At 67.2% G+C, this 446,888-nt stretch carries 430 protein-coding genes, 7 tRNA genes, 3 rRNA genes and 2 pseudogenes; 217 read left to right on the forward strand and 225 right to left on the reverse strand.

The window, feature by feature from the left end; all coding sequences use genetic code 11:
- Nucleotides 1-325: 325 nt before the first annotated feature.
- Nucleotides 326-889 carry a metal-dependent hydrolase gene (locus tag AC5FRV_RS06080; protein ID WP_493560210.1) on the reverse strand — a complete coding sequence of 188 codons (564 nt, stop codon included), beginning with the start codon at nt 887-889 and terminating at the stop codon, nt 326-328.
- A gap of 72 nt (nt 890-961) precedes the next feature.
- Nucleotides 962-1,867 carry a phosphatase PAP2 family protein gene (locus tag AC5FRV_RS06085; RefSeq protein WP_493560211.1) on the reverse strand — a complete coding sequence of 302 codons (906 nt, stop codon included), beginning with the start codon at nt 1,865-1,867 and terminating at the stop codon, nt 962-964.
- Nucleotides 1,868-1,982: 115 nt separating this feature from the next.
- Between AC5FRV_RS06085 and AC5FRV_RS06090 the strand changes: the two genes are divergently transcribed.
- Nucleotides 1,983-2,231 (forward strand): glutathione S-transferase N-terminal domain-containing protein, encoded by a 249-nt coding sequence (locus AC5FRV_RS06090; protein WP_493560212.1) that lies wholly within the window; start codon nt 1,983-1,985, stop codon nt 2,229-2,231.
- 172 nt (nt 2,232-2,403) lie between these two features.
- Here AC5FRV_RS06090 and AC5FRV_RS06095 read toward each other — a convergent pair whose 3' ends face one another.
- Nucleotides 2,404-3,375 (reverse strand): transcriptional regulator, encoded by a 972-nt coding sequence (locus AC5FRV_RS06095; RefSeq protein ID WP_493560213.1) that lies wholly within the window; start codon nt 3,373-3,375, stop codon nt 2,404-2,406.
- 910 nt (nt 3,376-4,285) lie between these two features.
- Here AC5FRV_RS06095 and AC5FRV_RS06100 point away from each other — a divergent pair.
- Nucleotides 4,286-5,551, forward strand: coding sequence for a TiaS agmantine-binding domain-containing protein (locus tag AC5FRV_RS06100; protein WP_493560214.1), 1,266 nt, complete (start codon nt 4,286-4,288; stop codon nt 5,549-5,551).
- A gap of 64 nt (nt 5,552-5,615) precedes the next feature.
- On the opposite strand, the gene AC5FRV_RS06105 is transcribed toward AC5FRV_RS06100, so the two are convergent.
- A complete protein-coding gene (locus tag AC5FRV_RS06105; protein WP_493560215.1) occupies nt 5,616-6,035 on the reverse strand; it encodes a VOC family protein in 420 nt (139 codons plus the stop codon).
- A gap of 161 nt (nt 6,036-6,196) precedes the next feature.
- Here AC5FRV_RS06105 and AC5FRV_RS06110 point away from each other — a divergent pair, with 161 nt between their 5' ends.
- A complete protein-coding gene (locus AC5FRV_RS06110) occupies nt 6,197-6,433 on the forward strand; it encodes a DUF7511 domain-containing protein (protein WP_493560216.1) in 237 nt (78 codons plus the stop codon).
- 32 nt (nt 6,434-6,465) lie between these two features.
- Here the strand turns inward: AC5FRV_RS06110 and AC5FRV_RS06115 are convergent, their stop codons facing one another.
- From AC5FRV_RS06115 to AC5FRV_RS06125, 3 genes are all read right to left on the reverse strand, one after another.
- Entirely contained in the window at nt 6,466-7,041 is a 576-nt protein-coding gene (locus tag AC5FRV_RS06115; protein WP_493560217.1) for a hypothetical protein, read from the reverse strand.
- Nucleotides 7,038-8,378: a divalent metal cation transporter gene (locus tag AC5FRV_RS06120; protein WP_493560218.1), complete on the reverse strand. Its 1,341-nt coding sequence runs from the start codon at nt 8,376-8,378 to the stop codon at nt 7,038-7,040. Before AC5FRV_RS06120 ends, AC5FRV_RS06115 begins: the two co-directional genes overlap by 4 nt.
- Nucleotides 8,379-8,605: 227 nt before the next feature.
- Complete coding sequence (locus AC5FRV_RS06125; protein ID WP_493560219.1) at nt 8,606-9,265, reverse strand: HAD family hydrolase; 660 nt, start codon at nt 9,263-9,265, stop codon at nt 8,606-8,608.
- Nucleotides 9,266-9,394: 129 nt separating this feature from the next.
- Here AC5FRV_RS06125 and AC5FRV_RS06130 point away from each other — a divergent pair, with 129 nt between their 5' ends.
- Nucleotides 9,395-10,318 carry a thiamine-phosphate synthase family protein gene (locus AC5FRV_RS06130; protein ID WP_493560220.1) on the forward strand — a complete coding sequence of 308 codons (924 nt, stop codon included), beginning with the start codon at nt 9,395-9,397 and terminating at the stop codon, nt 10,316-10,318.
- A gap of 9 nt (nt 10,319-10,327) precedes the next feature.
- On the opposite strand, the gene AC5FRV_RS06135 is transcribed toward AC5FRV_RS06130, so the two are convergent.
- Nucleotides 10,328-11,437 carry a pyridoxal-phosphate dependent enzyme gene (locus AC5FRV_RS06135; RefSeq protein WP_493560221.1) on the reverse strand — a complete coding sequence of 370 codons (1,110 nt, stop codon included), beginning with the start codon at nt 11,435-11,437 and terminating at the stop codon, nt 10,328-10,330.
- A gap of 85 nt (nt 11,438-11,522) precedes the next feature.
- The gene (locus AC5FRV_RS06140; RefSeq protein WP_493560222.1) at nt 11,523-11,759 is read right to left on the reverse strand and encodes a hypothetical protein; all 237 of its coding nucleotides are present in this window, start codon (nt 11,757-11,759) and stop codon (nt 11,523-11,525) included.
- 81 nt (nt 11,760-11,840) lie between these two features.
- Between AC5FRV_RS06140 and AC5FRV_RS06145 the strand changes: the two genes are divergently transcribed.
- A complete protein-coding gene (locus AC5FRV_RS06145) occupies nt 11,841-13,184 on the forward strand; it encodes a PKD domain-containing protein (protein ID WP_493560223.1) in 1,344 nt (447 codons plus the stop codon).
- A gap of 81 nt (nt 13,185-13,265) precedes the next feature.
- Here the strand turns inward: AC5FRV_RS06145 and AC5FRV_RS06150 are convergent, their stop codons facing one another.
- The 5 genes from AC5FRV_RS06150 to moaA all read right to left on the reverse strand — a co-directional run bounded on the left by AC5FRV_RS06150 (nt 13,266) and on the right by moaA (nt 20,643).
- Nucleotides 13,266-14,429 carry a patatin-like phospholipase family protein gene (locus tag AC5FRV_RS06150; protein ID WP_493560224.1) on the reverse strand — a complete coding sequence of 388 codons (1,164 nt, stop codon included), beginning with the start codon at nt 14,427-14,429 and terminating at the stop codon, nt 13,266-13,268.
- Between the two features lie 85 nt (nt 14,430-14,514).
- Nucleotides 14,515-15,615: a class I SAM-dependent methyltransferase gene (locus AC5FRV_RS06155; protein ID WP_493560225.1), complete on the reverse strand. Its 1,101-nt coding sequence runs from the start codon at nt 15,613-15,615 to the stop codon at nt 14,515-14,517.
- A gap of 87 nt (nt 15,616-15,702) precedes the next feature.
- The gene (locus AC5FRV_RS06160; protein WP_493560226.1) at nt 15,703-17,859 is read right to left on the reverse strand and encodes a hypothetical protein; all 2,157 of its coding nucleotides are present in this window, start codon (nt 17,857-17,859) and stop codon (nt 15,703-15,705) included.
- A gap of 91 nt (nt 17,860-17,950) precedes the next feature.
- Nucleotides 17,951-19,078: a 60S ribosomal export protein NMD3 gene (locus tag AC5FRV_RS06165; RefSeq protein WP_493560227.1), complete on the reverse strand. Its 1,128-nt coding sequence runs from the start codon at nt 19,076-19,078 to the stop codon at nt 17,951-17,953.
- 551 nt (nt 19,079-19,629) lie between these two features.
- A complete protein-coding gene (moaA, locus tag AC5FRV_RS06170; protein WP_493560228.1) occupies nt 19,630-20,643 on the reverse strand; it encodes a GTP 3',8-cyclase MoaA in 1,014 nt (337 codons plus the stop codon).
- A gap of 266 nt (nt 20,644-20,909) precedes the next feature.
- Here moaA and hemL point away from each other — a divergent pair, with 266 nt between their 5' ends.
- The gene (hemL, locus tag AC5FRV_RS06175) at nt 20,910-22,250 is read left to right on the forward strand and encodes a glutamate-1-semialdehyde 2,1-aminomutase (protein ID WP_493560229.1); all 1,341 of its coding nucleotides are present in this window, start codon (nt 20,910-20,912) and stop codon (nt 22,248-22,250) included.
- A gap of 4 nt (nt 22,251-22,254) precedes the next feature.
- Here hemL and AC5FRV_RS06180 read toward each other — a convergent pair whose 3' ends face one another.
- Entirely contained in the window at nt 22,255-23,280 is a 1,026-nt protein-coding gene (locus AC5FRV_RS06180) for a DUF4349 domain-containing protein (RefSeq protein WP_493560230.1), read from the reverse strand.
- Between the two features lie 169 nt (nt 23,281-23,449).
- Here AC5FRV_RS06180 and AC5FRV_RS06185 point away from each other — a divergent pair, with 169 nt between their 5' ends.
- The 5 genes from AC5FRV_RS06185 to AC5FRV_RS06205 all read left to right on the forward strand — a co-directional run bounded on the left by AC5FRV_RS06185 (nt 23,450) and on the right by AC5FRV_RS06205 (nt 27,336).
- On the forward strand, nt 23,450-23,827 hold the full coding sequence (locus AC5FRV_RS06185) for a hypothetical protein (RefSeq protein WP_493560231.1): 378 nt from the start codon (nt 23,450-23,452) through the stop codon (nt 23,825-23,827).
- Between the two features lie 62 nt (nt 23,828-23,889).
- Nucleotides 23,890-24,720, forward strand: coding sequence for an HVO_0234 family beta-propeller protein (locus tag AC5FRV_RS06190; protein WP_493560232.1), 831 nt, complete (start codon nt 23,890-23,892; stop codon nt 24,718-24,720).
- Between the two features lie 809 nt (nt 24,721-25,529).
- Nucleotides 25,530-26,381 (forward strand): ribose-phosphate diphosphokinase, encoded by an 852-nt coding sequence (locus tag AC5FRV_RS06195; RefSeq protein ID WP_493560233.1) that lies wholly within the window; start codon nt 25,530-25,532, stop codon nt 26,379-26,381.
- A 79-nt stretch (nt 26,382-26,460) separates the two neighbouring features.
- Entirely contained in the window at nt 26,461-26,760 is a 300-nt protein-coding gene (locus tag AC5FRV_RS06200; RefSeq protein ID WP_493560234.1) for a hypothetical protein, read from the forward strand.
- Nucleotides 26,761-26,925: 165 nt separating this feature from the next.
- Nucleotides 26,926-27,336: a hypothetical protein gene (locus AC5FRV_RS06205; protein WP_493560235.1), complete on the forward strand. Its 411-nt coding sequence runs from the start codon at nt 26,926-26,928 to the stop codon at nt 27,334-27,336.
- A gap of 15 nt (nt 27,337-27,351) precedes the next feature.
- On the opposite strand, the gene AC5FRV_RS06210 is transcribed toward AC5FRV_RS06205, so the two are convergent.
- The 5 genes from AC5FRV_RS06210 to AC5FRV_RS06230 form a co-directional block, all read right to left on the reverse strand.
- Nucleotides 27,352-28,620 carry an MFS transporter gene (locus AC5FRV_RS06210; protein ID WP_493560236.1) on the reverse strand — a complete coding sequence of 423 codons (1,269 nt, stop codon included), beginning with the start codon at nt 28,618-28,620 and terminating at the stop codon, nt 27,352-27,354.
- Between the two features lie 168 nt (nt 28,621-28,788).
- Nucleotides 28,789-32,031: an isoleucine--tRNA ligase gene (ileS, locus tag AC5FRV_RS06215; protein WP_493560237.1), complete on the reverse strand. Its 3,243-nt coding sequence runs from the start codon at nt 32,029-32,031 to the stop codon at nt 28,789-28,791.
- A 122-nt stretch (nt 32,032-32,153) separates the two neighbouring features.
- The gene (locus AC5FRV_RS06220; protein ID WP_493560238.1) at nt 32,154-33,374 is read right to left on the reverse strand and encodes a hypothetical protein; all 1,221 of its coding nucleotides are present in this window, start codon (nt 33,372-33,374) and stop codon (nt 32,154-32,156) included.
- Nucleotides 33,375-33,445: 71 nt separating this feature from the next.
- Nucleotides 33,446-33,751, reverse strand: coding sequence for a CGCGG family putative rSAM-modified RiPP protein (locus tag AC5FRV_RS06225; protein WP_493560867.1), 306 nt, complete (start codon nt 33,749-33,751; stop codon nt 33,446-33,448).
- 51 nt (nt 33,752-33,802) lie between these two features.
- Nucleotides 33,803-34,216, reverse strand: a complete 414-nt coding sequence (locus AC5FRV_RS06230; protein WP_493560239.1) for an SRPBCC family protein — start codon at nt 34,214-34,216, stop codon at nt 33,803-33,805.
- 111 nt (nt 34,217-34,327) lie between these two features.
- Between AC5FRV_RS06230 and AC5FRV_RS06235 the strand changes: the two genes are divergently transcribed.
- Complete coding sequence (locus AC5FRV_RS06235; protein WP_493560240.1) at nt 34,328-34,981, forward strand: helix-turn-helix domain-containing protein; 654 nt, start codon at nt 34,328-34,330, stop codon at nt 34,979-34,981.
- Here the strand turns inward: AC5FRV_RS06235 and AC5FRV_RS06240 are convergent.
- Together AC5FRV_RS06240 and cysK are read right to left on the reverse strand one after the other, a co-directional pair.
- Nucleotides 34,953-35,630, reverse strand: coding sequence for a helix-turn-helix domain-containing protein (locus tag AC5FRV_RS06240; protein ID WP_493560241.1), 678 nt, complete (start codon nt 35,628-35,630; stop codon nt 34,953-34,955). The genes AC5FRV_RS06235 and AC5FRV_RS06240 overlap by 29 nt on opposite strands.
- A gap of 85 nt (nt 35,631-35,715) precedes the next feature.
- Nucleotides 35,716-36,621 (reverse strand): cysteine synthase A, encoded by a 906-nt coding sequence (gene cysK / locus AC5FRV_RS06245; RefSeq protein WP_493560242.1) that lies wholly within the window; start codon nt 36,619-36,621, stop codon nt 35,716-35,718.
- A gap of 142 nt (nt 36,622-36,763) precedes the next feature.
- On the opposite strand from cysK, the gene AC5FRV_RS06250 reads away from it, so the two are divergent.
- Nucleotides 36,764-37,033, forward strand: a complete 270-nt coding sequence (locus AC5FRV_RS06250; RefSeq protein WP_493560243.1) for a DUF7553 family protein — start codon at nt 36,764-36,766, stop codon at nt 37,031-37,033.
- Nucleotides 37,034-37,110: 77 nt separating this feature from the next.
- Nucleotides 37,111-37,329 carry a DUF2249 domain-containing protein gene (locus AC5FRV_RS06255; protein ID WP_493560244.1) on the forward strand — a complete coding sequence of 73 codons (219 nt, stop codon included), beginning with the start codon at nt 37,111-37,113 and terminating at the stop codon, nt 37,327-37,329.
- Nucleotides 37,330-37,897: 568 nt separating this feature from the next.
- On the opposite strand, the gene AC5FRV_RS06260 is transcribed toward AC5FRV_RS06255, so the two are convergent.
- From AC5FRV_RS06260 to AC5FRV_RS06270, 3 genes are all read right to left on the reverse strand, one after another.
- Entirely contained in the window at nt 37,898-39,637 is a 1,740-nt protein-coding gene (locus AC5FRV_RS06260; RefSeq protein ID WP_493560245.1) for a cbb3-type cytochrome c oxidase subunit I, read from the reverse strand.
- A gap of 118 nt (nt 39,638-39,755) precedes the next feature.
- On the reverse strand, nt 39,756-40,325 hold the full coding sequence (locus AC5FRV_RS06265; RefSeq protein WP_493560246.1) for a DUF7998 family protein: 570 nt from the start codon (nt 40,323-40,325) through the stop codon (nt 39,756-39,758).
- A gap of 51 nt (nt 40,326-40,376) precedes the next feature.
- Nucleotides 40,377-40,943, reverse strand: a complete 567-nt coding sequence (locus tag AC5FRV_RS06270; protein ID WP_493560247.1) for a hypothetical protein — start codon at nt 40,941-40,943, stop codon at nt 40,377-40,379.
- Between the two features lie 184 nt (nt 40,944-41,127).
- Here AC5FRV_RS06270 and AC5FRV_RS06275 point away from each other — a divergent pair, with 184 nt between their 5' ends.
- The 5 genes from AC5FRV_RS06275 to AC5FRV_RS06295 all read left to right on the forward strand — a co-directional run bounded on the left by AC5FRV_RS06275 (nt 41,128) and on the right by AC5FRV_RS06295 (nt 43,016).
- On the forward strand, nt 41,128-41,463 hold the full coding sequence (locus AC5FRV_RS06275) for a winged helix-turn-helix domain-containing protein (protein WP_493560248.1): 336 nt from the start codon (nt 41,128-41,130) through the stop codon (nt 41,461-41,463).
- Nucleotides 41,464-41,472: 9 nt separating this feature from the next.
- Nucleotides 41,473-41,922 carry a type II toxin-antitoxin system VapC family toxin gene (locus AC5FRV_RS06280; protein WP_493560249.1) on the forward strand — a complete coding sequence of 150 codons (450 nt, stop codon included), beginning with the start codon at nt 41,473-41,475 and terminating at the stop codon, nt 41,920-41,922.
- A 106-nt stretch (nt 41,923-42,028) separates the two neighbouring features.
- Nucleotides 42,029-42,403, forward strand: a complete 375-nt coding sequence (locus tag AC5FRV_RS06285; RefSeq protein WP_493560250.1) for a cupin domain-containing protein — start codon at nt 42,029-42,031, stop codon at nt 42,401-42,403.
- Between the two features lie 78 nt (nt 42,404-42,481).
- Nucleotides 42,482-42,715, forward strand: coding sequence for a DUF2249 domain-containing protein (locus AC5FRV_RS06290; RefSeq protein ID WP_493560251.1), 234 nt, complete (start codon nt 42,482-42,484; stop codon nt 42,713-42,715).
- A 4-nt stretch (nt 42,716-42,719) separates the two neighbouring features.
- Complete coding sequence (locus AC5FRV_RS06295; protein ID WP_493560252.1) at nt 42,720-43,016, forward strand: cupin domain-containing protein; 297 nt, start codon at nt 42,720-42,722, stop codon at nt 43,014-43,016.
- A gap of 12 nt (nt 43,017-43,028) precedes the next feature.
- Here the strand turns inward: AC5FRV_RS06295 and AC5FRV_RS06300 are convergent, their stop codons facing one another.
- The gene (locus AC5FRV_RS06300; protein WP_493560253.1) at nt 43,029-43,316 is read right to left on the reverse strand and encodes a hypothetical protein; all 288 of its coding nucleotides are present in this window, start codon (nt 43,314-43,316) and stop codon (nt 43,029-43,031) included.
- Nucleotides 43,313-43,582, reverse strand: a complete 270-nt coding sequence (locus AC5FRV_RS06305) for a DUF2249 domain-containing protein (RefSeq protein WP_493560254.1) — start codon at nt 43,580-43,582, stop codon at nt 43,313-43,315. Before AC5FRV_RS06305 ends, AC5FRV_RS06300 begins: the two co-directional genes overlap by 4 nt.
- Before the next feature lie 88 nt (nt 43,583-43,670).
- Here AC5FRV_RS06305 and AC5FRV_RS06310 point away from each other — a divergent pair, with 88 nt between their 5' ends.
- On the forward strand, nt 43,671-44,966 hold the full coding sequence (locus tag AC5FRV_RS06310; protein WP_493560255.1) for a hypothetical protein: 1,296 nt from the start codon (nt 43,671-43,673) through the stop codon (nt 44,964-44,966).
- A gap of 20 nt (nt 44,967-44,986) precedes the next feature.
- Here the strand turns inward: AC5FRV_RS06310 and AC5FRV_RS06315 are convergent, their stop codons facing one another.
- The 3 genes from AC5FRV_RS06315 to AC5FRV_RS06325 all read right to left on the reverse strand — a co-directional run bounded on the left by AC5FRV_RS06315 (nt 44,987) and on the right by AC5FRV_RS06325 (nt 46,389).
- Nucleotides 44,987-45,286, reverse strand: a complete 300-nt coding sequence (locus AC5FRV_RS06315) for a DUF7521 family protein (RefSeq protein WP_493560256.1) — start codon at nt 45,284-45,286, stop codon at nt 44,987-44,989.
- A complete protein-coding gene (locus tag AC5FRV_RS06320; protein ID WP_493560257.1) occupies nt 45,283-45,660 on the reverse strand; it encodes a helix-turn-helix domain-containing protein in 378 nt (125 codons plus the stop codon). The genes AC5FRV_RS06315 and AC5FRV_RS06320 overlap by 4 nt, the downstream gene beginning before the upstream one ends.
- A 75-nt stretch (nt 45,661-45,735) precedes the next feature.
- Nucleotides 45,736-46,389 carry a halocyanin domain-containing protein gene (locus AC5FRV_RS06325; protein WP_493560258.1) on the reverse strand — a complete coding sequence of 218 codons (654 nt, stop codon included), beginning with the start codon at nt 46,387-46,389 and terminating at the stop codon, nt 45,736-45,738.
- A gap of 123 nt (nt 46,390-46,512) precedes the next feature.
- Here AC5FRV_RS06325 and AC5FRV_RS06330 point away from each other — a divergent pair, with 123 nt between their 5' ends.
- A complete protein-coding gene (locus AC5FRV_RS06330) occupies nt 46,513-47,670 on the forward strand; it encodes a multicopper oxidase domain-containing protein (RefSeq protein WP_493560259.1) in 1,158 nt (385 codons plus the stop codon).
- Nucleotides 47,671-47,808: 138 nt separating this feature from the next.
- Here the strand turns inward: AC5FRV_RS06330 and AC5FRV_RS06335 are convergent, their stop codons facing one another.
- Both AC5FRV_RS06335 and AC5FRV_RS06340 read right to left on the reverse strand, forming a co-directional pair.
- A complete protein-coding gene (locus tag AC5FRV_RS06335; protein ID WP_493560260.1) occupies nt 47,809-47,958 on the reverse strand; it encodes a DUF1059 domain-containing protein in 150 nt (49 codons plus the stop codon).
- 295 nt (nt 47,959-48,253) lie between these two features.
- Nucleotides 48,254-49,360, reverse strand: a complete 1,107-nt coding sequence (locus AC5FRV_RS06340) for a TIGR04053 family radical SAM/SPASM domain-containing protein (RefSeq protein ID WP_493560261.1) — start codon at nt 49,358-49,360, stop codon at nt 48,254-48,256.
- Between the two features lie 100 nt (nt 49,361-49,460).
- Between AC5FRV_RS06340 and AC5FRV_RS06345 the strand changes: the two genes are divergently transcribed.
- Nucleotides 49,461-49,739 carry an Htur_1727 family rSAM-partnered candidate RiPP gene (locus tag AC5FRV_RS06345; RefSeq protein ID WP_493560262.1) on the forward strand — a complete coding sequence of 93 codons (279 nt, stop codon included), beginning with the start codon at nt 49,461-49,463 and terminating at the stop codon, nt 49,737-49,739.
- Entirely contained in the window at nt 49,736-50,947 is a 1,212-nt protein-coding gene (locus AC5FRV_RS06350; protein ID WP_493560263.1) for a TIGR04347 family pseudo-SAM/SPASM protein, read from the forward strand. The genes AC5FRV_RS06345 and AC5FRV_RS06350 overlap by 4 nt, the downstream gene beginning before the upstream one ends.
- A gap of 169 nt (nt 50,948-51,116) precedes the next feature.
- Here AC5FRV_RS06350 and AC5FRV_RS06355 read toward each other — a convergent pair whose 3' ends face one another.
- The 6 genes from AC5FRV_RS06355 to nosZ all read right to left on the reverse strand — a co-directional run bounded on the left by AC5FRV_RS06355 (nt 51,117) and on the right by nosZ (nt 57,707).
- Nucleotides 51,117-51,662: a halocyanin domain-containing protein gene (locus AC5FRV_RS06355; RefSeq protein ID WP_493560264.1), complete on the reverse strand. Its 546-nt coding sequence runs from the start codon at nt 51,660-51,662 to the stop codon at nt 51,117-51,119.
- Nucleotides 51,663-51,854: 192 nt separating this feature from the next.
- A complete protein-coding gene (locus AC5FRV_RS06360; protein WP_493560265.1) occupies nt 51,855-52,802 on the reverse strand; it encodes an ABC transporter permease in 948 nt (315 codons plus the stop codon).
- Complete coding sequence (locus AC5FRV_RS06365) at nt 52,799-53,614, reverse strand: ABC transporter ATP-binding protein (RefSeq protein ID WP_493560266.1); 816 nt, start codon at nt 53,612-53,614, stop codon at nt 52,799-52,801. The genes AC5FRV_RS06360 and AC5FRV_RS06365 overlap by 4 nt, the downstream gene beginning before the upstream one ends.
- Nucleotides 53,595-54,989 (reverse strand): nitrous oxide reductase family maturation protein NosD, encoded by a 1,395-nt coding sequence (nosD, locus tag AC5FRV_RS06370; protein ID WP_493560267.1) that lies wholly within the window; start codon nt 54,987-54,989, stop codon nt 53,595-53,597. The genes AC5FRV_RS06365 and nosD overlap by 20 nt, the downstream gene beginning before the upstream one ends.
- Before the next feature lie 3 nt (nt 54,990-54,992).
- On the reverse strand, nt 54,993-55,715 hold the full coding sequence (locus AC5FRV_RS06375) for a hypothetical protein (protein WP_493560268.1): 723 nt from the start codon (nt 55,713-55,715) through the stop codon (nt 54,993-54,995).
- Between the two features lie 33 nt (nt 55,716-55,748).
- Nucleotides 55,749-57,707 (reverse strand): TAT-dependent nitrous-oxide reductase, encoded by a 1,959-nt coding sequence (nosZ, locus tag AC5FRV_RS06380; protein ID WP_493560269.1) that lies wholly within the window; start codon nt 57,705-57,707, stop codon nt 55,749-55,751.
- 332 nt (nt 57,708-58,039) lie between these two features.
- On the opposite strand from nosZ, the gene AC5FRV_RS06385 reads away from it, so the two are divergent.
- Together AC5FRV_RS06385 and AC5FRV_RS06390 are read left to right on the forward strand one after the other, a co-directional pair.
- Nucleotides 58,040-58,615: a DoxX family membrane protein gene (locus AC5FRV_RS06385; RefSeq protein WP_493560270.1), complete on the forward strand. Its 576-nt coding sequence runs from the start codon at nt 58,040-58,042 to the stop codon at nt 58,613-58,615.
- Between the two features lie 161 nt (nt 58,616-58,776).
- Nucleotides 58,777-59,457 (forward strand): annotated as a pseudogene (locus AC5FRV_RS06390) (uracil-DNA glycosylase).
- A gap of 24 nt (nt 59,458-59,481) precedes the next feature.
- Here AC5FRV_RS06390 and AC5FRV_RS06395 read toward each other — a convergent pair.
- Nucleotides 59,482-60,267 (reverse strand): HpcH/HpaI aldolase family protein, encoded by a 786-nt coding sequence (locus AC5FRV_RS06395; RefSeq protein WP_493560271.1) that lies wholly within the window; start codon nt 60,265-60,267, stop codon nt 59,482-59,484.
- Between the two features lie 163 nt (nt 60,268-60,430).
- On the opposite strand from AC5FRV_RS06395, the gene AC5FRV_RS06400 reads away from it, so the two are divergent.
- The 6 genes from AC5FRV_RS06400 (at nt 60,431) to AC5FRV_RS06425 (ending at nt 67,621) form a co-directional block, all read left to right on the forward strand.
- Nucleotides 60,431-61,018, forward strand: coding sequence for a uracil-DNA glycosylase (locus AC5FRV_RS06400; RefSeq protein ID WP_493560272.1), 588 nt, complete (start codon nt 60,431-60,433; stop codon nt 61,016-61,018).
- 75 nt (nt 61,019-61,093) lie between these two features.
- Nucleotides 61,094-61,741 carry an imidazole glycerol phosphate synthase subunit HisH gene (hisH, locus tag AC5FRV_RS06405; protein ID WP_493560273.1) on the forward strand — a complete coding sequence of 216 codons (648 nt, stop codon included), beginning with the start codon at nt 61,094-61,096 and terminating at the stop codon, nt 61,739-61,741.
- A 278-nt stretch (nt 61,742-62,019) separates the two neighbouring features.
- The gene (locus tag AC5FRV_RS06410) at nt 62,020-62,994 is read left to right on the forward strand and encodes a hypothetical protein (protein ID WP_493560274.1); all 975 of its coding nucleotides are present in this window, start codon (nt 62,020-62,022) and stop codon (nt 62,992-62,994) included.
- On the forward strand, nt 62,991-64,727 hold the full coding sequence (locus AC5FRV_RS06415) for a hypothetical protein (protein ID WP_493560275.1): 1,737 nt from the start codon (nt 62,991-62,993) through the stop codon (nt 64,725-64,727). The genes AC5FRV_RS06410 and AC5FRV_RS06415 overlap by 4 nt, the downstream gene beginning before the upstream one ends.
- 52 nt (nt 64,728-64,779) lie before the next feature.
- Nucleotides 64,780-65,844 carry an outer membrane protein assembly factor BamB family protein gene (locus AC5FRV_RS06420; protein ID WP_493560276.1) on the forward strand — a complete coding sequence of 355 codons (1,065 nt, stop codon included), beginning with the start codon at nt 64,780-64,782 and terminating at the stop codon, nt 65,842-65,844.
- A gap of 553 nt (nt 65,845-66,397) precedes the next feature.
- Complete coding sequence (locus tag AC5FRV_RS06425) at nt 66,398-67,621, forward strand: hypothetical protein (RefSeq protein WP_493560277.1); 1,224 nt, start codon at nt 66,398-66,400, stop codon at nt 67,619-67,621.
- Nucleotides 67,622-67,904: 283 nt separating this feature from the next.
- Here AC5FRV_RS06425 and AC5FRV_RS06430 read toward each other — a convergent pair whose 3' ends face one another.
- On the reverse strand, nt 67,905-69,590 hold the full coding sequence (locus AC5FRV_RS06430) for a histidine kinase N-terminal 7TM domain-containing protein (RefSeq protein ID WP_493560278.1): 1,686 nt from the start codon (nt 69,588-69,590) through the stop codon (nt 67,905-67,907).
- A gap of 146 nt (nt 69,591-69,736) precedes the next feature.
- Nucleotides 69,737-70,084, reverse strand: coding sequence for a hypothetical protein (locus tag AC5FRV_RS06435; RefSeq protein WP_493560279.1), 348 nt, complete (start codon nt 70,082-70,084; stop codon nt 69,737-69,739).
- A gap of 156 nt (nt 70,085-70,240) precedes the next feature.
- Here AC5FRV_RS06435 and AC5FRV_RS06440 point away from each other — a divergent pair, with 156 nt between their 5' ends.
- The 4 genes from AC5FRV_RS06440 (at nt 70,241) to AC5FRV_RS06455 (ending at nt 74,358) form a co-directional block, all read left to right on the forward strand.
- Nucleotides 70,241-70,555 (forward strand): DUF7968 family protein, encoded by a 315-nt coding sequence (locus AC5FRV_RS06440; RefSeq protein WP_493560280.1) that lies wholly within the window; start codon nt 70,241-70,243, stop codon nt 70,553-70,555.
- A gap of 222 nt (nt 70,556-70,777) precedes the next feature.
- Complete coding sequence (locus AC5FRV_RS06445; RefSeq protein ID WP_493560281.1) at nt 70,778-72,031, forward strand: RNA-guided endonuclease InsQ/TnpB family protein; 1,254 nt, start codon at nt 70,778-70,780, stop codon at nt 72,029-72,031.
- A 250-nt stretch (nt 72,032-72,281) separates the two neighbouring features.
- A complete protein-coding gene (locus AC5FRV_RS06450) occupies nt 72,282-73,139 on the forward strand; it encodes a ferritin-like domain-containing protein (RefSeq protein WP_493560282.1) in 858 nt (285 codons plus the stop codon).
- Between the two features lie 109 nt (nt 73,140-73,248).
- Nucleotides 73,249-74,358 (forward strand): tRNA (guanine(26)-N(2))-dimethyltransferase, encoded by a 1,110-nt coding sequence (locus AC5FRV_RS06455; RefSeq protein WP_493560283.1) that lies wholly within the window; start codon nt 73,249-73,251, stop codon nt 74,356-74,358.
- Here AC5FRV_RS06455 and AC5FRV_RS06460 read toward each other — a convergent pair.
- On the reverse strand, nt 74,355-74,762 hold the full coding sequence (locus tag AC5FRV_RS06460; protein ID WP_493560284.1) for a hypothetical protein: 408 nt from the start codon (nt 74,760-74,762) through the stop codon (nt 74,355-74,357). The genes AC5FRV_RS06455 and AC5FRV_RS06460 overlap by 4 nt on opposite strands.
- Nucleotides 74,763-74,920: 158 nt before the next feature.
- On the opposite strand from AC5FRV_RS06460, the gene AC5FRV_RS06465 reads away from it, so the two are divergent.
- The 3 genes from AC5FRV_RS06465 (at nt 74,921) to AC5FRV_RS06475 (ending at nt 77,843) form a co-directional block, all read left to right on the forward strand.
- Nucleotides 74,921-75,241 carry a DUF7344 domain-containing protein gene (locus AC5FRV_RS06465; RefSeq protein WP_493560285.1) on the forward strand — a complete coding sequence of 107 codons (321 nt, stop codon included), beginning with the start codon at nt 74,921-74,923 and terminating at the stop codon, nt 75,239-75,241.
- Nucleotides 75,242-75,642: 401 nt separating this feature from the next.
- On the forward strand, nt 75,643-76,476 hold the full coding sequence (locus AC5FRV_RS06470; RefSeq protein WP_493560286.1) for a TrmB family transcriptional regulator: 834 nt from the start codon (nt 75,643-75,645) through the stop codon (nt 76,474-76,476).
- 104 nt (nt 76,477-76,580) lie between these two features.
- Nucleotides 76,581-77,843 (forward strand): YihY/virulence factor BrkB family protein, encoded by a 1,263-nt coding sequence (locus AC5FRV_RS06475; RefSeq protein WP_493560287.1) that lies wholly within the window; start codon nt 76,581-76,583, stop codon nt 77,841-77,843.
- Nucleotides 77,844-78,005: 162 nt separating this feature from the next.
- Here the strand turns inward: AC5FRV_RS06475 and glnA are convergent, their stop codons facing one another.
- On the reverse strand, nt 78,006-79,355 hold the full coding sequence (gene glnA, locus AC5FRV_RS06480) for a type I glutamate--ammonia ligase (RefSeq protein WP_493560288.1): 1,350 nt from the start codon (nt 79,353-79,355) through the stop codon (nt 78,006-78,008).
- A gap of 126 nt (nt 79,356-79,481) precedes the next feature.
- Here glnA and lrp point away from each other — a divergent pair, with 126 nt between their 5' ends.
- The 3 genes from lrp (at nt 79,482) to AC5FRV_RS06495 (ending at nt 82,619) form a co-directional block, all read left to right on the forward strand.
- Nucleotides 79,482-79,943: an HTH-type transcriptional regulator Lrp gene (lrp, locus tag AC5FRV_RS06485; RefSeq protein WP_089812679.1), complete on the forward strand. Its 462-nt coding sequence runs from the start codon at nt 79,482-79,484 to the stop codon at nt 79,941-79,943.
- Between the two features lie 490 nt (nt 79,944-80,433).
- A complete protein-coding gene (locus AC5FRV_RS06490; RefSeq protein ID WP_493560289.1) occupies nt 80,434-81,087 on the forward strand; it encodes a TetR/AcrR family transcriptional regulator in 654 nt (217 codons plus the stop codon).
- Complete coding sequence (locus AC5FRV_RS06495; protein ID WP_493560290.1) at nt 81,084-82,619, forward strand: MATE family efflux transporter; 1,536 nt, start codon at nt 81,084-81,086, stop codon at nt 82,617-82,619. Before AC5FRV_RS06490 ends, AC5FRV_RS06495 begins: the two co-directional genes overlap by 4 nt.
- A gap of 51 nt (nt 82,620-82,670) precedes the next feature.
- Here AC5FRV_RS06495 and AC5FRV_RS06500 read toward each other — a convergent pair whose 3' ends face one another.
- The 3 genes from AC5FRV_RS06500 to AC5FRV_RS06510 form a co-directional block, all read right to left on the reverse strand.
- On the reverse strand, nt 82,671-83,468 hold the full coding sequence (locus tag AC5FRV_RS06500) for a hypothetical protein (protein WP_493560291.1): 798 nt from the start codon (nt 83,466-83,468) through the stop codon (nt 82,671-82,673).
- A gap of 29 nt (nt 83,469-83,497) precedes the next feature.
- Nucleotides 83,498-86,119 (reverse strand): alkaline phosphatase PhoX, encoded by a 2,622-nt coding sequence (locus AC5FRV_RS06505; RefSeq protein ID WP_493560292.1) that lies wholly within the window; start codon nt 86,117-86,119, stop codon nt 83,498-83,500.
- A gap of 240 nt (nt 86,120-86,359) precedes the next feature.
- Nucleotides 86,360-86,806, reverse strand: coding sequence for a hypothetical protein (locus tag AC5FRV_RS06510; RefSeq protein ID WP_493560293.1), 447 nt, complete (start codon nt 86,804-86,806; stop codon nt 86,360-86,362).
- A gap of 177 nt (nt 86,807-86,983) precedes the next feature.
- On the opposite strand from AC5FRV_RS06510, the gene AC5FRV_RS06515 reads away from it, so the two are divergent.
- The 3 genes from AC5FRV_RS06515 to AC5FRV_RS06525 all read left to right on the forward strand — a co-directional run bounded on the left by AC5FRV_RS06515 (nt 86,984) and on the right by AC5FRV_RS06525 (nt 90,549).
- The gene (locus AC5FRV_RS06515; protein WP_493560294.1) at nt 86,984-87,304 is read left to right on the forward strand and encodes a cupin domain-containing protein; all 321 of its coding nucleotides are present in this window, start codon (nt 86,984-86,986) and stop codon (nt 87,302-87,304) included.
- A gap of 109 nt (nt 87,305-87,413) precedes the next feature.
- Nucleotides 87,414-90,092, forward strand: a complete 2,679-nt coding sequence (locus AC5FRV_RS06520; protein WP_493560295.1) for a PAS domain S-box protein — start codon at nt 87,414-87,416, stop codon at nt 90,090-90,092.
- On the forward strand, nt 90,085-90,549 hold the full coding sequence (locus tag AC5FRV_RS06525; RefSeq protein ID WP_493560296.1) for a response regulator: 465 nt from the start codon (nt 90,085-90,087) through the stop codon (nt 90,547-90,549). Before AC5FRV_RS06520 ends, AC5FRV_RS06525 begins: the two co-directional genes overlap by 8 nt.
- 7 nt (nt 90,550-90,556) lie before the next feature.
- On the opposite strand, the gene AC5FRV_RS06530 is transcribed toward AC5FRV_RS06525, so the two are convergent.
- The 3 genes from AC5FRV_RS06530 to AC5FRV_RS06540 form a co-directional block, all read right to left on the reverse strand.
- On the reverse strand, nt 90,557-90,811 hold the full coding sequence (locus tag AC5FRV_RS06530) for a DUF2061 domain-containing protein (protein WP_493560297.1): 255 nt from the start codon (nt 90,809-90,811) through the stop codon (nt 90,557-90,559).
- A gap of 299 nt (nt 90,812-91,110) precedes the next feature.
- A complete protein-coding gene (gene thsA, locus AC5FRV_RS06535; RefSeq protein ID WP_493560868.1) occupies nt 91,111-92,787 on the reverse strand; it encodes a thermosome subunit alpha in 1,677 nt (558 codons plus the stop codon).
- Nucleotides 92,788-92,933: 146 nt separating this feature from the next.
- Nucleotides 92,934-94,034 (reverse strand): AAA family ATPase, encoded by a 1,101-nt coding sequence (locus tag AC5FRV_RS06540; RefSeq protein WP_493560298.1) that lies wholly within the window; start codon nt 94,032-94,034, stop codon nt 92,934-92,936.
- 192 nt (nt 94,035-94,226) lie between these two features.
- Between AC5FRV_RS06540 and AC5FRV_RS06545 the strand changes: the two genes are divergently transcribed.
- From AC5FRV_RS06545 to AC5FRV_RS06555, 3 genes are all read left to right on the forward strand, one after another.
- Complete coding sequence (locus tag AC5FRV_RS06545) at nt 94,227-94,388, forward strand: hypothetical protein (RefSeq protein WP_493560299.1); 162 nt, start codon at nt 94,227-94,229, stop codon at nt 94,386-94,388.
- A 593-nt stretch (nt 94,389-94,981) separates the two neighbouring features.
- Nucleotides 94,982-95,440, forward strand: a complete 459-nt coding sequence (locus AC5FRV_RS06550; RefSeq protein WP_493560300.1) for a hypothetical protein — start codon at nt 94,982-94,984, stop codon at nt 95,438-95,440.
- A gap of 12 nt (nt 95,441-95,452) precedes the next feature.
- Nucleotides 95,453-96,643 carry a tail fiber domain-containing protein gene (locus AC5FRV_RS06555; protein ID WP_493560301.1) on the forward strand — a complete coding sequence of 397 codons (1,191 nt, stop codon included), beginning with the start codon at nt 95,453-95,455 and terminating at the stop codon, nt 96,641-96,643.
- Between the two features lie 185 nt (nt 96,644-96,828).
- Here AC5FRV_RS06555 and AC5FRV_RS06560 read toward each other — a convergent pair whose 3' ends face one another.
- The 3 genes from AC5FRV_RS06560 to AC5FRV_RS06570 form a co-directional block, all read right to left on the reverse strand.
- On the reverse strand, nt 96,829-97,377 hold the full coding sequence (locus AC5FRV_RS06560; protein ID WP_493560302.1) for a KH domain-containing protein: 549 nt from the start codon (nt 97,375-97,377) through the stop codon (nt 96,829-96,831).
- Between the two features lie 136 nt (nt 97,378-97,513).
- Entirely contained in the window at nt 97,514-98,809 is a 1,296-nt protein-coding gene (locus tag AC5FRV_RS06565) for a sialidase family protein (protein ID WP_493560303.1), read from the reverse strand.
- Nucleotides 98,810-99,535: 726 nt separating this feature from the next.
- Complete coding sequence (locus AC5FRV_RS06570) at nt 99,536-100,315, reverse strand: IclR family transcriptional regulator (RefSeq protein WP_493560304.1); 780 nt, start codon at nt 100,313-100,315, stop codon at nt 99,536-99,538.
- A gap of 362 nt (nt 100,316-100,677) precedes the next feature.
- Between AC5FRV_RS06570 and AC5FRV_RS06575 the strand changes: the two genes are divergently transcribed.
- The 7 genes from AC5FRV_RS06575 (at nt 100,678) to AC5FRV_RS06605 (ending at nt 109,455) form a co-directional block, all read left to right on the forward strand.
- Nucleotides 100,678-102,582, forward strand: a complete 1,905-nt coding sequence (locus AC5FRV_RS06575) for a HAMP domain-containing protein (RefSeq protein ID WP_493560305.1) — start codon at nt 100,678-100,680, stop codon at nt 102,580-102,582.
- An 82-nt stretch (nt 102,583-102,664) separates the two neighbouring features.
- The gene (locus AC5FRV_RS06580; protein WP_493560306.1) at nt 102,665-103,813 is read left to right on the forward strand and encodes an ABC transporter ATP-binding protein; all 1,149 of its coding nucleotides are present in this window, start codon (nt 102,665-102,667) and stop codon (nt 103,811-103,813) included.
- Nucleotides 103,814-104,020: 207 nt separating this feature from the next.
- Nucleotides 104,021-105,394 carry an ABC transporter substrate-binding protein gene (locus tag AC5FRV_RS06585; RefSeq protein WP_493560307.1) on the forward strand — a complete coding sequence of 458 codons (1,374 nt, stop codon included), beginning with the start codon at nt 104,021-104,023 and terminating at the stop codon, nt 105,392-105,394.
- 32 nt (nt 105,395-105,426) lie between these two features.
- Complete coding sequence (locus AC5FRV_RS06590) at nt 105,427-106,389, forward strand: carbohydrate ABC transporter permease (RefSeq protein WP_493560308.1); 963 nt, start codon at nt 105,427-105,429, stop codon at nt 106,387-106,389.
- A 1-nt stretch (nt 106,390) separates the two neighbouring features.
- Nucleotides 106,391-107,326, forward strand: a complete 936-nt coding sequence (locus AC5FRV_RS06595) for a carbohydrate ABC transporter permease (RefSeq protein WP_493560309.1) — start codon at nt 106,391-106,393, stop codon at nt 107,324-107,326.
- Nucleotides 107,327-107,842: 516 nt separating this feature from the next.
- A complete protein-coding gene (locus AC5FRV_RS06600) occupies nt 107,843-108,259 on the forward strand; it encodes a hypothetical protein (protein ID WP_493560310.1) in 417 nt (138 codons plus the stop codon).
- An 89-nt stretch (nt 108,260-108,348) separates the two neighbouring features.
- Nucleotides 108,349-109,455, forward strand: a complete 1,107-nt coding sequence (locus AC5FRV_RS06605) for a cellulase-like family protein (protein WP_493560311.1) — start codon at nt 108,349-108,351, stop codon at nt 109,453-109,455.
- Nucleotides 109,456-109,478: 23 nt separating this feature from the next.
- On the opposite strand, the gene AC5FRV_RS06610 is transcribed toward AC5FRV_RS06605, so the two are convergent.
- From AC5FRV_RS06610 to eif1A, 5 genes are all read right to left on the reverse strand, one after another.
- Nucleotides 109,479-110,987, reverse strand: coding sequence for an HTTM domain-containing protein (locus AC5FRV_RS06610; protein ID WP_493560312.1), 1,509 nt, complete (start codon nt 110,985-110,987; stop codon nt 109,479-109,481).
- Nucleotides 110,988-111,057: 70 nt separating this feature from the next.
- The gene (locus AC5FRV_RS06615) at nt 111,058-112,278 is read right to left on the reverse strand and encodes a tryptophan--tRNA ligase (protein ID WP_493560313.1); all 1,221 of its coding nucleotides are present in this window, start codon (nt 112,276-112,278) and stop codon (nt 111,058-111,060) included.
- Nucleotides 112,279-112,575: 297 nt separating this feature from the next.
- A complete protein-coding gene (locus AC5FRV_RS06620) occupies nt 112,576-112,971 on the reverse strand; it encodes a hypothetical protein (protein WP_493560314.1) in 396 nt (131 codons plus the stop codon).
- Nucleotides 112,972-113,060: 89 nt separating this feature from the next.
- Entirely contained in the window at nt 113,061-114,011 is a 951-nt protein-coding gene (rio1, locus tag AC5FRV_RS06625) for a serine/threonine-protein kinase Rio1 (RefSeq protein ID WP_493560315.1), read from the reverse strand.
- Between the two features lie 41 nt (nt 114,012-114,052).
- Nucleotides 114,053-114,340, reverse strand: a complete 288-nt coding sequence (gene eif1A / locus AC5FRV_RS06630) for a translation initiation factor eIF-1A (protein ID WP_089818776.1) — start codon at nt 114,338-114,340, stop codon at nt 114,053-114,055.
- Nucleotides 114,341-114,805: 465 nt separating this feature from the next.
- On the opposite strand from eif1A, the gene AC5FRV_RS06635 reads away from it, so the two are divergent.
- The 4 genes from AC5FRV_RS06635 to AC5FRV_RS06650 all read left to right on the forward strand — a co-directional run bounded on the left by AC5FRV_RS06635 (nt 114,806) and on the right by AC5FRV_RS06650 (nt 120,151).
- Nucleotides 114,806-115,225: an SCP2 sterol-binding domain-containing protein gene (locus AC5FRV_RS06635; protein ID WP_493560316.1), complete on the forward strand. Its 420-nt coding sequence runs from the start codon at nt 114,806-114,808 to the stop codon at nt 115,223-115,225.
- Between the two features lie 75 nt (nt 115,226-115,300).
- A complete protein-coding gene (locus AC5FRV_RS06640; protein ID WP_493560317.1) occupies nt 115,301-115,516 on the forward strand; it encodes a DUF7470 family protein in 216 nt (71 codons plus the stop codon).
- A gap of 30 nt (nt 115,517-115,546) precedes the next feature.
- Nucleotides 115,547-116,335 (forward strand): helix-turn-helix transcriptional regulator, encoded by a 789-nt coding sequence (locus tag AC5FRV_RS06645; RefSeq protein ID WP_493560318.1) that lies wholly within the window; start codon nt 115,547-115,549, stop codon nt 116,333-116,335.
- Nucleotides 116,336-116,635: 300 nt separating this feature from the next.
- The gene (locus AC5FRV_RS06650) at nt 116,636-120,151 is read left to right on the forward strand and encodes a choice-of-anchor D domain-containing protein (protein WP_493560319.1); all 3,516 of its coding nucleotides are present in this window, start codon (nt 116,636-116,638) and stop codon (nt 120,149-120,151) included.
- A gap of 155 nt (nt 120,152-120,306) precedes the next feature.
- On the opposite strand, the gene AC5FRV_RS06655 is transcribed toward AC5FRV_RS06650, so the two are convergent.
- From AC5FRV_RS06655 to AC5FRV_RS06670, 4 genes are all read right to left on the reverse strand, one after another.
- Nucleotides 120,307-122,304 carry a DUF460 domain-containing protein gene (locus tag AC5FRV_RS06655; protein WP_493560320.1) on the reverse strand — a complete coding sequence of 666 codons (1,998 nt, stop codon included), beginning with the start codon at nt 122,302-122,304 and terminating at the stop codon, nt 120,307-120,309.
- Nucleotides 122,305-122,362: 58 nt separating this feature from the next.
- Nucleotides 122,363-122,827, reverse strand: coding sequence for a PIN domain-containing protein (locus AC5FRV_RS06660; protein ID WP_493560321.1), 465 nt, complete (start codon nt 122,825-122,827; stop codon nt 122,363-122,365).
- On the reverse strand, nt 122,824-123,024 hold the full coding sequence (locus tag AC5FRV_RS06665; RefSeq protein ID WP_493560322.1) for a hypothetical protein: 201 nt from the start codon (nt 123,022-123,024) through the stop codon (nt 122,824-122,826). The genes AC5FRV_RS06660 and AC5FRV_RS06665 overlap by 4 nt, the downstream gene beginning before the upstream one ends.
- Before the next feature lie 134 nt (nt 123,025-123,158).
- The gene (locus AC5FRV_RS06670) at nt 123,159-123,527 is read right to left on the reverse strand and encodes a VOC family protein (protein WP_493560323.1); all 369 of its coding nucleotides are present in this window, start codon (nt 123,525-123,527) and stop codon (nt 123,159-123,161) included.
- A gap of 132 nt (nt 123,528-123,659) precedes the next feature.
- Between AC5FRV_RS06670 and AC5FRV_RS06675 the strand changes: the two genes are divergently transcribed.
- The 3 genes from AC5FRV_RS06675 to AC5FRV_RS06685 all read left to right on the forward strand — a co-directional run bounded on the left by AC5FRV_RS06675 (nt 123,660) and on the right by AC5FRV_RS06685 (nt 125,469).
- Nucleotides 123,660-124,631 carry an aldo/keto reductase gene (locus tag AC5FRV_RS06675; RefSeq protein WP_493560324.1) on the forward strand — a complete coding sequence of 324 codons (972 nt, stop codon included), beginning with the start codon at nt 123,660-123,662 and terminating at the stop codon, nt 124,629-124,631.
- A gap of 122 nt (nt 124,632-124,753) precedes the next feature.
- The gene (locus AC5FRV_RS06680; protein WP_493560325.1) at nt 124,754-124,999 is read left to right on the forward strand and encodes a hypothetical protein; all 246 of its coding nucleotides are present in this window, start codon (nt 124,754-124,756) and stop codon (nt 124,997-124,999) included.
- Entirely contained in the window at nt 124,999-125,469 is a 471-nt protein-coding gene (locus tag AC5FRV_RS06685) for a type II toxin-antitoxin system VapC family toxin (protein WP_493560326.1), read from the forward strand. Before AC5FRV_RS06680 ends, AC5FRV_RS06685 begins: the two co-directional genes overlap by 1 nt.
- 31 nt (nt 125,470-125,500) lie before the next feature.
- On the opposite strand, the gene rnz is transcribed toward AC5FRV_RS06685, so the two are convergent.
- Nucleotides 125,501-126,427: a ribonuclease Z gene (rnz, locus tag AC5FRV_RS06690; protein WP_493560327.1), complete on the reverse strand. Its 927-nt coding sequence runs from the start codon at nt 126,425-126,427 to the stop codon at nt 125,501-125,503.
- Between the two features lie 393 nt (nt 126,428-126,820).
- Between rnz and AC5FRV_RS06695 the strand changes: the two genes are divergently transcribed.
- From AC5FRV_RS06695 to AC5FRV_RS06705, 3 genes are all read left to right on the forward strand, one after another.
- Entirely contained in the window at nt 126,821-130,528 is a 3,708-nt protein-coding gene (locus tag AC5FRV_RS06695) for a DUF7282 domain-containing protein (protein ID WP_493560328.1), read from the forward strand.
- A gap of 104 nt (nt 130,529-130,632) precedes the next feature.
- The gene (locus AC5FRV_RS06700; protein WP_493560329.1) at nt 130,633-131,289 is read left to right on the forward strand and encodes a potassium channel family protein; all 657 of its coding nucleotides are present in this window, start codon (nt 130,633-130,635) and stop codon (nt 131,287-131,289) included.
- 463 nt (nt 131,290-131,752) lie between these two features.
- The gene (locus tag AC5FRV_RS06705; protein WP_493560330.1) at nt 131,753-132,220 is read left to right on the forward strand and encodes a DUF7384 family protein; all 468 of its coding nucleotides are present in this window, start codon (nt 131,753-131,755) and stop codon (nt 132,218-132,220) included.
- Nucleotides 132,221-132,246: 26 nt separating this feature from the next.
- Here AC5FRV_RS06705 and AC5FRV_RS06710 read toward each other — a convergent pair whose 3' ends face one another.
- The 9 genes from AC5FRV_RS06710 to AC5FRV_RS06750 form a co-directional block, all read right to left on the reverse strand.
- Nucleotides 132,247-133,014, reverse strand: coding sequence for an SDR family NAD(P)-dependent oxidoreductase (locus AC5FRV_RS06710; protein WP_493560331.1), 768 nt, complete (start codon nt 133,012-133,014; stop codon nt 132,247-132,249).
- Between the two features lie 7 nt (nt 133,015-133,021).
- Nucleotides 133,022-133,663: a non-canonical purine NTP pyrophosphatase gene (locus tag AC5FRV_RS06715; protein ID WP_493560332.1), complete on the reverse strand. Its 642-nt coding sequence runs from the start codon at nt 133,661-133,663 to the stop codon at nt 133,022-133,024.
- Nucleotides 133,664-133,668: 5 nt separating this feature from the next.
- Nucleotides 133,669-134,691, reverse strand: coding sequence for an endonuclease NucS domain-containing protein (locus tag AC5FRV_RS06720; protein WP_493560333.1), 1,023 nt, complete (start codon nt 134,689-134,691; stop codon nt 133,669-133,671).
- Nucleotides 134,692-134,735: 44 nt separating this feature from the next.
- Complete coding sequence (locus AC5FRV_RS06725) at nt 134,736-135,008, reverse strand: DUF5808 domain-containing protein (RefSeq protein ID WP_493560334.1); 273 nt, start codon at nt 135,006-135,008, stop codon at nt 134,736-134,738.
- 62 nt (nt 135,009-135,070) lie between these two features.
- A complete protein-coding gene (locus tag AC5FRV_RS06730) occupies nt 135,071-135,532 on the reverse strand; it encodes a universal stress protein (RefSeq protein WP_493560335.1) in 462 nt (153 codons plus the stop codon).
- A 31-nt stretch (nt 135,533-135,563) separates the two neighbouring features.
- Nucleotides 135,564-137,231: a bifunctional N(6)-L-threonylcarbamoyladenine synthase/serine/threonine protein kinase gene (locus tag AC5FRV_RS06735; RefSeq protein WP_493560869.1), complete on the reverse strand. Its 1,668-nt coding sequence runs from the start codon at nt 137,229-137,231 to the stop codon at nt 135,564-135,566.
- Between the two features lie 134 nt (nt 137,232-137,365).
- Nucleotides 137,366-137,953 (reverse strand): twin-arginine translocase subunit TatC, encoded by a 588-nt coding sequence (locus AC5FRV_RS06740; protein ID WP_493560336.1) that lies wholly within the window; start codon nt 137,951-137,953, stop codon nt 137,366-137,368.
- Nucleotides 137,954-138,067: 114 nt separating this feature from the next.
- Complete coding sequence (locus AC5FRV_RS06745) at nt 138,068-138,202, reverse strand: 30S ribosomal protein S27ae (protein WP_089818809.1); 135 nt, start codon at nt 138,200-138,202, stop codon at nt 138,068-138,070.
- Nucleotides 138,203-138,206: 4 nt separating this feature from the next.
- Nucleotides 138,207-138,521: a 30S ribosomal protein S24e gene (locus tag AC5FRV_RS06750; protein WP_493560337.1), complete on the reverse strand. Its 315-nt coding sequence runs from the start codon at nt 138,519-138,521 to the stop codon at nt 138,207-138,209.
- Between the two features lie 268 nt (nt 138,522-138,789).
- On the opposite strand from AC5FRV_RS06750, the gene AC5FRV_RS06755 reads away from it, so the two are divergent.
- The 4 genes from AC5FRV_RS06755 to AC5FRV_RS06770 all read left to right on the forward strand — a co-directional run bounded on the left by AC5FRV_RS06755 (nt 138,790) and on the right by AC5FRV_RS06770 (nt 141,532).
- Nucleotides 138,790-139,185, forward strand: a complete 396-nt coding sequence (locus AC5FRV_RS06755; protein WP_493560338.1) for a hypothetical protein — start codon at nt 138,790-138,792, stop codon at nt 139,183-139,185.
- 178 nt (nt 139,186-139,363) lie between these two features.
- Nucleotides 139,364-140,788: a sensor histidine kinase gene (locus tag AC5FRV_RS06760; protein WP_493560339.1), complete on the forward strand. Its 1,425-nt coding sequence runs from the start codon at nt 139,364-139,366 to the stop codon at nt 140,786-140,788.
- A gap of 163 nt (nt 140,789-140,951) precedes the next feature.
- Nucleotides 140,952-141,248, forward strand: a complete 297-nt coding sequence (locus AC5FRV_RS06765) for a ribbon-helix-helix domain-containing protein (RefSeq protein WP_493560340.1) — start codon at nt 140,952-140,954, stop codon at nt 141,246-141,248.
- Nucleotides 141,245-141,532 (forward strand): type II toxin-antitoxin system RelE family toxin, encoded by a 288-nt coding sequence (locus AC5FRV_RS06770; protein WP_493560341.1) that lies wholly within the window; start codon nt 141,245-141,247, stop codon nt 141,530-141,532. Before AC5FRV_RS06765 ends, AC5FRV_RS06770 begins: the two co-directional genes overlap by 4 nt.
- A 42-nt stretch (nt 141,533-141,574) precedes the next feature.
- Here the strand turns inward: AC5FRV_RS06770 and AC5FRV_RS06775 are convergent, their stop codons facing one another.
- Entirely contained in the window at nt 141,575-142,597 is a 1,023-nt protein-coding gene (locus AC5FRV_RS06775) for an AAA family ATPase (protein ID WP_493560342.1), read from the reverse strand.
- A 761-nt stretch (nt 142,598-143,358) separates the two neighbouring features.
- On the reverse strand, nt 143,359-144,087 hold the full coding sequence (locus AC5FRV_RS06780; protein WP_493560343.1) for a sugar phosphate isomerase/epimerase family protein: 729 nt from the start codon (nt 144,085-144,087) through the stop codon (nt 143,359-143,361).
- A 128-nt stretch (nt 144,088-144,215) separates the two neighbouring features.
- Between AC5FRV_RS06780 and AC5FRV_RS06785 the strand changes: the two genes are divergently transcribed.
- From AC5FRV_RS06785 to AC5FRV_RS06800, 4 genes are all read left to right on the forward strand, one after another.
- Nucleotides 144,216-145,481 (forward strand): glucuronyl esterase domain-containing protein, encoded by a 1,266-nt coding sequence (locus AC5FRV_RS06785; RefSeq protein ID WP_493560344.1) that lies wholly within the window; start codon nt 144,216-144,218, stop codon nt 145,479-145,481.
- Nucleotides 145,482-145,555: 74 nt separating this feature from the next.
- Complete coding sequence (locus AC5FRV_RS06790; RefSeq protein ID WP_493560345.1) at nt 145,556-146,488, forward strand: MOSC domain-containing protein; 933 nt, start codon at nt 145,556-145,558, stop codon at nt 146,486-146,488.
- Between the two features lie 728 nt (nt 146,489-147,216).
- Nucleotides 147,217-148,029 (forward strand): aldo/keto reductase, encoded by an 813-nt coding sequence (locus AC5FRV_RS06795; RefSeq protein WP_493560346.1) that lies wholly within the window; start codon nt 147,217-147,219, stop codon nt 148,027-148,029.
- A 482-nt stretch (nt 148,030-148,511) separates the two neighbouring features.
- On the forward strand, nt 148,512-149,486 hold the full coding sequence (locus AC5FRV_RS06800; protein WP_493560347.1) for an NAD(P)-dependent alcohol dehydrogenase: 975 nt from the start codon (nt 148,512-148,514) through the stop codon (nt 149,484-149,486).
- A gap of 177 nt (nt 149,487-149,663) precedes the next feature.
- Here the strand turns inward: AC5FRV_RS06800 and AC5FRV_RS06805 are convergent, their stop codons facing one another.
- A complete protein-coding gene (locus tag AC5FRV_RS06805; RefSeq protein WP_493560348.1) occupies nt 149,664-151,079 on the reverse strand; it encodes an ATP-binding protein in 1,416 nt (471 codons plus the stop codon).
- Nucleotides 151,080-151,217: 138 nt separating this feature from the next.
- Here AC5FRV_RS06805 and AC5FRV_RS06810 point away from each other — a divergent pair, with 138 nt between their 5' ends.
- From AC5FRV_RS06810 to AC5FRV_RS06820, 3 genes are all read left to right on the forward strand, one after another.
- Entirely contained in the window at nt 151,218-152,357 is a 1,140-nt protein-coding gene (locus tag AC5FRV_RS06810; RefSeq protein WP_493560349.1) for a thiolase family protein, read from the forward strand.
- Between the two features lie 258 nt (nt 152,358-152,615).
- Nucleotides 152,616-153,083 (forward strand): response regulator, encoded by a 468-nt coding sequence (locus AC5FRV_RS06815; RefSeq protein WP_493560350.1) that lies wholly within the window; start codon nt 152,616-152,618, stop codon nt 153,081-153,083.
- Nucleotides 153,073-154,713, forward strand: coding sequence for a bacterio-opsin activator domain-containing protein (locus tag AC5FRV_RS06820; protein WP_493560351.1), 1,641 nt, complete (start codon nt 153,073-153,075; stop codon nt 154,711-154,713). The genes AC5FRV_RS06815 and AC5FRV_RS06820 overlap by 11 nt, the downstream gene beginning before the upstream one ends.
- A 639-nt stretch (nt 154,714-155,352) precedes the next feature.
- Here the strand turns inward: AC5FRV_RS06820 and AC5FRV_RS06825 are convergent.
- Both AC5FRV_RS06825 and AC5FRV_RS06830 read right to left on the reverse strand, forming a co-directional pair.
- The gene (locus tag AC5FRV_RS06825; RefSeq protein ID WP_493560352.1) at nt 155,353-155,868 is read right to left on the reverse strand and encodes a redoxin domain-containing protein; all 516 of its coding nucleotides are present in this window, start codon (nt 155,866-155,868) and stop codon (nt 155,353-155,355) included.
- Nucleotides 155,868-156,164, reverse strand: coding sequence for a glutathione S-transferase N-terminal domain-containing protein (locus AC5FRV_RS06830; protein ID WP_493560353.1), 297 nt, complete (start codon nt 156,162-156,164; stop codon nt 155,868-155,870). Before AC5FRV_RS06830 ends, AC5FRV_RS06825 begins: the two co-directional genes overlap by 1 nt.
- A gap of 95 nt (nt 156,165-156,259) precedes the next feature.
- Here AC5FRV_RS06830 and AC5FRV_RS06835 point away from each other — a divergent pair, with 95 nt between their 5' ends.
- The gene (locus AC5FRV_RS06835) at nt 156,260-157,654 is read left to right on the forward strand and encodes a hemolysin family protein (protein ID WP_493560354.1); all 1,395 of its coding nucleotides are present in this window, start codon (nt 156,260-156,262) and stop codon (nt 157,652-157,654) included.
- Nucleotides 157,655-157,678: 24 nt separating this feature from the next.
- On the opposite strand, the gene AC5FRV_RS06840 is transcribed toward AC5FRV_RS06835, so the two are convergent.
- From AC5FRV_RS06840 to AC5FRV_RS06860, 5 genes are all read right to left on the reverse strand, one after another.
- Nucleotides 157,679-157,957: a DUF8007 family protein gene (locus tag AC5FRV_RS06840; protein ID WP_493560355.1), complete on the reverse strand. Its 279-nt coding sequence runs from the start codon at nt 157,955-157,957 to the stop codon at nt 157,679-157,681.
- 91 nt (nt 157,958-158,048) lie between these two features.
- Nucleotides 158,049-160,133, reverse strand: coding sequence for a bacterio-opsin activator domain-containing protein (locus AC5FRV_RS06845; protein ID WP_493560356.1), 2,085 nt, complete (start codon nt 160,131-160,133; stop codon nt 158,049-158,051).
- Between the two features lie 93 nt (nt 160,134-160,226).
- A complete protein-coding gene (gene ddfA / locus AC5FRV_RS06850) occupies nt 160,227-160,496 on the reverse strand; it encodes a DdfA family disk-determining factor (RefSeq protein WP_493560357.1) in 270 nt (89 codons plus the stop codon).
- A gap of 236 nt (nt 160,497-160,732) precedes the next feature.
- Nucleotides 160,733-161,746 (reverse strand): hypothetical protein, encoded by a 1,014-nt coding sequence (locus AC5FRV_RS06855; RefSeq protein WP_493560358.1) that lies wholly within the window; start codon nt 161,744-161,746, stop codon nt 160,733-160,735.
- A gap of 84 nt (nt 161,747-161,830) precedes the next feature.
- Nucleotides 161,831-161,901, reverse strand: a tRNA-Gly gene (locus tag AC5FRV_RS06860).
- A gap of 118 nt (nt 161,902-162,019) precedes the next feature.
- Here AC5FRV_RS06860 and AC5FRV_RS06865 point away from each other — a divergent pair.
- On the forward strand, nt 162,020-162,853 hold the full coding sequence (locus AC5FRV_RS06865) for an NAD+ synthase (RefSeq protein ID WP_493560359.1): 834 nt from the start codon (nt 162,020-162,022) through the stop codon (nt 162,851-162,853).
- 612 nt (nt 162,854-163,465) lie between these two features.
- On the opposite strand, the gene AC5FRV_RS06870 is transcribed toward AC5FRV_RS06865, so the two are convergent.
- Nucleotides 163,466-164,173: a thioredoxin-like domain-containing protein gene (locus AC5FRV_RS06870; RefSeq protein WP_493560360.1), complete on the reverse strand. Its 708-nt coding sequence runs from the start codon at nt 164,171-164,173 to the stop codon at nt 163,466-163,468.
- 69 nt (nt 164,174-164,242) lie between these two features.
- A complete protein-coding gene (locus AC5FRV_RS06875; protein ID WP_493560361.1) occupies nt 164,243-164,929 on the reverse strand; it encodes an enoyl-CoA hydratase/isomerase family protein in 687 nt (228 codons plus the stop codon).
- 61 nt (nt 164,930-164,990) lie between these two features.
- On the opposite strand from AC5FRV_RS06875, the gene AC5FRV_RS06880 reads away from it, so the two are divergent.
- The 4 genes from AC5FRV_RS06880 to AC5FRV_RS06895 all read left to right on the forward strand — a co-directional run bounded on the left by AC5FRV_RS06880 (nt 164,991) and on the right by AC5FRV_RS06895 (nt 166,647).
- Nucleotides 164,991-165,695 carry a DUF7114 family protein gene (locus tag AC5FRV_RS06880; protein WP_493560362.1) on the forward strand — a complete coding sequence of 235 codons (705 nt, stop codon included), beginning with the start codon at nt 164,991-164,993 and terminating at the stop codon, nt 165,693-165,695.
- A 71-nt stretch (nt 165,696-165,766) separates the two neighbouring features.
- Nucleotides 165,767-165,838 (forward strand) — tRNA-Thr (locus tag AC5FRV_RS06885).
- Between the two features lie 250 nt (nt 165,839-166,088).
- Nucleotides 166,089-166,370 carry a ribbon-helix-helix domain-containing protein gene (locus AC5FRV_RS06890; protein ID WP_493560363.1) on the forward strand — a complete coding sequence of 94 codons (282 nt, stop codon included), beginning with the start codon at nt 166,089-166,091 and terminating at the stop codon, nt 166,368-166,370.
- Nucleotides 166,363-166,647 (forward strand): type II toxin-antitoxin system RelE family toxin, encoded by a 285-nt coding sequence (locus AC5FRV_RS06895; protein WP_493560364.1) that lies wholly within the window; start codon nt 166,363-166,365, stop codon nt 166,645-166,647. Before AC5FRV_RS06890 ends, AC5FRV_RS06895 begins: the two co-directional genes overlap by 8 nt.
- A 46-nt stretch (nt 166,648-166,693) precedes the next feature.
- Here the strand turns inward: AC5FRV_RS06895 and AC5FRV_RS06900 are convergent, their stop codons facing one another.
- Complete coding sequence (locus AC5FRV_RS06900; protein WP_493560365.1) at nt 166,694-167,008, reverse strand: amphi-Trp domain-containing protein; 315 nt, start codon at nt 167,006-167,008, stop codon at nt 166,694-166,696.
- 101 nt (nt 167,009-167,109) lie between these two features.
- Here AC5FRV_RS06900 and AC5FRV_RS06905 point away from each other — a divergent pair, with 101 nt between their 5' ends.
- From AC5FRV_RS06905 to AC5FRV_RS06930, 6 genes are all read left to right on the forward strand, one after another.
- Nucleotides 167,110-167,559, forward strand: a complete 450-nt coding sequence (locus tag AC5FRV_RS06905) for a DUF7992 family protein (protein ID WP_493560366.1) — start codon at nt 167,110-167,112, stop codon at nt 167,557-167,559.
- Nucleotides 167,560-167,658: 99 nt separating this feature from the next.
- A complete protein-coding gene (locus AC5FRV_RS06910; RefSeq protein ID WP_493560367.1) occupies nt 167,659-168,672 on the forward strand; it encodes an alkaline phosphatase family protein in 1,014 nt (337 codons plus the stop codon).
- A 192-nt stretch (nt 168,673-168,864) separates the two neighbouring features.
- The gene (locus AC5FRV_RS06915) at nt 168,865-169,779 is read left to right on the forward strand and encodes a hypothetical protein (RefSeq protein WP_493560368.1); all 915 of its coding nucleotides are present in this window, start codon (nt 168,865-168,867) and stop codon (nt 169,777-169,779) included.
- A 1-nt stretch (nt 169,780) separates the two neighbouring features.
- A complete protein-coding gene (locus AC5FRV_RS06920; protein ID WP_493560369.1) occupies nt 169,781-170,782 on the forward strand; it encodes a glycosyltransferase family 4 protein in 1,002 nt (333 codons plus the stop codon).
- Nucleotides 170,782-171,333: a class I SAM-dependent methyltransferase gene (locus AC5FRV_RS06925; RefSeq protein ID WP_493560370.1), complete on the forward strand. Its 552-nt coding sequence runs from the start codon at nt 170,782-170,784 to the stop codon at nt 171,331-171,333. Before AC5FRV_RS06920 ends, AC5FRV_RS06925 begins: the two co-directional genes overlap by 1 nt.
- Before the next feature lie 4 nt (nt 171,334-171,337).
- Entirely contained in the window at nt 171,338-172,876 is a 1,539-nt protein-coding gene (locus tag AC5FRV_RS06930) for a flippase (RefSeq protein WP_493560371.1), read from the forward strand.
- A 91-nt stretch (nt 172,877-172,967) separates the two neighbouring features.
- Here the strand turns inward: AC5FRV_RS06930 and AC5FRV_RS06935 are convergent, their stop codons facing one another.
- The 3 genes from AC5FRV_RS06935 to AC5FRV_RS06945 all read right to left on the reverse strand — a co-directional run bounded on the left by AC5FRV_RS06935 (nt 172,968) and on the right by AC5FRV_RS06945 (nt 176,021).
- Entirely contained in the window at nt 172,968-174,365 is a 1,398-nt protein-coding gene (locus AC5FRV_RS06935; RefSeq protein ID WP_493560372.1) for a sulfatase family protein, read from the reverse strand.
- A complete protein-coding gene (locus tag AC5FRV_RS06940; protein ID WP_493560373.1) occupies nt 174,358-175,440 on the reverse strand; it encodes a glycosyltransferase in 1,083 nt (360 codons plus the stop codon). The genes AC5FRV_RS06935 and AC5FRV_RS06940 overlap by 8 nt, the downstream gene beginning before the upstream one ends.
- 338 nt (nt 175,441-175,778) lie before the next feature.
- Nucleotides 175,779-176,021, reverse strand: a complete 243-nt coding sequence (locus tag AC5FRV_RS06945; protein ID WP_493560374.1) for a DUF6684 family protein — start codon at nt 176,019-176,021, stop codon at nt 175,779-175,781.
- Between the two features lie 136 nt (nt 176,022-176,157).
- On the opposite strand from AC5FRV_RS06945, the gene AC5FRV_RS06950 reads away from it, so the two are divergent.
- Nucleotides 176,158-176,871, forward strand: coding sequence for a CPBP family intramembrane glutamic endopeptidase (locus AC5FRV_RS06950; protein ID WP_493560375.1), 714 nt, complete (start codon nt 176,158-176,160; stop codon nt 176,869-176,871).
- Nucleotides 176,872-176,991: 120 nt separating this feature from the next.
- Here the strand turns inward: AC5FRV_RS06950 and AC5FRV_RS06955 are convergent, their stop codons facing one another.
- Nucleotides 176,992-177,681, reverse strand: a complete 690-nt coding sequence (locus tag AC5FRV_RS06955) for a YqjF family protein (protein ID WP_493560376.1) — start codon at nt 177,679-177,681, stop codon at nt 176,992-176,994.
- A gap of 153 nt (nt 177,682-177,834) precedes the next feature.
- Here AC5FRV_RS06955 and rmuC point away from each other — a divergent pair, with 153 nt between their 5' ends.
- Entirely contained in the window at nt 177,835-178,791 is a 957-nt protein-coding gene (rmuC, locus tag AC5FRV_RS06960; protein ID WP_493560377.1) for a DNA recombination protein RmuC, read from the forward strand.
- Here rmuC and AC5FRV_RS06965 read toward each other — a convergent pair.
- The 3 genes from AC5FRV_RS06965 to AC5FRV_RS06975 all read right to left on the reverse strand — a co-directional run bounded on the left by AC5FRV_RS06965 (nt 178,788) and on the right by AC5FRV_RS06975 (nt 181,630).
- Complete coding sequence (locus AC5FRV_RS06965; RefSeq protein WP_493560378.1) at nt 178,788-179,552, reverse strand: DUF7504 family protein; 765 nt, start codon at nt 179,550-179,552, stop codon at nt 178,788-178,790. The two genes, rmuC and AC5FRV_RS06965, sit on opposite strands and share 4 nt — an antisense overlap.
- The gene (locus tag AC5FRV_RS06970) at nt 179,549-180,487 is read right to left on the reverse strand and encodes a GAF domain-containing protein (RefSeq protein WP_493560379.1); all 939 of its coding nucleotides are present in this window, start codon (nt 180,485-180,487) and stop codon (nt 179,549-179,551) included. The genes AC5FRV_RS06965 and AC5FRV_RS06970 overlap by 4 nt, the downstream gene beginning before the upstream one ends.
- A 147-nt stretch (nt 180,488-180,634) precedes the next feature.
- Nucleotides 180,635-181,630: a DUF5784 family protein gene (locus AC5FRV_RS06975; protein WP_493560380.1), complete on the reverse strand. Its 996-nt coding sequence runs from the start codon at nt 181,628-181,630 to the stop codon at nt 180,635-180,637.
- Nucleotides 181,631-182,025: 395 nt separating this feature from the next.
- Between AC5FRV_RS06975 and AC5FRV_RS06980 the strand changes: the two genes are divergently transcribed.
- Nucleotides 182,026-182,199 (forward strand): DUF5786 family protein, encoded by a 174-nt coding sequence (locus AC5FRV_RS06980; RefSeq protein ID WP_493560381.1) that lies wholly within the window; start codon nt 182,026-182,028, stop codon nt 182,197-182,199.
- 23 nt (nt 182,200-182,222) lie between these two features.
- Here the strand turns inward: AC5FRV_RS06980 and AC5FRV_RS06985 are convergent, their stop codons facing one another.
- The 4 genes from AC5FRV_RS06985 to AC5FRV_RS07000 are packed head-to-tail and all read right to left on the reverse strand — an operon-like array spanning nt 182,223 to nt 186,324.
- The gene (locus AC5FRV_RS06985; protein ID WP_493560382.1) at nt 182,223-182,945 is read right to left on the reverse strand and encodes a DUF7530 family protein; all 723 of its coding nucleotides are present in this window, start codon (nt 182,943-182,945) and stop codon (nt 182,223-182,225) included.
- 48 nt (nt 182,946-182,993) lie between these two features.
- Nucleotides 182,994-183,926, reverse strand: a complete 933-nt coding sequence (locus AC5FRV_RS06990; RefSeq protein WP_493560383.1) for an NAD(P)H-binding protein — start codon at nt 183,924-183,926, stop codon at nt 182,994-182,996.
- 48 nt (nt 183,927-183,974) lie between these two features.
- Complete coding sequence (locus AC5FRV_RS06995; protein WP_493560384.1) at nt 183,975-184,859, reverse strand: YkgJ family cysteine cluster protein; 885 nt, start codon at nt 184,857-184,859, stop codon at nt 183,975-183,977.
- 43 nt (nt 184,860-184,902) lie between these two features.
- The gene (locus tag AC5FRV_RS07000; RefSeq protein WP_493560385.1) at nt 184,903-186,324 is read right to left on the reverse strand and encodes a sensor histidine kinase; all 1,422 of its coding nucleotides are present in this window, start codon (nt 186,322-186,324) and stop codon (nt 184,903-184,905) included.
- Nucleotides 186,325-186,448: 124 nt separating this feature from the next.
- Here AC5FRV_RS07000 and AC5FRV_RS07005 point away from each other — a divergent pair, with 124 nt between their 5' ends.
- Nucleotides 186,449-186,652: a DUF7561 family protein gene (locus AC5FRV_RS07005; protein WP_493560386.1), complete on the forward strand. Its 204-nt coding sequence runs from the start codon at nt 186,449-186,451 to the stop codon at nt 186,650-186,652.
- A gap of 36 nt (nt 186,653-186,688) precedes the next feature.
- On the opposite strand, the gene AC5FRV_RS07010 is transcribed toward AC5FRV_RS07005, so the two are convergent.
- Together AC5FRV_RS07010 and AC5FRV_RS07015 are read right to left on the reverse strand one after the other, a co-directional pair.
- Complete coding sequence (locus AC5FRV_RS07010; RefSeq protein WP_493560387.1) at nt 186,689-188,104, reverse strand: sensor histidine kinase; 1,416 nt, start codon at nt 188,102-188,104, stop codon at nt 186,689-186,691.
- 281 nt (nt 188,105-188,385) lie between these two features.
- Nucleotides 188,386-188,538, reverse strand: a complete 153-nt coding sequence (locus AC5FRV_RS07015; protein ID WP_493560388.1) for a hypothetical protein — start codon at nt 188,536-188,538, stop codon at nt 188,386-188,388.
- Between the two features lie 83 nt (nt 188,539-188,621).
- On the opposite strand from AC5FRV_RS07015, the gene AC5FRV_RS07020 reads away from it, so the two are divergent.
- The gene (locus tag AC5FRV_RS07020) at nt 188,622-190,409 is read left to right on the forward strand and encodes a helicase C-terminal domain-containing protein (RefSeq protein ID WP_493560389.1); all 1,788 of its coding nucleotides are present in this window, start codon (nt 188,622-188,624) and stop codon (nt 190,407-190,409) included.
- 48 nt (nt 190,410-190,457) lie between these two features.
- Here AC5FRV_RS07020 and AC5FRV_RS07025 read toward each other — a convergent pair whose 3' ends face one another.
- From AC5FRV_RS07025 to AC5FRV_RS07040, 4 genes are all read right to left on the reverse strand, one after another.
- A complete protein-coding gene (locus AC5FRV_RS07025; RefSeq protein WP_493560390.1) occupies nt 190,458-191,234 on the reverse strand; it encodes a hypothetical protein in 777 nt (258 codons plus the stop codon).
- Nucleotides 191,231-192,466: an outer membrane protein assembly factor BamB family protein gene (locus AC5FRV_RS07030; RefSeq protein WP_493560391.1), complete on the reverse strand. Its 1,236-nt coding sequence runs from the start codon at nt 192,464-192,466 to the stop codon at nt 191,231-191,233. Before AC5FRV_RS07030 ends, AC5FRV_RS07025 begins: the two co-directional genes overlap by 4 nt.
- A 128-nt stretch (nt 192,467-192,594) precedes the next feature.
- On the reverse strand, nt 192,595-193,527 hold the full coding sequence (locus AC5FRV_RS07035; RefSeq protein WP_493560392.1) for a hypothetical protein: 933 nt from the start codon (nt 193,525-193,527) through the stop codon (nt 192,595-192,597).
- Between the two features lie 108 nt (nt 193,528-193,635).
- Entirely contained in the window at nt 193,636-194,592 is a 957-nt protein-coding gene (locus AC5FRV_RS07040; protein WP_493560393.1) for a succinylglutamate desuccinylase/aspartoacylase family protein, read from the reverse strand.
- Nucleotides 194,593-195,396: 804 nt separating this feature from the next.
- On the opposite strand from AC5FRV_RS07040, the gene AC5FRV_RS07045 reads away from it, so the two are divergent.
- Together AC5FRV_RS07045 and AC5FRV_RS07050 are read left to right on the forward strand one after the other, a co-directional pair.
- The gene (locus AC5FRV_RS07045; protein ID WP_493560394.1) at nt 195,397-196,221 is read left to right on the forward strand and encodes an MBL fold metallo-hydrolase; all 825 of its coding nucleotides are present in this window, start codon (nt 195,397-195,399) and stop codon (nt 196,219-196,221) included.
- A 43-nt stretch (nt 196,222-196,264) separates the two neighbouring features.
- Nucleotides 196,265-196,507 (forward strand): hypothetical protein, encoded by a 243-nt coding sequence (locus AC5FRV_RS07050; protein WP_493560395.1) that lies wholly within the window; start codon nt 196,265-196,267, stop codon nt 196,505-196,507.
- A gap of 27 nt (nt 196,508-196,534) precedes the next feature.
- Here AC5FRV_RS07050 and AC5FRV_RS07055 read toward each other — a convergent pair whose 3' ends face one another.
- Nucleotides 196,535-197,500: a DUF5787 family protein gene (locus AC5FRV_RS07055; RefSeq protein WP_493560396.1), complete on the reverse strand. Its 966-nt coding sequence runs from the start codon at nt 197,498-197,500 to the stop codon at nt 196,535-196,537.
- A gap of 138 nt (nt 197,501-197,638) precedes the next feature.
- On the opposite strand from AC5FRV_RS07055, the gene AC5FRV_RS07060 reads away from it, so the two are divergent.
- From AC5FRV_RS07060 to AC5FRV_RS07090, 7 genes are all read left to right on the forward strand, one after another.
- On the forward strand, nt 197,639-198,061 hold the full coding sequence (locus tag AC5FRV_RS07060) for a response regulator (RefSeq protein ID WP_493560397.1): 423 nt from the start codon (nt 197,639-197,641) through the stop codon (nt 198,059-198,061).
- A gap of 91 nt (nt 198,062-198,152) precedes the next feature.
- Complete coding sequence (locus AC5FRV_RS07065; protein WP_493560398.1) at nt 198,153-199,385, forward strand: translation initiation factor IF-2 subunit gamma; 1,233 nt, start codon at nt 198,153-198,155, stop codon at nt 199,383-199,385.
- Nucleotides 199,382-199,756 carry a PIN domain-containing protein gene (locus AC5FRV_RS07070; RefSeq protein WP_493560399.1) on the forward strand — a complete coding sequence of 125 codons (375 nt, stop codon included), beginning with the start codon at nt 199,382-199,384 and terminating at the stop codon, nt 199,754-199,756. The genes AC5FRV_RS07065 and AC5FRV_RS07070 overlap by 4 nt, the downstream gene beginning before the upstream one ends.
- A gap of 3 nt (nt 199,757-199,759) precedes the next feature.
- Entirely contained in the window at nt 199,760-200,341 is a 582-nt protein-coding gene (locus AC5FRV_RS07075; protein ID WP_493560400.1) for a DNA-directed RNA polymerase, read from the forward strand.
- The gene (spt4, locus tag AC5FRV_RS07080) at nt 200,338-200,538 is read left to right on the forward strand and encodes a transcription elongation factor subunit Spt4 (protein ID WP_089818914.1); all 201 of its coding nucleotides are present in this window, start codon (nt 200,338-200,340) and stop codon (nt 200,536-200,538) included. The genes AC5FRV_RS07075 and spt4 overlap by 4 nt, the downstream gene beginning before the upstream one ends.
- 6 nt (nt 200,539-200,544) lie before the next feature.
- Entirely contained in the window at nt 200,545-201,081 is a 537-nt protein-coding gene (locus AC5FRV_RS07085; RefSeq protein ID WP_493560401.1) for a GTP-dependent dephospho-CoA kinase family protein, read from the forward strand.
- A gap of 65 nt (nt 201,082-201,146) precedes the next feature.
- On the forward strand, nt 201,147-201,731 hold the full coding sequence (locus AC5FRV_RS07090) for a hypothetical protein (protein WP_493560402.1): 585 nt from the start codon (nt 201,147-201,149) through the stop codon (nt 201,729-201,731).
- Nucleotides 201,732-201,751: 20 nt separating this feature from the next.
- Here AC5FRV_RS07090 and AC5FRV_RS07095 read toward each other — a convergent pair whose 3' ends face one another.
- Complete coding sequence (locus AC5FRV_RS07095; RefSeq protein WP_493560403.1) at nt 201,752-202,789, reverse strand: TIGR01177 family methyltransferase; 1,038 nt, start codon at nt 202,787-202,789, stop codon at nt 201,752-201,754.
- A gap of 609 nt (nt 202,790-203,398) precedes the next feature.
- Between AC5FRV_RS07095 and AC5FRV_RS07100 the strand changes: the two genes are divergently transcribed.
- A complete protein-coding gene (locus AC5FRV_RS07100; protein WP_089818919.1) occupies nt 203,399-203,959 on the forward strand; it encodes a TATA-box-binding protein in 561 nt (186 codons plus the stop codon).
- Between the two features lie 732 nt (nt 203,960-204,691).
- Nucleotides 204,692-205,111 carry a DUF7473 family protein gene (locus AC5FRV_RS07105; protein WP_493560404.1) on the forward strand — a complete coding sequence of 140 codons (420 nt, stop codon included), beginning with the start codon at nt 204,692-204,694 and terminating at the stop codon, nt 205,109-205,111.
- Between the two features lie 79 nt (nt 205,112-205,190).
- Here AC5FRV_RS07105 and hisG read toward each other — a convergent pair whose 3' ends face one another.
- The gene (gene hisG / locus AC5FRV_RS07110; RefSeq protein WP_493560405.1) at nt 205,191-206,039 is read right to left on the reverse strand and encodes an ATP phosphoribosyltransferase; all 849 of its coding nucleotides are present in this window, start codon (nt 206,037-206,039) and stop codon (nt 205,191-205,193) included.
- Between the two features lie 186 nt (nt 206,040-206,225).
- Between hisG and AC5FRV_RS07115 the strand changes: the two genes are divergently transcribed.
- From AC5FRV_RS07115 to AC5FRV_RS07125, 3 genes are all read left to right on the forward strand, one after another.
- Nucleotides 206,226-206,894, forward strand: coding sequence for a hypothetical protein (locus AC5FRV_RS07115; RefSeq protein ID WP_493560406.1), 669 nt, complete (start codon nt 206,226-206,228; stop codon nt 206,892-206,894).
- 186 nt (nt 206,895-207,080) lie between these two features.
- Nucleotides 207,081-208,478, forward strand: coding sequence for a M50 family metallopeptidase (locus AC5FRV_RS07120; protein ID WP_493560407.1), 1,398 nt, complete (start codon nt 207,081-207,083; stop codon nt 208,476-208,478).
- Nucleotides 208,479-208,598: 120 nt separating this feature from the next.
- On the forward strand, nt 208,599-209,900 hold the full coding sequence (locus AC5FRV_RS07125; RefSeq protein WP_493560408.1) for an amidohydrolase: 1,302 nt from the start codon (nt 208,599-208,601) through the stop codon (nt 209,898-209,900).
- 12 nt (nt 209,901-209,912) lie between these two features.
- Here AC5FRV_RS07125 and AC5FRV_RS07130 read toward each other — a convergent pair whose 3' ends face one another.
- The 3 genes from AC5FRV_RS07130 to AC5FRV_RS07140 form a co-directional block, all read right to left on the reverse strand.
- Complete coding sequence (locus AC5FRV_RS07130) at nt 209,913-210,248, reverse strand: DUF7344 domain-containing protein (protein WP_493560409.1); 336 nt, start codon at nt 210,246-210,248, stop codon at nt 209,913-209,915.
- A gap of 57 nt (nt 210,249-210,305) precedes the next feature.
- A complete protein-coding gene (locus tag AC5FRV_RS07135) occupies nt 210,306-210,983 on the reverse strand; it encodes a helix-turn-helix domain-containing protein (protein WP_493560410.1) in 678 nt (225 codons plus the stop codon).
- A gap of 171 nt (nt 210,984-211,154) precedes the next feature.
- Nucleotides 211,155-212,216 carry a zinc-dependent alcohol dehydrogenase family protein gene (locus AC5FRV_RS07140; RefSeq protein WP_493560411.1) on the reverse strand — a complete coding sequence of 354 codons (1,062 nt, stop codon included), beginning with the start codon at nt 212,214-212,216 and terminating at the stop codon, nt 211,155-211,157.
- 501 nt (nt 212,217-212,717) lie between these two features.
- On the opposite strand from AC5FRV_RS07140, the gene AC5FRV_RS07145 reads away from it, so the two are divergent.
- The 3 genes from AC5FRV_RS07145 to AC5FRV_RS07155 all read left to right on the forward strand — a co-directional run bounded on the left by AC5FRV_RS07145 (nt 212,718) and on the right by AC5FRV_RS07155 (nt 215,582).
- Complete coding sequence (locus tag AC5FRV_RS07145) at nt 212,718-213,479, forward strand: hypothetical protein (RefSeq protein ID WP_493560412.1); 762 nt, start codon at nt 212,718-212,720, stop codon at nt 213,477-213,479.
- Between the two features lie 177 nt (nt 213,480-213,656).
- Nucleotides 213,657-214,202, forward strand: coding sequence for a type IV pilin domain-containing protein (locus AC5FRV_RS07150; protein ID WP_493560413.1), 546 nt, complete (start codon nt 213,657-213,659; stop codon nt 214,200-214,202).
- A 102-nt stretch (nt 214,203-214,304) separates the two neighbouring features.
- Nucleotides 214,305-215,582 (forward strand): adenosylhomocysteinase, encoded by a 1,278-nt coding sequence (locus tag AC5FRV_RS07155; protein ID WP_493560414.1) that lies wholly within the window; start codon nt 214,305-214,307, stop codon nt 215,580-215,582.
- 182 nt (nt 215,583-215,764) lie between these two features.
- Here AC5FRV_RS07155 and AC5FRV_RS07160 read toward each other — a convergent pair whose 3' ends face one another.
- The gene (locus AC5FRV_RS07160; RefSeq protein WP_493560415.1) at nt 215,765-216,559 is read right to left on the reverse strand and encodes a DUF8127 domain-containing protein; all 795 of its coding nucleotides are present in this window, start codon (nt 216,557-216,559) and stop codon (nt 215,765-215,767) included.
- 59 nt (nt 216,560-216,618) lie between these two features.
- Between AC5FRV_RS07160 and AC5FRV_RS07165 the strand changes: the two genes are divergently transcribed.
- Both AC5FRV_RS07165 and AC5FRV_RS07170 read left to right on the forward strand, forming a co-directional pair.
- Nucleotides 216,619-217,806, forward strand: a complete 1,188-nt coding sequence (locus AC5FRV_RS07165) for an ABC transporter substrate-binding protein (protein ID WP_493560416.1) — start codon at nt 216,619-216,621, stop codon at nt 217,804-217,806.
- Between the two features lie 125 nt (nt 217,807-217,931).
- Nucleotides 217,932-218,741 (forward strand): class I SAM-dependent methyltransferase, encoded by an 810-nt coding sequence (locus AC5FRV_RS07170; RefSeq protein ID WP_493560417.1) that lies wholly within the window; start codon nt 217,932-217,934, stop codon nt 218,739-218,741.
- A gap of 191 nt (nt 218,742-218,932) precedes the next feature.
- Here AC5FRV_RS07170 and AC5FRV_RS07175 read toward each other — a convergent pair whose 3' ends face one another.
- The 3 genes from AC5FRV_RS07175 to AC5FRV_RS07185 form a co-directional block, all read right to left on the reverse strand.
- Nucleotides 218,933-219,730, reverse strand: coding sequence for a PAS domain-containing protein (locus AC5FRV_RS07175; protein ID WP_493560418.1), 798 nt, complete (start codon nt 219,728-219,730; stop codon nt 218,933-218,935).
- A gap of 73 nt (nt 219,731-219,803) precedes the next feature.
- Entirely contained in the window at nt 219,804-219,959 is a 156-nt protein-coding gene (locus tag AC5FRV_RS07180) for a hypothetical protein (protein WP_493560419.1), read from the reverse strand.
- Nucleotides 219,956-220,225, reverse strand: a complete 270-nt coding sequence (locus AC5FRV_RS07185) for a HalOD1 output domain-containing protein (protein WP_493560420.1) — start codon at nt 220,223-220,225, stop codon at nt 219,956-219,958. Before AC5FRV_RS07185 ends, AC5FRV_RS07180 begins: the two co-directional genes overlap by 4 nt.
- Nucleotides 220,226-220,461: 236 nt before the next feature.
- Here AC5FRV_RS07185 and AC5FRV_RS07190 point away from each other — a divergent pair, with 236 nt between their 5' ends.
- Nucleotides 220,462-226,344: a PAS domain S-box protein gene (locus AC5FRV_RS07190; protein WP_493560421.1), complete on the forward strand. Its 5,883-nt coding sequence runs from the start codon at nt 220,462-220,464 to the stop codon at nt 226,342-226,344.
- Nucleotides 226,345-226,405: 61 nt separating this feature from the next.
- Here the strand turns inward: AC5FRV_RS07190 and AC5FRV_RS07195 are convergent, their stop codons facing one another.
- The 4 genes from AC5FRV_RS07195 to AC5FRV_RS07210 form a co-directional block, all read right to left on the reverse strand.
- A complete protein-coding gene (locus tag AC5FRV_RS07195; protein WP_493560422.1) occupies nt 226,406-228,358 on the reverse strand; it encodes an ABC transporter ATP-binding protein in 1,953 nt (650 codons plus the stop codon).
- A complete protein-coding gene (locus AC5FRV_RS07200; protein ID WP_493560423.1) occupies nt 228,355-230,238 on the reverse strand; it encodes an ABC transporter ATP-binding protein in 1,884 nt (627 codons plus the stop codon). The genes AC5FRV_RS07195 and AC5FRV_RS07200 overlap by 4 nt, the downstream gene beginning before the upstream one ends.
- A gap of 202 nt (nt 230,239-230,440) precedes the next feature.
- Nucleotides 230,441-231,907: an MATE family efflux transporter gene (locus tag AC5FRV_RS07205; protein WP_493560424.1), complete on the reverse strand. Its 1,467-nt coding sequence runs from the start codon at nt 231,905-231,907 to the stop codon at nt 230,441-230,443.
- A complete protein-coding gene (locus AC5FRV_RS07210; RefSeq protein ID WP_493560425.1) occupies nt 231,904-232,512 on the reverse strand; it encodes a TetR/AcrR family transcriptional regulator in 609 nt (202 codons plus the stop codon). Before AC5FRV_RS07210 ends, AC5FRV_RS07205 begins: the two co-directional genes overlap by 4 nt.
- A 236-nt stretch (nt 232,513-232,748) precedes the next feature.
- Here AC5FRV_RS07210 and glmM point away from each other — a divergent pair, with 236 nt between their 5' ends.
- Nucleotides 232,749-234,107 (forward strand): phosphoglucosamine mutase, encoded by a 1,359-nt coding sequence (glmM, locus tag AC5FRV_RS07215; protein ID WP_493560426.1) that lies wholly within the window; start codon nt 232,749-232,751, stop codon nt 234,105-234,107.
- On the opposite strand, the gene AC5FRV_RS07220 is transcribed toward glmM, so the two are convergent.
- Nucleotides 234,104-234,457 (reverse strand): winged helix-turn-helix domain-containing protein, encoded by a 354-nt coding sequence (locus AC5FRV_RS07220; protein ID WP_493560427.1) that lies wholly within the window; start codon nt 234,455-234,457, stop codon nt 234,104-234,106. The two genes, glmM and AC5FRV_RS07220, sit on opposite strands and share 4 nt — an antisense overlap.
- 116 nt (nt 234,458-234,573) lie before the next feature.
- Here AC5FRV_RS07220 and AC5FRV_RS07225 point away from each other — a divergent pair, with 116 nt between their 5' ends.
- On the forward strand, nt 234,574-234,855 hold the full coding sequence (locus tag AC5FRV_RS07225) for a hypothetical protein (protein WP_493560428.1): 282 nt from the start codon (nt 234,574-234,576) through the stop codon (nt 234,853-234,855).
- A 12-nt stretch (nt 234,856-234,867) separates the two neighbouring features.
- Here AC5FRV_RS07225 and AC5FRV_RS07230 read toward each other — a convergent pair whose 3' ends face one another.
- The 9 genes from AC5FRV_RS07230 to AC5FRV_RS07270 form a co-directional block, all read right to left on the reverse strand.
- Nucleotides 234,868-235,977 (reverse strand): DUF7118 family protein, encoded by a 1,110-nt coding sequence (locus AC5FRV_RS07230; RefSeq protein ID WP_493560429.1) that lies wholly within the window; start codon nt 235,975-235,977, stop codon nt 234,868-234,870.
- A gap of 4 nt (nt 235,978-235,981) precedes the next feature.
- Nucleotides 235,982-236,365, reverse strand: a complete 384-nt coding sequence (hisI, locus tag AC5FRV_RS07235; protein WP_493560430.1) for a phosphoribosyl-AMP cyclohydrolase — start codon at nt 236,363-236,365, stop codon at nt 235,982-235,984.
- A 63-nt stretch (nt 236,366-236,428) separates the two neighbouring features.
- Nucleotides 236,429-237,427 carry an A24 family peptidase gene (locus AC5FRV_RS07240; RefSeq protein WP_493560431.1) on the reverse strand — a complete coding sequence of 333 codons (999 nt, stop codon included), beginning with the start codon at nt 237,425-237,427 and terminating at the stop codon, nt 236,429-236,431.
- Between the two features lie 273 nt (nt 237,428-237,700).
- On the reverse strand, nt 237,701-239,032 hold the full coding sequence (locus tag AC5FRV_RS07245; protein WP_493560432.1) for an MFS transporter: 1,332 nt from the start codon (nt 239,030-239,032) through the stop codon (nt 237,701-237,703).
- A 169-nt stretch (nt 239,033-239,201) separates the two neighbouring features.
- Nucleotides 239,202-239,591 (reverse strand): ferredoxin Fer, encoded by a 390-nt coding sequence (fer, locus tag AC5FRV_RS07250; RefSeq protein WP_493560433.1) that lies wholly within the window; start codon nt 239,589-239,591, stop codon nt 239,202-239,204.
- A gap of 178 nt (nt 239,592-239,769) precedes the next feature.
- Entirely contained in the window at nt 239,770-240,972 is a 1,203-nt protein-coding gene (locus AC5FRV_RS07255) for an inorganic phosphate transporter (RefSeq protein ID WP_493560434.1), read from the reverse strand.
- 131 nt (nt 240,973-241,103) lie between these two features.
- The gene (locus AC5FRV_RS07260) at nt 241,104-241,292 is read right to left on the reverse strand and encodes a hypothetical protein (RefSeq protein WP_493560435.1); all 189 of its coding nucleotides are present in this window, start codon (nt 241,290-241,292) and stop codon (nt 241,104-241,106) included.
- A gap of 238 nt (nt 241,293-241,530) precedes the next feature.
- Nucleotides 241,531-242,700, reverse strand: a complete 1,170-nt coding sequence (locus tag AC5FRV_RS07265; RefSeq protein ID WP_493560436.1) for an inorganic phosphate transporter — start codon at nt 242,698-242,700, stop codon at nt 241,531-241,533.
- Nucleotides 242,701-242,782: 82 nt separating this feature from the next.
- Nucleotides 242,783-243,499 (reverse strand): hypothetical protein, encoded by a 717-nt coding sequence (locus AC5FRV_RS07270; RefSeq protein ID WP_493560437.1) that lies wholly within the window; start codon nt 243,497-243,499, stop codon nt 242,783-242,785.
- A 496-nt stretch (nt 243,500-243,995) separates the two neighbouring features.
- On the opposite strand from AC5FRV_RS07270, the gene hisA reads away from it, so the two are divergent.
- Together hisA and AC5FRV_RS07280 are read left to right on the forward strand one after the other, a co-directional pair.
- A complete protein-coding gene (gene hisA, locus AC5FRV_RS07275; protein ID WP_493560438.1) occupies nt 243,996-244,715 on the forward strand; it encodes a 1-(5-phosphoribosyl)-5-[(5-phosphoribosylamino)methylideneamino]imidazole-4-carboxamide isomerase in 720 nt (239 codons plus the stop codon).
- A gap of 179 nt (nt 244,716-244,894) precedes the next feature.
- Nucleotides 244,895-246,094 (forward strand): MFS transporter, encoded by a 1,200-nt coding sequence (locus AC5FRV_RS07280; protein WP_493560439.1) that lies wholly within the window; start codon nt 244,895-244,897, stop codon nt 246,092-246,094.
- On the opposite strand, the gene AC5FRV_RS07285 is transcribed toward AC5FRV_RS07280, so the two are convergent.
- The gene (locus AC5FRV_RS07285; protein ID WP_493560440.1) at nt 246,095-246,259 is read right to left on the reverse strand and encodes a hypothetical protein; all 165 of its coding nucleotides are present in this window, start codon (nt 246,257-246,259) and stop codon (nt 246,095-246,097) included.
- A gap of 700 nt (nt 246,260-246,959) precedes the next feature.
- Between AC5FRV_RS07285 and hisB the strand changes: the two genes are divergently transcribed.
- A complete protein-coding gene (hisB, locus tag AC5FRV_RS07290) occupies nt 246,960-247,547 on the forward strand; it encodes an imidazoleglycerol-phosphate dehydratase HisB (protein ID WP_493560441.1) in 588 nt (195 codons plus the stop codon).
- Nucleotides 247,548-247,565: 18 nt separating this feature from the next.
- Nucleotides 247,566-248,099: a TrpY family transcription regulator gene (trpY, locus tag AC5FRV_RS07295; protein WP_493560442.1), complete on the forward strand. Its 534-nt coding sequence runs from the start codon at nt 247,566-247,568 to the stop codon at nt 248,097-248,099.
- A gap of 36 nt (nt 248,100-248,135) precedes the next feature.
- Here trpY and AC5FRV_RS07300 read toward each other — a convergent pair whose 3' ends face one another.
- Complete coding sequence (locus AC5FRV_RS07300) at nt 248,136-248,597, reverse strand: hypothetical protein (RefSeq protein WP_493560443.1); 462 nt, start codon at nt 248,595-248,597, stop codon at nt 248,136-248,138.
- 326 nt (nt 248,598-248,923) lie between these two features.
- On the opposite strand from AC5FRV_RS07300, the gene AC5FRV_RS07305 reads away from it, so the two are divergent.
- Nucleotides 248,924-249,529, forward strand: a complete 606-nt coding sequence (locus AC5FRV_RS07305; RefSeq protein WP_493560870.1) for an IMPACT family protein — start codon at nt 248,924-248,926, stop codon at nt 249,527-249,529.
- 228 nt (nt 249,530-249,757) lie between these two features.
- On the opposite strand, the gene upp is transcribed toward AC5FRV_RS07305, so the two are convergent.
- The 6 genes from upp to AC5FRV_RS07335 all read right to left on the reverse strand — a co-directional run bounded on the left by upp (nt 249,758) and on the right by AC5FRV_RS07335 (nt 256,276).
- Entirely contained in the window at nt 249,758-250,435 is a 678-nt protein-coding gene (gene upp / locus AC5FRV_RS07310) for a uracil phosphoribosyltransferase (protein ID WP_493560444.1), read from the reverse strand.
- Between the two features lie 154 nt (nt 250,436-250,589).
- Complete coding sequence (locus AC5FRV_RS07315; RefSeq protein WP_493560445.1) at nt 250,590-250,907, reverse strand: RPA12/RPB9/RPC11 RNA polymerase family protein; 318 nt, start codon at nt 250,905-250,907, stop codon at nt 250,590-250,592.
- A 128-nt stretch (nt 250,908-251,035) separates the two neighbouring features.
- The gene (locus tag AC5FRV_RS07320; protein ID WP_493560446.1) at nt 251,036-253,918 is read right to left on the reverse strand and encodes a TRAP transporter permease; all 2,883 of its coding nucleotides are present in this window, start codon (nt 253,916-253,918) and stop codon (nt 251,036-251,038) included.
- Complete coding sequence (locus tag AC5FRV_RS07325; RefSeq protein WP_493560447.1) at nt 253,915-254,451, reverse strand: DUF1850 domain-containing protein; 537 nt, start codon at nt 254,449-254,451, stop codon at nt 253,915-253,917. The genes AC5FRV_RS07320 and AC5FRV_RS07325 overlap by 4 nt, the downstream gene beginning before the upstream one ends.
- Nucleotides 254,452-254,461: 10 nt before the next feature.
- The gene (locus AC5FRV_RS07330) at nt 254,462-255,523 is read right to left on the reverse strand and encodes a TAXI family TRAP transporter solute-binding subunit (RefSeq protein ID WP_493560448.1); all 1,062 of its coding nucleotides are present in this window, start codon (nt 255,521-255,523) and stop codon (nt 254,462-254,464) included.
- A gap of 63 nt (nt 255,524-255,586) precedes the next feature.
- Nucleotides 255,587-256,276 (reverse strand): type 1 glutamine amidotransferase domain-containing protein, encoded by a 690-nt coding sequence (locus tag AC5FRV_RS07335; RefSeq protein WP_493560449.1) that lies wholly within the window; start codon nt 256,274-256,276, stop codon nt 255,587-255,589.
- Nucleotides 256,277-256,438: 162 nt separating this feature from the next.
- Here AC5FRV_RS07335 and AC5FRV_RS07340 point away from each other — a divergent pair, with 162 nt between their 5' ends.
- A complete protein-coding gene (locus AC5FRV_RS07340) occupies nt 256,439-257,167 on the forward strand; it encodes a DUF5828 family protein (RefSeq protein WP_089819006.1) in 729 nt (242 codons plus the stop codon).
- A gap of 203 nt (nt 257,168-257,370) precedes the next feature.
- Here the strand turns inward: AC5FRV_RS07340 and AC5FRV_RS07345 are convergent, their stop codons facing one another.
- Complete coding sequence (locus AC5FRV_RS07345) at nt 257,371-257,517, reverse strand: FmdB family zinc ribbon protein (RefSeq protein ID WP_493560450.1); 147 nt, start codon at nt 257,515-257,517, stop codon at nt 257,371-257,373.
- 159 nt (nt 257,518-257,676) lie between these two features.
- On the opposite strand from AC5FRV_RS07345, the gene AC5FRV_RS07350 reads away from it, so the two are divergent.
- A complete protein-coding gene (locus tag AC5FRV_RS07350) occupies nt 257,677-258,867 on the forward strand; it encodes an inorganic phosphate transporter (protein ID WP_493560451.1) in 1,191 nt (396 codons plus the stop codon).
- Here the strand turns inward: AC5FRV_RS07350 and AC5FRV_RS07355 are convergent.
- Together AC5FRV_RS07355 and AC5FRV_RS07360 are read right to left on the reverse strand one after the other, a co-directional pair.
- The gene (locus AC5FRV_RS07355; RefSeq protein WP_493560452.1) at nt 258,864-259,316 is read right to left on the reverse strand and encodes a hypothetical protein; all 453 of its coding nucleotides are present in this window, start codon (nt 259,314-259,316) and stop codon (nt 258,864-258,866) included. The two genes, AC5FRV_RS07350 and AC5FRV_RS07355, sit on opposite strands and share 4 nt — an antisense overlap.
- 83 nt (nt 259,317-259,399) lie before the next feature.
- Complete coding sequence (locus tag AC5FRV_RS07360; RefSeq protein WP_493560453.1) at nt 259,400-259,579, reverse strand: DUF8107 family protein; 180 nt, start codon at nt 259,577-259,579, stop codon at nt 259,400-259,402.
- A 199-nt stretch (nt 259,580-259,778) separates the two neighbouring features.
- Between AC5FRV_RS07360 and AC5FRV_RS07365 the strand changes: the two genes are divergently transcribed.
- From AC5FRV_RS07365 to AC5FRV_RS07375, 3 genes are all read left to right on the forward strand, one after another.
- Complete coding sequence (locus AC5FRV_RS07365) at nt 259,779-260,093, forward strand: DUF7990 family protein (RefSeq protein WP_493560454.1); 315 nt, start codon at nt 259,779-259,781, stop codon at nt 260,091-260,093.
- Nucleotides 260,093-261,061: an ArsA family ATPase gene (locus tag AC5FRV_RS07370; protein WP_493560455.1), complete on the forward strand. Its 969-nt coding sequence runs from the start codon at nt 260,093-260,095 to the stop codon at nt 261,059-261,061. Before AC5FRV_RS07365 ends, AC5FRV_RS07370 begins: the two co-directional genes overlap by 1 nt.
- 244 nt (nt 261,062-261,305) lie before the next feature.
- Nucleotides 261,306-263,171: a carbon starvation CstA family protein gene (locus AC5FRV_RS07375; protein ID WP_493560456.1), complete on the forward strand. Its 1,866-nt coding sequence runs from the start codon at nt 261,306-261,308 to the stop codon at nt 263,169-263,171.
- Here AC5FRV_RS07375 and AC5FRV_RS07380 read toward each other — a convergent pair.
- On the reverse strand, nt 263,168-263,833 hold the full coding sequence (locus AC5FRV_RS07380; protein ID WP_493560457.1) for a DUF8052 family protein: 666 nt from the start codon (nt 263,831-263,833) through the stop codon (nt 263,168-263,170). The two genes, AC5FRV_RS07375 and AC5FRV_RS07380, sit on opposite strands and share 4 nt — an antisense overlap.
- Before the next feature lie 126 nt (nt 263,834-263,959).
- Here AC5FRV_RS07380 and AC5FRV_RS07385 point away from each other — a divergent pair, with 126 nt between their 5' ends.
- Together AC5FRV_RS07385 and AC5FRV_RS07390 are read left to right on the forward strand one after the other, a co-directional pair.
- Nucleotides 263,960-264,217: a DUF7536 family protein gene (locus AC5FRV_RS07385; RefSeq protein WP_493560458.1), complete on the forward strand. Its 258-nt coding sequence runs from the start codon at nt 263,960-263,962 to the stop codon at nt 264,215-264,217.
- A gap of 271 nt (nt 264,218-264,488) precedes the next feature.
- Nucleotides 264,489-264,854, forward strand: a complete 366-nt coding sequence (locus AC5FRV_RS07390) for an SHOCT domain-containing protein (protein WP_493560459.1) — start codon at nt 264,489-264,491, stop codon at nt 264,852-264,854.
- Between the two features lie 194 nt (nt 264,855-265,048).
- On the opposite strand, the gene AC5FRV_RS07395 is transcribed toward AC5FRV_RS07390, so the two are convergent.
- Nucleotides 265,049-266,269 carry a potassium channel family protein gene (locus AC5FRV_RS07395; protein WP_493560460.1) on the reverse strand — a complete coding sequence of 407 codons (1,221 nt, stop codon included), beginning with the start codon at nt 266,267-266,269 and terminating at the stop codon, nt 265,049-265,051.
- Nucleotides 266,270-266,375: 106 nt separating this feature from the next.
- On the opposite strand from AC5FRV_RS07395, the gene AC5FRV_RS07400 reads away from it, so the two are divergent.
- The 13 genes from AC5FRV_RS07400 to AC5FRV_RS07460 all read left to right on the forward strand — a co-directional run bounded on the left by AC5FRV_RS07400 (nt 266,376) and on the right by AC5FRV_RS07460 (nt 275,953).
- A complete protein-coding gene (locus AC5FRV_RS07400) occupies nt 266,376-266,918 on the forward strand; it encodes a GNAT family N-acetyltransferase (protein ID WP_493560461.1) in 543 nt (180 codons plus the stop codon).
- A gap of 218 nt (nt 266,919-267,136) precedes the next feature.
- On the forward strand, nt 267,137-268,276 hold the full coding sequence (gene citZ, locus AC5FRV_RS07405) for a citrate synthase (RefSeq protein WP_493560462.1): 1,140 nt from the start codon (nt 267,137-267,139) through the stop codon (nt 268,274-268,276).
- Between the two features lie 12 nt (nt 268,277-268,288).
- Nucleotides 268,289-268,696, forward strand: coding sequence for a hypothetical protein (locus AC5FRV_RS07410; protein ID WP_493560463.1), 408 nt, complete (start codon nt 268,289-268,291; stop codon nt 268,694-268,696).
- 68 nt (nt 268,697-268,764) lie between these two features.
- The gene (locus AC5FRV_RS07415; protein WP_493560464.1) at nt 268,765-269,175 is read left to right on the forward strand and encodes a hypothetical protein; all 411 of its coding nucleotides are present in this window, start codon (nt 268,765-268,767) and stop codon (nt 269,173-269,175) included.
- A gap of 6 nt (nt 269,176-269,181) precedes the next feature.
- Nucleotides 269,182-269,565: a gamma-glutamylcyclotransferase family protein gene (locus tag AC5FRV_RS07420; protein ID WP_493560465.1), complete on the forward strand. Its 384-nt coding sequence runs from the start codon at nt 269,182-269,184 to the stop codon at nt 269,563-269,565.
- 376 nt (nt 269,566-269,941) lie between these two features.
- Complete coding sequence (gene ilvA / locus AC5FRV_RS07425; RefSeq protein ID WP_493560466.1) at nt 269,942-271,153, forward strand: threonine ammonia-lyase; 1,212 nt, start codon at nt 269,942-269,944, stop codon at nt 271,151-271,153.
- A gap of 72 nt (nt 271,154-271,225) precedes the next feature.
- Nucleotides 271,226-271,603 (forward strand): Rid family detoxifying hydrolase, encoded by a 378-nt coding sequence (locus tag AC5FRV_RS07430; RefSeq protein WP_493560467.1) that lies wholly within the window; start codon nt 271,226-271,228, stop codon nt 271,601-271,603.
- Between the two features lie 25 nt (nt 271,604-271,628).
- On the forward strand, nt 271,629-271,868 hold the full coding sequence (locus AC5FRV_RS07435; RefSeq protein WP_493560468.1) for a DUF7981 family protein: 240 nt from the start codon (nt 271,629-271,631) through the stop codon (nt 271,866-271,868).
- Nucleotides 271,869-271,896: 28 nt separating this feature from the next.
- Nucleotides 271,897-271,978: transfer RNA gene (locus AC5FRV_RS07440), tRNA-Ser, on the forward strand.
- Between the two features lie 534 nt (nt 271,979-272,512).
- Nucleotides 272,513-272,956: a thiol-disulfide oxidoreductase DCC family protein gene (locus AC5FRV_RS07445; RefSeq protein WP_493560871.1), complete on the forward strand. Its 444-nt coding sequence runs from the start codon at nt 272,513-272,515 to the stop codon at nt 272,954-272,956.
- 75 nt (nt 272,957-273,031) lie between these two features.
- Nucleotides 273,032-273,424 carry a DUF7383 domain-containing protein gene (locus tag AC5FRV_RS07450; RefSeq protein WP_493560469.1) on the forward strand — a complete coding sequence of 131 codons (393 nt, stop codon included), beginning with the start codon at nt 273,032-273,034 and terminating at the stop codon, nt 273,422-273,424.
- A 176-nt stretch (nt 273,425-273,600) separates the two neighbouring features.
- Nucleotides 273,601-275,283: a thermosome subunit beta gene (thsB, locus tag AC5FRV_RS07455; RefSeq protein ID WP_493560470.1), complete on the forward strand. Its 1,683-nt coding sequence runs from the start codon at nt 273,601-273,603 to the stop codon at nt 275,281-275,283.
- A gap of 217 nt (nt 275,284-275,500) precedes the next feature.
- Nucleotides 275,501-275,953: a ferritin-like domain-containing protein gene (locus AC5FRV_RS07460; RefSeq protein WP_493560471.1), complete on the forward strand. Its 453-nt coding sequence runs from the start codon at nt 275,501-275,503 to the stop codon at nt 275,951-275,953.
- A gap of 30 nt (nt 275,954-275,983) precedes the next feature.
- On the opposite strand, the gene AC5FRV_RS07465 is transcribed toward AC5FRV_RS07460, so the two are convergent.
- Entirely contained in the window at nt 275,984-276,871 is an 888-nt protein-coding gene (locus tag AC5FRV_RS07465) for an NAD-dependent epimerase/dehydratase family protein (protein WP_493560472.1), read from the reverse strand.
- 448 nt (nt 276,872-277,319) lie between these two features.
- On the opposite strand from AC5FRV_RS07465, the gene AC5FRV_RS07470 reads away from it, so the two are divergent.
- Nucleotides 277,320-278,573 (forward strand): adenosylhomocysteinase, encoded by a 1,254-nt coding sequence (locus tag AC5FRV_RS07470; protein WP_493560473.1) that lies wholly within the window; start codon nt 277,320-277,322, stop codon nt 278,571-278,573.
- Between the two features lie 31 nt (nt 278,574-278,604).
- Here the strand turns inward: AC5FRV_RS07470 and AC5FRV_RS07475 are convergent, their stop codons facing one another.
- The 6 genes from AC5FRV_RS07475 to AC5FRV_RS07500 all read right to left on the reverse strand — a co-directional run bounded on the left by AC5FRV_RS07475 (nt 278,605) and on the right by AC5FRV_RS07500 (nt 284,136).
- Complete coding sequence (locus tag AC5FRV_RS07475; protein WP_493560474.1) at nt 278,605-279,069, reverse strand: hypothetical protein; 465 nt, start codon at nt 279,067-279,069, stop codon at nt 278,605-278,607.
- A gap of 78 nt (nt 279,070-279,147) precedes the next feature.
- Entirely contained in the window at nt 279,148-279,954 is an 807-nt protein-coding gene (locus AC5FRV_RS07480; RefSeq protein ID WP_493560475.1) for an aldo/keto reductase, read from the reverse strand.
- Between the two features lie 62 nt (nt 279,955-280,016).
- Entirely contained in the window at nt 280,017-280,487 is a 471-nt protein-coding gene (locus AC5FRV_RS07485) for a nuclear transport factor 2 family protein (RefSeq protein ID WP_493560476.1), read from the reverse strand.
- A gap of 77 nt (nt 280,488-280,564) precedes the next feature.
- Nucleotides 280,565-281,353, reverse strand: coding sequence for an energy-coupling factor transporter transmembrane component T family protein (locus tag AC5FRV_RS07490; protein WP_493560477.1), 789 nt, complete (start codon nt 281,351-281,353; stop codon nt 280,565-280,567).
- Complete coding sequence (locus AC5FRV_RS07495; protein ID WP_493560478.1) at nt 281,350-283,239, reverse strand: ABC transporter ATP-binding protein; 1,890 nt, start codon at nt 283,237-283,239, stop codon at nt 281,350-281,352. Before AC5FRV_RS07495 ends, AC5FRV_RS07490 begins: the two co-directional genes overlap by 4 nt.
- Nucleotides 283,240-283,296: 57 nt before the next feature.
- A complete protein-coding gene (locus tag AC5FRV_RS07500) occupies nt 283,297-284,136 on the reverse strand; it encodes a QueT transporter family protein (protein ID WP_493560479.1) in 840 nt (279 codons plus the stop codon).
- Between the two features lie 172 nt (nt 284,137-284,308).
- On the opposite strand from AC5FRV_RS07500, the gene AC5FRV_RS07505 reads away from it, so the two are divergent.
- The gene (locus tag AC5FRV_RS07505) at nt 284,309-285,295 is read left to right on the forward strand and encodes an ornithine cyclodeaminase family protein (protein WP_493560480.1); all 987 of its coding nucleotides are present in this window, start codon (nt 284,309-284,311) and stop codon (nt 285,293-285,295) included.
- Between the two features lie 34 nt (nt 285,296-285,329).
- Here AC5FRV_RS07505 and AC5FRV_RS07510 read toward each other — a convergent pair whose 3' ends face one another.
- The 6 genes from AC5FRV_RS07510 to AC5FRV_RS07535 all read right to left on the reverse strand — a co-directional run bounded on the left by AC5FRV_RS07510 (nt 285,330) and on the right by AC5FRV_RS07535 (nt 291,949).
- Nucleotides 285,330-285,515: a DUF7535 family protein gene (locus AC5FRV_RS07510; protein WP_493560481.1), complete on the reverse strand. Its 186-nt coding sequence runs from the start codon at nt 285,513-285,515 to the stop codon at nt 285,330-285,332.
- A 797-nt stretch (nt 285,516-286,312) separates the two neighbouring features.
- Nucleotides 286,313-289,258: a leucine--tRNA ligase gene (leuS, locus tag AC5FRV_RS07515; protein WP_493560482.1), complete on the reverse strand. Its 2,946-nt coding sequence runs from the start codon at nt 289,256-289,258 to the stop codon at nt 286,313-286,315.
- Nucleotides 289,259-289,311: 53 nt separating this feature from the next.
- Complete coding sequence (locus AC5FRV_RS07520) at nt 289,312-289,671, reverse strand: DUF7344 domain-containing protein (protein ID WP_493560483.1); 360 nt, start codon at nt 289,669-289,671, stop codon at nt 289,312-289,314.
- A gap of 128 nt (nt 289,672-289,799) precedes the next feature.
- A complete protein-coding gene (locus tag AC5FRV_RS07525; protein ID WP_493560484.1) occupies nt 289,800-290,198 on the reverse strand; it encodes an Hsp20/alpha crystallin family protein in 399 nt (132 codons plus the stop codon).
- 123 nt (nt 290,199-290,321) lie between these two features.
- Nucleotides 290,322-291,140 (reverse strand): prephenate dehydratase, encoded by an 819-nt coding sequence (gene pheA / locus AC5FRV_RS07530; RefSeq protein WP_493560485.1) that lies wholly within the window; start codon nt 291,138-291,140, stop codon nt 290,322-290,324.
- 245 nt (nt 291,141-291,385) lie between these two features.
- Nucleotides 291,386-291,949, reverse strand: coding sequence for a hypothetical protein (locus tag AC5FRV_RS07535; RefSeq protein ID WP_493560486.1), 564 nt, complete (start codon nt 291,947-291,949; stop codon nt 291,386-291,388).
- Nucleotides 291,950-292,212: 263 nt separating this feature from the next.
- Between AC5FRV_RS07535 and AC5FRV_RS07540 the strand changes: the two are divergent.
- The 4 genes and pseudogenes from AC5FRV_RS07540 (at nt 292,213) to AC5FRV_RS07555 (ending at nt 297,648) form a co-directional block, all read left to right on the forward strand.
- A pseudogene (locus AC5FRV_RS07540) lies at nt 292,213-293,451 on the forward strand (RNA-guided endonuclease TnpB family protein).
- 379 nt (nt 293,452-293,830) lie between these two features.
- Nucleotides 293,831-295,540, forward strand: coding sequence for a sulfatase family protein (locus tag AC5FRV_RS07545; RefSeq protein ID WP_493560487.1), 1,710 nt, complete (start codon nt 293,831-293,833; stop codon nt 295,538-295,540).
- A 598-nt stretch (nt 295,541-296,138) separates the two neighbouring features.
- The gene (locus tag AC5FRV_RS07550; RefSeq protein WP_493560488.1) at nt 296,139-297,128 is read left to right on the forward strand and encodes a formylglycine-generating enzyme family protein; all 990 of its coding nucleotides are present in this window, start codon (nt 296,139-296,141) and stop codon (nt 297,126-297,128) included.
- Nucleotides 297,129-297,195: 67 nt separating this feature from the next.
- Nucleotides 297,196-297,648: an NUDIX domain-containing protein gene (locus AC5FRV_RS07555; protein ID WP_493560489.1), complete on the forward strand. Its 453-nt coding sequence runs from the start codon at nt 297,196-297,198 to the stop codon at nt 297,646-297,648.
- Nucleotides 297,649-297,675: 27 nt separating this feature from the next.
- Here AC5FRV_RS07555 and lpdA read toward each other — a convergent pair whose 3' ends face one another.
- From lpdA to AC5FRV_RS07640, 17 genes are all read right to left on the reverse strand, one after another.
- Nucleotides 297,676-299,106: a dihydrolipoyl dehydrogenase gene (gene lpdA / locus AC5FRV_RS07560; RefSeq protein WP_493560490.1), complete on the reverse strand. Its 1,431-nt coding sequence runs from the start codon at nt 299,104-299,106 to the stop codon at nt 297,676-297,678.
- A gap of 83 nt (nt 299,107-299,189) precedes the next feature.
- Nucleotides 299,190-299,489, reverse strand: coding sequence for a ribbon-helix-helix domain-containing protein (locus AC5FRV_RS07565; protein ID WP_493560491.1), 300 nt, complete (start codon nt 299,487-299,489; stop codon nt 299,190-299,192).
- 70 nt (nt 299,490-299,559) lie between these two features.
- The gene (locus AC5FRV_RS07570) at nt 299,560-300,846 is read right to left on the reverse strand and encodes a hypothetical protein (protein ID WP_493560492.1); all 1,287 of its coding nucleotides are present in this window, start codon (nt 300,844-300,846) and stop codon (nt 299,560-299,562) included.
- The gene (locus AC5FRV_RS07575) at nt 300,846-301,655 is read right to left on the reverse strand and encodes a hypothetical protein (protein ID WP_493560493.1); all 810 of its coding nucleotides are present in this window, start codon (nt 301,653-301,655) and stop codon (nt 300,846-300,848) included. Before AC5FRV_RS07575 ends, AC5FRV_RS07570 begins: the two co-directional genes overlap by 1 nt.
- Before the next feature lie 208 nt (nt 301,656-301,863).
- On the reverse strand, nt 301,864-303,576 hold the full coding sequence (locus AC5FRV_RS07580; RefSeq protein WP_493560494.1) for a hypothetical protein: 1,713 nt from the start codon (nt 303,574-303,576) through the stop codon (nt 301,864-301,866).
- A complete protein-coding gene (locus tag AC5FRV_RS07585) occupies nt 303,573-304,337 on the reverse strand; it encodes an ABC transporter ATP-binding protein (RefSeq protein WP_493560495.1) in 765 nt (254 codons plus the stop codon). Before AC5FRV_RS07585 ends, AC5FRV_RS07580 begins: the two co-directional genes overlap by 4 nt.
- 103 nt (nt 304,338-304,440) lie before the next feature.
- Complete coding sequence (locus AC5FRV_RS07590) at nt 304,441-306,990, reverse strand: beta-mannosidase (protein WP_493560496.1); 2,550 nt, start codon at nt 306,988-306,990, stop codon at nt 304,441-304,443.
- 66 nt (nt 306,991-307,056) lie between these two features.
- Nucleotides 307,057-308,925, reverse strand: coding sequence for a dihydrolipoamide acetyltransferase family protein (locus tag AC5FRV_RS07595; RefSeq protein WP_493560497.1), 1,869 nt, complete (start codon nt 308,923-308,925; stop codon nt 307,057-307,059).
- Nucleotides 308,926-309,711: 786 nt separating this feature from the next.
- Nucleotides 309,712-310,710, reverse strand: a complete 999-nt coding sequence (locus tag AC5FRV_RS07600) for an alpha-ketoacid dehydrogenase subunit beta (protein WP_493560498.1) — start codon at nt 310,708-310,710, stop codon at nt 309,712-309,714.
- 1 nt (nt 310,711) lies between these two features.
- Nucleotides 310,712-311,821, reverse strand: a complete 1,110-nt coding sequence (pdhA, locus tag AC5FRV_RS07605) for a pyruvate dehydrogenase (acetyl-transferring) E1 component subunit alpha (RefSeq protein WP_493560499.1) — start codon at nt 311,819-311,821, stop codon at nt 310,712-310,714.
- A gap of 208 nt (nt 311,822-312,029) precedes the next feature.
- Complete coding sequence (locus AC5FRV_RS07610) at nt 312,030-312,389, reverse strand: DUF7521 family protein (RefSeq protein WP_493560500.1); 360 nt, start codon at nt 312,387-312,389, stop codon at nt 312,030-312,032.
- 1 nt (nt 312,390) lies between these two features.
- Nucleotides 312,391-312,762 (reverse strand): helix-turn-helix domain-containing protein, encoded by a 372-nt coding sequence (locus AC5FRV_RS07615; RefSeq protein WP_493560501.1) that lies wholly within the window; start codon nt 312,760-312,762, stop codon nt 312,391-312,393.
- A gap of 104 nt (nt 312,763-312,866) precedes the next feature.
- Entirely contained in the window at nt 312,867-314,126 is a 1,260-nt protein-coding gene (locus AC5FRV_RS07620) for a hypothetical protein (protein WP_493560502.1), read from the reverse strand.
- A gap of 116 nt (nt 314,127-314,242) precedes the next feature.
- Nucleotides 314,243-315,172: a lipoyl synthase gene (gene lipA, locus AC5FRV_RS07625; protein WP_493560503.1), complete on the reverse strand. Its 930-nt coding sequence runs from the start codon at nt 315,170-315,172 to the stop codon at nt 314,243-314,245.
- 749 nt (nt 315,173-315,921) lie between these two features.
- Nucleotides 315,922-317,085 carry a right-handed parallel beta-helix repeat-containing protein gene (locus AC5FRV_RS07630; protein ID WP_493560504.1) on the reverse strand — a complete coding sequence of 388 codons (1,164 nt, stop codon included), beginning with the start codon at nt 317,083-317,085 and terminating at the stop codon, nt 315,922-315,924.
- Nucleotides 317,086-317,244: 159 nt separating this feature from the next.
- Entirely contained in the window at nt 317,245-317,415 is a 171-nt protein-coding gene (locus tag AC5FRV_RS07635; RefSeq protein WP_493560505.1) for a hypothetical protein, read from the reverse strand.
- A 198-nt stretch (nt 317,416-317,613) separates the two neighbouring features.
- Entirely contained in the window at nt 317,614-317,943 is a 330-nt protein-coding gene (locus tag AC5FRV_RS07640) for an ArsR/SmtB family transcription factor (protein ID WP_493560506.1), read from the reverse strand.
- A gap of 313 nt (nt 317,944-318,256) precedes the next feature.
- Between AC5FRV_RS07640 and AC5FRV_RS07645 the strand changes: the two genes are divergently transcribed.
- From AC5FRV_RS07645 to AC5FRV_RS07655, 3 genes are all read left to right on the forward strand, one after another.
- Complete coding sequence (locus AC5FRV_RS07645; RefSeq protein WP_493560507.1) at nt 318,257-319,654, forward strand: MATE family efflux transporter; 1,398 nt, start codon at nt 318,257-318,259, stop codon at nt 319,652-319,654.
- A 102-nt stretch (nt 319,655-319,756) separates the two neighbouring features.
- A complete protein-coding gene (locus AC5FRV_RS07650) occupies nt 319,757-322,135 on the forward strand; it encodes a DEAD/DEAH box helicase (RefSeq protein WP_493560508.1) in 2,379 nt (792 codons plus the stop codon).
- 64 nt (nt 322,136-322,199) lie between these two features.
- Entirely contained in the window at nt 322,200-322,631 is a 432-nt protein-coding gene (locus AC5FRV_RS07655) for a hypothetical protein (protein ID WP_493560509.1), read from the forward strand.
- A gap of 100 nt (nt 322,632-322,731) precedes the next feature.
- On the opposite strand, the gene AC5FRV_RS07660 is transcribed toward AC5FRV_RS07655, so the two are convergent.
- Nucleotides 322,732-325,941 (reverse strand): methyl-accepting chemotaxis protein, encoded by a 3,210-nt coding sequence (locus AC5FRV_RS07660; RefSeq protein ID WP_493560510.1) that lies wholly within the window; start codon nt 325,939-325,941, stop codon nt 322,732-322,734.
- 429 nt (nt 325,942-326,370) lie between these two features.
- Here AC5FRV_RS07660 and AC5FRV_RS07665 point away from each other — a divergent pair, with 429 nt between their 5' ends.
- From AC5FRV_RS07665 to AC5FRV_RS07680, 4 genes are all read left to right on the forward strand, one after another.
- Nucleotides 326,371-326,619, forward strand: a complete 249-nt coding sequence (locus tag AC5FRV_RS07665) for a DUF8028 family protein (RefSeq protein ID WP_493560511.1) — start codon at nt 326,371-326,373, stop codon at nt 326,617-326,619.
- A 199-nt stretch (nt 326,620-326,818) separates the two neighbouring features.
- Complete coding sequence (locus tag AC5FRV_RS07670) at nt 326,819-327,559, forward strand: PDDEXK family nuclease (RefSeq protein WP_493560512.1); 741 nt, start codon at nt 326,819-326,821, stop codon at nt 327,557-327,559.
- Nucleotides 327,560-327,597: 38 nt separating this feature from the next.
- Nucleotides 327,598-328,629: a tRNA-intron lyase gene (gene endA, locus AC5FRV_RS07675; protein WP_493560513.1), complete on the forward strand. Its 1,032-nt coding sequence runs from the start codon at nt 327,598-327,600 to the stop codon at nt 328,627-328,629.
- A gap of 54 nt (nt 328,630-328,683) precedes the next feature.
- On the forward strand, nt 328,684-330,285 hold the full coding sequence (locus AC5FRV_RS07680) for a tryptophan--tRNA ligase (protein WP_493560514.1): 1,602 nt from the start codon (nt 328,684-328,686) through the stop codon (nt 330,283-330,285).
- A gap of 31 nt (nt 330,286-330,316) precedes the next feature.
- On the opposite strand, the gene AC5FRV_RS07685 is transcribed toward AC5FRV_RS07680, so the two are convergent.
- Together AC5FRV_RS07685 and AC5FRV_RS07690 are read right to left on the reverse strand one after the other, a co-directional pair.
- Nucleotides 330,317-330,868 (reverse strand): hypothetical protein, encoded by a 552-nt coding sequence (locus tag AC5FRV_RS07685; protein WP_493560515.1) that lies wholly within the window; start codon nt 330,866-330,868, stop codon nt 330,317-330,319.
- A complete protein-coding gene (locus tag AC5FRV_RS07690; protein ID WP_493560516.1) occupies nt 330,865-331,455 on the reverse strand; it encodes a DUF7344 domain-containing protein in 591 nt (196 codons plus the stop codon). The genes AC5FRV_RS07685 and AC5FRV_RS07690 overlap by 4 nt, the downstream gene beginning before the upstream one ends.
- A 400-nt stretch (nt 331,456-331,855) precedes the next feature.
- Between AC5FRV_RS07690 and AC5FRV_RS07695 the strand changes: the two genes are divergently transcribed.
- From AC5FRV_RS07695 to pheT, 7 genes are all read left to right on the forward strand, one after another.
- Nucleotides 331,856-332,428 carry a DUF1102 domain-containing protein gene (locus tag AC5FRV_RS07695; RefSeq protein ID WP_493560517.1) on the forward strand — a complete coding sequence of 191 codons (573 nt, stop codon included), beginning with the start codon at nt 331,856-331,858 and terminating at the stop codon, nt 332,426-332,428.
- A 14-nt stretch (nt 332,429-332,442) separates the two neighbouring features.
- Nucleotides 332,443-332,988, forward strand: a complete 546-nt coding sequence (locus AC5FRV_RS07700) for a hypothetical protein (RefSeq protein ID WP_493560518.1) — start codon at nt 332,443-332,445, stop codon at nt 332,986-332,988.
- A gap of 2 nt (nt 332,989-332,990) precedes the next feature.
- Nucleotides 332,991-333,125: a hypothetical protein gene (locus tag AC5FRV_RS07705; protein ID WP_281244919.1), complete on the forward strand. Its 135-nt coding sequence runs from the start codon at nt 332,991-332,993 to the stop codon at nt 333,123-333,125.
- A gap of 87 nt (nt 333,126-333,212) precedes the next feature.
- Nucleotides 333,213-334,358 (forward strand): signal peptidase I, encoded by a 1,146-nt coding sequence (locus AC5FRV_RS07710; RefSeq protein ID WP_493560519.1) that lies wholly within the window; start codon nt 333,213-333,215, stop codon nt 334,356-334,358.
- The gene (locus AC5FRV_RS07715) at nt 334,355-336,070 is read left to right on the forward strand and encodes a DUF5305 domain-containing protein (RefSeq protein WP_493560520.1); all 1,716 of its coding nucleotides are present in this window, start codon (nt 334,355-334,357) and stop codon (nt 336,068-336,070) included. The genes AC5FRV_RS07710 and AC5FRV_RS07715 overlap by 4 nt, the downstream gene beginning before the upstream one ends.
- 384 nt (nt 336,071-336,454) lie before the next feature.
- Nucleotides 336,455-337,966, forward strand: a complete 1,512-nt coding sequence (gene pheS, locus AC5FRV_RS07720; protein WP_493560521.1) for a phenylalanine--tRNA ligase subunit alpha — start codon at nt 336,455-336,457, stop codon at nt 337,964-337,966.
- Complete coding sequence (pheT, locus tag AC5FRV_RS07725) at nt 337,966-339,705, forward strand: phenylalanine--tRNA ligase subunit beta (RefSeq protein ID WP_493560522.1); 1,740 nt, start codon at nt 337,966-337,968, stop codon at nt 339,703-339,705. Before pheS ends, pheT begins: the two co-directional genes overlap by 1 nt.
- A 698-nt stretch (nt 339,706-340,403) precedes the next feature.
- On the opposite strand, the gene AC5FRV_RS07730 is transcribed toward pheT, so the two are convergent.
- Nucleotides 340,404-341,489, reverse strand: coding sequence for a TrmB family transcriptional regulator (locus AC5FRV_RS07730; protein ID WP_493560523.1), 1,086 nt, complete (start codon nt 341,487-341,489; stop codon nt 340,404-340,406).
- Between the two features lie 304 nt (nt 341,490-341,793).
- On the opposite strand from AC5FRV_RS07730, the gene AC5FRV_RS07735 reads away from it, so the two are divergent.
- Nucleotides 341,794-344,670, forward strand: a complete 2,877-nt coding sequence (locus tag AC5FRV_RS07735) for a glycosyl hydrolase (RefSeq protein ID WP_493560524.1) — start codon at nt 341,794-341,796, stop codon at nt 344,668-344,670.
- Between the two features lie 113 nt (nt 344,671-344,783).
- On the forward strand, nt 344,784-344,975 hold the full coding sequence (locus AC5FRV_RS07740; RefSeq protein WP_493560525.1) for a hypothetical protein: 192 nt from the start codon (nt 344,784-344,786) through the stop codon (nt 344,973-344,975).
- Between the two features lie 9 nt (nt 344,976-344,984).
- Here the strand turns inward: AC5FRV_RS07740 and AC5FRV_RS07745 are convergent, their stop codons facing one another.
- From AC5FRV_RS07745 to AC5FRV_RS07755, 3 genes are all read right to left on the reverse strand, one after another.
- Nucleotides 344,985-345,479: an RDD family protein gene (locus tag AC5FRV_RS07745; RefSeq protein WP_493560526.1), complete on the reverse strand. Its 495-nt coding sequence runs from the start codon at nt 345,477-345,479 to the stop codon at nt 344,985-344,987.
- A 69-nt stretch (nt 345,480-345,548) separates the two neighbouring features.
- On the reverse strand, nt 345,549-346,601 hold the full coding sequence (locus AC5FRV_RS07750) for a quinone-dependent dihydroorotate dehydrogenase (protein ID WP_493560527.1): 1,053 nt from the start codon (nt 346,599-346,601) through the stop codon (nt 345,549-345,551).
- Nucleotides 346,602-346,658: 57 nt separating this feature from the next.
- On the reverse strand, nt 346,659-346,856 hold the full coding sequence (locus tag AC5FRV_RS07755) for a hypothetical protein (protein WP_089819168.1): 198 nt from the start codon (nt 346,854-346,856) through the stop codon (nt 346,659-346,661).
- Between the two features lie 237 nt (nt 346,857-347,093).
- On the opposite strand from AC5FRV_RS07755, the gene AC5FRV_RS07760 reads away from it, so the two are divergent.
- From AC5FRV_RS07760 to AC5FRV_RS07875, 24 genes are all read left to right on the forward strand, one after another.
- On the forward strand, nt 347,094-347,405 hold the full coding sequence (locus tag AC5FRV_RS07760; protein WP_089819170.1) for a non-histone chromosomal MC1 family protein: 312 nt from the start codon (nt 347,094-347,096) through the stop codon (nt 347,403-347,405).
- Nucleotides 347,406-348,197: 792 nt separating this feature from the next.
- A 16S ribosomal RNA gene (locus AC5FRV_RS07765) occupies nt 348,198-349,670 on the forward strand.
- Between the two features lie 110 nt (nt 349,671-349,780).
- Nucleotides 349,781-349,852: transfer RNA gene (locus AC5FRV_RS07770), tRNA-Ala, on the forward strand.
- A 207-nt stretch (nt 349,853-350,059) separates the two neighbouring features.
- Nucleotides 350,060-352,981, forward strand: a 23S ribosomal RNA gene (locus AC5FRV_RS07775).
- Between the two features lie 124 nt (nt 352,982-353,105).
- Nucleotides 353,106-353,227: ribosomal RNA gene (rrf, locus tag AC5FRV_RS07780) — 5S ribosomal RNA — on the forward strand.
- Together the 16S, 23S and 5S rRNA genes with 1 tRNA gene alongside form the textbook arrangement of a ribosomal RNA operon.
- 142 nt (nt 353,228-353,369) lie before the next feature.
- Nucleotides 353,370-353,627, forward strand: coding sequence for a DUF5789 family protein (locus AC5FRV_RS07785; RefSeq protein WP_493560528.1), 258 nt, complete (start codon nt 353,370-353,372; stop codon nt 353,625-353,627).
- Nucleotides 353,628-353,678: 51 nt separating this feature from the next.
- A tRNA-Cys gene (locus AC5FRV_RS07790) sits at nt 353,679-353,754 on the forward strand.
- Between the two features lie 1,856 nt (nt 353,755-355,610).
- A complete protein-coding gene (locus AC5FRV_RS07795; RefSeq protein ID WP_493560529.1) occupies nt 355,611-356,369 on the forward strand; it encodes an IclR family transcriptional regulator in 759 nt (252 codons plus the stop codon).
- Between the two features lie 187 nt (nt 356,370-356,556).
- A complete protein-coding gene (locus tag AC5FRV_RS07800) occupies nt 356,557-357,858 on the forward strand; it encodes an ABC transporter substrate-binding protein (RefSeq protein WP_493560530.1) in 1,302 nt (433 codons plus the stop codon).
- A gap of 112 nt (nt 357,859-357,970) precedes the next feature.
- On the forward strand, nt 357,971-358,891 hold the full coding sequence (locus tag AC5FRV_RS07805; protein WP_493560531.1) for a branched-chain amino acid ABC transporter permease: 921 nt from the start codon (nt 357,971-357,973) through the stop codon (nt 358,889-358,891).
- Nucleotides 358,888-360,003, forward strand: a complete 1,116-nt coding sequence (locus AC5FRV_RS07810; protein ID WP_493560532.1) for a branched-chain amino acid ABC transporter permease — start codon at nt 358,888-358,890, stop codon at nt 360,001-360,003. The genes AC5FRV_RS07805 and AC5FRV_RS07810 overlap by 4 nt, the downstream gene beginning before the upstream one ends.
- A complete protein-coding gene (locus tag AC5FRV_RS07815; RefSeq protein WP_493560533.1) occupies nt 360,000-360,791 on the forward strand; it encodes an ABC transporter ATP-binding protein in 792 nt (263 codons plus the stop codon). Before AC5FRV_RS07810 ends, AC5FRV_RS07815 begins: the two co-directional genes overlap by 4 nt.
- On the forward strand, nt 360,788-361,495 hold the full coding sequence (locus AC5FRV_RS07820; RefSeq protein WP_089819224.1) for an ABC transporter ATP-binding protein: 708 nt from the start codon (nt 360,788-360,790) through the stop codon (nt 361,493-361,495). Before AC5FRV_RS07815 ends, AC5FRV_RS07820 begins: the two co-directional genes overlap by 4 nt.
- Nucleotides 361,496-361,726: 231 nt before the next feature.
- Complete coding sequence (locus AC5FRV_RS07825; protein WP_493560534.1) at nt 361,727-363,673, forward strand: 3-hydroxyacyl-CoA dehydrogenase/enoyl-CoA hydratase family protein; 1,947 nt, start codon at nt 361,727-361,729, stop codon at nt 363,671-363,673.
- A gap of 108 nt (nt 363,674-363,781) precedes the next feature.
- A complete protein-coding gene (locus tag AC5FRV_RS07830) occupies nt 363,782-364,972 on the forward strand; it encodes a thiolase C-terminal domain-containing protein (protein ID WP_493560535.1) in 1,191 nt (396 codons plus the stop codon).
- On the forward strand, nt 364,969-365,439 hold the full coding sequence (locus AC5FRV_RS07835; protein ID WP_493560536.1) for a Zn-ribbon domain-containing OB-fold protein: 471 nt from the start codon (nt 364,969-364,971) through the stop codon (nt 365,437-365,439). Before AC5FRV_RS07830 ends, AC5FRV_RS07835 begins: the two co-directional genes overlap by 4 nt.
- Nucleotides 365,440-365,445: 6 nt before the next feature.
- Nucleotides 365,446-367,071, forward strand: a complete 1,626-nt coding sequence (locus AC5FRV_RS07840; RefSeq protein ID WP_493560537.1) for a long-chain fatty acid--CoA ligase — start codon at nt 365,446-365,448, stop codon at nt 367,069-367,071.
- 77 nt (nt 367,072-367,148) lie between these two features.
- The gene (locus tag AC5FRV_RS07845; protein WP_493560538.1) at nt 367,149-368,294 is read left to right on the forward strand and encodes an acyl-CoA dehydrogenase family protein; all 1,146 of its coding nucleotides are present in this window, start codon (nt 367,149-367,151) and stop codon (nt 368,292-368,294) included.
- A 161-nt stretch (nt 368,295-368,455) separates the two neighbouring features.
- Nucleotides 368,456-368,896 carry a MaoC family dehydratase gene (locus AC5FRV_RS07850; RefSeq protein WP_493560539.1) on the forward strand — a complete coding sequence of 147 codons (441 nt, stop codon included), beginning with the start codon at nt 368,456-368,458 and terminating at the stop codon, nt 368,894-368,896.
- Between the two features lie 154 nt (nt 368,897-369,050).
- Nucleotides 369,051-370,427, forward strand: coding sequence for a CoA-binding protein (locus AC5FRV_RS07855; protein WP_493560540.1), 1,377 nt, complete (start codon nt 369,051-369,053; stop codon nt 370,425-370,427).
- Nucleotides 370,420-371,118: an acetate--CoA ligase family protein gene (locus tag AC5FRV_RS07860; RefSeq protein ID WP_493560541.1), complete on the forward strand. Its 699-nt coding sequence runs from the start codon at nt 370,420-370,422 to the stop codon at nt 371,116-371,118. The genes AC5FRV_RS07855 and AC5FRV_RS07860 overlap by 8 nt, the downstream gene beginning before the upstream one ends.
- A gap of 2 nt (nt 371,119-371,120) precedes the next feature.
- Entirely contained in the window at nt 371,121-371,522 is a 402-nt protein-coding gene (locus AC5FRV_RS07865) for an acyl-CoA thioesterase (RefSeq protein WP_493560542.1), read from the forward strand.
- A gap of 188 nt (nt 371,523-371,710) precedes the next feature.
- On the forward strand, nt 371,711-371,887 hold the full coding sequence (locus tag AC5FRV_RS07870; protein WP_493560543.1) for a hypothetical protein: 177 nt from the start codon (nt 371,711-371,713) through the stop codon (nt 371,885-371,887).
- 111 nt (nt 371,888-371,998) lie between these two features.
- On the forward strand, nt 371,999-373,078 hold the full coding sequence (locus tag AC5FRV_RS07875) for a cupin domain-containing protein (protein WP_493560544.1): 1,080 nt from the start codon (nt 371,999-372,001) through the stop codon (nt 373,076-373,078).
- A 115-nt stretch (nt 373,079-373,193) separates the two neighbouring features.
- Here the strand turns inward: AC5FRV_RS07875 and AC5FRV_RS07880 are convergent, their stop codons facing one another.
- The 3 genes from AC5FRV_RS07880 to AC5FRV_RS07890 all read right to left on the reverse strand — a co-directional run bounded on the left by AC5FRV_RS07880 (nt 373,194) and on the right by AC5FRV_RS07890 (nt 378,796).
- Nucleotides 373,194-374,576 carry a methyl-accepting chemotaxis protein gene (locus AC5FRV_RS07880; protein ID WP_493560545.1) on the reverse strand — a complete coding sequence of 461 codons (1,383 nt, stop codon included), beginning with the start codon at nt 374,574-374,576 and terminating at the stop codon, nt 373,194-373,196.
- 134 nt (nt 374,577-374,710) lie between these two features.
- Nucleotides 374,711-375,589, reverse strand: a complete 879-nt coding sequence (locus tag AC5FRV_RS07885) for a fumarylacetoacetate hydrolase family protein (RefSeq protein WP_493560546.1) — start codon at nt 375,587-375,589, stop codon at nt 374,711-374,713.
- Between the two features lie 87 nt (nt 375,590-375,676).
- The gene (locus AC5FRV_RS07890; protein WP_493560547.1) at nt 375,677-378,796 is read right to left on the reverse strand and encodes an FAD-binding and (Fe-S)-binding domain-containing protein; all 3,120 of its coding nucleotides are present in this window, start codon (nt 378,794-378,796) and stop codon (nt 375,677-375,679) included.
- A gap of 229 nt (nt 378,797-379,025) precedes the next feature.
- Here AC5FRV_RS07890 and AC5FRV_RS07895 point away from each other — a divergent pair, with 229 nt between their 5' ends.
- Nucleotides 379,026-379,346, forward strand: a complete 321-nt coding sequence (locus tag AC5FRV_RS07895) for a hypothetical protein (RefSeq protein WP_493560548.1) — start codon at nt 379,026-379,028, stop codon at nt 379,344-379,346.
- Nucleotides 379,347-379,497: 151 nt separating this feature from the next.
- Here AC5FRV_RS07895 and AC5FRV_RS07900 read toward each other — a convergent pair whose 3' ends face one another.
- Both AC5FRV_RS07900 and AC5FRV_RS07905 read right to left on the reverse strand, forming a co-directional pair.
- The gene (locus AC5FRV_RS07900) at nt 379,498-380,727 is read right to left on the reverse strand and encodes an FAD-dependent monooxygenase (protein ID WP_493560549.1); all 1,230 of its coding nucleotides are present in this window, start codon (nt 380,725-380,727) and stop codon (nt 379,498-379,500) included.
- Between the two features lie 721 nt (nt 380,728-381,448).
- Nucleotides 381,449-381,697, reverse strand: a complete 249-nt coding sequence (locus tag AC5FRV_RS07905; RefSeq protein ID WP_493560550.1) for a hypothetical protein — start codon at nt 381,695-381,697, stop codon at nt 381,449-381,451.
- A 68-nt stretch (nt 381,698-381,765) separates the two neighbouring features.
- Here AC5FRV_RS07905 and AC5FRV_RS07910 point away from each other — a divergent pair.
- From AC5FRV_RS07910 to AC5FRV_RS07935, 6 genes are all read left to right on the forward strand, one after another.
- Nucleotides 381,766-381,841: transfer RNA gene (locus AC5FRV_RS07910), tRNA-Cys, on the forward strand.
- A gap of 471 nt (nt 381,842-382,312) precedes the next feature.
- On the forward strand, nt 382,313-382,546 hold the full coding sequence (locus tag AC5FRV_RS07915; protein ID WP_493560551.1) for a hypothetical protein: 234 nt from the start codon (nt 382,313-382,315) through the stop codon (nt 382,544-382,546).
- 132 nt (nt 382,547-382,678) lie between these two features.
- Nucleotides 382,679-383,716, forward strand: coding sequence for a Cdc6/Cdc18 family protein (locus AC5FRV_RS07920; RefSeq protein WP_493560552.1), 1,038 nt, complete (start codon nt 382,679-382,681; stop codon nt 383,714-383,716).
- Nucleotides 383,717-384,211: 495 nt separating this feature from the next.
- Nucleotides 384,212-384,802: a hypothetical protein gene (locus AC5FRV_RS07925; protein ID WP_493560553.1), complete on the forward strand. Its 591-nt coding sequence runs from the start codon at nt 384,212-384,214 to the stop codon at nt 384,800-384,802.
- Nucleotides 384,799-385,011 (forward strand): hypothetical protein, encoded by a 213-nt coding sequence (locus AC5FRV_RS07930; protein WP_493560554.1) that lies wholly within the window; start codon nt 384,799-384,801, stop codon nt 385,009-385,011. Before AC5FRV_RS07925 ends, AC5FRV_RS07930 begins: the two co-directional genes overlap by 4 nt.
- A gap of 73 nt (nt 385,012-385,084) precedes the next feature.
- Nucleotides 385,085-385,309, forward strand: coding sequence for a MarR family transcriptional regulator (locus tag AC5FRV_RS07935; protein ID WP_493560555.1), 225 nt, complete (start codon nt 385,085-385,087; stop codon nt 385,307-385,309).
- 74 nt (nt 385,310-385,383) lie between these two features.
- Here AC5FRV_RS07935 and AC5FRV_RS07940 read toward each other — a convergent pair whose 3' ends face one another.
- The 3 genes from AC5FRV_RS07940 to AC5FRV_RS07950 all read right to left on the reverse strand — a co-directional run bounded on the left by AC5FRV_RS07940 (nt 385,384) and on the right by AC5FRV_RS07950 (nt 388,523).
- Nucleotides 385,384-386,301, reverse strand: a complete 918-nt coding sequence (locus AC5FRV_RS07940) for a DUF7551 domain-containing protein (protein ID WP_493560556.1) — start codon at nt 386,299-386,301, stop codon at nt 385,384-385,386.
- 43 nt (nt 386,302-386,344) lie between these two features.
- Nucleotides 386,345-387,568: an ABC transporter substrate-binding protein gene (locus AC5FRV_RS07945; protein WP_493560557.1), complete on the reverse strand. Its 1,224-nt coding sequence runs from the start codon at nt 387,566-387,568 to the stop codon at nt 386,345-386,347.
- 67 nt (nt 387,569-387,635) lie between these two features.
- Complete coding sequence (locus tag AC5FRV_RS07950) at nt 387,636-388,523, reverse strand: FAD-dependent oxidoreductase (RefSeq protein WP_493560558.1); 888 nt, start codon at nt 388,521-388,523, stop codon at nt 387,636-387,638.
- Nucleotides 388,524-388,716: 193 nt separating this feature from the next.
- Between AC5FRV_RS07950 and AC5FRV_RS07955 the strand changes: the two genes are divergently transcribed.
- From AC5FRV_RS07955 to AC5FRV_RS07975, 5 genes are all read left to right on the forward strand, one after another.
- The gene (locus AC5FRV_RS07955) at nt 388,717-389,067 is read left to right on the forward strand and encodes a DUF7471 family protein (protein ID WP_493560559.1); all 351 of its coding nucleotides are present in this window, start codon (nt 388,717-388,719) and stop codon (nt 389,065-389,067) included.
- A complete protein-coding gene (locus tag AC5FRV_RS07960) occupies nt 389,060-389,575 on the forward strand; it encodes a winged helix-turn-helix transcriptional regulator (RefSeq protein ID WP_493560560.1) in 516 nt (171 codons plus the stop codon). Before AC5FRV_RS07955 ends, AC5FRV_RS07960 begins: the two co-directional genes overlap by 8 nt.
- A 102-nt stretch (nt 389,576-389,677) precedes the next feature.
- Nucleotides 389,678-390,952: a DUF7405 family protein gene (locus tag AC5FRV_RS07965; RefSeq protein ID WP_493560561.1), complete on the forward strand. Its 1,275-nt coding sequence runs from the start codon at nt 389,678-389,680 to the stop codon at nt 390,950-390,952.
- Nucleotides 390,953-391,041: 89 nt separating this feature from the next.
- Nucleotides 391,042-392,094, forward strand: coding sequence for a DUF7350 domain-containing protein (locus AC5FRV_RS07970; protein WP_493560562.1), 1,053 nt, complete (start codon nt 391,042-391,044; stop codon nt 392,092-392,094).
- A 118-nt stretch (nt 392,095-392,212) separates the two neighbouring features.
- Complete coding sequence (locus AC5FRV_RS07975; protein WP_493560563.1) at nt 392,213-393,088, forward strand: DUF8231 family protein; 876 nt, start codon at nt 392,213-392,215, stop codon at nt 393,086-393,088.
- A gap of 160 nt (nt 393,089-393,248) precedes the next feature.
- Here AC5FRV_RS07975 and AC5FRV_RS07980 read toward each other — a convergent pair whose 3' ends face one another.
- Entirely contained in the window at nt 393,249-393,470 is a 222-nt protein-coding gene (locus tag AC5FRV_RS07980) for a DUF8123 family protein (RefSeq protein ID WP_493560564.1), read from the reverse strand.
- Nucleotides 393,471-393,647: 177 nt separating this feature from the next.
- Here AC5FRV_RS07980 and AC5FRV_RS07985 point away from each other — a divergent pair, with 177 nt between their 5' ends.
- Together AC5FRV_RS07985 and AC5FRV_RS07990 are read left to right on the forward strand one after the other, a co-directional pair.
- Entirely contained in the window at nt 393,648-393,992 is a 345-nt protein-coding gene (locus tag AC5FRV_RS07985) for a DUF7344 domain-containing protein (RefSeq protein ID WP_493560565.1), read from the forward strand.
- A gap of 95 nt (nt 393,993-394,087) precedes the next feature.
- Nucleotides 394,088-394,846, forward strand: coding sequence for an MBL fold metallo-hydrolase (locus tag AC5FRV_RS07990; protein WP_493560566.1), 759 nt, complete (start codon nt 394,088-394,090; stop codon nt 394,844-394,846).
- Between the two features lie 347 nt (nt 394,847-395,193).
- On the opposite strand, the gene AC5FRV_RS07995 is transcribed toward AC5FRV_RS07990, so the two are convergent.
- The 3 genes from AC5FRV_RS07995 to AC5FRV_RS08005 all read right to left on the reverse strand — a co-directional run bounded on the left by AC5FRV_RS07995 (nt 395,194) and on the right by AC5FRV_RS08005 (nt 396,331).
- Nucleotides 395,194-395,305 (reverse strand) — tRNA-Lys (locus AC5FRV_RS07995).
- 52 nt (nt 395,306-395,357) lie between these two features.
- Nucleotides 395,358-396,035, reverse strand: coding sequence for a DUF7119 family protein (locus tag AC5FRV_RS08000; RefSeq protein WP_493560567.1), 678 nt, complete (start codon nt 396,033-396,035; stop codon nt 395,358-395,360).
- A gap of 116 nt (nt 396,036-396,151) precedes the next feature.
- On the reverse strand, nt 396,152-396,331 hold the full coding sequence (locus AC5FRV_RS08005; protein ID WP_493560568.1) for a DUF8595 family protein: 180 nt from the start codon (nt 396,329-396,331) through the stop codon (nt 396,152-396,154).
- A gap of 272 nt (nt 396,332-396,603) precedes the next feature.
- On the opposite strand from AC5FRV_RS08005, the gene AC5FRV_RS08010 reads away from it, so the two are divergent.
- A complete protein-coding gene (locus AC5FRV_RS08010) occupies nt 396,604-396,945 on the forward strand; it encodes a DUF8134 family protein (protein ID WP_493560569.1) in 342 nt (113 codons plus the stop codon).
- Nucleotides 396,946-397,032: 87 nt separating this feature from the next.
- Nucleotides 397,033-398,808 carry a nitrite/sulfite reductase gene (locus tag AC5FRV_RS08015; protein ID WP_493560570.1) on the forward strand — a complete coding sequence of 592 codons (1,776 nt, stop codon included), beginning with the start codon at nt 397,033-397,035 and terminating at the stop codon, nt 398,806-398,808.
- A gap of 723 nt (nt 398,809-399,531) precedes the next feature.
- On the opposite strand, the gene AC5FRV_RS08020 is transcribed toward AC5FRV_RS08015, so the two are convergent.
- Both AC5FRV_RS08020 and AC5FRV_RS08025 read right to left on the reverse strand, forming a co-directional pair.
- Nucleotides 399,532-399,804, reverse strand: a complete 273-nt coding sequence (locus tag AC5FRV_RS08020; RefSeq protein WP_493560571.1) for a hypothetical protein — start codon at nt 399,802-399,804, stop codon at nt 399,532-399,534.
- 162 nt (nt 399,805-399,966) lie between these two features.
- Entirely contained in the window at nt 399,967-400,218 is a 252-nt protein-coding gene (locus AC5FRV_RS08025; protein ID WP_493560572.1) for a hypothetical protein, read from the reverse strand.
- A 102-nt stretch (nt 400,219-400,320) separates the two neighbouring features.
- Here AC5FRV_RS08025 and AC5FRV_RS08030 point away from each other — a divergent pair, with 102 nt between their 5' ends.
- The gene (locus AC5FRV_RS08030) at nt 400,321-400,605 is read left to right on the forward strand and encodes a DUF6360 family protein (protein WP_493560573.1); all 285 of its coding nucleotides are present in this window, start codon (nt 400,321-400,323) and stop codon (nt 400,603-400,605) included.
- A 13-nt stretch (nt 400,606-400,618) separates the two neighbouring features.
- Here the strand turns inward: AC5FRV_RS08030 and AC5FRV_RS08035 are convergent, their stop codons facing one another.
- A complete protein-coding gene (locus AC5FRV_RS08035) occupies nt 400,619-401,056 on the reverse strand; it encodes a DUF6069 family protein (RefSeq protein WP_493560574.1) in 438 nt (145 codons plus the stop codon).
- A gap of 133 nt (nt 401,057-401,189) precedes the next feature.
- Here AC5FRV_RS08035 and AC5FRV_RS08040 point away from each other — a divergent pair, with 133 nt between their 5' ends.
- Entirely contained in the window at nt 401,190-401,669 is a 480-nt protein-coding gene (locus AC5FRV_RS08040; protein WP_493560575.1) for a hypothetical protein, read from the forward strand.
- A gap of 555 nt (nt 401,670-402,224) precedes the next feature.
- Here AC5FRV_RS08040 and AC5FRV_RS08045 read toward each other — a convergent pair.
- The 5 genes from AC5FRV_RS08045 to AC5FRV_RS08065 form a co-directional block, all read right to left on the reverse strand.
- Complete coding sequence (locus AC5FRV_RS08045) at nt 402,225-402,347, reverse strand: hypothetical protein (protein ID WP_493560576.1); 123 nt, start codon at nt 402,345-402,347, stop codon at nt 402,225-402,227.
- A gap of 84 nt (nt 402,348-402,431) precedes the next feature.
- Complete coding sequence (locus AC5FRV_RS08050; RefSeq protein ID WP_493560577.1) at nt 402,432-404,669, reverse strand: type B DNA-directed DNA polymerase; 2,238 nt, start codon at nt 404,667-404,669, stop codon at nt 402,432-402,434.
- Between the two features lie 2 nt (nt 404,670-404,671).
- The gene (locus AC5FRV_RS08055) at nt 404,672-404,977 is read right to left on the reverse strand and encodes a DUF8156 family protein (protein ID WP_493560578.1); all 306 of its coding nucleotides are present in this window, start codon (nt 404,975-404,977) and stop codon (nt 404,672-404,674) included.
- A 2-nt stretch (nt 404,978-404,979) separates the two neighbouring features.
- The gene (locus AC5FRV_RS08060; RefSeq protein ID WP_493560579.1) at nt 404,980-405,636 is read right to left on the reverse strand and encodes a hypothetical protein; all 657 of its coding nucleotides are present in this window, start codon (nt 405,634-405,636) and stop codon (nt 404,980-404,982) included.
- 218 nt (nt 405,637-405,854) lie between these two features.
- Nucleotides 405,855-406,979: an Ig-like domain-containing protein gene (locus AC5FRV_RS08065; protein WP_493560580.1), complete on the reverse strand. Its 1,125-nt coding sequence runs from the start codon at nt 406,977-406,979 to the stop codon at nt 405,855-405,857.
- A 167-nt stretch (nt 406,980-407,146) separates the two neighbouring features.
- On the opposite strand from AC5FRV_RS08065, the gene AC5FRV_RS08070 reads away from it, so the two are divergent.
- Genes AC5FRV_RS08070 through AC5FRV_RS08085 form a run of 4 tightly spaced genes read left to right on the forward strand, consistent with a single transcriptional unit; the run spans nt 407,147 to nt 409,289 of the window.
- Entirely contained in the window at nt 407,147-407,989 is an 843-nt protein-coding gene (locus tag AC5FRV_RS08070; RefSeq protein ID WP_493560581.1) for an aldo/keto reductase, read from the forward strand.
- A gap of 50 nt (nt 407,990-408,039) precedes the next feature.
- Nucleotides 408,040-408,555, forward strand: coding sequence for a hypothetical protein (locus AC5FRV_RS08075; protein ID WP_493560582.1), 516 nt, complete (start codon nt 408,040-408,042; stop codon nt 408,553-408,555).
- A gap of 59 nt (nt 408,556-408,614) precedes the next feature.
- On the forward strand, nt 408,615-409,070 hold the full coding sequence (locus AC5FRV_RS08080; RefSeq protein ID WP_493560583.1) for a VanZ family protein: 456 nt from the start codon (nt 408,615-408,617) through the stop codon (nt 409,068-409,070).
- Nucleotides 409,071-409,097: 27 nt separating this feature from the next.
- Nucleotides 409,098-409,289 (forward strand): hypothetical protein, encoded by a 192-nt coding sequence (locus AC5FRV_RS08085; RefSeq protein WP_089819312.1) that lies wholly within the window; start codon nt 409,098-409,100, stop codon nt 409,287-409,289.
- Nucleotides 409,290-409,320: 31 nt separating this feature from the next.
- Here the strand turns inward: AC5FRV_RS08085 and AC5FRV_RS08090 are convergent, their stop codons facing one another.
- Nucleotides 409,321-409,827, reverse strand: coding sequence for a hypothetical protein (locus tag AC5FRV_RS08090; protein WP_493560584.1), 507 nt, complete (start codon nt 409,825-409,827; stop codon nt 409,321-409,323).
- Between the two features lie 165 nt (nt 409,828-409,992).
- Here AC5FRV_RS08090 and AC5FRV_RS08095 point away from each other — a divergent pair, with 165 nt between their 5' ends.
- On the forward strand, nt 409,993-410,586 hold the full coding sequence (locus tag AC5FRV_RS08095) for a GNAT family N-acetyltransferase (protein WP_493560585.1): 594 nt from the start codon (nt 409,993-409,995) through the stop codon (nt 410,584-410,586).
- Between the two features lie 35 nt (nt 410,587-410,621).
- Here AC5FRV_RS08095 and AC5FRV_RS08100 read toward each other — a convergent pair whose 3' ends face one another.
- From AC5FRV_RS08100 to AC5FRV_RS08165, 14 genes are all read right to left on the reverse strand, one after another.
- Entirely contained in the window at nt 410,622-411,371 is a 750-nt protein-coding gene (locus AC5FRV_RS08100; RefSeq protein WP_493560586.1) for an MBL fold metallo-hydrolase, read from the reverse strand.
- 48 nt (nt 411,372-411,419) lie between these two features.
- On the reverse strand, nt 411,420-412,628 hold the full coding sequence (locus tag AC5FRV_RS08105) for an MFS transporter (protein ID WP_493560587.1): 1,209 nt from the start codon (nt 412,626-412,628) through the stop codon (nt 411,420-411,422).
- Nucleotides 412,629-412,928: 300 nt separating this feature from the next.
- The gene (locus AC5FRV_RS08110) at nt 412,929-413,786 is read right to left on the reverse strand and encodes a formyltransferase family protein (RefSeq protein WP_493560588.1); all 858 of its coding nucleotides are present in this window, start codon (nt 413,784-413,786) and stop codon (nt 412,929-412,931) included.
- 181 nt (nt 413,787-413,967) lie between these two features.
- Entirely contained in the window at nt 413,968-414,366 is a 399-nt protein-coding gene (locus tag AC5FRV_RS08115; RefSeq protein ID WP_493560589.1) for a rhodanese-like domain-containing protein, read from the reverse strand.
- Nucleotides 414,367-414,392: 26 nt separating this feature from the next.
- The gene (locus AC5FRV_RS08120) at nt 414,393-414,968 is read right to left on the reverse strand and encodes a hypothetical protein (protein WP_493560590.1); all 576 of its coding nucleotides are present in this window, start codon (nt 414,966-414,968) and stop codon (nt 414,393-414,395) included.
- A gap of 109 nt (nt 414,969-415,077) precedes the next feature.
- On the reverse strand, nt 415,078-415,440 hold the full coding sequence (locus AC5FRV_RS08125) for a DUF7344 domain-containing protein (RefSeq protein WP_493560591.1): 363 nt from the start codon (nt 415,438-415,440) through the stop codon (nt 415,078-415,080).
- A 103-nt stretch (nt 415,441-415,543) separates the two neighbouring features.
- The gene (locus AC5FRV_RS08130; RefSeq protein WP_493560592.1) at nt 415,544-416,152 is read right to left on the reverse strand and encodes an NUDIX hydrolase; all 609 of its coding nucleotides are present in this window, start codon (nt 416,150-416,152) and stop codon (nt 415,544-415,546) included.
- Nucleotides 416,149-416,694: an NUDIX hydrolase gene (locus tag AC5FRV_RS08135; protein WP_493560593.1), complete on the reverse strand. Its 546-nt coding sequence runs from the start codon at nt 416,692-416,694 to the stop codon at nt 416,149-416,151. The genes AC5FRV_RS08130 and AC5FRV_RS08135 overlap by 4 nt, the downstream gene beginning before the upstream one ends.
- A 4-nt stretch (nt 416,695-416,698) precedes the next feature.
- On the reverse strand, nt 416,699-417,157 hold the full coding sequence (locus AC5FRV_RS08140; RefSeq protein WP_493560594.1) for a hypothetical protein: 459 nt from the start codon (nt 417,155-417,157) through the stop codon (nt 416,699-416,701).
- Nucleotides 417,158-417,568 carry a DUF5809 family protein gene (locus AC5FRV_RS08145; protein ID WP_493560595.1) on the reverse strand — a complete coding sequence of 137 codons (411 nt, stop codon included), beginning with the start codon at nt 417,566-417,568 and terminating at the stop codon, nt 417,158-417,160. It lies immediately after the preceding gene.
- 24 nt (nt 417,569-417,592) lie between these two features.
- Entirely contained in the window at nt 417,593-418,105 is a 513-nt protein-coding gene (locus AC5FRV_RS08150; RefSeq protein WP_493560596.1) for a DUF5810 domain-containing protein, read from the reverse strand.
- A 713-nt stretch (nt 418,106-418,818) separates the two neighbouring features.
- Nucleotides 418,819-419,310, reverse strand: a complete 492-nt coding sequence (gene rimI, locus AC5FRV_RS08155) for a ribosomal protein S18-alanine N-acetyltransferase (RefSeq protein WP_493560597.1) — start codon at nt 419,308-419,310, stop codon at nt 418,819-418,821.
- Between the two features lie 247 nt (nt 419,311-419,557).
- The gene (locus AC5FRV_RS08160) at nt 419,558-420,289 is read right to left on the reverse strand and encodes a hypothetical protein (protein ID WP_493560872.1); all 732 of its coding nucleotides are present in this window, start codon (nt 420,287-420,289) and stop codon (nt 419,558-419,560) included.
- 400 nt (nt 420,290-420,689) lie between these two features.
- The gene (locus AC5FRV_RS08165) at nt 420,690-422,666 is read right to left on the reverse strand and encodes an aconitate hydratase (protein ID WP_493560598.1); all 1,977 of its coding nucleotides are present in this window, start codon (nt 422,664-422,666) and stop codon (nt 420,690-420,692) included.
- A gap of 243 nt (nt 422,667-422,909) precedes the next feature.
- On the opposite strand from AC5FRV_RS08165, the gene AC5FRV_RS08170 reads away from it, so the two are divergent.
- The 3 genes from AC5FRV_RS08170 (at nt 422,910) to AC5FRV_RS08180 (ending at nt 424,536) form a co-directional block, all read left to right on the forward strand.
- Nucleotides 422,910-423,377, forward strand: coding sequence for a deoxyuridine 5'-triphosphate nucleotidohydrolase (locus tag AC5FRV_RS08170; protein ID WP_493560599.1), 468 nt, complete (start codon nt 422,910-422,912; stop codon nt 423,375-423,377).
- 409 nt (nt 423,378-423,786) lie between these two features.
- Nucleotides 423,787-424,065 carry a HalOD1 output domain-containing protein gene (locus AC5FRV_RS08175; protein ID WP_493560600.1) on the forward strand — a complete coding sequence of 93 codons (279 nt, stop codon included), beginning with the start codon at nt 423,787-423,789 and terminating at the stop codon, nt 424,063-424,065.
- A gap of 78 nt (nt 424,066-424,143) precedes the next feature.
- On the forward strand, nt 424,144-424,536 hold the full coding sequence (locus AC5FRV_RS08180) for a methylglyoxal synthase (RefSeq protein WP_493560601.1): 393 nt from the start codon (nt 424,144-424,146) through the stop codon (nt 424,534-424,536).
- Between the two features lie 33 nt (nt 424,537-424,569).
- Here the strand turns inward: AC5FRV_RS08180 and AC5FRV_RS08185 are convergent, their stop codons facing one another.
- From AC5FRV_RS08185 to AC5FRV_RS08210, 6 genes are all read right to left on the reverse strand, one after another.
- Nucleotides 424,570-425,226, reverse strand: a complete 657-nt coding sequence (locus tag AC5FRV_RS08185) for a DUF502 domain-containing protein (protein ID WP_493560602.1) — start codon at nt 425,224-425,226, stop codon at nt 424,570-424,572.
- 69 nt (nt 425,227-425,295) lie between these two features.
- Nucleotides 425,296-425,637: a glutaredoxin family protein gene (locus AC5FRV_RS08190; RefSeq protein WP_493560603.1), complete on the reverse strand. Its 342-nt coding sequence runs from the start codon at nt 425,635-425,637 to the stop codon at nt 425,296-425,298.
- A gap of 247 nt (nt 425,638-425,884) precedes the next feature.
- On the reverse strand, nt 425,885-426,124 hold the full coding sequence (locus AC5FRV_RS08195; RefSeq protein WP_493560604.1) for a BolA/IbaG family iron-sulfur metabolism protein: 240 nt from the start codon (nt 426,122-426,124) through the stop codon (nt 425,885-425,887).
- A 212-nt stretch (nt 426,125-426,336) separates the two neighbouring features.
- Entirely contained in the window at nt 426,337-428,814 is a 2,478-nt protein-coding gene (locus tag AC5FRV_RS08200; RefSeq protein WP_493560605.1) for a PKD domain-containing protein, read from the reverse strand.
- 278 nt (nt 428,815-429,092) lie between these two features.
- Complete coding sequence (locus tag AC5FRV_RS08205; RefSeq protein ID WP_493560606.1) at nt 429,093-429,440, reverse strand: hypothetical protein; 348 nt, start codon at nt 429,438-429,440, stop codon at nt 429,093-429,095.
- A 639-nt stretch (nt 429,441-430,079) separates the two neighbouring features.
- Nucleotides 430,080-430,670: a 2Fe-2S iron-sulfur cluster-binding protein gene (locus AC5FRV_RS08210; RefSeq protein WP_493560607.1), complete on the reverse strand. Its 591-nt coding sequence runs from the start codon at nt 430,668-430,670 to the stop codon at nt 430,080-430,082.
- A 144-nt stretch (nt 430,671-430,814) separates the two neighbouring features.
- On the opposite strand from AC5FRV_RS08210, the gene AC5FRV_RS08215 reads away from it, so the two are divergent.
- On the forward strand, nt 430,815-431,696 hold the full coding sequence (locus AC5FRV_RS08215; RefSeq protein ID WP_493560608.1) for an EamA family transporter: 882 nt from the start codon (nt 430,815-430,817) through the stop codon (nt 431,694-431,696).
- Nucleotides 431,697-431,899: 203 nt separating this feature from the next.
- Here the strand turns inward: AC5FRV_RS08215 and AC5FRV_RS08220 are convergent, their stop codons facing one another.
- Together AC5FRV_RS08220 and AC5FRV_RS08225 are read right to left on the reverse strand one after the other, a co-directional pair.
- Nucleotides 431,900-432,811: an NADP-dependent phosphogluconate dehydrogenase gene (locus AC5FRV_RS08220; protein ID WP_493560609.1), complete on the reverse strand. Its 912-nt coding sequence runs from the start codon at nt 432,809-432,811 to the stop codon at nt 431,900-431,902.
- A gap of 73 nt (nt 432,812-432,884) precedes the next feature.
- Complete coding sequence (locus tag AC5FRV_RS08225; protein WP_493560610.1) at nt 432,885-434,744, reverse strand: RICIN domain-containing protein; 1,860 nt, start codon at nt 434,742-434,744, stop codon at nt 432,885-432,887.
- A 243-nt stretch (nt 434,745-434,987) separates the two neighbouring features.
- Between AC5FRV_RS08225 and AC5FRV_RS08230 the strand changes: the two genes are divergently transcribed.
- Both AC5FRV_RS08230 and AC5FRV_RS08235 read left to right on the forward strand, forming a co-directional pair.
- Nucleotides 434,988-435,278, forward strand: coding sequence for a hypothetical protein (locus AC5FRV_RS08230; RefSeq protein WP_493560611.1), 291 nt, complete (start codon nt 434,988-434,990; stop codon nt 435,276-435,278).
- A 206-nt stretch (nt 435,279-435,484) separates the two neighbouring features.
- Nucleotides 435,485-438,130, forward strand: a complete 2,646-nt coding sequence (locus AC5FRV_RS08235; RefSeq protein WP_493560612.1) for a valine--tRNA ligase — start codon at nt 435,485-435,487, stop codon at nt 438,128-438,130.
- A gap of 122 nt (nt 438,131-438,252) precedes the next feature.
- On the opposite strand, the gene AC5FRV_RS08240 is transcribed toward AC5FRV_RS08235, so the two are convergent.
- Both AC5FRV_RS08240 and AC5FRV_RS08245 read right to left on the reverse strand, forming a co-directional pair.
- Nucleotides 438,253-438,435, reverse strand: a complete 183-nt coding sequence (locus AC5FRV_RS08240; protein ID WP_493560613.1) for a DUF5786 family protein — start codon at nt 438,433-438,435, stop codon at nt 438,253-438,255.
- Nucleotides 438,436-438,530: 95 nt separating this feature from the next.
- A complete protein-coding gene (locus tag AC5FRV_RS08245; protein ID WP_493560614.1) occupies nt 438,531-439,382 on the reverse strand; it encodes a ZIP family metal transporter in 852 nt (283 codons plus the stop codon).
- A 151-nt stretch (nt 439,383-439,533) separates the two neighbouring features.
- Between AC5FRV_RS08245 and AC5FRV_RS08250 the strand changes: the two genes are divergently transcribed.
- Together AC5FRV_RS08250 and AC5FRV_RS08255 are read left to right on the forward strand one after the other, a co-directional pair.
- Nucleotides 439,534-440,826 (forward strand): aryl-sulfate sulfotransferase, encoded by a 1,293-nt coding sequence (locus tag AC5FRV_RS08250; protein ID WP_493560615.1) that lies wholly within the window; start codon nt 439,534-439,536, stop codon nt 440,824-440,826.
- A 99-nt stretch (nt 440,827-440,925) separates the two neighbouring features.
- Nucleotides 440,926-441,897 (forward strand): D-2-hydroxyacid dehydrogenase, encoded by a 972-nt coding sequence (locus tag AC5FRV_RS08255; RefSeq protein ID WP_493560616.1) that lies wholly within the window; start codon nt 440,926-440,928, stop codon nt 441,895-441,897.
- A 36-nt stretch (nt 441,898-441,933) separates the two neighbouring features.
- On the opposite strand, the gene AC5FRV_RS08260 is transcribed toward AC5FRV_RS08255, so the two are convergent.
- Together AC5FRV_RS08260 and AC5FRV_RS08265 are read right to left on the reverse strand one after the other, a co-directional pair.
- Nucleotides 441,934-442,950, reverse strand: a complete 1,017-nt coding sequence (locus tag AC5FRV_RS08260; protein ID WP_493560617.1) for an NADP-dependent oxidoreductase — start codon at nt 442,948-442,950, stop codon at nt 441,934-441,936.
- Between the two features lie 87 nt (nt 442,951-443,037).
- A complete protein-coding gene (locus AC5FRV_RS08265) occupies nt 443,038-444,177 on the reverse strand; it encodes a site-2 protease family protein (protein WP_493560618.1) in 1,140 nt (379 codons plus the stop codon).
- Between the two features lie 162 nt (nt 444,178-444,339).
- Here AC5FRV_RS08265 and AC5FRV_RS08270 point away from each other — a divergent pair, with 162 nt between their 5' ends.
- Nucleotides 444,340-444,786 (forward strand): universal stress protein, encoded by a 447-nt coding sequence (locus AC5FRV_RS08270; RefSeq protein WP_493560619.1) that lies wholly within the window; start codon nt 444,340-444,342, stop codon nt 444,784-444,786.
- 61 nt (nt 444,787-444,847) lie between these two features.
- On the opposite strand, the gene AC5FRV_RS08275 is transcribed toward AC5FRV_RS08270, so the two are convergent.
- The 3 genes from AC5FRV_RS08275 to AC5FRV_RS08285 form a co-directional block, all read right to left on the reverse strand.
- Complete coding sequence (locus AC5FRV_RS08275) at nt 444,848-445,117, reverse strand: hypothetical protein (RefSeq protein ID WP_493560620.1); 270 nt, start codon at nt 445,115-445,117, stop codon at nt 444,848-444,850.
- A gap of 82 nt (nt 445,118-445,199) precedes the next feature.
- On the reverse strand, nt 445,200-445,721 hold the full coding sequence (locus AC5FRV_RS08280; RefSeq protein WP_493560621.1) for a GNAT family N-acetyltransferase: 522 nt from the start codon (nt 445,719-445,721) through the stop codon (nt 445,200-445,202).
- Entirely contained in the window at nt 445,718-446,086 is a 369-nt protein-coding gene (locus tag AC5FRV_RS08285; RefSeq protein ID WP_493560622.1) for a universal stress protein, read from the reverse strand. Before AC5FRV_RS08285 ends, AC5FRV_RS08280 begins: the two co-directional genes overlap by 4 nt.
- Nucleotides 446,087-446,888: the final 802 nt, after the last annotated feature.

Here is a 446,888-nt window from a genome sequence, read left to right on the forward strand (position 1 = left end):
CGGAAGGACGCGTGATTCGCGCCGGACGGCGCGAATCCGGGGAGGTGTGGTGGTTCCAATCGCGAGCGGCTCCGTGCGCGAGCAGCGCGGACCCTGGAGGACTGAAAGGGCGAGGCGGGGTCGACGAAGTCCGACGAAGTAAGCACCGCAGCGAAGCGAGGAGCGCAACGAGTCGCACGAGTCGAGCGCGCCGAGGGCTTTCTGGGTGTTGGCGGCCCCGATTCCGACTCCAGAGAGCGCGCCGAGGGCTTTCGAGGCGTTAGATTTCGTACTCTCTGCTGCAACGCCGTAACCCGCTGATCGATAACTCCATAATCTGTACTGATCAGTCGGCCGTACCTACAGATTCACCCGACTCCGCTCGACCGTCAGTCCAGTACCACGCCAGCGCGTTGACGGAGATGCCCAGGACCAACAGCCCCCACGTCGCCCACCAGGACTGGTACCAGAGGACGTCCATCATGACGATGGGGCCCTTCACGAGGGGCCAGAGGGGTTCGATCCGCGTCGAGACGTCGGGCGCCGAGAGCATGTCGGCGAAGAGGTGCGCGACGCCCGGAATCCAGACGGTGAGAAAGCCGATCTGGAGGGCCTTCTCGCGCGCTCGCGCGGAGAACCAGCCCGTTCGGTCGCCGATGCGTCTGAAGACCACTCCGACGAGCGGGCCGATGACCGTTGCGAGTATCGTGACGACCAGCACGGTGTGCAGGACGCCGTGGTGGTGGATGCCCGCGACCCACGCCGAGAGCGGGAGGTCGACGTCCGGCAGCATGCCGAACCAGAACCCGGCGGCGACGACCAGCGCCGCCGTCTGCCGGTGGTCGACGAAGTACCAGACGGGTGCGAGCCAGAGCAACGCCATCCCGAGGTGGCCGACGACGTCTACCATCGGTTACGACGAGGGGCTTCACGCGGAAGACCTGTTCGCTCAGCCAACTGGTCTGCGCTCTTTCGAGCGCGGTCACGACCCGGCGAGTCGGTCACCCAGGGCCGGTGCGCCGACGGCGCCGCCGCCGGCGAGGACCGACCCGACGAACGCGACGACGAGTCCGGGAGTGAGCGCGTAGACGGCGCCGAAGAGCGCGGCAGCGACGACGAGCACGGCGAACCCGGCGGCAACCTCCTGCCTGCTCGACGGATGGGCCGGCGTCGCCTCGGCGACGGCACGCCACGCGACCCAGGCGCCGAGCGCGCCGCCGAGTGCCGTCACGCTGTCGAAGGAGAAACCAGTGAACAGCCCGAGTATCCCGGCCACGACGGCGAACAGCAGCACCCGGCCGGGGTCGGTCCCGCGGTCGGTGAGCCAGTAGAGCCCGCCGAGGGCGAGCAGGCCCAGCACGACGCCGACGACGACGTCGACGGCGTAGTGGACGCCGAGGACGAGTCGCGAGAGCGAGACGAGCGCGACGACCGCACCCGCGACCGTCAGCCTGGTCCGGCGCGCTCCCCGGTCGAGTACCAGTGCGACGCCGCCCCAGACCATCGTCGTGCCCAGCGCGTGCCCGCTCGGGAAGCCGGGGCCGTGCCCCGTCGCGATGTCGGCGAACACCGGTTCGAGCGCGGCCGGGATCCACCCAAGTGCGGGCGCTTCGCCGGCGCCGGGCGGCCGCGGGAGTCCGAATGCGTTCTTGAGCACGCCGATGAGGGCGACGTAGGCCAGCACGAGCCCGAACACGAACAGCCCGCGTCGGCGGTCGATACCCCAGCGGGGGAACTGCTCGCCGGCGACGTAGAGCGCGCTGCCGAGGGCGAAGAGGAACCAGACGTCGCCGAGTTGCGTAATCAGTGCGAAGAGGACGAGGACCGGCCACTCGGCGTAGCCGTGAAGCAACTCAGTGATGCCGACGCCGCGTCCGTTCAGCGCCACGTTGGAAGGTGGATGCCCCTCTCCGTGTTAAATCCCCGCGCTGTCTCGGTCGGTCCTGTGCGGCCCGCGCACCACACCGTGGGCCTGATAGGACTCGCTCCCCAACGTACCGCCGATGGCGAACCTCGAACTCTACGAACTCGACGGCTGCCCGTACTGTGCGAAAGTCGTGAACAAGCTGGAGGAACTCGACCTGGAGTACGACTCCCACAAGGTCCCCCGCTCGCACTCCGAGCGGACCGAGGTCGAGGCGGTGTCGGGCCAGACCGGCGTCCCCGTGCTTGTCGACCCCGAGAACGACGTCGAGGGGATGGCCGAGTCCGACGACATCGTGGCGTATCTGGAAGAAGAGTACGGGAGCTAGGCTGGTTCCGACTGGAGGGAGGAACCAGCTTACAGACGAGCGGGGAGGAACGACCCGCGAGGTCGGCGAGCGCTTCGCTCTTGCGAGATGCCGAACATCGGAGATTTTCGAGTAGCTCGGCAGACGAACGGAGTGGGTCTTCCGGCAACGCCGTGTGAGCGAAGCGACCCCCTCAGGCAGATTCCTCGGCAGGATCGCCCGAGCGGTCGCGGATGAGGTCGCGGAGTTCGTCGGCCTCCTCGATGCCCTCGATCTCCTCTTCTTCGATGAGGGCCGTCCCGTCGACGGATTCCCGGCTGGCGCGTTCGACGACGTACACCGACCGCGTCCGGGTGACGTGGCCCACCGAGGACATGATCCGGGCGCGCTTCTCGGCGGTCTTGGTGAGTTCGGAGTGGCCGGTGAGCATCTGCTCGCGGCGGCGCTCGTTCTCGCTGACGGTCTTGAACGGCGCCCGGTCCGTCGGGTGGACGTCGAAGCCGATGCGGGTGAAGACGGTGACGATGCCCTCGTCTTCGGGGGCGACGTCGGGGTCCGCCGGCGTCTCCTCCTCGTCGCGGATCTCCTCGGCGCCGTCGAGGACGCTCACCGGCGAGGTGAGCGGCGCCTCGAACAGGTCCTCGAGTTCGGCCGCCACCTCGACGGAGGCGTCCATCCCGTCCTCGTACTTCGAGACCGTCCGGCGCGAGACGCCCAGTTCCTTGGCCAGGCGGCCCAGCGACCACTCGCGGTCCTCGCGGGCGTCCGCGAGCACCTCGCTGTCGATGTTGACGTACAGGCCGCCCGGCGCGGCGTAGATGAGCGGCGGCACCTCCTCGACGAACAGCTCCATCGCCGTGTCCGGCGAGAGGACCGGCACGCCGTGGCGGAAGTAGGTCACGCCCGGCTTGAGGTCCTCGTCCCGGGTCCGCAGGCCGATGACCATGGGCGTCGCGTTGAGGTAAGTGCCCAGTCGACGCATCTCGGCGCCCGTGCTGGCGTCGAAGGCGTCGATGTTGGCCAGAATCTTCACGAGCAGGACGTCCTCGCCGCGGCGGGCGGCGACGTCGAAGCTCTTGGGGCGGATCGCACACCGGTCGCTCACGAGGAATCCGGCGTCCGTGAGCATCGCGGTGATGTTCTCCACCAGTGCTGACCGTGACATGCTGTGCCTCTAGAGAGTATAAGTAACTCGCCCCATATATGCGTTGCGCCGGTGATATAGGCGCTGTACTGCGGTTTTTCTGGCGGTCTACGATACGTTATTATACGTTGACGTGTTGTCCGAGGACTAGTTGAGGTAAGTGACACCGTGGAGCGGTCTGCTGTCGTCAGTTGTTCGATGTCGGCGGCTATACTGCAAACAGCGGAAAGCCCTCGGTTCACTCGCTGGGAGTCGATGATGATACCGCAAACTCGTCGAAAGCCCTCGGCGCGCTCGGGTCGCGCGCCTCGCTGTCGTTCGAGAGAGCGGAGCTCTCTCGTGATGACGAAAGGCGCGTAGCGCCTTTCGAACCACGCTCCTCGCCTCCGGCTCCGGTGCTTGCTTCGGCGTGCTTCCCCGACCCCGCCTCGCCCTTTCAGTCCGCCAGGGTCAGTTCAGCACCGCAGCCCTGCCCTTCCCCTGGTCGCACGGCCCTCACGTTCGTTCGGGCACGTGCTCCCGGCCGTGCGGTTGCGTTGAGCCGAGCACTGCGAGGCGATGCTCGTCAGAACTTCGTTCTGACGGCGGAGCGGACAGGATGCGTGATTCGCGCCGAACGGCGCGAATTCGGGGAGGAGTGGTGGAGTCACTCGCGAGCGCGGGCCGAGTCGAACGAGGCCGCGCGAGCTACGCAGTTTCCTGGTGGAATGAAAGGGCGAGGTGCGGTCCGGGAACCCGGGCGCAGTAAGCACCGAACGAAGTGAGGCGCGCAGCAAGCCCCGGGACCGGAGCGCGCCGAGGGCTTTCCGCTGTTTGTGGTTTCCTCCTCGACTACTAGCAGCCTGTTCAGAGAGATTACTGTACTATCAATCACTACAGCAAGCACTCCTAGACGAAACCCGGAAGGCACGCCACCGACAACCACTCGCCAGTGACGGTCATCGGGCTGGACGACACGGACTCCCGCGAGTCGGGGATGTGTACGACCTACGCCGCGGCCACGCTGGCCGACCGGATAGCGGCCGCTGGCGGTACGGTCGAGCGAACGCTCCTCGTCCGCCTCAACCCAGCCGTCGAACACAAGACGCGGGGGAACGCCGCGCTCGCGGTCCACTGCGACCTCGACGCCGCGACGGCACTGGGACTCGTCGAGGACGTCCTGGCGATGGCCGAGATCGACGACCCGAAGACCAATCCGGGGGCGGTCGTCGCCGACTGCGCTCCCGACGGGGTTCCCGAGGCGATCGCCACGCACGCTCGCCGAGCCGTCCGAGAACTCCTGTCAATCGACGACGCCCGCGAACTGATCGACGGAGCGGGCTTCGACGCGGTCGCCGAAGGGAACGGTCGGGGGCTCGTCGGGGCGCTGGCCGCGGTCGGCGCCTGGTGGGCGTTCGACGACTGGACCTGCGAGTGCATCTCCTACCGGGAGCGCGAGCGGTGGGGAACCGAACGGGACGTCGACGACGAGTCGCTGTTCGCGGCGGCCGACGAGCACTACCCGCAGGCCTGGGACACGGTCGACCGGGGCGAGGGGTACGCCGTGGCCGTCCCGCGGACGCCCTGTCCGATCCTCCACGGCATCCGCGGCGACGACCCGGCGGCGGTCCGGGCGGTCGCCGACGCGGTCGAGAGCGAACCGGTCGCGGGTCGCCACCTGTTCGTGACCAACCAGGGGACCGACGCCCACCTCCGGGACGAAACGCTTGCCAACGCGATGGAAGGCGGTGCTTACCGGGTCGAGGGAACGGTCTGCGAGCCGCCGGAGACTCGCGCTGGCGGCCACGTCTTCACGGCGATCCGGGACGGTAACGACACCATTGCCTGCGCGGCCTTCGAACCGACCAAGCGCTTCCGCGACCACGTCCGGGCGCTCCGCGTCGGCGACCGGATCACCGCCTGCGGCGAGGTGAGCGACGGGACCCTCAAACTGGAGAAGTTCGCCGTGCGCGACCTGGTGACAGTCGAGCGCGTCACGCCCACCTGCCCCGACTGCGGCCGGTCGATGAAGAGCGCGGGGCGCGACCAGGGGTATCGCTGCCGGGACTGCGGCACCTCGCGAGCCGAGAAGGCCGAGCGAGCGCTGGAGCGGGACCTCGAGGTCGGCTGGTACGAGGTGCCGCCGTGTGCGCGTCGGCACATTGCGAAACCACTGGTGCGTGGCGGGTTCGACGCGCCGACGCATCCCGAGCGGTGAGTAATTCGACTCCCTGCTTCTATTCCGACGGTGATCGACTGCCTAACATCGCGAACGGTTCCGTTTAGGGAGTTATTATCTCGATTAGGTTGTCCTCGGGGTCGCGAATGAACAGTATCCGGGCGCCCGTCGGCGTCGTCTGTGGCTCGCTGATCGACTCCACGTCGTCCGGAAGGTCGGCGTAGAAAGCGTCGACGTCGTCGACTTCGAAGCCGAGGTGTTTGGCGCCGCGCTGGTTGACGCTCTCGGCGGTACAGGGCTCGCCCGCGGGGTCGTACTCGATCAACTCGACGCGAACTCCCTGGGCGTCCAGATGGGCGAATTTTCCGGTCGCGTTCGGGACGCCGACGCCGGTTGCGAACGATTCTCCGGAGCTCTCGAACTCCGAGAGAACGTCGAAGCCAAGGACGTCGCGGTAGAATTCGACGGCCTGCTCCAGGTCTGAGACGGTCGTTCCGACGTGGTGTGCGGTGAGGTCGGTCACGCGTGGGAGGGCGGGGGCGAGGCGAAAAGCCGTGTCGGTCGTCGCCGGGAACCTTATCACTTCGATATGTCTGCGCGAATGGTCGCCTCAGTAACGATAACGCCGCGTGAACGGTGGTAGACGCCAGATAACAATGCCTCTGTAGTTGCAAGCTGCTGTCGATGAGCCACGAGCCGCCATCCGAATCACGCGACCCGCTCATGGAGAGCGGACCGACCTCACCGCTGCCCCAGGACGAGTTCCCCGAGTACCCGCTGTCGACCGTCGTCGAGCCGCGCGCCGACGGGTCACGTCGCTGCATCTTCTACCCGGAAGAGGAAGCGGACGAGGCCGCCGCCGAGACCTGCTGGCTCGCCGCCAACCACGACCTGGTCGTCTCTATCGCACAGTGGCGGTGAGGTCGCCTCGCCCGGTCTCTCTTCTCACTCGGTCACTCTCCCGCTGGTGAGCCACGGCTCAGCGAGACAGTCCGCGTCGCCCACTCCCGGAGCGTCGCGACCGTCGCCCGCTCGACGCGAGAGACCGGATGGTCGGCTCCCAGTTCGTCGCTCTCGAACGCGTTGAGCACCGAAACCGCTGCTCGGTCGCAGTAGTCGCGGACGCGATGGGACGCCCCGTCGTCGTGCTGGCGGGGGATCGTGGTGTCGTTGACGAAGACGGCCCGTGGCTCGGCCGGCGCCGCGTCGACGATCTGACCCGCTCGTTCCGCGTTCTCCTCGGCGAGCACGACGGCGTCCGACTGACTGTCGGCCGACGCGCGCGGCGCGTGCGCGTTCAGGCGGCCGACCCAGGCGTCGTCGGGAATCGTCGTGAAGCGGTCGAGCCGCCCGCCGAGGAGACGGCCGTCGCGTTCGAGTTCGGGCGCGAAGTCCAGGACGACCAGGCCATCGGTTCCCTCGCGTTCGATCCACGTCTCCAGGGCCCGTGCCGTGAGCCGCGTCTTCCCGGTGTTCGAGGGGCCGACGATCAGCGTCGACCCGGCCAGCGGGAAGGGGAGGTCACTCACGCCGTCGGCGACCCCGTTGGGAGTTCCTGTGTGACGTACTTCGCCAGGAGGCCGACGGTGGCCAGACCGAGCGCGAGCGCGAAGGCGAGCACGAACCCGGACAGGGGCGTGACGCCGCCCGCGACCTGCTCGCGGACGAAGTTGGCCGCCAGGGCACCGGCGACGGTCACCAGCGCCAGCCCGCCGACGTTGGCCAGCGTCGAGTTCGGGTCGTCGACGGCGTCGGAGTTCAGCAGGTAGAGGACGACGGCGATGGCGAACGGCGTCCCCACCGTCCCGAGCGCGAGCACGAGGACGAGCTGGCCGAGCACCTCGCCGCCGATGAACGCGCCCGGCGCGGACAGTAGTGCGACGACGACCAGCAGCGCGCGGTATCTGTTGTCGTCGACGGTGGTCCCCCAGCCGAACTTGTCGGCCAGCAGGAAGGGTGGGACGATGGTGTTGGCACCCAGCGTCGAGACGGCGGCGCCCCAGAGGCCGACGAGGAACAGGAGCTGTGCGTTGTCGCCGGCGACGGGGCCCAGTGCCTGTGCGGCGCCGACGGCGGTGAGGTCGCCGGAGGTGAGGACGCTCGCCGCCACGAGGAAGATGGCGAGGCTGTAGACGCCGAAGGCGACGAGCATCGACGCGCCGACGTCGAACGTCGCCAGGTCGTAGTCCTCCCGGGTCCAGCCGCGCGAGCGCATCGTGTAGGAGTGCATCGTGATCAGCGTGATGTGGACGGCGCCGCCGAGGATGCCGGCGGCGACGAGCGCGCCGCCCGGTGGCACGCTGGGAACCAGCCCGGCCGCCGCCGCGCCGGCGTCGATGGGCACCACGAACAGGCTGGCGACGAAGGCGACGACGACGCCCAGTACCAGTATCTTCGCCGCGACTTCGAGGAAGCGGTACCCCCGGCCGGCGAGGCCAGCGGCGAGCACGACGGCCCAGGCGACGCCCCAGATCCTTGCGTCGACGCCCGTCACCGTCGCCGACACCGTCGCGACGGTCTTCATGATCACGAGCTGTGCAACGCCCGAGGCCACCACGGCGTCGGCGACCAGCAGCCACGCCCACGTCTCGCCGAGGGTGTCCTCGACGACGCCGACGATGCCCCGCTCCGTCAGGAGGCCCAGCCGCATCGCGAGGTACTGTGCGAGCGCGCCCGCCCCGGCGGAGAGCACGACCACCCACAACATGCCGTAGCCGTACGCGCCGCCCGCCGTGATCAGACTCCCGATAGTCGCCGGGCCGGCGGCGACGGCCCCCGCCACCCAGGAGGGCCCCATCTCGCCGAGATACTCGGCGAGCGTCTCGCTGACGCCGGCCGACTCCTCCGTCGAAGTCACGTTACTCATCGGTGGTACCACTGGGGGGTATCGTTAAAAGCTGGCGATAGACGCCGCGCAGCGGCGGAACTTCGGTTTCGGCGACAGGTGTGCCTGCCGACCGCCGACCCTGGACGGTTCGATAAAGCACCCACTACTCGCCAGTTGGGGGTGTCCACTATGAGAAGCAGAACGACGGCAACGGCATCGCCGTCGCTCACTGCGGCCGACTGGTCGCGGAACCGTTCGATCGGTCCTCAGGCGCTACAGATCTGGTGCAGGTCGTCCAGGCAGTCGATGTCCCAGGTTGGCCAGACGTTGAGTTCCCAGTCCGTGCGGTGGGGCCGGCGGATGAACGCCGAGTCGATGCCGGCGTTCTCGGCGGCCCGGATGTCGGACTCGTTGTCGCCGACGAACAGCGCGGAGTCGGCGTCGAGGTCGGCCAGCGCCCGGTCGATGTAGTGGGAGTTGGGCTTCCGGCGGTCGAGGCTCTCGATGGTCGCCTCGCGGCCGTAGGCGGCGCCGAAGTGGTGCCCGACGTCGAAGTGGTCGAGCAGGAAGTCGACGGTGGCCTGCTGGTTCGAACTGACGATGCCCATCGCGGCGTCCAGATCCGCGAGCGTGTCGACGTCGTCGTAGAACGTCTTGCGGCCGGCGCGGGCCTCTTCCTGCTGGGCCCGGGACATGGTGTCGTCGCGTGCGCGCCAGAACGTGTCGGGGTGCAGATCGTACGTGGTACAGATGTCGTTGACCTGTCGGGGGGTCGCACCGATGGTCATGTCTTCGACGTGGTCGGGGTCCGGGTCGGTCACACCGAACTGTTCGAACGTGTCCTGGGTCGCCTCCCGCAGGACGTCGAAACTGGTTCGACCGACGAGGACACCGTCGTTGTCGAAGACGACGGTATCGTAAGTCACACTCGTACTGCGCAGTTCAGCGTAATAAGAGTTTCATTCAGTACAGTTCTACACGCCAACAGATCACACGGGTGGGTGCGCACGGTCGACCACTCACGATTTATACCGGCCCTCGCCCAACGTGGCCGCATGTCCCTGCGGCTGCCGAGCGAGATCGTCGTCGAGCAGGTGTTGCCCACCCTGCGCGTGCTGCTGGCCCGGGCACTCGCCGATCGGGACCTCACCCAGCAGGAGATCGCGGCCCACCTCGGCGTCACGCAGGCCGCCGTCTCGAAGTACGTCGGCGACGCGCCGCCGGTGGAGGACCGCATCGCCGACCACCCACGGACGACCGAGACCGTCGAGCGCGTCGCGGAGGGCCTCGCCAGCGGCGAGATGGACCCCTACGACGCGCTGGCCGAAGTGCTGGACCTCGTGCGGGCGTTCGAGGACCGCGGGCCGATCTGCGAGCTCCACGAGGAGGCGATGCCGGCGCTCCAGGGACTGGGTTGCGATCTCTGCGTGCGGGGCCAGGACCAGGCACTCAGCGCCGAGCGGGACGTGCTCGCGAGTGTTCGCAAGGGTGCCCGCGTCCTCGCGACGAGCCCGGGGATGGCCGCGTTCGTCCCCAACGTCGGGTCGAACGTCGGCGGTGCGCTCCCGGACGCCGCAGATCCCACCGACGTCGCCGCGATCCCGGGCCGGATCTACGCCATCGGCGGCCGCGTCGAGGTGCCCGCGAATCCCGAGTTCGGCGCCTCGAAACACGTCTCGACGCTGTTGCTGGCGGCGACCGCGGTCGATCCGGCGACCCGCGGCGCGGTCAACCTCGCGACCGACGACGCGCTGCTCGACGCGGCCCGCGACCGCGGGATCGATCCCCTGGCGTTCGACGCCGAGTACGAGAACCGCGGGGAACGACTCCGCGAACAGTTCGCGGCGCGCGGCGGGGAGGTACCACGCGTGCTCTATCACGAGGGCGCGTTCGGCATCGAACCGATCACCTTCGTCCTCGGCGAGACGGCAGAGGCGGCCGCGCGGCTGGCCGCGGAACTGGTCGAGCGCGCACGATAGCGTCGCTTTCTACCCCTTCAGGCCGCTCCCGGTGAGCGCGACGACGACGTCGTCCGCGTCGTCGAGAACGCCTTCCTCGCGGAACCGCGAGAGCGCTGCCGTCGCCGTGGCCGACGTCGCTTCGACGTGGAAGCCGGCTTCGGCCAGCCTGTCTCGTTCCGTTGCTGTCGCCGCGGCGCCGACGGCCACGACCGCGCCGTCGGTCGCGTCGATGGCCCGTCTGATCTGGCCGGCCCTGGCAGGTTCCCGTATCTGGATGCCGGCCGCTTCGTCGTTGGTCGGTTCCGCAGAGGCACCCATCACATCTGCCGTCTCGAACGGGGCGTAGCCAGTCGCTTGTGCGCCCAGCAGCCGCGGCACGTCGTCGGTCCAGCCGGCGCGTTCGAGCGCCCGGAAGCCGCGGTACGAGCCCAGGAAGAGCGTCCCGTGGCCCAGCGGCGTGACGACGGCGTCGGGAACCGCCCACTCGCGCTGGGCGGCCAGCTCCAGCGCCCACGTCGCGGTGCCCGCGAAGAACGCCGGGTTCCAGGCGTGGCTGGCGTACCAGGCACCGCCCTCGCTCGCCGGCAGACTGGATTCGACCGCCGCGACGCAGGCGTCGGTGACGTCCGTCCGGGATCCTTCGACCCGGACGACGTCGGCGCCGGTGCGTTCGAGCGCCCGGAGCTTTCCCGCTTTGGCGTCCGCCGGGACGTAGATCTCCGCGTCGATGCCGGCCCTCGCGGCGTAGGTGGCGATGGCGAGGCCGGCGTTCCCGGAGGAGTCCTCGACGACGCGGTCGACGCCCAGTGCGAGCGCCTGGGAGACAGTCGTCGCCGCGCCCCTGTCTTTGAAACTCCCCGTGGGGAACAGATATTCCAGTTTGAACTGGACGTCCCAGGAGGGGGCGTCGACCAGCGGCGTCCACCCCTCGCCCAGCGTGACGCGCCGCTCGACGGGGAGGAACGCGTCGAACGCCCAGAGGCCGCGGCCCCGGTCGAGTGCGAGCGGGTCCGGCGGTCCGGCGTCTGGAACCGGTGGCCCGGCGTAGTCGAGCGCGTGGCCACAGTCGCAACGCCAGGACTCGTCGGCCGGGTACTCGCTGCCGCAGGCTGCACAGCGGTAGGTAGCTTCGCTCACGGAGAAGACTCACCAGTCGGTTTCGACGCCGGGTCGGTCGTCCGGCGGGGCATCCAGTAGGGGATTCCACCGACGACGGCCACGGTCAGAACAGCGAGACGGCACCGGCGACGATGGAAGAACCGATCATCAGGAGGACGAAGATGATGGCGATGATCTGCTGCTTGTCCATGGCGGCGATTTGACGGCAACGACCGTATGTGTTACGACCGTCCCCTTCGTCGCGTGCGCGACTGTCGGTCGACGGCGTTCGTACTCTCGCTCCCCTATCACTCCGATACGACCGCCGCCTGTCCTCCGGCCAGACTGTTCCTGCAAGCATACTACTAGGATAAAACAAGTCAAAACAGTGCTAGATATTTATTACCAGGTGTTGTGAATGATTCGTTTCGGGTACGAACCCATGTACACACGACGCGAGCTACTTCGGTCCTCCGCAGCGGGGACCGTCATCGGCGCAGGCGTACTGGCGAGCAGTTCGAACGCGACGGCCGACGGGGCCTCGTTCGGCGACGGCGTCAACCTCCAGCCGTCGTACTTCTGCGACGGGGACCAGGATCTGGGCTGGGACCTGATGAACGACTACCCGGACATCGAGACGGTCCGGATCGAGATCGAGCCGTTCTCCTTCGGCGAGGTGGCCACGACGGTGGAGGACGCAAAGCGGTGGATCGACGAGGCCGGCGCGAACGGGAAGGAGATCATCGCGACCTACCACCACTATCCCGACAACGGGTCGGCCGAGGCCTCGGCGCTCCAGAACGCCGCGGAGTTCTGGGTCGACCACTACGAGACCCTCTCGGCCGACACGTCGTTCACGGTCAACATGATGAACGAGTGGGGGAACCACGACGTCACGGCCGACGAGTACGCGTCGGCGTACGACGACGCGATCAGTACGGTCCGGGACGGGACGAGCTACTCCGGTCCTATCGTCTGTGACGCGCCGGGCTGGGGCCAGGGCACCTACCGGCTGGCCGACGCCGTCGAAGGGATAGAGGACGACGACCTGATCCTCTCGGCGCACGTCTATCCCAGCGCGTGGAACGCGACGACTGGCCAGAACCTCGTCCCCTCCGACCTCGACGCGCTCGACGAGACGGGCTACCCCTGCATGATCGGCGAGTTCGGCAACTACGCCGACACCACGGGCGCGGACTGGTCGGCGATCATCGACTACGCGAAGCAACTCGGCTGGCCGGTGATCGGCTGGGCCTGGAACGGCGACGGCTCCGACGACCCGATGAACATGTCCGATCCCTACTGGGGCGACGACTGCTCGGCGGACACGTACACGACGAGCGACTACTTCGGCGTCGTCTACGACAAGCTCGGCGACGGCGGCGGCACCGGAACACCGGACACCGAGACACCAGACACGGACACGCCGGACACGGAGACGCCCGACACCGAGACACCAGAGACGGAGACGCCCGACACGGAAACACCCGGGACGGAGACGCCGCCCCAGACGGAGGTGCCACCGTCGGGTGACCTCGTCGCCGCTATCGACCCCGGTTCGACGTCCGGGTCGACCGGAGACCTGATGCAGTTCTGGATCACCGACGAGACGGGCAACAGCACGTGGATCACCGACCTCCAGTGGGAACTGGGCGACGGCTCGACCGACGCCGGCTGGTACGCCGATAACCGGTACAGTTCGGCGGGGACCTACACGGTCACGCTCACCGCCACCGACAACGAGGGGACCACGAGTACGGACTCCGTCGACGTGACCATCTCCTGACGCAGACGGGTGCCCACCGAGGCCAGCGGCGTCGCGTTCGGGGAGGACGGCGGTGTCGCAGGCCGTCGCCTTCGCGGACGCTCACTCGACGACGACGTACCGGTCGCCGGTCCTGTCCGCCAGGAACTCGGCGGCCTGGCGGTCGCCCAGCGCCCGGAGGTCGTCGAGAAAGCCCGGATCGCGGTCCAGTTTCGTCGACGTGCCGAGGGGGCCGGGGGTGTCGAGGCGGGTCTCGTCGAGGGCCACCTCTCTGACCGTCACCACCTTGTAGCGCTCGGTCGCCGCCTCGCTGAACGCCCCCGAGCGGAGCCACTCGTTGACCTGGTCGATGAAGTACAGCTCCTGGCGCAGCGAGAGACTCCCAGCGAGTTCGTTCCGGCGGTCCTCGACGTCTTCGAGTGTGTCGAGCGGGCCGTGGTGGCTGGTCGGGTTGATGCGGACGAGCCAGATCTCGTCGGGTTTCTCCCAGCCCCGCTCCGGCCACGTCAGCAGGTTGCGGACCGGCGGGTTCTGCGACAACAGCCCGTCCCAGTACCGGTGGACGGTGCCATCGGCCGCCGGAATCTCGACGGCGTCGAACACCGGCGGGACGGCGGCCGAGGCGACCACGGCGTCGATGGTCAGCGGCTTCGGCTCGGCGCCGAAGCGGGCGCGTCGTTCGTCGGCGTGTTCGTCGGGGGCGCCAGCCGAACTACCCGACGCGCCGCCGTCGGCCGCGGATCCTGGCCGGTCGGTGAACACAGAGAAGCTCCCGTCCGTCGCGTCGACGGCGCTGACGAGCAGTTTCGGCCGGTCCGTCCCGTCGGTCGCGGGCGGCGCGCCGACGAGGGCTTCCACCGACGCTGCGTCGACGCGCTGTTCGAGCTGAGCGCGCAGCCACCGCTGGCCCTGGGACGCGAGCGGGTTGGCCGACGGGCTCAGCTGCCAGACGGGGTAACCGTTGTTGCGCAGTTTCGTCGCGAACACGAAGGCGTCGTTGGCGACGCGCTCCGGAATGGACCGCGCGGCCATCTCTCCCCAGAACTCCCGGAGCAACTGCGTCGCCTTGCCCGCGTCACCGGTCCGGAGCCCGTACCACGCGAGGAAGGCGCACATCGCGCCGCCAGAGGTCCCCGTGAGGGCGACGACGTCGAACTCGTCGCCGTCTTGCGCGAGCAGTCGCTCCAGCACACCGGCTGTAAAGGCGGTGTGGCTGCCCCCGCCCTGGCACGCGATCGCTACCTTCGGCCGCGTTTTGGTAGTCACTGACACTCACCAGGCCGAGTAATGCCGTCGAGCGCTGAAAGCTGCTGTTCCCGGGTCCTCGCCAGTTGCTCACACGCCCTCGAACTCACTCGACGCGGCCGTCCACGACGACGTGGGCGACGCCCTCGCTGTAGCTCTTGACCTCCCGCGTATCGAGAATCTCCACCTCGCGGTCGGCAGCCGCCGCGGCGTCTCGCAGTCGCTCGATGGGGCGCTCGAACACCAGGTCGTTGGGCGTCGCCTCGTGGACGTGGATGGTGCCGCCGGGCGCGAGCGCGGTCAGCGCCGCGTCGAGGTACTCGTAGGATCCGTCTTCGGCGGGTGCCGTGGCGTCGTAGTAGCCCATGACGACGCGATCCGCGGGCGCCTCGGCCGCGAACTCCTCGCTCGCGCCGTCCGCCGCTCGCGCGTTCCGAGGCGTGAACGTCTCGCGGACTACGTCACGACAGTCCGCTCGATAGGGGTGGACCCGGTCGCCTACGCCGTTCAACCGGGCGTTCTCGATCAGGTAGCGAAAGGAATCGGGATTCCGCTCGACGGCGGTCACCTCGGCGCCGGCGCGGGCCATCGGGAGCGCGAAGTAGCCGATGCCGGCGAACATGTCCAGAACGCGCTCGCCCTCGCTTACCACCTCTCCCATCCGGGCTCGTTCGGCCTGGTTACCCGGCGAGAACATCACTGTCGCGAGATCGAGGGCGTACGCGGTGCCGTGTTCGTGGTGGACCGTCTCCGTGTCGCCGGTGCCGGCGATGACCGCTACGCTCGGTTCGCGGTGTTCCCCCGTGATCGCTCCCCGAGACAGGACGGTGTCGGCCTCGCCGTGGAGCGAGAGCAGCGCCTCGCCGACCTCTTCCGGGCGGGGCGCGTCGCCGAGTTCGACCAGGACGACCGACCCGACCACGGCCCAGGAGCCCGGCGCCCGGTCGAGTTCCTCGTCGGTCCACCCCATCTCCCGCAGGTGGTCTTCCAGGGTGCGCAGTCGCGGTTCGCCGACCTGGCGGACGATCTCCAGGTAGTCGACGCTCTCCGGGGGCTCGGTAACGGGGAGGGCGACGGTCTCGTCGGTCCACTCGCGGACGCGCCGGTCGTCGTCGTAGACGCCCTCCCGTTCGAGTGCGTCGATGACGCGCTGGGAGCGGGACTTGGGGACGACCGCTGCGAGGCGCTGGTCGGCGGAATCTGCCATCTGCCTGTTCGCAGGTCGTCGGGCGGTGAAACAGTTTCGAGTGGCGCCTCGTCCCGTGACCAGTACCCTGCTCGGCGACCCGACCCATCAGTCGACGATCGGTGTTTCGACCGCCCGCTGGGCGCGGTCGATCCCGTCGGTCGCGAAATAGCGGACCGCCCCCGCGGCGCTTTCGGTGTATCCGTGGTCGGCGCCGGGCGCGACCCGCTCCAGGATGCGACGGAGTCGGCCGGTGGCGCTCTGCAGTCGCTCGTTCGCGGTCGACGCGTCGCCGTCGGCCGCCGTCTCGGCGGCCCCCGCGGCGTCCTCGGCGGCGCCGTCGAAACCGGCAGCGACCTCCCGCCCGCCCTCGACCTCGCTGGTCACGGCGGCGGCGTCCGCGAGGACGGCCGAGAGGGTCCGCGCGAGCGACGCTTTCCCCGGCTCGACGTCGGGTATGGGTTCGCCCCGCAGCCGCGTGGGGTCGACCTGGACGGCACCGGTGACGCCGTCGTCGTCCGTTATCTCGACGGTGTAACGGCCGTCGCGGTGGACCGGCACCGCGAAGCGGCCGTCCTCGACCGGCCGTCCGGTGAACACCGGACCGGCGAACCGCTCCGTGATCCGGACCCTGCTGACGCCGGTCGCGTCTCGCCTGTCCGCCCGGAGGACGACCGCGTCCTCGTTCGCGACGAGCGTCACCCGGCCGTCGACGCCGGGACGGACGGTCCCGCCGTCGTGGTCGAAGCGCTCGGCGTAGGGGGCGATGCCCGGGCCGTTGACCACGAGTTCGTGGGACCCCGGTTCGACGTGGAGGAACCTGAACACGCCGTCAGCTGTCGGGAGCGCCGCGGGGTCGCTCCGGAGCAGACAGGCGACCTCGACCGCGGGCCGGAACCGCGAGACGTCGACGAACGGTTCGAGTGCGTTGCCGTCCGTTCCCGGGGCGGCGTCGACCTCGCCGCCGGGACCGCTTCCCAGGATCGAGACCCGGCCGACGACCCGGTCAGTCAGGCTCGGCGGCTCGGCGCCGTCGATAGCGCGGCGGTGGTTCGGGTCCGTGACGTCGGCCGTCGGGTCGGCGAAGCGCTCGTTCTCCCAGGGGATGCCGACCGACGTGATGTGGTCGGCGAACCGGTTCTCGACGAATCCCGGTATCGCGAACTCGAAACTCAGCTGCGGGCCGGCGAAGTCGTCGAACGCCTCGCGGACGGCGTCGATGGGGAGCAGTTCGTAGGTCACGTCGCCGTCTGTCGGACTGCCCGGCCCCGTGAACACCGTCCCGGGTTCGCGGACGGGGAGCTGCCCCGGCGGTCGCGCCAGGTCGCGCCAGGACCGGACCGTGACGTCCTCGTCGACGAAGTCCTCGGCGTCGACGTCCGACAGCGCCGGGTGGTCGGCGAGCGGGGCGCCGTCGAGTTCGGGCACGGCGAAGGGCACTCGAGCGCCCTCGTCGCGCGGCAGCCCGTAGGAGAAGGGCTGGCTGGACAGGCGATCGAGCGGTTTGACCGGGCCGTTCGAGACGTCGGGCGCGAAGTCGCTGAACGAGTACCGCTCGAAGCTCGCGACCCGCCCGTTGACGTCCGTCGCGCTGGAGTGCGAGCCGACCTCCGCGAGAACGGCGGGGCGCTCGTCCGGGCCGATGTCGGGGTCGAGGAACTCGTTGTTCGGGCACTTCCGCGCGTGGGCGCTCGCCACGAGTAACAGCGGGTCGCCGCTCTCGGTGTCCACGAACACCTGCAGCAGCTCCCAGTCGTGCCAGTGGAAGTTGACCGTGAACTGGTCGAACACCGAGTACATCCAGTACTGGACCGCGACGATCCGGTCGTCGACCGGCGCCACGTTGTAGAAGACGGCCGGGTTCGGGGGTTCGCCGGCCTCGTCGAACGCCCGGGTGTAGCCCGCGAGCGCGTCGAAGCCGTCGAGGACGCCGTCGGCGCTGTTCGGTCCGGCGTACGCCCTCGGATCAGTCGGAAACCACCGTTCCCGCCGGCCGAAGTAGACGTCGGGGGCGAACTGCGCGACGAGCGGCGGCACGGTCGCCGCCTCCGTCTCGGTCGCCGCCGCGGTTTCAGTCGGCCGCTCGGTGGGCTGCTCGCCTGGCGTCTCCGTCGACGCCGAGTCGTCGTCTCGACCGTCGGGCCGCGTCAGCCACCCGAGACCGAAGCCCCCGACACCGGCGAACGCCGCGACGAGGCCGTATCTGAGTGCCCGGCGACGACTCTCGTCATCCGGCGTTTCGGCCGCTGAATCGCTCGTTTTCATGACGTCGCTGAACGTCCGTCGCGGCGGGTCGCTATAACAGTTTCCGCCGGTCGAGCGTCTGGTTCCGCTCCTGGGCGCTCGGCTCCCGCGCTCACTCCGCGTCTTCGCCGGTCGACTCGGGCAGCACGTGCAACCCGGCCCGGCTCTTCAGCACCGGCACCTCGTCGGCGTCGGGGTTCACGTAGTCGGGCCGCGGGACGGTCTTGGACTCGTAGGTCTCGGGGTCGAGCACCTGCATCGCCCGCTCGTCCTCGACGGCGACGAGGACGGTCGATTCGGCGTCCTCGCGGGTGCCGAGCCGGCGGGCCTCGGGCTCGTCGCCGACCTCGAAGCTGGCCTCGTAGTGCTCGCCGGTCGAGATGCGGGTCCCCTTCAGGTTGCCCTGGTTCGAACTCACGAGCACCGGCCCGTCGCCGTCGTCGGGGTCGATGATCTCGCCGGGCCGGTACTTCGGCAGGCGGACGGCGTAGCTCACGCGGTACACCTCGTTGCCGTCCTCGTCCTCGGTGATCAGCCGCTCCGAGTCCGAGAAGCTGCCGCCGAGTTCGTCGACGATGCGTCGGGAGACCTTCATCCCGATCTTGTTGGTCGAGACCTTGATGTTCGGGCCCTCCGAGCCCTCGTTGATCTCCGTGACGAAAGCATCTCGGTCCCCCGTCGCCTCCATCTCGTCCACGACTTCGTGGGCGATCTCCTTGGCCCGGTCGACCTCCTCGCTGTCGGGCGTCCGGTCGACCGCGCGGACCTGGACGATAGAGGCGAAGGAGCCGCCGGCTATCTTCCCGCAGCGCGTACACGTCTGGCGGGCGATCTTGACGGGGACCTGGACCTGCTCGGTGACGGGCGTGTCGCGGATGACGCCCGAGAACTCCGCGTGCATCCGGATGTTGTTCTGGTCGAGCTGTTCGGGCGCGACCTGCCAGGCCACGCTCTCGGCGTCGACGTGGATGCCCAGCGCCTCGCTCACCTCCTCGATGGCCACGTCCGTGTAGTCCTCCGCCCCGACGTCGACCCACCGGTTCCCCCGGTGGACCGCGCCGCACTGCGCGCACACCCTGACCTCGATGGACTCCGGCGCGTCGACGAGGTCGAACTCGTCGAAGTAACAGGCGTCACAGAGCGGACTGGTCGAATGCTGTGGCTCCCCGGGTCTCGATTCCAGCGCCTCGTCCGGAATCTCGTCGCCACACCGCGGACAGAACGCGCCCGACCGACTCATTGGACGTGCATAGCTGCCAGGACCGTTTAAGCCGTGCGTTCCGCGTCGGCCGGCTATCGCAGGTTCCCAGGTCTCGATTTTGGGTCAAATTGCTATCGATGGGGTCTTTGCCAGGATAGATATCTACCCCCGCTCTCATCACCGTAGGACACGTCGGCTATCGGCAAAATAATCTCCAATATGCTATAGCGAAAGTGCCATTCTCCTGAAGCCAGTCTAAATTTAAAGGGAGCTAACGGACTTTGAACGTATGAACTTCGATCTACTCGATGGAATTACCATAGTGGCAGCTTCTCTCGGCTCTTTCGTCGGGGGCTGGATCGGACTCAATATCGGAGTAGATTTTGTTTTTACTTTTGTATTGATGATCGGTGGATTGCTAATTGGAGCGGGTTTAGGTGCTTACGTAATCACGCGAAGGTAGGGATATCAGTAGCAGCCCAGTGACTCCGTTCCGAGTACTTGTCATTTTAGGCAATTCTCCAATACGTCGAGTCGATTCGGAGTTGGCCCTGCTGCTGCGTCTCACTCTCGTTTCGAGACCGGCTCACTCAGTCCGAGGGCTCCGGGACGGCGTCGAGGTACTCCTCGTCGACGACCCACTCGCCGTCTTCCTCGACCATGTACTCGCCGTAGTAGGGGACGCGGTTCGCGACGGTCTCGCGGAACGTCTCGCGGATCTCGCCTTTCGACATCTCGCCCATCGAGCGCAGGTCGTCGGTGCGGTTGAGACAGCCCTTGAGCTTCCCGTCGTGGGTGACCCGGACGCGGTGGCAGTTCGCGCAAAAGTCCTCGTTGCCGACGGGGTCGACGACCTCGACCATTCCGGCCGTCTCGTCGTCCGGTTCCCCCACGGTATCGTCAGCACCACCGATCCAGTAGCGGCGGCGACCGTGCATCTCGCGGGTCTCCACGCGGTCGGCCCGCTCGGCGAGCCACTCGTGGACGTCGGCGACGTCGACGGCCCACTCGGGATTGCCGGTCAGTTCGGGCATGTACTGGAGCAACTGGAGGCGCAGTCCCGGCCGGTCGGCGACGAAGTCGACCATCTCAGGGACCTGTGCGGCGGTCTCCCGCAGTAACACCATGTTCAGTTTGACGGGGTCGAGCCCGGCGTCGAGCGCCGCTTCCACGCCCTCCAGCACGCGGTCGAAGGCGCCCGACTGGGTCACCGCGGCGAACTGCTCGGGGTCCAGCGCGTCCAGTGAGACGTTGACGCGTTCGAGGCCCGCTTCGACGAGTTCGGGCGCGCTGCCGGGCAGGAACGTGCCGTTGGTCGTCATCGAGACCTCCATCCCGTCGGGGACTCGGTGGATAATCTCCACCAGATCCTCGCGCAGCATCGGCTCGCCGCCGGTGAACTTCACGGCGTCGACGTCGAACTCGCGAGCGACTTCGATGAACCGCACGACGTCGTCGGCCGTCATCTCGTGGTCCCGGGGCGCCATCGGGCCGCGGGTGTCGCCCAGCCCCTCGTTGTGACAGTAGACGCAGTCGAAGTTACACCGGTCGGTCAGCGACACCCGGACGCCCGACACCTCGCGGTCGAATTCGTCAACGAGCACGGCGGGTCACTCCGGCCGAACCGGAATCGCACGGGCCGATAGTCGCGGACTCGGCCCGCCGTTCGCGGGGAAACTGGGTGTTCATTGGATTCGAGCGCCGAGAGCGTTGGATGGGAACGACTACCACCGCTGCGGGGAAAACAGTTGGGTCTGGTGCGAAAATAGCTGGACGAAGCGGTGCTCGTCTCTCGCCGCCAGTCCGTCTTCGAGAAACCGGACGGCGCGGTTCCAACAGCTTCTTTCTGCGGTGGGTCGAAGCTCTGCGCATGAACCACGAGCAGTCGCGCGACCTGTACGACCGCGCCCTGTCGGTCATGCCGGGCGGCGTCAACTCGGCGGTCCGGGCCGCCATCGAGCCGTACCCCTTCTTCGTCGAGCGCGGGGACGGCGGCCACGTCATCGACGCCGACGGGAACCGGTACGTCGACTGGGTGATGGGGCTCGGGCCGCTGCTGTACGGTCACGACCTCCCGCAGCCGGTCGAGGCCGCCATCCAGTCCCACGCGAGCGAGGGGCCGATGTACGGGACGCCGACCGAGGTCGAGGTCGAACACGCCGAGTTCGTCACGCGACACGTCCCGAGCGTCGAGATGATCCGCTTCGTCAACTCCGGAACCGAGGCGACCGTCTCCGCCTGTCGGCTCGCCCGTGCCGCGACTGGCCGGGACAAGATCGTCGTCATGCAGGGCGGCTACCACGGCGCTCAGGAGTCGACGCTGGTCGAGGGGGCCGGCGACGCCGTCCACCCGTCGAGCCCGGGCATCCCGCAGGCGTTCGCCGAGCAAACGCTCACGCTGCCGTTCAACGACAAGGAGGCGGCTCAGAAACTGTTCGAGGAACACGGCGACGACATCGCGGCCGTCCTGACGGAGCCGATTCTCGCGAACTACGGTATCGTCCACCCCGTCGAGGGGTATCACGAGACGCTCCGCGGCCTGTGCGACGACTACGGTTCACTGCTCGTCTTCGACGAAGTCATCACGGGCTTCCGCGTCGGCGGCCTCCAGTGTGCACAGGGGAAGTTCGGGATCGAACCCGACCTGACCACGTTCGGCAAGCTCATCGGCGGCGGGTTCCCGGTCGGTGCCATCGGTGGACGGGCCGAACTCGTCGAACAGTTCACGCCCGCCGGCGACGTCTTCCAGGCCGGGACCTTCTCCGGTCACCCGGTGACCATGGCCGCCGGCCTCGAATCGCTCCGCTACGCCGCCGAGAACGACGTGCACGACCACATCAACGACCTCGGCGACCGGATCCGCGAGGGGCTCACCGACATCGTCGCCGACCAGGCACCCGAGTACACTGTCGCAGGCACCGACGGAATCTTCAAGGTCCTCTTCTCCAGGACGGCGCCGGAGACGTTCGACGGCCACTGTGAAGCCGGCTGTCGCCAGCGGACCGACTGCCCGCGATTCGACCACTGTCCGAAGAACGCCGCGGACGTCAAGGCAGGTGAGACAGACCGCTGGCGTCGCGTCTTCTGGCCGAAGATGAAGGACCAGGGCGTCTTCCTCGCGCAGAACCAGTTCGAGGCCCAGTTCGTCACCTACGCCCACACCCTGGAAGACGTCGAGGAGACTCTGGAAGCGTACAAGGAAGCGCTATAGGCCGTTAGTCCTGGCCGCCATCGCCACCCTCACCGTCGCTACTCTCGTCAGCACCACGCCCGTCGTCCGCCGCCGCTCGTTCTCCGACGGTCCCGTGCCCACCGCTCACGTCGGACGGTCCGCCGCCACTCCTCGCGAACAGCCGCCGGACGAACCCGATGGACCGTCGCCAGCCGGCCACGATGCCCACGCCGAAGGCGCCGAGCGGGATCAGCGCGAGTCCGATCGGGATGACGTAGCCGAAGAAGACGATGACGTACTTCAGGGCCGTCAGGCCGCCGTAGAACGCTTCGAGGAACGCGTCGGTGAAGCCGAAGGCCGACTCGTAGTTCTTGGGCGGTTTCTCGCTCTCGGGTTCGTGCAGGTCGACGCGGATGGTCGACATCGACTCGCGCTGCTGGAGGGACTGTTGCTGGCTGCGCAGGTTCCGGACGTCGCTGCGGACCTGGCGGAGATCCTCGCGGACCCGTTCGGCCTCGTCGACGTCGTCGGTCTCGTTCAGGAGCCGTTCGAGTTCGCGTTCTTCCGCTTCGAGCTGCCGGATGCGTTGCTCGCGGTCGTCATACTCGCTCGTGAAGTCCTTCACGTGGACGTCCTCGCGCTCGACGCGTCCCAGCGACGCGACGGCGTCCCGCGCGCCTGCGAAGTTTGCCGGCGGGACGCGGACCGTCACCGTCCCGCGGTCCCACTCGCCCTGGCTGTCCTGCGAGCGGTCGCCGACGTAGCCGTCGTTGTCCGCGGCGATGGCCCGCAGTCGGTGGAAGGCGCGGCTGAAGTTGTCGACGCGAAGGGACACGTCCGACTCCCTGACGACGACGCGGTCGCCGTCGTCGGTGTAGTAGCTCCCGACTCCACCACCGCCACCGCCGTCGTAGCTCGCGTCCAGTTCCGCGCTGCCACCGTCACCGCCCGCCTGCGGTGCGCTGGCCGCGTCTCCGCCGCCGCCCATCCCCGCACAGCCGGCGAGGACGACGAGCGCCGCTACGAGCACGAGGCCGATCCGCTGCCGATTTCCTCTGGCGTGAAGCATCGGTCTGGTCTACCTGGTAAAGGTACGGTACCATGCATCAAACGCCCGGTGAGTGAAACCGCCGTTTGACCGACGGACGGCGCCTCACTCGTCGGTTTCGACGTCTCGCTTTCGCCCGCCGCTCACCGCGGCGCCAAACCTATTTTATGCCGGCGTCGGTAGCGCCGATATGGTCCCCTGGAAGCTCCTCAAGTACGCCGCGCTCGCGGTCGGGGCGTTCGTCCTGGTCAGCGCGGCCGTCTCCATCGTCGGCACCGTCGTCGGCATCGCCGCGAGCATCCTCGTCGCCATCGTCGCGATGCTCGCCGTCGCGGGCCTCACCTACGCCCTCGTGAAAGGGCTCCTCTGGTGGCGAGGGACGAGCAGCGAGTCGTCCCGTTCGACCGTCACCGGGAGCGACGACGCCGACCGGGTCGACCGACTGACCGAGCAGTACGTCGACGGCCAGCTCAGCGAATCACAGCTCGAACAGCGACTGGAGTCCGAACTCGACGGCTCGGGGTCGGACGACGTCGAGCGTGAACTGGAGCGCCTTCGGTCGTCCTGACGCTCTCGCGAGCGAACACGTCAGGCGGTACGCTTTCGAGCGGGGCGAGTCAACGCTCGAGTATGCCGGACGACGACATCTCCCTGTCGGAAAAGCGAGTGTACGAGGCCCGCCGAGAGGCGACGCGGGCCTACGTAGCCAGCGGCGTCGGGCTCGCCCACTTCGACGCCTCGGACGACCAGATCGGCCGGTTCGGCCTCGACCACCAGTGCGTCGCTCGCGACGTCGCCGGTGCCGGCGGCCAGTTGCTCGTCGCCACGGACGAGGACGTGCTCGTGGGCAGCGAAGCCGGGTTCGAGTCGACGGGATTCGGGCCGGCGGTCGCGGTCGGCGTCGGTGGCGACTTGCTGGCGGCTGGTCCCGACGGCCGCGTCGCCCGACTGGCCGACGGCGCGTGGGAGACGGTCGGCCGGGCCGACGACGTGCGTGCGATGGACGGCGACCTGCTCGCCGCGGCAGAGGGGGTCTATCAGGTCGAGCGTGCGGACGGCTGGGACCTCTCACGCGTCGGCCTGGACGGTGTTCGCGACGTCGCTGCTGCCGGACCGATCGTCGCGACTGATTCTGGGCTCTACGCCGTCGGCGACGCCGCTGACGACGCCAACGGTGACTGGAATTGCGTGCTGGAGGGGCAGGCTTCGGTCGTCGCCAGCGACGGCGAGCACGCCCACGCCGTCGTCGACGGGACCCTCTTCGAACGCGTCGACGGCGCATGGCGCGACGCCGACGCCCCCGCCGGAACCGTGGTCGGCGTGGCCTACGACCGCGGTACCTTCGCCGTCACCGACGACGGCCGGGTCCTGCTCGACCCCGTGACGGCCAAGGACGGCTCGCCCGGGTGGCGCACCCGCTCGTTGGGTCTGGACGACGTGGTCGGTGTCGCGATTCCGTGACTCCGTGCCGGTCCGCGTTCTCGATAGCGTCTGTTCTGTCCAGGGTGTGTCTGTAACGATTCGGATTACTGCAGTAACAGCAACGGACGATACCACCTCGAAAGCCCTCGGCGCGCTCGACTCGTGCGAACCCGTTGCGCGCGCTCGTTCCTCGCGTGCTTACGGGTTCGGACTTCGTCGACCGCACCTCGCCCTTTCAGTCCACCAGGAGAGCAAGCTCTCCTGAGCCCTGGCTCGCTTCGCTCGCCAGGACACCAGGGACAGCCGTCGCTCGCGCCACGGAGGCGCTCGCGGTTAGAACCACCAACCCTCCCCGGTCGCGCCTTGCTCACGGCTGCGCCGTTCGCATTGAGGTGGCGCTACGCGCCACCCTCCCGGCGCGACACGCTTCCTTCCGCAACCGCAGCGGTCGGCCGGGAGCGAGTGCCCGAGCGACGGCGAGGGCCTCGCGACCAGGGGAAGGGCAGGGCTGCGGTGCCGTGCCTGGAGGACTGAAAGGGCGAGGCACGCTGGCCGACGCACGGCGACGCAAGCACCGTGGTTCGAGAGAGCGAAGCTCTCTCGTCATCACGAAAGACGCGAAGCGTCTTTCGAACGACAGCGGTAGCGAGGAGCGCAGCAAGCCGCGCGAGGCGAGCGTGCCGAGGGCTTTCTGGTTCCTGTCATCGCTGTTCGTTTCACCAACTCGACCGAGAGATATCCGTTCAACTCACAGACCAGAGTCAACGACCACGACCCACACTGACCGTCCCAGTCCAGCACCTCCCAGAATCGAAAAGCGGTTTAGGGCAGCGGGCAAGCCTCGACACATGATTATTCCCGGGTCAGCGACGCAGGCGTTCGCGGCGGCGCTGGCCGACGCGACCGGCGAGCCCCTCGGTCGCGCCGAGTACGAGCGGTTCCCCGACGGCGAGGTGATGGCGAGCGTGCCGGGCGAGGTGTCGGGGCGCGCGGTGGTCGTCGCCTCGACCGTCTCCACCGATGCCCACGTCGAACTCCTCCAGCTACAGGATGCGGCGCGCGAGGCGGGCGCCGACGAGGTGGTCACGGTCCTGCCGTACATGGGCTACGCCCGTCAGGACGAGGCGTTCAAGGCCGGCCAGCCGGTCTCCTCCCGGGCGGTGGCGCGGGCTATCTCCACCGGCACCGACCGGGTGCTCACGGTCAATCCTCACGAGGAAGCGGTGTGCGACTTTTTCGACGTCCCCGCGGAACCGGTCGACGCCGCCGGACGGCTGGCCGAGCCGCTCCCCGGCGATTTGGCGGACCCGCTCTTCCTCTCGCCCGACGAGGGCGCCGTCGACATCGCCCAGACGGTGCGGGACTCGTACGGCGACGGCGAGACGGACTACTTCGAGAAGGACCGGGACTACGACACCGGCGACGTCGAAATCACGCCGAGCGACGCCGACGTGGCCGAGCGGGACGTCGTGCTCACCGACGACATCATCGCGACGGGGTCGACGATGAGCGAGGCCGTCGCGGTGCTGAACGACCGCGGCGCCGGTCGGGTGTTCGTCTCCTGCGTCCACCCGATGCTGGCGACCAACGCGCTGACGAAACTCCAGAGCGCCGGCGTCGAACGCGTCTACGGTACCGACACCATCGAACGGGCGGTGAGCGCTGTGAGCGCGGCGCCCGCGGTGGCCGACGAACTGTAACCCTCTCCTGCGTGGTGACTCCGGGGCACGCTGTAACCGGGCGACAGCCATATTGCCCGTCTTTCGCTAGATGGTACCGATGGACGAACAGGAGATCGTCGACCGGGCGGAGGTGCTCGAGGACCCCGGCGACCTGTTCCCGGACGGCGCCGTCGACGAGCCACGCTGGGTGGCCGAGGACCCCGAGACGGGCTCTCGCGGGATCGGCCAGTTCGAACTGGAGGCGCGCGTGAACCTCGTCCACGCCGTCGCCGCCCACCGCGAGGACCCGGAGACCGACGTCGGGTACGTGAGCGTCGGCCGTGACCGCACCTACGAGATGCGCTGGCGGAACGACGAGAGACTCGCCGACCGGGTTCGCGACGCGCTGGGGCTGTAGCGGGAGTGGCTCGCCGTCAAGCGACTGCAGCCGGTCACCACTTCGCCAGTCCGGCCCGGCCGTGGTGGTAAGTGAGGATGCCGAGGAAGGCGGCGACGTGAGTGAACGCCGTGGCGGCGGCCGGCACCCCGCCGGGTTTATTTCACCGGGAAGTGGAGAAGCCGTATGTACAACCGGGACTGGTTCTGGGCGTCGGTGGACGACGTCCTCGCCGCTATCGGCTTCCTGTTCGTCCTGGTGCCGGTGCTGGGCGTGACGACGCGGTTCGCCGAACCTCCGGGCTCCGTCGAGTGGGTGGTCCTCGTCCTCCTGTCGGCGGTCGCCGGCGCGGTGTATCGCCAGCGCGGTCACGACATCGGCGACCTCGGGAGCTTCGTTCTCGCGGCGACTATTGCCCTGTTTCCGGCCGTCGTGCTGGTGACTGCGCTTCTCGCTCCCGTCGGACTGGCGGGGTCGGACGAGGGCGGCGTACTCATATTCGGCGTCGCGTACGCCATCGCGTACTGGTACGCCTACCGCGGCGGTCGCGAGCGCGTCCGGGGAGGGGCGAGCGAGACGTCCGCCGAATCGGCGTGACCGGTGGCCAGACTGCTACCACTTCGTTAGCCCGGCGCGGCCGTGGTCGTAGGAGAGGATTCCGAGGAACGCGAACACGCCGGTGAAGGCCGCGGCCGCGCCGAGGTAGAACACCCATTCCATGCCGGCGTTGGTCATGAGCCAGCCGCCGGCAAGCGGTGCGAGAATCGAACCGGGCCGCCAGACGAGGTCACGGACGCCGAAACTGGCTGCGACGCCCGAACCGGTGCCCTCGTCGGCGAACAGGGCCATGCTCGCCGGTTCGCGGATGGAGTCGGCGACGCCGAGGAGCCCCGTGACGACCAGCAGCGGAATGAATGCCGGCGAGAGGTCACCGAAGAAGGGGAAGACGGCCGGCAGCCCGAGCGCAGTGCCGATCGCGGGCGTGAACGGGACGACGATAGCGACGGCCCCGTAGAATAGCCCGCCGAGGAAGACGAACCGCGCGCGGCCGAACCTGTCCGAGAGGCCGCCCATGTAGGGCTGGCTGAGCATGTTGGTGAATTTCTCGGCCGAGACGATCACCGCCACGGCCGTCGCACCGGCCGCCGCGGCGTTCCCCTCGGCGGTGAACCCGAGGCCGCCGCGTGCGACCGACACGCCGGCGAAAATGGGGACCCAGGTCCGGACGAGGGTCACGGCGACGGCGTACTGGGCGCGAAAACTCGTGATCGTGAGGATGCGGCGATTGAGCGCCATGTCGGAGAAGGCAAAGCCCTCGACGGTGGTCTCGTCGGGCTCGACCCAGCGCCACACCGCCGCGAACGCGCCGGCGGTGATGACCATCAGCACGCCGAACACCGCGCCGAAGCCGAAGGCGTCGTACAGCACGCCGGCGGACATCGCTCCGCCGATAGAGGCCGCGAAGCGCCAGGCGTTAGACACGCCGATGGTGTTCCCACGGCCGTCGTCTCGCGCGAGTTCGCCGACCAGCGCGAGTGCGAGTAACCCCGCCGTCGTCGCGGCGACGCCCTGGAGCCCTCTGACCAGAATGAATCCCAGGGACGTCCCGATGAACGGGAACGCGGCGTAGGCAGCGGTCGCCAGCCCCAGTCCGACGAGCAGGATGAACCGCTTGTCGAAGCGGTCCCCGAGGTACGCGACCGGGATGACCGCGACGGCCTGAGCCAGCGTCAGCCCGGTCACGAACATCCCGGCGACCAGCCCCGTCGCCCCCAGTAATTCGATGTAAGTGGATAGCAGTGTCAGCAGCGTCACCAGCCCGTAGGCGTTGGCGAAGCGGGTGAAAAACAACGCCCGTAGTTGTCGCTTCGTATCGGTCACTGACTGTCTGGTCAGTACAGGACTAAAAACGCCTTTCGAATCGGTCGCCGTCTGCGAAACCACCTTTTTCTTCGTCGGGTTTCCTCGCGAGCCTTCGGCTCGCTGCGGGAACCTCTCCTCGAAAAATCTGGGCCAAAAACGCGGCGCCTCACTGCGTTCGGCGCCGTACTAGTCCGACGCTTCCGCCGACGCTACGGGCGCAATCGCGATGGTCATCTCCACGCCTTCCACGTCCCAGGTCTTGCGGTGACCGTCCTCGACGCCGTCTATCTCGTCGGCGCGGACCTCCTCTTTGATCAGGTCCTCGTGCTCTCGCACCAGACCATCGACGCGCTCGTCGCCGACGGATAGGTCGAGCGTGATGCGCTCCTCGATGTCGAGTTCCATGTCCTTGCGCATCTCCTGGACGCGGCGGACGACCTCGCGGGCGTACCCCTCGCTCTCGATGTCCTCGGTGAGTGTGGTGTCGACGTAGACGACGCCCGAGCCGTCCAGGGCCTCGAACTCCGTCCCGGAGACGGCGTCGGGCGTCTGGCGGCGGAAGGTGACCATCTCGTCGGTGATTTCGACCTCGTCGTCGAGCGTCTCGTTGACAGCGCTCTCCAGCGCCTCGAGGTCCGGGCCGTCGACGCGGGCGTCGTTGAGCGCCTGCATGACCCGGCCGGCGTCGTCGCCGAACGCGGGCCCGAGGACGGACATGTCCGCCTCGGCGGAGTAGGCGAGTTCGCCCCAGGACTCGTCCGGGCCGAGAACCTCGACCGAGCGGGCGTTGAGCCGGTCGGCGACGAGGTCCTCGTGGGCCGCGATGGCGTCGGCGACCGGCAGCGAGTCGGTGTCGACGACGACGCGCGTAACCGGCCAGCGGAGCTTGCGTTCGGCCTGCTGGCGGGCGTTGGAGCCGGCTTCCTCGACGGCGCGGACCGCCTCGACGCGTGTTTCGAGGTCGTCGTCGCGGAGGCGCTCGTCGGCCTCGGGCCAGTCGCACATGTGGACGGAGGGGTGCCCGCCGTCGCCGGTGAGGTGGCCGTAAATCTCCTCGGCGACGAAGGGAGTGAAGGGCGCCAACAGCGCGACGACGTCGCGGAGGACCCGGTAGAGGGTGGCGTATGCGGCCCGCTTGGACTCGCTGTCCTCCTCCTCCCACATGCGCTCGCGGACGAGCTGGACGTAGTAGCGGGAGACGTCCTCGACGACGAACTCCAGCACTTCGTCGATGGCCAGGTCCTGGCGGTACTCCTCCATCGCCTCGGTGGCCTCGGCCTCGACGGTCTGGAGGCGGGAGAGCACCCACCGGTCCTCGATAGAGAGGTCGACGTCGTCGACGGAGACGGCGTCCGGGTCGAACCCGTCCATCCGCATGTACGGCAGCGGGAAGCGGAAGACGTTCCAGAGGATGTTGAGCCGCCGTTGCATCTCCTGGGTCTCGTCGTAGGAGAACTGCATGTCCTCGCCACGGGCGGTGAGGCTCAGCAGGAACGCCCGCATCGGGTCGGCGCCGTAGTCGTCGATGACCTCGCCGGGGTCGACGCGGATGTCCTTGGACTTCGACATCGCGCGGCCGTCGGGCATGAGCGCGTGGCCGTGCATGAGGACGCGCTTGTACGGGCTCTCGCCGACGGCGGCGGTGCCCATCCCGAGTTGCGACCAGAACCAGCCGCGGGTCTGGTCGTGGGCCTCGAGGATGAGGTCGGCGGGCCACAGCTCCTCGAAGGCCTCGGTCTCGGAGGGGTAGTTGACGGTCCCCCACGTCGCGACCGAGGAGTCCAGCCAGACGTCGAAGACGTCCGGGACGCGCTCGTAGGTCGTCCCGTCCTCGGTGATGGTCAGGTCGTCGACGGTGTCCTTGTGGAGATCGACGTCGTCGGGGTCGACGTCCTGGTCGACGCGCTGGGCGAGTTCGTCGCGGTCGGCGACGACGACGGCCTCGTCCATGTCGCCGCTCCACGCGACCGGGCCGCCGTCCTCGTCCTCTGTGGGCAGCCAGATGGGGATGGGGATGCCCCAGTAGCGCTGCCGGGAGACGTTCCAGTCCGGCGCGTCCTCGACGAAGTCCCGGAAGCGGTTCTCCCGGGCCCACTCGGGGTACCACTCCGAGTCTCCGATGTTGTCCAGCAGGTCCTCCTTGACGTCGGTGATCGTGATGAACCACTGGTCGGTGACGATCTGGATGATACCGGTGTCGCAGCGCCAGCAGTGGCCGTAGCTGTGGGAGGTCGTGCCGGCCGAGAGCATTAGCCCCTTGGACTGCAGGTCCGTGATGATGCCGTCGTCGACGTCCTTGACGTACTCGCCGGCGTAGATACCCGCCTCGTCGGTGTAGACGCCGTCGCCGCCGACGGGACAGAAGATGTCCAGACCGAGTTCGCGGCCGCGCTCGAAGTCCTCCTCACCGTGGCCCGGCGCGGAGTGGACGAGGCCGGTCCGGTCGGCCTCGACGTAGTCGGCGTCGTACACCTGCAGCGCGCCCTCGAAGTCGTTCGAGCCGCCGCCCGGTGCGTCGGGCACTTCTTCGCGCAGCGGATGGTCGTACTCCCAGCCGACCATCTCCTCGCCGGTCAGTTCCTCGACGACCTCGTAGTCGTCGTGGCCGCCCTCGCGCACGACGTCCTCGGCGCACTCCTCGGCGACGTAGAGCCGTTCCGTCTGCCCGTCCATCTCCACGTCCACGCCGACGTAGTCGAGGTCGGCGTCCACGGCGACGAAGGTGTTCGCGGGGATGGTCCACGGCGTCGTCGTCCAGATGACGAGGAACCCCTCGCGACCTTTCAAGGGGAACTTGACGTAGATAGACGGGTCCTCGACGTCCTCGTACTCGACCTCGTTGTTGGCGATGGCGGTCTCACAGCGCGGGCACTGCGTGATGGAGCGCATCCCCTGCTCGACGAGGTCGCGCTCGTGGGCCTGCGCGAACCCCCACCAGGCAGCCTCCATGTACTCCGGATTGATCGTCTTGTACGGGTCGTCCCAGTCCATCCAGACGCCGAAGTCGACGAAGTCGGACTGCAGACTGTCGAGGCTCCCCTCGGCGAACTCCCGGCAGGCGTCGATGAAGTTCTCGACGCCGTAGGCCTCGATGTCCTTCTTGTTCGCGAAGTCCATCTCTTCCTCCACCTTCGTCTCGATGGGGAGGCCGTGCATGTCGTAGCCGGGGCGGTCGGTGACGTCGAACCCCTGCATCCGCTTGTAGCGGATGAAGACGTCCTTGAGACTCTTGTTCCAGGCGTGGCCCATGTGGGCCGACCCGGAGGTGTACGGTGGCCCGTCGACGAAGAAGAAGTCCTCGCCGTCGGCCCGGTGCTCGACGGTTCGCTCGTAGGCGTCGACGTCGTCCCAGTACTCGAAAACCCGTTCCTCGACGGCCTCGGGGTCGTACTGGTCGTCGACCTCTCCGAAACGGTCCGGAGAACTCATCGCCGGTCCCCCGTCTCGGTGACGTATCGGTCCATACGAGAAGGGATCCACGCCGGGATTAAAGGGGAATCGATTGGGTGGGAGGGAGTGGCGAACCCCCGGTGCGCGAACGCAGCCCGATTTCACGCCGTCCGCTCACCGCGAACCTGGTCGTGCCAGTGTCGTTCCCAGAACAGCGCAAGGACGACCCAGGCGTAGCAGAGCGTACCCAGGAGCACCGCGGTCCGTCCCGCTGTCGTCGCGAGCGGCTCGCTGGCAACCAGGCCGGCGGCTTCCAGCGCGAGTCCGCCCGCGACGGCCCCGATGGAGGCGAACGCCGTCCGGTCGCCGACGCCCGGCAGCGACCCGACCGCGGGCGGGTAGAACTGGTAGGAGACGCCGACGATAGTCAGGCCGAGGAAGCCCGCCACGTTGAGCCGGTAGTGGGCCTCGATCAGCGGCGCGCTGACCCCGTCGAACGCGAACACGACTCCGAGCGCGACGCCGGCGAGGCCGGCGATAGCGCCCGCCAGCACGCCGTAGAACCCGACGCGGTCCCTGTCGCTTCGCCGGAAGAGCCACAGGTACGCGATGGCGAACCCGCCCACCGCTATTCCCTCCAGGGCCGCGCCGACCCGGAACCAGATCCCCCCGTACAACGTCGTCGCGAGAATCGCTGGTGCGACGGCGCCCGCCGGGAGGACGACGGCGACGAGTGGGCGCGGCGGCGACGCGACGAGAAAGCGCGGCAGCAGTCTGAAGCCGACAGCGAGCACCATCAGCGTGGCCGTCCCGGCGGCCAGGAGATGGGTGACTCGTGGGGAGAATCCGTCGACCAGCGGGGGTAACGGCGTCCACAGCGCGAGCGTGCCGTACGTGCCGACGGCCAGATAGGCCAGCGCGACGGGAACGAACAGGTTCGCCCAGCGGTCGACCGGTCGGCGGTGCTCGTTCGCGCCGCCCGTCGCCGTCTCGGCGCCCGTGGGGTTGTCGCGGACGGTCCACCCGAGCGCGGCGAGGAAGACGGCGACGCCACCGGTCCACAGCGCGGCTCCAGCGGTGCCGACGAGGGACGGAACGCCAGGCACGGTGGCGGCGGCCAGCGCCAGGCAGAGCGTCCCGACCGCCGTCAGCGGCAGGTGGACGGCCGGTGCTCGTGGAATCGCCAGCTGTCGGTCGAAGTACGAGGGGACCAGCGAGTAGGCCTTGCCGAAGAGGACGTGGAAGACGAAGCCGTAGAGACCGAGTGCGACGCCGGCGCGGCGGGGGAGGCCGGCCAGCGTCGCCAGTTGCCAGGCGACGAACGACAGCGCGCCGAACGCGACGAACAGGCGCGCCCACCGCGACGTCGTGGCCGCGGTCATGGGTCCCTCGTAATCGCGCTCATGACTCGGCCCTCGCCGCGCTCATCGTTCCGCTCGCTCCATGCGTCCCGTTACTGTACGTGGGCCCTTGTAACGTGGCCGCCGCAGCCGCACTGTTCGACGTACTCGTAGTCGACGTCGTCGCCGAACTGCTCGTCGAGGTGGGGGAAGAGATACTCCTCGGGGTGGCCGTGGTCGCCGTGGGTGACGAGGTTGACGTGGTTGCCCGGCGCGGTGTGCTCGACGGCGTCCGCGGCGTGGGCCAGCACGAGCGCACGGTCTTCGCCGTGGTGGGGCTTCTCCAGGTTCGCCGACCAGGAGTTGTCGTGGACGTGGTCGGTGACCGGTTCGACGTCGTCGTGGGGGACGGCGGTCATACCTGATCGGTGGCGCCGGGCGGAGAAGGCACCCAGGACGAACATGTTCGCCTACGCCGGGCCCGATTCGAGCCAGTCGAACTGGTTGGTCAGTTCGACGCGGCGCTGGCGCTTGATGACGGTCGCGTCCAGCAGCGGCCCGATGAGGCGGGCCTGCAGCGCGAAGTCGGTGGTGGCGCTGACCTCGACGCCGTCGGCCGTCTCCTCGAGGTAGTAGCGCGTGACCATCTCCTCGAAGATGCCGTCGCGCTGCTCGTAGGCCAGCACCGTGTCCGCTTCCTCGAACAGGTCCAGGACCAGTTCGATGGTCGCCAGGCCGACGCTGTTGGCGATGGTGACGGTGTCGCCGTCGATCGTCACGTCGTCGAACTTCCCAGCGCGCATGAACGCCCCGACGTCGCCCATCGCCGCACGGACCTCCTCGGGGTCGCGCTCTATCTCTCGCGTCACTGTGACTGATTGCATGGCAGGGGGTACTCGGCCTCCACAGTCGAAGCTTGTGGGACCAGAAGCAATGCACCTGTCCCGAACATGTTCGGCAACACTGATGGGGACGAGGGGCGAAGATGTTCGAATATGCCAGAGGCGAAACTGCGGCTCACGATCCCCGAGGGCATCTGGATCGGCGACATCACCCGCCACAACCCCGACACGCGGGTCCGCGTGCTGGCGGCTATCCCCGACGAACTCAGCGGCGTCGGACTGGCCGAGATCACGGGACCGGCCGCCGCTACCGTGGTGGCCGAGATGGTCGACGAGGAGGAGCTGACGAACGTCGAGACGCTCCAGCACCGCGACGGCGAGGCGCTCGTCCAGTTCGAGACGACCAATCCCCTGCTCCTGTTCCCGGCGCGCGGGTCGGGCATCCCGCTCCAGATGCCGTTCGACATCCTGGACGGCGAGGCGTGCTGGGAGGTGACGGCGCCCAACGAACGCCTCTCCGAGCTGGGCGAGCAACTGGAGGAGTTCGGCATCCAGTTCACCGTCGACTACGTCCACCAGTACACCGCGAGCGATCAGGTGCTGACGGACCGTCAGCGCGAGATCGTCCGGGCCGCCGTCGCGGAAGGGTACTACGACACGCCGCGGGGCTGTTCGTTGACCGAACTGGCCGAGGCGGTGGGCATCGCCAAGTCATCCTGTAGCGACACGCTCCACCGCGCCGAAGAGACCATCGTCAAGGAGTTCGTCGAGCGACAGCTCACCGAGGAGCCGGTGGCGTCCGCGTGACCGCCTCGCCGTAGTCGGCAGCCAGCACCGCTCCGAACAGTTTGCCCGTGGCCGCCGCGAGGTGTTCGGCGAACGTCGACCGGGAGATGTCGAGCGCGTCGGCGACCTCGCCAGCGTTGGCCCCTTTCGGGTACTCGAAGTAACCCATGTCGTAGGCCGTCTGCACCACCTCGCGCTGTCTGTCGGTGAGGCCGTCGTCGTCCAGCGGGTCGGCGTCGCGGTCGTCCGCTTCCAGGTTCGTCAGCCGCCGGACGCTGACGCCGTCGAACGACTCCCTGAGCCGGCCGACGACGGTCCGGACCGTCTCGAGGTCGGGGACGTGGGCCGTCACGACGAGCGTGCCGTCCTCGGCGCGGACCCCGGACGCGGGCCCGGCGATCCGTTCGATCGCCTCGCAGACGCAGTCGTCCACGGGGTCCCGCTCGAAGCGATAGAGCGTCTCGGTGCCGCTGGTCGCGACCGGATCGAGGTCGCTCTCGACCCCGTCGACCGGGGCGTCTGCCGGGAGCCGGAACTCCTCGGTGACGGCGCCGTCGCCCCGGAGCGACGCGCGACTGACGCCGTCGACGCGCTCGTCCGCGCCTTCGGAGGCCTGTGCGACGGGACACGACCCCGGGGAACCGACCGCGAACTCGACGGCGAGTGCCATACGCGTAGCTACGTAACCCACTACCAAAAGGCCCTCTGGCGAACGTGTTCGGGTCACGAGTCGGTCGGCCCGGACTGTCGCTCTCTTAGGCGAACAGGCCCGTCGAGAGGTACCGCTCGCCGGTGTCGGGGAGGATCACCACGACGGTATCCTCGGGCGCGTCGGCGGCGACCCGCTCGGCGACCGCGAGGCCGGCCCCCGACGAGACGCCGGCGAGCAGGCCCTCCTCGGCAGCGAGGCGACGCGCGGTCTCCACCGCGTCGTCGTGTTCGACGGTGTGGACCTCGTCCAGCAGTTCGGTCCGGAGGATCTCGGGGACGAAGCCGGCGCCGATGCCCTGGATGGAGTGGCTGCCGGCGTCCTCGCCGGAGAGCACCGCCGACTCGGCCGGTTCGACGGCGACCGACCGGACGTCGGCCTCCCGTTCCTCCTTGAGGTACTCCGAGACGCCGGTGATGGTGCCGCCGGTGCCGACGCCGGCGACGACGGTGTCGACGTCGCCGTCAGTCGCCGCCCATATCTCGGGGCCCGTCGTCTCCCGGTGGATCCGCGGGTTCGCGAGGTTGGTGAACTGCTGGGGGACGAAACTGCGCTCGCGCTCGGCGGCGATGGCCTCGGCCTCCTCGATGGCGCCGTTCATCCCGCCGTCGGCGGGCGTGAGAACCAGGTCGGCTCCGAGTGCGCCGAGGAGTTTCCGCCGCTCCTCGCTCATCGATTCGGGCATCGTCAGGACGAGGTCGTACCCCTTCGCCGCCGCGGCGACGGCGAGGCCGACGCCGGTGTTGCCACTGGTCGGCTCGACGATGGTCGTCCCCGGTTCAAGGTGCCCTTCCTCCTCGGCCCGTTCGAGCATCGCGACGGCGATGCGGTCCTTCACCGACCCGCCGGGGTTGGTCGCCTCGACCTTGCCGTAGAGGCCGGGCGCGAAGGAGTCGAGTGTCAACAGTGGCGTCTCGCCGACCAGTTCCGTGACGTCGCTGGCTACGTTCATCTGACTGGACGTTCGACCCCCGTCTCCGTCAGGGCCCTCCCCGCCGATTGGGGGTGTTTAGAAGGGGCGTGATGCCGTGGGGGGACAACGCCCATCGTACTGTGGGTAGGTCGTCTTGCCGGAGCAGGTGGTATCCCGATCCATGGGCTGTTCACCCCTCGTCACGGCGAACCGACGACTCATCGAGGCGATGGAGACGCCGCCGGACCGGGGCGCGGAGGAGCGCCTCGACGAAGTGGCCGCCCTGCTGTGGGCGATGGAACACGAACACGTGACCGACCCGGGCGCGTGCTGTCGCGTCTGCGAAAAGCTCCGCTCGCTGGAGCGGGAGGTCGGCGACCACCGCCGGTCCGACGTCGAACGGGCCCGCCGGTCGGTGGAGTCCTACGGCGAACGCCTCGGCCCGGTTTGAGCGTACCCGGAGGTGGGACACGGCGCCCGAACGTGTTCGAGCCAACCGATACGCGAGCGCGGACCCGAATAGTTGGTATGTCCGCGACCACCACCCTCGACGTGCGCGACGTCGACGACGAACCGTTCCCCCACATCATGTCGGCCCTGTCTGACCTGGCGGAAGGGGAGACGCTGGAACTGGTCAACAGCTTCGAGCCCGAGCCCCTGTACAGCGTCCTCTCCCAGCGCGGCTTCGACTACGAGAGCGAGCGAGTTGCCGAGGACGAGTGGCGCGTTCTCGTTACTCGCGCCTGACCCTGTAACGTTCTCTCCGACCGATCTGTACGCCGATGCCCTGCCCGTTCCGTCGGTGTGTGTTATGTGGGTAATTCACGATCAGGCAGACGTAGAAAGCCCTCGGCGCGCTCGTAGCTCCGCGGCTCGTTGCGCTCCTCGCTGACGCTGCGGTGCTTACGTCGCCGAGGAGCCACGACCCCGCCTCGCCCTTTCAGTCCTCCAGGACAGCACCGCAGCCCTGCCCTTCCCCTGATCGGCCGACGAAACGGCCTCCCGGCCGTGCCGGACGGTCAGGAAGCGTGACCCGACGCGGACGCGTCGGGTCCGGGGAGGAGTGGTGGTCTCAAACACGAGCGCGTGCCGAAGGCCGCGCAAGCAAGGCTGAACCTGGAGGACTGAAAGGGCGAGGTGCGGTGCGGGAACCCGGGCGCAGTAAGCACCGCAGCGAAGCGAGGAGCGCAGCAAGCCCCGGGACCGCAGCGCGCCGAGGGCTTTCGACGTGTTGTCGTCTCTTACTTCTTCACTGTCTCGAATACACCCAATCACTCACTAAACTCCCTGCACCGATCGGGACAACGTCGAGCCGTTACGACTCGCCCGCCTCTTCGCCGCCGTCGGCGACTGCCAGCTTCCGCTGTCGCTTGAACCACTCCCACTCGCGGGCGGCGGTCGGGTGGTCGCCGATGTCCCACGGGTCGTCGCTCTGGACGCGCTGGCCTTCGAGCCAGCTGGTGACGAGGTTCCAGACGAAGATCAGCTGGCCGAATGTCAGCAGGACGACGCCGAGTGTCGCGACCTGGTGGAGGCCGGCGAACAGTTCGACGGGGCCGACCGTGACTTCGTAGCTCGCGTAGCGTCGCGGCATCCCGGCGTAGCCCAGCAGGATCATCGGGAAGAACGTCACGTTGGTGCCGACCATCGTCAGCCAGAAGTGCCACTTCGCCAGGGTGCGCTGGTACCAGCGCCCGGTGTAGAGTGGGTACCAGTAGTAGATGCCCGCGAAGACGGCGAAGGCGATGGCTCCCATGATGACGTAGTGGAAGTGGGCGACGACCTGGTAGGTGTCGTGGAGCAGCAGGTCGACGGGGATCGAGGCCTCGAACACGCCGGTGACGCCGCCGATGATGAAGTTGAACACGAAGCCGACGCAGAAGAGGAACGGCGCGGTGAGTCGCAGGCTGCCGTTCCACATCGTCGCGATCCAGTTGAAGACCTTGACCGCGCTCGGGATGGCGATGGCGATAGAGACGGCCATGAACGAGGCGCGGAGCCTGGGGTCGATTCCCGTCGCGAACATGTGGTGGGCCCAGACGCCGAAGGCCAGCACGCCCAGGGCCAGCGTCGAGTAGACGACGAAGCGGAAGCCGAACAGCTTGCGGCCGGTGAACTTCGGGAGGATGTAGCTCACCAGCCCCATCGGCGGGAGCACGAGGATGTACACCTCGGGGTGGCCGAAGAACCAGAACAGGTGTTGCCAGAGGATCGGCCCGCCGCCGTCGGCGGTGAAGAACGTCGTCCCGACGTTCCGGTCGAGCAGGAGCATCACGAGCGCGCTCCCCAGCAGCGGGAACGAAAAGAGGATCTGGCCGGACTGGACGAGCACCGTCCAGCTGAAGATGTCCAGCATCGCCCACGTGACGCCCTCGCCGCGCTCGGTGAAGATAGTGGTAATGAAGTTGATCGACCCCAGCGTCGCCGAGACGCCGGTGAGGTGCAGGCCAAGCACCATGAGGTCGATCGCCCGACTCGGCTGTTCGATAGACAGCGGCGTGTACATCGTCCAGGACGTCTGGGCCGGGTCGACGCCCGGCAGGAAGAACCCGGCCCAGATGAGTATCGCACCCATCGGCAAGAGCCAGAACGCGATGGCGTTGATCCGCGGGAATGCCATGTCGTCGGCGCCGATGAGCAGCGGGATCAGGTAGTTCGAGAACGCCGCCAGGATGGGCGTGCCGAAGAGGAACAGCATCGTGATGCCGTGGCTCGTCATCAGCGCGTTGTACGTGCTCGCCGTGAGCAGGTCGCTCGGCGGCGTCACCAGTTCAAGGCGCATCAACACGACGGCGATACCGCCCCAGGCGAACGCGACGACGGCGAAGACGCCGTACATGAGCCCGATATCTTTGTGGTCGACCGTCGTCAGCCAGCGCACGATCCCGGACGGTTTCTCGGCGTGGCCGTGACCGACCTCGTCGCCGTGTCCGGCGCCGCCGCCACCGGTCGGAACGTAGTCGTGCCAGTCCTCGACGCGTGCCACCATCGCGACGACGACGACGGACAGCGCCGCCATCACCGCCGTCGTCGCCAGCGTCCCTGCGGGAGCCATGATACTGGGGGGATTCAAAGGAATGCCCCGTCAGATTTGCCCGGAACATGTTCGCGGCGAGGTGGGCTGCGTCCGGGTCCTCGGCCCAGTCAGAACGGGACGTCGGTGGTCGACCGACTCAGAACGGGACGTCGGTGGTGGACGACTCGGTCGTCGAGGGCGCGTCGGTCTCGCCGTTGCGGTCCCCCGTCGCCGCCAACTCGCCCGATTCGCGGAACTCCTCCTCTAGCTGGGTGAGCTTGCCGTTGATGGCGACGGCCTGGTGGTGCATCGGCGCCACGCGGACGCGGACGAGGTCGTACTCGTGGCGTCCGGGCTCGCCGTTCCAGGCCCGGAACGCGCCCAGACAGAGCGTGTCGCTCTGCGGGCAGAACTCGGTGGTCGGCGTGAACTCCGCGCGGAGGACCGACTGGTCGCCACTCTGGCGCGCATAGCGGAAGCCGGCGTCGGGGTGGCGCGGGTCGAGGTTCAGCCGCGCGAGGTTGTAGCCGAAGGTCATGTCGTAGACGCCCCGGTCCTCGAACCGATCGTGGGCCAGACGGTGGAATGCGGCGTGTTCTCGACCTTCCAGCACGTCGTGGCCGGCGAGGAACGGGCCCACCTCGGGGACGTGGTCGGGGACGAACTCGTCGTAGCGGTCGAAGGGCTCGCCGTCGTCAGAGTGCCGGTAGTCTGAGAGGAATCCCATATCCGGTTGATCAGTCGCCACGCGCGTGGCGATTCGGCCGAATATGTTCGCTCACGCGGCCCGGGTCGCGTTAGCCCACGTCCGGGCATCGGAGCCCTCGCGCAGGCGGTGACATCCGGGATCGAGCCCCCCTGTGACGGAGTAGGCACAGCCCGCGAAGCGACCGTTCTTGATCGTTACTACGCGCATCCCGTCGTCGTCGGGTATGAATCCCTCGGGACTGCCACCGCCGAACGACAGTTCGAGGTTGTACTGGATAACGGGCTGGCAGCTTTCGGTCCTCGAACCCGTACTGTGGGTCTCGATATGGACTCGAAACGTGCTGAGGTCAGCGCCGGACGGCGACGTCCGCTCGACCCGCGCTGACAGGGCCGCGTCCGTCCGCTCGGAGCGGATCGTCGCCATCTCTGTTATCGAACCGTTGCCGATCGAACTCCACGTGGAATCGGCGACGTTACCCGCACAGCCCGCCCCCAGACGCTCGAGGTCGGTGACCCGCATCTCGGTCGGGCCGGTCGCATCGCTGAACCCCGGGAGATCGTTGATCGACGCACCCGCGCCGCCCGCCAGTAGGGCGAGGCAGGCGATCGCGAGTACGAACTTGAGGGACCGGTCCATGTCGATCACTCCTCCCAACTGACAGAAATGCGTTGCTCATCCCCGCCGGTGCAACGAAGGTGTTCGGCGCACCCCGGTATCGAACGGCGAAAGATCCCTCGCGCGATTAGCGGCACGGTATCCACGATGCGACCGATTGCTACAGAGCAAATCGTTAAGTTCTCGGCAGTGCTATCGAACTGTAATGAGCGACAACGACCGGGACGACCGCGGTCACTTCCGGCGAGAACACGGTGACCGCGAGTATCTCGAGGCCGTCGCTGCTCACGAGCCGGCCGGGACGGCGGAGATAGCCGACGTCGTCGGCGTAACGCGCCAGAACGCCGACCAGCGACTGCGCGCGCTCGAGGACGACGGGAAGCTCTCCAGCAAGAAGATCGGGAACTCCCTGGCCTGGAGCCTCGCCGAGGGGCAGCCGCTCGTCCACCACGTCGACGCGGACGACGACTTCTGGGACGCGGAGACGTACGCCGGCGAAGCGATGAGCGCCGAGGACATCGACGACACCCTGTACGGATAGGGATCCTCGATGTCCCGTCAGCCAGCGCCGCTGTTCATCGATACGGCCGCCTTCTTTGCCAGATTCAACGAACGGGCCCGCGAGCACGAGCGGGCCCGTTCGGTCTTCCAGGGCATCCAGTCCGGTAATTTCGCGTATGGGCCTCTCTTCACGAGCCGCTACGTCCTCTCCGAACTCGCGACGCTGATGCTCCGAAAGGTCGGACACCGTCCAGCTGTGGAGGCGCTCACCACTATCCGCGAGGCCGACAGCTTCAACGTCCTCCCCGTCGCCGGCGAACCGTTCGACCGCACCTGTACGCGATTCGCGAAGTACGACGACCAGCAGATCTCGTTCGTCGACCACACGAGTGCGGTCCTCGCCGACGACCACGGCATCGACCACGTGTTCACGTTCGACCGGGACGACTTCCGGACCCTGGGTTTCACCGTCGTCCCGAACGACACCGGAGAAGCGTAAGAGCGTCTGCGCTGTTCGCATCGACACCAGGTCTCGTGCGAACCAGTCATCTACAGTCGAACGTGTTCGGCGTAACCGGGAGCCGTCGGGGCACCGACCCTCCGGTATGGTCGCGACAGACTTCACGAGCGAGCGGGCGTTCGAGGACGACCGATTCCGCGCCCACGTCCTCCACGAATCGGACAGCCAGAAAGTCGTCATGGGCTACTTCCGCCCGGACCAGTTCATCCCCGTCCACGCGCCGGACAGCCAGGTGGCGATTACCGTCCACTCCGGCGAGGGAGTCGTCCGCGAGGGTGAAACCGACCACCACGTCGAACCGGGGTCGGTCGTCGTCGTCCCGGCCGGGGAGAAGCGCGGCGTGCGCGCCGAGACGGAACTCCAGGCGACGCTGGTGACCGCGCCGCCGCCGGGGAAGGTGGCCCACGAGCCAGTTCGACGCGGCCTCGCGCAGGGCGAGTTCGAGCCGGAACTCGAGTGACCGTACTCGCGGCCAACTCCACCGACCGAACATATTCGGGGGAACCCCCTCCGGGCCCAGGAACGAACCGCCAGTCGCATGCCAGAAACGACGCTCGACCTGCGCGATATCCCGCCGGCGGAACGCCACCCGATGATCCACTCGGCCTTCGAGGCGCTCGGGAGCGGTGAGGCCCTCGAAATCGTCAACGACCACGAGCCCAAGCCGCTGTTCTACGAGTTCCAGGCCGAGGTCGACGCCTTCGACGCGGAGAACTACGACTGCGAGCGGGCGGAACCGGGCAAGTTCGTCGCGACGCTGCCGAAGGTGTGACTCCATGACCGTCGAACGAGCCAACGTCGACGCGGCCGACGAAGACGGGCGGGCGGCGCTGTTCGAGGGCGAACCCCGGACCGTCCACCTCTCGCTGTCGACCGACCAGCGCGTCCCGGCCCACGACCACCCGGACCGGCAGATCCTCTTTCACGTGCTGGACGGCGAGATCACCCTCGACCTCGACGACGAGACCCACGACCTGTCGGCGGGCGACGTGCTCCGGTTCGACGGGGACCGCCAGATATCGCCGGAGGCCGTCACGGACGCACGGGCGCTCGTCGTCCTCGCGAAGGCGTAGGTCGCGACTCGTCTATTCCAGGAACAGTTCACGGACCGCCTCCGCGACCGCCTCGTTTTCCGCCGCGCCAGCGACCCCGCGAGCGGGCGCCGCCAGTAGTTCTTCGACGATCCGGTCGGCCAGTTCCGCGACGGCGGCGCGCTCCTCCGGCGTGAGGTCGCCGCGGGCCGCCAGCCGCGAGTACGCTCGTGCGACCTCCTCGTCCCGGATCGTCTCGGCGCGCTCGCGGACCTGTCGCAGTTCGCTCTCGCCAGTCGGCCCGTCGGCCGTCGCCCCCTCGTTCGCGGACGAACTCGTCACTGTTCTCGCCAGATGACCGTGGCGGTCGCGTCGGCCTGTTCGACCGTCTCGTAGGCGTAGTCGCGGTCGTCGAGCTTCGGGTAGAGGTGCTGTGGCGCGCGGTCGTTGTACTGGACGAGGACGACGTCGTCGGCAAGCTCCGGGAGCAGTTCGAGGGTCTGCCGCAACGGAGCAGGCGGGCCGGCGGCGGCGACGTCCAGCGTCTCGACGGGGGCGTCGCTCGGTGCGTCGGTCGCTTCCAGGACGGACCGGGTGGCGTCTTCCATGGGTGACCGTACCGGCCCGACGCCGCCGACCGTTTCCCCGAATATGTTCGGGCCCAGAGCCAGCAACGTCGGCGCCCTCCGTCGATCCATGAGCGCGATACCCGCGGACTTCGACGCGGACCGGGGCCCGCCGACCGCCGTTCCCCTCGGCCACTTCCTCGTCGGCCTGGCCTTTCTGCTCGCCGGCGCCCTCACCGTCGCGGTCGGACCGGCGGGCCGTCCCGGAACGCTGGGGCGCGTCCACCTCCTGCTGGCCGGCTGGGTCTGCGTGACGATCATGGGCGCGATGACGCAGTTCGTCCCGGTGTGGTCAAACGTCGGCCTGCACTCCCGCCGGCTGGCGGTCTGGCAACTGGGACTCGTCACGCTGGGACTGGCCGGGCTGGCGAGCGCGTTTCTCACCGGTCGGATCGAACTGGCGCCGATTGCAGGATTCGTCGCCGCGCTGGGGTTCTGGACGTTCGTCTACAACCTCGGGCGCACGCTGAGCGGGGTCGAGGAGTTCGACGTGACCGAGCGCCACTTCGCCGTGGCGCTGGCGTGGTTCCTGGCCGTGACGGCGCTCGGGCCGCTGCTCGCCCTCGACCTGACGCTCGGCCTGTTCCCCGTCGCGGGCGTCGACCACTACGGAATCCTGGGCGCCCACGCCACCCTGGCGGTGTTCGGGGCGGTGCTGACGACGGTCGTCGGCGCCCTCTCCCAGCTCGCGACGATGTTCACTCAGACGGAACTCGGGCCCCTCGAACTGCGGTTCCAGCGTGCGGAGACGGTGCTCTATCCCGTCGGCGTCGCCGCGCTCGCACTGGGACGACTCCTCGCCCACGGCTGGCTCGCCAGGGCGGGCGGGCTGGTCGTGGCCATCTCCTTCCTGGGCGTCGGCGTCGTCCTCGCGAACCGGCTCCGCCTGACGCGGGTCGACTGGAACCCGATGCTCACCCGGTACGGCCTGGTCGCCGGGTTCGCCGTGGCGTGGGGCGTCACTGCCACCGTCGCCTGGTGGACCCAACCGCTGGCCTCCCTGTACGGCGCCCCGACCGTCGGCCCACTGTTGCTCGCCGGCGTCGTCGGGTTCGTCGTCGCGGGGACGCTCTACCACATCGTCCCGTTCCTGATCTGGGTCCGCGAGTACAGCGACCGGCTCGGGTTCGAACCGGTGCCCCTGGTCGACGACCTCTACGACGGCCGGGTCGCCGCGGTCGAACTGTTCTCCGTCCTCGGCGGCGGCGGGCTGTTCGCCGCTCGCGACGCCCTCGGCGCCGGGTTCGGTCGGGCGGGGGCGGTCGTTCTCGCCGTCGGCGTGGCGCTGTTCGCGGCCAACCTGACGCTGGTCGTCGTGCGTCACGGCGACTACTCGATACGGGGACTACTGCCAGGGAGCGCGTGAGAAAGGCGGACCGCGTCTGGTCACCGGGCGTACAGCGAGTAGAGGATGACGCCGAGGCCGGCGGTCATCAGCAGGCTCTCGATGAAGATGGGGATAGCCAGGTCGATGTGGAAGAACTGGGCCACCACGAGGTGGAGGATTCCGCCGAGGAACGCCCCGATCGTTATCACCCCGAACCCGAGGGCGAGCGCGCCTAACTCGCGCGCCTGGGTCCGTTTGTACGCCTTGTACGAGTAGTACGTGATGAGGCCGCCCAGGACGAGCGTGAGCGTCTTCGTCGCGATGATACCGATCTCTGAACTTGGAACGTGCGGGCTCATGTTTCCTTTCTAACCTCCGACCAGAGCGTGGCCAGGCGCTGGTCCGCCGACCGGGGGCGGTGGGCGATGTCGACGTCGAACTCGCGGTTCTCGTCGAGCATGACGACGACCTCCTCGAAGTCGATCGCGTACCGACTCGCGTGTTGCCCGTCGGGGCGCACCTCGACGCCCTCTGCCAGGAGCGACGCCTCCGTCAGCAGCTCTATCTTCCGATAGCAGGTCGACAGCGGGACGTCGCTGGCCTCGGAGATCTCGCTGGCCGTCATGGGCTCGTCGAGCGCTTTGACGATCGCCCGACAGTCCTCGTCGTCGAGCGCGTCGAGGACGTCCTCGAAGTCGGGCCCCTCCTGGTCGCCGAACGGGTCACGGACCATCTCTCCTGCCGGTCTCTGGACGGAAGCACCATAACCCCACCGACATCGCCGGGTGGTGACGCGGATCTGGGGCGTTCACCGTCGAACACGTTCGCCCGCCATCGGCCCGCCGTCGTCCCTGTCGAGGAACGCCGCGAACGCGAGCGGCGACAGCAGGCCGGCCACGAGCGAGACGCCGAACGCGATGGCGCCCCAGTCGGCGCCGGTCAGCTCGCCGTTCCCGCCGCCGGAGCCGCCGGCGTCGCTGCCGCCCGACTCCCCGCCGCTCCCGCTGGCACCGAGGTTCGGGTCGCCGACGACCACGACGCCTTTCATCCCCATCGACTTGTGGGGCATGCAGAAGTACTTCACCACGCCCTCTTCCTCGAAGGTCTGCTCGAAGGTGAATCCCGCTTCGTCGGTGAGTTCGCTCTTGAAGCTGCCGTCCTCGGCTTCGACGTTGTGACTCCCGGCGACCCACTCCCAGGTGACCGTCGTGCCGGGGTCGACCTGGACGGCCGCGGGGCCGAAGCCGAAGTTACCGCCGTTGGCCTCGGTGCCAACCTCGACGGTGACTTCGCCGCTGCCCGTCTCGTCGACGACGCCGTCGTAGTTGTCTGCGTTGTCGAGGTAGCCGTCGAAGGTAGTCTGTGCACGCGTGGGCCGGGCGCTGGCCAGCGCCGCGCCGCCGATAGCGGCGCCGGCGCCGGCGCGAAGGACGCTCCGGCGGGAGTACGTCTGGGAGTTCATCGGTGTGAGATACGACGACACCATATAAACTGGACGCGGGCTTTCCCAGTCGCCGGGAACGGTTCTTCGCCGCTGAGAACGCCCCTCCGGGGGTATATACTGCGGGTCTTTATCACCTCCTGTATGACGAAGCACATCGGCGCACCCGGACGCGGTATCTCGCGGCGCGACTTCGTGAAGGCGACCGGTAGTACTGGCTTACTGGCGAGCGTCGCTGGCTGTGTCTCCACACCCGGAACGCAACGTAGCGTCGACGCCGGCGCGGGCGACCCCACGCCCCAGCAGTCGGCGTCGGACCTCCCCACGACGTCGCCCCCGGAGGTCGTCGACGTCGACGAACAGGGCGGGTCGGTCACGCTCACATCGACGCCCGCGCGCCACCTGGCCCACCCCGGCCAGTCGATGGGTGGCCCCGTCGAACTGCCGAAGGTGTGGGCGTTCTCGGCCGACGACGGCGAACCGAGCGTCCCCGGCCCCATCCTCCGGACCACCGAGGGCGAGGACATGGAGGTCACCTTCGACAACACCGACGGGATGCAGCCCCACACCGTCCACTTCCACGGCGTGCGCAAGACCTGGGAGAACGACGGCGTCCCGACGACGACGGGTATCACCATCAATCCCGGCGAGAAGCACACCTACGAGATCCCCGCCAACGTCCCCGGGACGCACCTCTATCACTGCCACTACCAGACCCATCGCCACATCGACATGGGGATGTACGGCATCTTCCGCGTCGACCCGAAGGGATACGAGGAGGCCGACAAGGAGTACTTCCTCACGATGAAGGAGTGGGACTCCCGCCTCAACCGCCAGATGGCCGGCCAGGACGTCACCTACGACGTCCGGAACCGCCGCCCCGACACGTTCACCATCAACGGGAAGTGCGCCCCCCGGACCCTCCACCCTGAAGACGGCTCGCCCATCATCGTCGAACACGGCGACACCGTCCGGATCCACCTCTGCAACAACGGGTACATGAACCACCCGATGCATCTCCACAACCACCGCTTCCAGGTGATCGCCCGGGACGGCGGCACCATCCCGGAGGCCGCCCGCAACTACCAGGACATCACCGACGTCCCGCCCGCCCAGCGCCACACCATCGAGTTCGAGGCCGACGCCGACCCCGGTATCTACCTCATGCACTGCCACAAGGTCAGCCACGCCATGAACGGCACCAGCTACCCCGGCGGCATGGTCGGCGGCATCGTCTACAAGGAGGCCATGGACACCGACATCTTCGCACAGCTGATGGAGTACGCCGGCTACGAGGGGTAGGAGCGGTTCGGTTTCGGAAGCGGAGACGACTCGGGGCTCACGGCTCGCGCCCGTCAACTGGGCTGTTTTCGACGCCGTCGGTGGACGGATCGCCGCGTGAACAGAATCAGCTTCGGGCCTACTGAATCAGCTTCGGACCTACTGGATCATGTCGCGCGCTTCGTCGTCGCTCAGATCCATGTCGTGTTTCTCCTTCGCGTGCTCTTTGACGTGTTCGATGACCTCGTGCTCGTCTTCGGACTTGATCATGAACTCGTCTCCCTGGCTACAGTCGACCTGATATGCCATGGGCGACTGTAGGCGCCGTCGCCGTATTGTTATTTTCCGGGGTCCAGCCAGTAAGGCCGACGCCGGCTGGAGTAGCCCGTGGTGTCTCGCGCGAACCGCATCACTACGGGGCGCTTACTCGTCACGACGGAGGACGTCGTCACCGCGGCGCTTCCCTGCGAGACGGGTAACCGAAACGTAGGCGTGGCGCTGACGTCGTTCACCCGCCGCTACCGCTCCGTTCAGGCTCGATGTTCCCGAAGCCGACGGCCCGTCTCTCCAGCGGCTTCGAACGCGTCACAGCGAACGCGCGCATTCACGTGCTCGACACGGGGTGCTCGGAGTCTCCCGGCAGCGGGCCGTCGTAGCCGTCGGGAATATACCCACACAGCGGGTCGCTCTCCAGCGGGTCCCCGGTCGTCGCGAACGCCCGCGAGCGACTCCCGCCGCAGACGTGCTTGAACTCACACGCGCCGCACTTGCCCTTCAGCTGATCCCTGTCCCGGAGTGCGGTGAACAGCTCGGAGTTCCGGTACACGTCGACGACGTCGTCCTCGCGGACGTTGCCGGCGGCTTTCGGCAGGAACCCCGACGGGAACACCTCGCCCGTGTGGCTCACGAAGGCGAAGCCGTCGCCGGCGACGATGCCGGCGCGGCGCTTCGTGCCGGGATCTTTGCCTCCGGCGCCCTCGCTCTCCTCGCGCCGCTTGTGGATGCCGACACGCCGGTAGTGGGGCGCCTCGGTCGTCTTGACGCCGAAGGGCCGCTCGTCGCTCACCCCTTGCAACCATTCCATCACCCGCTCCGCCCGCCCCGGCGAGATCGGGTCTAGCACCACGCCGCGGCCGACGGGGACGAGGAAGAAGACGCTCCACAGCACCGCGCCCATCTCCTCGACCAGGTCGGCGATGGCGGGGAGTTCCTCGACCGTCTGGGCGCACACCGTCGTGTTGATCTGCAGGGGCAGCCCCGCGTCGGCGGCGTCGCGAGCGGCGCGAAGCGTCTGTTCGAAGCTTCCCGATTCGCCGCGGAAGGCGTCGTGCGAGTCGGCCGTCGCGCCGTCGAGGCTCACCGCCATCCGGCGCAGACCGGCGTCGGCAAGGTCGTCGATGGCGTCGGCTGTGAGTTCGTCCGTTCCGCTGGGGGTCAGCGTCATCGAGAGCCCGCGGTCGGTGCCGTAGTCGACCAGGTCGACGAGGTCGGGGCGTTTCATCGGGTCGCCGCCGGAGAGGACGACCAGCTGTCCCTCGCCGAACTCGCCGACGTCGTCGAGCAACTGCTTGCCCTCCGCGGTGGTGAGTTCGTCAGGATGGCGGGCGGGCTGGGCGTCGGCGCGGCAGTGCTCGCAGGCGAGTTCACAGGCCTGGGTGACCTCCCAGATCAGTACCAGTGGTCGCTCGGCCGTGTCCGCGGGCGGTCGCATGCGGGTGTGTACTTGCTCGTCACGAAAAACGACGTAACCGGATTCCCAGTCGCTGGGAACAGGCTGTACGGGTTAGGTCGCGCGCGCGCAAGCGACGGGCATGCCGACCGAATCGTCAGCGCCGGACAGTGAGACGGACGACCTGAACCACGAGGTGACCGCACCGCGGGCGAGTAACGGCCGCGAGTGGGACCTGTTCGTCAGCGAGGACGCGACCGACCCGCCACGGCACGCCGGCAGCGTCACCGCGCCCTCGCGGGAGGTGGCCGTCGAGCAGGCCGAACGGCTGGTGGGTCGGGACGCCGTGACGCTGTGGGTCTGTCCGGCCGACGAGGTGACCCGGCGGACGACCGCGAACGTGAGGCTCGCCAACCGATGATCTCCGTCAGCAAGCTGCTCTGCGACCTGGACGCCGAAGGCGACGGCCTGCGCTACGACGCGGCCGACGAGTCCGGCAAGCCACAGATAACCGAGGAGAAACAGCGCCGCCCGGTCGTCGTCTGGAACCTCACGAAGCAGTGCAACCTCTACTGCACCCACTGCTACGCCTCGGCGGACACCGAGACGGCGCCGGGCGAACTCTCCACGCGGGAGGGAAAATCTCTCCTCGACGACCTGGCCGACTACGGCGCGCCGGTCGTCCTCTTCTCCGGTGGCGAACCGCTGGTCCGCGACGACCTGGAGGAGTTGATAGCCTACGCCGCTGACCGCGGCCTCCGGCCCGTCCTCTCCACGAACGGGACGCTGATCACCGAAGAGCGGGCAGCAGCGCTCCGGGACGCGGGCCTCCAGTACGCCGGCGTCTCCGTCGACGGCCTCTCCGAGCGCAACGACGCCTTCCGCGGGAAGGAGGGCGCCTTCGACGCGGCCGTCCGCGGCATCGAGCACTGCCTCGACGCGGGGCTGAAGACCGGCCTGCGCTACACCATCACCGACCACAACGCCGCCGATCTCGAAGGAGTGGTCGATCTGCTGACCGACGTCGGCCTCGACCGCTTTTGCTTCTACCACCTCGACTACGGCGGGCGCGGCACCGAGATCCTCGACGCCGACCTCACGCCGACCGAGCGCCGGGAGGCGGTCAGGCGCGTCTGCGACATGACCCGCGAGTACCACGACCACGGCGAGGAGATCGAGACGCTGCTGGTGGGCAACTACGCCGACGCGGGTTTCATCGTCGAGTACGCCCGCGAACACCTCGGTGAGGCACAGGCCCGGCGCATCCACGACTACCTCCGGATCAACGGGGGCGACCCCGCCGGCGAGCGCGTGGCCAACGTCGACTACCAGGGCAACGTTCACCCGACGCAGTTCTGGCAGCACTACTCGCTGGGCAACGTCCGCGACCGACCGTTCGGCGCCATCTGGGCGGACGACTCGAATCCGGTGCTGGGAGCGCTCCGGAACCGCGACGACCAGCTAACCGGCAAGTGCGCCGACTGCCGGTACAGGGACATCTGTCGCGGCGGGTCGCGGTTGCGCGCGCTCACCGTCCACGACGACTTCTTCGCGCCGGACCCGCAGTGTTACCTGACCGACGAGGAAGTGGGCGCCGTCGGGCCAGACGTCGGCCTCCCCGACGCCTGACCAGCGAGCGTTACGAGAATCGACGAGCGCCACGAGCGCCGGCGAACGTCACGAACGGACCCGTTCGAGATTTCTGTCTTCGCGGCCCCGCCGCTCACAGTTCCGTGCAACCGCGAAAAAGAACGCGACGAGAATGGATCGGGCAGCAGTGTGGACGGCGTTCGTCGGCCTACTCGACGTGGATGGCGCCTTTCATGCCGGCGGCCTCGTGGGGCGTACAGGAGTAGATGAACGTCCCCGACTCCTCGAAGGTGTGGCTGTAGGTGTGGCCCGCTTCGGAGGCGGTCTCCGCGTCGAGGGGACCGTCGTCCTGCGAGACGACGTCGTGGCTCCCGCCCTCGCCGGTCCACTCCCAGGTGACGGTGGTCCCGCTGGAGATGGCGATGGCCGCTGGGTCGAACGAGAGACCCTCGTACCCGACCATGACGGTGACCTCGTCCTGGCCGGTCCAGTCGACGGTCTGTTCGTAGTTGTTCGCGCCGTCGAGCCAGCCGTCGTAGTTCGGCTCCTCGTCGAGGAACGACCGCTCGCCGCCGTCGCTTCCGCCGTCGGAGCTGTCGCCCCCGTCGGAGCTGTCGCCACTGTCGCCGCCGTCGCTTCCGGCGTCGCCACCGTCACCGCCGTCGCCGCCGCCCGAACAGCCGGCCAGGAGCGTGGCTCCGGCGATACCCGTCGCGTACATGAACGTCCGTCGCTCGAATGGTTTCTCTGACATCACCTGAACGGTCGTCGTCACGGGATAAATGCCCGTAGCCGATTCCCGAAATCTGGCAGGCAGGCCGAACACGTTCGCCCGAACACCGTCACCGGCGCGCGGCGCGCGGGTCATAGTGGTGGTTGTAATCCAGAAACGTTCGTCGTCGCGACCGGACCGACGATCACCGGTAACGAGTTACAACCACCACTATCAGGTCGCCGCGATGGTCCCGCGCCAGCGGACGAGAAGCGCCGCTGCGGCGAGGGGGACGGCGACCCACGCGGCCAGCGCGACGGCGAGCAGGCCCGTCGAGAGCCCGGCCGCCGAGAGCACGTTCGCGAAGCCGCCGGTCCCGCCGGCGCCGAGTTCGCCCAGCACCAGCACGCGGTACACCGACGTGGGGTTGGCCAGGACCAGCGCCGTCACCGCGCCCTCGGAGAGGTCGAACGCGGCCACGACGCCGAGCGCGAGCAGGTCGTGGACGAGGACGAACCAGACCCACGCCAGTAGCGCGGCGCCGAGCGCGTGGGTCTTCTCGCGGACGAGCGTCGACAGCGCCACGGCGACGGCGAGGAACGCCAGCCCGAGCGCGGCCGCGGCGAGCAACAGCGTCGCGAGCGCGGGCACGGTGGACGGGCCGTACTCGGAGACGAAGATGGCGCCCGGGATCAGGAAGCCGAGCGCGACGCCGCCGACGAGGACGACCCCGCGACCGAGCGTCGTCCCGGCCAGGATCCGGGTCCGCGTCACCGGCAGCGCCGAGAGGACCTCCAGCCAGCCGCTCTCTGCCGGGCCGACGACGGCGTCGTACCCGTAGGCGAGCGCGGCCAGCGGGACGACGTACACCGCCAGCATCGCGAGACTCGCCGCGGTCCGTTCGAAGCCGGCGGTTCCCGGTGCCGACCCGGCGAAGGTCAACACCAGCATCCCGAACGCGGCGAACAGGCCGACGAGGATGACGGCCCAGCGCCGTCGGAGCCCGAGGCGGACCTCCGTCGCCGCGAGCGAGCCGACCTGCCGGGTGGCGAGGGCGACCCGGCCCACGAGTCCACTGACTGCCGTCGAGTCGCCCTCTGCGTCGACGGTGGATGTGGAAGTCACCGGCGTCCCGCCGTCGCTCTGTGGCTCTTTCTGTGGGCCACTCTGTGGCTCGGTCATGGCGCGCTCTCCTCCCGGTCGGCGGGAGCGGTATCTGGCGGACGCTGGGCCTCGCTGGCTTCCGGACGTTCGGCCGCCGACTGCTCGTAGCCGGGCTGTCCGTCACCGGTGACGACGGCCTCGAACGTCTCCTCGAGGCCGCTCGTCGCGGCTGTCAGTTCGGACAGTTCGCCCGCCGCGAGCAACTGGCCGTCGTTCAGTATCGCCACGCGGTCACAGAGTCGCTCGACCTCCGCGAGCGCGTGCGAACAGACCAGCACGGTCGCGTCGGTCCGCTCGCTCACGTCCTCGACGATGCGATGGAAGGCGACGACGCCGAGCGGGTCCAGGCCGGCGGTCGGTTCGTCCAGCAGCAACACGTCCGGGTCGGGCAATAGCGCGGTCGCCAGTCCCAGTCGGCGCCCCATCCCGTTCGAGAACCCCTCGACGGGTCGGTCCGCGTCGCCGGCGAGTCCGACGGTATCGAGAACCGACGCGACGCGACTGTCCACGTCCGAGAGATCGCGCACGCGACCGGTCACAGCGAGCACCTCCCGGGCCGTCAGTTCGGCCGGGAACCCGGCGCGTTCGGGCAGGTAGCCCACACGCTCGCGGATCTCGGTCCCCGCGGCGGAGACAGTGGTGTCGCCGATGCGAATCGTCCCGCTGTCGGGCGTCTCGTGGCCGATCAGCAGCCTGAACAGCGTCGTCTTGCCGGCCCCGTTCGTCCCGAGCAGGCCGAACGTCGACCCCGAGGGGATCGACAGCGACAGCCCGTCGAGGGCGGTCACGTCGCCGTACGTCCTGGTCACGTCAGTCGTTTCGATGTGCATTGTCTGTGTGGTCGGCGTAGTAGCGCTCCCAGTCGTGGGGCGATTCGACGAGCGGGTGGTGGTCGACGATACCCGGCGATTCGAGCACCGGGAACGAGTTCTCGGCCATGCGGACCGCGGAGAACGCCGGACTCTCCGCGAAGACGGCCGCCTGGGGGTGGTCGTGGAGCACCTGTTCGACGGTGCCGGCGGGCCGGTGGCGTATCTCGCTGACGCCGTCGCCGGACCGGTCGGCCGTCCGGGCGTCCGACCAGTAGTTGCCCCCATCAGTCCCGTTCCACGCGACGACGACGTCGTTGGTCGAGAACGCCTGCAGGTCGTTGTGGACGAAGCTGTTATTGACGACGGTCTGGTCGGTGGAGCCGGCAGTCGAGTGGACGCCGACCGTGTTCGCCATCATCAGGTTGGACTCGATCCGGTTGTCCTGGCCGTTGGAGGCGAACAGGCCGTGCTCGTTGTCGGCCAGTACGTTCCCGCGGATGGTGGTGTCCTCGACGTCCTTGACGAGGATGCCGTGGCCGCTGCCGCCGTCGTTGCCGACGGCCCTGTTGTCGACGATCCGAAGGTTCTCGCTGACCATCAGCGCGTAGCCCACGTCGTTGTCGAACGCGAGGTTGTCCGCCAGCAGGTTGTCGTCGGAGTACATGTAGTGGACGCCGAAGCGCAGGTCCCACATGCGGTTGTCCGTCGCCTCGACGCCCTCGGCCCAGGAGAAGTAGATGCCGTCCCGGACCCGGGTGATGTCGTTGCCGCGCACGACGACGTCCGCGGTCTCCCAGAGGTTGATCCCGTTGCCGCGCTCGGCGTGCGAGCGGACCTCCTCGCGACCGACGATGGTGCTGTTTGCGACGGTGACCCCGTCGACGCCGTCGACCCACACGCCGAAAGTGACCTCGGTGAGCCGCACCGAATCGAGCGTCGCGTCGGTGCCATTGACGAACACGCCCGCGTCCTCGGTGTCGGCCTCCCAGCCGGAGTTGTTGATCCAGACTCGTTCGACGGTGACGTTCGGCGCCTCGATGGCGAGCACGTCGCCCTCGCCGCCGCCGTCGATCATCGCGGCCTCCTGGCTCGCGGCCGCCAGGGTAAGGTTCGCCGTCCGGACGGTCACGTTCTCGTCGAAGCGACCCGAGAGCCGGACGGTGTCACCGGGTTCGGCGGCGTCGACGGCCGCCTGGACGGAGCCGTACTCGGTCCCGTCGACGGTCGCGACGCCGTCCGCTTCGGGCGGTTCGAAGGCGTCGGGGTCCGGGACGTCCGCATCGACGGAGATCGTCTCCGATCGGGCGTCTTCTTGCGGGGCGGCGGCCGCACCGGCCGCCGCCACGACGAGTACGAACGCGGTCAGCACGGCGTACAGCCGACCCAGTCGCACGGGTCAGTCACCTCCCGGCGCGGGCGAGTGGTCCTCGGACTCCCCGTTCCCGAACCGCTCGCGGACGAGCCGCGGGACATCACCGACCGTGGCACGGCTTCCCCGGCAGCGGTACGCGCCGGCGAGTAACGCGACCGCGAGCGCGACCATGTACCCGCCCGGCCCGAACCAGGCGAAGCCGCTGATGTTCGCGACGGCGTAGCCGCCCAGGACCGGGGGCGTGAATCCCTCGACGCCCATGAGCGGCGCGTCCGGGTCCAGCGCGTGGCCGGCCTGGTAGAGCCGGTACTGGATGACGGCGAACATGACCACCAGCACCGACAGGGTGCCGACGAGCTGGGCGGTCAGCCCGAGCCGGAGTTTTCGCTCCGTGGGCGCCAGCGCGACGAACAGGCCGGTCGCCGCCATCGCGAGGAAGGTGACGGGGCCCAGCACCCACTCCGGTGTCCGGATGGCCTTCTCGTGGACCTCGTAGTTGGGCTCCATCAGGACGGGGTCCGGGTAGTAGAACCCGACGTACTTGTTCAGCGCCTGTACCTCGGCGAAGTCGCCGCCGAGTCGGGGGTAGGCGTACAGTTCCACGACGAGCTCCGTCGTCGGGTACTGCGGTGCCAGGAACGTGATCCGCCACATCGGCACCAGCAACGCCCCGAGCATGAGCAGCGCCGCCGCTATCGGCAGCGCGCGTCGGAGTTCGGCCATCCGTGCGATCCGTGTGTGAGTCATGAGCGGAGAGGGGGAAAGGCGGGGACTGGTCGGTTACTCGCTCGGTTCGACGATGAGCCGCGAGCGCATCTCCAGGTGGAGCGCGCTGCAGAAGTACGAACAGTAGGCCCAGTAGACGCCGGGTTGGTCGGCGGTGAACGTCACCTCGCGGGTGTCCTGGGGCACCAGCGCCAGGTCGATGTCGTACTCGGGAATCGCCATCCCGTGGACGATGTCGCTGGTCGTCTCGACGTTCGTCGCTGTGATCGTCACCTCGTCGCCTTCCCTGACGCGGATCTCGGGGAAGGCGTACTCGTTGCGCTTCACGTAGGTCTTCACGTGGACCGTCGAGTCGTCGATCCGCTCGACCTCCGCGCTGTCCTCGTCGACGTACTCGGCGTCGTAGTCGTCGGGGTCGTACACGTCCGCGGGTTCGATCTTGTCCGCGGCGACGATGGAGGCGTCGTGGGGCTCGGGGAACGACGGCTTGTCCTTGATGAGCTCCATCCCGCCCTCGTCGTCGCCGATGTAGATCAGCTGGTCGTTCTCGGGCTTGAGCGGCCCCACGTTGAGGAACCGGTCCTTCGAGAGCTTGTTCAGCGAGATGAGGTAGTCACCCGCCGGGTCCGCCGTGTAGGACTCGGAGGCGATGAGGTGGCCGGGGTTGTAGTGGACGTCGATCTTCTCGACGATGGGGTCCTCGCTGCCTTCCTCGGCGTCGACTGCCGCCTCGATGTCCCACTTGGCGACCTGCGAGTCGATGAACAGCGTCGTGTAGGCGTGCCCGCGGCCGTCGTAAGCGGTGTGCAGCGGCCCCATGCCGACCCGGGGCCGACCGACGATGGCGTCTGCCGGGTCGTCGACCTCGGGCAACTGCTCGATGTCGATGATCGCGCAGGTGGGGTCGAGTTTGCCGCTGGCGATGGCGTACTTCCCGTCCGGGGTGACGCTGACCCCGTGGGGGCTCTTCGGCGTCGGGATGTACTTCACGATTGGTCGGTCGCCCTCGTTGAGCGGACTGTCGCGCGTGCCGTCGACGACGGGGACGCCGTTGATCTCCTCGTAGTCGCCGGCCTCGACGGCTTCCTCGATGGCCGGGACGTCGAAGGCCTTCACCCAGTCCCGATCCGACTTGGTCATCTCCGCCTCGGTCGTCCCGTGCTCGCTGTTGTAGCCGGTGGTGAAGAACCAGCGCCCCTCCTTGCCGCCGTCGCCGTTGTCCATGTTCCCGTCGACGGCGACCTCCCACTCGACGTTCATCGACTCGGGGTCGATGGCGGCGATGGTCGAGGAGTACGCCTCGGGGTCGTCGAGGTCGCGGCCGTCGTTCTGCATCGGGGCGCGGAACTCGCCGACGCCGAAGACGTACTTGGTGTCCGGCAGGAGACAGCAGGCGCCGTGGGTCCCCTGCTGGTTCGGGATGTCGACGATGGCGTCCGTCTCGAAGTATTTGAGGTCGATCCGGGCCATCCGGCCGTTGGCCTTGTCGTTGACGAACGCCCAGCGGCCGTCGTAGTCGTTGTCCGTCTGGGAGACGCGCGGGTGGTGGGTGTCACCCCAGCGGTAGTCGCCGCCCTCGTTGGCCAGCATCTCGCTGGTCCGGTTGTCGTGGCCGTACCCCGTCGCGCTCTCCTCGTTGAACACCGGGATGCGCGTGAGTTCCCGCATCGAGGGGATCCCCAGGATGCGGATCTCGCCGGAGTGACCGCCGCTGAGAACCCCGTAGTACTGATCGAGTTCGCCTGGGCCGACGTGGTGTTCGCCGTTTTCGCCGGCTGCGGTCCCCTGGCCACTCGCCCCACCGTCGCCGCCGTCGAGGACGCCGAGACAGCCGGCCGTCGCGCTCACGGCGCCGAGTGCCCCGGCGGCCTTCACGAAGTCGCGCCGGTCGACGGACAGCCGCGGCAGTTCGAGCGACGTGCCCTCGTCCGCGTCGTCCCCGTCGCGCTCCCCGCGGAGCGCGTCGAGTTCCTGTTCGTGCTCCGCGATCGAATCGTCGGTGTTTGCGGTCATTGTTGTGGTGTGTCCGGTCGGTGAACCGTTCTACAGCCGCAGCTACCGGGATCGTACGTATACCCCCGCCGGGGATTCTCGGGCGGCTGGAAGCGAGCCGAACCCGTTCGACCGTTTATTTAGGGCCTGGCCGGCGGCCGCCCGTCGGACCTCGGCGACGGCCGTCGGTCGGCCCCGCAACCTCGGCACCGACCCTTCGGCGTCCGCGCACGCGCAGCGACCGTTCGATCGCACCGGATTCTCAGTTCGTGGGAGTGGTTCTCCCGTTTCGGGAACTCGCTGCTCGCTTCAAGAGGTATCACTGCCAATTACCAACTGTAGAGGAATACACTATGGCAACCAATCAACGGCGCCTCGGCGCGGAACTGTTCGGTCGGGAGACCGAGTTCGACTACGCGGAAAACAGGATCGGCTACGCCGTCCTGGCGCTCCGCATCACGATGGGCTGGGTGCTGCTCCAGGGCGGGGTCACCAAGCTGATCACCTACCTGGACGCCACCGCGGAGAACAACTGGACGGCGGCGGGGTACCTGGCCAACGCCATCCCCGAGGGCAACCCCATGGGCGACCTCTGGCTGGCGATGGCCGGCAACCCCGTCATCGACGTCCTGGTGATGTGGGGGCTGACCCTCACTGGTCTGGGACTCATCCTGGGCGCGTTCGTCCGCTGGAACGCGTTCTGGGGCGCCGTCATGATGCTCATGTTCTGGGCCGCAGCGCTCCAGGGCGGCATCACTGCGGGCCTCCCCATCGCCCACGGCTGGGTCGTGGACGACCACATGGTCTACGCGGCGCTACTGTTCGGGCTGGGCGCCATCGGCGCGGGCCGCATCCTCGGCCTCGACGCCTACCTCGAGGACCTGGACCTCGTCCAGAACAACGCCTGGCTGCGCTACCTCATGGGGTAGCGGGCCGGCGCTAGCTGTCTAATTCACCGGGGCCGCCGACCCCTTTCACTCGCCGTCGGCCCGGCGCGATTCGCTTTCTTCCGACGTTCCCGACCCGTGAGCGACGGCGATCCGTGAGCTACAAATCCGCTGCCCGCCCACCGACGACCGTGGCGCCGACAGTGCCGCCGTTCCCCGATTCCGACGACAAACTCGTCCTCGCCGAGCAGTGTGGGCGCTGTCCAAACCTCGTCGAGAGCCGCGAGTGCATCTCCTGGGGGAACGGTCCCCTCGACGCCGAGATCATGGTCGTCGGCGAGGCCCCCGGCGAGGGAGAGCCCGACGTGCCGAAGTGGCAGGGCGGCAACTGGACGGGGATGTCATACACCAACCGGCGGTCGGCTGAGCATGGCGAAGCCGACCTCGACAGTCGAGCGTAGCGAGTCTGTCGGCGCTCGGGGCAGAAGATCCGGACCTTGCTCGCCGACGCAGGGTACGGCCACGCGGACTGTTTCTTCTCCGCCGCCGTCCGGTGCCATCCCGAGGGGAACCGCGACCCCACCGCGGCGGAACTGGACAACTGTCGCCCGTTCCTTCGAGAGGAAATCGAGACGGTAGAACCCCGTGCGGTCGTCACGACGGGTAAGCACGCCACGGAGAGCGTCCTCGCCATCGAGGGCGAGACCATCGCTGGGTTTCTGGACGCCGTCCTCGACCCGAAACGATGCCCTTCGCTGGGCGCGACCGTCGTGCCGATTCTGCATCCCTCGTACCAGGATGTGTGGATCTCGCGGCTGGGCTACGACCGCGGGGACTACGTCGCCGAGATTCGGGAGACGCTGGGTGCGGTCGGCGAAGAGTGAGGGGCGCGCCGAGGGCGGGACCGCTCAGACGTCCGCGTCGTCGAGCCAGCCCTGGGCCGCCGCCTTCACCGCGCCCGTCGTGGACCCGACGTTGAGTATCTGGTAGCCTTTCTCGGCCTTCTCGTTGGCGTCGTCCATGCCGAAGGCGAGGTTACCCACGGGGACGCCGGCCTCTGCCGCTTTCGACCGGGCCGTCTCGACGGCCTCCTCGACCTCGGGATGATCGGCCTCGCCAGGGTGGCCCAGCGAGACCGAGAGGTCCAGCGGGCCGAGGAAGACGAAGCCGAGTTCGGGAACGTCGAGGATGGCGTCCAGGTCGTCGATGGCCGCCTGGTTCTCGATGGTGACGCCGACCATGACCTCCTCGTCCTCCGTGGCAGCGTAGTCCTCGGCCTGGCCCCATCGGCTGGCGCGGGGGTTCGCCATCCCGCGGCGGCCGGGTTCGTCGCCCACCTCGAAGTGGGCGGCGCTGACGGCCCGCTCGACGGCCGCCGCGCTCTCGACCTGGGAGATGAACAGGTTGCGCACGCCCACGTCGAGGCACTTCCGGACCATGCTCGCGTTCGCCGCCGGGACGCGGACGAGCAGTTCCGTGTCCGTCCCTTCGGCGGCCCGGAGCAGGTTCTCCAGCGCGTCGCCGTCGCGTGGACTCGGCCCGCCGTGTTCGAGGTCGATCCAGACGAAGTCCATCCCGAGGTCGCCGTACAGTTCGACGAGGGTCGGGCTGTAGGCGCTGTCGAGCACGCCGAGCGCGACGTCGCCCGATTCGACGGTCTCGCGGAGGCCGTTAGTTCGGTGAGGATTCACCATACTGACACGACGGGCCTGGGGTGGATAAGGGCACGGGGGCGACGGGGTAGCGGTCGCCGCGCGCGGCCGGTGCGGGCGGGCGGTCGTCGCCAGCGGGCGGGGGTCCGCAGGCGACCGAGTCGCCTCCCGCACCATTAAAGCCGGCGCCCGCCCCAGCGAATCCATGGACGAGATGGAGGGCGTCTGCGTCGAGGACTGCACCCGCTGCGAGGCGCTGGTCGCCTCGCGCTCGCGCATCGTCAACGGCGCTGGGCCCGCGGACGCCGACCTGCTGTTCGTCGGCGAGGCGCCAGGCGCGCGGGAGGACGAGCAGGGCGAACCGTTCGTCGGGCGCAGCGGCGACGTGCTCGACGACGCGCTCCGGGACGCCCGCCTCGACCGCGGCGACGTCCGCATCACCAACTGCGTGCGCTGCCGGCCGCCGGACAACCGCGACCCGACGAAAGAGGAACTGGCCAACTGCCGGGGCTACCTCGAAACCGAGATCGACCGCGTCGACCCCGAAATCGTCGTCACGCTGGGGAAGGTCCCCGCCGAGCACCTCCTCCAGCGGGACGTCGCCGTGACCGCCGAGGCGGGTGACGTCGTCGACGTGGAAATCGAGGGAACGCGGCGGCAGGTCCTGATCTGCGTCCACCCCGCCGCGACACTGTACGACCGGAGCCAGGAGGACACCTTCGTCGACACTATCGCGAAGGCGGCCGACTACACCGACGCCGAGAGTGGGCAGTCGCGGCTGGGCGACTACTGAATTGCTCATTTCCCGTCCCACCCCGGCGTTGCGCGAACAGGAAGCCACTTGACGCCGGGTGGCCAACTTCCTCACATGGCAACGAAACAGACCGCCGCCGAGGTGGTCGTCGTCGACTACGGGCTGGGGAACCTCCGCAGCGTCACGCGCGGACTGGAACGCGCCGACGCCGCCGTCGAGGTGTCGGCCGACCCCGCCGACCTCGACGCGGCGGACGGCGTCGTCCTCCCCGGCGTCGGCGCCTTCAGCGAGGGGATGGACAACGCCGGGCCCTTCCGCGACGTCCTCGCCGAGCAGGCCGCCGACGGCAAGCCCCTGTTCGGCATCTGCCTCGGCATGCAGATGCTCCTGACCACCAGCGAGGAGGCAGAACGCGAGGGCCAGGGCGACGTCGAGGGCCTGGACCTCATCCCCGGCACCAACGTCCGCTTCGCCCAGGGCCAGAAGATTCCCCACATGGGCTGGAACGAACTCGACGTCCGCCGCGACCACCCCCTGGTCGACGGTGTGGACGGCGAGCACGCCTACTTCGTCCACTCCTACTACGCCGAACCCGAGGACGAGAACGCGGTCGTCACGACGACCGACTACGAGGTGGAGTTCCCCTCCATCGTCGCCAACGAGGCTGGCAACGTCTTCGGCACGCAGTTCCACCCCGAGAAGAGCGGGGAGACGGGACTGCAGATTCTGCGCAACTTCGTCGAGATTTGCGCGGAGAGATAAATAACAAGTTATATCGATAATAGATTGGCCAAATCTCTGAAAGAGTATACCAAAACTCCTTCCGACTTTCTGGTCAGACTGTGTTTTTCTATTGATACCGTCGGATACTATCTAATTCTGAATGTTTTGCCAAGATCCGTTTCATCCACAGCCATTTCGGCTAACTCAGGTAACCACTATTTTATCCAATAGACGATATATGGATGTGTACTTTCATATTTTGATATAATTTTATCTTACATTTATTTATAGTAGGAGATTAGTTGGTATGTATCGATATGGTGGGTGAAGACGACAAACTCGGATCGAAACGCCGACGGTCGATACTCCAATACGCTGCAATTGCCGGTGGTAGTGGGATGCTGTTCTCTGGAACCGCAGCCGCGAACCGCTCCAGTGGAACAAATGATACTGGCTCTTCGGAAAACACAGTTCGGCTGGGAGACTTTGAATCGGGAAGAGACGGGTGGAAGACCGACGGTGGAAACGAACTGACGCGCGTCACCGACCAGCAGTTCCCCGCCGGCATCGCCAGTGGGGAACACGCCCTCGGTGTGGATGTACGGGGCGACCTGTTCCCGGCGATTCGGAAGCAAAAGGACCTGAAAGAGATCGATTTTTCGAAGTATCCGTTTCTTCAGACACACGTCGTTGGCCTGGCCGAAGACACGGACTCAGACTTACTCTTCCAGTTCCGCTTGCACCACAAGCCAGTAAAAGGAAAGAAAGGGAAGGGTGGGAAGACATCCGAGAATAAGAAGAAAAGCGAGGGACCCTCGCGTGGAAAACCAAAGCACGTTGTCGAGTCTGAGTTCAAACGGGTACCCCAGATCTCCCCGAAAGAAGTCCAGTGGGACCTGCGTGACCTCTCGAACGAGATACTCCAGTCTGTCAAACGAGTCGAAATCGTCTGGCAGCTTGCCGATCACAGGGCTGAGGGAGGACCTCGTGGCCGGACGAAGGGAGACTTCGACTACCATGGCATGGTGCTCTTTGACGATATTCGACTCTTGGAGGCGAATCCGCAGACCCCTGAACAACAGCAGGTCGACAAAAAACGAGCGCTACACCGCGAACACGGGATGATAGTCGAGAGAAAGTTCGAGACACGAACGGAAGGTCTTGAAAGGGGAACCCTCGTTTTCAGCGACGGTACCGAAATTCCGTACCAGTTTGAGGTCCTCGGCACCGGGGGATATCGCTATACTATCGACGGTGAAACGTTTGGGTCAAACGGTGGTGATGATCGATGAAAGACTCATCCAGTACTAATGAGGACATCCCTCTCGACACTCTATCAGGTAAACCTTCTCTCGACGTTGCAAACGAACTAGGGTTTTTCCTCTGGCATGATAACGGAAGTTTCTATCTCGATTTCAATGGAAATACGCAAGACACTGGACTGCGCCATTCTATCGAACTGGATATTGCGGTCGATCAGGGCTCAATAAACCTTGTCAACAAACGAAGCTGGAACCCTAGTGATGAAATTCTCGAAGAGAGTGATACTCGTCTGCATGCCAGAGCTGGCATCGGAAATGGATATGACGGTATACAATTCCAGGTGTCTGATACGAATGCGGTCCAGTTCGATCTAAAGATAACGGAAGGATATCCGGATAGTGAGTGGCAGGCACTTACAGATTCTCAGCGCATCGAATTTATGGCTGACCAGGAATATTCCTACAAACCTGAGCTCGTGTTCTTGGGAGGGGACAAAGACACGCCCGATGGTATCCCTTTCTCTGTTTCTATTACCGAGGGAGAGTCTTCGAGTATTAGTGCATCCGCTACAACACTCCAATTCATTCCCGGGAAAGAAGAGAATCCATCGAAAGACGGCCACCCGTTAGATAGCGGTTTGATGCAGGTCTTTCCACCGGGGTTGGAATTTGACGTTCCAGGCAACGATCTTAGACTGGCCGCGCTTCCGGTCCTTGATAGCTGGATAGGTGGGGACATGACTGAGGAGCTTCCGACTAGACTTAAAGAAGCTCGAGAGTCAGAGCCGGGGAAGTATGTTGATGATGCGGGTGACGACGCTTTTAACCATTACAGAATTGAGAACGGTGTGCGAATTTCGTTCGAGACTACTGATGATGGAGGCGTCGATCAAGATACGGTCGAAATTACGTTTACCGAGGAAGGCCCGGATGGAGACGATCCGATAGTCTCGCGTGGGGATCAACAGAACTCGAAAACGGTACTTCATAGAAGTGATTGGAATACCATTCCGTGGGAAGAATGGTACGGTGAGAGTGTCCGCCCATCGAATCGACATCCACGACACTATCAGTACGATACTGAGTTCGAATTTGACGGTGTCGAAGGTGTTCGGGTGCTCACGATACTCGGGGGCTGGGCAGGGTTCATGGGAGATGCTTCACGACGGGCGGCAGACGATCCTGTTGAGTTCTTTAACACGATCTGGGGATGGAACCTGTCGGACGATCTCGAAGCGAAACTCGCCATGCTCGCCGCTCCAGAAGAAGTCCAGTTCGTTCTGGACTTTCTCACGACTGTCCCGAACACGTTCACCTTCATCGATTTCGTCGTCCTCACTGACGGTCGGCGTTTCTTGCGAGTTTGGGATGCGAGCCAATACCCTTCCCTGGCCGTCTACGTCGATGGGATTCAACAAAGTCAGGAGAAAATGTCGTACGAGCCACGTGAACTGATTAATGGGCCAATGACTAGCTTCATGCTGGAGGCTGCGGCTGGTACTACCCCTTACACCGCTCCCTCACCGCTCTACAAACAGATCCTGTCTCTCCCGGAATTACTCGAGGATTTGGTCGGGAACTACAAAAGACAAACCGTGAACGTGTTACGCGATCCGGTAGACGTGAATGATATCATCCGGCCCATACCACGAGAGACACTGGAAATCAGTCCTAATGGGGATCTAGTTGAGAACCCAGACGATCCCTTTGGCCCGGCGGAGGAGCTACCGATACCACTCTCCGGAACACTGAACCCCCAGTAGTAGGCTAACTAGATCTGAATAATATTTCGTTGAATACTGGGCCTACGTACTAATGTTTCGACGCACATTTCTCACGACGCTCACCGGTGTTACGGCCGGAAGCGCAGGCTGTATGCACCTCTCATCGAGCGAGACCGATGAGTGGACGCCGGATCCTGACCAGTTGCGATGGCGTTATTGGGCGAATGGTCGGGTTGTTTCTTCTCCACTTTTGAGCAATGGCAACCTCTACGTCGGGAGCTTTGATGGTCACCTCCGTTCGCTATATTCAGCGAACGGTTCGGTCAATTGGAAGTTCGTGACCGAGGATGAAATCTGGTCGAATCCAACGATTCACGACGAGACGGTTTACATCGGAAGTGTGGATGGCAATCTCTACGCGGTGGGCACAGGCGGCGCGGAAGAGTGGCGATTCGAAACTGGCGATGGCATCTGGAGCAGCAATCCGACGGTCGCTGAGGATATCGTGTTTGTGGGGAGCTCTGACGGAAATGTCTACGCCATTGATGCCTTACACGGTAACGAAAAGTGGAACTTCCCGACTGGGGACGGAGTATTCGCTGGGCCCACAGTAACAGATGGAGTTCTCTACATAGGAAGCAGAGACGAAAACTTTTACGCACTTGACGCCACTAACGGTGAGCAGCTTTGGAAATTCGCGGCTGAGGACAACGTGGACGTTGACGCAGCTGTCGCTAACGAATTCGTCTTCATCGGCTCGAAGGACGGCATCCTCTACGCTTTCGACCGCCACAACGGCGACCTCCACTGGTCGCTCGAAACCGACCTCGACATCAACTGTGCGCCCGTCGTCTGGAACGACACAGTCTATACCGGCAACTATCTGGGTGTCCTCTACGCCGTCGACGTCGAGACGGGCGAGGTGCGCTGGACGAGCGAGAAGCCAGAAGGCCCGCTCAACGGCGACCCCGCTATCGTCGACGGCGTCCTCTACATCGGCGACCGACCTGGGTTCCTCCGCGCATTCGACGCCGAGACCGGCGAACAACTGTGGACATACGAGACCGGAAACGCGGTCCAGTCGAAACCCGTCGTCACCGACGACACCGTCTACTTCGGGAGCAACGACGGGTACGTCTACGCTATCGAGCGGTAGAACGTGAACACCACTTCGCGCGTCCACTTTCGTGCGACAGCCGATCGCACGTAGACCATTTGCCGATGTGTACACGACAATCGAACGAGAACATGGCGCTGACTGACGTCCGTCTGGGACTGCTGTCGTGAACTCCGTCTGGTCGCTCCACCGAAACTGCATGACGCCCTCCGCTACCCACGAAGGTTGATACAGCGCCTGTTTCTTTCTCCTTGCTGAGGTAGCTATATTAGCAGGTCAGTCGTACTGTCGACCCAAGGATGCCCGGCGAATCTCGGCGGCGATTACTATTCATCACCGTCGCCTGCAGTATCGCGGCTATAGTGCAGGCGTACAGCGTACTCGTCGGTGACGGCGGCGTCTGGGCAGTTGTTGCGACGCTCGGCTTTTCGGTCGTCGTATCTATCTCGGGTTGGCAACTCTGGTCCCGCCACCGGTCCGACGAGACTGTCCCAGGGTAGTACGCGCCGTTACCGAACGGACGAGACCTCACCCGACTCCTGCTCGTCACGACTCCAAACGATTTTATCCGAATCTCCGAAACCCACTGGCGATGGTATCCGACAGGCTCCCCGAGTGGGGGGTGACCCGCTCGTTCACTGCCCTCGGCGTCGACGTCGCCGACGCCACCGTCTTCGTCGTCGGCCACTTCCTCGCCGTCCTCCTCTCCAGCGCGGTCTGGCTCGCGCTGGGGGCGCTGTTCGCCGCCGTCGATCCCGTCCCCGGAGGCGTCGGGCCAGCGCCGCTCGCGACGGTCGTCTGGCTGGCGATCATCGTTACCGGGCCGGCCGTGGTCGTGGCGCGCGTCCTGCGCGCACCGATCCGGACGCGACTCACGGACCGGCCGACCGTGGTCCTGGTGCCGCCACTCGTGCTGCTCGGGGCAGTCCTCGCCGTCGTCGTCGAAACCGCCGCCACTCCCCTGGCAGTGCTGGCACTCGTCGTCGCGACGTTCGTCCTGGTCCGCCGGGTCGTCCACCTCTACGCACAGCACGTGCGCGTCGGGCCGCTCACCCGCACGGCCCGGTTCCGGGTGGCGACGGCCGCGCTGCTCCCCCTCTCGTTCGTCCTCCTGTTCCTGAACGCCGCCGCGCTGGACGGCGTCGTCCCCCTCGGCGACACCGGGTGGGCCTGGCTCCGGGACGCGCTGGCGACGCTGGGCCTCCCGGTGCTGGTCAACGTCGGCGAGGCGACGTTCGACGCGCACGTCCTGGCGCTGCTGGCCGCACCGGTGGTCCTCTGCGGGATGTACGTCGTCAGTCAGCTGCTGGGCGCCGCGGCGGTCGTCATCACCGAGGGCCGGGGGAGCGCTGGACCGCGTCCGGTCGTCGACCGCGTCGCGAGGGGCACCGTCGCGTTGCCCGGCAGCGGCTCCGTCGCGACGTGGCTTTGGACGGTCGTGGGCGGAACCGCACCGTCGCCGGTGCCGGCGAGCCCCGCCGCCGTCACCCTGCCCGACTCGAAGGCCGACTGGAAGTACGACGACGCCGACGCCGAGCGGGCCCACCGGCGCGCTCAGCAGCGTGACCCCGCCGAGGCCGTCGAAATCGGGGAGGTCGTCCCGCTGGTGCTGGAGGAGGCCGACTACAGCTCCGACCCGCCGACCGTCATGGGCTCGCGCAACGCGCTCAAGGTGTTCGTCGAGGACGTTCCCCGCGGGCTCTCCGAGCGTGACACCATCTGCGTGAAGGTGACCGACTACGGCGGCAAGCGCACCAGCGCCGAGGCCGTCTTCCTCTCCCGGGGTCGCTGCTCGAAAGCCGACCGGCGCGCCTGACGGGCCCGAGAAGTTGGGTCGATGACACGATCACCACTTCTGAGAAACGGGCCGCACACCGCGACCAGGCGGGCTGTCGCGCCCCAGAGCTGCGACATTCGCTCCACCCGAAGCGAGGGTCTGTATCGCCCCGCCGAACCCCGAAACCGGTGCCTGCACCGCCGAACACCCTCGAGAGACGATACTACGGACCTCCATTCGAATGTGACACCGATACCCAACCCCTTGGCTTCGACTCTACTCGTCACAGCGAGCGGAAAGCTGACTCCGTCCCACAGCGTCCTCAGTCGTCGGTTCCGCGGCGGGGGAGCGTGAGGCTTGCGACGGTGCCGTCGTCGCTCACGTCGAAGGCCAGGTCGCCGCCGAGCTGGCGGGCGCCCCAGCTCGCCAGCCAGAGCCCCAGGCCCGTGCTGTGTTCGAGGTCGGTCTCCCGGCCCGAATCGATGACGGCCAGTTCTTGGTCGGGCACGCCGGGGCCCTCGTCCGCGACGCGAACGGTCACCGACTCCACGCCGGCGTCGACGTCGACCCGGACCGCGTCGCCGCCGTCGGGCGACCCGTGCTGGAGTGCGTTCTCGACGAGCGCCTCTGTCACGACCCGGAGCGTCTCCTCGTCGGTTTCGAGGGTCGCGGGCGAGCACTCGAGGGTTATCGACCGCTCGGGGAACGCCTCGCGGAGGTCCTCGACGACGTCGGCCAGCAGGTCGTCGAGGGCGACGGGCGTCTGCCGCGGCTCGCGAGCGACGATCTGCTCGACGCTGCGAGCCTTCTCACCGAGCGCGACCAGTTCGTCGGCCTTGCGCTCGACCGTGTCGAGCATCCCCGAGACCTCCTCGTCGTCGACCAGGTCGTTGGCGGTGGTGGTGAACCCGTGGACGACGGTCATGTCGTTGCGGAGGTTGTGCCGGAGGACGCGGTTGAGCACTTCGAGGCGCTGTTCGCGCTGGAGTTCCTCGGTGACGTCCTGGAAGACGACGGTGTAGCCGACGTGGGTGTCGCCGCCGTCGCGGAGCGGTCTGGCGGTGACGTTGAACGTGTGGGGCGCGCCGTCGCGCTCGATGGTGACGCGCTGGTCGCCGACGGTCGGGTCGAGACTGTCGCCGTCGAGGTAGTCGTCCAGGGGGTTCGTGAGCGCTGCCCGCCGGTCCACGTCGAGCAGCGTCGCCGCCGCGGCGTTGACCGTGACGACGCGGCCCTGCTCGTCGACGATGACGACGGGGTTCCCCAGGTCGTCGAGGGCCGCTCGCTCCCCCGTCCGCCGGGTCGCCGGGTGGAACTCGAACATGTCGCTCCCGACGAAGGCGTAGGCGTCGAAGAGGACGTGCGGGAGGAAGAGCACCGTCGCGAAGTTCACCGTCGGCACCGGCCCGAGACCGAACAGCCAGGCGTACAGCGCCGCCGTCGGCGGGAGCGTGCTCAGGCCGACGGCGACCGCTTCCCGGCGGTACAGCGGCCCGTAACTCACGACGGTGTCGAGCAGGAGCACGCTGGCGACGATGGGGAACAGCGCGCCGACGGCGGCGACGGTCAGCGCCCACGGCTGGAGCGCGTAACTCGCCGTCGCGACGCCGGCGACGGGGAGAACCTCGAACCCGGTCCAGACCAGCCCGTGCCAGGGGTTCGTTGCGACGGCGACGGCCACGCCGACCGGGAGCGCCAACAGGACGCGGCCGACCCTCGTCCGGACGAACCGGCCGCGGCCAGTGTACCCCAGCGCGAACGCGAGGAAGGTGACGCTCATCGTCGCCATGGCGGCCCAGACGACGACTTCGAGGGCGAACCGGAGCGCCGGGTCGGAGACGAGCAGCGCCGCGGCGTAGGTGCCGCTCCAGACTGCCTGGCCACCGAGACTGACCAGGAACCACCGGGCTCCGGGCTTGTCGCGGTATTGCCAGAGCGAACCGATCAGGAAGACCGTTCCGACCCCTGCGACCGCCGAGGCGACGACGAGCCAGGTGCCGGGAACCATTTCGTGTACACTGCGCGTACAGCCTCTTTCCGGTTTCGGTCAAGTGGATCGCTGATCGCCAGCTACTCGCCGAAGACACCCGCGTAGTCGATTCGGCCGTCGTGGTGGAGAACGTTCCCGCGGGGCCGGTCGGATTGTCGCCCCGCTCAGAGGAACTCCCGCACGTCCGAGTACCACATGTCGTGTTCCTCTGCCGCGTCGATGGCGCCGGCGATGCGGGCGGCGATGGCGTGCCAGCACAGTTCCTCGGGGTCCGCGACGTCGAGGTTGTACGAAGCGTCCGGGCACGCGCAGTCGTCGTCCTCGATGATGTACTCGTCCTCGTGGCCGACGACGACGACGAAGTCGCGGTACTCCTTGACCCGGCCCTCGCCGACGGCCTCGATGGCCTTCTGGCCCCGGTCACCGTGGACGCCGACGATGCGGTCGACTGCGCCGGGGGTGAGTTCCCCCGCGTCGGCCAGCATCGCTTCCCACTCGTCCACGGCGCTCATAGATAGGCTTGGGTAACGCCCCTCAAAACAGGTTCGGTGGTTCACGGGCGGTCCTGTCGGCTACTCCGGGCTTTTCCGGTGTGGCCCCAGCACGCGGCGGCGCGGTCCGCACACAGCACCCGAACGGCTTACTCGGTCGAGGCCGTAGTAGCGGGTATGAGCACAGGCCAGGAGGAGACGACAGCGGGGACGCCCGCGACGACAGTGGTGGTGTCGTACCCGCCGGACATGGGTGAGGGCGGGCGCGAGTTCCTCGAACGGGCGTCGTTCCGCAACTACCTCGCGCGAGCGTGGGACGAGATCGCGCCCGGGGAGACCGTCGAGGAGATGGTCAACCTCGGCTGCTGCACCGACGCCCAGAGCGTTCCTCTCACCGTCGAATCGGTCGAGGACGGGACGCGGATGGGCCCGGACACCGACGTCGAGTTCGTCGAGGGCGAGGAACCGGCCGGCCTCGCCTGCGACTGGTAAACCGAGCGGGTCGCTCGCCGTCGTGGGCGCCGACTCCGGCGGGACCGTCGGCCGGTTCGGGCACGTTGTAGGTACTTTTCACAGAGATGCAAGGAGGATGCCCACGGCTTCAGCCGTGGGAGGAATCCGACACTCCTCGACACAAACCACGAGCGATAGAACCCCGACTCCCTCTGCCAGTCGCAGGATATATACAACCTCATATCATATGTAATGATACAGATGGAGGTCACCCGAACCGTTCCGGTCAAACTCTCGGTTCCAGATGACCGAGAAGCAGACCTCCATCAGACCATCGAACAGTTCAACCACGCTTGCAACTACACCATACAGAACGGCAGGAACGACGACGGCTACCTCATCCTCAACAAGTCCACCATACACGATCGCGTGTACCACGACTTGCGAGACGAGACAGACCTGCCCGCGAACCTCTGCATCCGGGCGTACTCGAAAGCGGTCGAAGCGATGAAGTCCACGGTTGCGGACTGGAAGCAGGGCAACAGCCGACCGCTTCCACGGTTCGACGAACCATCCGCCGTCTACGACAAACGGACGGTGACTATCAAGGACCGGTCGGCTACTCTTTCCACCATCAACGGCAGAGTGGCCGTGGACTACGTTCTCGGTGACTATCAGCAGTCCTACCTCGACGATGACGACTACGAGAAACGGATGGGAACGCTCCACTACCGCGAAGACGAGGACGCGTTCTACCTCCACATCGTCGTCAAGAAGGAGGTCGAAGAACGAGACGGCGACAGGGTACTGGGCGTGGACGTGAACCTCAAGAACGTTGCCGTGACAAGCACAGGGACGTTCTACGATGGTGGCGAACTGTTGTGGGGACAGAACCACTACTTCCGCGTGCGTCGAAGCCTCCAGCACAAAGGCACTCGCTCCGCTACGCAGGCACTCCGGCGACTGTCGGGGCGAGAAAACCGCTTCGTGCTGAATCGCCTGCACACGATTTCTCGACGCATCGTGGAGGAAGCCGACGCCCACGACTGCGCGTACATCGCCGTCGAACGCTTGACCCATATCCGCGAGCGGATGGACAACGGGAACGACCGAGTGAAACGTCAGCTGCACAACTGGGCGTTCCGCGAACTTCAAGAGATGCTCGCGTACAAGGCCAGCGAGTACGGCATCCGAGTAGAACGGATCCCGCCCGCGTTTACGAGTCAGACGTGCTCGAAGTGCGGGCACCAGTCCAGTGCGAACCGCGATAGCGAGACTGGCTGGTTCGAGTGCACCGAGTGTGGCTACTCGGTGGATGGCGACTACAACGCGGCGAAGAACATCGGCTTGAAGTTGCTAACTGTACCATCGGGCAAACGTCCCGATGGGTTGGGCGACGGTCATCTCGCCCTCAAGTCCGGGATGGTGAACGGGAACGGCGAGTACACCGCCGACGACAGTTCGTCGTCAGACCGGGAGTCCACGGACAAGCCCGCGACGTCAGTCGTGGGTTGATGACCACTTACTGAGTGACACGGCCGGCTAGGCCTGCGCTACGTCGCCCGACCGGTCGGACGCCGCGTGTGATGTCTGTCCTGCGTACCATTACTCGCCTCAAGCGTGGGGTTAGGCGGACTGGGTCGGACAGCACGGGTACACACGACGGAAGTGCCGCTTCTCGCATATGAGCGATGGATGACATCTATCCGCGAGCGTGATCGGGATGCCGTCGAGTTACAAAGACGGTGCCGTCCGTGGGTTCGGTGTGGTATCCCACAACGACGACGACCACGGGAAGTCGACGCACGGTGCGGAAACTAACGACAGCCGTCGACGATTCCTCGCGGGGTCCGCCGGGGCGCTCGGCGCCCTGACGCTCGGCAGCGCGTTCGGTGCACAGTCCGCGCTGGCCGAGGAGCACGAAGACGAGACGGAGACCGAGGGACCGATGGAGGACGTGTTCGAGGACGACCTCGCCATCCTCAACTACGCGCTGACGCTGGAGTACCTCGAGGCCGCCTTCTACGGGGAGGCCCTCGACAACATGGACGCGGACGACGTGACCGTGGAGTGGGCCGACGAACTCCCCGAGTCCATCAGGGAACGGGTCTACGACAGGCTCACCGTCATCCAGGAGCACGAGGAGACCCACGTCGAGTTCCTCACCGGCGTCGTCGAGGACCTCGGCGGCGACCCGGTCGACGAGCCGGAGTTCGACTTCGGGTCGGCCGTCGAGGAGCCCGCGGAATTCCTCGCGACGGCCGCGGTGCTGGAAGACACCGGCGTCGGCGCCTACGCCGGCGCCGCGCCGTTCATCGAGGACGAGAGTCTCGTCCCGCCGGCGCTCAGCATCCACAGCGTCGAGGCGCGCCACGCCGCGTTCGTGCGGGAACTCGGCGGCCAGATCGGGTTCCCCGACGCGTTCGACGAGGCGCTACCGAAGGACCAGGTCCTCGAAGCGGCGAGCCAGTTCATCGTCTCCGACGCGGCGGTGATGGACGACGGCGAGGACGATGACGACGGCGAGGACGATGACGACGGTGAGGACGATGACGACGGCGAGGACGATGACGCGACGGAGACCGAGGACGACGATGCGACCGAGACAGACGACGATTACTGACGGCTCGGCACCGCCGTCGTGACCGAACGGTCGCGGCGGCACCCGACCGCCGACGCGTTCTGCCATCGCGTTCGAACCGCTTAACCCCGTCCGCCGGCGACCCAGAGACATGCGCGTCACGGAGGGGCAGGTCACGGTCGAGGTGCCCGAGCAGGCCGACGCGGGGAAGGGCGAGAACGTCTTCTTCAACCCGGTCCAGGAGCTGAACCGGGACCTGACTATCGCCGCCCTGCGAGCCTATCGCGAGCGCGAGCCACGCGCCGAGCGCTACCTCGACGCGACGGCGGCGAGCGGTGTTCGCGGGGTCCGGGCCGCCGCCGACGGCTGGGAGGCTACGCTCTGCGACGTCGACCCGGAGGCCGTCGACCTCTGCGAGCGGAACCTCGAACGGAACGACCTGGCTGCCGAGGTCCGCCACCAGGACGCCAACGTCGCGATGCACCGGGACCCCTGGGACGTGGTCGATATCGACCCGTTCGGGACGCCCATCCCGTTCGTCGACGCGGCGTTCCAGGGCACCAGAAACCTCGTCTGCGTCACGGCCACCGACACCGCGCCGCTGTGTGGTGCCCACTTCGAGAGCGGCGTCCGCAGTTACAGCGCGATTCCGCGCAACACCGAGTACCACGCCGAGATGGGGATGCGCATCCTTCTGGGGGCGCTCGTGCGCACCGCCGCGCGCTACGACCTGGCCGCAGTGCCCATCCTCAGTCACGCGACCAAGCACTACGCCAGGACCTATCTCGACCTGGACCAGGGCGCCACCGTCGCGAACGAGATGATCGACCAGGTGGGCCACGTCTACCACTGCCAGCACTGCCTCTGGCGCGACCACAGCGCGGGGCTGCACGCCGACGCACCCGAGGAGTGCCCCAGTTGCGGCGAGCACCTCCAGACGGCGGGCCCGCTGTGGCTCGGTCCGACCTGTGAGCCCGCCTTCGCCGATGCGGTGGCCGACCACCTCACTGCGGACATGGGGACCGCCGACGAGGCTGCGGACCTGCTCGAGACGCTCGGGGACGAACTCGTCACGCCGACCCACTACGACCAGCACCGGCTGTGCAAGCGCTGGGGCCGGGGCGCCGAGTCGATGGACGAGTTCCTGGCGAAGCTCCGGGACGCGGGCCACGAGACGTCGCGAACGCACTACGGCGGGACGACGTTCAAGACGGACGCCGACGTCGACGCGATACGAGACGCGATTCTCGGCGACCCCTAGCTGTTCTCGGGGCGGGTCCGCTCGCGGTCGGCGGCGACCAGCGAGTAGGCACCGTAGTACACCGGCCGCAGGAAGTAGTTGAGCATGGCGACCAGGCCGAGGACGCCGCCGAGGGACTGCAACTCGCCCGGCGACGCGCCCAGGGCGACGGCGGTGGTCGTCGCGGCGAGCGCAGGTGCGATCCACAGGTCTCGCAGGGTCTGCTGGAGGTCGTGGCCGAACAGCGTTCCGAGCGCCGGGACGCGCTCACGGATAGCGAACAGTGCGACGGCGGCGACCAGCAGGACGCCGACGACGACGGGCGACCCGTGGAGGCCGGCCAGGCTCGCCCCGATCAGGAGGAGACCAGCGACGAGCAGGTAGACGGTCGCCTCCAGCGTCAGCCGGTCGAGCGCGCGATACATGCTTCCAGTGTGGCGGGTGTCGCTCATAGTGTTTCTGTTGTCACGATTCGACACTGGCCATCCACGCCTGGATCGACTCCACTGTCACCCTGTTACTCACACAACTCCATTTCTGAAAATACTGCCGACACTATACGGGGCCGGCCGCACGTACCAGTATGGAGGCAGACGAACTCGACTGCCAGCTTCGGATGGTGTCGGACGCGCGTCGACGGGAGCTACTCATGTCGTTGCTGAAGCGCGAGTCGACGGACGCCGGCGTCCACGACGGGAGCGTTTCGATACGTAGCGACGGGGGCCAGCGCCGGATAGCGATGCGACACACGCACCTCCCCAAGCTGGCCGAGGCGGACTTTGTGGACTGGGATCGGGAGACCGGGCACATCTCGAGCGGGTCGGCGTTCGCGGCGATACGACCGTTGCTACTCGCGCTGGTCCGTCACGAGGAGAAGCCGTTCGACCACACCGACTTCGAGTGACCGAGCCGATGGCTGTCAGGCGTAACCGCCTGGCATGGAGTACCGGTGAGTTGGGACCCTTCCGAACTCCATGCCAACTGGGCATTTGCTCCCATCCGCTTTAGTCCTTGTTGTGATAATCTGGGTGAATACTCACCGACTTCGCCAGCGGATTACGTGCAAGATTTTTGTTAGTTTGCTGATTCGACCGCTCCCGTTTCGAGGGGCTCGTGACAGCTTCGTCGACTCAGTTCGTTCTCGCCGCCCGGCCCACCCGACACCTGTGAACGACTGTCCTGCGGTCTCCGGGCGGTTCCGGGGCGGCCACCGCGAGTTCGTCGAAAACTCAGGGGAGAGGAACTGACTTGTGAGCGGACCCACAAGGGACGGTACCGGAAACGCCGGTGCAATGGTTGGGACCCATGAAAGATCTATCTAATCATCAGGAAGCCGTCGAACTACTGCAGCAACTCGGGCTCAAGGAGTACGAGGCCAAGTGTTTCGTGGCGCTGACGCGGTTCCCGAAGGGGACGGCCAAGGAGATAAGCGACATCTCCGAGGTGCCCCGGACCCGGGTCTACGACGCCGTCCGGGTGCTTGAATCGAAGGGACTCATCGAGATACAGCACTCCAGTCCGACGGTGTACCGCGCCGTGCCGATGGACGAAGCCGTCGCGACGCTCCGGGCGGAGTACGAGTCGCGCGTCGACGCCCTCGTCGACGCCATCGAACGCATCGAACCGGCGCCGAGCGACGAGGGCCAGGACGTGACCCACGAGGTCTGGTCGCTGACGGGTACGACCCCCATCGCGAACCGGACCAACGAACTGATCGAGGCGGCAGACGAGGAGATCGTGCTCGTCGTCGGGAGCGAACAGGCCCTCACGACGGCCCTCATCGAGCACCTGGAACGGGCGCGTGAGGCGGGCCACGACGTCGTCGTTGGCACGCCGACCGCCGACCTGCGTGAGGCCGTCAAGGACGCGCTCCCCGAGGTGGCGGTGTTCGTCTCGGGCCTGGAGTGGCTGGAGAACACGCTCGGCGACGCGACCGACGCCACGGCCATCAGCCGACTCCTTCTGATCGACCACGACACGATTCTCGTGAGCACGGTCACGGAGTCGGCCACCGGGGACCCGTCGACCGAGAAGGCGGTGTTCGGGCGCGGGTTCGACAACGGTATCGTCGTCATCGCCCGTCGCCTGATGGCGACCGGTCTGGGCCGATCAGAGGACCCCGAACTCTCGACGGACTGATACCGGTAGTCCCTGTCACATCGGCGGCGGCTGTTCTCTCTCGCATCCTCTCGGCGGTTCGCAGACGACTGGCATATAAGACGCAGTGACCCGAACCCGCAGGCGTGCAACGGACCTCGGCCGTCGCGACGGGCCGGAACGCGCTCGACGTCGCCCGGACCGTCCTCGCGACGGCCCGGGAGAAACAGCTCTCCTTCCTCGCGGCGAGCATCGCCTACTACATGCTCGTGTCGTTGCTCCCGCTCGGCCTGCTGGCGCTCGTCGTCGCCACGACGCTGGGCGGGGACCCCCTGGCCGAACGCGTCGTCGCCGCGCTCGGCGCCGTCCTCACCGACGACGCCGCGGCCGTCGTCGCGGACGCGCTGACCGACGCCGACGGTCGGGGCGGCGCGACACTCCTGGGCCTCGTCGTCCTGCTGTGGAGCGGCCTCCGGGTGTTCCGCGGGCTGGACGTGGCGTTCTCGCTCGTCTACGGGCACGGCCGGCGCGATTCGTTCGCCAACCAGCTCCGGGACGCGCTGGTCGCGCTCGCGGGCATCGCCGTCGCCGTCGCCGCGGTCGTCGCCGTCACCGCGCTGGTCACTCGTTCCGGCGTGGAGGTCGCCGGCGTGCTCGGACCGGTCGCCCTCGTCGCGACGCTCACGGCGGCCTTTCTCCCGCTGTTCGTGGTCTTCCCCGACGCGGCCGTCTCCGTCCGCGACGCCCTCCCCGGAACGCTCACCGCGGCGGTCGGGTGGACGCTGCTCGGGTCGGTGTTCGCCGTCTACGCCACTTTCGCCGGCAGCGCGGAGCTGTACGGGCTGATAGGCGGGGTCCTGCTGCTCGTGACCTGGTTCTACGCCGCCAGTCTCTGCCTGTTGCTGGGGGCGGTCGTCAACGCGACGCTCGCCGGCGAACGCGTACGGGACCGGCAGTTACAACAGGTAGCCGGTCGTACCGACCTGTCAATGACGGACGACGAGGGTGACGGGGAGACGCCCCCACCGGGCGACCCCGACGAACCTGTCGAGCCGGCCAGCGAGGAGGAACTCCAGCGGGTCCGCGAAGAGCTCCGCGAGTTCCGCGAGGACGTCGACGACCGAACGCTCCACCGCGAGGCCATCGAGGAGGACCTCCGGTCGTACGTCCGCAGCGAGATGCGCGGCGGCCACGCCCGCGGCTGGGGCCCCTACGTCGTCCTCCTCTACGGGACGGTGATGACGCTGGGCGCGTTCTATTACATCAGGGACGGCCTGTCGGCCATCGCCGCGATGCTCGTCATCTGGCTCTCGACCCTCGGTCTCTACGTCCTGATGGTGCTGGTCGGCACCGGGTTCAACCTGGTCGAACTCCCCGCCAGGGCCATCGGGCGCGTCCGAAACCGGTAGGGTCAGTTGCGCTGGGGAATCTACGCTACACCGACGAGCGGTGCGCTCGCGTCGTTCCTGACTGACCGATGCGTGCGATGGAGGTGCGCGACGACGAAACAGCGACCGAGAGAAGGTGTCGGGCCGCCGGGTCGGGAGCGGCCTCGTGGCAGCGTTAGTAGTTCAGTAGCTCTCGAGGTACTGGTCGAGTTCCCACTGGGAGACTTCGACGATGTACTCCTCGAACTCCTGGGTCTTCGCCTCGACGAAGTTGTCGAAGACGTGCTCGCCGAGCGCGTCCTGGACGACCTCGTCCTCCTCGAGGGCCTCGATGGCCTCGCCGAGGTTCGACGGCAGCGTGGTGATGCCGTACTCCTCGCGTTTCTCCTCGTCGAACTCGTAGATGTTCTCGCGGACCGGGTCGTCGCAGTCGAGGTCGCGGTCGATGCCGTCGAGGCCGGCGTGGATGAGCGCGGCGAAGGCGAGGTACGGGTTACACGACGGGTCGGGGAAGCGCGCCTCGATGCGGGAGGCCGCGGGCGTCCGCGCGGCCGGCTTGCGGATGAGCGCCGAGCGGTTGCGGTCGGACCAGGCGACGTAGACGGGCGCCTCGTAGCCGGGAACCAGGCGCTTGTAGCTGTTGACGGTCGGGTTCGTGACGGCCGAGAGCGCCTCGGCGTGGTCGAGGATACCGGCGGTGAACTGCTTTGCCGTCTCGCTCAGGTTGAACTCGTCGTCGTCGTCGTGGAAGGCGTTCTCGCCGTCCTGGAACAGCGAGAAGTGGGTGTGCATCCCCGAGCCGTTGATCCGCGCGATGGGCTTGGGCATGAACGTGGCGTGCAGGTCGTGTTCGGCCGCGATGGCGCGGACGACCGCACGGAACGTGGCGACGTTGTCGGCCGTCGACAGCGCGTCGTCGTACGTGAAGTTGATCTCGTGTTGCCCCTCGGCGACCTCGTGGTGGGAGGCCTCGATGTCGAAGCCCATGTCTTCGAGGCCGAAGATGATGTCGCGGCGGACGTCCTGGGCGAGGTCCTTGGGCGCGAGGTCGAAGTAACCGCCGACGTCGTTGGTCTTCGTCGTCGCGCGGCCCTCCTCGTCCTCCTCGAAGAGGAAGAACTCCGGCTCGGGGGCGGCGTTGACCTGGTAGCCCATGTCTTCGGCGCGCTGGATGGCGCGCTTGAGAACGCCTCGCGGGTCACCGGCGAACGGCTGACCACTGGACGTGTCGATCACGTCACAGATGAGCCGGCCTGCGGCGCTCTCGTCGTCGTTGCGCCACGGGAGGACCGCGAACGTCGACGGGTCGGGGTCCAGGCGCATGTCGGACTCCTGGATACGGACGAAGCCGTTGATGGAGGAACCGTCGAAGTAGATGCCTTCGGTGAACGCCTTCTCGGCCTGGTCGGCCGGGACGGAGACGTTCTTGACTGTACCCAGAATGTCCGTAAATTGCAGACGCAGGAAGTCGACGTTCTTTTCTTCGATTTCGTCGAGCACGCCCTGTGCCTCTTTCGAGAGTTCGCTTGTCATCTTTGGACACCCGAACGGAACACTGCTATTACTAAAACCCTGCTGCTTTGCGCAAACATTCCGTTCCCATCCTCCATTTCTGGATATTCGTAAAATTCTAATCCCCCCGTACCGTGTCCACCTGTAATGACGTACGAAAATCTCGACCGGAAGCTAGTGAATGAACTCCTGGGCGATGGGCGCGCCAGTCTGCGGAGCCTCGCCGAGGACCTCGACGTCTCGGTCACAACCGTCTCGAACCACCTCTCGACGCTGGAAGACGAGGGCATCATCGACGGCTACACCCCCAAGGTCGACTACGACGCGCTGGGGTACGACGTCACTGCCATCCTCCAGTTGAAGGTGGAGGGCTCCTCGCTCCCCGAAGTCACAGAGACCCTGCGCGAGCACAAACAGATGGTCTCGGTGTACGAGGTGACGGGCAACTACGACGTCATCGCCATCGGCAAATTCGCCGACACCGACGGCATGAACGCCCAGATCAAAGAGCTGCTCGTCGACCCGGAGATCAAGGAGTCCAACACCAGCGTCGTGCTCAACGCCGCGAAGGAGCACGAGCAGTTCGACCTGGATCTGGCGGAAGAGTAGGACGGCGCCGACCGAAGGGAGGGGTCGTCTTTCGTGCGAGCGGGAGCGAAGCGACACGCGAGTAGGACGGCGCCGACCGAAGGGAGGGGTCGTCTTTCGTGCGAACGGGGAACGTAGTGACCCGTGAGCAGGCTGGTTCCGACCGCAGGGAGGAACCAGCTAACTTGCGAGCAGGACGGTTCCGAGCGTAGCGAGGAACCGTCTTACGTGCGAACGGTGAGCGAAGCGAGCCGTGAGCGGGACGGCGCCGACCGGAGGGAGGGGGCGTCTTAGGTGCGAACGGTGAGCGAAGCGAGCCGTGAGCGGGACGGCGCCGACCGGAGGGAGGGGGCGTCTTACGTGCGAACGGTGAGCGAAGCGAGCCGTGAGCAGGACGGCGCCGACCGGAGGGAGGAACCAGCGCTATTGGGGACGAGACGGTCGCTTGCCCGTGCGACTGGGTAACTCACCTTCCAAACCTTCTTGACTGACCGGTTAGTCAGAGAGGACAATGAGCGATCCCTCCAGCGACATCATGCACGCCACCTACGGCGCGCTGTGTCGGCACGGCTACGCGGATCTGACGATGCGCCACATCGCCGAGGAGGCGGACTGCAGCAAGGCGTCCCTGCACTACCACTACGAGAGCAAGCAGGGGCTCATGCTCGCGTTCCTGGACTACCTCTTCGAGCAGTTCACTGACCGGGTCGGTGGCGTCGACGGCGAGGGGGGCCTGGCCGGCGAGCGGGCCGACGGGAGCGGCGGCGTGGTCGACGACCCAGACGGTCGCCTCCGGGAATTCGTCGACGACGTCCTCCACCCGCCGGCCGAGGGTGACACCGCCCGGGAGTTCCGGACGGCGCTGCTGGAGATCAAGGCCCAGTCGCCGTACGACGACGCCTTCGGGGAGCGCATCGCGGCGTTCGACGAGCACATCTACGACACCGTCCACGGCCTCGTGGTCGCGGCAATCGACGCGGGCGTCTACCGCGAGGGGACCGACCCCGACGAGGTGGCGCGGTTCGTCCTGGCGCTGGTCGACGGCGCCCAGGCGCGCCACGTCGTCGCCGGCGAGGACGTCGACGTGTTGCAGGCGGCCCTCGAATCGTATCTGGACGGGCTGGTGCAGTCGCCGGCTGAACAGACGCAGGAGGTGCCACAGTGAGCGCCCGCGAGTTCATCCGCCGCCTCCGCACGGCGGCCTCGGGGCTGTTCAAGGGCCAGGACCAGCTCGACCTGACCAGCGGCACCATCGCGGCGCCGCTGTTCTACCTCTCCCTGCCCATCATCATCACGAACCTCCTGCAGGTCGCGTACAACCTCGCGGACACGTTCTGGCTCGGCCGCTACAGCACGGAGGCGCTGGCGGCCATCAGCTTCGGCTTTCCGATGGTGTTCTTCCTCATCTCGCTGGGGATGGGCATCTCTGTCGCGGGGAGCGTCCTCGTCGCCCAGCACACCGGCGCCGACGAGACGCGGGAGGCCCAGTACGCCGCCTCGCAGACGGTGACGTTCGCCTTCATCGTCTCCTTACTGCTGGGTACGGCCGGCTTCTTCTTCGTCGACGAGTTCGTCCGGCTGCTCGGTGCGTCACCCTCGGTTCGCCCGGGCGCGGCCGCCTATCTGGAGGTGATGTCGGCCGGCCTGTTCGCCATGTTCGGCTTCTTCGTCTTCATCGCGCTCATGCGTGGCGCGGGCGACACCATCACCCCCATGCTCGTCATGTTCGGGACGGTCGTGTTCAACGTCATCCTCGACCCGTTCCTCATCTTCGGGTGGTGGGTGTTCCCCGAACTCGGCGTCCAGGGCGCGGCCATCGCGACCATCACCGCCCGCGGCCTTGCGATGGTCGTCGGCCTGTGGATCATGCTCCGGGGCTACCGCGGCGTGCAGATCCGTCCGCGCGAGATGGTCCCGGACCCGACCTACCTCAAGAAGCTGGTCAGCATCGGTATTCCGGCCTCCGTCGAGGGCACCGGCCGTTCCGTCTCGGTCATCCTGATGCTTGCCGTCGTTGCGACGTTCTCGAAGGAGGTCGTCGCGGCCTTCGGCGTCGGGACGCGCATCTTCTCGCTCATCTTCATGCCCGCCATCGCCGTCGACCGCGGCGTGGAGACGATGACCGGCCAGAACATCGGCGCCGGCAAGCCCGACCGCGCGGGGACGGCCAACCACTTCGCGGCGAAGGTGTCGTTCCTCGTCCTCGCCGCCGCAGGCGTGGTCGTGTTCTTCACGGCACCAGCCGTCGTCAGCGTGTTCAGCGACGACCCACAGGTCGTCCAGATCGGCGCGGAGTTCCTCCGCTGGGTCGCCCCGACGTTCGGCTTCATCGGCATCGTTCGGGCCTACTCCGGGGGCTTCCGGGGCGCCGGCAAGGTGGCCGTCTCGGCGTCGCTGGCCATCCTGATGCTCGGCTTCCTCCGCCTGCCCGTGTCCTGGGTCGCGTCTCGCGTCGTCGACATCTCCGTCGTCACCGTCTCGATTCCGCGCGTCGGGACGTTCGAGACCACCGCCTTCGCCGGCACGCTGCTGGCCGACGCGTTCGCCTACTCGCTGGGCTCCCGGGGCATCTGGCTCGGCTTCGCCGTCTCGAACGTCGCCGCCGCGGTCATCGCCTACGCCTGGTTCCTGCGAGGCACCTGGCGCGACGCCGACCTCACCGACGACCCGACGACCGCCGCCGCGGCGGACGACTGAGAGGGTCTCCGGAGCACCGTCGCGCCGAAAAAAGAGCGGTTGGCGGGCGGTTCAGTCGCGCCAGACGAACAGCGCCAGACCGGCCAGGCCGGCCAGGGCGACGACCGCCGCTATCTGGAGGCCCGTCGCGAGCCCGGAGGCGCCGCCCGCCGCTCCGGGCGTTCCGGGCGCTCCGCCGGCGTCCGCTTGCCCGCCGGTCGCGCCCGAGCCGGAGGCTTGCTGACCGGCGGTCCCGGCCGACCCGGCCCCGCGCGCGGCCGAACCGACGCTGAGGGTGCCGGCCTCGACGGCCGGCTGGACCTTGCTACCCCCGTCGGCGTCGACCTGGAGGCCGGTCGCGGTGAGTTTCGCCGTGCCGTTCTCGTGGCCGGTCACGGAGACGTACGCCAGCGTGACGTTCGTCGCGCCGGGCCGAACGACGTTCCCGAGGTCGGCGGCCTCCAGGGTGATGGTCCGCCCCGATTCGCCGATCACGGGTTCGGTCGTCGGCTGGTAGTCCTCGGGGTAGCGGGCGCCGGCGAACGACCCCGTCGCGTTCGAGTCGAACGCCAGCGTCACCTCGAAGCCTGCGAGCCCCTCGGGGACCCGGTCCAGCGACAGCCTGACGGTGTCGTTCGCGTGCGGTTCGACCGTCGCGTCGCCGACGGTGAGCGTCGTCTCGTTCGCGGCGGCCTGGGCGCCGCTCGCGCCGGGTACGCCACTCGCATCGGCCGCGCTGGGCGGGGCGGAGACACTGGCCGCGCTGGCCGCGCCGGCCGCACCGGCGAGCAGCGCGAGCGCCAGGGCGGCGGCCAGCAACGCGGCCGACGTCGTGGGCAGGGACCGTCGCTTCGTGGATACTGGGATCATGGGTAGAGAGACCGGGAGGGGCCGGTCGGTCAGGTCTCGCGGTAGAGTTCGACGACGTCGTCGTAGTCGATCTCGCCGTTCTCGTTGAAGTCGTAGGCGTCGACGTTGAGCTGCACGGCGTCGTCCTCGAGGTGTTCGAACAGCAGGCTGACGTCGTCGTAGTCGATGCGGCCGTTGCCGTTGAGATCCTCGAACTCGCCGTCGCCGTCGGGGTCGGTCGGTGCCCGGCCGCCGGCGCCCGGGCCGCCACCGAGCTTCGGCGGGCCGGTGACGACCACGCCGCGGCGGGCGTCGACGGTGACCGCGTCGCCGTCGTCGTCGTCGAGCGCGGGGACCCCGGGGACGACGTCGGTGGTGCCGCCGGACTGCCCCTCGACTTCGAGCGTCGCCAGGGTGACGTCCGTCGCGTCGTCCTGGACGGCCTCCTCGACGTCACTGAACCGGAAGCTGGCGCTCGACCCGTCGTCCGCGACGGTGGCCGGCACGGTCAGCGAGAACGCGTCGCCGTAGCTCGCGTCGGTGATGGTGGCGACCTCGGGGTTACTGAGTTCGACCGTCAGTTCGCCGCCGGAGAGCCCCTCCGGTAGTCGGTCCGCGGTGATCTCGACGGTGCCGGACTCGCCCTGTGCGACGGCGAGCGAGGTAGCCGTGATCGCCGTCGGCGGCTCGTACACCCACAGCGTGTCGTTGGGGTACGAGCGGCCGAACCCGCCCTTGTCCTCGCAGAGGAGGACGCGGCCGTCGTCCATCACCAGCAGGTTGTCGACGTTGACGAGCGAGACGTCCTTGACGGACTGGGGGTCGCTGTCGTTCGGGCCGACGACGGCCGGTTCGAGCCGGGAGACGTCGTAGTCTTCCTCCAGCCGGGCGCGGTAGACGACGCCGCTGTCGACCTCGTCGAAGCGGAGTTCGCCCGCGTCGTCGGTCATGTAACCGCCCAGCGAGGAGATGCCGAAGTAGACGAAGTCGCCGGGCTCGGCCTCGTCGTGGGACTCGATCCCCTCGGCCTTGTTGAACTCGATGGAGGCGCCGATCTCCTTGGCGGCCGCGCGGGTCTCGAGGAACGGGACGCGGCGGAGTTCCTCGTCGACGCCGTCGGGGCCGTCGGCCTCGTACTGTTCGGCCCACCGGACGACCTCCTCGTCGCTGATGTAGTCCTGGTTGCCGTTGACGGCGACTTCCTCGTCGGCCTCCTGCAGCGCTGCTTCGAGGTCCTCCTGCCAGTCGGTCTCGGCGTGGGTTTCCAGGTAGTCGACCTGGGTGACGCCGTCGTACTCGGCGATCCAGGATTCGACCTCGGCGTTGCTTGCGGTACCGAGCTCCAGCCACTCGACGTCGAGGTCCGTCTCGGTGACCGGTCCTTCACCGACCTCGGTGGCCTTGATCGCGTACAGCGTGCCGGTGATGGCCATCGGGTCGTCGTACTCGGACATCGGCTGCTCGGCGACGAACTTGTAGACGCCCTTGGCGCCGCCGTCGGAGGCGAGGTAGACCGTCTGCTCGTCGGCCAGCACTTCGGGGCACTCCCAGGCGGCGCGGCCCCACGCGTGGTGTTTGACCGGGGTCGGCTCGTCGGCGGTCGGGTCGGCGATTTCGACGATCTTCCCGTAGCGGTAGCGGTTCGGGAACGGTCCGTCGATGGGGGTGTACGTCTCGTCTGCGTTCGTCCGGTCCGGGACGTCGGCGCCGAGGTACCGGGCCAGCTCCTCCATGCTCTGGGTCGAACTGAGTCCCATCGGGTACCAGCTATCGTCGCCGAAGATGGCGTCGAGGTCGTCCGGGAGGGTGTCGAGGTTGGGACGGTTCCAGAACTCGCAGCCGCCACGCATGCCGACGCCGCTGTCGGCCTCGACGATGTCGCTGACCGTGTGGAGGCCACCGACGCGCGGGTGGTCGTACTCCTCCTCGGCCGAGAGCGGCGTCTCCCACGGGCTCAGGTCGCCGTAACAGTTGATCTTCGTCCCGCCCAGTTCCCGGAACGAGTCGTAGTTCTCCATCTCGTCGGCGTTCTCGAGGTCGGCCTCCCAGCTTCCGTCCTCGGTGCGGCGGATCGGCGTCCGGGTGATGGCGCCGGGCGTCGTCTCGTTGTTCGTGAACAGGTACCCCTCGGTCCCGTCCTCGTTCGTCGAGACGAACTGGTTCATGTCGGGGTTGTTCCCGAAGCCGCCGCCGAACTCGGAGAGAGGCGTGCCGTCCGGCGTCTGGGGGTGTCCCCACAGCTCGGTCCCGCCGTTGATCGGGTCGCCGTTCTGGGCGAGGATCTCGTACTGGCCGGCGGCCGCCTGGACCGCGGTGCGCTCGTCCGCCGACACCGGCGCCGGCAGTTCCTCGAAGTCGTCGTTGTCGCCGTCGAACTCGAACGAGAACCCCTCGACGACGCCGACAGCGCCCCTGTGGTACGGTTCCGGGTTGTCGCCGCTGGGGTGTTGCAGGCTGTAGAGGAGTTCGCCGGTGTCGAAGACGAACGGGCCGGTGACCTCCGCGCCGGCCGCCGTCGTCGAGAACCGCTTGATGCTGCCGGTGACTGCGGGCGTGGTCGGGGTTTCGTCGTCGACCTCGGTCGCTCCCGCGACCGTCCCGATGGCTCCGGGTCCGACCGCCGCCGTCGTCACCGACGATGCGAGCAATTGCCGCCTGGTAAATTCCACCATGCAGGCTGAGGGCCACCTGGCACGTAAAATATCGTTTATAATATCTCTCTTACAATTATGTCGAGTAGCGTCCGATAGGATGGAGTATTGAGCGGTACGTACGGCGACGGTATCGGCCGGGCCCGTGGGTGATTCTGAGCGGCGGTGTCTCCGCTGGCGGCGCTCACGGATGGTCGATGCGGCAGTCGAAAATGACGGTCGGCGAGGCAGCCGAAAATAGCGGTCGGGCCTGCTGGCCTGCTACTCGACGCCTCGTTCGCGGGCCGTCGCCCGGATCTCCTCGGCGCGGTCGCTGACCCACCTGACGTACCGGTCGATCTTGGGGTGCGTCGTCCCGTAGAACGACGCGACCCACTCTTTCGTCGTGTGGGGCTGGGTGAGCAGGTAGGCCGCCAGCGTGTCCTTGCCGGCCTGGACCACCTCGGGCGGCACGCCGACGTCGCCGGTCCCCTCCTCGCGGAACCCGTTGACGTCGAAGTAGACGTCGGCGTAGAGACCGGCCAGGTCGGGGTCCTCGAAGGTGACTTCGGTGTGCAGCGGCGCTTCGAACCGGTAGCGCGTCTCGTCGGATTCGGCCCCCGGACTGGTCTCTCCGGTGGTGTACTCCACTATCCGGACGTCCCGAACGTACTCTCGGTACACCGATTCGCCGGGGCCGGCCGCCGTCGACTCGCGCGACTGTGACATACCGGGTCCCTCGAAGCCGGGTTATTTCACCCTGGGTATTTGTGATATATACCGATCAGTGCGATCAGTGTGACAGGGATTCCCGACCGTCCTCGGCCGCCACCCGACCGGCCCGGTTCAGCGGCGAAGCGATCCGCGGGCTCTACGCCTTTATCCCCGGCGCGTGAACGCGCTCGTATGACCCACACCAAGGTCACCTACGACGACGTGGAACCGGTGTCGGACGGACTGTACTTCCTGCGCGACCCACTGGACGCCGAGAACCTCGGCGTCTCCGTCCTGGAGTGCGAACCCGGCTACACCGGACTGGAACACGACCACGCCGAGGACGGCCAGGAGGAGGTGTACGTGCTGGTCGAGGGCGAAGCGACCGTGACGGTCGACGGCGAGGACGTCGAGATGGCGGCCGGCGACGCGCTCCGCATCCCGCCGGAGGCCACCCGGAAGATAACTAGCGTCGATGCGGAGAGCCAGTTCGTGCTGACCGGCGCCCCCTGAGGGGACTCCTTCCCCTGTTTTCGAGACATCCGGCGAAACGACGACGGCCACCGCTGTCGGGTGTCAGCGGACACGACGTTTATCAGAACCGGGGCTCTCTACACGGTGTATGAGCGAACCGGCCGACCGTTCCGACGCCGCGTTCTGGGGCGACGCGGACGACGGCGAGGCCCGTCGACGCTACCGGTCCCTGTTGAATTCACTCGGCGAGGGGGTGTTTCGGCTCGACGGCGAGGGGCGGATCGCCGCCGTCAACGACGCGCTCGTGGAGCTGAGTGGCTACGACCGTGCGGAACTCCGTGGCGAGGGCGTCGCCGCGCTGTTCGGCGAGGACGGGGCCGCCATCGCAGACGTGGTCGACCGCGGCGGGGCGACCAGCACCGACGGTGGCGACGGCAGCGACCCGATCCGATGCAGCGTGCAGCGCGCCGACGGCACGACGGTCGGCTGTACCGTCCGGGTCGCCGGGACGGGGGGAACCGACGACGCCGACGCCGCGGCGACCGTCTGCGTCGCCCGCCAGTCGGCCGACGACGGGCGACCGGAGCAGGCGGCCGGCGAGAACCGGGGGGACGCCGACCGGCAACACGGTCTGGAGGGCTACGAGACCATCGTCGAGACGGTCAGTGACGGCGTCTACGTCGTCGACCAGAACGGTCGATTCACGACGGTCAACCGTGCGTACGCGGAGATGCTGGGTTACGACCGCGAGGAACTCGTCGGCGAACACGTCTCGCTGGTCGTCGACGACGACGTGGATGCGCTCGCCCAGCAGACGGAGGCGGCGATGGTCGACGGCGAGATGGAGGGTCCAGTGATCGAGGCGGACCTCGAGACCGCGGACGGCGACCGTGTCACGGCCGAAGCCACCTTCGCGCTGTTGACGGACGTCGACGGCGAGATGCGCCGGATCGGCGTCGTCCGGGACGTCACGGAGCGAAAGCGGGCGCTCCGCCGACTCGAACAGGAGCGCGACATGTTCGCCCAGGGGCCCGTCGTCGTCTTCCAGTGGAAGAACGAGCCGGGGTGGCCGGTCGAGCGCGTCTCCGACAACGTGGCAGCGGTCTTCGGCTACACCCCCGAGGAACTCGAATCGGGCGAGGTCCCCTACACCGACCTGCTCCTCGAGGAGGAACGCGACCGAATCGCCGCGGAGGTGGGGGACGCCGCGGCCGGGGAGACCGAGCAGTTCAGCCACGAACCCTACCGGATCCGGACCAGCGACGGCGACGTCCGGTGGGTGACCGACACGACGAAGGTCGTCCGGGACGAGACCGGCGAGATCGTCCGCTACCTGGGCTACCTCGTCGACATCACCGAACGGAAGCGACGCGAGCGCGAACTCCGGAAGTACGAGACCATCGTCGAGACCATCAACGACGGTATCTACGTCAAAGACGCGGACGGTTACTTCACGATGGTCAACGAGGCCTACGCGGAGCTGACGGGGTACGACCGCGAGGAACTCGTCGGCGCCCACGCCTCGCTCGTCGTCGACGAGGCCACCATCGACCAGTCCGAGGTGATTCGGTCGGCGGCCGACACCGAGGCGACGAACCCGACGATGGAGGCGACCATCCAGACTGCCGACGGCGACGAGGTCCCCGCCGAGGGGACCTTCGCGACGATACCGGCCGAGGACGGCCCGGCGAAACGCGTCGGCGTCGTCCGCGACATCACCGAGCGCAAGGAACAGCGCCGGCGCATCGAGGAGAGCGAACGGCGCTACCGGACGCTGGCCGAGCACTTCCCGAACGGCGCCGTCGGCGTCTTCGACGAGGACCTCCGGTTCACGCTGGCCGAGGGCGCGGTCCTTGGCGATTCGCTTCCGAGCGCCGACCGGCTGGAGGGTACCCGGGTCCCGGAGCTGTTCTCCGGGGAGACCGTCGCCGACCTCGTCCCGCTGTTCCGGGCGGCCGTCGAGGGCGGCGAGACCCACACCACGGAGACGGAACTCGCCGGCCGACACTGGCAGGTGTGGGCGACGCCGCTTCGCGACGCCGACGGCGAGATATTCGCTGGACTGAGCTTCGCCCAGGACGTCACCGAACAGGTCGAGCGCGAGCAGCGCCTCGAAGAACTCGTCGACCGGCTGGAGGCGTCCAACGAGCGCCTCGAACAGTTCGCCTACGCGGCCTCCCACGACCTCCAGGAGCCGTTGCGGATGGTGTCGAGCTACCTCCGGCTGATCGAACAGCGCTACGCCGACGAACTCGACGACGACGGGCGGGAGTTCATCGACTACGCCGTCGACGGCGCCGACCGGATGCGCGACATGATCGAGGGGCTGCTCCAGTACTCCCGGGTCGACACCGGCGGCGGCTCCTTCGAGCCAGTGAATCTCGAGGAGGTACTCGCCGACGTCCGCGCGGACCTCCAGGTGACCCTCGAGGAGAGCGACGCCGAGATAACCGTCGCCGACCTGCCGACCGTCGAGGGTGACGACGGCCAGTTGCGCCAGCTGTTCCAGAACCTGCTGGACAACGCTGTCGAGTACAGCGGCGACGACCGCCCGCGTATCGACGTCGACGCCGAGCCGGCGGGCGACGAGTGGCGCGTCTCGGTGAGCGACGACGGCATCGGCATCGACCCGGAGGACAGCGGGCGGGTCTTCGAGGTGTTCCAGCGCCTCCACGCCCCCGACGACTACTCGGGGACGGGCATCGGCCTGGCGCTGTGTGAACGCATCGTCGAACGCCACGGTGGCGACATCTGGGTCGCCTCCGAACCCGGCGAGGGGGCGACGTTCACGTTCACCCTCCCGGCAGCAGGTGAACGCGATGAGTGACGGACGCACGGCGAGCGGTCCGGCAGACATCCTGCTCGTCGAGGACAACCCAGGCGACGTTCGTCTCACGCAGGAGGCCTTCGAAGAGGGGAAGATACACAACGAACTCCACGTGGTGAAAGACGGCGTCGCCGCGCTGGACTTCCTCTACCAGCGCGGCGACAACGCCGACGCGCCCCGGCCCGACGTCGTCCTCCTGGACCTGAACCTCCCGCGGAAGAACGGCGACGAGGTACTCGCGGCGATTCGCGACGACCCCGACCTGGAGCGTCTCCCCGTCGTCGTCCTGACGAGCTCTGACGCCCAGGAAGACGTCGTCAGGTCCTACGAGCTACAGGCCAACGCCTACCTGACCAAGCCGGTCGACCCGGCCGAGTTCATCGAGACCGTCCGATCGTTCCAGGAGTTCTGGCTCTCCGTCGTTCGGTTCCCGCCGGACGACTGCGCCGAGAAGTAGGGCGATCTCACACGCCCCAGGCGATCCGGTCCCAGAGCCGCTCGTACCCGTAGTAGGTCCCCGTCTTGACGACGTTCGCAACGAACCCGATGCTCAGCGCCTCGCCCGTGTTCCCCGTGACGACGAACGCGACGAGCACCGTGATGACGACCATCAGGACCCGGTAGCACAGCGTCTTGACCAGCGCCCGGGACATCCGCTGGTGTGGTGACCGCGTGAACAGGCCCGATAGCGCCTCCCTCACCGCGTCGAGCAGGGACATCTCTCGTCCGGAACAGGACGCTGTCGGTGAATAGTGATTGCGGATGGTGCAACGGCTGGCGATGGTCCGACCAGCGAAGCGGTTTCAGCAGCGGTTCGGATCACGCTAGCGCCGTCGCTCACCAGTCGAAAACGAAAGGAAATCGGTCGAACGTCGATTCAGCCGGGCGTCGGTGACGGAGTGGGTGTGAGGTGGCCTGTGGCCGACGTGGCTCACTGCGTTCGGGCCTGGCCTCGTCTCACGGGTCGCGTTCGCTCCCCGTTCGACTTTCCGAGGTCTTCGCTTCGCTCAGACCTCGCTTACATCATGCCGCCCATGCCGCCGCCCATGCCGCCCATGCCGCCGCCCATTCCGCCGGGCGCGCCGCCGGGGCCGCCGGGGGCGTCGTCCTCGTCGTCGTCGGAGCCGCCGCCCTTCAGGTCGCCGGCCGCGATGACGTCGTCGATGCGGAGGATCATCACGGCGGCCTCCGTCGCGCTCTCGACTGCCTGGGTCTTCACTCGGAGCGGCTCGACGACGCCGTCGTCGTTCATGTCGACGACGTCGCCGGTGTAGGCGTCGAGGCCGGCGGCGGTGTCGCCGCCGTCGTGCTTGCTGCGCAGGTCGACCAGCGAGTCGATGGGGTCGAGCCCGGCGTTCTCGGCGAGCGTGCGCGGGACGACGTCGATGGCGTCGGCGAACGCTTCGATGGCCAGCTGCTCGCGGCCGCCGACGGAGTCGGCGTGGTCGCGCAGGCCGAGGGCGAGTTCGGTCTCGGGGGCACCGCCGCCGGGGAGGACCTTGCCGTCCTCCAGCGTGGCGGCGACGACGCCGAGCGAGTCGTCGATGGCGCGTTCGACCTCGTCGACGACGTGTTCGGTGCCGCCGCGGAGGATGAGCGTGACGGCACGGGCGTCTTCGACGTCCTCGACGAAGATGCGCTCGTCGCCGCCGACGTCCTTCTGGGCGACGGAGCCGGCGAAGCCGAGGTCGTCCTCGGTGACGTCGTCGATGTTGGAGACGACGCGGGCGCCCGTGGACCGGGAGAGCGCCTTGATGTCGGACTTCTTGGCGCGGCGGACGGCCAGGATGCCCTCCTGGGCCAGGTAGTGCTGGGCCATGTCGTCGATGCCCTTCTGGGCGATGACGACGTCGGCGCCGGCGTCGGTGAGGTTCTCGACCATCTCCTTGAGCTGGGCCTCTTCCTGGTCGAGGAACTGCTGGAGCTGGTCGGGGTCAGTGACGTTGACCTCGGTGTCGAGCTCCGTCTCGGGCACTTCGATGGCGGTGTCGAGGAGCGCGACGTCAGCGTCCTCGACGGCGTAGGGCATGTTGTCGTGGACGCGCTCCTTGTCGATGATGACGCCCTCGACGAGCTCGGACTCGTCGGTGGAACCGCCGACGACGGTCTCGACCTGGATGTTGTCCGTGTCGACGACGCCGTCGTCAGCGACGGACTGGACGGCGCGCACGACGAGCTCCGAGAGGACGTCCTTCGAGGACTCGGCGCCCTTGCCGGTCATGGCGGTGGCGGCGACCTTCTCGAGCTGTTCGGTGTCTTCCGGTGTGACCTCGATTGCCTGCTCTTCGAGGATCTCCTTGGCCTTCTCGGCGGCCTGGCGGTACCCCTGGGCCAGGATGGTGGCGTGGATGTCCTGATCGAGCAGGTCCTCGGCCTTCGAGAGGAGTTCGCCCGCGATGACGACCGCCGTCGTCGTGCCGTCGCCGACCTCGTCCTCCTGGGTCTGGGCGACTTCGACGATCATGTTGGCGGCCGGGTGCTCGATGTCCATCTCGTCGAGGATGGTGACACCGTCGTTGGTGACGACGACGCCGCCCGCGTCGTCGACGAGCATCTTGTCCATCCCCTTCGGACCGAGCGTGGTCCGGACGGCCTCGGCGACGGCCTGGGCGGCCGTGATGTTCATCGACTGTGCGTCTTTGCCCGAGGTCCGCGAGGACTCCTCGGACAGTACGAGCATGGGCTGATTACCCATCTGTCGCTGGCTCATAGTCACTGATTGATTGAATGTGATTCTATATAAAGGTGGTGGTGCCGGCCGAGTCGTCCGCGACGCTCGCGGCGGTTTCCGGGTGTGCTAACGGTTGGCAAATGGCTGGTTTAAGTACGGGCGGTCGGAAATTACCCCATCGCGAACTGCCGGTGGCGGAGTTCGGGCGTCACCCGGATCCGGTCGATGTCCTGGCCGCTCCGGAACCAGACGAAGCCGGCCCGGGTGAACAGCTCCCGACACTCCAGGCGGACCTCCCGGGGGTTCCCGTCCGTTCGCTCGTAGACGTCCTCGATGGCCGCCTGCGTGAACAGTTCCTGGGACTGGCCCTCGTAGGGCTCGCCGCGGAAGTACGCCAGCGACCGCTCGACGTACTCGGTGACTTCCGCCGGCCCGAACGGCTCGATGCCGTCGTAGAACCGCACGCGGGAGTCGAGCGTCGCGCGGACGTCGGACAGCCGCTCCTTGCCGGTTGGCGTCCCGCTCAGGAACAGCCGAACGCCGGCGTCGCCCGCGACCTGGATGGCCGGAAGCAGCGATTCGGGCAGGTCCTCCAGTTCGTCGACGACCAGCAGGATGGTCTTCCCGTCCGCCCGGATGGCGTCGGTGACCTCCTCGACGGCCTGTTTCGTCTCGTCGGTCGCCCACGGGATGCCGTCGTTCACCTGCCAGTAGTCGGAGGTATCTATCTCGTAGCCGACGTCGAAGGCCGTCCGGAGGATTCGCTCGTACAGTCCCCGCGGCGTCGTCTCGGCGGGGTTCTCGATATAGGCGACGACGAAATCGTCGCGTTCCCCCAGGTCGCGCCGCAGGATCTCCCGGAACGCCGTCTTGCCCGTGCCGTACGGGCTGACCAGGCCGATGTGCTGGTCCTGGAGGAGCCAGCTCGTCACCTGGTTGAGCAGCCCGCGGTCGTGGCGGACGTACAGCGGCTCGGGCATCCCGTCGAGCCCGGCCTCCTCGGTGAATGGCAGGTCGCCCAGATCGTCGGGGTCGCCACCGAGCGCCCGGCCGAACCCGAGGAGCTGGTCCTCGACCTGGTCGAGCTGATCCAGAATGACGCCCCCGTCGGTCCCGTGCGAGCGCTGGCCGCTCTGCTCGTGAGTCCGTCGCGATTCGGCGGCTGTGTCGTCTGTGGCGCGACCCGGGCTTTCGTCGTCGCCGGTCCGGAACCCGTCGTCCGGTCGCCTGCGCCCGCTGTCGCTCGAGTGGCCCCCACGCTGTCTCCCCATGTCGACCGACCACTCACCCCGCCCGGACTTTAAATTGATGACTGTTCTAGCCGAAATCAGGCCGGGCACCGCTTAGGAGCCTGCTAACTATCGGCAATAATGGCCTGAACTTCCCCGTGGCACTGTTACCGTCCCCGGAATCGACACCCCCGCAGGGTGACCGTTACGAGCGTGGCGGTCGAACCACCGGACGTGACCTCGACGCACACGTGCACGTGCGGGGCGACGCTTCGCTACCGCCAGGACATGGTCCGCGAGCAGTCCGGGGTCTACCCGACGTGGAAGTGCAAGGACTGCCTGACGCCGGTGCCCAGCACCGTCGCCGAGCGGATCAAACACCAGGACCCGTCCTGAGAACGCGAGCCGTGGTCGAGATCGACGAGCCAACGGTCGACGTCTTCCGCCAGGTGGCGACGTCGGCGATGCAGGCCGTCCTGGTAAGGACGGTGTCGACGAGTTTCTGGCACACCGCCCGGTCGGTCTGGTCTCGGCGCCGGCGGGGGCGGTTGCGAGAGTCGACAGCGTGGCGTGACTCGCTGCGATAGATAGCGGATCGCCACGTGCCCCCTGTTCGTGTGTCGCGGTTCTGGTCGAACCCGCCGATTCTCCGGTGGGGGAGAACACCGCTCGCGGTCCAGCAGTTCGTGACGCGACGCGATCGCGAAGGCGGCCAGCCGTGGCGAGCCGGCCATCGTCCGGTTCGTCCGCCAGTTCCTCGCATTCGAACGTTTATGAGTGTCTGCTGACGGATTTCGGGCCGCGCTACGTGTGTAGCGGCTACAATTTTATACCCCCCATCTGTACCTCGGGCGGACGCAGTGCTCAGCGGTGCGGGACCAGGCAGTCGTTACCGCGGGTGGGCGGGGCAGGGCCCTGGCGGCTCACCATCCGCGCCGCCCGGCCTGGCTGCGATCGCACCAGCACACTGCTCTGTGGGACACAAACGCATGGAAGAGGACGATTCCGAGACGACCGAACCAGAAACGGACCGCGAGCGAGTGGGCACGCTCGCTGAGACACCCCTCTCGGACGTCGAGTTCGACAGGCGCAAGCTACTGCTCGGGGTCCCGGCGCTTGGCATCGCAACAGCAGGCTGTTACGCTCTCCTGAGCGGCGGCACGGACGGCGGCGACGGCCCGGCCGGGAACCCCGACCAAACGGGGACGCCCTTCGGCTACGGTGGATCCCCGACGGAGACGGGTGGCGGTTCACTCGGAGACGGGAACGGCACCGAAACCGCGACGGAGACGTCAACTGCCGCTGCGACGGGGACACCAACCGACACTGGGACGGCGACGCCGACCGACACTGCGACGGCCACGTCGACCGCCACTGCCACCGAGACCCCGGGGGACTACGGCAACCAGGCGTACGGCGAGTACGGCTACGGGGGCGTCTTCCCCTGAGGAGTGATCACTATGCCACAATCTGACAACCACGACTACAACGTCCCGAACAAGGGCGACGCGAACTGGCACCAGCCGCTGAACGACAATTTTCGAGAGTTCGACACGGACATCGAGATCCGCGACACCGACGGGAACAAGTCCGATTACACGCCGAAAGCGGGCGCGAAGTTGCTCGCGACCGACACGGGTCGCGTCTACGTGGGCGACGGCTCGAACTGGATCCCGAAACTCGAACAGTACCGGTACTCGGCGCCGTCCTCGAGCGGTGCGGCCGGCAACCTCGTCGCGGGCCACGCGAGCAACGGCGTCGGCTCCGGGGTGAGCGCTGCCACCATTGCCGGTGGCGGAACGAGTGCCAGCCCGAACGAGGTCACCGCCTCCGCGAGTACCATCGGCGGTGGCGAGGGCAACAGCGTCACGAGTAGCCAGTCGGTGATCGCCGGTGGGGTCGGCAACGTCGCGGGCGGAAACAGCGCGACGGTCGCCGGTGGCGACAACAACGAAGCCAGTGGCGACCACGCCACCGTCGGCGGTGGGCAGGGCAACCTGGCCGCCGGCGCCCACGCGACCGTCGCGGGCGGAGATGGGAGCAGTGCCACGGCGCCGAACGCCTTCGCCGCGGGGACGAACGCCTCCGCGGACCACGAGGGGTCGTTCGTCTGGTCTGACACCTCCAGTGGCGGACTCAGCTCGCTGAACGCGAACGAGTTCGCCGTGTCCGCCGCCGGCGGCGTGTTCTTTTTTACGAACGCAGCCGCGACCACCGGCGTGGAGCTCTCGTCGGGGTCTGGGTCGTGGAGCTCCGCGTCCTCGCGGGCGCTGAAGTCGAACGTCGACCCCGTCGACCCGGTGGACGTCCTCGATCGCGTCTCCGACCTCGAGATCTCCACCTGGAACTACGACGCCGAGGGGGAGGACGTCCGCCACATGGGACCGATGGCCGAGGAGTTCGCCGAGGCCTTCGGCCTGGGCGACGACGAGGGCCAGATCAGCACCGTCGACGCCGACGGCGTCGCCTTCGCAGCCATCCGGGGCCTCGCCGAGCGCCTCGAAGAGCAGGCCGAGACGATCGAGCACCAGCGCGACCGTATCGAGGAGCTCGAGGCCGAAAGAGAGGCCCGCGAAGAGCGTCTGGTCGCCGTCGAAGCGGAACTCGGCCTCGACGGTGCGACCGACCGACGCGCACCCGCCGACGACTGACGCCACCGATGCCCCACCCCGTCTCCCGCTGGCGGGCCCCGACCCCCCGCTGGCGGGACCTCACCACCGTGAGACGGCCGTCTTCGCGAGCCGGGGTGTTCGATTTGTTCTGTCGGCGTTTCGAGAACGGAGACGCAACCGTATCCTGTTCCGTCCAGTGACAGCGCCGGGCTGACTGGTCTGTATTACCCAGTGAACTGGTGGTAGTTCAGTCCCTGTTTCTTCATCTCGTTGTGGCGGCGTTCGAGGAAGGAGTACACCGAACCGTGCGGTGCGCCCTCCAGGAGCATCTCGGCGGCCTCGCGGACGGTGTCGACCTGCTCGGGCCCGCCGATGATGCCCAGCGTCGACCCGTAGATGACGACAGAGGCGCCGGAGAGGTCCTCCATGAGTTCCCTGGTTCGCCCGCCCTCGCCGATGAGGCGGCCCTTCTGGCGGGTGAAGTCGTTCCGGTTGCGGGAGGCGGCGTCGATGTCGATGATGTCGAACAGCATCACTTCGTCGTCGAGCAGGCGAAAGGCGTCCTCGGGGGCGAACCCGCGGCCGATGGCCTTCACGATGTCCGGTCCCTTCAGCGCCGTGACCGGGTCGCCGACGGTCTCGACCTTCACCGCGCCGGTCTCGGAGTCGATGTCGAGGCGGACCTCGGCGCGCTCCTCGATCTCGCGCATGGTCTCACCCCCTTCACCGATGACCGCACCGATCCGGTCCTGCGGAATCTTCACGTGTTGCATAGATGGCCGGAACTACTTGGCCCGCGCAGTTAAGCCTTCGTCTGTCGATGGCCCGCCGCTGTCGGGCCCTGCGGACCGTTCCCGGTCCGAGATCTCGCCGGTGCAGACTCGGGGTCAGTGGCCGGCGGCCGTCCGCTCAGACCCAGATCCCTTCCCGGTAGTTCTCCACTACCTGCGGCGCGATGGGGAGCGTCGCGATGCGGTCGGCCGGCGCTATCGTGGCGTTCGTACCACCGCTGGTAGTTCCGTCCGTCTCGCTCGCCCCGTCCGCCGGCGTACTCGTCGCCGTGGCTGTCTCGGTCGCCGTCGCGGTTTCGGTCCCGTTCGGCGACGCGGTGGCGGTTCCGTTCGCGGTCGGCGACGCCGTGGCGGTTCCGCTCGCGGTCGGCGACTCCGTGGCGGTCGCCGTCTCCGTCTCGGTGGTGGTGTCGCCGCCGGTCCCGTCCCGGACTCGTTCGACGATTTCGCCGTTGTTGCCGACGGCCACGTCGACGCCGCTGGTCCCGTAGGCGACGCCGCGGAGCTTCGTCTTCACCGGGGTCTGGAACCGCTCCCACTGGCCGGTCGAGATCCGGTCGTACACCTTCCCGCCGTCACCGGCGGCGACGCCCGCGTCGGGCGTCCGGTCCACCGCGCGGATGCTCTGGCGCCCGTCGTCGACGACGTGGGGCGTCCACCGGTGGCCGTCGTACCGGTAGACGATGCCGTTGCCGGCGGCCACGTTGACGTCCCCTTGCCCGACGCTGGCGACGTCGAAGAAGCTGGTTCCCGAGAACTCGATACCGATCTGGTTCCAGGACTCGCCGCCGTCCGTCGACCGCGCGACGTACTGGCTCGTCGAACAGACGTGTCCGTTCGAGCGCGAGTGGAAGTCGATGCCGGGGATGGTCGATCCGCCGCCCGGCTTGATCACCTTCTGGTACTTTACGGCGCCGCTGTCCTGCCGGTCGCCGACGAGCAACTCCCCCGACCCGTTGACGAAGTAGAGTCGCTCGTTCTCGCCCGCCGTTCCGCGCACCGCGCAATCCTCCCAGGTGCTGGTCTTGCCCTTCGGCGCCGAGTAGTTCGTCAGCGTCTTCGTGGCGACGTTGTACTCGCCGATGACGCCGCTGCCGCCGACGAACCAGATGGCGTTCCCGTCGTCGGTCACGTCGACGCCAGTGAGCGGCCGGCTCCGGGCCTGTGGCCCGTACTCGACGACCTTCTGCCAGCCGTCGTCGAACCGGCCGACGACGTCGCCGCCGCCGCCGATCGCGAAGGGCCCCTCGGTCGTATCGACGACGTCGTTGAGCGGTTTGTCCGTGGGCGATTCGGCCGCCGTCCACTCTCCCCCGCCGTCACTTTGGGCCAGGGCCGTCGCAGACGTCCCCGCGATTCCGACCGTGGTCGCTCCCGCAAGCTGTACGAACCGCCGTCGCGTGTGTTCTGTCACTGTCGTCCCTCCACCACTCGATCGGATCGGCGCGCGTAAGTATTACCGACAATAATTATATTTCTGGACTATCCGCTGGCCGGCCGAGGACCCGTCTGTGCGGTGTGCCTGCCGTCGGGTAAGGGTCGACGTTCGGCGGTCCACCGACTGCACTCGAACCAGGAATTATTACAAAAACCAAGTAGTATATGAAATATGAAACTACGTGGGTGCTCATATTCGCCTGACAATCGAAAGATGACAGGCGGATCGAGACACCTTCTGAGATCCGATTAGGGGCTGATTCACTTTCCAATTATCTCTTGTAATCTGGACTTTCCTGGGGAAATTGCTACAAACATCTCCATTTTTCTGGAATTTAGTATATTATTGGGCCGATATCCTTCTAAAATTGTTCAATCACAAGATATTGAAAATAACACTTCCAATTGTATACTTCGAATCTGGCATATCTGCCGTTAGGTGCCAGCGGGCTCTGGTCCAGTACCGGCCCGCCACGTCGAGCGGAGGAACCACCGACGGAGCGTCGGCGGGCCCGGTCGCGGCAGGTCGTCCGAGGAGCTGGTGGTGAATAACAGGATTACTATTGTTATTAGATGCCCTTTTCCCAGCCGGCTCGGTCGAGGTGGAAAGGGCGTTCGGCGCCCCCGCCGGATCGTTCGCCAGCCGCGAACGATCTGGGGCGAATGCGTGGGGTTCTCACCCGAAGGCGGCCGGGGGTGTTCGCTAGTCGCGAACGCCAGCCGCCGCCTCCCGGCCCATGGCGTTCTCGACGGAGCGGGACGCGCTGACGAGGAGTCCCTGGGTTCCCTCCTCGATGGGAGTGCCGTCGAGGTCGTCGGTCGTCCCCGAGATCACGATGGCGCCTACGGGATCGCCGGGCGATCGGACGATGGGAGCGGCGACGCACTCGACGCCCTCGACGTACTCCTCGCGGTCTACGGCGGTTCTGCGCTGCCGGACCGCCTCGAGCTCGGCCCGTAACGCGTCCGGATCGGTGACCTGCTCGCCGGTGGACGAGGTGAGGTCGCCCTCTAGAACCCGTTCCCGGACCGTTTCGCCTGCGTACGCCAGGATGACCTTGCCGGCGGCCGTCGCGTGGAGCGGTTGCGTGTCTCCTCTGGCGGGGCCGACCCCCTCCGTGGACGCCGCGTTGTTCACGTAGGTAACGACCGCCGTCTCCGCCTCGTACAGGACCAGGGCGACCGTCCGGTCGACGGAGGCCGCCAGGCTGTCGACGGCATTCTCCCCGTTCTCCGTAGGGAATCGTTCGAGCGTGTCGGTCCCGAGCGCCCAGGTCCCGAGGCCGACGTGGTACTCGTGGCCCTGCTGGACGAGGTAGCCACCTGCCGCCAGCGTCTTGACGTGCTTGAACACACCGCTCTTCGACCGGCCGAGGTGGCGAGCGATCGCGCTGACCCCTGCACCGTCGAGTTCGCGAACGGCTTCGAGCACCTCGAAACACGTCGCCGCCGCGTTGACCAGCCGCGCGTCGTCCTCTGTCATACGGACCCGTTCGACGCGGCGCCACATTAATCGTTCGCCGTCAGCGAACGCCCGGCCGACCAGATGGCTCGCGGCATTCCAGGCGCCGACTTCAGTCAGTTTGATGGCAGGACCCGCCCCCAGCCGGACCGACCCGCTCACAGGTTACCGTTCGCCAAATCGGGGAGAACACCCGGCTACGCGGCCGAATCGACGGACGGGTGCACCGATCGTTCGCTAGTGGCGAACGCCCGCACCCCGCTCCGCGTCCGCTCTCACGCCGATTATCGCTCCACCTCGCACCGGATGCCGCCGACGTCGCCCGTGGGCAGGGGGAAACTGTTACCTTCTCGCGGCGAGCATGCAGTGCAAGCACCCGAACCATGGCAGATCAGCCCCGGTCTGAAGTAAGCAGGGACGACGGCTTCTCGTCGGTCGTCCGCGCCGTCGTCCCGGACGTCGTCAGGCGGCGGTACACGCTGAAGTTCGCGCTGATCCTCTTGATCATGGGTATCACCGTGGGCGTCATCGGTGCCACGGCCACGGGGATGCTCTCCTCGGAAGTGGAGAACAACGTCGAACAGGAGTACGAGGACCTGGCGACCCAGCAGGCAAACGCCGTCGAGAAGTGGGTCCAGCGGAACTCCGTCTCCGTCAAACTCGCCTCGAAGAACGCCGTCCTCTCCCGGACGGATCCGAGCGCCCGCTACGACATCCGGCGGGAACTCGCGACGACCGGCGGGAACCTCTACGGCGCTCGCTCGACGTACGTCATCAACCGGTCCGAGGCGGGCACGCGCATCGTCGCCAGCCCCCAGTTCCCCTACGACGTGGACGTCTCCCAGACGTCGCGACACTGGATCGCCAACGTCTCGCTGACCGAGATGGGGGTCGCAGACGTGCGCGTCACCGACGTCCACGACGTCGGGAACGGACCGGTGATCGCCTTCATCAGCCCCATCCAGAACGCCCCGAACCGGTTCCTCGTCATCGAGTACGACGTCAATCGCCTCGCGCGCTCGCTCGAACAGGGACGCTCCTCGCGGTTCACGCAGGTCGTCGACGACGAGGGGACGGTCCAGGTCGCCTCCGGGTCCTCGGAGATCCTCCGGCCATACGGCAGCGAGGCGGCCCAGGAGCCGCTCAGACGCGCTGCGGCGCTCCAGGGGTCGGGCGAGTCCGCCGGCGTCATCGCCCGGTTCGGGCCCCATCCCGAGGTGCTCGACGAGGAGTACACCGTCGGGTTCGCGCCCGTGACCGTCCAGAACACGGACCTGGACTGGACGGTCGTGGTCCACCAGCCGACGAGCGAGGCCTTCGCGTTCGTCGAGGCCATCTCCCTGTACGGCCGGCTGGCGACGGTCGCGGGGATGACGTTCATCGTCCTGATCGGCGCGGCTATCGGCCTGAGCACGACCCGGTCGATCAACCGCCTGCGTCATCTGGCCGAACAGCTCCAGGCGGGCGACCTCGACGTCGACGTCCACTCGCCGCGCATCGACAGCATCGGGGAGCTGTACGGCGCGTTCGACGACATGCGCGCGTCGCTCAAGCGGCAGATCGAGGAGGCCGAGCAGGCCCGCGAGGAGGCGGAGGTCTCCCGTGCCGAGGCGGTCCAGATGAACGCCTACCTCCAGAACAAGGCCGCCGAGTACTCCGAGACGATGCGCGAGTGCGCGGCCGGCGACCTCACGCGCCGCCTGGAGACCGACGGCGAGAACGAGGCGATGGACCGCATCGCGACCGAGTTCAACGCGATGGTCGAGGAGCTGGAGGCGACCACCGCCGAAGTCAAGCGTTTCGCCGAGGAGGTCGAGGAGGCCGGGGAAGTGCTCCAGACGAGCTCCGACAGCGTCCGCGTGACCAGCGAGCACGTCGCCGACTCGGTCCAGGCCATCTCCGACGACGCCTACGACCAGAAGGAGCGGCTCGAGGCCGTCGCCGAGGAGATCGACGAGGTGGTCGACGCGCTCGTCGACTACGCGGACGACCACGACGAGGTCGACTTCGAGGAGCCCCTGACGCAGTTCAACGAGATCGTCCAGCAGGTCCACGGGGTGGCGACGACCAGCCAGAAGACGCTGGCCGAGTCCGAACTCGTCGCGGGCGCGGCTGAGGAACAGGCGGCAGAACTCAACGAGGTCTCCGGCCGGGCCCAGGAGCTGACGCGCAACGCGCGGGCGCTCGGTGACGTCCTCGACACCTTCGAGGTCGACGCGGACGCCGGGGCTGACCGCGGTGAGGACGGGCTCCGGACGAATGGCGACTCGCCAGAGCCGGAGCGCTGACCCCACGCGTCCCGCCAACGTACTGCGAAGATCGTTACAGATATGGAAAAGCATATATGGCCAAATGTGAGTATGATTGTCCATGGCGAACGTCTCACTGGCGGCTGCGACCAAAACCTTCGACGACGACGGCGACCAGATCGTCGCGGTCGACGAACTCGACCTGGACATCCAGGACGGGGAATTCCTGGTGCTCGTGGGTCCGTCGGGCTGTGGGAAGTCGACGACGCTCCGGATGGTGGCCGGTCTCGAATCCCCTTCGTCGGGCACGATCACGCTCGGCGACGAGGTGATCAACGACAAGACGCCCCAGGAGCGGGACATCGCGATGGTGTTCCAGTCCTACGCCCTGTACCCCCACATGACCGTCCGGGGGAACATGGCGTTCGGGCTCGAGGAGTCGACGGACCTCTCCGACGCGGAGATCACCGACCGGGTCGACGAGGCCGCCGACATCCTCGGCATCACCGACCTGCTCGACCGCAAGCCCGGTGAGCTCTCCGGGGGCCAGCAACAGCGCGTCGCGCTGGGGCGGGCCATCGTCCGCGACCCGAAGGTGTTCCTGCTCGACGAACCGCTTGCGAACCTGGACGCGAAGTTGCGCGCGGAGATGCGCACCGAGCTCCAGCAGCTTCAGGAGGACCTGGACACGACGACCATCTACGTCACGCACGACCAGACGGAGGCGATGACGATGTCCGACCGCATCGCCATCCTCGACGGCGGCGAGCTCCAGCAGGTGGGCACACCGATGGAGTGTTACCACGAACCGGCCAACGTCTTCGTCGCCGGCTTCATCGGCGAGCCCTCGATGAACTTCTTCGACGTCACCAACGAGGGCGACGTGCTCGTCGGCGAGGACTTCCGCTACCCCGTCTCCGAGGCGGCCGCGGCCGCGGTCCAGGGCCACGACGACCTGGTGCTCGGCATCCGCCCGGAGAACATCGAAATCGTCGAGGATCCGGTGGCCGACGACGTCCTTCCGGCCGTCGTCGACGTCGTCGAACCCCACGGTAACGAGAACGCGGTCCACCTCCGCTTCGCGGACCAGGACGGCGGCACGCGCTTTACCGCCACGGTCGGCGGCATGCGCAGCCTCTCCGGGGGCCAGGAGGTCGGCGTTCGCTTCCCGGAAGACGCGCTCCACCTGTTCGACGGGCACAGCGGCGACGCACTCCGGAACCGGATCGTCGAGGACCTCGACCAGGTCGAGCAGATCGGCACGACGTAGCGCTCCGCTTTCTCCCGCCGCTGGCCGGTTCTGGCCGGCTCTCCTGCCGCCGGCCGGTTCTGGTCGGCTCTCCCCCCACCGGCCAGCTCTGGTCGGTTCTGGCGGTCCGTCCGGCCCGTTCGTCCGCCGGGAGCGCCGTCGCTTCCCGGAGTGACCCCAACTGACGCACCATAATGATTAAATAGTTTGGAAGGGATCCACTACCATATGCCTGAGAACGGTGACTCAGACGGCGACAGCTTCGTAACGCGGCGAAAGATGATCGGTACCGGCGTCGCCGGTATCGGCGCGATGGTGGCCGGGTGCAGCGGCGACGGCGGCGACGGTGGCAGTGGCGGCGACGGCGGCGACGGTGGCAGTGGCGGCGACGGCGGTGACGGCGGCGACGGCGGAAGTACGCCGACGGTGACGGACAACCCGATGGAGGCGCTCCACGGCTGGACCGGTGGCGACGGCGCCGCGGCCGCCGAGCAGATCGTCTCGATGTGGGAGGAGCGACACCCCGACTGGGAACACCAGATCGAACCCATCGGCGGCGACGCGAACGAGAACCTCAACGCGACGGTCGCTCGCCGGCTCGCGAACCGCAACCCGCCGGACGCCTTCGCCGGCTGGCCGGGCCTGAACATGACCCAGTACGGGGGCATGCTCTCCGACCTCTCCGCGACCTTCGAGGAGAACGACTGGGAAGACGTCATGCACCCCAAGGCGCTCGAAGCCTGCCAGATGAACGACGCGTACCGGGCCGTCCCGCTCGGTTCCCACCGGCTGAACAACCTGTTCTACAACGTCAGCGTCCTCGAGGAGGCGGGCGTCAATCCCGACGACGTCACCGACTGGGACTCGTTCGTCGAGGCGCGCCAGACCATCGCCGACGAGACCGACTACACGCCGGTGACGACGACGACCGTCGCGCCCTGGGCCGTGCTCCAGTACTTCGCCCAGATCATGCTCGGCACCGAGGGTCAGGATGCGTACGAGGCCTGGCTGAACGGTGAGGGCGACGAGCAGGCGCTCGTGAACGCGCTCGACAAGACCCAGGACTTCGTCGAGACGGGCACCAACGAGGACCGCTCGACGCTCAGTTTCCCCGAGGCCAACGACATGATCATCAACGGCGAAGCGGGCTTCTTCACGATGGGGAACTGGGCGGCCGGCATGTACCGGAACGCCGAAGGCTTCGAGTTCGAGGAGGACTGGGGCTGGATCCCCTTCCCCGGCACCGGCGACATGTACGTCTGGCACCTCGACTCGTTCATGTTCCCGCAGGACGGCAACGCCCCGGTCAAGTCCGAGGCCTTCGCCGAGCTCATCGGCGACGCCGAACTGCAGATCGCCTTCAACAACCTGAAGGGCTCGATCCCGCTCCGCACGGACATCGACGGCGGCGAGCTCCACCCCTTCCTCAACCTCAACGTCGAGGACCTGAACAACCTGGAGCAGTTCCCGCCGACGCTCGCCCACGGGCTGGCGTGCACGCCCGAGCAGCTCGACGCCTGCAAGGGAGCCATCGCCGACAACTTCATGGGTCCGTACAACTCCCAGGACGCGGCCTCGGCCCTGATGGCGGTCTTCGAATAGGCACGGAACCGTCCACCTAACTCTATTCATTTATGGCAAGCTCAGAAGACACGGTAACCGGTTCCCGTTCGATAGCGGCCGGCGAGACCCGGGGCGACTGGCGAGACCGGGCGCGGCGCTTCTCCAAGAGCGACTTCGTCCGCAGCTTCCCCTACTGGTTTATCCCGTTCAGCATCATGGGGCTCGGCGTCTACGGTGGCATCGGCTGGAACACGCTCATCTCGCTGACCGACTACGAGGGGTTCCAGCCGCCGGACTTCACCGACCTGGACTTCAGTATGTACGTCCAGGCGCTGCAGGACCCCTCCGTCATCCTCGTCACGAAGAACACCTTCGTCCTGATGGTCGCTTTCACGACCATCACGATGATCCTGGGGCTGTTCCTCGCGATCGTCCTTGACCGGGGAATCAGGTACCGGGAGAAGATCCAGACCATCTACCTGTTGCCGATGGCGCTGTCGTTCGTCGTGACGGCCCAGTTCTGGCTCTGGATGTACAACATCAACAACGGTCTGGTCAACGCGGTGATCGGTCTGTTCGGGCTGGGGCCGTACAACTGGATCGGCAACCCCGACCTGGTGCTCGGGGCCGTCGTGTTCGCGCTGATCTGGCAGTTCAGCGGCTACGCCATGGTCGTGTTCCTGGCGGGGCTGCAGTCGCTACCCGACGACCAGTTCGAAGCCGCCCGTATCGACGGGGCGAGCACGTTCAAGACCTACTGGCGGGTCATCATCCCGCAGCTCAAGTCGTCGTCGGTGAGCGCGGCCGTCATCCTGGTGATATTCGCACTGAAGGCCTTCACCTTCCTCTACTCGATGTTCGGCCAGTACCGCGTCCCGCGGGCGACGGACATCCTGGCGACGCTGATGGTGCGCGAGGCCTTCCAGCTCCAGAACTGGGCGTTCTCGGCCGCGATCGCGACGATCCTGCTCGTCATGTCGCTCGCCGTCATCGCACCGTACCTCTACTACCAGTACAAGCAGGGGAGCCTCTGACATGAGCAACGCAACTAACTCACGCGCGGAAAGTATCGCTCGCGTCCTGCCGGCGCTCGACTACTCGAAGATCGCCATCTACCTGCTGGTCATGACGTTCGCGGCGTTCTTCATCTCGCCCATCTGGACCGGGCTGGTGACGGCGTTCAAGACGACCGGTGCCGTCACGGCGACGACGCCGTTCCTGCCGCCCGGGCCCGACGGATTCACGCTCCAGAAGTGGACGACGGCGATCGAGTACCTCTCGACCGGGATGACCAACAGCCTCCTCATGTCGTTCCCGGCGACCATCGCCAGCGTCACCCTGGGTAGTACGGCAGCGTACGGGCTGACGCTCGTCGACTGGCACAAGCGGACGCAGTTCGCCGTCCTGGTGCTGTTCATGTTCGGGATCTTCATCCCGTACCAGGCGGTGCTCGTCCCGCTGTCGGACTTCTGGATCAACATGGTCGGCGTCGACGGCCTGGTGGGTCCGGTGCTAGGGGGACTCCCCTTCTTCACGGAGCGCCACTCGCGGCTGTTCGCGGTGACCGTCACCCACGTCGTCTACGGCATCCCGATCTGTATGCTGCTGTTCCGCGGCTACTACGTCGCGCTCTCGGACGAACTCATCGAGGCGGCCAAGATCGACGGGGCCTCGATCACGAGCATCTACCGGCGCATCGTGCTCCCGCTGTCGAAGCCGATGTTCGGCGTCGTGTTCATCTACCAGTTCACGATGATCTGGAACGAGTTCCTGTTCTCGCTAACGCTGATCGGGAGTTCGGCCAGTCCCGCCGCGACGGTGACGCTCGTCCTCTCCGGCCTGGGGAGCGACCTCACCGGCGTCGACTTCGGTCTCCGGATGGCCGGCGCCTTCGTCGCCGCACTCCCGACGCTGATCATCTACGTCCTCTTCGCCGAGCAGTTCGCGAAGGGGCTGGCGTCGGACAACTAGTCCACGACGGCCGTTTTCGTAACTTCGATAGCTATCGTTCGATTCTGACATTCTCTCCCAGTCGAGAGCGACCGGTCGAGCGACGCATTCGCGTCCAGAGGCTGATTCGATGGCCTACCGGCGGTGGATCGGCGGTGTGATGACGCACGGCCGTGGCGGAGCGATCGAATCCGGGGCGCGCTAATCCAGCATCTGATCGCCGATAGATACGACGCCTCCGGCGGTGAACTGTCCGACTGCGTCGTTTCGTCCATTTCGCTCGTATCGTCCCGGGCCTTCGCGAAAATGGCGACGAATGGTATGAAATGTGATCACTTCTGAGATAGATACGTATACTGTCACGACAGCAGCATCGTCGATCACTCCCTCGAAACCGTTACGGTCGTCGGGGCGGCAACGTCCATTCATGCACTTCCCCCGGTCGCCCCGCTCTCCGCTCCGACGGACGTCGGGGCCGCCCAGTCTCCGTGAGGAGCCACGGCTACCGACGGCCGCCTGCCGGCGGCGTGGTGGCCGATGACGGTCGACCGCGGGGTGGCGGCCTCGTGGGCCATCGGGATGGGGTTGCTCCTGGGGGCCGTCGCCGGGACGGTGGTCTCGACGCGGACGCCCGGCGAGGAGGTCCGCCGCGTCGCCGGGTTCGTGCTGCTCTTCGTTCCCTCGCTGTACGCGATGATCGTCAGCCGGTGGGACCAGTGGCACCCGAAGAACCCCTACGTCCGGTTCGCCGTGCTGTTCCTCGGCGGCTTCGCGTGCATCGGGCTGGTGACGGTTCCCGTCGTCCTCCTGTTCGGCGGCACCGGCCTGGTGGCCACCGTCGCGGAGTTCCTGGCCGCCATCGCGGGATTCGGTGTCGCCGCCTGGATCGCCTTCTACGGCGGCGACGAGTGGGTCTGGGCGGTCGTCGTCGACCGGCTGGACGTCGACTGGTGAGTCTCGCCGGGCCTCCTCTCTTTCTTTCGCTGTGATCCCTTCCCACACCTGCTGAATCGTTAAGTGGGGACCGCCTGTAGCCAGCGGGTATGTCGCTGACTGACCGGGAGTCGCCCTACGCCATCACGATGTGGGACTTCTCGTGGCTCGAACGCCGCTACGCGGGCGGCGGGTACGCGGACTGGGACCGGGCGCTGGACGAACTCGTCGAGCGGGGGTACGACGCGGTCCGCATCGACGCGTATCCCCACCTCGTCTCCCGGGATTCCGACCGGACCTGGACGCTGCCGCCCGCCTTCGAGGCCAGCGACTGGGGCGCACCGGACACCTGCGAAGTCACCGTGGGCCCGGCCCTGACCGAGTTCGTCGGGAAGTGCGCCGAGCGCGACGTGGCGGTGGCGCTGTCCTCGTGGTTCCGCGAGGACGAGACCGGTGCCCGGCGGGGCATCCGGACGCCGGCGGACCTGGCAACGGTGTGGGTGGACACGCTCGACCACCTCGCCGACGCCGGCCTGCTCGACGCCGTCGCCTGGGTGGACCTGTGCAACGAGTTCCCGCTCTCCGTCTGGGCGCCGTTCTTCAACGACCCCGACGACCACCTCGGCAACCTCGACCGCGACACGCCCGCCGGCCGCCGGTGGATAACCGAGTCCATCGCAGGCGTCCGCGAGGCGTACCCGGACCAGGAGTACTGCCTCTCGGAGACGGCCGGCCCCGGCAAGGAGTGGGGCCGAGAGCCGGCCGAAGGGATGGACTTTATCGAGACGCACCTCTGGCTGATGAACACCACTGACTACTACCCGTGGGGGTCGTTCGACCACGACATCGACCACCGGGCCCACTACGAGTGGCTCCGCGACGTCGGCCGGGACCGCTACCGCGAGGACCCCGACCGCTGGCAGGCGGCCCTGGAAGCCGAGATCGAGGCCGCCGCAGAGTGGTCTCGCGGGATGGGACTCCCCCTCGCGACGACGGAGTCCTGGGCGACGATTCACTTCAAGGACTGGCCCGGCCTGGAGTGGGACTGGATCAAAGAACTGTGTGCCGTCGGCACCCGGAAGGCCGCCGAGACCGGTCGCTGGACCGCTATCTCGACGAGTAACTTCTGCGGGCCGCAGTTCAGCGGCATGTGGGACGACGTGGACTGGCACCGGGAGCAGACGGCGGCGATCAGAGACGCGACCGTCGACCTGTAGGTCTCGCTATCGAGAACCGGGGCTTATCCGCCGAAGCAGTCGTGTCGCCAGATCGTTCGCTGCTCCGGCGGTTCGTCGCCGTTCGGTCCGGTCTGTTCGAGGACGTACACCATCCGGAACGTCTCCAGTTTCACGTCGTGTTCCCGGTTCCACTCGCGACAGCGGTACTGGCCGTAGTAGAGCCGGTAGTCGCTGTAGGAGCGCTGCCAGAGGTTCATCATGTACTTGCGCGAACGCGCGTCGTCGTACTGGGCCGAGACGTCGGCTGGCTTGTCGTAGCTGACCGGCGCGCCGCCGCGGTAGACGTCGACCTGGGTGCCGTTGGTGAGCGTCCCGGGTATCACGTACCAGCCGTCGTCGCGCAGCGGGTCGGGCGCGAACATCGTCCAGTACTGGGGCAACTGCAGTGTCTCGCCCCACCGGTCGAGGGGCTGGGGAACGACGTCGCGATGCTCGGTGGAGTAGCTGGTCCGGTCGTCGACGAACTGGACGTTCCACAGGCCGACGAACACCAGCGAGGTGACCCCGACGGCGAGGGCCGTGAGCCGGACGCCCCGGCGGGCGCGCCGGGCCACCTCGTCGTCGGCGAACGAGAGCCCGACGCTCCCGCGCTCGGCAAGAGTCTGTGCCCACGACGGCGTCCACCGTTCGGTGTCCTGGGGGATCAGACGGTCCCAGACGACGGGTGGCACGAAGGCCGTGAGGGCGACGACGGCGACGAAGGGGAAGAGTCCCAGATGCATCGTCAGGAACATGCCGAGGTGAGCGCCGACGAAGGACGCCGCCAGCGCCGCGCGCGGCCACCAGGTCAACAGGATCAACAGCGGCGCTGCCGTCCAGAGGACGACGATGGCCCAGTTCAGTGCGATCATCACTCCCGGCATCCCCGCGAGTGCGTCGCCGAGTGGCGTCGTGAACTGCTCGAGGCTCATCGCGTAGGCGAGGCCGTCGCCCCGGAGCCAGACGTCGCCGTCGTGTTTCATCGCCACGTTGGCGGCGTACATCACGACGACCTGGCAGCAGAGGCCGACGGTCCCGATGGAGAGGATTCGCCCCTCACGGCCGCCGGTCCGGAGCGCGTCCACGGAGAAGCGCGCGCCCATCGGCGCGAACATCGCCCAGAACAGCACCAGCCGGAGCAGCGTGTCGCCGCCGTTCAGCACCAGCGGCATCCGGGCGTGCAACGACGCCCAGAGGACCCAGGCCAGTACGCTCGCGATCCGGGTCCGATAGCCGACGAGGAGGGCGACGGCCACGAGCGCCTGCACGGCGAACAGGGCGCCGACCAGTTCGACGCTCCCCGCCGCGAGGTGGATCGAGAGTTCCGACCGCTCGGTCAGTAGCGCCCAGCGCGGGAGGACGCCGGCGTCGGTGTAGTGGGCTCGAAGGCTACTCGTTCGTATCGCCAGGTCCGCGAGCAGGAGGACGCCGAGACCGATGCGCACGGCGCTCAGCGCGCGAGCGTCGACGCCCAGGCGCGGCTCCAGGAGGGCCCGCACCCGTCGCCATCGCCGTCCCCCCAGGAGAGACATGGTTCCATTCACCGCGACGCACGATGAAAAATGTTACGTACTGATCACGATTCGGGAGCCAGCTCGTCACTCACTCCCCGAGCGACGGCCGCAGGGCTGCGCGCTCGTCCTCGGTGAGCCGGAACGGTGCCAGCTCCTCGGCGAGCGGCCCGAGGGCATCGCGCCGTTCCTGATGCGCCCGGAGGAACTCGCCGACCGTCTCCGCGGCGTACTGCTTCATCTCGCCGCTGAGCAGGGTTCCCTCCCGGTACTCCTCGGCGAGTCGCTCGACCGCCTCGTCGTCGGGTTCGAGGAAATAGTACAGCAGCTGGTAGGCCACGTCGACCGCCGGGTCGCCGCCGTGCTCGCGGTGTTCGTCGACGTCCGCGCGCCCGCCGGAGTACGCGTGCTGCACGATCGTCTGGCGTGCGTCCTCGGGGTCGTCGGTGAGTTCGATCCCCGGTGCGTCGTCGGAGGAACTCATCTTCCCCGGCCCCGCCAGGCTCGGGAGGAACTTCCCGAGCAGCGTGCCCGGCTTCTCGACGTCGAAGGCCGCCTTCGCGGCGACGTCGCGGGCGACCCGGACGTGCGGGTCCTGGTCGATGGCGACCGGCACCAGCGTGGGGTGTCGCCCGTGGACGAGCTGTGGCAGCAGGAGGTGGGTGGCCTGCACCGCCGGGTAGAACGAGAGCCCGACGTTCGGGGGCTCGCCGTAGACGGCGTCGACGGTCGACTGGGTGATCCGTTTCGCCACGCGGACCGCCGTCGGATAGACGACGTCGGCGTCGAGCGTGTCGACGAGGATGCGCGTCCGCTCGGGGTCGAAGCCGACGGCGAGCAGGTCACGCAGATTGTCCCGCGTGTGCCCGCGAATCTCGTCCATCGACTGGTCCTTCAGGAGGCACTTCTCGTCGTCGGAGAGGGGGATATACACCCGGGCGCCCGTCTCGTCCTGGATCCGCTTCGCGAGGTAGAACGGCATGACGTGGCCCAGGTGCAGCGGCCCGGACGGGCCGACGCCGGTGACGATGGAGTGGGGCTCACCGCGCCCGGCGGCGTCGAGGAACCGGTCGACGTCGCGACCGGCGTAGTAGATGCGCCGGCGGACCAGCGGATGGTCCGGGAAGCGGGCGGCCTGCTCGTCGGTCAACCGGTCGGCGCCGAAGCGGTCGAGGAGCTTCGCGTAGTCGACGTCGCCCTCGATGTCGTACGGCGTGACGGTGAAGTCGCTCTCGTCACTGGCGTCGCCCCTCTCGTCGGTAGTCGTCGGCCTATCACTGGCTGTCGGGTCGGTGTCGTCGTCGGCTGGCATCGGTGTCGTGACTGGATTCGTGTCGGTGGTCGCGCGTCGGTACCGGGTGAGAGAACGAGTGAGCGCCGACCCACCGCCGGAACGGTTACGCCGCCCCGGAGGCGTTGCCGACACTGTCCGCTCCCGGGGTCTGCGTGCGCCAGCGCCACGCGGGAGCGGACTGCATCACGTTCTACTCGTCGGCGGCGTGGCAAAACGCTGTCGTTTCCGTGGACCCGTCCGTCCTTCGAGCGATTGGATCACTGGTGCTCTCCGACACACCGGACCCCACACGGATGTACTCCGCTGCCCCGGCGCTCACTGTTCCGGTGGCGTGGGTGAGAAGACGTCGTCCGGGCCTATCTCGACGGTTTCGGCGTCGATGACGTCGACGTCCATCTCGACCACGTCCGACTGGACGAAGACGTCGACCTCACGGACACGAGCGCCGTCCACCGCGACCGCGACAGCGGTCGAGTGCGCGGTGTCCTGATACGGCAGAAAGTCACTCGCGGTTGTCGACTCGCCACCGGCCAGTCGACCCGACTTCGCTCGCCCGTCGTAAGCCGTGGCCGTCACTTCGTAGGCGTGCGCGCTGGAGTCCCGGTTCCGAACCCGGAGATCGACCCCGTCGCTCGTCATCGAGCCGCACCCTGCGAAGAGGGGCATCAGGCCCGAACCGATGGTGGCGGCCACGACCTCTCGTCGTTTCACGTGGAAGAACCGTTTTCACCGCCGGTACAAGTGCTTCGTGGTACCGCCGGCCGATTCGTTACGCGCCCGTGCCGAGAAAAATCCCGTGGCTACGTCCCGTCTGGCGTTGATTCGTCGGCCACGTGCTCGCCGTCCCTGCCATCCCCGTCGTCGTCCTCGTCGGCGGTGACGAACTCGTACAGGTCGTCGGCCGTCACGTCGACGCCCTCGCCGGCGAAGAAGTTCGCGATGTTCTGGCAGTCCCGTTCGAGGAACTCCCGGGCGTTGCCGTGGTGGGTCGTCACCGCCTGCCCGAGGTCGATGACGACCAGCTGGCCCTCGTGGAAGACGATGTTGTACTCCGAGAGGTCGCCGTGAACGAGGCCGGCGCGGTGGAGCCGGCGCATGTACTCGCGGACGACGTCGAAGGCCGTCTCGGGGTTCTCGACGTGGACCTCGTTGAGTCGCTTGGCCCGCCCGCCCTCGTCGGTGGCGATGTACTCCATGACGAGGACGTTCCGCTCGACGGCGAGGGGTTCGGGCGCCCGGACGCCGGCAGCGCGGGCCCGCTTGAGGTTGGCGAACTCCTTGCGGACCCAGGCGGTGACGACCTTCTTCTTGTCCGAGCCGATGCCCTCGAAGCGCGGGTCGCCGTCGAGGTACCCGCGCATGTCCTTGAAATCGGATGCGTTGATGCGGTACACCTTGACGGCCACTTCCGGCGACTCCGCCCGGCCCAGTTCGTCGCGGGCGGTGTCGCCGCCCAGCGCGGTGTAGACGTTGGCCTCCTTGCCAGTCGAGATGGGTCCGCCGAAGGCGTCGATGTAGCCGTCCTGGACGAGTTTGTAGAGGGCGCCGAAGGTGGCGTCGTCGAACACCGATGCCTCCACTTTGAACTGCTCGGTGTTCTTGATCCGCTTGCGCCACTGGCTGAACTCGCGGTCCCGCTCGCGGGCGATGCGGTCCGCGTCCGTGTCGGAGACGTCGATCTCCTCCCACTCGTCGCCGACGCCCTCGACCTCCTCGGGTTCCAGCAGGTCGAACTCGGTGTCACTGGTCATCGCCGCTCACCCGGGGCCGTGAGGATGGACATGAGAACTGGCTACTCCTGGATGTGTCCCTCCTCGCGCAACTGGTCTGCCTCTTGCTTCTCGTAGCGCCACGTGATGTCGGCCTTCTCGTCCTGCCAGTCCCAGGGCTCGACGAGGACGACGTCGTCTTCGCGGATCCAGATCCGCTTTTGCATCTTGCCAGGGATGCGAGCAGTCCGCTCGGTCCCGTCCATACACCGGACCTCGACGCGGTTGGCTCCCAGCATGTTCGTCACGACGGCGAACACCTCGTCCTCGTCCGGCATGCGGAGATCTTTCCTGCTCTCGTTGTCGCTCATGGTCGCCTCTTGGCCGGGGGGACGGTTAAGTTTTGCAAAAACTGCTCTCTGGAACAGTCGGAACCGCGTTTGTTGCTGCCGAGAGCGACTGTAACAACAAGAAAGCCCCGACGCGTTCACCTCCCGCGGGTCGCTGTCGTTCGAGAGAGCGAAGCTCTCTCGTGATGACGAAAGACCTCCGGTCTTTCGAACCACGATCCTCGCTCCCTGCGGTCGCTCCGGTTCTTGTGATCTGAAAATCGCCTCTGGCGATTTTCATCATCCCGAAAGGCGCTACGCGCCTTTCGAGGACTTCCCCGGGGTTCGGTGAACGCGTCGCCCCTTTCAGTCCCGCCCGCCTGGTCAATCAAACCGGGGGCTTTCTGGTTCTACTGAGCGTTGTCGTTCACATTCCTGTCGCGATACCCTATCACCCAACGTCGCGAGTGGTAACGTACAAAACCCGCCCGGCTAAAGCACGGACAGATGACGCCGACGTTGCCCGACGAGGCCGACGCGTGGGTGCACGCCTGGCGGGACCGATTGAACGACTCGGACGAGTTCGCCGACGCGGCGGCGGGGTTCGAGGCGGCGATACTGTTCGTCGTCCAGCCGGACGAGCGCTACGATGGCGACCCGGTGCGCATGCTCGTGGACGTCGTCGACGGCGAGTGCGCGGCCGCCGAAGCGGTCGCCGCAGACACCGACGCCGACTACGACTACGCGCTCCGGGGCCCCTACGAGGCCTGGAAAGCACTTCTGCGGGACGAACTCGACACCGCCGAGGCGGTGATGGGCGGCCCCTTCGACGTGCAAGGGGACACCCTGGCGCTGATGAGCCACCGCGAGGCCTTCCTGGCGATGGTCCAGACGGCCCGCGACGTGGACGTGGAGTTCGCGTACTAGCCGAACCTTCGGCTGCGTCACCGCCGTTCGAATGGGACCGTAGCGCTTACCGCCATGGCACTGGCAGGTGGGAGTATGCTCGACAAACTCGGGATGGCCGGCATCCTCGGCGTGCTCGTCATGCTGGGCGGCATCGCCATCGTCGCGTGGCAGAACCTCTTCCTGGCGGCCGGCCTCGCCTTCGTCGTGGCCGGCATCGGACTGATCGTCTACGGGATGGTCACGAACCTCCTCTCCGCGTTCGGCCTCGGCGGCGGTGGCATGGGCGGGATGGGCGGCGGCATGCCCTAGAGCTATAGGCCGGCCCGAGAATCACGGTCCATGGACCCGGCTGTTGACGACGTGTCCTTTCTCGCGCGGTCGCCCAACCGCGTCGCCATCCTTCGCGTTCTCGTCGACGAGCCGGCCGACCGGCGCGCCCTCGAAGGTGCGGCGGGTGCGTCCCGGATAACCGTCGGTCGGATTCTTGGCGACCTCACGGACCGACACTGGGTACACGGCGACGGGGACGAGTACGAAGCCACTCGCCTCGGCCGCCTCGTCCTCGACGCCTTCGACGACCTCACCGCGGTGACGGACCTCGCGCGCGAAATAGGTCCCTTCATCGAAGCACTTCCCCGGAGCTTCGTCGACGTCGACCTCCGTCACTTCGCCGGCGCGACGGTCGTCCGGACGACGAACGCCGACCCGTACGCGGTCGCGCGGGTCGCCGCCGAGCGTATGCGCGACGCGGACCGCGTGGAGATGCTCGCCCACGCGGTCTCAAGCGACGTCCTCGAGGCCCAGACCGCGGCCGCGGCGGCCGGACAGACCTCGAGGGTCGTGTACGGACCGTCACTCGTCGAGACGGTCGCGGACGACGACGCGCTCCGGGCACAGGTTCGGGACCTCCTCGCCACCGGGAACGCGACCGTCGTCGCCGCGACGGAACACATCCCGGTGACCGTCGGCGTCTACGACGACGAGACGGTCGGCTTCGCGTTCACGCGGGACGGGTTCCCCAGTGGTGGCCTGGTCACCGAGGCCGACGCGGTGCTCGAGTGGGCGCGAGAGACCTTCGAGCGCCTGCGGTGCGCGGGACGCGAACTGACCGTGGCGGACTTCGAGTAGCGACCGACGGTCGCTACTCGACGTTCCAGCGGCGATCTGCACCGTCCTGATACTCCAAATTAATTATACATTCGCACTCTCTCCTCCTCGATCCGATCTGCATGTGGTCCGAGGTTCGTGTATTTTCCCTCTTCACGCCATGAAAGGCGTTCAGGCCGTGAAGGATTTTCATGTCAAGAACAGATACTGTTATGTTCTGGTCGCGTCAGCCGTAGTCATGGGATGGCAGCGGTTGACGGACGGAAGTGGCCAGAGTGGTAGTCGAAACTCCGCGGTCGCGCCGACGTGCGTGGTGGTCGAATGACTGACGGCCTGCGGGCGATCGCCCTCGTCAGCGTCGTCCTCTTCGCGACGGTTGCGAGCGCGCCGCTCACCGGCGTCGCAAGCGCTGCCGGAAACCAGGGGTGCCAGACCGTTTCGGCGCCGGTCACGATCACCGAATCGGGCTGTTACGCCCTCTCGGGCCCGGTGACGATTGGATCTGGTGACGGGATCACTATCGCCGCCAGCAACGTCGTACTGGACGGGCGGGGCCACACGCTATCGGGCAACGTCGTCGGCGACGGCGTCGTCGTCCACAACGCCAGTGCGACGCTCGCCAACGTCACTGTTAAGAACCTTACACTTTCCGGCTGGCGCCACGGCGTCCGCTACGAGCGAGTCGACGGCGGCAGGATAGCTACCGTCACGGTCCGGGACTCCCAGGGAGGGATCGTTCTCGTCAGCGACAGCTTCGACTGGGGAACGGACAGCAACGGGGTGACGCGGAACGTCGTCGTGGACGACAGCGACCTCTCGGACAGCAATGTCGGTGTGTTAGTCGAATCCAGCGACGACAACGAGATCAGGGACACCGTCGTCGACGGCAACTCGATCAACGGGATCCAGCTCGGATACACGCGAGACACCGTCGTCTCGAACGTCACGGCCACCGGGAACGGCGAGAACGGGATCGAGGTGGGCGACTCCTCGGGCGCGACCGTCGCGAACAGCACCGCCACGGCGAACGGCGAGGAGGGGGTCTGGCTCGGCGGGTCGAGCGGGACCACCGTGAAGGACACCACTGCCAGTACGAACGGCTTCGGGATCCACCTCGGCGACGCCGACGGGAACACGATACGGAGCAACGAACTCCGCAACAATCGCGAAGGCGGCATCAACGTCTACAACAGTGGAAGCAACACGATCTACGACAATCTCTTCGAAAACACGGACAACGTCGACTTCGATCCGCCCCACCAGACGAACGCGTGGAACGTCGCCGAGACGGCGGGGACCAACGTCCTCGGTGGTACGACTGTCGGCGGCAACTACTGGGCGAACCCAGACGGCACCGGGTTCAGCCAGACGTGTACCGACGCGGACTCGGACGGGATCTGTGACTCGTCGTTCACCGTGAACGACTCGCAGGTCGACGCCTCGCCGCTGTCCGACGAGTACGTCGCGAACGGCGACCCGACGGCGTCGTTCACGCACAGTCCGTCGAGTCCGACCCCCGGAGCGACGGTCTCGTTCGACGCCGCCGCCAGTGCGGACTCGGACGGTTCGGTCGTAGGGTACGCGTGGGACTTCGACGGTGACGGCACCACGGACGCGACCGGTCGGATGGCGACGCACACATTCCCAGCGACGGGCGACTACGACCTCACACTCGAAGTAACGGACGACAGGGGCGGGACTGACGAGGTGACGAAGACCGTCTCGGTCGTCCCCGCAGAACCGGAGATCACCGTGTCGACCGAGTACGCCGACGTCGGCGACGTACCGAACGGCACCTCGAAGACGACGCCCGTGGTCGTCTCGAACGACGGAACGGCACCACTCTCCGTGACGAGCACGGCCCTCGGCGGGCCGGACGCCGAGTCGTTCTCGCTCACGGGCGGCGGTTCGTTCGTCCTCGGTCCCGGCCAGAGTCGGACGCTTTCGGTCACGTTCACACCGGCGAGCATTCGACCGCACGCCGCCGACCTGACCGTTCTGAGCAACGACACCGACGAGTCGACCTCACTGGTCAAACTCCGCGGGACGGGAGTCGGTCGCGACCCCGCCCTGACGATCACCCCCCACCGGCTCGATTTCCCGGACACGTACGCCGGCGACGCGGTCACCAGACAGTTCACGGTCGAAAACACCGGCAACGTCGACACCGAGATCCGCGGCTACGACTTCACCGGCGACACCGTGGCCGGTTCGTACGACGTCCCGGACGGCAACGAGGTGCTCGCACCCGGTGAGTCGTTCACCGGGACCGTGACGTTCGAGCCGTCGAACGCCGGCCCCTACCGGTTCGTCCTGCACGTTACCAACAACGGGACCGGCGACCACAGCGTCATCGGGACAGGGAACGGCCGCCTCCGTAATCGAACGATCGACGTCTCGCCCCACCGGGTCGGCTTCCCGGACACCTTCGCCGGCGAGACAGTCACCAGGCAGTTTACGGTGACGAACGAGGGGAACGGCAACGTCGACATCCGCGGCTACGACCTCACTGGCGACACCGTGGCCGGTTCGTACGACGTCCCGGAGGAAGTGGGCGTGCTCGCACCGGGCGAATCCTACACCGGTAACGTGACGTTCGAGCCGTTGAACGCCGGCCCCTACCGGTTCGTCCTGCACGTCACCCACAACGGAACCGGCGACCACAGCGTCATCGCGACAGGGAACGGCCGTCTCCGTGATCGAACGGTCGACGTCACGCCCCACCGGATCCACTTCCCGGACACTCACACGGGCGACACGGTCACCAGACAGTTCACGGTAACGAACGAAGGGACCGGCACGGTCGACGTCGCCGGCTACGACCTCACTGGTGACTACGCCGTGGCGTCGTACGACGTTCCGGAGAACGTGGACGTGCTCGCACCGGGCGAATCCTACACCGGCAACGTGACGTTCGAGCCGTCCACTCCGGGCGACTATCGATTCGTCCTGCACGTTACTCACAACGGGACCGGCGACAGCGCCGTCATCGGGACAGGAACCGGTACCGGTAGTCCCGGTGGGGGCGGCGGTTCCAGCAGCGGCCCGAGCGACGACGACGAAGCGGACGACGACGGAGCGGGTGACGATGGGGATGCAAACGGGACGGTGAACACCGTCCTGCGTGGAAGTCGATGGACGAACCTCACCGTCGTCCCCACGTCGTCGAACGAATCGCTGTCGATCACCGTCGGCGACGACAACGGGACGACGGCCGACGACGACGGCAACGGGTCCGACGCTCGGCTGCTCGGCATGAACGTCACCACCGACGCCGACGGCTCGATGCGCTTCAACGTGACCAGCGAGGACGAACCGTCCGAGAACACCACCGATTTCCGCGCCTCGGTCGGCGGCGACGCACTGGGCTACCTCCGCATCGACCACTCGGTCCCGGACGAGGACGTCTCCGGCGTCGCCCTGGATTTCTTCGTCTCGGCCGACCGGCTCGCCGCCTTCGGCGTCGCCCCGGACGACGTTTCTCTCTATCGCTACCACGACGGCGCGTGGACCGAACTTCCGACCCACCTCGTTCAGAGCGAGGACGGCGGCTACGTCATGCGGGCAGACTCGCCGGGCCTCTCGACGTTCGCGGTGGCTCGCTCGTCGACGGCCGGGCCCGCCGCAACACCGGCGGGCGACACGACGGAAACTGTCACGCCGGTCGGCGACGGGACGTCCGTCACGGAGTCGTCCCCGACCGAGGCAGTCGCGAGCGCGACGCCGTCCCCCGAACCGACCGCCGCGACGACGGACGGCTCCGGACCCGGCTTCGGTCCGACGAGACTCGTCGTGGCCGTCGGAGTGTTGCTGGCGTTCGTCCGACGGCGACGGTAGGGACTCACTCTCGGCTCGCCGTTCGCTCAGGCCGAGGCCCCGACCTCCGGTCGGCGCCGACCTGCTCGCGGCTATCGCCGCTCGCGCATTCGTCGGCCCCTCCCTTCGGTCGGCGCCGACCTGCTCGCGTGTTCGCGAATCCTCCGTCGCTCCACTCAGTCGCTTTCGCCACGCTCCCCCGCCCGGTGTTCGGAGATCAGCCGGTCGACCATCTCGGCGTTGCGATCGCGCCGGCGCTCCTCGGCGCGCTCTTCCCAGTCCTCGATGGCGGCCTCGACCTCCTCCTCGCGGGCGACGGCGAGTTCGTCGACCTCCTGGACGGTGACCATCTCGGCGGGGGCGACCGGAATCTCGTGTTCGAAGAGGATGGTGTCCGCCACGTCCGAGAGCCCGCCGGTCCGCAGGACGAGCTTCGGGTCCACGTCGGCCAGTTCTTGGGCGGTGCTTCGGCCGGCGCCCGAAGCGTCCCGGAGGAGCACGATGTCGTCCTCGATGAGCCCGATGCTCTCGTCGGCCTGGCGGATGGCGCCGGTGGTGAACTGGTCGACCACCTTCACCGACGTGAGGCCCTGCTTCTTCTCGGAGACGTCCGCGAAGTTCGAGTGGTCGAGCTTCCACAGCGCCTTGAGTCGGTCGAGCTTCCCCTCCAGGTCGTCGTTCCGCTCTCGTTCCTCTTCGAGTTCGTACTCCAGGCGCTCGGTCTTTCGGCGGAGCTTCGTCACCTCGCGGTCCCGGCGCACCGCGATGCGCTCGTCGCTGCGAGCCTGCGAGAGTTGTTCCTCCTTCTCGGCCAGCTGGTCGTCCTTCTCCTCGATGGTGTCCTCCAGCGAGTCGACGTGGTCCTGGAGGCGCTCGACCTGTTGCCGTAGCTCCTTGATCGTCTGCTCCTCCTCGGTGAGTTCGCGTGGCTGGTGCTCGTCGTTCTCCTCGGCTTCGCCGCCACCGTCACCGTCGCCGTCCTCACCGAGGTCAGCCAGCACGGTCTCGACGGACTCCTCGCCGGCGACGACTCTGGCGGTCACCTCGCCGGTGTCGACGCGCGGCGGCACCTTCCGCGCGATGCGGTCGAACTGGTCCTCGTGGGCGTCGTAGGCCCTCAGCGCCGCCGCCATCGCGTCCCGCTCGTGGTCGTTGTCGTACCCCTCCTCGCGGGTTCGGTGCTGTTTCTCGTCGACCGGCAGGTCGGACTGGGGCGTCCACCCCGCGGCGTCGAACGACCGGCGGAGCTTCTCGACGGTCTCGGGCATCGGCGTCACGTCCGCGGCGACGATGATCGGTCGCCCCTGCTCGACGATCCACTCGGTGACGTCGGCGGTGTCGACGGTCCGCGAGGAGAAGACGTCGAGCACGGAGCCGTCGAGGCCGACCACCGCGGCGGCGGTCGTCGTCCCGGGGTCGACCCCCACGACGACGTGGTCCCGGCGCTTGGCCAGCGGCCGGAACTCGATGCCGTCCCGTCGTTCGCGTTCGATTTCGACGCGGGTGTCGCCCGCCCGCTCGCGCGAGACGGGGATGTCCTGGGGCCGTGCGGAGACCGTGAAGATCGCCTGCGAGAAGCCGCCGTACTTCTCGGTGACGTCCTTCTCGTAGTCGAGGCCGGCCCCCTGGAGCTCCGACTCGACCTCGCGGGCCCGGCGCTTGACAGAGCCGTGTATTCGGCGGGTGAATCGGTCCTCGGACCACCCACCGCCGCCGCCCGTCGACCGTCCGCGCGAGACCTTCACTTCGGTCGTGTTCGTGAAGGCCGACACCTCCTGGCCGACGTTGGCTGCCGCGAGTCTGGCCGCCGCCTCGGCCTCTTTCATCGGTTCCTTGGCGTAGGGCACGCCGTGGCGCGAGGCGACCCTGGAGAGCGGTTCCGGTCGCTCGGCACCGGTCACCTGGACGAGTTTCGTCTCGTCCGGCAGTTCGCCCAGGAAGTGGACCAGCGAGTCCTTGTCCTCGGCCAGTTCGTACATGTTGTCCGTCGCGACGATGGCCGGCTCCTCGCTCTCGATGCGACGGCGGAGCTTGCGGTGGCTGACGACGTCCCGTTCCAGATGCTCACCATCGAAGACGACGAGCGCGTAGGAGGGGGCGTCGCCGCGGACGTCACCGCTCTGGACGTCCACCCCGAAGACGACCGCGTCCAGCGCTCCCGTGCGCGTGTTCACGTTCGCGTGTTACGCAGTGGCGGACCATAACCCTCACGCCGGGGTCGGTCCGGAAGCGCTAGCTGTCGAGCATCTCGATGCCCCGTTCGACGACCGCCTGAGAGACGTACAGGCTGGTCTCGTGTTGCAACCTCCGCATTCGCTCGGCCGCCTCGTCTTGCTCCAACCGACCGCGGGCATACGCCAGAGCTATAACGCCGATAGAGCCGTGCACGTCCACGCCGGTATCGTCTGCCGCGTCTCTGGCCGCCATGTCGTCGGTCAGGAGCACGGCGTCGCGGTTGATGGCGACCGCGAGAGCTGCCGCCTCGCCAGCGTCGAGGGACTCGTCATCACCGATCCGGTCTGAAGACACGCGTTCGTATGACAGTCCGGCCATGCCGGCTGGTATCCCGCCGTCTGCTATCTCCTTATACACGGTATCAGGTACGTACAGCCGGCCGAGTACGTCGAGAAGGTCGATCGATCCGATCTCAGCGAGGTGAATTAGCGGGCCCGCGTCCGCAACCGCGGTGACGCTCACGCGTCGAGGCCCCAGCTAACGTCGTCTTCGACGGCTTTTCGCTCCTGCTCTGCGCGTTCGACCGTCGTCCGGCCGATCCGGTCGACGGCCTGATCGCGGTCGAATTTACCGTCGAAGTACAGCGACAGAACGAGGTCACGCCATAAATCTTCGATCCCCTGTTCCAGTGCCTGCTCGACGACCGCTGACTCGGACATACCCCGTTCCCGGGCAATCTCGCGTACCCGTTCTGATATCTCGGCCGCCATCCTTTCGGGAGCATATCGGTCGCGTCGATACTTAAACCTCAGCAACCGAGAGAATCAGTCGGGATTCGCTTTCGTTTCGGTTCTTAAAGCGACTCGATAAACTCTAGGGTGTACCCTTCGGGGTCCTCGACGAACGCGACGTAGGCGTCGGCCGCCTCGACGGTGAGGGGGTCCGTGACGACGGTGCCGCCGGCCTCGACCGCTCGCTCGACGGTCGCGTCGAGGTCGTCGACGGTCAGCGCGACGTGGTCGACGTCGGCCCGGCCCGGCGCGATGGGCGTCGTCCGGTCCGGGTCGTGCTTGAGCTGCAGTTCGCCGTGTTCGTCGCCGAGGTAGATGTTCTCGACGCCGTCCATCTCGAAGGACCAGGTGCGTTCGAGGCCGAGCGTCTCGTAGAACTCGACCGTCCGGTCGACGTCCGATACCCACAGCGCCACGTGTGCAACGTCCATGGTGCCACTCTCGAACCGCGCTGAAATGACAGTACCGACTCGGTCGTCCGTGGTCCCGCTGGGTTCCCATCAGGCCGTTCGTGTCGGAAAGTTGGCGTCGACTTTTTCCACCCTTCACCCGACCTCAGTTCCATGGAGTACACCACCCTCGGTTCGACCGGGATGGAGGTCTCGAAGATCTGTCTGGGCTGTATGAGCTTCGGGAGCGGCGACGAGTGGATGCTCGACGAGGACGAGTCGCGCGACCTCATCGAGCGCGCCATCGACCTGGGAATCAACTTCTTCGATACGGCGAACGTCTACTCGTCGGGCGAGTCCGAGGAGATCCTCGGGAACGTGCTCACCGACTACGACCGTGACGAACAGGTCGTCGCCACCAAGGTTCGTTGGCCCGGCGCGAAGGAACACCGCAACGCGGAGGGCCTGTCGCGGAAGACCATCGAGCAGGAACTCGCACACTCGCTGGACCGGCTGGGGATGGACACCGTCGACCTCTACCAGATCCACCGCTGGGACTACGACACCCCCATCGAGACGACGCTGCGGGCACTCGACGACGCGGTCCGGCGAGGGCAGGTCCGGCACCTCGGCGCGTCGTCGATGTACGCCAACCAGTTCCAGCGCGCGCTACACGTCAGCGACCGCGAGAACCTCGCGTCCTTCGAGACGATGCAGGACCTGCACCACCTCACCTACCGCGAGGAGGAACGAGAGATGTATCCCGTCTGCGAGCGGGAGAACGTCGGCGTCCTGCCGTGGAGTCCGCTCGGGGCTGGTTACCTCACCCGGCCGCACGAGGAGTTCAGCGACACGACGCGGGGCGAACACGAGATCGACTACGGCACCCCGTATCACGAGGGCCCCGGCAGCGAGGAGATAAACGAGCGCGTCCAGGAACTGGCCGCCGACAAGGGAGTCACGATGGCCCAGATAGCGATGGCCTGGCAGTTCCAGCACGACGCCGTCACCGCGCCGATCCTGGGGACGTCGAGCATCGAACACCTCGAGGAGGCCGTCGAGGCGCTCGATATCGACCTCTCGGCGTCGGACGTCGAATACCTCGAAGAACCCTACCACCCGGTGCCGGTCTACGGCCACGACTAGGCTGTCGGCTCTCTTCCGCTACTTGTCTCCATCTCTTTCTGTCTCCCCTTCCGAACGTCGCTAGTCAGTGGCATCAGGTATAAGAAGACGAATGGCCAATGAACATGTAGGTGGTCATGGCCATGAGTACGGAGACGAAAGTCGTGCAAACGGAGCTCTCGACCGAAGAGTACGAGCGACTCCGCAAGGTCGCGGATCGCGAAGGGAGATCGCTAAAGGACGTCCTCCGTGATGCGGCGACGGAGTACACTCACACCCATTCTGAACTCGACCCCGACGACCCGTTGTTCAACTACGAACCCGACGGGACCACGGGCGAGACGGTGTCGGCGTCGAAGACGGACGACTATCTCTACGGGGACGAGTGATGGCCGAAGCGCTGACGGCGTACGAACCAATCACGAGCGGTCCGACGGCGCTGTTTCTCGACACCAGTGGACTCTTCGCCTACTTCCATCCCGACGCCGAGGAGCACGACACGGCGCGGGCCTTCATGCGAGCGGTCGGTCGCGGTGAAATCCCGTATCGGCCGCTGTTTACGAACACCTACGTCGTCGACGAACTCGTGACGCTCCTCCAGTCGAAGGGTCGCCACGGCTGGGCAGCCGACGCCTACGAGATGCTGACCACGTCGGAGAACATCACGCTTCTCGGCGAGTCAGATGCGGTGTTCGCCGACGCCGGCGAGGTGTTTCTCGACTACGACGACCAAGAGATATCCTTCACCGACCACTTCTGTGCGGTGCAGATGGCGAACGAGAACGTCGACCACGTCTTCGCGTACGACGGCGACTACGAGACGCTCGGTTTGACTGCGATCCCCCGCTCTGCAGAGTGAGATCTCTCCGAACTGGCGGTGCGGGACGCCATCAGTTTTCGTCGGGGTAGGGCACCCGGAGTTTCTGGCCGTCCTGGGCGACGAAGCTCTCGCCCTCGAACGCATCGCTGGCCTCGTGGGCAAGCGGCGAGGAGTCCCCGCCGTAGCGGGTCGAGACGTGCGTGAGCGCGAGGCGTTTCGCACCGGCCCGCTGTGCCACTTCGGCAGCCTGTCTGGCCGTCGAATGTGCCGTCGCCTGTGCCCGGTCCCGGCGGTCCTCGGCGAAGGTGGCGTCGTGGATCAGCAGGTCCGCGTCCTCGCTGGCCGCGACGACGGCGTCGGTGGGCTCGGTGTCGCCGGTGTACACGAGGGTACGACCAGGCCTGGCCGGGCCGACGACCTCCTCGGGTTCGACGACGCGGCCGTCGTCGAGTTCGACGGACTCGCCGCGGTGGAGCTTGGAGTAGGCGGGACCAGGCGAGATGCCCAGTTCGTTCTCTGCCTTCTCGCGGTCGAACCGGCCCTTCCGGTCGTCCTCGACGACGGCGTAGCCCACGGACTTGCAGCGATGCTCGGTCCGGACCGCGCGGACCTCGTACTCCTCGCGGTCGACCACGACGTCGCCGGGCGAGACCTGATGGATTCGCACGGGAAACGCGGGGTCGTTCCCGCCGACGTGGATCAGGTCCTCGATCTGGCTGCGAGTCCCCGCGGGGGCGTGGATGGACAGGGGCTCCTCCCGGTCGTTGAAGTCCCACGTCTGGACCAGGCCGGGGAGACCGAGGACGTGGTCGCCGTGGAGGTGGGAGACGAAGACGTGTTCGACCCCGAAGCCGGTGTTGTACCGCATCATCTGGCGCTGGGTCCCCTCGCCGCAGTCGAACAGCAGCTGGTCCCCTTCCCGGTTGACGAAGACGGCGCTCGTGTTGCGCTCGGTCGTGGGCACGGCGCCGCTGGTCCCGAGAAACGTTACCCGCATGGCGAATCGTCGGCGGGGGAGGGGTAAACCCGTGTCGGATTCCCACCGCTACGCCACTGGCCGGGGGGACGGACGCCTCGGTATCACGCCGTTCGTTCACGTTGTGGATGTACACCACGACACGCCCCGTCCAATCGCAAGACGGCGGTCGGAAACCGGGACGTATTTCAGTGGGGGGTTCGGGAAAGCAGGGCTGACTGGCGTTCGCGTCCGTCGGGGGGTTCTACCCCTCGATTCCGGTGCGGCCAAGGCCCCTCTTAGAACCGGTGAAATCGCACTAGGGCGGGCCTGTCACCGCCGCCGTAACTGAACGAACTCTCCGGTTTATCTGTTGATCGAACGACGTTTCGACTGCATCGCCATGACAGTACCAACACCTGACCAGAGAGTAGTATGACACGCTCCACGAACAGGGCCGCTGTCGTCATCGTCGCGTTGATGATAGCGCTCAGTGGCGCGTTCGTCGTACAGGGGGCCGTCGCGCAGGAGACTGCCGACGACTCCGAGAGCGACGAGTCGTCGCTCGAGGTCGTATCGCTGAACGCACCGGAGAGCGCCGCGCCCGGGTCGAACGTCAGCGTCGGCGCGGAGATCGAGAACCCCACCGACGACCGGATAACCGAATCCGTCGAGTTCCGCCTCGGCGGGGCGGTCGTCGCCACGAAGCTCGTGACGGTCGACCCGAACGACTCCGAGGTGGTCCAGTTCCGGGCCGACACGGAGGGGCTCGAGACGGGGACCTACTACCACGCCGTCTTCACCGAGGACAGTGGACAGGTCGAACAGATCACCCTCTCCGAGTCGTTCACGCTCGACTCGGTCGACGCACCGGAGAACGCGACCGTCGGGGACGAACTCACCGTCGAGGCCGAGGTGACTAACCCCAACGACTTCGAGACGAACCAGTCGGTGACGTTCCGTCTCGACGGCCAGGTCGTCTCCGAGGAGCGGGTCACGCTCGACGCCGAGGAGAGTGACACCGTCACGTTCGACGTCGCCACCGACGGCCTCGAAGCCGGCGACTACGTCCACGGGGTCTTCACCCGGGACGACGGGCAGTTCCTCCAGCTGACCCTCGACGCCGCAGAGGACGCCGAGGACGACGAGGAGGACACCGAGACGGAGACTGAAACGGAAACCGAGACTGAGACCGAGACGGAAACGGAAACCGAGACTGAAACTGAGACGGAAACGGAAACCGAGACTGAGACCGAGACGGAAACTGAGACGGAAACGGAGACCGAAACTGAAACCGAGACCGAGGTCGAGGACGAACCGAGCGCGTCGGTCGTCTTCCCGACCTACAACGCCACGATGGTCACCGTCGACCAGGTCACGGTGTCGGACGGCGGCTTCGTCGCCATCCACGAACAGACCGACGACGGTGCGGTCGGGCCGGTCATCGGCGTCTCCGAGTACCTCGATGCCGGAACCCACGAGAACGTCGAGGTCCACCTCTTCGACGTCCCCGGTGCGGAGTACGACCAGGACGAGCTCACGGAGAGCCAGACCCTGATCGCGATGCCGCACCTCGACACCGACGACGACCAGACGTACGACTTCGTCGCCACGAACGGCACGGAGGACGGCCCCTACACCGCGGACGGTGAAGCGGTCACCGACGAGGCCTACATCCAGCTAGACGACGTCGAAGAGCCAGAGACGGAAACGGACACGGAGACCGAGACTGAGACTGAAACGGAGACCGAGACCGAGACGGAAACGGACACGGAGACCGAGACTGAGACTGAAACGGAGACCGAGACCGAGACGGAAACGGACACGGAGACCGAGACTGAGACTGAAACGGAGACTGAGACCGAGGAACCTGCTGCGGAAGTGAACGCGAGCGTTACGTTCGAGCAGCAGACGACGGACGGTACGACGATAACAGTCGACTCGGTCGAACTCGGTGAAGGCGGCTTCGTCGCCGTCCACAACGAGAGCCTGCTCGACGGTGACGCCGTCGGCAGCGTCGTCGGGGTCTCGGAGTACCTCGAACCCGGTGAGTACGAAGACGTCGAGATCGAGCTCTTCGACGTTCCCGGCGCGGAGTACGACCAGAACGAACTCACGGAGAACCAGACGCTGATCGTGATGCCACACCTGGACACGAACGACAACGAGACCTACGACTTCGTTGCGACCAACGGGTCGGAAGACGGTCCGTACACCCAGGACGGTGAAGTGGTGACCGACGAAGCGCTCGTCCAGGTCGCCGGCGTCGAGCAGCCGCCGGAAGAGACTGAGACCGAAGAACCGCTGAACGAGACGGAGACGGAGACGGAAACTGAAACGGAGACCGAAGCACCGGTCAACGAGACTGAGACCGAAGAACCGCTGAACGACACGGAGACTGAAACGGAAACCGAGACCGAGGTGGCGGCGTCCGCGAACGCCTCCGTCGCGTTCGAGAACCAGACTTCGAACGGGACGACGGTGACCATCGATAGCGTCACCGTGCCGGACGGCGGCTACGTCGCCATCCACGACCAGTTCCTGTTCGAGGGTGACGTCATCGGGAGCGTCGTCGGCGCCTCCGAGTACCTGGAGGCCGGGACCCACGAGAACGTCACGGTCTCCCTGTTCAACGTCTCCGGCGCGGAGTACGCACAGGACGCGCTCACCGAGAACGAGACGTTGATCGCGATGCCGCACCAGGAGACGAACGACAACGAGACGTACGACTTCGTCGCGACGAACGGCACCGAGGACGGTGCCTACACGGTCGACGGTGAACCGGTCACCGACGAAGCGCTGATCACCGTCCAGGCAGACGCCGAACCGGTCCAGGAGACCGAGACGGAGACGCCTGTCAACGAGACGGAGACGGAGACCGAGGCCGGACTCAACGAGACGGAGACCGAGGCCGGACTCAACGAGACCGAGAACGAGACGACGAACGAGACTGCCGCGATGGACGCGAACGCGTCCGTCGAGGTGACGAACGTGAGTTCGCAGGGCACCGAAGTGACTGTCAACGCGACCCTGCCTGAGGGTGGCTACGTGGCCGTCCACGACGATAGTCTGCTCGCCAACGCGACCGAGCTCGACCTGAGCGAGGCGGTCAACAGCACTATCGGCGCCTCGGAGTACCTCGAAGCTGGTGAGCACGAGAACGTGACGATCACGCTGTTCGACGTGCCCGGTGCCGAGTTCGACGAGACCGAACTCACCGAGAGCCAGTTCCTGGTCGCGATGCCGCACATGGAGACGAACGACAACGAGACGTTCGACTACGTCGCGACGAACGGCACCGAAGATGGGCCGTACACCATCGACGGTGAACCGATCGTCGCGCCCGCGATCTACGACGCGCCGGGCGACAACGAGACGATAGTCGGGTACAACGAGTCCGACGACGGGGCGGCGGACGTCAACGAGACTGAAAACGAGACCGAAGCCGGACTCAACGAGACCGAGAACGAAACTGACGGGCTGAACGAGACCGAAACGGAGACCGAGGCCGGTCTCAACGAGACCGAAACGGAGACCGAGGCCGGTCTCAACGAGACTGAAAACGAGACCGAGGCCGGACTCAACGAGACCGAAACCGACGCGGCGGGTGACACGACGACGGTCACGGCACAGACCGCGGTCACCTTCGAGAACCAGACCGCGAACGTGACCGAGAACGGTACCGCGGTGACCATCGAGTCGACGACGCTCTCCGAGGGTGGCTACGTGGCCATCCACAACGAGAGCCTGCTCGACGGTGACGCCGTCGGCAGCGTCGTCGGTGTCTCCGAGTACCTCGAGGCCGGGACCTACGAGAACCTCTCGGTGGTTCTCTACAACGTCTCCGGTGCCGAGTTCAACGACACCGAGTTCACGGAGAACGAGACGCTGATCGCGATGCCGCACATGGAGACGAACGACAACGAGACGTACGACTTCGTCGCCACGAACGGGACGGCTGACGGGCCGTACACCGACGAGGGCGGCGCCATCGTCGACAACGCCACCGTCGCACCGCCGAGCGAGGACGCGACGGACGCCGGCGAAATGACCGAGACGAACGCGACTGCCGAGGAGACGAACGAAACCGTGACCGAGACGAACGCCACGGAGAACGAGACCGAAGCGCTCGTCGCTCCCTGACGCGATCCGGCCGACTTCATTTTTCGACTCGCGATCTGGTCCCGTAGCTCCGCGGCCGCTCGTGGAGGGCTAGCGTTTTTAGGCCTGGTAACGTACGACATGGCATGAAGTTCGTCATCGTCGGCTACGGACGCGTCGGGATGCGGACCGCCGGCATTCTGGCCCCGGAAGGCCACGACGTCGTCGTCGTCGACAACGACCCGGACAAGGTAGACCGAGCACGGACGGAGGGGTTCGAGACCGTCGCGGGCGACGGCACGGACGAGAGCGTCCTCGAGGAGGCCGGACTGGCTGACGCCGACGCTATCGGCGGGCTGACCGGCGACCTCAACACCAACTTCACGGCCTGCATGATCGGCAAGGAGTACGGCTGCCGGACCGTGTTGCGCATCGACGAGGACTACCGCGAAGAGATCTACGAGAAGTACGACGCGGACGTCGACGAGATAATCTACCCCGAGCGCCTGGGCGCGGCGGGGGCCAAGACCGCGCTGCTCGGGGGCGACTTCAACGTCATCGCCGACCTCGCCGAGCAGTTGACCGTCGCGACGGTGGACATCCCCGAGGGCGCGCCCGTGGTCGGCTCGCGCGTCGTCGAGGTCGACCTCCCGAGCCAGGCGCGCATCTACGCCCACGGCCACGACAGGGAGCCGATGACGATTCCACTGCCGCGGACGGAGATAGAAGCCGGCGACCACGTGGCGGTCCTCTCCGACCCGGACGCCATCACGGAGGTCCGGACGGCGCTCCGGGGGGCGTAGTCACTCCGGAGAGTGGAGAGGGGGTCGAGCGCGACCCGTCCGGAGGGCAGCCGGCGCGTACCGAAAGAGGATAGGTCGCGTCGTCCGGGCGCGCGATGGGAGGATGGGATACGGGCGCACCGTCGTCCTGTCCGGCGACGGCACGCGAGCCGTACGTGCGCACCCGTCGAATGGGAACCCTGGCTCTCACTTAAACACCCGTCAGACGGGCGTCTCATAGTGTCGGTTGTAACTATTTTCGGCAGGCACACGCCACCGACGGGGTGAACTGGGGCTGAACGAACAGATGGTGGGAAAACGCTGGGAACGAATTACAACCGACGCTATCACGCCGCCGTCCGCCGGGGATTTTTGGTCGCGCCGCCCCTCGATGCGGGCATGACATGGGGGACGCTGTTCGACGGCGCCGACGAGTACGACGTCACTGTCGAGGACATCGACCGGACGCTCTCGGAGCACAGGGATGACTGCTGACCCGACCCGCGTCGTCGCCGACGCCGACGTCCTCGCCGCTGACCTCCTCGTCGGTGGCGACGCCCGCGCGGCCCTCGACCACGTCCGCGGGCACTCCTGGCTCACCCTCGTCGCCAGCGATTCGCTGCTGGACGACGCCGAGGCGGTGATCGCCGACCTGACCGACGACGACCTCGCGGCGGACTGGCGCGAGCGGGTCGAGCAGGAGCGGGAACCCGTCGACCACCCCGACGACGACCATCCGGCGCTGGCCTCCGCCTACCGCGGCGAGGCGGCCCACCTGCTCACGTTCGACGACTCGCTCCGCAGCGCCGAGGCCGGCCTCTCCCTGCAACCGCGCGTCTCGGTCAGCGTCCGCTCGCCGGACGCGTTCGCGACCGTCTTCGACGCCGAATCGCTGTACGAGGCGACCCACGAAAGTGAGTATCCGGGACCGGACCGCGACCCCAGGGAGTAGCCCTCGCTCCCGCTCGCCAGCGGCCGCTAGCGCCCGCCGTTGACGATCCTGGCGCCCCAGCGACGCAACGGGCGGGGAGTGATCCGCAGGAACAGGGTCAGGAGTTTCATCGGCAGGCCGGGAATCACGACCACGTCGCCGGACTGGAGGCCGGCGTAGGCGGCCGTCGCGACCTCCTCGGGCGTGTGGGAGAACACTTGGGCCACGGTGGAGTCGCCCATCCCGGCGCGTTCCTGGAATTCCGTGTCGACCGGGCCGGGACAGACCACGGTTACGTCGATATCGGTGACGCGGTACTCCGCCGCCAGCGCCTCGGAGAAGCTGTTGACGTAGGCCTTGCTGGCGTAGTAGCCGGCCAGCAGCGGCCCGGGGGTGAAGCCCGCGACGGAGCCGACGTTCAGGACCTGTCCCCGGGAGCGGCCGTCGAGGAACCGGTGGGTAAGTTCCACGAGCACGTCGACGTTCAGCCGGAGCTGGGTCCGCTGGTCGGCCAGGTCGCCCTCGCCGAAGCGGCCGTAGACGCCGACGCCCACGTTGTTGACCAGCGCGTCGAGGCTGATTCCACGCTCGTCGAGTGAGTCGAACAGCCGGTCGGGCGCGTCGTCGTCGGCCATATCCAGCGGAATCGCCGTCGCGTCGACCCCGTAGTCGGTTTCGAGTTCGTCGGCGAGCGACCGGAGGCGCTCCTCGCGCCGGGCGACGAGGACCAGGTCGTGACCGTGTCTGGCGAACTCGGTCGCGAGCGCGCGGCCGATGCCGGCGCTGGCACCGGTGACGAGGGCTGTGGGAGCCATCGGCTGGTCAGGCCCGACCGGTCTCGTCGAGCCAGTCGCCCAGTTTCGCCAGCGCCCGGCCGCGGTGGGAGACGGCGTTCTTCGCCCCGGTACTCATCTCCGCGAACGTCGTCCCGTCGTGTTCGAAGATGGGGTCGTAGCCGAACCCGCCGTCGCCGCGGGGCGCGACGATGGTGCCCGGGACGACGCCCTCGAATATCTTGACCGGCGGGTCGCCGTCGCGGACGGAGTCGGCGCGCGCACGGCTCGCTCCGCTCACCGTTCGCTCGTTCGGCGCCCCCTCCCTGCGGTCGGCGCCGCCCGCGTCGAACCCCTCGCCGTCGCAGTACGCGACGACCGTCCTGAATTTCGCGCCGTGGTCGTCCTCGGGCTCCGTGAGCCGCCAGACCCGCTCGATACCGACGTGGGACTCGACGTAGGAGGAGTACGGGCCGGGGAAGCCGTCGAAGGCGTCGACGAACAGGCCGGAGTCGTCGACGATGACCGGTTCTCCGGCCTCCCGGTAGGCTTCCCGGGCGCCGTGGGCAGCGATGGTCCCCAGATCCTCACCCTGTACCTCGGTGTAGTCGAAGTCGAACTGTTCGACCGACCCCAGGTACTCCTCGGCCTCGTGGACCTTCCCGGGGTTGGTCGTGACGAACGTGAGCATAGTGGCTATTTCCCGTATATCGTCTTCAACTCTCGGAACTCGATTGCGCTCTGGTCGAGAGATTCTTTCGCGCCACTCTCGACGTCTGGGGCGACGATTATTCCCCTCGCAGTTTGGTCGGATCGCGTCGTTTTCCAGGTCTCCAGACGACGCTGGGCTTGTTTGACAACTTCTTCGGTGATGGGCCGCAGTTTCAGCTCCACAACGACCGTCTCCCCACTTGCGTCCTCTCCGATGACGTCTATGTGAGCATTTCCGACTCGTTCTTCCACCGACCTGATCTCGAATCCCGGCTCGACAAGTTCAGGGTTCTCTGCGAGTATCTCACGAAGATGGACTTCGGTTACCTCAGACACCTCCAGATAGTTCTGGAGGGTGTCGAGTACTTTGGTGCCTGCCAGAGCGATCGTCTCTGCGTCCTCGCGGTCCACGGCACCACCGTGAACGAGCCGATTACGTATCGACCAGAGGGTTTCTATCGCGTTGGCCGTTTCCGACTGGATCAATTCGTTTTCACGGGCCTGATTCGCCAGGAACTGAAGGGTTGCTTTTTGGTCAGGTGACAGTCCTTCGGAGAGCAATATCTCTCGCAATCGGGCCTCGATCTCCGAAGTGAGATTGGCGATCGTGGTGATCGGGTCCGCACCTTCTGCATCTGGAAGCCGACTAGAGAGGTCCGATACCGTCTGATTCCTGGGCCTCTCCCGGTTTCCGAAGTCGCGACGTACTTCTTCCGGGAGATTGGCTGTTTCTGTTTGAGAGTCGATGTGCTCGACGTCCTGCTGTAGACGTTGTTTCGGAGTTTCGAGATCGATCTTGACCTTTTCGCCGCTGAAGACTAGTTTCGATATGCGAGAGGCCTGGGGAATAATCGCAAGCAGCAGTATCAGCATCCCCGTATACGCATCGACCCTCACCAATGCCTGGCCGGTATGACCGAAGGAGTAACTTACGAGAATAACGAGAGAAACGACGTAGAGAGCTCCATAGGCGACAATTTTGGGTCGAGAATCCACCCGATCCTTCACAGTATCTGTGAACAGACTACGCGAAGATTAATTCCTTCGGTTCGTCAGTCGACGATAACTTCGACGGGTTCCTCGTCGCGGTCGGTCGGCCCCTGGGACCTGCTCTGACCTTCCTGCCAGAGGAGTGCGCCGACGACTGCCAGCGCCACCCACGAGCGCCAGTTGGCGAGGTTCAGCGTGTAGCCGATGCCGAAGGGTTTCTCGACGAGCATGCCGTCGTCCGGTTGCCAGTACGAAGAGAGCAGTCGCCGGACGCTGGGACGGTCGAAGTTGTACGGCACGCCGAAAATCTCACCTGACTGCGGTTTGTCGGCCATACGCTACGGTTGGGCACGCGCCGTTAAGTCGTTTTTCCCGCCGATAGTGACGACTGACGGTCTTACCCCAGCAGCGTCGTCACGGGGCCGTCGAAGTTGAGGATGACGGCCTGGGAGCGGTCGCCGAAGACGGCCTTCCCCGTCGGCGAGCGCTTCTTGCCGGTGAGGAACACGTGGTCCGTCTCGTGTTTCTCCGCACTCTGCAGGATGCGGTCGGCTTCCGTCTCGGAGTCGCCGACGAGGGCGGCGACGGTGTTCCAGTCGACGTCGAGGTCGTCGAGGGCCTCCTCGACGGTTTCCTCGGCGCGCTGGCGGCGGTTGTCGAGGACTGCCCGCTCGTTGTACGTCGTGTGTTCGCCCTTCCCGGCGGCCTCGAGGGTCTCCCGCTTCTCCTCGTACTCCTCCGGCGTCATCAGCGCCAGCACGTCGAGGCGGGCGTCCACCCCGGCGGCGAGTTCGCCAGCTTCGCGGAGTATCGTCTGCCCGTCCTCGCTCGTCTCCAGAACCACGAGTGCTCGTTCCATGGCTTGGTTTCGGGTAGCTGACCACTTAATCTCACTGGTAGCGGCCACGCCCTTCGATTTCCCGTAGCTGGTCGAGAACGGCCCCGTCGCGGTCGCTGGCTGCGCGGTAGGCGTCCTCTACCGCCGCCCGGAGTGCTCCGGCGTCGTCGGTCGTCCCAGCCAGCGACTGAGCGAGTACGTGCAGGTCCATCGCGTGGTCTTCCTCGTCCTGCGTGTAGTAGCCCAGGCCGAAGTCGATGAGGAAGGTCCGGGCGTCGCTGCCGTCACCGTCTTTTTCGACTGGCCCAACCCGGACGTTCCGCGTCGTCGGGTCCCCGTGGACGAATCCCGCGTCGTGGATCCGCGCGAGGTGCCGGCCCACGTCGCGGACGGACGCTTCGGTCAGCGACTCCCGGAGGTCCGCCTCGCCGACGTGCTGGAAGACGATGCGGGACTCCTGGGGATCGACGTCCCGGATGACCGGCGTCGGGACGCCGTGGCGGCGGGCCTCGCTCGTCAGCCGCGCCTCTTGCCGCGTTCGCTCGACCCGCAGACGCTTGTCCAGCGCGGGATGGCGGTAGGACCGGGGGTTTCGCTCCTTGACGACGTGGTCCCCAACGAACCGGACGGTGGCCTCGGCGCCCTGGAGTTCGGTCGGGTCGACCGTCGCCGATTCGTCGGGGCGCGAAGCGGCCCGCCCCCTCCAGCTAACGTCGACCTGGTCCGGCCGGAAGTCCGAGTCGATGCGCGACTCCTCGATAGCGATGGTGTCGCCCGCGGCGAACATCTTCGCGCCGAGGATGGCGATCATCCCCGCGTTGTCCCGGAGGAACGTCGCCGGTGGGGCGTAGAAGTCGGCGCCGCGCTGGTCGCACATCTCTTCGAGCATCGACCGCAAGCGGGCGTTCTGGGCGACGCCGCCGCCGAGGACGAGTTCGTCGCCGTCGGTCAGCGAGAGGGCCCGTTCCGAGACTTCGGTGAGCATGGCGAAGACGGTCTCCTCCAGCCCGCGGCAGACGTCCTCGACGGCCTCCCCCTCGTCGACGGCCTGCTTCGCGGCGGACATGATCCCCGAGAACGAGAAGTCCATCCCCTTGACGACGTAGGGGAGGTCGAGGTACTCACCCTCCTTCGCGTGGCTCTCGACCTTCGGCCCGCCGGGGTGGCTCCAGCCGACGTGACGGGTGAACTTGTCCAGCGCGTTGCCGACGCCGGTGTCCATCGTCTCGCCCAGCACCCGGTAGCGCCCGTTGCGATAGCCCAGGATGTGCGCGTTCGCGCCGGAGGCGTTCAGACAGACGGGGTCGTCGAACCCCGAGAAGTGCCGGCCCACCTCCAGGTGGGCGACCATGTGGTTGACGCCCACCAGCGGGACGTCGAAGCGCTGGGCGACGGCGCGGGCCGCGGTGCCGACGATGCGGAGGCACGGCCCGAGGCCCGGACCCCTGGAGAATGCCACTGCGTCGATGGGTGCCCCCGGGTCTTCCCCGGCCTCGGCCGCCCGCTCCTCGGCGTGTGCGATGGCGGTCTGGACGACCTGTGGAATCGCCTCACCCATGTGCTCGGCGGCCTCACGGGGATGGATGCCGCCGCTCGCAGGCTGGTAGGCGTCGCTCTCGATGAAGACGTGCTCGTCGTCGGTGTGGGTCGACGGGTCCGCCGTCTCGAAAATGGCGGCGCTCGCCGCCCAGGCGGTCCCCTCGATGCCCAGGACTCGCATCTGGTCGCCCGACGCCGCCGGTTCGCTCATCTTATCGTGCTGGATTCGGATACCCACGGAAAAGACGACTTCGATACGCGCGGGCGTGCGTCACCGGGGCTGGACCTGCCTTCATCGCGGGTCGACGGCTCCGCTCAGGACCGATCGTCCGATCCGCCGTCGTTCCGGGACCGAGAGAGCGCGACCGCCCCCGTCGCGAACGCGACCTGCGTGGCTACGCCGGTCGCAAGCGCGACGTCGCAGGCCAGGCCCGCCCACCGGACGACCGACCACGCCGACTCCCCGGCCGCGAGTACTTCGACGGCGACGGGGAACGCGAACTGGTACCCGAGAACTGCGCCGACCGGGAACAGGACGGCGCCGACCAGCGCGAGGAGCGCGCGACGGGATCCGGCGTGCGACGTACTGACCCACCACCGGCGGAGAACGACAACCTCCAGCGCCAGGACGAACCCGACGACCAGGGCGACCCGAACCTGCGCGAAGATGACGTCGAACGGCGCGACCGCGACGAGCGTCTCGACGGTCGCTGCGTCGTTCAGGCCGCTTCGCAGTACGTCCCAGAGGACCGCCTGCATGGCGAACACCGTCGCCGGGACCGCGGCCAGGAAGGTGACTACCCCGAGGACGATCGCCAGTGGGTCGCCGAGCGTGCCCACGATGACGGCACGGACGCTCGACCGATCGTCGGCCGTCCGTCGAGCGGATGACGAACTGGTCATTCGTCCGAACGGTTCACCGGTCGGGGTATCAATCTACTGGGACCGGACGGGATGAGAGGACGCGCGAACGCAGTCGCTACCGGAGAAGGTGCGTCGAAAGCGGAAAAACGGCCCTTATTTCCACTCGGTATAGCCGCACTTGCCGCAGTGCTGGCGGTCGTCGTGCTCGGCGAGGAACGCGTCGCCACAGCGGGGACAGCGTTCGCGGGCTTCCTGGCCGTCGTCGTCGTAGTACTCGTTTCGGGCCATCGGATCAGGCCTCCTCCGCCTCTTCCTCGCCCTCGCCGTCGGCGACGATCTTGTTGCGTTCGAGCATGTGGTCCTGCTCGACCTCGCGGGCCTGCTCGGCGCTGTCGTACACCTTGGCGTAGCCGATGGTCCGGCGCATGCCGAACTTCGTGTCGAGTTCGTGGACGACGGTCTCTTCGGCGTCTTTGTTCAACATTGCGGCCAGCGAGTCGCGGACGGAGAGACGAGAGGGGGTCGCGTCCTCGTGTCGCACCTCGAACCGAACGTCGGTCCGGTGCAACATGGGGTTCTCGTCTTCCTCGATGATTTCGATGTCCATGTTTCGTTGTGTGTCTCTAGCCCTTGAGTCGCGTAAAAGGATTTCGAAGCCGTCGGTCCCGTCAGACGCCGTTCGTCGGAGCGTCCAGTTGGCGTCTCTCTGGCCGTCACCGCCTCCGTCTGGCCGTTCCGGACGGCGACCTGTCTTCCCGTGTACAGGCCGCAGGCGCCCAGGAACGTGCCTGTCACTACTCGTCGGTACCGCCGGTTCGTGATGCCTGAGTGACAGGACGGGAACGTTTTTGATCCTCTCTGCCGAACCCGCTCCCGTGCCCGAACGCCGCCACCGCAACCTGGTCCTCGGGACGATGGCGCTGCTCATCGCCGTTCTGGCCGCGGTCGACGTCCTCGCGCTGGGTGGAACGTCGACCAATCTCGGCCGCTTCGACGCCGTCGTCTGGGGCGTCGTCGCCACCGTCGTCCTCGTCCCCCACGCCTCGTCACGTGCCCGCCGGGTTCGCGATCGCGCTTTCGGGAGCCGGCCGGTCCGCGTCGCCTTCGGTCTCTTCGGTGTGGGGTTGCTGGCGCTCACCGGCGGTTTGTTACTCGAAATCTCTGGGTCGTGGGGTCGTGCATCGCTTCCGTCCCGTTTGAGCGTCGGCTTCTGGATAGCTGTCTTTGCTCTCGGCGGCGTCGGCGCCCTCTGGACGGCACTCGACGGGTGACTGGATCCGGCGCACCTCGGAGGCGACAGGGCTATACCAGCCGACAGCCCCCAGTACGTCATGTGGTGTCACGCAACGTTCAACCGCTTCGGCCGCTGTCACCGGCGAATCGCGAGGCCCGGTGCAGTGCGACGCGCTTCGCCCGGATCTGGGGTGCGTTCCGCGCTGGTCCACGGGGATGAGTGACGGGTCACGCGAGCGGGATCGAGCCGTCGACGCCGACGAGCTATTGACGGCGCTGCCGGACCCGGTTCTCGTCGTCGACGACGACGGCGACTACGTCGACGCGAATCCCGCGGCCTGTGACCTGTTCGGCCACGACAGAGCGGACCTGCTGGGACGCAACGTCTCGGAGTTCGCCAGCGCCGACTACGACGTCTCGACCGCGTGGGACCGGTTCCTGGCCGAGGGCGCGGCGACCGGCGAGTTCGAACTGGTCCGGCCGGACGGCGACCGCCGAACCGTCGAGTTCACGGCGACGGCGGCCGTGACGCCGGGGCGCCACCTCGCGACGCTCCGGGACGTCACCGACCGCCGACGGATCGAGGCCGACCTCCGGGAGAGCGAGACCCGCTTCCGGCAAATCGTCGGCCGGGTCGAGGAGACGATCTGGATGGCCGAGGCCGAGACCACCGAGCTCCTCTACGTCAGCCCCGGCATCGAGGCGCTGACGGGCCGCCCGCCCGCCTACTTCGTGGACGACCCGATCTGGAACTTCGTGGCCGACGTCCACCCCGACGACGCGCCGGCCGCCCGGGCCGCCGTCGAGCAGTGGCTCGCCGACGTCGAGTCGGGCGACCCCGACGACGAGTACCACTTCCAGTTCCGGTACGTCCGGTCCGACGACGCCGTCGCCTGGCTCCACGTCGACGCCAGCGTCGTGACGGACGCGGCGGGCCGGCCCGACCGCATCGTCGGCATCATCGACGACGTGACCGACATGAAGTGTCGCGAGCGAGAACTGGAACGGAAGAACGAGCGTCTCGAGGAGTTCGCGGGGATGGTGAGCCACGATCTGCGCAACCCGCTCCAGGTCGTCGTCGGGCGGGTCGCGCTCCTCCGCGAGGAAGGCGTGGCGGCCGAGTCGGTCGCCGACATCGAACGCGCGGCCGACCGGATGGCACAGCTCATCGACGACCTGCTGACGCTCGCGAGGGGCGGCGACGACGTCGACACCGTCGAGCCCGTCTCGCTGGAAGTCGTCGCGAGCCAGGCCTGGGGGACGGTCGCCAGCACAGACGCGTCGTTCGCCGTCGTCGACCGCGCGGTCGTCACGGCCGACGAGGGTCGGCTCCGCCAGCTCTTCGAGAACCTCTTTCGCAACGCGATCGAACACGCCGGCCCGGCCGTCGCGGTCGAGGTCGGCGTCGTCCGCGACGACGGCGTCGCGACCGGCTTCTACGTCGCGGACGACGGCCCGGGAATTCCCCCGGCCGACTGCGACCGGGTGTTCGAACCCGGCTTCTCCACCGCCGCCGACGGCACCGGGTTCGGGCTGGACATCGTCGCCGTGGTCGCTGCGGCCCACGGCTGGTCGGTCGCGATAACGGAGAGCGAGGCCGGCGGCGCTCGCTTCGAGTTCACCGACGTCGACGTCGCGTGAGGAGTTCGGCCACTGGCTGCCACGAACGGCCGCTGTTCGACCGACGCTCAGGCCCGTCCCGCGGCGATCTCACCGATTTCGGCGAGCACGTGGCTCAGATGGATCCGGTCGCTCGGTCGCACGGGGCGTAATGGTTATTGCTACACAAATTCAACACAAACGCATGGCAGAAACCGATTCACCGCCGGAGAAGACGACCGTGAACATCCGCATGACGGAGACCTTTCTCGCCGACGTTGACGGGACGTGGGAGGAGATGGGGTACAACAGCCGGAGCGAGTTCGTCCGCGATATCCTGCGTGACGCGGTAAAGCACCCGGAGTTCAATCGCGCCGACCTGAAGGCGATGCTCGCGAGCGAAGTCGACGTGCAGGAGGGGCGGACGTACTCCAGTGACGAGGTGAAGGCCGAATACGGCCTCGACGACGGTTCTGACGACGGGAGTGACCCGAACAAATGAGCGGGGAGGGGGACTGGGGATGGGAACTCACCGAGCGCGGCCGTCGACAGTTCGACGGACTTGACGAGTACGCGCGGGAGCGAATCGTCTCGAAACTGGACGAGGTTGTCGAGGACCCGTGGCGGGATCCGATGGACCACCTCGAACCGCTCACCGGGGTTCCGCATCAGAAACTCCGTATCGGTCCGTTTCGTCTCGGTTGCCGCGTCGACAGGGAGGCGGAGACGCTCTGGATACTCACCATCAAGAAACGCGGTGGTGACGCCTATCGGGGAGACGACTGAGGACGCCGTGATCGCGTCTTCTCTCAGTGACAGTCCTGTTTATCACGCTCGCCCGGCGGTTATCTCACCGATTTCGGCGAGCATGTGACTCAGGTGGATCCGGTCGGAGGTCCCCTCGACGAGGTCGGCGTCGATCTCGCCGGCCAGTTCGTGGATCCGGGCGACTCGGTCGCCCGAGTACCGCGAGCGGGACACGGCGAGGATGTCGTCCAGCACGTCCGACCCGCTGTGGCCCTCGTCGACGAGCAGGTCGTCGAGCGTCGAGCGGGCGTCGGTGAACTCCCCGCTCTCGGCGGCGTCGAGCATCCGCTCGACCTGGTCGTCGGCCTCGACCTCGTTGAGCGCCTCGTACGCGTTCTGCATCGTGATGGCGCCGTGCTGTTCGTGGGTGGTCTGGGCGCCCAGCACGGCCTTCCGGAGGTCGCCGTCGGCGTAGCCCGCGACGTACTCCAGGCCGTCGTCGTCGTACTCTACTTCCTCGGCCTCGACGATGCGTTCCAGCGCACCGACGGTCTCTTCGTGGGTCGGCGCGCGCATCACGACGGGGAAACACCGCGAGCGGATGGGCGGGATGAGCTGTGAAGGCTGGCGCGTGGCGATGACGAACTGCGTCGCCTCGTAGTACTGCTCCATCACCCGACGGAGCGCCTGCTGGAAGTCCTCGCGCATCCCCTCGGCGTTGTCCAGCAGGATGGTCTTGTAGCTCCCAGACATCGGCGTGTAGCTGGCCGACTCCTTGAGGACGTGGTTGATCAGGTCCGCCTTGGAGGACTCCCGCCGGCGCTTCGAGTCGATGAACGGACTGAAGCGCGGGTCGTTGGAGATCTCCTTCTTGGTCATCCCGAAGACGTCGGCGACGTTGATCTCGATGAGGTCCGAGTCGGGATTCTCGTGGACTTCGTCGGCGAGCGCCCGGACGCCCGCCGTCTTGCCCGCTCCCTTGGGTCCGTGGACGAGGAGGTTCATCGGCTCCTCGATGGCTCCCCGGAGGTGCTCGCGTGCCTGCGGCTGGGGTACGTCGTCGAGCGCCGGCGCGTAGGTCTCCGTCCACAGCGGCCCCTGCATTGAGTGTACGTGTGGCGGCCGTCGCGTATCAATCCCGCGAAACCCGAGCGCCTTGATCGGTTGGTGTTTTTGGGCGTTGATCCTGTGTCGGTGGTCGTTGTGTGTGGTTCTGGTGAGTATTCTATGTCAGCAATGAGAACGACAACGCCCAGAAAGCCCTCGGCGCGCTCGACCACCGGAAGACTCACTCCGTTCGTCTTCCGAGCTCTCGTTCGCTCCGCTCACGAGAATCGCGCGGACCCGCTGCGCCCTTCACTTCGTTCCAGTGCTTGCGGGTCCGTGCTTCGTCCAGCCCGCCTCGCCCTTTCATTCCTCCAAGGACAGCACCACCCCTTCCCTCCCCCTGGTCGCGCGATGAAACGCGCTCCCGGCCGACCGTCGTGCGGTTGCGGAGCGGTCAGGAAGCGTGATTCGCGCCGGACGGCGCGAATCCGGGGAGGAGTGGTGGACGAATCGCGAGCGCGGGGCGAACGGAGTGAGGCCGCGCGAGCAACGCTGTCCCTGGTGTCCTGGCGAGCGAAGCGAGCCAGGGCTCAGGAGAGCTTGCTCTCCTGGTGGACTGAAAGGGCGAGGTTCGGTGAACGAAGCACGGACCCGCAAGCACCGCAGGCGCAGCCGAGGAGCGCAGCGCGGTCCGCGCGAGTTCAGCGCGCCGAGGGCTTTCGACGTGTTTGCGGTGGTGATAGTGATTGCTAGGGCGGTGAGGGCTTTCAATCTGCAACCAAGAATCCTCTCCAACTCTCTCAAAATTCAGCAACCACTCAACACATGTCCCGTACGGTCTCCGCAGCGTCCTCCAGCGTCTCGACGGGGTCCTCGCCGGGGTACTCGTAGACGAGCCAGTCGCTGTCGTTCTCGGTGACGGCGTCGCTGATGCCGTCCAGGTCAAGATCGCCTTCCCCGACGGGGACGGACTCGCCGGCGTCCACGTCGTAGTCCTTCAGGTGGACGAGGTCGGAGCGCTCGCCCAGCTGGCGCAACCTGGCGACGGGGTCGTCACCGGCGGCTAGCGCGAGTCCCAGGTCGAGTTCGATGTGGAGTTCGGTCTGGTCCAGGAACGCCTCGAACCCCGTCTCGCCGTTCAGGTCGACGTACTCGTGGTCGTGGTTGTGGTAGTGGAACGCCATCCCGTACTCGTCGAGTTCGGCGTCGAGGACCTCCAGGCGCTCGACAGTGGCGTCGATGGCCTCGTGGGACGCGAAGTGGTCGGCGTCGAGCCACGGGACGACGATGTCGTCGGTCGTCAGCGTCTCGTACCGCGTGACGGTCTCGGCGAAATCCTCCTCCAGTTCGTCGATCTCGACGTGGGCGCCGGCGACCGCCAGTTCCGTCTTGTTGAGCGCTTCGACCACGTCGTCGGGGTCCTCGTCGGTGACGCGGAAGGCGAACTCGACGCCCTCGAAGCCGGCCTTGGCGACGAGTTCGAGGAGCTCGGTGAACGGCCGGTCCACGTCGCGGAGCGTGTACAGCTGGATAGCAGGGCGCGTCATGGTTCTAAAGAGGGGCTTCGGTCGGAAAGACGTTCGTGTCAGATATCTCATCACTCGACGTCCGGCGGCTGACGTGACGGCTGACGTGACGGCTGACGTTTATCTTCACGGGGTTGCACAGTGATACCATGGACGTCCCCTCCGATCCGTCGCGGCCGCCGTCCCGGCAGTCGGCGCCGGCTCACGAGTTGCCACCGCCGTCAGCACTCCCCGACCCGTCGGCGCTTCCCGCCAACCCCGACCTGCCGGACCCATTCGAGACGTTCGCTGGCGAAGCGGTCGAGCGGCGTGCCGACTGGCTCGCCCGTCGCGCCGAGATCCTCGAACTGTTCCGCCGGTACGTCTACGGCTACGCACCAAATCCTCCCGCGATCGAGACCGCGGTCGAGCGGACGCCGGGGGTCCTCGACGGCGCGGCGACGCTGACCGAGGTGACCATCTCGTTTCCGGAACTCCCAGCCGACGCGCCGTCGATTACGCTGGCGCTGTTCCTGCCGGCGGCCGCTGACCCGAACGCCGACACTGACGCCGGCGGTGACTCCCCCGCACCGGTCGTGCTGGGGCTCAACCGCGCCGGCAACCAGGTGACCGTCGGCGACGACGCGGTCACGATACTGGGTGATGCACCACGCGCCGCCCGGCAGGAGTTCTGGTGCGTCGACCGCATCGTCGACCGCGGCTACGGGTTCGCGACGTACTTCTGCGGGGAACTGGCGCCCGATAGCGAGGCCGCCGACGGGGGTATCCGCGACTCCTACGACGACGATGACCTCCCCGGCCCGCCGGGGGCCGAATGGGGGGCGCTGGCGGCCTGGGCGTGGGGGCTCCACCGCTGCGTCGACGTCCTCCGCGCGGTCGAGGGGGTCCGCGCCCACCAAATCGCCGTCCTCGGCCACTCCCGCCGGGGCAAGGCGGCGCTGTGGGCTGGCGCGACCGACGAGCGTATCGCCCTGGTGGTCCCCCACCAGTCCGGCACCGGCGGCGTGACCCTCTCCCGGGTGAACGACCAGGAGTCGGTCGCGGACATCACCGGTGCGTTCCCTCACTGGTTCGCCGACGACTTCGACGCGTTCGTGGACCGCGAGGCTCACCTCCCAGTCGACCAGCACCTCCTCGTCGCCTGCGTCGCGCCCCGGCCCCTGCTCGACACGGAGGGATCGCTGGACTTCTGGGCCAACCCCGACCTGGCCGCCGAGTCGCTCCGGGCCGCCGCCCCGGTCTGGTCGTTCCTCGACGCCGACGGGATGGTCGGCGACGGCCTGCTCGCCGGCGACGACGAGGTCTCGCGAGCCAGTGCGGGCGATCTGTGCCAGTACCGCCGGGACACCGAACACACCCTGAACCGGGGGTACTGGGATGCTATCCTCGACTTCGCGGACTGCCACTTCGAGTGAGTCGCGGCTGTTCGAGCGCGGCCGACCTTGCGCCGAACGTCAGCCTTTTTCGCCGACCGTGCGACTGACTGGGTATGACAGACTGGGTCGCCGACCACCCCATCGAGAGCCGCGAGGCGGCCGACCCGCACCTCGCGCACGTCCAGCGGTTCCCCGTCAAGTCGCTCGACCCGGCGCAGCGCGAGCAGGCGACGCTCACCGCCGTCGGCGCGCTGGACGGCGACCGCGAGTGGGCTATCCTCGACCGTCCGGGGACCGAGCCCTACGACCCCGAAGCCGCAGACGTCGGCGGTAGCGGCGACTACGTCAACGGCAAGAAGACCGCCGCCGTCCACCGGCTCTGGTCCCAGTACGTCCCCCGCGAGCAGGGCGGGCCCGCGCTGGCCCTGCGTCGACGGGACGCCGACCCCGACACCAGCCGCCTCTTTCCCCTCTACGACGGCCGGTCCGGCGAGAACCCCGCCACCGAGCGCGACGTCCACGGCGACCTGAACCGCTGGCTCTCCGAGTACTTCGACCGCCAGGTGAGCGTCCGCTGGGACGGCCGCGGCCAGCACGACGACCGCGAGCGCCACGGGCCGACCGTCGTCTCGACGGCGACGCTCCGGGAGGTCGCCGCCTGGTTCGACTTCGACGTCGAGTCGGCCCGCCGGCGCTTCCGCGCCAACCTCGAAATCGGCGGCGTCCCGCCGTTCTGGGAGGACCAGTTGTTCACCGATTCGGGCGAGGTCGTGCGCTTCCAGGTCGGCGACGCCGCCGTCGACGGTATCCACCCCTGCCAACGCTGCGTGGTCCCGGGCCGCGACCCGGACACGGGCGCGGAGACGCCCGACTTCCGGGAGACGTTCATCCGCCAGCGCGAGGCGACGATGCCAGACTGGACCAATTGCGACCGCTTCGACCACGCCTTCAGGCTGATGGTCAACACCACGGTCCCCGATGAGTCCGACGGAACGTCGGTTCGGGTCGGCGACCCCGTGCAGATCGTGGGGAATCGACCGGAGTAGAGAGAGTAGTTCTTGCTATCGTCTCCTACTCGCTAGCACACAGCATTACCACAGACACGTCGAAAGCCCTCGGCGCGGTCGCGGCCGCTCACCGGGATACCCTCACGTCCGTTCGGGTAGGGCCCGCTGAGCGACTGCCTTGCAGCGCGACCGCACCTCGCCCTTTCAGTCCTCCAGGACCAGCCTTGCTCGCGCGATAAAACGCGCTCACGGGTCGCTTTGCTCCCCGTTTGCGCGTTCGGAGGCTCCTCCCTCCGGTCAACGCCTCCCAGCGCTCGCGATTGCCTCCCCACCCTTCCCCGGTCGCTCGCCGGCCGGCGAGCGACACGCTTCCTTCCGCAACCGCGCGGCGGTCGGCCGGGAGCACGTGCCCGAACGAATGTGAGGGTCGTGCGACCAGGGGAAGGGCAGGGCTGCGGTGGGATGGACTGAAAGGGGCGGCCGTCTCGGGGAACCCCGGCCCGACTAGCACCGGAGCGAACGGAGTGAGCGAGGAGCGCAGTCGCGGCCGCGGGACCCGAGACGGTCGGGGCTTTCGGGTTGTTTGCGGTCGTTGAGGATACAGATTCTGCAACTCCAACAGATCCAATTGAATCACGCCCTCCCCAGAAAACAGCGCCGTCCCTCGAATTCGCATTCAAACCCACCGGAGATCGCCCAATATCAACGATGCCACGACGTCGGAACAACCGCCAGTGCATTAGGACCGTCCGCCCAACCACTGATCGATGCCAATCGACTCGTTGCCGAGGATCGGCCTCGGGACTTACTCCGACGACAACAGAGAGCAGTGGCGCGACAACGTGCGGACGGCCCTCGACGTGGGGTACCGACACGTCGACACGGCCCAGGTGTACGGGAACGAGGAGTACGTGGGCCAGGCCATCGCGGAGAGCGACGTCGACCGCGAGGACGTCTTCCTCTCGACGAAGACCGTCCACGTCGACGTGCCGCCGGAGCCCGAGGACACCGCCGACGCCATCGACGGCTGTCTGGACCGCCTCGGCGTCGACTCCGTCGACATGCTGTACGTCCACTGGCCGGCGGACAACTACGACCCCGAGGTGGTCCTGCCCGCCTTCGACGAGGCCTACGACGAGGGCAAGACCCGGAACGTCGCGCTGTCGAACTTCTCGGCGGACCTCGTCGACGAGGCCCGCGAGATTCTCGACGCGCCCATCGCCGCCCACCAGGTCGAGTGCCACCCGCTCCTCCAGCAGGAGGAACTCCGCGAGTACGCCGTCGAACACGACCACTGGCTGGTGGCCTACGCCCCGCTCGCGCAGGGCGCGGTGTTCGACGAACCCGTCGTCCAGGACGTCGCCGAGAAACACGACGCCTCGCCGGCCCAGGTGAGCCTGGCGTGGCTGCTCTCGAAGGAGAACGTCGCGGTCATCCCGAAGGCGTCCAGTCGCGAGCACATGGAACAGAACTTCGCCGCCCAGAATCTCGAACTCGACGACGAGGACGTCCGGCGCATCGACGACGTCGATGGGACCCATCGGTGTATCGACCCCGGACACGGCGTGTGGAACCAGTGATCCGATAGCGGACGCGCCGGTGCGAGCGCCGTCCGGACCGACACCTACGCGTCCGGTGACGGCGAGTTCGGTGACGGGCGGTCGAGGACCCGTCGACGCACCCGCACACCTCGGTCGCCTCCGCTCCGTCCCATCTCACCGGTCGAGCGGTGCGCTCCGCTGGTTCACTCGCAGGACGTGCTGGTTTGTCACCTGCTGACACGGCTGTGACCGCTGGAAGTGGTAATTCGTCGCCGACCGGCTTCTCGACATCTGACACGGAAGCGTCCCTCGCGTGACCGCTATGCCCTATCTAGCGTACCGCTGGACGGTTTTGTACTCTAGGTCGCTAGTATAAGCTGTCAGCGCGCTACCCTCTACACACGATGACTTTCAGCGCCGCAAGCGTCACGCTCGGGAGCGACCCGAATCCGACCGGAGCGAATTCGGCGGGAGTGAGCACGGAACGAACCAGCGACGAAGCGGTGGGACGCGACGGGCGGATGAGATCGGTCCTTCACACGCGATACGGGCCGCCGGACGCGCTGGTGGTGCGGGACGTCGAACGGCCCACGCCCGACGCGGACGAGGTGCTAGTGCGGGTCCGCGCTGCCTCCGTCAACGCCGCCGACTGGCACGTCATGCGCGGTGAGCCGTTCCTCGTACGGCTCATGGGGTTCGGGCTCCGCAGTCCGAAGCGGGCCGGCTTCGGGGCCGACGTGGCGGGCGAGGTCGAAGCGGTCGGGAGCGACGTGACGACGTTCCAGCCCGGCGACGCCGTGTTCGGGGAACTCCCCGGGTCGGGGCGGGGCAGTTTCGCGGAATACGTCTGTGCCGGCGAAGACGTCCTGGTGGCGATTCCGGACGGCGTGAGCTTCGAGGAGGCCGCGGCCGCGCCGATGGCGGCGGTCACCGCACTCCAGGGCCTGCGCGACCACGGGCGGCTACGGGCGGGTGAACACGTGCTGGTGAACGGCGCGTCCGGCGGCGTCGGAACGTTCGCGGTCCAGATAGCGAAGGCGGACGGCGCCGAGGTGACCGGCGTCTGCCGCACGGAGAAGATCGACGCGGTCCGGTCGATCGGTGCGGACCAGGTGATCGACTACACCGAGGTGAACTACGCGGAGACCGGAGACCGGTACGACCTCATCCTCGACGCCGGCGCACACCAGTCGGTGTTCGCATCGCGGCGTGCTCTCGCTCCCGGCGGGCGGTACGTACTGGTCGGCGGTACACTGGGACCGATGCTCCAGACGATGGCGCTTGGACCGCTGCTCTCCCGGCTCGGGAACGGGCGGGTGACCGCCATGATGGAGGAACCGAACCCGGACGACCTCGCCGTCGTGGGCGAACTCCTGGCGTCCGGTGACGTCGTCCCCGTCATCGACCGACGCTATCCTCTCGAGGACGTGCCAGTGGCGATCGCCGACCTCGAAGCCGGACGCGCGACCGGGAAGTTACTCGTCACCGTCGAGTAACGGACCGGTCGACACGGGGCCGGGATCCGGCCGAGGCCGTCGAATCGGCCGCCGGGGATCTACTTCGAGAGCAGAAATCGTCGAGTGCGGCGCCGATTGCGTTCGTCGCCACCTCCTGAAGCCGGTCGCACGGGACGCCGGAGACGACCACCGCCGTCCCGGGAAACCCGTCGCGGCTCAGTCGTCCGCGTGGTCGTGGTCGTGGTCGTGGTCGGCGTGGTCGTGGTCGTGATCGTGGCCACCGTCGGAGGCGGCCTCGGCGTCGCCGTCGCCGGCACCAGAGATGTCGCCGCCCGCGACGAGGGCGTCGTGGTCGCCCTCGATCATGTCCAGGTTCTTGAGGTTGTCACGCTCCTCGAAGTCGGTGACGGCCTCGCGCAGGTCCTGCTGGGTGAGCGTCGTCCGCTCCTCGGTGAGCGCCTCCAGGACGGCCTCGCGGAGGACGAGCCGGAGGTCGCTCCCGGTGAGTCCCTCGGTGATGTCGGCCAGTTCGTCCGGGTCGAACTCGTCGATGTCCATCTGCTGGGTGACCACGCGCAGGATGTCCGAGCGCATCCCGTAGTCCGGCTTGGGGAAGTTGACGATCTCGTCGAAGCGGCGCCAGACGGCGGCGTCGAGCTGGTCGGGGTGGTTGGTCGCGCCGATGAGCAGCACCTCGTCCTCGATGAGCGAGACCTCGTCGATGCTCTTTAGGAGCGTGTTGACGGCGCGCTTGATGGCGGCGTGCTCGTCGGAGGAGCGCGTCTTGGCGACGAAGTCGAACTCGTCCATGAAGAGGATACAGGGGGCGAGTCGCTTCGCGACCTCGAAGGTCTTCTCGACGTTCTTGGCGGTCTCGCCGAGGTACTGGGAGGTGATCATCGAGAGCTTGACCTCGACGAAGGGGAGCTGGAGGTCGTGGGCCAGCGCTCGCGCGACGCTGGTCTTCCCGGTGCCCGGCGGGCCGACGAACAGGAGCTTCCCGATCTCGCGCAGACCGATGCGGGCGAGGTAGTCGCGGTGCTCGATGGCCTTGACGATCTTCTCGATCTCGCCTTCCTGGTCCGGCGTGAGGACGAGCTGGTCCATCGTCATCTGGACCTCCTCGGGGGCGCGGATGTCGACGAGGTCGAGCATGTTGTCGCCGTCCTCCTCGTCCTCGTCGTCGTTCCCGAAGGCGTCGTCGAGCAGCGCGTCGATGAACGCGCGGTCGGCCCGCGCGGGGCGATTTTGCTCGCGGGCCAGTTCGTAGTCGACGCCGTCGATCTGGTCCTCCCACTCGGCGGCGAGCACCGGGTTCTCGTTCACGTGGTCGGCGTCGACGCGCTTGCGGAACCACTCCGCGGCCATGTCGCGGTCGGTGAACTCGACGGTCCCGGCGAACTCGTCGCGGTCGGTGAACATCAGGCTGGAGATGGCCTCCCAGGGCCGCTCGACGTCGGTCGCCTCGGCGATGGCGCCCTGGTCGGCCGTCAGCGGTCGTTCGATGGTCGCGTCGCTCCAGAACGGCGCCCGATATGCCGGCGGGAGGTCGTCCGGATCCAGGTCGCGACGGTCGTTGAACAGCTTCGTCGTCAGCATGAATTCGACGACGTCGACGTCGGGGTCACTCATTCCCACCCAAGTTCGCCGGGCGGTGGGATAAGTGACTCGAAACGGAACGTGCCCCCGCGCTGGTACTCACGGATCAACGCCGAACACCGCACTCGCCGTTTGTCAGGGCTTAACACGACCGGGTTCCTAGCCGGAGGTATGTCAGACCAGACTCCCGTCGTCGTCGCCGCGAAGCGGACCCCGCTGGGCAAGGCAGACGGCGTCTTCGCCGACGTCCGGAGCGAAGACCTCTCCGTGCCACTGGTAAACGAGATACTCGCCGACACCGGCGTCGAGAGCGAGGCCGTCGACGACCTGATGTGGGGCTGTGCACAGCAGCGCGGCGAGCAGGGCAACAACATGGCTCGCGTCGTCGCACTCCTCTCGGAGCTGGGCGAGTCGGTGCCCGGGACGACGATCAACCGCTGGTGTGCCTCCTCGGCCCAGGCCATCGCGTCGGCGGCCGACGCCATCACCGCCGGCCAGCGCGATTGCGTCGTGGCCGGCGGCGTCGAGTCGATGTCCCGCGTCGAACTCGGCGAGAATATGCACACCGTCCACCCTCGCATCGCCGAACTGTACAACGTCGGCGACCTCCAGATGGGCATGACCGCCGAGAAGGTCGCCGAGAAGTTCGACGTCTCCCGCGAGGCACAGGACGAGTACGCCCTCCGGAGCCACGAGCGCGCGGCGGCGGCCACCGACGACGGCCGCTTCGCCGAGGAGATCGTGCCGATCGACACCGAGGAGGGCGCCGTCGAGGTCGACGAGGGGATCCGCCGCGACACCAGCCTGGAGCAGCTCGCGGGGCTCCCGACCGTGTTCAAGGGCGACGGGACAGTGACGCCCGGCAACGCCTCGCAGATGACCGACGGCGCCGCCGCGCTCATGGTCACCTCCCGCGCGTTCGCGGACGACCACGACCTCGACGTCCTGGCCGAAGTCGGGGACCACGAAGTCGCCGGCGTCGACCCGACGATCATGGGCGTCGGCCCGGTCCCGGCGGTCCGGAACCTCGCCGAGCGCACCGGCCGCGACCTCGACGACTACGACCTGGTCGAACTGAACGAGGCCTTCGCCAGCCAGTGTCTGTACTGCCAGCGCGAACTCGGCTTCGACGACGACCAGTTCAACGTCAACGGCGGCGCCATCGCCATCGGCCACCCCCTCGGCGCGACGGGCGCCCGGCTGCCGGTCACGCTGATCCACGAGATGCGCCGCCGCGGCGACGACCTCGGGCTGGCGACGGAGTGCGTCGGCTTCGGTCAAGGGATGGCCATCGAGTTCCACGTGCGGTAGTCGAGTCTCCGCCGAACGGAGTGAGTGAGCGGGGTGAGATGCCGCTCGCGTTCCGCTCGCGCCCCTCCCGATACGAGGCTTTACGGGCGCACCGCTCCATCGTTCACAGAATGAGTTCGGTCCGTCCACGGACGTCGCATCCCGGGTCTCGCCACCGTCCGGCCCGGTCGGGGGGCCGCCATCGGATGCGGCGGGGAAAATCGAGGGACCACGCCGGATCGACGTTTTCATTCACGCCCCACTCGGAGGGGATGACGAATGAGTGACTCGCCCGGCCCGAGCGATCCCGCGGACATCCTGCTCGTCGAGGACAACCCAGGCGACGTTCGCCTCACGCGGGAGGCGTTCGAGGAGGGGCAGATCGCCAACAACCTCCACGTCGCGACGGACGGCGTCGAGGCCCTGGAGTTCCTCCACCAGCGCGGCGACCACGTCGACGCGCCGCGGCCGGACATCGTCCTGCTCGACCTCAACCTCCCGCGGAAGAACGGCGACGAGGTGCTCGCGGAGATCGACGACGACCCCGTGCTCTCCCGCATCCCGGTCATCGTCCTGACGAGCTCGGAGGCCGAAGAGGACGTCGTCCAGTCCTACGAGTTGCAGGCCAACGCCTACCTGACCAAGCCGGTCGACCCGACGGAGTTCATCGAGATCGTCCGGTCGTTCCAGGAGTTCTGGCTCTCCGTCGTCCGGCTCCCGCCCATGGAGCGTGACGATGTCGAGTGACCCGCTCAGCGTCCTCCTGATCGAGGACAACCCCGGCGACGCCCGTCTGTTCGAGGAGATGCTGCGGGAGACGGCCGAACTGCCCCGCCGCACCGACGCCGGTAATTCCGGCGACGCCCTCTCGTTCGCCCACGAACAGCGCCTCGACGACGGCCTGGACGCGCTCGCGGCGGGCGACGCCGACGTCGTGTTGCTGGACCTGAACCTGCCCGACAGCACCGGTCTCGACACGCTCGCCACGGTCGTCGACGAGACGGGTATGCTCCCGGTGATCGTCCTCACCGGCCTCGACGACCGCGAGGTGGGTATCCAGGCGATCGAGCGGGGCGCACAGGACTACCTCGTCAAGGACAACGTCACGAGCGACCTGCTGGTCCGCTCGATCCACCACGCGCTCGAACGGAACCGACAGGACCGGGAACAGGCCCGCCGCCGCGAGCAACTGGAGGCGCTCAACCGCCTCAACCGGATCGCCCAGGACGTCACCCACGCCGTCATCACGACCTCGACCCAGGAGGAACTGGAGCGGGCGGTGTGTGACCGACTCGTCGACTCCGACGCCTACCGCTTCGCGTGGATCGGCGACGTGAGCGGTGCGGTCGGCGACGTCACCCCCCGGGCATCGGCGGGCCTCGAGGAGGGCTACCTCGACGGCGTCTCGATCACGGCCAGCGACGACGCCGAGAAGGGGCCGACCGGACGGGCGGTCCAGACCGGGGCGGTCCAGGTCATGCAGAACATCCGGACGGACCCGGCCTACGAACCGTGGCGCGAGGACGCGCTCGAACGCGGCTACCAGTCATCGGCCGCGATCCCGATACTCTACGGGGACGTCCTCTACGGCGTGTTGAACGTCTACGCGTCGTCGCCGAACGCCTTCTCCGACCCGGAGGCGGAGATCCTGGCCCGGCTCGGCAACGTCATCGGCCACGCCATCGCCGCCATCGAGCGCAAGGAGGCGCTGGTGAGCGACGCCGTCACGGAACTCGAGTTCCGGGTCGACGACTTCGCCGAGGAACTAACCGCCGTGACCGCCCAGCACGGCTGTACCGTCGAGATCGACAACCTCATCCAGAACGACGAGGCGGTGCTCGCCTACGCCCACGTCGACGGCCTCTCCCGCGAGCGGTTCCGCGAGGCGGTCGACCGCTCGGCCGTCCTCGACGACGCGCGGATCCTGGGCGGTGACGCCGAGGAGTTCGAGGTCGAGCTCGTCACCGACGCGGCCATGGCACTGTTCGACGCGCTCGCAACCCACGGCGGCAACGTCGACTCCGCCACCGTCGTCGACGGGGAGTTCCGTTTCGTCACCGAGGTCCCGGGCGGCCGCGACACCCGGCCCCTTATCGACATCGTCACCGACCACTGCCCTGGCGCGTCGCTACTGGCCCAGCGGACGGGCCAGCACCGGGACGACACCACCGCCCGCAGCCTCGCCTTCGAGGACCGGCTCACCGACAAGCAGCGCACCGCCCTGGAGACGGCCTACCTTGCCGGCCACTTCGAGTGGCCCCGGAAGACCAACGGCGAGGAGATCGCCGACCGCCTGGGCATCTCGCCGCCGACGTTCCACCAGCACCTCCGGGCCGCCGAGAAGGAAGTGTTCAGTCTGATGTTCGAGGACGAGTGACCTGTTCTCTGGTGTACTGTGCGGGTAGTTCTATGGGCTTTCATTGGAAGAAACGGCACCGCTAACACCCAGAAAGCCCTCGGCGCGCTCCGGTCCCGGGGCTTGCTGCGCGCCTCCCTACGGTCGGTGCTTACTGCGCCCGGGTTCCCGGACCCCGCCTCGCCCTTTCAGTCCACCGTCAGAGCAAGCTCTGACGAGCCCTGCCTCGCTACGCTCGGCAGGACCCCAGGCCAGCACCGCCCCTGCCCTCCCCCTGGTCGGCCGACGAGACGGCCTCCCGGCCGGGCGGTTGCCGAGCGGTCAGGAAGCGTGATTCGCGGCGGACGCCGCGAATTCGGGGAGGAGTGGTGGTTCCAATCGCGAGCGCCTCCGTGGCGCGAGCGAGGCTGGACCTGGCGGACTGAAAGGGCGAGGTGCGGTGAACGAAGCACGAACCCACAAGCACCGCAGCGGAGCGAGGAGCGCAGTGGGTTCGCGCGAGTTCAGCGCGCCGAGGGCTTTCTGGGTGTTGTTGGCGGTCCCGATTCCGACTCCAGAGAGCGCGCCGAGGGATTTCGAGTTGTTTGGCTTCGTTCTCACAGCGACGACGCTCCCAGATCGACAGGTCGTCGAACCGTACCGATCACACTGGACCGGTCCTCACTCCAGTTGCGCCTCGACGTCGTCGTAGTCTGGGAAGTCCGGCCACTCGGTGGCGACCCAGGCGTACTCGACAGTCCGCTCCGAATCGAGCACGAAGACTGCCGGCCGGGGTTCGACGACGCCGGCCATCCCGTCGAGTTCGTGGGTGATGTCGTACTCCTCGGCCACCGCCGCGGCGGGGTCGGAGTACAGGGCGTAGTCGTCACCGAGCCCGCGCTCCTCGATCAGGTCCTTGTGGGCGTAGGGGGTCGAGATGGACAGGCCGACGACGGTGGCGTCCCGGTGCCACTCCCGGTCGACGATTTCCTTCCAGACGTAGGTCGCGGGGAAGGCGCCGTCCATCGGGTGGAAGACGAGGACCGTCGGGCCGTCCTCGCGTTCGACGAGGTCCGAGAGGGCGACGTCCTCCCAGTACTCGTCGGTGACGAGCGGGCGGGTGAACTCCGGTGCCTGGTCGCCTTCCTCGGGGTGGTCGGCGGCCCCCAGATCGACGACGTCGAAGTCCAGGTCCATCAGGCGTCACCTCCCGTTCGCATTCCTCCGGTTTGCTCGTCGCCGTTGGTACCGTACGTCCGCTGGAGGTAGTCGACGATGTTGGCGCTCTCGCTCATCGTGACGCCGGTGTTCTCGTCGACGATGGCGGGTACCGTCCGCTTGCCCGAGAGGCGCTTGACGACGTCGCGCTCGGAGTGCAGCGGTTCGACGAAGCGCGACCGGTAGTCGACGCCCAGCTCCTGGAGCGTCCGGGTGACGCGCTCGCAGAAGGGGCAGGCCTGCAACCGGTAGAACGTGATCGGCTGGTCACTCATACGGTCGCCCTTGGAGAGTGAGCCCGGTAAGCCCACCGCTTCCGGGCTATTCCATGACAAACCTTAATCCACATGGCGCGTTAGTCCACACGTCGATGGCTCTGGACCCCCCTTTGCGAGGCGAGTCGCTGTTTGCATCGCCGCTGGCCCTGCAGGTCGGCGGCGTTCCGATCCCGGATAGTGCCGTCATCGCCGGTGGGACCGCCGTCATCGTGGTTCTCATCGGCCTCTCTGCTTTCTTCTCCTCCTCGGAGATCGCCATGTTCTCCCTGCCGTCCCACCGCCTGGAGGCGCTCGTCGAAGACGGCAAGCCCGGTGCGAGGACGCTCGAACGGCTCAAGTCCGACCCGCACCGCCTGCTGGTGACCATCCTGGTGGGCAACAACCTCGTCAACATCGCCATGTCCTCCATCGCGACGGGGCTGCTGGCGTACCTGCTCGGTAACCAGGGACTGGCCGTCGCCATCTCGACGTTCGGCATCACCGCCGTGGTGTTGCTGTTCGGCGAGAGCGCCCCCAAGTCCTACGCCGTCGAGAACACCGAGTCGTGGGCGCTCCGCATCGCGAGGCCGCTGAAACTCGCCGAGACCGTCCTGCTTCCGCTCATCGTCCTCTTCGACTACCTCACCCGCCAGGTCAACCGGATCACCGGCGGCCGCGCCGCCATCGAGACCTCCTACGTCACGCGTGAGGAGATACAGGACATCATCGAGACCGGCGAGCGCGAGGGCGTGCTGGACGAGGAGGAACGCGAGATGCTCCAGCGCACCCTGCGGTTCAACAACACCATCGCCAAGGAGGTGATGACCCCGCGCCTGGACATGGACGCCATCTCCACCGAGGCCTCCGTCGACGAGGCCATCGAGGAGTGCATCAACGGCGGCCACGCCCGCCTGCCCGTCTACGAGGGCAGCCTGGACAACGTCATCGGGATCGTCCACATTCTCGACCTGGTCCGCGACCGCACCTACGGCGAGGCCGACCGCGACGTCGACCTGGAGGACCTCATCGAACCGACGCTGCACGTCCCCGAGTCGAAGAACGTCGACGACCTGCTGACCGAGATGCGCAGCGAACGCCTGCACATGGTCATCGTCATCGACGAGTTCGGCACCGCCGAGGGACTCGTGACGATGGAGGACCTGACCGAGGAGATCGTCGGCGAGATCCTCGAGGGGGAAGAGGAGGTCCCCATCGAGTTCGTCTCCGAGGACGTCGCCGTGGTCAAGGGCGAAGTCAACATCGAGGAGGTCAACGAGGCCCTGGGGATCGACCTCCCCGAGGGCGAGGAGTTCGAGACCATCGCCGGCTTCATCTTCAACCGCGCCGGCCGCCTCGTCGAGGCCGGCGAGACCATCGAGTACGACGGCGTCGAGATCCGCGTCGAGCGCGTCGAGAACACCCGCATCATGAAGGCCCGCCTGCGCCGCCTCGAACCCGACGGGGTCGAGGAGGAACCCGAGGCCGACGCCGAAGCGTCGCCGGAGTGACGGGGAATCGGGTCCAGTTTTCCGCTACCTGTGGTAGGTGAGCCGCACTACTGCGTCGTCGATCCGCCGTTTCACCCCGCCGAGCCACGCCGACGGCGAGACGGCGCGCACCGCGGACTCGTCGACCTCGATGTGGCCGCCGGCGAACGGATCGGTGGCGGCGCCGTCGCCCGCTCTGTCAGCGCCGTCGCTACCGGCGTCTCCCTGACTGTCGCCCCCTTGCTTCGTGTCACCGTCGGCGGCCAGGTCCACGACGGTGCTCATCGAGCACCGGCCGCAGGCCTCCGTTCGCTTCCCGTTCACGTCCGGTGGTTGGGGCCGAAGCGTGTTAATTGTTGTCGCGGGATCGGTTAGGCCAGCTCGCCGTCGCTGGTGACGCCCGGTTCCGTCTTCGCTACCGCCCCTCGGGGTCGAACAGCTCCTGGAACACCTTCTGCTGGGCGGCCCGCAGGTGCTGGTGGTAGGTCGGCCGGGAGATGTCCATTCCCTCGGCGAGTTCGTCGCCGTCCACCTCCCGGGGCCAGTCGAAGAAGCCGCCGAGGAAGGCCGTCCGGAGCGCCGTCTCCTGGCGGTCGGTGAACCGGTCGAACAGCGCGGCGCGGAACTCCTGCTGGGTGTGGACCGGCCGCTCGTGCTCGTGGTAGCCCACGAGGTCGGTGTTGTCGTAGCGCTCGTCGACGAGGCCGAACACGTCGCGGGCCTCGGCCTCGTAGGGGAGTTCGATGGCGTAGCGGACGACGCCGTGTTCGCTCTCGATGCGCTTGGGGACGGCCCCCAGGTCGACGAGCGTCTCGACGAGCGACCCGTCCACGGTCACGTCGAACAGCGCCTCGCCCTCGTACTCGGCGACGCGACTGGCGGCCGTGACCGCCCCGTCGTCCTGGAGCGCGTCCATGACGTCGTCGCTGCGGGCCCCGGTAGTTGTGAAGTAGATGCGCAGCGAGCCGTCCTCCTGGGTGACGGTCCCGGTAGAACTGATCAGGGCGCCCGTCGTGGCGGAGAGCCGGGAGAACAGCAGGTCGTGGTCCTCGACGGCGAACTCCAGTTCGATCACCCGGTCGGCCGAGAGGATGCGCCCGCTCTCGAAGGCGTTGATGGTGTTGGCGACCGCGCGGCCGAGCGACTCCAGGACGACCTGCTCGCGACCGTCGAAGGCGTCCTCCCGGCCCGCACAGACGTAGAGGACGCCGTAACTGGCGTCGGTGTACTCGAGCGGGATGGCCATCACCGACTCGACGCCGGCCTCGTGGGCGGTCCGGAGCCAGCCCGACTCCGCCTCGGCCAGCGCGCGCACGTCGACGACCTGCGACTCACCCGTCTGATAGGCGGCCGCGCCCGGCGAGTCGCCGTCCATCGGCACGCTCTCGTCGGCGACGTAGAGGTTCGTCTCCCCGGTCCACTCGTGGGCGACCAGCGCCTCGCCGCGGACGTCCGGGCGGGCCAGCCAGGCGAAGACGTACGGGTCCGCCGCCGCGAGCTGGCTGCAGACGCCGAGTTCGACTTCCTCGCGCGTGTGGGCCTCGACGAGCACCTCCACGGTGTCCTGGACGAGCCCCTCGATGCGGTCGAGGATGGTGGCGATGCGGTGGCGCGCCTCGCGGACCTCTCGTTCCCGGCGGGCCCGGTTGCACGCCGCCGCTGCGTTGGTGGCCAGCAGCGCCGCCATCGTCCGGTCCACTTCGTCGAACGCGCCGGGCGTCGTCGCGCCGATGCTCAACGTTCCGTGGACGCCGATGGGGAAGAACATCGCTCCCCGGACGGGGTCGCGGTCGAAGTCGTCCTCGAGGGCCTTCACGTCGTCGTACACCGCCGGCTCGCCGGAGGCGAACACCTTCCCCGGCAGTCCCTCGTCGAGGCTGTACGTCGGCCGCTCGCCCATCCGCTCGACGGCGTTCTCGCTGGCGGCGACGGGTTCGAGCACCCCCTCCTCGGGGTCGTACAGCCGGACGACGCTCATGTCGTAGTCCAGCACCGTCTCGACGGCCCGCGTCACGACGGCGGCGATGGACTCGCGGCTGGGCGCCTGCATCAGGTCCCGCGAGATGGCCTGGAGCTGCGTGATGGTCTCCGGGCTCTGCGCGACGCTCGTGGGGGCTCCGTCACCGGCACGCTCGATAGCTGCGTTCCCGCCCTCGGCCTCCCGGAGTACCCGTTCGATCCGGTGTGCGAGGACGGCGTAGCGTTCGTCGCCGCTCCGCTGGACGTAGTCGGCCGCGCCGTCGGCCAGCACCGCCTCGACGGACCGCTCGTCGCTGTCGCCGAACAGGACGACCGGAACCTCCGGGTGTCGCTCGCGGATGCGTTCGAGGACGGTCTCCTCCGTCCCGTCGGCGACCAGGCAGTAGCCGTCCGCCGACTCCCCGAATTCCGGTGCCGTCGCGACAGCGAACGAGTCCGTGAGCTTCCGGAGCGTGCTCGCGGTCCGGGCGACTGCCTTCTCGTCGGCACCCGTCACGACGACTGTTGGTCCCTCGGCCATACCTAACAGGTTAGTGCATCAGCAAATATAAGATACTGTCGCTCGGCGAACAGGTGCCCCCGACAGCCCGCCTGCCCGATCGCGATGGACCCCTCAGCGGTCGAGTTCGGTGACGTCGACGGCGCCGTCGCCGGTCACCGACACCGCACAGCCCGCGTAGGTGAACTCGACGCGGACGGGCGGCGCGGTGGTCGCCGACTCGTCGCCCGCTACCAGCGCGTCCAGCGCGTCCGGGTCGAGGACGCCGTACAGCGGTTCGAGCGTCATCGGGTCCGCACCGGTCTCCGCCGCGACGGCGGCGACGACGGCCTGACTCGCTGACTCCGCACTCGCCGTCTCGACCGCACCCATTGTCGTAGACATGTTCTGTTCGTACACTATCGACCCCCATTTCTCCAGTGGCTATCCCTGTAGTGGCAGGCCGATTTCGGGGGCTATTCTGATAGGGGTCGCGGGGGCGACCTGCGACGGTGATTCCGGCGTAGTGGTCGTCGAGGGCGTATCTCGGCAGGAAACTGCTTTGGCTGCTCGCAGATTGCTCGCAGCAAAATGGCTCGCGGCTCACGAGATCATCTGCGCAAAAGGTTGCGATAGATGATTTACCAAGTCAGAACGTGAACGCCTGACGGAATTATGAACAGAACATCTGCGAACGTGACAATCAGAACAAGCACAGTAGTAAGTTGTCCGACAATCCGTAGATTTGTTTCGTCTAGCTTATTTTCCTTGTGCAGTACCCCAATAATAAGGAAGATTGTCAACACAGCAACCCAATGGAGGAATGAAAATTGAGTGGATGGCATTCCCCAGATTCGATAAAAACCGAGATTGGGTCCAATGGTTTCCTGAGCGACTATCTTTGTATACATAGTTATGGATGCCAGCGTTAGAACCACCGCAGCAACTGATACCGAGATCGGCCATGGACCAACAATGGAAGAACGAAAATCCTCAATGTCATCCTCAAGTTCTTGGACTACTAATGAAGCGCCAATGAACGCCTCCGTGAACGCATAGTGAGCCGGGATAGCTACAAGCACAAGTGGTGCGATGATCAATCCCTGGGCGCCAGTTAGGTTTGCAGCTTTGTTGAGAACAAAGGTGCTATATTGAGGTAAGAACCAAAAGAGACCAAGAGCGCCTACAAATATTGCTCCAGAAACGTCCACATTCTCATAATCAGAATCGTTCTGGATATAATCTACAATCGGAGTGAAGCGTGTATAGACAAGCATCAAAAATACACTAAAGGCGAGTTCCCCCATCACTTGTAACGCCTGCGAAAACAGGCTAGTGGCAGTAATTACAGCGATTCCAAGAATAGTAGTACAGAGAGCAACCAAAATATAGCCAATATCGGAGACTGTTGGAAGCCCTCCCTCTGAAGAGATTCTAGAAAAAGACTGTCCAGCGATCCAAAAAGCTGCTATTGCGAAAATAACCAAGCTAGATACAGTAGCAAGACGGGCAGCTAAACTTTCTGTACTTCCCGGCCACTGATTATTGAGAAATACTGTAATGGTCCCAAATATACCCATTATGGCAAATTGGGAATAATATTCACCAAGAAACCACCCAATACCTTCTTTTTGTTTACCATCAGGTGTAGTCATGCTATCCAAAAGATGTGAGATGTTGTAGAAAGGGTTTCGCCGCTATATACTCTGCCAATATTGGTATAAAACCGTCAATGAAGATGCGCCGTCCGGGAATTGAACCCGGGCTCTAGCCTTGGGAAGGCTATGTCCTACCACTGGACCAACGGCGCCCATCACAAATTGTGCGAGCGCGTCACTTGAACGTAGCGCTTCGCTCGAACTGCCCGTTCGTCCGGAAACGTTGCGCCATCGGGGAGCTATTTGTCGCTCGACGGCCAAGAGTCGTCCATGTCCGAGTCCACCACTGTCCGGCGGGCGGAGTCGCCGCTGGATGTCTCGCTCTCCGAGGACGAACTGGCGGCCCACCGCGAGCACATCACCGATTTCATCGAGTCCATGGTCGCGGAGGCGGGGGCCGACGGGGCGGTCATCGGCCTCTCCGGCGGCATCGACAGCACGCTAGTCGCGCACCTCGCCGTCGAGGCGCTGGGCGCCGATTCGGTGTACGGCCTCGTGATGCCCAGCGAGGTCAACCGGGAGGCGAACATGAGCGACGCCGAACGCGTCGCGAGCGACCTGCTGGGCATCGAGTACGACGTCGTCGGGATCGAGCCCATCGTCGACACCTTTCTGGAGGCCTACCCCGACGCCGAGGGCGACACGATGGCGGAGGGCAACCTCATGGTCAGGACGCGCGCCGTGCTGAACTACCTCGCCGCCAACCACCGCAACGCGCTCGTGCTCGGCACCGGCAACAAGAGCGAGGCGCTGGTGGGCTACTTCACGAAGTACGGCGACGGCGCCGTCGACTGCCACCCCATCGCCAACCTCTACAAGGCCCAGGTCCGTCAGCTGGCTAAACACGTCGACGTCCCTGCCGACCTGGCCGAGAAGACCTCCTCCGCCGAGATGTGGGTCGGCCAGACCGACGAGGAGGAGATGGGCCTCGACTACCCGACGCTCGACTCCATCCTCGCGCTCCACGTCGAGGGCGGCGTCTCCAAGTCCGCGACCGCGACGGAGATCGGCGTCGACGAGGCCGCCGTCGAACGCGTCCGCGAACTCAACACCCAGAGCGCGCACAAGCGCCACGTCCCCCCGGGGCCGGATCCGCTGTACTGAGTGGTTTCGGGCTTCCTAGTTTGCGTCTTTGAGGGTTGTGTCTGGTGGTGCCACCGTCGATGTGGTTTCGTTCGCATCTTCTGACTACGATCGGTACAGTGTGTAGAGATCTCGTTTGGTGACGTTCGAACTGGTGACGTGACTGAGGATACAAACAACTCGAAAGCCCTCGGCGCGCTCGCGGCCGCTCAGCGGGATACCCTCACGTCCGCTCGGGTAGTGCCCGCTGAGCGACTGCCCTTTGGCGCGAGCCCGCCTCGCCCTTTCATTCCTCCAGGGACAGCGTTGCTCGCGCGGCCTTCGGCACGCGCTCACGATTATCTCCCCAACCCTCCCCGGTCGCGCCTGGCGGCGCGACACGCTTCCTTTAGCAACCGCGCGGCGGTCGGCCGGGAGCGCGTTTCATCGCGCGACCAGGGGCAGGGCAGGGCTGCGGTGCGGTTGCCTGGCGGATGAAAGGGCGAGGCGCGGTGAACGAAGCACGGACCCCCAAGCACCGCAACGGAGTGAGGAGCGCAGGGTGGTCCGCACGAGTTCAGCGCGCCGAGGGCTTTCTGGTTGTTAGCGGTCTCCTCTCTTCAGGCGAAAACTCACAAAACACCCACTCACACCCTATCGCGGCCGAACAGGGTTCTCGGGGCCGCGGCCGATGAACTCGCCAGTGAACTGGCGGACGGTCTCGGGGTCGTACTCGTCCATCGTCAGGCGGTTCTCCCAGGCCGTCAGGACGTATGCCGATTCGGGGTCGTCCTCGGGGGTGGGGACGACGACGAAGCCCTGCCAGGTGCCCGTGTAGGTCTGGGCGTAGGACCGGAGGTTCTCCTCGGCCTCGGGGCTTAGCTGGTCGGGGTCGTAGTAGACGACGATGTGGCCGTGTTCGAGCGAGTGGACGAGCAGGCCGTAGGGCTGGGGCTCCTCGTAGAAGCCCGGGTTCACGACGCCGAAGTAGTGGGTGCCGCCGGTCGGGGGCGTCCGCTCGTAGTCGATTTCCGTTCCCTGCTCGACGTGGTTGTTGCCGGACGACGGTTCGTTCTGGACCTGCGAGATGACCGCCTGGTCGCCGCGGTTCGGGAGGTCGGTGGCGCCGCCGCCGCCCGACCCCGCGAACAGCGTCAGGTAGGCGACGAGTCCCAGCCCCACGACCAGGACGAGGCCGAGGACGGCCGGACCGGTCGGAATCGCGCTCCCGTCGTCGCGCTCCAGGTCGTCGACGCGCCGCTGGTCGATCGAGCCGAGCTCTCCCTCGTGTGCGTCCCGGAGGTGAGCCAGGTAGGAATCCTCGTCTTCGAACGCGGCGTCGCAGTAGTCGCACTCCGGCATTGGTCCACCGTGGGCGCTAGAAGGATTCAACTGTTACGCTTCCAACGATATACGAATCGACAGGCCCAGTTACCCGTCCTCGTCAGAGCGTCTGCCGACCAGGTCGGCGAAGCTCTGCCGTTCGCGTTCCTCCTGGCTCGTGGGGTCCGCCGGATTCCGGAGCAGTTCGGCGACGGCGCGGACCGAATCGGCGTCGTTGCGGGCGATCTCGTCGGCGACTGTCCGCGGGTCGTCCACGACGCGGGAGACCAGGCCCACTCCCCTCGCTTCCTCGGCGTCGAGGACGCGGCCGGAGAGCGCCAGGTCTGCCGCGACGCCGCGGCCGACGACGTCGGGGAGGCGGGCCGTCCCGCCCCAGGCGCCGAACAGCCCCAGCGAGACGCCGCTCTCGGCCAGGGTCGCCTCGGGCGTACAGACCCGGACGTCACAGGCGAGGGCGAGTTCCACCCCACCGCCGCGGGCCGCACCGTCGATTCCGGCGACGGTCGCCCCGTCGTAGGTAGCGAGCGCGCGGGCGACGTCCTGCCCTTCGGCGGCGAACGCTGCCCCCTCGTGCTCGTCCAGGGCGTCGACCACGTCCAGGTCCGCGCCGGCGCAGAACGCCGCGCCCGCGCCGTGGAGATAGAGGACGGGCGCCGACGCCTCCTCGATGGCCGCTCCGAGCTCGGCCAGCCCCTCGCGGGTGAGCGCGTTGCGGCGCTGTGGGCGGTCGAGCGTCACCACAGCGACGTCGCCGTCTGTGGCCGCGTGAATCACGATTGAGTGGACCCTCGGCGTTTCCAAAGGTCTTTGGCCTCCCCGTCGTAACCCTGAATCAATGGAGGAAGCCGCGGCGGTCCGCCGGGCCGCGCTGGCGGCGGTCGAAGACGTCGAACCCGACCGCCTCCACGCCCGGATCGAGGACCGTCTCGACGCCGCGTCGGTGACGCCGGGTGTTCTCACACTCGCCAGTGCCCGCGCAGTCCGCGAGGAGTCCGTCGAGCGCCTCTCCGAGCGCGCCGCCGGCGTCCAGCTCATCTACGAGGGCCTCAGGCTCACGCGGACGCTCGCTCGTGACGACCCCTGGGCAGACGCCGACGTCAGGCCGGCCGAGAACGGCCACGCTGACTCGTCGAGCCCCGGCTCGCCAAATCAGCGGGACGAGGCCGACCTGGACATCCTCATCGCCGATATCCTCGTCTCCCGGGGGTTCTACCTGCTCGCCCGGACCGAGGCCGCCGAGGCCGCCGTCGCCGTCGTCCGCGCCTTCGGCACGGACCAGACCGTCCGCCGCGTGACCGGCGACGACTCCCCCGACACCGACCTGGAGGCCGACGTCCTCGAACTCGCCGTCGTCGCCGGGACGACCGCCGCCGGCGGCCGCGCACCGGCCCGTCTGCGCGAGTACGCCACCGACCTCGCCGCCGACGGCCTCCCGCCGGTCGAGCGCGTCGCCGAGAGCGACGTCTTGGAGACGCTCGGCACGCTCGCCGGGACGGAGCCGCCGGCCAGCGACGGGGTCCGCACCTCCGCCGACCACTAGTGAGAGGGATTCGCGTGCCCGCTCGCGAATCGAAACGACTAAAGACGAATCAGGGTAACCAAGAGATGCCTGCCTGGGTAGCTTAGCGGTAAAGCGCGTCCTTGGTAAGGACGAGAGCCCGGGTTCAAATCCCGGCCTAGGCTTCTCCGACGCTATTCTGCGAGGCGCTCCGTCGCCGAGCGATTGCTGCGTCGGAGGCGGAGCCTGATAGACTCGAAACCCGCCAGGGAGCGTCCTCTCGGGGACACAACTTCGGCAAAGTGTGCTCACCGAGGGCTGACTGCCGAAAGTCCTATAGCTAGCGGTGTCTCCTCGATGGACTATCGACGGCGAGTACGCGGGAAATGAGCGCCGGCGAAACGGCTATTGGTAAGACAGACGTATTACGCCTATATGTCTGAAGCGGCCACGAACGACGACGGCGAGGACGACATCGCCACGGTCAACTTCAAACTCACCGAGTCGTTCCTCGAACAGATAGACGACACGTGGCAGGGACGCGGGTTCAACAGTCGGAGCGAGTTCATCCGGTACACGCTTCGAGACGCCGTCGAGTTCCCGACGTTCGACCGCGACGAACTCGTCGCTCTCCTCGAAGCCGAGGAGGACATCCGCGAGGGGCGGACGACGAGCGCCGAGGAAGCCCGCGAACGGTTCGGCACGAGCGATGAGTGACGACGGGTGGACGTGGGAACTCTCATCGACTGCTGAAGACGATCTCGACGGGCTGTCACCCGCCGACCAGGACAGGATACTCGACAAACCCGACGAAATCGTCTCGTCGCCGAGGCGCGACCTCCCGGACTACGGGGAACCGCTCCAGAACAGTCCGTACAAGAAGATACGTATCGGGGAGTTCCGGCTCTCGGTGAGCTTCCGGCAGGACGATCAGCGGCTCGTCGCCGCACGTATCAAGCGTCGTGGGGGTGCGTACACTGCCGACGACGATTGAGTGATCGAGGCGAAAGCGGGAACCGACTTCTCCGTCGGCTCCGTCGCTATTCGCCGCCGTCTCCTGCTTCCTCGTCACCCACCGCCGCGGACTTCCCGTCGTCCGTCGACCACTCGAACTCCACCTCCAGTTCGCGTTCGTCGTTCTCCTCCTCGAACTCGACTTCCACCTCGAAGCGCTCGGGAACAGTCACCGGCTCCTCCTCGTCGTCGAGTTCGACGGTGCCGCTCTCGACGCCGTCGGCGAGCCGACGGAGGACCGCCGCGCCCTGTTCGCGGTCCATTTCACCCTCCAGTTCGAACTCCTCGTCGTCGTTCTCGGGCTCGCCTTCCTCGTCCGCCTCGTGACTTCGGTCTGACACGACTCTTCCTACGGTCCCTGGGTACAAAAAACTCCAATCGCCCCCGCTTACGATCCATTTCGGCGACAACTCTGATACCGTTGCCGGCCGTAGAGGCACACATGCCACTCGACGTCGAACCCCCCGACCCGCCAGCATTACACGGGCCCCAGGACCCGGGCGACTACGACGCGGTCGAGGAACTGGACGAGGAGACGGGCGGTAACTACCGCCGTGAAGAACTCGCCGCGCTCCTGGACCAGGGCGCGTGGGAGGCGGCCTTCACCGAGTGGGCCGAACACACCTACCTGACCGAGGAACAGTTCCGGGTCGTTCGCGACGCCGGCCTAATCGAGGCTATCGACCTCTACTGGAACCCCGTCGCCGAGGACGTCGGGTACCGGGCGCCATCGATCCCGGCGGACCTGGCGGGGGCCGACGGCCCGCTCGACCGGACCGACGTCGGGGACGTCGAGGAGGCGCTGGACGAACTCGGCCGGACCGTGAGCGAGGCCCTGGAGAACGACTACATCCACCGCGACGCCGACGAGTTCGGCTACGACTGGGAGTGAGCGTCGACGGGTCGGTGGACGGGCCTTCCGCTGGAACCCCGGCCCGGGTCTGTCGCCGGGCACCGAAAGCCCTTGTATGTCGGCGAACTAACAACTACCATGGACAAGCAGGTGCTCGTCGTCGGCTGGGATGGCGCGACGGAGTCCCACCTCGACGAGTACGACCTCGAGTGGTACGGCGGGCTGGACCACGGCGGCGTGTTGCTCCCGGAACCGTTCTGGCAGTCGAGAGAGATCGACAGCGGGAGCGCCTGGACGACGCTGACGACCGGGCTGTCGACCCGGGAACACGGGGTCGCGATGCTCAGCGGGCTGATCGAGGACGAGCGTCGGTTCGACCTGTTCTCGTCGGTCGACCGGCTGATTCCGCGGAACCTGTTCGGCCGGCCGGCCCGGATCTGGGCGCGGCGGCAGGTGCTCGGTCGTCAGCCCACCAACGACGACGTCCCGTACAAGCGCGTCTGGCACTACGTCCCCGACTCGCTGGCGTTCGCCGTGCCGCTTACGTACCCGCCGAAAGAGACCGACGGCGTCACGGTCAGCGGCTTCCCCAGCCCCGAGGTGAGTGTCCAGCCGGAATCGCTCGAGGCGTGGGTCCGGGAGCGCTACGACGGCGAACCGTCGAAGTTCGACGACGCAGGGGAGATCCGCGACGGCTACGTCGAGGACCTGTTCCGGACCCACGAGGCCGAACGGGACCTCGTACTCGAACTGGTCGACCGCGAGGAGTTCAGGCTCCACTTCGTCGTCTTCACGCTCCTCGACCGACTGCTCCACGTCACCGACGACGCGGAGGTTATCGAGCGGGCCTACCGGACGATTGACGAGACGTCCGACCGGCTCGTGGACGCCATCGACCCCGACGACGTGCTCGTGGTTAGCGACCACGGGATGAAACACGACCCTCGCGGGAAGTGGATCCACGTCCACGACGAGACGACGGGCATCTGGGCCGGGACGCGGCCCTGGGGCGTCGAGACGCACCTCGACGTGACCCCGGCGCTCGTCGAGTACTGCGGCCGCTACATGGGCGATCCGACGTACACGGCCCCGGAGACGGACGCGGAGCGGGAGCAGATGACGTCCCAGTTGCGGGATCTGGGATACCTGTAGGTCCCCCGTCGACGAGTCGGCGGCGGTTTCCGCGGCTCGCCGGTCTCTCGCTGTCGGTCTCTCGCCGGTGAGACCGGGCCCCTCCCGAATCTATTAGTAGTCAGAAAGCTAACATGCTGACAGACGCGGTATCGCCGACGCAACTGCCCTGCTCGGATCTCCACCGATCGTTCGATCCCCGCTGACTCATCGATGTCCCACATCGCAGACGCCTACACCACTGTACAGTACGTCCTCGACGAAGTCCGTGAACACGGCGCGTCGCCAACGTGGTGGAAGAGTCGATTTCTCCACCGGATCGCCGGCGGGCTCTGGTTCCGCCGGGTCGAGGGAAACACCGGCGAGTACGTGATGGCGAAGGACTGGGACAACCTCCTCGTCCTCGACGCGTGTCGGTTCGACCTCTACCGGGACGTCGTCAATCCGAACTGCGAGAGCGTCCGTTCCCGTGGCGCCTCGACGCCCGAGTGGGTCACGGAGAACTTCGCGGGCCGGTCGTTCCCCGAGACGGTGTACGTCACCGCGAACCCGTACGTCTCGACCATCACGGAAAACGAGTTCCACGCCAGGTACGACGTGTGGGAGGATGGCTGGGACGACGAGGAGGGGACCGTCCTCCCGGACGTACTCGCCGAGCGGAGTCGGGAGGTCGCGGCGGCCCATCCCGACAAACGACTGATCGTCCACTTCATGCAACCCCACCAGCCGTTCGTCGGGAGCGACCTCCCCGGGAGTTTCTGGAACGTCGACGAATCGCCCTGGGACGCCCTGCAACGCGGCACCGTCGACCGATCGGCGGTTCTCGAAGCGTACGCCGACAACCTCCGGGTCGTGTATCCAGTCGCGAAGGAACTCGGCCTGGACCTCACGGGCAAGTCGGTCCTCACTGCCGACCACGGCAACATGCTCGGCGAACGCGTCTGGCCGTTTCCCGTCCGGGACTACGGCCACCGGAAGTCGATCTACACGCCCGGGAACGTCCGCGTCCCCTGGGACGCGTTGCCCTACGAGACGCGGAAGGCGATCACGGCGGGCGACACCATGGACGAGCACGACGTCACGGCCGACGTGACTGACAGACTGGCCGATCTCGGATACGTGACGTAGAATGCTCCAGGAACCGGCGACCACGCCGACGCTGGCGGAACCGACTGCCATCTGGTTCGACACGCACTACGACAGCAAGAGCAGCGGGCTGTACTGCATCGAGCAGATAAAGCGGTACGTGCTCGACGACGAGCACGCCTTCGAGGTCGACCAGTGGCGGGACGCGGACCTCGTCCACCTCAACACCATCCCCTTCCGCCGTCGGGACGTGGGCGTCTGGCTCTCGTCGAAACCGATGGTCGTCACCCAGCACGGCGGCTACCACTGGTGGCGCTCGCGCCGCGACCTCCTGGAACGTCCCGACCACCGGATCTTCATGCTCATGCGGGCGATATTCAGGCTCACGTCCCGTCGGCCCCAGCGGATCGGTTTCAGCACCGAGTACACCAGGCAGCTCGCGGTAAACAGGGGCGGCGTTCCGGCCGACCGGACGCAGGTTATCCCGCTCGGCCGGAGCGAGGCCTTCGAGGACACCACGCCGACGGACACGGCCGACCCGTTCGTGCTGGTCGTCGTCAACAACCGGAACCCGCGGAAGAACGTCCCCACCATCGTCGAGACGATGGCTGAACTGTTCGACGTCCGGTTCGTTCTCCCCGGGAAGATGTGGTCCGACTACCCCCACGAACTCCCGTCGAACGCCGAGATCACGGGGTACGTCTCCGAGGAGACCCTGATCGACTACTACAACCGCGCCTCGGCGCTCTACCTGCCGACGCTGTACGAGGGCTTCGGGCTACCCTTCGTCGAAGCGATGGCCTGCGGGACGGCGGTGGTCACGACCCGTCGCGGCTCACCGCTGGAGGTGTGTGGCGACGCCGCGGCGTACGTCGACGACCCGATGGACGCGACCGAACACGCCGCCCTGCTGGGCCGCCTCGTCGAGGACGACGACTACCGGGTCGGGTTCGAGGACCGCGGCCGGGAACGCGCCGAGGCGTTCTCCTGGGAGAGGACCGCAAATACCTACCTGCAGGTCTACGACGACGTCCGCTCCCAGTGATGGCCAGCCAGCGGATCCTCGAACTGGGCGGCGGCGAGAACCCGGCGACCGACGGGGTGAACGTCGACGTCGCCGCGGTGCCGGGCGTCGACGTCGTCGCGGACGTCACCGAAGAGTGGCCCTTCGAGCGGGCGTCGTTCGACCGCATCGAGGCCCACCACGTCCTCGAACACCTCCCGCACGACGACCTCCCGACGGTGTTCCGCCAGGTCGGCGAGGCGCTCCGGGACGACGGCGAGTTCTACGCCGAAGTGCCGCTGGCCCACAGCCGGAGCGCCAAGAATGACCCCACCCACCGGTCGACGTGGTACTGGCGGACGCCGATGTACTACACCGCCGACGACGAACTGTCCTACGAGGTCGGGGCCGACGCCGGGTTGACCGTCGTCCACCGGAACGTCCGGCTGTTCGGCACCTCCGGCAAGTGGTACGCGAGACCGCCCTCCTGGCTGCTCAAGCAGCTTTCGAAGCGGAACCCCTCGCTGATCGAACTCGTGAAACTACCCTACGTGACGGGCGTGCTGGAGTTCACGATGCGCAAACGGAGGTGAGCCGATGGGCACGGCCATCCAGGGAGACCGGATCCGACAGATCTTCAAGGGGGCCGGCATCGTCTTCGCCGGCGTCGTCCTCGAACTCGTCGTCTCGTTCGTCGCGAAACTCCTGATCGCGCGGTATCTCGGCCCGACCGACTACGGCGCCGTCTCCATCGGGCTGAAGCTCATGACGGCGACGTCGATATTCGTGCTCGTCGGCCTCGACAGCGGGGTCGGCCGGTACCTGCCGCGACGCGACGACCCCGCAGACCGCCGCGGGGTCCTGAAGTCCGCCCTGGAAATCGCGCTCCCGGTCGGACTCCTCGCCGGCGTCGGCCTCTTCCTCTCGGCGGACCTGATCGCCGTTCGCGTCTTCCACGACCCCGCCGTCGCCCCGGTGATCCGCGTGTTCAGCGTCGTCCTGCCGTTCGCGGTCGTCTTCCGGATGGCGATCGGCGGCGTCCAGGGGATGCAGCAGTCGGTCCCGAAGGTGCTCATCCAGAACCTCACGCTCCCCGTCTCCCGCTTTCTCCTGGTCGCCGTCGTCCTGCTGTACGGCCTCGGGACGGTCGCGGCCGCGTGGGCCTACGGAGTCGCCTACGTCTTCGCCGGCCTGCTCGGGGCGTACTACCTGGTCCGCTACACGCCCCTGTTCGCGGACGCGCCGGCCACGTCGATGCACCGCGAACTGGTCGCGTTCTCCGCGCCGCTGATGATCACGGCTGCGATGCTTCAGGTGCTCTCCCACATCGACACGTTCTTCCTGGGCTACTTCGCCTCGACCACCGTCGTCGGCGTCTACAACGTCGTCTATCCGCTCGCCCAGCTGCTCACGGTCGTCCTGTCGGCGTTCGGGTTCATGGTGATGCCGGTCATCTCGTCGCTCGACGCCGGGGACGCCGTCGGGGAGATGCGCCGGACCTACCAGCTCTCCGCGAAGTGGATCCTGCTCGCCACGCTGCCGGTGTTCCTCGTCGTGGTGCTCTTCCCGGAGATGGTCATTCGGGTGACGTTCGGTGCGGAGTACGACGGGGGCGCGCTGGCCCTGTCGGTGCTGGCGGTCGGCTTCTTCACCCACGCCGTCGTCGGCCCGAACGGGAACACGCTGACCTCCGTCGGGCGCACGCGGCTCATCATGTACGACAACATCGCCGTGGCCGTCACGAACGTCACCCTCAACCTCCTGCTGATCCCGGAGTACGGGCTGCTCGGCGCGGCCGTCGCGACGTCGGTCTCCTACGGGCTGTTGAACGCGCTGTACACGTACCAGCTCTACGGCGAGACGGGCATCCAGCCGTTCACGGCCGGGATGGTGCGGCCGAGCCTGATCGCCCTGCTGGTCGTCGGCGCCGTCTACTGGGTCACGACGACGTTCTTCACGGTCACGCTCCCGCTGCTCGTCGTCGGGTTCGGCGCGTTCGTCTCGCTGTACGCGCTCATCGTCCTCCGGTTCGGCGGCATCGAGGAGGAGGAACTCGTGCTCCTCTGGAGTTTCGAGGAGCGGTTCGGCGTCGACCTGGGTCCCCTCAAGCGGATCGCCGAGAAGATCGTTCCGTGACCGCCCGGATACCCTCCAGGCGCGATCCGGCCCCTCCCGGTGCGACACGGGTTCCACGAGCGGTGCGACCCGGCTCCCACGAGCGTCGTCGTCACTCCTGGTAGCCCAGGAGGCGCAGCCGCTCGGCGACGTCCTCCTCCATCCGCACGTCGCCCAGGTCCCGATTCGTCTCGGCCAGCAGTTCCCGGTGGTCCTGCAGCCGGGCGCGGAACTCGTCGGCCACCGCTGGCATGGTATCCACGACGTTGTTCCGCTCGCCCGGGTCCGACGGCAGGGCGAACAGCCGTTCCGTGCCGTCGTCCATCCGGACGTACTTCCAGTCCTCGGTCCGTATCGCGTATCGACGGGCCTCGGACGCCGGATCGGTGTCGGCCCACTCCGCGACCACCTCTGACCGGTCCCGCTCGTCGTCCAGCAGGCTCTCCCCCTCGAAGGCGTCAGGTTGCGCGAGGCCCGCACAGTCGACCAGCGTCGGCGCGAGGTCGAGGAGCCCGACGAGGTCGTCGGACTCGCCGCTCGTCTCGTCCGGTTCCTCGCTCTTTTCGCCCGGCTCCCCGCTGGTCCCGTCCGCCAGCAGGAACGGCACGTGGAGCACCTCGTCGTAGAACGTCGCGCTGTGACTGAACCCGCCGTGGTCCGCGAACTCCTCGCCGTGGTCCGCCGTGAACGCGACCACGGTATCGTCGCTCCAGGCGGACCTGACTTCTTCGAGGAGCCGGTCGACTTCCCGGTCGACGTACGCTATCTCGGCGTCGTAGAGGTCGAGGATAGTCTGTCGCTCTTCGTCCGTGACGTCCTCCGGTGCTTCGAGCATCTTTCGCCGGAGCTGGACGGCGTCCCGGTCGGAGACTGGGTCGTCCCGGAACCGCCGCTGGTAGTCGGCAGGCGGGACGTAGGGGTGGTGGACGTCCATGTAGTGGACCCACAGGAACCGCGGACCGTCGTCACCGCCCTCGTCCCGGACCCACTCGAGCGCGAGGTCGGTCAGCTCCGCGGCGTCGACGTACGGCGATCCGACCTCGATGCCGGTCCGTTTCTCGGTGGCGTTGAACAGCCCCTGGAGCGTCCGATAGACCAGCCCGTCGCTGTCGAGGTTACGTTTGACGGCGTTCCTGGCCTTCGCCGTCACCGACGGGTCCGTCCGGGAGTCGTAGAACGTGTCGAACCCCCTGTCGTAGCCGAAGTCGGCCGACAGGTAGAGGTTCGAGTGGAAGCCGGCGGTCCGGTAGCCGCCACGGGAGAGCGCTTCCGCGAGGGTGGTCCTGTCGGCCGAGAGCCGCTCGAACCCGCCGTACATCAGCGCGTACGACGACGTCAGGATGCTCGGGAACGACGGCCGGGTCGAGCAGGCGTGTGAGAACGCGCGGGAGAAGACGCGCGACTCGGCCGCCAGTTCGTCGAGATTCGGCGTCGTCTCGCGGTCGTACCCCTGCCAGCCGACGTGGTCGGCGCGGAGCGAGTCGACCGTGACGAGGACGATGTCACGCATTGATTCGAGAGACCGTCGAGAGGATCGCTCGTCGATACTGTGCGCCGATGTCGCCCCAGTCGTAGGCGCGAACGAACTCGCCGAGCGCCTCGCCGTCACGCTCGTGCGCCCGCTGGACCGCCCGGGCGATGCTCTCCGGACTCGTGTCACAGTACTCCACCAGGCCGCCGAACCGACTCTGGGACCGACCACGCAGATGGACGGTCGGGAGCCCCGCGGCACCGTACTCGAGTACCTTCAGCGTGCGCGGGTCGTCGACGAGGCACACGCCGACGTCGGCGAGGTGCAGGAAGCCGGGCATCTCCTCGTGGGGGACACTTCCCGGGAAGACGATGGCGTCGTTGCTCGCCGCGGCGCGTTCGACGTCGTCCGCGAGCGACCCGGTGCCCAGGACGAGCAGGCTCCAGTCCTCGAGGTGGTCGACGCTGTCGAGGAGCGACTCGACGTGGTAGATCGGTTCCAGGCCGCCGACGTATATCGCGACGTTCTCGCGCAGGTCGTAGTCGGCGATCCGGTCGCGAGCTGCCTCGACGGTGAACGGCGACGGGTTCGCTATCTGCTCGTAATCGACGCCGAGTTCGGTGGGCGAGGACGCGTCCGCGAACCGGTTGACGCGGGATTCCTCTTCCTCGTAGACGAAGAGGACGCGCTCGGACAGCCAGAACGCGAGGTTCTCGACCCAGCGAACGGCGACCACGAGCCACGGCGGATGGGTCTCCTCTAGCTGGCGGATCGGGTCGACGTGGTCGACGACCAGGGGCGTCCCAGTGAGTACGCTCAGGAACGCGCCGGCCATCGCACCGGAGCGCGTGGTTCCGATGATCGCGTCGTACTGCGCTCGCTCCCGGAACGAGGCGAGTATCGTCGACGGCGTCGTTCCCCGGACGGTCACCTCGATGCCGTCCGCGTCGAGACGCTCGGCGATCCGGTTCCGGCCGACGCTGATGTTGTCCGGTTTGTCCGGCGTCAGCCAGAGGACGTGCGGGGGACGGGTCCAGACCGTCTGGTCTTCGACCCTCGACGGTGGTTCCTGGCTGGGAGGTTCGGTGACGCTCCCGCCCGCAGAGGCTTTCATGGCCCAGTGATGGGCAGACGCCACCGAAGTTATAGGCCGAGTATCGAGGAGACGCCGGCTTCGATTCCAGTAAGACCGGCTTATCGGCGTCGAGTCGGCCGACGGCCGCTTCGTCTCTCCTGCGAGGCTCGTGCTCGCTTCTCCGCCCTCCCATCCGCCGACTGCGTCCACTCAGAGCACCGATCTGCCCGGTCTGGAGGTGCTTCTGTTCGGGGCCCCATCGGCGACCCGTTCGATAACCTCGCACTATCCGTCTTTGGTCGTCCTTTCGGCGACCAGTCTGGTGTCGGTCGACCTCGCCATCGCGTGGCGGCTCGCGCTGCCGGCGACCGGCCCGCTCACTCCCTGGCTGCCGCTTTCCCCTCGTCGCGCTGGACGAACAGGCCGCTGACGTAGGTCAGTATCCCGAGCAACAGGAGGGGAAACAGCGTCAGGAAGTGCGAGACGACGATGATCAGCGGGTCCCAGCCCCAGGGGTTGAAGATCCAGAAGAGGACGTCCATGAACGCCAGAATTGCCAGTGGGACGAGGTTCACCGTCAGGTCGAGCCAGGTCTCGTTGGTGAGGTTGAGGAATGACATGGTGGGGCGGGAACGTCTCGCCTTCGTATAGCATTCCCAACCATTTCAACGCTCGGTCGGCGTCGCGTCCCTCCGGGAACGAACCACCACTATCAGCCCCCGAACAGTTACGGGGTGGCCGCGCGAGGCCCCGTACATGGCAAATACGGCCGCTCGCGGCGGGGGCTGGGCCCTGCCGGTCCTCGAACTGTTCGGCCTCACCGTCCTCGCCTTCCTCGTCTCGCTCGTCGCGGGCGTGGCCTTCATCGTCCCGATGTTCGTCCTCGGCTACGACCTGGCGGGCACGGCGGTCCTCCTGGGGGCGACGGCCGCGGGCCAGGTCGCGTTCCTGGTCGTCGGGTACGCCTACGTCCGGGTTCGGGACGTTCCGGTCCCGGTCAGGCGCCCCTCCCGCAACGACCTTATCGCTATCCTCGCTGGCGTGGTGCTGGCGCTGGTGATCGCGACCGGGCTCTCGGTTCTCCTCTCGGTCCTCGGTCTGGTGCCGGACTCCGTCATCGGTGACGTCGCCGCGACCGACCCGACGTTCCTGCTAGGTCTGGCCGCGCTGTCGGTCGTCCTGGTCGCGCCGGCCGAGGAACTGCTCTTCCGCGGGGCGATCCAGGGACGGCTCCGCCAGCGGGTCGGGCCGATTCCGGCGGTGCTCGGGGCGAGCCTCTTGTTCGGGTCGATGCACCTCGCGAACTACTCGGGCGCGCTCGCGTCCGTCGTCGCCGGCGCGCTCCTCATCACCGCCGTCGGCTGCATCTTCGGGGCGGTGTACGAGTACACCGATAACCTGGTCGTTCCCGTCGTCGCCCACGCCGTCTACAACGTCGTGCTGATGATCTTCTCGTACCTGGCGGTCTGACGGTCGGGCTCGCCGACGGCGCTTCCTCGTTCTCCCGTCATAGTGGTGGTTGTAAGCCCGTACCGGCGTTCGACGTGGCCGGTACCGGCGAATGCCGGTAAAAAGTTACAACCACCACTATCAGTCCCAGCGCCGGCTCCGAGTCGTCGTCACGTCGGTGCCGGGGCTGAAGAGCAAGAGGGGGTCGCCGTCGGGGTGGTCGAAGCCGTTGGCCTCGAACAGAGTGTTCTCCGCGACGTCGGCCTCGGCGGGGTAGAGCGTCCACGGCGGGTGGTCGACGTCCGTGTACCGGACCGACCCGTCGGGGGCCTGCGTGTAGAGGCGCCGGCGCTCGGTCAGGAACTCGGCGCGCGAGCCCGGTTCGGCCGTGAACGGCTCCCCAGTGGGCCAGTAGGTGGCGCGGTAGTGCGCGGGACGGTCCCCCGGCTGGCGGCGGTAGCTCGAAAATTCCACGCGGCCGTCGACCCAGCCGACGTCGACGTCGGCGTTGTAGTACGGCAGGTGGTGGGTCAGCCGCGCCGCGATGGTCGCCAGCAGGCTGTCGGCGTCGAGGCTGAAGAAGTAGACGCCGGGTTCCCCCTCCATCGTGACGTACGTCCGCAGGTTCAGTTCGGGGAGCGGGAGCCCCACCGCCGCGGGCAGTCCCCGTGGTCGGGTGTCCACGTTCGTGAAGGGGACGACGGTGAGCCAGCCGGTGCCGTCGAACTCCTGGACGGCGAAGGGTTCGGGGAGGTGGGCGTCGAGCACGTCGGTGTCGACGGGCCAGTTCGCGAAGAGCAGGTGGCGCCAGCCGAACGCGAGCGGGAGCATGGGCCTCCTACGACTCCGCACCGGTTAATTCCCGACCTTACCGGTCGCCGGCCGCTACGGGCCAGTTCCGGTCCGACTCGTGACTGGTCGGTACCAGGCGACCGTCCGGTCGCGGCCAGGTGGTTTTAAGGCCGGATGCGGTCTGGTCCGGGTATGACCACGCTCGAAGTCGCCCTCGGCGCGGCGACCGTCGTCCTCGCGCTGTCGGTGCTCGTCCTCGCCGTCCGGGACGGCGGCGGCGGTGGCGGGACCGCTCAGCTCGACGAGGCCCAGCTCCAGTCCTCCGTCGGCAACGCCATCGCCGGGCTCGGCCTGGACGGGACGGCCGCACAGATCGAGACCCACGCCCGCGAGATGAAGCAGTTCCACAGCGACGTCGAGCAGATGCTGCAGACGCCCCAGCACCGGGGGAGCTTCGGCGAGCAGCAACTGGAGACGATCCTCGCCGACCAGCTCCCGCCGGACATGTTCGGCACCCAGGAGGCCGTCGTCGGCAACCGGCGCCCCGACGCTCACGTCGAGACCGCCGACGGGCTCGTCGCCATCGACGCGAAGTTCCCGCTGGAGGCCTACGAGCGCGCCGTGAACGCCGACGACTCGGAGGTTCGCGCGCGTCACGAACAGGAGTTCGCCCGCCGGGTCGACGACCAGCTCGACAAGATCGCGACGGCGTACGTCCGCCCGGACGAGGGGACCGCCGAGTTCGCCTTCGCGTTCATCCCGAGCGAGAGCGTCTACTACCACCTCGTCACCGAGGAGTACGACATGCTGCGCGAGTACACCAGCAGGGGCGTCCAGGTCGTCTCGCCGCTGACGCTGGGCCAGAAGCTCGAACTCGTCAAGGCCGGCGTCCACGCCCAGCGCCTCTCCGAGGAGGCCCTCGCGGTGCAGGACCAGCTCCAGCGGCTCGGCCAGCGCTTCGACGACTTCGCCGACGACTGGAACACCTGCGTCCGCCACCTCTCGAACGCGAAGGACCGGGCCGACGACGCCGACGCCGCCTTCGAGCGCCTCCGCTCCGAGTTCGACCGGATCGACAGCCTCTCGCTCGACGGCGAGGGTGACGCCGCAGCGACCCGCGAGCAACTCTCCCGCGGGCGAGAGGACTAGGGTCGCCGTCGCTGCTGGTCGCGTTCCACGGTCGAGACCGGCCGCCAGGCCTCGTCCCCGGCTCCGTGCTCGCTTCCGGCCTCGACCCCGTGTCCGCCTTCGGCCTCGTCCCCGCCATAGGGCTCGACACCGAGTCCGCGGACGCGGGCCTCGAACGTCCCGTCGGTCCCGTCGCGGACGTCGATGGCGCCGTCACAGAACCGCTCGATGGCGTCGACGGTCCGGTCGTCCTGCATCGCCTCGTCGACGACGAACACGCCCAGGTCCCCCGTCGCGATGACCCGGCCGGTGAGCATGTGGACGAACCGCGAGACCGCCCGGAGGTCGGCGTGGGCCAGCAGCGACGAGACGGAGAACACGCCCACCCGGACCCGGTCGAGCCCGCGCTCGACGAGCGTCTCGTACAGCACCGAGAATTCCATCTGGATCCCCAGCAGGTCGCCGGGGTCGTCGATGGTCCGCCCGTGCTCGTCGAAGCGCTGCTGGTCGTCCTCGATGCCGGAGCAGTCGACGACGCCGACCCGGGCGCGGTCGAACCCGCCGGTCACGTCCTCGGCCCGGTCCAGTAGCGACCGCCCGCCGACGTCGGCCGAGAGCAGGACGACGCCCTCGTCCTCGCCGCCCGCCATCGCCAGTCGGAGCGCCACCTCGCGGGCGCCCCGGCCCGACGGCCCGCCGACCATCACGTTCGTCCCCGGGTCCACGCCGTCGACCGAGAGGCCGGCCGGAAACCGGAACTGCGCGTCCGCGTTCCGGGTCATCGGCCGCCTCGTCCGCCGTCGGTGTCCTTCCGGGGGCCCCGGCTCTCGGGCTGTTCTTCCGCCAGTTCCCCGAGGATCGCCAGCCAGTCTGCGGCCGCGGCCGCCAGCAATTCGAGGAACGCCTCGTCGTCGTCGCTGAACGCCCGGGGTTCGTCGTCGTAGACGCAGACCGTCCCGAGCGGGAGGCCGTCGTCGGTCGTGATGGACGCACCGGCGTAGAACCGGATGCTGAGTTCCTCGAGGAACTCGGTGTCCGCGAACCGGGGGTCTTCCCGGATGTCCTCGACGACTGTCACGCCGTCTTCGAGGATCGTGAACGTGCAGATGGACTGCTCGCGGGTCGTCGCGTCCCACGACTCGCCGTGGCAGGCGAGGAACTCCTGGGTTCGCTCGGTGACGAGGTTCACCGAACTCTGGGCGACGTCGAAGTGCGCCGCGGCGACGTCGGTGAGCCGGCGGACGGCCGAAAGAAACCGCTCGGAGTCGAAGTCGTGGCGTTCCAGCGCCGCCAGCCGTTCGTCCTCGTTCTGCGGCAGCGGGTAGGCCGTCTGGCTCCGGCGATCGGCGGTGGTATCGACCAGTTGAGCGACTCTGGTGGCCGCCTCCGGGCTGCCCGTGCGGACGAACTCCGCGACGTGGGTCGTTCCCGCGTCGGCCTCGGTGTCGATCCGGTCCCGGGACGCGTCGCTACAGAGGATACAGCCCGTGTCCGGGTCGACCTCGCGGACGTGGCCGATCAGCTCGGTTCCGGTCCCGTCGGGCAGGTCGTAGGCGGTGACGAGGCAGTCGACGGACCGGTCGGTCAGCGTCGCCTTCGCCGCCGCGACCGTCTCACGCCGGAGGACCTGTCCGTCTGCGTCGCTCAGGAGGTGATCCCCCGGCGGCGGTCCGTCGGACCCGTCTGAGCCAACGTACAGGACGATGGTCTCGGACATTCCTGCCCGAATCTATCGCGCCGACCGGGGTAACTGTACCTCGAAGTTGGCTCTCAGGTTGTTACCGGATGCCGTCGCGTTGCGGCGTAGCGCCGGCAGAACACGCAGTGGAACAGGTAATAGAACGGGCACGACCGGTCTAGCCCGTCACTGGGCGGGCTGTGAGAGGACTCCGCCCACGTCGAGCGGGAGGTTCCCGCGGACGTACCCCTCGGTCCGCCCGTCCGGCCGCATCCGGAAGACGACCACGGGCTCGTGGCCCACGGCGGGCTTCTCGCCGATGATCTGGCGCCAGTGGTCGTCGCGGAAGGAGGTGCAGTCGACGAACAGCGCGGCGTTGCCGTGGATGGCGATCTGGTCGCGCGTCTTGGCGTTGCCGGAGGCCTTGACCGCCGCCACGGGCGAGTCGACCCGTCGCCGCCGCGGGGGCTGGGGCCGGGTCACCTCGACGAGGACGTCGTCGACCTGATAGTCGAGCGCGTGGCCCGACCCGAGTTCGACCTCCGGCTCGAAGTCGTGGTCGGCGTCGTAGAGGAGCCTGGCGACGTTGAACTCGCCCATCGTCGCCTGCATCCGCGTCAGGTCGACGCCGGCGCTCGTCCCGAGCTTGCTGGCCATCGTGTAGCGGTACTCGTCGAGGACGCCGGTCGAGAAGAGTGACTCGTAGAACTCGAGTCCCGCTTCCCGGCCCGCGTCCGGGAAGCCGGCGGCGTGCTCGCGGAAGAAGTTACGCGTGCTCTCGCGGCCGTCCTTCGAGAAGAAGACGGGGAGGAAGAACCACGCGAGGTGGTCGTAGTCGGCGAGCCAGGGGTCTTCCTCTTCGAGCTGGGCGAGCAGTTCGCGCTGGGCCCACCGGGTGACCGGATAGGGCGCCTCTTCGAAGGTGCACTTGTCCGTTCGCCAGAGAGTCTCGGGCGTCTCGGTGTTGCCGAGCCAGTAGGCGTCGTCGTCGGACCAGGAAAACAGCGCGAGGTCGCCGTTGTCCATCTCCAGGCGCCGAGCCTCGTAGCCGGGCGGCGGGGAGAACCAGGGGGAAGCGAGCGTCGCACCGAAGTTCGCGTCGAGGGGCTGATAGAGGGCGTCGTGAACCCGTTGCTCGCTCCAGCCCTCGAGCGAGTGACGGAACCGGACGGGGCCTGCCATGGGGGTTCTTTGATTGTGGATGGGTTTGAGGCTTCTGGAGGGCGGGGCGCGAACGCAGTGAGCGGCCCGCCTTATCAGCGAGCGGGAGCGAACGGAGTGAGCGACACGCGAGCAGCGGTCGGGCCTGAGCGAAGCGAAGGGCCGACGAACGAGCGAACGGTGAGCGATAGCGAGCCGTGAGCAGGCCGAGCCCAACCGAAGGGAGGGGCCAGCTTACATGCGAACGGTGAACGGAGTGAGCCGTGAGCAGGCTGGCGCCGACCCATTCGCGGTCCCAGTCGGCCCCAGCCTTCCATCGGTGCACGTTCTCCAGCCCGTTCGCACCGAAATCAGCGCCGACCTGAGGGACCGTTACATTGATAGGCACTAACATGCAAGATTGTGTGTGGTAACCAATGTCGATGGGCGCCTACGATAACGAAGAACACGAACGTCGCGAACGCAAGAACGCCGAAGTCGACCTGAGCGAAGACGACGACCGGACGGAGTACCGCGGCCAGGTGGACTACGACTCGGGCGACTCCACGGAGGAGTTGCTCGACCAGTTCCAGCAGATCAAGTCCTCGTGACGTCACTCGCGACTCGCTTCTGGCTACTCGTTTCTCGCTGACCTGTCGGCGATCAGGATGGCCAGCGCGCTCACCATGACGACGGCCAGCACGTGACCGGCGACGGCGACCAGCAGGACCCACTCGTCGCGGACGAAGGGGACGAGCCCGAGCTGTAGCAGGCCGAAGGCCATCGTCGCCAGGTCGGCGCGGCGGTGGGCGCTGCTCTCCTGGGGGTCGACGGTGTACCGGAGCGACCGCCAGAGCGCGACGACACTCGCCCACCAGCCGGTGCCGATGCGGTAACAGAGGTCCCACAGGATCAACAGGGTCAGGAACACGACGAGTGCCGGCGGTTCGGGGCCGAACAGGGAGGTGACCAGTCCCGCGTCGGGTCCCCTGGGGTCGACGACGAAGAGGTACGTGACGAGCGCGACGAAGGCGACGACGCCGAGGACCACCTCGATGCTCGACCCGAACAGCAGTTGCCGGTAGGCCTGCGGCGCGTCGGCGCGGCGGGCGAGGCGGGCGATGGTCAACATGGCGACGCTGCCCGCCGCCGCCACGAGCACGGCGGCGGTCCCGGCCAGCGCCGCCGTCCAGAGGTCGTAGACGGCGGCCAGCGCCAGCACGGCGCCCTCGAAGAGGAGGAACTGGACGGCGACTGCGGCCCGGGCCGACAGGTCCAGCCCCGGGATCGCGCCGACGATGCTCTCGTACACCCACGTCTCGCCGTACTCGATCGGTGGGGTGGGCTCTCGACTCATCGCTCGCCCCCGCCGTCGCTCTCCCTCTCGTTCATCGATTACCCTCGTTCATCGCTCGCCCTCGCCGTCGCTCTCGCCCTCGGCTTCGTTCGCGAGCGCCCGCGCGACTGCCTCGTCGAACGGCGTCAGGTCGATGGGGACGAGTTCGCGGATCGGCTCGTCGTCGGCGACGACGGGGGTCTTCAGTCCGTGGATGAGCGGCCGGGCGACGCTCGTCGGGACGTCCGTCACGAGTCCGATCCAGTACGCCGATAGTTCCGGGGTCAGCACCGGCACGCCGATGATGACGGGCTCTCGTCGGCCCATCACCGCCGCAGTGCGGCGCATGATCGCGGCGTAGTCCAGCACCTCGGGGCCGCCGATTTCGTACGTTTCACCGGCCGTCTCGGGGACCTCGAGCAGGCCGGCCAGGTAGCCGACGACGTCGTCGATGGCGATGGGCTGGCACGGCGTGTGGACCCACCGGGGCGTCACCATCACCGGGAGGCGCCGGTCGAGCTGGTGGATCATCTCGAAGCTGGCGCTCCCCTTTCCGATGATGACCGCCGCCCGCAGCGTCGTCAGCTGGTAGTTCCCGTCGGCCAGGACGCGCTCGACTTCGCGACGGGAGCGGAGGTGGGCCGACAGTTCCTCGCCCTCACCGTCGTCGTCCTCGCCGAGACCGCCCAGATAGACCACGCGGTCGACGCCGGCCTCCCCGGCGGCTCGCGCGAAGTTCGCGGCGGCGCGCCGGTCGCGCTCGGCGAAGTCGCCGCCCGAGCCCATCGAGTGGACGAGGTAGTAGGCGGCCTCGACGTCGGCCAGCGCGGCGTCGAAGCTCCCCGGTTCCAGCAGGTCGCCGGTGACCACGTCGACGCCCTCGGGCGGGTCGTACCCGTCGGGGTCGCGAACGAGCGCGCGGACGTCGTGGCCGCGCTCGAGCAACTCTGGAACGAGGCGACCGCCGACGAACCCGGTCGCACCGGTGACGAGGACGCGCATACCGCCTAGTCGCGGCCGCGGCGCCTTAACTGTCGGACCCGACGCGCCCTATCCGTCGGACCCGACGGCATCCCAGCCCGGCGTCTCCGGTGCGCCCGCTTCTTCCTCGATCTCCTCGGCGAGCGGGGCGGGCGCCGGCGCGGCCGTCCCGGCGTCGCCGGCCCGGTCGCTCCATCGATCGATCGCCCGTCCGGCCCAGGAATCCGCGTCGAGTACCTGCTCGCGCGTCTCCTCGTAGACGGGGTCGCTGACCGCCAGCATCGCGGGGCTGGACGCGGCGGCGACGGCGACGAACTCGGCGCGGTCGGTCCGGGTCGACTCGTCGTTCTGCAGTCGCTCGACGACGCCCGCCAGTCGGTCCGGGTCGGGGTGGGCGAACACCGTCGTCCCGACCGCCGCGGGCCCGAAGGTCGGTTCGGCGTCGTCGGGCGCCTCGTCGTCGACCAGCCGGGACCCACCGAAGACCGCTTCCACGCGCTCGCATCCCGTCTCCACCTCCAGCGCGAGGTTCTCGCCGGGATAGCGCCGGCAGGTCTCCGGGTAGAGGTCGTCGCCGTGGATGCGACACTGCAGCGTCGTCGGGTCGAGGAAGGCACACGTCGGCAGCCACGTCGGGTCGTGATCGAAGGGACCGACGGGTTTTGGCGGCTTGCGCAGGCCGACGAGGAAGGCGGGTCGGCCGCGAATCGCCGCCACCTCGGTCCCGTCGATGGTGACGATAGCGTCGCCCTCACCGGCGAACAGTCGGGGCTGGAGGACGTCGCCGAACCCCTCGTCGACGAAGGCTCTGATCTCGTCGCGGCGGATCGGTGCGAGGTTCCCCACGTCGTCGAGCGGGACGTACCGGCCGCGACGCTCGTGGTCCACCGTCGCGTCGGTCAGCGCGCGCCAGTCGATGCAACAGCCGGCACACCCTTCGCAGTTCACCTCCATACTGTCCTCTCCGCGACCGAGCTACAAAAATTCGGGGCGCGAATCAGCTCTCGGGAGTGTGGACGTTCCCGAACTGGAAGCACGCGCCGCCGCCGTCGCTCTCGGTCACCGTCACGTGCCAGCCGTGGGCGTCGGCGACGGTTCGGACGATGTTGAGGCCGAGGCCGGTGCCGTCGTCGGCCGTCGAAAAGCCCGCGTCGAAGACGGTGTCTCGCTCGTCTTCGGGGATGCCGACGCCGTCGTCCGCGACGAGAAAGCCGCGTGCATCCCGCAGGTCCGCAACCGTGATAGTGAGGGCGTCGGGTCGGTCTGCGGCGTGTTCCAGGGCGTTGCGAAAGAGGTTCTCGAACAGCTGTGCCAGCCGACTCGGGTCGGCCAGGACGACGAGATCCGAGTCGACGACGAGCGTCGCGTCGCCGGAATCGACGACGTCCCAGGCGTCCCTGGCGGCGGTCGCGACGGCGACGGCGTCCGGTTCGGTGACGGTCCCGCCCTGGCGTGCCAGGCGCAGGACGTCTTCGACGAGATCGTCCATCCGGTCGAGCGACCGCTCGATGGCGTCGAAGTGCTCCGGATCGCCGTCTTCCCTGGCGAGCCGGAGGCGGCCCTGGGCCACCTCCAGCGGATTGCGCAGGTCGTGGCTGAGGACGCCAGCGAACCGTTCGAGCCGTCCGTTCTGGCGTTCGAGCTGGTGTTCGTACTGCTTGCGTTCGCTGATGTCGCGCGTGACGCCGACGAGGCCGACGACGTCGCCCTGCTCGTCGTACCACGGCGCCTTCGACGTGGCGACGTACGTGCCGTCGACCGCCGAGCCGTGCGTGTGTTCGACCTGGTCGACGACCGGCTCCTCGGACTCGATGACTCGCTGGTCGTCGGCCATCGCGCTCTCGGCCAGCTCCGGGGGATAGAGGTCGAAGTCCGTGAGGCCGACGACGTCCTCGGGCGTGTGGTAGCGGCAGCCGTCGGGGCTCTCGATGTACGGGTTCGCGCTCGTCGACGGCATCTCGTCGCTCACTTCGACGTGGCGACTGTCGCGGTCTTTGAAGTACACCGACAGCGGGATGTTCTCCAGCAGCGAGTCGAGCATCGTCCGGTCCCGGTGCTGGGCGTGGTGCCGGTCGACGACCGACTGGAGTGCTTCGAGCGTCTCGACCGGGTCGTCTTCGCCGACGTCGACGAAGTGGGCCGCGCCGTGTTCGAGCGCAGTGGCGGCGTCGAGGTCCTCCCGCCCGAACACGACTACCTGGAGGCCAGGAACCGACGCCTGGGCGTCGTCGACGACGGCCAGCACGTCCTCGCCGCCTGCACAGACCAGACAGTCGACGTCGGCTTCGGCGAGGGCGTCGAGAACGTCGTCCGCCGCGGACAGGCCTCGGAGGCCGAAGGGCCGGCGTTGCTGGTCCCACCGCTCTGTGACCGCTGTGGCGTCGGGACCGTGGTACACCACCAGGGGCGCCTTCTGCATCGGTGTCTCTCTGGTCTCCCCAGTGTCGCGCCGACAGGGGCGATGTCACTATCAAATCGACCTACTCGTTCATAAATGCCGGGGGGTGCCGGGGACTTATCGCCGTGGTCGGCCTACGTGGGGTATGACGACCCGGCCCTGCGACGGCTGTGGCGAGGACGTCACCATCGCCGGCGGCATCGCTGGCATCTGGTCGACGTCGACGGAGACGACCGGCGGGATGACGCTCGAACTCGTCGACGACACCGAACACTTCCTCTGTTATGCCTGCATCGACCGGTTGCCCGACGACGAGGAGATTACGCGCGAGCACGTCGCCGACCTGTAAGCACAACCGGGGAGGCGCGGGCCGGGTCGCGCCCGCTCAGCGGTCCTTCTCGGCGACGTTCTTGAACTCGAAGCGGGCGCCGCCACCCTCGTTCTCGACCGCCTCGACGACCCAGCCGTGGGCGTCGACGATGGACCGGACGATGTCGAGGCCGAGCCCGGTCCCCTCCTCGTCCGTGCTGAACCCCGACTCGAAGACGGAATCGCGCTCGTCCTCGGGGATGCCGACGCCGTCGTCGGCGACGTAGAACCCCGACCTGTGGGGGAGGTCGTCGACGGTCACGGTGAGGTCGGCCGGGTCCTCGGCGCCGTGTTCGACCGAGTTACGGAACAGGTTCTCGAAGAGCTGGGAGAGCCGGCCGGTGTCTGCGCGGATGACCAGCTCGGTGTTCACCGCGAGCGTCGCCCCCTGGGAGTCGATGACGTCCCAGGCGTCGCTGGCGACGGTGGCGACGTCGACCAGGTCGGGGTCCTCGACGGTCTCCCCGTAGCGCGTGATGGTCAACACGTCGGCGATGAGGTCGTCCATCCGGTCGAGCGACCGGTCGATGGCGTCGAAGTGCTCCGACTCGCACTCCTCCCTGGCGAAGCGGAGGCGGCTCTTGGCGACCTCGAGTGGGTTGCGCAGGTCGTGACTGATCACTTCGGCGAACCGTTCGAGCCGCTCGTTCTGGCGTTCGAGCTGGTGTTCGTACTGCTTGCGTTCGCTGATGTCGCGCGTGACGCCGACGAGGCCGACGACGTCGCCCTGTTCGTCGTACCACGGCGCCTTCGACGTGGCGACGTAGCTCCCGTCGAACGCCGGGCCGTAGGCGTGTTCGACCCGGTCGATCGGCTCCTCGTTCTCCATCACCGACCGGTCGTCCTGTGTGGCTGGTTCCGCGAGGTGGTTCGGGAAGACGTCGAAGTCCGTGGTGCCGACGATGTCTGCCGGCGCGTAGTAGCGGACGCCGTCGGGACTCTCGATGTACGGGTCGCCCATCATCGACGTCATCGCGTCGCTAACCCGGAGAAACCGGCTCTGCCGGTCCTTGAAGTACACCGAGAGCGGGATGTTCTCCAGGAGCGAGTCGAGCATGGTCCGTTCACGCCGTTCGCGTCGGTAGCGCGTGACGACGGGTTCGAGGCGCTCGATCACGTCGACGCGGTCCCGTTCGTCCACGGAGAGACAGTGCGTCACGCCGTCGGCCAGGGCCGCGACGGCGTCGGTCTCCCCGTCGTCGAGGACGACGACCGGCACGTGCCCGACGGTGTCGCGGACGTCGTCGACGACGGCCATCGCGTCCGGCCCCGAGCAGACGAGTGCGTCGACGGCCGTCCCGGCGGCGAACTCCCGGGCCCCTCCGGCGTCGTCGAACGCCGACAGCGCGAACGGTCGCTCGGTCGTCTCCCACCGCTGCTCGAGCGCGGCGGCGTCGGGACCGTAGTACAGTACGCAGACTGGTTCTTCCATTGGTCTGGTGCTCTGGCGCGCCGGAAGCGCGCTCCCGGGCGGGTTGTCACCGGGTTATTGTCGTACTCGTGTATAAACGCCCGGGAGAGTGGCCCCAGCTCGGTCCGGTTCGCATCGCTTCTCGGGCCCGCTTCCGCCGCTGGAGAGCGTCGTGACGAGTCGCCGGTCGCAGCGACGCCGCGCCTGTCGCGAGGCGGGTGAGGCCAGTGACACTCCCGTTCTCTCGTCTGCTTGACGCAATCGCCGTCCCGTAATGTGTTTTGTGCCTCTGGAGCATCAGGTCACCCATCTGGCGTGGCCGGGGGCACCGTCGGCTCGCCCACCGTCGCGACCGACGGAGCGCTCTCGCCGCCTGCTTGCTCGCTACAGCCGGCGAGAGCGGTCACGGCGAGTCCACCGATACCCGTGAGGTACGTACGGCGTGTCGATCGCATGACAACGCCGGATCCTGCGGGCGGTATATAACTGGCCGATTTCCTCCGATGGATTGACGTGGACCCGGAGACTGCGAGTGGACGTGAACGCCGCGCGAATCTTCGACGAGTTTCCCGCGCCCTCCTATCGCGGCAACCAGAAAGAAGCGCTCGCGGACATCCAGGCGGCCTTCGAGGACGGCGCCCGCGTGGTGCTGGTGCGCGCGCCGACGGGCAGCGGCAAGTCGCTACTTGCCCGCGCCATCGCAGGCTGTGCCCGGACCGCCGGCGAGGCCGACGCGGAGGAGGTCATCGACGCCTACTACACCACGCCGCAGGTCTCCCAGCTCGACGACGTCGCCGAGGAGCCGATGCTGGACGACCTGAACGTCATCCGGGGGAAGAACAACTACAGCTGCATCCTCCCGGGCGAGACGGAGACGCCGGTCAACCAGGCCCCCTGCGCCCGCGAGCGGATGTTCGACTGCCAGGTCAAACACCGCTGTCCGTACTTCTCGGACCGCGCCATCGCCTCGAACCGCCGCGTCGCCGCGATGACGCTGGCCTACTTCATGCAGACCGCTGGCTCGGACGTGTTCGGCACGCGCGACGTCGCCGTCGTCGACGAGGCCCACGGTCTGGGCGACTGGGCCGAGATGTACGCCGCCATCGAACTCGGCCCCGACACGGTGCCCATCTGGGAGGACAGGGCCCCGCCCGCCATCGACGACCTGGAGGACGCCGCGAACTACGCCGACGGCCTGGCCGCGACGTCCGAGCGCCGGGTGAAGGAACTCCGCCAGAAGGAGGAACTGACCGCCGAGGAGGTGGCCGAACGCGACCGCCTGAACAAGCTCCGTCAGGAGCTGTCCTGGTTCGCCGAGGACTACCGCGACCCCGACAGCGTGACCACCTGGGTCGTCGACCAGCCCGACGGCGAGGGGACGAGCGTGACGATCAAGCCCTTAGATCCCGAAAAATACCTCAAACACACCGTCTGGGACCGGGGCCAGCGCTTCGCCCTGCTGTCGGCCACGATTCTCAACAAGGACGCCTTCTGCGCCAACGTCGGCCTCTCGACGGACGACGTCGCCCTGGTCGAGGTGGGCCACACCTTCCCCGTCGAGAACCGGCCGCTGTACGACGTCACACAGGGGAAGATGACCTACGAGGAACGGGACGAGACGCTCCCGAAGATCGCCCGCCAGGTCGTCCGGATCATGCAGAAACATCCGGACGAGAAGGGGCTGATCCACTGTCACTCCTACGCCATCAAGGAGAAACTCGAATCCTTGCTGCGCGATTTCGGCGTCGGCGAGCGCTTGCGCAGCCACGAATCGGAAGACAGGGACGCCCAGCTCACCTCCTGGAAGCGCACCGACGACCCCGACGTCTTCCTCTCGGTGAAGATGGAGGAGGCCCTGGACCTGGAGGGTGACCTGTGTCGCTGGCAGGTCATCTGCAAGGCGCCCTATCCCAATACCCGGGACTCCAGGGTCGCCCAGCGCCTCTCCGACGGCCAGTGGGGCTGGTACTACCGTGCCGCGCTCCGGACCGTGATCCAGGCCTGCGGCCGCGTTGTGCGTGCGCCCGACGACTACGGCTCGACGTACCTCGCTGACTCCTCGCTGCTGGACCTGTTCGAGCGCGCTCGCACGGACATGCCCGACTGGTTCGAGGAACAGGTCGACCGGATGTCCGAGCCGAACCTGCCCGAGTTCTCGCCAGTGGACGCGCTCGGCGGCGAGAGCGTCGAGGGGAAGAGCGCCGGGGCGGACAGCGGGTCGAGCGGCCGGTCGCGCTCGCGGTCCGGGTCGCGAGCGGGCTCTCGCTCCCGGAGCGGCGCCTCGACGCGGTCGAGTCCGATGGCCGACGTCTGGGACACGGAGTAAGTCCTCCGGACTGCCTCGACGCGGAATTCCTCGCCTGGCGTCACTCGGTCACTCCGGGGTGCGCCGGAGGAAGGTGACGACTGCGCCGGCGTGGAGCGCCGCGGCGACCCCGCTTCCGACGGGGCCGACTACGGGCACGCTCGTCAGGAGGTGATTGAACAGACCGACGAGGAGGACGGTTCCGAACAGCGCCCAGCCGTGGCCTGCCGTCCGGCCCCAGCTTCGGCGGAGAGAAGCCGTGATCGACAGTCCGTCGACCAGCAGCCCGGGGAGGGCGAACAACCTGACCAGCACGACCGTGAACGCGATTATGAGCGGAATCCCGATGATCATGGACCCTCCTTCGAACGTGACGTCCCAGGGGAAGAGCGTGAGAGCTGCGACGACGACTGCGTAGCGCACGGCGATGGCTGCCGTCGGTTCCACGCTGCGGAGCCGGGCCAGCGCGTAGACGGCCCCGCCGGCGACGACGGCGACCTTCGCCACCTGGAGTCCGACGGCCCAGGCGAGCCACGCCGGCTTCACCCCGACGAGCGTCAGCGGTGAGACGGAAGCGCGCGAGAACGCCCGGACGACCACGCCGAACGCGACGGTAATTTCGCCCGTCTGGATCCCCTCGTACCCGGTCGTGGGCACGGCGCCGTGCAGGGTCACCCAGTCGATACCTGCGACGAGGACGCCCGAGAGGACGAGCGCCAAGAGGGACTCGGGGTGAGTGCGCACGTTTCGGACCCCCTCGCGAAGGAGGGAGGTCGTCGTGACGCGCCGGCGTGTGTCGTGACTCCCGTCGGTGTGGTCCCGTCCGTGATGCTCGTGGCCCGTCATGCTTCCTCCAGTGCGTAGAGGTGGCCGTCGGCGAGCGCGTACAGCGTCTCGCCGACGAGCGCCGCCGGCGACCACCGCGTCGGATCCTCGCCGGGGTCGAACCGCCAACGGACGTGTCCGTCTTCGGCGTCCACTGCCGCCAGTCCCGCGTCGTCTTCCGGGACGTAAACGACGCCGTCGGCGACGGACGGTGGGGCGGACTGTGGCGTCTGTTCCGGTTCCATCGAACTCGTCCACAGCGTGGTCCCGTCGCTGACGTCTATCGCGACGAGGGAGTTCTCCTCGTCGACGCCGGCCGTGTACGCGACGCCGTTTGCCGCCGCGATCGCGCCGCGGCCCCAGAATTCTTCCGGACCCTTTCGCCAGGCGACGCTCCCGTCGTAGTCGACGCCGACGATCGGTCGGTGGCACCGGACCACGAGCCGCTCCGGGGCGGCAGTGACCGAGAGCGGTGACTGGACGTCGTCGGGCGAGAAGATTCGTTCGCCGCTCTCGACGTCGTAGCCGAGGAGTCCACGTGCGTAGCTCGCGACGTACACCGTTCCGTCGCGGACGGCCGGTCGATAGCCGCCGCCGGGGCGTCGCCAGCGAACGCGTCCGTTGCTCGCGTCGATGGCGAGCACGGAGTCGCCAGTGGTGACGAACACCGAATCGCCGGCCGCGACCGGGACGGAGTGGTCCTGTCCACCCAGTATCGTCGTGGCCAGGCCCTGGTCTCGTTCGATCGACCAGCGTCGCAATCCCAGGCGGAGGCCGGCGAGTGTGATCCCCCCACGCGTGTCCAGCCCATCGACGCCCTGTACGGAGTCGAAGACCAGCGTCGGGTGCTCGTAGGCTCTTGCTGGCGCGACGGCGGGCGGGTTCCCGTACTCGCGATCGACCCTGAAGACGACGTCGCCACTCGCCGCGTCGACGCAGACCAGTTCACGGTCGACGCCGTAGACCAGTCCGTCCGAGACGATCGGCGTCACACCGTAGAAGAACCCCAGGTTGGCTTCGACGGGCTGTTTCCACCGAACCCGGACGCCATCCTTCGGCCCGCTCGCGTCCGGTGCGTACCCCGTCCCTGCGGGGTCGCGCCGTTCCATCGGCCACTCGTTGCCGTCGGGCGGGCCGGTATCCGGCGGGTTCGCTCTGGACTGCTCCGCTACGGCAGGTGGGCTCAGGTGGCCGATGCCGGCGACCGAACCGGCCGCGACCAGCGCCCGCCGTCGTGTAAGATCGGGGACCATACGCGCCACCTCTAGACCGCTGCTCAAATAGATATCGAGTCGACACGAGGGGGCGAAGCCCGTTCCCGTCGCAGCCCGCTCCTTAGGCGGGGCCGTGGCCGACGCTCGGACACGGAGTAGCGAGCGCCTCACCCGGACTCGCTCGCCGGTGTGTTGAGTGGAGCGGTGACGTCCGCCAGGTACACCGTTCCGTCGAACGCGACGAGCCACGTGCCGTAGTCTTCGCCGTCGCCCTCGAGCGGACGGTGGGGACGGAACCGGTCGAGGAGATCGACGAACGCCTGGCCCGGCGTCTCCTCGGTGACGTAGCGTCCGTTCTGGGCGGCCTCACGCATGATCTCGCGTTCGTCCTTGGGAAGGCCCTCTAGCGTGAACAGGTACCGGTCGCGGACCCGCGCGGCCATCTCGGCGTGGGTCGCGGCCACCCGCGTGGTTTCGTACCGATACCGGTTGATCTCCACGGAGCCGCCGTCATCGATCTCGACGGGGTAGGTGGCCCCGTCCCTGGTCACGGCGTCGTATTCGGGGTCGGGAACGAGGACGGATTCGGCTTCCTCGGCGGGCGAGTATTGCCCCATGTGGAAGACGTCTGCCCCGTCCGTCTCCGGGTGGTCGTCCGCAATCGGGAAGAACCCGGCTACGACGTCGCGGTCGACCGGCGGCAGGTCCTCGACGGCGATCGCGCCCTCGGACGGCGAGAAGTCTTCCGGCGGGTTCAGATCGAGTCCGATCCCGTGGCGCGCGTACTGGTAGGTCTCGACGACCTCGTGGGAGACGTTGTAGTACGACCCGTCGTGGGCGACGGGCGCCCGCTGGTCGTACGACCCCTCCTCGAAGTGCGGACTGGTGCCGTTCAGCTCCGGTTCGTCGCCGGCGACGGCGTCGTCGAGGATCTGCCGTGCGTCGTCGTCGAGCTGATCACTCGTCTGTGCGTATCTCTGTGCGAGCGTCTCGTCGTCGTCGACGTTTTCCAGCGAGAGTTGGCCCGACGGGTCCGAACACCCCGAGAAGGGGACGGCGAGGAGGGCGGCGGTCGTCGCGAGGAATTTGCGGCGTCGCATACGCGGTGGTCTCGGAACCTGTATGAGTGTCTTGTGTTACGGCCGACACGATACGCGCCCGTCCGGGCCGACTTGGAGTCGATTCGGCGGAGGGCACCCTCGCTCCACTCACACCGAGTCGACGTCGGTGCCGACGGAGCAGACGTACTCGCCGGTGGCGACCTGCGGGAGGCGGCGGGAGCGCCAGAAGATGCCAGGCGCGTCGGCCGTGACGGTGGCCTTCACCTCGCCGAAGACGTCGGTGATGCGGTAGAGGGCGTCGCCGCGAGAGACCTGGTCGCCCAGGTCTTTCTCGAAGCTGACCAGGCCGCCGGCGGGGGCGCCGTACTGGTCGAAGCCGGTTGCGCGGGTCTGCGTCTCGAGCGCCTGGCGACCGCCGAGGAAGTCGTAGTACCGGAGGACGTTGAACACGCCCTCGACGCCGGTCTGGATGGCGTCCTCGTCCCAGCCGACGCTGCCGCCGAGTTCGGGGTCGATGGTGGGGATGCCCTCGTCCGGCGCGGCGCGGGCGAGTTGCCCGTCGGGGCCCTTCTGGTCGAGTACGTACCCGCAGCCGAACGCCTTCGCCAGTTCGAGACACTCGTCGTGGAGTCGGTGGCGCTGCCCACACCGGACCCGGCACTCCTCCAGCATCCGCGAGGTCGACCCCTGGTGGAGGTCGAGGATGCGGTCGGCGCGTCTGGCCGCCTGGAACGTCGCCGCGGCGATGCGCTCCGATGAGGTGCCGTTCTCGTCGCCGGGGTACGCCCGGTTCATCTTCGTGTCGTCGATGGGGTTGCGGTGTTCGGCCACCTGGAAGGCGTGATAGTTGACGATGCCGACCACGAGGATGGTCCCCGACAGCTCTGCCGGGTCGATCTGGGGGAGCACGCGCTGGACGACGCCGACGCCGTTGAGTTCGTCGCCGTCGCTGGCGGCCTGCATATAGAGCGTCTCGCCGTCCTCGGCCCCGTTGACGACGGCGACGGGCAACCCGAACGGGCTCCCGTCGCGCGTCTCGCCCACCTGCAACCGCCCCGTGTCCACCTCGCCGGGCGCGGCACTCGCCGTACCGAGGGATACCATTACACCACGGTTTGTGTTGGGCGCCTTTACTAATTCGGTCTCCGGCTATGTGTGAGATTTTGAGGAGTGATCCCGGTTCTTGGGAAAGCTGCTCGCTGGGCTACTACCGCCAACAACCAGAAAGCCCTCGGCGCGCTCGTAGCTCCGCGGCTCGTTGCGCTCCTCGCCTTCGGCTGCGGTGCTTACGTCGCCGGGGAGCCACGACCGCACCTCGCCCTTTCATCCCACCAGGGACCGCACCGCGGCCCTGCCCTTCCCCGGGTCGCGAATGCCTCGCGGCTCGCGTGTCGCTTCGCTCCCGCTCGCCCATCTGGCGGCCCTCGCTACGCTCGGCCCGCCCATCGCTCGGCCATTCGCTCCCGGCCGGGCGGTTGCTGTGCGGTCAGGAAGCGTGATTCGCGCTGGACGGCGCGAATCCGGGGAGGTCTGGTGGAATCAACCGCGAGCGTGGGCCGAGTGGAACGAGGCCACGCGAGCTACGCGGTTCTCCTGGAGGAATGAAAGGGCGAGGTCCGGTCGACGAAGTCCGACGACGGTGAGCCGAACGCAGTGAGGCGAACGTCGGAAGGCGAGCGAAGCGAGTCTTCCGGTACAAGCACCGCAGCAAAGCGAGGAGCGCAGCAAGTCGCACGAGTCGAGCGGGCCGAGGGCTTTCCTTTGTTGTTTGCAGTTTCGGTCACTGCTAATGAGCGGGCCGAGGGCTTTCGACGTGTTTGCGGTACCATTGATCACGGAACGACACTCTCCCAATCCACCTAGTCCAAGTCGCGAGGTTTAGGGCCGGCCGGCGACACAACCACACCAATGGAGGTCACGTTGCTCGGGACGGGCGACACCACGGGAACCCCGACGCCGCGGTGCGACTGCGAGACGTGCGAGCGCGCACGCGAGGAAGACGTCGAACGCACCCGGTTCTCCGTCCACGTCCGGAACGAGCGGACCGACCAGTCACTCCTGATCGACGCCAGTCCGGACTTCCGGCGGCAGTTCCGCCGGGAAGACGTCCCGCTGCCGGACGCCGCCGTCATCACCCACGTCCACTTCGACCACCTCGACGGGCTGGGCAACGCCTATCGCCTGCTCGACCACCTGCCGGTCCACGCCGCCGACGAGCACGACCCGAACCTGGGCGAGAGCGTCGCCGAGCACGTCGACTCGCGCTACCACTACCTCGACCAGGTGACGGTCACCCCCGAGACCCCCTTTGAGCCGTTCGCGGCGGCGGGGTTCGAAGTGACGCTGGTGCCGGGCGTCCACCCGCCGCTTTCGACCTACGGGCTGCGGATCGACGAGCCCGAGACCGGCGCCTCGCTGGCCATCTCCGGCGACACGAGCTACGCCTTCCCCCAGGAGTCCCGGGACGTCCTGCGCGGCGCGGACCTGGGCATCGTGGAGGGCATCGTCCACGCGGAACTCTGCAAGAATCACCCCGCCGGCGGGGACCACTACGACGCCGACGGCGTCCCGCGGACCTTCGGGACCAAACACATGACCCTCACGGGCGCGCGGGCGCTGGCCGACGACCTCGGCGTCGACGACTACCGCATCGTCCACACGGCCCACTTCGTCCCCGAAGCGGAGGCCTTCGCTGACGACGTGGCCCTGGACGGCGAGCGATTCGAACTCTGAGACAGCCCCAGCGACTATAGTGGAGAACGTCTAGAGCCGGTGCATGGAGCGCCGAGGAATTGCGGAGTCGGGCGGGGCGGCGCTAGCCTGCGCCGTCGCGGCGGCGGCGACGTTCCAGGTCGTTGCGGGGGGTATCGACTGGGCGCTGGTGCTCGGCATCGGGATGTGTGCCGGCATCGCCGGCGCGGCGAACTACCAGGCCCGGACGAAACACTCCGACCTCGTCGCGGACGAGGCGCCCGTCGAGACGACCGGGGCGGACGGCGAGCCGAGCGGCCAGGACTAGCCGAATCAGACCGCTCGGTCGGACCGGTTAGCCGAACCGGTCCAGTCCCGACTGCTGACGTTTTCGACCCGCTGGATCCGGGTTCCAGGGCGACCGCTCGGCACGCAGCGAGTCGGTGTCGACGCTGACGGCCTCGCTCTCCTCGTAGCCAGCGCAGTCGGTTCCACACTCGTCGCTCGCACGGACGGAACGGCCCTTCCAGGCGCACTGGGGGAGGCCGTCCTCGTCCGGCGAGCACTGGGCGCACGCCGGGATGTCGAACGTCCGCCAGCCCTTGCCGTAGGCCCGCTCCGCGAGGCGGCGGCGGGCCCGGGCCTTCTCCGCGCTGCTCACGACCCGGACGTCGGTCCGCCCGGGGTACGACTCGACCACCTCGACGCCGGGTTCGTCGACGGCCAGGGGATCGGCCTCGCGGATCACCACCCGCTCGTCCGTCTCGGGGTCGAAGCGCCACACTCCCACTTCGTCGGGGATGCGGTTGAGGTGCGCCCTCGTCACGTGGGAGGCCGTCGCGAGCACCACCTCGTCGACGAGGCCGAGCGAGACGTCGGTCCGCAGTTGCATCTCCAGGTCGCCCGGACGGCCCAGGTCGGGTTTGTTCTCGATGGCGACCAGCGAGCCGAACCAGTCGGGGTAGCGGGCGACCTGGCGGACGTAGGTCCGGCCGCCGCGGCGTTCGGCCTCGAAGAAGCCACGCTCGACGGCCAGTTCCCGCGCTCGCTCGGCCCGCTCGGGGTGGCAGTCGAAGGCGTCCTTCCAGTAGCGGGCCCGGCCGGGGCCGACGTCGGCCTCGACGGCGGCGGTGGGGATGCGCTCGGGGGTGATGGCCGCGCGCTCGTCGAACTCCGGGCCGGGCTCGACGGCGAGGACGTCGACGACGCGACGGCCGTGGACGTGGGCGCCGAGCTGGCGGCTGAGGAGGGCCTCGCCCAGCGGCCCCTCCCCGCCTTCGAGGTGGGCACACAGCGCCAGTTCGAACGCGAATTCGCGCACGGGAAAGGGCAGGACGCCGGCGGGCAAAAGCACGTCGTCACGCGAGCGTCTGACGGCGTTCTCAGCGCGCGAAAGCGCTCGTGGCGATATATGGTGACCGGGGGTCAAGGGGTGAGCAACATGGCGGTGGTGGAGGACGTGGGACAGGACACAGACCCCGAAGGAGACGAGGTGGACGCGCCCGTCGAGGTGCTCGTCGTGGACGACGAACCGGATCTCGCGGACCTCGTCCAGGAGTTCCTGGAGCGGGCCGACGACGCGCTGGCGGTGACGACGGCGACGAACGCCCGGACGGGCCTGCAGCTGGTCCGCGAGCGATCCTTCGACGCCGTCGTGAGCGACTACCACATGCTGACGATGGACGGGCTGACGTTCCTCGACAGAGTGGCGGACACGGAGCCGGCGCCCCCGGGCATCCTCTTTTCGAGCGACAACGCGCCCGAACTGGTCGAGGCGGCGCACGACGCGGGCGTTCCCTTCGTCCACAAGCGGATGCGTTCCGAGCGATTCGACCGGCTGGCGAGTCGCGTCCGGACGCTCGCCGAGGACCGCCGGAACTGACGCGCGGCGAGGCCGCCTGCCCGGAATCTGGGCCGCAAACAGTAGGCTTATCAGTCCCAGGGGGCGAAATCACACCAAGATTACTCCCGAGATGACATCCCACAACCACCCGGAGGTGAACATCGGCCTCGTCGGCCACGTCGACCACGGCAAGACGACGCTGGTCCAGGCGCTGTCTGGCGAATGGACGGACCAGCACTCCGAAGAGATGAAGCGCGGCATCTCCATCCGCCTGGGCTACGCCGACGCGACCTTCCGGCGCTGTCCCGAGGAGGAGGAACCGGAAGCGTTCACGGTCGAGGAAACCTGCGGCGAGCACGACGTCGAGACCGACGTCCTGCGGACGGTGTCGTTCGTCGACGCCCCCGGGCACGAGACGCTGATGGCGACGATGCTGTCGGGCGCCTCGATCATGGACGGCGCCGTCCTCGTCGTCTCCGCGTCCGAGCCGGTCCCCCAGGCCCAGACGGAGGAGCACCTCATGGCCCTGGACATCATCGGCATCGACAACATCGTCGTCGCCCAGAACAAGGTCGACCTCGTCGACCAGGAGCGGGCCCAGGAGAACTATCAGCAGATCCAGGAGTTCGTGAAGGGCACCGTCGCCGAGGGCGCGCCCATCGTCCCCGTCTCGGCCCAGCAGGGCGTCAACACCGACCTGCTCATCCAGGCCATCCAGGAGGAGATTCCGACGCCGGACCGGGACCCAGACGTCGACGCGCAGATGATGGTCGCCCGGAGCTTCGACATCAACCGCCCGGGGACAACCTGGGCGGACCTCAAGGGCGGCGTCCTCGGCGGCTCGCTCGTCCAGGGCAGCCTCGAGGTCGACGACGAGATCGAGCTCCGGCCCGGCCGCGAGGTCGAGGAGGGCGGCCAGACCGAGTGGCGCCCCGTCACCACGAGCGTCCGGTCGATCCAGGCCGGCGGCGATTTCGTCGACGAGGCGACCCCGGGCGGCCTGCTCGGCGTCGGTACCGGTCTCGACCCGTCGATCACGAAGGGCGACGCGCTGGCCGGTCAGGTCGCCGGCCCGCCGGGGAGCCTGCCGCCGACGCTCGAGCAGTTCACGATGGACGTCGACCTGCTCGAACGGATCGTCGGCGACAACGCCGGCGAGGTCGAGGAGATCAGCACGGGCGAGCCGCTGATGCTCACTATCGGCACCGCGACGACCGTCGGCTCGGTCACGAGCGCGCGCGGCGGCGAGGCCGAGGTCGCTCTCAAACGGCCCGTCTGTGCCGCACCGGGCTCGAAGATCGCGATCAACCGGCGCGTCGGGGCGCGCTGGCGCCTCATCGGCGTCGGCACGTTGCGTGAATGATCGTCGTCGACACGAACGCACTCATGATGCCCGTCGAATGCGACGTCAGGCTGTTCGACGAACTCGAACGGGTCGCAAATACGACCGACCTGGTCACCCCCGAAGCGGTCGTCGCGGAACTCGAGAAACTGGCCGACGGCAACGGGGAAGAGGCCACCGCCGCCAGCGTCGGACGCGACCTGGTCGAGCGCTGCGAGGCCGTCGCCACCGACGCGGACTACGCCGACGACGCCGTCCTGGAGCTGGCGAGCCACCCGGACGCGACGCACGCGGTCACGAACGACAAGCCCCTCAAACGCCGTCTGCTCGACGCGGGCGTACCAGTAATTAGTTTAAGGGGCCAGCACAAACTCGCCATCACTCAACCATAACACATGTACAAACGGGTCAGACTACGCGACACGGTGGAGGTACCGCCCAGGCATCTCGCAGAGGTGACGCCGGACCTCGTGAAGAAGCTCCTGCAGGACAAACTCGAGGGCCGGATGGACGAGGACGTCGGCTCGGTCGTCTCGGTCATCGACGTCAAAGACATCGGCGACGGCGCCGTCCTCCCCGGACAGGAGGGCGTCTTCTTCGAGGCGGAGTTCGACGCGCTCACCTACGATCCGCAGATGCAGGAGGTCGTCGACGGGGAGGTCGTCGAGGTCGTCAACTTCGGCGCCTTCGTCGGCATCGGGCCGGTCGACGGCCTGCTGCACGTCTCGCAGATCTCCGACGAGTACCTCGCCTACGACGAGGAGGGCCAGGCGCTGGCCTCCCGCGAGTCCAACGAGACGCTCGCGGTCGGCGACGCCGTCCGCGCCCGCATCGTCACCAAGAGCATCGACGAGCGCAACCCGCGTGACTCCAAGATCGGCCTCACGGCCAAGCAGGTCGGCCTCGGCAAGCACGGCTGGCTGGAGACCGAGCGCGAGAAACGCGCCGCCCAGCAGGCGGAAGCCGGTGAGAGCTGATGGCCGACAGACTGGTCTGCCGCGAGTGCCACCGCGTCCAGGACGCCTCGAACGAGGAGGTGTGTGACGCCTGCGGGTCGAGTTCGCTCACCGAGGACTGGGCCGGCTACGTCGTCATCGCCCACCCCGAGAGCTCCGACATCGCCAAGGAGATGGAGGTCACGGAGCCCGGCAGCTACGCGCTGAAGGTCCGTTAAGCGACCGTGTCCAACGTCGTTCTCGAACTGCCCGACGCGCTTCGCGGCGAACTGAAAGACCCGCTCGGGCCGATCTACACCGACGCCGAGACGCTTCTCGCCGACTCCGTCGAACCCGTCGTCGCGGTCGGCGACGTCGTCACCTACCACCTCCTGCAGGCAGGCCACGTGCCCGCCGTCGCCTTCGTCGACGAGAAGACCAAGCGCCAGACCGTCGACGAGGAGATACGCGAGGGTATCACGGGATTCGACCGGGAGCGAACGATCGACAATCCTGCGGCGACGCTGACGAGCGATCTGCTGGAGACGCTCCGGACCGGCATCGACGAGGGCGGCACGACCCTGGTCCGCGTCGACGGCGAGGAGGACCTGGCCGCCCTGCCCGCGATTCTGGCCGTTCCATCGGGTGCCAGCGTCGTGTACGGCCAGCCCGACGAGGGGATGGTGCTGGTGACCGCGGACGAGGACGCGAGGGGATTCGTTCGTAATCTGATGGAGCAGATGGGCGGGGATAGCGAGGCGGCGCTGAAGTTCCTTGAATAGCCTTCTCGGCAGGCGGCGTCCGAGATAACGGCAAGGTAAAGTCCCGGTCGTTTATTTCCACACGCATGCGGATGAAACGCCGGGCCTTCCTCCAGACGGTCGGAGCGGCGGTAGTTGGAACCAGCGGCTGTATGGGCGTCATTGGCGAGCGTGATTACATCCAGAACCGGTCACTGATCCTCGAGAAAAAGGGCTGTGGTGACCGAGAAGACGCCGGTACATTGGCGTGGGACGGCGACACGAATACGATCAGCGCCGACGGCATCGTCGCGACAGACGGTATCTGTGGTCCGTTGGACATAGGCTTCGCCACCTGCGAAGGCGACTGTGGGATCGTATTCATCGAAATCTACGTTCTGGACGAAACCGACTGCCCGGCTTGCGAACGGTACTTCGAATACACCGTAAATGTCGAGATTCGTCGTCAGCCGTCGAAAGTGAAGCTGTTTCACACCGACCCCGACGAAACGTTCGTCTCGGTCGACGTGATCAAAATCACCGAGGACGGTGAGGTAATAACCTACACTGAACGGCCGGAGACGGAGACAAGGGCTGGGAATCGAACCAAACGGAACTTCGAGGAAAGTGTCGAGAATACACCCTTCCCAAAGCGAGGAACAGGGGCGTCTCGACCAGACGGTCATTCCTGACGGTCCCGATCCGCGTTCCGTTAAACGAGCACGTGGATGTGCCTGACCAGCGACCGGTGGACCCGCCGCTCGAAGCGCGAGTCGACGGTCCACCCCGCCTCGCGGGCGGCGTCCTCCCACGACCGGTCGGCCATCAGCACGCATCTGGGGGCGACTCGCCTCGCCTCGGCGAGCGCACGGGAGACGATTGTCTCCAGGTCGCCTTCGATCTTCGACTGGCGACCGTAGGGGGCGTCGAAGACGACGCCGTCGATAGCGTCGTCTCGGACCGGAAAGTCGGTCGCGTCGGCGCGAAACACGTCCCACGAGCCGGGTTCGGGATAGCGGGGGTCGTCCGCGTTCCGGTCCTCACCGAGCGCGTCGACGAGGTTCTGGCTCGCGCCGCGGACCATCTTCCACTGGGCGTCGCTGCCGACGACTCTCGCGCCCAGCAGGCCAGCCTCGATAGGGACGCCACCGGTGCCGCACATCGGGTCGAGAATCGTCGCGCCGGGTCGGGCGCCGGCGAGGTTGGCGAGTGCGCGGGCGTCCATCGGCGCCATGCTCCCGGGCTGGAAGAACGGCCGGTCCGATGGCATGCGCTGACCGAAGTCCCGGACGGAGGCGGCGACGGCCCAGCCGACGGCGCAGATCCGTCCGGGGGTATCGTCGTCGACGTCGCCCGCCGCGTCGCTGAAGACAACGCGGAGTTCGTGGTCTGGATTGTCGAGGTCCACCGAGAAGCCCTGGTCGACGAGGACGCCGCCGAGTTCCCGCTCGACGGCCTGGGTGTCGACGTCGGTCGTGTAGCGGACGTCGACGGCGCGGACGGCGACGGACCCCGAGCGGTCGGTGGCGGGGGCGTCTTCGAGCAGGGTGCGGGCGCTCTCGACGTCGGGGTCGCAGGTCCCCACCAGTTCGCTCGCGTGGTGGGTGTAGGCGAGCGTCCGCGCGCGAGCGCGGTCGAGTTCGCTCGCCGTCGCGAGCCCCGGCGCGACGAGGCTCACGTCGCTGGCGACGCTGGCCGCCTCGCGCGCGGCGAACTCGTCGTCCTGGCCCGCCAGTTCGAGGACGTACACGTCTGTAGGGCGCAGTGGTGCGCCAATCAGCCTACCGGTCCTACGATGAGTCGCTATCGAAGAGAGTGGAAGTACCGATAGCAAGGGCCCTGTCAACGCATTCAACGACAGAGGAAAGCCCCGGACCTGTGCGGTCCCGCGGCTCGCTGCGCGCTTCCTTCGCTCACTCCGTTCGCTCAGTGCAGTGCTTGCGTCGCCGGGGTTCCCGCACAGGTCCGCCCCTTTCAGCCCCACCCGGTATCGGCTGTTCCATCCCGAGAAACGGGTGGGACTGAAAGGGGCTGGCTTCTCGACGAAGGCGGGCGACGTCCTCGGAAGGCGCTCGGCGTCTTCCGGGATGATGAAAATCGCCGGTGGCGATTTTCAGATCACAAGGACCCGAGACGAGCGAAGCGAGGCGAGGACCGCAGCGAGCCCCCCGAGTCGAGAAGCCAGGGGCTTTTCCTCTGTCGTTGGTCACGGTAGTACTCTCGGCAGTTCAGCCGATTACGCTCAGAAGTTTGACTCGCGCATCTCCGAGCCGTCCGGGAGAAATGTCGGCTAATAGAGGAACGTATCAATGGATGCATGAACCTTTATAAGCCTTAAATACGTGACTTAAAACGAGACATGGCAGATCCCAAGGAAACTATAAATATCGAGAACGTCGTCGCCTCGACCGGTATCGGGCAGGAACTCGACCTCCAGAGCGTGGCGATGGACCTCGAGGGCGCGGACTACGACCCCGAGCAGTTCCCCGGCCTCGTCTACCGGACCCAGGAACCCAAATCTGCGGCGCTGATCTTCCGGTCGGGGAAGATCGTCTGTACCGGTGCCAAGAGCACCGACGACGTCCACGAGAGCCTCCGCATCGTCTTCGACAAGCTCCGCGACCTGAACATCCAGGTCGACGAGGATCCCGAGATCGTCGTCCAGAACATCGTCACCTCGGCGGATCTGGGTCGCACGCTCAACCTGAACGCCATCGCCATCGGCCTCGGGCTGGAGAACATCGAGTACGAGCCCGAGCAGTTCCCCGGCCTCGTCTACCGGCTGGACGACCCCGACGTCGTCGCCCTGCTGTTCGGCTCGGGCAAGCTGGTCATCACCGGTGGGAAGAAGCCCGTCGACGCCGAAGAAGCGGTCGACAAGATCGTCTCGCGACTCGAAGAGCTCGGCCTGCTCGAATAAGCCCGTCGAGGCGGCGGTTCTTCTCTTCGCTTTCGGCCCGGAGCGACGCGTTCACCCCATTTCGGTCTCGGCGACTGGTGCGTGGGCCGGCACAGCAGTCACGCGAGTCCGGCGACGGACGGGTTACGCCGTCTCACTCGCTTCCGCGTCGGCCGTCGCGTCGGTCGGCCGGCCCGCTCGACGCTGGTTACAGGTCCCGGGAGTGGCCGAGATAGCGCATCGACGTGCCACAGCCCGAGCAGGTCCGGTCGTCCGGATCGCTCGCTCGCGCTCCACAGGATGGGCATTCGTACTGGTTCGATTCGGGAACTGTGGGATTAGGTCGCATAGCTATTCGCTCGTGAGTAATTAGCACGGATAAGCGGTGTCCTGATATCCATTATACGATTTTACTGGACATTCGACCACACCCGTTCCTTCTTGCGGTTTTCGTGAAGCCGTTTATACGATGGCGGCGACTCGTTCCCGAAACGAGACCGTCGCGTTCCTATCCTGGCGAAAAAACTGGACGAACGGCGACCGTAATTTTACGTTCCGTCGGATACACGTCACTAGCGGCCATGACGGAGTACGTTTGTCAGGAATGTGGCCAGGAGACCGAACGAAGTCCGCTCTGCGTCACCTGCCCGTCGTGTGGCGGTCCCCTCGAGTCCGCGGTCGCGCGCCGCGAGCGCGAATCGAGCGGGCGTCTCGAATGACAGCACCCAAGCCAGCGGCCCGAGAAGCGCGGGTATGCTCGCGCTGATCTCGGGCCTCGCCCTGCCCCTCCAGTCGCAACCGGACCCAACCGGGCAGGGCATCCTCGCCGTCGTCGGCACCGTCCTGCTCGGCTGGCTGTTCTACGCCGTCACGCTCCACCTCGCCGCGACGTTCTTCGTCGGCGACGTCCCGACCCAGCCCGCCGCCGCGGCCGGCATCGTCCCCGCCGTCGTCTCGCTGTTGCTCGGTCGCTACGGCCTCGGCGAGCAGACCCTCGTCTCGCCGGGCGTCGACTTCGTCATCGCCCTGGTCGCGATCCTGGTCGCCGACGCGCTCGCTATCAACTACGCCTACGACCTGCCGTGGAAGTCGACCGCGGCGCTCACGGCGCTCCACTTCGCCTTCGCGAGCGTGCTGATCGTCGCGCTGAACAACATCTTCGGGTTCGTTTGAGCGGGCAGTCTGCACCGTCGCGGTCAGCGTCGCCGATTACGACGATCGGTGGAGTGAACGGTGGGGCTGAGAGAAGAGACTACTCGACCAACCGTTCGATTTCGGTCACCAGCACGTCGCTTGCACCGACGCCCTTGAGCGCGTTGATGGTCTCGAACACGTCGCGCTCGTCGACGACGGCGTGGACGGCGACGTCGTCGGTGCCGGCGATGTCCATCACCGTCGGCCCGCCCATCCCGGGGAGGACCTCCTTCACGTCCTCGAGCGCGTCGGCGGGGACGTTCATCATCAGGTAGCGCTTGTCTTCGGCGGCGATAACCGAGCTCAGCGCCATCGCGACCTGCTGGACCTTCTCGTCGTCGGCGACGTCGTCGCGGGCGAACAGGCGGACCGAGGACTCGAGCACGTCGTCGATCACCTTCAGCCGGTTCATCCGCAGCGTCGTCCCGGTGGAGGTGATGTCGACGATGGCGTCGGCGATGTCGACGTGGGGCGTCAGCTCCGTCGCGCCGGAGACCTCCGCGATGTCCACGTCGACGCCCTTCTCGGCGAAGAACTCGCGGGTGACGTTGGGGAACTCCGTGGCGACGGTGCCGCCGGCCAAATCCTCGACCGACTCGATGTCGCCGTCCTCCGGCGCGGCGAGGACGAGTTTACAGGAGCCATAGCCCAGGTCGAGCAGTTCTTCGAGGTTGCCGGGGTCGGCCTCGCGGACCTGATCGAGGCCCGTGATTCCCACGTCGGCGGCGCCGTCGGAGACGTACTCCGGGATGTCCGCGGCGCGGGCGTACAGCACGGTGACGTCCGGGTCGACCGTCGCGGCGTAGAGCTGTCGGTCCGCGCCGTCGACGACGTGCAACCCGGCGCGTTCCAGCAACTCGACCGACGGGTCGTGCAGGCGGCCCTTGTTGGGCACGGCGATGCGCATAACGAGGGATGGCGGGCCCGAGGCAACTGTCTTTCCCCTTCGGTCGAGGTCATATTCGAACGCACCCTCCCAGGAGAAGTCGCTTTCAACGGATTCTGCCAGAACATCTATGCTCTGTAGATATCGAGCAGTGAGTGAGGGCGATAATTGATGTGGGGATGAACAAGAAAATATCTGTGCCAGACGATGTTGGAGGAATCGATCAAAGCAGTATTCGTACTTCCCGAACGTTCCAGAGACGAGGCATTCGAAGTAGTTGTAGAATTTGCGGAGACAGCGGACTCCTACGAGATTGAAGAAATTCAGGAAGACGATCTCGGGGCTCGATACAGGGTATATGTGTCCGTTGACGATATGTTGCTCAGTATAATATTCACAGACGGAAATTCAGACCACCCAGATGGAAATCTCGTTCAGATACGCTATACTATCGGGCCAACCCTTGAGAATACGAGCGAGATAGCAGGAGCGAAGCCGCTACACAAAATAGCCGAGACAGTTAAGCACCTGTATGCTGTATTGGACGGCCACCCTAGAGCGGTGTTCGGTATCGAAACATATCAGAACCAGAAAGCACCTCTCTCGGTTGATGACCTGCCACCGACCGACAGAAAGTTTCTGACCTGGCTTGATCTGTTTCCGCCGAAAGAAGTCGAGGCCATTGGACGAAACCGATTGTTGTCCGCACCGGCACCTCACGTCGAAGAACTCGCCGACGGTGGGATCTTGCTCATCTCGAAGCATCCGGTGACGATCGACCCGGCGACGATAGACGAAGTTGCTGACCACGTCGGAATTAAATGCTGGGAAGATTATCCGCACGAGCGAGCGTCCGCGAGTGACTTCGAGGATTGAACACTCTACCCTAATCCAGCAGATTGACGCTCCCGCGACCAGAAACCCACGCTCATGAGCGTACTTCTCGTTTCGGGCGGGAAGATCCTGCCATCCGACCGCTCTGTCACGGAACCGACAGTCATCGTTGTACGGTCCGGCCGAAATCGTTCCGACCACCTGTGCATTTGAAGTAAAGTGGGCGATATGGCCCAGAAAATGCCATTCGTTGCACGCTCGGTTCCGGCGTTCTCACGCGTCGTAGATCCGCTGTTGACGGTACTCAGCAACGCGTTCGCTCTCCTCATTCTTCCGGGTATCGTCGCTCACGAGCTCGGCCACTACGTAACGTGTCGACTCCTCGGCGTGGAGGTCGAGGAAGTGGTCCTGTTCCATTGGCCCGACGATCCGCTACGGCAACGGAGTCTCGGAGGGTGGGTCTCCACCGTGGAACCGCCGGAACGGTGGCGCTCGTTCCTGGTAAGCGCCGCACCGCTCGCGGGTAATACCGGAGCCGCCCTGGCGGCGCTCTACGGCGTGCGTGTGGTGGTGCGTCGGCCTGGGATGGAGGGGACTGTCGCCGGCAGCGACGTGCCGTTGGCACTGCTCGCCGAGCGTTTCGTCGCTGCCGGACTACCCCGTCAGTCCCTCGCCGCGCTGTGTCTCTGGGTTGGAACCGCGCTGGCATACACCGGATTTCCCAGTTCGGGTGATCTTCGCGCTGTTTCCAAGCAGCTGGCGCTCATTGCGGGCAGAGCGGCCGACCGGTCTGCCAGCATCGGGTACTACGCCGAGTACGCGCACGGCGAGTTATCGACGATCTACACGGTCGTCGTGACCATCGCCGGACTGGTGGGTGTCCGTGCCGTGTTCGAGTTCGGCGACCTCTACGTCCTCGTCGTCCTGAGCGGCACGACGTTGTTCGTTCTCAGTAACTACGACGGGACGAACGGACTGACTGCAAACCCGGTTCGTGCGCGAATGGCCCACGCCGAGCAAATCGAGGAGCGAGCGGCGGCCGGCGAACTGATTCCGCGGAACGAGGTCGACGCGCTCGTGGACTTGCTCGCCCACGAAAGCGACGCGGTCCGAAACAGAGCCGGGAGGGGGTTGCGGGCCGTCGCAGTTGAGCAGCCGTCGATGGTCGCCGAATGGGAGGAGCGTCTGTTCGAGGTGCTCAGGACCGAAGAGCGGGTCGCGTGTCGGACGCCGTTGCTGAATACACTCGTCTATCTGCGCGCGGCTATCGAAGACACGGATCGGCTCGCGGCGGTCGGCGTCGACACACTCACCGCCGACGATTCCCGGCTTCGGGACAAGGGCGCAGGCATCGTTGCCGCTGCTGCGGAGGTCGATCCGGCGCTCGTGGTAGACGCCGTCGACGAATTGGTCGAGGTACTGCCGACACTGTCGGACGGTCCGCGGGCGAATGCCGCCCTGGCACTGGCTCTGATCGCCGAGGCCGACGCCAGTCACGTCGAACCCTACCGTGAGCGAATTACCAGCTACCGTGACGACGAGTACGAGAAGGTCAGGGACCGTATCCAGCGAATCGACGACGCGATAGAATCGACGGAGGGCGGGGATGACAGTATGACCGAGTGATCCCGGGATACCGAGCAACACGGGTCAGAGAGATTCTCTGGTTCACGGGACAACCACCCACGCGCCAGTGTGCACCCGAATCCAGCAGATTGACGCCCCCGCGACCAGAACCCCACGTCCATGAGCGAACTTCTCGTTTCGGGCGGGCAGGTCCTGCTGCCGGAACTCACAGTCGCGGAAGCGGACGTCCTCGTCGACCAGGACTCGGGCGATATCGTCGCCGTCGACGACCCCGGCGCGCTGGAGGGCGACGACGAACTCGACGCCGGCGACGGCCTCGTCATCCCCGGCCTCGTCAACGCCCACTGCCACGTCTCGATGACGCTGCTGCGGGGCTACGCCGACGACAAGCCATTGGACGCCTGGCTGCAGGAGGACATCTGGCCGGTGGAGGGCGAACTCACCGCCGAGGACGTCCGCGTCGGCGCGGAGCTCGGACTGACCGAGATGATAAAATCGGGCACCACCGCGCTGGCGGACATGTACTTCTTCATGGAGCAGGTCGCCGAGGCTGTCGACGACGCCGGGATGCGTGGCCTGCTCGGCCAGGGCTGCATCTCCGCCGGGAAGGACGAAGAGGACGCCCACGAGGACTTCCAGTCCGGCCTCGCGTTTGCGAATGAATACGACGGATACGCGGACGGGCGCGTCCGGACGGCGTTCATGCCCCACTCGCTGACGACCGCCGGCGAGGCGTACTACCGCGAGTACGTCCCCGAAGCCCGCGAGGCGGGGGTTCCGATCCACTTCCACGCAAACGAGACGGAGGGGGAGGTCGACCCCATCGTCGAGGAGCACGGCGAGCGCCCCCTCGAATACGCCGACGACATTGGCCTGCTCGAACCTGAGGACTTCCTCGCCCACGGCGTCCACGTCGACGACACGGAGATCGACCTGCTGGCCGAGCGCGGCACCGGCGTCGTCCACAACCCGGCCTCGAACATGAAGCTCGCCAGCGGCATGGCGCCGGTCCAGGCGATGGTCGACGCCGGCGTCTCGGTGGCGCTCGGCACCGACGGCGCGGCGTCGAACAACGATCTCGACCTGTTCGACGAGATGCGCGACGCGGCGATGCTCGGGAAACTGGCGGCCGACGACGCCAGCGCGATGGCTGCCGGGACGGTGCTCCAAATCGCGACCCAGGGCGGGGCCGACGTCCTGGGCTTTGACTCGGGACGGATCGAGGCGGGCGCGAACGCCGACCTCGCCGTGGTGGACCTCGACGCCACGCACCTCACGCCCCACCACGACCTGGTGAGTCACCTCGTCTACGCCGCGAAGGGGAGCGACGTCCGCCACACGGTCTGCGACGGCGAGGTTCTCATGCGCGACCGCGAGGTGCAGGTGTTCGACGAATCGTCGGTCCGGGAGCGCGCGGAGACGGCGGCCCGGGACCTGGTGGCTCGCGCAGAGCGGGAGTGACCAGGGATACAGTTACTGAAACTCGCCCGGGAGGCGCTCCCGGTTGTCGACGAGCAGTTCCAGCACGGGCGCCACTTCGTCGAACTGGGGCCCGCGGCGGACGACCCGTTCGGCCGGATTCCAGTCGACGTAGCCGTAGTCGGCGAGCTTCGGGATGTGCTTGTGGATCATGCCGGTCACGTACCTGGTGTAGTCGCCGTTCTCCGGGGCGATCTCGGGAAGCGACGGGGCGGCGTCGACTTCGGGGTGGTGATCGCTGAGAAGCAGGAGAAGCCGCCGCCGGTCGATGGATTTGAGCGCGTCGAAGAGTCTATCCAGCGCTCGCGAAGAGACGCAGTCGTCGTACATGTCACTAGACAATACCCGGAGACGGCGGGAGAGTATTTGGCTGATCCAGAAACCCCTTTAAGTCGAGTGGGTGGGATCGTGTCCGGCAGTTAGCTCCCGTTCGACGAGTTTGCGGACGGCGGCGCGAATGTGCTTCGAGAGGGCCTGGGGCGTGACGTCGAGGTCCCCGGCCAGTTCACCGAGCGTCGCCTCGCTCGGCGTCTCGAAGTAGCCACGCTCGGAGGCCAGCGACAGACACTCCCGCTGGCGGTCGGTGAGGTCCTCTGTCCCCCGTCCGGCCACCTGCTCGGAGTAGATCCGGTCGACGAAGGGATCCGTGTCCATCGCCCGCAATTCGCCGACGACAGTCCTGAGCGTTTCCCGGTCCGGCACGCGGAGTCGGAGCCAGAACCCCTCGACTGACCCCTCGTTGTCGAGCATGGAGACGTCGTGTCGACGGAAGTGGGGGGAGAGCATGACGTTCTCCGACAGTGAGTTCGTGGTCAGCCGGTAGAGTCGCCGCTCGCCGACCGTCGCGAGTTCACGGAGTTCACAGACGTACCGATACTCCCGGATGCGTCGTTCGAACTCGGCGAAATCGCTCCCCTCGACCCACCAGAAGAAGGTGTAGTGTTCGTTGGGGCCGTCGCTGAAGTGATGGTAGCTTTCGATCGTCGCCGTCGTGTCCGGGACCACACCGAATACCTCGGCGAACAGCGGCGGGTCTCGAATGGTAAGCTCGACGACAAAACTCATTGGGGTTTCCAGAGACGACCAGGCGCGGAGATTTAGGGGTGACGCTCGCCACATGTACCGATTCGGAATCACGTCGCCCCGGTCCCGACGGGGAACTATCAGTGGCGTTGCAGTCGGTGCCGGGCAGTATCTCGACGTAACGAGCGAGACCAGTACGACAGACGGTCCCGCTCAGAACGAGTCGACGACCGGGATGCCGACGGTGTCGAAGTCAGTCATCGCGTCGAGGGTCGCCGAGACGTCTTCGAGGCCGATGGTCTCTGAGACGACGGCCGACGGGTCCAGTTTCCCGGTCGCGACCATCCGGAATATCTCGTCGTAGTCGGCCGGCGGCATCCCGAGGGCGCCGTGGAAGTCCACCTCGCTGGTGACCATCTCGTCGGTGGGCAGGGGTATCTGGCCGTGTTCCTCGCTCGTGGTCAAGCCGATCTGGACGTGCGAGCCCATCGGTCCTAAACTACCCACGGCGTTCTGGCAGGTCTCGGCGATGCCCAGCGCGTCCATCGAGACGTCCGCGCCGCGGCCGATCAGGTCCTGGACGGCGCCGGGGACGTCGTCGACCTCGGCGGCGTTGAGCGTCTCGTCGGCGCCCAGGTCCTCGGCCAGCGCGAGTTTCTCGTCGTCGAGATCGACGCCGACGACGTTGAGTCCCAGCGCGTCGCCGATGTGGATCGCCGAGAGGCCGACACCGCCGCAGCCGTGGACGGCGAGCCAGTCGCCGGCGCCCGCGTCGGCCCGGTGGGCGAGCCCGTGGAACGCGGTCATGAACCGGCAGCCCAGGCCGGCCATGTCGACCGACGAGACGCCGTCGGGCAGGTGGACGAGGTTGTGGTCGGCGTGGGGAACCGGCACCTGTTCGGCGAAGGCCCCCGGTGCTTCGGGCTGGAGGCCCAGCGCCTGGCGGTTCTCGCAGATGTTGGCGTGGCCCTTCCGGCAGAGCGGACAGGTGCCGTCGCCGAGGCTGAACGGGATGGCGACGTGGTCGCCCTCGCGGACGTGGTCGACTTCGGACCCGACCGCGACGACGTGGCCGGCGGGTTCGTGGCCGAGGATGTGGCCCGGGACGGGGTCGAGGCCGCGCCACTCCCAGTCGCCCTGCCAGGCGTGCCAGTCGCTGCGGCAGACGCCGCAGGCCTCGACGGCGACGACCGCGCCGTCGGGTTCGGGTTCCGGGTCCTCGACTTCGCGGACGTCCAGGGGTTCGCCGTAATCGGTAAACACTGCTGCGCGCATGCCCGTGTCGAGGGCCCTTGGGACCAAATACGCTTCCCTGGCGTCCGACCGAGCGAAGCGAGGTCGGGCTCAGCAGTCGAGCGTAGCGAGTCTGCCGGCGTCCACGCGAACAAAGTGAGCGTGGGCTCGATAGACGAACGAAGTGAGTCTATCGGCGTCCTGTCGAGCGCAGTGAGACAGGGCTCATCGGATGAGCAGCGCGAATCCGATGGCGTTCGGCCGAACTGTGAGAGGGCGGGCTCGGGAGACGAGCGCAGCGAGTCTGCCGGCGTTCGTCAACGTGCGCCCCTCGCGTTCGGCCCGTTCGCTTCGAGCGGATCGTGGGTGAGAACCGCTACAGCCCCGTCAACCAGAACGCTTTCGGGTAGTGAAATAAACACTGAGTGGCGTTTTTGAACCGTGTAACTACATATGGGGTGGTATCGCTGTGGCGGTGAACGGCCTGAACCACCTGAACGAGATTGCCGGTTTATCCCCATCCAGTCTCCAGTAGCGAGTACGATGCACACGAAACTGTTTGCACTGGTCGCGGCCGTCGGCATGCTCGGGCTCGCAGTCGGCCCCGGCGTCGCCGCGGCCGCGGCGAGCGACTCGGGCAACGTAGCGGCGAACGAACCCCTGGACGTCAGCGTCACGCAAGAAATGGGCGTGAGCATCTCCGTCACCCAGAACGGGACGGGCGTCGAGAACGCCACCGTCGACGTCGCCGTGGTCGGCAACGGCACCTACGACGAGGCGGGCACGCACACGACCAACGAGAAGGGCGCGCTCCTGCTGTCGCCGCCGGAGGAGGACGTCACCGTCGACGTCACCGCGAGCGCGAACAACCAGACGGCGACGACGACGGCCAGCCTGACGGGCACGAACGGGACCGACGCCGCGTTCGGACAGCAGGTCTCTCGGTTCGTCCAGAAGCTACTGGGCAACGGCGAGACGGCCATCGGCCAGCAGGTCGCTGACTACGTTACCTCGAACAACCCGGGCAACGCACCCGACCACGCTGGTCCGCCGGCCCACGCCGGCCCCGGTGACGAGAACGAGTCCGTCGACGAGAACGAGAGCGCCAACGAGACCAACGGCGGCAACGGCCCGCCTGCCCACGCCGGTGGTCCCGACAAGGGCGACGGTGACGACGAGGACAGCGCCAGCGGTAATGGCAACGGCGGCGGCCCGCCAGCCCACGCCGGCCCCGGTGACGACGCCGACGAAGACGACGGCGCTAACGAGGAAGACGAGACCGAAACCGAGACCGAAGCGGAATAGACGCGCAATCGACGCGAGATTCTTTTCCAGACGGCGCGCCGTCACGGTCGCGCCAGCAGTTCCTGACCACCTCCACTGCCGGGTCGGTTCTTCCGATCGGACGTGGCGAGCGACGGCGTCGTCACGACGTGAAAATTCTCGTCGGGGCTTATGCTGGTCGCGACGCTGATACCGGTGATGAGACGCATGGGGTGGACGGGTGCGCGGACGTCTGGGAGTCGCGGCGTATCGCCGGTGATCGGCGTCGTCCTGCTGGTGAGTATCGTGGTCGTCCTGGCCGCCGTCGTGGCGTCGCTCGCGATGGGCTTCGAAGGTGAGTTGCGGGAACCGGTCCCCAACAGTGGATTCGACCGGTCGTACACGCCGAGCGGTGAGGGGAACACGGACGACCGCCCGTACGTCACTATCACCCACCAGGTCGGCCGGTCCGTCGACGGGGACAACATCGTCATCAAGGACGAGTCCGGTAACACTGTCACCTGGGCGGACGTCTGGACGGGCGGACCGGAGGTCCGCGCCGGCGAGTACGTCCACATCGACGGCTTCGACAGCGACGCCGCCCTCGACCCCATCTGTGAGGAGGGACAGACGTACTGGGTGATCCTGCAGGACGACGAGGGCAACGACCTCGTCGTCAACGAGTGGACCGCGCCGGCGGCGCCGGCCCTCCCTCCGGGGTCGCCTTCGGACAGTGACGGCGACGGGATTCCGGACTGGTGTTGAGCCGTCGGGATTGTCGCACGGCCGCTGGACGACGGACGCGGCGAGATCCGTTCGCGCTCCCGTAGCGGTAGCGTTTTCAGCGGTCTCCCCCTTGTTTCGGGCATGACTGCACCCATTACGGAGCAACTGGACGACCCCGAATCGGCCCGCGAGTCGGGTCAGCGGAAGATGGACTGGGCGCGCCAGCACATGCCGATCATGGCCGCCCTCCGCGAGGAGTTCGAGGAGAACCAGCCCTTCGCCGGCGAGCGCATCGCGATGGCGATGCACGTCGAGGCCAAGACGGCCGTGCTCGCGGAGGTCCTGGCGGCCGGCGGCGCCGAGGTGGCGATGACCGGCTGTAACCCGCTCTCGACCCACGACGACGTGAGCGCGGCGCTGGATTCGGTCGACGGCGTCACCTGCTACGCCAAGCGCGGCGTCGACGACGAGGAGTACTATTCGGCCATCGAGGCGACCATCGCCCACGACCCGACGATCACCGTCGACGACGGGATGGACCTCGTCGCGGCCATCCACGAGGACTACCCCGAACTCATCGATACCATCGTCGGCGGCGCCGAGGAGACCACCACGGGCGTCCACCGCCTGCGCGCGATGGACGAGGACGGCGAACTGCAGTACCCCGTCTTCGCCGTCAACGACACGCCGATGAAACGGCTGTTCGACAACGTCCACGGCACGGGCGAGTCCTCGCTGGCCTCAATCGCCATGACGACGAACCTCTCGTGGGCCGGCAAGACCGTCGTCGTCGCCGGCTACGGCTACTGCGGCAAGGGCGTCGCCAAGAAGGCCAGCGGCCAGAACGCCGACGTCGTCGTGACGGAGGTCGAGCCCCGCCGCGCGCTGGAGGCGCACATGGAGGGCTACGACGTCATGCCGATGGAAGAAGCGGCCGAAATCGGCGACGTCTTCCTCACCACGACGGGCAACCGCGACGTCGTCGTGAAGGAGCACTTCGAGAAGATGCAGGACGGCGTCCTGCTGGCCAACGCCGGCCACTTCGACGTCGAAGTCGACCTCGACGCTCTCTCGGACCTGGCCGTCGACACCTACGAGGCCCGCGACGGCGTGCAGGCTTACGAGATGGCGGACGGCCGAAGGCTGAACGTGCTCGCCGAGGGCCGGCTGGTGAATCTGGCGACCCCCATCGCGCTCGGCCATCCGGTCGAAGTGATGGACCAGTCCTTCGGCGTGCAGGCGGTCTGTGTTCGTGAGCTAGTGGAGAACGGGGACGAGTACGGTCCCGGTGTTCACGACGTGCCGGACCGGCTGGACAAGGAAGTCGCGGAGATCAAGCTGGCTGCGGAGGGCGTGGAGTTCGACGAATTGTCGGAGGCACAGGCCGAGTATATGGATTCGTGGCAGCATGGGACGTAGGCAGGCGCCGACCGCAGGGAGGGGCCTGCAAAATGCGAGCGGGAGCCGAACGGAGTGAGGCGACACGCGAGCAGTAGGCTGGTTTCGCGCGCGGTTTGCGCGAAACCACCTTGATTGCGAACGGTGAGCGAAGCGAGCCGTGAGCAGTAGGGCGGGTCCTCCAAAGGCACCCCGTTCGCCCCCTACTGCGTCTCCACCGCGTACCGATAACCGCCGTACCACACTGCGAGGAGGCCCAGTAGCCAGCCGGCGAGCCGGAACGTGCTGATAACGTCCGACGGCGGCGTCTTCCACCCCCAGCCGGTCGGGTCGCCGCGGACCGGCCCGCCAGTGTAGACCTCGTAGAGTTCTCCCTCGGACCGGACGAGCAGGCGGCGGTCGGGCAGTTCCGCGGTGGTCTCTGCGTGGCCGTTCAGGCTGCCGTCGCCGTCGTACACCTCGCCGATAGCCCGGCGGACGGCCGGGTCGACCTCGCTTTCGTTCACGGCCACGACGTCGAGAACCCGTTCGGTCGGGACTGGCTCCATCGAGAGGACGAGGCTCCCGTTCGTGATCGTCGCTGTCAGGCGGTAGTAGCCGTCGCCGAGGCGGACGAATTCGGGGGACTGTTCGGACTCGTTCGTCACGTCGACGGACGCGTCGCCGGGGTCGTCCAGCCGGACCGGGCCGTCCGCGGCGACGTGTCGCCGGAGGGCACACCGTTTCGAGGAGACGCCGCTGGTACAGTCTTGGATGGCGCCGTTGCCGAACTCGCCGGCCGGGTGGTGCGCCGGTTCGGCCTCGGCGTAGTATTCCTGTTCGTAGGAGACTCCCTGGGGATAGAGCCACCAGCCGTTGGCGAGCAGGAGGGCGCCCACCAGGACGAGCAGGAACGTTCGACGCGTCGCGTTCACGGCGGACGCCGCTCGGGCCTGGGGCATGAGTTTTCTGGACGCCGCCGACACCGCAGGTCCGCCGGCGCCCACCCAGTCGCCCATTATCTCGACTGATAAGCGCCAGCCAACCGTTATAACCCAGAACGGTGATCCTTTCGCAAATGAGTTCGCACACCCGCGGGTCGTCGGGCAGGGCCGACGTCGAGATGGCCCACTTCTGGCAGGAGGGCGGCGGCAAGCGGATGATCGAGGAGCTGTTCACCGACTTCAGATCGAAACATCCGGGCGTGGAGGTGGCCGACCAGGCCAACACGATCGACGACCACGGCATGCTGGTCAAGAGCCAGATCTTGCGGGAGGAACCGCCGCCGGTGTTCGTCGAGTGGCCGGGCCAGAACCTGGCGCCGTACCAGCAGGCCGGCGCGATCCGGGACATCTCGGACCTGTGGGAAGAGAACGGCTGGGAAGACGTGTTCATCGAGGGGCCGCGCGAGCGCTCGAAACTCGACGGGGCGTACTACGGCATCCCCATCGACATCCACCGGATGAACAACCTGTTCTACCACGTCGACCTCGCCGAGGAGTACGGCGTCGACCCGGCCCGCGTCGACAGCCCGAGTGAGTTCCTGGAGGTGCTTTCGGCCTGCGAGGACGGTGACCTGATCGGGATGGAACAGCCGATGAAGAACCCATCCGACGTCCTCCAGCTCTTCGCGAACATCGTCATCGGCGAGTTCGGCGCCGAGACGTACGCGGGCATCACGCAGGGCCAGACCCGACGGTACGAGAGCGAACTCCGGCAGGCCGTCGAACTGCTCGACGCCTACGCCGACCTGGCCCGCGACGACGCCACCTTCGTCGACATGGTTCAGGCCAACGGCCGGTTCATGGACCGCGAATCGGTGTTCTTCCACCAGGGCGACTGGATGGCCGGCTCCTACGAGGACCAGGCCGACTTCGACTACGGCGTCGACTGGGACCACGCCGTCTTCCCGGGGACCGAGGGCGTGTTCATGCTCTCAACTGACGCGCTGGTCGCGGCCGAACACGCCGACTTCGGCGAGGACACTCGCGCCTTCCTGGAGTTCATGGCCTCGCCGCCGGCCCAGCAGACGCTGAACCGGATCAAGGGGTCGATCCCGCCACGCGAGGACGTCGACATCAGCGACTACCCCCAGATCCTCCGCGAGCAGTTCCAGGACTTCACGGCGGCGAGTCACTTCCCCGCGGGCCACGCCCTCCAGATCACGCCGGATGCGTTCGTCGAGGCGAAGATCGCCGCCTCGGAGTTCGTCACGACGCGCGACGTCGAGCGGACGACCCGGGGGCTCCTCGCGGCCTACGAGTAACGCGGCGTCGTCCAGCGCTTTCCCGACGACAACGAACGATAGCTCGGAAACACTTTTGCGGCGACCTCGAGAGTTCGAGTCATGACCGAGAGGAGGCGGAGCGACGCAGTCGAAGCGGGGGGAGCATGAGCGAGGACGGGACTGCGAACCGCTGGGACGCCGGCGACTACGACGGCGACCACGCGTTCGTCCACGAGATGGGTGCGAGCGTCGTCGACCTGCTCGACCCGGGGCCGGGCGAGCGAGTCCTCGACCTGGGCTGTGGGACGGGCCACCTGACCGCCGAAATCGCAGCGGCGGTCGGCGACGAGGGGGACGTCGTCGGCGTCGACCAGTCCGCCGAGATGGTCGCCGAGGCGCGCGAACAGTATCCCGGCCTCGCGTTCGAGCGGGCAGACGCCACGGAGTTCGCGTCCGACGAGCCCTTCGACGCCGTCTTCTCCAACGCCGCACTCCACTGGATGACCGACCAGGACGCCGTCGTTGAGCGGGTGGCCGACGCGCTCCGTCGAGGGACGGAGAATTCGTCCGCAGGTGGTCGGTTCGTCGCCGAGATGGGCGGCCGCGGCAACGTCGCGACCATCGTCGACGCCACTATCCGGGAACTGACCGATCGGGGGTACGATGCGAGCAGTCCCTGGTACTTCCCGACGGTGGGCGAACAGGCGAGCTTGCTCGAACGCCACGGCTTCGAGGTCCGCCTGATGCGACTGTTCGACCGGCCGACCGAACTCGACGGCGGACGGGACGGCCTCCGGAACTGGCTCGGGATGTTCGGTGACTCGCTGCTGGCCGGGCCCGACGAGGCCGAACGGCGGGCGGTCGTGGCCGCCGTCGAGGACCGCTGCCGTGACGCCCTGTTCGATGCGGCGTCGGGGACGTGGACGGCCGACTACCGGCGGTTGCGGTTCGAAGCGGTCCGGACGACAGCGTGAAGAGAGCGTGGTGACGAGACGGCTGGACGGAGGAACGGCGTCGAGCGGTGCTCATAGTGGTAGTTGTAACTTTTTACCGGCGTTCGCCGGCACTGGCCACGTCGAACGCCGATAGACGAACGGAGTGAGTCTATCGAGCCCGGCCTCACGCAGTTCGGCCGGACGCCGGTACGGGCTTACAACTACTACTATCAGTTCTCGTCGACGGGCCGGTCCGAGACCGTGAACACCAGGCTGTCGTCGTCGAGGGCGTCGATGCGCGTCTGGGCGGTGAAGGTGGAGCCGTCCGCCCGGCGAAGCTCGCAGTCGCCGATCCAGCGCCAGCCGTCCGCGAGGCTGGGGAAGGCGTCCTCCGCCAGGCGGGCCACCTCGCTATCGGGGAACAGCGCGCGCCACGGCCGACCGACGAGTTCCGGCGGCGCCGCGCCGAACTGGCGGGCGAACAGGGTGTTGACGTACTCGACGGTGCCGTCCGGCGTGACGATGGCGACGGCGTCTGAGCCGTGGGCGAGGGCGGCCAGCGACCGGCGGGCAAGGTCCGTCGCCCGGCGGTATCCCACGACGGTACGGATCCGGTCGGCGAGGTGCGCGTACTCGCTACGGGTGGTCGCCGGTCGGAGCCGTTCGGTCCAGTCGAGTTCGGCGAGGGCGTCGCGGACCGCTCGCGAAGGATTCGCCGCCAGGAGGACAGTCGGGACGGTCCGGTCACGGTCCCGTATCGTCTCCAGCAGTTCGAGGCGGTCGGCGTCGGAGAGGTCGGGCCCGCCGACGACGCAGTCCGCCGCGTCGACGTGGGCCGGTGCCGCCGCCGGCGTCGTGACCGTCGCGACGCTGATCTGGTCGGCATCGGCGAGGGAATCACCGGCGAGCAGCTCGCCGAGCCCCTCCTCCCCGTCGGGGTCGGCGGCGACGCCGAGGACGCTAATCGGCGCGGCGGACTGCTCCTCTCCCGGCAGGAGTTCAGCCGGCGAAGACCCTGACTCTATCATGGCCATCACGTGACGGTGAGTCGTGCTCGACGGACCATCGGCTCGTGCCGCCGAGACCCTGGTCTGTGTCGTGTCATGGGACGATAGACTGGACGCGGTCCGACTGGACCCAGGCGTGGCCGTTCTCCGGGTCGGCGATGGTCGCGACCGTGTGCTCGCCGTCGGTGTGGACCTCGTAGGTTTCCCTGATCTCCCCGTCGGCGTTCGGGAGGCGTTCGCCCGTCGTCATCGGCCTGCGTCCACCGACGGGGAGACGTACTCCTCGCCGTCGACCGTGACGACTCCATTCGCTCCCACGTCGACGGCGTGGTCGCCGTACTGAAAGGTGACACGGACGCCGGACCCGGTCCTGACGAGCGCCTCGAGGGCGTCGGTGTCGATGACGGTCGCGAGGGGCGTCATCTCGAGGGGGTCCGTCTCGGTGTGGTCGGCGATAGCCTGGACGATGTCTGCGCAGACGGCGTCGGTCTCTCGCACAGCGGTAGTGGCTTCCATTGTAGTCGTACAAACGAGCAGACTGGTCATTTCGCTGTCCGCAATATGCGTTGCGACGGCGGGCGACAGGGGTAACGTGTATAGTGTTCCCGCCGATTCGCATCCGCCCCGACCCGCCGCGACGGGGCAGGCTCGCCGTGCTTCCGGCGGCTCTGCAGTGCTCCGGGGAGCAGCCGTCTTTCTGAAATGCATCTGAATGGACGTGTATAATGAGTGTCGAACTCTAATGACACGATATGACTGCATCATGGGGCGTGGTTCCCGCGACCGACCGGTGGCTCCACCGGTGGAATCGGGTTCACGCGTGGTTCGTCCTGTCCGTCGCGTTCTGCGTCGCCGTCTCCGTGGGCATCTTCGGCGACCCGGTAGTATTCGGGGGCCTCGGCGGTCCGGGCCCGGTGTTCGTGGGACTCGCGGGACTCGCCGTCGCGGGCGGTGACGACGACGCCGTCGGCGACCTCCTCGACCGGATCGAGCGCTTCGAGGACGGCGAGGACGTCGACTTCGAGAGCGACCGCGAGGACGATATCGGCCGGCTGTACGACGCCGTCGGGTCGCTGGCCGACCGTGCTGGGGGCAGCGACCGACGAACCGGGGGTGCCGGACGCGAACTCGACCGTCCCGCGGCCGCCACCGACGAAGCGCTCGACGCCGTCGAGGACGTGTTCGCCGTCATCGACGAGGACGGCTACCCCCAGCGGTGGAACGAGCGTCTCACCGACGTGCTCGGATACGACGACGCGGAGATGGAGTCGACCCACGTTCTGGAGTGGTTCCCGGCGGACGAACACCGGACGGTCGAGGGGGCGATACGGGCTGCCTCCGAGACGGGCAGCGTGCGAATCGAGGCGCCACTCGCCGCGGTCGACGGGGAGCGGACCCCCTACGAGTTCGTCGCCTCGGCGCTCGAAGACGCCGACGGGAATCCGGTCGTCGCGGCAATCGGCCGTGACGTCACCGAGCGCACGGATCACGAACGCGAACTGGAGCGCCAGGCGAGCCTGCTGAACTCGCTGTTCGAACAGATCCCCGTCAGCCTCTACGTCAAGGACGAGGAGGCGAGATACGTTCGCACGAGCTTCCCGTACATCGACGACCAGTTCCCCGACGACGAGGAGTGGTTCCGCGGAAAGACCGACACGGAGATATTCGCCAACGAACTCGCCGCGGAGAGCTACGAGGACGACCGCCGGGTGATCGAGGAGGGAGAGCCGATCACGGAGAAAGTCGAGTTCGAGCCCGACGAGGAGGAGTGGCTCCTCACCTCGAAGGTGCCCTGGCGTGACGACGACGACGAGGTCCGTGGGCTCATCGGCATCACACTGCACATCACCGAACAGAAGCAGCGCGAGTCGGAACTCCGCGAGACGAAACGGATACTCGAACTCGCACTGGAAGGGACGAAAACCGGCGTCTACGACTGGAACCTGGAGACGGACGAAGTCGACTGGAGCGAGACGTTCGAGCGGATGCTGGGGCTCGAACCGGGCACCTTCGAGGGGACGTACGACGCCTTCGAACGGCGGGTTCACCCGGACGACGTGTCACGAACCGACGCGGCGGTCCATCGCGCTCTCGAGAGCGGCGAACTGTTTCAGACGGAGTTCAGGCTACGCCACGAGGAGGGTCGATGGATCTGGGTCAACGCCCGCGGCCGCGTCGTGTACGACGAGGACGGCCACCGGCGGATGCTCGGGATATACAACGACGTCACCGAGCGCAAGGAGCGCGAGCGGCAGTTGCGCGAGCGGGAGCACCGTCTCGAACGGTACCGGGAGTACACGGAGGACGTCCTCGACGCCATCGACGACGTGTTCTACCTCGTCGACGAGGACTGGGAGCTCAAACGGTGGAACCGGAGCCTCACCGAGGTGACCGGGTACGACGACGAGGAGATAGCCGGGATGAACGTCCGGGACTTCTTCGCCGAGGACGAAGCCGACCGGATCACGGCCGCGCTGGCCGACATCGAGAACCGCGTGGGCGACCCGCTCGAAGTCGACTACCGGACGAAAGAGGGCGATTCGATCCCGCTCGAGTTCGTCGCGGCGCCGCTGACGGACCCTGACGGGAACGACGTGATCGCCGGGATCGGCCGGAACATCAGCGAGCGCAAGGAGAAGGAACGGCAGCTCTCGCGGCTTATCGACAACGTTCCCGGGTACGTCTACCGGTCCGAGGCGGCCCCGCCGTGGCGGACCGAGTTCGTCAGCGAGGGGGTCCGCGACATCACCGGCTACGACCCAGCGGTGCTGGAGAGTGGCGAGGTGAACTGGGACGAGGACGTGATCGCCGACCGGAACGAGGCGATCGCCGCCGAAATCGAGGCGGCGGTCGAGGAACGGGAGCCGTTCTTCTTGCTGTATCCCATCGACACCGCCGACGGGGAGCGGCGCTGGGTCAAGGAACAGGGGCGCGGCGTCTACGCCGACGACGGCTCGGTCGAGGCGATCGAGGGCGTCGTCATCGACGTCACCAGACAGCGAACGTACGAACGGAAACTCGAACGGACGACCGGCCTGCTCCAGCGCGTCCAGGAGATGGCGGACATCGGCGGGTGGGAACTCGACGTGACGACCGACCCGCCGGAACCGAGGTGGACCGAAGAGATGTACCGGCTCCACGACATGGAGCCGGGCGACGAGATAGACTTCGACGAGATCGTCGCCAAGTATCACCCGGACGACCAGGACCGGGTCGGCGAGAACCTCGAGACGATCTTCTCGGGGGGGCCGGCCACTGACTTCGAGGCACGGATGATCACCGACGACGGGGAGGTACGCTGGATACACACGCTGGCCGACGCGATCTACGAGGACGGCGAGCTCGTCAAGTACCGGGGAGCGTTCCAGGACGTCACCGAGCGGAAGGAACGGGAGAGCGAACTCGAACGGACCACGGACCTCCTCGAACAGGCGGGACGGATCGCCCGCATCGGTGGGTGGGAATTCGACCTGACCACCGACCCGCCGGAGATGACCTGGTCGGACGAACTGTACGACATCCACGGCGTGGAACCCGGCACGGCGGTCGACGTCGAGATGGCCGTCGGCCTCTACCACCCCGACGACCGGGAGTACATCCAGGAGAGGTTCCAGGCGGCCATCGAACGCGGCGAGAGCTACGACATGGAGGTCCGGATCCAGTCGCAGGGGGACCAGCACCGGTGGGTGCGGGCGCTGGGCGAGGCGGTCTACGAGGACGGCGAGGTCGTCAAACTCCGCGGGTCGATTCAGGACATCACCGAACAGAAAGAGCGAGAACGGGAGCTACGGGCGACCAAGAACCGGATGCAGAAGTTCATCGAGACGTCACCGGTCGGCGTCGTCGGAACCACTCCCGATGGCGTCGTCACGCTCTGGAACGACGCGATGGAGCAGATATTCGGGTGGTCCGCCGAGGAGGTGCTGGGAGAACCGTACCCGGCGATCCCCGACGGCGACGACGACGACCCGGACCCGGTCCGCCAGCGCGTTCTCGACGGCGAGGCCATCTCGCAGGTCGAACTCGAACGGGTGACGAAAGGCGGCGAGCGGATCGACGTCTCGCTGTCGACGGGACCGGTGTACGACGCGGCGGGGGACATCAGCGAGGTCGTGGGGTACATCGAGGACATCACCGAACGCAAGGAGCGCGAGCGCGAACTCCAGGAGACGAACGAACGGCTCAACGCCGTCATCGACGCCTCGCCGGACGCCATCGTCGCCCTCGACACGGACGGGACCGTCACGCTGTGGAACCCGGCGGCCGAGCGAATCTTCGGCTGGCGCGAAGACGAGATTCTCGGCGAACCGATGCCGATCGTCCCGGCCGAGCGGGCCGAGGAACACGCCGACATCCTGCGTCGCCTCGCCGGCGGTGAGACAGTCCGGGGCGCCGAAGTCCTCCGCCAGACCAGGGACGGGGAGCGAATCGAGTTGAGTCTCTCCGCCGCGCCGCTGCGCGACGCCGACGGAACCATCGTCGGCAATCTCGGCGTCAGCGAGGACATCTCCAGGCGTAAGGAGCGCCAGCGGGAACTCGAACGGACGAAGGACATGCTCGCACAGGCCCAGCAACTCGCCGCGGTCGGCGGGTGGGAGGTGGACGTGACCAGCGAGCCGTACGGGCTGACCTGGACCGACGAACTGTACCACATCCACGGCCTCCAGCCGGGGGCGGACCTGACCGTCGAGGAGGCCTTCGAGTTCTACCACCCCGAGGACAGGGACCGTATCCGCGACGCGGTCGAGACCATCGTCCAGGCCGGCGGGAGGTACGACGAGGAGGCGCGGATCCAGGCCGCCGACGGCGAGCAACGGTGGGTCAGGACCATCGGGAAGGCGATACGAGAAGACGGGGAGACTGTCAAGCTCCGCGGGGCGTTCCAGAACATCACCAGGCAGAAGGAGCGCGAACTGGCCCTGCAGTCGCTCCACGACGCCACCAGAGACCTGCTCCACACCGAGTCCGAGACGGAGGTCGCCGACCTGGTCGTCGAGACGGCGGCGTCGCTGTTCGACGTCCCGGGCGTCGCCGTCTACACCATCGACGACGCGTCGAACCGGCTGGTCCCGGCGGCCTACACCGACGCGTTCGAGACGCTCTCCGACGGGGCGCCGGCCGTCGGCGTCGGCGACGACGCGGCCGTCTGGAACTGCTTCGCGACGGGAGAGCGCGTGGTGTTCGACGACGCCGAGACCGCCCGCCAGTCGCGGGTGTTCGGCGAGTCCGTCGACGGCGGCCTGCTCGTCCCGATGGGCGACCACGGCGTGTTCGTCGTGGCGACCGACGGCCCCCGCATCGACGACGACACCCGCCGGCTGGCCGAGACGCTCGTGGCGACGACGGAGGCCGCCTTCGACCGCCTGGCCAGCGAGGCCGACCTCAGGAAGCGCGACGCGGAACTCGAAGCACAGAACCAGCGACTCCGCCGACAGATCCAGATAAACGACATCATCCGCCGGGTCGACCAGTCGCTCGTCGGCGCCACCAGCCGCGAGGAGGTGGAGTCGGCCGTCTGCGACCGCCTGGTCGAGTCCGACGACGTCGCCTTCGCCTGGATCGGTGGGTTCGACGGCGACGGTGACGAACTCGTCCCCCGGACGTGGGCGGGGTCCGGCCAGACCTACCTCGACACGCTCGCGCTGGACGACCTGGAAGGCTCGGCCGAGCCATCGCTGGCGACCGCCCGCTCCGGCGAGGCGACGGTCGTCGGCAACGTCGTCGACCGGCTTCGCGAGGACGCCTGGCGCCGGGGTGCCCTCGCGAACGACTTCCACTCGGTGATCAGCGTTCCCCTCGCCGTCGACGAGTACAGCCACGGCGCCCTCACCGTCTACGCCGGCGAGCCGGACACCTTCGGCGACCTCGAACGGACGGTGTTCGCCGAACTCGGGCGGTCCATCGCCAACGCCATCAACGCCGTCTCGGCCCGCGAGGCGCTCCACGCCGACACCGTCGTCGAGCTGACGCTCCAGTTCGAGGACCCCACCGGCGTACTGGCGCGGGTCGCCCGCGACGCCGACTGCGACGTCGAGTACGAGGGCATCTCGACCCGGTCGGCCGACGAGACCCAGCTGTTCTTCGCCACCACCGGCGCGGCCGCCGACGCCGTCGCCGACGTCCTCGAGGGCCTCTACGCCGTCACCGAGTGCCGACTCGTGAGCGAGAGCGACGACGGCCGGTGCCTGTTCGAGGTCACCGTCTCCGGGGCGGTCCTCCCGTCGGCGCTGGTGGACCAGGGCGCCTCGCCGCGGTCCATCCGCGCCACGGCGACCGGCATGGAAGCCGTCGTCGACCTGCCGACGTCGACGGACGTCCGCGAGTTCGTCGAGACGCTCCGCGAGGAGTTCCCCTCCGTCGAACTCGCCGCCCGGCGCAACGTCGAGCGAGGCATGGGGACCCGCCAGCAGCTCCTCTCGTCGCTACTGGGCGAGCTGACCGACCGACAGCTGGAGGTACTCCGGACGGCCTACTTCGCCGGCTTCTTCGAGTGGCCCCGCCAGAGCACCGGCGAGGAGGTCGCGGAGATGCTCGACGTCACCCAGCCGACGGTGAACCGGCACCTCCGCCTGGGCCAGCAGCGCCTGCTCGCCCAGTTGTTCGACGAGGAGGCGCCGGAACTCGTGGCGGCGTAGGTGGGGTCCCTGTTCGTTTTCATCACTCGAATCGAGGCCGGTTCGGTGACCGCACTGCGGCTTAGTCCGCCCCGACTTCGCCCACCTGCACCTTCCAGAGGTCGGCGTAGGCACCCTCGCGGGCGACGAGTTCGTCGTGGGTGCCGACCTCCTCGATCTCGCCGTCGTCGAGCACGACGATCTGGTCGGCGTCGCGGACCGTCGAGAGCCGGTGGGCGACGACGATAGTCGTCCGGTCGGCGGTCACCTCGGCGAGGCTGCGCTGGATCAGGACTTCGGTCCGGTTGTCGACCTGGCTGGTGGCCTCGTCGAGGACGAGCAGCGGCGGGTCGGTCAGCAGGACGCGGGCCAGGGCGATGCGCTGGCGCTGGCCGCCCGAGAGCTTCGTCCCGCGCTCACCGACCTCGGTCTCGTAGCCCGCGTCCATCGAGGAGATGAATCCGTGGGCGCCGGCCTGCTTCGCGGCGGCGACGACGTCGGCGTCCGAGACGTCGTCGCTCACGGGTCCTTCGTCCCCGTTCGCTCGTCCCGAGGTCTCCTGCGGGTCGACCTCGCTGGCTCCATAGGCGATGTTCTCCCGGACGGTGCCGGTGAAGAGGAACGGGTCCTGGGCGACGTAGCCGATGGAGTCCCGGAGCGCGGGGAGCGAGACGTCCCGGACGTCGTGGCCGTCCAGCCGAACCGCGCCTTCGTCTGGGTCGTAGAATCGCAGCAGGAGCTTCGTGAGGGTGGACTTGCCCGCGCCGGTCGCGCCGACGAGGCCGACGGTCTCGCCGGGGGCGGCGTCGATGGCCACGTCGCTGATCACCTCTTCGTCAGTACCGGGATACCCGAAGGAGACGTCGTCGTACTCGACCCGTCCCGCGACGTCGGTGAGTTCGACGCCCTCGGCCTCGCGAGGCGGTTCGACCTGCTGGATGCCGACGACGCGCTTGGCGGCGGCCTTCGCGCCCTTGTAGAACCCCGTCACCCGGGCGAGGACCCGCATCGGCCCGACGAGGTTCTGGGTGTAGTAGAGGAAGGGGATGAGTTCGCCGGCCGTCAGCGTGCCCTGGAGGACCCAGAAGCGGTCGTCGAGCACCCACTGGGTGCCGACGACGAAGGTGAGCAGGAACGCCATCCCGGCCAGCAGGCGGAGCGCCGGTTCGTGGCGCGAGCGGGTGACGTGCGAGCGCCAGATGGCGCCGCGGTGGACCCGCGACCGGTCGGCGACGCGGTCGGTCTCGTGGCGCTCGCCGCCGTAGGCCTTGACGACGGGGACGCCGCTGATGGCCGTCTCCAGGGCGGCGTTGAGCTTGCCGGTCTCCGCGCGGACCACGTCGTGGCGGCGTTCGTGGCGACGGCCGAACCACCAGTTGGCGACGGCGACGACGGGGGCGAGCGCGACGGCGACGAGCGCGAGACGCCAGTTCAGCAGGGCCATGTAGCCGAACGAGGAGAGGGTCACCACCGTCGCGTAGACGGTCATCTGCGGGCCGTTGGTGAGGAACTCCTCCAGCCGGTTGACGTCGTTGTTGAGCACGCTCATGACGTCGCCCGTCTGCTGACCGTCGAAAAAGCCCATCCCCAGGCGCTGGACGGTGTCGAAGGCGTCGACGCGGACGGCGTGCTGGATGCGCTGGGCCAGCAGGTTCCAGCAGTACTGGCCCGTGATGGCGAGGCTCACGTCGGCCACCTTCAGCCCCACCAGCAGCGCCGCGGTGAACGCGAGCATCCTCGCGGGCTCGTCGCCCGGGACGACGCCCGTCGGCAGGAGCGGCAGGTCGTAGGGCTGCCCGTTGAACATCGCGTCGAAGGCGATGCCGATGACGAACATGTCCGCCGTCGCGAGCACCTGGGCCAGTCCGCTGCCCAGAATCCCGACGACGACGAAGAGGGCGTTCTCGCGGCCGCTCTCGGCGACGAGCCGGTACAGCGGCCACCGGTCGACCGCCGCGTCGGCGACGTTGTCCGGGGTGTCGTCGCGCGTTGCATTCGACGTCTCCCCGTCACCGTCGTCGCTCGCTTCGCTCATCGAACCACCTCCTCGCCCTCGCTCACTCTGTCGAGGAACGAATCGGAGAGGGCGTCCGTCTCACCGACCTGGACGCGCCAGAGGTCGGCGTACAGCCCGTCCTCGGCCACGAGTTCGTCGTGGGTGCCCGCCTCCCGGATCCGGCCGTCGTCGAGGACGATGATCTGGTCGGCGTCCCTGACCGTGGAGAGGCGGTGGGCGATGGCGATGGTCGTCTGTTCGGCCCCCAGCGCGTCGACGCTGGCCTGGATCTGGCGTTCGGTCTCGTTGTCGACGTGGCTCGTCGCCTCGTCGAGGACGAGGACGTCCGGCTCGCGCATGATGGCCCGCGCGATGGCGATGCGCTGGCGCTGGCCGCCGGAGAGGCGGCCGCCACGCTCGCCGACGTGGGTGTCGTACCCCTCGGCCAGGTCGGTGACGAACTCGTGGGCGCCGGCGAGTTTCGCGGCCGCGACGACGTCCTCGTCGGTGGCGTCCGCGACGGCGTAGGCGACGTTCTCCCGTACCGTCCCGTAGAAGAGGAACGGGTCCTGGGAGACGTAGCCCAGGTGACGGCGGAGGCTGCGCCGCGAAACTGTCGAGATATCCGTCCCGTCGATGCGGACGGTCCCCTCGCTGGGGTCGTAGAAGCGGAACAGGAGCTTGACGATGGTGGACTTGCCAGCGCCGGTCGGGCCGACGATACCGATCAGGTCGCCGGGCTCGGCGGTGACGTCGACGTCTTCGACGGTCGCTTCTTCCGCGCCGTCGTAGGCGAAGGCGACCTCGTCGTAGTCGAGGCGGGCCTCGCTGACCGATAGCTCGCCGTCCTCGTCGTCGGTGTCGAGCGCGTTCGTCCGTTCGAGCACCGCGACGACCCGCTTGCTGGAGGCCAGCGCGTTCTCGTAGCTGTCGAGCACTTCGAGCATGAGCTGGCGGATGGGGGCGTAGAAGGACTTCCCGTAGAAGAGGAAGGTGACCAGCGTCCCGGCCGAGAGGGGGTCGACGAAGGCGGGGGCGTCGCCCATCACGACGAGCGCGCCGGCGGCGAACACGCCGATGAACACCAGCGACGCGAGCAACCAGGTGCTCAGGTTGTACGCCAGCCGCAGGCGGATGACGTCCCACTTGTCGTCGCGGTACCGGGCGGAGACGTCCTGGATCGCGTCGCGCTCGTCGTCTTCGGTGCCGAAGGCCTTGACCGTCGTGATGCCGTCGATGGAGTCCTCCAGCCGGGAGTTGACGGTCCCGATGGTCGCCCGGACGGCGTCGTAGCGGGGCTCGACACGGACGGCGTACCAGTAGCTCAGGCCAGCGAGGACGAGCGGCATGAGCGCGAGCAGTATCGCCAGTTGCCAGTGGAGCAGCGCCATGAAGGCGAAGGAGACGACCACCTGGAGGAGAAATCGCAGGCCGCGGAAGGAGGCGTCGCCGAACTTCCGGAGGTTCCCCACGTCGTTGTTGAGGACGCTCATCAGGTCCCCCGTCTGGCGGTCGTCGAAGTAGCCCATCTCGTGGCCCACGAGCGCGTCGAACGTGTCCACGCGGACGTCGTGGAGTGTCCGGTAGGTCGCCGTCCCGGAGATACGGCCGCCGAGCCAGCTCAGCACCGCCTCGGCGACGAACGCCACCGCGAGCAACGTGATGGTGAAGGCGACCTGCCCCGCTTGCTCCTCCGGGATCAACGCGTCGGGGACGAGCGGCAGCGAGTAGGGCGTGCTCTCGAGGAAGATGGCGTCCAGCGCGACCCCGACGAGCAACGCCGGGACTCGCCCGGGTATCTGGGAGAGGCCCATCCCGGCCCCGCCGAGGACGAACCGGAGGCTGTGCGGGCGGGCGTACCGCCGGATCAGGTGGCCGAGCGGGTCGCCGTCGACGGGGGTGGTCTCTGGATCAGTCACGTGTTTCCTCGCGAACTGCGGTGGTCGAAAGGCTCGGGAGTGGACGGCGATTCGCAGACGACGGACGGGACGTGTCGTTCCGGAGCCCTGTGATTTCTGTGGGTGTGCGTACCACAGGCGTACGACCCCGTCCCGCGACTGCGCGGGGTCAACCTAGATCGACGGGCGTGAGAGCAGTGAAACATCGGTAGATGCGAGTTCGTCAATCGGCCGGCGTCGCCGCCAGGTCGTCTTCGTCGACGACCCTGTCCGACCAGGTGTCCCTGGCGAACCACGCCGTCACGAGCAGCGCTGCGCCGACGTGCATCAGGGCGATGGCCCACCAGGCCCCGTCGGTGCCCATCTCGAACCACCGGAGGAGGACGTACGCAGGGATCACCTGCAGTCCCCAGACGGCCGTGACCGAGAAGATCATCGCCGCGCGGGTGGAGCCGGCGCCGTTGAAACAGCCCTTGATGACGTGGAAGACGCCCATCAGCCCCCACGTCGGCGCGACGATGTAGAGGAACCGCACGCCGATGGCGACCACCTCGGCGGCGCCCTCCCCGTCGATGAACACCGAGACGATGGGCTCGGCGTAGGTGACGGCGACCAGCGTCAGGACGAGATAGACGGAGACGAGCATCCCGACGGCCATGAAGACGACGCGCCGGGCCCGCTCGGCCCGCTCGGCACCGAGGTTCTGGCCGACGGCGGTCTCGACGCCCATCCCGAGGCCGACCGCCAGCAGGAACACCAGCGAGTTGATCCGCGAGGAGATGCCGAACGACGCCACGGCGGTCGGGCCGACGATGGCGACGATGGCCGTCATCGCGCTGTAGGATAGTGCGCCGGAGCTCTGTTCGATGCTGGCGGGGTACCCGATCTCGACGATCTTCTTCATCGTCTCCAGTTCCAGTCGCAGGTCCGACAGCGACAGCGAGAGCCCCAGGTGGCCGGTGAACAGGAGCGCGATGCCCGGAATCGTCGCGAGCGAGCGCGAGATGATCGTCGCGATGGCCGCACCCTGGACGCCGTAGCCGGTGAAGCCGGTGGCGGCGTACAGCGACGCCTGGAGCGATTCCAGGTTCACCAGCGCGAACAGCGGGTTAGCCCGGAAGCCGAAGATGAAGATCGGGTCGAGGACGATGTTCACGGCGACGCTGAGGCCCATCAGGTACATCGGCGTCTTCGTGTCGCCCCAGCCGCGCAACAGCGACTGGAAGACGAAGAAGCCGAACATGAACCAGACGCCGACGAAGATGACGCGCATGTACTCGACGGAGTAGGCGAACACGTCGGTACCCGGTTCGGCGCCGATGAGCCGGAGGAACGTCGGCGTCATGAAGTACCCCACGACACCGAGCACGAGCGAGAACAGCGTGACGAACGCCAGCGTCTGGCCGGCGACCTCGTTGACCCGGTCCAGCTTGTCGGCGCCCTTGTTCTGGGCGACGAGGACGCTCCCGGCCAGCGTGAGGCCGCCGCCCAGCGAGATGAGGACGAACACCGGCGGCCAGGAGAAGGAGAGCGCGCTCACCGCGTCCTTCCCCAGTTGCCCGACCCAGATGGTGTCGACGAGGTTGTACAGCACCTGCAGGAGCTGCGTGACGACGATGGGCGCCGAGAGGGCGAGCAGCGGGCGCCACAGCGACCCCGAGGTCAGGTCGCGGTCCGGGTCCTCGCTCACTCGCCGCCCTCCTCGCCGACGAGGAGTCGGTCCACGAGCAGGTCGTCGACGGCGGCCATCACCTCGTCAGTGGGTGCCGCGTCACCGAGGACGACGCCGTGTGCCTGGGCGCCCTCGATGGCCGAGCGAAACAGCGCGGCGAACTCCTCGGGGTCGACCGACTCGTCGAACTGTCCCTGCTCCTGTCCGTCGCGAACGATGTCGGCGATCAGTTCGCGGATCCGCGCGTCGTTGCGCGCCAGTTGGTCGCGTAGCTTCTCGTCGTACGGCGCCTGGGCGCGCAGGCCGAGTAGCGCCGTGTGAAAGTCGTTGGCGTCGTTGCCGTCGTCAGCACCGACGACGACGATATCGGCCATTCTGCGGAGTTCCTCGACCGGGTCCTGGCCGCCGCAGCCGGTGACCATCTCGACGAAGTTCTCCAGCAGGTGGTCCATGAACGCCGCCAGCAGGTCGTCCTTGGAGTCGTAATGGTAGTGGATGAGCGACTTGCTCTTGTCGAACTCGTCCGCGATGGACTGCATCGTGAGGTTCGCGTAGCCGTGCTCACAGAGGGCGTCGAACGTGGCCGACATGATCGCCTCCCTGGACGAGTCGTCCGGAGCCATTACCGACTGACTATCTGGTCAGTATACAAATAGGCGTCGGTCGTCGGCCGCGCCGGTGGGGTCGCCGCGCGTTCGTCGAGACCGTCTCGAGGTTGCTCGCCGTCTCGAGGTTGCCAGATCCGTGCGAGATACCGTCCGGCCGCTCCCCTGAAAGTCAGCGAGATGCCACGAGCCCGCCGGATACGTCGTGATACGAGCGGTACCACTAAGCAACTCGCCACCACATGCCCACTTGGATGCAAGTGTTCGGGTCGAGCGGCGTCCGGGGAGTCGCCAACGAGGAGTTGACGCCGTCGTACGTCCTCCAGATCGCGCAGGCGGCGGGGACGGTGTGGGAGGCCGACCGCGCCGCGCTCGCGCGCGACACCCGGACGACGGGACAGCTGTTCGCGAACGCGGCCGCCAGCGGCCTGGCCAGCGTCGGCCTCGACGTCGACCGGCTCGGCGAACTGCCGACGCCGGGGCTGCAGGCGTACTGCGCCGCGGAGGGGGTACCGGGACTGATGATCACCGCCTCGCACAACCCACCCGCGTACAACGGGGTAAAGCTGGTCGGCGCCGACGGCGTCGAACTCGACCGGACGACGCTCGACAGCGTCGAGGAGCGACTCGACGCCGAGGCGTGGACGCCGGTCTCCTGGGCCGACGTCGGCGCCGCCCGACACGTCGACGGCGTCGGCGAGTCCTACGTCGAGGGGATCCTCGACGCCGTCGACCGCGTGGCCATCGCCGACGCCGACCTCACCGTCGTCGTCGACCCCGGCCACGGCGCCGGCTGTCACACCAGCCCCGACTTCTTCCGGGAACTGGGCTGTACGGTCCACACCGTCAATGCCCAGCCCGACGGTCACTTCCCCGGTCGCGACCCGGAGCCAGTCGCCGCCAACCTCGCCGACCTGGCCGAACACGTGAAAGCGACCGACGCGGACCTGGGCGTCGCCCACGACGGCGACGCCGACCGGGCGACGTTCGTCGACGAAGATGGCGAGTTCGTCAACGGCGACGCCGCGCTGGCCGCGCTGGTCGAGGCCACCGTGGAGCCCGGCGACGCGGTCGTCTCGGCGGTCAACGCCTCCCAGCGCGTCGCCGACGTCGTCGAGGCGGCCGACGCCGACCTCACTCTGACCGCCATCGGCAGCACGAACATCATCACCCGGGTCCGGGAGCTACAGGCCGACGGCGAGCGCGTCGCCATCGCCGGCGAGGGCAACGGCGGCGTCATCTATCCCGACTACCGCATCGCCCGGGACGGCGCCTACACCGCCGCGAAGTTCTGCGAACTGGTCGCCGAGCGACCGGCCAGCGAGGTCGCCGGCGCGTTCGACGGCTACGCCAACGTCCGCGAGGCCGTCGGCTACGCCGACGAGGCCGAGGAGACGGCGATGATCGGGGCCATCGAGGACACTGCCCGCGACGCCGTCGCCGAACTGGACACGACCGACGGCTATCGCCTGGACTACGGCGACGGCTGGGTGCTGGCCCGCCCCTCCGGCACCGAGCCGGTGATCCGTATCTACGCCGAGGCTCGGACCGAAAGTCGTGCGGAGGAACTGGCGGCGATGTTCGGCGACGCACTGGGGCGCGTGCAGGACTAGTCGTTCCCGTCGTAGTCGACGTCGTCCCGGTTTGCCAGCAGTTTCGATAATACTGTGCCGTCGAGTTTGTAGAGGAAGTCCGCGATGTCGCTGTCGGCGTTGAACTGGTAGCGCTTGCTCGGGCCGGTCTCCCTGGTGAACTCGACGACGCCGAGGTCGAGGAAGTCGTCCAGGTGGTCGTAGACGGTGCTCCGGGCGACGCCGGCCTGGCGAGCGATCTCGCTGATGCTCAGGTCGCGGTCTCTATCGCCCACGAAGACGCTCAGGATGCGAACGCGGGCGCCGCCACCGAGCAGTTCGACGAGCGGGGTTCCGTCCGCGGCCGCTTCTTCGGAGACTGGTTCCGACATGGGGATACACGGACGTTCTCCCTTCTCTCACTTGAATGTTCGTCTGTGAAAACACAGATGTTGTCTCAGAACTACACACGGGCGTTCAAGTAGTGGGACGGGACCAGAGGGGACCGATGGACGACCAGGCCGTCAGGAACAAACTCGTCTTCACGATGCTCCGGAATCGTCTCGTCGGGTCTCACAAGAAACAGGTGACGACGGTGGTCGGGTGGGCTGTCGCGACCGACAAACGAGGCAGGGCAGAGCGGCTTCTCGAAGAGATGGCCACGGATCCCGAGTGCCCAGTCGAAGCGTACGGCGGCGGTCATCGCAGCAACGTCCGGCTCACGAGCCTGGACGCCGCCGTCGACTACCTGCAACGTAACGACGGCGACGTTCCCTTCGGATTCGACTGAGTGGGCAGAAATTCACCGTTCCGGATACGTTTCCAGCGCGGCTTCTAGCTGCTCGCGTTCCTCGCGTAACTCCGCGAGCTCCTGCTCGACGGCCCCGCTCCGGAGCCGCTCCCGCTCGCCGTCGGTCAACTGGTCGCGGGCCTGTGCACTGGTCCGCAACCGGTCGTAGTCCTCGCGTCGCGTGAGTTCGCGGACCGCTCGCAAGTCGGGAACCACCCCTGGCGCGAACCGTCCCACGACGGAGATGCGCTCGTCGCACTGCCAGCGCAGGACGTCGGCTTCCGGCGGGGGCCAGCCGACGGTGAGCGGGCCGGCGTCGAGGCGCTCCAGGTAGGTCTGCTGGGTCGCCACGGCCCGCTTGAGCGCGTCCGGGTCGTCGACGTAGTGGTCGAGTTTCGACCGCGAGAAGCCCGCGTACTCCAGCAACTGGGGGATCGACTCGGTGCCGGCCTCGTGGGCCCGGACGAACTCCTGGAGGTCGTCGGGCGGCCGCTCGAAGGGGACGAGCGGGAAGTTGGTCGTCGTCGCCAGGAAGTCGAGCACCTCGCGGGCAGACGAGTCGGATCTGAACGAGGTAAACGCCTCCCGTACGTTCGCGTCGTACGTCTCGATAGGGTCCCGAAGGCGTTCGACGGGCGCGTCCAGGTCGGCCTCGCCGAGGCGCTGGAGGCGTTCCCGCTCGGCGATTTCGTCGCGGACCTCGTCGAGTCGGCGGCCGACGGCGCGGCGGGCCTCGCGGTAGCGGTCGATGGCATCCTCCCAGGCTTCCAGTGGTGCCAGCGCGGACTCGGCCTCGTTCAGTCGCTCTCTGGCGCTCTCGAAGTCGCTCTCGACGAGGCGGCGCTGCTGGAGCAGGTCGTCTATCGCCTCGAAGGTCTCGCGCTCGGGCAGGTCCTCCGGGAGGTCGTTCGTGAAGTGGCCGATGCGGTCCTGGAACTCGATGAAGGCCGCGAAGTCCTCGTCGCGGACGGCCCGGTCCTCGTAGGTGGTGAGGATCTCCCGCAGGTCCGCGACCGCCTCGCGGAGGTCGCGTAGGTCGCCCTCACCGACGGATTCGATCCGCTCCCTGGCGTCCCGCCGGTCCGCGTCCGCGCGTTCGAGGCGGGCGACCGGGTCCGCCATCGGCCTACTCGTACACCTCGTCCGGGTCGAAGACGCGCTCGCCGACCGTTTCGCCGTCGACGGTGCGGTAGAAGCAGGACTCGTAACCGGTGTGGCAGGCGCCGCCTTCCTGGTCGACGAGGTAGAGGATCGCGTCGCCGTCGCAGTCGACGCGGACCTCATCGATTTCCTGGGTGTGGCCGCTGGAGCCGCCCTTCTTCCAGAGTTCGTCGCGGCTGCGCGAGTAGTAGTGGGCGAACCCCGTCTCGCGGGTCCGGTCGAGGGCCTCCTCGGTGACGTACGCGAGCATCAGCACCTCGCCGCTGTCGGCGTCCTGTGCCACCGCGGGCAGCAGCTCCTGCTCGTCGAAGGCCAGGTCGGGCTCGGCGGTCTCGGCGGCGTCGCTCATGGACGAGCGGAGGCGCGTGGCCCGGATAGGCTTTCTGCTCGCGGCGTTCGAGCGGCGGACTCCCTACGCGAATCCGAGGGCCGCGACGACGGTGAACAGCACGTCGCCGTAGGTGAGCGAGAGGAGTAACCCGAAGAACATGGGGACGATGAAGGGGATGCCCGGCGATATCCACACCTCGTCGGCGGTTGTGAGCACCTCCAGGCCCTCGCGCAGTTGCGCCGGCGAGGTGCCGTAGGCCGAGTGGTCGATGTCGTCGAGGAAGGCCTGGGCGCCCCAGGGGTCCTCGGCTGGTGGTGTGGGGGGAGCAGCGCCTCTCTCACCGTCGTCCGGCGCGGCCGTCCCGTCGACGGGCACGCCGCCGTCGGTGGCCATCCCGCCGTCACCCGGCGCGTTGGGGACCCTGGGGAGACTGTCGGGATGGCGGAGTCGCTCCGGGTCCTCGCGGAGCGACGCCAGCGACTCGCCGCGCCACTGGAGGTACATCCGGAGCGCGTCGAGGTCCAGACCGCCGCGGGTGAACCCATCGGGCGTCTCCAGGAGCATGCCGTACTCGTCGGTCGCCCGGTCCCAGGCGACGGGCTTGCCGATGAGCATCGGCCAGCCGACGTGGCCCCGGAGGAGGTTCCCCAGCGCGACCGCCAGCGGGTAGGCCGCGCCGACGACCACCGTGTTGGAGAGGATGGTCAGCGAGAAGACGCCGACCGGCGTCGGTTCGAGCGGCAGCGCCGCCCACGGCAGGTAGAACACGGGGTAGACCGGGAACAGGATGGCGACGACGTAGAACGCCTTGGCGTCGGCACCGCCGAAACTCCCCACGTACCAGAACGCCGTCGACAGCGGCACGATGAACCCGACGCTGATTGCCACCTGCAGGAAGAACAGCCGGTCGCCGGTCGCCCACGCACCGGCGCCCTCCCAGAGCAGGAGGACGACGGCCAGGACGGCCAGCGGTTTCCAGGTCCGGTTGGGGACCCGGCGGGTCTTCACGTCGCGCCAGGCGGCCCACCCCAGGACCGGGACGGCGACGAGTCGGAGGAGGTCGGGCGTCGATGCGAGCACGATTCGGTGAAGCGACCGGTCCGGTATAGCGTTTGCGGCGCTCTCGTGAATGGTGTGTTGGTGTATGTCACCTGAAAACTGCAACGGCCAAAACCACGAACAACTTGAAAGCCCCGGCCGTCTGGACTCGGGGGACTTGCTGTGCTCCTCGTCACTCACTGCGTTCGTTCCTGCGGTGCTTGCGGCGTCCGCCGTCGTCCAGACGGCCGCCCCTTTCAGTCCCACCCATGCCGGCTGTATACCAGTCTTAGCACGTCGAAAGCGGCGTCGGCGCTACTCGTAGGCCTCGAACTCCTCGCCGAAGACGAGGAAGTAGCCCGCTCCGAGGAGGCCGATGGCGGCGGCGACGGTGAAGGCGACTTCGGGGGTGACGAACTCCCAGAGGTAGCCGCCGAGGGCGGCGCTGGGGATGACCACGGTGTTGCGAAGGAGGTAGTACGTCCCGGTGACGCGGCCGCCCGCGTCCTGCTCGGCCGGACCCACGATGAGCGCCTTGTGGGAGGGCAGGCCGGCGAACCGGAGGCCCGAGAAGGCGAAGACGAGGACCATCGCGGGTGCGCTGGCGGGTGCGTTGATGAGGACGACTGGGAAGATGGCGTAGACGGCGAAGCCCAGCGCGACGACGGGTTTGAGCCCGACCCGCTCGGCGGCCTTGGCGGCTGGGGCCATCACCAGCAGGGCGACGAGCATCTCGACGCCGAGGAGATAGCCGAAGAAGGCCGCCGGCGAGAGGTCGAGGGCCTGGGAGAACCCCGCGACCGAGACGGTGGTGTCCAGGCCCACCTGGAGGTACTGGGTGACCACGAGCACGAAGAAGACGTACACCATCCCGTTGGCGAAGCGGACGAGCGTGTCGCCGACGAGCAGCGGCCGGAGTTCGTCGGGCATGTCCCGGAGGTCACGGCGAATCTGGTCGACCCCTTCGAAGGAGCTGCCGATGGTGTCCGAGGAGGCGTCGTAGAGGAGATGCTGGACGACGGTGCCGAGAATCCCGAACAGGACGGCGACGGCGAGGACGTACTGGAAGCTCACCGTGAACGCAGGGTGGAAGCCGATGAGGACGGCGGCCAGCACCGGGCCTATCAGGAACGCCGTCCGGCGGAACGTCTCCGTGCTGGCAAAGCCCGCCGCCAGCCGCGAGGGGTCGGTGGCCTGCTTGACGACGGCGAAGGTGGCGCCGAGGCCGAAGGACTTCCAGGCCTGTGCGAGGACGAGACCGACGAAGATCCAGATCCACGGTTCGACGGTGACGCCGCCGAGCTCGAACGCGCCGACGCCGGGCGCCACGAGCCAGACCGCGAAGCCGAGCGTCGAGAGCAGGCCGAACAGCGTCAGGGCGTAACGCGACCCGATCCGGTCCGAGACGGCCCCGCCCGGGTAGGGGAACACCGCCGAGATGACGTTGCCGAAGGTGCCGAACAGGCCGACGACGAAGCCCGAGGCGCCCAGCGCGACCATGTACTCCGGCAGGAACCGGCTGGTCATCTGGAACCCCAGGCTGAAGGCGAACATCGCCAGCGAGAGGACCAGGACGTCCCGCCGGAGGGCGAAGAACTGCCGGAAGGCGTCGATCGGTCCCGCGGCCTCGGCCCGTTCCTGTGCCATATGCTGGGTGTCCCGCGCGCGTACTAAATCGTTGTCGTGGCGACGGAGTCGCGGGACTGGCGAGAGACACAGACGGCGCAACGGCTCCGAGAAGATCGCACGAGAACGGCAGAGTTGCCGAGTGCAACCCTGGGTCGCCGACTCTCGACCGGTGGTCGAACGTCGACGTTCAGATGACGCGGTTCTGCAGGTAGTCGAGGTGCTTGGCGTTGTAGACGATCTTGACCTCGTCCTCCGCGGCCGACCCGATGCAGGTCAGGCGGACGTTCTTCTCTTCGACCTCCTCGTCGGAGAGGATCTGCTGCATGTCCATGTCGATGTCGCCTTCGAGGACGATGGCTGCGCAGTTCGCGCAGGCACCGGCGCGACAGGAGAAGGGCCAGTCGTAGCCCTGTGCCTCGGCGGCCTCGAGGATGTACTCGCCTTCGTTGACGTCGAGGGTACCGTAGTCCTCGCCGTCGAGGTCCATATCGGCGGCCTCGCCGAAGACGTCGTCGTCGTACATGTCCCAGCCCTGATCGTCGACTACTTCGTAGTTTAGGTATTCTACCGTGGGCATCAGTAGACCAGTTCGCCCGCCCTACTGTTAGACTTTGCTGTTCGTTCAAGCGAAAGCGGAAAATATCCTCTCTATCGTAACCCAGGCCCCGTTTCGCTACCGCGGGTGACAACCTGGCTGGCACGAGAGTGGTAGATACTCACACCCACTACCGGGGGCGAGCGTGCCGGTGATCGCCTCACGCTATCGGGGTGAACCGGAAGACCAGAAACGCGGCGATCGTCGCGACCATCGGGACGATGTTCTGGAGCAGGATGATCCGGGCGGTGGCCTCGGGTTCGAACAGGTCCGAGGACTTGGGGATGTCCTCGCGTGCTTCGTCGCCGATGGGCGCTCGTTCGCCCGGCGTCGGCGTCGACTGCCCGCCGCCGACGGTCGGCGCGTCCTCGGCGTCGGCCTTGAGCGCGCCGGGCGAGGCGCCCGGCACCTCGCCGCGGACGGTCTGGGAGATGGTCGTCGTCCGGGTCGCCCGCCCCCAGCCGAGACCGACGATGCTCATGGTGGCGATGATGACGAAACTCGCCGGGACGCCCAGCGCCGAGAGGAACGTGACGATGGTGGAACTGACGACGGCGACGAGCAGCGCGGCCAGCAGCGGCAGGTCGGTCAGGTCGTTGCCGACGGTGTCCATCGTCCGGCGGGCGATGGTGAACGCGCCCAGCCCGATGGCCCCGCCGCCCAGCAGGATGGCCGGCGTCATCTCTAACGATTCGTTACCCACCAGCGGCGCGACCGCGTTGGCGATGTTCGAGGCCCCCGCCGAGAACGCCATGTAACAGCCGATTCCGACGACGAGGACGGTCCCGACGAACTCCCGCCGGTTCGTATTCTCGCCGAGCACGGGCCGCGGGACGGTACCCGACCGGTCGAGTACGACCAGCGACCCCTCGGACTGGGGGATGGCGAACCGCTCGACCAGCGCGGGGTAGAAGTAGCGGCCGATGACGCCGCTGACCCAGAACGCCAGGATGGGAGAGACGAGCCACCAGGCGACGATGCGGCCCATCTGGTCCCAGTTCAGCGTCCCCTGGGCGATGCCGAGTCCGGCCATCGCGCCCACGGCAGTCATCGACGTGGAGGCCGGGACTCCGACGATGTTCGAGAGGAACAGCGCGAAGCCGATGAAGAACAGCACGACGATGCTGACGACCATCGTGAACTCCGAGTCGACGAGGCCGCTTCCCAGGGTCTCGACGACTTCGCGACCGACGAAGTGACCGCCGGCGAGCGCGAACACAGTCATCAGCGCGGCGGCGCCGAACTTCGACACCGTGCCGGCACCGACCGCGGGCCCGAAGGCGACGCCCGTCGACGATCCACCGATGTTGAAGCCGACGAACACGGCGACGAGAAGGCCGAACAGGAAGAGGACCTCGACCATACCGGATGCTCGGCCAGCGGCGGTTAAAGGCTACCGACAGCGGACTCGGTGAGGCGGCGGCCCCGAACGAGAGGGGGGCGAGAGCCCGGAGCAACGGTGGGGTGGAACGGGGCGCCGACCGCTGGCGGCGGTCACTCCAGCCTGACGGCCGTCGCGACCGCGCCGAACAACAGGAGCGCGGTGGCGGTAGCGGTCGGGTGTTCGATCGCGAACAGTATCGCCGGAAGCGCCGCGATGCCTGCGGTGATGGCCAGCAGACGAGGCGGCGTTATCGGCGGCGGTGGCGGTGGCGGTTCGTGCGGATTGCGTGTGTCTCTCATTGGCAGGGAAGTACGTGTAGACGGTCGGCGGACTGTACTCGCGAACGGGGAGCCCTGCCACGGTAGTCTCGACGGCACCACCACGACGGGCTCGCGGTCAGGGAGTCACGTCTGGCATGGTACTCCGACCTGTGAGTGCCGATATATTAAATTTGCTTCAGGTTTGAGAGGGCGACACACGGCGGTCTCCTGGGGAGATGAGAGCGTCTGCCCGCGGGCCGGCGAGGGCGGCGCCGGTTCAGAAGACGGGGAGGTACTCGAAGACGAGGAACGACGCCGTCGCGGCGATGGTGGGGGTGAGGATCCACAGCATCACGACCCGCCCGGTCGCGTCCGGGTCGAACAGGTCGGCCGCGGTGGCGACGTCGTCCGGGTCCTCCTCGCCGATCGGTGCCACGTCTCTGGTGCCGCCGTTGGCGGTGGCATCGGTGCCGTCGTCAGCCGCGATGGCGTTGACGGAGACGCCGCCCCCGTCACCGCTCCCCACGGCCGCTTTCCCGGTGACAGCGGCCCCCGCGGCGTCGGCGAGGCGCGTCGTCCGCGTGGCCCGGCCCCAGCCGAGGCCGACGATACACATCGTCGCGGAGACGGCCAGGCTCGCCGGGATGCCGATCTGGGAGAGCCCGGTGATGATACTCGCGCTCACGATCTCGACGATGAGCGACGCCAGTATCGGGAGCTGGGTGAGGCCGCTGCCCACCGTGTCCAGCGTCCGGCGAGCGATGGTGAACGCGCCGAGACCGATGGCTCCACCGGCGAGCGCGACCCCCGGGTAGAGGCCGAGATCGCCGCTTCCGACCAGCGGGGCGACGGCGTTGGCGACGTTCGACGCGCCGGCCGCGAAGGCCATGTAACAGGCGATGGCGACGACGAGTATCCCGCCGACCCGCTCGCGCACCGACTTCTCCTCGCCCGGCGATTCGATCGCGAACCGGGCTTCGAGGTGGGGATAGAGGTAGCGGCCGATCATCGCACACACCCAGAACGCCGTGATGGGCGCGACGAGCCACCAGGTGACGATCTGCCCCATCACCTCCCAGTTTATCGTGCCGGAGGCGACGCCGAGACCGGCGATGGCGCCGACGGCGGTCATCGACGTCGAGGCGGGGACGCCGAAGAGGTTCGAGATCAGCAGTGCGAGGCCGACGAAGAAGAGGACCGTGACGCTGGCCGCCAGCGTGAACTCGGCCTGGGGGACGATGTCGCCGCCCATCGTCTCGATGACGCGCGTCCCCACGGTCGCCCCGCCCAGCAGCGCGAACCCGGTCATCAGGGCAGCAGCGGCCGTCTTCGAGATGATGTCGCTCCCGACCGCGGGGCCGAACGCGACGCCCGTCGACGATCCACCGATGTTGAACCCGACGAACACCGCGACGAGAAGACCGACGACGAGAAGCACTTCGACCATACACGGGCAACGCCGTGGCTCGGTTAAATGCTGTCGACATCTGGAGAAGTCCGGCGGGCCGGGGAGTCCTTAGCGCGGCCGTCTATCGCCCGCCCGCACCGCTTTCGTCGTCCGTCCCACCGTCCGTTTCGTCGCTTTCGTCGCCCTTCTCGGCCTGGGGCAGGTGTTCTTTCTCTTTCTCGACGGTCTCCTTGACCGAATCGGCCGTCTCCTTGGCCTCGTCGGTCTTCTGCTTTGCCTCGCTGGCCTGCTCGACGGCCTGGTCGACCTGTTCGGTCACCTCGTCGACCTGCTCGGTGGCCTCTTTCACCTGCTCGCTCGCCTCGACTGCCTTGTCGGGGTCGGCGGCGACCTCGTCGGCCTGCTCGACGACTTCCTCGACCGTCTCCGCGCTCTGGTCGACCTGGCCGGCGGCCTCGTCGACCTGTTCGGCGGCCTTCTCCACGGTCTCGACGGTCTCGTCGAGCTCGTCGGCCGTCTTCGCGACGGTGTCGGCCGCCTCCTCGAGTTCCTCGGCGGTCTGGGCCACCTCCGTCGCGCCGCGGTCGTACGCGCGAGCGAGCACGACGAACTGGACCATCCCCATCACGACGTAGGCCGCGACGGCGACCCCGGCGGCGGTGGCGAACAGCGGCGCCAGGTCGGTGTCGAGGCCCGCCACGCCGAAGCGAGTGAGCAGCCAGGCCAGCACCAGCGCGATGGTGACGACCGTGATGGCCCTGACGAACTGGCGATAGGTCGACTTCTCCCGGCCGACCATGGTCCGCTCGAGCCGCGACATGGGTGAGTCCGCAGTCATTGCCGGGGAATGACGGACGGCGCGGATAAGGCTTCGGGGCGAGAGACTAGTTGTACGCTGGTATATCAGCGCGACCGCTGGTTCTAACGACAACAAGAAAGCCCCCGGGCGCTCGGCTACTGCGAACCGCACTGCGCTCCTCGCTGACGCTGTCGTTCGAAAGGCGCGCAGCGCCTTTCGTGATGGCGAGAGAGCTTCGCTCTCTCGAACCACGGTGCTTGTGGGTTCTCGAACGCCGAGCGCCCGGCCCCTTTCAGACCCGCCCGATCGGATGGTCCACGGGGCGGGACTGAAAGGGGCGGCCAGTTCGACGAAGGCAGGCGAAGCAAGGACCACAGCGAGCGGAGTGAGCGAGGACCGCAGCGAGCCTCCCGAGTCGAACTGGCCGGGGCTTTCTTGCCGTTGTTCACAGTCGTCCTCGCGGTTCCCTTAGCAATCACGCATCCAACCCCAGAGGACCGACACGCTTTCACGGGCACCGCGAGCACCACAACCCATGTTCGAGACGTTCGAGGTGATTCCGGCGGTGGACATGCAGGACGGGCAGGTCGTCCAGCTCGTCGGGGGCGAGCGCGGGACCGGCAAGACGTACGGCGACCCCGTCGAGGCCGCCGAGCGGTGGGTCGAAGCGGGCGCCGAGACGCTCCACCTGGTGGACCTCGACGGGGCGTTCGAGGGGGAGCGCCAGAACGCCGACGCCATCGACGCCGTGCTCGACGCCGTCGACGTGGACGTCCAGCTCGGTGGGGGGATCCGAACGGCCGGGGACGCCGTCTCGCTGCTCGACCGCGGCGTCGACCGCGTCATCCTCGGGACGGCGGCGGTGGAAGAGCCGGACCTCGTCGGCGAGATCAGCGACGAGCACCCCGGCAGCGTCGTCGTCAGCCTCGACGCGAAAGACGGGGAGGTCGTCGTCTCGGGGTGGACCGAGGGGACCGGACTCGACCCCGCCGAGGCCGCCGAGCGCTACGAGGACCTGGGTGCCGGCGCAATCCTGTTCACCGACGTCGACGTCGAGGGGCAGCTGGATGGGGTCCGGACCGAGCCCGTGAGGGACGTCGTCGAGGGCGTCGACATCCCCGTCGTCGCTAGCGGCGGCGTCGCGACGATCGAGGACGTAGTGGCGCTGCGCGATGCGGGCGCCGGCGCCGTCGTCGTCGGGAGCGCGCTGTACGAGGGACGTTTTTCGCTGGCGGACGCACGAGACGCGCTGTAGAGCCGCCGTAGTCGTGCAGGCTGGGGCCGCCGCAGTCGGGCGCTTCGGCCCGGCTGACTGACTAGTCAGTGAGGATCTCGAAACGCTTTTGCCGACCGGTACGCAGGAACGGGCATGACCGCACAGATAGCCCCTGCTGGCCGGCGCGTGGGACCGTCGGCGTCGTGGGAGGGTGGGGCGTGACGCGGTCGGACGACCAGGCCGACGAGTCGAACAGACGACTCTGGACGCTCGCGATCTTCGCGGCGATGGTGCTGGCCGGTATCGCGATGATGGCCCGCGGTCCGGTCATCGTCGAACTCGGCGAGGCGTTCGACGCGCCGGAGTGGCAACTCGGCCTCATCGCGCCCGCCGGGACCGCCGGCTACCTCGTCGTCATCGCGTTCGTCGGCTTCGGCGCTGGCCACCTCGACGCCCAGCGCTTCGTCACCCTCGGGCTCGTCGGCAGCGCCCTGGCCCTGCTCGCGATGGGAATCGCGCCCGTGCTCGCGGTCTTCCTGCTGGCCGTCCTCATTCGGGGGACGATGAACGGCGTCGTCCGCGGCCTGAACCGACCGCTGTTGAGCCACTTCTACCCCGACAGTCGCGGCCGCGTCTACGGCTACTACGACATGGCGTGGGCCGCCGGCGCCGTCGTCGGCCCGCTGCTGGTCATCGCCGCCGTCGCTCTCCTCGACTGGCGCCTCACCTACTACGCGCTGGCCGCCGGCATGGGCGCGCTCGCCCTGCTGGTCTGGCGCCTCGACGCGCCCGCCGTCGAGTCCTCAGAGGAACCGATCGACCGGGCCGACGTCGCCGCACTCCTCCGCCGCCCGGAGGTCGTCGGCATGGCCGCGGCGATGTTCTTCGGCACCGGCGTCGAGGGCGGCCTGTTCATCTGGCTGCCCACCTACGCCAACGGTGAACTCCCCTCCCACCTGGCGAGCATCACGCTCTCGGTGATGATCGCTGGCTACGTCCCCGCGCGGTTCGTCTACGGCCGCGTCGCCGACCGCGTGGGCTACCTTCGACTCCTGCTCCCCATCCTCGTCGCGCTCGTCCCGCTGTTCTACGTCACGTTCGTATACGCCGAGGGACTGTGGATACTCGCCTGCGTCGCCGCCATCGGCGCCGGCATCGGCGGCATCTTCCCGCTGCTGATCAGCTACGCGACGGAGGCGGTGCCCCACCACAGCGGCCCCGTCACCGCCATCGCCGCCGTCTCCTCCTCGCTCGGCGTCGGCTCCGTCCCCGCCCTGATGGGCGTCGTCATCAGCGGCTCCGACGCCACACTCGCGATGCAACTCCTGCTCGTCCCGCTCGGGCTGGCGCTCGTCGTCCTCGTCGCGGCCCGCGTCGCCGAACGCCGTCGGGAGGCCGCCGCGAGCCCCGACGCCTGACTACCACGACGTCGACGTCCCGGACCGGAAGACCCGGGGGAGCACCATCGCCCACGCGCCGATGGTGACCAGTACCGCGCCGACGATGTCGGGCTCCAGCGTCACGTAGAAGAAAAACCCCGACGCCATGAGCAGCGCTGCACCCACCTCCGTCTCGTAGTTCACGTCCACTGGTGGCCGAAAATCGGTCATAAACCCCCGGCAGACGCCCCGCCGACGAGTGTCTGACGATTACGTGGATAGTTCGTGAATCGCTGTGTACGGAGTGGCGTGACCGCGAACAGAGGAAGGCCCCTAGTTTGCTCTCCAGGAGCCGACGACGATACCGCAAACAGAGGAAAGCCCTCGCCGCGCTCCGGTCCCGGGGCTCACCTCGCCCTTTCAGTCCTCCAGGTACCGCACCGCAGCCCTTCCCTTCCCCTGGTCGCGAGAGCCTCGCTTTCGCTCGGCCACTCGCTCCCGGCCGCGCGGTTGCGGAGCGGTCAGGACGCGTGATTCGGCGCGGACGCGCCGAATCCGGGGAGGGTTGGTGGCATCAATCGCGAGCGCGTTTTATCGCGCGAGCAAGGCTGATCCTGGTGGATGAAAGGGCGAGGCTCGCTCGGGGAAGCCGGGACCCTCAAGCACCGGAGCGAAGCGAGGAGCGCAGAGTGGTCCCCGCGACCCGAGCGGGCCGAGGGCTTTCCTTTGTTTGCGTTGCTGTGATCAACTGCTAGCAGGCGGGCCGAGGGCTTTCAACTGTTCCCGGTGCTGTGATCGACGGCTCTCGTGTAGGCCGAAGAAATTCGGCCATCATCCGAATCATCACCCTCACTAACCCCTCCTAGACGCAATCGCCAAGTACGAGGGCCGAAACAGTCGAACCATGACCGACAGAACCGCGGCCGTCGCCCGGGAGACCGCCGAGACCGACGTGGAGGTCACCCTGGACCTCGACGGCGACGGCGACTCCACGGTCGACACCGGCGTCGGCTTCCTCGACCACATGCTGGACGCCTTCGCGACGCACGGCCTGTTCGACCTCACCGTCACCTGCGACGGGGACCTGGAGGTGGACGAGCACCACACCGTCGAGGACGTGGCGATCACGCTCGGCGAGGCGCTCGAAGAGGCACTGGGCGACAAGCGCGGTATCGTCCGCTTCGCCGACCGCAAGGTGCCACTGGACGAGGCCGTCGCCGGCGTCGTCGTCGACGTCTCGGGCCGCCCGTACTTCGAGTTCGAGGGCGAGTTCTCCCAGGGCCGCGTCGGCGGGCTGACGAGCACCATGGCCGAGCACTTCTGTCGCTCGCTGGCGCACAACGCCGGCCTCACGCTCCACGTCGAGGTCTCGGGCGAGAACGCCCACCACGAGATAGAGGCGCTGTTCAAGGGCCTCGCGCGCTCGCTGGACGACGCGACCCGGATCGACGAGCGCCGCGGCGACGTCGCGAGCACGAAAGGGGAGCTGTAAACGAATGCGAGGGGAACGATGAGCGACGACGGCCCGCCGGGCGGCGCGACGTTCGACGAGATAATGGAGAAGTTCTCCGACTCCCCCGGCCAGCAGGCCGTCATCCGCTTGCTGCTCGAACGGGGCTTCTCCGTCAACGACGAGGGACGCGTCGTCTCCGGGGGAATCGAGATCCCCAACACCGGCATCGCCCGCGAGGTGGGCGTCGACCGCCGGGTCGTCGACGCGACGACGTCGGCCATCCTCGACGATGAGGAGTTGACGCGCATCTTCACCAACATCTCGGCCATCCCGAGCCTGATGGATCTGGCGCCAGTGCTGGACCTCACCGTCCTCACCGTCGCGGTCCGCGACGCCGAGGAGACGGGCATCGTCGCCACCGTCACCGACGCCATCGCCGACCACGACCTCACGATCCGCCAGGTCATCTCCGAGGACCCCGAGTTCACCGACGAGCCCGTGCTGTACGTCATCACCGACGAGGACCTGCCCGGCGAGTTGATCAACGAACTCCGCGCGTTCGAGTTCGTCCGCCGCATCGAGATCGAGTGAACGAGCGGGGCGGGCCGTTCGGCCGTTTCTTCGCGTTCAGTCCGCCAGCGACGGTTCTGTAGTCGTTTCGTCCGGATTATCGGTTCCGACCGCTCTGACGAGGAGTGTCACTGCCGCAACCTGTGCGGCCTGGGAAAATCCGCTCAGGACGGCCGTCGAGAACTGTATCGACGTCGGGAGGTCGTTCAACAGGATGCCAGTGCCGGCGACGAACGCGAAGGAGACGACGAACACCACGGGTGCGACGACGAGCAGCGGACGCTCGAAGCGATCCAGCGTGAGGGCGGCGTAGATACCGCCGAGGAGTATCACGGCGGAAGCGGCGATGTGTGGGATAGTAAGGGCGACGTTCAGTAGCTGCCAGCTACCTGTGAAGGTTCCGAGGCCGTCTCGGAACACCGGCATGAGGAGTGTTCCGAGGAAATTCGCGCCGGCCACGAGGAGGACGCCGACACCGATTGCCGCGAGCGGGGAGCGGGCTGGCCGCGTGGAGGACATGTCGCCCGGTTCACCGGAGCGAGTGATAAATCTCCGTGGTCACGAACCTCTCTCGCCAACTCCGTTTACCAGCGAGAAGCCCAACTGTACGCATGCGCATCCACCGACGGGCGGGAACCCTCGCGCGGGCGGTCTGGCAGGAGGCGCGCGCCGAGCGGTTGACGTTCATGGCGGGCTCTATCGCCTACTACGCGTTCGTCTCGCTGCTCCCGTTCATGCTCGTCGTCCTGTTGCTCGTCAGCAGGGCCGACTCGTCCTGCGATGGATCTACGGCCGCGCCGTCGGCGAGGGCAAGAGCGAAGAGCGGGAGGTCCCAAGCGGTGGGCGTGAGTAGCGAGGACGAGGCGTACCGGACGGTGGGGGAGCGAGGGCAGGCCGCCTTCGAGGTGCGTGGCTCGGAGTTCATCGGCCACGTCGCGCCGGCGACCACCGTCGACGAGGCCGAAGCGTTCGTCGCGAGCGTCGAAGACGAGTACGACGACGCCACGCACAACGTCCCGACCTACCGCGTCCGCGCCGACCCGCTCCGGGAGTACTCCAGCGACGACGCCGAGCCGTCGGGGAGCGCCGGCAAACCGGCCCTGAACGTCCTCCAGCAGCGCGACGTCGAGAACGTCGTCGCCGTCGTCACCCGCTACTACGGCGGGACCAACCTCGGCGTCGGCGGCCTGGCCCGCTCGTACTCCCGGGCCGTGAAGGAGGCCGTCGACGACGCCGGCATCGTCACCGAACGGCCCCACGAGCGATTCACCGTCACCGTCGAGTACGACGACTCCGGCGACGTCAGGGGGATCCTGGAGAGCGCTGGCGTCGAGTTCGATGCCGACTACAGTGAGGAGGTGGCGTTCGACGTCCGCGTGCCGGTGGTTGAGGCGGCCGGTCTGAGGGATCGGATCGCGAGTGCGACGAGCGGCCGAGCCCGAACGGAGTGACCGGTCGCCGAATATGCGAGCGGGAGTGAGCGGAGCGAACGACACGCGAGCTGACAGCTACCCTGCCCAGTTCGTCGTCCGACTAGTTTTCGCGCAGGTCCGAAATAGGACCACCGTTTCTAGTGGAGAATAATACCGAATTTTCGAATCTGTCGTCCTGCTCGCTGGTGGTTTCCACCCGAAACGAGAGGGTTCGCGGATCGTCGAAGTAGGCGTCGGCTTCCGGAGTCAGGTCGTCCGGAACGCGCGGTCGCCGGCGTCGCCGAGGCCGGGGACGATGAAGCCGTCGTCGTCGAGTTCGTCGTCGATGGAGACGGTGAGCAGGTCGACGTCGGGGAACCGTTCGTTCAGTCGGACGAGCCCCGGCGGCGCGCTCACGGCCGAGAGGACGATCAGGTTCTCGGGTTCGGGGGAGCCAGAGAGGATTTCGTCGAGGACGGCGACCATCGTACTTCCCGTCGCCAGCATCGGGTCGGCCACGATGACGGTGTCCTCTTCGGTGATCTCCGGCATCTTGACGTAGTCGACGGAGATGGGGAAGCTTCCGTCCTCACCCTGGCCGGCCTCCTCGTCGCGGCTGGCGGAGATGACGCCCTGGCGAGCGCGCGGGAACGCCTTGAGCAGCCCCTCGACGAACGGCGTCGCCGCGCGCAGCACGTTGACGATGACGACGTCGTCGAGCCCCTTGACGCGCTCGCCCATCGTCTCGGTCAGCGGCGTCTGTATCTCGACGTATTCGGTCTCCATCCGGCCGTCGATGATCTCGTAGCCGCAGATGCGGCCCAGGCGGACGAGTCCCTTGCGGAAGGCGACCTGCTCGGTCTCGACGTCGCGCAGCGTCGAGAGCTGATCCCGTGCGAGGGCGTGCGTGACGACTGAGGCATCGCCTCTGTCCTCGATTGTCATTGGAAGTTTCGTTGCCGGCCAGCGTCTAAACGATGTTGGGTTCCCGCGAGTAGGGTTGGTGTGTGAGAATGTAGTTCGAGTGGGTGAATCGAACTGGAGAGTCTGACGTGGCGGTCTGTGCAATTTCACGCGGCGGGGTTCGCGAGATGCGCCGTCAGGACTCGCGCCACTTGTGGCCGCACTCGACGCAGGTGAACAGCCGAACCTCGTAGGAGCCGCCCGGCTTCGGCATCATCTCGTAGGAGGCCCGGTCGCTGTCGCATCCGTCCGCCGGACAGGGCTCCTGCATCGTCTCGGTGGTGTCCTGGGTCGCGTCGGCCACGGCGGGTGCCCCGTCGTCCCGCTGTCCGTCCTGGGTCGTCATCGCCGCTTCTGCTCGCGAGTCCCGCGGCTCCTCGTTCTCACAGGAGCGACACACCCACGTCTCGCCCTCCGTGTGCATCATCGAGCCACACTCGTCACAGAATTGCATATAACGGAGGCATGCACGGTTGTCGGATATATGTGTTAACTTCCGTTTCGTCGTGGATCGCAGGCAACTGCTCGTGCTGACCGTGCCGAGTTGTGTATTGACCACCAGAACATATAGCCAAACCCCACTCAGACCGCCTCTGCGGTCCGCCCTGGCTCGGTCCCGGCACTACCCCGTCGACGGTTCCGCACGAGCAGGGCGGCGAACAGGGCCAGGCCGACCGCACGGAGCGTCAGGTCGAGGAAGAGCGTCACCTCGCCGCTGGCGACGCCGACGAGTTCGAGGACGTCGTAGGTGCCCGAGACGGCAAGGCCCGGCGCCATCAGGAGGAGCGAGCTGAGCGCGAACAGCGCGCGGTCGGCGCGGGAGACGTCGGCGTAGACGTAGCCGATGACCGTCGCCGCGAGCGCGATGACGCCGAGGAACACCCCGACGACGGGGATAACCACCTCCGGAACGACCCAGGTCGGGTCGGCCAGGTCGGCGGTGGTGAGGACCCGGAACTTCTCGCCGGCGGGTAGGTCGGCGGCGCCGGGGTTCTCCCGGAGCAACACGATACCGGGCGTCAGGACGAACGCGAAGGGGACGATGGCCTTGTTGAGCGACAGCGAGAACGCCTCGATGCCCGTCTGGAACGGGTCGGACTTGGCCACGCCGGAGGCGGCGTAGGCCGCGACGGCGACGGGCGGGGTGATGTCGGCGATGACGCCGAAGTAGAGGATGAACAGGTGGGCGGCAAGTTCCGGGATGCCGAAGCCGACCAGGGCGGGCCCGAGCATCGAGACGAGGATGATGTAGGTGACGGTCGTGGGCATCCCCATCCCGAGGATGATACACGAGACGGCGGTGATGAGGAGCAAGAGGACGAGCGAGCCGCCGGCGACCGACCGGATGAGCGCGACCAGGTTGGGGCCGAGGCCGGAGACGCTGATGACGCCGGGGATCACGCCCGCGGCGGCGACGGCGATGACGATGGGGACCGCCGTGCGCGCGCCGGCGTCCATCGACTTGCCGACGAATCCAGTGAACCGGGCGAGGCCGTTGTCGCGCAGCCCGGGACGGGATATCCACCCGGTGACGGCGATCAGCGAGTCGTCGACCTGCTGGTCGAGTTCCAGCAGCGACGAGTCCAGCCGCGGTTTCGACGCCAGTGTGAACACGCCCGCGCCCATGAGGATCCAGCCGATCTGGCCGAGCGTGGCGTTCAGGGCCGCGCCGGCCGTCCCCGCGTCGGCGCTCCCGACGAGGTTCCAGGCGAACGCGAGCAGCGAGATGCCGACGAAGCTGGCGACGAGTCTCCCGCGCGTCTCGTCACTGTAGGCCGCGACGAGCGCGATGAGCGCCGTGATGGCGATCAGCGTGAACCAGGCCGAGCGGGCGACCGAGAGTCGCGCGACGATGAGGTAGTACAGGAGGAGGACGATGGGGACGAGGTAGAACCAGCCGGTCCGGAGGTGACCCCGCGGCTGCACGAGGTCGGCGGGATCGAGGCCGCCGATGCCGACCCGCGAGGCCTCGAAGTGGACCATCACCCAGACGCCGAAGAAGAAGACGATGGCCGGGATGGTCGCGACGATGATCACGTCCGCGAACGGCGTCGCCGTGTACTGGACGATGAGGAACGCGGCCGCGCCCATCACCGGCGGGAGGATCTGGCCGCCTGAGGAGGCCGACGACTCGACTCCGCCGGCGAACTCCGGGCTGTAGCCCGACCGTTTCATCAGCGGGATGGTGAACGCCCCGGTCGTCACCGTGTTCGCGATGGAGGAGCCGGAGATGGTGCCCATGAACCCGCTGGCGAGGATGGACGCTTTCGCCGGCCCGCCCTTCCGGGTACCCGTGACCGCGTAGGCCAGGTCGATGAACCACTGGCCGGCGCCGGACATCTCCAGGAACGCGCCGAAGAGGATGAAGATGTAGATGAACTGCACCGACACCGTCACCGGGATGCCGAAGACGCCGTTCTCCGTGTTGTACCAGAGGTTCTGGACGATCGACTCCCAGGAGAGCGGTGGGATGGAGAGCACGCCGACGTAGGCGGCGTCCTGGGGGATCACGAATCCCCACCGGGCGTAGACGATGAACGCGGCGACGATGATCATCAGGTAGAGGCTGATCGCCCGACGGGTCGCCTCCAGGACGAGCACGACGCCGACGACGCCCAGCGCGAACGCGTAGGAGGTGTCGGCGAGCGGACCGAAGAGTACCGATATCGGCTCGAGGAACGTGAACACCTCCTGGACCGGACGGCCGGCGCTGAGGCCGAACACGCGCATGTTCTGAATCTCCTGAAAGTCGGTGACGAAGTAGGCCACCGACAGGAAGGCGATCGCGATGAGCACGAGGTCCATCGGCGTGACCCGGTCGAGGTCGGGGTCGACGAAGGCCCACCGCAGACCGTCGCCGACCCGTTCGACGCCGCGGGTCACCGGGTGGCCCGCGCCGAAGCGGCCCCGGACGCCCTCGCCGAAGGACGCCAGCCGTCGCGTCACCGGCCCGTCGCCGGTCGTCGCGGGGTACATGAGGAACGTCAAGACGAGCGCGAAGCCGACGTGGATGGCGTTGACCTGGAGCAACTGGAGCGTCGCCAGTTCGAACTCGCCGTACACCGGGAGCGTCACCTCGAACGCCTGGCCGCGGGCGGCGAACCAGAGCTGGAAGGCCGAGAAGGCGATGCCGATGGCCGCGACGGCGACGGCGAGCCATCCCCGGATCGACCGCTTTCGTTCTATCTCCTGGAGGATCGCGTCGGTGTCGGTTTCCTCGTCAGCGTCGGTGTCAGTCTCGGCGTCCGGGTCAGTATCGGTCGCAGCGTCGGCCGGCTCGTCCGGTGGCGTTCCGTCCGCCGCGTCACGGGGTGGCTCGTCGTCCGGTCGGTCCGAGTCGTCGTCCGGTCGGTCCGAGTCGTCGTCCGGTCGGTCCGAGTCGTCGTCCGGTCGGTCCGAGTCGTCGTCCGGTCGGTCCGAGTCGTCGTCCGGTCGGTCTGGGTCGTCTCCTGGGTCGGCAGTCATGGGATCACGTCCTCGAACGTCGCGGCTATCGTCGAGCGTCGCGTCACGCGGATCCGGACCGAGCGCGCTTCGGTCCGGTTCACCAGGTCGTAGGTTCGGTCACCGACGTGGAGCCGGTGGCCGGCGATCCGGCCGGGCTTGACCGTCAGTTCCGAGACGTTGCCATCCGGATCGTAGACGAACGTCCCGTTCTCCAGGGTGACGTTCGCGTCGGCGGGCAGCCCCCAGCCGTAGGACTCGAACTCCATGCGGGTCATCTCCAGGCGGTCGCCCCGGACCGCGTACTCGTCGTAGACGCGGGACTTCTCGACGCTGTGGGTGTACTCTAGCGCGACCGTGGTCCCGTTCTCGACCGGCGTCGCGAGGTACGCTTCGCCGGTCTCGACGTCCGCGACGACGAGCGTCCGGTCGGCCGAGTCGGCGTCGAGGGCGCCGGCCACCGTGGACCCGCCGCCGGTCGCGGCGAGCGCACCCGCTGCGACGACGAGGGCCAGCACGAGCAACGCGCCGAGGGCCGTCCGTGTCCGGACCATCCGACCCCGTTCAGGCGTCGAAGTACGCGGCTGCTCCCTCGTGGAGTTCGATCGACATCCCGTCCTGTGCCGTGTCCGCGGTGATGAAGTCGGTCTTGGTCGACAGCGCGTCGGTGTTGTCGAAGATGGCCGCGGTGACGGTCTCGACCGTCTCGGCGGGCTGTTCGGCGTTGGTGGCGATCATCGCCTGGACGGCGACCGTGGGGACGGCATCGTCGACGCCGGAGTACGTCCCGCCGGGAATCTCGTCCTCCGAGAACCAGTCGGCGGCGTCCATGACGGCCTGGCGGTTCTCGCCCTCGATGGGGACGATGTTGATGTCGTTGGTGTTGGCCAGGTCCTCGATGGCGCCGACGGGCCAGCCGCCGACGACGAAGGCCGCGTCGATGTCGCCGTTCCGGAGCTGGTCGGCCGCCTGCGAGAAGGAGGCGTTCTGCTCGTCGAACTCCTCGATGCCGACCGCCTCCAGGATCTGGAGGGCGTTGACCTGCGTCCCCGACCCGAGGTCGCCGGTGTTGATCGTCGCACCCTCCAGGCCGGAGAGCTGTTCGATGCCCGTGTCCGCCAGCGTGACGATAGTTATCGTCTCGGGGTACAGCGTCGCGACGCCCATCAGGTTCTCGATGGCGTTGCCCTCGAAGGCCTCGATGCCGGTGCCGTTCTTCGCGAACGACGCGACGTCGTTCTGGATGAGCGCGAAGTCGGCGTCGCCGTTCGCCAGGCTGCCGACGTTCTCCACGCTCGCGCCCGTCGACTGGACGTTCAGCGTGAAGTCGGTGTTGTCCTCGACGATGGTCTTGAATTCGTTCGAGAGCGGGTAGTAGGTCCCGCCCTGGCCGCCGGCGTGCCAGGAGAGCCTGGTCTCGGCGCCACCGTCGCCGCCGTCCGCCTCGCTCGGCGTCGTCGTCTCCGCCGGCGACCCGCCCCCGTCGCCGTCGGTCTCGGTCTCCGTCTCGGCGCCACCGTCGCCGCCGTCGCCGCCGTCACCGCCCTCGCCACACCCGGCGAACGCGACGACGCCACTGAGACCGGCTACGCGAAGGAAGTTCCGTCTGGTCTGATCACGCGTCATACCCCACAGATACCGGAGACGGGCGCATAGTTATGCGATGCAAAAAACGGCGTATGGCTGTCGTTACTCGGCGGGAACGACGAGCTCGTCGATCAGCGTCTGGGCGGCCTCGGTCTCGTACTCCGGCCCGCGAGCGGTGATCAGGTCGCCGTCGACGGTGACGCTCGAATCGGCGTCGAGTTCGGCGTCCCAGTCGCCGCCCGCCGCGACGACCTCGTCCTCGACCCAGTAGGGTAGCTTCCGGCCGTCAGGCAGGCGGTCGTCCTCGTCGACGATGCCCTCCTCCCACTCGTTCGGGAAGCCGGTGACGTCGCGCCCCTCGACGAGCAACTCGCCGTCGGAAGCGCGAGTGAAGGCCAGGATGCCGACGGCGTGGCAGACGACCAGCGCCGTGCCCTCCTCGCCCTCGACCGCGTCGCGCAGGAGCGCGCGGGCGTGGGTGTCCTGATTGACGTCCCACTCCGCCCCGTGGCCGCCCGGGAAGACGACGGCGTCGTAGTCGGCGGCGTCGACCGTCGCGATCGGTTCCGGGTCGTTCAGGCGCTCGTCGGTCTCGTGGATCTCGCGGATCCGCTCGGCCTCCTCCTCGCCGACGCTGTCGGGGTCGACCGAGCGCTCGTCTATCTCCGGCGGGTCACCCGACGGCGTCGCGACGGTGGCGTCGACACCGGCCGAGTCCAGCGCTGTCAGCGGGTCTATACATTCTTCGCCCCAGTAGCCGTGTTCGCTGACGACGATCAGTGCCGATGGCATGGTGGCTCGGCTTCGGGTGCCACGGCAAAAAATGTCACTGTGGGTGTCACTCTCTCTCCGACTAGAAGGTTTATGGGCACGTATCGACAAGGACTGTTAACGACGAATGGCCCCCCGACGCAGCCACCCCTGGGCGGTGCCGCACGAGTATTCTGAGCTACCATGAAGGACATAGAGGAGAGCGTCTCCGGCTTCAAACGACGCGGCGGCTGGGTCGACGTCGTCGAGCACGGCGAGCGCATCACGCAGGCGCTACACGACCTGGCTGACGACGAAGACGTGGAAGAAGAGGTGGGCAGCGACGCCCTCGACGGGTTCGACGAGTGGCGGCCCAAGAGCCACGAACGCCTCGACGACGACGTCAACGAGAAGACCGCCGAGCAGGCGAGCGTCGGCGAAGGCAAGGGCGAGAAGGCCGGCAAGGACCCCGACGACGACCTCCGGACCGCGGGCGAGAAACTGGCCGACTCCTACGAGAACCTCGACGAGCCCGAGGACGCCGTCGAATCCTGGGGCGAGAGCCTCGACTACGTCGCGCGCGCGGCGGACTCGGCCGGCCGGAAGGCCCTGCGCGCCGTCGAGGACAAGGTGTACAAGAACGTGATGACCCAGATCGCGCCGTACTACTTCGACAACGAACTCGTCAGCGCGAACCTCCAGCGCGTCAACGGCGACGACCGGCCGGAGTACGTCTTCGAGGTCAACGTCAACGACGACGACCTCAAAGAGCGCGTCTCCAATCGGCTGGCCGACTACGAGACCTCCGTCGACCGCTGGCACGTCAACACCGAGAAGGAGACCGAGGTCGCCCAGGCCGCCGAGGGGCTCGAAGTCACGGAGGAGGAAGTGATGGCGGAACCGGAGAAGGATCCCGGCGGCAAGACGAACTGACGAGGCGCCGGCCGAGTCAATTTCGGGTTGGCGTCGGGGAGGTGGCAAGACGAACTGACGAGGCTCCGGCCGAGTCAATTTCGGGTTGTCGTCGGGGAGGTGGCAAGACGAACTGACGAGGCTCCGGCCGAGTCAAATTCGGGTTGTCGTCGGGCAGGTGGCAAGACGAACTGCCGAGGCTCTGGCGGCGCGAACCTTCGGCGTCACCACTCCCGTCGTTCGATGCGGTAGCTGTCACAGGTCGGGCAGACCTGTCGGCGGTGTTCGAACGCTCGTCCGCAGCGCTGGCACTGGTACTCCCCGTGCCCGCCGTCGTCACCGAACAGGCCGCGAACGATCTGTCGAAACATCCTCTTCCTCGGACGTGAAGTGACACCTCGAATTGATATAAATCTGATCGTAGCCGCCGCGGTGGGTGTCGCTTGCGCTCGGATCGACGCGCTGAACACCACGCAATCGGGGCAGTTAACCGGCAGCCTAATACAGAACCGACAATAACTCCGGGGCAGATGGTCGCGACAGCCACACTGGCTACGCTGGTCGTCGCGGCAGCGGCGAGCCTCTTCATGGCGTGGGCCATCGGCGCCGGGTCCTCCGGCTCCACGCCGTTCGCCCCGGCGGTGGGCGCCAACGCCATCTCGGTGATGCGCGCGGGCTTCTTCGTCGGGATTCTCGGCCTATTCGGGGCGGTGCTCCAGGGCGCGAACGTCACGGAGACGGTGGGACAGGGGCTGATCCTGTTCCCCGACGGCGGCGGCCTCTCGGCCGTCGCGGCCACCGTCGCGCTGATCGTCGCCGCGATTCTGGTGGCCATCGGCGTGTTCGCGGGCTACCCCATCGCGACGGCGTTCACCGTCACCGGCGCCGTCGTCGGCGTCGGCCTCGCAATGGGTGGCCGGCCGGCGTGGGCCGCCTACCAGGAGATCGTCGGCCTCTGGGTCGCCATCCCCTTCGTCGGCGGCGGTATCGCCTACCTCACCGCGAAGTTGCTCCGGGCGGAGCAGGTGTCCGAAGAGGTCGCCGTCTCGGGGCTCGCGGGCCTCGTCGGCCTCATCCTCGCCAACGTCGGCTTCACCGGCCTCGGGCCGAACGGCGGCCAGGGGTCGGTGGCGGGCGCCGTCGCGCGCGCCGTCGGGGCCGGTCAGTTCGGCCTCGCCGTCGCCTCGCTGGCCATGGCCGCCCTCGTCGCCGGAGCGCTGTGGTACGACGTCAGCGGCGACCCCGACCGGGGCCAGCGACACTTCCTGCTGGCGCTCGGCGGACTCGTCGCCTTCTCCGCCGGGGGGAGCCAGGTCGGCCTGGCCATCGGCCCGCTGGTGCCGCTGCTCGGGGCGGTCGAGGTCCCCCTTCTGGCGGTCCTGGTCGGCGGCGGCATCGGGCTGCTCGTCGGCTCGTGGACCGGCGCGCCGCGGATGATCAAGGCGCTCTCCCAGGACTACTCCTCGCTGGGGCCGCGCCGTTCCACGGCGGCGCTCATCCCCTCGTTCGCCATCGCCCAGACCGCCGTCTTCCTGGGCGTCCCCGTCTCGTTCAACGAGATCATCGTCAGCGCCATCATCGGCAGCGGCGCGGCGGCGGGCGGCGGCGCGGTGAGCCGCGAGAAGATGGGCAAGACCGCGCTGGCCTGGGTCGGGTCGCTGGCGCTCTCGCTGGCGCTGAGTTACGGCGTGTACACTGGCATCTCGCTGTTGTTCTTCTAGCCGACGACGCCGGCCCGGATCAGCACTGCTTCGCTAACGGTCCAGAGGAGCGCAACGACGACGAGTAGCGTCCCCGTCGCGACCAGTCCGAGGAAGGTGAGGATGGTATTGACGATGCCAGTTACCTGGATAGCGACGACCGGGGCGACCAGACTCGCCACGAGAACGGTCAGTCCAGCGCCGGAGAGCTGGCGCTGGCGGCGACCCACCGTGAGAAGCCCGCCGCCGTCTGCCCGCGCGGGCGAGATGACCAGTGCGAAGCCGATGCCTGCGACCCCGACAGCGCCGAGCGCGTACGTGCCGAAGTAAGCGAGTCCTGCACCGAACGCTTCACCCTGCGGGGGGTTAGCGTGGAAGTCTGCCACCACCCACGCAGAAAGCCCGACGAGAGAGAACCCGAAGAGGAAGGCGAGCGAACTGAGGGCCCCGGTGGCGCTGAGACGTCGCATAGCAGCCGATCATACAGGTGACATGAATACCTTCTGTTTCACGCAGCGAGCAGCCACGTCTCGCACGGTCCCGTCACTGACAGTCACCGCAACACGACGACGTAGGTCACTATCGCGAGAAACAGCGTCGACGCGGCGACGGTCGGCCAGGAGAACTCGTTGATACCCGCGAAATCCAGGAGGGTGACGACCATGACGCTGAACAGCAAAGAGAGCACTACATCGAGCGCGAGCAGGACGCGCAGGTCGCCCTCGGCAGCCATGGGGTCGCTGGTCCCACGAACGGCTTTGGTATGTGGCTCCTACCTGGTGGCCATGCGTCTTCCGTTCCGCAACGATTCCGAAGGGGGGCCGTAGAGCCGCTATCCGCTGCGACCGCACGCTTATGTTGCTCGATTGCGAAGTTCTCTACATGGTTGTCATTGACGCCCACGGCACGGCGCCCGGCGGTGAGAGGGGCGAATGAGCGACCGACGCGCCCGGCTCGACAGGCGTATCGCCGCGTTCCGCGAGTGGGTCGAGGAGTGGGCCCACGGTCTCTGGCACGGGATGGTCGAACACCCCGCCAGCGAGAAGATCGAGAAGGAGGCGGAGGACGTCGAGGACGCGTTCCTCTTCGCCTGCTTCGCCGACGCCTTCGGCATCCCGAGTCCCATCTCATACTACACCGTCGAACTGCTGCCTTACCTCGACGACGAGTTCGAGGCCTGGGAGCGGCGGATGTGGGATCGCGGATCGCTGCTCGAACGGAAGGGTCAGCAGTACCACGTCCACTGATGGAGAAATTCGTCTTCTTCGGCGGCAAGGGCGGCGTCGGCAAGACGACCGTCTCCGCCGCCTACGCGACGAAGTGCGCCGCGGCGGGCCTGGAGACGCTCGTCGTCTCGACGGACCCGGCCCACAGCACCTCGGACGTGTTCGGCCAGCAGTTCGGCGACGAGGCCCGCCGAGTCGAGGGGTTCGAGAACCTCTGGGCGATGGAGATCGACCCCGACGAGGAGGTGGAGCGCCACCTGCAGGAAGTCCGCCGCCGGATGAACGACCAGGTGAGCGCGTCCATCGTCAACGAACTCGACCGCCAGATCGAACTGGCCCACCAGACGCCCGGCGCGTACGAGGCGGCGCTGTTCGATCGGTTCATTCACGTCATGCAAAACGCGGACGACTACGACCGCGTCGTCTTCGACACCTCGCCGACGGGCGGCACCCTCCGCCTGCTCGCCCTCCCGGAGTTCCTCGAGGACTGGATCGAGCGCCTCGTCGCCAAGCGAGTTCAGAGCGTCGACCTGTTCGAGAAGGCCGCCATCGGGGAGCAGGCGGCCCGCCGGCGGCTCGACGACGACCCCATCATCGCCCACCTCCGGGACCGGAAAGAGAAGTTCGAGTTCGCGGCGCAGACCCTCCGCGAGGCGTCAGGGTTCTTCCTCGTCCTCAACCCGGACGGGCTCTCGGTTAGCGAGACGGAACGGGCCGTCGACCAGCTCGCCGACACCGGCCTGACCGTCGACGGCCTCGTCGTCAACCGGGTGACGCCGGCGCCCGACGACGACGAGCAGGGCCGGGGCGCCCGCTACCTCCGCGAGCGCGTCGCGACCGAGCGCGAGCACCTCGCCCAGATCCGAGACGGGTTCGACGAGCCCGTCGTCGGGGTCGTCGAGACCCGCTCGGGCGACGTCGATTCGGACCTGCTGGCAGCGGTCGCCGACGAACTGGACGTCGAGGTTGCCGGTTCCGTCGAGGCGTGACGGGTGCTGTCGCCGCTGACCGAGGTGGCGGGCGGACCTCACCGTCCGGGCTCACGTCACGTACCAGTTATTAGTGGGAACGACCGCAGATGTCTGCGACATGTGACATTGCAAGCCCAGAAAGCCCTCGCTACTGCCTTCGAACGTGGCAATAGCAAGGTGTTAGAAACACCATTCGTCATATACTTTCGGGTGTAATTAAGGCGGCGCTCGGCGTTCCGTTTCTGATAGGTGTTCCCATACCATGGTTCAGGTCATGTGGATGGCGGTTCTGGCACTGGTCACGTTCTCGGTCGGCTACGTCGGGTACTCCCGGTACCTGGCGCGGTTCGTCGAACTCGACGACGAGAACGAGACGCCGGCGCACAAGTACGACGACGGCCAGGAGTACGTGCCCTCGAAGCGGTCCGTGCTGCTCGGGCACCACTACTCCTCCATCGCCGGCGGCGCGCCCATCGCCGGTCCGATCACGGCCGCGGCGGCCTTCGGCTGGATCCCGGCGCTGATCTGGATCGCCATCGGCAACCCGCTGTTCGGCGCGGTCCACGACTTCATGGCGCTGTCGTCGTCGGTTCGTCACGAGGGGAAGTCGATCGGCTACATCATCGGCGAGTACGTCGGCGAGCGGGGCAAGAACATGCTGCTGTGGTTCGCGTACCTGACGATCATCCTCGTCATCGCCGCGTTCGCGTACCTCATCGGGCTGGTGTTCGACGCCTTCCCTTGGACGGCGACGGCGTCACTCGTGTACATCGCCCTGGCGGTCCTGTTCGGGGTGTACCTCTACCAGCTGAACCTGCCCTTCTTGCCGGGGGCCGTCGCCTTCGTCGCGATGGTGTTCGGCGGCGTCTGGGTGGGGCTCCAGTACCCCATCGCCGTCTTCGCCCGCGAGGGACTGCCCGCTGGGACCATCGTCCTGCTGGGCGACGGGGGTAGCTGGCTCCCGCTGGCGGCCGCGACGAACGCGAACATGGCGGCCTGGGTGTTCGTCACCGTCCTCTACGCCTTCGCCGCGAGCGTGCTGCCGGTGTGGGTGTTGCTCCAGCCCCGTGACTTCCTCACGTCTAGCTTGCTGTACGTCGGCGTCGGCGGGATGATTCTCGGGGCCATCGCCGGTACCGTGATCGGGTTCTCGCCCATCACCGTCGACGTCGCCTCGGCCGGCATCGAGGGCGTCGAGGTGGCGTCGCTGACGACCCAGATCCCGGGCTGGACCGGCTTCGTCCACCCGGCTCTCGGGCCGCTGTTCCCCTTCCTCTTCGTCACCATCGCCTGCGGGACGATCAGCGGCTTCCACTCGCTGGTCTCCTCGGGGACGACGGCGAAACAGCTGGACAGGGAGTCCGACGCCCGCGTCATCGGCTACGGCGGGATGCTCGGCGAGGGGCTGCTGGCCATCACGGCGGTCATCGCCGTCTCCATCATCGCCGGCGGCACCGAGACGCTGAGCTCCGCGCTCGTCACCTTCCCGGCCGGCGGCGGCGCGCTGCTCACGGTGTTCGGCCTCGGCGTCACCGCCGCGGCGACGTTCATCGGCCTCGTGTTCGTCAGCTTCCTCCTGACGAGCACGGACACGGCGATGCGCCTGGGCCGGTACATGTACGAGGAGGTCGTCGGGACGCCGGAGACCAGCCTGGAGCGGACGACGACGAACAGGTACGTCAACGCCGGCATTCTCGCGACGGCGGGCTACCTGCTCGTCGCCAGCGGCACCTGGGAGAACATCTGGCCGCTGTTCGGCGGCGCGAACCAGTCGCTGGCGGCCCTGGCCCTGCTGGTCGCGACGGTGTGGCTCGCCAACTGGGACGACGACAAACAGCTCGTCTCGACCGGGGTGCCGCTCGTGTTCATGCTCGCCGTCACCGTCGTCGCGCTGCTGTGGATCGGCCTGCTGCGCAACCCGTCGACCATCCTCGCCGGCGAGGCCGGCGGGTTCTTCGCGACGCTCTCGCTCGTGCTCCAGAGCCTCATCGCGCTGGTGCTGGTCGGCCTCATCTTCGGCCTGGTGCGCTACAGCGTCGACGACATCAGGGAGGCCCGGGGCGGCCTCGACCGCGACTCGCTCACGGGGAGGGGCGGCAGCGGCCCCGCGGAGGCCTCCGACGACTAGGGGAGTAGCCGCGAGAGGAGTCCCGACGACGACTCTCCCTCGTCGCCCGACTCCCACAGCGCGAACGCGCGGGCGACGTCGGTCGACTCGCTCGCGACCACGTCCTCCCGTTCCGGCGCGACGACGACCAGGTTCACCTCGTAGTGGCCGTGATAGCCGTATCTCAGGAGCGTCCGGTCGCTGAAGCCGTCGACGAACGAGCGAACTTTCTCCGGAATTTCCGGAACGATCAGCGCGAACGTGAAGTCGGTGCTGAAGTGCTCCTCGCTGGCCGCCACGCGCTCGTCGGCCATATCGTGGCCCAGTTCGACGAGGGCCTCCAGGTCGGCGACCGTCACCGACTCGGCCCGCCGCGCGTAGAGGTGCTCGGTCTGCTCGTGGTGGCCGTACGTGAGGTTCGGGTGGATGAAGTGTCGCTGGGACGTGATCGCCAGGCGTCCGTAGAGGTCGAACCGTCCGCCCGCGACGCTCCCGCCGACGTCGACCTGGTGGTCCTTCGCCAGGTCGTAGCTGTGGCGCAACCTGTCGCCCACCCGGTCGAGGTACTCGTCGTCCCAGTTGGGGACGTCGAGTTCGTCCTCGTCCTCGGCGTTCGCGGCGCCGGCGGCGTCCTCGGCATCTTCCGGCTCTTCGGCGTCGTCGGAATCGCCGGCGGCGCTCATCCGACCACCGCCGCGGCGAGCGTCATGGTACCGTTGCCCATACCTCCGAAGACGACCGGTTAGTTGAAAAACACGTCGCCGCTCCGAACCGACGCGCCCTTTATCGCCCCCGCCCAACCCGCGGACGTGTCAGAACGCACCGAACCGTCAGGGCGGGCGGCGTTCGTCCGCGCGCTGAACGTCAGGCGCAACGCGAAGTGGGGGTTCGCCGTCTCCCTGGTCGTCACGCTGGCAGTGTTCGGTTTCTTCGTCGTCGTTCCCGGGACCACGCGTCCGTCGGTGCTCTACGTCGCCCTGGGGTTCGTCCTCGCCGTCTCCCTGGGTGGCCTGACGACGGCCGTGTTCACGCTGTTTTCGGCTATCAGGCTGGCCCGTGAGACGTAGGTGGTCTGGGCCGGCTGGGTTCAATCACCTTCACGTGACGCTGCTGATCAGTGTGGATGGGTATTGACCATCGGAAGGCCCGACAGATTGGGTAAGTATTCTAATCGCCGTACAATGATGGAACGTCTGTGTTCAGCGTGCAACGAAATCTACCAGTAGGATAGCCTCGGGTCAGATGTCGCCGGTAGTCGTCTGTTCGCATCTCCAGGATAACCTTCGGTGGCATCCGACAAGAGAAAGTCTCACAACGACGGCGTAACTAGACAACGCTATGACACAGGAAGGCGAGCGACTCGTAACCGGGGAGTTCCTCGGTCTCTTTTTGGTGTTTGGGGCGGATATCATTCTGGTCGTGGTTCCGTTGGCGATTGCTGGCATTGTGTCGGGGGCGGTAGCGGTCGCGGTGACGGCACTCATACTCGGAGTCTATGGCGGGTGGCTGGGCCTCCGGTGGTGGCGGCTACGAGACAGTGCAGAACCGACTCAGCCCAATCCACTCGAAACGCTCAAAGACCGGTACGCCGCCGGTGAAATCTCAGATGAAGAGTTCGAGCGGCGATTGGACCGACTGATCGATACGGAGCGCGAAGAGCGAGCAACTGTCGACGAGCGCTCGAAAGAGCGCTCGAATGGATAGCGTTGCTCGTTTTCAGCACGGGTTCGTCGCCACAGATATTCTAGTCCGTTTGCTGTATCCACCTCTGGGCCTTCCACGAATGTCCTGACAGTCCAGAAACACGTCGCGACTCGCCGTACCACATCGTCCACCGATATCGCTCGTTACACGAAACAGATCGAGAATACCCTAGAGCGACGCGCCCAGACCGTCTATTAGTCGGCCGTCGCCAGCGCGGTGAATCGCTCGGCACCCGAGCGCGTCCCCTTGGCGATCAGGACGTCGCCGCTGCCGAGGGTCGTCTCCGCGCTGGGGGAGACGACCCAGTCGCTCCCCTCGCGGGTGGCGCGCTCGCTCCCGGCGGCCCGCCGGATCGCGATGACGCGCATCCCGGTCTTGGTCTTCACCTGCTCGGCGCCGATGGTGGTGCCGTCGAAGGCGCTGCCCGACTCCACCGCGACGCGGACGATTATCTCGTCCGATTCCTTGACCGCCTCGGCGACGACGGGGTGAGTCGAGAGCCCGCGCAGGACGCCCTCGCTGATCTCCAGGGCGGCGTCGGAGATGACCTCCGTCGAGCGGGCGAGGTGGACCAGCCCGCGGAGGCTCACCGGATCCTCGACGCGGCCGGCGGCCTGGAGCGTCCAGGCCTCGAAGCGGGACTGGAGGGCGTCGACCTCGGCTTCGAGTTCGACGACCTCCTCGGCGACGTCCTGGCTGTCGAAGAGGACGGCGCCGTAGGCCAGGTCGACGGCGAGTTCGCCCATGTCCTTCATCAGGACGATGGAGTCGACGGCGCGTTCGAGGTCACCGAGTTCGCCCTCGGGCGGCTCAGGGGGTTCGTACGTCTTCCCGCCAGTGGCGTCCCGGTACACCTCAAGGATCCCCTCCTCGGGACCGCGGAAGAGGACGACGTCACCGGCCCGGAGCGCGGTGTCGGCGTCGGGGTTGAGCAGCCAGTCGCCCTGCCGACGGACGGCGATAGCGCGGACGCCCGTCTCGGTCTCCAGGTTGATGGCCGCCAGCGTCTCGCCGGCGAACGGCGACTCGGCGGCGATCGTCGCTCGAACGAGCGTCTCGACGGCCTCGGGCAGGGCCGCCCGCATCGCGTCGGGGAGGCCGATGTCCTCGAGTACTACTTTGGCGATGTCGCCGGCGGCGTCGGAGATCTTCTCGGCGGCGCCGACCATCCCCAGCACCGGCGCCAGCGCCTCGGCGTCCTCTGTGGTCCGGGCGGCCATCAGCAGGCTCATCCGGGCCCGTAGCTGGAGGACGTCCATCTGCTCTTCCAGTTCCAGCACCTCGGCGGCCACCTCGTCGCTGCCCAGCAGGACGGCGGAGTACGACAGGTCGATCAGCAGCTCGGCGGTGTCTTTCATCTCGGCCAGCATCGCCTTGACGCTGACCGGCTCGTAGGCCACCTCGTCGCCGGGCATACGTTACTCTCCGTGACCGCCGGGCAAAAAACCGGTCGTTGCGCCACCGCTGGTCGAGCCCGGCCGACGCAGAAGACATTTACCGGCCGTTCGTGACCGTCCAGCCATGCCAGGCGCACGCGTCGCGAGCGGCGAGCGCGTCACGCTCCGGACGGTCGAGAGCGAGGACGTGCCGTTCCTCCAGCGGGGCAACGAGCCCGAACTCCGCTATCCGCTCGGAACCCCGGTCAGGACCAGCAAACAGATCGAGACGGCGTTCGAGGAAGGGGACGACGATCGGTTCCTCGTCTGTCTCGACGACGACGCCGGATCAGGGCGGGTCGACGCCGAAGACGTGGACCGCATCGGCGTCGTCTCCGTGGAGGACGCCGACTGGAAGCGTCCCGAACTGGGCTACTGGCTCGTCCCAGCGGTCCACGGCGAAGGATACGGGAGCGAGGCCGTCGCCCTCGCCGTCGACTACACGTTCCGGACCTACGACACGCCGGCCGTCGGGGCGGGCGCGTTCGCGTTCAACGACGCCTCCCGTGGCCTGCTAGAGTCCCTGGGATTCACCGAGGAGGGTCGCCGTCGGAAGTTCATGTTCGTGAACGGCGAGCACCGGGACATGGTCCAGTACGGGCTACTACGGACGGAGTGGCGCGACTGATAGTGGTGGAGACGCGACCGAACTCGTGCGCCGTGTTGTCACCATTCATACGGTATCGACAGATCCGAAAGATGCTTTCGTTGACCGCCGATTCCGACGATCCTCGCCCACTGTTTTCCAGATTATTGAACGAATATCCACAAAATGGGGCGGTCAGTCCGCTCGTGTCGGTCTTCGAAAGATAATGCTTTTCCCGGCACGTAGTGAACGCTTACCGTATGTCAGACGACCTCAAGAAAGGGCTCGAGGGTGTCCTCGTCGCCGAGTCGGATCTGAGCGACATCGATGGCGAGGTTGGCAAGCTCGTCTATCGCGGGTACACGATCGAGGACCTGGCGAAGGGTGCGAGCTACGAGGAGGTGCTCTACCTCCTCTGGTACGGCCACCTCCCGGACGAGGGCGAACTCGCGGAGTTCACCGACTCGATGGTGGCCGAACGGGCGGTCGACGACGCGGTTATCGAAGTGGTCCGTGCGCTCGCCGAGGCCGACGAGAATCCGATGGCGGCGCTGCGGACCGGGGTGTCGACGCTGTCGGCGTTCGACCCCGACGACGGCGACGCGGACCCGACCGACGACGAGGCCAACCTCCGCAAGGCCCGTCGCATCACCGCCAAGATTCCGACCATCCTCGCGGCGTTCGCACGGATCCGCCAGGGGGACGACCCCGTCCAGCCCCGGGAAGACCTCTCTCACGCCGCGAACTTCCTCTACATGCTCAACGGCGAGGAACCCGACGACGTCCTCGCGGAGACGTTCGACATGGCGCTGGTGCTCCACGCGGACCACGGCCTCAACGCGTCGACGTTCTCCGCCATCGTGACGGCTTCGACGCTCTCGGACCTGCATAGCTCCGTCACCTCCGCCATCGGCACCCTCAAGGGCCCGCTCCACGGCGGCGCCAACCAGGACGTCATGGAGATGCTCAAGGAGGTCGACGACGCCGAGCAGGACCCCCTGGAGTGGGTCAAGGGCGCTCTCGACGAGGGCCGCCGGGTCTCCGGCTTCGGCCACCGCGTCTACGACGTCAAGGACCCCCGTGCGAAGATCCTCGGCGAGAAATCCAAGGACCTGGGCGAAGCCGCCGGGTCGATCAAATGGTACGAGATGTCCACCACTATCGAGGACTACATGGCCGAGGAGAAGGGCCTGGCCCCCAACGTCGATTTCTACTCGGCGTCGACGTACTACCAGATGGGCATCCCCATCGACATCTACACCCCCATCTTCGCCATGTCCCGCGTCGGCGGCTGGATCGCCCACGTCTTCCAGTACATCGACGACAACCGGCTCATCCGCCCGCGGGCCCGCTACACCGGCCCGGAGGACCAGGAGTTCGTCCCCATCGAAGAGCGATAGAGGCCGCGACGCGTGCCCGAAACCGACCTCGACGATCCAGCGATCAGGTTCATCGCGGTGCTCGCCTTCGGTCTGGTCGGGCTGTTTTATGGTGCCCTGGCTGTCGATAGCGGTGCGCAACTCTCCCCGGCGTTCGTCCTCGGCGTCGTGGCGGTCCTGCCACTGGTTTCGCAACGCGTCCGATGTCGTTTGCTGGAGCTCTATCCGGAGCGCCGTGGAGGTGGCGTTTCTTCGAGAAGAGATGCCATTCGTCTGGGACTCGCCGTCGTTGGGACCTACGTATTAGTGCGAGTGTCGCTGAGCGCGTTACCGCCAGTAGTTCGGACGGCCCTACCGGTCGTCGTCGCCGGCGCAGTCACGGCAGCGTTCGTTCTCCTGCTGGTTCGTCTCGTTCGTGGACTCGTTAGGCCTGCTGCGTAAGGGGCCCGACGTCATTCAAAAACCATTTGACACGACACCTCAACCTATCGGCCAGCCAGTGGTCCTCCATGTCAGTACTCTCCCGGGTCCCACGTCCCCTCCACGAATTCTTCGCTGTCGTCATCCTCTGCGCGCTCATAGCTGTCGGTGCCTGGCTCTCATGGCTGGGGCTCAGGTGGTCCGGTCCATATGCGCTGGCCACCGGTGTCGGTGCCACCTTGACCGTGAGTTTCCTTCGGCCGGTCCGAACTCGCGTTAACGTCGTAACTGATCGTATCGATGAAATAGTTCCTTCAGCCGTCTACTGGCCTGCCCACTTCGCTCTGCTGTTCGCGATAAACCTCGTCGACTTCCCGACTGGCGGTCTGCTTGATGCCGTCTTCACGGCTGGGTTCAGTGCGATGACGACGTGGTTAGTCATCGCGATAGCTCGGGCCTTGGCCGGTGAGTACGCTCGCGACGGAACGTCGGGGGTGTGACCCCGCGTGCGCGTTTTCGTCTACGGCACGCTCTGTAATCCCGACACCGCCAGCGCCGTCCTCGACGAGTTCGCGTACGACGGACCGGCCACGCTCGACGGACTCCATCGCGTCGAGGGTGAGTACCCGACGCTCGCACCCGGCGGCGAGGTCGACGGACGAATCCTCGTCACCGACGACGTCGCCGCGCTGGACCGCTACGAGGGCGTCGACCGTGGCCTGTACGTCCGCGTCCCGTTCCCCCACGCCAGCGGCGGAACCGTTCAGACGTACGTAGGCGACCCAGATCTACTGGACGCGCCCGCGTCGTGGCCGGGCGACGGGCCGCTTCGCGAGCGCGTGGCGGCCTACGCCGTGGACGAGGACGTCCTCGTTCGTCCGTCGCCGTGAGAACCGTTCGCAACGCGCTATCGTCACTCGATCTCCATACGAAATGGTGGGGGCTGCCTGGCGATTTATTCCAGGCGATCCGTGCCGACGACGGGCGTCTGACGTTCGTCGCACGGCCGTGTTGTGGCCGCTCCGTCCGGCACTTTCACTTTCACTCCGCACGGGTGGCCTTTATGACCCATCCACCCATCGCTTCGGCTGCAGTCACACAATCTATTCGTTCCCCCCTCGAAGTAACACTCGTGAGCGGTGGCTGTGGGATGTCGAGTGTATAGACCGCTGTAGCAATGCAGTTAGCAACCTGAACGCTCCACATTACACTCGCACGACCACGAACACCGGATCGTTACGTAGCCGCAGGTCCAACGCTCGGGCAATGCTGACTTTCGAGGACGTGCTGGCGGCCCAGGACCGCGTTTCCGCGACGGCCCGGCACACGCCGCTGGACTACTCGCACACCTTCTCGGCGATGACCGGCGCCGACGTCCACCTCAAGCTCGAACTGTTCCAGCGGACGGGGTCGTTCAAGATCCGGGGGGCGACCAACCGCATCGCGACGCTCTCCGAAGCCGAGCAGGACGCCGGCGTCGTCACGGCGAGCGCGGGCAACCACGCCCAGGGCGTCGCGCTGGCGGCGACGCGAATCGGCGTCGACTCGACCATCGTCATGCCCGAGCACGCGCCCATCTCCAAGGTGCGGGCGACGCGCAACTACGGCGGCGAGGTCGTGCTGTACGGCCGCGACTACGACGAAGCGGCCGAGCGCGCCCACGAGATAGAGCGCGAGGAGGGCCGGACCTACGTCCACGCTTTCGACGACTGGCAGGTGATGGCCGGTCAGGGGACCATCGGCCTGGAGATCGCCGAGGACCTGCCGAGCGTCGACACCGTCGTCGTCCCAATCGGCGGTGGCGGGCTGATCAGCGGCATCGCGACGGCGCTGAAGGGCAAGGTCGACGACGTCCGCGTCGTGGGCGTCCAGGCCGAGGGCGCCGCCAGCGTCGCCGACTCGCTCCAGAAGGGCGAGGTCGTCGCCCGCGAGTCCGTCGAGACCATCGCCGACGGTATCGCGACGCGGAAGGTCGGCGAGCGTACGTTTGAGGTGATCCAGGAGCGCGTCGACGAGGTCGTCACCGTCTCCGACTCGGAGATCGCCGTCGCGCTGACGACGCTGCTCGAACGGGGAAAGACGCTGACTGAGGGCGCGGGCGCCGTCTCGCTGGCCGCCGTCCTCGAAGAGCGCTTCGATTACGCCGACGACGAGACCATCGTTCCGGCGCTCTGCGGGGGCAACATCGACCTAAACGTCCTGACGAACGTCATCATGCGCGGCCTCGTCGAGACCGGTCGGTACCTCAAACTCCGGACCGTGCTCAAGGACCGCCCCGGCGCCCTCGAACGCCTCGTCGAGGTGCTCTCCGAACACGACGCCAACATCTACGCCATCGAGCACGACCGCACCTCCCGGGACATCGCGATGAACGACGCCGAGGTCGAACTCGACCTGGAGACCCGTGGCCACGACCACGTCGCGGCGATCATCGACGGCCTCGAGGACGCCGGCTACGAAGTCGAGATTCTGGTCTAGCCGCCCGCGGCACTCGTCCTCGCTCGGCGCTGCCCCGCTGGTTTCAAGGCCGTCCCCGCCGCCCTTCCGGGTATGAAACGTATCGTCAGCACCGACGCGGCCCCCGCCGCGGTGGGGGCGTACAGCCAGGCGACCGCCACCGACGACCTCGTGTTCACCGCCGGCCAGATCCCCCTCACCCCCGAAGGCGACCTGCTCGACGACGCCGCCGTCGACGTCCAGACCGAGCAGGCCCTGGAGAACGTCCAGGCCGTCCTCGAGGAAGCCGGTGCCGGCATGGCCGACGTGCTCAAGGTGACCGTCTTCCTCGACGACATCGACGACTTCGACGCGATGAACGACACCTACCAGTCCTTCTTCGACGACGAGCCGCCGGCCCGCAGTGCCGTCGGCGTCGACGAACTCCCGAAGGGCGTCGGCGTCGAGATAGAGGCGATTGCGACGAAGTGAAGGCCGTCCGCGCGTGAGTGAGGCCATGCACCCGCGCACGAAACGCCGCCTCCTCTGGGGCGCCCTCGGCCTGCTCTCCTTCCTCGTCCTGATACAGGCCTACGAACTGGCCACGGGCGACCTGGTCGACTGGGGCGTCAAATTCGGCGTCGCCATCGTGGTCGGCATCGCCGCCGCGTTCGTCACCGGCCAGTCCCAGCAGCGACTGGTTGAGGACGAGGCGGACTCCCGTTCCACCGACGCGACTGAGAACGAAAGCCCTTAAGCGACCGACCGCAGAATTACCGATGCGAGCCAGGATGGCCGAACGGTAAGGCGCACGCCTGGAAAGCGTGTTCCCTTTCGGGATTCTGGGTTCAAATCCCAGTCCTGGCGCTTCTACCGCGAACACACCACCGAGAACCGCGTAGCGTGTTCTCGGTTCCCGTGAGCGGTTGTGCGTCTTCACTGGGATTTGAGCACGCGAGTCGCAGCCCCGGAACGGCCGAACGAAGTGAGGCCGCACGCCCGGAACGTCTCGCATCTGTTCAAATCCCAGTCCTGGCGCTCCACCTTTTTCATCGTCGTCCTTCCTCGCGAGCCTTCGGCTCGCTGCGGGGAGGGCTCCTCGAAAAACGTGGGCGAAAAAAGGCCGGACGACTCGCTCACTTCGTTTGCTCGCGTCCGGGGAAACCGCGCCTTCGGCGCGGTATGCTTGACGTGGGATTTAGCCCTATGAGCCGCACGATGGAAAGGCCTTGAGCGGACTTTCCACGGCGGTTCGGTTCCGCGTCGATCGCAGCGTGTTCTGATCACGCCATTCAGCCTCTCTCCACAACGCCTTTCTCCGGCCGCGACCGAACGTCGAGTATGTCACGGTCCGACTCCCCGTCGACGAACGACGCCGATCAGATGGCTGACGAGTCGGACCTGCTCGCCGACGTCCCGCCGACCGACGAGCACCCCGTCCTGCTGTTCGACGGCGTCTGCAACCTCTGTAATTCGATCGTGCAGTTCGTCGTCCAACACGACGCCGAGGGGACGTTCCGGTTCGCGTCGCTCCAGTCGCCCGTCGGCCAGGCGCTGCTGGAGGAACACGACCTGCCGACCGACGACTTCGACACGTTCGTCCTGATCGAGGGCGGCGAGGCGTACACGAAGTCTGAGGGCGGCCTCCGCGCCGCCCGGCACTTCGACGGGCTCTATCCGCTCCTTCGTCACTTCCTCGTCCTCCCGCGGCCGATTCGCGACCGGGTGTACGACCTCGTCGCGAATAATCGATACGACTGGTTCGGCCGGAAGGACGCCTGCATGCTCCCCAGCGGCGACGTCGGGGAACGATTCCTCGACGACGGCGTCGGGCCGGAGGCGTGAGACGGCTCCTTTGGACCGTCCGATTCGCCCGAATCGTCCCGAACCTTCGAGTGGGTGCCGCGAGACCAGGTAGATATGGCAGAGTACCGCGCCAACTACGCGCTGGTGTCGTTTCAGGAGCACCTCGGGCCGGACGAGGACGGCCTCGACGTCCCGTGGGCGTCCTACTCGGGCGACAAGACCGACCAGTACATCTTCGACGTCCCGACCGGGGATCCGCAGGACGCCTACGTCCAGATGCAGGTGTACGACGTGGGGACGTACGACCACGACGTGCTCGTCAACGACAAGCCGCTCTCCGGGTTCGACGTGCCCGCGCGCGAGGGCTGGCAGTACTGGATGGACACCGTCACCGCGGCCAGGCTGACGAAAGGGGAGAACACGATCAGATTCCGCCGGGACACCGAGACGGACGACAGCTTCGTCGTCGGGACCGTCACGGTCCACTGGAAAGACCCGGTCGACTGATTGCATATAAACGGCCGATTCGTTCCGACCGGGGCCGTGCCAATAGTTGTCACGGCACCGCGGGTGGAGCCGCTCTGTCCGGCGATTTCTTGCTCGACGGGTCGCGAGGCGGTCGCGTCGCCGCCGACGCCGAACCCCTACTTTTATATAGAATCACATTCAATCAATCAGTGACTATGAGCCAGCGACAGATGGGCGGCCAGCCCATGATCATCCTGGGTGAGGACTCCCAGCGGATGAAAGACAAGGACGCACAGAGCCACAACATCTCGGCGGCCCGCGCCGTGGCCGAGTCGGTACGCTCGACGCTTGGGCCGAAGGGGATGGACAAGATGCTCGTCTCCTCGCTCGGTGACGTCACCGTCACGAACGACGGCGTCACCATCCTCACGGAGATGGACATCGACAACCCGACCGCGGAGATGATCGTCGAAGTCGCCGAGGCCCAGGAGGACGAGGCCGGCGACGGGACGACGACCGCGGTCGCCATCGCTGGCGAACTCCTGAAGAACGCCGAGGAACTGCTGGACCAGGACATCCACCCGACGGCGATCATCAAGGGCTTCGACATGGCCTCCAAGGAGGCCAAGTCCCAGATCAACGAGATCGCCACCTCGGTCGACCCCGACGACGAGGAACTGCTCCGGAAGGTCGCCGAGACCTCCATGACCGGCAAGGGCGCCGAACTCAACAAGGAGCTGCTCTCCCAGCTCATCGTCGACGCTGTCGACGCCGTCACCGTCGAGGCCGAGGACGGCTCCGTCGTCGCCGACCTCGAGTTCCTCAACATCGAGACCCAGACCGGCTCCACGGTCGGCAACTCCGAACTCATCGAGGGCGGCGTCGTCGACAAGGACCCCGTCCACGAGGGGATGCCTACCGACCTCGACGACGCCGACGTCCTCCTGCTCGACAACCCCATCGAACTCGACGAGGCCGACGTCGACGCGCAGCTCTCCGTCGACGACCCGAGCCAGCTCCAGAACTTCCTCGACAAGGAGGAAGAGCAGCTCCAGGAACTGGTCGACGCCATCGTCGACACCGGCGCCGACGTCGTCTTCTGCCAGAAGGGCATCGACGACATGGCCCAGCACTACCTCGCCAAGGAGGGCATCCTGGCCGTGCGCCGCGCCAAGAAGTCCGACATCGAGTTCCTCCGCGAGGTGCTCGGCGCCAACATCGTCTCCGACATCCGCTCGGCATCGGCCGACGACCTCGGCCGCGGGTCCGTCCGCCGCGACGAGGGCGAGGGCCTGTTCTACGTCGAGGGAACCGGTGACGAGTCCCACGGCGTGACGCTCCTGCTCCGCGCCTCCACCGACCACGTCGTCGACGAGCTCGAACGCGGCGTCACGGACGCGCTCGACGTCGTCTCCTCAACCGTCGCCGACGGCCGCGTCCTCGGGGGCGGCGGCGCCCCCGAAGTCGAGGTCGCCCGACGCCTGCGCGACTACGCCGACAGCGTCGAGGGTCGCGAGCAACTGGCCGTCGAATCCTTCGCCGACGCGCTCGAACTCGTGCCCCGCACGCTCGCCGAGAACGCCGGGCTCGACTCCATCGACGCGCTGGTCGACCTGCGCGCCGCCCACGAGGACGGCGACGTCTCTGCGGGCCTGAACGTCTTCACCGGCGACGTCGTCGACACGCTCGACGCCGGCGTCGTCGAACCGGCTCACGCCAAGACCCAGGCCGTCTCCTCCGCTGCCGAGGCCGCGAACCTCGTGCTCAAAATCGACGACATCATCGCTGCCGGCGACCTGTCGACCTCCGGCGGCGACGAGGGCGGTGCAGGCGGTCCCGGTGGCGCCCCCGGCGGAATGGGCGGCGGCATGGGTGGCGGTATGGGCGGCATGATGTAGGAAGGCGAGGAGCGCAGCGACTCGCCTTCGAAATGCCGAGCGGGAGCGGAGCGACACGCGAGGCTTGCGGTTCGGCCTCGCGGTATTTTTTCAGTGAACCGCGCTCACTCCGTTCGCGTGGATGCTGGTACCGGTTTCCTTTGTTCATCTTTATAATAGCGGCACAGTCTCGTCAGCCGACAGTGATATGTTTCAGAAGCTACAATTCCGACCCGTCATGACGGACGACCGCGTAATCGACCTTCTCAAGAAGGCCTACGGCGACGAGATGGAGACCGTGATGAACTACCAGACGCTCTCGATCGTGCTGGACGGCATCCACGCCGAGGAGATCAAGGAGAGCCTCCGGACGGACGTCCAGGAGGAACTCGGCCACGCCGAGCAGATCGGTCAGCGGCTCAAGCAACTGGACGCACGGCCGCCGGGCTCGGAGGAGTTCGTCGCTCGCCAGGAGACGCTCCAGCCGCCGGAGGACACCACGGACGTGCTGTCGGTCATCGAGGGAGTTCTCGACGCCGAACACGACGCCATCCAGACCTACCGCGACCTGATCGAGGCGTCTGAGGAAGGCAACGATCCCGTCACGGAGGATCTGGCGGTGACTATCCTCACCGACGAGGAGGCCCACCGCACCGAGTTCCGCGGGTTCCAGAAGGAGTACGACGACTGACGGCGCCGTTTTTTCGGTATCAGATTCGGCTCAGACCGCCGGCGGTTCGACGTCCTCGTCGGCGGCCTCGCGCCACGACCGGGTCGGGTCCCAGCCGAGCAACTTCGTCGCCTTCGCCGTCGCGTAGGCCGAGGCGTCGCCCTCGACGTCGCAGTCCTCGGGAAGCGCGCCGTAGTGGTCCTCCATCAGATCGGCGAGCGGCCGGCCGAGCGCGTTGTCCGGGCCGACGCAGTTGAACGCTTCGTGCCCGTCGAACTCGCCGTCGCTGACCCCGGACAGTGCCGCCTCGACCAGATCGACCACGTCCCGGACGTCGACGTAAGACCAGTAGTTGCCCGCGCCGGCGGCGAGGTCCTCGACGTAGTCGTCCTCGCGGCAGAGATAGTTCCCGGGCTCCTGGATCCACGAGGGCCGGATGGAGGCCACCGATACGCCGTCCCGGCGGGCGATCGTCTTCCCGATCTCCTCGGTGACGACCTTCGACAATCCGTAGTCGTCCTCTGGCCGCAGCGCGTGGTCTTCGGTGATCGGGAGTTCGTCGGGCACCGGCGTCTCTTCGGCGAAGAAGAAGCCGTAGGCGCCATCGGAGGAGGCCTGGACGACGTCGGCGCCGACGCGCCCCGCCGCCGTGAGGACGCCGTGGGCCGCGAGCGTGTTGTTCCGGTAGAGGTCCACGCCGGGGTGGTTGCCGGCGACGGGGATGGCCGCCCAGTGGACGACGGCGTCGGGGTCGATTTCGGTGATTGCGTCGAACACGCCGCCCGGTTCGGTGAGGTCGAGCGCGCGGTAGGAGACCTCTGGGTGGCCGTCCGGCCCGGGGTGTGCCTGGTCGAAGACGGTCACCTCGTGGTCGGCGGCGAGTCGGCCGACGATCCAGCGTCCCGACTGGCCGCGTCCGCCCGTGACGACGACGTTCATGATGGTGTGTATGCGGTGTGCACCGCCCAAAGTCTGGTGGTCTCTCTGGAATGGTCGGGACTGGAACGAGAGCGGCCGAGAGAACTGCCGCAAACAACAAGAAAGCCCCGGCGGGCTCGACTCGGTGGACCGCGACTGCGCTCCTCGGCTCCGCCTGCGGTGCTTGTCGGGTCCGCCGTCGCCGAGCCCGCCGCCCCTTTCATTCCCACCCGTGCCGGTCGATCAGCCACTGTGGGCGGGGTTGAAAGGGGCGGCCCGCTACACGAACCCCGACGATGTAAGCACCGCAGTCCGAAGGACGAGGAGCGCAACGAGTCGCGGGAGTGTAGCGGGCCGGGGATTTCTGGTTGTTTGCGGTGTCTGATCCGTCGGTTCCGGACTCTCCGTTGCGAAAAGATCGCTTCCGGATTCACAGCGCTTAACCCTTGTCACGGAGTACCAATCGCGAATGTCTCCGGTATCCCACGACGCCGACGACCCGCTGGCCTGGGCGCGCGAGTACACCCCGATCCTCCGCTCCTATCAGGAGGAATACGGCGAGACGAAACCCCTTGAGGGGTACACCGTCGCGTTCGCCTCGCACCTCGAAACCAAATCGGGCGTCGCCATCGAGACCCTTCGTGAAGCGGGCGCCGAAGTCCTCTTCGCGCCGAGCGAGCCCCAGAGCACCCACGGCGACGTCGTCGACGCGCTGGACGCCCGGGAGGGGATCACCGCCTTCGCCTGGGAGGGGATGACCGACGACGAGTTCGACGCGGCCCAGCACGAACTGCTGGAGGAGGAACCGGACTTCATCCTCGACGACGGCTGCGAACTCATCGCGAAGGTTCACGCCGAACACCCCGACGTCGCAGCGGGCGTCGTCGGCGGCGGCGAGCAGACGACGGCGGGCATCACCCGCCTCGAAGCGATGGAGGACGAGGGAATCCTCCAGTTCCCCGTCTACGGCGTCAACGACACGCCGATGAAGCACTTCTTCGACAACGTCCACGGGACGGGGGAGTCATCGCTCACCAACGTCGCCATCACGACGAATTCCATCATCTCCGGCAAGGACGTCGTGGTCTGCGGGTACGGCTACTGCGGCCGCGGCATCGCCCGGAAAGCCCGCGGGATGGGCGGCCAGACCATCGTCACCGAAGTCGACCCCAGAAAAGCCCTCCAGGCCCACATGGACGGCCACCGCGTGATGGACATGGCCGAGGCCAGCGAGGTGGGCGACCTGTTCATCTCCGCGACGGGTAACCGCGAGGTGATGCGCGAAGAGCACTTCGCGAAGATGCAGGACGGGGCCATCCTCGCCAACTCCGGGCACTTCGACGTCGAGATCGACCTCGAAGCGCTGGAGGAGGCGGCCGAGTCCACCTCCACGCCGAAGGAGGGCGTCACCCAGTACCACATGCCCGACGGCCGGCGGCTCAACCTGCTGGCCGAGGGTCGCCTCGTCAACCTCACTGGCCCCTTCAGCCAGGGCCACCCCGCCGAGGTGATGGACACGACGTTCGCGATGATGTTCGTCGCCGCCTACGACATGCTCGTCGACGGGCCGGACCTCGAACCGGGGCTCTACAACATCCCCGACCGCCTGGACCGCGCCGTCGCCGAGCGGAAACTGGAGACGCTGGGGGTCTCCATCGACGACATGACCGAGAGCCAGCAGGCCTACACCGAAGAGTGGGAACACCCCGACAGTAGTTTCTGAGCAGACGGCGGGCTCCCTCGTTCTCTTTCTCTCAGGCCGAGTTGCTCCTGCGATAGTCGACGTACTCCGCGAGCGTCCGGAGGAGCGTGCCCGCGAGCACCAGCGCGGCGAGGCCCACGACGACGAAGAACACGCCGATGGCGCCCGGTCCGGCCATCGGCCCGTCGGGAATCCAGGCGACGAGCGCGACGAACCCCGCGACGGCGGCGACGGCGAGTCCCGCTTCCAGCGCACGGACGGCGGTGTACAGCGGCCGGTCGGCGAGTCGTTCGGTCAGTCGGCGGTCGTCGCCCAGCGCGCGATAGCCGGCGACCAGCGCCTCGGCGACGACGACCATCGTCAGGAAGAACGCGACGACCGGTGCGAGGAAGAGGGTCGTGATGTCGGTGACGGGCACGAGTTCGAAGAAGGCGACGGTGCTCACGAGGAGGGCGACGACCGTGGCGGCGAGTTTGCCGGCCTGGAGGGGTCTGGCGTGCGGGAACGAGCGTTCCATCTCGACCGACCATCAGAGCGATCCGGTATCGGTCTTGTGGTGACCGTCTGCGCGTCCATAACCGCGTCCGTGGCGATTTTACTGGTTCCAGGGGGCGCCGTCGAAGTCCACCTCGCGGTGACCCTCGTCGAGGCCGGCGATCCGGTCCAGGTCCTCGTCGTCGAGGTCGACGTCGTAGGCGCCCCAGTTGGCGCGGATGTGCGCCTCGCTGGTGGCCTTCGGGATGGCGGTGACGTTGTCCAGCGCGAGGAACCAGGCCAGCGTCACCTGGGGGATGGTCGCGTCGTGTTTCTCTGCGATGTCTTCGAGCACGGGGTCGTCGAGGACCTTCGTCCGGGCCAGCGGCGAGTAGGCGACGACGTGGTGGCCGTGCTCTGCGGCGTACTCCCGCAGTTCTGTCTGCTGGAGGTAGGGATGCATCTCGACCTGGTTTGCGAACAGTGGCGCGTCCAGCAGCTCCCGGGCCTCGTCCAGGTGGCGGGGTTCGAAGTTGGAGACCCCGACGTGGCGGATCTTGCCCTGGTCGTACAGTTCGTCGAACGCCGAGAGCGTCCCCTCGGCGTCGTAGGTCTCGATCGGCCAGTGGACGTACAGCAGGTCGACGTAGTCGGTGCCGAGTTTCTCCAGGCTCTCCGCGGTCGAGTCGAGCACGTCGTCGTGGGCGAGGCTGTCGGTGTCCACCTTCGTCGCGAGGAAGACTTCCTCACGGGGGACGTCGGCCTCGGCGATGCCGCGGCCCACGGCGTCCTCGTTGTCGTAGCCCTGTGCCGTGTCGATATTTCGATAGCCCATCTCCAGGGCCGTCCGGACGCTCGCGGCGCACTGCTCGGGGTCGTCGTTCTGCCAGGTGCCGAGTCCGATCCGGTGCAGGTCGAGTGCTGACATCTATCGTGGGTCGGGGAGTCCGGTACCTAACAGTTGTGGCCGGGGCAGATCGCCCTGTTTCGTCACCTCTCCGCCGCGCCCGTGAGCGGGTTCCCCTCGTCGTCGAAGCGCAGGGCGCCCCAGTGAGCGGTGAGTTTCCACTCGTCGTCGACCAGCGCGTAGATCTTCGCGGTCCGCCCCTCCCAGTGGAACGCCGCACCGGTCTCCCGGTGACGCCAGAGCGTGTCGATGTCCACGACGGCCATCCCACCGTCGCCCTCGTCGCTCACCGAGACGTCGATGATCTCCCGGTCGTTGTGGACGAGGTCGTGCGTGTCGAACAGGCCCTGCCACTCCTCGCGCCACCGCTCGCGGTCGAACCGACCGAACTCGAGATTCCACGTCGCCGGGTCGTGGTCGTACCCGGTCGGGGGCCACGCCCACACCATGTCGGGGTGAAACAGGTCCAGCAGCGTCTCCACGTCCCGTTCGTCCCAGGCGGTCGTCTCGCGGTCGACCATCGCCCGTACCTCGTCCGCTGGTGCGTCGCGCATGACCGAGAGAGGTCGGGGGTCCCGATGAGGGTTTCCGTGGTCTGACACCGATCGTCACGATTCCGGCTACCGCTGACTCAGACTACTCCGAGTCCGAAGACGTAGCGCGCGACGGCCGCCCCGACGATCAGGGCGACCCCGGCGAGGATGGCGAGCCAGTCCCGACCGGAGAGCGGCTGCCGGCCGTAGAAGGTCCGTTCCCGGCGCGTGTCGAACCCTCGCGCTTCGAGCGCCATCGACTGGGTCTGGACGTTGCGGATGGCGGTCATGAACACGGGGATCAGGAGGGGGACGTAGTTGCGGATCCGCTTGATCGGCGAGCGCGCGGCGACGTCGTGGCCGCGGGCCTCCTGGGCCTGTCGCACCGTCCCGGTCGCGCTGAGCAGCGTCGGAAACAGCCGCAGTGCCGTCCCGACGGCGAAGCAAAAGGCGAAAGGGACGCCCAGGCTCCGGAGGCCCGCGACGATCTCCTCGTTGGAGGTGACGGTGACGAACAGCAGGCCGGTGACGATGAACGACGCGAAGCGGGTCGAGCGACCCAGCGCGAGGAGTACCTCGTCGCGGGTCACGTCCAGCAGCGGCGTCGAGAGGACGACGGGGCCGCCCGCCGGAACGAACGCTGGCCAGACGACCATGCCGACGACGAAGATGGCGACGACGACGAACCAGACTCGCATGAGGTTCTTCAGGCCGCCCAGCGCGAGCAGCGTCACGAGGCTCACTGCGAACGGGACGACGACCCACGCGGGGTTGTCGAAGGCAAGCGCGACGGCGAACACGCCGAGGGCCAGCGCGATCTTCGCCCGCGGCGCGAGCCGGTGGAGGATCGAATCGCCGCTGACGTACAGCGACGACCCCCCGCTCATCGGTCTTCCCCCGCAGCGTCGGTCGTCGCGGTCCGCGTCTCGCCTCCGCCGAGCCCCGCGACGAGTTCGTCGACGGAGAGCGCCGGGAGCGCGTCGTCGATCCCCCGGTCGGCCGCCAGGCGATTGGCGAGCGCGACGGGCTGTGGCGGGCGCAGGTCCCACTGGTGGAGCTGGTCCTCGTCTGCGAACAGCTCGCGCGTCGGCGCGTCGGCGACCTTCCGGCCGTCGGCCATCACGACCGTCCGGGGCGCGTACGTCGCCACCGTCGACATGCTGTGGGTGACCATCGCGACGGTGACGCCCTGTTCGCGGTTGAGTTCGGCGACGAGATCCATGAACGTCTCCTGCTGGGTCGCGTCCAGGCCGGTCGTCGGCTCGTCGAAGACGATGGCGTCCGGGTCGGTCGCGAGGATGCTCGCCAGCGCGACGCGCTGGCGCTGGCCCTTCGAGAGGTTGAACGGGTCTGCCTCCTCCAGTCCGTCGAGGTCGACGGTCTCGATGGCGTCGGCGACCCGACGGTCGAGTTCCTCGCCCTCCAGCCCGAAGTTCTCCGGGCCGAAGGCGACCTCCTCCTCGACCGTGGCGGCGAAAATCTGGTGGTCGGGGTTCTGGAAGACGAAGCCGACGCGTCGGCCGACTTCGGACATCTGCAGGTCAGTGAGGTCACTCCCGTCCCAGCGGGCGACACCCTCGTCGGGGTCGAGCAGGCCGTTGAGCTGCTTTGCGAGCGTGGTCTTGCCGCTGCCGTTGTGGCCGACGATGGCGACCACCTCTCCCTCCCGAACCGTGAGGTCGACGCCGTCGACCGCGCGGACGGTCTCGCCGTCGGCGTCGTACTCGTAGGCGACGTCCTCGAGTTCGAACAGGGCGTCGCCGACGTCCGGGGCCGTCCCGGCCGGGGCGCCGGGCAGATCCTCGCCGCGCGTCGCGGGCGGGTCCCAGGACAGGTCTGATTCGGCGGCGGTCGCCGCGGCCGCGTCGACGGACAGCGGCAGGTCGGGCTGGTCGAAGCCTAGCCTGTCGAAGGCGTCGACCAGCGGTGGGACCGCGACGCGGGAGTCCCGCAGCGAGTCGACGTCGGTGAACACGTCCTCGGCAGCCCCCGAGTGAGCGACCTGGCCGCCCTCCAGCAGGACGGCGTGGTCGGCCAGCAGCGCCTCCTCTATCTTGTGGGTGACCAGGACGATGGCGTCGGGGCCGGCCCACTCGCCCATCCGCTCGTCGGCGCGGGCGGCGTCAGCGAGGCGACCGATCACCGACAGCGTCTCGCGACTGCCCACGGGGTCCAGATCGCTGGTCGGTTCGTCGAGCAACAGGAGATTCGGCTGCATAGCGAGAACGCCGGCGAAGACGAGGCGTTGCTTCTGCCCGCCGGAGAGGGCGTCGGGCGCGCGGTCGCGGTCGAGGTCGGTGAGGCCGGCGACGGCCAGGGACTCGTCGATGCGGTCGTCGATGTCCTCGACCGGGACGGCGAGGTTCTCCGGGCCGAAGGCGACCTCGGCGGTGATCGAGGTGCCGAACAGCTGGGCCTCGTAGTCCTGGATCACCATCCCCACGTCACGGGCCATCTCGCTGACCCGCGTCGACGTCGCGTCGCGGCCGACGACGTCGACCTCGCCGTCGAACGCGCCGGTGATGAAGTCGGGGATGATGCCGTTGAACGTCCGCAGGAGCGTCGACTTGCCGCCGCCGCTCGCGCCCATCACGACCGTGAACGAGTGGTCGGGGACGTCGAGGTCGAGGCCGTCGAGGACGAGCCCGCCGCGTGCGTCCGGGTCCGGACGGCCCGACCCCTCGTCGAAATCGGCGTCGCGGTCGTAGGAGAAGAACACGTCACGGAGCCGAGCGGTGACGCCGTCGTCCCGCTCGTCCGCGGTACCAGTCATCGACGGGAGGGTGAACGGGAACAGTTGTAAACGTTCGTACTCTGGGGAGAGTCCCTGTCAGCGACGGACCATCTCGGAGAGGCTGTCGCCGGAGATGGCCGTCAGCCCCAGGAGGACGAGGAGGCCGACCGCGCCCAGCACCTGCTGGGTGACCGACCCGCCCTGGCCGAACGTCTCGCCGGTCGTCGCCAGGAACTGCGTGCCCTCGACGCCGACGCTGATGGCGATACCGACCGCCACCCAGACGATGGAGACGACCACGATGCCGGTGGCCGCGAGCTGTCGGCGGGAGGGTGCGACGTCCGGCAGGTCGTCCTCACGCATGACGTCGGGGTAGAGGAGGCCCATCTCCTTGACGCGTGGGTAGACCAGGTACAGCAGCGGCGGGCCGAGCACCGCGGCGGCCAGGAAGTTGTTGACCGTGATGATCGTCCCGAGTACGGAGAAGGGGAACAGCTCCAGCACGTCGAGCCACCACGCGATGATGGCGGCACACGCGGCCGCGGCGGTGAGCGCGATGACGAGGTACTCGACGACCTGGCGGGCCGAGTCCATCCGGGGTTCCTCGCCGCTGGACAGTGGTCCGAGGTTGCCCCAGAGCTTGTAGCCGACCAGGCCGAAGAAGAAGTTGCCGACGAACCCGCCGACGCTCCCGGGGCCCAGCTGGCCGCTGAAGACGTCGCCGATCAGGTTGCCGATGGCCGACCCCCAGGCCGCCGCCGGGCCGAACATGATGCCGAAGATGACCGGGAAGACGTTCGCCGGCCGGATACTGGTGATCCCCGGGATGATCGTCAGCGCGTTGAACGGTATCAACACCGCGGCGTAGATGGCCGCGATCACCGCCACGAGCATTATCATCCGCGTGTCCCGCCACATCGTAATGAGTTCCCGCATGACAGACGGGCACACTCCCCGTCGTCACATAAAACCGATCCCCAGATCCGTCCGTGATGACAGGTCTTGCGCCGTCTACGGGCCATCTTGGGAGTAGCGCGGGATCCGGGCACCCGCTCCGCTCGCTCGTCCCTGCGGACCTGCTAAGTACCAGCGGCCGAGAGTTCGTGGTATGCAAACGCTGCTTCTGGGTCCCGACGACGTCGACGCGAACACGCCGCTCGCCGCAGTGATCGACGCCGTCGAGGGCGCCTTCGGCGCGTACGCCCGCGGCGACGTGGTGATGCCGGCCAAGTCCTACGTCGACCTGCCACAGTACAACGGCGACTTCCGGTCGATGCCGGCCTACGTGGCGACCGACGAGTGGGACGCCGCCGCGGTGAAGTGGGTGAACGTCCACGCCGACAACCCCGAGAAGTACGACCTCCCCACGGTGCTGGGGACGATCATCTACTCCGACCCGAAAAACGCCTTCCCGCTCTCGCTGATGGACGGCACGCACGTCACGCGCAAGCGGACCGGCGCCGCCGCGGCAGTGGCGACGGACTACCTCGCCGTCGACGACGCCCGCTCGATGGGCCTGGTCGGCGCCGGCGTCCAGTCCTACACGCAACTGGAAGCGATTTCCCAGGTCCGTGACATCGCGGAGGTGGTCGTCGCCGACCAGGACGACGAGGCGGTCCAGGCGTTCGTCGACCACTTCTCGGACCGCTTCGCGGTGCGCGGCGGGTCTATCGAAGAAGCTGCACAGTGCGACGTCCTCTCGACGGTGACCCCCGTCGAAGAACCCCTCGTCCACTCGGTCGGCGAGCGCACCCACGTCAACGCCATCGGCGCCGACGCTGCCGGTAAACACGAGATATCGGACGACGTCCTGCTCGACGCCACACTCGTCATCGACGACTACGCTCAATGTACGCACTCTGGCGAGATCAACGTCCCCTGGAGCGCGGGGGTCCTCTCTGACGAGGATCTGCACGCCGAACTAGGGGAGATCGTGGCCGGCGAGAAGGAAGGGCGAACCGACGGGGACGGCATCACCGTCTTCGACTCGACTGGCCTGGCCATCCAGGACGTCGCCACCGCTCACGTCGCCTACGAACGGGCCCGCGAGAACGGCGACGGCACCGAGTTCACGCTCGTCGGTACCGACGTATAGCGGACGGCGGCGATGAGGACGGCAGGAGAACGGCTCAGCGACCGGTCGCCTTCGAGATGAGCCAGACGGCGACGAACACGGGCAGCAGTGGCAGCAGGACGATGAGCATCCCGAGGAACACCAGCCAGCCGATGGCGTCCATCTGCTGGTTGGAACTGCTCCCCGTCAGCGGCGTCACGGACCGGATGAACCCTTCGTCGTCAGCCTCGTTGGTAGCCATATTGGCTCGAATTACGCCCGCGAGGCTGATAAAACGTCTCCATTCGCTCTTCTCGTGACGATGTGCTCGTTCGGGAGATGTGTCCAGGTTTGGAGGTCGTTCGACTCTGGGTGTCGTGGTATCGTCTGGTGGCGTCAGAATTATCGACCGGACAGGAAACGACGACACGTCGAAAGCCCTTGGCGCGCTCTCTGGTGTCTGAATTGATACCGCAAACAAAGGAAAGCCCTCGGCTCGCTGAACTCGCGCGAACACCACTGCGCTCCTCGCTGCGCTTCGGTGCTTGTGGGTTCGTGCTTCGTTCACCGCGCCTCGCCCTTTCATTCCTCCAGGGACGGTACAGCACCGCTGCCCTGCCTTCCCCTGGTCGCGCGATGAAACGCGCTCCCGGCCGAGCGGTTGCAGAGCGGTCAGGATGCGTGATTCGCGCCGGACGGCGCGAATCCGGGGAGGGTTGGTGGAGTTAATCGCGAGCGCCTCCGTGCGCGAGCAACGCTGGGCCTGGAGGACTGAAAGGGCGAGGCGCGGTCGTCGGCTCCCCGGCGACGTAAGCACCGCAGCGGAGCGAGGAGCGCAACGAGTCGCGGAGTCACGAGCGCGCCGAGGGCTTTCGACATGTTGTTGGATCCGGTGCCGTCTCCAGAGAGCGCGCCGAGGGCTTTCGAGTTGTTGGTCATCGTGATTACAGCCGTAATATTGACCTCACCAATCACTTACTCGTTCACCTGTACTGAACGGTAGCTCCTGCCGAGTGAGAAGACCCAACACCGAGAAAGAAGATCTCACCCAAAAACCGATTACTCCAGATGCACCGCGGGGCGGAACGGAATCGCATTGCTGGCTTTCCCGCCCGGGTCTTCGACGTCCTCCCCGTCCTCTGCGTACACCGCGACGTCGGCGTCGAACTCGGTTTCGAGGAAGCGGCGGGCGTCCGCGTACACGGACTGTTCGTCAACGTCCGCCAGGGCGTCCAGCGTCTCGTCGTCGCGCTCGCGGACCAGTTCGACCAGGTCCTGAACGAGGTCGTTGACGTCGTTACCCTTCTCACGCAGCTCTTCGTTCTGCATCACTTTGCCCATCACCGCGCCGACGTCGGGGCCGGTCTCCCGGACCGCGTCGAAGACGGTCCGCTTCCAGTCGGCGGCGACGTAGAGGCGGACGACGTCGGGGTCGGTGTCGGTGACGTCGACGATGTCGTGGACGTCGTCGGTGACCGTCTCGACGAGGCGCTCCTGGACCTCGATGGCGTCCGACTCGAAGGCGGGGTCGGGTTCGGGCCAGGCGGCCTCCTCGACGGGCTCGTCGTTCAGCTGCTCGTACAGTTCGTTGGTCAGGAACGGGATGAACGGGGAGAGCAGGCGCAGGCGGGCGTCGAGCACCTGGCGCAGCGTCCACTTCGCGCCCGGTCGGTCGAGGTCGGCACGCCGTCGGTACCACTTGAGGTGCTCCTCGAAGCCGTAGAAGGCGGTCTGGCTGGCGGTCCGGGTCTCGAAGCGCTCCATCGCGTCGGTGCAGGTCCGGACGGTCTCCTGGAGTTTGGAGAGGAGCCAGCGGTCGATGTGGGGCAGGTCGGGGATTTCGCCGTCCGCAGTAGAGCTAACTTCCGTCTCCTCCATCTCCAGGTCGACGGTGACGTCGACGACGTCCTCGACGCCGTAGTCGATGACCTCCTGGGCCCGGTTCCAGAACCGGTCTAACTGGTCGCGCGTGTCGCCGACGCGGTCGGCCCGCCAGTCGTAGTCCTGCCAGGGCTCCGAGGAGTTCAACAGGAAGAACCGGACGGTGTCCGCGCCGAAGCGCTCGATGGCCTCGCCGGGGAGGACGACGTGGCCCTTCGAGGAGGACATCTTCTCGCCTTCCAGCAGGCCCATCCCCATGACGGTGATGCCCTCCGGCCAGTTGTCGGGGTCGAACAGCTCCGCGTGGTGGAAGAGAAAGAACGTCAGGTGGTTGCTGATGAGGTCGTTGGCGGAACACCGGACGGAGACGGGGTACCAGTAGTCCCACTCCTCGCGCAGGTCCAGCGCGCGCTGGTCGGGCTCGTCCACGGCGTCGGGACCGTAGAACAGGGCGTCGAAGAACTCCCGGTCCAGGTGGTCCGGCGGAATCTCCTGCAGCCGGTGGGCGATGGTGTAGTACGCCATGTAGATGGTCGAGTCCGAGAGGGGCTCGATGACGAAGTCCTCGTCCCACGGGAGCCGGGTGCCCAGCCCGTAGTTCCGGATGGCGGGCCACTCGTTGAGCCAGTCGATGGTGTGGTCGTACTGCTCGCGGGTGTTCTCCGGGATGGCCTCCAGCTGGGCGACGGCGTCGTGGGCCTTCTGCTTCCACTCCGCGTCGTCGTAGCGCAGGAACCAGGTGTCCTGTTTGGCCACCTCGACGTCGCCGCCGCAGCGACAGATCACCTCCTCCGAGAACTCCTGCATCGTGTCGAAGGCGCCCGAGTCCCGGTGGTGCTCGCGGTAGGCCTCGCGGACCTCCTCGACGACCTCGCCGGCAAACTCGCCGTACTCGTCGTTCAGTTTCCCCGAGTGGAACTCGTCCTGGTAGAGGTCGTTCGTCACGTCGTGGAGTCCGGGGTCGTCCGACGAGTCGATGCCCGCCGATTCGACGGCGTCTTTCGCCGGAATCTCGCCGTAGCCCTCGATGGTGAGGATCGGAACCGGTTCGATGGCTTCGACCTCCGCGGGGTCGATGCCGTACTCGCGCATGCGCTCGTCGTCGGCTTTGGCCTCCTGCAGCGCGACGTAGTCGTCCGGCGAGTGGGCCGGGACGGACATGACGACGCCCGTCGCGTTGTCGGCGTCGACGAAACCCGCGGGCAGCACCAGCACGTCGTCGCCGGTGATGGGGTTCGTCACTCGCGAGCCGACGACGTCGCTGCCGGGCAAGCTCTCGTGGACCTCGACGTCGCGTTCCTGCAGGCGGAACTTCTCGGCCGCCGCCTCCGAAATCAGCCACTCCTCGCCATCGACGTCGGCCCGGACGTAGGTCGCCTCCGGGTTGACGTAGGCGTTCGTGACCCCCTGGACCGTCTCGGGTCGCAGGGTCGCCATCGGCGCGACGACGTCGTGGGCCTGGCCGTCGTCGCCCTCGATTTCGGTTTCGAAGCGAATCAGGGTGTACTCCTGAAACTCCGCTTCCTCGCCTTCCAGCAGGTCGTGGGTGGTGACCGGTTGCTCCTCGTTGGTGCAGTACTTGACGGGGTGGAGCCCGCGGTCCATCAGCCCGCGCTCGCGGAGCGTCTCGTACTGCCAGGTGATGAACTTGGAGTAGCGCTCGTCGTTGGTGGTGAACTCCCGGCGCCAGTCGATGGAGAGCCCCAGTTGCTTCATCCCCGCCTTGTAGTGGTTCTCGACGAAGTAGCGGGCGAAGCCCATCGGCGTCTCCAGGTCCTGGAGTTCGTCCTCTGGGACGTGGTAGGTGTCCCGCAGGACCGACAGCTGGTCCTCCTCGCCCTTCTTCAGGCGCTCGACGGCGCCGATGATCGGCGTGCCGGTGACGTGCCAGGCGATGGGGAAGAGGACGTTGTCGCCCTGCAGTCGCCGGTAGCGGGCGTACACGTCGGGAACGGTGTAAGTGCGGGCGTGGCCGATGTGCATCCCGCCGCTGGGGTAGGGATAGGGGACGGTGATGAACGTCGGGTCGTCCTCGCTATCTGGGTCCGGATCGGCAGCGTATTGCCCCGAGTCGGCCCACCGCTCACGCCACTTCGATTCGAGTTCCTGGGGCTCGTAATCCATGTCGCCCAGTTACCCAGCCGCGACTAAAAGGGCTACCATACCGCGACAGGCGATCACTCGAATAGCGAGTGGGGGACGTCGTCTACCTGCTCGGCGAGTGCGACCTCGCCGTCCGGGTCGAAGTCGGCGACGAGGCCGGCCGACGCCAGTTTGGGGAGGTGGACGTGGTACAGCGTCGTCGCGATCTCGCGGCGCTGCTCCCGACCGATCGGTCGGGCCACGGTCTGGCGTGCGACGTCGCCGACGAGTTCGTCGAACGACGCCGTTCCGCCCGCGTCGCTCAGCGATTGCAGCGTACAGCGCCGCCGGGCGTCGGCCAGCACGTCGAAGAGTTCGTCTAACTCCGCGGGCGTGAACTGTTTCGAGCGGAACGGACCGTCCGCGAGCCCGCTGTCGTTGGCCGGAGGCGTCATTACTATCTCTTTAATTGTTCACAGAATAAGAATATGGTACCTAGCCTGCCTAGGGCCGACTGCGGTCCGGCCGAAGCACGGACGGCGCCGCGAGTATGCGGTACATAACCGTCCCGTTCCCCCGCTGATCAGTTCACCGGGATGTCGGTCTCGTCGTCGTCGCCGTCGTCCCGGGGCTTCGCGAGGCGGACGGTCAACACGCCCGCGTCGTAGTTCGCTCTCGCGTCCGCCCCCACGACGGGCTCGGGGAGGGAGACGGTCCGGTCGGCGGTGTGCTGGCGGCGCTCGCGCCTGACGTACCGGCCCTCCGCCTGGTCTCCCGTTCGGCTCGCGGTGATCCGGAGCGTCCGCGCGTCCGGCAGCGAGACGTCGACGTCGTCGGGTCGGTAGCCGGGCAGGTCGGCGCGGACGACGTAGGCGTCGCCCTCGTCGATCAGGTCCGTCGGGACGCCGGCCAGTTCCGTCCCGAACTGCTGGCTCAGCAGACCGAACACGCGCTCTATCTCGTCGAGTGGGTCCTTTGCCATCGTTCTACGCCGGGGGTTGGACGCCGCCTCTCTTATAATTCGGGTGTCAGAACTGGTCGAACCGTCCCGCGCTGGAGCGGATCGCTCCGGACGGTTCGCTCCGGACGGTTCGCTCCGGACGGCTCAGTACAGCACCGTCTCGGAGTCGTACGAGCCGAGCCGTCGGACCCAGCCCTTCTCGGCGATGTCCTCGACGTCGGCCAGCGCCTCCTGGGTGCGCTCCTCGTAGAGGCCGGCGGCGACGTCCATGTGGAAGACGTAGTCGCCCAGGCGCTCGCCGCTGGGGCGGGACTCGACGCGGGTGAAGTTGACGTCCCGGTCGGCGAACGGTTCCAGCAGTTCCAGCAGCAGGCCGGGGTAGTCGACGTCGGGGTAGACGATGAAGGAGGACTTCGACCCCGCGTCGGAGCGTTCCTCGGCGGGCGCGACGACGAGGAACCGGGTCGCGTTGGAGGACTGGTCCTGGATGTCCTCGGCCAGCACCTGGAGTTCCGCGGCGTCGGCCGCGTTGGCCGGGTGGCCGATGGCGGCGAAGGAGGCGTCCTCGCGTGCGCGCTGGACGCCGCGAGCCGTCGAGGCCACCGCCTCGAGGTTGGCGTCGGGGTAGTGCTCCTCCAGGAAGCCCCGGCACTGGGCCAGCGCCTGGGCGTGGCTGGCGACGGTGTCGAACTCCTCGTCCTGGGCCAGCAGCGCGTGGCGGATGGGGGTGATGATCTCCTGGACCACCGCGACGTCGTACTCGGCGAAGGCGTCGAGTGACTCCGTCACCGACCCCTCGATGCTGTTCTCCACGGCGACGACCCCGCGGTCGGCGTCGCCGTCGGCGACCGCCTCGACGATGGCGGTGACCGACTCGAGGAACTCGATGTCGTCCCCGTCGGCCACGGCCTGGGCGGCCCGGTGGGAGTAGGTCCCTGCGGGCCCCAGCGTGAGCGTCGTCATGCCTCCCGATACTGCGGTGGCCGTGAAAAGAATCGCGGTCTGACAGTGTTCGCTCTCCCTGCTCACGGGTCGTTCCACTCCCCGTTCGTAATACTGGAGCGCTGCCCTCCGGGCACCGCTCCCTTTCCTCGCGTGTCGCTCCGCTCTCACGGGTCGTTTCACTCTCCGTTCGAGCAAGCGCGGTCACTCCGTGACCGCTCCGCTCCCGCTCGGCTTCCGGAGCGCCGTCCTTCGGACGCCGCTCCCTACCCACGCCGAGGAAATCGCCCTTCGAAGAACCGCCCCGTCGCGAGCACCACCATCGCGGCGACCATCGCGCCGGCCGCGACAGCCCCGGTGACCGACGACGTCGCAGTCGCCGGCGACCACCCGGTGACCAGCCCGACGAGGGCGGCCGCGACCGTCGCCGCGACGACCAGGCCACCAGTGGCGATGCCGAGGTACGAGGCGGCATCCTCGACCGTGACTAGGGCCAGCGCCTGGCGTTCGGTCAGCGGTTCACACTGGAGGCGGCACGTTCCGACCGCGGCGTGTACCGTCGCCCCCGCCGCGACCAGCGCGCCGCCAGCGGTGCCCAGGGTGAGAAGTCGAGTCGAGGCGGTTCCAGCTGCGCCGCCACTGACACCGAGTGCCAGCGCGAGCGCGGCCGCCATCGCGACGAGGAGCGCTCCCTCGACGCGGAGTTTGTCGGCCAGCGGCTGGGCGAAGTGCGTCCGTCGCCCCTCGCGCATCCGCTCGTAGGCCAGGCCGGGCGACCGACTCACGATGGTCGAACTGCGGACGTCGTCCGGTGACTGCTCCGTGCTCATAGAGACCACAGCGCAGATACCACGTCCTTGAGGGCGTGGAGGAAGCGCGTCGCATGATCGCTCACTCCTCGTGTAACGGTCCGCTGGAATCCAACCCCTTCGCTCCGCTGACCAAGAGACCACGCCAGGTCAAACCGTGCGCGTCTTTCACATCCTTTCGTCGATCGTACTGTCCGTCGTCGACTTCGATTCGAATCTCTCGAATATATGTTTGATAGCATCATGTTATTTTTACGCCTTTGGACCGTACATTCTGGTGTTGGATGGTCGCCGAAACTACCGCCACGAAAACGCTCGAGGCCACGCTTGCGCCGCCAACGGCGCACAAAGAGCGGCGTCTCGAACGGACTGTGGCGACCTACCGCCGTGCTCTCGAGGACGCCTTCGAGAGTGGTGCGGATACGCAGTTGGCGGTCAACGACGTTGTCACGCCGTACACGCTCACGTCCTACGCCAAGGACGCGCTCAAGAGCTACGTCCCACAACTCTCCCGAACGTACGATGCGGCGGAGATTGGGGACGATCACCCGGTCCGCTTCACGAACCGGGGTTTCCGAATCGACCACTCCAGCGAGCGAACGCACGAGTTCTGCTGGCGCGTTCCCCAGGCTGGACGTGGCAATGCGTTCTGGATTCCGCTTCGGATCAACCCCGAGCAGGAATCGCTCTGGTTCGACCTGTTCACCGACGACGTGACAGTCGGCGAGTTTTGACTCCAGCAGCACCGGACGACCTGGGTGCTGCACGTCACCGTCGAGTACGACGTCGTCGACCCGGAACCGACAGACGACCCGACTCGGATCGGGTTCGATATAGGCGAGTCCAAACTGCTGACGGGCTGTGCCTGTCAGGACGGCACTCCGACCCAACCGTACATCTACGACGGCGGTCGTGCGCGAGCACTCCGCAAAGAGATGTACACCACGCTGAAGCGCCTGCAAGAACGCGACGCCGCCGAGTGGCGAGTAGACGACCGATTCGACTACTATCAGAACGCGCTGACGGATATCGTGGAAAAGGCGTCGCGCGAAGCCGTCGACTACGCCGCGTCCTTCGACGACCCTGTCATCGTCCTCGAGGATCTCTCGTCCATCCGTGAGAACCTGGATTACGGTACGTACATGAACAGGCGCTTGCACGCGTGGGCGTTCGCCCGGCTTACCGACCGCATCGAGGACAAGGCCCTCGAAGCGGGTATCCCAGTCGAATTCGTGAATCCACGCTACACGAGCCAGACGTGCCACGCGTGCGGACATATCGGCCGTCGTGAATCGCAAGCGGCGTTCACGTGTACGAACGCGGCGTGTTGGGTCACGGAGTACCAAGCAGATATCAACGCGGCCGCAAACATCGCCGGTCGCGTCGACCCGTGGGGAGAGAGCGTTCCCTGGAAATCGGAGCGCGATGACTCGCCACGGGATGGGAGCACCGTTGACAGTGCCACAGCCCGCCGCGAGCCGAGTGCGAGACCCGCACAGACGACGCTCGCGGAGTGGGGCTGAAACTGCGCCGGTCGGTTCAGCAGGCCGGGCCCCCCGTGTCAGGGATTCCCCTGCCTTCAGGCAGGTGATGGATGTCAAGTCCGGTGAGTCTGCCGGCCGTTTCGTGACCCGCTACATATGCTTTTCCCGCCGGACCCAACAATCGGAGATAATCGCCGCATCACGTTCGAAAACGGCCGCTGACACGCAGCTATCTGGCTGTATTCAAATGCAACTGGTACGTAAGTTGTACCTATCGACGGCCGACTGGGAATAACTCGTCCGACAGGTCGCTGCCAAGCGACGCGGCCGCGAAGGTATCGGAGGACCAACTCCCGAGTGGCCGTCGGTTGACGGCGACCGGCCAACGCTTTTGGAACGGTCGCGCGATTGTCACGACATGACAGACCCGGATCGCCCCAGCGTCGTCTGGCTCGCGATGGAGGACACCTCTCCCCGTCTGGGTTGTTTCGGCGACGACCTCGCCCGGACACCGAACGTCGACGGACTCGCCGCCGAGGGACGGCGCTACCCGAACGCCTTCTCGACGGCGCCGGTGTGTGCGCCGAGTCGCTCCGCCGTCTTCACGGGCTGCCACCAGAACGCCATCGGCACCCACCACATGCGGACGACCCACACGAACGACGCCGCGCCGGAGCTGCCGACGCCGTACGACGCCGTCCCGCCCCACTACGTCACCGGGATTACCGAGTACTTCCGGCGCGCGGGCTACTACTGCACCCTCGACGCGAAGACCGACTACCAGTTCGGCGCACCGTTCACGATGTGGGACCGCCAGCGCGGCGCCACGCAGTCGCGTTCGCGGACCGACAGCCCCGGGTCGGGTCCGGGCTGGTGGGACGACGCCCGCGACCCCGACCAGCCATTCTTCGCCGTCTTCACGAACGGCGTCACCCACGAGAGCGGCCAGTGGGACCCCACCGAACCCGGCACCGACGACCAGTTCGGCGGGGCGGTCGAGGACCCCGACACGGACCCCGACGCGGTCGAGGTCCCCCCGTACCTGCCCGACACCGAAACGACGAGAACCGCCATCGCTCGTCAGTACGACAACGTCGCTCGCTCCGACGAGTGGGTCGGTGAGATCCTCGGCCGCCTGGAAGCCGACGGCCTCGCCGAGAACACCATCGTCGTCCTCTGGAGCGACCACGGCGAGGGCTTGCCCCGCGCCAAGCGCTGGCCGTACGACTCGGGGACGAACGTCCCGCTCGTCGTCCGCTGGCCCGGGCAAGTCGACGACGGCGACGTCGACGACCGCCTGGTGAGCCTGGTCGACCTCGGCCCGACGATGCTCGCGGCCTGTGGGCTCGACGTCCCCCAGTACTGCGACGGCCGGCCGTTCTTCGATACTGACGACGACGCGAACGGAGACGCGGGCGAGCCCCGCCAGTACGTCGTCTCGACCCGGGACCGCTACGACGAGTCCTACGACATGGTGCGGTCGGTCCGCGGTGAGCGCTACCGGTACGTCCGCCACTACCAGCCCGGCCGTCCCTACCGACAGTGGATCCCCTACCGGAATCGCCATCCGGTGATGCAAGAATTACTGGAACGGGACGCCGCGGGCGACCTGACGGGTGCCCAGTCCTGGTTCGCGGAAAATCGGCCCGCCGAAGAGCTGTACGACCTGGCGAACGATCCTCACGAGACCGAGAATCTGGTTGGTAATCCCGCCCACGCCGACGTGCTGGACAGGCTCCGTGACGCACTGGACGAGTGGCGCGAGCGCGTGGACGACGTGGGGGACGTCGCCGAGTCGCAGATGGTCCACGAGCGATACGAGGGAGACGACCAGCCCACGACCGCGACGCCCCGGTTCGTCCCGAACGCGCCCGGGAACCGGGAACGCGAGGTGGTCGACGGTGAGGTGGAACTGGACGGGCCCGCGACCCTCTCGCTGTACTGCGCGACGCAGGGGGCTTCTGTTGGATACGTCGTGGACGACGGTGAGGGAAGCGAGGTCCAGTGGGAACTGTACACCGGGCCGATTCGTCTCTCCGAGGGCGAGACGACGATTCGTGCGAAGGCAATTCGGTACGGCTACGCCGAGAGCGATGTGAACGAGGTGACGGTGCGCGTTTCGGAGTAGTTCGAACTGTCCCAGGAGGCGGAAATGGGACACCGAAAGTCCCTGGCCCGCTATCGAGAGCCGACGACGATACGGCAAACACCCAGAAAGCCCTCGGCGCGCTCCGGTCCCGGGGCTTGCTGCGCTCCTCACTCCGTTGCGGTGCTTACTGCGCCCGGGTTCCCGGAGCCCGCCTCGCCCTTTCATTCCTCCAGGCACAGCAGCCCTGCCCTTCCCCTGGTCGCGCGATGAAACGCGCTCCCGGCCGACCGCCGGGCGGTTGCCGAGCGGCCAGGATGCGTGATTCGCGGCGGACGCCGCGAATCCGGGGAGGGTTGGCGGAGTTAATCGCGAGCGCCTCCGTGCGCGAGCAAGGCTGGTCCTGGTGGATGAAAGGGCGAGGCGCGGTGAACGAAGCACGGACCCACAAGCACCGCAGTGCAACGAGGAGCGCAGTGTGGTCCGCGCGAGTTCAGCGGGCCGAGGGCTTTCCTTTGTTCGTATTGTCTCTGCCGATTCTCTGCGTTGAAGCGAGAGATCTCGAAGTATTAGATCCGTCATCTTTACCGAATCCGTCCTCTCCCCAAGCACTTACTCTCCAAGCAACCAATCATCAAGTATGGCAGAGGACGAGCGGGCCTGCTGTGCGCCGTCCAACGGATCGGTCGGCGCCTCGACCGACGCGGATGCGTCCACCATTCACGAATCCCACAGAACACCATCCGCCACCGAAGGCGACGACCGGACGAGCGGGATGGTCCGACTCGACGGCGGCACGTTCAGCATGGGCACCGACGACGACGTGGGCTACCCGGAGGACGGAGAGGGGCCCGAGCGCTCAGTCACCGTGGATCCATTCTACATCGACAAATTCGCCGTCACCAACGCCCAGTTCCTGAAGTTCGTCGAAGACACCGGCTACACCACCGACGCCGAGCGGTACGGCTGGTCGTTCGTCTTCCACGAGTTCGTCGACGAGGAGAGCGCCGTTCGCCAGCGCGTTCCGGGCACGGAGTGGTGGTGCGTCGTCGCGGGCGCGAACTGGTTCCGGCCGACGGGCCCAGACTCCCACGTCGTCGAGGACGATCTGCTGAAACACCCCGTGACGCACGTCTCCTGGCGCGACGCGCGGGCGTACGCCGACTGGGCGGGCAAGCGCCTCCCCACCGAGGCCGAGTGGGAGTACGCCGCCCGCGGCGGGCACGACGACCGGCGGTATCCCTGGGGCGACGAACTCGTCCCAGACGACGAGCACCGCTGCAACGTCTGGCAGGGTACCTTTCCCGAGCAGAACACGGGCGCAGACGGCTATCTCGGCACCGCACCGGTCGACGCCTTCGAGCCGAACGACTTCGGCCTCTCGAACGTCTGCGGCAACGTCTGGGAGTGGTGTGCCGACTGGTTCAGCCCCGATTACCACGCCAGCGACGCCTACGACCCGGACAATCCCACTGGACCGCCAGACGGCGACGAGCGCGTGATGCGGGGTGGGTCCTATCTCTGTCACGAGTCGTGGTGCAACCGCTACCGACTGGCAGCGCGGTCGAAGAACGAGCCCGACGCGTCGACCGGGAACATCGGCTTCCGCTGTGTCGTCGACGCGGCGTAACCCGATCTGGCTGACGGCGGCGACGGGACGGCGAAACGTCTTTTCGTCTCCGCTGCGCCGTTCCGGCATGCTCACGAACGTCCTGTCCGCCGCGAGCCAGCGAGTGCTGGAGGGGGTCCTCTCGTGGCCGTTTCCGCGTCCAGCCGCCCGGGCGCTGGTCGAGCGCGACGACGAGTACCTCTTCGTCGCCGTCGAGATGGCGGGAGAACGGCTGTGGATCCTGCCAGGTGGCGGCGTCGAGGCGGGTGAATCGCCACGCGAGGCGACGGCCCGGGAAGTCCACGAGGAGACCGGCCTGGACGTGACCGTCGGCGACCCGGTCGACGCCTTCGCCTTCGAGTCCTCGGTAGGCGCCCACGTCGCGACGGTGTTCCGCTGTACCGCTCCGAGAGGCGACCTCACGACGGACGAGAATCCGGACGTCGAACCGATCGTCGACGCGCGGTGGGTGCCAGCCGACGAGGTGAGCGCCCTCTCGCTGCCGTCGGAACTGGCGCCCGTCGTCGAACGATGGTGTTGACCGGTTGGTCGAAGGTATCGAGAGAACTCAGCGGTTCGCCGTGTGGATCGCCTCGCCGCGTGCGGCCATCGCAGCCTCGTGGACCGCCTCGGAGAGCGTCGGGTGGGTGTGGATGGTCGCCGCCATGTCCTCCAGCGTCGCGCCCATCTCGATGGCCAGGCCGACCTCGGCGATCAGTTCCGAGGCCTCGGGGGCGACGATCTGGGCCCCGAGGACGAACTCGCTCTCCGCGTCGGCGACGACCTTCACGAACCCCTCCTTCTCGTCGAGGGTGAGCGCACGCCCGCTGGCTCGCATCGGCATCTGGCCGACGACGGGGTCGAAGCCCGCCTCCTCGGCATCCTCGGCGGTCATCCCGACGGTGCCGATCTCGGGGTCGGTGAAGACCGCTGCGGGGACGGCCTGGTAGTCCAGGGCCGACGGCTCGCCGGCGATGACCTCGGCGGCGACTTCTCCCTCTTTCGAGGCGAGGTGGGCGAGCATCGGCTCGCCGGCGACGTCGCCGACGGCGAAGACGTGGTCCTGCTCGGTCCGGGCCTGGTCGTCGGTGGAGATAAAGCCGTTCTCGTCGGTCTCGACGCCGAGCGCGTCCAGGCCGAGGTCCTCGGTGACGGCCTGGCGGCCCACGGCGACGAGGGCCCTGTCGGCGTTGAACTCCTCGACTGCTCCTTCCTCGTTCTCCGTCGCCACGCGGATGCCGTCGGCGTCCTCCCGTTCCTCCCAGCTACTGGCGGCCTCGCCGAAGTAGAAGTCCACGCCGACGTCTTCCGCGCGCCCGCGAACGATATCCGTCACGTCCTGGTCGTAGCCCGGCAGCGCCTCGTCGAGCATCTCGACGACGGTGACGTCACAGCCCAGCTTCTGGTACACCGTCGACAGTTCCATCCCGATGTAGCCCGCGCCGACGACGAGCAGGCTCTCGGGCACCGACTCCAGCGCGAGCGCGTCCCGCGAGGAGAGAATGCGCTCGCCGTCGAACTCGAAGCCGGGGACCGTGACGGGCTTGCTCCCCGTCGCGACGATGGCGTGCTCGAAGGCGATTGTCTCGGAGCCCTGGCCCTCGCCCGAGTGGGCGACGCGAGCCTCGTTCTCTCCGGTGAAGGTGGCGACGCCGTCGACCAGTTCGACGCCGGCGTTCTCACAGAGCGACTCGACGCCGCGGGTCAGGCGCGTGACGACGCCGTCCTTCCACCCCATCATCGCCTCGACGTCGACGGCGGGGTTGGCGAACACGCCCATGTGCTCGGCGTCGCCGGCGCGGTGGGCCACGTCGGTCGCCGAGATGAGCGCCTTCGAGGGAATACAGCCGTAGTTCAGGCAGGTGCCCCCGTAGGCGTCCTTCTCGACCAGCGTCGTGTCGAGCCCGAGCTGGGCGGCGCGGATGGCGGCGACGTAGCCCCCAGGTCCGCCGCCCACGACCAGTACCTCCGTTCCGGTAGTGACGTCTCCGACGACCATTTTCTACTGTTGGGGTCGGCCGGCGACGTGAAAAGTGGGTGGTATCGAGGATGGCAATCAATCGAGGTACCGTCTCTCGACCGTTACTGACCAGCCTCTTCGACCGCCCGTTCGAGGGCGTCCGGATCGACCTTCTCGCCGAGTGCCGCGAGTTCAGATTCGATCTCAGCTCTCGATTGGCGGTTCTGCTCGGCCCGGGCCAGTAGCTGTTCCAGTCGAAGGGCCGTGATCGCCGTGTCGTCGTTGAGCTCCTGCAGACGTGATCGACAGGCCTCCTTGATGAACTCGCTCTTGTTGGTGTAGAGTCCCGTTTCGTCGAGAAATCGCTCGATCTCGGCGTCGAGTTCGACCGGGAACTTGACGCTCACGCTCGCGTACTCCATGGTAATACGATGGTACTACGCCTACATAAATCTCCGTACGAAACGCCTCCACAACAGTCTGTGACTCCGGCTACCCGCCCAGCGCGTCGACGACCTGCTCGACGGCGTCCGGGACGCTCCTGGCCCGCAGCGTCGCCGTCGTGTACCGCTCCATCGCGTCGTCGAGGCGCCTGAGTCCCACCTCGCCGCTGAACCGGCCGAGCGACTCGTCGGCCCAGGCGACGGTCATCGCCGCGTCCGCGAGGACCGGGCGAGCGAGCGCCGGTCGCGGGCTCTCCGACAGCGCCGTCCGGATGGCGTCGAGCGCCTCGTTGCGGCCCTCGTGCACGTCCGCCGTCTCCTCGGCGCCGAACGTCTCGCCGTCGTCGACCCGCTCCTGGAACCGGCCGAACGCCCCAACCTCGACGAGTCCCTCGGTCGCGGCCAGCACGGCGCTGGCCGGGCCCTGCGCCTCGGTGACGCGCTCCGGGCTCTCCTCGGCCTCGTCTCGCAGGCGGTACCGCAGCCGGTCGACGAGGTCGTAGTCGTCCTCGGTCGGCTCGGGAGGCAGTTCGTCACGACGCTCCCGGAGGTCGGCGGCGACCGATTCCGCCGCTGCGTCGAGCGTCTCCTCGACCGTTCCGGCGTCGTCGGGCAGCGACGACGTGAACCGATCGTAGAGGTACTCACTGTCGTCGACGCGAGCCCGCGCCGACTCCGCGTGCTCGCCCCACTCGGCGACGGTCAGTAGCGGACTCTTCCGCGCGTAAATCGACGGGGGCTCGTCGTCCAGCACGAGCCGGAGGTTCCGCTCGATGCGGGCGTGGACCAACGCGGCGTCGACCGGGTCCGTTCCGGCGTACTCGTGCTCTGATTCCAGCGATTCGGCCTCGTCGACGGCCGCCTCGTGGTCGGCCTGCACCTCCTCCGCTGTCAGGTCGTCCGCGACGAACGCCCAGCCGGCGGCGGCGTAGCGCGCTTCACAACGAGCCTCCCGGAGCGACTGGAGCGCCGAGAGCCGGGTCTTCGCCGTCCGGGCGTCGTCGACGTACTTCGTCGCGTCCTCGGCCGCGCCGACGAGTCGCTCCCGGACGTGGCCGTTCGGGACGTCCGCCGGGCCGAACGCCATCGGGAGCGTATCGAGCAGTTCGGTCACGCGCCCGCGTCTGTCGTCCAGCGCGGTTCGTTCGATATCGGCGGGAACGTCCTCGACCAGTATCGGTTCCGCCTCGCCGTCCTCGGCGGCCTGGGGGAGTTCGTGTGCGTAGACGGTCTCCGGGTCGCCCCCGTCCAGCTGATCCAGACTCCCGCAGCCCGCCAGCAGCGTCGTTCCGGCGGCGGCCAGGAAGCCGCGCCGCGTGGGGGATCCGTCTCCCATTACAGCTCACCCCCGCTGGTGGTCTGGTGAGGTGTCTCGGTGGTCGCCGTAGCGGTTCCCGTGGTCGCTGGCGCAGTCTCGGTGATTTCGCCGTCGCCGCTCGACACCTCGGCGCGAGCCCGTCCGTTGGGGTCACAGCGGCCGCTGCCGCCGATGCCAGTGCTGTACGAGTTGACCGACTCCTCGTCGAGGGCGACGGGGAGTCGGATGAGCCGCGAGTCGTAGACGTGTGTGTCGGCCTCGCAGCGCTCGTCGTACGGGCGGAGCTGCTGGGTGTAGTCGGTGTCGACGGAGTCGGACTGCCAGGACACGTGGCAGAGTTGCAACCGGAAGCACTCGCGGACGCGCGTGCTCTGGAGGTAGATCGTCTCGCTGTCGAAGTCGGTCTCCGCGACGAACGCCGACACCGCCTCGGCGGCGTCGGCCCCGCCGTTTCCGTTCACGTCGGTCTCTTCGCGTTCGCCGACCCCGCCCGCGGTGACGCCGTCGGTCACGGTGAGCTGATCGGCCCGCGACTGACTACCGATCACTTCGTTCGTGATCCGACCCGAGATGTGGTCGCGCTCGGGCGTCTCGGGACTCTCCCGGTCGGGGTCGTCGAGGCGAACGGGCGGCCACGCCGTGTCGGCGCGAACCAGCAGCGTCGGCGGGTCCGTCGCCGTGTTGCTCGCCGACGGGTCCGGTCTGGTGCCTTCGGTCGCCGTCCGCGTGGACTGGGCCGAGTCCTCGGCGAACTGGCTGCAGCCGGCGAACCCGCCCGCCGCAGCGGCCGCTACGTGGAGGAAGCGTCGTCGCGTGTGGGGGACCATCTGTGTCGATCCAACGTGTGAGAACCGATCTGAAAGGTTTTGTGGGTCTCGGATTCGGTTGGCGGGTCCTCGACGGGTCGTCCGTCGTTGCAGTCGTCCCGGCGATCCGTACGTCGTCCGTGGGGTCGTACTGGCGCCCGGCGCTCGAAAGGGGACCGTCGGAGTGTGATGCGAGACTGATTCGACCCCGTCCCACCTCGCGTTCCGCCTACGTCTCGTCCAGCGTCAACCGGTCGAACTTCCGGACGGCGGCGACGTAGCCGCCGCCACCGAAGAGTGCGAGGACGGCAAGGTAGACCGTCCAGGCGATGGCAGGCAGGAGGAGCGAGTGCGCGTCGACGCTCCAGGCGACCATGAAGACGCCGATTCCGCCGACGAACAGCCCGCCGAACAGGTAGCAGATCAGGGCGATCGTCGAGGGGTGGGCCCGTTCGACGCTCATGTACTCGCGGCGCTCGAACCGCGGGAGGACGGCGCCGATTCCGAGCGCCGTCCCGGCGCCGGCCAGCGAGAGGACGACGGCGAAGCCGGCGAGGGCGAGCGTCGAGACCACCGACGTGGAGGCGATACTCAGCGGCGTTCCCACCCCGACGGCGAGGAGGAGTCCGAGGACCAGGCCGGCCAGCACTCGGCCACGGAGCAACACCGCGACTGACCGGGTGTTAGTGAGCAGCAGCGGCAACTGGTCGCGGTCGTCGCCCAGCGGGTTCATGCAGTACGCGGCGCCGGCCACCGTCGCGCCGGCGATGGTGGCCGCCGGCGGACCGACGGTGAGCAGCGACCCGGGGTCCCGGAAGACGCTCGCGCCCATGCCGAGCATCCCGAACAGCAGCGGCCCGAGGTGGGCGAGCATCCGTGGGTCCCGACGGGTGCGCAGCAGGTACCGCCAGGCTACCCTCGCCGAGGGGGTTGCGGTGAACGGCCACGGCACGCCGCGGCTCCCGCTGGTCTGCTCCTCGTCGCCCGGCGACTCACGCAGGAGCAAGTGGGTCTCCCACCGCACCGCGGCGGCGAAGCCGAGCGGGACGGCGGCGAGCAGGAGAACGGCGACGAGACCCCCGAGCGGTCGCGGGTCCGCACCGAGCGGGGCGAAGGCCACGCCGGCGTAGGCCTGGAGCGGCTCTCCGGGGAGGAACGCCGGTGGGAGGGCCCCTGCGAGTCCACCGGTCTCGTCCAGCCCGGCGTAGACGAACCGGTAGCTGCCGACGTACCCGACGACCGTGACGGCGAGGAAGACCAGTACCTTCGTCCACAGCGACACCCGGAGGACCTCGCTCGCGTGTCGGATCGCGTCGCCGAGGAGGCGACCGGCGGCGAGCGCGGCGAGGAACACCGGCAGCGACGCGACGGCGAGCAGGGCAGGGGCTATCGGTCCCCTCGCACCGACCGCCACTTCGAGGAGTAACGCGACCGCCGTCGGTACGCCGACCGCCGTCGCCTGGATCGACTCGCTCCCGAGGCGTCCCAGCGACATCGCCGTCGGCGAGATCGAGGTCCTGACGAGCGGGCCGACGGCTCCGGCGGCCTCCTGGTTGAACCCGCTGGCACCACCGACGTACAGGCCGAGGACGGCGATACCGCCGAAGGCGACGCCCGCGGTTCCGAGCGGCGGGCTTCCGCTCGCCAGCGCCCGTCCGAACCCGGTCGCCACGCCCCACAGCACGAGGGGGAAGAAGACGCCGAACGCGAAGGCCATGAAGGCGACCGAGAGGAGTTTCCGCGCACTCCCGCGGACGTCTCGCACCCGACAGCGCAGTTCGGTCCGGGCGAGCACGCGGGCGTCGCGGACGTCGTTCCGGATCCGCGACCGCCACGTCGCGGGCCGCGAGCCCGGGCGACCGTCGGTCGGCTGACCGTCCGTCGGCCGACCGCCCGTCGACCGTCCGCCCGATCCCCGTCCGTCGGCCGGGCCGTCGCTCATCGGCCCAGCGCCGCGTCCGGTTCGTTCGTCAGTTCGAGGAAGGCGTCCTCCAGGTCGGCGTCGTTGGCACCGCCCTGTGCGGCGGCGGTGAGTTCGTCGGGGGCGCCCTCGGCGACGAGGTGGCCGTCGTGGAGTACGCCCACCTCGTCGGCGATCTCCTCGACGACGGGGAGAATGTGGGTCGAGAGGAACACCGTCGCGTCGCTCGCCGCGATGTCGAGGATCTGCGAACGGAGCGTCCTGGCCGCTCGCGGGTCCAGCCCGGAGGTCGGTTCGTCGAGGAAGACGACGGCGGGGTCGTGCTGGACGGCCTGGACGAACGCCGTCTTCTGGGCCATTCCCTTCGAGTACCCCTCTATCCGGCGGTCCAGGTCTTCGGCAAGGTCCAGCGCCTCGCACAGCTCCAGCGCTCGGTCGGAGACGGTCTCCCAGCGGACGTTCCGGAGGTCGGCGGCGAACTGCAACTGTTCGCGCCCGGTCAGCTCGTCGTACAGCGGCGGTTTCTCCGGGAGCAGGCCGACCCTGTCGACGAGATCCCGCCGGTTCGTGCAGGGCGTGCCGCCGACGCTGGCCGCGCCGCCGGTCGGTTCGACGAGGCCGGTGAGCATGCGCATCGTCGTGGTCTTCCCGGCGCCGTTCGGTCCGAGGAAGCCGTAGACGACGCCCGACTCGACGGCCAGGTCGAGGTCGTCGACGGCCGTCGTCGAACCGTATCGCTTCGTGAGGCCATCCGCGAGGATGGCAGTGGAGGGCTCTGTCACGTACGGACCGTCGGATAACCCGACTGAAAATCTTGGGGATCCGGGGGGTCGGAATGAACGAAGTGGTCGGTGTCGTCGCGGGGGTTCGAACCCTGACGTCGAGCTAGTACGTCCCGCGGAGGTGCCGTACCTCCAGTTCGTCCTCGATCGCAGCTTCGACCACGGCCTCGCGCTTTCCGTCGTAGGAGTCGAACGTCACCGTCCGCTCCTCGCCCGGTGCGAGGTGGAAGAAGTCGTCCGAGAAGGCGCCCGACAGCGTGCCGACGTCGAGTTCGACGAACAGCGCGGCCCGGTCGCTGGCGACGGTGACGTCGGCGCCGTCGATTTCGACCGATAGCTCGGGATCGGGCAGGTCGAGGGCCTTGTAGTCCTCGAAGAAGGCGGTGGCGGGGTAGGACTCCTCCGGCCCGCTGTAGGTTGCGCGCACCATGACCTCGTTGACGTCCACGCCGTCGGGGAGGTCGGCGCGGTCGACGGTCGCCAGTTCCTCGCTGGCGTTCGGACCGAGGTCGAGTTCGACCGCCTCCTCGTGGACGAGTCGGCCGTCCGTGAGGTGGACGACTGCCAGGTCGACCTGTCCGTCCAGCGGTTCGGGCACGTCGCTGGTGATCCACAGCGTCTGGGACTGGACGTCGCCCCACTCCGTCGCGTCGGGGTCCTCGGCCTGGGCGTTCTCCGCACCGCTGGCGCCCTCGAATCCCGGGTCGAAGGAGACCAGCACGGGCGCGTACTGCCGGCGGGCCATGTACTGCTGGGCCTTCCACTTGCCGTCGTACTCGATGGAGGCCCAGGAGGCGACGGGCCAGAGGACGTTGAGTTGCCAGTACAGCGTGCCCATGGTCTCGGGCTTGCGCCGGCGCCAGTGCTCGATGGCAGTCTGCATCGCCAGTCCCTGCTGGACCTGCGAGAGGTAGACGAAGTCGGTGAAGTCGAAGGGGAGCCGAAACTGCTCGGCCATCCGGGTGAGGATCGTGGTGTTCCCGCCGGGGTTGCGCTGGTGGTGCTCCATCATGGGGGAGGTCGGGTTGAAATCTTCCTCCTCGATGACGGTCCGCAGCGCGTCCGTCGACGGGAACGACTGGTAGCCGAACTCGGAGACGAACCGGGGTTCGGTGGCGAGGTAGTCCTCGAAGGGTTCGCCGGCGTGCCAGACGTCCCAGTAGTGGACGTCGCCGGACCCGAAGACGTCCGGGTCGTCGGTTCCCGGACCGCTGGAGGGCGACCCGGGCCAGTACGTCCGCGAGGGGTCCTCCTCGCGGCAGGTCGGGCCGACCGTTCCCTCGTACAGTTTCTCGTAATCTGCGACGTGGTCGGCGTGGTGCTCGTGGTCGGCGAACCACTCGTACAGGGCCACCTCGTTCTCGTTGTTCCCGCACCACAGGGCGAGCGAGGGATGGCTGGCCAGCCGGCGGACCTGGTGGCGGACCTCGGCCTCGACGCTGTCGAGGAAGTCCTCGTCGGCGGGGTGGAGCGAACACGAGAACATGAAGTCCTGCCAGACGAGGAGCCCGTACTCGTCACACAGGTCGTAGAACGCCTCGTCCTCGTAGTACCCGCCGCCCCAGACCCGGAGCATGTTCATGTTCGCGTCGGCTGCGCTGCGGACCAGGTGCTCGTAGCGCTCCTCTGTGACGTCGCCGTAGAAGGGCGACACCGGGACGGTGTTTGCCCCCTTCGCGAACACCGGCTCACCGTTGACCTCGAAATAGAAGGCGGTCCCCGCCGCGTCGGGTTCGACGACGAGTTCGATCTCGCGAAAGCCGATCCGGTCGGTGTGGGCGTGGCTGACTCCGCCATCCTCGTCGGTAATCTCGACTTCGAGGTCGTACAGCGGCTGGTCGCCCAGGCCGCTGGGCCACCACAGGTCGTACGCCGCGACGGGGACGGTGAGTTCGAGTTCCTGTTGGCCGGCTGCCAGGGAGACCGGCGCGGTCACCTCGGCTGCGGCGTCGGCGTTCGGGAGGGTCGCAGCGAGCTCGTACTCGCCGGCGCGGGGCGCGTCGATTCCCACGCGAACGGTCAGGTCGATGCCATCGCCATCGCCGCCGTGGTCCTGCTCGGTCTTGACGTACTGGATCCGCGGGCTGGAGTACGCTTCGAGCGAGACGTCGCGGTAGATGCCCATCGTCGGCAGGCAGGGGCCCCAGTCCCAGCCGAAGTGGCACTGCGCCTTCCGGACGAACGGCCGCCCGGGCTGGTCGACGGGGTAGCGCGTGCAGGGCACCTCGTAGGGATATTCCTCAGCCTGCTCGACGCCGTACTCGACGGGCGAGCGGAAGCGGACGACCACCTCGTTCTCGCCAGCGACGAGCGCGTCGGCGACGTCGAACGCGTGGCCGACGTGCATGTTGACCGAGCTCCCCACCTCCTCGCCGTTGACGAGGACCGTCGCCACCGTGTCCAGGCCGTCACACCGCAGCAGGACGCGTTCGTGGTCGAGGAGGTCCGCCCCGACGTCGACCGTCCGGCGGTACTCCCAGTCGGACTCGCCGACCCACTGGACGTCGAGTTCGTTGTCCCCGTAGAACGGGTCGGGGATCTCGCCCGCGTCGCGCAGGTCGGTGTAGACGCCGCCGGGGACCGCGCCGTCGAGCCACCGGTCGTCGCCGACCCGGCGGAACTCCCAGGTGCCGTTCAGTGATTTACTACGCACGTTGTTGGCGTGGTTCTCGCGGGGGTAAAACGATATCGGGGCGTGCTTCTGGCCCGCCTCGCCGACTCACTCCAACAACAGCAGCGTCGGGTCCGAGAGGTACTCCTTGACGGTGTTGACGAACCGCGCGGCGTCGGCGCCGTCGACGACGCGGTGGTCGATGGCCAGCGAGAGCGGGAGGGTCTGTTTCGCGACGACCTCGCCGTCTTCTGCCACTGCTCGCTCTTTCAGCGCGCCGATGCCGAGAATGGCAGTCTGGGGTGCGTTGATGATGGGGTCGGCGAACTCGCCGCCGATGGCGCCGAAGTTGGTGACGGTGAAGGTGCCGTCCTGCATCTCCGCGCGCTCGATGGAGCGTTCGCGGGCCCGCTCGACGAGGTCGTTCACCTCCGCGGCGACCTCCAGGATGCGCTTGTCGTCGACGTCGCGGACGACGGGGACCATCAGTCCGGCGTCCGTCGCCGTCGCGACACCGATATCGTAGTACTCCTTGTAGACGATCTCCTCGGCCTCCTCGTCGAGTTCGGTGTTGAGGATCGGGTGCTCCCGGAGCGCCGCGGCGACGGACTTCAGGACGAACGGGAGGTAGGTCAGCTTCACGCCGCGTTCCTCCGCCAGCGGCTTGAGTCGCTCGCGGGCGTCGACCAGTGCGCTCACCTCGGCCAGGTCATGGTGGGTCGCGTGGGGAATCTCGCGGCGCGAGCGCTGCATCTGCTCGCCGATTGTTCGGCGGACGCCGCGGTAGGGCTCCCGGCGGGTGGGTCGGGGGGCGTCGACGACCTTCTCCGCCGGCTCGTCGGTCGGCTGCGGCGGCGTTTCCGGCGCGCGTTCCGTCTGGCTCTCCGTCGCACTCTCTGCGTCGACCGCCTGGCGTCGCTGCTCGCGCGCCGCGTCGCTCACGCTCGCGTCGCCGGCGGTCTCGTCCGGCGTCTCCGCTCCTTCCGCCGGACGGCCGGCCAGGGCAGCGTGGCGGCGCTCGGCGTAGGACCGTACCGCTTCCTCGGTGACGTACGCCTCGCCGTCGCGCGTCTCGTCCGTGGGAACCGAATCGACGTCGACGCCGAGTTCCCGGGCCACCTTGCGGGTCGCCGGCGTCGCGAGGGTCTGGTCCCGTGCGGCGTCGCCGTCGCTGGCGTCGACCTTCTTCACGGCGGACCTGACGGCCGGATCTTCGGTCTGGTCGCCACCGGCAGCCTCGGCGTCCGCGTCGTCGGACTCGTCGCCGCCGACTCTGCGTACGGCCGACTTGAGCTGGCTGTCCTCCTCCGCGTCTTCGTCGGTCTCGTCGCCATCGTCCTCGCCGACGCGACTGACGGCGGACTTGAGCTGTGTCCCGTCGTCCTCGCTCTCGTCAGCCTCGTCCTCTCGTTCGTCGGGCTCTTCCTGCTCGCCCGCTTCTGCGGCCGCGCGGACATCAACTTCCGAGACGCGCCCGCTCGGCCCGCTGCCGGCGACGGTGGTGATATCGACGCCGAGTTCCCGGGCGAGTCGGCGGACGTTCGGCGGTGCGAACACGCGCCCGCCCTTCGCGCTCTGGACCGCGTCGCCGGTCACCTCGGTCTCGGCGGTGGCCGTCTCCCCACCGCTCTCGCCGCTCGCCGTCGATTCGGTGGTCTCGCTCTCGTCGGCTTCGGTGGCCTGCGCGCCGCTCGCGGTTTCACCGCTCGCCGGTTCCGAGGGCTCGCTCCGCTCGCCCTCGCCGTCCTCGCCTATGGTGATGATGACCTCGCCGACCTCGACGACGTCGCCCTCGTCGTAGCGCAGTTCCTCGACGACCCCGTCGACCGGGGAGGGGACGTCGACGGCGGCCTTGTCCGTCTCCACCTCCGCGAGTACGTCGTCCTCGGCCACGGCGTCGCCCGGCGTGACGTGCCAGGCCAGAATCTCTCCCTCGGCGACGCCCTCGCCGAGGTCCGGCAGCTTGAACTCGAACATGCCGTGAACCTCGGTGCCCCGCCGGATAAAAACTGCTAGCTACGGCTGCGGGGTGATTCTGATTGGTGGGAAATGCTGTTAGTGGCTGGTGGGCGAGTGCTGATGGAAACGACTCTCTAGGTGTCGGCGACGATGCCACAAAAACGTCGAAAGCCCTCGGCCCGCTCTCTGGAGTCGATACCTGGGCCAACAACATCCCGAAAGCCCTCGGCGCGTTCGACTCGCGCGGACCACGCTGCGCGCTTCACTCCGTTCCAGTGCTTGTGGGTCCGTGCTTCGTCGACCACGCCTCGCCCTTTCAGTCCACCAGGCACCGCGTTGCTCGCGCGGCCTCCGGCACGCGCTCGCGGATGACTCCACCACTCCTCCCCGGTCGCGCCTGGCGGCGCGACACGCGTCCTGACCGCTCAGCAACCGTCTGGCCGGGAGCGCGTGCCCGAACGAACGTGAGGGCTGCGCGACCAGGGGGAGGGCAGGGTTGCGGGGCTGTGCTGACCTGGAGGATTGAAAGGGCGAGGTGCGCTGGCCGAAGCACGGCGACGCAAGCACCGGAGCGAAGCGAGGAGCGTGGTTCGAAAGGCGCTGCGCGCCTTTCGTCATCACGAGAGAGCTCCGCTCTCTCGAACGACAGCGAGCCGCGCGAGGTGAGCGCACCGAGGGCTTTCCCTTGTTTGCGGTATCGACAGCAGCTCCGAAAAGTTGGCCGAGGGCTTTCAGAGTGTTTTCGTTCCAATTCCCGCAATCGAACACCCCTTTCCGCAAAACCGACGACTCGAAACAACCGACTCAAAACTCCACGGCGTCCAGGATCCCGTCGGCGATTCGGGCGGGTTCGGGCAGATAGAAGTCCTCCAGCGCGTACAGCGGGAACGGCGTGTCGAAGCCGGTGACTCGACCGATGGGCGCCTCCTGATAGAGCAGCGCCTCCTCCTGGATGGTCGCGATAATCTCACCAGCTAATCCACCAGTCTTGGGCGCCTCGTGGACGACGACGGCGCGGCCGGTCTTCTCGAACGATTCGACGATGGCGTCGGTGTCCATCGGCTTCAGCGTCCGCAGATCCACGACCTCGCAGTCGATGCCGTCCTCGGCGAGGTCTTCGGCGGCCTCGATGGTGGGTCGGCACATCGCGCCCCAGGTGAACACCGAGACGTCCGAGCCCTCGCGGCGGACGTTCGCCTCGCCGAGCGGGACGGTAAAGTCCTCGTCGGGCACTTCGTCGCGGAAGGCCCGGTAGATCAGCTTTGGTTCCATGAAGATCACGGGGTCGGGGTCGCGAACCGATGCGGCGAGCAGACCCTTCGCGTCGCGGGGTGTCGAGGGTATCACGACCTTGAGTCCGGGTTCGTGCGCGTAGAACGCCTCCTTGGACTCGGAGTGGTGTTCGGGGGCGCGGATGCCGCCGCCGTAGGGCATCCGGAGCGTCATCGAACAGGCAAACCGGCCTCTGCTCCGCGAGCGCAGTCGAGCGGCGTGGCTCACGATCTGGTCGAAGGCGGGGTAGGCGAAGCCGGAGAACTGGATCTCCGGGACGGGCTTCAGGCCGTAGGCGGCCATGCCGACGGCGGCGCCGACGATGCCCGACTCCGCGAGGGGGGTGTCGATCACCCGGTCGGGGCCGAACTCGTCGTAGAGGCCCTGGGTCGCCCGGAAGACGCCGCCGTTCTCGCCGACGTCCTCGCCGATGACGACGACGTCGTCGTCGCGTTCGAGTTCGCCGTAGAGGCCGTCGCGCACGGCCTGGACGAGCGTCAGGTTCTGGGTGGCGGACTGTTGCGTGCTCATGTTACCCCTCCAGAAGCGTCTCGTCGCCGTGGCGCTCGCGCAACCCCTGGAGGTAGTCGAGTTGCTGCGCCAGGCGCTGGGGCATCTCCGCGTAGACAGCGGCGAACATCTCCTCGGGCGAGGGCCGGGCGTGGGACTCCGCTTCGTCGATGGCGTCGGCCACCTCCTGGGAAATCGACTCCTCGATGGCTTCGATGCGTTCGTCGTCGAGCAGGCCCCGGTCGCGCAGGAATCCCTCCAGGCGCGGGATGGGGTCCTTTCGCCGCCACTCCTCGACCTCGTCCTCGTCGCGGTAGACACTCGGGTCGTCGGCGGTGGTGTGGGCGCCGAAGCGGTACTGAACGGCCTCGATCAGGGTGGGTCGGCGCTCGCCCTCGTCGGGGTCGCGGGCTTTGTCGACGGCCTCCTTCGTCACCTGATAGACGGCGAGCGGGTCCATCCCGTCGACCTGGACGCCCTCGAAGCCGTAGGCCGCGGCCTTCTGGGCCAGCGTCGCGCTCGCGGTCTGGCGCTCTCGGGGCACCGAGATGGCCCACTGGTTGTTGTTACAGAGGAAGACGGCGGGGACGTCGAAGACGCCCGCGAAGTTCAGCCCCTCGTGGAAGTCGCCCTCCGAGGTGGCGCCGTCGCCGAAGTACGCCGCGACCACCGCGTCGTCCCCCTGCAATTTGGTGGCCCAGGCCCACCCCGTCGCGTGGGGGATCTGGGTCGCTATCGGGACCGAGAGCGTGAACGCGGCGACGCCCGCCGGCGGGTCGTTGCCGGCCTCGTTGCCCATCCAGTACAGCAGGACCTGGTCCAGCGGCCAGCCGTGGACGTGGAGGGCGGCGTGTTCGCGATAGCTCGGAAAGAGCCAGTCCTCCTTTTCGAGCGCCATCGCACTCCCGACCTGGGCGCCCTCCTGGCCGGCCATCGGCGGATAGGTGCCCATTCGACCCTGGCGCTGGAGGCTCACCGCCCGCTGGTCGAAGTGCCGCGCCAGCTTGAGTTCGCGATACATCGCCACGAACTCGTCGTCGGAGAGGTCGGGCACGGTGGCGCCCTCGCGGACCGACCCGTCCTCGGCGAGGACCTGTACCTGGTCGGTCGGGTCGCGCTGGAGAATACTCACGGCGAAGAACACCTGCCATGGCGTGACATGGGTGTGGTATTGTCTCCCGCGACGTTTAGGGTTTTCGCGGGTACAGGTGCTATACTCCCGAATCCCTGCGCAGATTCGATCAAAAGTGGACGTATTTTCGCGTCGAGAGTTGACGAACGAACAGTCGCGCTCGTCGGCCTCGTGGACTGCACTGGCACCCGAGCAGTCCCGCTCGCGCTCAGTCGTCGGCCTCCACGGTACGGTCAGCGGGTCGCGCGTCCGCCCGCGTGAGATAAAGCGAGTACGCGATACAGAGCAGCCCAGAGAGCTGGATCAATCGCACCACCAGCCGGAAATATCCCTGGTAGACGAGGGGGAACGCCCCGACCTGCAACAGCGCGTTGCCCGCGAAGGCCGTCGCGTAGGTGACGCCGAACAGCAGCACCATGCCGACGGAGAGGTAGCGCATCGGGGCGCTATCGTGGCGGCGGAGCCCACGGTAGGCCTGGTAGCCGATGTAGAGGCCGACCAGGGCAGTGGCCGCGGCGGCGGCCGTCGTCGCGAGTTCGACCGTAGTGAACGCGTCGAAGGGCGCCATCTCAGAACCCCTCCCACAGCCTGGTCAGCCGGTCGGCGACGTCGTCGCCGCGCCTGTCGAGGTCGAACTGAAGTTCGCCTTCCCGGAGCCGGATCGACACCTCGTCGAGGACGGCGACGTAGACGGTGTCGTGGTGGCCGTCGGCCCGCGGGCGGGTCCGCTCGTCGACGAGGCCGGCGTCGGTCAGACGCTCGACGCGCCGGTAGACGGTCGCCTGCGAGACGTCGCAGCGCTCGCTCAGTTCCTTCGCGCTCAGCGCGTCGACGCTCGTGGCCGTGAGGATCTGCCGGACGTGCTCGTCGTCGAGGAGTTCGACGACGGCCGCGAGCGTCGGGTCGTCGGGCACGCCCGGCGGGTCGCTTGCTGGTGGCATAAGTGTCGGTATGGGGTCGGAGCGGTGGGCGGACGGCGAACGGAACGGTTCCGTGGCCGCCAGACGGACGGACCGGTGAGGCGTGGCGGCGCGTGGTGCTGTGCTCATGGCAGGTCGTAGACGAACAGCGTGGTCGAGGCGTGTCCGTTCGGTTTCCGGTAGACGAGCCGGACGAGGGCGTCCGGTTCGGCGTCGGCGGTGGAGACCGTGATCGATTCGCCCGGTTCCAGGCGGGCGCCGACGTCCGCGGTTACCGCGACCGGTTCGTCAGTCTGGTGCCCGGTCCCTTCGACCCACAGCCGGTCGGTCCGGACCGGGTCGCCCGCCGCGTGGTGGACGGTCAGCCTGTCGGCGTCGGCGTCGAACGACGCCCGCCAGGTGACGTGGGGGGTCACGAGGTCGCGGTCCGTCAGGACCCGTTCGACCACGTCCCGGGAGAGGTACATCTCGACGGTGGCGACCCGACCGTCGACCGTGACGTCGACGGCGCTGACCTCGGTCGCACTCGGCCGCCCTGCCCGGCGCCTCGAATCGAGCGACTCCTTCACCGCGCCCGCCGTCAGGTCGTACTCCGGCGGGAAGACCCACGTCTGGACGTAGTACGCGCCGTCCGCGTCGTGGTCGAACGAACTCGCCCACCCGACGGTGTCCGTCCGGAGGTCGTCGTCGCCGGAACTGGCACCGACGCCGCCCGGCCAGAGCCACGCCCACCGGCGCATGCCGGCGCCGTCGACGAGCGCGGCCAGGTCCGCGTCGCGCTCGTGGTACCGCGGGACGTCGCCGCGGCCCGCGTCGACGACCGCCCGGACAGTCTCGCGAGCGGCGGGTCCGTTGCCGAACACCGCGGCCTCCGTGCTCACGGCGACGACCCGCTCCGTGTCGGGACGCGCGTAGACGTCGTACTCGCCGTCGGTGCCCACCGGTTCGTAGGGCGTGTCGGCGACGACGTCGCGGACGGTCGCTTCGTCGACGGGCCCGCGGAGCACCGTCGCGTCGCCGAACGTGAGCGCGACGTCGACGTCGTCGACGTGGACGCCGACGTAGTCGGTCCGGAACGCGACGAGGGACCGGCCGATGCTGGTTCTGGCCCACGCCGGAGCGTCGGCCGACGGCGGGACGTGGACCCACGGCTCGACGCCGTCGGCGTCGCCGTTTTCCTCGGGAAGGGCCGACGGCGCGGGAAGCCAGTCGCGGTAGGTCGGCGCGTCCGGGACGGGGGCGTCCACGGCGCCGTATCGAACCTGGGCGCCCAGCGGCGGCAAGCCGGAACAGCCGGCACTCAGGGTCGAGAGCCCGGCGGCGATGGCCGCACCGCTTCGCCGGAGGAACCCGCGTCGCGACGCGTTCTCGAACGATTCTGGCATCTACGCAGCGATTACGTGGCGGGTGGCTTAAAGGGAGGAGCCGACCCGCTCCGGGTTGCAGACCGACAAAACGATTAAATACGGGGCTGCGGCCGTCGTCGAATCCGCCGGCGTTCTCAGTCGGCCGTTCGGGCGCGCTCGCGGGCGACCTCGGGGTCCTCACCGTCCCGCAAGACGCTCTCGACGAACAACTCGCCCGCCTTGTACGACGACCGGACCATCGGGCCCGAGGCGCAGTAGGCGAACTCGAACTCCTCCTCGGCGACCCGCTGCCAGGTGTCGAAGACGTCGGGGTGGACGTACTCGGTCACGTCGAGGTGCGAGCGCGACGGCTGCAAATATTGGCCGAAGGTGACGACGTCGACGCCCACTTCCCGGAGGTCCGAGAGCGTCTGGTACACCTCGTGGGCGTACTCGCCGACGCCGAGCATCAGGCTGGTCTTGGTGAAGACGTCGCTCTCTCGATTCGCCTGCCGGAGCACCGACAGCGACTGCTCGTAGCCCGCTCGCCGGTCCCGAACTGGCCACTGAAGGCGCTCGACGGTCTCGATATTGTGGGCGAAGACGTCGGGTTCGGCGTCGAGAATCTTCCGCACGAGTCGCTCCTCGCCCTGGAAGTCCGGGACGAGACATTCGACGAGGATGGAGGGGTCGCGCTCTTTGATGGCCCGGATGGTGTCGGCGAAGTGGCCCGCGCCCTGGTCGGCCAGGTCGTCCCGGTCGACCGACGTGAGGACGACGTAGTCCAGGCCGATGTCGGCGACGGCGTCGGCCACGTTTTCGGGCTCCTCGGGGTCCAGTGGTTCCATCCCACCCGTCTCGACGTCGCAGAAGTTACACCCCCGCGAGCACCGGTCGCCCATCAGCATGAACGTCGCCGTGCCGGGGCCGTCGCGTCCGCTCCAGCACTCGCCCATGTTGGGGCAGTTGGCCTCCTCGCAGACCGTGTGGAGGTCCCGGTCACGGAGCGACTGCTTGATCTCCGTGAACCGCTCGCCCGACGGCGGCCGCATCTTCAGCCAGTCGGGCTTGCGCGTCTGACTCATTGGATCTTGGTTTGATCCGGGCGATGAAAAGGATGCGGTCCTCTGATCTGAATGGGTTTGTTGATGGGGTGGATTGTGGTGTGGAGTTACCGCTACCAACTCGAAAGCCCTCGGCCCGCTCTTCGGAGACACTGACGATACCGCAAACAAAGGAAAGCCCTCGACCCGCTCTTCGGAGACACTGACGATACCGCAAACAAAGGAAAGCCCTCGACCCGCTCTTCGGAGACACTGACGATACCGCAAACAAAGGAAAGCCCTCGACCCGCTCGACTCGTGCGAACCCGCTGCGCGCGCTCGTTCCTCGCGTGCTTACGGGTTCGGACTTCGTCGACCGGACCTCGCCCTTTCATTCCTCCAGGGACCGCACCGCAGCCCTGCCCTTCCCCTGGTCGCGCGATGAAACGCGCTCCCGGCCGGGCGGTTGCGGAAGGAAGCGTGTCGCGCCGCCAGGCGCGACCGGGGAGGGTTGGTGGAGTTAATCGCAAGCGCGTGCCGGAGGCCGCGCGAGCAACGCTGATCCTGGTGGACTGAAAGGGCGAGGCGTGCTCGCGCTGGAAGGCAGTCGCTCAGCGGGCCCTACCCGAACGGACGTGAGGGTATCCCGCTGAGCGACCGTGAGCACGCCGAGGGCTTTCAGGATGTTGTTTGTCCAGGTATCGACTCCAGAGAGCGCGCCGAGGGCTTTCGACCTGTTAGTTTCCGATGTCGTACTACTCTCGATTGTCGTATCGCTATCGACCCCGTCTCTACGAACCCCACGACGCGCCTTTGCTCGCGGGAATCGGGTCGGCCTGGGGGTCGCGCATCGTGGGCTGGGGGCCGGGCTCAGGTTGCTCCCGATAGTCGCCACCGGGGAACTCGCCGTCGTCGACGTCGCGCTGCTGGGCGTTTAGCACCTCGCTCACCCGCTCGGAACCCTCGCTCGCGTCCCGCTGAATGCCCGGCGGCCTGCTGTCGTCGAACTGATTCCCTGAAAACTCGTTCCCCGCACCCGCAGGCGTGCCGAGCGCCAGGTCGGCCCGGCCCGAGTCGAGGACGACGTTGTTGCGGACGGTGTTCCCCGACGGCGGGACGACGTTGTGGTGGGCGACGACGCCGTAGTTCGTGTGGTTGTCGACCAGGTTGTCCGCGACGAGGTTGTCCGAGGCGCCCCAGAGGGCGATGCCGGTGCCGAAGGTGGGGAAGGTGTGGGCGACGCTGGGGGCGTCGCGGTTGTCGTTGCCGTAGACGACGTTGTCGACGATGCGGCTGGCGCGCTGGGGCGGGTCGGTCCGGTCGAGCGTGTTCGGGGCGATGCCGGTCATGTTGAACCGGAAGACGGAGTCACGAATCGTCAGGTCGGCGCCGGTGCTCGTCCCGGAGTAGCCCATGCCGTTGTGCTCGGCGACGACGTCCGACACCACTGCTTCGTAGGGGTGGTGGCGGCCGAGGTAGAAGCCGGCGTCGGGATGGCCGGAGGCGTAGCTGTACTCGAAGCGGCCGTCGCGGGAGTCGTAGGCGTAGATGCCGTAGTAGCCGTCGTTGTAGGCGGTGAGGTAACTACCGCGGAAGCCGACGACGCCGGACCAGTAGACGGCGTTGCGCCGGTAGCGCCTGACGGTGAGGTTCTCGACGGCGACGCGGTCGGCCTCGATCTCGACGCCGTTCTGGCGCTGGAACCCGCCGTCGAGGACCACCCCGTTGCGGTCGCGCCCCCGGAGCGTGATATCGGTCGTCGTCACCGAGACGGTCTCGTCGTAGGTGCCCGGCGCCACCAGCACCAGGTCCCCCGGCGCGGCCGCGTCGACGCCGGCCTGGACCGTCGGCCGGTCCTGGGGAACCCTGATCGTGTCGTACCCGCCGTCGCCGGCCCGGGCGAAGACGCCGACTCCTGCCAGCCCCATCGTGCCGAGGAAGGTACGCCGATCCATCGGTGGATCTACACGCCCGACGCGTTTCGTTATAGCGGTGTTACGACGTCGGGCTGTTGCGACGACCACGCGCCACGAACTCGCCACACAGTGACGGACGAGCGTCCCTGTCCCGATACGATCGGCTTATCGAGGGGCGACCTGCCTCGGGTCGCCGCGTCACTCGTGGTCGCCGCCGAGCGGTTCCCGGGTCTCACACTCGGGACATTTGAACCAGTATGAGTCCGGATCCATGCCCTTCTCGAAGGTGGTTCCGCACTCGACGCACTCGTAGTTCGACTGGTCGGATTCGAGGCCGACGGCCGATTTGACGGTCTGTATCACGGACATCGTATCCGCCGGAAATAGTCGACTGAGGTCCTAAAAAGCCGCGCGCGGCTTCAGTCCGCAAAGTCGGGCGCGCTCCTCGCACGGGAAGCGCGCGGGGACGGGTTCCCGCCACGCCGCCTGACGGGCGTTCCGTCCGTATCTGCTCGCGAGCGGGACGAGGGCCGCGTTTTCACGCCGTGAAGCTCCCGGTCCCGCTGGTCAGCCGCCGTCGTCACCGTCGACGACGTCCTGACGGAGTTCGACGTGGACGTCGAAGCCGCCATCGTCGACCACGTAGCAGAGCCGCTCCAGGTTCGTCTCGTACACCTGGTAGTGGTTCCCCTCGTCGTCGATCGTCGTCCCCCGCTCGACGAGGTCGTACGCTTCGCAGGCGTCGAGACGGCGGTAGACCGTCGGCTGTGAGACGTCGAGCCGATCGGCGAGTTCGCCCGCCGACGTCGGCTCGCGGTCGGCGAGCGCGAGGATCCGCCGGACCTCTTCGCTCCCGAGGACGTCGAACAGCGTCTCCGGGTCCCAGTCGTTGGTCACGTGGACGTGTGCGGACGCGCGTGACAATAAACGTCAGGCCGACCCCACCCGGCCAGACCCCGGAGTCGTTTACTCCGGGAAGACGTTGCCGCCGCTCTCGATCGGCCGTCAGCTCCTCGCCCACTCGCTCTGGGTCGTGTCGTCGTAGCGGTAGAACGTGTGTGCCACCGCGAGCGCCGCGTTGGTGAGGGTGACGTTCGTGTCGCCCCGGAACGCGACGAGCGCCACGTCGTCCCCCCGCTCGGCGGACTTCGATTATTCGACAGGTGCCGATACAAATATTTAACACGCGGCAGAGTCGCAAGTAGTACCGATGTTCGACGTCTCGCGCGAGGAGATCGTCGGCGGGTCGCTCCGACGGGTCCTCCTGGTGCTGGCCGGCCCGCTCGTGGTGCAGAACTTCGCGCTCGTGGCGATGGAGGTCGTCGACCTGTTCTGGGTCGGTCGCCTCGGCGGGACGGCCGTGGCCGCGGTCGGGCTCGCCGCCGTCGTCGTGGGCCTGTTGCTGGTGCCGTTCGTGATGGTATTCACCGGGACGCAGGTCGTCACGTCCCAGCGCGTCGGCGCCGACGACCTGGCCACCGCGCGCAGGGTTCCGTTCACCGGGGCCACGGTCGCGCTCGTCCTTGCCGTCGCCGTCGCCGCCGTCGTCGTGTTCGGCGCCGACGACGTCGTCGGCCTGCTGACGGACGACCCGGCCGTCGCGGCCGGCGCGACGAGCTACCTGACCGCCTACGCGTTCGCGCTGTTCACCATCGCCGTGAGCGACACCGTCGAGGGCGGCTTCACCGGCTGGGGCGACACCAGGGCCGCGCTGTACGTCAACCTCGTCGCCATCGCCGTCAACGTCGTGCTGGACCCGCTGCTCATCCTCGGCGTGGATCCGTTCCCGCGCCTGGAACTGTTCGGCGCGGCGCTGGCGACGGGGATCGGCTACGGTGTCGGCGCCGTCTTCGCCGTCGCGCTGGCGGTCCGGGGCCGGAACGGCCTTCGGCTGACGCCTGGGGCACTCCGTCCGGATCTGTCGGCCGCACGCGCGATTCTGGAGGTTGGCGCGCCCATCGCCGGCCAGAACGCCGGCCGGCAGGTCGCCCGTCTGGTCGTCGTCGCCGTCGTCTCCGCCGCGGGCGGGGCCGCCGGTCTGGCGGCGTACCACATCGGCTCCCGCGTGGCGACCGTCGCGTTCGTCCCGGCACAGGGACTCGCACAGGCGGCGACCAGCGTCGTCGGCCAGAACCTCGGCGCCGAGCGGCCGTTCCGGGCGCGCCGGGCCACCTGGCTCGGCGTCGGGTTCGCCGCCGCCGTGCTCCTCGTCGTCGGGGCCGGCCAGTGGCTCTTCCCCGCCGAGATAGCGCGCGTCTTCGTCCCCGACCTCGCGGGGACGGACCTGGCGCTCGCCGTCGCGTACCTCCAGATACTCGCCTACGGCTACTGGGCGCTGGGGGCGATGTACGCCCTCGAGGCCGGCTTCAACGGCGCCGGCAACACGACGGTCAGCATGGTTTCGACGCTGGTGCAGTACTGGGCGGTCCGTGTCCCCATCGCCGCCGGCGGGGTGTACCTGCTGGGTGCCGACGTCCGCGTCGTCTTCTGGGCCGTGACCATCTCCAACGTCGCCGCGGCGCTGTGGCTGACGGGCTACTTCGCCTACTCGACCCGGCACGGGATGCTCGAACGCGCCGCGGGCGAGGGAGCCGCCGCGGCGGATTAACGCCGGGTCGCGGGGCGCGCTCCCTCCCCACTCCGCTGCCCGGCCGTTCACTTTCACCCCGGCATAGTAACGCCTTTCACCGACCGGGTCTCTCGGTCTGACGTGGCTGGTCGCGCCGACACGGAGACGACCGTCGCGGTGGCGGACGTCCTCCCAGAGTACGCCGACGCATTTCCCTTCGACCGCTTCAACGAGATGCAGACGGAGGCGCTCCCCGCGTTCACCGACTCCGCGGAGAACGTGGTGGTGAGCGCGCCGACCGCCAGCGGCAAGACCGCACTGGCCGAGATCGCGATCTGCGAGACGCTGGAGCAGGACGGTACCGCCCTGTTTCTCGCCCCGCTCCGAGCGCTGACCAACGAGAAGGAGAGCGAGTGGGAGCGCTTCGAGGACCTTGGCTACTCCGTCTACGTCGTCACCGGCGAACGCGACCTCAACCCCCGACGCGCCGAGCGTGCCGACGTCCTCGTGATGACGCCCGAGAAGGCCGACTCCGCGACCCGCAAGCACGACTCCCGGCGCTACGGCTTCATCACCGACGTCGACTGCTGTATCATCGACGAGGTCCACCTGCTCGACTCCGACCGCAGGGGGTCGGTCCTCGAGGTGACTATCTCTCGGATGCGTCGCCTCTGTGACCCGCGCGTGGTCGCCCTCTCGGCGACGATGCGCAACGTCGACGACGTGGCCGCGTGGCTCGACGCCACGCCCGAGACCACCTTCGAGTTCGGCGACGACTACCGGCCGGTGCCGCTCAACGCCGACGTCAAGACCTACTCCCACGGCGAGAACGCCTTCGCCGACAAGTACCGCCGCCTCTACCGCGCGCTCGACCTGGCCGAACCCCACATCCGCGAGGAGGGCCAGGCCCTCGTCTTCGTCTCCTCACGCCAGGACACCGTCCAGGCGGCGAAGAAGGCCCGCGACGAGATCGTCGAGCGGGACGTCCCGATGGGCGCCCGCGGCGAGTACGATTTCCATACCGACGCCAGCGATTTGAACAACGACACGCTGCGCCAGTCCGTGCTCGACGGGGTGGGCTTTCATCACGCCGGGCTCTCTCGTGAGGACAAGAACCGCGTCGAGCAGTGGTTCAAAGAGGGGAAGATCCAGCTCCTCTTCTCGACGTCGACGCTCGCCTGGGGCGTGAACCTCCCCGCCCGCTGCGTCGTCATCCGCGACACCAAACTCCACGACCCCCTGGAGGGCGAGGTGGACATGAGCCCCCTCGACGTCCTCCAGATGCTCGGCCGGGCCGGCCGGCCGGGCTACGACGACATGGGGTACGCCTGGATCGTCTGCGACCGCTCGGACGCGGACAAGTACCGCGACCTCCTCCGGGACGGGAAGGACATCGAGTCCCGCCTCGCCGAGGACATGGACTCCCATCTCAACGCCGAGATAGCGCTGGGCACCCTGCAGGACGTCGAGGACGTGATGGACTGGCTCGAGACCACGTTCTACTACCAGCGCGCCCAGAGCGCGCCCCACGAGTACGTCGCCGGGAGCGACCTGCGCGAGCACGTCAGCGAGACGCTGCGCTCGCTCGTCGACGACGGCTTCGTCGAGATGGACGACCTCTCGGTGGAGGGCACCGCCCTCGGACGCCTCGCCTCGAAGTTCTACCTCCGCCTGGAGACCGCCCGCGGCTTCGCCGACACGGCCGAGCGGGCCGACGACGGCGTCGACATTACGGAGTCGGACGTCCTCCGGGCCGTCGCGGCCGCCGCCGAGTTCGACAGCGTCAGCGCCCGGTCCGACGAGGAGGACGCCGTCGCCGCGGTGCTCGGCTCCCGCGCCGACGACCTGGACCCGGGCCCGCGCAAGGTGCTCGCCATCCTCCACTCCTCGATGTCGGGCACCACGCCCACCGAACTCAAGAGCGACGCCTGGGTGATCAAGCAGAACGCGCTACGCATGCTCGCGGCGTTCCGCTCCTTCCTCGACCGCTTCGCCGGCCCGAAGGCGGCGAACCTCGCCCGCCGCGTCGAGGCCCGCGTCGAGAACGGCATCAGCGAGAGCGCGGTGGGCCTGACCGCCATCAACGGCGTCGGGCCCGGCCGCGCGAGCACGCTCGCCGCCGAGGGGTACCGGACCCCCGCCGACGTCGTCGACGCCGGGGTCTCCGGCCTCGTCTCGGCCGGCCTCGGCGAGGGCGTCGCCGACCGAATCGTCACGAACGCCCGCGAACTCCCCGCCGTCGTCGTCGAGTGGGGCGACCTGCCCGATTCCATCGCCGAGGGCGAACGGGAACTCCACGAGGTGACGGTCAAGTCCGTCGCCGGTAGCGCCCGCGCGGGCATCCGCGTCACTATCAACGGCCACGAGATGACGGCCAAGCCGTCCTACCTCGGCGAGGCCACCGTCCCCGTCGCCGTCTTCGGCGCCGACGCCGAGGAACTGGACCTTTGCGTGGAGGTGTGTTTCCCCGAACTGCCGCTGCCGCTGGTCGAGGAACACCGGACCGTCCGCGTGGAGTAACCGGGATTTTACCGAGGGAAACCCATTCGAAATTTTCACGACCCGTCCACGTGTAGCGCTGCCCGTGCCACCCTCTCGTCGTTCGTCGCTCGTCGCAGGTTCTATCGTCGGCCTCATCGCGGCCGTGGCAGTGCAGTGGCCCCTCGGGGCGGGGCCGATACTCACCCTTCCCGTCGGGCTCTTTCTCGGCCTCGGGACGGCCGTCAGCCTGTGGGGGATTCCCCGGGCGAGGTGGCCCGGCGAGGACGAAGGGACTCCGGACGCCAGAGAGTTCAGACAGCTCGTGCTCGCCGGTTCGCTCCCGCCGCTCGCCATCACACCAGTCGGCTTGCTCACCGAGATCGATCTCGGGATGCGAGTCGCACTGATGGGGCTCGTGTTCGGCGCCGGGTTCACCGGGTTCGGCGGGTACGCGGCGCTACTGGTCGCCGCACACTACCGGACCGGTGACGAACTGGCGTTCGTCCCGTCGGACCGGTCGCCGCGGTCGGACTGACCGGCCAAATCGACGATCCGGGGGCGACCGAGACCAGACACTCGCCGAAGCAGCCATCACCGCAGAAAAAGAGCGTCGTCGAACCGGCCGTAGCGACGGTTCAGTCGTCCGCCGCCGTCGGGTCGTCCACTGTGGTCGGGTCGGGTCCGTCGACGTCAGTCGACGCTGGTCCAGTCGCGTCCGCGCCGTCGCCGCTGACCTCGAACTCGTCGACCAGTTCCTCCAGGTCGTCCGCGAGGCCCGCGACCGACTGGACGTTCTCCGTGACGCCGGTGAGCGAGCTCGTCTGTTCCTCGGAGGCGGCCGAGACGTTGCTGGCCTCGGCGGCCGTCTCCTCGCTGACGGTGCTGACCTCGTCGACCATCGCCACGACCTCCTCGGTAGTGGCGGCCTGGTCGTCGGTGGCGTCGCTAATCTCCTGGACGCCGCCCTCGGCCTCGTCGACGGCCTCGGCGACCTCGTCGAACATGTCCATTGACTCCTCGATGGTGCTGGCGCCGCTCTGGACCCGGTCGCGCATGCCCTGGATGTCGTCGACGGTCTCGCCGGTCGAGGACTGGATCTCGGTGATGAGGGTCTCGACCTCCTCCGTCGCCTCCCCGGCCTCCTTCGCCAGGGACTTGATCTCGTCGGCGACGACGGCGAACCCTTCGCCGGCCTCGCCCGCCCGCGCGGCCTCGATTGAGGCGTTGAGCGCGAGCATGTTGGTCTGCTCGGCGATGTCGGTGATCATCCCGACGATCTCGCTGATCTCGTCCATCTCGGCCTGCAGGTCCGCGACCTGGTCGACCGCCTCGTCGGCCTCGTCCTCAATCTCCTTGATCTCCGCCGAGGCCTCGGCGGCCTGGTCGCTCCCTCGCTCTGCGCGGGCCGCCGCCTCCTGTGCAGTGTTGGCGACGTCGACGGAGGAGGAGGCGATCTCCTCGATGGTCGCCGACATGTCGTTCATCTCGCTGGCGACCTCCTGGAGGTTCTCGGACTGCTGGTCGGAGCCGTTGGAGATCTCCTGGACGGACTGGGCCACCTCCTGGCTCGCGGCCTCGATCTCGGTCGCGCTGGCGGCGACCTCGTTGCTCGCGCTGTTCACTTCCCGGGCGATGTCCTGCACGCGGGCGATGCTCTCGTCGACGGCGTCCAGGCCCTCGTCGATGTTCGCCATGACCTCGCCGTACGCGCCGGGGAGGTCGGTGTCGAGGTCCTGGTCGAGCCGGCCGTCCCGCATGTCCGTACTCACGCGCCGGAGCTGGTCGAAGCTGTCCGAGAGCTGCTGGAGGCCGCCGTCGAGTTCGCGCATCACCTCGCCGTAGTCGCCCGGCAGGTCCGTGCGCAGATCCTGGTCGAGGGTCCCCGCACTGACGTTGCTACTGGCGCGGCTGATCTCCTCGAAGCTCGCGCCGAGCTGGCTCATGCCGGCTTCGAGCCCCTCCATGATCTCTCCGAACTTCCCGGGCAGGTCGGTGTCGATGTCGTCGTCCAGCGTCCCCTCGCTCAGGGACTCGCTCACGGCCTCGATCTGGTCGACCTGCCGGTTGAGGTTCGTCTGCATGGCCTCGAAGGCGTCGACCATCTCGCCGATCTCGTCGTCGGGCGCGTCGATCGCCGCCGTCTGGTCGAACTCGCCGCGGGACATCGCCGTCGCGCGGTCACGGATCTGTTCGATAGGCCGCGAGATGTACCTGGCCGCGGCGTAGCCGGTCACACCGACCACGAGCGCCGAGACGGCGAACAGCCCCAGGATGAAGTTCCGCGCCGAGTCGGTCGTGCCCTGGAGCGCCGCCCCCAGCGCCGCGATCGGTTCGTTGACGTCCTCTTCGGGGACGGTCGCCACGAGCGTGAACTGCTTCATCCCCAGGTCCAGCGGTGCGAATCCGACGTACTGCGTCGCGTTCTCCTCGCCCTCGACCTGCTTCGTGTACGTCGCCATCCCCGACTCGCCTTCCAGCATCCGGCTCTGGGCGATCTCGCCGAGTTCGGCGCCGTACTCGCCCTCCGCGACGTTCGTTCGCTGTTCGACCATCGCTCGCTCGGGATGACTGACCATCCTACCCTCGCCGTCGAGGACGTAGAGGTAGCCGGTCTCGCCGACCGTCACCCGGTTCGTCGTCTCGGTGACGATCGAGTAGTTAAACTCGGCGGCCACGACGCCCTCGAAGGTGCCGTTGTGGTACACCGGCGTCGCGACGTGCATCTGTTCGTGGCCGTTTTCCGTGCGAATCTCGCCGAAGTGGCTCTCTCCCCGGTCACCGTTTTTCGCCATCACGAACCAGTCCTGGTCGGCGTAGGTCCGCGAGCCGTCGGCCCCCGTGGTGACGTCGCCGCCGGACCGCTCCGCGTGGAGGATCTCCGACCCCTCGGCGTCGACGAACGTGATCTCCTCGTAGGCTGTGCGTTCGTTGTCGCCGACGGTCACCGTCCGCGTCTGGAGGTACCGCTCGAAGGAGTTCTCCATCTCGCTCTCTGCGTCGTCGACGGCGGTCTGCTGGAGTTCGTGGTAGTAGACGCTCGGGGCGACGATCCAGTCGAAGGGCTCGTAGTAGGTGTAGGCGATGAACTTCGTCATCTCCGGGTTCCCCTCCTGGGTCGTGTCCTCCCACTCGTACTCGGCGATGCCCCAGTCCTCGCCGTTCCGGACCGCCTCGTCGGACTGGACGTGGCTCTTGATGTCCTCGAAGACGACCAGCGTCCCGCCGCTGTCCTCCTTGAGGTTGTGTCCCTCGTCGAGACTGTGGTGGACGACGATGTTCGACTCCAGATCGGTGATGTAGGCGTACCCAGTCTCACCGACGTAGCCCGGCTGGAACGTGTCGGCCATGGTCCCGCTGGAGTGGACTCCCGTGCCCGAAGTGCCGCCGATCATCGCCTCGACGTCCCGCTCGACCTGTCGTTGCTCGGACGGCGACAGCTGATTCCACGAACGCCCGTCGTACTCCTTCTCCAGGACCATCTGCGTGGCACTGTCGATGCCGGTGTTCATCTGCAGCGATATGTGTCCCAGCTGGGCCTGACTCGACTCCTGGACCAGTGCCATCTCTCCGTTCTGGGCGGCGAGGTAGTTCTCCATCGTCGAGGACTCCGACAGCGACCTGACGTCGACCTCGCGCTGGTTGATCTGGTTCTGGATCCCTTCCTGGCGCGCCTCGACGCTGTTGTTCAGCTGGTCCGTCATCTCGCCGCGCAGGTAGTCGCCGCTCTGGGCCTGTGCGTCCTGGTTGAGCTGTCCCATGCTGTTCGCAGAGAGCAGTCCGACGCCGGACAGCGGTACCAGCGATATCGTCAACAACAGAACGATCAACTTGACCTGCAGATTCATACACGTCGTCGTCAATACCGCTATTTAACCGCTTGCGGCGGATTCTTCCTTCCGATAACTGGGGCGGTAATTCAGCCCGATTTGCGGCCGATTCTCTGCAAGGAGTTTACGTACCGATTCGCGCACACGAGCGGACGGGAAACTGGTTCGACACCGACCGTGGGTTCAGACACCACTCGAGCGCCACCGTCGCGACAATTAGCCACCACGAACAACTTCTGACCGCTCCCCAACGCCACATCAGAGATACAACGTTAGGATGGCCTATAAACTGTCTACTCTATTCTGGGGCTGTGAAAAAACTCGAACGATCGTGGGTAAAAGGTGAGTATCGGGTGTATAGTTCCCCGAAACGAAGCGAATTATCGCCAATGGTCGACCTATTATATGGGGTATTCGTGCCAAGGAGTGAGTGAGGAGAGAGCACCAATGTCCATCGCGTCCCCATTCGGCTTCGACCGATCCGCCTCCACCGTCGACGTACAGACCCTCCGAACGATCGCCCTGCGCCCCATCGAGACGGTCGCCTTCTGGGCCGCCGTCCTCATCCCGCTCGTCTACCCCGCGCTGATGTACGGTGGACTCGACGGACAGGAGCTCTTCCTCCTCCTGGGCGCCCTCGCGCTCAACGCGGCCGCGCTGTTCCTCGGTCGCGATTACAATCGCGACCAGGCCTGAACGCGGTCGAACTGGCAGTCCGGAACCTGGTGGCTCCCCGGCCACCGCGGACCACCTCTCCACGGTCCGACCCCTGACGTCCCCGCCCTCCTCCGGGTCGTCCCTCCACGGCCCGGCCCTCCACGCTCCGCCTCTCCACGCCGTTTTCGAACCCCATCCCTCCGAACCTTCAAGTACGAACACGGGACCAGCCCGGGCCATGCACGACGGAATCCGTGTGATGGCCGGCGACTGTACGACCGTCTTCGAGGGACCCCGCGAACGCGAGCAACGCGGCGACGTACTCGTGGTGGTCAAACCCGACAACACCGTCCTGGTCCACGACGTCGACGGGTACCAGCCCGTGGCGTGGCTCACACGGGCCGACAGCGTCGCCATCGAGGACGGCGCCGTCACCGCCCGTGACGGCGACGAACTGCTCCGGGTCGTCACGCACGAGGAACACGGGAGCGCGCGCTATCCCGCCTCCAGCGCGGGCGTCCCGGTCGGCGACTGCCCCGACTGTACCGGCACGCTCGTCCGGTCGAGCGGCGGCGTCACCTGTTCCGGCTGCGATTCCCGGTACGGGCTTCCCTCGGACGCCACCGTCACCGGCAGTCGCTGCGACGACTGTGGCCTCCCGACGCTGCGGGCCGAGCGCGGGCGCGCTTTCGAGGTGTGTCTCGACCGGGACTGCGAGTCCCTCGACGAGCGGGTCAAGGCGGCCTTCGACCGGGAGTGGGACTGCCCGGCCTGTGACGGCGACCTCCGGGTCCTCCGGACGGGCGGCCTGCTGGTCGGCTGTGAGCACTACCCCGACTGCGACACCGGCTTCTCGCTCCCCGCCGGCGTCGTCGTCGGAACGTGCGACTGTGGGCTCCCCGTGTTCGAGACGGCCAGCGGGCGGCGCTGTCTTGACGCGACCTGCGAGGGCGAGACGGTCTCCGCGGCCGACGCCTAAACACAGGGGCTTTGGTCCCGCGGTGGCAGGGTCGAGGTATGAACGCGACGCTCGCGGGGGACGTGGTCCGGGCCGGCAAGCAGGCCCGGGAACGGTTCTACGACGCCCGCGGCTACGGCCGGCCGGTCGACGGCGGCGCCCTGGAACTCGCCCCCGTCGAGGCGGCCCACCTGCTGTACCGGGGCGACCTCGACGACGTCGACGGGATGAATGTCGGGGAGTTCCTCGCCTCCGCCGCCGTCTCCGAGGTGGCCTTCTTCGTCTACAAGGACCTGCGGGACCGGGGGTTCTACCTTTCGAGGCCGACGCCGACCGAAGGGAACCGCGAGGCCGACGTGGACGACCGCCCCGTCGACTTCGAGGTGTACCCTCGCGGCAAGGGGCCGTGGGACGACGAGGTCGCCTACCGCGTCCGCGTCGTCAGCGAGCGCGAGTCCGTCCCGGCCGCTGCCCTCGGCGACTGCGTCCTCGCCGTCGTCGACGAGGAGAGCGAGATAACCTACCTCCAGACCGGCCGGCCTGAAGTCTCGGGGACGAGCGCGAGCGAGATTCCACCGGTCCAGGGGAGTCTGCTCGCCGACCGGGTGCTGTGCTGGGATCCGCCGGCCGAACTGTACGAACGCGGCTTCTACGGCCAGCGGCTGGACGACCAGGACGGGGGCGACGGCGCGGTCCAGCTCTCCCTGGTCGAGGCAGCGTCGCTCGCCCACGAGGGCGTCCTCTCGGTCGACGGCGGCGCCGACGCGGTCCGCGAGCGCGGCCGGGAGGTCGAGGGCGACCGGTTCGACCGTCGCCTGCGCGTGTACGAACGCCTGCGCGAGGAGGGAATGGTTCCCAAGACCGGCTTCAAGTTCGGCGCCGACTTCCGGACCTACGCCGACGTCGAGAGCGTCGACGACCTGGGCCACTCCGAACTGCTCGTCCGCGTGCTCCCGGCCGACCACGTCTTCGAACCGCGCGACCTGGCGCTGGACGTCAGACTCGCCCACGGCGTCCGTAAGACGATGGTGTTCGCGCTGGTCGACGACGAGGGCGTCTCGTGGGTCGACGTCGAACGCCTGACGCCGTAGCGGGTGGCAAAACGAACGCTTTTTGCGCGTGTCGGTTCGAATATCGCCTAATTGATGACACGTGACGACTCCGACCGGGACGGTTCCGGTCATAAACCAGTTGCTGACGGTGGGACGGAGGCGGCGGGGGCCGACGACGTCGCGCTGGACCCGTGGGGCTCCTCGACGGTGTCGGACTACCGGAAGCTGTTCGCCGAGTTCGGCATCGAGGAGTTCGACGAGATACTCGACGAGGTGCCCAATCCCCACTACCTGATGCGCCGGGGCGTCATCTTCGGCCACCGCGACTACCGACCGGTCGCGACGGCGATGCGCGAGGGCGAGGAGTTCGCCGCCCTCTCGGGGTTCATGCCCACCGGCGACCCCCACATCGGTCACAAGCTCGTCTTCGACGAGATAATCTGGCATCAACAGCAGGGCGGGGACGCCTACGCGCTGATCGCCGACCTGGAGGCCCACAGCGCCCGCGGCCTCAGCTGGGACGAGATCGACGAGCACTCGCGAAACTACCTGCTGAGCCTGCTCGCGCTCGGGTTCGACCCCGAGGACGGCGAGCTGTACCGCCAGTCCGACAACCGCGAGGTCCAGGACCTGGCCTTCGAACTCGGCGCCGAGGCGAACTTCTCCGAGATGGGTGCCATCTACGACTTCGACGGCGAGACCGATATCTCCCACATGCAGAGCGTCGTCACGCAGATGGCCGACATCCTCTACCCCCAGCTCGAGGAACCGAAGCCGACGGTCATCCCCGTCGGCCCGGACCAGGACCCCCACATGCGCCTGGCCCGGGACCTCGCCTCGCGGATGCGCTACTTCGGCGTCACGCGCGCCTACGCCGGCTTCGGTCTGGAGGAGGCGGAACGGGAGATACTCGACGACCTGTACGCGGACCTCACGGACGAACCCACCGACGCAGGCGACGGCGCTGACCCCCTGCGTTGCGAGGACGCCGCCGAGGCGCTCCGGGACGCCCGCGGCCGGTACGAGACGGCAGGCCGCGACCCCGCAACCGTCGACTCACTCGTCGAGAAACTCGAGAACGCGGGCAAGGAACCGCTCCGGCCGCGGACCCGGTTCCTCGACCGCAACGCCACCGAGGACGCCTTCGAGGCGCTCATCGACGCCGTCGAGGGCGAGAAGCGCGTCTACGACGAGCACGTCGACTCCTTCGAACTTTCCCGCGAGGCGGCCGAGGAACTGGCCCGCGAGGTCGAACTCGACCACGGCGGCTACGGCTTCCTGCCGCCGTCGTCCATCTACCACCGGTTCATGACCGGATTGACCGGCGGGAAGATGTCCTCCTCGATTCCGGCCTCCCACATCAGCCTGCTCGACGACCCCGCGGACGGCTACGACAAGGTCAAGTCCGCGACGACGGGTGGCCGGGCGACGGCCGAGGAACAGCGCGAGAAGGGCGGGAAGGCAGACGAGTGTCCGGTGTACGAACTGTACGCCTACCTGCTGGCGGGCGACGACGACGAGTTCGCCAAGGAGGTGTACGCCGAGTGCGTCGGCGGCGAGCGCCTCTGTGGCGGGTGCAAGGAGCAGGCGGCCGAACTGATGGAGCAGTTCCTCGAGGACCACCAGGAGAAACGCGAGGAGTGGGAGGCGAAGATCGACGAACTGGACGTCGACCTCGACTCCGACCGGAAGTGACAGTGACCGCACCACGTACGCCAGTACTCGCTTACTGACTCGCTTTGCCGGGGTTCGACCGGGCACCACGCTCTGGCTTCGACCCGTTCTGCCCGCTCGCCCCGCGGTTCGGCTCGCCCTTGCAGACGACGGTGACGGTGCGTTCCAGTTCGACGCTGCTGCCGCCCGCGGTGACGGCCGCGACTCGGATCGTGAATCGGTCGCTTCCGGATGGATTGGCGCCGCAGGTCACGCTGGCAGTGACGGCGACGGACTCCCCGATGCCGACCGGCGTCGGCGGCGGCTGGACGCCGTGCCCGGTGAGCCGGGGCGGGGACGGATGCCCGGTCGAACGGACCGACGCGTCGACGTCGACGATGGCCGCCGGGAACCGGTTGGTGATAGTCAGCAGGGCGACCCCTCTGTGGTTGCCGTTCGGTAACTCCGGTGCCGCCGACTCCACGGTCAGCAGGGCGCTGTCGTCGGCACCGGAGGCGATCTGGACGTTTCGCTCGCTCGCCGCGGTGGTGAACCCGCCGCTGCTCGTCACCAGGACCAGCGAGACGGCGAGCGCGACGACCGCGACCGGTCGGCGTCGGGTCATCCGTCTAGCTCGGCGGGCCGCTCGGTCGACCCCAGCCGCATCTCGGTGCGGTTGTAGTACGTGTGGACGACCGAGGCGACGAGGACCGTCGTCGTCGCGAACGCGCCCCAGGCGATGTCCGGGAACGCCGTCAGGGGGACGAGGTCCGCACCCGCGGCCGCCAGCAGTGCGACGTTGAGGACGCTCAGCCCGAGGTAGAACTGGCTCCACGGGACGTCAGCGCCGGTGACGACCTCCATGTACACGTCGAGGTCGTCCGACGCGGGCCCCAGCCGGACCGTTCCCTCGCGGTCGTCGAACTCGACGACCCCCAGGTCGTCCATGCGCGGCAGGTGAACCTGCTGGAGCGAGGTGTACACCCGTTTCCGATCGGCCGAGGAAACCTCGCTGAGGCTCACCTCGTTCTCCCACGCGGCGACGATCTCGGCGAGTTCCCCCAGCTCCGCGCGCTGGTCGCGCTCGTGGAGATAGTAGAGGACGTATCGTCTGCGATGGTTACTCAGCAGGTCGAACCCCTGGTCGTGCGAGACGCCCTCAGACCCGCTCTCGATCCCTATCGAACCCGATGGCTGTACTGATTTACTCATGACCACCCCTCACCAAATTACAGTATAGATCCTGTAAATATAAGTTGGGGGGTTAGTACGAAAAACGCCGCTCGCCGCGGCTGCTGACAGCCGTCGGGCCGGGTCGGACGCTGGAACTGGTCTGCGATGGTGAAAGACTGGACGGAGAGCCACCAGTTCGCTGGTACGACTCCCCCTGCGGTCCGTTCTGGCACGTCCTTCGGCCGCTTCAGGCCGGGTGATACGCCCTGGCGCGCCGGTTCAGACCGACCGATACGATCGGGCCGCTTCGTTCCGGCGGCTCGATACAATGGGGTGTGGGGTCGTCGACGAAAGTGCACACTCACCCGCGAAACGAATCGCGGACGGCCCGCGTCAGTACGGGTCAGGGGGGTGTGGTCGAAATCAGGTGTGAGTACCAATGCAACGACGCAAATTCATGATAGGTGTGGGATCGCTCGCCGCCGGCTCGGCGGCTGCAATGGGGACTGGCGCGTTCACGAGCGTGACGGCCAGTCGGGACGTCGACGTGGAAGTCGCGTCGGACGCCTCCGCGTACCTCCGGCTCGAGGGGGCCGGCGGGCCGAACGCTCCGTACGTCACCGACGACGGGAGTTCCGGCACGCTGGGCATCACCCTCGATCCGAGCAACAGCACCGCGGCCGGCGGTGAAGGCGTGAACCCGGACGCGCTCACGCGCATCGACGACCTGTTCGTTGTCGAGAACCAGGGGACCCAGTCGGTCGACGTCTCCATCGCCAAGTCCGGTGACAACAGCGGTCTGGTCTGCTTCTTCGCCAACGACGCCCAGGGCGCGAGCGATCCGTACGACGAGAGCAACGGATCGACGGCCCGGATCGACGGCTCCGGCAACGACGTGACGCTGAGTCCCGGCGAGAGCGTCTACGTCAGCCTCCAGATCGACACGCGCGGTGAAGGCGTCGGCGACGGCGACGAACTACTCGACACCGTCGTCGTCGAGGCGGTGGCCTGACGGGGTGAACAGAGATGGAACGACGCAAATTCGTGCTGAGTCTCGGCGCGCTCGCCGGTGGTGGCGCAGCGGTCGGGACCGGCGCGTTCAGTTCGGTCGGTGCGAGTCGTGACGTGACCATCGACGTCGCGGGCGACGCGAGCGCGTACCTGGGCATCAAGCCCCACAGTGGGCCCAATGGACAGTACGCCGACACGACGAGTAGCGACGCCCTCGCGCTCGACTTCTCGGGCAGCAACTCGAATATCGGCAACGGAATCGCCGGCGGCGAGGGCGTCAACGCGAACGCGCTGACGACGTTCGCGAACGTCTTCACTGTCGAGAACCAGGGGACCCAGGACATCGACCTGGAGGTGACGCCGCTGGCGTTCATCGAGACGGACGGGGCCCCGTTCCCGACGTCGCTGCTGCTGGTCCTCATCGTCCCGGCGGCGTTCTCGATCACGCTCAGTCCGGGGCAGTCCCAGGACTACCACGTGGTCGCGCTGTCGCTGGAGTCCGACGGCGAACCGGACGTGAGCCTGCAAGACGAGATGCGGATCACCGCGGAGGAGGCCTGACCATGAGTTCCGATTCACCCACGGTCGACGACTACTTCGAGGCATCGGACGAGTACGACCACGACGACAAGTCGGAGATTCCCGCGGAGAAGCTGGCGGAACTCGAGGCGGAGATTTCGGCGCTCCAGTCGGACTGACCTGGCTGGCCGCCGGTCCGGTCCGTCGTGATCTCTCTCCTTTATTTCACCACTACTTATTTAGCATCTTGAACGCAAGGGCGCTGTATGGGTGGTGAACGGGGGTTCGGGGTCGCCGTAGAGGTCGCTGCCGTCGTCCTGCTCGGCGCGATGGTCGCCGGGCAGGCGCTCGGCCAGCCGATACTACTGAGTTACGTCACGACCGGGAGCATGGAGCCGACGCTGGAACCCGGTGACGGGTTCGTCGCCATCCCGGCGGCCGCCGCCGGGCCAGTCGAGACGGGCGACGTGGTGGTGTTCCGCGCCGAACAGTTGCACGGCGGCGGGCTCACGACCCACCGCGTCGTCGAGGAGACCGACCGGGGCTACGTGACGAGGGGTGACGCGAACCCCTTCACTGACCAGGACGGCGACGAGCCGCCGGTGAAGGCCGAACAGGTCGTCGCGGTCGCCTGGCGACCGGGCGGCGACGTGCTCGTCCTGCCGGGACTCGGCACGGCAGTCACCGGGACGCGCTCGATACTGGACACCGGACAGCGCCACGTCGCCGGACTGCTGGGCACGCGAGCGGTGCTCGGGCCGCAGGGACTCGCCTACCTCCTCTCCGGGACGACGGTCGGCTACTACCTCGTGAGCGCCTGGCGGGACGACGGTGGCGAGCGCGAGCGCACCCGGACGCGCGAGACGCCGACGGATCCGCGGCTCTACGCCGCCGCCTTCACCGCGCTCGTCGTCGTCGCCGCGACGGCCGCGATGGTCGTCCCCGCCGGGCCCCAGCAGTTCGGCGTCGTCAGCTCCGAGTCTGACTCGCCGGGCCCGCGCGTCATCGAACAGGGGACCAGCGAGTCTGTCGACTACCCGGTCGGCAACGGCGGGTTCGTCCCCGTCGTCGCGTACTTCGACTCGCGGAGCGACCGGGCGAGCGTCGAACCGACGTCGGTGGCCGTCCCCGCGCGCGAGTCCCGGAGCGTCTCGGTAACCCTCACCGCGCCGCCGGAGACGGGCTACTACCGGCACTACGTCGTCGAACACCGGTACCTCGCGGTACTCCCCCGGCCGCTCATCGACGCGCTCTACGGGATCCATCCCTGGCTCCCGATACTCGCGGTGGACGCGCTCCTGGCCGGGCCGTTCTACCTGCTGAACAGGCGCCTGCTGGGCACTGGGCGAGTTCGGTCGCGCTCGCGCGGCCGTGACCCGGCGCGAGGCACGTTGCTGGGGTTCGAACGATGACGGGGTCGTACGACGATGCGACGGCGCCGCGCCTGGACGCCACGGAGCGCCGACTCCGACAGCTCAGGATACTCGTCGACGACAACCTCGCGCTCGTGGTGGCCGCGCTCGTTCTCGTCGCGCTCCTGGGGGGCTACGTCACGTACGGGACCCACGTCGCGCCCGGGACGACGACGGAGACCCGCGAAGTGTCGGACTGGGAGTCGTCCGGCGAGTTCTCCCACCGGGCGACCGTCGTCAACGGCACCGACGCCTTCGAGCGCGGGGCCGTCCTCCGGAACCGGTCGGTGTACTTCCAGCGGGTCGCGCCGACGCTCGACGGCCGGTTCGCCTACGAGTACGCGGCCAGCGACGGCGGGTCGCTGACGGTGACCGTCGAGACGGTGGCCGTAATTCGCTCCGTGTCGTCGTTCGACGGGGACGGTACGACCGAGCACTGGCGCGTCGAGCGGCCACTGAACCGCGAGCAGGTCGACTCGGTCGCGCCGGGCGACCGGGTCACCGTCCCGTTCTCGGTCGACGTCTCCGCCCTCTCCGAGCGCGCCCGCCGGATCGAACGCCAGCTGGGTGCGAGCCCGGGCCAGACGGAGGTCAACGTCACCTCGCGCGTCACGGTGTCGGGCACCCGCAACGGCCAATCGGTCGAGGAGACGCGGCGCTACCACCTCCCGATAGAACCCGGCGTCGGCGTCTACCACGTCGAGGAGCCGGACCCGGACGTGCTTACGGACTCCGACGGGACGACCGAGCAGGTCGCCGTCCAGCGCTCCTACGGACCGATCCGGGAACTCGGCGCGCCGCTGCTGTTCGTGGCCGGCGTCGGTGGACTCGCTGCCATCGCCGTCGCCCGGCGCCGCGACGCGCTCGCGGTGAGCCAGGCCGAACGAGAGCGTCTGGCCGCCGCGGCGACCCGGGAGCAGTTCCACGACTGGATCACGCGCGCACGCGTGCCGGCGTCGGCGCGGGTGGACCCGCTCGTCCCGGTCGACTCGCTCGAAGGGCTCGTCGACGTGGCCATCGACACCGACGCGCGCGTCGTCGAGGACCGGGACCGGGGCGAGTTCGTCGTTCTCGGCGACGCCGTCACGTACGTCTACCGGCCGACGGACTCCCGGGTCGGTGGCGTCGGCACAACTGACCTCGACCCCCTCTCGTATTCGGACGAGTCGCCCTCGTCCGGCGGCCTCACCAGCGCCGAGGTGACGACGGACGGTCGCGAGAACGGTGAGACGACGGCCCCATCGGCGAACGGAACCGAGCCCCCCTCGTCGGGGACTGGAGCGACCCCGGACGAACCCGAAAGCGGTGCTCCGGCGAACCCCGATCCGGACGACGGGGTGTCCGCGGAACCGATAGCCGCCGAGAACGGCGATAGTCCTCCGACGGACCTGATACCGGCAGACCGGGTGACTGGCGCGTCGGTAGATCCGTCGTTGAACACATACGCGCCGGGCACAGACGCGCCGGACACCGATGCGCCGGACACAGACGCGCCGGACCCGTCTCCTGACGATTCGCCGTCTGCACAGTCCGCCGATGGGACCGCGTCGGCCCAGTCGACAGCGGCGGCCGACGGCACCCTCGAGACGGTGCCGGTTCCGAGTCTGGCCGTCGACGACCACCCGGCGATCTATCACGAGAACGACGGCGCGGACGCCGACGGCTGGCCGTATGACGAGACCCTCGCCGGTCCCTCGCCGTCGGACGACTGATAGTGGTGGTTGTAACTTTTCACCGGCGTTCGACGTGGCCGATGGCGTCGAACGCGGGTACGGGCTTACAACCACCACTATGAGGCCGTCGAACACCTCGGCGTGCTCCGCAACGCTTTTTTCGCCCTGTGCGTACGTTTCGCACATGGCATCCGAACCCCCGTTCGGTCGATCCGCGCGCCAGCCGCCGCAGCGCCCGGGGTTCGGCTTTTTCTTCGTCGCCCGTTGACGGGTGGTGGACTCCGGGGTCGCCGGAACGCGACCCCGGACGAAACCGCTCGCTCTGGGAGGGCGCTACTACTCGACGGAACTCCGTCGACACGCGCAGCAACAAGAACCGTTAACTGACGAACCACCGGTACAACAGACAACGACCACTATCGCATGAAGTTACCACAGGCACAGGCGGCGGTCCTCCGGGCCGCCGACGCGGACGAGGACAGGCGCATCGACGAGGTGGCCGCCGAGGCCGACCTCAAACCGGAGACGGCCACGCGGGCCGCCTTCGAACTCGAAGACCAGGGACTCCTCACCGTCTCCGAGGAGACGGTCGAGTCCGTCGAACTCACAGAGGAGGGCGACCGGTACGTCGACGAGAGCCTCCCCGAGCAGGACCTCTACGCGGCCGCCGTCGACGCCGGCGCCGGCGAGGGGCCGGTGTCGATGGGCGAGGCCATCGGCGCCTCCGGCCTCGAGGGTGCTGCCGTCGACATCGCGCTTTCGAACTACGCCCGCAAGGGGTACGGACAGATCGACAGCGGCGAGATAACGGCGGACCCCGACGCGACGCCCGGCAACGACCCCGAGATGAACGCGCTGGAAGCGGTCGCCGACGGGAGAGTCGAGACCGCCGGCGCGGACGCCCTCGACCAGCTGGAGCGGCGCGGGCTCGTCGAGCGCACCGAGACCACCGTCCGGTCGGTCCGGCTGACCGACGACGGCGTGACCGAACTGATGGCCGGTATCGAGGTCGCTGAGACCGTCGGCGAGGTGACGCCGGAACTGCTGACCAGCGGCGAGTGGGAAGACGTCCAGTTCGCCGAGTACAACGTCGAAGCCGACGCCGAGCAGCTGCAGGGCGGGAAGGAACACATCCTCCGCCAGACCGCCAACCGCGTCAAGGACGTCCTCGTCGGGATGGGCTTCCAGGAGATGGAGGGTCCCCACGCCGACGCGCAGTTCTGGATCAACGACTGCCTGTTCATGCCCCAGGACCACCCGGCACGCACCCACTGGGACCAGTTCGCCCTCTCGAACCCCGAGGAGATCGACCACCTGCCCGAGGACCTGGTCGAGCGCGTGAAGTCGGCCCACCTGGAGGGCGTCGGCCCGGACGGCGAGGGCTACCACTCGCCGTGGGACGAGGACGTCGCCCGCGGCATCGACCTGCGTGGCCACACGACCTCGCTGTCGATGCGCTACCTGTCGGGTCACCAGGTCGGCGAACTGGAACCGCCCCAGCGGTTCTTCAGCGTCGAGAAGGTGTACCGCAACGACACGCTCGACCCGACGCACCTGCTCGAGTTCTTCCAGATCGAGGGGTGGGTCCTGGCCGAGGATCTCTCAGTTAGGGACCTGATGGGCACCTTCACCGAGTTCTACGAGCAGTTCGGCATCACCGACCTGGAGTTCAAGCCCCACTACAACCCCTACACGGAGCCGAGCTTCGAGCTGTTCGGCACCCACCCCGAGACGGGCGAGATCGTCGAGGTCGGGAACAGCGGCATCTTCCGGCCCGAGGTGCTCGAACCGCTGGGCGTCGACGCCGACGTGATGGCGTGGGGGCTCTCGCTGGAGCGCCTGCTCATGCTCATGTACGGCTTCGAGGACATCCGCGACGTCCACGGGACGCTGGCGGACCTCGAACTCCTCCGCGAGACGGAGGTGGTGTACTGATGCCCGTCGTCGACGTCGACCCCGACGAACTGCGCCGCCTGACGGGTCACGACGAGAAGGACGACGACGAACTCCGATCGGACCTGTTCAACCTCGGTCTGGAGTTCGAGGGCTGGACCGAGGACGACGAGTTCCAGCTCGAATTCGCCCCCGACAGGCTCGACCGGCTCTCCGTGGAGGGGGTCGCCCGGTCGCTGCGCTACCAGTACGGCGACGACCGCGGGGTGTACACGCCCGGGACGAACCACGCCGAGTGGGTCGTCGAAGTCGAGGACACGCCGCCGGAGCGACCCTACGTCACGGGCGCCGTCGTCCGCGGGCTGGACATGGACGACGAGGCGCTGGACTCGATCATCCAGCTCCAGGAGAAGCTCCACGCGACGATGGGCCGCCAGCGTGCCAAGGGCGCCATCGGCGTCCACGATCTCACGATGCTCAAGGGCGAGGCCGGAGTCGAGGGCGGCGGGAAGTCCGTCACCTACACCGGCATCGACCCCGAGGGCGACACGTTCGTTCCCCTCGAAGGCGACCAGGAGATGACGCCCGGCGACGTCGTCGAGGGCCACCACATCGGCAAGGAGTACGCCGACCTCGTGAGTGATCTCGACCGCGTGCCGGCCATCTACGACGCCATCGGCCTGTTCTCGTTCCCGCCGGTGGTCAACGGCCGCCGGACCGAGGTCTCGACGGGCTCTCGCGACCTGTTCATCGAGATGACCGGGACGGACCAGTGGACAATCGACCACATGCTCAACATCGTCTGCTACGCGCTCGACGCCCGCGGCGGACAGGTCGAGGAGGTCCGCGTCGAGTACGCGGCCGACGCCCCCGGTGAGTACTCGGGCCAGCAGTTCGTCCGGCCCGACCTCGCCACGAAGACCAAGACCGTCACCCACGAGCGAATCGAGCAGATCCTCGGGATCGAGCTGGACCCAGAAGAGGTCGTGGACTGCGCCGAGCGCGCGGGGCTGGACGCCCGCGGCGAGGAGGACGAGGAGACCGGCGCTGTCTCCTACGAGTTCGACGTCCCGCCGTATCGCGTCGACGTGCTCCACCCGCTGGACGTCATCGACGACATCGGTCGGGCCTACGGCTTCAACACGCTCGAACCCGAGTACCCCGACGTCTCGACGGTCGGCGGACGCCACGAGCGCTCCCGGCTGGAGGACGCCGCCCGGGACGCCCTCGTCGGCCTCGGCTTCGAGGACCTGCTCAACTTCCACATGATCAACGAGGAAGAGAACTACGAGCGGATGGAAGTTGAACCCGGCACCGACGTCCTCGGCGCTGGCGATCCGGTCACCATCGAGCAACCCTACAGCGAGGACTACACGATGCTCCGGACCTGGGCGCTCCCGTCGGTCCTGATGGTCCTGGAGAACAACACCCACCGGGCCTACCCCCAGGATCTGGCCGAGATCGGCCTCGCTGCCGAAATCGACGAGAGCGAGAACACCGGCGTCGCCGAACACCGGACGGTCGCGGGCGCGCTCGCGCGCACGGACGCCTCCTACGAGGACGCCAAGGCCCGCCTCCAGACGTTGGCGAAGGCCTTCGGCAAAGAGCTGGAGACGCCGCCGACCGATCACCCGACGTTCATCTCCGGTCGCGCGGCCGAGGTGGTGCTGGACGGCGAGTCCGCCGGCGTCATCGGCGAAGTTCACCCGAAGGTGCTGGTGGAGCACGACCTGGAACTGCCGGTGGCGGCCTTCGAGTTCCGGCTGGACGCGCTGGAGTAAGTCGGTTCTTAGTAACTGCCTAATCCGGGCGTTCTCGTTTCGTCCGTCGGGGTGACGCTGTTGACATTCGCTTCTCTGGGTTCGCTCTGGGTAGAATCGCCGTTCGGTACAGGTCAGCTAGGTATCGATTGGTGGGTGTGTTCGAGAAGGGACGGGCAATACCACAAACACCTCGAAAGCCCTCGGCGCGCTCGTCGCGCCCTGAGCGAGATATCCTCGCTCCTCCGTCGCTCGGATAGGGCCCGCTCAGGCCACGCGACCGCGCCTCGCCCTTTCATTCCACCAAGGACAACGTCGCTCGCGCGATGAAACGCGCTCGCGCTTGACTCCACCACTCCTCCCCGGACCCGGCGCGTCCGCGCCGGGTCACGCGTCCTGACCGCTCCCCATCCGCCCGGCCGGGAGCGGCGTTTATGCCGCGACCAGGGGAAGGGCAGGGCTGCGGTGCTGTGCTGGCCTTGGAGGAATGAAAGGGCGAGGCGGGGTCCGGGAACCCGGGCGCAGCAAGCACCGAACGGAGTGAGGCGCGCAGCAAGCCCCGGGACCGGAGCCCGCCGAGGGCTTTCTGGGTCTTGATATTGGTGTTGATTTCACTGACTCGACCGAGAATCAATCACTCAATTCACACACTCTATCTAACACCTCCGGCCGAGTTGGACAGGGCCGTCGTCAGTCGCTCAGATCCAGAACACCCCTGATCACGCCGAGGGCGGAAGCACCAGCTCCGAACTGTGGAAGACGATCTGTTCGGCCTCGACGTCCTCGTAGACGGCGCCCCAGCCGCCGACGAGGTGGCGGCCGTCGTCGGTCTCGACGACGAGGGTGACGAGGCTGGCGAGTTCGCCGTAGGTCGGCGGCTCGTCCGAACCGAGGTCGTGCTCCGGGTAGACGACGTCGGCGAGGACGCCGGTCACCTCCCGCTTCTCGCCGGTATCGGTATCGACGCCGACGACGGTGACCGGGACGACGCTGCCCGACCACCAGAACGGGTAGACGTCGCGGACGAACTCCTCCATGCTGACGTAGGTGTACTCGGTTTCGCCACGTCGGTAGACGGGCTCGCAGACGGACCAGAGGCAGAGCTGGAAGTACCAGTGGAAGACGAACGCGAGGATGTCGTCGTTGAAGACCATGCCGTAGGAGGCGGGGGCTCGTTCGTTCGGCGCGAAGCAGATGTGGGTGCGGTCGACCAGCGCGACGAATGGACCCGGGATCTGTCGGCGACGGATCGCTGTCGCGGGCTGTTCGGAGCCGACGGCGTCGACGGCGCCGTCGCCGAGCCCCTCGACGGAGGCGCGGACGACGGCGCCGTTCTCACGGGCCTCGCGCATGGCTTCCTGCAACCCGTAGTACTGGGCCGGCGTCGCGGCGACGTCGACCGACGTCTCCGCCGCCCGGACGAGGGACTCGGCCTGGTCGAGGACGGCGTCGACCCGGTCGAAGAGGGCGATCCGGTGGTCTTGCAGCGTCGCCTGCTCCCAGCCGTCTTCGATGTCCTCGGCCGCCGCCGAGAGTCGTTCGCTCGTGTCTCGTAACCCGTCGACGACGTCGGAGGGCTCCCCGGCGCGGGCGTAGCGCCGGTCCTCGCGCTCGAACGTCTCGACGTACCCCTCCCGTTCGAGGTCCGCCAGGACGTCGTAGATCCGTGACCCGGGCACGCCGCTACGTTTCGCGACGTCGATGGCGGGCAACGCGCCGTGTTCGAGCAGCGTCGCGTACGCCTGCGCCTGGTACGAGTTGAACCCGATCGTCTGCAACCCTCGCTGTATGGCTTCCGTGTTCATGGTTCGCTGTTCCGGTGTCTCCCGCAGTCGTTCGAGTACGAACGGCCGCCGACGCCTTAATTCCCGACTCCCTAACCACGGAACGAGTGTGGCTGCGGACGCTCGCCCGGAGCGACTGCACACCGGTACCTCGGCACTCGGCCACCTGGGCGTCCGGCCACCTCGGCGCCCCGCAACCCCGCCACCTCGGCGCTCGGCGTTCCTGTCGTTCACTACCCGAGTGGTGAGTGGAAATATGTCATCTACGCGTCTACTCTTCCGGACGCGTCCGGCCCACGACGCGGTCGGGGGCGCGACACCAACCATGTCCGATCATTCACCGCGAACGCCGTCGGGAGACGGCGACGAGGGGGGACAGACGACGACCGAACGCGACGAGGCGAGAGCACGCGACGGACCGGGGGAGCGCGACGAGGCGAAGGAACGCGACAAGGCGAGTAAACACGACGGGGCCGACGGGCCCGAGGGGTTCCGCCTGGGCCGGCGCGACTACGTGAAGGCGCTCGGGGCCGCCGGCGCGGCCGGGCTCGGCGCGACGGCGAGCGTCGGGAGCGTCCAGGCGGCGCCGGTCGGCAACGGGAGCTACGCGACCGGCCTGCCGGCGGGGGAATCGGAACCACAGGGAGCGATCTACACCACCGCGAACGTCTCGGGGCCGGTCCAGACGAACGACTGGTGGTCCTCGGTGGCGTGGACGGGGACTGGCGAGAACCTCTTCTGGCACCCGGGCTACGGGAACCCGACGGAAACCGGGCTGGAAGTCGGTTACCCGTCGGAGTGGTCCTTCCCGGCGTCGGACGCCGTGCTGGGCTACGCGGCGGACTTCGCGCTCGGCCACGCCGGCGGGACGTTCGCCGACGTGCGCGTCGACGGCTGGAGCGACTGGGGGGTCGACCTGCGATGGGGGGCGGGCACGGGAACGACGCTCGACGTCACCCTCGTCCAGGGGTCGCCGTTCGTCTACGCCGAGTACGCCGGCGGCGGCGCGGAACTCGACTTCGAGGCGGCGCCGTCGGTGTGGGCCGACCGGGGGAACGTCCTCGGCGTCAGCGTCGACGGGACCCACTACGGCCTGTTCGCGCCCGCGGGAGCGACCTGGGGCGGCGTCGGGAGCGCCACGCTCACGAACGACCTTGCGGGGACGAACGGGTCGGGCTACCTGACGGTGGCCATCCTCCCGGACGACGCCGGGTCGACGCTCGACGAGTTCGCTCGCTACGCGTACAACCACGTCACCGACACGCGCGTGGAACCGACCTACGACCGGGCGAACGGGCGGGTGTCGACGACGTTTTCGTTCACCACCGACGACAAACCGGAAAGCGCCGGCTCGGGAACCATCACGGCGCTGTACCCACATCAGCACAAGTACACGGACGTCTCTTTCGCGCCGTACACCTACGAGTGCGCTCGCGGGACGATGAAGACGGTCACGGGGTCCTCGTTCGAGACGAGCTACGACTTCCCGGGGGTCCTGCCGGGGCTCCCCGACGAGGGAAGCTACGACCGGTCGCGACTTGCGGGCTACGTCGGCGACGTCGCGGAGACCATCGACGATTCCCAGGGGTCGGGCACCTACTGGACGGGCAAGAACTACGGCCGGCTCTCGAACGCCGCGGTCATTGCGGACCAGCTCGGGGAGACGGCGAAACGCGACGGCCTCCGCGGGACGATGCGGGCCGAACTGGAGAACTGGCTCACCGCCGACGACGGCGAAGCAGCGGACCTGTTCTACTACAACGACAACTGGGGGACCCTCGTCGGCTACCCTGACTCCTTCGGCTCCGCCGGCGACCTGAACGACCACCACTTCCACTACGGTTACTTCGTCCGCGGCGCCGCCGAACTCGCCCGGCAGGATCCCTCGTGGGCCGACGACGCCAACTGGGGCGGGATGATCGAACTGCTGATCCGGGACTACGCGAACTGGGAGCGTCCGTCAGGCGCGCAGGACCCGGCGAACGATCCGGCCGGATCCTTCCCCTTCCTGCGGACCTTCAGTCCCTATGCCGGGCATTCCTGGGCCGCCGGGTCCGCGGAGTTCGGCGACGGCAACAACCAGGAGTCCTCCTCGGAGGCTATCCAGGCCTACGGCGCGATGGTCCAGTACGCGACGTACACCGGTAACGACGAACTGCTGGAGTGGGCCGTCTACCTCTACGCGACGGAGGTGACGGCCGCGCTGGAGTATTGGTTCGACGTGGCCGACGAGAACCACCCCGACGGCTGGGACCACGACACCGCCGGCATCGTCTGGGGGAGCAAGCTCTCCCACGCGACGTGGTTCTCCGGCGACCCCGAGGCCATCCACGGCATCAACTATCTCCCCTTCGACGGCCACTCGTTGTACCTGGGCTGGCACCCCGACGCCGCCGGACGGAACTACGACGAACTTGTCGCCGAGAACGGTACCGACTTCGACTACTGGGCCGACATCGTCTGGAACTACCGGGCGTTCTCGGACCCGGACGACGCCGCCAGCATGTTCGAGGCCCAGGCCGGCAGTTACTCGCCGGAGTTCGGCGAGACGAAGGCCCACACGTACCACTGGATATACAACCTGCTCGAACTCGGCAGTCCCCGCCGTGACGTCACGGCCGACCACCCGCTCGCCCACGTCTTCGACGACGACGGCGACCTGACCTACGTCGCCTACAACGGCGGCGACACCGCCACGACCGTCACCTTCTCCGACGGCACGAGCCTGTCGGTCCCCGCGAATTCGTTCGCGACCCGAACCGGTGACGGGAGCGGCGGTGGCAGCGGCGACGGTGGAACCGGGGGCGACGACGGTGGCACCGGTGACGGTAGCGATGGCGACGACGGTGGTAGCGACGACGGTGGTAGCGGCGGCGGGGATGGAAACGCCGATAGCGGCACGACGGACGACTTCTCGTACGCCGTCAGCCGGATCAGCGGCGCCGACGGCGTCGAAGACGAGCTCCGCTTCGAGTATGTCTCGAACGTCGACTCGAACTGGGTGGACGTCCACTACACCGTCGACGGCGGGACGCAGTACAACTACCGGATGAACAACCCGAGCGGCGACACGCACGCGCTCGAGACGACGCCGGGGTACGTCGTCGGCGACTTCTCGGCCGGTGACGTGATAGACTACTACTTCACCTACGAGGTGGACGGCGCCGCGACAGACTCCGGGTGGTTCTCGGTGACGTACTGACGGGCGCTCTGACCCCGCCGCGGCGAGCGATTCCGCTCGCCCCTTCTCGCCGCCTGTTTCCCGACCGGCGGCTTCGACAAGAACTATAGCGCCCGGCCGTCACCCACGGACCAATGAGCACTGAATCGACACTGGAACGGTTCTCCCGGAAGGGTCGGCGGGTCCTGTTCGTCATCATCGGCATCTTCCTGCTCGTCGCCGGCGGTGGGCTCTACATCGCCCTGCAGATCGGGCCGCTGCAGGCCGTCGTCTACGTCCTGGGGATGTCCGCGCTGACGGGGTTCCTGTTCCCGCGGCTGGTCTGACCGTACTGGCTACTCGCCGGGGCGGACGTACTCGACGCCCGCTGGAATCTCGTTGTCCTCTGGCACCCTGACGACGATGGTCGAGGAGAGTTCGTTGAACAGCCTGACGTACTCGTCCTCCATGGCGATCCAGCCGATCAGCAGGTCGAGCGGGAGGAGAAACGCCTTCCCGAAGCTCTCGATGGCTGCGGTGAGGTAATCGATGTCCTCACCTCGCTCGTCGGTGACGGCGATATCGAGCACCATCTTGCCGGCGGACTGTCCCTGGTACCCTTCGAGGGCCGTCCAGTAAATCCAGAGGCCGAAGCCGTTGACGCCGAGGAACGGCGAGACGACGACGCTCCCGGTGAGCACGGAGAAGACGCCGACGACCTCGCCGAACGCCGAGAGCACCACGCCGACGAGGATGACGTCGATGAGCCAGGCCCAGAAGCGGTCGTCCCACGAGGCGAGGTGAATTTTCCTTGTGGCGCCGGTCGAACTGTCTTCGGCGTCGGGTTCCATACGACGACTGCGTCGGCCGAAACAATCAGTGTTGGCCCGCAACGGGCGCTGTCGGCGGTCCCTTCCCGGTCACAGGTCCGCGCCGACCGCGTCCTCGACGGAGTCGAACCCGTCTCGTTCGAGGAGTTCGAGCAGGCCCTCGTTGATCTCCCGGGCGATGGAGGGGCCCCGATAGACGAGCCCCGTGTACAGTTCGACCACCGAGGCGCCGGCCCGGATCTTCCGATAGGCGCCCTCGGCGGTCGAGACGCCGCCGACACCCACGACCGGGACGTCGACGCGTTCCGCACAGAAGCGGACCATCCGCGTGGCCTCGTCCTCGATGGGTTTGCCCGAGAGGCCGCCCTCTTCGACCCGGTTGTCGCTGCGGAGCGAACTCGGCCGTTCGGTGGTCGTGTTCACTGCGACGACGCCGTCCAGGTCGAGTTCGGTGACGAGGTCCAGGGCGTCCTCGGCGGCGGGCTCCGGGAGGTCCGGCGACAGTTTCACGAGCAGCGGGCCCGCACCCGCGTCTTTGAGCTCCGAGAGCACCGCGCGCATCGCGCCCTTGTTCTGCAGTTCCTCGAATCCCTGGGAGTTCGGGCAGGAGACGTTGACGACGAAGAAATCTCCTCCCGCTGCGACCTGCTCGTAGGTCTCGCGGTAGTCCGCGGGGGCGTCGTCGGTGCCGACGTGTTCGCTCTTGGCGATGTTGACGCCTACTGGCACGGGCGCGTCCGTGCGTGCGAGACGGTGACCGACGACGTCGGCGCCGTGGTTGTTCAGCCCCATCCGGTTGACGATGGCCTCGTCCTCGCGCAGACGGAACATCCGTGGTCGGGGGTTGCCGTCCTGGGGGACCGCCGTGACGCCACCTACTTCGACGAAGCCGAAGCCGAGTGCAGCCAGGGCGCCCGGGATCTGGGCGTTCTTGTCGAAGCCAGCAGCGACGCCGACAGGGTTGTCGAAGGACTGGCCGAACACCTCGACGGTGAGGCGCGAGTCCTCGACGACGTATCGGTCGGCCAGTGCCGCGGCGATCGGCGTCCCGTCCGCGACGTCGAGCAGTCGGTGGACGATCCGGTGGGCGGTTTCGGCCGGCAGCGAGAACAGGAGTGGTTTCGCCAGGTCGTACATGGTCATGTGACTAGAGGTGGGCGCCGTCTGCCCGGCGGTGCGATTCGCTCGTCGGTCGTGGGGTCAAAACTCGTGTTCGACGTCGTCTGGGTTGGCTTTCTGGATGATTATCTTGTTGTCTCGTACCCGGACGAACACCTCGTCGCCGATGTCCATACCGGCGACCGCGAGTTCGTCCTCGTGAATGTTGATGTGGACGTTGTGGTACTCGCCGTCCTCGTCTTTGGCGCCACTCGGACTGAGCTTCTTCTTTCGCACCATCGCGCTATCCTATTCCGTGCTTCGCCGTAGGATATACTTAAGTCTACCGTGCCCGGTTCCGTCACCACGGCGAACGAGTGCGCGCGCGCGGTCGAACACCCGGAATCTAGGGGTGAGATCGGCCGTGATATGGTCTCCGATACCATCTGGTATATAAGCGTACCCCACGAGGGCGCCCGTATCTGGGGGTATATTTATATGGGGTCATGTAATGAATTGACACGGAGCGGTAAAACCATGGCACGCAACGAGGACAAGCGCAATTTCGCGCTCCGAACTTCGGACGGTGACGAAACGAGCGTCTTCTCGGGTGGGACACCACGGCAGGCTGCGCTGAAGGCAGCCCGTCGACTCGACCCCGCTGACAGCGAAGACGACGCAGACGAACAGGAGCTTCGCCTTCGCGAGAAGGGTACCCGCAAGGTACACATCTACGAGGGCTGGGCCTGGGTCGAAGAGGCACCCGACGACAAACCCGACTGGATGCCCGGCGACATCACGAAGGGCAACGTCTCCAAGCAGGGCGTCGAGCACCTCGACGAGATTTAGACCGACGGCGCTTCGTCTATTTTTCACCACCCACCGAGCCACGGCGTTCCAGCGGGACGCGTGCCGGGAGACATATACGACTCCGTCGTGCACCCACACGTGCGCGGAATCACTCAGTCCGACCAGACGCACACCGCGCGGGATGACCGACTGGCCTCCAGCCGCGCAACATCTTCTGCACACACAGCGCGTTCTCGAGAGGACCTGATCCGTGAAACGAAACCATGGGTACGCGTACCGCATGAAATCGGCTGCCGTGGGCGAGTTCGTTCGACGCGCTTAAGTAACAACCTCCCATCGGATTGAGTACGAAGCGGCGCGGGGCAACCGAGCCCTGCCGGGCTTCACACCGATGCCGCCTCGACGGTCGAGGCGAGCACCGATCCGACGCCCTTAAGTGTAACAGGGCGCTCGGATTGGACGCGAAGGTCGTTCTCGTCCCGCGGTTCGGGGCGAGACGAACTCCGGTGCCCTTAAGTGTAATAGGGCACTCGGATATGACGCGAACGAAGTCCGGCCGGGGCGGCGTGCCCGCGGCCGACAGGACCAGCCGACGAGTCGAGATCCGTCGGGCGTCTTCCGAAGCCCTTATGGGGGATTCGGAACAACGTTCAGGTCCGAAGAAATGAGGATTCCACCCCTGCGGTCCGCCGTACAGATGGGATCTGATGTTAGCCTTGGTAGTTCGGTGACACTCGGTCGACGAGTGTCGTCGGACGCATTTCGATAGCGACCACGTCCACGGGTAACAGTGGACGTGATCCCGCCTAACCTCCCTGCTCTGCAGGGAACATTCCGGTTGATCCTGCCGGAGGCCATTGCTATCGGAGTCCGATTTAGCCATGCTAGTCGCACGGGCTCAGACCCGTGGCAGATAGCTCAGTAACACGTGGCCAAACTACCCTACAGATCGTGATAACCTCGGGAAACTGAGGCTAATAACGAATACAGCTCCCAGATTTGAACATCGGGAGCTGGAAACGTTCCGGCGCTGTAGGATGTGGCTGCGGCCGATTAGGTAGACGGTGGGGTAACGGCCCACCGTGCCGATAATCGGTACGGGTTGTGAGAGCAAGAACCCGGAGACGGAATCTGAGACAAGATTCCGGGCCCTACGGGGCGCAGCAGGCGCGAAACCTTTACACTGCACGACAGTGCGATAAGGGGACTCCGAGTGCGAGGGCATATAGTCCTCGCTTTTCTGTACCGTAAGGTGGTACAGGAACAAGTGCTGGGCAAGACCGGTGCCAGCCGCCGCGGTAATACCGGCAGCACGAGTGATGGCCGCTCTTATTGGGCCTAAAGCGTCCGTAGCCGGCCAGACAAGTCCGTTGGGAAATCGACGCGCTCAACGCGTCGGCGTCCAGCGGAAACTGTCTGGCTTGGGGCCGGAAGACCTGAGGGGTACGTCCGGGGTAGGAGTGAAATCCCGTAATCCTGGACGGACCACCGGTGGCGAAAGCGCCTCAGGAAGACGGACCCGACGGTGAGGGACGAAAGCTAGGGTCTCGAACCGGATTAGATACCCGGGTAGTCCTAGCTGTAAACGATGCTCGCTAGGTGTGGCGCAGGCTACGAGCCTGCGCTGTGCCGTAGGGAAGCCGTGAAGCGAGCCGCCTGGGAAGTACGTCTGCAAGGATGAAACTTAAAGGAATTGGCGGGGGAGCACTACAACCGGAGGAGCCTGCGGTTTAATTGGACTCAACGCCGGACATCTCACCAGCACCGACAGCAGTAATGACGGTCAGGTTGATGACCTTACCCGACGCTGCTGAGAGGAGGTGCATGGCCGCCGTCAGCTCGTACCGTGAGGCGTCCTGTTAAGTCAGGCAACGAGCGAGACCCACACTTCTAGTTGCCAGCAATACCCTTGTGGTAGTTGGGTACACTAGGAGGACTGCCGCTGCCAAAGCGGAGGAAGGAATGGGCAACGGTAGGTCAGTATGCCCCGAATGTGCTGGGCAACACGCGGGCTACAATGGCCGGGACAATGGGATGCGACACCGAGAGGTGGAGCTAATCCCCTAAACCCGGTCGTAGTTCGGATTGCGGGCTGAAACTCGCCCGCATGAAGCTGGATTCGGTAGTAGTCGCGTGTCATTAGCGCGCGGCGAATACGTCCCTGCTCCTTGCACACACCGCCCGTCAAAGCACCCGAGTGAGGTCCGGATGAGGCCTGGATTCCCAGGTCGAATCTGGGCTTCGCAAGGGGGCTTAAGTCGTAACAAGGTAGCCGTAGGGGAATCTGCGGCTGGATCACCTCCTAACGATCGGGACCAGGCCGACGCGCCTGGCCCACCTTTGGCTGCGTCCGGAGACACCCGTCGACCGGGCACCTTTGAACTACCGAGGCTAACACTTGCGGACCTGACGTCGGGCCCATAGCTCAGCGGCAGAGCACCTCCTTTGCAAGGAGGAAGCCCTGGGTTCAAATCCCAGTGGGTCCATGTGCCGGACCAGCCGAAACCGCTCCCCTTAAGTGGGTGACGGCGCTTCGACTGGTTACGGAGAACCGATGCACCATCCCGTGCAAGCGCGGATGGGAAGGGTCGATGCGCCCAGTTAGACCACTTGGGCTGCATATGAAACCGTGTGTACGTGCGATCCAGGCGTCCACTGGACTCGTTCATTCGAGTCACAACGTTAGAAGTATCTAGAAGTTGGCTACTATGCCAGCTGGTGGATGGCTCGGCTCGGAAGCCGATGAAGGACGTGCCAAGCTGCGATAAGCCTACGGGAGCCGCATGGAGGCGAAGAACGTAGGATATCCTAATGGGAATCCCCACCGCAATTGCTTCGCGCAATGGGGAACGCCGGGAATTGAAACATCTCAGTACCGGCAGGAAAAGAAAGCGTAATGCGATGTCGTTAGTAACCGCGAGTGAAAGCGACGCAGCCCAAACCGAAGCCCTCACGGGCAATGTGGTGTTCGGGCTACCTCTCATCGGACGACCGTTTTCGTGAAGTCTCCTGGAAAGGAGCGCGATACAGGGTGAAAGCCCCGTAACGAAGACCAGTAATCCGTGCGGTAGTTCCAGAGTATCGGGGGTTGGAAATCCCTCGTGAATACGGCAGGCATCGACTGCCAAGGCTAAACACTCTCCGAGACCGATAGCGAAAAAGTAGCGTGAGCGAACGCTGAAAAGCACCCTCAGAAGGGAGGTGCAATAGGGCCTGAAATCAGTTGGCGATGGAGCGACGGGGCATACAAGGTCCCGTACAAAACGAACGAGACGCGAGTCTCCAGTAGGAAGTACGGGAAGCCGATGTTCCGTCGTACGTTTTGAAAAACGAGCCAGGGAGTGTGCCTGTTTGGCGAGTCTAACCCGATCATCGGGGGAGGCACAGGGAAACCGACATGGCCGCAGCGCTTTGCGCAAGGGCCGCCGTCTTCAAGGGCGGGGAGCCAAACGTGCACGACCCGAAACCGAGTGATCTACACGTGGACAAGGCGAAGCGTGCCGAAAGGCACGTGGAGGCCTGTTAGAGTTGGTGTCCTACAATACCCTCTCGTGATCTTCGTGTAGGGGTGAAAGGCCCATCGAACTCGGAAACAGCTGGTTCCAACCGAAACATGTCGAAGCATGACGTCCGCCGAGGTAGTTCGTGGGGTAGAGCGACCGATTGGGATGCTTCACTCCGAGAGGAGTGAACTTCCCTGTCGAACTCCGAACCTACGAACGCTGTCGACGCGGGCAGTCCGGTGCGCGGGGTAAGCCTGTGTACCGTAAGGGAGACAACCCAGAGCTGGGTTAAGGTCCCCAAGTGTGGACTAAGTGTGATCGAAGGTGGTCTCGAGCCCTAGACAGCCGGGAGGTGAGCTTAGAAGCAGCAATCCTCTAAGAAAAGCGTAACAGCTTACCGGCCGAGGTTCGAGGCGCCGAAAATGATCGGGACTCAAGTCCACCACCGAGACCTAGCCGTTCCCCTCACAGGGAAATCGAGTAGGTTGGCGCTCCAATTGGATGGAAGCAGGGGTGAGAATTCCTGTGGACCGATTGGTGACGACAATCCTGGCCATAGTAGCAGCGATAGTCGGGTGAGAATCCTGACGGCCTAATGAGCAAGGGTTCCTCAGCACTGTTCGTCAGCTGAGGGTTAGCCGATCCTAAGTCTATCCGTAATTCGAAATAGACGAAATGGGAAGCTGGTTAATATTCCAGCGCTCGTATGCAGTGAAACCGACGCCTCGGGGTCGACCAAGCCGGGCCTTCGCCCGGTCGAACTGTCCAATTCCGTGGAAGCCGTAATGGCACGAAGCGGACGAACGGCAGGATAGCGCAAGTTGGTTCAACCTGGGGCCCGTGAAAAGGGAGCATACGATCCGTACCGAGATCCGACACAGGTGCTCATGGCGGCGAAAGCCAAGGCCTGTCGGGAGCAACCGACGTTAGGGAATTCGGCAAGTTAGTCCCGTAAGTTCGCGATAAGGGATACCTGCTCAGGAGATGAGCAGGTCGCAGTGACTCGGACGCTCCGACTGTCTAGTAACAACATAGGTGACCGCAAATCCGCAAGGACTCGTACGGTCACTGAATCCTGCCCAGTGCGGGTATCTGAACACTCAGTACAATGAGACGAAGGACCCGTCAACGGCGGGGGTAACTATGACCCTCTTAAGGTAGCGTAGTACCTTGCCGCTTCAGTAGCGGCTTGCATGAATGGATTAACGAGAGCGTCACTGTCCCAACGTTGGGCCCGGTGAACTGTACGTTCCAGTGCGGAGTCTGGAGACACCCAAGGGGAAGCGAAGACCCTATGGAGCTTTACTGCAGGCTGTTGCTGGGACATGGTCGCTAATGTGCAGCATAGGTAGGAGCCGTTACACAGGTACCCGCGCTAGCGGGCCACCGAGGCATCAGTGAAATACTACCCGTTAGTGACTGTGACCCTCACTCCTGGCGGAGGACACCAATAGCCGGGCAGTTTGACTGGGGCGGTACGCGCTCGAAAAGATATCGAGCGCGCCCTAAGGCCATCTCATCCGGGTCAGAGATCCGGAGAAGAGCGCAAGAGCAAAAGATGGCTTGACAGTGTTCTTCCTAACGAGGAACGCTGACGCGAAAGCGTGGTCTAGCGAACCAATTAGCCTGCTTGATGCGGGCAATTGATGACAGAAAAGCTACCCTAGGGATAACAGAGTCGTCACCCGCAAGAGCACATATCGACCGGGTGGCTTGCTACCTCGATGTCGGTTCCCTCCATCCTGCCCGTGCAGCAGCGGGCAAGGGTGAGGTTGTTCGCCTATTAAAGGAGGTCGTGAGCTGGGTTTAGACCGTCGTGAGACAGGTCGGCTGCTATCTATTGGGTGTGTCATGGTATCTGACGGGAACGTTCGTATAGTACGAGAGGAACTACGAATGGTGGCCACTGGTGTACCGGTCGTCCGGAAGGGCGCTGCCGGGCAGCCACGCCACACGGGGTAAGAGCTGAATGCATCTAAGCTCGAAACCCACCTGGAAAAGAGATACCGCTGAGGTCTCTCGTAGAAGACGAGTTCGATAGACTCGGGGTGTACGCACCGAGGTAACGAGGTGTTCAGCCCGCGAGAACTAAACGACCGAAGCCACCACTTATACCGCATTGTGACTCATTTGAACGAGTCCAGGCGCTATCTGGATCGCACGTACACATGGTATCGACCGACCGATACTGGTCTCCAGCTTTGCTGGAGCGTGGTTCGATTCCACGAATCGGCGTTAAGGCGGCCATAGCGGCGGGGCGACTCCCGTACCCATCCCGAACACGGAAGATAAGCCCGCCTGCGTTTCGGTGAGTACTGGAGTGTGCGAACCTCTGGGAAACTCGATTCGCCGCCTGCCACTCATACTTGGCGTCCCTATCGGACGCCCACTTTCAACCCTCGAACAGCCACTGCGCTGTTCGGGGGTTTTCGTCGTTTATTACCGGCCGGTAGTTATCGCTCGGCCAACATCTATACTCGCTGACCGCGTAGCGGTAGCCATGACGAGAGAGGTCAAACTCAACGAACTCGGCGTCGCGTTCGAAGGACTCCAGTTCCCCGTCGAGCGGGAAACGGTCGCAACCGAACTCGACGACGTGGTCCTTCGCTACGCCGACGGTGAGGAACCGCTTCCGGACGTACTCGACCGCGTCGAGGCTCGGTCCTTCGGCGACCGCGACGAACTGGAAAACGAGATCTACAACACGCTGCCGGTAGAGGCCGTGGGCGAACCCGGCCAGTCGGAGGGTGAGGGATAGCCCCGCGGGTATCGCAACGCATAAATCCGCCCACCGAGGAATTTCACCCGCGCCAAGGTGGCAGAGTCCGGCCGAACGCAGCGGCCTGCAGAGCCGCCCATCGCCGGTTCAAATCCGGCCCTTGGCTTCTTTGCCGCGAACAATTCGTGAGCGGCAAGCACCAAATGGGTGGATTTGAACTCTGGGACGATCGAAGCGAAGTCCCTCCGGTTCAAATCCGGCCCTTGGCTTCCTGCGACGAACGAACACGAGGAGCGGAAGCCACGCCGGTTTGAATCCTGGAAGTCGCAGCGCCCGAGTGAAGCGAGGGCGACCGTCTTCCTCCGGTTCAAATCCGGCCCTTGGCTTCCTGCGACGAACGAACGTGAGGAGCGGAAGCCACGCATGCGTACGCCGACGTCGATTTCCCTCACCTGGAGCTGTGATGGCTGCTCTCACGGCGGATCACTGCCCGCGTCGAGCGGTGTCACCGATTCGACGTGGGAGGTCACAGGTCAGAGCTTCAGAACGATCTGCGTCACGAATTTCGCGTACGACTGCTGGATACACGAGTCCTCGACTTACCGACGCCGCGAAGGAGACGACGAGATGAAACTCGTCGACTCTCCGTCCGACGCACCAGGCTACGGATTCTCCGAAGGCACCGACGTAGTCGCATCGGCACGTTGCGTCGACCACGATCCTGATCGGGTCGACAGGTGACTCGGGGATCTGTCGTGACCGATGTTTGAATGGGTCTCGATATTTATCTGATATCTGTACAATTACGTGTCCTATTTTAATGTTGACTCATACGGGAAGATCACAGATGAACATATAGAATTCGTAGAAATCGGACACTGTAACGGTGGAACACGGCCTGATTCCGCGGTGCACCACGAACGAAAATGAGTTCTCTCGATGAACTCCTGTTTTACACGGGGTTGGCCGAGAAATTCGTTTCGAGGGAGGCTATCCACTGCGGAATCAATCGAACGAGCGGGAATTCGTTCGGTACGGGAACGCCACCGTTAGTAGCACGTATCGCTCACGAGGTTGGCCCATCATGGTCTTTCAACACGACGTGAGTCGACGACCTGGTGTCTCTGGATTGGAGGTCGGTGTATTGTACCCAGTTGTGGCGGGGAGCTGTACTGGCAAGTACCATAGATATCTATTTCAAATGCAGTAAAGAAAACTGATACTATGGTGAATTCACGTGGGCGCAGGAGTCCACCGATTGGGGTGTCGTATCCCAATACAACGACCCGGGTCGATCCGGTCGATATTACTACCGCGGCGAGATTTGTGACATCGGTTTCGTGAAATTTGGCTGTCTTTCTCCCTCGCTTTTCATCAGATACGACGCGGATGGGTGAACGGTTTCTACGATTACTCGGCACTCCCTGAGGGTTCGAGCATCACACTTCTCACTCGGCGACCGATACCACGACAGTCACCGGTTGGTGGCGACGGTACCGGGCTACGACGCTCTCTGTGTCCGGTGGTTTGCGACTATCCTGCGGTTATTTCGGACGGTATGCTGGGTCTGTCGTGGGGGATACTTCGTGGTGGGCCCTGAGACGAGAGGATCCCGCCGTCAGAACCCACTACCGAAGAAAATACGGGACTGGCGCGGTACTGGGCACGACCCGCTCCTCGAACTAGTATCACAGATTTAAGGCTGTTATTCCTCTCGGCGGCGAGAACCGGTCGATCCGTCGATTTCCCGCCTGATGGCCGTACACGTTCGTTCGATATACTCGCAGGATCGATGGAAATGCAGAAAACACCTATCGAACGGTCGGGAGGCGGAATGACCGTGAAAATCGAACGGCCGGGCGAGGAAGTGAGGAAAGACCACGTCTGGTCACTCGCGAATCGTAGCCGCTATCGACGGCGACCAGCGGCCCCGTTGTTCTCGGTCAGCCGGTTCGCGACGTCGATCCCGACCGTCCGAAATAATCGAAGGGCTTACGACTGCACCGTCCATAACGATCGAATATGTCACACGGTGCGCCACCGTTGAAGACGATCCAACGGGCGTTCGAGATACTCGAACTGTTACGCGAGGGGAAGTCGGTCGGCGTCGCGGAGCTCGCACGGCGGATGGACCTCCCCAAGAGTACCGTTCACGATTACCTACGATCGCTCAACACGATGGGGTACGTCGTCAACGAGGGACAGGAGTACAAGCTCAGCTTCCGCCTCCTGGAACTGGGCGGCCAGGTGAAATACAGCAATCGCCTGTTCCACGTCGCCAAACCGGAACTGGACCGGCTCGTCGAGGAGACCGGGGAGCTGGCGAGCGTGAACGTCGAGGAGCGGGGTCACTTTGTCATCCTTCACGCCAAGTACGGGGACGAGTCGCTGCAACTCGGTATCTATCCAGGGATGACGATTCCGATACACACCCACGCTGCAGGGAAGGTCATGCTGGCTGGATTTCCCGACGAGAAGGTCGACCGCATCCTCGACGAACACGGCCTCGAACAGCGAACAGAACATACGATCACCGACCGCGACGAACTCGCGGCCGAACTGGACGCCATCGGTGAACGTGGGTATGGCGTGGACTGGAACGAGCAGATCGTCGGCATGGGCGTCGTCGCAGCACCCGTCGAAATCGACGGTCGCGTGATAGGCGCTATCGGACTCGTCTGTCCGACCGACCGTCTCGACGACGCCGATTACCGGGCGGAACTCGTCCAGGAGGTCAAGAAGTCCGCCAACATCATCTCCGTCAACTACCAGTACTCGTAGAGCGGTGACGCATCGACGACGGGTCTTTGCGACCGTGGGCGTCGTTCCAGGTAGTACGGTGGGTCACGGTCTGCAATGCGCTCGTAGCGATACCTGACGGTGGGATCGGACCTGTCGGTGTCCGGGGAGCACGTCCGAGCTACCGCCTTCCGAAAAGTATATCATCCCCGATCACAATTCTCGTTCCATGCCACGAACTACCAGGCGAGAGATACTCAAACGTGTTGGCGCAACGTCCGGTCTCGGTAGCGTTATGATCGCGGGATGTAGTAGCGACTCCGACGATGCGGGCGGCCAACAGACCACTGACGGGGACACTACCGACGTCGGTACCGCGGGTAGCAGCGGTCCCGACGAACTCCACATCGGCGTCTTCGCGCCCTATACGGGGCCGTTCGCCCCGTGGGGGAGTGCGCTAACGACCGGGTCGGAACTCGCGAAACAGGACCTCGAGGCGGAGTTCGACGTCTCGATAACCCTGAGCGAGTACGACACCGAGACGAACCCCAGCGCGGCCCAGGAACGGATCCAGCGGGCCGTCACCTCGGACGGGATCGACATGGCTCACGGCGGCATCTCGTCGGCAGTCTGTGGGTCCATCGGATCGTGGGCCTCCGACAACGGCGTCCCGTTCATCACACAGGGCGCTTCGGACACGCTTACCGGGGAGAGTTGCCAGCCGTACATGTTCAGGGCGTACCCGTCGAACACGATGATGGCCCGCGCCGTCGGCCAGCCGATGGCCGAGGAGGCAGACAGCTGGTACCTCCTGTACACCGACTACGTCTGGGGACAGACCGCCCAGGAGATCATCGGGAGCGTTCTCGAGGAGAACGGTGCGACGGTCGCCGGCACGGACGCGGTTCCCGGCCCGGGTAATCAGGACTTCACGCAGTACATCAACAACGTGGAGAACTCCGACGCGGATGGGGTGGCCATGATCATCCCTGGCCTCGACGCGCGTGCGGCCGCGAGCCAGCTTCAGAACCGCGGCCTCCACGAGGAGTTGTCGGTCATGTTCCACCAGTTCGAGGACCAGGTCATGTGGGGCCTCAACCAGGAGGCCGCCTCGATGGTCGATCTGGGTCCGACCGGATGGATCAACACCGTCGAGGGCGGCGAGGACTTCAAACAGCGCGTCACCGAGCAGGGGGAGACGGATCCGTTCTCGCGACAGTACATGGCGTACGTTTCCACGGACCAGGCCGTCCGCGCGGCGATGCGCGCCGGCAGTGCGAACGGGGAGGACGTCCGGGCGGCGCTCGAGGGCCACGAGATAACCGACAGTCCCGTCAACGATATCGTGCCGAACTCGACCCTCAAATGGCGCGCGTGCGACCATCAGCTCATCCAGCCGACCCACGTCGTGCAGGCCCGCGACGAGAGCGAGATGACGAACGACCCGTACAAGCAGTGGTTCGAGGTTTCGAAGACTGTTGCTGGCGACCAGGTCGCCAGGAGCTGCGAAGAAACCGGCTGTAGCTTCTAACTCCATGGACGGAATCGGTATTCAGACGTTAGACCGGGATGCACTGCCCATCTCTCCGGGGGAACTAGTGACATCGTTGGTGCTGTTTGTCTTGCTCGCGCACGCGTTTGCCGTGCGACCGGGACTGTTCGTCGACCAGCTCGTCGGCGGGCTCGTGTACGGACTGATCCTGGTGCTGGTTGCCCTCGGCCTCTCGATCATCCTCGGGCTGCTCGGGGTCGTCAACTTCGCTCACGGTGCCTTCTTTATGATGGGGGCGTACCTGACGTTTCAGGTGCTGACCGTGTGGGGACTGCCGTTCTGGGCGACGCTGTTCGTCGTGCCGGTGGTGGTCGGCCTCGTCGGCATCGTGATCGAACGGGGTGTCCTCCAGTTCGTCTACGACGAGGACCCGCTCATCGGACTGCTCGCGACCTTCGGCATCGCCCTGATGATCGACGAGGCGACCCGTGCCATCTGGGGCGGGAGTCCACTGAGCGTCACGACGCCGCAAATACTCGACAGCAGTATCGGTATCGGTGTCACGACGATCGCCAGGATGCGGCTGTTCTCCGTCCTCGTAAGCGTCGTCGTCATCGTCGCCGTCTACCTGCTGATCGAGCGGACCGACTTCGGACTCTCTGTCCGGGCGGGTGTGCTCGACCGCGAGATGGCCGAGTTCGTCGGCGTGAACATCCCCCTCCGCTTCGTCGTGATGTTCTTTATCGGGGCCGCCATCGCCGGCCTCGGTGGCGTCCTTCGGGGAGCAGAACTGGGGATGGACCTCAGCATGGGCAACCAGTTCATCATTCTCGCGTTCGTCGTCGTCGTCGTCGGTGGCGTCGGGAGCCTCTTCGGTAGCGTCGTCTCCGGCATCCTCATCGGTGAAGCGACGTTCCTGACGCCGCTCGTCCTGCGAACGCTCTCGGAGACGACGAACGTCGCGGCCCTCAACGTCTCCGGAATCGGCGGTCTCATGCCGTTCCTCGTGATGATCGTCGTGTTGCTCGTCCGACCGCGTGGACTGTTCGGACAGGAGGGGTTCATGGAATGAGCGGTGACGCCTCGCAGACAGAATCTACCCAGCGATTGCGGGACGCACTGGCCGACGGGAGGCTCGAACAGTGGCGGGTCCCACTCGGCCTGCTCGCCCTCGTCGTCTTCCTGCGCCCGGTTATCGGTCACGAGTTCCTGCTCAACTATCCACCGTTCGCGAACACCATCCTCGTCTGGATGTTGTTCGCCGCGTCGTTCAACGTCCTCCTGGGGTACACCGGCCTGCTGTCGTTCGGCCACGGCATGTTCCTCGGGTTCGGGGCGTACGGTGCCGCGATCGGGTTGACGCGGTTCGACCTCCCGTTCACCGTCTCCGCCGTGATCGGGCTCGCCGTCGCAGCCGTGGTCGCCTACCTCATCGGACGGATCATCGCCCAGCGGGGCGAGATCTACTTCGCGATGCTGACGCTCGCGTTCGCCAAGGCCGCTCACTTCATCGCGAACCAGAACTACGGCGGCCTCACGGGCGGTTCGACGGGCATCGTCGGGGTGCTCCCGTCCTGGATAGAGACCGAGCGTGGGGTGAAGTACGTCGCCGCCGGGGGGTTCCAGTTCGACTGGTACTACCTCCTCGGGGCGGTTTTCGTCCTCGCGGCGCTGGCGATCTGGCAGATCGCGCGGTCACCGTTCGGTCGCTCGCTCGTCGCCGTCCGCGAGAACGAGGAGCTGGCCCGTGCAGTCGGCATCGACGACAAGCGGTACAAGATCTGGTCGTTCACGTTTAGCGGCGTGTTTGCGGCACTGGCCGGCGTCCTGTACGCGATCAACAATCAGGGCTCCTCGCTGTCGACACTCACGGTCGAAACGAGCGGCGACATCATCTTGATGACGGTCCTCGGCGGGGCGAACTACTTCTTCGGCCCGCTGGCCGGCGTGTTCGTCTGGCTGTTCTCCGAGGAGTTCCTCATCGAGTTCGAGACGCTCGTGTTACCGCTCGCGGAGTACCCGCTCGTCCGCATCGAACTCGGCGGCCTGCTCTCGTACTGGCAGTTCTTCCTCGGGCTCCTGTTCGTCATCTCCGTGCTCGTCGCGCCACGGGAGGGCCTGTGGGGCCTGTTCAGGAGCGGGATCGGTGGACTGTACGACCGCGTCAGGGGTGTTCGTGAATGAGTGACACTTCGACGACCGCTCGGTCCGCCGACGTCGTGCTAGAGACCGAAGGGCTGACCAAGCAGTTCGGCGGCCTGACGGCGCTCGAACACGTCGACCTGGCCGTCGAACGGGGCGAACTTCACGCCATCATCGGCCCGAACGGTGCCGGAAAGACCACGCTGTTCAACACCATCACCGGTGCGCTCGATCCGACGGCGGGAACCGTCTGGTTCGACGGCGAGGACGTGACGGAGATGGCACAGGAGAAGCGCCCCCACCGCGGCCTCGCTCGGTCGTTCCAGTCGAACCAGCTGTTCGCAGACCTCAGTGTGCTCGAGAACGTCCGAATCGTCGTTCAGACGGCTCGTTCCGGACGTTTCGGGCTCGACCTGCTCGGCAACGGGCGGGCGAAGTACCGCGACGCGGCGTTCGAGTATCTCGAGCGGGTCGGGCTCGACGGAGAGCGCACTACGCTGGCGAAGAACCTCTCGCACGGGGACCAGCGCCGACTCGGCATCGCCATTTCGCTGGCGACGGACCCGTCGGTTCTCCTCCTCGACGAGCCCACCAGCGGCATGGGCCCGACCGAGACTCAGGAGACGGCGGACATGATCGACGAACTGCAACAGGACCTCGACCTCACGGTCCTGCTGATCGAACACGACATGGACATCGTGCTCTCGATGAGCGACCGCATCACCGTTCTCAACCAGGGAGAGGTCCTCGCCACGGACAGTCCCGGGGCGATACAGGAGAACGAAGACGTCCAGAACGCCTATCTCGGCGGCATGCGGGAGGAACTATGACACTACTGGAGATCGACGGAGTCGAGGCGGGATACGAGACGGGACAGGTACTGTTCGGCGTCGACATCGACGTGGAGCGCGACGAAGTCGTCTCGCTGCTCGGCCGGAACGGCGCTGGCAAGACGACCACCATGCGCGCCGTCGTCGGCGCGGACGTCCCGAACGTCCGCAGTGGTTCGATCACGTTCGATGGGCACGACCTCCTGGCGACGCCGAACTATCAGATCCCGCGGCTCGGACTCACCATCGTTCCCGAGGGCCGACGCTGCTTCGAGGACCTCACCATCGAGGAGAACATCCGACTCGGGGCGAACCACGTCGACGACCCGCTCCCGATGGCGTCCGTCTTCGACCAGTTCCCGGAACTCGACGAGATGCGGGACCGGCCCGCGCGGAACCTGAGTGGTGGTGAGAAACAGATGCTCGCCATCGCTCGCAGCCTCGTGGCGAATCCGCAGATGATACTGCTCGACGAGCCCTGCGAGGGACTCGCTCCGTACATCGTCCGGCGTATCGAATCGATAATCGAAGAGATCAGCCAGGAGCGGAACGTCACCGTGTTGCTGGTCGAACAGAACGTCGCCGTCGCGCTCGCGGTCGCGGACCGTCACTACATCCTCGACGAAGGCCGGATCGTCGAGGTCGTCTCGACGGAACGACTTCGGGAGGACGAAACGTTACGACAGGAGTACCTCGGTGTGTAACGTCTGATAGTGGTGGTTGTACCTGTTTACCGGTGCCTGGCCTCACGCAGTTCGGTCGGACGCCGGTACGGGCTTACAACCACGCTATGAGTCGGGATCCGTGACGATCCCTCGTTGACCAGTTTCGCCCGGTTCACCCGGTGCGCCGCCGCATAGCCGTCGGCACGCCGCCCCTTGTTCCTTGGTAACATACCGCCAGATTAAATACGGCCGACGGAGACGTATCGATCGATGGATATCGAAATCGACAGTCTCGCGGTCCTCGGAGCCGGCAGTATGGGTCACGGCATCGCGGAAGTTGCCGCCATGGCTGGCTACGACGTCGTCCTCCGCGACGTCGAGGACGACCTCGTGCAAGACGGGTACGACCAGATAGAGTGGAGTCTCAACAAACTCGCCGAGAAGGGCCAGCTCGACGCCGACCCGGACGACGTGCTCGGACGCGTCTCGACGGCCGTCGAACTGGAGGCGGCCGTCGCGGACGCCGACCTCGTCATCGAGGCCGCACCGGAAGACCTCGATCTGAAACAGACTATCTTCGCCGAAGTCGACGAGGCCGCGCCCGCCGACGCTATCATCGCGACGAACACGTCGAGCCTCCGAATCGGCGACGTCGCGACGGCGACGGACCGGCCCGAGCGGTGCTGCGGGATGCACTTTTTCAACCCACCGGTGAAGATGGACCTCGTCGAGGTCGTCGGCGGCGAAGCGACGGCGGACGACGTCGTCGACGCGGCCTACGAGTTCGTCGAGTCGCTAGACAAGACACCGATCCGCGTCCGCAAGGACGTCCCACAGTTCGTCGTCAACAACGTATTGACGCCGTACATGGGCGAGGCCGGCTTCATGCTCGACGAGGGAACGGACGACATTCGGGCGGTCGACGCGGCGATGGTGTTCCGGCGCGGCTACCCGATGGGTCCCTTCGAACTCAACGACTTCGGCGGGCTCGACGTGTTCGCCCACACGCGAGAGCAGTGGGACGACCCGGTCCCCGAGTCGATCAGTTCCCGGGTCGAGGACGGTGACCTCGGGCGGAAGGCCGGCGCGGGCTTCTACGAGTACGAGGACGGTCCCGGAGCGGATTACGGACCGACACAGGGCGACGGCGTCGATACGCTGCGCATCGAGGCGCGAATGATAAACGAGGCGGCGCGGCTCGTCGGGCAGGACGTCGCAACTCCGGAAGACATCGACGTCGGAATGCGCCTCGGAGGCGGCCTCCCCGAGGGGACGTGCCGTACCGCGGACAAGCTCGGCCTCGACGTCGCCCTCGAAAAGCTCAGGGAACTCCACGATGCCACGGGGGCCCAGCGGTACGAACCGGCCGACTATCTCGTCGAGCGCGTCGAATCGGGCCACACCGGCGAAGCGGCTGGACGGGGGTTCTACGACTACCGCGACGGCGGCCCGTACCACTACGTCAGCCACGAACTCACCGACGACGGCGTCCTCTCGGTCGTCTTCGACCGCGAGGAGCGGCTCAACGCCTTCTCGACGGACATGTTCAACGAGGTCCAGCGTCTCCTCGAGACCGTCGACCAGGACGACGTCGCCTGCGTCGTCTTCGAGGGCGCCGGCGACCGCGCGTTCAGCGCGGGCGCGGACATCACCGGCTTCACGACGGCCGATCCGACGGACCTGATGCACGTCGACGAGTCCATCGAGACCGTCTACGAGTTCCCGCGACCGACGATCGCGAAGATAGACGGGTTCTGCCTCGGGGCCGGCCTGGAACTGACGCTGGCCTGTGACATCCGCCTCGCGGCGGAGGGGTCCACCCTCGGCAGTCCGGAGGTCGACCTCGGCCTCATTCCCGGCGGCGGCGGGACCCAGCGGCTCGTTCGCCTGGTCGGCGAACCGCGCGCGAAGGAACTGGTCTTCCGCGGGATGCACATCTCCGCCGAACAGGCGGCCGACTGGGGCATCCTCAACCGGGCCGTCCCGGACGAGGAGTTCGAGGCGGCGGTCGACGAGGTGGTCTCGGATCTGGTCGACGGCCCTCGAACCGCGCTCGAAGTCGCCAAACAGGTGATCAACGAGGGACAGAACGCGAGCCTGGAGACCGCGCTCTCGCTGGAGAGCCAGGGCTTCGGACTCCTGACCACGACCGACGACATGCTCGAGGGCGTCGCCGCGTTCAACGACGACCGCGAACCGGAGTTCAGCGATGACTGACCGCGACCACGAACGTTCAAGGCGGTGTGGTGCGTGTGCGCAAGTGTCTGATTCCATGTCTGAACAACGAACTGACGGCGGCCGTCCCGAACGCGAGGCGGTGTCCCAGTGACGCGATCCGTCGGCATCGTCGGCGGCGGACACACTCGCTGGGGAGACCGCGAAGCGACCTACAAGGACCTCATCCAGGAGGCCGGCAAGGCGACGTTCGACGACGTCTCCGGCGTGGATCCCGGGGACATCGAGGGGCTGTTCGTCGGCTCGGTGCAGCCCGAACGGTTCGCCTTCCAGACCCACGTCGCGCCCATGGTCGCCGAGCTTCTCGGCGTCTCGCCCGACAGCATGATCGCCCGGACGGAACTGGCCTGTGCCAGCGGCCAGGCGGCACTCCGGTACGCGTGGCTCGCCATCGCGGCCGGCCAGCTGGACACCGCGCTCGTCCTCGGCGTCGAGAAGATGAACCTGCCGGACGAACACGCCGCCGAGGCCCAGTCCGGCATGACGAACGTCATGGACCGCGAGTTCGACGGCGTCAACGGCCTCAACGCGCCCCCGTACTTCGCGATGGTCGCTCAACGACACATGCACGAGTACGGGACGACGCGCGAACAGCTCGCGCAGGTCAGCGCGAAGAACAAGAGCCACGCGGCCCACAACGAGTTCGCGCAGTTCCAGGAGGAAGTCTCCGTCGACGATGTGATCGACTCGTTCCCGCTGTCTCCCCCCTTGTGCCTCTACGACTGTAGCGGTATCACTGACGGGGCCGCCGGGCTCATCCTCATGAGCGAGGAGAAGGCCCGCGAGGTGACCGACGAAGCGGCCTGGATAACCGGAAGCGGGCAGGCGTGTTTCGCCAGCAACTCCGTCAACAACCTCCCGTCGATGTCTGCGTGGCCGCAGGCGACGACGGCAGCCGAGCAGGCCTACGACCAGGCCGGTATCGACGACCCGGTGGCGGAACTCGACGTGGCCGAGGTCCACGACTGCTTCTCGATCAGCGAGATCGTCGAGTACGAGGACCTGGGCTGGGTCGAGAAAGGCGAGGGCGGTCAGTTCGTCGAGGACGGCCGAAGCGCCCTCGACGGTGATATCGCCGTCAATCCGCGCGGTGGGTTGCTGGGCTGTGGTCACCCGCTCGGGGCCACCGGCGTCTCCCAGGCGCTGGAGATATACAACCAGTTCAGGGGTGACGTTCCCGCCGAACGGCGCGTCCCCGACCCGGAGACCGGGCTGATACACAATCTCAGCGGGAGCGCCTCTGTCCACAGCGTCATGACCATGGCGCGTGGTCGACCATGAGCGACGACCGCGACGCGGTCGAGCTTCCGGACACCATCGAGCTCCCGCGGTTGCTCGATTTCTACGAGCTCCAGACGGCCGAGCACACCGGTATTCACGAGTTCTACGAGCGCCTCCACGAGGGGCGACTCTCGACGACGCGGTGTTCGGACTGCGGCGACGTCCAGTTCCCCCCACGTATCGTCTGCCCGGAGTGCCACTGCGACGACCTCGAATACGTCGACCTGCCAGGCGAGGGCGAACTGTTCGCGTTCTCGATGCTCCGGGCGGGCGCGCCACTTGGCATGGAGGACGAGGTTCCGTTCGTGACTGGGATCGTCGAGGTCGGGGACGTTCGCCTGTCGGCGCGCATCGACGGGGCCGAATACGACGACCTCGCCATCGGTGACCCCGTCGAACTGAAAGTCGTCGAGATAGACGGTCCCGCCGACCACGAACGCGTCTTCTACCGATTCGAGCCGAGGTGACTACACGTGCAAGATTACGAGCTTACCATCACGAAATTCCTGCAACGCGCGGTCGAGCTGTTCGACCACAAGGAGATCGTCACGAAACTACCCGACGGAACGCTGCACCGGTACACGTACGGGGACGCGTACGAACGGATCTGTCAACTCGCCCACGCACTCGACGACTTCGGCCTCGACCGGGGCGAGCGAGTGTCGGTGATGGCCGTCAACCACTTCCGCCACTACGAACTGTACTTCGGCCCCTCCTGCAGTGGCCGGAGCATCCACACGACGAATCACCGGCTCCCGGATCACCACCTCACGCAGATGATCAACGAGGCCGAGGACCGGCTGTTGTTCGTCGACCCGGCGTTCATGGGGACCGTCGAGGGTATCGCGGACGACCTCGAAACGGTCGAGCAGTACGTCGTCCTGGCCGACGAGGTGCCCCAGACCGATCTGGAACCGGTCGTCGACTACGAGTCGTTCATCGAGGGATACGAGACGGAGTACGACTGGCCCCAACTCGACGAGAACACGGAGTTCGCGCTCTGCTACACGTCCGGGACGACTGGCATGCCGAAGGGCGTGCAGTACTACCACCGGCGGATGTTCCTGCACACGCTCGTCCACGGCCACGTCGACGTGTTCGGCGTCGGGGAGAACGACGCGGTGATGCCCGTCGTCCCGATGTTCCACGTCAACGGGTGGGGGTTCCCCTACACGGCCACCTTCTACGGGTCGAAACTGGTCCTTCCCGGCGAGCACACCGACCCGCCCGGCGTCGCGGACCTCATTCACGAGGCGGGCGTGACCGTCGCTGCCGCCGTGCCGACGGTGTGGATCGAGATGGACGCGTATCTCGAATCGAGCGACGACCTGACGCTCGAGAGCCTCGACCGCGTGCTCACCGGCGGGAGCGCCCCGCCGGCCTCGCTCATGCAGAAGTTCGAGGAAGTGTACGAGGCACCGATCTACCAGGGATACGGCATGACGGAGGCCTCGCCGCACCTCGTCAACACCTTCGAAACGACCGAGACGCGGGACCTCCCGCAGGACGAACACTACGAACTCATGCGCAAGGCGGGCATCCCGGCACCGGGCGCACGCATCCGTCTCCGGGATACGAACGGCGAACCCGTGCCCAGCGACGGCGAGTCGAAGGGCGAGATACAGGCCCGCTCGCCGTGGCTCACCGACGGCTACTTCAAGCGGCCCGAGGCGAACGAGCGCTCGTTCACGGCGGACGGGTGGTTCAAGACGGGCGACATCGCCACCATCGACGAGTACGGCTATCTCGACGTCGTCGACCGGCTGGACGACGCCATCAAGAGCGGCGGCGAGTGGATCTCCTCCGTCGAACTGGAGAACTCGCTCATCGACGCCAGCGGCGTGGCCGAGGCGGCAGTTATCAGCGTTCCCCACGAGAAGTGGCAGGAACGACCGGTTGCGTTCGTCGTCACCGACGACTCCGCCGTCGACGAGGCGTCGCTCCGTGACCACCTGCTGTCGAAGTTCCCGAAGTGGTGGCTCCCGGACCAGTTCCGGTTCATCGACGAGGTTCCGAAGACGACTACCCACAAGTTCGACAAGAAAAAGCTCCGGGACCAGTTCCTCGACGAGCACGGGGAACTTCCCCACGACGCCTGAACGCGCGTTCGACGTCGGGTCGAACGGCGGTCGAAACTGCAACTGAACACTCCCGGCCCTGCGTATTCGAGACACCGATGGAACTACTGGAAGCGTCAGTGATACCGGCAGAGGCACAGGCACCGAAACAGCGAGCCCGTTCGTTCGCACGTGACCACGTCGAACCGGTCGCGGGCGAGTACTTCGCGTCGGGTGAGTACCCCATGGACGTGGTCCGCGCCGCGAGAGCGGAAGGGCTGGTCGCACAGGAGATCGACCCCGCGTACGGCGGGCAGGGCCGATCGCTGGCCCAGGTCGTCGCGACCATCGAGGAGTTCTTCCGGGCAGATGCGGGCATCGGCCTCGCGCTCCTCGGACAGAGCTTCGGGACGCGCGTCCTCCAGGCGTTCGGCTCGGAGCGACAGAAAGAGTCGTACCTCCGGCCCGTGGCGGCGGGCGAACAGATCACGGGCATGGCGATAACGGAACCCGATACCGGGAGCGATCTGGCGGGGATGGAGACGAGCGCCCGGCTGGAGGGTGACGAGTGGGTCATCGACGGGGAGAAATACTGGATCGGCAACGGCGTCGAGGCGGACTGGATAACCGTCTACGTCCGCACGGAAGACGGCGAAGACCGACACGGGAACCACTCGCTGTTGATCGTCCCGACCGACAGCGACGGCTACCACGCCGAACACGTTCCGGAGAAGATCGGAATGCGCGCCTCCGAACAGGCCCACATCACGTTCGACGAGTGCCGGGTCCCCGCCGAGAATCGCATCGGCGAGCGCGGTGCGGGGTTCAGGATGCTCGCGAAGTTCTTCGATCACGGGCGCGTCCGCGTCGCGGGTCACGGGATCGGACTCGCCGCTGCTGCCATCGAGGAGGCCTGGGACTTCGTCCACGACCGCGAGGAGTTCGGTCGCTCCGTCGCCGACTTTCAGTCGGTCCAGCACGATCTGGCGGATCTGCGGATCGAGTTCGAGAGCGCGCGGTCGTTGCTCTGGCGGACCGTCGAACGGATCGAGGCCGGTGAAGACGCCACTCTCTGGGCGTCGATGGCCAAGACGAAGGCGACCGAAGTCGCCGCCGACTGTGCGGAAATGGCGATGAAGCTCCACGGCGGTCGGGGGATACTCGACCAGGAGCGGGTCGCTCGCGTGTACCGGGACGTCCGCATGCCGATGACGTACGAAGGCGTGAGCGCCGTGCAGCGCGACATCATCTACCGAAACTACTGATGGGTGGCCGAGCAGGTCTGCCGAGTCGACCGCCACGGTGTCCAGACTCCCGGGACCGGCGTCGATCCGATCCAGAGCGCGTTCACGACGGGAGCGGTGGCGTGCGGGGGCGTGCCACGCCAATCGGTGTCGTTTTACTGCTCGTACGCCAGTGATCAGGTATGCGATTCTACGAGGACATCGACGTCGGGGAGACCGACCGCGTGGGGGAGTACCAGGTCACGAAGGAGGAGATACTCGAGTTCGCGGAGAAGTACGATCCCCAGCCGTTCCACATCGACGAGGAGGCGGCGAAACGGTCCATCTTCGGCGAGCTCGTGGCGTCGGGCTGGCATACGGGGGCCATCTGTATGCGGTTGACCGTCGAACGACAGCGGGATATCGCCACGCTCGCTGGCATCGGCGTCGACAACCTCCGGTGGCACGCGCCATTGACCCCCGGGGACGAACTCCACCTCGAGACGGAAGTCGTGGACAAGCGGCCGTCCGACCGGCGCGACGACCGGGGATACGTCACCACCCGTGTCGAGGGGTGGACCGGATCCGGGGAGATGATTATCTCTTTCGAGGGGATCGCCCTCGTCGAACGGCGAAACGACTGACGCCGACGCCGACGCCGGTGTCCGAACACCTCGCACCTGCCGTTCACTGTCACTCGGTCGAACGACGCGACAGTGCGCTACCGCACGCGTTCGCCGCGGTCGCTGCCTGACGCGCAGGGAAAGCACTTTGCCCCCGTTCGAGCAATGTGGTACCGTGAACCTCACACCCATGTTCGACCCGACGGCGGTGGCCGTCGTCGGGGCGTCGCAAACCGAAGGGAAAGTCGGCTACGAAGCGATGGTTAACGCCGCCGAGTTCGACGGCCCAGCCTATCCGGTCAATCCGTCTGGGTCCGGGACGATGTTCGGTGAGCCGTTCGTCGACTCCGTCGCCGACGTCGACGACGCGGTGGACCTCGCGTTGCTGTGCCTTCCGGGCCCGGCCGTGCCCGAGGTACTGGACGAGTGCGGAGCGGCCGGCGTCGGTGCCGCCGTCATCTACGCGAGCGGGTTCGCCGAGGCCGGCGAGGAGGGCGAACAGTTGCAGGCGACGGTCGTCGAGCGCGCGAACGAACACGGGATCGCCTTGCTCGGCCCGAACACGAGCGGCTTCGTCGTGCCGGAGACGAGTCTGCTCTGTTCGTTCGCGAGCGGAGTCGACGAGATACCGACCGGGAACACGGCGGTCGTCGCACAGAGCGGTGGCGTCGCCCTGGTGCTCGCGTTCCAGACCCGCCGCCAGGGTCGCGGCGTCTCCGCGACGGTGGGCCTCGGCAACCGGGCCAACGTCGGCTTCGTCGAGGCGATCGAGTACTTCGACGGGCACGAGGGAACCGACGCGATCGTTCTCCACGTCGAGGGGACCGACGACGGCCGCGCGCTACTGGAGACGTGCAGAAACGTCGACACGCCGGTGGTCGCCTACAAGGTCGGCCAGTCCGACGTCGGCGAGTTCGCGGCGTCCCACACCGGCGCGCTCACCGGCGACCACGCGCTGTACGAGGCCGGTTTCGCGCAGTACGGCGTCCCGACGGTCGACGCCACGGACCACCTGCTCGACGCCGCAGCGGCGCTCGGCGACTCCCCGATACCCGACGGCCCGAACGTCGGCGTCGTCACCGCGCAGGCCGGTCCAGGTATCATCATCACGGACCGCATTCAGCGCGCCGGCGGCGTCCTGCCGGAACTGACCGCCGAAACGCGGGACCGGGTCGGGGAAATCCTGCCTGGCATCACCTACGCCGACAATCCCGTCGACACGGGCCGTCCGATGCCGGCGTTCGGCGAGGTCGTGACCGCCGTCGCCGAGGACGACAACGTCGACATCGTTCTCGTCTACGAACTGTTCGAGCAGGCGCTCGGGTTCCCCGTCGAGGAACTGGACGGCCTGGCCGAGCGCGTCGACAAGCCGGTCCTGTTCGCCACGGAGGGGATCGAGGCGGATCTCGCCGAGGACAGGGCGGCGCTGGAGGAAGCCGGCGTCCCGGTGTTCGAGACGCCGGAGCGGGCCGCACAGGCTGCCGCAGTCCTCGCGAGGTACGCCCGGTTCCACGCTGCGGGCGTCGACGCGGAGGTGAGCGCCGATGTCTGACCAGATAGCCGACGCACGCGCCGATGGACGGCAAACGCTGACCGAGGCGGAGGGGAAGCGGTTACTCGCCGACGCCGGCGTCGCGGTCCCGTCGTTCGAGGTGTGCGCGAGCGCGGACGCGGCCGTCGAGGCGGCGGAAGCGATCGGATTCCCGGTCGTCGTCAAGGTGTCCTCCCCGGCGGTCACGCACAAGAGCGAGTGGGCCGACGGCGCGGGCGTCGCAGTCGGCCTCGATTCGCCCGCCGCCGTCGCCGACGCCGCGACCCGGATCTTCGAGGCAGCCGCCGAGCGCGGCGTCGACGCCGACGTCCTCGTCGAGCAGGCACAGGACGTCGACGCGGGGACGGAGGTCATCGTCGGCGGGCTCCGCGACCCGTCGTTCGGGCCGGTCGTCCTGACCGGTCTGGGCGGCGTGTTCACCGAGGTCTTCGAGGATACGAGCCACCGCCTCGCACCAGTCGATCGACGAGAAGCGCGGGCCGCGATCGAGGAGTTGCAGGCCGCGCGCCTGCTGGAGGGCTACCGTGGGAGCGATCCGGTCGACGTCGACGCCCTCGCTGCCGTCGTCGAGGCGGTCGGCGACCTCGTCACCGAGCATTCTATCGCGGAACTGGACGTGAATCCGGTGCTCGCAACCGCCGACGGCGCGGTCGCACTCGACGCACTGGTCGTGCTCGAGGACGGTGCGTGACGATGTACGAACGCACCTGGACCGTCCGGTTTTCGGACACGGACCCGTTCGGAATCGCCCACTACCCGCGCATCGTCGACGCGCTGCACGAGACCTCGGACATGTTCATGCAGGAGATCGGGTTCCCGTTCTGGGAGATCTCACAGGAGGAGGGATACGGACTGCCACTCGTCGAGATGAACTTCGAGTTCGAGAACCCGGTAGAGGCCGGTGACGACGTCACCGTCGAACTGACGCCGGTACCGGGGACCCGGAGCGTCCGCTTCGAGTACGTCGCGCGCAACGACGGGGACGTCGCGTTCTCGGGGTACGAACAGCGAGTGTGCGCCCGGACGGACGGCGGGGGAGCTATCGAGCTCCCCGACGACCTTCGCGTGGCGCTCGAGGAGTACGTCGAAGATTGAGCGTTCGTCGGACGGAGAACTGAGCGTTCGTGGCCGGGGGACTGAGCGTTCGTGGCCGGGGGACTGAGCGTTCGTCGGACGGAGAACCGAGGCGTTCCTCGGACAGGAGGTCCCGCTGGGTGACGCGACGAACTGCAGCGGTTCAGCCGGACGATACGCTTAATTGAGTTCCGATACCACGGATCCATATGGCCGACTTCGAGAACATCTACGCCGAGGCAAACCCGTTCGTCCGAGCGCACTTCGATTGCCTGAACTGTGGCGGGAAGCTCTGGGAGTACGCGATCCAGGGACAGATGGTCTGCGAGGACTGCCGGTCCGTCTTCCCGTCGGACGAAGTCTTCGCGGCCCAGGCCGAGGCGTAGTCCCCGTCGCCGCCCTCTCGCCGCCACGATGCGATCCCAACTGGTGCCAACGCGGCTGTCGGTAGCCCGGGGTCCAATACACTTATAAAATTCGTGTGCCAACTGTTCACTATGGGACAGCAAGAGCCCGAGGACCTCCTAGAGCTGAGTACCGACACGCGGAGCATCCTCGAGAGACACGACCTCCGCCCCCTGTGGGAGGTCGAGGACGACATGGGCAACGTCTACGACGACCTCCAGGCGAACATCTGGAAGTGGGACGACATCCAGACCGCCATCGACGGTATCGAGGACGACGTGCCGATCGCCGACCTCCCGCCGGGATTCCAGCGGCGCGTTGCGGTCCCCATCAACACGGCGCTCGGAAACGCTATCTCGAACACGATCTACGTCGGCGTCCAGACCGTCTCACCGGGCGAGACGGCGCCCGCACATCGACACGGGGCTAACGCCCTGCGCTTTACCATCGACGGGCACGAGGACATGAAGACGGTCGTCGCGGGCGAGGAGTTCCCGATGCACGACAACGACCTGATCACGACGCCCCAGTGGGAGTGGCACGACCACGTCAACGACTCCGACGAGACCGCGGCGTGGCTCGACGTCCTCGACCTGCCCCTCGTGCTCGACTCGCTGAACGCCCGGAACACCTTCGAAAACCACGAACTCGAACGCCAGCCCGTCACCAAGACGCAGGGCTACTGGGACTCCCAGTACGGTCGCGCACGCTCCGAGGACGACGCCAAAAGAGACGGCATCCCTGGCCCCTTCGAGGGGATCCGCGAGGCGACACCACCGTACCGGTTCAAGTGGGCGGAGACGCTGGAGACGCTCCGACAGCGGGCCGAAAACGACGAACCGGACCCCAACGACGGCTACAGTCTCTCGTACGTCAACCCCGCGGCGGGCAAACCGCCGCTGTTCCCGACCATGTCCTTCCGGGCCCAGCTGCTCCAGGAGGCGACCGACCCGCACTTCCACAACGCGACGGAGGTCTACTTCGTCATCGAGGGTGAGGGCGCGACACACGTCGGCGACGAGGCCCTCGAGTGGGGCCAGTGGGATATCTTCGTCGTGCCGCCGGACGCCATCCACCACCACGAACCGGACGACGAGGCGATCCTCCTGGGCATGACGGACCGGCCCGTCTTCGAGGCGTTCAACTTCTACGCCGAGGCGGAACCGTCGTAGGCGCCCGCTCGCCGGGGAGGGTACTGACCGTCGCTCGAACTGCTCCGACAGGTACGCGCTCACCCGACTCCCGAGAAACGTCCATCGAACGGCCGCCGGTCGGTTCGCCGCGCGTTCAGTCGCCGTCGGTCGATGTCCCGCCGATCCCACCCGCCGTGTCGAGTTGCCCCTCGACGTCACGTACTCGTTGCCGAACCTCTCGAACACGGTCGGCGTGGCGCTCGTTTGCGTCCGTTAGCTCTCCGATCTCGTCGACGACTGCGCGGAGGTCCGTGACAGCGTCTTCGACCATCGTGGTGACCTCCTCGGCGCCGGCGGCCTGTTGGTCCGTCGCCACGCCGATCTCCCTCATTCCGTCGACGGTTTCGTTCGCTGCCGTGGCGATGTCGCTCTGCCTGGCCCGAACGTCCTCGGTCCGCGCGACGGCCCGCTCGACGCGGTCGCCGGTGTGGTCGATGCTCTCGGCCGTCTGGCCGACGATGTCGGTGACCGTCTCGACCGTCTCCTCGATGGCGTCCACCTCCGTTCTGGACTGGTCGGCGAGTTCCTTGATCTCGTCTGCGACCACGCCGAACCCGTCGGCGTCTCCGCCGCTTCGTGCGGCCTCGATGTTGGCGTTCAACGCCAGGATGTTGATCTGGGAGACGATGTCGCTGATCGTAGTGAAGACGTCGGTGATATCGTCGACCTGTCCTTCGAGCGCGCGGCGGTTCCCCTCGAGGTCCTCGGCGAGGTCGGCCACCTCGTCCATCAGATCGAGCGCGTCGTCGGTGGCCTCGACCGACGCCTCCGCGTGTTCGACGACTCGTTCGCTCTGGTCGGCCACGTCGTCGGTCTGGGCCGCGATCTCTTCGACTGTCGCGCTCAGTGACTCGATCTCCCCGTGGATCGTCTCGAGCGAGTCCACCTTGTCGAGGGCGGTCGACTCGATGTACTGACTGCTGTCTGCGACTTCCTCCGACGCGTCGAGTAACTCCACTACCGCGGTTTCGACCTCGTCACTGATCCTGGTCTGGGCCGCCTCGACGGCGCGGCGGCTCTCGACGAGTTCCGTGACCTGGGTGATGAGCTCCAGGCTCCCGGCCACCCGTCCGTCAGTTCCGTGGAGCGGCACGGCGGACGCACGGATGTGCCACCGATTCCCGTCGGGGTCCGTTCCGGTCCGAATCTCCTCTTCGCGGACGGACTCGTCAGTTCGGACGACCGTCTCCGCGAGCGTTTCCTGGACGTCTTCCGTGCCGACGAGGTCGTGGGCCACCTCGCCGATCGCCTCCTCGCTGGTCAGACCGCCGATGTCCTCGTTCTTCTCGTTCCAGTGTGTGATCTGCCCGTCGTCGTCGACGACGAAGATGGCCTCGGGGAACTCTGCGACGAAGTCCTCGAAGACCCCCCGCCAGAAGTCCCGCTCCTGCCTGAGTCGCTCGGTCTCGTCGATGTCCGTCGGTGAGTCGAATAGCCCGTCGCTCCCCGTCCGCGAGGGCGTGCCTGGTGAACTCATGCATGCTAGCCACCTCTCGATCCTCTTAACCCTATGTATTAGTTCGAAAACAGACACGGCCGGCCGCGTCGACGTCGGGTCCGACGACCTGCGGGAAGAACGACCGTCTTCGACGCCGCGGTGCTCGTGGGCCGTTAGTTCTGCCCGCCCTTGCTGACGTCTGCCTCCGCGTAGCTGACGTCACGCCCCGTGACGTCGACGGTCATCGAGCCGACGTCCTCGATCTCGGCGTCGATCGTATCGCCGTCGGAGAGTTCGCTGACGCCTTCCGGCGTGCCCGTCGTGACGACGTCGCCCGTCTCGAGCGTCGCCCCCAGCGAGGCGTACTGCACGACGTCGGCGCACGTGTACACCATGTCGCCGGTGTTCTCGTACTGGCGTCGCTCGCCGTTGAGTTCGAGTTCCATCTGGAGGTCCTGGGGGTCGTCGATCTCGTCCGCCGTCGTCACACACGGACCGACGACGGTGAACGTGTCGTAGGACTTCCGGTTCGAACGGTCCTGGTCGCCCCGCAGCGAGATGTCCAGCAGGATCGTGTACCCGAAGATGTGGTCCCACGCCTCCGCCGCGGAGACGTCCTTGACGTCGTCTTTCATCACGAACGCGAGTTCGACCTCGTGGTCGGTTCGACGGTCGGAGAACGGCAGTTCGATGCCGTGGTCCGGGCCGACGACGCTGGAGGGCGCTTTCAGGAAGTACCCCTTGTCCTTGATCGAGAACCACTCGTCGGTGGTGATGTCCCTGTCGGCGAGCGCTTCCTCGATGTGGTTCTCGTAGTTGAGCGGCGCGGCGATGACCTTGCCGGGGCGGCCGATGGGGGAGCCGAGTTCGACGTCGGCGCGGTCGTAGTCGGGGTCCGCGTCGACGTACTCGCTCGCGTCGTAGTCCCCGTCGATGTACTCGACGAGCGGTTCGTCGCCGTCGAGGCCGAGTCGCTCCGTGAGGTCGATGACGCCGGTTCCGTCGTCTGTCAACAGTCCAAGCTGGTCGCCGTCGTAGCGGACGAATCGCATGGGAACACGTGGGGTCGAAGTCCTCATAAATGGTGTTGGTTGCCGGAGATGGGCGGCACCCAGTCACCGACCGTCGGGCCACTCTGTTCAGCGAACGGCGAGCGCGAGCGCCTCGACGGGCGTCGGTGGCGCTTCCCGGTCGCCGTTCGGGAGCAGCGGTCCGTCCGCGGTCACGTCCATGTCCGAGAGCTGGGTCCGACAGGACGCACCGGGAGCGACGACCGCGTCGGCGTCGCTGGCCGATATCTGATCGTCGAGTCGGTCACCGATGGCCCGACTCATCGCGTGATGTTCGGCTTCGTAGCCGAAGCTCCCGGCCATCCCGCAGCAGCCGGAGTCGAGCGGGTCCACGGCGTAGCCCGCGCGCCGGAGGACGCCGACGGCGTGGTGGTCCTTCTTCGTCGCCTTCTGGTGACAGTGGCCGTGGTAGGCCAGCGATCGGGCGGGCGCGTCGAAGTCGATCTGTTCGTCGAGACGGAACGTATCGAGGTACTCGCAGACGCCGTACGTGTTCGCGCTCACTGCCTCGACAGCCGACCCGGTCAGGAGGTCGCGGTAGTCGGACTGGAGCATGACCGCGTCGCTCGGTTCGACGACGACGACGTCCCAGCCGTCCGCGACCCTCGGCGCGAGCGCGTCCACGGTTTCCCGGGCGGTGTCGCGCGCGGCGTCGAGGAATCCCTTCGAAAAGGCCGGTCGGCCGCTGTCGGTTACCGGTGCGAGATCGACGTACACTCCCGCGGCCTCCAGGAGCGCCACGGCCGCCTTCCCGACGGCGGGGTGGCTGTAGTTCGTGTACGTGTCCGGGAACAGGACGGCCCGGCGCTCGGCGTCGCCCGGGTCGATCTGCGGGCCGCGGTCGGCGAACCAGTCCTGCAAACTCTCGCGCTCGAACGTCGGGAGCGACCTGTCGGTCGCGATGCCAACGGTCCGTTCCAGAACGGTGCGTGCGCCGGGTACCGCTGCGGCCCAGTTCGAGACCGGCGCGAGCGCGCTGCCGACGCGAGCGAGCGTGTCGACGTTCGCGAACAGTCGCTCACGGAGGCCGGCACCGTGGTCCTGGTGGTGGGCGTGGGTCACTTCCGCTTTGAGCTTCGCCATGTCGACCTCGCTCGGACAGTCGTTCGCGCACCCCTTGCAGCCGATGCACAGGTCCATCACTTCGGTGACGAACTGGTCGTCGGTCGGGTCGTCCGGCAGGTCGCCGCTCATCGCCTGGCGGAGGAGGTTCGCCCGCCCGCGGGTGGACGTAATCTCCTCGTCGGCCGCGCGGAACGTCGGGCACATGACGCCGCCCTCGGACTGGTCGGTCCGACAGCCGGCACAGCCGTGGCACAGTTCGACCATGCCCTGCATCCCGTTCTCGTTGTCCCACTCCAGCGCGGCGTCGAAGCCGGCGTCGAACTCGTAGTCCGGGTCGAAGCGGAGGTTCTCGGTCATCGAGACGTCGCCACAGACCTGCCCGGGGTTGAGTCGCCAGTCCGGATCGAAGGCCGTCTTGAGGTCGCGGAACGCCTGCCAGAGCGTCTCCCCGTAGAGTTTGCGGTTCCACTGGGTCCGGGCCCGGCCGTCGCCGTGTTCGCCGGAGACGGAGCCGCCGAGTTCCACGACCAGGTCGGTCACCGTCTCGCCGATGGCCGCCATCGCGTCGAGATCGGTCTGTGATTTCGTGTTGACCAGCGGGCGGACGTGGAGGACGCCCGGACCGGCGTGGGCGTAGAACGCCGCGCTCGTGCCGTGCTCGGCCAGGGTGGATTGAAACGCCGTGACGAACTCCGGGAGGTGTTCGGGCGGAATCGCGCAGTCTTCGAGGAAGGAGATGTGTTTCGCGTCGCTCGTCCGTCCCAGGAGAATCGGCTGGCCGGCCTTCCGGAGCTTCCAGAGCCCGGCCCGTTCGTCGGCGTCGTGGGCCACCAGCACGTCGAAGGCGCGGCGTTCCTCGTCTGATTCGGTATCGGCGCTCCCAGCAGCGTCGTCCCCTTCGCCCGCCTCGTCCGCTCCGTCCGATCCATCCGCTTCGTCTGCGACCCGCTCGCCACGGAGCGCTTTCACCTGTCGGCGGCCGTGGGACCGGTCGTCGGCGTAGAACTCGACGAGGAGCGCGGCGCGAGTCCCCGACGGGAGTTTCGCGACCGTGTCGGCGAACTCGCTGGTGTCGGCCGCGAGGTCGATGAGGGTGTCGTCGACGAGTTCGACCGCTGCGGGGTCGTGGTCGAGGACGGCAGGCACGTCGCTGACCGCGTCGACGACGCTATCGTACGTGAGCAGGGCGACGGCCTTCGTCTCGGGGAGCGGTTCGAGCGAGACGGTCGCTTCGGTGACGACAGCGAGCGTTCCCTCGCTCCCGGCGAGCAAGCGCGCGAGATTGACCCGTCCGGACTCCCCGTACTCGCCCTCGGCCTCGGCGACGAGGCGGTCGAGGTTGTAGCCCGAGACGTTGCGCTTGAGGTCGGGGAAGCGCTCGTGGACCGCCGCCGCGTGGTCGTCGACGACGGTGACGACGCCCGCGGCGATACGATCCAGCAGGTCGTCGCTCTCCGGGTCGGCCCGTGTGCGAAGGTCTTCGACGCGCTCCGAGCCCAGGGTCGTCACCGTCCCGTCTGCCAGAACCACCTCGCATTCCTCGACGTAGTGGTCGGTCTTCTCGTAGACGAGCGAGTGGGCGCCCGTGGAGTTGTTTCCGATGGCTCCGCCGACGGCGCTCCGGTCGCCGGCAGCGGGGTCCGGTCCGAAGGTCAGGCCGGCCTCGGCGGCGCGGTCGTTCAGGTCGGCCAGCACCGTCCCGGCCTGGACCCTGGCCGTCTCCGCTTCCCGGTCCAGGCCCAGGATCTGGTCCATGTGGCGCGTGAAATCGAGGACGACGGCCTCGTTGACGGCCTGGCCGGCCAGGGAGGTGCCGCCACCGCGCGGGAGCACCGCGATCCCTTCGTCGGCGCAGTACGCCACGGCGGCGGCGACGTCCGCCGTCGACGTCGGGAAGACGACGCCGACCGGCGTCACCTCGTACGCCGAGGCGTCCGTGGCGTAGAGCTCGCGCGTGTAGGTGTCGAACCGGACTTCCCCGTCGACGCGCCGTCGCAAGGCCGCGACGAGGTCTGGACGCTCGACCTCGTCGGCGACGTAGTCGTAGTTCGACCGATCGTCCGTCGCGGACGGCGCGCGACGGACATCGCCGTCGCTGACCGCACCCTCGTCGCTGTTGGGCATGTACGTGTCTCTCTGGCAAGGAGGAACTTATACCCCCTGTTCGGCGACTGCGACGATACCCGCTGCACGCCTCGACTCCGGTCCGGGAACGCCGTCCGAACTGGCGTTCCCCGTCGCCACGCTCCGAAGCGGACCGCGACCACGACTGTCCGTGGACGTCGCCGGTTCCCTCCGCCGTCGCGAGCGGTCGAAACGTGGATTTATTACGGTTCGGGGGACAGTACCACGCATGGTGTTGCAGACAGATCTGGAGACGGCAGTAGAGGCCGCCGACGACGTACCGACCGCGTCTGACGTCTACGAGGCGGCGGCGGACATCTCCGTCACGGACGTGTTCGACGACGACTTCGTGGCGGCACACACTGACTTCGACACGTTCGACGAACTCGTGACCGCCAGTCCCGCCGATGCGACGTCGGCCGACGAACTCGACAGGGTTCTCGACGGCGCCTGGGACGAATTCGTCGCGGAACGAACCGACTTCGAGGACGAGGAAGCGATGGTGTTCGCGGCCCGCGACCACTGGGTCGCGAAGCGACTCGGCGTCTAGGTGCAGCGTATCGTCGCTCCGGACGGTCGTCTATTCGGGCGATCCACTATCGTTGCGGCTGGTCTCCCGGAGCCGATCGCTCCGGTCGGCGAACGAGCGATCCGATACTGAGACGTATCGACGGAGCAGTAGAGAGAGGGCGGCCTTCGACTCAGTAGTTGCCGGTCGACACGATCGGCGGTGCGCCGTGGGGGCCGTAGGGCGCGTCGTCGAGGTACTCCCCGGCGACCTCGAAGTGGTCGGCCAGCGACGCGGCCGCCTCCTTGCGGAGGACCGTCTTCGGGTCGTCTCCCTGGAGGTACTCCAGGGCCTGCCCCGCGGCGTCGATGTTGTACTGGGCGGCTCTCTCCCGACGTGCGGCGAACAGTTCTATCTCGTCCCTGGCGACCGCGTCGGAGCGCGCACGGTTCGCGACCGCGATGGCGGACGCGGCCTCGTCCGCGTCCGCGATGCCAGAGTTCATCCCGCGCGCGCCGAAGGGCGCCAGCAAGTGTGCGGCCTCGCCCGCCAGCAGCACGCGACGGTGTTCGTCGACGAAGCTATCGGCGTGCACCTGGAGGAACTTGTAGGTCGATATCCACGTGAGGTTGTCCTCGTACGCTTCGCCCAGTACGGTGCGGATGAACTCCCGCATGTTCTCGTCGCTACAGAGCTCCTCGGGGTCGTCGTCCGGGAGGCACTGGATGTCGAGGCGCCAGCCGCCGGTGAACGGCACGAGCAATACGTTTCGACCGCCGACTTCGGGGTGGTCGTAGTGGAACAGCCGTTCGGTCGGGTATCCATCGCCATCGATCTCTTCGACGTCGGCGACGATGAACGAGTTCGCCGACTCGTCTCCGTCGAAGTTCGCGCCTATCTCGTTCCGGACGGTGGATCCACCGCCGTCGGCGCCGACGAGATACTCGGTCTCCCACTCCCGCCCGTCCGTCGTCTCGACGCGAACGCCGTCCGCGTCGGCGTCGACCGTCTCGACCTCGGTGTCCCAGTGGATGTCTATCCCGCACTCCTCGAGCGCCGCGTGCATGTACGCCTCGGTGCGGACCTGCGGCACGCTCGTGAAGTGCGGAATGTCGCCGTGGCCACCGGGGGAGTCGTACGTCCGGGAGAACACTTCCTTCCCCCGCCAGCAGGTCCGGCGGGTCGGCCAGACCATCCCTTCGTCGACGAGGTCCATTCCGAGGCCCGGGTGGACGCGTTCGAGCGTTCGGAGCGTCGAGCCGTGAACGTAGATCGCTCGACTTCCCGACCTGTCTCGGTCCTTCGATTCAGCTTCGAGGATCGTCACCGGCACGTTCCGCGCGTGCAGCGCGAGGGCCGTGGTCATCCCGACTGGTCCGGCCCCGACGACGAGGACTGGCTGGTCGCTAGAGTCAGTACTCATTGGGGCTGTGTTACAGTTGCCACGTGTTAGCTATTTTGGTTGCGACGCCGGCCACTGTTCGGGTTCGGCCCGCAGAACGAGAGCGGGCTGGCGCTCGGTACCAGTGCTCGAACCCGGCCGCTCGGCTAGCTCGGTGGGTTGGACTGCCTTATATTTTGCGTGGCGACGGCCGACGCCACAGCCGCCGGTCGAGTTCAGCATCCACCTGTACCTGACAGAACCATCAACTTCGAATACTAATAAAAATATCTATAATTTCGGTGTCGATACCTGCCGGCTCCCCGTGCGTAATTGGTCTCACGAAACCGATTTACCGCTCTCGGACGGAGATCGCGGACTCACGCTGCGGTCGAAGAAGCCGTGATTCGACTCGCCGACGACGGGTTCTAGCCGGACGCTCCCGTCGACCCCCTGACGGGCGAATTCCCGAAATACAATCGTATTGGGTGCGAAACGGCGCGTCTGGCGACGAATTTCTCCGCCGGATCCGCGCGAAATACGGCGTCCACGATGCCGCACTTTTCCCAGAGGTCACACCGCGGCTTCAGGCCGCGTTCGACTGCTCGACTTCCAGTTTCAGCACGGGCGCCATGGAAATCGGGACACAGTGGATATATAATATATCCGTTAAGATTCGATATAAGATAGATTTCGATTAATTTCGCTGGCCGCCCGACCGCTCGGTCGTCGGTGTCGGCTCGTCTCCGACGGGTTCCACGGACTACGTCTCGGACCGGATGGGAGCACTCGCCTGCCCGTCCGAATCGCCGTCGTTCGCGAGTTCGAAGATCGCGCGCCAGCGGTCCTGAATACCGAACTCCACGACGTCGGTCTCCTGTACGCGGGCGGCGAGGAACCGCTGTCGATGATCCTGGACCGCGCCCAGACGGAGTCGTTCGCCGACCGCCTCGACGGGGAGGCCGTCGTGTATCTCCGTCGCGAGTTCGTCTCGGTCGGCGAATCCGACCAACTGGCCGGTGCGGGCTGATCGCCGGATACCGCTACGCTCATGCGAGCAAGCACGTTACCTGCACCCGCGCCAAGGTGGCAGAGTCCGGCCGAACGCAGCGGCCTGCAGAGCCGCCCATCGCCAGTTCAAATCCGGCCCTTGGCTTTCTGCGACGAACGGACGTGAGGAGCGAACGCCAGACCGGTTTTGGGCCCTGGGACGAGCGGAGCGAAGTCTCTCCAGTTCAAATCCGGCCCTTGGTTTTCTGAAGACGGTCAACGGTAGCGAGCAACAGTGATACTGGTTCGGCGCGTAACTGATCCGAGTCGCCTGCGGAGTGACTGGACTCGTTTGCCGGTGACCTGGCCCCACTACCGAAGAACCGTGAATAATTCCGACAGACACTCGTTTAAGCATGACTGGCCCCTACAGCGTAGTATGCGGAGTCGCAGTCTGCTGCCCGACCACAGGTAGCGGTGGTGGGTGGCTCCCCGTTCGGTTCTGCCGACGGCGCGTTCGTGACGCGCACGGGGATTGAGATGTGGTATGGCAACTAACTCACGCGTATCAGTCCCGACGGAAGTCGTTAGACAGAATCGCTTGCTCGACGCCAGACTCCGCGAACGGTGGCCCCCGATGAACCTCAAAGCCTGGAAAGTCCTCAAGAACCTCGTGGTGTCGCTGGCGATTGTGGGGTTCGGAATTTTCTCGGTCGTCGAGGGTGCCGACCCCCTTCGGGTCTTCTCGCTGGGGATCGTCGTCCTGGGGCTGGTCAACGGGATGGAACTGTCGGAGTTCTACGCCGCGTGGGCGCAGGTCCAGCGACCCGCCGACGTCGAGCGTGGAACGAACTCGGACGAGAACGCCTGAGCGGTATCGGCACGATCGGGGGCCACGAGCGCGACTGGCAGAGCACGATACAGACGGCCGGTGTGTGGCGGATCCCGGAAACCCGGAAACGGCTCCCCATCACTTATCGGCGCCCGGCCTGCAGACGACAATATGATAACAGATGCCCGCGTGCTGGACGAGGAAGTCGTCCCCGAGCGGGAGCTCGTCGTCCACCGCCGCGAGGAGTTCGACGCGCTCGCCGACGCACTTGACCCGATCACTCGCGGTACAGCGGGGAGTCACGTGTTCCTCATCGGCTCGCCAGGGACGGGCAAGTCGATGCTTGCCCGGGTGTCACTGGACCAGCTGGCTGCCAGCGAAGCGGCATGGGCGGACGCGTACGTGAACTGCTGGCAGACGCGGGACCGGTCGTCGATCCTGTTCTCGGTGGCCCAGGAGCTCCTCGAGCGCCCGGTCCAGCGCCAGTCGACGCCGCTGACGTCGGTGATCGAGCGCCTCGAAACCGACCCGGACGACCCCCGGGTCGTCGTTCTCGACGAAGTGGACCAGCTGGCGTCGAAGGACGTCCTCTACGACCTGCACGCGCTGCCAGCGACGCAGCTGGTCCTGATCGCGAACTCGCGCGAAGACGTCTTCGCGAACATGAACGAGCGGGTCGCTTCGCGGTTCACGGTGGGCCACCAGATCGACCTCGAACCCTACGCCGTGGTCGAGACGACCGACATCCTGGCCAAGCGGGCGGCATACGGTCTCGCGCCGGACGCCATCGACGAGGCACACCTCGAACGCATCGCCGAATACGCCGCCGGAGACGCCAGGGCCGCAATCGCGATACTTCGCGTCGCTGCTGAACGGGCACAGACTGGCCACGCCGCTCGCATCAGGGCCGAGCACGTCGAGATGGCGGTCGATCAGGCGCGGCAGTCGCTCCGGCGGGCTTCGCTGGACCGACTCAGCGATCACCAGCGCGTCCTTTACGACATCATCGAAGATCGTGGACCGCTCCAGCCGAGCCAACTGTACGAGCGCTACCGCGACGCCGTGGCGGACCCCCGGACGAAGCGGACCGTCCGCACGTACCTCTCGAAGATGGACCACTACCGGCTCGTCGAATCCGACGGGCAGGGGAAGAACCGCGTGTACAGGGCGGCTCGGACGCAGTCGGTCACGCGACCCGGAAACTCCTGAACCGTCTTTGGTCGGATATCGCCGTCGAGTGCGGTGGACGATGTCCGGCCCGGAAATCCGGAAGGACACCCCGTTTCGGTTATGGGGGCGACGGCCATACGAAGACACGTGCCCTCCCGGTCGCGAGTCCGGCGGCGGGCGCGGTCACGGCGGCGACGACGGGTGGCGTCTGTCGACGGCTGACCGCACTCGCACCTCCTGACGGATGCCGTCCGGCAGGCCCGGACTTTCGGCCGTGATCGAGCCGCGTGAGCGCGGGGGACACCGGTGCAGTCACTGGCCGGGTTCCGGTTCGGCGGTGCGTCCGAACGTCGAGTGGTTCGGCGCCTGGACTGCGCCGGACAATACCGGCACCCGGAGCGAGACGTCCGGCCGAATACGGCGATAGCGACAGCTACGACCGACCCATGAGAGCAAACTACGCAACGATCGGCAGCACAGGTACGAGACGATCAGCGAGTCCAGATGTCGACTTCGACGGGGGTGAGAGCTTCGATGTCGCTGCCTGAGGGGATCCGCCAGCTGGGGGACGTGGTCGCGTCCCTCGATGCCCGGGCAGACGTGGCGTCACTCGACGTCATCGGCCTGGACCGGTGTGTCGACGGGATCAGCGCGTCGGTCACGATCGACGTCGTCACCGACGAGGCGGAGGAAGGCCCGGGCCACCAGACGACGGGGGTTCGGGCCGAGGAAACCAGTGAGCGTCCCGACCCGCTCGCGGACTGGTCGCCGGCCGCCGTTCCGAGACCGGCGGTCGAAACGGCCGTCGAGACGGCGGAGTCGGTTCCGGAACTGGCCGATAGACTCGGACTCGCGACGGACCAGGCGCTGTGGGCGCTCGGCTACTACGACCTCGGATCCGCCGTCCCCGCCGCCGGGACGGTCACCCACGACGCCAGCGACGGCGCGCTCTCTCCGGACGATCCAGGCGGGGAGCCGCCGGGGAGCCTCACCGAAGCGGACGTCGTCGCGGTCGCGAACCGGTACGACACGCTCGAAGCGGTGGCGGCGGACTTCGAGGTGGGAACGGACCGGGCTGCGGCGGTTCTGGAGGCCCACGACTGTGCCGGCGAGGTGACCCGATGAAGGCGGATCCGGACCGCGCCGGTGGCGTCGTCGACGCCCCTTCGACGGACGTGAACCGACGTTCGGGAGCGAGCCTCGACGGCGAGCCGGCCCCGTGTCCGAACTGCGGGGTGACTGGGAGCGGCGACGGCGTCCTCCGACCGGGACAGCTGTGGTGTCGCGACGAGAACTGCGCCGTCGTCAGTTTCCTCGGGAGCGAACAGTGCTAGAGGCCGCCTCGGGTTCCCGGACGACCGCGTCGACGGGTGACGGCACCGACCGAGAGCGGGGACGATCGGGACGATGATCGAGTGCGAGACCGTCGCCGACCTGCCGCCGAGTTCCAAACTGGTCTACCTCGCGTTGCGCGAGGCGGGGACGAGTACGCAGGCCGAACTCGTTGCCAAGACGGCGTTACCGCCCCGGACCGTCCGCTATGCACTCGACCGACTGTCGGAGGCAGGCGTCGTGGAACGGCGGCCCTGTCTCCGGGACGCGAGACAGTCGCTGTACGAACTCGTCGCGTGAACTCGTGCGTTCGAGCGCGGACCGTCAGCGCGGCCGATCGGTCGAATCGGGCTGCCTGAGGCGATCCTGCCGAGCTACGGGTCGGACCGGATAGTGGCCGTCGTGAGTCCGTCCGGGTCGGCGTCGCTGGCGAGGACGAGCGTGACCCGCCAGCCGTCATCGACGTCGTCGGCGTGGAGTCGTGACGGCGGCCACTCGGGGCGGCGTCGATACAGTTCGACGACGACGGGGAGAACTGGGAGGCGTCCGTTCTGCGGCGACAGCGCGTAGTCGGTCATCTCCACAGAGAGCGAGCGCGTTTCCGCCTGTCGGTCGATGGACGTCGGGCGGCAGGTGTAGGCGCCGAGCAGTCCGCACGTCCGGAGCAGTCGGAACGTCGAGACGACGGGTTCCGCGGACGGTTCGACGGGGGCGTATCGCGTCGCGGCGTCTGCGAGGACGTCGGCCTGGTCGGTGGGCGAGAGCCGTTCGTCCAGCGCTTCGGCCATGCTCTCGAGCAGCCGGAGGCAGAGGTCGTCGGGGTCGGAGACGGTCTCGGCGAGGTCGAAGTAGGCGTCCATGACGGTGCTCTCGACGTCGTCGTACCCCTTCTCGGAGAGCGTCTCGAACACGGCCGCCGCGACGCGGTGACAGAACTCGACGAGCAGTCGGTGGTCGGGCGCGTTCGCGCCGTCACCGGGTGCAGGTGAGGTGGCCGATCGACCGTCACGGTCGCCGTTCCCGTCGACGTCTCTCGGCCGGTGTAACGGGCCGTTGTCCTGGCAGACGATCAGGTCGTAGTAGGGGAACCGCGGGTCGTACCGGCGGAGTGCGGCCCGGTACTGTTCGGTGGCGCGGGCGGCGGCCCGTGCCGTTCCCCGGTTCTCGAACCGGGCAGTCTCGGCGGGGACCGGCCGGTCGCCTGTCCGGCCGCAGACGAGGTAGTAGTCGCCGTCCACACTGGCGAGGGCTTCGATGTGTTGGCGGATCTCTGTGAGCGTGGTTCCGACCATCGTATCGTGGGTTCGGTGTTCGCTGTCGTGATCGACTGCCGGGTCAGTAGTTCCCAGTGACCACGTCCGCGACTGCCTGGCGGTCGAACAGTTCGGCGTCGCCGGTCACCTCGCCGAAGACGTCGGGATAGATCTGTTTGGCAGCCCGCTCGGTGAGGAAGAGGTTGTGGATCGGTCCCTGGTGGAGGTAGCCGCCGCGGTAGACGCGGTCGTTCCGGACGGCGGTGAGTTCGCTCCCGACGGGGTGGTTTCGCATGTAATCGAGGACCACGTCGCGGAATTCCTGGGGCGACTTGCGCTCGTGGCCGCGGACGAGGAGTACGTCGGGATCGATCTCCAGCAGGTTCTCGTAGTCGAGCTCGCCGCGGTTGGTGGTGCTCAACTGGTCGATATCGGTCCCCGCGAGCGCGTCCTTCACGCCCAGATCGCGCCACTGCTTCTTGCTCGTCCCCGCGTCGTCGAGCCGGTACGGCGAGAACGTCTCAGGTTCGTCGGTGCCCTCGAAGGTGAGGAAGACGTCCGGGCGCTCGCCGGCAGGAGGCATCTCCGACTGGATTTCGGCGACGAACTCGTCGTGGAGCGCTTTGAACGCTCGGTAGCGATCGCGTTCCTGGAACAGCGTTGCTATCTTCTCGAAGGCCTCGTAGAGGGTGTAGTACCGGTAGTCGTGCCACTCGTCGGACCGGCGGAAGATCAGGTTTCCGACGAACGGCGCGACGTTCTCGGCGATCTCGTCGACGTCGTCCCGGGACCAGTCGAACCAGTTGACCAGCATCTGCGTGTCGTAGAGGTGGACGTCGCAGTCGAGTTCGTAGAACTCCTCCTTGGTTCGGACCTCCGGGTACTGCGCTAGCTGTTCCTCGTCGACGTCGACGCCGGGGAGTTCGTCGTAGACGTCCGTGTAGTAGCGGTCCCTGCCGCCGATGCCGGCCAGTCCGTCGGCCTGGCCGAGCGCGACGGCCATGTCGGCGAACGCCCCGCAGTAGGCGACCCACTGCTCGGGAACCGAGTCGAACGTGACCTCGCCGGCCGGTTCCATGGTCACCGAGTACGACTCGTCGACGGTCGCCGACTCGGTGGTGGTGGTAGTGGCCGCGTCAGTCGACGCGTCGGTGACCGCAGACCCGTCGGCCGCCGTGGTCGTCCCGTCGCTTCCTCCGTCTGATCGACCCGTACAGCCGGCGAGCAAGCCGCCGGCGACAGTACCCCCGTAGCGGAGGCACTGCCTGCGAGTCGGCGCCGTCCGATCGTTTCGCTCTGTTGCCATACCGTTTTAGGCACACCTAAAACCCATAACCGCTTCGATCTTTTGGCGAGCCTAAAAACACTCCCGTTCACTCCCCGGCGGTGTCCTCGTCGCGAATCTCGCGTGCGCGTTCGAGGACGAGGTCGTCGTCGAGGTGGGTCAGCAATCGTCGCTGTCCCCGTTCGGCGCGGGTCGATACCTCAGATTCGGTGACGTAGGTGTCGAGCCGTCGGTCGATCTCCCGCTCGCGCAGTTCGGCCAGTCGGTCTTCGTCGAGGTCGTGGTCCGCCGGTAGCCGCTCGGCGAACCACTCGCGCCAGCGGTCGCGGTCCGCCCACTCGTCGTCACGCTGGGTCTCCCGCCGGACCCAGTCGTAGTGGTCGACGAATTCGTCCGGGAAGCCCTGCTCGCGCCGAACAGCGCCGACGACGGCGAGGCCGACCCGCGCGCCCCGGCCGGCCGCGACGATGGCCTGCCGGTCGGTTTCGGCCGACGGCGAGGCGACGTAGAGCCCGTCGACCGGCGTCGTCCCGTCGGAGTCGGCGTAGTCACGGGCGAAGTGTTCGTGTTCCTCGCCGCCGTGCTCGTGGACGTCGAACATCGCGTCGTCGCCGAGCGGCCGGAGGTACTCCCCGTCGTACCGCGTGGCTGCGACGACGTAGTCAGCGGTCCGCTCTCTGCCCTCCTGCGTCGTCACGAGAAAGCCCTCGCCGTCGTCGGCCCGTTCGACAGACTCGACGAGGTCCGTGACGAACTCGCAACCGGCCTCCTCGGCGTGGTCGTGCATGAGTGCGTACAGCGTGTCGACGTCGACGCCGGCGGGGAAGCCGAGGTAGTTCTCGAGGTAGGCGCACTGCTTGAGCGACGACCGACCGCAGTCGAAGACGACCGTGTCGAGGCCGTAGCGGGCCGTGAACACGCCGGCTGAACAGCCGGCGGGGCCGCCGCCGACGACGACCACGTCGCAGTCAATCATCCAGTGGCCTCCGGTCGCGACGGTGCACGTCCTCCCCGGTGCGTCTGCGTAGCGTCGTCTCTCCCATGGGTTTAGGCAAACCTAAAAGAACAAAGTCGTTTCGGACGTGGGTCCCCCAAGGAACGTCCAGGCGAGCGGGCCCGCCAATCGCGATTCCGCAACGGCCATACCTGCCGAGCCGGTACCTGGTCACATGTCGCCGGTACGGCGTCTCGTTCCCCTCCACGCGGCGAGGGACCTGGTCGTCGCGGACCCGCTCCTCCTCCTCGTCCTGGCCGTCGCGGGACTGGGTGCCAGCGCCGTCCTCGGTCTCGCGCTCGCGGTGTTCGTCCGCCGCCGCTCCCAGTCCTACCTGCTGGTGACGCTAGCGGTGGCGACGCTGCTGGCCCGGACGGTGGTCGCCTCCCTGTCGCTGAACGGGACGTTGAGTCCGGGCACGCACCACCTGGCAGAACACGGCCTCGACGTCGCGATGGTGGCGCTGGTCGTCGCGGCCGTCTACTCGGCCCGGCGGGTCGAGCGCGGAGGTGGCGTCCGTGAGTGAGACCCGCGAGCGGATCCTGGCCGCCATCGAGGCGGACCCGGGCATCCACTTCCGGGGGCTGGCCCGCTCGCTGGACCTGGCGCCCGGCCAGGTGCAGTACCACGTCCGGGAGCTGCTCGGGGCGGACGCGGTCGTCGCCGAGGACCACCGCGGGCGGACCCACTACTACCTGCCGACGTACGCTCCGTGGGAGCGGCGAGCGATAGCTGTTCTGCGCCGGGAGACGGCCCGGGACGTCGTCGCCACCCTCCTCGAACGCGACGAGCGGCGCCCGGCGGACGTCGCCGACTCGGTCGGCGTCGCGCGCAGCACCCTGGAGTGGCACCTCGACACCCTCGTCGAGGCGGACCTCGTCGAGAAGCGCCGCGACGACGGGGGCCGCGTGACGCTCGTGCTGACCCGGCCCGCAGAGACGGGTGAACTCCTGGCCCGGGTCGCGCCCTCGCTGGCCGGCCGTCTCGTCGACCGGTTCGAACGGCTCTTCGACGCGCTCGTCGAGGACGCGTAGCGGGGTCGGCGAGCGCTGAGCAGTCCGGTCATGGTCCGCTGGTCCGCCGTTCGACGGCTGTACCAGAAGGGTCTTTTCTCGCAGTAGGCTACAGGTGACCTGATGGGACGGACCGACCGCGGCGTCTCGCGCCGCGACTTCGTCAAGGCGGCGGTGGCCATCGGCGGAACCAGCGCGCTCTCGGCCTGCCTGGACCGCGAGGGGGCGCCGGACCTCGACACCGGACCCGAGGACCTCTCCGCGCTCCCCGCTCGCCAGCACGCCTGGAACGAGTCGCTCTCGCGGGACGAGGCCGGGAACGTCACCGCGGCGCGCCACCACGTCCTCCTCCTGCTGGAGTACGCCGGCGAGGGGACGCCGAGCGAGGACGACCGCGAGACGGTCGAGCAGGCGCTCCGGGGACTCGAACGCGCGTACCCGCGAAGCAACGAGGGGCTACTGTTCACGGTGGGCTACACGCCGGCCTACTTCGACCGGTACGACGCCTCGCTACCGGAGAGCGTCGACCTCCCCCGACCCGGGGCGCTGGCGCCGTTCGAGGACCCGAAACCGGACGAACCCGACGCGCTCGTCCACCTCGCCAGCGACTACGGCCAGGTCGTACTGGGCGCCGACGAGGCGCTGCGCGGCAAGCGCGAGACGCTGAACGACGTCGACGTCTCGTCGTTCGGCGACGTCTTCGAGCGAGTGGACCGCCGGACGGGCTTCGTCGGCGCCGGCCTCCCCGCCGAGAACCAGGACGTCGACGGCATCCCCGACTCGGAGCCGGTCGACGAGGACGCGCCGCTGTTCATGGGATTCAAGTCCGGCTTCGAGCAGAACCAGGCCAGCGAGGACCGGGTGACCATCCGGGAGGGTCCGTTCGCGGATGGGACGACAACCCACCTCTCGAAGATCCAGTTGCACCTCGACCAGTGGTACGAACAGGACAGCCGGTACCAGCGCGTCGGCAAGATGTTCAGCCCGGCCCACGCCGACGAGGAGAAAGTCGAGGGCGTCGGGAACAACCTCGGCACCGACAGCGGGCTGGACGGCGACCAGGACCGGACGCTCGAGGACGCCCGGACGAAGGGGATGGTGGGCCACACGCAGAAGTCCGCACGCGCGCGTGACGAGAACGACTCGCCGCTCATCCTCCGCCGGGACTTCGACTCGACCGACGGCGGCGAGGCCGGCCTGCACTTCCTCTCGCTCCAGCGAACCATTTCGGACTTCGTCGAGACCCGCGAGGCGATGAACGGCACCGACGTGGCCGACCAGTCGGCGGTCGGCACCCGCAACAACAACGGCATCCTCCAGTACCTGACCGTCGACCGGCGGGGGAACTACCTGATGCCGCCCCGCGACCACCGATCCCTGCCCCGACCCGACCCCTGAACCGGCCGCGGGCGCCGTCACTGTCGCTCGTTTCTCCCTTTCTAGAGGTGCACCAGATCCCTCTTGAGGGCGAGTGAGTAACCACCGCTATGGACTCGCGCCAGTGGACCAGACGAGATCTGTTGTGCGCCTCGGGCGCTGTCGGCGTTGGAGCGCTCGCGGGCTGTAGCGGCTTACTGGAGGAGCAATCGACGAACCGGAACCCGTCGGTCGTGGAGAACCGCCCGGACGCGATCTACCGTCCGAGTCACGTCGAGGGGATGGAGATGATCGGGATGCAGGAGGCGGGCGGTCGGATGGTCGGGCTGATGTACGCCTACGCCCACCGCTTCTGGACCCTCACCGGCAGCGTCACGGAGCTCGTCCAGCCGGGCGGCGACGTCCACCTCATGGCCAGCATCTGGGACCCCGACTCGGGAACGGTGTTGCCGGCCGACACCGGGCTGCGGTTCGAACTCACGAAGGGCGACTGGTCGGCCGAACGCGCGCCGTGGACGATGCTCTCCCAGAACATGGGCTTTCACTACGGGGACAACATGGCGCTCGACGGCGAGGGGACGTACACGGTCACCGTCGAGACGGGCGCCGTCGGCACCGAACGCGTCGGCGACTTCGCCGACAGCTTCGGTGAGTCTGCGACCGCCCAGTTCGAGTGGGAGTACAGCGAAGCGGCCCGGAGCGAGATACCCTTCCGGACCCTCGACGACGCGGGCGACCCCGGTGCACTCGACCCGATGGAGATGGACATGATGCCCCTCTCGTTCGCCCCGTCGACGGACGAGCTGCCGGGGCAGGTACTCGGCAGCGCCGAGGCCGGCGACGTGCACTTCGCCGCCACCGTCGTGTCCGGCGACGACGGCGACGCTATCGCCGTCTCGCCACGGACGCGCTACAACGGCTACGTCCTCCCGGCGATGTCGCTGTCGGCGACCCTCGACCGCGACGGATCGACGGCGTTCGACGACATCCTCACCCAGGCCGTCGGGCCGGACCTGGGGTATCACTACCGGGCCAGCGTGGACGCCGTCGAATCCGGCGACGAACTGACGATCACGACCGACTCGGGCCCCCAGGTCTCCCGTCACGAAGGCTACGAGACGGCGTTCACGGACGTCCCGGACGTCTCGATTACCGCGGACTAGACAGCCGTCGCGTCACTGGCGAAGCCGTCGACAGGAGCGGATCTGGCCCTCCTCGCTGTTTCCTCCCGCGCCCACCGAAAAGTAATCGTTAAACGTCGGGGCTCCCCATCCTCCGATCATGCAACGACGAGCCGCGGCGATTTACTTCGTGTTCTTCCTCGTCGTCGGTGCGGCGGCCTACGCCTACATCGGCGTCGCCCAGTCGAGCCAGCAGCCCGCGTTCTCAGTCAACGGGCCCACGCTCGCGGGCAACGAGAGTACAACGATCGACGGGACCGAGTACACCGCCGCCGAGGTCGGCCACGAGTCCAGCGGCGGTGGCGGACACGGCGGTGGCGGCGGGGAAGGAGCACTGGTCGCGACACTCGAATGGACTAACGACTCCGCCCGCCAGACCGCGACCCTGGAGAACGAGTCGACGGTGACCTACCAGGACACCTCGTACACCGTCCTCGTCGCAAACGGGTCGGACGTCTCTTCGTTCACCCTGCGCGAAGAGCTGAACGTCTCGGCCATCCTCGCGAACGACGACGCGGTCGAAAACACCGTCGCCACGCGGAACGACACCGAGTACGTGGTCTACCGCCAGAACGACTCGCTGCATCCGCTCGCGGAGTACCTCCCCGAACCCGACACCCGCGAGTTCTCGACCGGCGACAGCTACCAGTACGAGGGCAACGAGACCACCGTCGCCGAGGTGGCCTCCAGCGGCGTGACCCTCGAGTGGACCGGTCCGATGGCCAACTCCGAGGAACTCCAGGAGGGGACCAACGTCACGCTCGCCAACGGCGAGCAGTACTTCGCTCACTTCCCCGACGGCCAGGACCAGGAGGTCATGCTCGTCTCCGTCGACCAGTTCGAGAGCTACCAGGCCACCATCTCCCAGCGCGACTACCTCGACGAGCGGGTCAACGGCCTCTGGGGCATCGTCATCATCAGCGGCTCCGCGGCCTTCCTCATCCTCTCGATGGCGTACATGCCCAACCGCGGCTGACTCGACCCGCCGCTTCGTTTCTCCGACGGACGCGACCGATTCGGCTCGACTCACTCCCCATCGACGCTGTTTCTCGCCGTCGCTGCTACGTGAAACGGAGCGGCAGCTCCGCGACAGTTGTCTTTCGCTTCGAAAAACCGGATTCGCGACGGCGCGGGCGTTACGCTCGTCCGTTCCAGCTCAGGTACGCCAGGCCGGCGCCCAGCGCGACGGTCGCGAGCGCACCCACGAGCTTGAGCGCCACCGCCAGCGTGTCTGGGTTCGTCGTCCAGGGCGTCCCCACGACGGTGGACAACCCCACCAGCACGAGGAACGCACCGACGGCGATGCCGATCGGTTCGAGTGCGTCGTCGAATCGCTCCGTGAGAGCGTTCGTGTTCATACACGTCGCCTCGGCGCTCACCGTGGTAAATCAATTGGTCCAGCCCGCCAGCCGACGGTCTCCGACGAACAGTGGCTGCGCTCCCCGACTCGGGCCGTTAATTCATCTCGTTCCGCTCGTGTTCTCCATCCGAAACGTTACAACTGCGGAAATGCTATTCGGTAGCACAAACCACGGATGAGTCCCGACGATCCGGTTCACGACGTCGGTACGCTCTCCCTCGACGCATGCCTCGAGTTGCTGTCGAACCGGCAGCGGCGCGTCATCTTGCAGTTCTTTCTCGATTCGGAGACGAACCACGCCTCGGTAGACGAACTGATATCCGAGATTGTCAACGAGGAAGCGAGTCGCACCGGGGAACGCCCCGGCCACGACGCGGTGGCGTCTACCATGTTTCACGTCCATCTCCCGAAGTTCGCCGACGCCAACGTCCTCGAGTACGACACCCGCCACCTCGAAGTCCGATACCGGGGTGATCCCCTGATCGAAGCGGCGTACGCGAAGATCCAGGAGATCGAGTAGTTTGCTCGCGTTCGGACACGACGCGGGCCGAAACTGCCGTTCTCGACGCCCGCCGTCGCCTGGTATTTATCCCTGCGGCCATCCTATCAACGAGCGTGAACGAACCCTCTCCCGCGGCCGTCGAGGCCGACGAGACCGCCATCGCTCCGGGCGTCTCTCGCTTCGGCACGAAGCGTGTCAACTGGTACCTCGTCGAGGGCGACGACGGCGTCCTCGTCGTCGACGCGGGCGTCCCGGGCCACTGGCCACAACTGCTCTCGGCGCTCGCCGACCGAGGATACGGTCTCGACGACGTGGCGGCGCTGGTCCTGACCCACGGCCACGCCGACCACGTCGGCTTCGCCGAACGCCTGCGCGAGACTGCCGCTGTTCCGGTGTTCGTCCACGAGGCCGACGTCGGGCTTGCGCAGGGGACCGAGGACGTCTCTGTGGGCGACGCTCTCGTGAATCTCTGGCGACCGGCCGTGCTGGCGCTCCTGTTCGAACTCGGCCGCAACGGCGGGCTGTCGATCCCGCCGGTCGAGGAGGTCCGGACGTTCGCCGACGGCGACGTCCTCGACCTGCCCGGGTCGCCGAAAGTGATCCACGTTCCGGGCCACTCCCCCGGCTCGTGTGTCTTCTTCCTGCCCGACCGCGAGGTCCTCCTCTGTGGCGACGCGCTCGCCACGCTCGACCTCAAGACCGGCCGCGAGCGAGGCCCCCAGATCATGTCGCTGTTCAACGCCGACGCGGACCGCGCCCGCGCCTCGCTCGACCGCTTCGCCGACCTCGGCCGGGTGACGCTACTGCCCGGCCACGGCCGTCCCTGGCGCGGGGAGATGGACGAGGCGGTTCGGCTGGCGCGGAGTCAGTAGCGTCGCATTTTGGTCGTCGCCACACACCGCAATCGCTCGCAGCAAAAGCGGGCCGAGAGGGAGTGAGCGAACGCTACACGTTCGCGAACGTCGATGGGCTCGCGGAGCGAGTCCATCGGAAGTTGAACCGAGTGGAGACGTTCCTGCTCACTCCGTTGTGCGGGCTGCGACTCCCCGGGTTCAACTCCTCCGGCTACGTTCACCAGCGGCTCGCGTATTTGCTCGCAGCAAAAGCGGGCCGAGAGGGAGTTGAACCGGAACCAGACGTGCTCGCTATCGCTGCGCGCGACTGGTAGGGTTCAACTCCCTCTTTCCGCTTCGCTCGTCACGTCCGTTCCTCGCAGAAGCGGGCCGAGAGGGAGTTGAACCCCCGACCGTCTGGTCACTCCCGCAACCACGCGAATCGAACCCGTGGTCACGTTAAAAGCCAGACGCTCTGCCGAACTGAGCTATCGGCCCTCGATTAGGGTTCGGGGCAGATGACGCTAAGAGCTTACGGTTACGGGCGCGGTCACCGGCGGTCGATGCGGTCGGCGAGCAGTTCGCTCGCGAGTTCGCCTGGTTCCTGGCCGTCGATGGCGGCGCGGCGGCGCAGTTCGCGGTAGACGTCGGTGTCGAGCGTCAGCGAGATTTCACCCAGCGTGATTCCTTCGGCACGGAGGGCCTGCTCGACGCTCTGGCCGTCGTTGACGTCGCTGGCGACCGAGCGGACCTGGCGGACGGTCATGTCGTGGTCGAGCAGCGCCCACGCGAGCATGAGGCGGGCCTCGCCGGCGACGCGGGCGATGTGCTTGGCGGCGGTAGGGGCGATGTGGCCCATCGCGACGTGACGCCGGATGGCGTTGGGGAGGTCGTGGACCCGGGACCACTTTCGGATGAAGGAGACCGTGGCCTCGCCGCCGGCGCGTTCGGCGGCGGCCTTGTACGACCCTTCCCCGCGCACGAGTGCGGCGCAGGCGGCGGCACCCCGCAGCATGTAGACGTTGTCGTCCGCGCCGGCGGTGTTCTCCGAGAAGGCCCGCACCGTGTCGGCGGCGAGCTGGAGGCTCTCCGGGTCGTCGGGGTCGAACTCGACGGCCTCTTCGGCCCGCTGGCCGGTCAGCGTCGGGTCACCGCGGATGACGGGTTTGCCGACCGGCGACTCCCGGTCCGTCGAGGGAGCCCGTCCGTCCTCGCCGTCAGCAGTCATTACGAATCAGTTTGGCGGTAGTGCAACAAAAGCGTCCCGTTGCGTGCGCTGGCCGTACACACCCGTTCGCTACTCGGCTCCGTGGTCGTCGGTTGCACCTCGACTCGTCGCTCGGCCTAGTCGTCTGCGGCTTCTTCACGGTTCTCCGAGAGGTGCTCCCAGATCTCCGTACAGCCGCACCCGTCCTCGACGTCGTCGAGATGATCCCGGTCGACCGACGAGTCCTGTTCGTCGACCGCCTCGGGGTTGTCTATCGCCGTCTCCTCCGGGTCGTCTGCTCGTTGTTGTCCGGTCATCGTTGCGTGTCCGTTCCGCGCGACCCCGCGTCGCGTCGGTTGGCGTGTTTCTGTCAAAGACCTATACCCCTATAAACTCGCTCTCACCTGTAAGGTCTACCCGCACTCCCGTGTGCCGGCAATCGGTGCAGGTATCTTGTACGGGATCCGACACGAGTTGTTCAGTGGTATCACGACGCATGCACCGCCGTACGGGAAGGTGATCGTCCACCTCCCGGCGAAAATTGGGACCGCCGACGGAGTAAGGTGTCCGGAAGATGTAATTATATCTAATGACGACCGACGTTCACCAGCTCGACGACGGCGCCTGGGTCAGTGTCAACGACTCGCGGGAGGTGAACGTGAGCAACCTGTGGCTCCTGGCGCGAAGCGACTTCTGCGGCTGTGAACTGACGGATTTCCTCGCCGAAGGGTTCGTCGACGTGAGCGTCGACCATCCGAACATCGAGGCGCGCATGGCCGGCCGCTGCATCGCCTGCGGAACCGAGGGCGTGACGGACTGGCTCCAGGTCGGGCGCGTCATCGACCCCGAATCCGGTGAGTTCTACGCCATCGACCCCGAGAGCGTCCACTTCCCGGACAAGCGCCGGCGCCTGGCCCGTCCGCAGAAATAGGCAACAATCTCCCGTTCGAGGGAGAGGTGGGGACCTTTGACGCCAAGGGGTGTCGTATATGGGTGGGGCTCTAGCCACTGTACACGAATGCCCACGAAAGTCGAGAACTGGAAAGACGAGGTGTACGGGAACGAAATCCGTGACCACCTCATGGAGTTCGCGGAGCAGGGCTGGGAGTCCATCCCGGAGGACGAGCAGGACGCCTGGTTCGAGCGCTTCAAGTGGTGGGGGCTGTACCACCAGCGCTCCGGCCAGGAGAGCTACTTCATGATGCGCATCGGGACGCCCAACGGCGTCATCGAGCCCGGACAGCTGGAGGTCATCGCCGAGGTCGCCGACGAGTACGCCCGCGGCCCCGCCGAGAACCCCGAGTTCGGGGATGCCTACTGCGACTGGACGACGCGCCAGTCCATCCAGCTCCACTGGATCAAGCTCGAGGACATCCCGGAGATTTTCGACAAGCTGGAGTCAGTCGGCCTCGGGACCCAGCAGGCCTGCGGTGACTCCTGGCGGAACATCGTCGGCTGCCCCGTCGCCGGCAAGGACAAACACGAGCACATCGACGCCTGGCCCGTCGCCGAGGAACTCCACGAGACGTTCAAGGGCAACGACGAGTACTCGAACCTCCCGCGCAAGTGGAAGGTCGCCGTCACCGGTTGCGACCAGGGCTGTGGCCAGGGCGACATCAACGACCTCGCGTACGAGCCGGCCACGAAGGAGATCGACGGCGAGGAGAAGCTGGGCTTCAACGTCCGCGTCGGCGGCGGCCTCTCCCGGAAGGAGCCGCGCTTCTCGCGCTCCATCGACGTCTGGGTCCCGCCGGAGCAGGCCGCCGATGTCGGCGCCGGCATGTCCGCGCTGTTCCGCGAGTACGGCGACCGGGACGACCGCTTCAACGCCCGCATCAAGTTCCTCGTCGACGAGTGGGGCACCGAGAAGATGCGGTCGGTTCTGCAGGAGGAGTTCGTCGACTTCGAGCTTCCGACCGCGGGCGAGAACATGCGCGAGAGCTACACGTACAACGCCGGCGGCGACGAACACGGCGATCACGTGGGCGTCCACGAACAGCCCGACGGCAACTACTACGTCGGCCTGAACGTGCTGGTGGGTCGGATGGGCGTCGACGACGTCTACGAACTCGCCGACCTCGCCGACGAGTACGGCTCGGGCGAAGTGCGACTCACGCAGCGCCAGAACGTCATCGTCACGGACGTCGATAGCGACCGGATCGACGAGTTCCTCGACGAGCCGCTGCTGGAGAACTACGAGGCCGACCCGCACCCCTTCATGCGCGGCTCCATCGCCTGCACGGGCACCGAGTTCTGTTCGCTCTCCATCGTCGAGACGAAGAATCGGCAGGTCCGCTACGCCCGCTGGCTCAAGGACAACGTCGCCGTCCCCGACGGCGTCGAGGACTTCCACATCCACCTCTCGGGCTGCACCGCCTCCTGTGCCCAGCCCCAGATCGCCGACATCTCCCTGCGCGGGATGAAGACCCGCAAGGACGGCGAACCCGTGGAAGCGCTCGACATCGGCCTCGGCGGCGGTCTCGGGGAGAACCCCCACTTCGCCGACTGGGTCGAGATGCGCGTCCCCGCCGACGAGGTGCCGGGCTACGTCGAGAACCTGCTGGCCACCTTCGAGGACGAGCGCGCCGACGGCCAGACGTTCCGCGAGTTCATCGCCGAGCGCGACGAGGAGACGCTCCAGGACCTGGCCGAGGCCGAGGAGACCGACTACGAGGACCCGTACATGCACAACACGAAGATGACGTGGTACCCCTACGTCGAGGACGACGACATGCAGTCCTCGCCCGCCCCGACGAACGGTGAGGGCGAACCGCTCCAGCCCGCCGACGACTAGGACTTTCTTTCGTTTTCTGTTCGACTTCGACTTTCGATTTCGCTCGCTTCTCGTCTTCGAGTGACGACGAACGGGGGTGTGACGTGGGATAACTCTCTCGCCACCTCGCTCTGGGATCGAGGAACGGCAATCAACGACAGAGGAAAGCCCTCGCCACCTCGCGGTGGCTGGCTGAGATATCCTCGTTCGCTGCGCTCACTCGGATAGGGCCCACCCAGCCACCGCGACGTCGCTCGCCCTTTCATTCCTCCAGGGTCAGCACAGCACCGCAGCCTGCCCTTCCCCGAGTCGCGAGTCCGGCGCTGTCGCGCCGCCCCTCGCTCCCGGCCGACCGCCGGACGGTTGCGGAGCGGTCAGGAAGCGGTCGCGCACACGTCCGTGCGCGACCGGGGAGGTCTGGCGGACGTCAATCGCGAGTGCAGGAAGGCGCCGACCAGAGGGAGGGGCCTTCGAACGAGCGAACGGGGAGCGGAGCGACCCGTGAGCACGGGCCGAACGAAGTGAGGCCCCGCGAGCTATGCTGTGCCTGGGGGACTGAAAGGGCGAGGCCCGGTCGCGCTGCAAGGCAGTCGTTCAGCGGGCCCTACGCGAGTGCAACGAGCGTATCCCGCTGAACGACCGCGAGCGGGCCGAGGGCTTTCTCCTGCTGTTCGGACTCCTAGCAAGCTGGCTCTAGACGTTCGAACGATCGACACTCTCGGTGAAACACGACGAACGAATCAGTTACTCCCGGTCGTCGGCCAACCAGCGCGGTTCGAATAGTTTCTGGACTCGCTCCGACCGGTTGGGAAGGCCGTTCCGTAGCGTGTAGAGCGCGAGGCCGTAGGCCGGGAGGGCGATCAGAAGCCAGAGGGGCCTGAACAGCGCGAGCTTTCCACCCATATCGCCGGGGGCAAGCGCTACCAGGTTGTAGATATTCAGGGTTCCAACGACGAGGAACAGACCAGCGAACAGGAGACTCCGGACGGGATAGTCCGCGGATAGACACGTCTTCATCTGCTAAAATCCACTACTCTCCGATCATGCAAAAACGTTGGCTCGGACTCTCGTTTTCACCTCACCGGCTTTCGGCGATTGCCGTCGTCGCCCGGGTCTCAGAGAGCGAGCTCGAACTTACGACCGACCGCCATCGTTGTAGAAGCGCGGCCAGGAGATCCGTCACTCCTGATCGTCGGCCAACCAGCGCGGTTCGAACAGTTTTATGACCCACTCCGGACGGTGTGAAACACCGTACCGTAGATAGTAGAGCGCGAGGCCGTACCACGCCAGAACGATGAGTGGGCGGAGCCACGCGAGCCCGAACATCGCGTCGTCTCCGGCGAGCCAGAGATACACGGTCCCGAGGGCGGCGTACAGGCCCGCGACCAACAGACTCCAGACGGGACGGTCGTCGGAGAGGCACGTCTTCATCAGATAAAATACGGTTCCCGACGTTACTGCAAAAACGTTGCTGCTGTCCCGTCACCCCGAGAACGGTTGCTTAAGTTTCGAGGCGTCGAACTCCGACTCATCATGGCAGACCGCATCCTGAAGGCCAACGCCTACACGACCTTCGACCTGCTCGACGGCGTCGTCGAGGGCCACGGCTTCACCGAGGAGGCCTTCGCCATCCTGAACGTCACCACGGACAGCCGCGACGACCCGGAGTTCGTCGAGCTACAGGTCGAGATGGATAACACCGACCTCGACGAGGTCCGGCCACACGCCGATAAACTCTCGCTGTCGGCCGACCAGGCCCGCGAGATGGCCGACGAACTGGAGAAGTACGCCGATCGGGTCGAGGCGGCCGGGGAGTGACCGACGGGTCGGCTCACTCCAGCATCGCGGGGCCGTAGCGGTCCGTGAGGAGCGCCACGGCGACGGCCGCCGTCGTCAGGTGCATCGCGGCGAGGGTGATCGCACCCGTCACGGTCCCGCCCGGCATCGCCGGGACGAAGAGCGCGTCGGGGACCCACGAGAGGACCAGGACGACCGCCGCCAGAAGCGTGAACGTCCGGTCCGGGTTCGCGACGAAGCGGTCGAGCAGCGCGTAGACCACGGTCGCACCGGCGACGCCGACGGTGGTGAACAACAGCACAGGGCCGTACGACAGCGGATCCAGGGCCGGCGCGACGCCGGCGGTGATCGCTGCGAACGTGATCACGACGTTGACGACGCCTGCGACGAGGACGGCGGCGCCCCCTCGCTTCGCTATCGTTTCGAGTCCGAGGTGCTGGCGGTCCGCGGCGGTGGCGGTCTCCGTGCTCATACGCGGGAATAGTTGCGCAGATGACGTTAATCTGTCTGCGCGACCGCTCCCATCGACCCTCGTCAGACGCCGCCGGCCCGTCCCGGCGCCGTTCGACGAGAGTTTATCAGTGAGGACCGGGCCAGCACTCGTCATGTCCGACGACGGTGGCTGGGGGAGCGACCGACTGGAAGTCACATATGCTGAGGCGCGGGCCGTCCTCGACGCCCAGAACGACACGATGGGCGACATCGACAGCAAAGCGATGCGGACGGTCCGGTTCAACGTCCTCCTCGTCGGCGTTCTCATCGCCGCGGCCCGGTTTGCTGGGCCCAGCGTTTTCGATCCTGCACTGTTGCATCTGTCTATCGGTTCGTTCGTCGCCTCCGCAGTGCTCGGAATCGTCACCTACAACGAATCAGATCTGTTCGTCGGGCCCCAGGGCTCCTACGTCGAATGTCTCGCTCACGGCGGCCCAACAGATTCCCGATGGGATCGGGACCTCCTCGAAACGTTCGGCGGAATGATCTCCGAAAACGCCGACGACATCGACTGGAACTCCGGGCTCCTCACCGTGACACAGGGAACGCTCATCGTCGGAATCGCTTCGGCTGTCCTGGCCGCACTTATTTAAGAGAGGACGGCTAATTTCGCTATATGAGCGCAGACGCCCGCGAGAAAGCCAGGAAGAACGGACTCCGAAGCGGAAAGGGCCGTCGTCTCCTCTCGCGCCTTCTCGGGCGCGTGAACGACGACGAAGACGAGTAACACGAAACTTTCTCCGCTTCTCTCGCGTCCTCGTTCGTGAACGTACTGTGAGCACCAGTTCACGTCATCGCCGAATTACTGTTGGATCTCCTTGCTATGAATGTCACTAAAAGTATTTGTCCGCCCGATTGTCGAGTACTGTTTGGTTCCCTATACCCCCACGTTTGTCGACGCCGCGGACGTCTTCGAGACCCGATAGACTGAAATCGGAACGCTCTATCACGAGCGAAAGGTGCTCCGACCCTCGCTCCTCGTCTCCGTCTCTGTCGGGTGGACCACCGCGTTGCTCGGCATCATCGTCGCCGTGAATGCCTCCTCATCGACAGATCCGCACAGCTCTCGCCCGTCTGTGCACGCCGAACCGATACTCCATCAACGGGCGCTGCCCCGGTCCTGGTACAAAAAGGTACGACTACTCTCGCTACTCGTTGTGTTCCTCGAACGTGACGAACTCGTGGTCCTCGACGACGTCCTCTGCACGTCCTTCGAGCTCTGCTTTCACGTCTTCCGGGACTTCGTCTTCGTCCCCCGTCGGTGAACTCATAGTACCCGTTTTACGGCTGTCTGGCCATAAACCTGTGGACGGTGATATCGACACCCCCGGAATCGAACGGGTTACTGGGCCCTACTACCGTCGTGTAAACGCCCCCAGCGTCAGGTCTCGGCCGTCGTCGAGGTACCGTCGGATCCGCTCGCGGTCCCAGCCCAGCGGCGAGACGACGCTCTCGGCGGCCCGCACCAGCAGCGTCTCGTAGAAGTCGGCGTCGTAGTCCGCACAGTCCTCCCACGGCAGGCGGACGCGGTCCCTGTCGCGGCGTCCGTCGTCGACCACGACGTAGCGGACGTCCTGGCCGGGATTCCGGGCGACGCCGTGGGCCTCGTAGCGTTCCAGCGCGGCCACCGTTCTGGTCCGCTGGTCGTAGTCGGCCAGCGGCTTCGAGGCACTCGTTCGGACGACCAGGTCGTCGGGGTCGACGTTGCCCGACTGAACGCGAGCGATGGCCCGGGCCAGCCTGTCACAGACCGGTGCTGGCTCACGATACTCGTCGAGGGCCTCCACGAGGTCTCGCTGGACCTCGGCGACGAACGCCGGCGTCGAACGCTGGCGCGTCTCGATACCACGGAACTTGTAGCCCCCGTCTTCACGCCGGCCGAAATAGGACGTCAGCGACCCGCGCTCGCCGTCGGCGGTGGGGACGAAACACACCCACTCGAAGTCGCTCTCGTGTTCGAGTGGGATGCCCTTCGTCTCGGAGATGCGGGCACAGACGTCCGCGATGGGCGTCGGGTCGTCGACAGCGGCGGTCACCCAGAGGCTGTCGACGATGCCGTGGACGACGCGCCAGCCCGCGGCTTCGAGGTACTCCTTGGCGTCGAGCAGCAGTTCGCGGGCGTGGGCGTTGATGGACTCGTGGACCTCGATGCGGCCGAACTTGCTGTTGCGGTAGCCCTGGTAGCCGAAGCAGGTGACGAGGATCCACTTCAGGGCGCTGATCTTCGACTCCAGGCGGGCGGCGCGCTCGGGGTCGTCGGTGGCGCGCAGGTCGGCCTTGAAGCCGTAGCGGTCGCCGACGATCCGGTCGAGGACCGACGGAACGAACGGCTCCTCGATGTCGGGACAGACGCTGTAGCCCAGGACGGGCACGTCGTCGGTGTCGTGGCACTCGCACTGCACCGTCTCCGGGCTCAGACCGTTCTCGATCATGATCCGCGGATAGAGGGAGGCGAAGTCCACCTCGACCACGTCCTCGTGGAAGCCGACGTCGGGCTCGAAGGTGAACCCGCCGCGGTCGGCGTCGTGGAGCGTCCCCATTCGCTTGAACGACTCCCCCTCCCAGGACCGCCAGGGGACGACCACGTCCCGGTCGCGGGCCTCCCGGATCTGCATCGCCGTGAACACCGTCCCGATGGAGGCCCACGAGGCCTCCTGGAGCGGCTTCCACGACCGGTCGACGAGGTCGAACAGGCCCGGGAGCTGCCCCTCGCGCCAGAAGAAGCTGTTCGAGCGGTCGACGAGGGCTCGCCCGGGCACGTCGTAGCGGGCCGGCGAGTGGCCGACGCGACCGTAGCTCTCGTAGGAGTTCTCGCCGGCGAGCACGCGGTGGCCCGGCAGGCGGCCAAGGTCGCACTCGACCCCGAGTTCGTCGGCCCGGTCGTGGATCAGCGGGACCAGGTCGGCGCTGGAGAGGATGAGGACGTCCGGGTCCACCGAATCGAGGCGGTCGGCGAGCGCGCGGAGGATGGACGTCTCGCCGTCGCCGTCCGGCGAGAGACGCTCACGGGCTTCGCCCGTTCGCCGTTCCGCGGCGCGTGGCGCCGCGCGTCCCTCGCAGGTGAGCGCCGCCAGGTCGCCCGCGGCCTGCCGCTCGGCCGGGAGCGAGAGCGACAGCGATCGAGGCCAGTGCGGGCCGCCCTCTTCACCCTCGGGCGTCGGGTCGACGCCGCGTTCGAGGCAGTAGCGGAACTTCGGGCTCAGGTCGACGTCGTACAGCCGAAAAGTGCCAGGCCTCCAGTTCTCGGGTTCTCTGGAAGTCCGCACCTCCCGCGCGAACGTGGCGATCTCGCTCGGCCGCTCCAGCGAGACGGCGAGCACTCGCGAGGGGTCGTCGCGCAGGTTCAGGATCTTCCGGTCCCACGCCAGGTCGACGACCTTCGGATCGGATTCGAGGGCCGCCCGCAGGTCCGCCAGGGCGTCGTCCGGGCCGGCGACGTAGCAGGTCGGGGCGTAATCCGGGTCGCGCTGGACGACGACGTTCTCGGAGAACCGCTCCGTCGTGGTCCCGGGCACGTCACGCGGCTCGGCCCCGGCGGGCACCCGGGACCACAGGCGGACCTCGTCGTCTTCGACGTCGACGGCGACGACCACGGTCAGGCCACCTCCCCGTCGGCTGATTCGACCTGCTCCTGCAGGACCGCGACCGCCTCGCGAAGCTCCTCGATTTCCTCGCGTTGCTCCCGTATCGTGCCCTCGTGGGCGAGCAGCATCGACAGGAGGACGAGCACGTCGCGGTCGAGGTGGTTGGCGTAGCCCGCGGCGTCGGCGAACTCGCGAGCGCCGTCGAACAGGCTGTCGAAGTCCGACTGGTAGCGCCGGCGGAGCCCACGGCGGTAGTCGCCAAACTCCCGCTCGTAGGAATCGAGGAAGTCGCGGTAGGTGGGGTTCGTCCGTCCCATGGCTAGTCGAGCGCCGCGACCTCCGTCGTCGACGGTTCGACGGCGTCGAGGGCCACCCGGTCCGCGACCGCACCGCACAGTTCGACCCAGTAGGGGATCGTCGTCTGCCACCAGCCGTGCTGCCAGTACCCCGTCGTCTCGAACTCGTCGGTGGCGAAGGCGTAGCCCAGGTCGGTCCGCCGGCACTCGATCTCCGTCGCCGCCAGGTCCCGGACGGTCGCCCGTCGCTCGTCACCGGCGCGCGGCGCGCTCACCAGCGCGGGCGCGTCGAGCGCGTCGGCCAGGTCCGCCAGCAGTCCGATAGAGGCGTCGAACAGCCGGTCGATCTCGGCATCGGAAGCGTCGGCCGCCTCGTACAGCGTCGCGACGTTCGGCGCGACGATCAGTCCGGTGCGCTCGTTCGCCGCCGCGACGGCGTTCCGGACGAGCTGGTGGTGCTGGTGAGCCGTGAACGCCCGCGCGACCCGTATCCCGCGTAACGCCCGCCGGTTTGGGACCTGCGCGGTCAGTCCGTACGTCGAGGCCGCACCGCCCGCGTCGATCCACAGCGCTTCACCGTCGTGATCCGAGCCCAGCACGAGCCGCTGGATTGCACCGCTGTCAGGCTGCTCGACGAGGGCCAGACCCGCGTCGAGCGGCGGAGTCGCTGTCGCTGTCATACCTCCACCTTTGCTTCACAGGAGGGTATAGCCCAGCCTAGGTCGCGGTGGAAGTGAAACTGTACGCCGTCTGTGGATCTCTCTGTGAGGGCGTTCTGCCGAAGGCCAATTTTGCTGGTAGATCCAGTCTGTGGTCGGGAACCGTGTCACGCCCGAACTGGAATGCATCGGAGTCGCTCTGAAGACTCGACCGACGCCGCGAACTCACGTCGTATCGCTCACTCGCAGTTGTACGTCACTGGCTCGATCTGGGGGCCGTCAGGACCGAGCGTCACCGTCGGCGAGAACTGTTCGTAGCAGTCGCAGTACGCAAGCGTCTCCGCACCGGTTCCGGCGTCGGTCGCCGCACGGAGCGTGTAGAAATCGCCGATGGGAAACGAGAGCGTGTGTTCGGTCTCCGAGTCGGGTTCGACGGTGATCGACCCATCGTCGACGGGATCCTCGCCCCGGAGCAGCGTCAGGTCCACCGACTGCGACTCGTTCGTCGGATTCTCGACGACGAGGCTGGTCTCGCTCCGGCCGCCGCAACCGACCAGCGGGTCGCCGTCCTCGTCGACCACGACGAGGAGTTTCGGCCAGTTGTACTCGGCGGGCACCTGCCAGGAGTACTCCGTGCTGCCGCCGTCCGCGATGTCGACGGTGACCGCGTACGTCCCGGCGCTGGCGGTCACTGCGTCGTTCGACACGAGTTGTCGACCACCGACGTCGGTGGTACACTCGAAGTACGTCGTCTCCTCGTGAGCGATCGAGACTGTCAGCGTCATCGTCGACTTCGCGCCGTTTCGGATCTCGACCGTCCCGGGTCGATAGGTCTCTTCGGCGTCCGGAAGCGAGAACGGGAGGTCGCCGTTCGTGCCGGCGTTCTCACAGACCGGGCCGCGCAGTTTCTCGCGAAACACGACCTGGTCGGGACCGGTGATACGGACCGCTAGTCGTCCGTCGTATTCTGTTCCAATCTCCCAGTCGAACGTGGCACTGGCCCCCGAGTCGAGACGGGCCTCGACGGTGTAGTCGCCGGGGCGGGCGATGGCGACGTCCAGCGCTCCGTCGTCTGCCTCGAACGTTTCCGTTCGTTCGGCGATTCGTTCACCGCTCCGACGAACGGTGACGGTCAGCGTGGCGTTCTCGTCGATCTCGTTTATGCCCGTGAGGCGCGCTTCCACGGGCTGTGCGGTGGGCGATTCGCTCGCTTCGGAGGCCGTCTCGCTGCTGGTCTCGGTCCGTCGTTCGCTGCGGTTCGCTCCGCTACCGTTCGACGGGGCGAGACACCCGGCGAGGCCGCCGACGCCGAGCGTCCCCGCACAGGTCCCGAGTACCGAGCGCCTGGAGGGCGGTTCTGTCACGGGTGCGCCATCTGACATCTGTATAATGTGTCTTGTGGTCGACGCCGTTCGATGGAGTGGTCCGGTGTCGCAGGTGTCTCCAGACGGAAAATTCCCGACAGACGACCGGTGAGGCCGGCCGCTAGCCAACACCGTTAACCGCAGAGCGACCCCACCAACGGACGAACATGACTGACGTTCCGACGGTCGAACTGCAGAGTGGCGACGAACTCCCGGCGGTCGGCGTGGGAACCTGGGACATCGGCGGCGACACGGTCCGCGAATCGGTTCGGGCGGGCCTGGAGGCCGGCTACGGCCACGTCGACACCGCCGAGGGGTACATGAACGAGGCCGAAATCGGCGAGGTGCTGGCCGATTACGACCGCGACGACGTGTGGCTCACCTCGAAGGTACTCCCGAAGAATCTCAACTACGACTCCGTCATCGCCTCGTGCGAGGAGTCCCTCGAAAAGCTCGGAACTGACTACCTGGACCTGTACCTGATCCACTGGCCCAACCCCGCCATCTCGCTGCGCGAGACGATGGACGCGATGGCGACGCTACACGAGGCTGGCAAGGTGAAGAACGTCGGCGTGTCGAACTTCTCGGCCTACCAGCTGAGCTGCGCCCAGCACGTCTCGGACGTTCCCATCGCCGTCAACCAGATCGAGTTCCACCCGTACCTCCAGCGGTCCGACCTCGTCGAGTACTGCCGCGAGACCGACACCGTGCTGGAGGCCGCGGCGCCGCTCGCCCGCACGGAGGTCTTCGGCGACGAGACCGTGCAAGACCTCGCCGAGCAGTACGACCGATCGCCTGCCCAAATCGTTCTGAAGTGGGCGGTCGAACAGGACGTCGTTCCGCTGCCCAAGTCCTCCTCGCCGGAGCACGTCGAGGGGAACCTGGATCTGTTCGGCTGGGAGATGGACGACGCGGATCTGGCCGCACTCGACGACCTCGACCGAAACGAACCCGTCTACGACTTCCCCTCGCGGGACTGGACCGGCGACGTCTACGGCATCTCGCAGTAGACGTCCGGGCGACCAACAGATTTTCCTCTCATTCGGCTGTCGATTCGCTCGTGAAATCGTTCCGCGATCCGGAGGCGCTGCGCGAACGCCCGAGCGTTACCTTTCGCGAGGAGACCGAGCGAGTGGACCCTGCGGCGAGCGAGAGCGTTCGCGCGGACCTCGCGGCGCTCGACAGCCACGTCGTGGTCGGTGTCACGAACGACGCGGACGAGGTCCTGCTGATGGACGACGGCGAGCATGGCTGGACGCTGGCCGCCGTTCCCGTCGAGGCCGGCGACGACTGGCTGGCTGCGGGCCGAAACGGGGTCGCGGGGCTCACCGATGTCCGCGTCGCCGTCGACCGTGCCGAGCGGGTGCGCCGCGCCGACTACCACGTCGGCGACGAGGTCGACCCCCACGCGACCGTTTACACGGTCGTCGTCCGCGGGGAGTCCGTCACGGGACGGCCGGTCGCTTCGGATCCGACGATCGCCGGCGAACCGATTCCGGACGTCGGCTGGTTCGACGCGGTTCCCGAGGGGGTCGACGGCCCCGTCGCGGACGACATCCGGCAGTTCCTCGCGTGAGGACTGCCGGCGTCGCTCGACGCCGGTGCCGTTAACTCGCGCCGTCGTGACCGGACTGTATGCGCCGCCTCCGGGTCCCGCTCGTCCAGCGCTGGCTCCGCTGGAGCGTCGTCGTCCTCGTGGCGGCGACCGTCTTCTACTTCTCCGTCCTCGTCTCGCCGGGCCCCGCCGGCCGCGAACTGCTCGGCCCACTCTGGGACAAGTACCTCCACGCAGTCGCGTACGCGGGCCTCGCGCTGGTGACGGCCTACGCCACGGCCGGCTGGCGAGAGTGGCCCTACCGCCGGGCCGTCGTCGTCCTCGTCGCCACCGTCGCCTTCGGCGTCCTGATCGAGTTCGCCCAGGCGGCGGTCCCCTATCGGCAGTTCAGCGTCGCCGACATGGCGGCCAACGCCGCCGGCGCACTCCTGGTGGTCGGCTGGTTCGCCGTCGAAGCCCGCGTGCGCTACCGCCGCGTCGACCCCGCGGACGCCCTCGATGGGTCGCTCGTCCCGGTGCTGGGACGGGAAGAGTAAACTGGTCGTGCGCCATACCCGCTCACCATGGCCGACCGGCCCGCTATCGACCGCTGGGACGTCGCCGCCGTCGTCAGTGCGGTCGCCGTCCTCCTCGTCGCCTACGTGGTCGCTCCCGGGCCCATCGTCCAGTACGGCGCCTGGCTGACGGTGTTCTGTATCTGGATGTTCTGGTTCGTCTTCTTCGGCACGAAGTGGCTCTACGGCGTCGACGTGTGACCGCAATTCGCAACGATGGGAAACCCGGCGGTCAGTCGCTCGCGTGCCCCCGCCGCCCGCTCGCGACGGGGCCGGCGTCCCGTCGCGACTGTCCGGCCCATCGCCGGTACACTGCCGCCCGGTGGGTTCCCCAGATCCACTCCCTGGTCTCCGGGTCCGCGGGGACGTCGTCGGCGTGGTCCGGCACCAGTTCGACCAGTCGGAAGTACGCCTTGCCCGGCATCTCCCGGTCGGCTCGCGTGACGACCGCGGGGAGCAACGGTCGGTCGTTCGCGGCTTCGTGGACGCCGAGCACGACCAGCACTCGCTCCAGGCGGGAGGCGTGGACGCCGCACTCCCCGGCGACGGTCCCGTAGTCGGTCAGCGTGCGGTCGCGGGCGACGTCGACGAGGCACTCGGACACCGAGTCGACCTTCCGCGCGACCGTCTCGAGGTCGGCGTAGGGAGAATCGACGGTCATCGACGCGTCGTCGATCCGGCGGAGGACCGTCTCGTCGACGAATGGGTGGAGGGCGTCGCGCTCGCTTCGTTCGAGCATACGGGAGCCACGCCCAGTTCCGCCAAAGGTATGGGCCGCCGACTCCGCCGAAAGGCGCGATTGAACGGGAGGGCCCGCCCTCGTTAGGCGGTTGCTAAAACACTCCTCGCGCCGTCGAATCCGGAGCCGCGACCGTTTTGGGCCCTCGCCCCGTCGGGTGGGTCGATGACGGGACGCATCCGCGTGGCGACGCCGGACGACGCCGGGGCGATCCGGGACATCTACGCTCCGTTCGTCACCGGGACCGCGATCACGTTCGCGACGGACCCGCCCGACGAGGCGGCACTGGCCGCCGATATCGGCGAGACGGACCGGTACCCCTGGCTGGTCTGCGAGGCGGGGGGCGCCGTCGTCGGGTACGCGACGGCCTCGTCGCTGCGGTCGCGACCGGCCTACGACTGGGCGGTCGAACTGACGATATACGTGGCCGAGGACGCCCAGCGCTCGGGCGTCGGTCGGGGGCTGTACACTGCCCTCCTGGACGTGCTCGCCTTCCAGGGCTACTGCGACGCCTACGCGGTCACGACGCTGCCGAACCCGGCGACCGTGGGGCTCCACGAGTCGATGGGGTTCGACCGCGTCGGTCGGTTCCCCGCCGCGGGGTACAAACTCGGCGACTGGCACGACGTCGCGTGGTGGCACCGCCAGTTGCGCGACCGGCCCGCGGATCCGGACCCACCGGCGCCGATGGAGTCGGTCCGCGAGACGCCGGACTTCGCGGACGCGCTCCGGGCCGGCGAGGCCGCCCTGGCGGAGTGAGTCGGCCGGCCCTCGCCCGTTCGGTTCCAGTACCCTCAGTGCTCGTCGAGCACGACGGGAACGCCGGCCTCGGCGACGTCGGCGGCGAACGCGCGCGAGTCGATCTCCTGTGTCGAGAAGGTGTTGTAGTGGATGGGCAACACGAGGTCGGGGTCGATGGTGGCGGCCAGCCGGGCGGCCTCGTGGCGGTCCATCGTGAAGCGCTGGCCGATCGGCGGGCAGAACAGCGAGACGTCGATCGAGCGGTGGCCGGGCAGGACGTCGGTATCGCCGGGACAGAGGATGCGCGTGCCCTCGACGTCGAGGACGAAGCCGCAGCCGAAGCCCTCGGGGTGGTAGGGGGTGCCGTCGGGGCGGGTGTTGGGGCCGTCGGGCTCGTTGTACGCCGGGACGGACCAGACCCGGACGCCGGCGTCGGTCGTCAGGCTCTCCTTCGTCCCGACGCGTCGGATCTCGTAGGGTAGCTCGTCGAGCGGCGGCAGGTCGCGGTCGGCGGCCTGGCCGTCGATGCCCTCGAAGGCCACTACCGTGGCGTCGTCCGCGGCGACGCGCTCGATGCCGTCGGGGTCGTAGTGGTGGACGTGGGTGACACAGACCACGTCGCCGTCCCCCGCGCGGTAGTCCTGACTCGGCGGGTGGCCGATCCCCTCGGTGTCGGGCTCCCACTCGCCCGTGAGGACGCCGTACCGGCCTGGATCGACGTAGACGACGGTCTCCTCGCCTTCGAGGCGAAGCGTCGCGTACCCGAGCCAGTCGACGGTGAGCCCGTCGTGGCGAACAGTCATCGGCCTCGCCTAGGGACTGCCCGCCAAATACACTGCCGATCCGGTGATTCAGCGCCGGAGGAGCAGGTACCCGGCGACACCGGCGGCCAGGACCACTGCACCCGAGACGACCAGGAGGACCCGGTAGCCCGCCGTCGTCGTCGCGAACCCGGCCTCGGCGAGGAACGTGAACGTCACCGGGCCGAGCGTCTGGCCGAGGCGGAGCATGCTGGTCCGCATCCCCATCATGCCCGCGCGGAGGCGCCCCGAGACCAGCGTCACGATGGCCGTGTCGATGGAGGGCATGACGATGCCGAAACCGACGCCGAACAGCAGGAGTGCGGCGCCGATGAACAGGGGCGAGGGTGCGAGCCAGATGCCGAAGAGGCTCGTCCCGTAGGCGACGAAGCCGAGCGCGACCAGTTCGGGCGCGCTCCGCCACTGGGAGATCCGGCCGTACTGCGAGGAGACTCCGGCGCTCGCCGCGGCGACCATCGCCAGGACGACGCCGATGCGGCCGGCGCCGAGGCCGAACTCGTCGCTCAGCAACAGCGGGAGCGCGGTCTGGATGGCGCCGTAGAAGACGAAGAAGATGACGAAGATGGCGGCGAAGATGGCCAGCGCCTCCGGAAGGAGAATGGCCTGGCGCATCCGGGAGAGGTACTCCGCCGTGCCGGTCGACTGCTGGCCCTCGGGTTCGTCCAGCGTGAGCGCGGCGAAGACGCCGACGAGGACGCCGACGCCGAAGAAGAGGAACGGCGCGTTCCAGCGGATTCCGGCCAGCGCCCCGCCGATTAGGGGATAGAGAGCCGCGCCCGTCCCGAGCATGCTCCCGTTGAACCCCATGACGGCGTCGCGCTGGGCGCCGTCGTAGCAATCGCCGATGAGCGTGACGGCCAGCGTCACGAGCGCGCTCGCCCCGATGCCCTGGACGAAGCGCAGGACGAGCACTTCCGTGAAGTTCCCTGCGAACGAGATGCCGGCGCCGGCGACGCCGAACAGGACGAGGAGCGGGATGATGACCCGCCGGCGGCCGACCCGGTCGGCGACCAGCCCGATGAACGGCGTCAGGACGACGCCCGGCAGGGTGTAGGCCGTGATGACCAGCCCGACCTGCGCGTCGGTGATGGTGAACACCGCCCGCAGGTCGGGCAGGACGGGTGTGATCAGTGACACGCCCATGACGCCCATCAGCGAACTGGCGAGGATGACGTACAGCGCGCTGGACCGCCAGGGAATCGCCGCCAGTCCGCTCTCGTCGCCGTGCTGGGAACTCATGGGGTGTGGTGGTACTTCGCGCCGAGGGGACCGCTGCGTGGCACCGTGCAGCGTCGACGGAGTGTCGAAACCGTACGTTTCGTTGCGCCTACCGCGTCAAAGACCGTTCGGATCCCGCCCCCGTCGAACTCGTCTCGCCGGGCGTCCCACGAAATGGCTGCCCTTTTGGCGCTCACCGTCGAAGATTCACGCGGTGGCGATGACGAGCAGTTACCCCCACCGAGCCCCGTGTGACGATGGACTTTCACCGAGCCACCACTCACTTACTTCCCGAGCGCACGCTGGGGCTGCGGTCGCCGGTCACGCCCTGCTCTCGCCGGGAGAAGATCGTTCTCGCACCCACCGCCGGATCCGGCCTGCCGTGTTGGCGACCAGATACCTGCCGACGGCCGTGCCCGTCGGGAGGGTGTAGTACTCGCCCTCGTCGGGCTGGCTGGGCGTGAACGTCGGGTCGGTGAGCTTCCGGACCGCCGTCACGAGCATCCCCTCCGCGACGACGTAACCGCGACGCTTGATCGCCTGCCAGGTGTACATATCGTCGATGTTCACGCGTTCGAGGACGACGATGCCGCCGCCGTCGATCGTCTCGGTTATCTGCTGGAGCGTGACGCCCGTCGCGTCGTCTCCGCCGACGAACTCCCAGAACCCTCGCCCCATCCGGCCCCGGTACTCGTTGATGTCGCCGAAGTGGTAGCTGAGAACGCCGTGCTGGGGGGCCTGGAGAATCTCCCCCTTCAGGATCCCGAACCCGTGGCAGCGAACGAGGACGTCGACTGCCGCGGCCAGTTCGTCCACGACGGGCGCGGGGAGTTCGACCCCGAAGTCGTCGGCGGGTTCCGGCCGGCAGTAGACCCGCTCGGCCGTCGACACGCCCTCGACGTCGCTGATCGGATCGAATCGCTCGTGCTCCGGCGTCGGAGTGAGAGAGCGACCGACCCCGACGAGCGACCACAGGGGGTAGTTGCGGACGCGACGCAGCGCCCGCCGGTAGTAGGGGACCGTTCGACACCCGCGGACCTCCGGTTCCTTCATCACGACGTGGGTTATTTCGGCACTCGTCTCTGCGATCGCCCGGTCGAGGGCACGACGTTGCCACCTCGGGATCGCGTCGCTGCACAGTACGCCTATATCGAGTGAGTCGTCGGTGTCAGCTCCCATCGTTTCCGTCCCGTTTGGACGTGTAGGTCACCGACCCGACATTGTAACGACCGAGTTATGCGCCGCTAATGCGGTCTGAACGACGATAATCCGCCCGTTCGCTCTCTGAACGACCGATTAACGTAGCGGCACGCGGCGTAGCCTTGCGTTTCTGGCGTTTCGCACCCGCTTCCCCGTGTTTCTAGAACGGCGCCTGTGGCCCTTCGTCGTCTTCGCCCTGTTCGACCGAGTCGCCGCCCTTCTCGATGGGGCCGTCCCAGTTCGACAGCCCCGGTGCGAAGCTCTCGGCCCGCCCGTCGAACCCCTCGTAGGAGGTGATTAGCCGCGCCGCCTGGACGCTGGATTTCCCCTTCGGGCAGACCGTCACGACCCGGTCGTCGCCCTCGAACTGCTCGATGTCGTCGACGAGCCGCTGGAGCGGGACGTTCTCGCTCCCGGGGATGTGACCACGGGAGTAGGCGCCCGGCGAGCGGATGTCGACGACGCGGACGGTCTCGTCGTCGCCGTCGCCCCGCTCGCCGTTCTCCTCGATGCCGTCCAGTATCGACCGCAGCTCTTCGGTACCGATTTCGCCGTCCATCGTTGCCGATAGTCGACGGTGGAGGCCTAAACGCCTAGCGGAACTGGCCGGGCGTCGTGACCGGGTGGGACGACCGCTCTCCACTCCGGACAGCCCATCGTCGTGGCGATGGTTCTGGTGTCGACGCTTCCGTTCCCGGTGACACGGACCGTCGCGGACCGTTCGTTACAGTCGAACTGGTCGGCCGTCACCGCGTACGTTCCGACCGTCGCCGTCGCTTCGTCGGTGACTTCGAGCAGGAATCCGGGCGAATGGAGTTCCAGCTGGATGGTTCCGTTCGGTCGAAGCGTCTCCGTGTGCGAGACGACGGTAGAGCCGCTCCCGTTGTGCCGGAGTTCCAGCGACACGGTCCGGTTCGCTGGGCTATCGTTCCAGATGCGGATCGGCAAACCGCTCCCACCGCCGCTCACCTGGAACACGACCGTCGGTTCGGCCTTCGTCCCGTCGTTCGGATACGCTCCCAGGTGGTCGATAGCCGGTCTCTCGGCTGTCGATACTGTGGGTGGGTCGGGATGTCCAGAGAGTGCAGGGAACAGCACGACGGAAATGCCGATGCCTGCGGCGACGACGAGCAACACCGCGAGAAGCGGCCGAACTTCCATGAACTGGGGTCCCGGCGGTGGCGGTATCTGTTTTCCGGTGGCCCCGGACGAGGACCGCCGCAGCTCTCCTACAACGAGCGGTCGTTGGTTGCGTCGATCTGGCCGCCCCTCACTCCGCCGTCTCCGGCACGGCGTCCAGCGCGTCCCGGTGGGCGTCCGTCGCCGCCCAGCCGTGAACGTCCGCCCCGTCGACGGCCATCGAGGCGAGTCTCGCCTCGGCGTCGAACGAGACGACCCCCGCCTCCTGTAGCTTCGGGAGGTGGCGGTGATAGAGGTCGACGTAGATCCGTTCGGCCGCGTCGTCGTCCACCGGTCCTCGCTCCTTCGCCTCACGCTCCGTCCCCTCGCGTCGGGCGACGTCCCGGGCCAGGTCCGCGAGGTGGAGTCCGCCGTCCGCTCTCGCGAGACACCGGAGTGCCGACAGGCGGCGGTGGGAGAGCGCCGCCCGTCGTCGTTTGGTCGTCGGGGACATCGTATCGCCGTCACTCGGTTTTCTCATGACCGTCCCTAGCCCGAGCACGGGAGTAAACGGAATGCCGGACTAGTGGGGGTGGTGCCGTGTGGCCGTCACCGGATTACAGCAATCCGTCCTCCCTGGCGAGCAACAGCGGCGTCAGCGCCAGCCCGTTGACCGGCCCTTCGCGAGATCGGACGACGTCGAGCACCTCGTCGACGGGTGCGGTCAGCGTCTCGATGACCTCGCCCTCGTCGGGGTCGGGCTCCCCTGCAACCAGGTCCTCGGCGAGGAACACGTGGCGGACGTAGCGGGTCCACCCGGAGGGGACGTACGACTCGACGAAGGAGAGGTCGCCGGCGCGGTACCCCGTCTCCTCGCGCAACTCGCGGCGAGCGGCCGCTTTCGGCTCCTCGCCGTCGTCGATACCGCCGGCCGGGAGCCCGACGGTCTGCATCCGAAAGCGCGGCCGGTACTGGTCGACGAGGACGAGTTCGTCGTCGTCGGTCCGAGCGATAATAATGACGGCGTTGCTGGGGTTCAGCCAGTAGTAGTTCGCGTGCTCGCCGTCGGGTCGTTCCACCACGTCGTAGCCCGCCTCGAAGAAGGGCGTCTCCCACGCGATAACGGACTCGTGGACCGGCCACGCCGGATCGGATCTGTTCCACGTTCCCTCGGCGGGGCCTCCTGGGTCGCGCTCGCCCGGTTCGTCGGCTGGCCGCTCGTTCACAGCAGCCCCTCCGCCTGCGCCAGCAGGATGCCCTCGATGGTGGCGTCGTTGGCGGGTTCCCGCCGGGCGACGTCCAGGGCTTCGTCGACGGGGACGGTCCGGACGGTGAGGAACTCGTTGTCGTCGAGTTCTCGCTCGGCGGGTTCGAGGCCCTCGGCGAAGACGATGCCCCGGCGGTGGCGCAGGACGCCCGTGGAACACCAGAACTCCTCCAGCAGGGAGACGCCGGCGGCCTCGAAGCCGGTCTCCTCGCGCAACTCGCGGGCGCCGGCCTCGCTGTAGGACTCGCCGTCCTCGACGATGCCCGCCGGCAGTTCCAGGCACTGCTCGCGGATGGCCGGGCGGTACTGGTCGACGAAGACGAGGTCGTCGCCGGTTCGGGCCACGACCACGACGGCGTCGGGGAGTTCCGCCCAGTAGTACTTCTTCTCCGAGCCGTCGGGCTGGCCGACCAGGTCGTACCCCCCGTCGTACCACCCGGTCTCGTACTCGGTCTCGCTCTCGACGATCGGCCACTCGTGGGTCGAGGCGCGGTCGCTCATCACCTTACTGTGTCACCGCGACGCGGTAAAGCGTGCCGTTCCGGGCGACTCTGACACCTTCCCCCACCGTCGCGTTCGGGTGCTGGCCCCGGAGCGCGTTCACCTCGTCGAACGGCGAGTGAGTGAACGCCTCTTTGAACCCGACTGGGCCGCGCCAGTACGGACCCGACCGACCGGGCTCGCCGCCGGTGGCGTTCGCCAGCGCCGCCGTCGTGTAGGGGTAGGCCCGCTCGGAGAGGTTCGCTCCGTCGACGGCCGACCCGTTCGCGACGAGGGCGTTCGTCACGGTGGCGTTCGCGACGGTCGCGTTCGACGCGTTCTGGTCGCCGTACTCCCCCACCGGCGTCGCGGTGAGGTAGTACGGGTCGCCGGTCTTCAGGAGCCCCGGGAGCGCACCCAGCGCCAGCAGGACGACGAGGACGGCGAGGATGGCGAGGACCAGGTTGCGGGTGACGCGGCGCACCTACACCACGTCCTCGTAGATGTGCCCCATCGCCTGGCGGCGGAGGGTCCCGACGGCCGCCTCCTCTTCGCCGTGGAACGTCGCGGCGACGCCGTCGGCGAAGCCGGGGGCGTGCCAGACGACGTTGTCGACGTTCTCGGAGCCGAACACCTGGTACTCGCCGTCGGTGTCCGCCCGGTGTTCCTCGAACTCCTCCCTGGTTCCGACGGTCACCTGGAGCTGTTCCGCGAACAGGACGTCCCGGGCAGTCCCGACGACGTCGCCGGTCACGCGCTCGTCGTACTCCTCGCGCCCGAACTCCATCGCCCGCGTCGACTCGCGGACGACCAGCTGTGCGGTCGACGCCAGTGCCTCGTAGCGTTCGCTCGCTTCTTGCTCGCTCTCCGGCAGAAACCACCCGACAGTGTGCATACCACGGGGTTGGCCGTCGCGGAACTACTCGGTTTCGCCTTCGAACTCGTCGTCCGTGTCCGCGTCCGCTTCGGTATTCTCGTCGCTCTCATCGTCCGAGCCATCATCGTCCGAGCCATCATCGTCACCGTCGCGTATCTCCTCGGTGAGTTCCCGGGCCTCCGCCATTATCTTCTTGGCCTCCTCGTCCAGGTCGCCGGCGCCCCGCGACCGGGCCGCCGACGGGTCGAGGCCGTGGTCGTCCAGACTCTGGCCCCCGGCCCCGTGCTGGTGGCCGCCGTGGCCGTGCTGGTGGTCGTGGTCGTGTGAATCCTCTAGCCCGCTCTCCTCGAACACCTGCGGGAACTCCGTCTCCTCGGCCTCTCCCGCGACTTCCTCGGCCAGTTCCGCCTCGCCGAGCTGTCCCCACCCGGGGACGTGGTCGTCGAGCCAGTCCTCGTGGTCGCCGCCGTGCGTGATCGCCGTGAACGCCAGGTGGTTGGCGAGGTGACCCGCGTCGGACTGCGGGTCCTCGCACACGGGACAGGAATAGCCCATGATCGTATCGTGTGTGTCGTGCCTGATATGCGTTTCAATTACTCGGAGTTGGGTTCGCGAACAGTGGATCTCCAGGTGATTCGGCTTTCTGCTCATGAGGAACCGATAATCATACCGCAAACAGATGAAAGCCCTCGGCGGGCTGCGGCACCGAAAGACTCGCTTCGCTCGTCTTTCGAGCTCTCGTTCGCTCCGCTCACGAGAATCCCGCGGCCCACCTGTGCTCCTCGACTTCGTCTGCGGTGCTTGATGGACCGGGGTTCCCGCAGCCCGCCTCGCCCTTCCATTCCACCAGGGCAGCGTTACTCGCGCCACCTCACTTCGCTCGGCCCGCGCTCGCGATTGACTCCCCACACCTCCCCGGTCGCTCGCCGTCCGGCGAGCGACACGCTCCCTGACCGCTCCACAACCGATCGGCCGGGAGCGAGTGCCCGAACGAACGTGAGACTCTCGCGACCAGGGGAAGGGCAGGGCTGCGGTGCGGCCACCTGGCGGAATGAAAGGGCGAGGCGGGGTCGACGACGCCCGGTGAGGCAAGCACTGGAGCGAACGGAGTGAGCGAAGGGCGCAGCGAGCCGCGCGAGTCGAGCGCGCCGAGGGCTTTCGACGTGTTTGCGGTCATTCCATCAATTCCTGGCGTACAATCGATGAGGCTCCTCTATATGCTATAATTACCATCGCAATCCCGAACCGATTACGCTACCAAGAAGATTTCACTCCGACCGAACCATCACGAGTGCGTCCTCACCGTTGCCGTAGTAGTTGGGAATCGTGCGCCGGTGGTGGAAGTCGAACTCGCGGTACAGCGAGATGGCGCGGTCGTTGGTCGCCCGGACCTCCAGCTTGATCGACCCGGCGTCGGCGTCGTCGAGGACGTCGATGGCGCACTGGAGTAGCGTCGACCCGACGCCCTCGTCGCGGTGGTCGGGGTCGACGGCGATGTCCTTGACGTGGCCCAGCGGCGACCCGTGGTTGGGGACGGTGTCGGCGACGACGTAGCCGACGACGGCCTGGTCGCCGTCGGCGTCAGGGTCATCGCGCTCGGCCACCAGGAAGCCGGGTTCGTCGAGGTAGCGCTCGAACGCCGAGAAGGGCCACGGCTGGGGGAAGGCGGCTTTCTCGATCCGGTGGATCGTCAGCAGGTCGTCGCGGTCGACCGCTCGGACAGCGGCCTGATCGCGGTCGTCCGGAGCGACGGTTGTCACGACACACAGTAGGCGTCGCTGGTACAAATGAATGGCGCCCAGATACGTCAGTGCCAGCGGCCAGCGCGTATTACTTCGCAGACAGGTGGTCACAAGGCTCTTTTAGCTGAGGACCCAACTTTCAGGTGCACCCGTTTTGGGTGCCACCCCACATCCCCCCCACCATCCCCACCCACCCTTTCCCCGTTTTCCGAACTGGTGAGCGACGGCGTTCGCGGTGTGGCCGCTTCCGTTCCTCGGCTATCAGTCAGAACCCACCGAAGCGGAGGTACACCATGTCGGCGATGAGCAGTAGCTGGAGCACGCCCTGAACGCCGCCGAGCATCGCGTTCTGCTTCCCGATGGCGGCGATGACGGAGTGGTCCGGCCGCTCGGAGGTCATCTCCACGTACATCCGAACCTCGCCGGGCAGCAGGAAACCGAAGCCCTGCACGGAGAGGAGCGTGACCAGAATCAGGGCCACGGAGATGGCCGGCATCGGGAACCCGACGTTACCCGAGAGGATCAGATCGAACGTCAGCCCGACCCAGGCCAGACTCCCCACCGTCGCGACGGCGAAGGGAAGCTGCCAGCGCCAGTCGCGCCAGGCGTTCAATCGGTAGGCGATCAGGAGCAGGGCCGGGACGAGATTGAAGAACGTAAACAGCGCCAGCCACGGCGCCGCGTCGGGGAACAGGCCCAGTCGCTGGGCGAGCGTGATCCCCGCCGCGATGGTGACCAGCGCCAGCACCGGGAGCAGGAACGACGTCTTCGGCGTCAACCGCTGGAACACGGCCGAACTCTGTTCGTCGTCCAGGCCGCCGACGACCGGCCCCAGCACCGCCCCCATGAAGACGTCGATGCCCGTCCACAGTAACCCCGCCATCACGTGGACGTAGGTGTGTTGCTGCACCGTCGCGACCGTCAGCGCGTAGCCCAGCGCCACCAGCGGGAGGACGATTACCGCCCCCGCGAACGCCGGATTCGCTCGATCCGCCATCCCCGAAACCGTGCCGCGTACCGTTCTCGTCGCCATCGATGCCCGAGAGACTCCTGCGTGCGGACTTAAGACTCCGCTTTGCGACATCTAGTTTTCGCCGACTGGCTGGTGGTATACTGGTCGACAGCGCTGTCACTCTCGGATGCGGAGGCCGAAAAAGAAGGGAACCGCACTATTCGAGGTTCCTGACGGAACCTCGCTACCTCACGGCTCGTTGCCTCCCCGTTCGGTGTAAAGAAGGTTCCTCCCTTCGGTCGGAACCTTCCTCGTCTCGCGTGTCGTCGCTTCGCTCCTCCCGCTCAACTGTAAATCGGTTCTCGTGGTTCGAGAGACGCGTCGCGTCTCTCGTCATCACGAAAGACGGCAGAGCCGTCTTTCGAACGACTACGCTCGAACCAATCTAGTCGTCAGCGGGCGTCGCACCACTCCCGCTGTCGTGCTGCTGTTTCGTGTGGGTCAGCTTGCCACCGTCCGCGAGGAAGCGGCGTTCTCGCTCGGAGGCGTCGAGGATCGCGGTCGCCTCCCAGTCGTCGTTCACACGGATGGTGAACTCCTCCTGGCCGGAGGCGATCGCCTCGGCGACGTCGGTGACGATCTCGATGTCGTCGCCCTGCTCGATCTGCTCGTAGGTCTCTGCGTCGATCTCGAGGGGGACGATGCCGAAGTTGAACAGGTTCGCCTTGTGGATGCGGGCGAAGGACTGGGCGAGGACGGCGTCGATACCCAGGTACATCGGGCACAGGGCCGCGTGTTCGCGCGAGGAGCCCTGGCCGTAGTTCTCGCCAGCGACCAGCAGGCCGCCGTCGTTGTTGCGGGCGCGCTGGGCGAACGTGTCGTCGACTCGGCTGAGCGTGAAGTCGCTCAGCTTGTCGATGTTCGAGCGGAACTTGAGGATGTCCGCCGTCGCCGGGATGATGTGGTCGGTGGTGATGTTGTCCTCCATCTTGAGGAGGGCCTCACCCTGGATGTCGCTCCCGAGCGGGTCCTTCAGCGGCACGTCGCCGATGTTGGGCCCCTTGATGAGGTCGTCGTCGACGGCCTCCTCCGGCGGGATGAGGTCGGACTCGGAGCTCCCGATGTACTCGTCGGGGAGCTCGATGCCCGGGTCCTCGAGGTCGCCGAGTTCCTCCGCGAGGGTGCGGGGGTCGACGATCTCGCCCTTGATGGCGGCCGCGGTGGCCACCTCCGGCGAGCAGAGGTAGACGTTGTCGTCCTCGATGCCGGAGCGGCCCTCGAAGTTGCGGTTGAAGGTCCGCAGCGAGACGGAGTCGGAGGCGGGCACGTGGCCGATGCCGATACACGCACCGCAGGTCGCCTCAGAGAAGTTGACGCCGGCGGCCATCAGTTCGGCCGTCCAGCCCTCGCGGGCCAGCATCTCGGAGGCCTGCTTGGAACCGGGCTGGACGATCATGTCCGTCGTCTTGTCCGTGTTCCGCCCTTCGAGCATCTTGGCGGCCGGGAGCATGTCCTCGTAGGCGCCGTTGGTGCAGGAGCCGATGATGACCTGGTCGACGTCGACGCCCTCGACCTCGCTGACGGGGACGACGTTGTCGGGCATCGACGGCTGGGCGATGAGCGGTTCGAGGTCGGAGAGGTCGACGACGATCTCGTCGGCGTACTCGGCGTCCTCGTCGGGCTGGACGTCGACGTACTCGTCTTCGCGACCCAGGCGAGAGAGGTAATCCTTCGTCTGGTCGTCGGTGGGGAAGATCGAGGAAGTCGCACCGAGTTCGGTCCCCATGTTGGTGATCGTCGTCCGTTCGGGGACGGTCAGGCTCTCGACACCCGGGCCGGTGTACTCGAGCACCTTGCCGACGCCGCCCTTGACGGAGAGGCGACGGAGCAGCTCGAGGATGACGTCCTTCGCGGTCGCCCAGGCGGGCAGTTCGCCCTCGAGTCGGACGTTGACGACCTCGGGCATCTCGACGTAGTAGGCGCCGCCGCCCATCGCGACGGCGATGTCGAGACCGCCCGCGCCGATGGCGAGTTCGCCCATCCCACCGGGGGTCGGGGTGTGTGAGTCCGAGCCGAGCATCGTCTTGCCAGGGGCGGCGAAGTTCTCCTTGTGGACGTTGTGGCAGATACCGTTGCCGGGCCGGGAGAAGTGCGCGCCGAACGTGCCGGCGGCCGAACGGAGGAACCGGTGGTCGTCCGTGTTCTTGAAGTCGAACTGGAACGTCTGGTGGTCACAGTACTGGGCGGCCAGTTCCGTCTGCACTTCGTCCAGGTCGAGCGCCTCGAACTGGAGCCACACGAGCGTGCCGGTGGTGTCCTGTGTCAGGACCTGGTCGATCTCGATCCCGATCTCCTCACCGGGCGTCAGTTCGCCTTCGACGAGGTGATCGTCGAGAATTTTTTCCGTGAGCGTCTGTCCCATAACGTTCATAATTGGAGTACCCGCGGGTATAAATCCCGCGTATTCGCGCGAGTTCTGCCCTGACGTTCGTCTATCCCCGATTTCGCCGTCGTCGAAACGCGAAGTGGAACCCCCCGACGGCCGGCGGGTCGTGCGATCCGGTCACGCCCGGCACTCTGTTCAGTATTGGTGAATACAGGTGGATAGATCGAGTCGCCGGACGAAGTGGACAACGCCTATTGGGGCCCCGCGTTCAGGGGAGGTATGTTCAGGAGCGGCGCGTTCGTCGCCGACGTCCTCGGCGACCTGCACGACGACCAGCCACAGCCAAACGGCGTCGATCTCACGCTCGGTGCCGTCTACGATCAGGTGTCGCCGGGACGCATCGGGCGCGACGGGAAACGCATCGGCGACCGGGCCGAACTGGAGCCGGACGACGACGGCGTCTACACGCTCGACCCGGGCGGCTACGTCGTCGAGTACGGCGACCGCGTCGTCGTTCCTGACGACCACGTCGGCTTCGTCCTCCCGCGGTCGTCGCTGCTGCGCAACTCCTGCACGCTCGACACCGCCGTCTGGGACGCCGGCTACGAGGGCCGTGGCGAGGGCCTCCTCGAAGTCCACCACGAGATAGAACTGGAACGGGGCGTCCGCATCGCCCAGTTCGTCCTCGCCGAGGCCGCACACGACGGTACCTACGACGGTTCCTACCAGGGCGAGAACCTGGACTGACGACCGCGGCCGACTCCCCGCTGCCACCCCCGTGGCACCGACGGCACGGCACCGGAAAGCCTGTCGGCGAAAGAACTAATGTATGCGAACGAGTACCACGAAAATGCATCACTCTCGGAGGTGATGCCATCCCGGGACAGTTTCCGTCGTGAGCGCGGTCGACTGTCCGGATTCGTCAGTCTGGTCACCTGCGGGCCGGACGCGCTGTTCGCGACCGGCCCCACTTTCCACGCTCTCTGGCCAGCGACAGCCGCGCCACTCCCCGGCGCCCGGGTCGGTCCGTCGGGGGCGAGTCGTCTCCCGGAGGGTGAGTCGCTGCCCCGCGGGGTCAGTCGCCGTCCACGAGGGTCGTTTCAGATCCTGAAACACGTCTCTCCCAGTTATGTACTGTAGCCGACTATGAGTGGATATGAGTTCGAACGATGGGACCCCGTACATGATCCGCCACGAGTCCGACCTCGGGGACGACGAGTGGATCTCGCCGGAACCCGCGGACGACGTAATCACCGACGCCGTGGTCGCCACGGGTGACGTCGGCCCCGACGACGTCGACGACCTGTCTACCTACGTCGACGTGTCGGCCCTGGCAGCGGTTCTCGACGGCGAGGACGAGGAGATCACCTTCTCCGTCGAGGACCACGAGGTCGTCGTCGCCAGCGACGGATCGATCGACGTGACCCTCGAGTAACCGACCGGCCGCCCGGCGTCCGAGCGCTCGCGCTCGTTCCCCAGTACACCTAACCTCCTCGCGCGTCCATCGTCTCGCATGACGCGCGTCGCGCTCATCGCCCACGACGAGAAGAAGCCCGACATCATCGACCTCGCCCTGGAGTACGAGGACCTGCTGGCGACGTTCGACCTCGTCGGCACCGGGACCACGGGCAAACGAATCACCGAAGAGACCGACCTCGACGTCGAGCGCAAGCAGTCGGGGCCGCTCGGCGGCGACACCCAGATCGGCGCCGAAGTGGCCGACGACACCCTCGACGGCATCGTCTTCCTGCGCGATCCCCTGACCGCCCAGCCCCACGAACCGGACATCTCCGCCCTGTTGCGGATCTGTGACGTCCACGACGTCCCGCTGGCGACGACCCGGACCGGCGCGGAGTACCTGCTCGACGGCCTCGCGCTCGACGCCGACTTCGACCTGGACCCGTAGCGTCCCGCCGTCTTCTCTCGGTTCCGCCTTCCCTCAGGTGTCGACGGCGAACTCCTCGGGTACCGGCTGGCTCTCTGCGTCACCGTTCGATCCCATCCCCGTCGTGACGATCTGTCGCATCCCCTGCTGGACGCTCATCTCTATCTCGTGTATCTGGTCGGCGGGGACCACCAGGAGGCGCCCGCCGGTCGGGTTCGGGCTGTTGGGCAGGAAGACGTTGTACGCCTCCTCGCCGGCGACGGCTTCGACGGCCCGCGGGCTCTCGGCGGTCACCAGCCCGATGGAGTACACCCCCTCGCGCGGGTACTCAACCAGCACGACGCTCTCGTATCGGCTGTCCCGGTCGACCAGCGACGAGGCGACCTGGCGCACACTGGAGTAGACAGTATCCACCAGCGGGATGAAGTTCACCACCCGGCCGACGCCCCCGAATATTCGCTGACCGATAGTCCACTGAGCCAGCGCGCCGAGCACGGTGATCGTTACCAGCACGAGGACCACGGCGAGAATCTGGGCGAGTAGCCGGTCGTTGGCGACGTAGGCCGCCAGCCCAGTCCACTGGACGAGCGGATCGACGATCCCCAGCGTCCAGCCGACGACGACGCGGCCCACCAGCAACGTCACGACGAGGGGCGCGACGAGCAACACGCCCGCCACGAAACTGTTCTTGAGTCGGTTCCCGAGAGGCATGCCGGACCCTCGTCTGCGCCGCCGAATAAGTGTGTGGGGCCGGCTCTCGCCCCCGAGAACTGAGCGGAGTTACGCCTGGAGCGTCTCGGCGAGGTCGCCCTGCTCGTCGAGCTGTTCGAGGATGTCGCTGCCGCCGACGAACTCGCCGTCGACGAACGTCTGTGGAATGGTCTCGCGACCGCTGTACTCCGAGAGCGCATCGCGGTACGCCTCGGTCGCCTCCAGCACGTTCACCGTCGCGACGCCCTCGTGGTGTTGCTTGATCAGGCCCAGGGCTTTCCGCGAGTAGCCGCACTGGGGCATCAACTCGGTCCCCTTCATGAACAGCGCGACGTCCTCGTTCGCGATGGTCTCCTCGACTCGCTCGGTGACTTCCTCGGACGAGAGCTCCTGCCCGGGTTCGAACGTCATGGCGTCGTGTAGTGCGGGCGACCGTAAATGGGTACCGGCGACGTGGTCGAACTATCCCGCTCGCTCGAACTTCGAACCCGTCCGATAACAACTTGAAAGCCCCCTCGCGCTCGCTGGCTGCGGCTCGTTGCGCGCGTTCGCTTCGCTCACGTGCTTACTTCGCCTCGCTCAGCGACCGCTCGGCCCCTTTCAGCCCCGCCCTATGTGGTTAGCTCAGCGAGCAACATCCGAGTGTGGGTCTCAGCAATCACGCCTCGTCGGGCGTCTTCGTCGTCAGTTCGATGGCGTGGATGTCCCGGGTCAGGTGCTCGCCCAGCGCGTCGTGGACGAGCTGATGCTGGTCGACCAGCGTCTCGCCCGCGAAGACGGGTGAGACGACGTCGACGGCGAAGTGCTTGTCGTCGTCCGGATCACGGGGCGTGGTTACGGTGGCCTCGGCGTCGGGAATCTCCTCCTCGATGAGTGCCTCGATGTCGTCGGCGTCCATGTGGGCGGAGTGGGCCGAGGCGGGCAAAACAGTTGGCTTCCCGCACGGGGCCGGTCATTGGCGGTTATCGGAGCGACAAGCTGTAATCGCGCTCGGCCACGGTGTAGCGTTTCGTCTCGCGATCGTGTACTACCCCTTCGACCATCGAGTGCACGAACGCAGTCGAGTGGGTATCGCCCGCCCTCGCCCCGACGCAGAACGAGACTCCGGTGTCAAAACCGCCGGATTGCAACCAGTCCGGCCCCGGCGATTCCGGCGAGGACGAGGACGGCTCCCGCACCAGTCACGCCGCCGAAACTGGTCCCGGGCGTCGCGTCGTCGCTTTCGGACGCAGTCGGCGACCCGGTCGTCGCCGCTGTCTCCTGGGCCGCGACGAACAGCGTCGTGCTGGCGTCGCCGGCCGTCAGGGTCTTTTCACCGGCCGCTTCGACCGGCACCGAGAACGTCACCGTCTCTGAGCTTCGGGGGCCCACCTCGACGGTCTGTGGCTCGCTATCGATGGTCTCGCCATCCATCGCGAGCGAAACGTTCGTCGTCCCGGCGACTTCACCGGTGTTTGCGACCGTCGCCGTCACCTCGACGGTGTCGCCCGCCGTCGGTTCGTCGTCCGTGACGGCGATGTCGGTGACGGTCACCACCGGGCGCTCGACGCCGACGGTGTACACCGGGGCGGTACCGGCTTCGGCGCGGTAGACGTAGGCGTCGTCCGTCTCGTTCACGAGCGTCGTCTCGACGGCGTCCGACTCGCCGTCGACGTCGCGCCACAGCGTCACGTGCTCGGGGTCGGCGTCCACCTCGTCGAGGCGGTCCTTCGCGACGCGGAATCGAATCGCTGCTTCGCCGTCGTCGAGCGACTCGGCCCCGGCGACGGTGAGGGACGAGAGCGCGTCGAACCCGGCGACGTCGTCGGCCGTGACGCTATCTGGCTCGTCGGCGTGGGCCCGCACCGTCAGCGAGAACGAGTCGTTCCCGTCGCTGTGGACGACGAGTCCCTCGTAGGCGACCGAGTCGCCGCTGGCGTTCGCGTCGAGGTCGACGTCCACCGCGACGCCGTCGGGCGCCCCGCTCACGTCCACGACGCTCGTACTCGTGTTGACTCGCTCGACGTCGACCGTCGCGTCCGATTCGTCGGCGTCACTGGGCGGCGCACCGCCGCCGCCGCTGCCACCACCGCCGGAGGGCGCCGACGGACTGCTACTGGTGTCGTCCGACGAGTCGTCGTCGCCGGACGAATCGTCTTCTTCGGGCGGATCCGAGTTCTCTGGTGGATCGGGGTTCTCCGGCGGATCAGCGTCGCCTGGGGTGTCCGTCTCTTCCGGCGACTCGGTCGCGGTTTCCGTCTCGTCGGGTGTCTCGGTCTCCGTTTCGTCGCCGGAATCCCCGTCGTCGACGGTACCGTCCTCGCTGACGGTCACGGTCTGCGAGGCGACGCCGTAGTGGGCGGGTTCGTCGCGGTCGATGTTCACCCAGTCGCCGACGCTCACGGTGACGGTGTACTCGCCGGGTTCGTCGAAGCGGTAGCTGTACTCGCTCCCGGCGCGGACTCCCCGGTCGACGACCACACCGCTCTCGTTCCTGACCGTCCAGTTGTAGGCCCGGATGCGGTCGTTGTCGGTGCTGTTCGAGGCGTCGAATCTTCCCCAGTCGCCGGTCGCCACGGCGTCGGGCCCCGAGAGGGCGGCGTCGGGCTTCTCGGGTTCGAGGACGTCGATGGTCTTCCACGCCCAGTCGACCTGGTCCTCGACGGTCAGGACGCCCACCGCGACGTCGATGGTGTCGAACTGCCCGTCGTAGACCGACCCGTAGTAGGTCTGGTGGCCCAGGTTACGCTCGTCGTCCTTCCAGACGTCAGGATTGGTCTCGGCGATGTAGTAGCGGACGTCGGCCTCGGACGTCGAGTTCGAGGCGTTCAGCCAGTACGTCGCGCCCCACTCGACCTGGTCGGGGCCCGAGAGCTCTGCGTTCGGCTGCGGGTCGTCGGTGACGGGCGCTTTCGGGACGACTTCGACGGTGCGCGTCGCCGTGTCGGTGTTGCCAGCCCAGTCGGTCACGTTGAGCGTGACGTCGTACGTTCCGGGGACGGCGTAGGAGAAGTTCTTCCGGCACTCGGTGCTCCCAGCGCCCCAGCCCAGGCCGTCGCCGGAGTGCCGTTCGACCGTCGGCCCGTACTCGAAGGTCCACTCGCAACTGCGGATTCCCTGGTCGTCCGTACTCGTCGAGTTGAACCAGGAGCCCCCGTCCGTTCGCTCCCACTGCTCGCGCTCGACGGTGAAGTTGTCGCTCGAGGCGATGGACGCCTCGGGCGACTGCGACTCGGTGACGGTGATCGTCTCCTCGTCCCACGCGACGTTCCCCTCGTCGTCGACGACGCCGAGCCTGACGGTGAACTGGTCCTGTCCGTCGTCGGTCCGGTCGCGCGCGTAGATGCGGGATTCGTTCGAGGAACGCTGGTACTCCGTGGGCGCGTTCGGGTTGTAGTCCCAGCGGTACGCCGCGATCTCGCCGGTCGAGTCGCTCCCGTCGAGTTCGTAGAGCTGACCGCGCTCGATGGTCTCGGGCGCGTCGAGCACCGGCGTCGGCCCGTCGTTGCCGGCCGTCTGCGCGCCGACGGTGCCGACGGCGCTCGCCGAGAGCGACAGTATCACCACCGCGGCCAGGGCCAGCCCGACCGCCCCCGTTCGATGGCTCACGGGGCCTCACCCCGGATCTGTCCGTCCGTACTTCCCGCCGTCGGCCGGTCGCGGATATCGCGTGTGAACTGTCTAAACATGCGTGGTGGCCCCGTCGACATCGCGCCAGTGCGGGCGCCTTGCGGGTAGATTGGCCGATCCGGCGTTTGTTATGCGGCGAGTGCGGTAGCGAAGCGCAGCGGCTACTCGCCGGTATACGGCGTCTACTGGTGCGGTCGCGGTCGAAGTCACCGAGAGAAGTTCGGATACCGTCTGGCAGATGGCCCAGACGCGGCCACTCAGATGTCGTCCGGTCGCGCTTCCAGCGTGATCGGCCCGTTCCGTTCTTCGAGGTAGTCTCGGACCAGCGACAGCTCCTCCGCGAGGCCGTTGTTCGACCGCAGTACCTCCTGTTCGTCGAGTTCCTCCTCGACGATGTCGACCGGATCGATGCCCGCCGTCGTCGGTTCGAGCGACGGGAACTGTTCGAGCGCCGTCCGAAGCTTTGCCTGGTTCAACTCGAGCAGTTCCACGGTCTCCGGGAGCTGGTCCCCGTCCTTGCGCCGCCGTACCAGGTCGAGAACGGCGACGAACGCCACCGTCCGATCGAAGCGCTGCCGCACGTCTACCGGGATGTCCTCGCTCATAGATGCTGGTCTGTCTGTGGATTGGCAGCGGCACCGAAATGCCTTCGGAACACTGTTCGCACGCTGCAGCACCGTGGAATCGGCCAGTCGCTCCCTTGCCTGGCCGCGGTCGTCTCCTGACCCAGGGACGTCCCGAGCGACGGAGACGACTATAGCATTCTCTCATCTGACAACGCCAGGACCAGTGGCTGTCACAGGGGTTACCAAATCGTTTTCACCGTCGCGTCCTTCCCTCGATTCGCCAGTACAAGTCCGGTACTGGCATGGGACTCCCGTATCGATACCCCATCCCCCTGGCCCCCCTGGTATCGAGCCGGGACCTTCTCTTCGAGCCCACTTCATCCGGCAGCCGTGTTCAATGTTGATACTGCCGGGGGAGGAATTATATCCCGTTCGTCTAGCCTTTAGATGCCGGTCCGCTCCGCTGGTGACTGGCACGAGACTGCGCCCCCTCGATCCCCCACGACTGACCCCCCTGGGCGATCGAGGTCGGATCTTCGCCGGCGAGCGATTGCTATCGCTCTGTTGGGCGCGTGAAGCGGTGCTCCCAGCCCGATCGTGCGGTGAGAACGCCGTCAGCGACGCCTGGCCGGCTTACGAGTACCGAGCGAGCCGCGAGAAATGAGTCGAATCGCCGTCCTATGGCTGCTCGCCCGTCTCGATCGTGAACTCGTCGGTCGGACAGGCGACACAGGTCAGGCAGTAGCCCTCTTCCATGTCGTCGTCGAACAGCGCCTCGTTGTTGATGTGGCGGATGTAGTCGCCCGAGGGGCCGTCCTGGACCTGACCGGCACAGGAGACGCACTGGCCCTCGCGGCAGGCGTAGGGGAGGTCCCAGCCCTCGTCCTCGCCGGCGTCGAGGATGGTCTCGTTGTTGGCGACCTCGATGGTCTCGCCCTCCTTGGCGAACTCGATCTCGTAGTACTCGACCTCGTCCTCCGGGATGGACTCGGGGTCGAAGCCCTCGTCTTCTTCTTCCTCCGCCTCCTCGCCCTCCGCGAGTTCCCCTTCCGCGCCGCCGGCGGGGATGGCCCCTGTGGGCGCACCGCCGCCGATAGAGCGGTTGTACGGCTCCGGGAAGTCGGTCTCCGGAACGGTCGCGGCCCGCTTCTCGAGGACGTCCTGGGAGATGTCCTCGGTGGGCTCCCAGCCCGTCCCCGACGAGTAGTGGACGACGACGACGAGGAACGTGAGGGCGGCCCCGACGGCGACACTCACTGGATCTACCATACGCGAGCGTTTGGTGCATGCGGTTAAAACTGTTTTCAAGCAGCGCCGCCGTCGGAGCGACGCGGAGCCCGGTCCGCACCCCGGCGACCGGCCCCTCGGCCGCAACGCTCATGCGAGGCGGCGAGAATCATCCGTTCACAACTCGTGTACGAAGGGGACGTCGGACTGGTGTACGCCGGGGCATCGGCGATCATGCTGGGATTGTATCTGTTCGCCATCAAGCGCTACTTCTCGGCGTACCCTGCCCCCGTGTACGTCTCGCTCACGTACGGGAGCTCGCTCCTCTGGTACGTTCCGATAGCCATCGTGTCGGTCGACGGCAGCTACCTCCCCGCCGACGACGCCCGGGCCGGACTCGCGGTCCTCGCGTTCGTCGTGGCGGGGTCCGCGGTCGCCGTCCTGGCGTCGTTCAGGGCCATCGCGCTGGGCGACGTCTCCTACGTCGCCCCGATCAGCAAACTGGTGCCCGTCTTCGTCGTCCCCATCGAGGTCGCCGTGTTCGGACAGCACCTGACCCCCCTCCAGACGGTCGGCATCGTCGTCGCGACCGCCGCCGTGTACGTCGCCAACTACCAGCGGGGCGCGCTCGTCGAGCCGCTGGTCCGCGCCGCCCGCTCGCGGCCGGCACAGCTCGCGCTCCTGAGCGCGGCAGCGTTCGGGGTCACCGACGTCGGCAAGCGCGCACTGACCCAGGAACTCGGCGTCCCGCCGGCGAGCGTGAATCTCGCACTGTTCGTGGGCGTCGCCCTCGCGCTCGCACCCCTGGCGGTCCGTCACGCCCCCGATGGCGTCCGGGACGACGCGGTGAAATTCCTCGCACTCGGGCTCCTGCTCGCCGTCGCGGAACACCTGGTGATACTCGCCTTCGCGACGCTACCGGCGAGTCTCGCCTCGCCAGTGATCAACTCGTCGGCCGTCTTCGCCGTCGTGCTCGGCGGCGTCTTCCTCGGCGAGGACGCACTGGGCCTCCGCCTCGGCGCGGCGGCGCTGGCCATCGCCGGCGTGACGATGATCGGCATCGGCTGACCGTTCCGCTCGCGGTCTGCTCTCTTACTCCTCCCGTCGCGGGACCTCGTGCCGGCCGAACCCGTAGCGAAGCCGGTTCGCCACCATCTTTTTCCCGCTCGGGTGCGCTCCGCGCACCGCTCGCGGCAAAAACATGGGTGAAAAAGGCCGAACGCTCACTTCGCTCGCGTTCGGAAGAAACGGCTCGCGCCGCTCGCCGTATGCTATTCCCGCCGCGGGACCTCGTGCCGACCGAACCCGTAGCGAAGCCGGTTCGCTAGCCGTCGCGAGAACCGCCCCGGGTCGTCGCCGTCGGTCGACCGCGAGGAGAAGCGCTCGGACAGCGCCTGGTAGATGAGGGGGACCGGCACTTCCTGTTCTAGCGCCTCCTGGACGGTCCAGGTACCGGTCGACCCGCCCTCGATCCGGTCGGCGACGTCGCCGAGGTCCGAGCCCTCCTCGCGGAACGCCTCCTCGCAGAGTTCGAGAAGCCACGAGCGGATGACGGCGCCGTTGTTCCACGTGCGCGCAACGGACTCCAGATCCAGGTCGAAGCGGCCGTTGGCGAGCAGTTCGAACCCTTCACCGTAGGCCTGCATCAGCGCGTACTCGACGCCGTTGTGGACCATCTTGACGTAGTGGCCCGACCCCGACGGACCCATGCGGTCGTGGCCCGCTGGTCCGGTCGCGACGGCGTCGAAGACGGGGACCATCGCCTCGTAGGCCCACTCCGGCCCGCCGACCATCAGCGAGAACCCCTCTTCGGCGCTGGCGGGGCCGCCCGACGTGCCGCAGTCGACGTAGGCCGCGTCGGTGCGTTCGGCCCGCCGCAGCGTGTCGTGGAAGTTGGAGTTGCCGCCGTCGACGACCACGTCGTCCGCGTCGACGATGCCGTCGAGTTCGTCCAGTGCCGCGTCGATGGGGTCCCCGGCGGGGACCATCAGCCAGATGCGTTTCTCCTCGTCGAGTTTCGACACGAGGTCAGAGATCGAGTCGGCCGGCGTCGCGCCGGCGTCGGCCGCGTCGGCGACGGCCGCCTCCGAGATGTCGAAGGCAACCACGTCGTGGCCCGCATCCAGCGTTCGGTCCACGACGATCCGGCCCATCCGCCCGAGTCCGATGACGCCCAGTTGCATACGAGGGGGCTCTCGGAGCGGGGAGGTAGGGGTTGTGGTTCCGGGTGACCCGAGTCCGGCCGTCTACTATCGTTCAGATCGCTTCGAACGACCAGCGCTGGTTGTCGCCGCCGTGGTACGCCCACTGGAGGACGTTGGCACCGTCCTCCGTGGAGAAACCCTCGACGTCGGCGACTTTCCCGCTGTGAGCGTTCTCCAGGCGGTAGGTGCCGTCGCCGTTGTCGACGAGACGCCAGTGCTGGCAGGCGTGATTCGTGTCCGAGTACTGGCGGACGTTGGCGCCGTCGCTGGTCTCGGCGTTGGCGACTTCGAGCAGTTTGCCGCTGTGGGCGTTGGTGAGCGTGCAGGTACCGTCGCCGTTGTCGGTCACGTCCCACTCCTGGCAGGGGTGGCCAGTGTCGCCCCACTGCTGAACGTTGGCACCGTCGCTGGTGTCGGCGCTGGCCACCTCCAGGAACTTCCCGCTGTTGGCGCTCGTGATGCGGTATGTCCCCTCGCCGATGGGCGTGCTGCCCGTGCCGCCTGTTCCGCCGCTGTCTCCGCCGCCGTCGCCGCTCCCGCCGTCGCCGGACCCATCGTCACTGCCGTCGTCGCCGCTCCCGCCGTCAGTTCCACCGCCGTCGCTGCCACTCCCGCCGCCACCGCTCCCTGGGTTCCCGCTGCCGGTCTCGACCGCTGCCGCCCACTCCGCCAGCCACTCGCGCAGGCCGCTGCTCGGCGGGTTCAGCGAATGAGAGTTCTCCGGAAGCTGCGGGTAGCCACCGAGGTCGTCCGGCGTGGCGACCCAGTAGTCGTACGGCGAGTCCAGCGAGTCGTTGCCGGCGCGGTCGCGAACCTCCCGAATGACCCGCTGGTCGTGTTCGGTCCGGTCCGCCGGCCGCGCGCCCGCATTCGCGAGGTTGTGCGCCTCGACCTCGCCCGAGGACAGTGCGGAGAGCCCGCTTGGCCACAGCGGCCGCGACCCGAGTTCGTTCGTCTCGGCGAAGGGCTGGTCCGAGTCGAGCGACGGGTCGGTCGTGACGTTGTCCGAGACGAACGCCGACCCGCCGTCTAGCACCGGGTCGCCGGTATCGGCCGTGCCCGCGTAGACGTTCCCGACGAAACTGGTCTCGGCCGAGTCGTCGGCGTTGGCCGCCTCGTCGAAGAAGTACGCCAGGTTGTTGACGACGACGCTGCGCGTGTCGCTCTTCAGCCGCGGCACGCGGCCGCGTGTCTTGGCCCAGACGTTCCCGATGAGCGCGACGCGGTCGGCGCCGTCGCCGACGAGCGTCGCGTAGTTGTGGTCGGCCTCGTCGCCGTAGGGGTTCCACAGCCCCTCGGCGATGATGTTGTTCGAGAACGTCGTCGCGTCGCTGTCGTAGCCGACGGACATGCACTCGTCGGTGCCCCAGGTCGCCGTCACGTGGTCGACGACGTTGTTCGAACTGCCGTCGGCGGTGTTCAGCGAGTCGTTGCTCTGGATGTCTCCGTCGCCGGGCCCGATGCGCGTCCGAACGTGCTGGACGACGCAGTCGTTCGCGTCGACCTGCAACTGGCCGTTGACGAAGGTGATACCGGGCGACGGCGCGGTCTGGCCGGCGACCCAGCACTGGTCGTTCGTTATCTCCAGCGACTCCCCGCCCAGGTCGATGGTTCCGCTGGTCGCGAAGGCGACGACCCGCGGGCCCGAGGCCTGGAACGCCGCCTCGACGGCCTCCCTGGTGGCCTCTTCGACGACGATTACTTCCGCGCCGTCGTCGAGCCACGACGTGTCGGCGAACCCGTCGTCGACGTGGAATCCGCCGCCGCCGTGTGCGGCGCTCGCTGGGCCAGCCAGCGACGCAGTTCCTATCGCCGTCGCCACCGCACCCGCCGTCGCTGTCTTGAGAAACGTGCGGCGCGTCGGGTCGTTCTCGTTCGATGCTCCCCGGTCGTGGTTGGATCTGTCGGTCATCGTTCTGGTGTCTCGACGTCTGGTGGACGACCGCCCCCATCCTGTTCGTCCACCGCGTGCGGGAGATTTTCACACCACCTAGTTACATACCTTCCAATTAATGCCGAAAGAATGGGGTTCGAATGGACGTAGTAACCGGGTAATCGCGACAGGCAGAATCGACGACACCTCGACGGCCGTCGGAAGGAACCGGTTCCCGAGGACCGGAGCGTCTATCGGTCGTCCCCGTCGTGGATTCGACGAATGGACGTCCCGAGAACGACTCGGTCGACACTGATCGGTCTCCTCGGCTCCGTGTTCCTCGCGACCGGCGTCTCTCTCCCGTGGCTGACGCAGGCCGGTGGGACGCTCGAACAGATCGGTCCGTGGGAAGTCGCCGGGTTTCAGCCGGCCCGCGCGGTTCTCATGGTGCCCCTTCTCGCCGTAGTCGCCCTCCGTGCTGCCGGGCGACTGGCGCGGACCGAACGTCGCCGCAGCGCGACGAACGACGAGCAATCAAGCGCCGTCCGTGCACCGGCTCGTGAGCGCCAGTGAGACAGCGTATCGAAGACCGGTGTGACCGTCTCAGTTCTCCGAACGCGGTCGGGAAGCGAAAATTTATACGAGCGACCGCCAAGGTTCGGGTATGGGCCTGATGACGTCGGTAGTACGATAGCGAGGCTGGCAGTCGCCGTTCTTTTCACTGCCATCCCCCGCACCGAGATCAGGCGCGATTCCACAACGAGCAGACACACCTACATATGAGCGATCTAGCAGACAACTACGAGCCCGACAGCGTCGAGTCGAAGTGGCGCGAGGAGTGGCAGGAGATGGACGTCTACGAGTACGTCGACACCGGTGCGACGGACTACGTCATCGACACGCCGCCGCCGTACCCGACCGGCAACCTCCACATCGGCCACGCCCTGGGGTGGGCGTACATCGACTTCGCCGCGCGCTATCACCGCCTGCAGGGCGAGGACGTCCTTTTCCCGCAAGGGTGGGACTGTCACGGCCTGCCGACCGAGGTCAAGGTCGAGGAGAATCACGACATCCACCGGACGGACGTCCCTCGCGACGAGTTCCGGGAGCTCTGCGTCGAGCACACCGAGGACCAGATCGACTCGATGAAGGAGACGATGCTGGATCTCGGCTTCGGCATCGACTGGTCGGCGGAGTACCGGACGATGGACGAGGAGTACTGGGGGAAGACCCAGCGCTCGTTCGTCGAGATGGCCGACGAGGAGATGGTGTACCGCGACGAGCACCCCGTCAACTGGTGTCCGCGGTGCGAGACGGCCATCGCCGACGCCGAGGTCGAGACCGAGGAGGGCGTCGACGGGACGCTGTACTACGTCACCTTCCCGGGCGTCGACAACGACGACATCGAGATCGCCACGACGCGGCCGGAACTGCTGGCGGCCTGCGTCTCGATGGCAGTCGACCCCGACGACGACCGGTACGCGGACCGCGTGGGCGACACCTTCGAGGTCCCACTCTTTGGCCAGGAGATCGAACTCATCGCCGACGACGACGTCGACGGCGACTTCGGGACCGGCGCGGTGATGATCTGTACCTTCGGGGACAAACAGGACGTCGACTGGTGGGCCGAGCACGACCTCGACCTCCGGCCGGTGTTCACCGAGGACGGCCACCTCGGCGAACTCGCCGGCGAGTTCGAGGGACTCACGATCTCGGAGGCCAAGACCGAGGTCGCCGAGGCACTCGATGACGAGGGGTACCTGAACGACAGCGAACCCACGACCCAGAACGTCGGGCAGTGCTGGCGCTGTGACACGCCCATCGAGATCCTCTCGAAGGAGCAGTGGTTCGTCGAGGTCGACCAGGACCTCATCCTCGAAAAAGCGCAGGAGGTCGAGTGGATCCCCGAGCACATGTACGCCCGCCTGGAGGAGTGGACCGAGGGGATGGACTGGGACTGGGTCATCTCCCGCCAGCGCGTCTTCGCGACGCCCATCCCGGCCTGGCGCTGCGGTGAGTGCGACCACTGGCACATCGCCACCCAGGACGACCTCCCCGTCGACCCGACCGACCAAGGCCCCGCACTCGACGAGTGTCCCGAGTGTGGCGCCGACGACTGGCACGGCGAGACCGACGTGATGGACACGTGGATGGACTCCTCCATCACGCCGCTGCACGTCTCGGGCTGGCCCGACGACATCGCCCTCGACGAGTTCGAACCGACGGCGCTCCGGCCGCAGGGCCACGACATCATCCGGACGTGGGCGTTCTACACGCTGCTCCGGACCGGCGCGCTCACCGGCGAGCGACCGTGGGACGACATCCTCGTCAACGGGATGGTGTTCGGCCCGGACGGGAACAAGATGTCCAAGTCCCGGGGCAACGTCGTCAACCCGGACGACGCCATCGAGGAGTACGGCGCCGACGCCATCCGCCAGGCCCTCGCCCTGGGCGGTCAGCCCGGCAGCGACGTCCAGTACCAGCCCAAGGAGGCCACCTCGGCCTCCCGCTTCCAGACGAAGGTGTGGAACATCACCCGCTTCGCCGCGGGCCACTTCGACGACGACCGCGAGCCGATGGAAGATCCGGCCTACCGCGACGTCGACGAGTGGATCCTCGCCCGCTGTGCCCGCGTCGCCGACGACGTCGAGGCCCACATGGACGAGTACCGCTACGACGCCGCGCTGCGGGAACTCCGGGAGTTCGTCTGGCACGACCTGGCCGACGACTACCTGGAACTGATCAAGGGCCGGCTCTACGAGGGTCGCCCCGGCGAGCGCGACGCCGCGCGCCAGGCGCTGTTCACGGCGCTCACGTCGTCGCTCACCATGCTCTCGCCCTTCGCCCCCTTCCTCACGGAGGAGGCCTGGGACGCACTGCCCGGGACCGAGGGGAGCGTCCACGCGAGCAGCTGGCCGGAGATCGACACCACCGGCTTCGACGAGGAGGCCGAGGCGGTCGGGAGCATCATCGCCGACGTCGCCTCGACGGTCCGGGGCTGGAAGTCCGACGAGGGCCTCGCGCTGAACGAGGACCTGGACCGCGTCGAGGTGTACCCCGAGGCAATGCCCGAGTCACCCGTCGACACCTACGACCTGAGCGAGGCCGTCAACGCGCCGGTCCGCGTCGAGGCTGGCCAGCCGACGGTCGAACTCGTCCCCGTCGCGGTCGACCCCGACCACTCCGTCATCGGGCCGGAGTTCCGCGACCAGGCCGGCCAGGTCGTCGCCGCGCTGGAGGCGATGGACCCCGAGACGGTCCAGCGCCAGCAGGAGTTCGACGGCGAGATCGAGGTCGACCTCGGAGACGAAGTGGCGGTCATCCCGGGCGACGCCGTCACCGTCCACGAGGAACACCGCGCCGAGTCCGGCGAGGAGGTCGACGTCCTCGAGGGGGAGACGGCGACCATCCTGATCTATCCCTGACGGACCGGTCCGCCAGGGGGACAGGTCCGTCGGTGGGGCCAGTCGCGGCGCCAGATCGGTCCGCGTTCGTCCGCCGTCGCTGTCGCTACCGAAGATTCAGATGCAGAAAACGGCCTGGCAGCTTACTTGTCGTCTTCGTCGTCCTTCATCTCGTCCAGGCGGCCGATCAGTTCCTCCTGGCTGGCCTCCGATTCGAAGGTGACCTCTCCGTCGTGGTCGTTCTCGTGGACGGTGACCGCTTCGTCCTCGTCGATGTCCGCGTTCTGGTCCTTCTGTTCGGATTCGTCGTAGCTACCAAAGCCCATATCGGAGTCTATGTCGGCCGCGCGGAAAAACACCACGGGTCGTCGGCATAGGGTGTGATTAATTCGCCGTGACGAACCGACGGACGAAGCGTGGATTACCCCAGCGACACGTCCAGGTACAGCATGACGACGACACCGGCCATGGTGCCGAGCGTGGCGACCCGTTCGTTGCCGCTGGTGTGGGTCTCCGGGACGATCTCGTCGCTGATGACGAACAGCATCGCGCCGGCGGCAAAGCCCATCGCGTACGGGAGCAAGGGTCGGACTAGCTGGACGGCGACGGCGCCGAGCACGGCCAGCGGAATCTCGACCGCACCCGCGCGAGCGCCCGCGAACAGCGCGTAGGACTTCCGGTCGAGGCCGGCGTTGACCGCCGCGACGGAGACGGCCAGCCCCTCCGGTATGTTCTGGATACCGATGGCGACCATCAGCGCCAGGGCGGTACCGAGCCCTTCCGTCCCCTCGGCGGCGCCGAAGCCGACGCCGACCGCCAGTCCCTCGGGCATGTTGTGGAGCGTTATCGCGAGGACGAACAGGACCACGGGGGCGAGTTTGTCCGGGTTGATTCCGGGGACTGTCTCGCTCGGCTCGGCGGCGTCGGTCCGGCGCTCCCCGGTCAGCAGGTAGTGAGCGTGGGGCACGAGGACGTCGGCCCGGTCGAGGAAGACCACCCCGAGGACCACACCGGCCAGCGTCGGGAGCGGATTCCCGTCGGAGTAGACCTCGATGCCGGGGATGATGAGGCTCGTGAATGCCGCGGCGAGCATCACGCCGGCGGCGAAGCCCAGCGCCCCGTCCAGTGCCCGCTCGGAGGGGTTGCGCCAGACGAGCACCAGCGACGCGCCGACGAGGTTCATCGTCGCGATGACGATGCCACCTGCCAGACCCTGGACAACCGGATCGGTGCCCACGATCCGGACGAACAACTCCGCCAGCCCGGCTTGCATTGGTCACTGGTGTGGCCCCCCATCCCTTGTAACTGTCCCCACTGCCGGAACGGGGGTGCTGTTTGTGGCCAATAGCGATCCCTTAAATTAACAGACGGCGGCGTGATCGGGCGCGAAAACTATTTGCGCGCGCTGACTGGAAGATTTCGGTATGGACCGCCAAGCGCGCGGCACCGCTCTCCTCGTTCTCGGCGCCGTGTTGCTCGTCGGAACGGTCGCCGTCGGTGCCGCCACCGCGCCAGACATCGGGACGCAACGCGTCGACTCGCCCCAGACGCTGGTCGGATCGCAGGGCGACGACAGCTACCACGCCGGCGGATCCGTCTCCCTCCTCGAAGGGGACGACCGGGTCTGGACCGAAGAGACCGCCGACAGCTACTTCGACGTGACCATGCGCGAGGACGGCACCGTCCTGGCCGGGTTCATGCACTCGGGCTACGGGGACGATTGTGGCCCCTACGAGGCACCCTGTACGAAGACCGGGTTCCGGATCATCGACCCGGACGCCGAGGGCGGCCCCGCGGTCGTCGAGGAGTACGCCTTCCCCGTGCGCACGAAGACCAACAGCGAGATCCACGACGTCGAGGAACTGGATTCGGGCGAGTTCCTCCTGACTGACATGGATCAGGAGCGCATCTTCACCGTCGACGGCGACGAGATTACCTGGCAGTGGAACGCGAGTTCGTTCTACGAGGCCCCGGCCGATCCGACGCAACGCGACTGGCTCCACGTCAACGACGTCGACGTCGTCAACGAGAGCCACTACCTCGTCTCGGTCCGCAACGCGAATCAGGTCCTCCTCGTCGAGCGTGACGAGGGCGTCGTCGAGGTGATCAACGAGGACGACGGCGGGAGCGACGACACCTGTCTGGGGCCGAGGAGGCTCGTCGACGCGGACGGCGACGGCGACGTCCGCTGTGGTGACCCGAGCGTTCTCTACGACCAGCACAATCCGCAGTGGCTCGACGACGGCGCCGTCCTGGTCGCCGACAGCGAGAACGACCGCGTGGTCGAACTCCACCGGAACGAGGCGACCGGGGAGTGGGAGCCGGCCTGGACGCTCACCGAGGCCGAAGGGGTCGAGCTGAACTGGCCCCGCGACGCCGACCGGCTCGACAACGGGAACACGCTGGTCACCGATACCCGGAACGCCCGCCTCCTCGAGGTGACGCCCAACGGCACCGTCGTCTGGAGTCACCAGACGGGCGGCATCCCCTACGAGGCCGAGCGGCTCCCCGAAGGCGAGCGGGCCGGGACTGACCGGTACGAACGCGGCGCCGTCGCCGATCCTGGCGGCGACGTGCCCGTGCTCTCGCTCGCGATGGTGGGCATCCGGTCCGTCTTCCCGGGGACGCCGTACTGGTTCGCCGAGGCGCACCTCGGACTCACGGTGCTCGGCATCGGGCTGGCCGGCGTCGGGCTGGTCGTCCGCCGACGCTCCTGAGTCCGGCCGGCGTTTCACGGCTCGCTGGCCCGCACTTTTCCCCGTGCCAAACGGTCTTGTATCGCCCTCCGCTCTGTGTACGTGAGTACTTCACAGACCATGAGTGACACAGACGTCCTCGTCCTCCGGAGAGGGACGCACGGCATGCCCGCCGTCGACTACGCCGACGCGCTCAGGGAACGCCTGCCGGACCACACCGTCCACGTCGCCCGGACCCCGAAAGAGGAACGCGACTTCGCCGCCGGCGCCAGGGTCATCTCGTCGACCGACGTCGACCCCGCCCTGGTCGACCGGGCCGAGCGGCTGGAACTGTTCGCCGGCGTCGCCGCCGGCTACGACCACCTGCCGCTCGACGAACTCGCCTCGCGGGGCGTCGCCGTCACGAACGCCTCCGGCATCCACGCGCCGAACATCGCCGAGCAGGTGCTTTCCTACGTGCTTGGCTTCACCCGCAACATGCACGTGGCCAGCGAGCGCCAGGAGCGCCGGGAGTGGCGCCACTTCCAGGCGGGCGAGCTGAAGGACAGCGTCGTGACGGTCGTCGGCCTCGGCGCCATCGGCCAGGCCGTCGTCCAGCGACTGGACGGGTTCGACGTGAAGACCATCGGCGTCCGCTACTCCCCGGAGAAGGGCGGCCCGACCGACGAGGTCGTCGGCTTCGACGAGGACGCCATCCACGAGGCGCTGGCCCGGACCGACCATCTCGTTATCGCCGCGCCGCTGACCGACGAGACCGAGGGCCTGATCGGCGAGGCGGAGTTCGAGACGCTCCCGCCCCACTCCTATCTCGTCAACGTCGGCCGCGGCGCCATCGTCGACACCGACGCGCTGGTGTCGGCGATTCGCACGAACTCCATCGCCGGCGCCGGCCTCGACGTCACCGACCCGGAACCGCTCCCGGCGGACCACCCACTGTGGAACTTCGGCAACGTGACCATCACGCCCCACAACGCGGGTCACAGCCCGGAACACTGGGAGCGCCTCGCCGACATTGTCGCCGGCAACGTCCGCAAACTCGACGACGACGCGGACCCCGCTGCCCTCGAAAACATCGTCCGGAAGCCCGAGTAACTCGCTCGCGTCCACGACGAGGTGTTTCTACGCCCGCTACGGCTCGTCGCCGACTTTCACCAGCTGTTTGCCGATATTTTCGCCCTCGAACAGTCCGACGAAGGCGTCGGGCGCGTTCTCCAGACCCTCCGTGACGGTCTCGCGGTACTGGAGTTCCCCCGACTGGACCCACTCTGCGAGTCGCCGGTTCGCCTGCTCGAAGCGCGCGTGGAAGTCCCAGACGAGGAACCCCTCGACGGTCGCGCGCTTGCCGATCAACTGGCCGAGCTTCCGCGGGCCAGTGGGCATCTCTTCGGCGTTGTACTGAGATATCTGTCCGCAGACCGCGACGCGGGCGTCGAGGTTCAACTGCTGGAAGACGGCGTCGGTGATGGGGCCACCGACGTTGTCGAAGTACGCGTCGACGCCGTCGGGGGCGGCCTCCGCCAGCGCGGCCACGTAGTCCTCGGTATCCTTGTAGTTGATCGCCGCGTCGAAGCCCAGGTCGCCCTCGAGGAACTCGACCTTCTCGTCGGAGCCGGTGAAGCCGACGACGCGGGCGCCGGCCATCTTCGCGATCTGGCCCGCGACGGAGCCGACCGCCCCCGCCGCGCCGGAGACGACGAACGTGTCGCCGGCCGTCGGCTGGGCCACTTCCCGGGTGCCGAAGAAGGCCGTCCGGCCCGTCATCCCGAGGACGCTCGTCGCCGTCGAGATGGGCCCCAGGTCCGGGTCGACCGCCGTGAGTTCGCTCCCCGGCGCGGTGGCGTAGTCGGCCCACTCCAGGTCGCCGGTGACGACGTCGCCCGCCGAGAATCCGCTGCCGTTGGATTCGACGACTTCGCCGACGACGGCTCCCTCGAGCGGTTCGTCGACCTCCCACGGCTCCGCGTAGGATTCGGCGTCGCGCATCCGCCCGCGCATGTAGGGGTCGACGGAGAGGTAGATCGTCCGCACGAGCACCTCGCCGGGGCCCGGTTCGGGGACGTCGTCTTCGACCAGTTCGAAGGTGTCCTCGTCGGGTTTGCCTTCGGGGCGCTGCGCCAGCAGAAACTTCCTGTTCTGTTCCGGCATGCGTGGGCCTACGGCGGACGGTCGGAAGGGGCCTGTGGTCCCGTCCGAAGAGGAAGCCGGAAGAGAAAGTCCTGCAGGCGGTCCGGCTCAGAACGGCTCGTGGGTGCCGACCAGTCGGCGCATCTCCATCGCGGCGGCGAAGTCGGCGCGCGTGATGACCCGGGTGCCCGCGGCGTCCTCGACGATGGCCTCGGTCGTGCGATTCCCGTCGAGTTCGACCAGCGCGTCGAAGGCGGCCATCCCCGCGTCGAAGCGGGGCAGGTCCCGCTCGACGAGCGCGTCGACGGTCGTGGTGGCGCGCTCCTCTGGGGAGAGCGCCCTGAAGTCGACCGCCGAGACGACGCCGACGGGGGTGCCGTTCTCGGTGACGACGAACTGGGTCCGTCGGTCGGCGAACATCCGCGAGACGAGGTCGTCGACGGTCTCGCCGGCGTCGATGGTGGCGTCGGTCCCGCTGGCGAGTTCGCCGACGGTGAGGCCCTCGAGCAGGTCCGACAGCGCGACCATCCGGGACTCGCTGTTGGCCGCGCCGTAGATGAACAGCGCCAGCAGGAGGAACATCGGCTGGATCGGCGGGAGGATGCCGAAGACCGCGAAGAGGATGGCGAAGATGGACCCCACCCGGGCGGCCGTTCTGGTCGCCGCGACGTACGGCCGGTTCCGGGCCAGCAGCGCCCGGAGGACGCGCCCGCCGTCCATCGGGAACGCCGGCAGCATGTTGAACACCGCGAGGGTGAGGTTCGTCACGGCCAGCCAGCCGACCACAAACGTCGTCACGTCGGCCGAAGCCGGCACCGCGAACAGCGCCAGGTAACAGACGACACCGGTGGCGACGCTGACTATCGGGCCGGCGACGGCGATCCAGAACTCCTTCTTCCACTCTCTGGGGATCGAGCCGAGGTTCGCCAGCCCACCGAGGATCCACAGCGTGATCGACTCGACGTCGAGGTCGTAGCGCATCGCCATCCACGCGTGGCCCAGTTCGTGCAGCAGGACGCTGACGAACAGGGCGACGGCGGCGACGCTGCCGATGACCCACGGCGTCGACCCCTCGCGGAGGACCGCCACGTCGAGCGACGTTCCCGTGAGCGATTCGATGAGCCCCGCGTACAGCCCGATCTGCTCGCCGCTCCCGATCAGGTACGCGAGGATCGGGAGGATGACCAGCAAGGAGACGTGAACGCGGATCGGGATGCCCCAGACCCGCGCGACGTCGTACTCTCGCATAGCCAACGCTTCCCCGCTCGCGGGTTAAAGCCCCGTGCTCTCCCAGTGCGCTCCTCTCGTGCTCACTCTGTATCCTCTCCGTGCTCTCTCCGCGTCCTCCCCCGGGGTCGTGTCAGCGCGGAATGGATGGATATTTGGGGCCGCCCGTCAGATCAACTGCCAATGGACGTGGATCTCGTACTCGCGCCGGTCGACGGCAGCGACCAGTCCGAGCGGGCCATCGAGTACGCGATCACCGTCGCGGACGCCTACGACGCCGACGTACACCTCCTGTTCGTCCTCGACGAGCGCCTCGTGAAGGCCATCGACGACGGCACCGTCGACGCCGACACCGTCGCCGAGGACCACCGCGAGTTCACCGAGATGGTGCGCGGCCGCCTCGACTCCGACGGCGTCGGCGGCAACCTCGACACCTCCACTGCCGCCGGGTTCTCGCCGACCAGCCTGCGCCAGTCTCCCGGCAGCGTCATCCTCGACGTCGCCGAGGCCATCGAGGCCGACTTCGTGGTGGTGCCCCGGGAACCCGGCAGCAACGAGACCGACGAGGCCATCGGGCGCGCGGCGCTGTACGTCATCGAGTACGCCAGCCAGCCCGTGCTCTCGGTGTAGCGATTTCCGGACGCTTCTTTCGGCGGTGTGAGTGCCGACCGGTTCCCGGCGCGTCTGCTCACTACGGAGTGACGAGATACGCGTCGGCAGCGAAAACGGTGAGGACGGTCAGGACCAGAAACTCGGCGACGAGGAGGACGCCGAGCGCACGGCGGCGGTTCGGGGATTTGAACCGATACCGCTCGTAGCCGAACGGCGTCTGGACGGTCTCGTCGGTCGTGAAAATCCCGACACGAGGGCGCGACAGCGCGACGACCGTGAGGGCCGTACCGACTGCCGGGACGAGCGGAACCATGACGTACGCCGCTAGCAGCCCGGCTGTGACGTCCATCACTGTTCTAGCGGGTTTCGGTGGTCTCTCTTCGGCACTCAATCGGCGGAACCACGTCGCCAGTTCGAACCGATGGGGCCCCTCAGATCCGGATGCCCATCTCGAGTTCGAACCGTTCGGCGTCGCTCGTCTCGAAGCCGACGTTCTTGTACAGCGCGATGGCGGGGTCGTTCCACCGCTCGACGGTGAGCCACACCTTCTCGATGCCCTCGGCCTGACCGAGCCCCAGCAACGTCTCGACGAGTTCGGTGCCGATACCGGCGCCCTGGTATTCCGAGAGGACGAAGATGGCGAGTTCGTAGCCGATGTCGCCGTCGGGGACGAGCGTCGCGTGGCCGACGGCGGCGCCGTCGTAGCGGGCGACGACGTTGACGCAGTCCTCGGCGAGGATGGTGTCGAGCCACTGCTCGATGGCCTCGGCCTGGACCGGCGGGATGCCCTGGGCGCGGTCGGCGGGGTCGAACTCGCGGTACATCGCGAGCAGGTCCGCCGCGTCGGCGTCCGACGCGCGCTCGACGTCGATGGTCCGGCCGGCGCCGTCCGCGAACGACCGGGGTGGTCGCGTGAACGAGTCGGCCGGCTCGTCGGGGAATGCCGGGCTCATCGGACGAGAGTCACCGGCGTCTGGGCGTTCAGGAGGACGAACTCCGCGACGGAGCCGAGCTGGATCTTGCCGAGCGGGCTGCGCTCCCCGCTCCCGAGCACGATGCGGTCGAAGGACTCCCGGTTGGCGATGGTCACGAGGTCGGACCCCGGGTCGCCCTCGACGTGGCGAACCGTCGACGGAACGTCCGTGTCCGCGAGCGTCTCGCGGACGCGCTGTTCGACCTCGTCTCGGCTCGCGTCGGCTGCGCCGCTCGCGAACACGGCCACGGTGAGCTCGTCGCCGGCCTCCTGCGCTCGCGCGATCGTCTCGTCGAGGGCCTGGTAGGAGAGAGGGGTGCCCCCGACGCCGAGTAGGACTTGCATGCGCCGCTGTTAGCGGGCACCTGCAAAAAAGCCACCTGCCGCGGCGAGGCCTTTTTCACCCCTGGTACCCCAGGTTCGCCCATGAACGCAGGCGAACCGCCGGACGAGGACGGCGACGGCGAAGGCGACGTCGAGGACCGTTCGACAGACCCGAGCGGTGACACCACGAGCGACGGAACCGACGGCGACCTGCCGGCGGGTAGCGCCGACGATGGAACCGACGACGCCGACGACGAACTCGACCCGGCACAGGAGGTCGAGGCCGCCGTCGAGGACGTGATGGGTCCTGGCGTCCTCGACGACGGCGCCTCGGACGGCGACGAGAGCGTCGAGAGCGAGACAGACGAGGGTGAGATTGCGGAGAGCGCGACCGACGAGGCCGAGACGGCCGACAGCGAGGTGGACGAGGCCGGAGTGGACGAGGACGAGACTGCGGAGAGCGCGACGCCTGGGGACGAGACCGCCGAAAGCGGGGTGGACGAAGTTGACGTGGACGAGGCCGACGTAGACGAGGATGGGGGTGAGTCCCGCCCCAGTGACGGCGACGTGAGCGAGGCCGAGGACGGGGACGTGGAAACTGAGCCTACAGGCGCGTCGCTCGACGACGCTGACGGCGCTGGCGACGTCGCTGAAACCGATGGCGACGTCGACGACGTGGACGGCGGTGCCGACGTGAACGGTGATGCCGCCGACGTGGACGGTGATACCGCCGACGCGCACGACGATACTCCCGATGCGGACGACGCTGATGCGGACGACATCGGCGCGTCTGGCGACGAGGACGCCGACGATCTCGCGTCCG

Source organism: Halomicrobium sp. HArcel3, from assembly GCF_058933135.1.

Bases quoted from the DNA above. Each gene is read 5' to 3' on its own strand.
- AC5FRV_RS06530 (WP_493560297.1), bottom strand. From the start codon at position 90,811: ATGTCCCTGCTCGACGCGGTGAGGGAGGCGCTATCGGGCCTGTTCACG.
- hisI (WP_493560430.1), bottom strand. From the start codon at position 236,365: ATGAGCGACGCCGCCGAGACCGCCGAGCCCGACCTGGCCTTCGACGAG.
- AC5FRV_RS07920 (WP_493560552.1), top strand. From the start codon at position 382,679: ATGATAACAGATGCCCGCGTGCTGGACGAGGAAGTCGTCCCCGAGCGG.
- AC5FRV_RS06715 (WP_493560332.1), bottom strand. From the start codon at position 133,663: ATGCTCACGTTCGTCACGACCAACCCCGGGAAGGTCCACGAGGCCGAG.
- AC5FRV_RS08280 (WP_493560621.1), bottom strand. From the start codon at position 445,721: ATGAGCCCGGCATTCCCCGACGAGCCGGCCGACTCGTTCACGCGACCA.
- AC5FRV_RS07345 (WP_493560450.1), bottom strand. From the start codon at position 257,517: ATGTTTCGACAGATCGTTCGCGGCCTGTTCGGTGACGACGGCGGGCAC.
- AC5FRV_RS06905 (WP_493560366.1), top strand. From the start codon at position 167,110: ATGCCACTCGACGTCGAACCCCCCGACCCGCCAGCATTACACGGGCCC.
- AC5FRV_RS06275 (WP_493560248.1), top strand. From the start codon at position 41,128: ATGAGCGACAACGACCGGGACGACCGCGGTCACTTCCGGCGAGAACAC.
- AC5FRV_RS07265 (WP_493560436.1), bottom strand. From the start codon at position 242,700: ATGGTCGAAGTGCTTCTCGTCGTCGGTCTTCTCGTCGCGGTGTTCGTC.
- AC5FRV_RS06640 (WP_493560317.1), top strand. From the start codon at position 115,301: ATGCTCGACAAACTCGGGATGGCCGGCATCCTCGGCGTGCTCGTCATG.
- AC5FRV_RS07195 (WP_493560422.1), bottom strand. From the start codon at position 228,358: ATGAGCGAAGCGAGCGACGACGGTGACGGGGAGACGTCGAATGCAACG.
- rmuC (WP_493560377.1), top strand. From the start codon at position 177,835: ATGACCACGCTCGAAGTCGCCCTCGGCGCGGCGACCGTCGTCCTCGCG.
- hisB (WP_493560441.1), top strand. From the start codon at position 246,960: ATGACCGACAGAACCGCGGCCGTCGCCCGGGAGACCGCCGAGACCGAC.
- AC5FRV_RS06550 (WP_493560300.1), top strand. From the start codon at position 94,982: ATGGAAGAGGACGATTCCGAGACGACCGAACCAGAAACGGACCGCGAG.
- upp (WP_493560444.1), bottom strand. From the start codon at position 250,435: ATGACAATCGAGGACAGAGGCGATGCCTCAGTCGTCACGCACGCCCTC.
- AC5FRV_RS07545 (WP_493560487.1), top strand. From the start codon at position 293,831: ATGACAGACCCGGATCGCCCCAGCGTCGTCTGGCTCGCGATGGAGGAC.
- AC5FRV_RS07050 (WP_493560395.1), top strand. From the start codon at position 196,265: ATGGAGCGCCGAGGAATTGCGGAGTCGGGCGGGGCGGCGCTAGCCTGC.
- AC5FRV_RS06265 (WP_493560246.1), bottom strand. From the start codon at position 40,325: ATGGGATTCCTCTCAGACTACCGGCACTCTGACGACGGCGAGCCCTTC.
- AC5FRV_RS06295 (WP_493560252.1), top strand. From the start codon at position 42,720: ATGACCGTCGAACGAGCCAACGTCGACGCGGCCGACGAAGACGGGCGG.
- AC5FRV_RS06455 (WP_493560283.1), top strand. From the start codon at position 73,249: ATGCGCGTCACGGAGGGGCAGGTCACGGTCGAGGTGCCCGAGCAGGCC.
- AC5FRV_RS06855 (WP_493560358.1), bottom strand. From the start codon at position 161,746: ATGACTACACCTGATGGTAAACAAAAAGAAGGTATTGGGTGGTTTCTT.
- AC5FRV_RS06165 (WP_493560227.1), bottom strand. From the start codon at position 19,078: ATGAGTCGGTCGGGCGCGTTCTGTCCGCGGTGTGGCGACGAGATTCCG.
- AC5FRV_RS07120 (WP_493560407.1), top strand. From the start codon at position 207,081: ATGGCCCAGAAAATGCCATTCGTTGCACGCTCGGTTCCGGCGTTCTCA.
- AC5FRV_RS06195 (WP_493560233.1), top strand. From the start codon at position 25,530: ATGATTATTCCCGGGTCAGCGACGCAGGCGTTCGCGGCGGCGCTGGCC.
- AC5FRV_RS06430 (WP_493560278.1), bottom strand. From the start codon at position 69,590: ATGGTTCCCGGCACCTGGCTCGTCGTCGCCTCGGCGGTCGCAGGGGTC.
- AC5FRV_RS06925 (WP_493560370.1), top strand. From the start codon at position 170,782: ATGGCCAGCCAGCGGATCCTCGAACTGGGCGGCGGCGAGAACCCGGCG.
- AC5FRV_RS07930 (WP_493560554.1), top strand. From the start codon at position 384,799: ATGAAGGCGGATCCGGACCGCGCCGGTGGCGTCGTCGACGCCCCTTCG.
- AC5FRV_RS07870 (WP_493560543.1), top strand. From the start codon at position 371,711: ATGGCCGACTTCGAGAACATCTACGCCGAGGCAAACCCGTTCGTCCGA.
- AC5FRV_RS06750 (WP_493560337.1), bottom strand. From the start codon at position 138,521: ATGGACATCGAAATCATCGAGGAAGACGAGAACCCCATGTTGCACCGG.
- AC5FRV_RS06560 (WP_493560302.1), bottom strand. From the start codon at position 97,377: ATGCAACACGTGAAGATTCCGCAGGACCGGATCGGTGCGGTCATCGGT.
- AC5FRV_RS07395 (WP_493560460.1), bottom strand. From the start codon at position 266,269: ATGCCCGGCGACGAGGTGGCCTACGAGCCGGTCAGCGTCAAGGCGATG.
- AC5FRV_RS07900 (WP_493560549.1), bottom strand. From the start codon at position 380,727: ATGAGTACTGACTCTAGCGACCAGCCAGTCCTCGTCGTCGGGGCCGGA.
- AC5FRV_RS07715 (WP_493560520.1), top strand. From the start codon at position 334,355: ATGACGGGGTCGTACGACGATGCGACGGCGCCGCGCCTGGACGCCACG.
- AC5FRV_RS06575 (WP_493560305.1), top strand. From the start codon at position 100,678: ATGGCAGATCAGCCCCGGTCTGAAGTAAGCAGGGACGACGGCTTCTCG.
- AC5FRV_RS07865 (WP_493560542.1), top strand. From the start codon at position 371,121: ATGTACGAACGCACCTGGACCGTCCGGTTTTCGGACACGGACCCGTTC.
- AC5FRV_RS08135 (WP_493560593.1), bottom strand. From the start codon at position 416,694: ATGAGCGACCGCGCCTCGACCCACGAGTGGCCGATCGTCGAGAGCGAG.
- AC5FRV_RS06670 (WP_493560323.1), bottom strand. From the start codon at position 123,527: ATGGACGTTGCACACGTGGCGCTGTGGGTATCGGACGTCGACCGGACG.
- AC5FRV_RS06645 (WP_493560318.1), top strand. From the start codon at position 115,547: ATGGACCCGGCTGTTGACGACGTGTCCTTTCTCGCGCGGTCGCCCAAC.
- AC5FRV_RS08120 (WP_493560590.1), bottom strand. From the start codon at position 414,968: ATGGAAGTTCGGCCGCTTCTCGCGGTGTTGCTCGTCGTCGCCGCAGGC.
- AC5FRV_RS06665 (WP_493560322.1), bottom strand. From the start codon at position 123,024: ATGTCCGAGTCAGCGGTCGTCGAGCAGGCACTGGAACAGGGGATCGAA.
- AC5FRV_RS06800 (WP_493560347.1), top strand. From the start codon at position 148,512: ATGAGATCGGTCCTTCACACGCGATACGGGCCGCCGGACGCGCTGGTG.
- AC5FRV_RS08175 (WP_493560600.1), top strand. From the start codon at position 423,787: ATGAGTTCGAACGATGGGACCCCGTACATGATCCGCCACGAGTCCGAC.
- AC5FRV_RS08225 (WP_493560610.1), bottom strand. From the start codon at position 434,744: ATGACCGACAGATCCAACCACGACCGGGGAGCATCGAACGAGAACGAC.
- hemL (WP_493560229.1), top strand. From the start codon at position 20,910: ATGAACCACGAGCAGTCGCGCGACCTGTACGACCGCGCCCTGTCGGTC.
- AC5FRV_RS07825 (WP_493560534.1), top strand. From the start codon at position 361,727: ATGGATATCGAAATCGACAGTCTCGCGGTCCTCGGAGCCGGCAGTATG.
- AC5FRV_RS06695 (WP_493560328.1), top strand. From the start codon at position 126,821: ATGACACGCTCCACGAACAGGGCCGCTGTCGTCATCGTCGCGTTGATG.
- AC5FRV_RS06525 (WP_493560296.1), top strand. From the start codon at position 90,085: ATGAGTGACGGACGCACGGCGAGCGGTCCGGCAGACATCCTGCTCGTC.
- AC5FRV_RS06890 (WP_493560363.1), top strand. From the start codon at position 166,089: ATGTCTGAAGCGGCCACGAACGACGACGGCGAGGACGACATCGCCACG.
- AC5FRV_RS07850 (WP_493560539.1), top strand. From the start codon at position 368,456: ATGCGATTCTACGAGGACATCGACGTCGGGGAGACCGACCGCGTGGGG.
- AC5FRV_RS07360 (WP_493560453.1), bottom strand. From the start codon at position 259,579: ATGGCTGCCGAGGGCGACCTGCGCGTCCTGCTCGCGCTCGATGTAGTG.
- AC5FRV_RS07815 (WP_493560533.1), top strand. From the start codon at position 360,000: ATGAGTGACACTTCGACGACCGCTCGGTCCGCCGACGTCGTGCTAGAG.
- AC5FRV_RS06360 (WP_493560265.1), bottom strand. From the start codon at position 52,802: ATGACCGAGCCACAGAGTGGCCCACAGAAAGAGCCACAGAGCGACGGC.
- AC5FRV_RS07330 (WP_493560448.1), bottom strand. From the start codon at position 255,523: ATGACGCGTGATCAGACCAGACGGAACTTCCTTCGCGTAGCCGGTCTC.
- AC5FRV_RS07800 (WP_493560530.1), top strand. From the start codon at position 356,557: ATGCCACGAACTACCAGGCGAGAGATACTCAAACGTGTTGGCGCAACG.
- AC5FRV_RS07040 (WP_493560393.1), bottom strand. From the start codon at position 194,592: ATGGTATCCCTCGGTACGGCGAGTGCCGCGCCCGGCGAGGTGGACACG.
- AC5FRV_RS06970 (WP_493560379.1), bottom strand. From the start codon at position 180,487: ATGTCCGAGACCATCGTCCTGTACGTTGGCTCAGACGGGTCCGACGGA.
- nosZ (WP_493560269.1), bottom strand. From the start codon at position 57,707: ATGACCGCAAACACCGACGATTCGATCGCGGAGCACGAACAGGAACTC.
- AC5FRV_RS06520 (WP_493560295.1), top strand. From the start codon at position 87,414: ATGAGCGAACCGGCCGACCGTTCCGACGCCGCGTTCTGGGGCGACGCG.
- AC5FRV_RS08145 (WP_493560595.1), bottom strand. From the start codon at position 417,568: ATGCACACTGTCGGGTGGTTTCTGCCGGAGAGCGAGCAAGAAGCGAGC.
- AC5FRV_RS06285 (WP_493560250.1), top strand. From the start codon at position 42,029: ATGGTCGCGACAGACTTCACGAGCGAGCGGGCGTTCGAGGACGACCGA.
- AC5FRV_RS08115 (WP_493560589.1), bottom strand. From the start codon at position 414,366: ATGGACGGCGAAATCGGTACCGAAGAGCTGCGGTCGATACTGGACGGC.
- AC5FRV_RS07860 (WP_493560541.1), top strand. From the start codon at position 370,420: ATGTCTGACCAGATAGCCGACGCACGCGCCGATGGACGGCAAACGCTG.
- AC5FRV_RS06260 (WP_493560245.1), bottom strand. From the start codon at position 39,637: ATGGCTCCCGCAGGGACGCTGGCGACGACGGCGGTGATGGCGGCGCTG.
- AC5FRV_RS06775 (WP_493560342.1), bottom strand. From the start codon at position 142,597: ATGCAGGGGCCGCTGTGGACGGAGACCTACGCGCCGGCGCTCGACGAC.
- AC5FRV_RS06940 (WP_493560373.1), bottom strand. From the start codon at position 175,440: ATGAAAGCCTCTGCGGGCGGGAGCGTCACCGAACCTCCCAGCCAGGAA.
- AC5FRV_RS08160 (WP_493560872.1), bottom strand. From the start codon at position 420,289: ATGGCGGATCGAGCGAATCCGGCGTTCGCGGGGGCGGTAATCGTCCTC.
- AC5FRV_RS06200 (WP_493560234.1), top strand. From the start codon at position 26,461: ATGGACGAACAGGAGATCGTCGACCGGGCGGAGGTGCTCGAGGACCCC.
- AC5FRV_RS07245 (WP_493560432.1), bottom strand. From the start codon at position 239,032: ATGGCACAGGAACGGGCCGAGGCCGCGGGACCGATCGACGCCTTCCGG.
- AC5FRV_RS07645 (WP_493560507.1), top strand. From the start codon at position 318,257: ATGTTCGACGTCTCGCGCGAGGAGATCGTCGGCGGGTCGCTCCGACGG.
- AC5FRV_RS07150 (WP_493560413.1), top strand. From the start codon at position 213,657: ATGAGACGCATGGGGTGGACGGGTGCGCGGACGTCTGGGAGTCGCGGC.
- AC5FRV_RS07580 (WP_493560494.1), bottom strand. From the start codon at position 303,576: ATGAGCGACGGCCCGGCCGACGGACGGGGATCGGGCGGACGGTCGACG.
- AC5FRV_RS06555 (WP_493560301.1), top strand. From the start codon at position 95,453: ATGCCACAATCTGACAACCACGACTACAACGTCCCGAACAAGGGCGAC.
- fer (WP_493560433.1), bottom strand. From the start codon at position 239,591: ATGCCCACGGTAGAATACCTAAACTACGAAGTAGTCGACGATCAGGGC.
- AC5FRV_RS07940 (WP_493560556.1), bottom strand. From the start codon at position 386,301: ATGGTCGGAACCACGCTCACAGAGATCCGCCAACACATCGAAGCCCTC.
- AC5FRV_RS07105 (WP_493560404.1), top strand. From the start codon at position 204,692: ATGCTCGCGCTGATCTCGGGCCTCGCCCTGCCCCTCCAGTCGCAACCG.
- ileS (WP_493560237.1), bottom strand. From the start codon at position 32,031: ATGAGTTCTCCGGACCGTTTCGGAGAGGTCGACGACCAGTACGACCCC.
- lrp (WP_089812679.1), top strand. From the start codon at position 79,482: ATGACGTACGAAAATCTCGACCGGAAGCTAGTGAATGAACTCCTGGGC.
- AC5FRV_RS07025 (WP_493560390.1), bottom strand. From the start codon at position 191,234: ATGACGGGCCACGAGCATCACGGACGGGACCACACCGACGGGAGTCAC.
- AC5FRV_RS07575 (WP_493560493.1), bottom strand. From the start codon at position 301,655: ATGGTCCCCCACACGCGACGACGCTTCCTCCACGTAGCGGCCGCTGCG.
- AC5FRV_RS07950 (WP_493560558.1), bottom strand. From the start codon at position 388,523: ATGATTGACTGCGACGTGGTCGTCGTCGGCGGCGGCCCCGCCGGCTGT.
- AC5FRV_RS07985 (WP_493560565.1), top strand. From the start codon at position 393,648: ATGAGTCCCGACGATCCGGTTCACGACGTCGGTACGCTCTCCCTCGAC.
- AC5FRV_RS07755 (WP_089819168.1), bottom strand. From the start codon at position 346,856: ATGGTGCGAAAGAAGAAGCTCAGTCCGAGTGGCGCCAAAGACGAGGAC.
- AC5FRV_RS08220 (WP_493560609.1), bottom strand. From the start codon at position 432,811: ATGCAACTGGGCGTCATCGGACTCGGGCGGATGGGCCGGATCGTCGTG.
- AC5FRV_RS06415 (WP_493560275.1), top strand. From the start codon at position 62,991: ATGAAAGACTCATCCAGTACTAATGAGGACATCCCTCTCGACACTCTA.
- thsA (WP_493560868.1), bottom strand. From the start codon at position 92,787: ATGGGTAATCAGCCCATGCTCGTACTGTCCGAGGAGTCCTCGCGGACC.
- AC5FRV_RS07175 (WP_493560418.1), bottom strand. From the start codon at position 219,730: ATGATAGAGTCAGGGTCTTCGCCGGCTGAACTCCTGCCGGGAGAGGAG.
- AC5FRV_RS08085 (WP_089819312.1), top strand. From the start codon at position 409,098: ATGGCCGACCGGCCCGCTATCGACCGCTGGGACGTCGCCGCCGTCGTC.
- AC5FRV_RS06250 (WP_493560243.1), top strand. From the start codon at position 36,764: ATGGGCTGTTCACCCCTCGTCACGGCGAACCGACGACTCATCGAGGCG.
- AC5FRV_RS06950 (WP_493560375.1), top strand. From the start codon at position 176,158: ATGGCAAATACGGCCGCTCGCGGCGGGGGCTGGGCCCTGCCGGTCCTC.
- AC5FRV_RS06710 (WP_493560331.1), bottom strand. From the start codon at position 133,014: ATGGCTCCCACAGCCCTCGTCACCGGTGCCAGCGCCGGCATCGGCCGC.
- ilvA (WP_493560466.1), top strand. From the start codon at position 269,942: ATGCTGACTTTCGAGGACGTGCTGGCGGCCCAGGACCGCGTTTCCGCG.
- AC5FRV_RS06500 (WP_493560291.1), bottom strand. From the start codon at position 83,468: ATGATCCCAGTATCCACGAAGCGACGGTCCCTGCCCACGACGTCGGCC.
- AC5FRV_RS07915 (WP_493560551.1), top strand. From the start codon at position 382,313: ATGAACCTCAAAGCCTGGAAAGTCCTCAAGAACCTCGTGGTGTCGCTG.
- AC5FRV_RS07600 (WP_493560498.1), bottom strand. From the start codon at position 310,710: ATGAGCACGCAACAGTCCGCCACCCAGAACCTGACGCTCGTCCAGGCC.
- AC5FRV_RS06225 (WP_493560867.1), bottom strand. From the start codon at position 33,751: ATGACCGCCGTCCCCCACGACGACGTCGAACCGGTCACCGACCACGTC.
- AC5FRV_RS07325 (WP_493560447.1), bottom strand. From the start codon at position 254,451: ATGGTCCGGACACGGACGGCCCTCGGCGCGTTGCTCGTGCTGGCCCTC.
- AC5FRV_RS07570 (WP_493560492.1), bottom strand. From the start codon at position 300,846: ATGGGAGACGGATCCCCCACGCGGCGCGGCTTCCTGGCCGCCGCCGGA.
- AC5FRV_RS07100 (WP_089818919.1), top strand. From the start codon at position 203,399: ATGGCAGATCCCAAGGAAACTATAAATATCGAGAACGTCGTCGCCTCG.
- AC5FRV_RS07680 (WP_493560514.1), top strand. From the start codon at position 328,684: ATGACACGTGACGACTCCGACCGGGACGGTTCCGGTCATAAACCAGTT.
- AC5FRV_RS07745 (WP_493560526.1), bottom strand. From the start codon at position 345,479: ATGGAACCCGACGCCGAAGACAGTTCGACCGGCGCCACAAGGAAAATT.
- AC5FRV_RS06340 (WP_493560261.1), bottom strand. From the start codon at position 49,360: ATGCGACCGCCCGCGGACACGGCCGAGCGACCACTGGTACTGATCTGG.
- AC5FRV_RS07180 (WP_493560419.1), bottom strand. From the start codon at position 219,959: ATGACGACGGGCGAACGCCTCCCGAACGCCGACGGGGAGATCAGGGAA.
- AC5FRV_RS07165 (WP_493560416.1), top strand. From the start codon at position 216,619: ATGAGTTCGCACACCCGCGGGTCGTCGGGCAGGGCCGACGTCGAGATG.
- AC5FRV_RS06895 (WP_493560364.1), top strand. From the start codon at position 166,363: ATGAGTGACGACGGGTGGACGTGGGAACTCTCATCGACTGCTGAAGAC.
- AC5FRV_RS07845 (WP_493560538.1), top strand. From the start codon at position 367,149: ATGGAACTACTGGAAGCGTCAGTGATACCGGCAGAGGCACAGGCACCG.
- AC5FRV_RS06400 (WP_493560272.1), top strand. From the start codon at position 60,431: ATGGACGAGATGGAGGGCGTCTGCGTCGAGGACTGCACCCGCTGCGAG.
- hisH (WP_493560273.1), top strand. From the start codon at position 61,094: ATGGCAACGAAACAGACCGCCGCCGAGGTGGTCGTCGTCGACTACGGG.
- AC5FRV_RS07065 (WP_493560398.1), top strand. From the start codon at position 198,153: ATGACATCCCACAACCACCCGGAGGTGAACATCGGCCTCGTCGGCCAC.
- AC5FRV_RS08030 (WP_493560573.1), top strand. From the start codon at position 400,321: ATGGCAGACCGCATCCTGAAGGCCAACGCCTACACGACCTTCGACCTG.
- AC5FRV_RS07595 (WP_493560497.1), bottom strand. From the start codon at position 308,925: ATGTTCGAGTTCAAGCTGCCGGACCTCGGCGAGGGCGTCGCCGAGGGA.
- AC5FRV_RS07160 (WP_493560415.1), bottom strand. From the start codon at position 216,559: ATGGGCGACTGGGTGGGCGCCGGCGGACCTGCGGTGTCGGCGGCGTCC.
- AC5FRV_RS08060 (WP_493560579.1), bottom strand. From the start codon at position 405,636: ATGACAGCGACAGCGACTCCGCCGCTCGACGCGGGTCTGGCCCTCGTC.
- AC5FRV_RS08230 (WP_493560611.1), top strand. From the start codon at position 434,988: ATGGACGTCCCGAGAACGACTCGGTCGACACTGATCGGTCTCCTCGGC.
- AC5FRV_RS06320 (WP_493560257.1), bottom strand. From the start codon at position 45,660: ATGGTCCGTGACCCGTTCGGCGACCAGGAGGGGCCCGACTTCGAGGAC.
- AC5FRV_RS07450 (WP_493560469.1), top strand. From the start codon at position 273,032: ATGGCAGAGTACCGCGCCAACTACGCGCTGGTGTCGTTTCAGGAGCAC.
- AC5FRV_RS07315 (WP_493560445.1), bottom strand. From the start codon at position 250,907: ATGCAATTCTGTGACGAGTGTGGCTCGATGATGCACACGGAGGGCGAG.
- AC5FRV_RS08250 (WP_493560615.1), top strand. From the start codon at position 439,534: ATGGACCGCCAAGCGCGCGGCACCGCTCTCCTCGTTCTCGGCGCCGTG.
- AC5FRV_RS06350 (WP_493560263.1), top strand. From the start codon at position 49,736: ATGATCTCCGTCAGCAAGCTGCTCTGCGACCTGGACGCCGAAGGCGAC.
- AC5FRV_RS07155 (WP_493560414.1), top strand. From the start codon at position 214,305: ATGACTGCACCCATTACGGAGCAACTGGACGACCCCGAATCGGCCCGC.
- AC5FRV_RS07490 (WP_493560477.1), bottom strand. From the start codon at position 281,353: ATGAGCGGGGGGTCGTCGCTGTACGTCAGCGGCGATTCGATCCTCCAC.
- AC5FRV_RS07380 (WP_493560457.1), bottom strand. From the start codon at position 263,833: ATGAGCGCCGCCGGCGATTCCGACGACGCCGAAGAGCCGGAAGATGCC.
- AC5FRV_RS07730 (WP_493560523.1), bottom strand. From the start codon at position 341,489: ATGAACACGGAAGCCATACAGCGAGGGTTGCAGACGATCGGGTTCAAC.
- AC5FRV_RS07190 (WP_493560421.1), top strand. From the start codon at position 220,462: ATGACTGCATCATGGGGCGTGGTTCCCGCGACCGACCGGTGGCTCCAC.
- AC5FRV_RS07230 (WP_493560429.1), bottom strand. From the start codon at position 235,977: ATGGCGGACCCGGTCGCCCGCCTCGAACGCGCGGACGCGGACCGGCGG.
- AC5FRV_RS06325 (WP_493560258.1), bottom strand. From the start codon at position 46,389: ATGAACTCCCAGACGTACTCCCGCCGGAGCGTCCTTCGCGCCGGCGCC.
- AC5FRV_RS07125 (WP_493560408.1), top strand. From the start codon at position 208,599: ATGAGCGAACTTCTCGTTTCGGGCGGGCAGGTCCTGCTGCCGGAACTC.
- AC5FRV_RS07665 (WP_493560511.1), top strand. From the start codon at position 326,371: ATGTCCATCGCGTCCCCATTCGGCTTCGACCGATCCGCCTCCACCGTC.
- AC5FRV_RS06595 (WP_493560309.1), top strand. From the start codon at position 106,391: ATGAGCAACGCAACTAACTCACGCGCGGAAAGTATCGCTCGCGTCCTG.
- AC5FRV_RS06685 (WP_493560326.1), top strand. From the start codon at position 124,999: ATGGCCGAAGCGCTGACGGCGTACGAACCAATCACGAGCGGTCCGACG.
- AC5FRV_RS07700 (WP_493560518.1), top strand. From the start codon at position 332,443: ATGGAACGACGCAAATTCGTGCTGAGTCTCGGCGCGCTCGCCGGTGGT.
- AC5FRV_RS07975 (WP_493560563.1), top strand. From the start codon at position 392,213: ATGCAACGACGAGCCGCGGCGATTTACTTCGTGTTCTTCCTCGTCGTC.
- AC5FRV_RS08245 (WP_493560614.1), bottom strand. From the start codon at position 439,382: ATGCAAGCCGGGCTGGCGGAGTTGTTCGTCCGGATCGTGGGCACCGAT.
- AC5FRV_RS08185 (WP_493560602.1), bottom strand. From the start codon at position 425,226: ATGCCTCTCGGGAACCGACTCAAGAACAGTTTCGTGGCGGGCGTGTTG.
- AC5FRV_RS06635 (WP_493560316.1), top strand. From the start codon at position 114,806: ATGACGCCGACGTTGCCCGACGAGGCCGACGCGTGGGTGCACGCCTGG.
- AC5FRV_RS06465 (WP_493560285.1), top strand. From the start codon at position 74,921: ATGGAGGCAGACGAACTCGACTGCCAGCTTCGGATGGTGTCGGACGCG.
- leuS (WP_493560482.1), bottom strand. From the start codon at position 289,258: ATGGATTACGAGCCCCAGGAACTCGAATCGAAGTGGCGTGAGCGGTGG.
- AC5FRV_RS06345 (WP_493560262.1), top strand. From the start codon at position 49,461: ATGCCGACCGAATCGTCAGCGCCGGACAGTGAGACGGACGACCTGAAC.
- AC5FRV_RS08010 (WP_493560569.1), top strand. From the start codon at position 396,604: ATGACGACCGACGTTCACCAGCTCGACGACGGCGCCTGGGTCAGTGTC.
- AC5FRV_RS06585 (WP_493560307.1), top strand. From the start codon at position 104,021: ATGCCTGAGAACGGTGACTCAGACGGCGACAGCTTCGTAACGCGGCGA.
- AC5FRV_RS08025 (WP_493560572.1), bottom strand. From the start codon at position 400,218: ATGAAGACGTGCCTCTCCGACGACCGTCCCGTCTGGAGTCTGTTGGTC.
- AC5FRV_RS08105 (WP_493560587.1), bottom strand. From the start codon at position 412,628: ATGAGTTCCCAGCACGGCGACGAGAGCGGACTGGCGGCGATTCCCTGG.
- AC5FRV_RS07520 (WP_493560483.1), bottom strand. From the start codon at position 289,671: ATGACGCCTCCGGCCAACGACAGCGGGCTCGCGGACGGTCCGTTCCGC.
- AC5FRV_RS07070 (WP_493560399.1), top strand. From the start codon at position 199,382: ATGATCGTCGTCGACACGAACGCACTCATGATGCCCGTCGAATGCGAC.
- AC5FRV_RS06255 (WP_493560244.1), top strand. From the start codon at position 37,111: ATGTCCGCGACCACCACCCTCGACGTGCGCGACGTCGACGACGAACCG.
- AC5FRV_RS06385 (WP_493560270.1), top strand. From the start codon at position 58,040: ATGGCAACCAATCAACGGCGCCTCGGCGCGGAACTGTTCGGTCGGGAG.
- AC5FRV_RS06290 (WP_493560251.1), top strand. From the start codon at position 42,482: ATGCCAGAAACGACGCTCGACCTGCGCGATATCCCGCCGGCGGAACGC.
- AC5FRV_RS07015 (WP_493560388.1), bottom strand. From the start codon at position 188,538: ATGCGATCGACACGCCGTACGTACCTCACGGGTATCGGTGGACTCGCC.
- glnA (WP_493560288.1), bottom strand. From the start codon at position 79,355: ATGACAAGCGAACTCTCGAAAGAGGCACAGGGCGTGCTCGACGAAATC.
- AC5FRV_RS06280 (WP_493560249.1), top strand. From the start codon at position 41,473: ATGTCCCGTCAGCCAGCGCCGCTGTTCATCGATACGGCCGCCTTCTTT.
- AC5FRV_RS06420 (WP_493560276.1), top strand. From the start codon at position 64,780: ATGTTTCGACGCACATTTCTCACGACGCTCACCGGTGTTACGGCCGGA.
- glmM (WP_493560426.1), top strand. From the start codon at position 232,749: ATGCAAGTGTTCGGGTCGAGCGGCGTCCGGGGAGTCGCCAACGAGGAG.
- AC5FRV_RS06110 (WP_493560216.1), top strand. From the start codon at position 6,197: ATGAGCCACGAGCCGCCATCCGAATCACGCGACCCGCTCATGGAGAGC.
- AC5FRV_RS07135 (WP_493560410.1), bottom strand. From the start codon at position 210,983: ATGAGTTTTGTCGTCGAGCTTACCATTCGAGACCCGCCGCTGTTCGCC.
- AC5FRV_RS06230 (WP_493560239.1), bottom strand. From the start codon at position 34,216: ATGCAATCAGTCACAGTGACGCGAGAGATAGAGCGCGACCCCGAGGAG.
- AC5FRV_RS06700 (WP_493560329.1), top strand. From the start codon at position 130,633: ATGAAGTTCGTCATCGTCGGCTACGGACGCGTCGGGATGCGGACCGCC.
- AC5FRV_RS07735 (WP_493560524.1), top strand. From the start codon at position 341,794: ATGTCCGATCATTCACCGCGAACGCCGTCGGGAGACGGCGACGAGGGG.
- AC5FRV_RS07035 (WP_493560392.1), bottom strand. From the start codon at position 193,527: ATGCGACGCCGCAAATTCCTCGCGACGACCGCCGCCCTCCTCGCCGTC.
- rio1 (WP_493560315.1), bottom strand. From the start codon at position 114,011: ATGACCAGTGACACCGAGTTCGACCTGCTGGAACCCGAGGAGGTCGAG.
- cysK (WP_493560242.1), bottom strand. From the start codon at position 36,621: ATGAACGTAGCCAGCGACGTCACGGAACTGGTCGGCGAGACGCCACTG.
- AC5FRV_RS07145 (WP_493560412.1), top strand. From the start codon at position 212,718: ATGCACACGAAACTGTTTGCACTGGTCGCGGCCGTCGGCATGCTCGGG.
- AC5FRV_RS06820 (WP_493560351.1), top strand. From the start codon at position 153,073: ATGTCGAGTGACCCGCTCAGCGTCCTCCTGATCGAGGACAACCCCGGC.
- AC5FRV_RS06190 (WP_493560232.1), top strand. From the start codon at position 23,890: ATGCCGGACGACGACATCTCCCTGTCGGAAAAGCGAGTGTACGAGGCC.
- AC5FRV_RS07350 (WP_493560451.1), top strand. From the start codon at position 257,677: ATGGTCGCGACAGCCACACTGGCTACGCTGGTCGTCGCGGCAGCGGCG.
- AC5FRV_RS07355 (WP_493560452.1), bottom strand. From the start codon at position 259,316: ATGCGACGTCTCAGCGCCACCGGGGCCCTCAGTTCGCTCGCCTTCCTC.
- AC5FRV_RS06965 (WP_493560378.1), bottom strand. From the start codon at position 179,552: ATGACCCGGAACGCGGACGCGCAGTTCCGGTTTCCGGCCGGCCTCTCG.
- AC5FRV_RS08260 (WP_493560617.1), bottom strand. From the start codon at position 442,950: ATGCCGGAACAGAACAGGAAGTTTCTGCTGGCGCAGCGCCCCGAAGGC.
- AC5FRV_RS08190 (WP_493560603.1), bottom strand. From the start codon at position 425,637: ATGACGTTCGAACCCGGGCAGGAGCTCTCGTCCGAGGAAGTCACCGAG.
- AC5FRV_RS06515 (WP_493560294.1), top strand. From the start codon at position 86,984: ATGACCCACACCAAGGTCACCTACGACGACGTGGAACCGGTGTCGGAC.
- AC5FRV_RS07495 (WP_493560478.1), bottom strand. From the start codon at position 283,239: ATGACTGGTACCGCGGACGAGCGGGACGACGGCGTCACCGCTCGGCTC.
- AC5FRV_RS06725 (WP_493560334.1), bottom strand. From the start codon at position 135,008: ATGGCCGACAAACCGCAGTCAGGTGAGATTTTCGGCGTGCCGTACAAC.
- AC5FRV_RS06600 (WP_493560310.1), top strand. From the start codon at position 107,843: ATGACGGTCGACCGCGGGGTGGCGGCCTCGTGGGCCATCGGGATGGGG.
- AC5FRV_RS06080 (WP_493560210.1), bottom strand. From the start codon at position 889: ATGGTAGACGTCGTCGGCCACCTCGGGATGGCGTTGCTCTGGCTCGCA.
- AC5FRV_RS06440 (WP_493560280.1), top strand. From the start codon at position 70,241: ATGAGCACAGGCCAGGAGGAGACGACAGCGGGGACGCCCGCGACGACA.
- AC5FRV_RS06610 (WP_493560312.1), bottom strand. From the start codon at position 110,987: ATGTCTCTCCTGGGGGGACGGCGATGGCGACGGGTGCGGGCCCTCCTG.
- AC5FRV_RS07955 (WP_493560559.1), top strand. From the start codon at position 388,717: ATGTCGCCGGTACGGCGTCTCGTTCCCCTCCACGCGGCGAGGGACCTG.
- AC5FRV_RS06985 (WP_493560382.1), bottom strand. From the start codon at position 182,945: ATGAGTCGAGAGCCCACCCCACCGATCGAGTACGGCGAGACGTGGGTG.
- AC5FRV_RS07970 (WP_493560562.1), top strand. From the start codon at position 391,042: ATGGACTCGCGCCAGTGGACCAGACGAGATCTGTTGTGCGCCTCGGGC.
- AC5FRV_RS07075 (WP_493560400.1), top strand. From the start codon at position 199,760: ATGTACAAACGGGTCAGACTACGCGACACGGTGGAGGTACCGCCCAGG.
- AC5FRV_RS06675 (WP_493560324.1), top strand. From the start codon at position 123,660: ATGGAGTACACCACCCTCGGTTCGACCGGGATGGAGGTCTCGAAGATC.
- AC5FRV_RS07895 (WP_493560548.1), top strand. From the start codon at position 379,026: ATGGTGTTGCAGACAGATCTGGAGACGGCAGTAGAGGCCGCCGACGAC.
- AC5FRV_RS07550 (WP_493560488.1), top strand. From the start codon at position 296,139: ATGGCAGAGGACGAGCGGGCCTGCTGTGCGCCGTCCAACGGATCGGTC.
- AC5FRV_RS06240 (WP_493560241.1), bottom strand. From the start codon at position 35,630: ATGGCACTCGCCGTCGAGTTCGCGGTCGGTTCCCCGGGGTCGTGTCCC.
- AC5FRV_RS06580 (WP_493560306.1), top strand. From the start codon at position 102,665: ATGGCGAACGTCTCACTGGCGGCTGCGACCAAAACCTTCGACGACGAC.
- AC5FRV_RS06920 (WP_493560369.1), top strand. From the start codon at position 169,781: ATGCTCCAGGAACCGGCGACCACGCCGACGCTGGCGGAACCGACTGCC.
- AC5FRV_RS07630 (WP_493560504.1), bottom strand. From the start codon at position 317,085: ATGGATCGGCGTACCTTCCTCGGCACGATGGGGCTGGCAGGAGTCGGC.
- AC5FRV_RS07565 (WP_493560491.1), bottom strand. From the start codon at position 299,489: ATGGAGTACGCGAGCGTGAGCGTCAAGTTCCCGGTCGAACTCGACGCC.
- AC5FRV_RS06510 (WP_493560293.1), bottom strand. From the start codon at position 86,806: ATGTCACAGTCGCGCGAGTCGACGGCGGCCGGCCCCGGCGAATCGGTG.
- AC5FRV_RS07260 (WP_493560435.1), bottom strand. From the start codon at position 241,292: ATGAGAGACACACGCAATCCGCACGAACCGCCACCGCCACCGCCGCCG.
- AC5FRV_RS07685 (WP_493560515.1), bottom strand. From the start codon at position 330,868: ATGACCCGACGCCGACCGGTCGCGGTCGTCGCGCTCGCCGTCTCGCTG.
- AC5FRV_RS06680 (WP_493560325.1), top strand. From the start codon at position 124,754: ATGAGTACGGAGACGAAAGTCGTGCAAACGGAGCTCTCGACCGAAGAG.
- AC5FRV_RS06330 (WP_493560259.1), top strand. From the start codon at position 46,513: ATGACGAAGCACATCGGCGCACCCGGACGCGGTATCTCGCGGCGCGAC.
- AC5FRV_RS06990 (WP_493560383.1), bottom strand. From the start codon at position 183,926: ATGCGCGTCCTCGTCACCGGTGCGACCGGGTTCGTCGGCGGTCGCCTC.
- AC5FRV_RS07170 (WP_493560417.1), top strand. From the start codon at position 217,932: ATGAGCGAGGACGGGACTGCGAACCGCTGGGACGCCGGCGACTACGAC.
- AC5FRV_RS06120 (WP_493560218.1), bottom strand. From the start codon at position 8,378: ATGAGTAACGTGACTTCGACGGAGGAGTCGGCCGGCGTCAGCGAGACG.
- AC5FRV_RS06305 (WP_493560254.1), bottom strand. From the start codon at position 43,582: ATGGAAGACGCCACCCGGTCCGTCCTGGAAGCGACCGACGCACCGAGC.
- AC5FRV_RS08205 (WP_493560606.1), bottom strand. From the start codon at position 429,440: ATGAGCGAGGACATCCCGGTAGACGTGCGGCAGCGCTTCGATCGGACG.
- AC5FRV_RS06790 (WP_493560345.1), top strand. From the start codon at position 145,556: ATGACAGACTGGGTCGCCGACCACCCCATCGAGAGCCGCGAGGCGGCC.
- AC5FRV_RS06705 (WP_493560330.1), top strand. From the start codon at position 131,753: ATGACTGCTGACCCGACCCGCGTCGTCGCCGACGCCGACGTCCTCGCC.
- AC5FRV_RS07880 (WP_493560545.1), bottom strand. From the start codon at position 374,576: ATGAGTTCACCAGGCACGCCCTCGCGGACGGGGAGCGACGGGCTATTC.
- AC5FRV_RS07555 (WP_493560489.1), top strand. From the start codon at position 297,196: ATGCTCACGAACGTCCTGTCCGCCGCGAGCCAGCGAGTGCTGGAGGGG.
- AC5FRV_RS07795 (WP_493560529.1), top strand. From the start codon at position 355,611: ATGTCACACGGTGCGCCACCGTTGAAGACGATCCAACGGGCGTTCGAG.
- AC5FRV_RS07045 (WP_493560394.1), top strand. From the start codon at position 195,397: ATGGAGGTCACGTTGCTCGGGACGGGCGACACCACGGGAACCCCGACG.
- AC5FRV_RS06310 (WP_493560255.1), top strand. From the start codon at position 43,671: ATGAGCGCGATACCCGCGGACTTCGACGCGGACCGGGGCCCGCCGACC.
- AC5FRV_RS07365 (WP_493560454.1), top strand. From the start codon at position 259,779: ATGAGCGACCGACGCGCCCGGCTCGACAGGCGTATCGCCGCGTTCCGC.
- AC5FRV_RS07480 (WP_493560475.1), bottom strand. From the start codon at position 279,954: ATGTCAGCACTCGACCTGCACCGGATCGGACTCGGCACCTGGCAGAAC.
- AC5FRV_RS07945 (WP_493560557.1), bottom strand. From the start codon at position 387,568: ATGGCAACAGAGCGAAACGATCGGACGGCGCCGACTCGCAGGCAGTGC.
- AC5FRV_RS08095 (WP_493560585.1), top strand. From the start codon at position 409,993: ATGACGGGACGCATCCGCGTGGCGACGCCGGACGACGCCGGGGCGATC.
- AC5FRV_RS06735 (WP_493560869.1), bottom strand. From the start codon at position 137,231: ATGCGAGTCCTGGGCATCGAGGGGACCGCCTGGGCGGCGAGCGCCGCC.
- AC5FRV_RS06795 (WP_493560346.1), top strand. From the start codon at position 147,217: ATGCCAATCGACTCGTTGCCGAGGATCGGCCTCGGGACTTACTCCGAC.
- AC5FRV_RS07670 (WP_493560512.1), top strand. From the start codon at position 326,819: ATGCACGACGGAATCCGTGTGATGGCCGGCGACTGTACGACCGTCTTC.
- AC5FRV_RS08275 (WP_493560620.1), bottom strand. From the start codon at position 445,117: ATGGACGTCACAGCCGGGCTGCTAGCGGCGTACGTCATGGTTCCGCTC.
- AC5FRV_RS06605 (WP_493560311.1), top strand. From the start codon at position 108,349: ATGTCGCTGACTGACCGGGAGTCGCCCTACGCCATCACGATGTGGGAC.
- AC5FRV_RS07375 (WP_493560456.1), top strand. From the start codon at position 261,306: ATGGTTCAGGTCATGTGGATGGCGGTTCTGGCACTGGTCACGTTCTCG.
- AC5FRV_RS07615 (WP_493560501.1), bottom strand. From the start codon at position 312,762: ATGCCACCAGCAAGCGACCCGCCGGGCGTGCCCGACGACCCGACGCTC.
- pheS (WP_493560521.1), top strand. From the start codon at position 336,455: ATGAAGTTACCACAGGCACAGGCGGCGGTCCTCCGGGCCGCCGACGCG.
- AC5FRV_RS06505 (WP_493560292.1), bottom strand. From the start codon at position 86,119: ATGGTGGAATTTACCAGGCGGCAATTGCTCGCATCGTCGGTGACGACG.
- AC5FRV_RS07465 (WP_493560472.1), bottom strand. From the start codon at position 276,871: ATGAACGTCGTCGTCACGGGCGGACGCGGCCAGTCGGGACGCTGGATC.
- AC5FRV_RS08235 (WP_493560612.1), top strand. From the start codon at position 435,485: ATGAGCGATCTAGCAGACAACTACGAGCCCGACAGCGTCGAGTCGAAG.
- AC5FRV_RS06955 (WP_493560376.1), bottom strand. From the start codon at position 177,681: ATGCTCCCGCTCGCGTTCGGCTGGCGCCACCTGCTCTTCGCGAACTGG.
- AC5FRV_RS07000 (WP_493560385.1), bottom strand. From the start codon at position 186,324: ATGCAGAAGGCGCCCCTGGTGGTGTACCACGGTCCCGACGCCACAGCG.
- lpdA (WP_493560490.1), bottom strand. From the start codon at position 299,106: ATGGTCGTCGGAGACGTCACTACCGGAACGGAGGTACTGGTCGTGGGC.
- AC5FRV_RS06805 (WP_493560348.1), bottom strand. From the start codon at position 151,079: ATGAGTGACCCCGACGTCGACGTCGTCGAATTCATGCTGACGACGAAG.
- AC5FRV_RS06785 (WP_493560344.1), top strand. From the start codon at position 144,216: ATGGACGTCCCCTCCGATCCGTCGCGGCCGCCGTCCCGGCAGTCGGCG.
- AC5FRV_RS06865 (WP_493560359.1), top strand. From the start codon at position 162,020: ATGTCCGAGTCCACCACTGTCCGGCGGGCGGAGTCGCCGCTGGATGTC.
- AC5FRV_RS08285 (WP_493560622.1), bottom strand. From the start codon at position 446,086: ATGCAAGTCCTACTCGGCGTCGGGGGCACCCCTCTCTCCTACCAGGCC.
- AC5FRV_RS07335 (WP_493560449.1), bottom strand. From the start codon at position 256,276: ATGCCATCGGCACTGATCGTCGTCAGCGAACACGGCTACTGGGGCGAA.
- AC5FRV_RS06095 (WP_493560213.1), bottom strand. From the start codon at position 3,375: ATGTCACGGTCAGCACTGGTGGAGAACATCACCGCGATGCTCACGGAC.
- AC5FRV_RS08180 (WP_493560601.1), top strand. From the start codon at position 424,144: ATGACGCGCGTCGCGCTCATCGCCCACGACGAGAAGAAGCCCGACATC.
- AC5FRV_RS07430 (WP_493560467.1), top strand. From the start codon at position 271,226: ATGAAACGTATCGTCAGCACCGACGCGGCCCCCGCCGCGGTGGGGGCG.
- ddfA (WP_493560357.1), bottom strand. From the start codon at position 160,496: ATGTCTACGACAATGGGTGCGGTCGAGACGGCGAGTGCGGAGTCAGCG.
- AC5FRV_RS06945 (WP_493560374.1), bottom strand. From the start codon at position 176,021: ATGTCATTCCTCAACCTCACCAACGAGACCTGGCTCGACCTGACGGTG.
- AC5FRV_RS06760 (WP_493560339.1), top strand. From the start codon at position 139,364: ATGAGTGACGGGTCACGCGAGCGGGATCGAGCCGTCGACGCCGACGAG.
- AC5FRV_RS06315 (WP_493560256.1), bottom strand. From the start codon at position 45,286: ATGAGCCCGCACGTTCCAAGTTCAGAGATCGGTATCATCGCGACGAAG.
- AC5FRV_RS08270 (WP_493560619.1), top strand. From the start codon at position 444,340: ATGGACGTGGATCTCGTACTCGCGCCGGTCGACGGCAGCGACCAGTCC.
- AC5FRV_RS07965 (WP_493560561.1), top strand. From the start codon at position 389,678: ATGGGACGGACCGACCGCGGCGTCTCGCGCCGCGACTTCGTCAAGGCG.
- hisG (WP_493560405.1), bottom strand. From the start codon at position 206,039: ATGCGCATCGCCGTGCCCAACAAGGGCCGCCTGCACGACCCGTCGGTC.
- AC5FRV_RS06915 (WP_493560368.1), top strand. From the start codon at position 168,865: ATGTCCCACATCGCAGACGCCTACACCACTGTACAGTACGTCCTCGAC.
- AC5FRV_RS07005 (WP_493560386.1), top strand. From the start codon at position 186,449: ATGACGACCCGGCCCTGCGACGGCTGTGGCGAGGACGTCACCATCGCC.
- AC5FRV_RS06435 (WP_493560279.1), bottom strand. From the start codon at position 70,084: ATGAGCGCCGTGGACGAGTGGGAAGCGATGCTGGCCGACGCGGGGGAA.
- AC5FRV_RS06770 (WP_493560341.1), top strand. From the start codon at position 141,245: ATGAGCGGGGAGGGGGACTGGGGATGGGAACTCACCGAGCGCGGCCGT.
- AC5FRV_RS07610 (WP_493560500.1), bottom strand. From the start codon at position 312,389: ATGGCGCCCTTCGACGCGTTCACTACGGTCGAACTCGCGACGACGGCC.
- AC5FRV_RS07470 (WP_493560473.1), top strand. From the start codon at position 277,320: ATGTCTCCGGTATCCCACGACGCCGACGACCCGCTGGCCTGGGCGCGC.
- endA (WP_493560513.1), top strand. From the start codon at position 327,598: ATGAACGCGACGCTCGCGGGGGACGTGGTCCGGGCCGGCAAGCAGGCC.
- AC5FRV_RS07270 (WP_493560437.1), bottom strand. From the start codon at position 243,499: ATGACTGCGGACTCACCCATGTCGCGGCTCGAGCGGACCATGGTCGGC.
- eif1A (WP_089818776.1), bottom strand. From the start codon at position 114,340: ATGAGCGACAACGAGAGCAGGAAAGATCTCCGCATGCCGGACGAGGAC.
- AC5FRV_RS06490 (WP_493560289.1), top strand. From the start codon at position 80,434: ATGAGCGATCCCTCCAGCGACATCATGCACGCCACCTACGGCGCGCTG.
- AC5FRV_RS06845 (WP_493560356.1), bottom strand. From the start codon at position 160,133: ATGGCCGAGGGACCAACAGTCGTCGTGACGGGTGCCGACGAGAAGGCA.
- AC5FRV_RS06740 (WP_493560336.1), bottom strand. From the start codon at position 137,953: ATGACCAGTTCGTCATCCGCTCGACGGACGGCCGACGATCGGTCGAGC.
- AC5FRV_RS06980 (WP_493560381.1), top strand. From the start codon at position 182,026: ATGTCGATGGGCGCCTACGATAACGAAGAACACGAACGTCGCGAACGC.
- AC5FRV_RS07710 (WP_493560519.1), top strand. From the start codon at position 333,213: ATGGGTGGTGAACGGGGGTTCGGGGTCGCCGTAGAGGTCGCTGCCGTC.
- thsB (WP_493560470.1), top strand. From the start codon at position 273,601: ATGAGCCAGCGACAGATGGGCGGCCAGCCCATGATCATCCTGGGTGAG.
- AC5FRV_RS08080 (WP_493560583.1), top strand. From the start codon at position 408,615: ATGCGCCGCCTCCGGGTCCCGCTCGTCCAGCGCTGGCTCCGCTGGAGC.
- AC5FRV_RS08150 (WP_493560596.1), bottom strand. From the start codon at position 418,105: ATGGGCTATTCCTGTCCCGTGTGCGAGGACCCGCAGTCCGACGCGGGT.
- AC5FRV_RS06470 (WP_493560286.1), top strand. From the start codon at position 75,643: ATGAAAGATCTATCTAATCATCAGGAAGCCGTCGAACTACTGCAGCAA.
- AC5FRV_RS06730 (WP_493560335.1), bottom strand. From the start codon at position 135,532: ATGGAACGAGCACTCGTGGTTCTGGAGACGAGCGAGGACGGGCAGACG.
- AC5FRV_RS06355 (WP_493560264.1), bottom strand. From the start codon at position 51,662: ATGTCAGAGAAACCATTCGAGCGACGGACGTTCATGTACGCGACGGGT.
- AC5FRV_RS07660 (WP_493560510.1), bottom strand. From the start codon at position 325,941: ATGAATCTGCAGGTCAAGTTGATCGTTCTGTTGTTGACGATATCGCTG.
- AC5FRV_RS06090 (WP_493560212.1), top strand. From the start codon at position 1,983: ATGGCGAACCTCGAACTCTACGAACTCGACGGCTGCCCGTACTGTGCG.
- AC5FRV_RS07935 (WP_493560555.1), top strand. From the start codon at position 385,085: ATGATCGAGTGCGAGACCGTCGCCGACCTGCCGCCGAGTTCCAAACTG.
- AC5FRV_RS06425 (WP_493560277.1), top strand. From the start codon at position 66,398: ATGGTATCCGACAGGCTCCCCGAGTGGGGGGTGACCCGCTCGTTCACT.
- AC5FRV_RS07130 (WP_493560409.1), bottom strand. From the start codon at position 210,248: ATGTACGACGACTGCGTCTCTTCGCGAGCGCTGGATAGACTCTTCGAC.
- AC5FRV_RS06975 (WP_493560380.1), bottom strand. From the start codon at position 181,630: ATGGCAGGCCCCGTCCGGTTCCGTCACTCGCTCGAGGGCTGGAGCGAG.
- AC5FRV_RS07460 (WP_493560471.1), top strand. From the start codon at position 275,501: ATGACGGACGACCGCGTAATCGACCTTCTCAAGAAGGCCTACGGCGAC.
- AC5FRV_RS06835 (WP_493560354.1), top strand. From the start codon at position 156,260: ATGGCTCTGGACCCCCCTTTGCGAGGCGAGTCGCTGTTTGCATCGCCG.
- AC5FRV_RS08000 (WP_493560567.1), bottom strand. From the start codon at position 396,035: ATGACTGCTGACGGCGAGGACGGACGGGCTCCCTCGACGGACCGGGAG.
- AC5FRV_RS06180 (WP_493560230.1), bottom strand. From the start codon at position 23,280: ATGCTTCACGCCAGAGGAAATCGGCAGCGGATCGGCCTCGTGCTCGTA.
- AC5FRV_RS07115 (WP_493560406.1), top strand. From the start codon at position 206,226: ATGTTGGAGGAATCGATCAAAGCAGTATTCGTACTTCCCGAACGTTCC.
- AC5FRV_RS07475 (WP_493560474.1), bottom strand. From the start codon at position 279,069: ATGGAACGCTCGTTCCCGCACGCCAGACCCCTCCAGGCCGGCAAACTC.
- AC5FRV_RS07885 (WP_493560546.1), bottom strand. From the start codon at position 375,589: ATGCGATTCGTCCGCTACGACGGCGACCAGCTTGGACTGTTGACAGAC.
- AC5FRV_RS08035 (WP_493560574.1), bottom strand. From the start codon at position 401,056: ATGAGCACGGAGACCGCCACCGCCGCGGACCGCCAGCACCTCGGACTC.
- lipA (WP_493560503.1), bottom strand. From the start codon at position 315,172: ATGAGTCAGACGCGCAAGCCCGACTGGCTGAAGATGCGGCCGCCGTCG.
- AC5FRV_RS07220 (WP_493560427.1), bottom strand. From the start codon at position 234,457: ATGTCGGAACCAGTCTCCGAAGAAGCGGCCGCGGACGGAACCCCGCTC.
- AC5FRV_RS06335 (WP_493560260.1), bottom strand. From the start codon at position 47,958: ATGGCATATCAGGTCGACTGTAGCCAGGGAGACGAGTTCATGATCAAG.
- AC5FRV_RS07500 (WP_493560479.1), bottom strand. From the start codon at position 284,136: ATGCGGGAACTCATTACGATGTGGCGGGACACGCGGATGATAATGCTC.
- AC5FRV_RS06615 (WP_493560313.1), bottom strand. From the start codon at position 112,278: ATGCCAGCCGACGACGACACCGACCCGACAGCCAGTGATAGGCCGACG.
- AC5FRV_RS06540 (WP_493560298.1), bottom strand. From the start codon at position 94,034: ATGGGGAGACAGCGTGGGGGCCACTCGAGCGACAGCGGGCGCAGGCGA.
- AC5FRV_RS06880 (WP_493560362.1), top strand. From the start codon at position 164,991: ATGGAGGAAGCCGCGGCGGTCCGCCGGGCCGCGCTGGCGGCGGTCGAA.
- AC5FRV_RS07620 (WP_493560502.1), bottom strand. From the start codon at position 314,126: ATGCCAGAATCGTTCGAGAACGCGTCGCGACGCGGGTTCCTCCGGCGA.
- AC5FRV_RS07740 (WP_493560525.1), top strand. From the start codon at position 344,784: ATGAGCACTGAATCGACACTGGAACGGTTCTCCCGGAAGGGTCGGCGG.
- AC5FRV_RS08070 (WP_493560581.1), top strand. From the start codon at position 407,147: ATGACTGACGTTCCGACGGTCGAACTGCAGAGTGGCGACGAACTCCCG.
- AC5FRV_RS07505 (WP_493560480.1), top strand. From the start codon at position 284,309: ATGCAAACGCTGCTTCTGGGTCCCGACGACGTCGACGCGAACACGCCG.
- AC5FRV_RS08045 (WP_493560576.1), bottom strand. From the start codon at position 402,347: ATGAGTTCACCGACGGGGGACGAAGACGAAGTCCCGGAAGACGTGAAA.
- trpY (WP_493560442.1), top strand. From the start codon at position 247,566: ATGAGCGACGACGGCCCGCCGGGCGGCGCGACGTTCGACGAGATAATG.
- AC5FRV_RS06870 (WP_493560360.1), bottom strand. From the start codon at position 164,173: ATGCCGGAGTGCGACTACTGCGACGCCGCGTTCGAAGACGAGGATTCC.
- AC5FRV_RS06395 (WP_493560271.1), bottom strand. From the start codon at position 60,267: ATGGTGAATCCTCACCGAACTAACGGCCTCCGCGAGACCGTCGAATCG.
- AC5FRV_RS07090 (WP_493560402.1), top strand. From the start codon at position 201,147: ATGCGGATGAAACGCCGGGCCTTCCTCCAGACGGTCGGAGCGGCGGTA.
- AC5FRV_RS08015 (WP_493560570.1), top strand. From the start codon at position 397,033: ATGCCCACGAAAGTCGAGAACTGGAAAGACGAGGTGTACGGGAACGAA.
- AC5FRV_RS06270 (WP_493560247.1), bottom strand. From the start codon at position 40,943: ATGGACCGGTCCCTCAAGTTCGTACTCGCGATCGCCTGCCTCGCCCTA.
- AC5FRV_RS07690 (WP_493560516.1), bottom strand. From the start codon at position 331,455: ATGAGTAAATCAGTACAGCCATCGGGTTCGATAGGGATCGAGAGCGGG.
- AC5FRV_RS06145 (WP_493560223.1), top strand. From the start codon at position 11,841: ATGTACACACGACGCGAGCTACTTCGGTCCTCCGCAGCGGGGACCGTC.
- AC5FRV_RS06810 (WP_493560349.1), top strand. From the start codon at position 151,218: ATGTCAGACCAGACTCCCGTCGTCGTCGCCGCGAAGCGGACCCCGCTG.
- pheA (WP_493560485.1), bottom strand. From the start codon at position 291,140: ATGACGACGCTCACGCTGGGGCCCGCAGGGACCTACTCCCACCGGGCC.
- AC5FRV_RS06220 (WP_493560238.1), bottom strand. From the start codon at position 33,374: ATGACCGCGGCCACGACGTCGCGGTGGGCGCGCCTGTTCGTCGCGTTC.
- AC5FRV_RS07835 (WP_493560536.1), top strand. From the start codon at position 364,969: ATGAGCGACGACCGCGACGCGGTCGAGCTTCCGGACACCATCGAGCTC.
- AC5FRV_RS06235 (WP_493560240.1), top strand. From the start codon at position 34,328: ATGCCAGAGGCGAAACTGCGGCTCACGATCCCCGAGGGCATCTGGATC.
- AC5FRV_RS07415 (WP_493560464.1), top strand. From the start codon at position 268,765: ATGTCAGTACTCTCCCGGGTCCCACGTCCCCTCCACGAATTCTTCGCT.
- AC5FRV_RS07435 (WP_493560468.1), top strand. From the start codon at position 271,629: ATGCACCCGCGCACGAAACGCCGCCTCCTCTGGGGCGCCCTCGGCCTG.
- AC5FRV_RS07340 (WP_089819006.1), top strand. From the start codon at position 256,439: ATGAAGGACATAGAGGAGAGCGTCTCCGGCTTCAAACGACGCGGCGGC.
- AC5FRV_RS06410 (WP_493560274.1), top strand. From the start codon at position 62,020: ATGGTGGGTGAAGACGACAAACTCGGATCGAAACGCCGACGGTCGATA.
- AC5FRV_RS08100 (WP_493560586.1), bottom strand. From the start codon at position 411,371: ATGACTGTTCGCCACGACGGGCTCACCGTCGACTGGCTCGGGTACGCG.
- AC5FRV_RS08240 (WP_493560613.1), bottom strand. From the start codon at position 438,435: ATGGGCTTTGGTAGCTACGACGAATCCGAACAGAAGGACCAGAACGCG.
- rnz (WP_493560327.1), bottom strand. From the start codon at position 126,427: ATGCGGGTAACGTTTCTCGGGACCAGCGGCGCCGTGCCCACGACCGAG.
- AC5FRV_RS08195 (WP_493560604.1), bottom strand. From the start codon at position 426,124: ATGGACGCCGACGACATCGAGGCACTCATCGAGGAGGAGATTCCCGAC.
- AC5FRV_RS07485 (WP_493560476.1), bottom strand. From the start codon at position 280,487: ATGCGCGACGCACCAGCGGACGAGGTACGGGCGATGGTCGACCGCGAG.
- AC5FRV_RS06460 (WP_493560284.1), bottom strand. From the start codon at position 74,762: ATGTATCGCGCGCTCGACCGGCTGACGCTGGAGGCGACCGTCTACCTG.
- AC5FRV_RS07185 (WP_493560420.1), bottom strand. From the start codon at position 220,225: ATGGAAGCCACTACCGCTGTGCGAGAGACCGACGCCGTCTGCGCAGAC.
- AC5FRV_RS06590 (WP_493560308.1), top strand. From the start codon at position 105,427: ATGGCAAGCTCAGAAGACACGGTAACCGGTTCCCGTTCGATAGCGGCC.
- AC5FRV_RS08020 (WP_493560571.1), bottom strand. From the start codon at position 399,804: ATGAAGACGTGTCTATCCGCGGACTATCCCGTCCGGAGTCTCCTGTTC.
- AC5FRV_RS06780 (WP_493560343.1), bottom strand. From the start codon at position 144,087: ATGACGCGCCCTGCTATCCAGCTGTACACGCTCCGCGACGTGGACCGG.
- AC5FRV_RS08165 (WP_493560598.1), bottom strand. From the start codon at position 422,666: ATGGGACAGACGCTCACGGAAAAAATTCTCGACGATCACCTCGTCGAA.
- AC5FRV_RS07010 (WP_493560387.1), bottom strand. From the start codon at position 188,104: ATGGAAGAACCAGTCTGCGTACTGTACTACGGTCCCGACGCCGCCGCG.
- AC5FRV_RS06375 (WP_493560268.1), bottom strand. From the start codon at position 55,715: ATGACTCACACACGGATCGCACGGATGGCCGAACTCCGACGCGCGCTG.
- AC5FRV_RS07525 (WP_493560484.1), bottom strand. From the start codon at position 290,198: ATGGCAAAGGACCCACTCGACGAGATAGAGCGCGTGTTCGGTCTGCTG.
- AC5FRV_RS06935 (WP_493560372.1), bottom strand. From the start codon at position 174,365: ATGCGTGACATCGTCCTCGTCACGGTCGACTCGCTCCGCGCCGACCAC.
- AC5FRV_RS07390 (WP_493560459.1), top strand. From the start codon at position 264,489: ATGACACAGGAAGGCGAGCGACTCGTAACCGGGGAGTTCCTCGGTCTC.
- AC5FRV_RS06130 (WP_493560220.1), top strand. From the start codon at position 9,395: ATGTCCCTGCGGCTGCCGAGCGAGATCGTCGTCGAGCAGGTGTTGCCC.
- AC5FRV_RS07820 (WP_089819224.1), top strand. From the start codon at position 360,788: ATGACACTACTGGAGATCGACGGAGTCGAGGCGGGATACGAGACGGGA.
- AC5FRV_RS06745 (WP_089818809.1), bottom strand. From the start codon at position 138,202: ATGGCCCGAAACGAGTACTACGACGACGACGGCCAGGAAGCCCGCGAA.
- AC5FRV_RS08090 (WP_493560584.1), bottom strand. From the start codon at position 409,827: ATGCTCGAACGAAGCGAGCGCGACGCCCTCCACCCATTCGTCGACGAG.
- AC5FRV_RS08255 (WP_493560616.1), top strand. From the start codon at position 440,926: ATGAGTGACACAGACGTCCTCGTCCTCCGGAGAGGGACGCACGGCATG.
- AC5FRV_RS06140 (WP_493560222.1), bottom strand. From the start codon at position 11,759: ATGCTTGCAGGAACAGTCTGGCCGGAGGACAGGCGGCGGTCGTATCGG.
- AC5FRV_RS06930 (WP_493560371.1), top strand. From the start codon at position 171,338: ATGGGCACGGCCATCCAGGGAGACCGGATCCGACAGATCTTCAAGGGG.
- AC5FRV_RS06995 (WP_493560384.1), bottom strand. From the start codon at position 184,859: ATGGAGGTGAACTGCGAAGGGTGTGCCGGCTGTTGCATCGACTGGCGC.
- AC5FRV_RS07255 (WP_493560434.1), bottom strand. From the start codon at position 240,972: ATGGTCGAGGTCCTCTTCCTGTTCGGCCTTCTCGTCGCCGTGTTCGTC.
- AC5FRV_RS06825 (WP_493560352.1), bottom strand. From the start codon at position 155,868: ATGGACCTGGACTTCGACGTCGTCGATCTGGGGGCCGCCGACCACCCC.
- citZ (WP_493560462.1), top strand. From the start codon at position 267,137: ATGTCAGACGACCTCAAGAAAGGGCTCGAGGGTGTCCTCGTCGCCGAG.
- AC5FRV_RS06815 (WP_493560350.1), top strand. From the start codon at position 152,616: ATGAGTGACTCGCCCGGCCCGAGCGATCCCGCGGACATCCTGCTCGTC.
- AC5FRV_RS08170 (WP_493560599.1), top strand. From the start codon at position 422,910: ATGTTCAGGAGCGGCGCGTTCGTCGCCGACGTCCTCGGCGACCTGCAC.
- hisA (WP_493560438.1), top strand. From the start codon at position 243,996: ATGTTCGAGACGTTCGAGGTGATTCCGGCGGTGGACATGCAGGACGGG.
- AC5FRV_RS08005 (WP_493560568.1), bottom strand. From the start codon at position 396,331: ATGACCGGACAACAACGAGCAGACGACCCGGAGGAGACGGCGATAGAC.
- AC5FRV_RS06650 (WP_493560319.1), top strand. From the start codon at position 116,636: ATGACTGACGGCCTGCGGGCGATCGCCCTCGTCAGCGTCGTCCTCTTC.
- AC5FRV_RS07810 (WP_493560532.1), top strand. From the start codon at position 358,888: ATGAGCGGTGACGCCTCGCAGACAGAATCTACCCAGCGATTGCGGGAC.
- AC5FRV_RS07225 (WP_493560428.1), top strand. From the start codon at position 234,574: ATGGACGACCAGGCCGTCAGGAACAAACTCGTCTTCACGATGCTCCGG.
- AC5FRV_RS07510 (WP_493560481.1), bottom strand. From the start codon at position 285,515: ATGGCTACCAACGAGGCTGACGACGAAGGGTTCATCCGGTCCGTGACG.
- AC5FRV_RS07400 (WP_493560461.1), top strand. From the start codon at position 266,376: ATGCCAGGCGCACGCGTCGCGAGCGGCGAGCGCGTCACGCTCCGGACG.
- AC5FRV_RS06765 (WP_493560340.1), top strand. From the start codon at position 140,952: ATGGCAGAAACCGATTCACCGCCGGAGAAGACGACCGTGAACATCCGC.
- AC5FRV_RS08210 (WP_493560607.1), bottom strand. From the start codon at position 430,670: ATGGTAGATCCAGTGAGTGTCGCCGTCGGGGCCGCCCTCACGTTCCTC.
- AC5FRV_RS08110 (WP_493560588.1), bottom strand. From the start codon at position 413,786: ATGGGAGCTGACACCGACGACTCACTCGATATAGGCGTACTGTGCAGC.
- AC5FRV_RS07750 (WP_493560527.1), bottom strand. From the start codon at position 346,601: ATGACCATGTACGACCTGGCGAAACCACTCCTGTTCTCGCTGCCGGCC.
- AC5FRV_RS08055 (WP_493560578.1), bottom strand. From the start codon at position 404,977: ATGGGACGGACGAACCCCACCTACCGCGACTTCCTCGATTCCTACGAG.
- AC5FRV_RS07210 (WP_493560425.1), bottom strand. From the start codon at position 232,512: ATGGCTCCGGACGACTCGTCCAGGGAGGCGATCATGTCGGCCACGTTC.
- AC5FRV_RS06155 (WP_493560225.1), bottom strand. From the start codon at position 15,615: ATGGCAGATTCCGCCGACCAGCGCCTCGCAGCGGTCGTCCCCAAGTCC.
- pheT (WP_493560522.1), top strand. From the start codon at position 337,966: ATGCCCGTCGTCGACGTCGACCCCGACGAACTGCGCCGCCTGACGGGT.
- AC5FRV_RS06205 (WP_493560235.1), top strand. From the start codon at position 26,926: ATGTACAACCGGGACTGGTTCTGGGCGTCGGTGGACGACGTCCTCGCC.
- AC5FRV_RS07030 (WP_493560391.1), bottom strand. From the start codon at position 192,466: ATGGTCCCCGATCTTACACGACGGCGGGCGCTGGTCGCGGCCGGTTCG.
- AC5FRV_RS07535 (WP_493560486.1), bottom strand. From the start codon at position 291,949: ATGAGCACGGAGCAGTCACCGGACGACGTCCGCAGTTCGACCATCGTG.
- AC5FRV_RS08040 (WP_493560575.1), top strand. From the start codon at position 401,190: ATGTCCGACGACGGTGGCTGGGGGAGCGACCGACTGGAAGTCACATAT.
- AC5FRV_RS06445 (WP_493560281.1), top strand. From the start codon at position 70,778: ATGGAGGTCACCCGAACCGTTCCGGTCAAACTCTCGGTTCCAGATGAC.
- AC5FRV_RS07760 (WP_089819170.1), top strand. From the start codon at position 347,094: ATGGCACGCAACGAGGACAAGCGCAATTTCGCGCTCCGAACTTCGGAC.
- AC5FRV_RS07695 (WP_493560517.1), top strand. From the start codon at position 331,856: ATGCAACGACGCAAATTCATGATAGGTGTGGGATCGCTCGCCGCCGGC.
- AC5FRV_RS06830 (WP_493560353.1), bottom strand. From the start codon at position 156,164: ATGAGTGACCAGCCGATCACGTTCTACCGGTTGCAGGCCTGCCCCTTC.
- AC5FRV_RS07140 (WP_493560411.1), bottom strand. From the start codon at position 212,216: ATGCGCGCAGCAGTGTTTACCGATTACGGCGAACCCCTGGACGTCCGC.
- AC5FRV_RS07785 (WP_493560528.1), top strand. From the start codon at position 353,370: ATGACGAGAGAGGTCAAACTCAACGAACTCGGCGTCGCGTTCGAAGGA.
- AC5FRV_RS07300 (WP_493560443.1), bottom strand. From the start codon at position 248,597: ATGTCCTCCACGCGGCCAGCCCGCTCCCCGCTCGCGGCAATCGGTGTC.
- AC5FRV_RS07635 (WP_493560505.1), bottom strand. From the start codon at position 317,415: ATGTCCGTGATACAGACCGTCAAATCGGCCGTCGGCCTCGAATCCGAC.
- AC5FRV_RS07980 (WP_493560564.1), bottom strand. From the start codon at position 393,470: ATGAACACGAACGCTCTCACGGAGCGATTCGACGACGCACTCGAACCG.
- AC5FRV_RS06570 (WP_493560304.1), bottom strand. From the start codon at position 100,315: ATGACAGAGGACGACGCGCGGCTGGTCAACGCGGCGGCGACGTGTTTC.
- AC5FRV_RS07320 (WP_493560446.1), bottom strand. From the start codon at position 253,918: ATGACTGCCGACCCAGGAGACGACCCAGACCGACCGGACGACGACTCG.
- AC5FRV_RS08125 (WP_493560591.1), bottom strand. From the start codon at position 415,440: ATGTCCCCGACGACCAAACGACGACGGGCGGCGCTCTCCCACCGCCGC.
- AC5FRV_RS06185 (WP_493560231.1), top strand. From the start codon at position 23,450: ATGGTCCCCTGGAAGCTCCTCAAGTACGCCGCGCTCGCGGTCGGGGCG.
- AC5FRV_RS06910 (WP_493560367.1), top strand. From the start codon at position 167,659: ATGGACAAGCAGGTGCTCGTCGTCGGCTGGGATGGCGCGACGGAGTCC.
- AC5FRV_RS06365 (WP_493560266.1), bottom strand. From the start codon at position 53,614: ATGCACATCGAAACGACTGACGTGACCAGGACGTACGGCGACGTGACC.
- AC5FRV_RS07370 (WP_493560455.1), top strand. From the start codon at position 260,093: ATGGAGAAATTCGTCTTCTTCGGCGGCAAGGGCGGCGTCGGCAAGACG.
- AC5FRV_RS07890 (WP_493560547.1), bottom strand. From the start codon at position 378,796: ATGCCCAACAGCGACGAGGGTGCGGTCAGCGACGGCGATGTCCGTCGC.
- AC5FRV_RS08265 (WP_493560618.1), bottom strand. From the start codon at position 444,177: ATGCGAGAGTACGACGTCGCGCGGGTCTGGGGCATCCCGATCCGCGTT.
- AC5FRV_RS07875 (WP_493560544.1), top strand. From the start codon at position 371,999: ATGGGACAGCAAGAGCCCGAGGACCTCCTAGAGCTGAGTACCGACACG.
- AC5FRV_RS07925 (WP_493560553.1), top strand. From the start codon at position 384,212: ATGTCGCTGCCTGAGGGGATCCGCCAGCTGGGGGACGTGGTCGCGTCC.
- AC5FRV_RS06160 (WP_493560226.1), bottom strand. From the start codon at position 17,859: ATGAAAACGAGCGATTCAGCGGCCGAAACGCCGGATGACGAGAGTCGT.
- AC5FRV_RS07705 (WP_281244919.1), top strand. From the start codon at position 332,991: ATGAGTTCCGATTCACCCACGGTCGACGACTACTTCGAGGCATCGGAC.